This window comes from Geomonas agri, assembly GCF_020179605.1.
GTDB classification, from domain to species: Bacteria; Desulfobacterota; Desulfuromonadia; order Geobacterales; family Geobacteraceae; genus Geomonas; species Geomonas agri.
This window is the reverse complement of record NZ_JAINZO010000002.1, coordinates 1,199,763-1,661,135: the sequence shown is the minus strand read 5'-3', so window position 1 is coordinate 1,661,135 and position 461,373 is coordinate 1,199,763. Positions and strand designations below refer to the sequence as shown.

Below are 461,373 nucleotides of genomic sequence, written 5' to 3'. Positions count from 1 at the left end.
CTGTGCGGCTCAATCAGCGTTCCTGACACGATCTACTCACCTCCTTCAGAAGTAATGGGTATTGAATGGCTGAGATCTTCTTTATAGCCAGTGATGAACGTGCACTCGATCTTATCGAGAGCCTGCGCATCCAGTCTCCGAAAAGCCTCACCTTCGAGACCGACCTCCCCAGTGCCATCGGCAGATTGCCCAAGGAGCAGCCGCACTACGTCTTCATCCAGAGCAGCCTCGATGAAATACCGGCAGAGGAGATCGCCGCCCAGACCAGGGCACTGGTCACCGCCCCCGACCTGCAGTTGATTCTGCTCGCCGACGGCGAGGCGCCGCCTGCTCCAGCAGGCTTTGCCGCTTCCTTCAGCCTATCCCTGCCCACGCCGCGCCTAAGCAGTGAGGTGATGCAGCTGCTGACTGCCGAGGTAGTTGTCGCCGCGCAAGCCAAGCCCCCTGCCGACTTCTCAGACCTCTCCGACTTCGGCAAACTTCCCGACCTTTTCACCTTGGACAACCAGGCGGATTTCGAGATCGCGGATTTCGACGACACGGCTTTTGAACCGCACCTCGCCCCGTTATGGCCTGACCAGGCCGAAAAGGATACTGCAACGGGAAAAGGAGCGGCGGCGCCCTCGGCTCCGGCCAATGACCGCCAAAACGGTTTCATTGAGGAGATCGGCTTTTTCGTCTCCGATCCGCAGCCACCAGCACGACGGTTGCCGGAAGCGGAGCCCGCTCCTTATGTGCCTGCGGCTCCGGCACCTCGTGCAGTCGAGGTCGCCCCGCCACCTCCACCCCTCGATGGGCTCGCGCAGACGATGTCGCCCCCCCCGGGGTCCCAGCAACCGGCACAGGTGGCACCTGCCGCACCGGCACACCATGAGCCGCCGACAAAGTCCGCTCAGCGTACCCCGAAGTCCCTGTACCCGACTCCAGACCAGATCTATCGTAAACCGCCTGAACTGTGCGGCCAGGAACTGGAAGAAGATGGCGCCGCGCCGCTGTCCCAGCCCCACGGTAGCGGAAGCAGCAAGAGTGTAACCAAGGGGATTGCCGTGCTGGGCGTGCTGGTGCTCGCGCTGGTGGTCGTGGTCTGGCAGCGTTCCAAGCCGGAACCTGCGCCCTCCGCGCTGCGTTCCTTGACACCGGCAGCCACGGCGCCGGCACCCGCAGCCCCCACAGCAACTGCGCAGGCGGCTGGCAGTTTCCCCGGCTTTGTCCCCAAGGTGCCTGCCGATGCAGCCTACGCCGCGGCGCATCCGGGGTGGGAGCTTTACCGTGGTGACCACAAAGAATTCAGGATCTACCGCGAACAGGGTAAGGTCAGGGCGATCCAGGTGCTGCCGGAGGGGAAAAACGATCTTAACGAGGGAACGTTAGGGCGCTACTTCAAGGAAGCAACCGGGGCCGATCTCCCGCCTGACGGAGAAACCAGGGCACAAAACGGCATCGCCGTCGAAACCAGGAAAGCCCAAAACGGCGCCGAAATCGCTATTTATCGCACGTCTGACCCGCACATCGTGGGGATCGTGCTGCAGCTCCCCGACAAGGGGCACAAGTAAGGCACCACCACGACGTCATGGTGTTGCAGTCATGACGTCGCACACCGCGTTAACCATCTTTCTGGGGAGTTTGCATGTTGGTTTGTCTCGACAAGAAACAACTGGGCCTGGCCCTGATCCTGCTGGGCACTTTTCCGTTAACCTCGTATGCCATCGACAAGAAGTTCGAGATTGAACCAGCCGTCCTGGCCAAGAAGTACCCTATGCCCGCAGCTCCCGCCCCGAAAGCGAAACCTGCAGGGCCCAAAACGTCGGGGACCGCACCCAAGGCGTCTGGGACGGTCAGCTACAAAGTGAAACGCGGCGACTTCCTGTACCGGGTGCTGGCCAGGGAGTACGGCATCACCGGCGACCGGGCCGACGCGGTTGCCCGCAGGGTCCAAGCCGCCAATCACCTCGCCGACATCCGCAGGCTCCGGGTGGGAACGACTCTCATCATCCCCATAGATCCAACCGAACATGTCGCCAAGTCCAAGACGCGCCGCACCGCCAAGGTCGCCGCCGCCAAAGCGGGGAGGACCGCGCCATCCGAGGCGAAGGGCGCCACCATGATGTTCTTCAGGGCGCCCGCGTCGCAGTCGTCAGGCGTTCAGGCTGCCGCCGGCAACCCCGCGGCGGTACAGGACGCGGCGCAGGTCTGGCCGCAGCTGGTCCCCAACGCACCCTCCAGCAAGGCGCAGCTCGATTACCTGTCCAGCGCCTTCTCGCTCTCGCTCGATCCGCAGCGTTACCCGGTGCTGGCGGCCCAGGACGGAGGCACCATCCTGGTCGACGCGGGGGCCACGCTTCCCCCGCTGGTCAAGTCGCTGCTCCAGGAGAAAAATCCGCAGTTGAGCGTGGTATCCGAGCGCCCCGACAATCCCCGGGCCTTTTACCGCGCCCTCCTGAACGCCGCCCGGTTCTATTCCTTCGAGGAGGACTTCCTGGTCGACTTCGGCTCCGACTGCAAGGTGATCGTACAGGCCGACTTCAAGATCGAGAAAAACCAGGACAGCCTGCTGCGCCAGGACATCACCCTTCTCAAGGTCCCCGGTAAACGCCCGGCCACGCCGCAGGCACTGGTCCGGCTACTCGCCTCGCACGGCTTCAAGCTGGTGGAGACACCCTCGACAGCCCCCATCATCACCGGCAGGCCCGACGACAGCGTCCTCTACCAGATCCCGGAGAAGGATCCCCGGGGGATCGCGGACGCGCTGTTGGAAGCCCTCGGCATCCGGTTCCAGGCCGACCGGAACATCGACCTATACGCCGACGACAACAACGGCGTGCGGCTGGAGATTCCGGTGTACCGCTATTTCGAGAAAAACGGCAAGCGTTACGTGCTGGCGCGTTTCCAGGGAGACCCGATGGGTGATTCGCTCACCAGCCTCTTGGAAGGAAAGGGGTACCAGGTCATCGCGGTCCAGGATCACGACGACTTGCAGAGCCTGTCCGACAAGCTTTTGAACCGGCTGGACATCGCCGGGCGCTACGGTGAGCAGGAACTGTGGTCGCTTTGGGAGAAGGGATACGGGGTGCGCATGCCGGGCGTGATGCTTAACGACGCCAAGGGAGGCAGGATCTTCATCACGGACCGCAAGGTCGATCCGCTGGTGCGGGAGTTGGCAAAATTGAACGGCTACCGTCAGGAGACCCGGTAGCCGCGTGGTGGCATGACGACGGCCGGCTAGTCCCGGCCGAGTTGCTTGTAGGCGTTCTGTAAAAGTTCCATCTGGTCGCGGTTCATGATGGCCAGGAACCACTTTTGGTATGACTCGCTGAACTGCACCACCTTTTCCATGGTGATCCGATCGAGGGTGCGCTCAAGATCGATACCAAGCTGGAGAGCCTCCCGGACCTCGGGGGGCTCTTCTTTTGCCAGCTCCAGCATGGCGCGGACCTTGGCGAGGATCTCCTCCGCTTCCGCCAGCTCCAGGTTGACCCCCTCTATCACATCGTCCAGCGCGAGCTTGCCGACCAGGGTCAACAGCCTGGCCCGGTTTTCCCGCTCCAACGCACTCTTCAGCCAGATGTAAAAGATCTCCCGCTCGTCCTTGAAGAGGTGGGCGAAGTAGTGGTAGAGCTCGGCGCAGGTAAATTCCGCCCGCTCGCACACCCCCAAAACCTGACCAGCACCTGCCGCCACCTGGAACGCTATCGGTTTTTGCATCTCAAAACTCTCCTATTCAAAAAATTACATAAATACATATCATTACACGAGAATCGACCGTGCCGCCCTCCAGTCGCAGTTCTAGCGGCAGGGTCTGTGGTTGAGCATGGTGCTTCAGCAACAGGTCCCCGGCGGTAGATCGCGGTGTCTGGTATGGGCTGGAAGTGGTCGGAAGAGGCGGTTAGTTACTCCCCGGACAAGTGCAGGAAGCAGTCGGCGCGGTACAGGGAGGCATCCGCGGCGAACCTGGAACGGGGGAATTTCCGTAAAAAGTCGTTGAAGCGGGCCAAAGCCTCGCGGTAGTCATGATCGAGGTAGGCGCGCTGCCCCCTCTGGAACAGGTCCTGTTCCCCCGACTTGACGGGCAACCGCTCGATGGAGACGGCTTTTTTCAGGGCTGCGGGACGTTGGACGGCGGGTGGGGGCGTGGCCTTGACTGCCTTCGCCGCCTTTACCTTTGCGGGCTTCCCGGCCTTGACTGCCTTCTCGACCTTTCCCGTCTGTCCCGGAGGAACCGGTACCAGCAACTTATCGCCCGGATGAATCAAGTCCGGGTTCTTTATCTTGTTGAAGACCAGCATCTGCGGGAAGTAGTCGGATACGCCGATGTGCTTCCGGGAGAGTCTGGACAGCGTGTCGCCCCGCTGTACCGTCACCGTACGCACCAGAACACCTTCCTTAGGTGACGCCGGCGCCTCCGCGCCCGTCGCTTCCTTAGGGGTGTAGAGCAGCATCTCTTCGGCATGCCCGGCGCTGCCGCAGCAAAGCAGAAAAAGAATGCCGAAGGTGACGATGCGAAGAGGTGCCATCTTAGTACCTGTTCCCGAGGAGATCCTGGTAGGAGAGCGAATTCTTCATCTGCACGCTGGTGCCGACGGCAATGCCCGGCTTCACGCGATAAGTTACCTTGATGTTCCGCTTTTCGCCAGCGCCCAGCTCGTCGAAGCGCCAAACGTAGACGCCGTTGTCGAACCTGCTGAAGGACGGATCTGCCGCAACCAGTTCGAGCTGCGTCGGGAGGACACTCTGCACGGTGACCTGCTTGGCCAGGTTAGAACCGCGGTTAACGCAGTTGAGCTCCAGAGAGGAGACCTCGCCCGGCTTCAGCTTGCCGCCGCGGGCGGCCAAGCCTAGCTCCAGTACCGGCCGGGAGTAGGCCAGTTGCAGGTGGACGGCGGCGGAGCGATCGGGCGCATTGTCGGAGTCGAAGCGAACCGAAGCGGAAGCCGCGGCGCCGTCGGCCGCGCTGGCCGGCGTCTCGATTTCGAAAATGACGTAAGCCTCTTCTTTCGGGGAGAGCGGTCCTACGTGGTTAATGATCGGCTCACTGCTCTGCCGTTTGCCGTCCCGGTTCACGTCCTCGTAGAAGTTGTAGGTGGCATTGGCCGGGACAGCCGCCTTGATGGAGAAGCCTTCCCTGACGTTGCCGGTGTTGGTGACGATCAACGGAACCGACACGGTCTGTCCCGGGATGACCACCAGTTTGCCCGAAGTGGTCCTGGCGGTAACCCCGCTCACCTTCTGCACGACAGTGGTAGCGGAGACGAAAGATTCCTTCTTGTTGAGCTCACCGTTGACGAGGTCTGCCCTGACGAACAGTTCCTGGTCTGCGAGGGCTTCGTCCTTGAGCCGGAAGGTGACGTTGATATCCCGGCTCTCACCGGATTTCAGCCGCATGCCGTCCATGACCAGGGCACCCGTCTCCTGTTTCACTCCCGAAGGAAGTCCCACCGGCTCGTATTGCGGCGGGTAATTGAGGCGGAAGGTAACGCCGCGAGCCGGCGCGCTACCGATGTTGAGCAGGGAGATACGGTAGGAGACCTTTTCTCCCGGAAGCAGCCTGGTCTTGTCCGTCTTCACCACGCCCCTCAAGAGCGGCGCCGAAGTGACCAGGGCGACCTCCCTGGTCTGCGACGCTTCCTTGGCGAAAGAGGAGGTGACCTTTACCGGGTAGCTGTTTTTCTGACCGTCGATATTGGCGCGCGGAACAGTGCCGACTCCGACCAGCCTGAACTTCTCACCAACGTCCAAAGTTGGGGTTTTCGTGATGGCGGCATCCGGAGTGGCTGCGGTGGCGAAGTAGAAGCCGTACTCAGGCGGGAAGCCTGATTGGAGGCTGAAGCTGTCGCTGCCGTTACCCCTGTTGACGATTACCATGGGGATCGCGAAGGATTTGCCTGCTTCCGAGGTCTCTGCGGCAGGTCCGAGCTCGACATCGACATCGGCGAACTGGGCCACCTCGATCTCGAAAACCTGGGTCACTTCCCCCGCCGCGGCAGACGCGCCCGTACCCTTGATGGCGGGGTACTGGATCCCCATCTGCATCAGTTTCGCCGATGCATTGGAGGCAGCCGGGGAGCCGGGATAACGATTGATGACATCCTTGTAAGCTGCGATGGCCTTCTTACGAAGCGCGGCTGACTTACCCTTTTCTGCAGCCGGCTTTTTGGCCTTGGCTGATTTCTTTACCTCGGCTTTCTGCGCGGCTTTCTCGACAGCGACCTTCTCGGCAATGGCTTTCTCAGTCGTTGCCTTTTCGGCAGTGACTTTCTCAGCGGCACTCTTTTCGGCAGCAGCTTTATCAGCGGCATCATTTTGAGCGGCGGCGGCCTGGTCTGCAGCAGCTTTCTCTACAGCAGCTTTCTCTGCAGCAGCTTTCTCGGCGGCAGCCTTGTCTATAGACGGCTGCGCAACGGTTTTCGGCGCTGCAGCGATCGGCTGCCCCTTCTGGTATTGATCAGCAAGCCGGAGCAGTTCATCCTCAACGGTGGCTTTAAGCGGGCTCTCGGGATAGTCGTGGAGGAACTGGGCCATGTACTTGCCGGCCTCAGCATTGTTGCCGACCTTGTAGTGTGCCCTGGCAAGCCAGAAGATCGCCATATCCTTGAGCGGCGTATCCGGGTACTTCTTGAGCAGGCCGGACATGTTGTCGATCGCGGTTTTGTAGTCTCTTTTCTGATAAGCATTGAACCCAGTGATGAAGATTTGCGAATCGTCAGAATCGAGAGAAAAGGCGGGCGCAGGCAGAAGAAGCGCTATGAGCAGCAGGACGACTGGAATTTTCGAGAATGAGGCACGGAAAATCTTATAAAGATGCACGTGTTGAACCTTTCCGGGCATAAGGTATAAAGCGTTGAACGTGTCGGAAAGTATCATCATAGACAACTATTGTCAACGCAGAATGGCCCCAGTGCGAAAGCCTCTCACACCTGTGTTTGCGCTAGTTTGTGGCGTTTACCACAGGCAGACAAACAGGAGCTTGTGACAGGGGCAAGAGGATGATGCCGGGATACCGCGCGGATCGTTTTCACTTTACCTGTATGGCGATTTCAGATACAGAGATCTAGCCCACCCAGAAGCAGGGACAACTCGTGAATCTCGGGTATTAATGACACGTCTAATTCTCATAGGTATTTGTTCGGCCCTCTTCTTCAGCAGCACCTTCGTCCTCAACCGCGCCATGAGCCTGCAGGGCGGCCACTGGATCTGGACGGCCAGCCTGCGCTACTTCTACATGTTTTTCATGCTGAGCCTGTGGTTGGTGCTCGCCGGCAAGTCCCGCCTGCTTAAAGCCGTGTTCATAGCTTTTCGCAACAACTGGTGCTTCTGGACCATGGCCGGCAGCATCGGATTCGGGGTCTTCTACTCGCTGCTTACCTTCAGCTCCTCCTTCGCCCCCGGCTGGGTCGTGGCCACCACATGGCAGTCCACCATACTTGCGACGCCGCTGGTATTGCTGCTGTTCGGCAAACGGGTGCCGATGCGCGGCATCATGTTCACCGCCCTCATCTTCCTCGGCATCGTGCTGGTCACCTGCGAACAAGCATCGGCGGCATCGCTGCGGGAAACGATCCTGGGCGTCGTGCCCGTGCTGGTGGCGGCGTTCGCCTACCCGCTCGGGAACCAGTTGATCTGGGAGGCACGCCACGGCAGGATCGCCAGGATCCCGGAGAGTAGCTCGGCGGTTCTCGAAGACAGCGTGGCCCGGGTGCTGATCATGGTCCTTGGATCGATCCCGTTCTGGATCGTGCTGACCCTCTGCGTGCAGCCCCCTCCCCCTTCGGGAGGACAGATGATCAACACGGCGGTGGTCGCCGTCTTCTCCGGCGTCATAGCCACCACACTTTTTTATAAGGCGCGCCACTTGGCTACAACGCCTTTCGAGCTTTCCGCCGTTGACGCCACCCAATCAACCGAGGTGATCTTCTCGTTGCTGGGCGAGATCCTTTTCCTGGGCGGAGCATGGCCGGGTGCGGCGGGGATGGTCGGCGTAGCTCTTTCCCTAGTCGGGCTGATCCTCTACGTGAGGTCACAGACGGCAGCAGATTGAGATGATCCGCGGCGGACGCCGCTCCTACTACAGAGAAACCGGAGGTCGAGATGGCAATCAAGGAAGGTTGGCGCGGCAGGTTCTTCGAGGATTTTGAGGTAGGCGACGTCTATCCGCACCCCCTGGGGCGCACCATCACCAAGACGGACAATATCTGGTTCACGCTGCTGACCCAGAACACGGCGCCGATCCACTTCGATCAACACTACTCCGAGCAGACCGAGTTCGGCAAACCGCTTGTGGATTCCACCCTCACCCTGGCCATCGTCACCGGCCAAAGCGTCACGGACATTTCCCAGAACGTCTTCGCGAACCTCGGCTGGGACGAGGTCACCCTACCCAACCCGCTCTTCGAGGGGGACACCCTGTACTCCCAGTCGGAGGTGCTCGCAAAGAGAGAGTCGAAGTCGCGGCCGAACCTTGGCATCGTCACGGTCAAGACCACCGGCTTCACCCAAAACGGCGACATCGTGATCAGCTTCAAGCGGACGCTGATGGTGTACAAGAAGGGGCACGAGCCGAAGATCGCACGCTTGGAGCCCAAGGCTTAGCTAATTGACATCGTTGGCTGTTTTGACTACGATCCCAAGGCTGGACCAATCATCAGGGAGGCACGCTTTTATGAGTAGTAAACCGACCAGGGAAGCGACCTGGAAACTTGTCGAGGAATACCTGCCCAGCGACCAGATGAGAAGACACTCGCTTGCGGTGGAAGCAGTGATGCGCCACATGGCGAAGAAGTACGGCGAAGATGAAGAGATGTGGGGCCTGATCGGCCTGGCACATGACATCGACTACGAGCGCCATCCGGAAGAACACTGCCACAAGGCACCGGAGATCCTGAAGAACGTCGGGTGGCCGGAGGACTACATCCGCGCGGTCGTTTCCCACGGCTGGGGAATCTGCAGTGACGTTGAGCCGCTCACCAACCTGGAGAAGACGCTGTTCACCATCGACGAGCTGACCGGTCTGGTGGCAGCCTCCGCGCTGGTGCGCCCCTCAAAGAGCATCCTCGACCTTCCCGTAAAGAGCGTCACCAAGAAGTGGAAAGATAAAGCATTCGCTGCCGGCGCCGACCGTTCCATCATCGAGAAGGGTGCCGCCATGATGGGCGTCGAGTTGAACGAATTGATCGCCGACACCATCGAGGGGATGAAGACCGAGGCCGAGGCCATCGGGCTCAAAGGGAATCTTTAGGAGGTTGCCCCATGTCTGCATTTCGTCCGCGCGGTCCTAGGAACGTCCCGCCCAAGAGCGCCGAGGAGATAGACGAACTGGTGCGCAAGATGCGTGGTGAGCAGCAGCGTCCCGAGAATTACCGGGAGAAATCTCTCAAGATGCATGGCTGGATCTGCGCCAAGTGCGGGCGGGAGTTCGAGCTTGCCAACCTGCACCTGTTGACCGTGCACCACAAAGACGGCAACCACAACTACAATCCGCCCGACGGCAGTAACTGGGAAAACCTCTGCGTCTACTGTCACGACGACGAACACAGCCGTACCATCCTCGCGGATTACCTCGAGGGGAAGGACAAAAAGTAAACCCAAACCATTGGCCACGGAGAAAATCTGAGAACTTCGGAGAAACCGAAAGACTCTTCTTTTGTCTTTCTGAGATCTCCTCAGATTTTCTCCGTGGCTGACGGTTTTTAGAAGGAAGGAAGACTGATGCTGCACCTGAAGAAACTCTCCAAGGACTTTGCGGGCAAACCGCTTTTCACCGAGATCAACTGGCACCTGAAAAAGGGCGAGCGCGTGGGCCTCGTCGGCGAAAACGGCGCCGGCAAGTCGACGCTCATGCGCATCATTGCCGGCGAGGTCGAGAGCAGCAGCGGCGAGATCCAGATCACCCGCGGCGGCACGGTCGGCTACCTGCCTCAGGATGGCATCGTCGCCAAGGGCCAGCCGCTCTTCGCGGAGGTGATGACGGCACTGTCCGAGCTGCAGGACATCGAGCGGGAGATCGCGGAACTGACGTCCCGGCTGGAGCACGAACCGCACGACGCGCCGGGCCACGACCAGCTCCTGGACCGCTTCGGTCACCTCCAGGAGGAGTTCCGCCTCAAGGGTGGCTACGCCATGGAGAGCGAGGTAGGCAACGTCCTCACCGGTCTCGGCTTCTCCCCCGCCGATTGGGAGAAGGAGTGCGGCGAGTTCTCCGGCGGTTGGCAGATGCGCATCGCCCTCGCCAAACTGCTTCTAAAAAAACCGAACGTGCTCCTTTTGGACGAACCGACCAACCACCTGGACATCGAGGCCCGCAACTGGCTGGAAGGCTACCTCCAGGGGTACCCCTACTCCGTGATGCTCGTTTCCCACGACCGCTTCTTCCTGGACCAGGTCTGCTCCCGCATTGCCGAGGTCTGGAACCACGCCATCACCGACTACCACTGCAACTACAGCAACTACCTGGTGCAACGCGAAGAGCGGGTCTCAGCCCTGCGCGACGCCAAGCGGCGCCAGGACGAGGAAGTGGAGAAGATGGAAGACTTCATCTCCCGCTTCCGCTACAAGGCCGACAAGGCCGCCATGGTACAGTCGCGCATCAAGCAGCTGGAAAAGATCGAGCGCATCGTGCTCCCGCCGGAGCGCAAGAAGATCCACTTCCGCTTCCCCTCCGCGCCCAAGAGCGGAAAGACAGTGATGGAGCTTACCGGCGTGGTCAAGGCCTACGGCAGCAACGTGGTGCTAAACCAGGTCGATCTAACCGTGGAGAGCGGCGAGAGGATCGCCCTGGTCGGACACAACGGCGCGGGCAAATCGACCCTGATGCGCGTCCTGGCCAACGCCGACGTCACCTCCGGTACCGTCAAGGACGGGCACAACGTCATCAAGGACTATTTCGCCCAGGACCAGGCCCAGGAACTGGACGCGTCCCGCTCGGTGTACGACGAACTGCTGGCGGACGCTCCCTACGACATGGTGCCGCAACTCCGCGACATCCTGGGTGCCTTCCTCTTCTCCGGCGACGACATCCACAAAAAGGTCGGCGTCCTCTCCGGCGGCGAGAGAAACCGCCTGGCGCTCGCCAAGCTTTTGCTGCGCCCCACCAACCTGCTGTTGATGGACGAGCCCACCAACCACCTCGACCTTTTCAGCAAGGACGTACTCCTCGAGGCACTCAAGACCTTCGGTGGCACCGTAGTCTTCGTCTCGCACGACCGGCATTTCATCGACGGTCTGGCCACCCGGGTGGTCGAGGTCGGCGGCGGCAAGCTGGAGAGCTTCTACGGCGACTACGAATACTACCTGGAGAAGACCGCAGGAGCTGCCGGAGCACCGGGGCAGGACGGCTTGGGACGGCTCACCCCCGCCAAGGGTGAGGAAAAAGCGGCCGCGCCGGCTGAAGAACAACCGGACCAGCGCCTGTCCCGCCAGCAGCAGCGCGAGTTGGACAAGCAGCGCCAGAAGGAGGAGCGCGCCCGCGAACGGAAACTCTCCGAGATCGAAGAGAAGATCGGCGTCAAGGAGGGGGAACTCGCCAAGCTGGAGGAGGAAATGGCGGCCCCGGAATTCTTCGCCAACCACGAGGCGGCCCGCGTCGCCGGTGAACGTCACGCCCAGTTGAGCACCGAAATCGCCGCACTGTACGAGGCGTGGGAGGCCATCTAAACAGGCAGTTCCGGGTTGACAGGGGGCGCTTCTCCAGTAATCTTTTTAAATTCGCGCCCTCAACCCAAGTATCTGGAAATACTGCCATGACAGAGAACATTACCATCAACATGCCGGAGATCGTCCCGCTGTATCCCCTGCGGGAGATCATTGCCTTCCCCTACATGGTCTTCACCATCTTCCTGAAACAGGAAGATATGCCCCCCTTTGAGGAGGCGGTGCTCTTCAACAACCTGGTGGCCCTGGTTAAGTTGAAACAGGAGCCGACCGGGGAGTTGCACTCGGCACTGCACGAGATCGGGACGCTGTGCAAGGTGGTGCAGATCAACAAACTCGCCGGCGGCGGCGCCAAGGTCGTCCTCGAAGGCGTGATCCGGGTCCGGGTATTGGCCATCGTGCAGCAGACCCCGGTGGCGCTGTCCCGCCTGGAACCGGTGCGCGAATTCGCCGAGAAGTCCATGGTCTCGGAGGCGCTGGTCGGCAGCCTGAATGCCCTCCTGAAAATCGCCCTCTCCTACGGCCGCCCCCTTCCCGACGACGTTATGAAGATGATCGACTTCATCGACAACCCCGCGCGTCTCTCCGACCTGGTGGCGCTCTACCTGAACCTCCCCATCGACGAACTGCAAAAGCTCCTGGAGACCGTCGACCCGCTTGAGCGGCTCAAGAAGGTCTACATGCACCTTACCAACGAGGTGCAGCGGCTGCAGATCAAGGGCGAGGTACAGGCCGAGGTCACCAAGAAGGTCGGCAAGAGCCAGAAGGAATTCCTGCTGCGCGAGCAGATGAAGCAGATCCAGGAGGAGTTGGGCGAGGAGGATTCGCGCCAGGGCGAGACCAACGAGCTCCGGAGCAAGATCGAGAGCGCCAAGATGCCCGACGACGTCCGCAAAATCGCCGAGAAGGAGATGAGGCGGTTGGAGAGGATCAACCCGGCGTCTCCCGAGTACACGGTCTCCCGCACCTACCTCGACTACCTGACCACCATCCCGTGGCAGACTAGCACCCCGGACAACAAGGATATCAACCAGGCCGAGACGGTTCTGAACGAGGACCACTACGACCTGAAGAAGGTGAAGGAGCGCATCCTCGAGTACCTGGCGGTGCGGACCCTGAAAGACAAGATGAAGGGACCGATCCTCTGCTTCGTCGGCCCTCCGGGGGTCGGCAAGACCAGCCTGGGCAAGTCCATCGCCCGCACCCTGGGACGGAAATTCATCCGCATCTCGCTGGGCGGCATGCGCGACGAGGCGGAGATACGCGGGCACCGGCGCACCTACATCGGTGCCCTCCCCGGCCGCATCATCCAGGAGATCAACCGCGCCGGCTCCAACAACCCGGTCTTCATGCTGGACGAGGTGGACAAGATCGGCGCCGACTTCCGCGGCGACCCGGCCAGCGCCCTGTTGGAGGTGCTGGACCCGGAGCAGAACTTCTCCTTTACCGACCATTACCTGGACGTCCCGTTCGACCTGACCAACGTGATGTTCATCACCACAGCCAACCAGCTCGACCCGATCCCGGCTCCGTTGAAGGACCGCATGGAGGTGATCACACTCTCCGGCTACACCGACGAGGAGAAGCTGAACATCGCCAAGAGGTACCTGATCGCCCGCGAGGTCGAGGAAAACGGGCTGGCCAAGATGGTGCCCGAGTTCACCGACGAGGCGATCTACCGGATCACCCACGACTACACCCGGGAGGCGGGGGTCAGGAACCTGCAGCGCAACATCGCCTCCGTCTGCCGCAAGATCGCCAAGGAGGTGGCTCAGGAGAAGCCGCTGCGGACCCTGGTCGATCCGGAAACCGTTGCCGAACTGCTAGGCCCGCCGCGGTTCTTTGACGAGGTGGCCTCCGAGAAGGACCGGGTTGGGGTCGCTACCGGCCTGGCCTGGACCGAGAGCGGCGGCGACATCATCTTCGTGGAAGCCACCAAGATGAAGGGGAAGGAAGACCTGATCCTGACCGGTTCGCTGGGCGAGGTGATGAAGGAATCCGCCCGCGCCGCCCTCTCCTTCGTCAAGGCGAACTGCACCGAACTGGGCATCGAGAAAAAGGCCTTTGACGACACCACGCTGCACATCCACGTCCCCGCCGGGAGCATTCCCAAGGACGGCCCATCCGCCGGGATCACCATGGCCACCACTATCGTGTCACTCTTCTCGGGACGCCCGGCACGCCGCGACGTCGCCATGACCGGCGAGATGAGCCTCACCGGACGGGTGCTCGCTATCGGCGGCCTCAAGGAAAAGGTCCTCGCCGCTCGCCGCGCCGGGGTGAAAAAGGTGCTGGCGCCGGCGAAGAACAAGAAGGACCTCGAAGACATCCCGGAAAACGTGAAAGAGGAGCTGCAGTTCTTCTTCGTGGAGGACATCCGCGAGGTGTTCGCCCAGGCCCTCAAGTAGACTGTCGTCCAATTACCACCTTGCGCCGCACCCCATCCCGCGGGAGCACCTCCCGCGGGATTTCTTGTCTGCAAGCCCCTTGCGCTTCAACAGGACAAATGTTATCTTTTTTCTCGCTTCACATTAAAATCACCGAGCCGAGGTAGTCATGAAGTCAGTAGCAAGATGCGTTGTCGCCCTTGCCATCCTGGTCAACGCCGCCACCTGCTTTGCCCAAGGACTGGCCGAACGGGTGCAAGAGCACACCCTGAAAAACGGGATGAAGCTTTTGATGGTTGAGCGCCACAACTCACCCACCGTAGCGGCCTGGATCCGCTTCAAGGTAGGAAGCGTGGATGAACGCAGCGACGAGCGGGGGCTCGCCCATCTCCTGGAGCACATGCTCTTCAAGGGGACCAAGACCCTGGGCACCAGGGACTACGCCGCCGAGAAACCGATTCTGGACAAGATCGAGGCGACCGCACAAAAGCTCATAGCCGAGAAGATCAAGCGCGAACAGGCTGATCCCAAGGTGATCGAGAAACTGAGCGCGGAACTGGCCGCCCTGGAGAAGGAGGCGGAAAAGTACGTGGTGAAAGAGGAGTTCGCCGACATCTACTCGCGTAACGGCGGCTCCGGCTACAACGCCTTCACCAGCAAGGACGGCACCACCTACCTGATCAACATCCCGGCCAACAAGCTGGAGCTCTGGGCGGCCATCGAGTCGGACCGGATGCAGAACGCGGTGCTCCGCGAGTTTTACACCGAGCGCAACGTGGTCATGGAGGAGCGCCGTCGCTCCTACGACGCGGAGCCGGAAGGGAAACTCTGGGAGACCTTCCTCGCCGACGCCTTCAACGCGCACCCCAACGGCCAGCCCACCATCGGCTGGATGTCCGACATCGAGAACCTGACCAGGACCAAGGCCGAAAACTTCCTGCACAAGTACTATGCCCCTAACAACGCCATCGTGGCCATCGTCGGGGACATCGATCCGCAGAAGACCATCGCCCTGGTGGATAGGTACTTCGGCGATATCAAGCCGGGGACCCCGGTGCCGCCGGTGGCGGTTACCGAGCCCGAGCAGGCCGGCGAGAAGCGGACCGAGGTGATCGGCGACGCCGAGCCCGAGCTGATGATCGGCTACCACAAGCCGACCCTTCCCGCGCCCGACGACTACGTCTTCGACGTCATCGATATGCTGCTCACCAACGGCCGCACCTCGCGGCTGTACAAGAAGCTGGTCCTGGAGCAGAAGCTGGTCACCTCGGTCTCCTCCTTCGGGGCACCGGGGAGCCGCTACCCCAACCTCTTCATCATCAACGCGACCCCGCGCGCGCCGCACACGGTGGCCGAGGTGGAGCAGGCGATCTACCAAGAACTGGAGCGCCTGAAGACCGAGCCGATGACGCACGAGGAGCTGCAGCAGATCCTGAACCAGCTCGAGTTCGAGGAGTCCCGCCAGATGGCCTCCAACGGCGGCCTCGCCCGCAATCTCACCGAATACGAGGCGATCGCGGGCACGTGGCGGTACCTGATCGAACACCGCCAGAAGGTGGCCAAGATCACGCCCGAGGACGTGATGCGCGTGGCCAAGCAGTACTTCACGCGCCAGAACCGCAACGTCGGCTACCTCACCAAGGCTGAAGGGGGACAGTAAGCAATGATTTCAATCAGCAAGCGCTTGTTCAGCACATCTGTCCTGGCCCGTCTGGCCATGTTCGCGTTCCTGCTCGCCGTCGGTATTCCCGAGGCCTACGCCTTCAGGTCCAGTGCCATAGCGGCAGCCAAGCGTGACGCAATATCGGGAGTGCAGCAGGCAGCCGCGCCCGCGAACCCGCGCACCATGACCTTCCCGCAGCTCAAGTTCCAGGCCCCGAAGACCGAGCGCGTGCAACTGAAAAACGGCATGGTCGTGTACCTCCTGCAGGACCGCGAGCTGCCGATCGTGAACCTGACCAGCTACCTGAACGTGGGGAGCCTTTACGAACCGGACGCGAAGGTAGGACTCGCGGCCCTTACCGGCGCCACACTGAGAAGCGGCGGTACCTTGAAGACCCCGCCGGAAAAGCTGGACCGGGAGCTGGAGTTCATGGCCTCCTCCATCGAGTCGGGCATGAACTCCGACAACGCCAGCGTCTCCTTCGCCACGCTGTCGAAGAACCTGGACCGCACTCTCACGCTCTTTGCAGAGGTGGTCCGGGAACCGGCCTTCGCCCCGGCTCGTTTCGAGCTCGCCAAGAGCCACGCCATCGAGGGGATCAGGCGCCAGAACGACGACCCGAAAGCGGTTGCCGGGCGTGAGCTGACCCGTGTCATATACGCCGGCCACCCGCTCGGGCGCATTCCGACCGTCGCAACGGTGAACGCCATCACCCGCGACGACCTGATTGCCTTCCACAAGCGCTACTTCTACCCGGCCAACATGATCCTGGCCGTTTCCGGTGATTTCGACCGGGCGGAACTGCTCAAGAAGCTGGAGGCGCTCTTCGGCGGCTGGCCCAACCAGAGCGCCGCCTTCCCGGTGGTGCCCAAACCGAACGAGGAGATGACCCCGGCGGTGCTGCACGTGCAAAAAGAGGTGAACCAGTCGGTAATCCGCATGGGACACCTCGGCATCGACAAAAACAACCCGGACCTGTACGCCATCAAGGTGATGGATTACATCCTCGGCGGCGGCTTCACCTCCCGGCTCACCCAAGAGATCCGATCCAACCAGGGGCTCGCCTACAACGTGGACGCCTACTTCGACCCGGGGCGGCGCTTCAAGGGGCCATTCATCGCCGAGACCGAGACCAAGGTGGAATCGACCGCGCGCACCATTAGGCTGCTGGAGTCGATCATCACCGGCATGACCCAGGCCGAGGTCTCCGAGGCGGAGCTGCAACTGGCCAAGGAATCCATCATCAACTCCTTCATCTTCGCCTTCGAGAAGAGCAGTTCGGTGGTTGCGCAGCAGGCGCGCCTGGAGTTCTACGGCTATCCCAAGGGGTACCTGGAAAACTACCGGGACAACATCGCCCGCGTCACCCGCGCCGACGTGCTGCGTGTGGCCAAGCAATACCTGCGTCCCGACGCGATGAAACTGGTCGTGGTCGGGGACGAAAAGAAGTTCGACCAGCCGCTTTCTGTGTTCGGAAAGGTGCAGGAAATCAAGCTGAACAACAACAAATAGGAGGGACGTTATGGCAACGTGGAAATGCAAGAGCTGTGGATTCACCAAGGAAGGTCGCTGCAAACCGCAGAAGTGCCCGCAGTGCCAGGAGAAGGGGAACTTCGAGAAGGCTGAGGAATAACAGGGGCAGGCGAATGATTATTCGCCCCTACAGGAACAACAATGAAAAGCCCGACCGGCAACCGGTCGGGCTTTTTTGTCCTTTACCTTCTCCCTCGGGGAGAGGGTGGCGAAGGCCGGGTGAGGGCCTGGCCACGAAGTGACATTTTGCCTGGGGCATCGCCCTCACCCCAGCCCTCTCCCGGAGGGAGAGGGAGTAAATTAACACCGGTCTTGCCTGAAGGCTGCGGGTTAATCCCCCGTGAAGACCGGGGGGCGCTTCTCGAGGAAGGCCTTGATCCCTTCCGCGTAGTCCTTGCTGTCGTAGACGGTGCGCCTGAGCCCCTGCACCCGCTCGAAGGTGAGCGGTGAAAGGGGATGTGCGCTCGCTAGCAGCCGGATCTGCTCCTTGATCACCCCAATGGAGAGCGGGCTGTTCTTGGTGATCTTGTGGGCCATAGTGTAGGTGAACTCTTCCAGCTGGTCCGCCTCGATCAGATGGTTCAAAAGTCCCGCCTTGCTCGCCTGCTCCGCCGAAAGCGGCTCCGCCGTGAAGAACATCTCTTTGGCAAAGTTAACCCCCATGATGTTCATGAAGTGCAGGATCCCCGAGACGTTGTAGGGGACGCCGATCTTCGCCGGGGTCATGCAGAACGAGGCGCTGGGGCTGCCGATCAGGATGTCGCAGGAAAGGGCCAGGTCGCAGGCGCCCCCCCAGACGCTCCCCTCGATCATGGCGATGACCGGAATGGGGAGGCTCTGGATCGAGCGGAGCACGGTCACCAGCGGGTCGTGATAGGAAAGCGGATCGCGTCCCGGCAGCGGCAGCTCGTGCACGTCGTGCCCGGCCGACCAGACCTTGGACCCCTTCGGGGCCCGAATCACCAGCACCCTCATCCTCCCCTTCTGGAGCGCGCCGATCGACTGCAGCATCTCGTCGATCATGGTGCCGCTGAGCATGTTGCGGTGCTCGGGGTCATTGAAGGTGATGGTCCCTACGTTGTCCTGCAGTGCCGTATTGATGACCGCCATTGCTCTCCCCTCTCTTTCATTGATGCGATAGATAAGGGCGCTCCGGAAGATCAAGCGCCAGCTCTGATTCTAACAGGTAACTCGGAAAAATCAGAAGCCGGTCTGCAAAACGTTCATTAGCTGGTCGAGCCGGTAACCGGCTGCAGCAGCGCTCTCCTTCATGAGGTTGGCCACGGCCTTGACCGGCAGTTCCTGCGTCTTGGCGGCCTTTGCTTCGGCGGGAACCTCCGCGAAGGGCTCCACCTGTGCCAGCCAGTCCACCAGGAGCTCGAAGCGCTCCTTGTTGAACCACTGTGCGCCGTCGCTTTCGTGCAGGAACAGGAACTTGGCGGCTACCTTGTCCGAGAAAAGGGCGGCCGAGCAGCGGGTCGGCCCGATGGCGCGGCAATTAACCAGGAACGACTCGTGCCGCAGCAGGAGCCCAAGCAGCTTGCCGAAGGCACGCGGGGGGAGATCGACGACCTGTTCCGGTTCCGCTGGGGGGAGGGTCTGGAAGACCTGCACCAGCGGGTGCACCAGCCCGAACTCCTCGAACAGCTGCACGCTCTCGCTCTTTGTCAGCCCCCCACTCCGGTGCAGTGCCAGGAAAGCGGTCAGCAAAAGCCACTCCGCGGGAAGCAGTTCCCCTTCCCCAACCGTTTGCAGAGCCTGCAGGAATTCAGTGCCGAACACGCCGAGCAGGGCGCGCTGCGCCTTTTCCGGCGCCTCCGGCGCCAACGCCTTGTAGAAGGAGGCAAGCAGCGGCTCCAGCGGGGCGATGCGGGTCTGCGGGGCAACACCGGGCTCCTGCAGCACCACGGCCACCTTGGCCAGGAACAACCTGAACGACTCGTGCAGGGCGCCGTAGCGCACCTTTTTCACCTCTTCGTCGAGGTTCTCGACGCCGGCGCCGTTGAGCCGATGGCAGAGCGTCCCCCAGGTGCCGTAATCGTCGTCATAGAGCTCCTTGAAATCGAGGAAGGCGTGGTACTCGTAGGCGCCCATCTCGACGTAAAGCCCCTGGTCGCAGAGGTCGCGGCCGTTTCTCAGGTAGCACAGGCCGGAGGCGTAGTCCCGGAAGCTGTAGTAATGGCGGCCGTCCCGTTTGAAGCTTAATGCATCCCCGAGGGTGGTCTGCGCCAGCGTGTTGCCGCCGGAGGCGTTTTTCCTCAAAACGGCGCAGGAGGTGCGGATCCAGCCCGCGGTGGTGGCGAAGGCGTTGTGGAACAGGATCAGGCCGCGCTCGCCGTCATTTCTGTTGGAATAGGCGAACACGTTCTCGTTGACGCTCTGCCCCGCGTAGAAGTCGTACAAGGTGAACTGCTCGCTGCCGGAGAAGATGTGGCGCCGGCGCATGAGCGGGAAGATATCGCTTTCGTGGCGTGCCACCAGGTGCTGGTCCACCGGTTCATCCCAGTAGGCACGCCGGTACTCCATGCCGTACTTCTCGTGGAACCCCTCGATCTGGCCGTGGCCGAACATGGGGAGGCCGGGCATGGTAACCAGGAGCACGGTGGCGCCGAAGTACTTCCCTTCCTTGCCGAACTGCTCCACGGCGGTTCGCTCGTCCGGGTTGTTCATGAAGTTCACGAAGCGCTTCAGGATCTCCGGCTCAAACTCGAGCACGTTTTTCACGGTCTGCCGGTACTTGGCGTTTTCCTCCATCTTCAGCATGTTCATGAAAGCGGAGTTGTAGACCCGGTGCATGCCCAGGGTCCTGACGAAGTACCCTTCCATGAGCCAGAAGGCCTCGGCCAGCAGCAAGGTGTCGGGTGCCTCCACAGCCACCCGGTCCACCACCTCGCGCCAGAACTCGGTCGGAAAGACCTCGTCGAAGCTGGGACGGTCCATACCAAACTCGGCGCGCGAGGGGACGCCGGAGCCGTGCCCCGGCAGCGGGTACCACAGGCGCTGGTAATGCTTCTTGGCCAGCGTCATGGCGGCATCGAAACGGATGATGGGGAACTGGCGTGCCACGTGGAGGATGGTGCCAATAACCGCCTCGCGCACCTCGGGGATCAGGTAGTTCAGCTGGGCTGTGTCGTTCCAGGGGGTAGAGGTGCCATCGTTACCGTGGTAGATGTAGCGGACCCGGCCGTTGCCGCGATCGAGGTGCTTGAAGACTACCGCCGCGTCGCGCTTGTCCCAGTAGCCGTCCTCGATGAAGAGTCCGATGCGCCCGTCCGGGGAAAGGTCGGGGCCGTTGAACTGGTAGTCCGGGTAGGGCGGGTAGTCGAGCTGGATGAACCAGTCCGGGTGCTCGACGGTCCACTTGGAGTAAAGGCCGGTGTGGTTAGGGACCATGTCGCTCGCCAGGCGGATGCCGCGAGCGGCGCAGCGCTGACGCAGGTTATCCAGCGCCCACTCGCCTCCGAGGTCATGGGCGATGACGTAGTCGTAGAGCGAGTAGGCCGATGAGATCGCCTCCTGGTTGCCGGCGATACGCTTGATCTGCTGCGAGGAGGGGGAGCGCTCCCAGACACCGATCAGCCAGAGTGCACTAAAACCAAAGCCGGCGAGCCGGTCCAGCTCCGCATCAGGGATCTGATCCAGGGTGCGCACCTCGGTCTGGTAAGTCTTGGCGAGCTGCCCCAGCCAGACGTACACCATCTTGGCGATCATCACCACGTTGGCCATCCAGTCGGCGTCCTGGGAGAAACGCTCGTATTCGGGGTAATCGTCGCCGCCGCGGGCGCCGCGGCCGAAACGGAGCACCTTGGGTTCGCCGGGGCCGCCGAAGAAGGCACGTCCTTCCTGGGATACGATGTCCAGCGCGGTGACCAGCTCGGTGAGCAGTTCCTGGGGAAGGATGGCGCCCCAGTGTTCCCTGATGTAGGCGATCTGCCCGGCCAGCGAATCCGGGGAGGCTTTGATAGGCGCCCGCAGAAGCTCGGGCAGGGAAACGCCTATCGGCTCGACGGGGGGAGCCTGGGCCAGGCGCCGGTCCAGCTCGGAGGTCACCTTGAGGTAGGGGGACGATTCGGCCAACTGCGAGGCGTCGAACAGGCGGCGGAATTGGTCCAGGGCCCGGTTTTCTCCGTTTAACAGCATGAGCAGCAGTTCCGCGGAAAGCGCCTGACGGCGGGTTGACTCTTCGTCGTCGCCAGCCAGGAAGCCGTGCGGGGTGTCGCCGCCCAGCACCATCTGCTGCGAAGGGAACAGCTCCATGAAGCGCTGCAGCGCGGTCCCGGCGTCGCCACCGAAGTCCGGATAACCGGCCTGGGCCATGAGCGCCGCGATAACGCCGGGCTGCTGTTTGGCGCAGTATTGCCCCATCACATAGCGGTAGACCCGGCTCAGGATGGAATAAAGATGCAGCAGCCCCGGCATGATGGCGGGCTCGTGCGGCGCGAGCTGCTTGTTCAGCTTGGTCGCGACACGGCGCGCATAAATGATGCCGGGCACGTCCCCCAGTTCCTCGAGAATGCCACGCAGTTCGATGCGGTCGCCGCAGGCGGCGGAAATCTGGATCTGAAACGGGAAGTAGTCGGAGTTAATAAACCTCTGCTTCATCAAGCACCTCGTCTGCCCAACTGTAGTGGTGGACCGCTTCGGGCCAAGCGGCACGGCTAGATATGATACATTGGAAATGCCCCACTGTCTTTAAAAAAAATATTATTAAATTACACAAACCAGCTTTTCTAGCTCCGCCCGCTCTGGCATTTGGCCTTGACACTGTAGCCGATTTCCCCTAAACCTAGTGCTGAGTTAGCAAAAGCATCGTATTGCATAGGATAGTGCCATCGTAGCTTCCAGCCTCAAAGATATCTTCCGGCGGCAGCGCAAACTCTGCCTCGCACTGCTGCTGATAGTCACCCTGGTACCCATCACCCGTTTTTCCCGGTTCCTGCTGTTTCCTCCCGGCGACGGCAAACGCGTGGAGATCGTCGAACTAGGCAAGGGTCGCCCGCTGAAAGCGTTGGCCAGCGACCTCGAGGCACGCCGCATCCTTTCCAGTGCCCGCCTCTTCACCCTCTACGCACGTCTCAAAGGAGGCGACGCCCGGCTCAAGGCGGGGTACTACCAGCTCGACGACGGCATGCGTCCGAGCCAGATCCTCGCCAAGATGATCAACGGCGACATCTACCAGCGCATGTTCGCGCTGCCGGAGGGATACTCCAGCTACCAGGTGGCGGAGATGCTGGAGAAACGCGGCATCTTCACCAAGGAAAATTTCCTGGCCGCCTGCCGCGACACGGCGCTGCTCAAGGACCTCGGCATCGATGCCGCCAGCGCTGAAGGGTACCTCTTCCCCGGGAGCTACAACATCCTGCCAGGCAAGACGGAGGTGGATGTCGTGCGCGAAATGGTGCAGCGGCAGCAGGCCTTCCTGAAGGAGTCGGTGGACGGCCGGGCCAAGGCCAAAGGGGTCCCGGTGCAGAAGCTGCTCACCCTCGCCTCCATGGTCGAGAAGGAAGCGGTGCTCCCCGCCGAGAAACCGCTCATCGCCGCAGTGTTCCAGAACCGTTTGCGGCTCGGCATGCGACTGCAGAGCGATCCCACCGCGCTGTACGGGGTGCGCGCTTTCGCCGGCAAGGTGAGACGGGACGACATCCTGAAACCAACCCCGTACAATACGTACCTCATACCGGCCCTCCCCCCGGGCCCGATCGGTAATCCGGGCAAGGACGCCATCGAGGCGGTGCTCAACCCGGCCGCCGTGTCCTACCTCTATTTCGTCGGGCGGGGTGACGGCAGTCACCAGTTCTCCAACGACCTCTCGTCCCATAACCAGGCGGTGCAAAAGTATCTCAAGGCGCCTGCTGCGGCCGCGCAGGGAGGAAGCTAGATGACGGGCAGCATTCTGCTGGTGGAGGACAACGAGAAACTCACCGCAATGCTGCGCACCGTACTGGAGGGGCGCGGGCACCAGGTGAAGTGCGCCGGCAGCGGCGATGCCGCGCTCGCGCTCTTGCAGGGGCAGCGCTTCGACCTCCTGGTGCTGGACCTGAAGCTGCCGGGGATGAACGGCGTCGAGCTCTTGCAGCGGGTGCGCCGCAGCGCGGCACTCAAGGAGCTACCGGTGGTGATCATGACCGGGGCCTTTCGCGGCGAAGCCTACGCACGCGCCGCGGCCAAGCTGGGGGTAAAGGCATACCTGGAAAAGCCGTTCGGCAAGGACGATTTAGTGAAGGCCGTGCAGGGGGCCTTGGAAGATGGTCCCGCCCGCAGGGACATCGGCCGGCTGCTCCTGGAACTCTACCGTAGCGGCGCCAACGGCATGCTCGAACTGCGTGGCGGGACCAGGATCTTCGTGGTCGGCGGGGAGCCGGCCAGCTTCTCGTCGCCAAGGTTCGTTCCGTTCCTGGTCTCGGTCAACCACCTGCAGCGCAGCGACCTGGCGGAGTTCCCTCCGGCCCGCCCCGGACGCTTGCCGCTGGTGGAAGCCGGCTTGATCGGCTACGACGATCTGCAGGAGCAGTCCCGCCTGTTCCTGTTCCGCGCCCTCGTGGAGGCGCTGCTGCAGAACCAGTCCCCCCGCTTCACCGCCGACCTCACCGGCATCGAACTCCCCCTGACGCCCCTTTCCGTGCCGCGCCTTCTGCACCAGGCCGCCGGCGCCGCCACCTTCGATCTCGCCCCGTACCTCGCCAGCAACGGCACCCTGTGCCCGGCACGCACAACGGAGTACTTCCGCCTGGTGAACCTGCTCAACATGGGGCCGGAAGAGGTAGACCTGCTGCAGCAGCTGGGCCAGGGGAAAACGGTACAAGCCGTCCTTGCGGACTGCGCCACCCCGGCTCGGGGAGCGGTACTGCTCGACCTCCTGGCGCGCCTCGGCATGCTAGCCATGTCCGCAGCGCCAGTTGCCGACCAACAGCCCGATTTCCCGCAGAAACTTATCTTCAACCGTCCCATCGAGGAAGTCGAGGAGCGGCGCGGGGAGGCGGTCAGCTTCGCGGACTTGGTCGACGAGGTGTCGGAATCGATTGAATTGGTGATCGGCAAGAAAGGCATGGCAGCACCGCTGTCCGCCAGCGAAATCGACTTCGAGCAGGAAGTGCAGCGGGACTACGCCGCGATCCAGAACAAGAACTATTACGAGATCTTCGGCATGACAGCGGGCACTTTCAGCTTCGCCACCTTGAAGGACGCCTACTTCGCCAAGACCCGCGAGTACTCGCCGGAAAAGTTCATGCAGCTCGCCGGCGACACCCTGGGACGCGCCCAGGATGTTCTTTCCCACTACGCCAACGCCTACAACACACTTTCCAGCGTCATCGCCAAGGAGCGCTACGACGAGATGCTAAACGCCGACACCGTTGGCCTTGGCGGCAAGCGCGAAGACGAGTTGCAGGCGCGCATCCAGTTCCAGTCCGGCAAGGTGTTCCTGGAGATGGAGGATTTCGGCAACGCCGAGCGTGCCCTGCAGGACGCCTACACCCTCAACCCCAACGATGCCCAGACTAGCGCCTTCCTCGCCTGGTCCATCTATAAGAACCCGGGTAACCAGCGTTCCCAGGGTGCCTTGGAGAAGTGCCGCATGCTACTTTCCAAGAGCCTGCAGGCCGAACGTAACGCCGACGCCTTCGCCTTCCGCGGCTGGATGCTGCTCGACGAAGGGAGGGACGGGCTGGCGGAGGGCGAATTCCAGAAGGCCCTCAAGCTGAACCCGCACCAGTCGCACGCCCAGGGGGGAATGCACCTGATCAAGGAGCGTCGCGAAGCGGAGAAGAAGGGACTTTTCAAACGCATCTTCGGCTGATAGCTGCTTCCTCACCATCCCGACCCGCCCAGAGGCCTCATCACATGAGGCCTTTTCTTTTTCCCCTCATGTGTTTTCCGCCCAGCGCCGACTACGCCCCCTGCTTGCGATGACTGCACCGGGACAACGACTGATCCCGGCTAAGAGATCGGCTTGCCAACCAATCATTAGCAGATATTATCTTAAAGTTTTTCTAATACGGTGCCGACCGGGGGAACCGCGCGGCTAAGGCGGCAAGGAAGCGAGGGAAATCTCCCCGCCCGCCGTCCCCTTCGCCCCCTGCAGGCCCTACCAGAGAGAAGGAGGATGTCATGAAAAAAATGATGTTCCTGACCGTGGTGTTGATGATGATCGTTCCGACGGCACATGCCGCGGGGCCGGTGGGCGGCGTGGTCAAGATCGGCATGGTGAACGACCAGACCGGAGCCAACAAGGGCTCCGGACGGGGGATGAAGGTGGGGGTAGAAGCGTACTTCAAGGCGGTCAACGCCAAGGGGGGCGTCAACGGCAGGAAGGTGGAACTGGTGACCCTGGACGACCAGATGCTTACCGACAAGACCATCGACTGCCTGCTCAAGCTCGCCGACGAGCAGAAGGTGTTCGCAGTGGTCGGGTCGGTAGGCACCTCCAACTGCGTGGCGAGCCTCCCGGTGGTCAAGGAATACAAGCTCCCCTACATCAACCCGAGGACCGGCGCGACGGAACTGCGCACGCCGGTGGTCCGGGAGGTGTTCCACATCAGGGCGAGCTATCAGCAGGAAGTGGACCGCATCGTCGACCAGCTGGTCAAGCAAGGAGCCAAGCGCTTTGCCGTCTTCTACCAGAACGACGGCCTGGGCACTGACATCCTCTCCTCCACCGAAAATGCCGTCAAGCGTCATGGCCTGAGCCTGGTATCCAAGGGCTCGTTCGAAAGGAACACCGTGGCCGTCACCGCCGGTCTCGCCAGCATCATGGCCGGCAAGCCCGACGCCATCATCGTCGGTGCCGTCTACAAGCCAGGCGCGGAGTTCATCAAAATGGCGCGCAAGGAAGGGGTCAGTGCCTACCTCGCCTCGGGCTCGTTTGCCGGCGGCATGAACCTGGTCAAGGCGGTGGGACCGGGCGCCTCCGAGGGGATCGTCATGAGCCAGGTAGTGCCGGAGCTGGATGACCTGTCGCTTCCCATCACCAAGGAGTGCAAGGAAGCGATCGAAAAGAACCCTGAGGACGTCGGCTTCAACTCGGTGAGCATGGAGGGGTGTATGGCGGCCAAGTCAATGATCATGGCGCTTGAAAAAGCCGGCAACCCGCCTACCCAGGCAGCCTTCATCCAGGCGTACGAGAGCATGAAAGGGGCAGACATGGGGGGTATCAAGCTGACGTTCTCCCAGGACAACCACCAGGGGCAGGACAATGTCTACCTGCAGGTGGTCAAGGGGGACAAGCTCACTTCCCTCAAGTAGCGAAAGGCATGAAGCGCAGGTAACCGGTGCCGTGTTCTGCACGGCACCAGTTTTATTGGTACTGCAACCTTACTGCGGGGGTGGCAATGACCGTCAAAAGCAAGCTTCTGGGCAACATCGCGCTGACCATCGTCGGCATTTCCGTCCTGGCCGGGATCGGGCTCTTTTCCATCGCCAAGGTCAAGTCCAGCATCGAGATCCTGACCGGTAAATCGACTCCGCTGCACCTGAAGATGCTGGAGTTGCAGCAGACGGTGGAAAAAGTTTCCGCGGACTTCATGCGGCTGGAGATGACCACAGAACCGGCCGAGGTGGCCCATCTCTCGGAGTCGATCACCACCCGCATCAAGAGGATGGAGGAGCTGAACGACCAGATCGTCCAGGGTGGTGCGGCCTCCAGCGGCGTAGACACCGCGGTGCTGCGGGACATCGAGAAGACCGTGGTCCAGGTGGCCTCGCAGCGGCTCAAGGACATGACGCTCTTTAAAAGCGAGATCGCCACGGTGAACTCGGAGCTGCAAAAGGCCGAGGCAAGCGTGGTGGCATTGCGCAAGCAGATCAGCGAGATGGGGAGCAGCGCCCTCTCCAACATCAACTCCTCCCAAGCCGCCAACCTCCAAGTCAACAGCTCTATCAAGAAGCTCCTCACCCTGCAAAGCCGGCTCAAGGACATCAACATCATCCTGAGCGACCTGGAGCTGGTCAAGAACAAGTTCAAGGTGGCACCGCTGCGGGAGCGCCTTAAGAACACGGTGGAACTAACCCGGAACATCGAGGTGGACCAGGGGGACAACCCAGCCATCAAGGAGGTCAAGGGGGTGGCCACCGACATCCTGAACCAGATCGGCGCCGAAGAGGGGGGGCTGGTGGCGCTCAAGCTGGAGATGCTCAACACCCCCGAAAAGGCCGACGCGGAACATTACGCCAACAAGGCGCGCGACATCATGAAGCCGCTGGAAGAAAACAGCAGGAAGATCTTCAACACCATCGACACCCTCGAACTGCAGATCGTGAAGGACCGCAACAAGGTGGTCTCTTCGCTTGGCTTCCAGAATGCGGCCAATACGGTCATGGAGGCGGGAAGCAACATCAGCGTCGACGTGAAGGAACTTAACTCTGGCGTGCGCCAGATCATGCTCAGCGCCACCGACGCCGAGGTGGGGAAACTGGTCAGCACCCTGGCCCAAACCCGCAAGCGGATCGACACCAACATCGTCCTGGCGGGGAAGGTGCTGCTTGAATCGGGGCAGAAGGACCTGGCTCAGAAGATCTCCGACGTATCGGAAACAGTGCGCCGCGCCTCGGCCTCGATCCAGAAGATAGAGGCCACCAAGATGGGGGTGATCCGGAGCAACGCCGCCATGCAGAGGGCGCTCGAGTCAGCGCGCGGCATTTCGCGCGAGCAGGCACAGAGAAGCGAGGAGCAGGTCAAGAGCATTGGGGAGAACCAGCAGCAGATCCTGACCGGCGTGCGCAGCGCGGTCGACAACGCCACCCTGCTCTCCTATGTCATGATTGCGGTTTCCATCGCCGTGGTGCTGATCTCACTGGTGATCAGCCTGCGCATCATCGCCTCCATCACCAAGCCCCTCTTCCACGCCAAGCTGGTCACCGCCGAGATCGCCGACGGCAACCTCACCAAGCGCATCAAGGTCGGCTCCAACGACGAGATCGGCGACATCTGCAGCAGCATCAACAACATCGTGGTGCACTTCCACGAGGTGATCTCGCGGGTGTCACACAACACCACCCAGGTCGCCTCCACCTCGACCGAACTCTCCTGCGCAGCAGAGCAGATGGCGACCGGGGCGGCGCGGGTCGCCGAACAGGCGGCCACGGTGGCAACGGCCAGCGAGGAGATGGCAGCCACCTCCAACGACATCGCGGTCAGCTGCACCCAGGCCGCAGCCGGCTCCAAGCAGGCCAATGACGCTGCGGTCGCCGGCGCCGACGTGGTCAAGGGGACGGTTCAGGGGATGAACCAGATTGCGGACCAGGTGCGAGCCTCAGCAGTCACCATCGGCGACCTGGGGCAGAAGTCGGAACAGATCGGCGCCATCGTCAACACCATCAACGACATCGCCGATCAGACCAACCTGCTGGCCTTGAACGCCGCCATCGAGGCAGCGCGTGCGGGAAAACAGGGGCGCGGATTTGCCGTAGTGGCCGACGAGGTGCGCGCGCTGGCGCAGCGGACCGCGAGCGCCACCCGTGAAATCGGGGAAATGATTAAAGCAGTGCAGCAGCAGACCAAGGGGGCTATCGACGTTATGCAGTCGGGAGTGAGCCGGGTCGAGGCGGGAACGGTCGAGGCGGCCAAGTCCGGGGCAGCCCTGGAGGAGATCCTGCAGCAGATAGGATCGGTCACCCTGCAGGTGAACCAGATCGCCACTGCGGCCGAGGAGCAGACAGCCACCACGGTGGAAATCAGCAACAACATCCAGAGCATCAACGAAGTGGTGCAGGATACCGCCAAGAACGCGCAGGAGTCGGCCTCGTCCGCGCTGTTGCTGTCGCGGCTGGCTGAGGAGCAGCAAAAACTGGTGGGGCAGTTCAAGCTGAGCGAATAACTAGGGACGTGAGACATAAAAGGGCGGCGTGAGGTTCATCAGGGGCGGGCGCCGCAAGCGCCCGCCGGCGATAGAGGTGGCAATCATGATCAAGATACTCCTCGAGAACCCGTTGATGCTTCTGCTCATGGTCGCAGCATTGGGTTACCCCCTGGGCAAGATCAAGGTGTACGGCATCACCCTTGGCGTCGGCGCCGTCCTCTTCGTCGGGCTCGGCTTCGGTATGCTCCACCCCGACATGAAGGCGCCGGCCATCGTGTACATCATGGGACAGGCACTCTTCGTCTATACCGTCGGTCTCTCCGCCGGCCCCTCCTTCATCTCGACCTTTCGGCGCAACGGGGTGATGAATAACGGTCTCGCCGGCATCGTGCTCTGCGCTTCTGCGGCGCTCTGCATCGCACTGCAAAAGTACTTCGCCATCAAGCCCGGAATCGCCGCCGGCATCTTCTGCGGCAGCATGACCGCATCGCCGGCGTTGGGCGGCGCGCTGGAATCGATACGCCAGATCGCACCGCCGGAAATGCTGGAAACGCTGCTCGCCGAGCCTGTGGTCGGCTTCTCCGTCGCCTATCCCATCGGCGTTATTGGCCTCATGTTGACCATCAACGTGTGTCAAAAAATCTGGAAGGTGGACTACCAGGCGGAGTTCAAGGTACTGCGCAAGCCCGAAGACCGCAACTCACTGGTGCACTGCACCATCAAGGTACAGAAGGTGGACCCTCCCGACCTCACCGTTCAAAACCTGAACAAATCCAACAACTGCGAGGTAATCTTCAGCCGGATCAAACGGGGGGATGATTTCTTCTTTGCGGGATCCGCAACGGTGCTGCAAGCCGGGGATCTGGCCATGGTCGCCGGGGCGCCGCACGAAATCGAAAAGATCGCCACGGTGCTTGGGGAAAGGAGGAGCAAGGAGCGCCTGGGGCTGGACCGTACCGAGTACGAGTACCGCAGGGTTTTCGTCTCCAGCCCCCAGGCCATCGGGCGCACCATCGGTGAATTGCATCAGGACCAGCGCTTCGGCGAGGTGATCACGCTGGTACGACGCGGGGACAACGAGTTCCTACCAGAGGCCGAGATGGTCCTGGAATTAGGTGACGTAGTGAGGGTCTTGGCGCACAAGACGTGTATGGATGACGTCGCCGCCTTCTTCGGCAATTCCTACCGCCGGGTCAGCGAGGTGGACGTGATGACCTTCAGCCTCGGCCTTGTTATCGGGCTGATCCTGGGCCTGATTCCCTTCCCCTTTCCCGGTGGCGGCAGTATGCAGCTCGGCTTCGCTGGTGGGCCGCTCATCGTCGGCATCCTGCTGGGCACCTTCGGCCGGACCGGCAAGATGGTGTGGAGCCTCCCCTACAGCGCCAGCATGGTGCTGAAACAGGTGGGGCTGGTGCTGTTCCTGGCCGGCATCGGCACCCGCTCCGGCTACAGCTTGCTCACCACCTTGAGCCACGGTGGCGGCGGCAGCATCTTCATCACCGGCGTCTGCGTCACCTCCGTCACCGCCTTTCTCGGCCTGTTCATCGCCCACAAGGTGCTGAAGCTGCCGATGACGCTGGCGGTGGGTATCGTCGCCGGTATGCACACTTCCACGCCGGGCCTCGGCTACATCAAGGAGCAGACTGGCAACGACCTTTCCGACCAGGGCTACGCCTGCGTGTTCCCGTTTGCCACCATCGGCAAGATTATCCTGGTACACATCATCCTGATTTCGACGGGCCAGCTGTGACCCCTCCGGAGTGGGCGGCTCTGATGGCCGCGGGGCGTTTGCTCCCGCGGCCTTCTTCTTTTGATTACACGTTGCCGAAAATCTCCCACGGCCTCGTATATGTTTGCTATACAGCAGCCGCCCCTCCACCGCGCACACCCCCACTGTAAAACAGATTTACTTTCAACACCTTACCTCCAATCGCATCGGTTCGGTGTATAGCATCTTTATACAGCCGCGGACGACGCCTGCCCAGGGGTCGGGATAAAAACTACGTACTTTCAGGAAGTTACGATTAGTGGAAAAATCAGGCACGGCTAATGCTAAAGAGAACTCGTGCCGGTTTATCCGTGGCAGCAGAAAGCGCGGCGGCAGCCTGGCCCGCTCCGATATTTCAGCTCGTAGCAGAGTGATCATAAGAAGCCAATCCCACTACCGTCAAAGGAGGCAACCATGAGATTCAAACCGGCGTTCATTGTCCTGGCCGCGCTAGCCGTAGGATCTTCCGCAGCATACGCCATCGAACTGAAGGACATAACCTACCAGACCGACGGGGGAGGCAAGGTGGTCTTCAGCCACAACAAGCACCTCAAGAAGAAAACGGAGAAGAGCCCCAACGTCAGTTGCAAGGTGTGCCACGAGAATCCGCGCGTGGCCAAAGTGAAATACACCATGGCCGACATGGAGAAGGGGAAATCGTGCGGCAAGTGTCATAACGGCAACAAGGCCTTCAGCGTCGCCAAGTGCACCGCCTGTCACAAGGTCAAGAACATCACCTTCAAGGTGAAAGAGACCGGTCCCGTGCTCTTCAGCCACAACAAGCACCTGCAAACGATGCAGTGCAACGCCTGCCATAACTCCCTTTACAAGACCGGCCCCAACAAGTCGGTCTCCATGGCCGAAATGGAGAAGGGGAAATCCTGCGGTGCCTGCCACAACGGCAAGAAAGCCTTCAGCGTCGCCAAGTGCGACGGCTGCCACCCTTCGCCCAAGCAGGTCGTGTTCAAGGTGAAGGAGACCGGCCCCATCGTCTTCAGCCACAGCAAGCACGTCGAGATCTACAGCTGCAGTTCCTGTCATACAAAGCTGTTCCCCCTCGGTTCCAGCAAACCTGTCACCATGGCGGCGATGGAGAAAGGAAAATCGTGCGGGGCATGCCACAATGCCAAGGATGCCTTCGCAGTATCACAATGCGACAAGTGCCACCCGGTCCAGGAGATCAAGTTCAAGGTCGCCGATGCTGGTGACGTCAAGTTCAGCCACAGCAACCATCTGGGCATGTACAAGTGCAAGGACTGCCACAGCGGTACCTTCCCGACCAAACGCGGCGGCAAGCCCGTGTCCATGGACGAGATGAAAAACGCCAAGTCGTGCGGTGCCTGCCACGACGGCAAGTCAGCCTTCACCGTGAACGGCAACTGCGATTCCTGCCACCAGCACGGCTAGCCAGCCCCCTGCTCTACTCCCGAAGCACAAAAAAACCGGCCACTCGGAATCGAGTGGCCGGTTGTGCATGGAGGGCCGTTCCTGCACAGAAGGATCAATCGCGCAGGCGTTCCAGGCGGGCAGTTTCCTCCTTGATCGCCTTGGCGGTGTAGCAGACCACGAAGCCGTGTTCCAAAAGCAGTAAGACGAGGCCGGCAAGGAACACCATCGGGAAGTAGGTGCCGGTCGTGTCACAGAAGACATAGAGCGGGTAGAAAACAGCGGGAAGGCCGACGTTGTGCCAGCTGTACCCGGGCCTGCCGTCACTCCCCCTGCGCCCCACGATCAACACCAGGGCAGACAGCCACGAAATCCCAAGGACCAGGTTGAGCATGTCGACCGACGGCAGAGGACCGATGATCCCCTCCAGTTCCGCTTGGGCAACCGACGACACGTTCATTTGACTGAGAGCGAGGGCCGCGGCGCTAAGCCCCAGGAAGAGCAACAGCCCCCACAGCCCGCGGCGGGACAGGACATGCAACTGCTCGACGTTCTTGGTAACGTGTTCCCGGCTCCAGGAAAGCTCATTTCCCGTCGCAACCTGGGCCGTTTCCCGCATCGGCTTCGCTTTCAAATGCTCGATAAGATGATGTCCTGACATGGCCGTTCTCCTTTCCCGGAATTAGCAACCCTGTCCATCAACTATGACGCTGCTCCAGAAGTTCCTGCTCGTACTCGGGGTAGTGACGCACCGGCCGGTAGCCAGGAATGGCGACTTCCGTGGGCGCCTCCGCTTCTGCATGCTCTTCCACTTCCTCCCACCCGATCAGCATCGGCTTGATGTAGTCGCCCAAGGTCGCCAGGTAGACGTGCGTGCAGAGGAAGGCGAGCAGCGAACAGGCCAGAAGGAAATGGAGCGCGACGATAAACTTGATGCCGCCCCACATCAGGATCAGCACGCGCAGTGGGGTTACGTTCAGCAGCAGGATTCCCGTGAGCCCCACCAGCGGCATGAGCACGAACATGACCGCCAGGTACGCCGATTTCTGCATCGGGTTGAACTTGTGATCCGGCGTAGCGTGGTATGGGCTCGGACGCCCCAGGAAGTACCAGAAGCAGTAATACAGGAGCTGACGTACCAGGCCGTGCTTGATGTCTTCCTCGTCCGGGATGTACAACTTGTCCAGCGTGTTCTTCACCATCTTGTAGTAGAAGAACCAGAACGAGAAGGAGATGGAAACGATGATCCCGGCGGTGTTGTGCACCTCGATGGCGCTCTTGTAGCTGGTGAAGATGCTCAGAGTCTCAGGAAACCGGATCTGGGCGCCGGACAGGATCAGGATGATGATGCCCGAGGCGTTGATCCAGTGCCAGATGCGTATGGGCCAGGGCTGTAGGTAGATCCTCGTTTTCTCGCTCATGACTGATGCTCCTTTTGTTTCCTATTTTTACGGGTCAGGAACCTTACGAACCCGTGTCCCACCGGCATGATGAGACCGCAGCAGATGATGGCCAGCCCGATCTGATTCAGCTTCCCGTTCTTGGTGGACCCCATCATGTAGAAATCCGGAGCGGCATAGAGGGCATCGAGGACCGCCCCCTTCTCAACCGGCACTCTGAGGAAGCTGCCGTCTGCTTCCGGCACGGCTATAAAACTGGTCTGCATGGGCCCGGAGCCCGAGGTATGGCAGAAACTGCAGTTACGCCTGCTGTCGAGGATCTCGAACTTGTGCGAGACCGTGGAGGGGGTCATCATCCCGTGCAGATGGAGCGACGCCTGGGTGCGGTTGAAGACGCGCAGTTCTTCCAGGGAAACGTAGTTGTCCCGGTTGGTGTCGATAAGGGACACGATGGGGCGGCCACCGGCCATGGCTTTGAGATCTGCGTACTCGGCGACTTCCTGCTTGCCGTACCTACTGTCACCCTTGCTCTTGACTATGTACATGCTGATGTAATAGTCCTTGGCGCCGGTATGGCAGGTGATGCACGGCAGCATGCGCAGGTGCAGTTCCGACTGGGGCAGCCACTCGCCGTGTTTCGCCGTCATCTCCAACGAGTTGTGACAGTTGGAACAGATCATGTTGATCTCCTGGCCGGAAACGTCCTTCGGGTTCTGCACCAGGTGCGGGTTATGGCAACCGTTGCAGGCAGTCTTTGAAGCATGGAGCCCCTTGGCGTACTCCTCGCTGATGCCGGAGTGGCATTCGCGGCAGTCGGCCCTGGGCACCTTGTTGCCGTCCGGATGGTTGGCGGGGACGGTCGCGTGGCAGGCTTCACACCCGAGGTTGGCATGAGCGGTCTGTGTGAAGCGCTGCGGGTCGATGAAGGTCCCCTTGGGCACCTCGCCAGTTTTGCCATGGCAGGACAGGCAGGCCTGGTTGTTGCCACTCTGGTCACCGTACGAGAATCCCCAGGCGTTGGCTTGGGCGATGAGCCCGGCAACCGCCCAGGCGCACAGCGCCAGCTTGGCGAGGAAACTCATCTTTTGTAGGTCGGCTGATTTCACGTATCCCTCCTTTCAAGGAGCGCGTCCTTTAGTGAGATGATTTTTCGTTCGATGAGGCAGCCTGCTCTTTGGCAGTTCGCTGCGCCAAAATGCGCTGCGGCAACTTGATCCGGAAGATCGGGAAGAACTGCGCCACCAGCAACAGGGCGCTGAACCCGACGAAGAGCCACATCCCGAGGTTGCCGCCGCGCTCGATGCTCTGGGCCGCCGAGACGGCCAGGAAGCTCGTGCCGAAGACGAGAACGGCGAGCGCTATCAGCCAGGAGAAGCGCCTGGGCACACTGGCGGATTGTTTTCCCACCGTTTCGCGCCTATGTGCCCGGCGCCGCATCGAGGCCTCCATGCGCTCCTGCTGACGGCTGGCGCGGTAGGTCTTGAAGGCGCACTCGACGGCCTGGCCCAGCTCCTCGGTATCACCAGTCTCCGTCGGCTTCATAGCCTGGTAGAAGATGCCCGCCTTGCGTACTTGCCTCGCCTGGTTCAGCGGCATGTCGTCAGAGACCATGATGACGTTCAGGTGGCGGTTGCATTTCTTCAGCAGGTGAATCAGATCCGACGACGAAACCTTCTGGTCGAAGTCGCTTCCCAACAACAACACCGGTGTCTTCTTCTGCAGGATGCTGCAGAGCACGTGGACTGTTGAATCAGTGGTCTCGACCTCGTACCCCGCCTTGCGGAAGTATTCGGCTACCTGGCTGCGGAACTCGGCGTCGCGGTCCGCTATGATGATTCCCCGTTCGTCCATAAGCCACCTCGCGAATTCGCGACAGCTACTTTTTGTCCTGTTCCAGAGGGACTTTCACCTTCTTGCCAAACAGGCCGTAAATACCCTTGAGCATGGCGCCGAAGAGCATAACGCCAGGGATGACCTGAACGACGATGATGGCGCCGATGAAGAGGAGGAATATCTTCGCCATCAGCCCGCTACCCTCGGAGACATCGGCTATACCGGAGATGAGGAGCGTCCCGGCCACAACCACCCCGATGATCGACCAACTTGTCACTTTCCCGGACAATGATTCTTTCGTTTCCTTTGTCATGGCCCTCTCCTTTTTCCGCATTATTCCCCGAAGGGTTACCCATACTTAGCAACCCTGGTGCCAAACGCACAAAAAATGATAAAGCCCAATAATTACAGCGACTTAGTCACACCATGATACGAGAACAACGTCTAAGGAAGAAAAGGAGGAGCGGGAGGAGAAACGGCCAGGCACACAGACATATCCATGTATTTTCATACACTTACACAACTTCAACATCTAGGAAAACTGTCGACAGCTTTTCCTGCCGCGCAGGAACGTTCCTGCGGGACAGGAAAAAAAGATGGGAAGGGAAGAGGTACGGCGGCTGGCTAGGGCGAGCGGTGCAAGTCGTGGATCTTCAAGAGGGCGTACAGACGGGACTGAGAAAGGCCGGAGAGGTCGCAGGCGGTGGCGATGTCGTTTTGGGCCAGAGCCATCAGGTCGTAGAGGTACTGCTTCTCGGCCTGGGTATAGATGCTGTCACGGAAGTCGTTCAGCTTGGGGAGTTGACTGGGCGGAGCCAGTTGAGCCGGAGCCGGAGCCGGAGCCGGAGCCGCGGCTGCGGTCTCGTGGCGGTTGACGGCGCTTTGAGTCACCTGCACCCGAATCTGCGTCGGCAGGTGCTGGGCGAAAAGAACCGGCTGTTCCCGGGCGGTCAGCACGGTCCGCTCGATGGTGTTGATGAACTCGCGTACGTTACCGGGCCAGCTGTAGGCCTGCAGGGTTTCCATGAATTCGGGGCAGCTCCCCTTGGGTGACAGGCCGTTACTCTCACAGAACTTGTCCATGTAATAACGGGCAAGCTCCTTGATGTCCTCGCTGCGCTCCCGCAGCGGGGGGAGTTCGATGACGAAGGTGCTCAACCTGAAGAGGAGGTCGCTGCGGAAGGTTCCCGCCTCCGCCATCTGGCTCAGGTTGCGGTTGGTGGCCGCCACCAGCCGGAAATCGCTCTCCAGTTCGCGCGCGCCCCCCACCGGGCGATAGCGCCTCTCCTGCAGGACCCTGAGGAACGCCTTTTGCGTGGCGAATGGCAACTCGCCCACCTCATCGAGGAAGAGCGTCCCGCCGTGGGCCTGGCTCACCAGCCCGTCGCGCGCCTTCTCGGCGCCGGTGAATGCCCCCTTCTCATGTCCGAACAGCAGGCTCTCCACCAGCGTCTCCGGTAAGCTGGCGCAGTCCACGACTATGAAGGGCTTGTCGCTGCGCTTGCTGTTCTGGTGCACCGCCCGCGCGAAAAGTTCCTTCCCCGATCCGGTCTCCCCCAGGATGAGAACGCCTGCGTCGCTCACCGCCGCACGCGCCACGGCATCGAGGCAGGCGGTCAGGGCAGGGCTGTTGCCGATGATGTTCTCCCGCTTCAAGGCAACCACCTCCTGCCGTCCGGAGAGGGAGAGCTTCTGCTTTCGGTATTCCAAGGCCCGCACCAGAGATAGGGTGATGTCCTTGACCGAGGATCCTTTCTCGATGTAATCCCACGCGCCGCTGGTAATCGCCAATTCCGCACCGGCCGGGTCGCCGTACCCGGTCATGATGACGATCTCCGGCTTGGACGGGGCCTGCGCCAGGCGCGGCAGCATCTCCAGGCCGTTGCCGTCGGGAAGCCGCACATCGAGGAACACCAGGTCGAAGTCCCCTTCGGACGCGAGCTGGCAGCCGGCGGCGAGCGTCCTGGCGCAGTTCGTCTCATGCCCGGCACGCTTGCCCACGAGGGCCATGGACTGGCAGACGGTCTCCTCGTCGTCAATGATCAGGATCTTCGCCATACCCGTCATGCCTCCCCGGCCGGTGCCATCACCCGGCGTATCATCGCCGTCATTTCCTCGCGGTCCAGCGGCTTGTACGCTACTTCACGCACCCCCGCCTGCTCAGCCTCCTCGCGCTGGGCGGTGCGATCCACCCCCGACCCCAGGCCGGTGCAGAGAATGACCGGAAGATCGGAGCGGACTGCGACGAGTTCACGCGACAACTCTATACCGGTCATACGCGGCATGGTCTGGTCCGTGATGACCAGGTCGACGGCACCCGGGTCGGCCCGGAAGATCTCCAGCGCCTCCATTCCGTCGCAGCCGGTAACGACCTGGTAGCCAAGCCGCTCCAACATCTTCTTGCCGGCGAAGACGACATCCTCCTCGTCGTCGACGAAGAGGATCCTGCCGCTCCCGGCCATCGAAGCGGCCTCCGGCTGCAGCAGGGAATCATTCTGCACCGCGGCGATCCGGGGTAGCAACACCTCGAAGGTCGCCCCGAGTCCCGGCCTGCTACTCACCGTGATCCCCCCACCGTGGTTCCTGACTATGCCGTGCACCACGGAAAGGCCGAGCCCTGTCCCCTCGTTGTGCCCCTTGGTGGTGAAGAAAGGATCGAAGATCTGCTCCATGGTCTTTTGGTCCATGCCGTGGCCCGAATCCTTCACGGTCAACTTCAGGTAAGGGCCGGGAGGGAGATCCGGGGCCGCGAGGGAGTCGGCGTCAAGGGTGACGTTTTCCAGCGCAAGTTCGAGGGTCCCCCCTTTGAGCCGCATGGCATGGCTCGCGTTGGTGACCAGGTTCATGATGATCTGGTGGATCTGAGTCGAGTCGGCCATGATCATGCCGAGGTCTGGTTCCAGGTGCGCGTGGACCGTTATCGAGGACGGTATCGAGGGGCGCATCAGGTTCAGGCATTCGTTCACGATGGCCTCGACCTGGACCGGCTGCCGCTCCTGCTCCCCCTTGCAGCAGAAGGTGAGGATCTGCTTCACCAGTTTGCGCCCCCGGTAGCTCGATTTCAGCACCACGTCCAAAAGCTCGCGCAGGGGGCTCTCCGGCGGCACGTCGTCCCGTGCCATCTCGGTACAGGTGATGATGGAGGCCAGGTTGTTGTTGAAGTCGTGGGCGATACCGCCGGCCAGGGTGGCTATCGCTTCCATCCTCTGCGCCTGACGCAACTGCCGTTCCAGTTGCAGTTCGTGGGTCACGTCCCGGACCAGGGCGGCGTGATTCTTCACTGCACCGCTGGTATCGGAGATGGACCAGAAGGTAATATCGATCTCGTAGCACTCTCCCTCTTTGCCCTTCTGGATGAAGTGCCCCCCCGTCCGCCGCTCCCCCTTGGTCAGGTCGTCCCACACGGAACGATACAGTTCGACGCCGCTGTCGCTGTCACCCAGGACCGCGACGTTGCGCCCGACGATGCATTGGGCGTCATGCCCGGTGATGGTCTCTATGGCTGGGTTTACATACTGTATGGTGCCGTCGCTATCGAAGAGGATGAGTCCTTCCTTGGACTGCTCGATCACCGAGGCGAGCAGCATAATTTCCTGTACAGCCTTCTTACGTTCGACGTTCATGCGTAGCGTCGCGATGCCGAACGAGAGATCGTCCGCCAACTGCTCCAGGAGCTTTACCTCCTGTTTGCCAAAGGCCCGCTTTTCCCCGGCGAAGATAACCAATGCCCCCAGCGGCCGCCCTTCGTTTACCAGCGGCAGCGATATCGACGCAGCGAAGCCATGCTTAAGCGCCTCTTCCCGCCACAGGGTCCAGCTGGCATCGTAGCGGATATTCTGGACAATGCGCGTGGTCCCGGTCCTGATGGCGGTGCCGGTGGGACCGCGGCCTCGGTCGATGTCGGCCCAACTCATGTCCAGCTTGGTCAGGTAGCCACCCCGGTCCCCCCACTGTGCCACGGGGCGCACCGTCTTCCAGTCATCGTGTTCGGCCATCCCTACCCAAGCCAGCTTGTAGCCGCCGGTCGCAACGATAGTGCGGCAGACATCCTTCATAAGCTGCAGTTCGTCCGTCGCCCTTACCAGCGCCTGATTACAGCCGCTGAAGGTCTTGAGCGCCCGGTTTACCCTGAACAGCGACTCCCTGCCGCGTACCACGTCCCCTTCGCTGCGGCTGATCAAGAGGTACAGCAGCGCAGCCGTGGCAAGTATGAAGAAGGCGTGGTTCAGGGTTTCCACAGAGAGGTACATGGAGCTTTTGTGGGCCAGGACAGCCGGGAACAGGCAGGAAGCAGCGCCCCAGAGGACACCGACGACGGCATAGACAATCGAGATATTGAGAGGAGTCAGCTTTCTTTCACTGTTGATCTGTTTCATGCACGCTCTCCCCTGCCGTTTGCGGCCGTTAAGAGAAATCCGCATTGAGTTTAACACATTGGAAAATGCTCGCCATGAGTCGGAGCACAATAAAAGAGAGATCGCTGTGAGGAACGCTGATATGAGCTAGCGGCGCAGAAACAGTGTCGGCCACGGTGGCGGCCGTCGGAGGGGAGAATGGTCGCGCTGCGACAGGAGACCGGCTGGGCTTTGCTAGCGGCCGAAGTAGTCCTTAACGGAGATACCCAGCCGTTTCAACATGGTCTGGAAGTTGGGGCGCAGCATGCCCGTCTCTTCGGCGGCACGCGAGATGTTCCAGTTGTTGCGCTTAAGGGCCTGGATCACAAACGCTTTCTCGACGTTCTCGACCGAGCGGTCCCGAATGTGGCGCTTCATCTCCTTGAGGGCCTCGGCACTGGTCGGAACGAACCCCTCGAAACCAGTGCTGCATACCTCGGCCGCTTCGCCCAGTTCCAGGTTTTCCTTCTGGATCACGTCCCCCTCGCACAGGACCACGGCGCGCTCGATGGTGTTCACCAGTTCGCGCACGTTGCCGGGATAGGAGTAGTTCTCCAGGAAGTGCATCGCCTCCGGGGAGATGCCCCGCAGGTCCTTGCCGACCTCCTCGACGAACTTGTTCATGAAGTGGCGGATCAAAAGCGGGATGTCCCCTTTGCGCTCGCGCAGCGGAGGGAGTTCCAGGGGAATGATGTTGAGGCGGAAAAAGAGGTCTTCCCGGAACTTGCCCTCGGACACCATGGTCTTCAGGTTACGGTTGGTGGCAGCCACGAGGTGAATGTTGAAGGAGACCGGCTGGGTGCCGCCGATCGGGGTGACCTGGCGCTCCTGCAGCACGCGCAAGAGTTTGGCCTGGGTGGAGAGGCTGATGTTGGAGACCTCGTCGAGGAAGAGCGTCCCGCCGTCGGCGACCATCAAAAGCCCCATCTTGGTCTGCATCGCGCCGGTGAAGGAGCCTTTGACGTGCCCGAAAAGTTCGCTCTCGAGGAGATTTTCGGCGAGGGCGGTGCAGTCGACGGCGACGAAGGGCTGGTCGCGCCTGGAGCTGTGCTTGTGGATGGCGCGGGCGGCCACTTCTTTGCCGGTGCCGCTCTCGCCGGTGATCAGGACGGTGCTGTCGGTGGCGGCAACCTGGATGATGCGGCGGTAAACCTTCTGCATCTCGCGGCTTTCCCCGACGAATTCGTCGAAGCCGTGGTGGCAGTCGATCTCCTTCTTCACCACGATATCTTCCACCGTGCTCTTCTTCTGCTCCAGCGCGAGGTGCACCTTCTCCAGGATCTGCTCAGGCGTGAAGGGCTTGACGATGTAGTCGACGGTGCCGTTTTTCATCGCCTCGACGGCGGTCTCCACCGTTGCGAACCCCGTGATCATGATCACCGGCGTGTCTGGCTGCAGTATCTTGACCGCGTTCAGCACCTCAAACCCGCTCATGCCCGGCATCTTGAGGTCGGTGATGATCAGGTCGAACTGTTTCTGCTGCAGAAACTCTATGGCAGCGTGCCCGTTCTTGGCCGCATCTACGGTAAAGGAATCTCCTTCGAGAATTCGTGCCAGGCCATCCCTAATAACAGACTCATCATCGACCACTAGAATATGCATAGAATCACCATGTTATATCCAGCTATGGATGCACCGTGCCTACCGGTTTTTCGAGCCCGCTGAAGCAGGACGGCCCCATGCGTCACCCTCTGCCATTGGGAGACTCCCTCCACGGAGTCCGCCCGCTGTATCAATAGCCTACTACGAAGACTCTGTCAACAGAAAGACATGAAAATACTTTCACTGCGCAGCCTGTGACAGACCTGCTGCTTCGCCTCCCGCTTTCGCATGAGACTGACCGTAACCACGCCAATTCACCTGAATTTATTGGTGTATGCCGGAACAATACACCGCACCGCCCCCACTTAAACCCCGAAATTATTACGTTTTTACTGACCACCCCCAGAATCCCCCTCCGGAGCGATACGCAGCATGTATAGGGTCACTATACATTCGGCCGCCCGAGCCCTCCCGAAGCGACCATGACGCCGCCAAAGAACGCGTTTAAAAACAGCATCTTACAACTTTCGCTCGTGAATGGCACGTTGGATGCTAAGTAAGGTCATCAGGCAGGCAAGCTGAGCCAGGTTCGCAGACACACCAAAGGAAAGGAGACTATCATGAAGGTTCTATCCGTAACGACAGCCTCGCTGGTGATGGACGGAACCCAGGCTATGGCATCTCCCGCCGCAACTGAAACCGGGGGCCTCGGCCTGGCTGCCATCATCTTCATCGCATTTATAGCCATGGTGATCCTGTTTCAACTGGGACCGGGCCTCGCCATGTTCTTCCGCATCTTGAAAGGAATGTTTTCCACCGAAGCCGAGCAGCGCGCGAAAGAGGTTGCCAAGAACAACAGGACCAGCCTATGACCGCTGGCCGACTGGCGGGGCGTACTTCTGCCGGTGCGCCCGCCGGTGTCGGCGACGCAGCCAACGTACAGCGGAACCTATGCTCCCAGTCGTGTGAGGGTAAAGCTATGCAAGGACTTCTCATCGTGGACGAAGACATGGACTGCAGAAAACAGATGGCCGAGATGTTCATCGAGTCCGGCTACAACGTGATCGTCACCAACTCGATAGAAAGTGCTGTTTCCGGGATCCTGAAAAGAACCGCTCAGGTAGTGCTCCTGGGAACCAAATTCGACGAGTTCTCCGCATCGGAGATCATCCCGCTTCTGAAACAGTGCAACCGCAAGCTGTCCATCATCCTGATAGCCGCCGGCACCTCGCTGCCGCTCTCCAGGAAGCTCAGGAGCGAGGGGATCTTCTACCACGCGCTTAAGCCGGTGAACGCCGAGGACCGCGCCGAGATCAGACAGGCAGTACGGTGCGCCTTCGAAAGCCTCAAGTTGCAGATGGCATAACGGTAACAAAGGGGGCCGGTACCGCGTGGCCCCGAAGATAAGTCGACCACGTCTTTCACATCAAAGCGCCAAAAGGAGGAAGTTATGAAAACCAAGATGCGTCTGCCAGCGTTAGTGAACACAGCCATTGTTTTTCTTATGACGACAGCCAACGCTTTCGCCGCCTCGACCAGCAAGGTGTTTGTCAGCAAGCTCGGCATCCTGCTTTTCCTCGGGTTCTGCGCCCTGGTGCTGGTGGTCCAGTTGGTCCCGGCACTGATCACGCTCTACGGCATGCTCAAGGGAATCGGCAAGGAGCAGGAAAAGTCACCCTCCCGCGCCAAGAGCCACTAGGGGGCGATGGATTTCAACCTGATCGCAAAGGAGCCAAGCCATGACACTGGACGCCGTAGGACAAATAAAGGAAGTCTTCACGCTGGTGGATTTCTACCAGTACATCAAAGGGGTGGAGTACCTGATCTGCGTTGCCTTCTTCATCGGGTTCCCCATGTTCTACCGCTACCTGCATAAGAAGGAGCAGGACGGAACCAAGGAAGCAGCGCGCCACTAGCATCGGATCTAGCAGCAAGGGAGTGAGCCTCCCCACTACTACAGAGCCAGGAGAACATGACATGTCCTCTTACAAACATCTTATAGTTGCCGCGCTTTCCATAGGCGCCATTTCGGTGTCCTCCCCTGCTGCGCTGCAGTGCGCGCCGGTACCGGACTCCATCACCTTGAACCAGAACGGCAAGCTGTTCAGCCCGTTTACCTTCAATCACGCCAAGCACATCCAGTCGATCAAGGAGTGCGCCGACTGCCACCACCACACCACCGGCACCTTGGTACTGGATCCCAACTGTGCCCGCTGCCACCAGAACTCGAGCCCGACCGCCGTGGTCTCCTGCAAGGGCTGCCATTCGGCCACCCCGTTCTCCCCGGAGACCCTCGCCGCCAAGCGCGCCGACAAGCAGCGCTACCACCTGGACAAGATGGGGCTCAAAGGGGCCATGCACCAAAACTGCATCGGCTGCCACAACAAGGTGGGCAACGGCCCGACCGGGTGCCAGGACTGCCATCCGCGCACCAAAGAGGGCGCAGCCTTCTACAGCACGAACCGCAAGGGAGCCAAACCCGCCCATGCAGAAGAGGAATGAGATGCACCAACTACAGCAGCTCATCATGAATTGAGGAGGAACGCTGATGAAACGAAGAAACTTCCTGAAGGCGTGCCTGATAGGCGGGACCACCATAGCGCTGGGCAAGACCAACAAAGGTTACGCCAGCGGTTCCTTTGAGGGATACCCCGAAGCGATGGGTGTCCTGGTCGACACCACCCGCTGCATCGGCTGTCGCAGCTGCGAAGCTGCCTGCAACAAAGAACAGAAACTGCCGGAACCGGACACCTCGTTCGACGATCCGGCAGTATTCGAACACGACCGGCGCCCGACGTCCAAGGCCTACACGGTGGTGAACCGCTACCAGAAAGAGCAGCCGTCCGGCCCGGTGTACCGCAAGGTGCAGTGCAACCACTGCAACGAGCCGGCCTGCCTCACCTCCTGCTTCGTTAACGCCTATACGAAGACCCAGGAAGGGGCGGTCATCTACAACTCCAAGGTCTGCGTCGGCTGCCGCAACTGTATGATCGCCTGCCCGTTCAACGCGCCGGGCTACGATTACGACAGCGCAACCAACCCGATCGTCAAGAAGTGCATCCTGTGCTACGACACCAGGCTCAAGTACGGCAAGCCCCCCGCATGCGTCGAGATCTGCCCGCAGGAGGCGCTCACGTTCGGGCACCGCGCCGACCTGATCAAACTGGCGCACGAACGCATCCGCGCCACCCCCGAGCGCTACGTGGACCACGTCTACGGCGAGAAGGAAGTGGGCGGTACCAGCTGGCTCTACCTGGCCCCGGTCGGCTTCGACAAGCTGGGCTTCGACACCACGCTGTCCAACGACCCCATCATTTCCAACGTGAAGGACTTCCTCGGCATGGTGCCGATGGTACTTTCCATCTGGCCGGCGCTGTTCTCCGGCATCCACCTGCTCTGCAAGAACCAGGAGCACGGTGAGCATGGGCACGAAACCGAATCCAACCAGGAGGATACCAAGCCATGAAAAAAATGATCCAGCACGGTTTGGCAATAGTGGACTCACCGTACGACGAGGACGGCAAGAAGCGCACGCTGGTTAACAAGCTCCTTTTGGGGCTCACCCCAAGCCAGTACCTGCTGCAGGCCTTCCGCAACCCCTTCAACTGGATCCTCGCCGCGATCTTCGCCATCGGGATCCCGATCCTGATCGGTCGGTTCTTCTTCGGACTGGCCTGGGCCACCAGCGGCTCCAACGACTACCCCTGGGGCCTGTTCCTCGGGTTCGGCCTCTTCGCCATGGTGCCCCTCTCCTCCTCTGGCTTCCAACTCGGCACCGCCTGCGAGATCTTCGGCAGGCACGACCTGGAACCGATTGAGCGGCTGGCGCTTCTAAACGGCCTCCTCGGCTACTTCTTCGCGGTCATGTACCTTCTGGCCGACCTGGGACAGCCCTGGCGCCTCCCCTACCCGATGGTGGTTTCCTTCGGTCCGGCCGCGGTACTTTTCCTGGTCGCCTGGCACGTCGCGACGTACCTCTCAGTGCAGGTCGCTGAGGTCTCCACTGCCTTCTTCGAGTGGATCGGGTTCCCGGCAGGCAAGCGGGGGGTCCGCAAGATCACCCTGGGGCTCACCGTTTCCGGCATCATCCTGTCGACCCTGCACCAGGGTGCACTGGGTGCGCTGTTCACCTACGCTCCGGGCAAGGTGCACCCGCTTTGGTACTCCTCCTCGTTCCAGTGGCTGCACTTCTTCGTCTCCTCGCTGCCGGGGGGCCTGTGCATGGTGATCACGGTGAGCACCATCGCGGCCAAGACCATGGCATGGCGCGGCGACAGCCGCTTCCGTGAGAAACTGGACAAGGTGACCGTGTCGCTCGCCAAGGGCGCCTGCATGGGGATCGCCACCTACATCACCATCAAGCTGATCGCCATCGCCCATGACAATAAGTGGGCCTACCTGGACACCGGCTGGGGGCAGTGGTTCATGTTGGAGATCATCGTCGGCTTCATGCTGCCGCTTACCCTGATGACCTACGGCGTGCACACCCGGAAAATGGCCATCGTGCGCCTGGGCGCCTTCATGACCGTGTTTGGCGTCGTGCTGAACCGGGTCAACACCGCCATGATCACCTTCAACTGGAAACTGCCGCACCGCGAGATCCCACCCTGGCGCGAGGTGATCATCAGCCTGACCATCTTCGCCACCTACATCGTGGTCTACCGTTTCATCCTGTATCGGCTGCCGATCCTGTACAAATGGCGCCAGCAGGAGCAGGAAGAGACCGTGCCCGAGGCAGTACCGGCACCGGCCCTGGGCAGACGCGAAGCGAGCAGCATCCCGGTGGCGAGCTACAGCAGCATGACCAAGCTGGATTGATACGGAAAGGATGGCACAGGGGCGCCGGCCGCAGGGCCGGCGCCCGAAAGCACGGTTGGTTCAAAGAGGCAAGAGCGGCACTACGGGGCTGACGGCGGTAGTTCACCGGCAACCCAGATTGGAGATGGAGCCATGTTCGACAAGATCGCAGGAAGGGCCTTGGTTCCCGTAGGGATAGTGGTTACCGGATTTCTGGTGGTCTGCTTCGTGCTCCTCTACGCGGCCATCAAGCAGGTGGTGATCCGGGATTCCATCACGCAGGCCAACAACCTGGCCGGCATCGTGCTGAAGTCCACCCGCTACGCCATGATGAAGTCGGACTCGGAGCTCAACAGCGCCATCATCCGCAACATCAGCGCCCAAAACGGTGTTCAGCACGTACGCATCTTCAACAAGAGGGGGGTAGTGGCCTTTTCTTCCAAGCCTGAAGAGGTGAACCGCCAGGTGGACAAGAAGGCGGAAGGGTGCGTGGTCTGCCACGAGAAGGCGGCCCCCATCACTACGCTGGGGACCATGCAGAAGGCGCGCACCTTTAAGAATGCCGCCGGCGACGAGATCCTGGCCATCACGGCCCCGATCTACAACGAGCCGGAATGCGCCAACGCCGCCTGCCACTTCCACCCCGCCGAACAGCGGGTACTGGGAACGCTGGACATCGGGCTGTCACAGGAAGCGACCTTGCACTCTTTGGCGCTGATCAAGATGCAGATGCTGATCTTCTCCATCCTGACCCTGTTCCTCACCATCGCGGGAGTCATCACACTGTTAAAGATGATCGTACTGGTTCCGATGAGGAAGTTGCAGGAGTACACTGAAAGCAATGAGGAAGGAAGTGGGACCACCCGTCCGCCGAGGCTCCCCTATGAGCTTGACAAGATCGCACAATCCTACTACTTTATCAGAGCCAAATTAAGTGAAATTGAGAAACAGCCTCTCAACACCAAGGAACGCGGCCCGGTCTGCCAACACAAGTAGCTTTTCCAGTGGCGTGAAAGTCAGCGAGCGATCAATGGAGCAGGCGGAAAACAACAAGGCGGGGACCGTGGGGGAACTGGCGCGCGACGCGCAGGGGCAGTTGCGCCAGGGACTTCTGGATGAGATAGGGAGGCTGAAAAGGTTCTCCAACCGGGGGCTTTGGGCGCTGTCCCTGTTTCTGCTTTTGAGCACCGTCGCCTGGCGTGAGTTCTGGTTCCTGCCCCGCCCCCAGGAGGTGGTGGCGACACTGGGAGCGGCGCCCAAACCGCTCATGATCAGCCTGGTGCTGGTGCTCTACACCTTTTCGGCGATCATACTGAGCCTGTCGCGCATGATGGCCGGCATACGTCATCCCAGCAGCTTCTGCCACGTCGGCTACCTGGCCGGCTTCTACCTCTTCTACTATTTCGCTGAAGGGCTCCAGGACAACTACTGGGCCGTTTTCGGTGCCGGCTTCACCATCCTGTGCCTGGAAAGCTACCGGATCTGGACTTTCTGCAACGACCAGATTGTCAAGCGCAGTGAGCAACTCGCCTTCCTGGAACGAAACGGCCGCATGCCCCCCGAGGAAGACGAAGATTCCCTCTACGACTGACCTCCCCCCTCAGTTCTCCGCCGCACTCACCTTTTCGTAGCCGCTGCAGGGCTGTCCGGTCTTCATGCGCGGCACGTCGAGCACCGTATAGATGGTGCAGCGCCCCTTTTCGTGCAACTTGCAGTCGTCGAAGCTGCAGACCACGTAGGCACGGTCATTGGGGCCGGTGAGCATCTGTTCCAACTTTTCGGCGATCTTGTCGTTCTTTCCCGCCAGCGCGGCTATCTGCGCAAGTTTGTCGTCCATGGGGATCTCCCCTTGAAAAATAGCTATAGAGTGGTCTGCCGCTGAGGCAGAAGACTAGCATCATCCGCTTGCGGCCGCCATAAAAAAAAGGCCCCGTACCATGGGACGGGGCCTCTTCATCAGTCACGCCGTTGCGGCGTATTACGCTTTTTCGACCTTCACTTCCACCAGGTTGCAGTTCCCCTTGAGGAGCGCGTTGGCGTTCAGGTCGCGGAAGTGCGAGGGAGCGAAGAGCAAACCCGGCTGCAGCTTGTCGCTGATCTTCGCCGCTGCGGTAAGAGCGCCGGTGCCGGAGGAGAGCTTGACGCTCGCCCCTTCGGCGATGCCGAGCGCGGCCGCGTCGGTCGGGTGCAGTTCCACGAAGCCGGCCGGCGCCACGTCAAGATTGGCGTCCGAGCGGGTGGTCGAGGTGCCGTTGTGGAACCCGATGGGGCCGACCAAGAGCTGGAACTTCGGCTGAGCGGGTGCCGCAGGCTTGGCGATCGGCGCCAGCGGGGCGTCCGTTCTTACCGCGCTGCCACCCTTGATGGCGCCGCCGCGGGAGCCGTCGAAGGGCTGGTACCCTTTGGTTGACTCCTTGATCTCGGCCATGACGCTCGCCGGGGTGATGCGCTGGACGTTGCCGGTCAGCCTGTTGTAGAGATCGGCCAGGATGGCCCAGTCTTCCTTGGCCTGCCCCGGTGCGTCCACGGCCTTGAAGATGGCCTGAATTCGGTTATCAAGCGAAGTGAAGGAGCCGCTCTTCTCGGCGGCGGCGCCTGCCGGAAGCACCACGTGGGCGTAGTCGAGGGAGTCACCCTGGAAGACGTCCTGGACCACCAACAGCTCCAGCTTGCCGAGCGCCTTGCGGATACGCTGGTTGTCCGGAAGGCCGGACAGGTCGCAACCCAGTAGGTAGAGCGCCTTGATGCTCCCCTGCTCGATCCCGTCCACGATGCCCCAGATGTCCTTGCCGTCGGCGCCCGGTGCGATCCCCATGTCGAGCATGCCCACGGTGTTGTTCTTGGCGTCGACCGGGAAGATGCCGCCACCCTGCTCGCTGGCCGAACCGGTGAGGACAGCGAGATCGGCGAGAGCGGCGATCTTGGTGGAGGCGTCGGCGCTCCGGACCAGGTCGGCACCGAAGACGATGGCGACGCGGGTCATGCCGGCGAGCTGCCGCACCGCGTTCTCCACGGCAGCGACGGTGAATCCGGCCTGCTGGCAGAGATCGTCCATGGAAAGCTGCGCGAGCCCGTCCTTGATGCTCTCGGCACCGGACGGAAGCGCGATACCCGCCTCGATGAGCCCCTTCATCAGTGCGTAGATCACCTGGAGCTCGGCACCGGGGAGGTGTTTCAAGTGCGCATTAGCAAACTTCCTCAATTTAACGTCGCGCATGTTGACCAGCACCAGGCGGGCGTCCTTCTTGGAGGCCGCCTTGATGACGCGGTACTCGGCACCGGTCGCCTCGGCGTTGAGGTCACAGCCGAACACAAGGATCGCCTGCGCCTCGTCGAGAGCGTCCAGCTGCTTGCTGGCGCCGATAAAGCCGAAGCGGCGCTGCATCTGTGCCTGCGCCTGAGCAAAGCCCAAGCCCGCCTCGGAGTCGAGGTTGGAGCTCCCCAGCCCTTCGCTGAAGATCTTGCGGAACAGGAAGCTCTCCTCATTGGTGAGCCTCGGGGAGCCCAGACCCGCCACGGCCTTGCCGCCGTCACGCGCCACGATCTCCTTGAGCTTCCCGGCCGCGGTGGCCAGGGCGGTGTCCCAGTCGGTCTTGGCGAGCGCGCCGGAGTCGCCGCGCAAAAGCGGATCGGAAAGACGCTCGGTGGAGTGCAGGTAGCGGTAGCCGAAGCGGCCGTTGATGCAGAGGTTGCCGCTGTTGTAGCTGCTGTCCTCGCTGGTGACCCGCTCCACGTGCCCGTCTTTCGCGTGGTACTCGATCTGGCAGCCGGTGCCGCAGAAGGCACAGACGCTGGGGATGCGGTTGAAGGTCCAGGGGCGCCCCTTGAACTTGAAGGGCTTGGTGATCAGTGCGCCGGTCGGGCAGGCCGCGACGCAGTTGCCGCAGAACTCGCAGTTGAGCGGCTTGCCGTCCACGGTGTCAATGATGGCGTCCTCACCCTTGTTGACCACCTCGATGGCGTCACAGCCGACGATCTCGTGGTCCACCTTGACGCACTTTTCGCAGAGGATGCAGCGGTTGGGGTCGCTTTCGATGAGCGGCCAGTCATAGCGGATCGCCTTGCGCTCGAGGATCGCCGAGTAGTCCTGCTTGGTCGCGTTGAGCGCGTAGCAGGAATCCTGCAGGTCGCATTCGCCGCCGGCGTCGCAGACCGGGCAGTCCAGCGGGTGGTTCACCAGCATGAGCTCCATGATCTTGCGGCGGGCTTCCCTGAGAGCCGGGGTGTCGGTGGTTACCTCAATCCCCTCCTTGACCGGCGTGTTGCAGGCGGTCATGGTACGCTCCACTCCCGCGACCTCTACCGCGCAGACGCGGCAGGCGCCGGTGGGGGAGACCTTCTTGAGCCAGCACAGCGTCGGGATCGTGATCCCTACCGTGGCTGCGGCCTCCAGTATGGTGGTACCTTTCTCGACCTGCACGCTTTTGCCATCAATGGTTAAGCTGACCATATAAAAACCTCAGTATTCGGTGTAATTGAATTCACTAGGTCCGGGTGAAGCTGCCCTAGACGGCCACCATGGCGACCCGGTAGCAGCGCAGGCACCTCTCGGCCTCCCGCACCGCCTGGCTGTTGGCGTAGCCCAGTTCCACCTCGCAGTAGTTCTTGAAGCTCGCCCTCTCCTTGCCGTGCACCTCCTTTTGGTGCTCGCGCGAGGCGCTGTCCAGCCACTGCACGTTCTCGTTCTTGTCGTAGACGCCGAAGTAGGTCAGGATGTCCTCCATCCGCTCGTCGTCGGTGAGCTCGACGCCCTTCCCTTCCAGGTAGCGCTGGATCACCTTGGCGGCGCGGTGGCCGTTGCCGACGCAGGCCACAACGGTGAGCGGGCCGATCTCGGCGTCGCCGGAGGCGAAGACGCCGTCGCAGTCGGTGATCAGGTTCCTGGAGAGCATGTTGCCCATGCTGTCCTTCAGGTCCTTGCCGTCGTGCCCCTTGAGCGGCACGTATTTGGTGACGATGGTGCTCCACTTGGTGGTGTCGATCCCCGCGTCGGCCGGGATGAAGGAGAGGTCGGCGTCCTGGCCGATGGCCGGGATAATGGTGTCGCACTCGATGATGAACTCGGACCCCGGCACCGGTTCCGGACGACGGCGCCCGGAGGCGTCCGGCTCGCCGAGAGCCATCCTGATCAGCTCGACCCCGGTGACCTCGTTGTTCTCGTTGGCGATGACCTTGGTCGGGAGCACCTGGAACTCGAAGCGTACCCCTTCCTCGTCCGCCCCGTCGACCTCCCAGACGTCCGCCGGCATCTCGTTACGCGAGCGGCGGTAAACGAGCACCGATTCCTCGGCCCCTTCGCGCAGCGCCACCCTGACGCAGTCGATGGCGGTGTTGCCGCCGCCGACCACGAAGACCTTCTTGCCCATCCCGGTGGGAAGGCCGAGGTAGACGTTTCTCAGGAAGTCGATACCGCCGGTCAGGAAGCCCTTGTACCCCTTGTCCTCACCCTCGACGCCCATCGGCTTGGAGCGGTGCGCGCCCGGCGCGAGAAGCACGGCATCGAACTTCTGCCTCAACTCGGCGAGGGTGATGTCCTTGCCCACCCGGGTGTTGTAGATGATCTCGACGCCCAGTCCCTGGATGATGTCGATGTCGCGCTGCAGCAGGTGGCGCGGCTGGCGGTACGGCGGGATGCCTACGGCGACCATGCCGCCACCGAGCGGGAGCGCCTCGTAGATGGTGACCGGGTACCCTTCCAGTGCCATGTAGTAGGCGGCGGCGAGACCTGCCGGGCCTGCGCCCACTACGGCGACCTTCTTGGACTGCTTTGCCTTGGGAGTCATCGGCGGGAGGTGACCGTGCTGCCACTCATAGTCGGAGGCGCTGCGCTTGAGCACCATGATGTTGATCGACTCGTCCACGTTCTTCCTGCGGCAGGCGGTCTCACACGGGTGCGGACAGACGCGGCCGCAGACCGAGGGGAGCGGCATCGATTCGCGAATGTCCTCCAGCGAATCGCCGAAGCGGTAATCCTTCACCGATTCGATGTAGGCCGGGATATCAATGTGGGCCGGGCACTTGTCCATGCACGGAGCCGTGTACTTTTCGATGTAGCGGAATTCCGAGGAGAGGCTCTTGGCGCCGCGGATGTAGTTCACGAAGGCGTCGCGGAAGTGGGTGACCGCGTCGATGACCGGCACTGCCGAACTCGGGCAGAGGGTGCACTTGCAGTGCGACAGCACGCTGCCGACGTCGAGGATGGTGTCCAGGTCCTCTTCCTTGCCGCTCCCTTCCATGATCCCGGAGAGGGCGTCCATGATGACGCGGGTCCCTTTCTTGCCCGGGGTGCACTTACCGCAGACGTACTTGGTCTGCACCCGCTTCATGTACTCGGCGACCATGGCGGGGATATCGACATCCTTGTTGTACAAAATGATGCCATCCCAGCCGATGAAAGCCGAAAGCGGCCGCTCTCCGTCGTAGGTGGCGGGCAGTTTGAAGGAGATATCCTTCTTCTCGCCCCCCTTGCGGTTGTCAACTATGTTTCTGCCCCAGCTGGAAAAAACTACCTCTGCCACTTAGGCCTCCGAAATAGCTGTAAAATTGGCCGCATTATCGGCTAAATATTTACATTTATTAAGTAAATTGTCCGGTGCACATTGTATACAGTATCCAGTTTTTACCACATCACTCGGCTCTAATCAAGCGAAAAATCATACGGATTATCGCTGTGGTAGGGCGTATACGACAAGCGCCGACCGCGGCGCCGGGCGCCCCTTCGCATAGCTGCAATTAATGGTTGTTTTTGTCCGCGATAGGCCCTAACATCGCCCACCAAGGCGCGGCGCGTCCCCTTAAAGAATCTTCAACTTTTTGCTGGAGACGCCGATACTTAATCTGGAAGCGCCCATGAAGGCCCTGTGGGCGTCACCGGAGGGGGTCATGGAGACCGACATTCTTGACGGCACCGGCCTCAAGCTGCAATTGAGCCCGGACCAGAAGTCCCTGCAGGCGCAATACACCCCGGTCACCGAGCGGCGTGCCCTGGATGCCGCGCAGCTGCGCGAGGCGATCGAGGCGCTCGGGTACGGGGAGCTGTTCATCTCCCAGGACGCTCTGGAGCAGGTGCTGGCGCGCTGCGCCGTCTCCCCGGTAAGCTTCACCCTGCAGATCGGCGAACGGCGCGACGCCACCCTCGCCCTGCAACTTTCCGACGACATGATGACTGCCACCATCACCATCCAGCCCGCCTTTGGTGGGCAGCGCATTACCCGGGAGGAGGTGGAACAGGCGCTTTCCCGGGCCGGTGTCGTCTGCGGCATCCTCTATGACGAGATCGACACGGCCCTTGCCGCCGGTGAGGCCAGCAAGGTGGTGGTCGCCCAGGGCACTCCTCCGGTACCGGGCGAGGACAGCCAGTTCATCAGCCTGATCCCCGAGATGACGACCCAGGTGCCCCAGCTCTCCGATGACGACACTGCCGACTACCGAAACCTGGGCGACATCGTCAGCGTGAGCCTGGGCGATCCACTCTTGCGGCGCACCCACCCCACCACCGGCGTCCCGGGGGTGAACCTGCTCGGGGTTGAGCTTCCCACCACGGATGGGGTCGATCTCCCCTTTGCGGACAATCTGACCGGCATCGCCTGTGACCTGACGGATTGCGACCTCTTGGTCGCCGCCATCTCCGGCTACCCGGTGATTGTGCCGCGCGGCGTCAACGTGGATCCCGTCTTCAAACTGAAACGCGTCGACCTCTCCACCGGCAATCTCCATTTCAAGGGATCCCTTGAGATCGCCGGCGACGTCAGCGAGGGGATGGAGGTCACCGCTACCGAGGACATCACGGTGGGCGGGGTGGTGGAAGCAGCCCGGGTCAAGGCGGGGGGCAATATCGTGATCCAGGGGGGCGTGATCGGCCATGGCCATGCCACCCAGCCGGGCAAGATGGTGAGTCGCCAGGAGATGGCTCAGCTGGAGGCGGGTGGGACCGTGACGGTGCAGTTCGCCGAGAACGCCGCCATCAGCGCCGGCGGCGACGTCGTTATTAAGGAACTCGCCATGCAGAGCGACCTCACCTCCGGCGGGAGCATCGTGGTCGGCGAGAAAGGGGGACGGAAGGGGCACATCATCGGCGGGGTCTGCCGCGCCGTTTCCCTGGTGCACGCCGTGGTGATCGGCTCCCACGCCGGCGTCCCCACCGTGATCGAGGTGGGCGTCGATCCTGCCCTGAACCGCAAACTTGAGTTGGTGCAGGAAAACCTGGCCGACAAGCAGCGCCAGCTGGACGAACTCACCAAGACGCTCGCCTACGTTAAGGAGAACCCCTGCAGCATGGACGCCGGGCTCTTGAACCTGAAACAGCGCATCTATACCAAGTGCCAGGGAGAGCTGGCCGAGTTGACCGGTGAGAAGAAGCGCCTGCAAAAGAGAATGGAGATCAATGCGCAGGCCCGGGTCGAGGTGGAGCGCGACGCTTTCCTCGGCGCGCAGATCAGGATCGGCTCCAGCACCCTTCTCGTCGAAGAGGACCTGACCAACCCGACCTTCACCTTGGGCGAGGAGGGGATCGCATATTGAAGGACAAAGGAGCGGCATGCGCATCATAGGACTCACCGGCGGGATCGCATCGGGCAAGACCAGCGCGGCACACCTCTTCGAAGAGCTGGGAGCGGCGGTGATCGACGCCGACCAGTTGGCGCGGGAGGTGGTGCAGCCGGGCGAGGAGACCCTGGCGCAGATCGTGGCGAATTTCGGGGAGAAGGTACTGAACCCGGACGGCACCCTGAACCGCGCCGCCCTTGGCGAGATCGTGTTCGCCGATCCCGCTGCCCGCCGCACCCTGGAGGGGATCACCCACCCCGCCATCAAGAAGCGGGCGGAAGAGAAACTGGAGCGGCTCAGGGCGGCCGGCACCGGCACCGCCTTTTACGTGGCGCCTCTGCTCTTCGAGGCGGGGATCACCTCGCGGGTGCACGAGGTGTGGGTGGTCTACCTGGACCGAGAGACCCAGCTGCAGCGGCTGATGGCGCGCGACGGCCTCTCCCGGGAGGCGGCGCTGTCGCGCATCGCCTCGCAGATGCCCATGGAGGAAAAGAAGAAGCTGGGCAAGGTGGTCATCGACAACCGCGGCAGCAAAGAGGAACTGGAGGCGCAGGTGCGCAAGCTGTGGCGCGAGGAGATAGCCAACCGGGCGGAGGGGTGAACCGGGGGGTAGGAAGAACTAGAGAAAGAGCTGCAACGAAAAAGGCCCCCGCTTGCGGCGGGGGCCTTCTTTAATTGCTATTTGTGGTAGCCAAGCTTGTGGGAGATCTCCTCGCCGGAGCGGATCACCAGCGGGATCAACTCCTTCTCGAGCCTCTCGTCGGTGAAGCGCATCGAGGGGCCGGAGATGCTCACCGCGCCGATGATGCGGCGGGTGTAGTCCCGGATCGGGGCGCCCACGCATTTCACGCCGACATCCATCTCCTCGTCGTCGATGGCGTAGCCCTGCTCGGCGATCACCTTGAGGTGCTTCTTGAGCTCCTCGCGGTCGGTGACGGTCTTCGGGGTGTAGCGCTTCATCTCCTTGGTAGGGAGGTAGTTCTCCAACTCCTCATCGGTCATGTAGGCGATCTGGACCTTGCCGGCGGCGGTGCAGTAGGCCGGGAGGCGGGCACCCACGCGGGGCACGACCCTGACGGTCAGGTCGGTCTCCACCACGTCCAGGTAGACGATGTGGAATTCCTTGAGGATGGCGACGTAGGTGGTCTCGTTGCACTCCTTGACCAGCGCCTCGAGCACCGGGCGGGACTGGCGCAGCAGGCCCATCTGCTTAATGAAGGTCTGCCCGAGTTCCAGGGTCTTGAGCCCCAGGCGGTAGTTTTCCGTTACCTTGTTCTGCTCTATGTAGTTGCGCGACTCCAGGGTAGCCAGGAGGCGGAAAACGTTGTTCTTGTGAAGCTTCAACCTCTTGCTCAGCTCGGTCACACCCAGTTCGTCCACCTCGTCGTGGAACTGCTCCAGGAGGTCGAGTGCATGGGAGACGGCCTGAATGATGTACTCAGATTTCTCTTTTTTCGCCATTGGCTGCACCTATAAATATCAGGAAAAATTTCAAACAATATTAACTAGGCCATTTGACAAGCCGTGTCAAGAAAATTAATCGCTTGATAATCGCTTTTAATGTGTTTAAACTCGCCCTACCGTTGCCGTTCCAAAACCGTACCGCAGAGGGAGCGGTAAAACAGCTTCCACTGGTAAAGTCGGCAGGATGCGGCTCCGGATAGTGTCATACACGCAAAATATAGAATTATGTTCTAGAAATGTCAAGCAACAAGACGTTCGCAGCAATGCGATCTTGACGGTCTGGCGCCCGGGCATCGGCGCCGGCAAATCGGCGGAGAGCCACCGTGCGCCTCAACCTGATTTCCAAGCTTGCCCTGGCCACCGGGCTGGTGCTTTTGTGCACCATGGCCCTGTTCGCCTACCTGAACCTGAGAAGCCTCAAGGGGCTCTTGCTGCAGGAGGCCATCTCAGAGGCCGACCGCATCACCGAGACCATCATCCGCACCACCCATAACCAGATGCTGCGGGACGACCGCCCCCTGTTCTACAAGACCATCGAGGAGATCGGCAGCCAGCAGGGGGTGGAGCGCATCCGCCTCATCAACAAGACCGGGCGCATCATCTACTCCACCGACGACTCGGAGACCGGCACCGTGCTCGGCAAACACTCCGAGGTCTGCTCCGTCTGCCACGGCGGGCCGCAACTGCTCCTGACCGCCTCCTCAAAGAACCGCAGCCGCCGCTTCTACGGCAAGTCCGGCGCCGAGTTCCTCGGCATCACCAACGCCATCTACAACGAAGAGAGCTGCTACACGGCGAGCTGCCACTTCCACCCGGAGAAATTCAAGGTTCTCGGCGTGCTCGACGTCGTGGTGCCGCTGGACCGGATGCACTCCCTGCTGGACGCCTACAGGGGCCGGGTGCTGCTCCTTACCCTGCTCCTGATCACCCTCACCTCGCTCAGCCTCACCTATTTCACCCAAAAGCTGGTGAACCGCCCGGTACGGGAACTGCTGGAGCATACCCAGATGCTCTCCCGCGGTGAACTGGACGGCCTGGTGAACAGCTTCGCCCACGACGAACTGGGGGAGCTGGCGGATTCTTTCAACGCCATGACCGTGAACCTGAAGAAGGCCCGGGAGGATCTGGAGAGGTGGGGGCGCGACCTGGAGCTGATCGTTCAGCAAAGAACCCAGGAGATCACCCGGATGCAGGCACAGCTGATCCGCTCGGAGAAACTGGCCTCGCTGGGGGAACTGGTGGCCGGCATCGCCCACGAGATCAACAACCCCTTGACCGGCATCCTGGTGTTCGCCTCCCTGATCCAGAGCAACCCCAAGCTCGATCCGGTTCTCAAAAACGACATCGAAACCGTGCTCAGGGAAACCAAGCGCTGCGCCGGAATCGTCAAGGGCCTCTTGGAGTTCGCCCGCTGCGCGCCGCCGCAGAAGTCCCCCTGCTCGCTCAACGACATCTCCGACGCAGCGCTCGAATTGGTCCGGCACCAGATCCTGTTCCAGGACGTCACCATCACCCGCAACTACTCGGGGCGCATCCCGTCATTGTTGCTCGACCCGAACCAGATTGAGCAGGTCCTGGTGAACATGCTGGTCAACGCGGGGCACGCCCTGCGCGGCGAGGGAATGGTCATGGTGGTGACCGGCGTGGACCCGGTGCAGGGGCAGGCCTTCGTCAAGATCAGCGACAACGGCTGCGGCATCCCCGAGGCCAACCTCGACCGGATCTTCGACCCCTTCTTCACCACCAAATCCAACAAGGGAACCGGTCTCGGGCTCTCCGTCTCCTACGGCATCATCCAGGAGCACGGCGGACGCATCGAGGTTCAAAGCCAGGAGGGTACCGGAACCACCTTCACTATCCTGTTCCCGATGCCCGAAGCGGACCTCCCCGCCCCCGCCCCCCCGGAGCCGGCAACGCCCCGACTACCGGCCGGACCGGTAAGCAGCTGAAGCCGTATACAAACCCAGCTTTTGCCCTCCCCCCTCACCCTCCCGGCGCCCCGCACCGAGCTTAACTGCGCGGAAGAAAACGATTGACAGAGGGGGGCCGTATTGTTAGTTTACGGTCGGGTTACGCCCGGCTCGAGCCGCGACTGACCCGGCCAGCCCCAACGTCATGCAATACCGGAGCAGCAGTGAACATCACCACCAACGGCGAAGCCGTATCGATCGATCCCCTCACGGTTCAGCAGTACCTGGTCTCTCTCGGCATCGACCCGCGCCGCGTTGCCGTCGAGCTGAACCTGGACATCCTCCCTAAGGCACAGTACGAGACCACCCTGCTCAAGGAAGGGGATGCCCTGGAGATCGTCCATTTCGTAGGAGGGGGCGCCGGCCGCGGCTAGACGCACCGCGAAAAACCGCCCGCCCATCTCCAGCTCCCCCCAGGTCCCGCCGCAACGGGCCGAGCCGACCACCTGACAAGACGCTACCGATTGGAGAACAGTGATGCCTTTGACAAATGACAAGCTCGTCATCGCAGGACGCGAATTCGACTCCCGCCTCATGGTGGGGACCGGCAAGTACGCCGATTTCCAGCAGATGGTGCGCGCCATCGAGGTTTCCGGCGCCCAGATCATCACCGTCGCGGTGAGAAGGGTCAACATCTCGGACCGGACCAAGGAATCCCTCCTGGACCACATCGACCTGAAGAAATACACCTTGCTACCCAACACCGCCGGCTGCTACACCGCCGACGACGCCATCCGTACGTGCCGGCTCGCCCGCGAGGCGGGGCTCTCCGATTTCGTGAAACTCGAGGTGCTCGGGGACGAGAAGACGCTCTTCCCCAACAACGAGGAACTGCTCAAGGCGGCCAAGGTGCTCATCGCGGAAGGGTTCACCGTGCTCCCCTACACCAGCGACGACCCGATCATCTGCAAGAAGCTGGAGGACATGGGATGCGCCGCGGTGATGCCTCTGGGGGCGCCCATCGGCTCCGGCCTGGGCATCCGTAACCCGTACAACATCCAGATCATCCTGGAGACGGTCAAGGTCCCGGTCATCGTCGATGCCGGCGTGGGCACCGCTTCCGACGCGGCCATCGCCATGGAGCTTGGCTGCGACGGCGTGCTCATGAATACAGCCATCGCTGGTGCCCAGGACCCGGTCGCCATGGCCGAGGCGATGAACCTGGCGGTCCGGGCCGGCAGGCTCGCCTACCGCGCCGGGCGCATCCCGAGGAAGCTCTACGCCACCGCCTCGTCGCCGCTGGCGGGGCTGATCGCGTGAAAGGACTCGACTCCCTCTGGATTGACTTCAACCTCTACCTGATCACCGGGCGTAGCGAGACCCTCGGGCGTAACCTGGAGTTCGTGGTCGAGGAGGCCCTGAGGGGGGGCGTGCGCGCCGTGCAATTGAGGGACAAGGGGGCCAGCACCAAGGAACTCTACGAGACGGCACAGGAACTGCGCCGCCTCACCTCCCGCTACGGCGCCAAGCTGTTCATCAACGACCGCGTGGACGTGGCACTCGCAGTCGACGCCGACGGCGTGCACATCGGCAGCACCAGCCTGCCGCTGTACAAGGTCAGAAGGCTCCTGGGCGAGCGCAAGCTGATCGGAGTCTCCTGCCACAACCAGACCCAGGCCATCACCGCACAGGAGATGGGGGCCGACTTCATCACCTTCGGCCCGGTCTACTACACCCCCAGCAAGGCCGAGTACGGCGAACCGGTGGGGGTCGAGAAGCTGAACAAGGTAGCGCAGATGCTGCAGATCCCGGTGTTTGCCCTGGGGGGGGTGAACATGGACAACTGCGCCGAGGCGGTCGCCGGCGACGTGCGCGGCATCGCCCTCATCTCTGCCATCCTCTCCGCACCGGAGCCGCGCGAGGCCGCGAAAGGGCTTTTGACCATGCTTCCCCCGCTCGAGGAGCACAACGTCTAGATGACCGTCGGCGAACCGATCCATAGCGAACTGCGCATCAACTCCTACGGCTCGTACCTCAGGCGCCGCTTCGGCTGCCGGGTCAGCAAGGTGAACGTCGACGGCGGCTTCACCTGCCCCAACCGCGACGGTAGCCGCGGCACCGGCGGGTGCATCTACTGCGACAACAGTTCCTTTTCCCCCAAGGAGACCCAGGCCCTGATCCCGGTCGAGGAGCAAATGGCCGCGGGGATGACCTACCACCGCGAACGGCTGGGGAGCGAGAAGTTCATCGTCTACTTCCAGAAGTACACCAACACCTACGGCCCGGTGGAGAAGCTCGCCGACCTGTACCGGCGAGCCCTCGCGCACCCCGACGTGCTGGGGATCTCGGTCGGCACCCGCCCCGACTCGCTCTCCCCCGCCGCCATCGACCTGCTCACCGAACTGGCCCGCGAGCACTACGTCTGCGTGGAGCTCGGCCTGCAGTCCATGGACGACGCCATCCTGACCCGGATCAACCGCGGCCACACCCTTGCCGAGTACCTTGACGCGGTTGAGCGGCTCTCCGGACGGGGGCTCGAGATCTGCACCCACCTGATCTACGGTTTCCCCGGCGAGACCAGGAGCGGCTTCCTGAAGACCGCCCGCCTGATCGCCTCGCTCCCGGTCAATTCCGTGAAACTGCACCAGCTGCACGCCGTTGAGAACACGCTGCTCGCCGAGATGTACCGGGACGGGAGCTGGCAGCCGATCGGCATCGACGAGTACGTGGCCACTGCCTGCGATTTCCTGGAGGAGCTCCCGGCACGGGTCACCGTACAGCGACTGTACGGTTCTGCTCCCCTTGCCATCCGGGTCGCCCCCAATTGGAACCTGAAAAACAACCAGATGTGGTACGCCGTGATCAACGAGCTGAGAAGGCGCGGCAGTTGGCAGGGATGCCGGCTTGCCAGCGAGGTCAGGGCGGCCTGAAGAGGAGAACCATGAAGACGGCACAATTGCTCGGCTCTGCGGAGCCGGTAAGGATCGGCAAGATCCTCTGCATCGGGCGCAACTACGCCGACCACATCAAGGAGCTGGGCAACGAGACCCCGGAGCGCCCGGTGATCTTCACCAAGCCCGCCACCAGCGTGATCGGCGCGGGAGAGGAGATCGTGATTCCCTCCTACTCCAGCGATTGCCACCACGAGGCGGAGCTGGCGCTTCTGATCGGCAGGGAGGGACGCGACATTCCCGCCGCCGACGCCCTCTCCTACCTGGCTGGCTACGGCGTCGCCATCGATCTGACCCTGAGAGACGTGCAGGCAGAGCTCAAGAAGAAGGGGCTCCCCTGGGACATCGCCAAGGGGTTCGACACCGCCTGCCCACTCTCCCCGTTCGTCCCGGCAACCCAGGTGGCCGACCCGCACCAGCTGCGCATCACGCTCACGGTGAACGGCGAGAAGCGCCAGGACGGCGGGACGGACCTCATGATCCACCGCATCCCCGAACTGTTAAGCTACCTCTCCTCCATCTTCACGCTGGAGCCTGGTGACCTGGTGCTGACCGGCACGCCCGCCGGGGTCGGGCCGATCACGAGCGGCGACCGGGTGGTCGCCGAGATCGCCGGGGTGGGGAGCATTGCCGTATCGGTCCGCTAGCGAGGTTTTACCCAACAAAGGAGGTTTGCATATGGCCAACGAGAAAAGCTGCCCCGATTGCCAGGGGCTCATGATCCTGATGCCCGGCTGAGGTGGCCTCTTCTGGCGGTGCCAGAAGTGTGGCAAGAAACTGCCCCTGAGCGGAGACAACTCCAAAGGGTGCGGCTGCAGTTAAAAAGAAAGGGGGCTCAAGCGAGCCCCCTTTTTCCGTTTACCCTCCGGCCGTTTCAGACCGGCTGCACCGGCACGGGCGCCCCGTCGCCCGCCGCGTCGCCCGTGTGTGTCTCCCTTACTCCCGCCTCGCCTACCCCGGCAGTATCGGGTACCAGCTGAAGCCGCTCCCGCTCCTCGCGCAGCACCTCGAGCAGCCGCTCCTCGGAGAGCGGGCGGTGATAATAGTACCCCTGCAACTCGTCGCATCCCCGGTGCGCCAGGTACTCCGCCTGGTCTAGGGTCTCCACCCCCTCGGCGATCACGTGCAGTTCCATCGCCTTAGCGATGCCGATGATGGCGTCCACGATGGCGCGCTGGTCGGGGAGGTCGCAGACATTCTTTATGAAGGCGCGGTCGATCTTCAGGTGGTCGATAGGGAAGTTCTTCAGGTACTGCAGTGACGAATAACCGGTGCCGAAATCATCGATGCCGATGGAAACGTTGAGTCCCTTCAGGTGCCAGAGCTTTGCAGCCGTCTCCTCGACGTCCTTGATCAGGCAGGTCTCGGTGAGTTCCAGCTCGAGCAGGGCGAGGTCCACGCCGCTTTGCTCCGCCGCCTCCTCAACCATCCGGCACAGCTCGCTGCGCATGAAGTGACACCCCGAGACGTTGACCGACATCCTGATCGGCAGGCACCCTGCATCGAGCCACTGCCGCAGCTTGGTGCAGGCGGTCTTCAGCACCCACTCTCCCAGCGGTACGATGATGCCGGTGGCCTCCGCGAGCGGGATGAAGGAATCCGGCATCACCCGCCCTCTTTCCGGGCTCATCCAGCGCACCAGCGCCTCCACCGCGGCGACCCTGCCGGTGCGGGCATCCATGATGGGCTGGTATTCCAGGAAGAACTCCTCCCGCTCCAGCGCCCTCCAGAGGTCCGACTCGAGCCGCGTCCGCTCTTGCAGCTTCTGGTTCATCTGGGCGCTGTAGAAGCAGAATTCGACGCCCGGCTTCTTGGCGTTGTACATGGCAATGTCAGCGTTCTTGAGCAGTGTCTCGGGCGTGGTGCCGTCGCCGGGGTAGACCGAGATGCCGATGCTGGCCCCCACGTAGACCTCGCGGCCGCCGACCTCGTAAACCGGGTTGAGCTTCCTGAGCAGGTTTTGAGCGATGCAACTGGCGTTGTCCTCGGTGTCCAGGGTCGCCACCACCACGAATTCGTCCCCACCAAGCCTTGCCAGGGTGTCCTTCTTGCGCACCGAACTCTTCAGGCGCCGGGCCACCTCGATGAGGATCTGGTCTCCCGCTTCATGCCCCATGGTATCGTTGATCGGCTTGAAGCCATTCAGGTCGAAGAAGAGCGTCGCCATCTTGATCCCGTCGCGTTGGGCACTGCCGATGGTATGCTCCATCCGGTCCAGCAGCATGCGCCGGTTCAACAGCCCGGTCAGGCTGTCGTAGTAGGCAAGGTTCTCCAGCTGTTCTGCGCTGCGCTTCTTCTCGGTGACGTCCTCCAGGAGGGTCGCCACCATCCCGTCCCCCATGGGGAATGCGTTCACGATGAAGACCCGCCCTGCAGCTTCCTGGGCCAGTTCCAGGATCACCTCGGCCGGTGTCCCCTGGAGCGCCTCCCGCACCGGCGCGAAAAGCCCCCCTTGCAGGTCCAGGATGCCCTTGCCAATGTCGTCCCGTTCGAAACCGAAGACGGAGACCGCGGCCGGGTTGATGTCCATCAGAACCAGGTCGGTTTCGGTGTCGCTGACGGGGACGCTCCGGAATAGCGCCAGCCCCTCGTTGAGGGACTCGTACACCGAGCGGTACTTCTCCTCACTTTGTTTGAGGCTGCGATAGGCACTCTCGACGGCCCGCAGTGGCACAGTACGCAGCCGAAAAAAGGCAAAGCCCGCGGCGAGAGCCCCCAGGCAGAAGAGCAGCGCGGTCACCATGAGGGTCGGGGCCAGCGACCGTGACACCACCAGGTTGGCCACCCTGTGTCCGGCATCGTGCACGGGGAAAGATCGGGAAAGAAGCGGCGGCAACACCTTGTCCAAACTCTCGGCAATTACCTGCCCCTTCAGGTTGTACAGGACCCGCTTTTCAGCGGTGTCCGTGGAGCGGCGCGACAACAGCTCCTTCAGGCGCAGCTCCTCGAACTCCCACATCTTCGGGTTCGCCACCACCAGCGCCCCCACCACGCGGGCGTTGATCTCCCCCTCCGTTTCGATGACTCCCGTCATGTGCGAGAAAGCCATCACGAAGTAGATCGCGGCTGGCACCACGGTCAGCACCGTGGCGAGAATACCCGCGGTCAGGGTAGTGCTGCGGCGTATGGACTGACTGTGTCTGATCATTTCGCCCCGGTGACGAGCAGACCGTATTTAGCGGAAAGTGCCCGTCCTTTCTTGGACTCCAAAAACTTGATGAACTTGGCAACCGCTGCAGGGGCGTCCTTCCGGGTCACCAACTGCATCTCCTTGACGAAACGGTATTTGCCCGAAGCGAGGGTTGCGACGCTGGGCTGCACGCCGTCCAACTTCAGGACGTTGACTGAGTTGGGCTCGAACAGTGCCAGCGACAGCGACATGACAGCCACAGCCCCTTCCGTCTTTTTGACGAGTTCGAACCCCTCGTTATCCGTGATGCCGACCAGCATGTCCTTCCGGGCCTGCGCGGCGCTGACTCCCCGGTCCATCTCCAGCGACATGGCGCGGGTCAGCTTGGTGTCGACGTCCTCGTTGGGGCGCAGCACCACCCGGACCGTCTCTCCGCCGGGCCACTTGGCGTTGCTACCGGCATACATCGCCGCCAGTTCGTGGAGGTTCACACCGCTTGCCCGAACGTGGCGATTGGCGAGCACTGCAAAAGGAGCCTGTCCCCACTGCTGCTGGACCAGCCCCTCGGCGATTTCTGCAGGCTTCAGCGGCCGGCCGGAGATGGCGAGATCCAGCGCGTTGCGGGATAACGCCTTGATCGCTGCGGAACTCCCGAGGCTCTTCTCCATTTCGATGACGATGCCGCGGTTCTCCTTCTGAAACGCTGCCGCCAGCGGTTTAACAACCACAAGGCCTGCCCCGGTGCCGTTGATCCTGATCGTTTCCGCTGCGGAAGAACTCGGGGGGGAAGCAAGCGTGGCAAGGACGGCCATGACGACAAATGCTGCCTTGACGAAAGATGCCATGGTTGTGCTCCTGTCAAATCAATCGAAAAGGGGAACCTGCGCGGGGAACAAGGAGGTGGCGAAACGGCCACCGTTAACCCTACTACTTTATCGGTTTTTTGGATGTGATCTCAAGCACGTTATCGGTAAAAGCGAAGGGGGCGGGCTACAGGAGGGAGGTTGGTACTACGGGGGAAGCAACCAGGAGGGAGCTAGAGCAGGAAGTCGACCACCAGCCCCTTGATCTTGATGATCTGGGCCACGATGCGGATGTGATCTTTCTGCTCCCGCATCACCAGGTGGTAGAGGAGATCGGCTTCCTTGTCGATGACGGAGATCACCTCGTGGCTGCGCCCGGTTACCCCGCCGCTCAGCATCTCGATGCGGTAGGCCTCGGCGGAGACCTTCCTGGCCATGGTGCCGATCAGCTCGCGGAAGACCTTGAAGTTGGCGATGGTCGGTTCCTGCTCCAGCACGTCCCCCGCCTTGTCGATCTCATCCTTTAAGCGCTGCAGCTCGCCTTCGTACTCGGTGCTCGACTTGGCGATGGCGGCGAGCCGGCCGGCAAAGAGGGGTGCGCTGGTACCGGCGACGCTCTTGGGAGCCGTCCCCTTCTCCTTCTTGGCTATGCTGAGGGAATCCGACTTTTCGTTGATACGCATGCGCTGGCACCGTCGCCCTTTTGGGGCGGAACTAAAAAGGCCCCGAACGGATTCGGGGCCGGATCAAGGCTCGGAACGGAAGTTAGTTCTTGACCACGTTGGCGGCCTGCGGGCCCTTGGCACCCTGGACCACGTCAAAGCTTACCGAGTCTCCCTCGGCCAGGGACTTGAAGCCGTCCCCCTGGATGGCGGAGAAGTGCACGAAGACGTCCGCGCCGTTCTCCTGCTCGATGAAGCCAAACCCCTTAGCGTCGTTGAACCATTTCACCACACCGTTTGCCATTGCTTTTTCTCCTGTACTGCTCGTTGTCTGATCAGGGCGGCCGGTGTCCCGGCCGCCCCTCTTGGCGTCGTTAGACGCGTTATTCGCTATTACACGTTTACATTAAGCGTGTCAAGGCTTCTCCGGCTGCCTTGCGACGCCTCTGCCGTGCCGCCTGCCGGACTAAGCGCTGGCCACGGGCTGCTGCAAGGCGTCACTTTGCTTTCCCGCCGCGGCACCCTTGGCCTGTGCGGCCGCCTGCGCGTTGAGCGTGGCGTGTGCGGCAGCCAGGCGCGCGATGGGCACCCGGAATGGGGAGCAGGAAACGTAGTCGAGCCCGACCGAGTCGCAGAAGATGACCGAGGCCGGGTCGCCGCCGTGCTCGCCGCAGATGCCGAGCTTGATGTTGGGGCGGGTTGCGCGCCCCTTCTCGCACCCCATCCTTACCAGGGCGCCGACGCCGTTTTGGTCCAGGGTGACGAACGGGTCGTCCTCGAGGATGCCGTTCTCCACGTAGAAGGGGAGGAACTTGCCGGCGTCGTCGCGGGACAGGCCGAAGGTGGTCTGGGTCAGGTCGTTGGTGCCGAAGGAGAAGAAATCGGCCTCGGTGGCGATGCTGTCCGCGGTGATGGCGGCGCGCGGCAGCTCGATCATGGTGCCGATCAGGTAGTCGACCTTGACGCCATAGCGCTTCTGGGTTTCCTCGCACACGGCGACCGCGTTGGCGCGCATGATGGCGAGCTCCTTGGTGACCGCGACCAGCGGGATCATGATCTCGGGGACGATCTGGAACCCTTCATCCTTGACCAGCTCGCAGGCGGCCTCCATGATGGCCTGGACCTGCATGTCGTAGATCTCGGGGAAGGTAACGCCGAGACGGCAGCCGCGGTGGCCGAGCATCGGGTTGAACTCGTGCAGGAATTCCACCTTGTGCTTCAGGGTCTGCACCGAGACACCCATGGTGGCGGAGAGGGCCTCGATGTCCTTGTCCTCCTGGGGGAGGAACTCGTGCAGCGGCGGGTCGAGGAGGCGAATGGTGACCGGCAGCCCCTTCATCTCGCGGAAGAGCCCCTTGAAGTCGCCCTTCTGCATGGGGAGGATCTTGGCGAGCGCCTTCTTCCTACCCTCGAGGTCGGCGGAAAGGATCATCTCGCGTACCGCAGCGATGCGGTCCGCCTCGAAGAACATGTGCTCGGTACGGCACAGGCCGATACCCTCGGCGCCGAAGTCGCGGGCGGTCTTGGCGTCGTGCGGGGTGTCGGCGTTGGCGCGCACCTTCATCCTGCGGAACTTGTCCACCCAGCCCATGACGGTGGCGAAGTCGCCGCCCACGCCGGCCGCGACCATGGGGACGGCGCCCTTCATCACTTCGCCGGTGGAGCCGTCCAGGGTGATGACGTCACCCTTCTTGATCACGGTGCCGTCCTTGGCCACGAACTGGCCGCCGTGGTAGTCGACCTTGATGTCGCCGCAGCCGGCCACGCAGCACTTGCCCATGCCACGGGCAACCACCGCCGCGTGCGAGGTCATGCCGCCGCGGGCGGTGAGGATGCCCTGGGCGGCGTGCATGCCGTGGATGTCCTCAGGGGAAGTTTCGACGCGCACCAGGATGACCTTGTGGCCGAGCTTCGCTGCGCTCTCCGCCTCGTCAGCGGTGAAGACCACTTCGCCGGAAGCGGCACCCGGGGAGGCCGGGAGGCCCTTGGCGATCACGGTCTTGGGTGCCTTGGGGTCGAGGGAGGGGTGCAGCAGCTGGTCGAGCTGGTTCGGCGCCACGCGCAGCACGGCGGTCTTCTCGTCGATCAGCTTCTCCGCCACCATGTCCACGGCGATCTTCAGGGCCGCCTTTGCGGTCCTCTTGCCGCTTCTGCACTGCAGCATGTAGAGGATGCCCTTCTCGATGGTGAACTCGATGTCCTGCATATCCTTGTAGTGGCGCTCCAGGATCTCGCGGATCTGCACCAGTTGCTGGTAGCACTCGGGGAGCACCTCCTCCATGGATGGGAGGTCGCCCGGCTTGTACTTGGCGCGGTTGATCGGCTGCGGGGTGCGGATGCCGGCCACGACGTCCTCGCCCTGGGCATTGACCAGGTACTCGCCGTAGAAGTAGTTCTCGCCGGTGGAGGGGTCGCGGGTGAAGGCGACGCCGGTGGCGCAGTCGTCACCCATGTTGCCGAACACCATGGACTGCACGTTGACCGCGGTGCCCCACTCGGCCGGGATGTTGTTGAGTTTTCTGTAGGTGATGGCGCGCTGGTTCATCCAGGAGCCGAACACAGCGCCGATGGCGCCCCAAAGCTGCTCTTTCGGGTCCTCGGGGAAGTCGACGCCCAAGGTGGCCTTGATCTTCGCCTTGAACTCGCCGACGAGCTCCTTCCAGTCGGACGCCTTGAGGTCGGTGTCGAGGTGCACGCCGCGGGCCTCTTTCTTACGCTCCAGGAGGTGCTCCAGCTCGTCCTTGTGCATCCCCATGACCACGTCGGAGTACATCTGCACGAAGCGGCGGTAGGCGTCGTAGGCGAAGCGCTCGTCGCCGGACTGGGCGATGATACCCTCCACCGTGGTGTCGTTCAGGCCCAGGTTGAGGATGGTGTCCATCATGCCCGGCATGGAGGCGCGGGCGCCGGAGCGGACCGAGACCAGGAGGGGGTTTTTGGCGTCGCCGAACTTCTTGCCCATGAGCCCCTCGACGCGGGCCAGGTTCGCCTCAACCTCGGCGGCCAGCGCGGCGGGGTACTGCTGGTTGTTCTTGTAGTACTCCGTGCAGACTTCCGTGGTGATGGTGAAGCCGGCCGGAACCGGAAGACCGATGGCGGTCATTTCGGCGAGGTTGGCCCCCTTACCACCCAGAAGTTCCTTCATCTTGGCGTTGCCGTCAGCCTTGCCCGCGCCAAAAAAGTAGACGTACTGCGTTCCCATGTGCACCCTCCTTAGACGTTGTTAATAAATTTGGAGCTTAAAGTATACACATAAACCGAAAAAGGCAAACAGCCGCCGGGAGTTGCACCCGGTCGGCTGTTTACGTGAGCGTCAGATTTTGCTGGGTTTCGCCGCGGCGGCCTGTTCCAGGGTGCTGCATCCCGGGTTCAGCTGTCGCAGTCGTTTCATGCTGACAACCTCGCGAAGTCGGCGAGGCTTCCGAAGAGGCGCGCGATCGAGGTCAAAAGCGCCAGGCGGTTCTGGCGCACCTTCTCATCTTCCGCCATGACCATGACCTTGTCGAAGAACTGGTCGACGGCAGGCTTGAGCGTCGCGATCTCGGTGAGGGCGGCAAGGTAGTCGGCGCCGGCAAGGGCCGCGTCAACCTTCTGCTTCACCTGCTGTTGCGCCTCGTAGAGTGCCCCTTCGGCCGGCTCCTGGAACAGGCTTGCCGCTACCGGCGTGTCCACCCCTTCCTTGACGATGTTGCCGACGCGCTTGAAAGCGCCGGCAAGTGCTGCGAAGTCGTCACGCTTCCTGAACTCCGCGAGCGCCTGGATCTTGGCGGCCGCCTCGACCAGGTCGTCGAAGGAAACGGAGACCACGGCGTCCACAACGTCGGACGGGTAGCGGTCCGCCATCAGGTTCACGAAACGGCCGCGGAAGAAGTCGAGCACGTCCTGATAGACCTGCTCCACGGGGCGGGTCGCCTTGCCGGCCAAGAGGTCCAGGGACGCCTTGATCAGCCCGGAGAGCGGCTCGTGGTACTTCTTGTCGAGGATGATGTTGATGATGCCCAGGGCCGAGCGGCGCAGGGCGTAGGGGTCGGCGGAGCCGGTGGGGATGAGCCCCACGCTGAAGCAGCCGCAGATGGTGTCGGTCTTGTCCGCCAGCGACACGAAGGCGCCTATGTCGGAAGCAGGGAGTTCGCCACCGGCCTGGGTCGGCATGTAGTGCTCGGCGATGGCGTTGGCGACCGCCGCGTCCTCGCCGTCATGCAGGGCGTACTCGCGCCCCATGATCCCCTGGACCTCGGGGAACTCGCCCACCATGCCGGAGACGAGGTCCGCCTTGCACAGCGTGGCGGCACGGGCGGCCTTGTCGGCGACTGCCGGGTTGTGGCGCTGTGCCAGTCCCTTGGCCAGTTCGCGGAAGCGCTCCATCTTCTCGTAGGAGGTACCGAGCTTCGCCTGGTAGACCACACTCTTCAGGCTCTCGACGCGGGACTCGAGCTTCACCTTGTGGTCCTCGTCGAAGAAGAAGCGGGCGTCGGAGAGGCGGGCACGGAGCACGCGCTCGTTCCCCTTCACCACCACCTGCGGGTCCTCGGTCAGGGTGTTGTTGATGGTGATGAAACCCGGGAGCAGTTTGCCCTGGTCGTCGACCAGCGAGAAGTAGCGCTGGTGCTCACGCATGGAGGTGATGAGCACCTCGCGCGGTACCACCAGGAAGTCCGGGGAGAAGGTGCCGTGCACCGCGGAGGGGTACTCCACCAGGAAGGAGACCTGCTCGAGGAGCGCCTCGTCGGGGAGCACGTTCCCCTTGGCCTGGCGGGCCACCCGGTCGATCTCCTGGCGGATGATGGCCTTTCTCTTCTCGGGATCCGGGATCACGAAGTGGCGCTCGCACTCCTCCAGGTAGTGGGCCAGGTCGCGCACCGGGAAGGTGGTGTTGGCCATGAAGCGGTGGCCGCGCGAGGCGGAGCCGCTTTCGATGTTACCGAAGGCGAAGGGAACCACGGTGCCGCCGTAGAGCGCCACGATCCAGTGGATGGGGCGGGCGAAGCGGACGTCGAAGTCGGCCCAGCGCATGGACTTCTTGAAGGGGATGTTGCCGATCAGGCGCGGCAGCATCTCGGGGAGGAGTTCGGCGGTGTCGCGGCCGACCTCGCTCTTCACCGCGGCGAGGTACTCGCCCTTGGGGGTCATCACGACCTTCAGGTCGGCGACGTCCACGCCCTGGCCGCGGGCGAAGCCCTGGGCGGCCTTGGTCGGGTTGCCGTCGGCATCGTAGGCGGCGCTTTTGGCCGGCCCCATGGCGGTCAGTTCCGCGTCGGGCTGGCGCTCGGCGATACCCTTCACCGCCAGCACCAGGCGGCGCGGGGTACCCAGGGTGGTGATCTCGGCGAACTCGATGCGGGCCGTCTCCAGCTCACGCTTCATGAGGGCTTCCATGTCGGCCATCGCCTTGGGGACGAAGCCGGCCGGAATCTCCTCGCAACCTATCTCAAGGAAAAGATCCTTAGCCATTAGCGACCTCCTTTCAGGAGCGGGAAGCCGAGCCGCTCGCGCATCTGCAGGTATCCTTCCGCGCACAGGCGTGCCACGTTCCTCACCTTGCCGATGTAGGAGGCGCGCTCGGTGACCGAGATGGCGCCGCGGGCGTCCAGGAGGTTGAAGGTATGGGAGCATTTCATGACGTAGTCGTAGGCCGGAAGCACCAGCCCCTTCTCGACCAGGCGGACACACTCCTTCTCGTACATCTTGAAGAGGGAGAGCAGCATGTCGACGTCAGCCTCCTCGAAGTTGTAGGTGGAGAACTCGACCTCGCTCTCGTGGTGGATGTCGCCGTACTTGACCCCCTTGACCCACTCCAGGTCGTAGACGTTGTCCACGCCCTGCAGGTACATGGCGATCCGCTCGCAGCCGTAGGTGATCTCGGAGGAGATCGGTTTCAGGTCGATGCCGCCCGCCTGCTGAAAGTAGGTAAACTGGGTGATCTCCATGCCGTCCAGCCAGACTTCCCAGCCAAGGCCCCAGGCGCCCAGAGTCGGGGATTCCCAGTCGTCCTCGACGAAGCGGATGTCGTGCTTGTTCGGGTCGATGCCGAAAGCGCGCAGGGAGTCGAGGTAGAGGTCCAGGATGTTCATGGGCGAGGGCTTCATGATCACCTGGAACTGGTAGTAGTGCTGCAGGCGGTTCGGGTTCTCGCCGTAGCGCCCGTCGGTGGGACGCCGCGAGGGCTCTACGTAGGCCACTTTCCACGGCTCGGGCCCGAGCACGCGCAGGAAGGTGGCCGGGTTGAAGGTACCCGCCCCTTTTTCCGTATCATAGGGTTGCTGGATTACGCACCCCTGTCCCGCCCAATACCCCTGCAGGGAGAGGATCAGATCCTGAAATGTCAACACGCCGCCTCCGATCAAATCGTTATTTCAAGTGGTGCAGCTTTCTGAATAAAAAAGTTTACTGTATCCAAACAGTTAGGCTCGCCAGATTACAACAGCGCACACGGCGCTGTCAAGGAATATCACCCGCAAAAACGGGAAAAACCGGCGTGCGGCGGGGACTCCCGGGAGAGGCACCGGACCCCGGGTGGGGAAAAAAGCGGTATATTCTTCTGTTTACCGGCCGCCCTTGGAACGGTAAACTTAGCGAAGGGGTGATTCACATGAGTACGACAGGGGAGATCGTCATATTAGGATCGGGTTCCACCGCCTTCGCAGCGGCCTTGCGGGCCAAGGAGCGAGGTGCGCGGTCCATCATGATCGAGCGGAGCGTCCTTGGGGGAACCTGCATCAACTGGGGCTGCATCCCGTCCAAGACCCTGATCCACTGCGCCCTGTTCCGGCACGAGGCCGAACTGGGTGAGCGGCTGGGGCTCGGGGTCAGGCGCGACGGCGTCGACTACACCACTTTGGACGGGCACAAGTTCGCGGTGGTACAGGAACTCAGACAGAAGAAATACCTGGACGTGCTGGCGCAGCTCCCTGAACTTTCACTGATCAAGGGGAAGGCGGTCTTCATCGCGCCGGGCAAGGTGCAGGTGGAAGACCAGGTCATCGAAAGCGACCACATCCTGATCGCCACGGGCGGACACCCGCGCGTCCCGAAGATCCCTGGGCTTGAGCACACTCCGCACCTGACCAGCAAGAGCGCCCTCCTGTTGAAGACCCTGCCGCAGTCGCTCACCGTCATCGGCGGCGGCGTCATTGCGCTGGAGCTGGGGCAGATGTTCCACCGGCTCGGGGTCCCGGTTACTATCCTGGAGAACGGCCCCCGTGTGCTTCCGGCTGTGGAACCGGAACCGGCGCTGGCGCTGCAGCGCGTGCTGGAGGCAGAAGGTATTAGGGTGGTGGTGGGTGCTGCCGTTTGCTCGGTGGCACGCGACGGGGCAGGAGTCCGGGTCGAGGCGCTGATTGACGGCGAGCCGCGTGAGTTCTGCTCCCAGCAGCTGCTGCTGGCTGTGGGAACCGCCCCGGCCACCGAGGGGATCGGCCTTGAGCAGGCCGGGGTGGAGTTGGACCCGCGCGGCTTCATCAAGGTGGACGGCGAGATGCGCACCTCGGCGCCGGGTATCTGGGCGGCCGGCGACGTTACCGGCGGTATGCAGATCGCAACGGTTGGGGCGCGCGAGGGGATCGCCGCGGTGGACAATATGCTGGAGGCGGGATGCCACTGCGAGCTTGATTACCAGAGCCTCCCCATGGCCATCTTCACCGACCCCGAGGTGGCCATGGTGGGATACGGCGAGGAAGCGGCCCGGCAGGCCGGCTTCGACGTGGAGTGCCAGTGCATTCCCGCCTCCGCCATCCCCAAGGCTCACGTCACCGGCGCGCTGGACGGCGCGGTGAAGATCGTCGCCGACCGCGTCACCGACCGCATCCTCGGCGTCCACGTCTGCCTGCATCGCGGCGCCGACATCATCAACGAGGCGGCCCTCGCCATCCGCTGCCGCATGACCGTCACGGAGCTCGCCGACACCCTGCACGTCTACCCGTCCATGGGCGAGGGACTGCGCCTGTGCGCCCAGGCCTTCAACCGCGACCTGACCCAACTCTCCTGCTGCGCCGAGTAACTCCGCATCTGCGATGTACCACGTCGAAGCAATGGCACATCCGCTAACCCGCTTCGCTCACGCCGGTGCCGAGATAACCACGCAGGATGCCATGGCACCGCGTAGCCGACGGCCACTGGCAGTGCCGTTGCCGCGCAGGTACTGCTCAAACGAGTGGTCATGGGTGCTGAGGTGACGGAGCACAAGATCACGCAACTCGCGCAGGGCATCCAGGCTGTGGCGAGAACGGGACCATCGCCAGCAAAGGCTGGCGATGGTCGTGCAAAGCAGATGATGATCCTGTTCGTGCTCCACCCACTCAGGGTATCCGATCTCGCGCATAGCCCTGTTTTCCGACTCGGCTAGGTCAAGGGTGTTGGCAAGAAGATGCTGGAGCCCCTTTCCGACTTTTTGCATCTGGCCATGGTCGGTGTCGGTGAGCAGACGGTCCAGCACGGCCACGACCTTCACGTACCTGCTGTCGTGTCCGCACTCCAGATCCTGGCGCTGCGGCCAATCCTGTTCGTTCACGCTTACCGTCACCATTTGCCCACCGATGCGCGACGCCATCACCAGGTACCCCTCTACAATAGGTCGAAGGTCTTGCTCAGCTTCAACTCGATCCGGAACCCCTCGGAGGGGGTATTCGCCTCGTACCACCGCGCCATCGGGAACATGGCCGCCAAGCCTGCCGCGAACCCAGCCGGCCGGTACTTGAAGGCCATCTTGGGCCCCGCATACCATTCGTTCTTCGAATCGCCCTGGCTCGTGCCGTTCTTCTCGCTCTTGCCGTTCCAGTCAAACTGGGATTCCGCCCCCATGTCGAAGTAATTGTTCACCGCGTAGCCCCAGGCGGTCGTACTCCGCACGTAGGTAGGCTTACGGTAGTCGTGAGCGCCTTCCGTGAAGGTGTAGACATGAACCTCCTGGTCGATGCGGTGCGAGCCTGTCGAATAGGTGAGGCCGACGGCGCCGCCGGTGCCCCACGCACCGTTGCCGACGAAGTCGACGCTCTTGCTGCTGACATCCGTCGTCGGTACCACGAGGCCGACGTCCACCGCCAGGTCAAACGGTGCGCCCTTCGCCTGGTTCAAGAGCACCTTGTGCAGTGCGATCGCCGTATCGCCGATCCACCCGAGATGCTCTCCTGTTCCAGTCACCTTGTTCTTTTTGTAAACATCGTAGATGGGGGTCGCAGTGCGAACGTCGAGCCCCTCAATGATGCCGTAGCGCAATTTCACCACCCCGACATTCTTCGACAGCCTGACATTTTCGTTTACTTCGCTCCCCCCGTTACGGACGCCGTCGGTCGCGCAGTATTGATAGTTCAGAAGGACACCAAGTTTTCCCACCGGGAAACCGGTACCGCCAGGACCGAAGGCGGAGATGGTGGGGCCGAAGGGCTGGGGGGCGGCAGGGGTATCGGCACCCCAGGAAAGGCCCGCGCAGGTGCAAAGTGCCGCGAGGGAAAGCGGGAGGATACGCTTGCTGAATTTCATGGCTTGCTCCTTTGATCTGTGTCGCGTCGGTTGCTTACCGAATCGCGGTGAATGAGACATTGTCCTGCGGATAAGGCACCAGCCTGATGCCTGCCTCTTTCGCCCTGGTCACCCCGCCATCGACATTGGTAACGGAGGTGAAGCCGTGCTGCGCGAGGTACCGACTGACCTTGTCCGAACGATTGCCTGTCCTGCAGATGATGGCGATCCTTTCGTTCGATGTGACGTATCGCTTCAGCTTCGCCAGAAAGGCGTCGGCATCGTACGTCTTGTCCTCGCGGAAAAAGGTGAGGCCGAGGGCGCCCTTCACGACACCGGTTTCCCGCCACTCTTTTTCCGTGCGGATGTCGATGATTTTCACTCCTGACGAAACGAGCTCGGGCGTCAGGGGGGCGTAGCGGACCTGGCTGGCGGCCGGGGCGGCCAGACTGCTGAGGATCAGAAACGAGACGGTAAGGATCAGTATTCTCATGGTGATATGCCTTTTTGCGGATGGATTCAGGCGCCGGCCGGAAGCAACTGGTAGAGCACGGTGCTCATGGTGTTGAAGAGGCCGAAGAAGAGCAGGATCCCCACGACCATGAGCAGCAGACCGGTGAAGAACTCCATCTTCCTGATATGAACCCTGAAACGTTTGAAGAAATCGAGAAAACCGTGGAAGAGAAGGCCCGAGACGATGAACGGAATCCCTAGCCCCGCTGCGTAGCTCCCGAGAAGGAACATGCTTTTGCCGGCCGAACCGGACGTGCCGGCGGCCATGGCGAGGATGGCGCCGAGGATCGGGCCGATGCACGGGGTCCAGCCGGCGGCGAAGGCGATCCCGACGAGGAAGGTGCCGGCAAGGCCGCCCGGTTTGTTGTGCACCTGGATCCTTTTGTCCCCGAGCAGGAGCCCGAAATGGAACAGCCCGGACATGTGGACCCCGAAGAGGAAGATCAGCAGCCCGCCGGCGCGCTGCAGCCAGGTAAGTCCGTCCTTCATGACCGACTGGAAGGTGGAGGAGGCGAGCCCGGCGAGGGCCCCCATGCCGACGAAGACCGCGGAGAAGCCGAGCACGAAGGTGACCGAGTGGATGAGGACGGTCAGGCGCACCTTCCGTGCCGGATGGGCTTCCTGCAACTGCCCGAAGGAGAGTCCCGTTATGTAGGTGATGTAGGAGGGGATCAGCGGCAGCACACAGGGAGAAAAGAAGGAGAGAAAGCCCGCCGAGAATGCGATCCAGAAGGTGATGTCCGAGCCAAAAAAGGTCATTGCTATCCCCCCTCTACAGCGACTTCAGGTAGCTTACGACCTGGGCGGAATCCCACGGGATCCCGCCGGTCACCCGTTGCCGCAGCACTCCCTTGCGGTCGACAATGAAGGTGTCGGGCAGGCGGCTCGCCCCGTAGCGCTGCTGCACGAAACCGTTCGCGTCGCTGAGGAAATCGAAGGCGAAGGGGAGCTTGCGGAACCTTTCCGGCACTTTTTTCTCGACGTTGACCGCGAGGATGACGAGGTCCCCCTTGGGGAAGGCCTTGACCAGCCGGTCCATGGATGGCATCTCGTCGCGGCAGTAGGGGCACCAGGAAGCCCAGAAGTTCACGAGGACGATCTTGCCGCGGTACTGGGCAAGGCTTTTGCCTTCGCCCGCGAGTCCGGGGAGCCTGAAGTCCGGGGCGGGCGCGCCGATCCGGATCGGAGCGACGTCATCCTGGGCTTGGCCCGGTGCTGACACGGTAAGCACCGTCAGGGTCATAAGGCAGGCGCAGATGTAGCGGACCAATCGTTTCATGGTGACGACCTCTCTGATGCGGTTTCCAGTGCGGTGGAATGGTATGGTGCCTCAGGCTGAAGGAGATCTTCAGCCTGAGGCGTTTTTGCAGGATGGTTACTTGTTGGTGAAGGCTTTATCCACGCTGAACGGCATGGCCTGGTAGCCAGTGGTGTCCTTCAGCTGTATCTCGACCGCCGGTTCTTTCTCGCCGTAGTTGAACTCCATGATGTACGGGTTCGGGTCGGTCTTGAACGCGCCGGTGGTGATGTCGAAATCGGCGCCGGCGGTCGCCGAGTAGACGAACACGGAGTCCTTGTCGGCCTGGTATTCGGTGAGCGAGGTTACCGGGCTGTACCAGCCGTTGCCGCGTTCTTTGCCGAACTCCCAGATCTGCTCGACGGTCATCTTCTTCTGGTCGATCTTGTAGATGACGGCGCGGGAGTACTTCATGCTCGGCAGGGCGGGCTGCTCCATGCCGCGGCTGTCGCCGTTGTCGAAGACGCTTACGTAGATGATGTCACCCTTGGACTTGCTGTCGATCTTGAACGCGGTGTGCTGCGTCCAGGTCCAGTCGAAACCGCCCTCGTCGTTTTCGTAACCGGGGCACTTGGAGCCGCCGGCCTCGCATACGATCTTGTTCCCTTTGGCATCAACCGGGGTCAGGAACTTGCCCAGGTATTCTTTCTTCCAACCTTCGGGGCTTCCCAGGATCCACTTCACCTGCTTGTCACGGCCGATCTTGACGACCGCCGACTGGTGGCGGGAGCTGATGATGATGGAATCGTCCTCGGCATCGTGGTCGACGCTGTTCACGTGCGCCCAGTTGCGACCCGGTCCGACGCCGACGATGTCGCCGAACTTGTCGCTCGCGTCCTGCTTGGCGAGTTCCTCGGCGGTCATGGTGTGACCTGCCTTGCTGGCATCGATGTTGAGGCAGACAGCGCCCTGGTCGAGCACCTTCATGTTGACGTCGCGATACGGGTCGAGGATGTCGAAGAGGCGCCACTCGTCCTTGACGAAGCCAGTGGAAGGCTCGACCTCGATGATCACGTCGCGCACGGTGCGGACGTTTCTGCCGTCGGCACGCTTAAGGTTGGAGCTCGCCACGCGGAGGAAGTAGTTGCCGTTGGGGGAGTTGTCCATGGAGTGGGAGAAGTCGTTGTAACCGGCGGGAAGCTCGCGGTTGAAGACTTCCTTGCCCATGATGTCGTACTTCACGTAGCGCTGGCCGAAGCCCCAACTCATGGCGCCGTCGTTGTTCTGCTTGAAGCCCATCATGACGCCTGCGTTGTAGATCGACTTCAGGTCGTAGATGCTGTCGGCTTTCATGTACCAGCGGACTTCGCCCTTGGTGTCGACGATGAAGTTCTGCGGGTAGTAGTTCCACTCAAGGGCGCCGCCGGTCGGGTTGTTCCAGACCGCCCTGGTCCCTTTGCCCGCCTTGTGCAGGAAGTTGTTCACAAAATAAAGTCGGTCGCCGAACTTCTTGTCGACCTTTTTGACGTTAGCCCCGGAGAAGAGGGCGGCCTTCAGCGTCTTGGTGGCGTTCGGCTCGGAATACACCGGAGGGGCGTAGAGGGTGTAGCTTTCCTTGGCCTGCTCCCACTTGCCGTTGAAAAGCTTGGAGTACTCGACTTCGACCGTGTTGACGTAGTCCGCATAAAGACCGAAGACCGGGATGCCGCCGTGGGTCAGCAGATGCTTGTTGGCGACGTGGTATTTGATTTCCTGCCCGTCCGCCTTGGGGACGATGCGCACCGTGACGTCCTTGAGGACGTAGCCGCCGTTTTTGATGATCGCGGTCAGGGGCGCCAGGTCATAGGGGTTCATGATGACCTCGCCCAGTTTCCCCTGGACCTGGTAGTCGACATGCGGGCCGCTCGCGCCACCGATGGCGAAAGCCATGGTCGGGATTGCAGCTCCCAGCATTGCCGAACACAAGACAAGTCGCGCCATTCTTCCGGTTTTCACTGCTGCTGCTTTTCGACAGTTCATACTGTTCTCCTTTTTGTTGTCCGGGGCGGACGCGCCGCCCCTCACGCCGAGATTGTCGTTATGCCAACTTGCCGGTGTAGCTGGACGTTTCTACGTGTGCCGCGGTTTGGCGCTTGCGCACCAAGGTGACGCTCCAGCAGGCTGCCGCCACCAGCAGGGCCAGGAGGATCACGCCGAAGGTGATGACGGTGCACTGCGCCATGTTCATGAAGTGGGTGGGAGGCCAGAGGTACCACCCTTCCGAGTAGAAGTCGGTGATGGCCTTCTGCATGGCGCTCAGCTGCGCCCCGTCGGGAATGATCGGGTTGTCGTAGCCGCAGTCGCCGGTCGGCTTGAACCATTCCGGGGACCACTTGTCCAGCGGCAGGTGGAACGGGAAGGTGGGCTCCGGGGAGCACCCCTGCACGCCGAAGAGGTCATCGCTGTGGGCGGCGTGGTGGATCTTGTTGAGTTTGATGCTGTAGAGGACGCCTTTGAAGCTTCCCCAGATGGCGAACAGGTAGCCGACGATCTTCAGGCCGGGATTCGAGGGCTTGATGGCCGCAAGGATGCCGCCGAAGGCCATGGCGAAGAAGGCGAGCCTTATGTAGACGCACTGCTCGCAGGGTCTCATGTAGAGCCAGATCTGGAACACGGAGTGGGCCAGGATGACCATGAACAGGCTGAGCCCCGCCATGAGGATCCAGAGAAAACGCTTGTCCTGCCACTGGCTGATGGTTCCTACCGGGTCCGACCTGAAGCTGCCGATCATTTCTGAGAGTTTCACGACGTGCCTCCTTATTTGGTCTTCAACTCGTTGATGAGCTTCAGCATGCCGTCTATGGAAGTGATGCTCTTGGTCATGACGAGGTACTTGCCGTTAACGACGAAGCCGGGAACGCCTTGGACCTTGGCGACGTCATAGGACTGGTCCCACTCTTTGAGCAGCGCCTTGACCTTGGGATCCGCTTTCGCCTTGTCGAACTCAGCCTTGCTCATGCCGACTGCGTCGAGACCGGTCTTCAGGTAGGCGTCGGGACCCGCATCCCAGCGTTCCTTCTTATCGTGGTAGGCGGTGTAGTAGGCCATCTTGGCCTTTTTCAAGAGGGATTTCTCGGTGTAGAGATCACGGTCGGAGAGGCCGGCTTTCTGATCCTTGAGCAGCAGCACGGCAAAGAGCTCGCTGCCCTGGACGCCGTACTTGCCCTTGGTTTTCAGATGGAAGGGGCGGAACTTCAGATCGCTCGGCAGCTTGGGAACCAGGTTCGGAGTGATCTTCTTGTCGTACTTGTAGCAGAACGGGCAATCGTAGCTGAACACCTTGATCAGGGTCCCCTGGGCGTTCGGGATCGGTTTCGCCAGCTTGACGTAATCGGTCCCCTCGGTGAAGGCGAAGCTGGTGCCGGCGAGAAGGGCTACCAGTGCGAAACTCTTGATGATGGTTTTTGCGAATTTGAACATGACCTGTCTCCTTTGTAGCGTATGGTTGTTACTGCTGATCCTGGCTCCGTTTCCTCTCGTGTGACATCCGATCCGTCGCGTCCCTCCTTTCTTTTGAGGCCTGCCGGTACAGCGTTGCCCTGTTTTGGTTTGAAAAAATAAACTCTAATCACTCAATCAAGCGCCACATCCACAAATTTCCCAACTTTTGGTTTTTATCAGTAGCATATGTTGCTTTTTAGTTTATTTAACAAAACCAAAAGCAGAGTGTCAAGCAGTTTTTATCAATTTTTTTTCGCACAGGTTGCGCCCACGTATCTCACAGGGGCTTGTCGTGCTGGCAGCGGGGTGGACGCCTCTGTTTCAGTCCAATAAAAACAGGAAATTAAGTCACGTGGCAGGCTACATCATGAGAGTGGGGGAATGTTGCTATGACAGGGTTAGGGTACTGTCGAGGGGGCAAGATAGTGCGAATGGAGGGGCGGTCGGGAAGATTTGTATGCCTTCCCCTACTTTTTGGTTTACATATATTGTTATAACGAAGTAAACTAAACTGGTTTTTAGGCTGGGCCGCTGCGACAGGAAGCCGGGGTGCGCCACGGGGACCGGTTCGCGATCGGGAGTGAAGGGAGGGACGCAACAGTGAAAAGGTTTCTGGAAGCAAGCAAGAACCGTATCGTGATCGTCACCTACGTCCTGCTCTTCTGCATGTTCTGCTTCTTTTCCCTGATGGATCTGCACAAGAGGACGTCCGACTACGCCTACTTCGCCAACAAGATCAACAGTTTCATAAAGAACGCGCACGACAGCGAATCGGAATATCTCTGCTCGCGGCTGGTCAGCTACGTATCCACGATTGCAAAGGAGAAGCGCTTCGCCGAGTTGCTGCAGACAGGTAACGAGGAGTCGCTCCAGAAGGTGGCCGAGCCCGTTTTCCAGGATTTCGGCAAAAGGTACGTTCCGGTTATTTCGGTGCTGATCTATGACGGCAACGGGAAACTTAGATTTCACATGACGCCGCCATCCGTCCTGCATGACCCGGCGCAGTTCAAACCGAGCGTCGGCAAAGAGGTCTTCGCCACCAAGAAATATTCCTACGGATACGAGAGCAATATCGTCCCCCTCTACTTCTGCACGGTCCTTCCGGTGCGGGACGCTCAGGGCAATGTGGTAGGAACCATCGAGATCGGGGTCGACGTTTCATTTTTTCACTACAACCTCAAGTGGTTCTTCAGTGACGTCAGAACAGCCATCTTTTCCAGGGGCAAATTAATCGACAGTAGCAGTGGATTTAGGCCAAATTCAGCCGAGTTTGTCTATGACTACTACCGCAGGCTAAAAGCCAACGACGCCGAGTTCTTCAACCAGTTCAAGGACAGAATAGACTTCCGGCGGAGCAGAAACGACATACAAATCGGCGACAGGTACTACCTGGTCAGTACCTCCCAGGTCCTGCGCAACAACGCGGGTCGCGAAGTCGGCAAGTACCTCGTTGCCTACGACATGACCGAACTGCGGCTCCGGCACTGGGGCTATTTCTACGTCTGGTTGCTGTTCTTCGCCATCACCGCATGCGTCATGCTGTGTATCAACATGGTCGGGTTCAGAAAGTACGAGCGCATCATCACCGAGCAAGGCAACATGCTGGCCCAGCGCTCCAAACAGTGCGCCCTCGGCGAGATGCTGGGGCACATCGGACATCAATGGAGGCAACCGCTCTACAACCTGTCGCTGATCGTTCAGAACATCGGGTTGCAGAACCAGTTCGGCAAACTGGACGACACCCTGCTCAACAACCAGATCACGCAGGCGAACCAGAACATTCAATACATGTCGAACATCATAGATGACTGGCGATCGCTGCTGATGTCGGGCAGCAGCCGGACGATGATCGACCTGCAAGCATCGGTCGAGCGGGCCATCTCGATGGTCGCCCCGGTCATGGAACAAAGCCGGATCACCATCGACAACCGGATCACAGCGCCGGTGCATGCCATGGGCTTCGTCAACGACCTGGTGCAACTGACCATCAATGTGCTGTTGAACGCCCGGGATCAGCTATCCCTGGTGGCGGGCGACCGGTTCATCCTGCTTTCCTGCAGCGAGGAGGCGGGAGGCCTGGTGACCGTGACCTTCCAGGACAATGGGGGGGGGATTCCGGAGCATCTGCTCAAGCGTATCTTCGAGCCGTACGTGACCACCAAGGACAAGGGCGACGGCACGGGGCTCGGACTCTACCTGTGTCACCAGATCGTCAGCAATCTTGACAAGGGCAAGGTGTGGGCGGAGAACAGGTCCTTTGAGCTGCAGGGGAAAGACCTGCACGGGGCCTGCATCTGTGTGCAATTCGCCAGAATAACCGAAGGGGGATAATGTGAACGTAACCGCGTTGCAACAAATGACGATTCTTTTTGTGGATGACGAGGAGACGGCCAGAGAGCAGATGAAGCTGGTACTGAGCAGTTTCAGCAAAAACACGATCTGTGTCGGCAGCGCCGATGAGGCCCTGCATGCGCTGGAAGAGCATCACCCGGACATTGTGCTGACCGACATCCGCATGCCCGGCATGTCCGGTCTCGAACTGCTCAATGCCATAAAGCAGAAGATGCCGGCGGTTGCGGTGGTCATGGTTTCGGCCCATTCGGAGTCGGAGTACCTGCTCGACGCTTTCCGCTACAAGGCTGACGGCTACCTCTTGAAGCCGTTCAATTTCCACGACATGCTGGAGCTCCTTTCCGACCTGGCGATCAGGAAGGTAACCGAGGGGAAAGAGTCGAACAACGGGGTGGAAAAAAAGGAGTTCGTCCTCAAGATCCTGGATACCCTCGGTGGCAGGCGCGCCGAAATTATGGAGTACGTCCTGAACCACCTTGACGCGGACAACACGTTCCATGGCACGTACGACGAGGTGGCGGAGGCCCTGAGCGCCAGCAAACCGACCGTCGTCGCCACCTTCCAGATTATGCTGGAAAAGAACGTGCTGACCCGGATCAAGTACGGGACCTACCGGATGAACATGGATGTTTCGGAGTAACCCTCTTTCCGTGCCAACAGGTCAGTGGCACGCGTCTCAAGCCGGAGCCGTCGGTCGCTACGACACCGCACCTTGAAAAGCCGGATCGGCAACGACTTGATGAACTGCTGCGCCAAGTGAGCCAACTCCTCGTTACTGCGTCTTTCACGTAGAGATTAGGAATTGACAAGAAAACAGCGAAGGAATACGATGCACCCGCGTTCGACCGCGTCTTGGCGGCCCAAACATGGAGTGAACTGCTTTTTATGCAATGAATTGTTGAGCGGGGGATGCACCGATGGCAGCCGAAGTGCTTTTCGTGGATGACAACAAACTGATACTGCAGCACTCCATGGACCTGTTCAGGTCGCACGGCATCGAACTGCTCACCGCCGGGGACGCGGCGGAAGCCCTGGAGCTGTTCCGCCACCACGAGATAGCGGTAGTGGTCTCGGACAACCGGATGCCGGGCATGTCCGGCCTCGACTTTCTCTCCGAACTGCGCCAGCTTTCCCCGGACACCGTCAAGGTGCTCATCTCCTCCTACGTCGACCTCGCCACCGCACTAGCCGCCATCAACAGCTCGGAAGTGTTCCGCTACCTCTTGAAACCGTGGAAGGAACAGGAAATCCTGGACGTGGTACAGGAGGGGCTCAGGCGCTACCGGACCGTGCAGGCCATGAGGCGGGAGGACGAGGCGGTGCTGCGCTCCCTGGCCCAGACCATCGAGCTCAAGGACCCCAGCACTAAGGGGCATTGCGACCGGGTGGCGGTGTACGCCCTCCTGATTGCCGACGCGATGGGACTCTCCAAGGACATCCTGCGCCAGATCAAGTACGGCAGTTGGCTGCACGATTGCGGCAAGATTGGCGTTTCCGAGATGATCTTGAACGGCAGCGGCCGGCTCAACGATGACGAGTTCGAAACCATGAAGCTGCACACCGACTGGGGCGCCGACCTGGCGGAAAAGGCACGGCTCTCGGAACTGGCCAAGAACATCATCCGCCACCACCACGAGAAGTACGACGGGACCGGCTACCCGCTGGGGCTGAACGGGGAGGAGATCCCGCTGGAGGCGCGCATCGTCTCCGTGGCGGACATCTATGACGCGCTCACCATGGACCGCTCCTACCGCAAGCGCTATCCCGAGGCCGAGGCCCGGGAGATGGTGCGCTCGATGAGCGGGGCAGCGCTCGACCCGGGCATAGTGGAGGTGTTCCTGAAGGTGGTCCCGGAGGGAGCCCTCCCCTCTTCCGAGGAAGTGCTCGGGGAGGCCCCGCTGAACCAGATCGCCCCAAAAGAGGCAGACCTCAACCTCCTGCGCGCCTTGGCCTAGGGCGACTCATCTCCCCGCGACGGGGAACCATCTGCGCACCACGAAACTCTTGGCCCCGGCGCTCCCCTTAGGGAAGCTGTCCGCGGGCTTTCTCGTTTTCATGATCTGCCTGACCAGCTCGAGCCTGGGCGTGATCATCACCCCGCTGGGCTTCCCGCCGCACCCCATCCTGCTTTCGATGATGGAATCGTCATCCAGCACCACCATCACGTGTCCGTTCCAGACCAGGAGGTCCAGGGGCTTCAGTTTCGCCGCGATTAGCTCGGCGGTTAGCCCCGCCACCGGCACCGCCTCGCCGTAGCCGATCAGGGTCGACGTGTTGCGCGGGGTAAAGCCGTCGGTCGCCTGGTAGAGGAGCCCGGAGCAGTCCACCCCCGCCAGCGGGTCCCCCTGCGGGTAGTACTTGCGCAAAAGCGGAACACCGTCCTTCACGTTGCCCCCCCAGACGTAGGGCTTACCCAGCGCCGCCAACAGTCGTTTTTGGATCTCGGCCAGTTCCGGGAGGTGCGGGCGACGCTCCTTAGTGTCAGCCCCCGCCGCTTCAACGAAACGCGCGTCGATGAACAACCCCGTTTTGGAGTGATAGGGATAATCGTTGCTGGTCACCCGCAGTATCTTGACGCCGTTTTGCTCCAGTCCCCTCTCCACCGTAAAGAGGGTGCCCGGCAGGGCGACGAACTCAATCGGGCGCACCCCGCGACAGGGGTCGAGCTGCACCTTGCCGCTGAAGCTGCCAGCGAAATCGGGGGTGTTGAGCACCGGGGCGTAAGAGACGGCGACCACCTTTCTTAGAGAGGCACCGGAGGCGGTACGGTTGGAAATGGGAATGGCGACCAGGGCAAGGGCTATGACGGCAAGGAGAAGAGTCTTCATGACCTACCTCGTGTCAGGACCGGCGGGAGCGGCTTGGGGCCGGAACCCGGCCGGCAGAAGTGCGGCTGGGGCCGCGGGTTGTGGCGCGGACGGAACCGCGATCACTCGGCGAAGGCGGCGGCAAGCGGCATGAGATGCACCTCCGTCCCCTTCAAGAGCGGCAGCGCAAGCTTGATCCCCTTGGGCTCGTTACCGTTGCCGTGCACCAGGATGAAGCTGCCGCGGCGCGGTTGCTCCCCCTTGGCCAGCCAGGCGTCGGCGCCGATGGGTACCAGGGCAAGTTCGCCCAGCAGTTTCATCGCGGCGCCGTCGGAAACCAGCCCGGGAAAGCGGAAGAAGGGGGAAGGAACCAGGCCGCGTGCCAGGAGTTCCTGCTCCACCTGCAGCACCTCGGCGCGGAGGTCGGTGCCCGGTGCCAGCAGGAAGTTGTCGGCCAGGGGCGCCTTCGGATCGTAGTGGTGGTGCCAGGAGTGGTTCACCCAAGTGACCGCCAGCCTACCCGCCGCCACCTCCCCCTTCAGATAGGCGACTTCATCCGGGTGGGTCCCCAGCCAGAGCCCGGTCACCATGACGGCCACCGGGACCGCCTTGCCGTGGCCGAGTGCCTCGGCGACCTCGAACAGCTCACGCTCGAAGGGGCGCTTCGAGGGGCAGAGATCGACGGTGAGGAAAAAGCCGTCAACCGCGGAATCGGCGCGGGTGGCGCCCCCGTTTTGCAGCCGGTACGGGGGAGCGGTGTAGCGCGTGACAGCGCGGCCCAGCCGCGTGGCGTGGAAGTCTTCCTCCTTCCGGGGGACCAAGTCCGCTGCCGGGAGGTCATAGCTCTGCAGGGTTGCGGCATCGACCACCAGCCGGTGCGGAACCCCTTCCTCCTTGAAGCTCCTGACGGCCCACAGCGCCCGGCCGTTACGGTCGACAACCGGCTCGCGCAGGGCGCGGTATTCGGTAATCTGCCGGGCATGGGCGGCGTGGGGCGCGGCAATGTACAACGGGAGGAAAAGAAGCAGGAAACGAAGAAGACGCATGGCGGACTCGGGGCTCAGTGCGGGCGGCCGCGGGTGCGGCGCTAGGCCAGCACCGAGCGGAGCGCGGCATCGATCTTGTCGACGTCGACGCGGGTATTGAAGCAGGGGCCGAAGGGGCGATCGTTGAGTACCCCGATCACCGGGAGGGGGTAGCAGTCCTTGATGCCGGAGGTGAGATCACGTTCGCAAGCGACCGCCAGGACCAGCTTGGGGCGCTTCTCGATGATGACCTTGCGCGCCAGCGTACCGCCGGTCGCCACGGAGATGTCGACACTGTACTTGCGGGCCAGGTCGGCTAGCCCCATGATGTCGCAGCGACCGCAGCGCAGGCACTTGTCGATTTCGCCGGTGACCTTGATCTCGCACTCGGCGAGCTGCAGGCAGTGGGGGAGCAGGATCAGGATCCGGTCCGCCTTGATCTTCAGACGTTGGGAAACCACCAGGGAGTTGTTCATGGCCACGAAGGACTGGCGGATGGTGTCCTTGGAGATGCCGCACAGCCTGCCGATCTGCTCGATAAGCGGGAGCAGGAACTTGATCACCACCCCGCGCATGAACTTCGTGCCAAGGATGTCCTTCCCAAGGGCAGTAGTGAGCACCAACAGGACGGTCCCCAGGACGGCGATGCCGGAGAGGACGGCGAAAACCATCCCTACCACGCGCGGCAGGTCCGGGTGGATGTTGGCCAGGCCCATGGTCGGGATGTACCACCCCAAGTAGATGAGCCCCACCACCAACAGGCAGGTCACCCCCATTAAGGCCACGAAGAGCCGCTTCTGGGGCGGCTTCTGATATGCGCCCTTATGCCCCAACTGCGCCATCCTTCCTGCCCAGCAGCGAACCGGCCGGCACTTTGTACCCGGCGAGGAAATCACCGGCGGCCATCCGTTTCTTCCCTTCCAGCTGCAGCTCGCGGATCAGCAAGCTCCCCTCGCCGCAGGCGACCTCGATGCCGTCGCGGCCGGCGGAGACCACCTCGCCCGGCGTACCGGTTCCGGCGGCGGTCTGCACCTTGTACACCTTCAACAGCTTATCGTCGAGGTAGCTGAAGGCGCCGGGCCACGGGGTCATGCCGCGCACCTGGTTCTTGATGTCGCGGGCGCTCCTGGTCCAGTCGATGAGGCCGTCCTCTTTCTTCATCATCGGGGCGTAGCAGGTGAGCGAGTCGTCTTGCTTCTCCGGGGTCAGTTCCCCGGCCACCAGCCGGTCCAGGGTCTGGGCCAGCAGTTCCGCGCCCAGCAGCGACATGCGGTCGTGCAGGCTCTGGGTGTCCTCGTCCGGGTCGATCGGGGTGGCGCTCTTCAGGAGCATGTCGCCGGTGTCGAGGCCGACGTCCATCATCATGGTGGTCACCCCGGTCTCATCCTCGCCGTTGATGATGCACCAGTTGAGCGGCGCGGCGCCACGGTAGCGCGGCAGAAGCGAGGCGTGCACGTTGATGCAGCCGTGTTTGGGGATGTCCAGAAGCGCCTTGGGGAGGATCTGCCCGAACGCGATCACGACGATCAGGTCCGGCTCCAGGGCGCGGATCTGCTCGATGGACTCCGGCAGGCGCACCTTCACCGGCTGCAGCACCGGGATGCCGTGCTGTTCGGCCACCACCTTCACCGGCGGCGGCAGAGTCTGCTGCCCCCTCCCCTTGGGACGGTCGGGCTGGGTGACCACGGCCACCACGTTTTCACCGCGCTCGATCAGGGTGCGCAGGGTCGGGCAGGCGAATTCGGGGGTTCCCATGAAGATAATGCGCAAACCGGTCATCGAAGCTGCTCCTTTGCCTCTTCCTGGGCGCGCTGGTAGCGCTTGCGGAAAATCCCCTTCTTGAGCGGGGAGAGGTGGTCTATGAAGAGGACGCCGTCCAGGTGGTCGATCTCGTGCTGGAAAGCGATGGCCAGGAGGTCGTCGGCGCGGATCACCACCTCTTCACCATCGAGGTTCAGCATCTTCACCACCACGCGGGCATGGCGACGCACGTTGGCCGAAAACTTGGGTACCGACAGGCACCCCTCCTCCTCGTAGGCCTCGCCTTCGGCATGGACGATCTCGGGGTTGATGGCGACAATCAGCTCGGGGCTCTCGTCCTGGCTCGAAACGTCGATCACCACGATGCGTTGGTGCACCCCGATTTGGGGGGCGGCCAAGCCGACACCGGGGGCGTCGTACATGGTCTCGGCCATGTCCCGCACCAGCTCGCGGGTCTTTTCGTTGATCACGGTAACCGGCAGGGAGCGTTTCTTCAGCTCCGGATCCGGATAGGTCAATATTTTTCGCAGCATATGTCCGTCCTTTGCTTTGGGGCTATCCGAGTCACTATACTAAAGGTATTAGGGAAAAATCAACGACATACTCATGAGGGAGGGAGCGTTACGGGACCGCCGAGCAGCACCGCCTCGCGTCAAAATCCCGGCGTTCGGGGGGCAAAGTCAAAATCACGACGGTCAAAAAAACCGTTTCTGCCGGACCTACTCCTGCAATTCCGGAAACTTAACGGCAGGGAACACCTCTTGCTTGTTACAAGGCGCGACAGGCAACCGCAGGGGGAAAACATGAGGCAGCACGCAGTGGCAGCATCGACAATATCCAACGCAGGGAAAACGGCAGTGCCCCCCCTTCTTTCAGCAGCAGCCCTGCCGCATCTCTTGGCCCGTGGGCGCTCCGACGCACCGTCCCGTATGCCGGCCAGGCGCCCGCGCCGCCTCTGGGGGCGCGAGGACGGCTTCACCATGGCGGCTCCCCGCTAGCCCCCCCTGAACACCACTAGACAATTCTGGTAGACACCCCACCATTGCGGCACTAGCGCCGCGTCACCAGTCTTTGCCCGAGAAGGCGCGCCTTGTCCAGCACCCGCTGTCCGGCATCCTGGCGTTCTTCCTTCGCCGCGAGCCCCACGAACACTGTCCCCACGCACGTGGCTCCCAGCAGTTCCGCGCTCTGCTTCAGCGTCTTCACGACCGGCGTGAACAGCCGCGCCAGAAAGCCCGGTGCCGCGCTCGCCGCCACCAGCACCGCCCGCCTCGGTTTCTCCTTGCTGCGCACCTTGGGAGCGGGCACTCCCCAGGGCCAGTAGGCGTAGCAGACCAGCCGCTCCACGAAACGCTTGGTCAGCGCCGTGACCGAGCCGAAGTTGGTTGGCGAGGCAAGTACCAGCGCGTGGCACCCATCCACCAGATCGAGCACCCGCGCCATCTCGTCGGCGATGGGGCAGATGCCGCGCGCGCCTCCCGGCGACTGGGTGCAGAGCCGGCAGTTGGTGCAGAACTCGACGTGGGTATCGAGGAGGTAGACCTTCTCGACCTGCGCGCCGGCATCAGTCGCCCCGGCGAGGACCGCGTCCACCACCTGGTCGACCATGCCTCCCTTGCGGTAGCTTCCTACGATGGCGACCACCTTTACTGCGTCACCCATTACGCCTCCGACAGCCAACCTACCCGCGGCACGGGTACCCGCCGCACTCCTGCTCGGGCAACGCCCTCACCCCTGCCCCTCTCCCGGAGGGCGAGGAAAAACAATCGGCGGCAGGGACTACTTAAGCAGGGACTACTTACTTTACGTCCGCTTCCCGCGCCGCCTGTTCGGCCTGCGCCTTGCGCTCCAGCTTTCTCCTGCGGCGCCCGCCCAGGAAGGATTCCTCGATCACGATGAAAACGAACAGCACGATAAAAAGGGCGAAGATGACGCCCAGGATCTTGAACAGCAGGGTCATGTTGCAGTTGCTCCTTACCTAGTTGCGGTTGCCCGGGGAGCCGGACCGGCTGGCTACTATACCGATCCGGAACAGGGTGTCAAGGCAAACCCGCTAGCCGTTGCCGGTGAGCTTCTTCCAGCCGCTGCCGGCCAGCTCCAGCACCCCGTCCATGGTGCGCCGGTAGAACTTCTTGACCGGGATGCGGTTCACCAGGATCTCCTCGCCGCTCTTCTCCAGGCTCACCGACTCCCCGGATTTCAGCTGCACGATCTCGGCGTAGTGCTCGCCGCCGACGCCGAACAGGAAGGAGTGGCGCTGGCCGTGGGCCAGGCACGAAACGATCAGGATGATCCCTTCCGGGTCACCGGTCTTGAAGTCGAAGCGGGTAGTGGCGGCGACGAAGCGCCCCTGCACCGGCTCGCCGTTCAACAGTTCGTTAACGCTCAGGTTCTTGGGCTTCATGCGCCCCAAAGGCGGCAGCCCCCACGGGGAGATATCGGGGTGGGAGCGCTGGCGGTAATGGCTGGTGCGCTCCAGCAGGGTCACCACGTTGTTGTTGATCGGCCCGCCGATGGAATGGGCGAGCCCCATCTGGAACCTGCCGCCAGTGATCAGGCGGTGGTTCTCGACGATCTGGATCATGCCGGTGGCGCCCAGCGGGTGGCCGCGCCCCTTGAGGCCGCCGGTGATGTTGGTGGGGAAGCTGCCAAACTCGCCGGTCAACTCGTCGTTCAAAAGCGCCTCGAGGATGCGGCGCCTGGGAACGAAGCCGAGGTCCACCATGTTGATGGGACCGAAGCCGTTAAAGGGGTCGTGCATGTTGACGTGGATCTTGCCGGCGAAATCGGTGATCTTTCTGATGCCGGCCATGGCGTAGGCCTCCGCGGCGGCGCGCACCGTGGCGGGGAAGCTGTGAAAGTAGGGGCGGTCGGCGATGGTGGGGATGTCGGTGGCGCTCCCCACCCCGGAGACGATCACCTCGTGCGGGGTCGCGGAGAGGAGCACCGCGGCCACCCCGTCGGACATGGGGCAGAAGTCGTGGTAGCGCAGGGGCCACCAGTAGCGGTAGTTCTTGCCGGTGACGATCTGGCGGTAGTACTCCTCAAGCGGAATCTCGAAATTGAGGTGGGCGTCGGGGTTCCTAGCGGCGAAGCGGTGCGCCCTCTGGGTCAGGAGCGCGGAGAAGGCGGTCCACTCTTCGGTGGAGAGCTTCAACCGCTCGATCAGCGAGCGGGCCACCAGGGCGCCGCAGGCGGGCATGGAGAGACCGAACTCCGCCTCGTCCTTATCGATCACGCCGGCGACGATGCGGGTCGCCTGGCCGGTGGAAACGTCGCTCATCTTCTGGATGCCGATGGCGAGCACGTGGTCGCAGCGCCCGGAGGCAATCTGCAGGTAGGCGTACTCCAACGCCGAGGCGCCGGAAGATGAGGCGGTGTCGATCAGCACCGACTTGGCCCCGGAGATGCCGAGCACGCCGGCGATCTTGGCGGCGGTGTTGTCCACCCCGGAGAAGGCGACCGGGTTCTGGCACCCGACCACGACGGCACCCACCTCGGAGCGGCGGATCCGGCTCCCGGCGAACACTTCCCCCGCCTTTTCGGCCATCTCCAAGAAGCTCAGCGCCTCACGCTCGCGACCGTTGTAGCGCCCCACAGGGGCGGCATACGAGGAGGCGACGTACACCTCCCTGGGTTTGAATTGCTGCGTCACGGATCCCTCCTGCAACGGGCGTCCCGCCGCCGTGCGGCGGCGGAATAGCCTTGCCAGCGCCCGCCCACTCTGCTATGTATTAGAACGCTGTCACAACATATCACTCAAGGTGGTTTTCATGGTAGAGAAAATTAAGAATATTGTTGTATTTGTCAAGGACATCAAAGCCGCGCGCCGTTTTTATCGTGAGCAGCTGGGCCTTGCGGCCGGGCAGGAGACCGAGTACATGATGGAGTTTCTCCCCGCCGAGGGAACCGGCCTGGGTGTGTCGCTCGCCATGCACGAGGCGGCGCAGAAGCTGGTCGGTCGCCACACCGGCATCACCTTCACGGTCAAGGGGCTCGAGGAGCTCTACGCAAAGCTCACCCGCGAGGGGGTCCGCTTCACCGAGCCGCTGGAGAAAAGCCCGTGGGGCAAAATGGCGGTTGTCGCCGATCCGGACGGCAACGAATTCGCCCTGGTGGAAATGTGAAAAAGGTTCTGACCGCCGCCCTGCTCCTTTTGGGCGCCGGCTCGGCGGCCCTGGCCGCCCTCCCCACGCCGCGCCCCTACAGCGGGTGCGGCGTCCTGATCCTCAAAGAGGGGACGGGATGGCCACTGGAGAGCATCGCGCTGTACCAGGAACCCGGCGTGCAGCGGGTCGCCGAGACGAGGCCCCAGGCGCTGCCGCGCCTGTCCGGAGATGACGCGGAGCCGCTTTTGGCGGCGAGCGAGCGGCGCGGCGACTGGGTCAGGGTGGCGCTGGACGAGGCAGGGCGTCAGGGGTGGCTGGCAAAGGCGCGCGGCTGGGAGTACCGCGAGTGGCGAGATTTCCTCCCCGGGCGCACGGTGCGCCTGCTCCCGGGCCTGAAAAAAGAGTGGTACCAGCTGCGGCTGGCACCCGGCGGCGACGCGAGCGCCGCCCCGCCGCTGTCCCGGGACCGGGAGGTCAGGGTGCTCGAAGTGGAAAAGGAGTGGGCCAGGATCGAGACACCGGCCGGGTGGCTGCGCTGGCGCGACCCCGACGGCCGGCTCACCGTCTCACTTAAGTACGACACAAAACAGAAAAACCATTGACATTGATATCCCTGCATGTTATTTGAGGCGTCATGTATACTAACAACGTTACATCACGTGGCTCCGTCCACGCGGCAGCAGCGGCCAGACCCTTTTAGAGCCGCCACTGCTGATTAGAAAATTAGATTTCTACTGAAGGCCGTGGGGGACCCCCACGGCCTTTTTTTATACAAAATTCGCTTTAGTCCGGCAGATACATACACATCAGGGGGAAAAGAATGCGCAACGAAATAGTCACTCCCGGCGCGGGAGAACTGACCTACGAAATCCGAAACATCGTCACCGTAGCCGAAAAAGTGCAGCGCCTCGGGGTGAAGATCAACTGGGAAAACATTGGAGACCCTATCGTCAAGGGTGAGACCATCCCGCTCTGGATGAAGGAGATCGTAGCGGCCGAAGCGATGCACGACGAGAGCTACGCCTACTGCCCCACCCGCGGTGTGCTGGAGACCCGCGAGTTCATCTGCAGCATCACCAACAAGCGGGGCGGCGCGCAGATCACCCCGGATGACATCATCTTCTTCAACGGCCTGGGCGACGCTATCGCCAAGGTCTACGGGAACCTCAGGGCCGAAAGCCGCGTGCTGATGCCGTCGCCGACCTACACCACCCACTCCATCGGCGAAGCCGCCCACGCCAACGCGGTCCCGGTCTGCTACCGACTGAAGCCCGAGGACAACTGGTACCCGGACATGGAAGACCTGGAGTGCCACGTCAAGTACAACCCGCAGATCTCGGGCATCATGCTCATCAACCCGGACAACCCGACCGGCATGGTCTACCCCCCCGAGGTGCTCAAGCAGATCGTGGCTATCGCCAAGAAGTACGACCTGTTCCTGATCGCCGACGAGGTCTACAGCAACATCGTCTATAACGGCGAGCACACCGTTCCCATCTCCGACGTGATCGGCGAGGTGCCGGCCATCGCCATGAAGGGGATCTCCAAGGAACTCCCCTGGCCCGGCTCGCGCTGCGGCTGGATCGAGGTCTACAACGGCGAGCGCGACTCGCGCTTCAAGAAGTTCGTCAACTCCATCCTCTCCTCGAAGATGAACGAGGTCTGCTCCACCACGCTGCCGCAGCGCTGCCTGCCGGCCGTGATGAAGCACCCGGAGTACCATAACTACCTGAACGAGCGCATCGGCCGCTACGAGAAGATGAGCAACATCATGTACGACGCGCTGTCCAAGATCCCGGAACTGTCGGTGAACCGCACCAACGGCGCCTTCTACATGGCGGTCCCTTTCAAGCCCGGCGTCCTGAACAACACGCAGAGCCTGCCGATCCAGAACCCGGACATCCGCGCGCTGGTGGAAGGGATCGTGAACCAGCCGGGTGTTGCGCCGGACAAGCGCTTCGTCTACTACATCCTGGCCCACACCGGGATCTGCGTGGTGCCGCTCTCCTCCTTCAACACCGAACTGCTCGGCTTCCGCGTCACGCTGCTGGAGCGCGACGAGGAGGAGTGCCGCAAGATCTACCGCACCCTGACCGACAACATCGCCGCCTACCTCGCCTCCTAGCGAGGGAGCGGCTTCCCCCCTCTCTGTCCCTCCCCCTCCGGGGGGAGGGAACCTCCTCGACCGTCTCCCCAGCGCCCTCCCTTCGGACCTCCCGCCTTCCCTCGTGTGCTGCCACAGGGGAGACCTCTGCGCTCCTCTCCCCTGCGGCACCCCTTTTTTACCGCAAGTGGACGTCCACATTGACTATTGAGCTGCAGTTATGCTATCCATTCTCCATTTGGGCAACATCCTCATCACCTTAGGGGTTCAGATGGCCTCGGTTGCACCGGAAAGAAAGCGGTCGGCGGCAAACGCCCGCGGCGTGGCACATGCTTAGCGGCATAACTGGCAGCGTCGAACCGGATATCGCCCCTGACACCTTCGAGGTCATCGGGCGCATCCTGAAAGCCCGCTCGGGGTTCACCCTGGACGGCTACAAGGACAAATGCGTCAAGCGGCGCATCCACATCCGCGTCCGCGCCACCCACTCCCCCTCCCCCGAGGCGTACGGCGAACTCCTTACCCAGAGCACGGCGGAACAGGACCACCTGCTCCGGGTGCTTACCATTCACGTTTCCCACTTCTTCAGAAATCCCACCGTCTTCGAAAAGCTGGGCAGCGAGATCCTACCTGAGCTGCTCGAGCGGTGCGATCAGGTGCGAGCCATCAGCGTCGGTTGTGCCGGCGGGGAGGAGCCCTATACACTGGCGCTGCTCATAAAGGAGCGTTTCCCCGAGGCGGCCGACGCGGGACGGGTCACCATACTCGGGGTGGACGTGGACAGCGGCATCCTGGAGCAGGCGCGGGAAGGGGTGTACCATCCGGACCGGCTGGCGGAGGTCTCACCCGAGCTTTTGGAGCGCCACTTCTCCCCCGAGGGGGGACGCTACCGCCTGAGGAGCGAGATTCGCAGCCACGTCCTTTTCGAGCACGCGGACCTGAACCACCGGCAGGGGTGGGACCCCTGCGACCTGATCCTCTGTCGCAACGTGCTGATCTATTTCGAGAGGGAGCGGCAGGAGACCATCCTGAACGGTTTCGCCGACGCCCTTTCCCCCGGAGGCTACCTGGTGCTGGGCAAGGCCGAGACCCTTTTCGGCACCGCCCGCAAGCGCTTCCGGACCATTTGCCCGGTGGAGAGGATTTACCGGGCCCTGTAGCCCCACCGATTTTCGAGCAGGAAAAGGAGCACGCCCACTATGTACATCCAGATCGGCTACAAGTTCATCCTCGGCTTTCTGGCCGTGGTCGCCGCTGTCGTCTTCGTTCCTTCCGCCGTGCAGCACCTGCAGTACTCACCGGAGCTTACCAGCGTCCTCTCCTACACGGTGGCGCTTACCGTGGGTCTCATCCTGGGTTCCTTCTTCTCCCGGAGCTTCACCAAAAACATCTCCCTTCTGACCGGCGCCACCGAGGCCATCAGCCAGGGGGACCTCTCCCGGGACCTGGAGTTTCCGGCCACCCGCTTCCCCGACGAGACCCACTCCATGGCGGTCTCAATCAACACCATGCAGGAGAACCTACGCACCCTGGTGCGCCAGATCAGGCAGACCTCGGAACAGGTCTCCGAGTCCTCGCGCACCCTCTCATCCAGTGCCCTGGAGATCAACGCCTCTACCGAGGAGGTGGCGCAGGCTATCGAGAGCATCTCGGGCGGCGCCGAGAACCAGGCCGAGATGCTGGCCAAAAGCGCCAAGGTGATCCACGAGATGGCGATCTCGGTGGACCTGGTGGCACGGCGAGCCAAGGAGACGGCCAAGGCGGCCCGGGAGACCAGCCTCACCGCGCAAAAGGGGGGCGAGCTGGCCACCGACTCGGTGGAGCGGCTGAAGAGCTTCTTCGACTCCGTGGAACTGATCAGCATGCAGTTCATGGATCTAAACGGTAAGCTGCAGCAGGTGGGCAAGATCGCCGACTTCATCGTGGAGATGTCGCGGCAGACCAACCTGCTCGCCCTGAACGCCTCCATCGAGGCGGCCCGCGCCGGTGAGTACGGCAAGGGGTTCGGCGTGGTGGCCGAGGAGGTGAGAAAGCTCGCCGACGGCAGCGCCAAGAGCGCCACCGAGATCGTGGAACTGATCGACCTGGTCAAGGTAGAAAGCCGCAGGGTGCAGGAAACCATCACTGACAGCTCGCGCGGCATCATCGTGGGAAAGAAGAACCTCGACACCACCGCGGACGCCTTCAAGGAGATCTTGGCCACCGTCGTCGAGACCGAGAGGAAGGCCAACTCCATCGCCGACCTGTCCCAGATGCAGACCACCGGCGCAGCCAAGATGGTGAGCATGGTAGACGAGATTGCCAAAGTGGCCGAGGACAACGCGGCCTCCACCGAGGAGGTTTCCGCCGCCACCGAAGAGCAGCACTCGGCCATGCAGGAGATGGTGTACCAGACCCAGGAGCTCGCGAAGCTCGCCGACGAGCTGCTGCGCTCCGTGGAGCGCTTCCAGGTCGAGCCTGAGACCGCACCGGAGCCCGAGGCGTGACCGCCGAACGCCTGCTCCTGTTCAGCGCGGCGCGGCAGCTGTTCGCCCTGAACCTGCAGGAGGTCTGCGAGGTGATGGAGCCGCAACAGTGCTATCCCTTTGCAGGAGCGCCGCCGCACTACCAGGGTCTGATCAATTTCCACGGCAATCTCACGGCGCTGGTGGACCTGGCCGGCTACCTTCGCCTGCAGGGGCGCCCGGTACCCGGTAAGATCCTGGTGATCGACACCAGGCTCGCCCACCTCGCCCTCAAGGTGGAGGCGGTAGGATCTATCCTTGATGCCAGCAGCATCACCGGCGCGAGCTCCCACGAGGACCCGCTCACCGAGGCGCTGCTCGAGACGCCGCAGGGGAGCGTTCGGCTGCTCCGCCTGGAGGCGCTTTTAAATGGCCTGGAGGAGGAGCTGCAGGAATGCGCCCCCAACAATGCCAAACCAGGAGGTAGCTGATGGCCTTGAAGGTCATGATAGTTGACGACTCCCTGTTCATGAGGAAGATGCTGCGCGACATCCTCGTGGAAGAGGGTTACGAGATAGCCGACGAGGCAAGCGACGGCGTGGAAGCCGTGCAGAAATACAAGGAGTGCCTCCCCGACCTGGTCACCCTGGACATCGTGATGCCCAACAAGACCGGCATCGAAGCGCTGCAGGAGATCATGGCCTACGACGCCGGTGCCCGGGTGGTGATGTGCTCCGCCATCGGCCAGGAGGCGCTCACCACCGCCGCGACCAACGCCGGCGCCAAGGCTTTCATACTGAAGCCGTTCAATCCCGAGCTGGTAACCCGGGTGCTCAGGGAAGTGGCCCAGGGGTAACCGAATGGACATGTCGCAGTACAAGGCCCTCTTCCTCTCGGAATCCCGGGAGTACCTGCGCACCATCGCGGAGCAGGTAGTGGCCCTCGAGCAGTCACCCGGGGAGCGCAGCGCCGTGGACGCCTTGTTTCGCGGTGCCCACTCGCTCAAGGGGATGGCTGCCTCCATGGAGTACGGCGACGTGGTGGTGGTGGCCCACAGCATGGAAGACCTGATGGCGCGCGTGCGCGACGGGGCGGTCCCGTTCATCGCCGACGTAGCCGATCTGCTGCTGGAGGGGGTGGACCTGATCGACGTGCTGCTCCAGGACGTGGAGCAGGAGCGTCCGTCCACCCTCCCCACCGGCGACTATGCACAGCGGCTGGCGATCTACACCCCGGCGCCCCCCAAGGCGCCCCCGGCGGTGCCCAAAGCGGGCTCGGCCGACCACGCGGAGCCGCAGGGACCTGCGGCCACCAACGCAGTACCCGCACCCCACTCCGCTACATCCAGCGCGGCTGCGGACGCTGCCCCCCCTGCCGCCGCCGAGGCGGAAAAAGCCAAGGAACCGGCCGGCGAGGCGGGGGGCACGGTGCGGGTCAAGACCGAGTTGCTCGACCACCTGATCAACCTCACCGGCGAACTGGTAACCAACAAGCAGCGCCTCTTGACCATCGCCGGCGAACTCGCCTCCCCGCCACTGAACGACGCCATCTCGGAAACGGCGAAGCTGTTACGCTCCCTGCACGACGAGGTGATGAAGGTGCGCCTGATGCCGTTCGAGGCGATCAGCGACCGTTTCCAGCGATCGGTGCGCTCGGTGGCCAAGAAAAGCGGCAAAGAGATCCTCTTCGAGCTGACCGGCCGTGAAATCGGCCTCGACCGCGGGATGCTGGAGCAACTCGTCGATCCCCTGAACCACATCCTGAGAAACGCCGTGGACCACGGCATCGAGGAGAGCGGCGAGCGGGAACGGGCCGGCAAGCCGGCGCGGGGGACGGTGTGCCTCGCGGTGACCCGGGACCGGGACCGCATCCAGATCACGGTACGCGATGACGGCAGGGGCATGGAGCCCGCGACCATGATCGCCGCAGCCGTCGCAAAGGGTATCCTGACACCCGAAGAGGGAGAGCTCCTCTCGCCGCGCCAGGCGCTCATGCTCTCCTGCATCCCCGGCTTCTCCACGGCCAAGGAAGTGACCGACCTCTCCGGACGCGGGGTCGGGATGGACGCGGTCAACGCCGCCATCCAAAAGCTTGGCGGTACCCTGGGCATCGAGTCTGAGCCGGGCGTTGGCACCACCATCACGCTCAGGCTCCCGCTCACCATCGCCATCATTCACGCCCTCGTGGTGCAGGTGGGCCAGGTGAAGGCCGCCATCCCCGTGAACGCGGTGCAGCGCACCGTAGAGCTGTCCCGGCGCCAGATCGAGACCATGGGCAAGCGGCAGATTTTCCAGCTCGACGGTGAGGCGATCCCGCTGTTGTCGCTGAACCGGGTGCTGGGGTTGCCGCTGGGGCGCTTCCCGGACGGCATCCTCCCCCTGTTCGTGACCGAGGCGCGCGGGCGCCGGGTCGGCATCGTGGTGGACCGACTCCTGGGCCAGCACGAGCTATTTGTTAAGCAACTGGGGCGACCACTTTCCAAGTTGGCCGGCGTGGCCGGCGGCGCAACCCTGGGCGACGGCGAGATCGTCGCCATACTCGACTTGGCCGGGCTGCTGTAAAGCCTGCCAACCGTTTCCCGTTCCTTACCAGCCGTTCCCACCGGGGCCGGCTCACCTGCGGAGGCTTGTATGGCCAACCATGACCTGCACGATGGCGAACTGAACGCCCTCACCCACGTGTGCAACACCGGCATGCAGCATGCCGCCGTCGCCCTGTCCCAGTTGATGGGCAAAGGAGTGAGTATCCAGGTGCCCCGGCTCCAGGTGCTGGATGGCTCGGGCGTGTCGCACCTGCTCGGGTCGCAGGAGGTAACTGCGCTGCAACTGCAGATTCTGGGCAACGTGCGCGGCAGCATCCTGATCCTGCTCATCCGTGAGAACGCGCAGCGCATCCTGGAGCTGCTGCTGGGTCACGGGCCCGCGGAAGGAGAACCGCTCTCCGAGATGGAGCGGGCCACACTGATGGAAGTTGGCAACATCCTCGCCTCGGCCTGCCTCAACGCCTTGGGCAACTCGCTCAAGATGACCCTGCTACCCTCGGTCCCGGCCTTGAGCACCGGCCTGGGAAGCGATATCCTGTCCCGCGCCCTGGAGCGGGGTGACAGCGACGAGGCGGTGGTGATGATCGACGCCATGTTCTCGGTCTCCGATTCGCTCTGTGGCGGCAGCATCTTCCTCATTCCCGCGCCCGCCTCGCTAGGGGCCCTGTTGGGCGCGCTGGAGCAATGAAAAGGTTGCACGTTACCCGGTTGTATGTCAGAATGCGCGGTCAAACTGTCGCCACTTAGGCACTTTGAGGGTCCCGAGCTTCAGCCCGAGACCTTCACTACTTTCAGAGGTCGAAGATATGAAAATCGCCAGAAGCGTCGTCCTGTGTCTCACCCTGATCGCCCTCAACGCCGGCGTATCCTTTTGCGCCGAGCTCCCCCAGGTAGTGCGCACCATCGAGCAGGGATACGGCTCGCTGAACGACCTGCAGGCCGACTTCAGCCAGAGAAGCAGTATCAAGGTTATGAAGCGCGAGGAGAAGGGTGCCGGCGAACTGCTGCTGAAAAAGGGTGGCGGCAAGGAGTCGATGTTCCGCTTCAACTACACCAAGCCCAAGCAGCAGATCGTCTCCAACGGCAAAACGGTGTGGTACTACATCCCGGACCAGAAGCAGGTCATGGTGATGGACCTGGCGCAGCTTTTGGAGGCGAGTAACGGCATCGCCATGAACTACCTCTCCGGCCTGGGGCAGGTTTCCAAGGACTTCAGCATCGCCTTCGCCGCCGAGCAAAAGGACAAGAACGGCAACTACCAGCTGGAGCTCACCCCGCACAAGAAGAGCCCAGCCATGGCCAAGCTTCTCCTGACCATATCCGGCGACGCGGTGGAGAGCTTTGTCGCCAAGGGGCACCCCGGTACGCCGTTCCCCGTGCTCTCCTCCACGGTGGTCGACCAGACCGGCAACACCACCAGGATGGACTTCAGCAACGTGAAGACCAACCGCGGCATCTCCAGCGGCAAGTTCAGTTTCAAGATCCCCTCGGGGGTGCAGGTCATTAAGAGATAAAGCAGGTCAAGGTTAAGGTTGAGGTTAAAAAAGGCTTCTGCGTTTCCTCAATCTCAACATCAACCTGCATTTTTAGGGGGTTTTATGCCGTCATTCGACATCGTTTCCAAGGTTGACCTGCAGGAGGTCGACAACGCCATCAACCAGACCGTGAAGGAGATCGGGCAGCGCTACGACTTCAAGGGGTCCAAGAGCGAGGTGACCCTGGAGAAGGAAAGCATCAAGGTCCTTTCCGAAGACGACTTCAAGCTCAAAGCGGTCATCGACATCCTGCAGTCCAAGTTCGTCAAGCGCAACATCTCGCCCAAGGCGCTGCAGTACGGCAAGGTGGAGCAGGCCTCCGGCAGCATGGTGCGCCAGATCATCACCCTGCAGATGGGTATCTCCAAGGAGAAGGCCAAGGAGATCGGCGCCGTCATCAAAGAAACCAAACTCAAGGTACAAAGCCAGATCCAGGACGACCAGGTCCGGGTTACCGGCAAGAACATCGACGACCTCCAGGAGGTGATCCGGGTCCTGAAAGGGAAGGACCTCGACATCGACATGCAGTTCGTCAACTTCAGAAGCTGATCAAGAGGGGATTTTTTTTGAACCAGAAGATTAAGGAAAAAGTGAGCCTGGTGAGCCTGGGCTGCCCGAAGAACCTGGTGGACGCCGAGGTAATGCTGGGCTACCTCTCCAAGGACGAGTACGAGGTTACCACCGATGAGATGCAGGCGGACATCATCGTGGTGAACACCTGCTCCTTCATCAAGGAGGCCAAGCAGGAGAGCATCGACACCATCCTCGACCTGGCCGATAGAAAACACGACGCGCGCTGCAAGCTGCTCATCGTGACCGGGTGCCTGCCGCAGCGCTACCAGGAGGAGCTCGCCAAGGAACTCCCCGAGGTGGACATCTTCATCGGCACCGGCGACTATCCGCGCATCGCGGAGATCATCGCCGAGAAGAAAGGGACCGACTCCCAGCTCTGCTACACCGGCGATCCCAACTTCGTCTACAACGACGAGTTGCCGCGCCTGCAGTCCTCGCCGCACTACACGGCCTACCTGAAGATCGCCGAAGGGTGCTCCAACAACTGCTCCTACTGCGTCATCCCGGCCCTGCGCGGCGCGCACCGCTCCCGCCCCTTTGCGACGCTGATGGCCGAGGCCAAGTCGCTGGTCGCGGCGGGGGTGAAAGAGCTGAACCTGATCGCCCAGGACATTACCGCCTACGGCCGCGATCTTCCGGAGCAGCCGAGCCTTGAACTCTTGGTGCAGGAACTGGCCAAGTTAGAGGGGCTCAAGTGGATCAGGCTCCTCTACGCCTACCCGGACGGGGTCAGGGACTCGCTGATCGATCTGATCAAGAACGAGCCCAAGGTGTGCAAGTACCTGGACCTCCCGATCCAGCACATCTCCGACCCGGTGCTGAAGAACATGAAGAGGAGAAGCGGCGAGGCGGACATCCGCACCTTGATCACCAAGCTGCGCCGCGAGATCCCGGACATTGCCATCCGCACATCGCTCATCGTCGGCTTCCCCGGCGAGACCAACGACGACTTCAAGAAGCTGTTGCAGTTCGTCGAGGAGACCCGCTTCGACCGCCTCGGCGTCTTCTGCTACTCCCGTGAGGAGGGAACCCCGGCGGCGGATATGTCGGACCAGGTTTCCGAGCGTATCAAGCGCGAGCGCCACAAGAAGCTGATGCGCACCCAGGCCCGGGTCTCCTTCAAGCACAACCGCACCCTGGTCGACAGCGAGGAGGACGTGCTGGTCGAGGGGTACAGCGAGGAAACCGAGCTCCTGCTCAAGGGTCGTTCTTCGCGCCAGGCACCCGATGTGGACGGGCAAGTGTACATCACCGCGGGCAACGCCAACGTCGGTGACATAGTGAGATTGAAGATTACTGATTCCTCTGATTACGACCTGATTGGGGAGATCATCCAGTAGGCTTTTAGTCTTGACACCGACCGCTATTGCTGTATTATTGCGTCGCTTTGCGGGACAATGACTCAAACGGAGATAGTTTATACATGACCGAAAAACCCGAAGAAATGAAAGCGATGCTCCTCAAAATGAAAGAGGAGACGCTTAAAGAGATTAATAAGACTGTCAAGTCCGGCTCCGATGCACCGATCAACGAGCCGAGCGGCGACATCTATGACCAGGCCTCCAGCGAGCGCGACCGTGAACTCGGCCTGCTGCTGGGCGACCGGGAGCGCGAGAAATTGCGTAATATCGACGAGGCTTTACTGCGTCTGGAAGAAGGCGAGTACGGCATCTGCGAGGAGTGCGAGGAAGAAATCCCCATCGGGAGGCTGAAGATCGTCCCCTTCGCCCGCCACTGCGTCAAGTGCAAGGCGGACCTGGAGAAGCAGCAGGCACAGACCAAGCGTTTCGAAGAGGACCGCGCCTACCGCGAGATCGCGCTGGGCGAAGAAGAGGAAGGGTAACAGGCATAAACAGGCCACAGCGGCGGGGGGACGGGCATTATCCTTTTTCACCCGGCCGGTGCTAGAAATACCAGAGGGGACGGTAGAGATACCGTCCCCTCTTTTGTTTTGTCTGAGCCCCTCCCCCCGGAGGGGGGAGGTTGGGAGGGGGGAAGCTTGCAAGAGCCGCTATTTCCCCCTCCCTATCCCTCCCCCTCCAGGGGAGGGTACTTGCTATGGGTGGTCCACCGGGGGGGCGGCGATGAGCCGCTGGTAGTCAGCTTTCGTCATGGAGCTGTGCCAGTGACCGGTGGCGCGACCGATCAGGGTGCCGCCAACAAAGACCACCACGACCAGGGCGGCATAGACCATTCCGGGGATCACCTTCCCGTTCTTCGCCTTCATCTGCAACGCCTCGGGCTTCGGGCAGGCGCTCACGCAGCGCAGGCAGCCGACGCACTCCTCAGAGCAGACCCTTTCCTGGTGCATAACGTCGATGTAGGACGGGCAGGCTTTAGTGCAGCCGCCACAGTTGATGCAGGCGCTCTGGTTGCGCTGCACCTTGACCGGCGACAGACGCGACACCAGGCCGAGCAGCGCGCCGTACGGGCAGAGGAAACGGCAGAACGGGTTCTTGAACAGGAATGACAGCGCCAGCAGCACGCCAATCACCACCAGCGGCGTACCGGAGAGGTTCACGAAGAAGTCGAGCATCTTCACGTCAGCCATCTTGTTATAGTCGCCGGTGATGAAGGAGGCGACGCTGTCGGGCGCCATGATCACCAGGATGGAGAACAGGAAGAAAGCGAGCAGCAGGTACTTGATGGGACGCAACAGCCAGTCCAGCCAGAGCCAGACCTTGAAGTTCTTGCCGAACAGCTTGGTCCCCACTTTCCAGCATACCTCGGTGATGGTGGACACCGGGCAGACCCAGGAGCAGAAGGAACGCTTCAACAATAGCGACACGGCAATCACAGTGAGCAGTACGACCAGTGCCGCCGGGTGCACGTCGTTGATGCTCCCGAGCGTCATCCACCCCTTGAGGCTCACCAGGCCGGAGATGGGGAGAAACGCCTCGACACCGTCGGGACGCGCCACGAATGGGGTGGCGCCGCCGCTTCTGAAATGGAGCACGAAACGGTAGAAGGTTACCCCCAGGTAGAGGGAGAAGAGAAGGAAGCCCCACTGTACTGCGATCCTGACCTGTTGCACTTTTTTTTCTGCCATGAACCTCACCTTGTTTCACCTTGCGTATATGTTGCGACTTATTTTGTCGCTACCACATGCTACCGTCGTATCATCAAGGAAAGCGGAGGTAGCATATGGAACCGATGGTCATAGGAGCTGTGGGAATCGTCGTCTACTGCGGACACCTGACGGTGAAGGACATCATCGCCGACCTGCGTCAGGAAGGCATCCTGGTCAAACCCTTGTCCAGCAAGTGGCGCGGGTGGACATTGGACAAGGCCTTCAAAAGGCTCTTTTTCACCAAGGGGTTGTCCCGCTCCAAGGTCTCCAACAACTCCTTCATCTTCTTGCGCTGCAAGTCCGCGGTGCCGCAGACCGGGCAACAGCAGCAGACTACCGGGAAGCGGTTGTTGCGGGAGAACGGGATGATCTCCTTTTCCGGGACGTAGACCAGCGGCCTGATCACCGTGGTGACGCCGTTGTCGGCCAGCATGCTCGGGGCCATCGCCTTGAGCGAGCCCACGAAGAATTGGTTTAAAAGCAGCGTCTCGATGAAGTCGTCCATGTGGTGGCCAAGGGCCAGCTTGTTGCACCCCATCTGCTGCGCCAGGGTGTAGAGCGTGCCGCGCTTGAGCCGCGCGCAGATGGAGCAGTAGGACGAGTTGGGGCGGCGCTTCTCCGAGATGATGTCGTAGTGCTCGGTCTTCTCCATGTGGTAGGTGAAGCCGTGCTCCTTCAGGTGCTCCTCGATGATGTCGGCACGATAGCCGCGGTAGCCGGAGTCGATGTTGATCGCGACCAACTCGTAGCGGATCGGGGCTCGCCGGCGCAGCGTGTCCAGCATGTGCAGCATGGCGTAGGAGTCCTTGCCGCCCGACACCGCGACGGCGATGCGGTCTCCCTCGGAGATCAGGTCGAAGTCGTGGATGGCCTTGCCTACCCGGTTCTTGATGCGCGTGAAGAGCGCGTCCTCAATAAGCGCCACGGATACCTCCCGCGCGCAGTCCTGTTTCAGTCATAATTGCCGCTCTCATATCACTTCCCAACCGCGGCGTCCTGGCTGCCGAGCACGGCCGCCCTGAATGCCTCGATCCCCTTTTCCTCGATCAGCCTGCCCAGACGTCCCTGCTGCGGATCGTTCTTGTAGACTTCCACCACCTTGGCGACGATATCCAGCACCTCTTCCTCAGTCTGGATGTTGTCCACCAACAGTTCCGCCAGGCGCGGTCTGGGGCCGGAGTTACCACCGACCAGGATACGCCATCCCTTGTTGTGACCGACGATGCCGATGTCCTTGACGCCGGACTCGGAGCAGGCCAGCAGGCAACCGGAAACTCCCATCTTCATCTTGTTGGGAAGCTCCATGGCGTGGTAGATCTTGTCCAGCTTGAGCCCGAGCGAGGCGGAGTCGAGCACCGCCCTCTTGCACCACTGGGTGCCCGGGCAGATCTTGATGCTCCTGACGCACAGGCCGATGGCGGCCCCCGGCGTCTGGGCGAGGTCGGCCCAGATCGCGTCGATGTCCTCTTCCTTAACGCCGAACATGGCGATGCGCTGAGCCGAGGTCAGCTTCACTTCCAGGTTGTACTTATCGGCCACGTCGCAGATCTTTCTCAGGGTGGCGGTGTCCGTGAAGCCGCCAGGGATGTGCGGGGCGATGGCGTAGGTCTCGCGGTCACGCTGCAGGATGGCGCCTTTTTCCAGGATGTCCTTGGTGTTCATCATCTGCTCCTTTGTCTCCATTGAAATTGATGCAGGTCAAAATAGCTGAAAAGCAACCTCGGAACACAGAGGTCTCAGAGGTTCACAGAGGGCACAGAGAAAACACTACGAGAGCTGCAGGTTTTCCATAGTTACTTCCTCTGTGGACCTTAGTGTCCTCTGTGTTCCGCATTGCTTTTTATAAACTTAACCAACTCCACCGCGATCTCGTACTTGCCGAAGGGCGGCATGATGTAGAAACCACCGGCCCTGGCACTGGCGGCTTCGATGAACTCCTTGGCGATGGCGAGACCTTCGGCCACACCTTCGTCGCCGCTCTTGCCGGCCATGCGCTTGCGGATGTCATCGGGTATCACGATGCCGGGGACCTCGTTGTGCAGGAATTCGGCATTCCTCCCGGAAACGAGCGGCAGCACGCCGGGTAGAACCGGGATGCCCAGGTGCGAGGTCTGCTCCATCATGTCGTGGAAACGGGCGATGTCGTAGATGGGCTGGGTCTGGGCGAAACGGGCGCCGTTGGCCACCTTCTTCGCCAAGCGCCGGACCTGCACCTCCATGCTCTGAGTGTTGGGGTTGAAGGCAGCACCGATGGCGAAACCGGTACCGGACCCGATCGGGTTGCCAAGCGCATTGACGCCACTATTCAGGTCATTCAGGAGTTTGATCAGCGTGAAGGAGTTGAGGTCAAACACGGATGACGCTCCCGCCTCATCGCCTAAACTTGCCGGGTCGCCGGTGACGGCTAGGATGGACGTTACACCCAGCAGGCTCGCCCCCATCAACTCGGACTGCATCCCAATCAGGTTACGGTCGCGGCAGGTGACGTGCGCGATCACCTCGATGCCGACTTCGCGGCGGATCAGCGAGGCGAGCGCAAGGTTGCCCATGCGCACGCGGGCCAGCGGGTTCTCGGCCAGGTTGATGGCGTGCGCTCCCGCCTCCTTAAGAGCCCGGCTCCCCGCCAGCACCTTGGCGCAGTCGAGCCCCTTAGGGGGATCGAGTTCAACCGTAATCACCGGCTCGGTGCCCCAACGATCCAGGAATGTGGCTGAAGGCTCCCCTCGCCCTCCGGGAGAGGGGCCGGGGGTGAGGGCGTCGGCAGTGGCAACGTCCTCACTTCGTGGCACGACCCTCACCCGCCCTTCGGGCACCCTCTCCCGCGGGGCGAGGGTAAGATTCAGGCTACCTTGCAGCCGCACGGCCATGGCGCGGATGTGTTCAGGGGTGGTGCCGCAGCAGCCGCCAACCAAAGAGGCGCCGACGGTAACCAGCTCCTCGGCGCGATCGGCGAAGTATCCGGGGGTGGTCCGGTAGATATAGCGCCCCTCGATGTACTCGGGAAAGCCGCTGTTGGGATAAGCGGCCACCGGCAGCGAGCAGGCGGCGGCGATGCGTTTCACCGTGGCCAGCAGTTCAAGGGGCCCTGCGCCGCAGTTGGCGCCTACGACATCGGCACCGGCCGCGGCAAGTGCACGCGCGGCGCCCTCGGCGGACGTCCCGCCCGGTAGCCGCCCCCCCTCACCAAAGGCCAGATTCGCCACCACGGGAAGACCGGTCTCCTTGGCTGCCGCCAGGGCAACCAACAGTTCGTCCAGCTCAGAGAAGGTCTCAAGGATCACGAGATCCACCCCACCCTCGGCAAGCGCCGCCGATTGAACGCGGAAGCTGTCGGCGATTTGCTCCGGCGACAGTTCGCTCTTGCCGCGCCCCAGTGGACCGATGGAGCCGGCCACGAACACGTCCTGCCCGTTCGCCGCGCTTCTTGCGAGTTGCGCGCCCCTGCGGTTGATCTCGGCGACCTTGCCCCCCAGGCCGATGGCGGAGAGCTTGGCGCAGTTGGCGCCGAAGGTGTTGGTCTCGATGACCTGCGCGCCGGCAGCGAGGTACTCACGGTGCAGTTCCAGCACCAGCTCCGGGCGCACCAGGTTGAGGTGCTCGAAGTTCGCCTCCGGCGCCACCCCCTTGGCGTAGAGCATGGTGCCGATGGCGCCATCGCCGATCAACACCCCTTGCGCGACCCTGTCCAGGAACTTCTTCATCTAGCGACCTCCCAAGACCTTGATCATGTGCGGCACCAGCTGCTTCTTGCGCGACATGACGCCCTTCATCTCGAAGACGTGCGGTTCGGGCTGCGGGTACCCCATGAAACGGGTGAAGGCCTGCCCCCCCTCCATCATGAACATGGTGCTCTCGCTGGAGATGTCGGTAACCATGAGGCCGGCGAGCTCCAGCCCCTCCTTCTCGCGCCGTGCCGCGAGGGCTTGGCGCAGTTCCGCCTTCATTTCGTTGAACTCGGCGAAGCCGAACACCTCGACCTGGCCCACGCCGAAGGTTAGCTCGCCCTGGCTGAAGAGCTTGAAGTCGGAGCCGACCACTCGATCAGGACTGCCATAGCCGGAGAGAGCCCCGGAAGCGGCGAAGATCTCGGCGCCGAAGGCCTCCCAGTCCAGCCCGGCAACGGCTGCGAGGCGCGCTACGGTGGCACGGTCCCTGGCCGTGGTAGTCGGGGACTTCAGAATCACGGTGTCGGAGAGGATACCGGCCAAAAGGAGCGCCGCGATCTGCGCGGGGGGCACCACCTCGTGGTCCTCATACAATGAGGCGACGATAGTGCAGGTGCTCCCTACCGGAGCGGTGATGAACGGGATCGGATTGCTGGTGGGCGGGTTGCCCAGCTTGTGGTGGTCGATCACCTCGAGGATCTCCAGGTCCTCGGCGCCCGGCACCGACTGGGTCAGTTCGTTGTGGTCCACCAGGATCAGGGCGTAGGGGAGCGGCGCGAACAGAGAGGACTTGGTGGCGACGCCGGCCAGGGTACCGTCCTCTTCGAGCGCCAGCACCGCGCTCTCGCCCGAATGCAGCAGCTTATCCCGCAACCGCCCCAGGGGCTCGCCCACCGACACGCTCTCGAAGTTGGGGACGGCCAGCGCCAGCACCGGGGTCGCCAGCCGGGCCCGGGCAACGGTGGCCGCAGTGTCAAGCGGCGTGGAGAGGAGCGCCACCCCGCGTGCCTGCGCCAAACGCACCACGTCCTCGGCCACGGGCAGTCCCCCGGTCACCACCAGCAGGCGCACGCCCCGCTCGATGGAGGCCTTCTGGATCGAGGTGCGGTCGCCGGTCACCACCACCAGGGTCGCGGGATCGAAGCCGGAGATGCGGTCGATAAAGGATTCTTCGGCCATGGCGCCGACGAAGAGGTGCAGGCTCTCGACGGCTGCGTCGGCGCTACCGGCAAGAAACCTCCCGGTGAGGCAGGCGGCCAGCGAGGCGAGCGAAGCGGAGACCAGGCGCAGCGAATCGGCGCCGGTCACCAGCGAGCGCTCGGCGATCCTTCTCAGCGGGATGACCCCTTTAGGGACACCGGCGGCGTCCAGCACCGGAAGGACCCTGATTGCGTTATGGTGGAACTGCTCCAGTGCAGTCAAAAGCGGCGCATCCGCGGCGACTGTGATGGGAGTGCGCTGGATCACGTCACGCACTTTGGGGTGCACGTCAGCGAGGTATAATGGTGCATCCATGCCGAGCCGCCCCAGGAGCCAGGTAGTCTGGGGGTTCAGGTTGCCGGCCATGGCGGCGGTGACCCGCTCGTCCCCCAGCGCCCGCTTCAGGTGGGCGTAGGCGATAGCCGAGGCGATCGAGTCGGTGTCCGGATTTCTGTGGCCGATAACGAAAATCTGCTTGTCCATGTTTCCTTTCGTGTGTGTCGCGCGCGGACCGGCGGGAAGCTCGTCCCCAGCCCCCCCCTGCGCAGGACGGGAAAAATATTAAATTAGTCGTTTTTTCGGCGCGGCCCGTATAGAATGGCGCCGGTAAAGAAAGCGACAAAGGAGAGCAAAGCATGCATGCAGCAGTACAGTGGCTGGTCGAAACCATAGGGGCGATGGGCTACCCCGGGATCTTTCTCCTCATGGCCCTTGAGAGCTCCGTCATCCCGATCCCCAGCGAACTGGTGATGCCGCCGGCCGGATACCTGGCCCAGCAGGGTCAGATGAACATGATGGTGGCCATAGTCTGCGGCACCGTGGGGAGCCTCATCGGCGCCTACGCCAACTACTTCGCGGCACACTACCTCGGCCGCCCGCTCGTTCTGAAGTACGGCAAGTACGTCTTCATCACCGAGGAGAAGTTCGCCAAGGTGGAGCGGTTTTTCCAGGACCACGGCGAGATTTCGACCTTCATTGGCAGACTCCTGCCGGTGGTGCGCCACCTGATCTCGCTCCCGGCCGGGTTGGCCGGCATGAACCACGTCAAGTTCTCGCTCTACACCCTGCTCGGCGCCGGCATCTGGGTCACCGTGCTCACCTTCATCGGCTACGTCATCGGCTCCAACCAGGAGCTGATCATGCGCTACTCGCACCAGGCGGTCATCGGCGTCCTCATTGCCAGTGTCGTGATCATCGCCGTCTACGTCCGCCTCCAGCGCGGCAAAAACGCGGACCCCGCCGAATAATCCCCACCATAAAGCAAGGGCGGGTCCAGGACCCGCCCTCAGTAACGCCGTTGTTACCCGATCTGCGGGAGTAACCTCCCGCGTCGCGATCTACTTGGGAACCTTCTCCCAGTCTTCCAGGAACTTCTTGATGCCGGCATCGGTGAGCGGGTGCTTGGCAAGCTGCAGCATGACCGAGAACGGGATGGTGCAGACGTCGGCGCCGATCAGTGCCGAGTTGAGCACGTGCACCGGGTTCCTGATGCTGGCCACGATGATCTGGGCATCCATGCCGTAGTTGTCAAAGATGGTCCTGATCTCTTCAATGATCCCCATGCCGTCCTGGGAGATATCGTCCAGGCGACCGACGAACGGGGAAACGTAGGTGGCGCCGGCCTTGGCGGCGAGCAGGGCCTGCATCGGGGTGAAGATCAGCGTGACGTTGGTCTTGATCCCCTGCTTGTGCAAGGTCTTGGTTGCCTTGAGCCCTTCCGGGGTCATCGGGAGCTTGATGACGATGTTAGGGTGGATCTTGGCCAGCTCGGTCGCCTCGGCGATCATGCCGTCGTGCTCGAGCGAGATGACTTCCGCGGAGATCGGGCCGTCCACGATCTCGGTGATCTCCTTGATCACTTCCTCAAAACGCCGGCCGCTCTTGGCGATCAGGGAGGGGTTGGTGGTGACGCCGTCCACCAGTCCCAGTTCGTTGGCCTCCCGAATCTCTTTAACGTCCGCTGTGTCGATAAAAAACTTCATCTTTCCTCCGGTTGTGTTGTTATTGCCGCTGCTGCATCTCTTCGAATTTTTTTAAACAGTCCATGGAGCAGAAGTGGTAGCGCTGCCCCTCCAGCCTGCCGACAACCGCGTCGGCCTCGGCTATATACACGCCGCAGACCGGGTCCTGGAAGGTCTCGGCGGCTGCGGGTTCCTGCTTCGTTATTTTCTGGGTCGACTTGCCGACGAACATCCGGTACACGAGGTACGCCAACAAGGCCCATATCAAAAACTTCACTGGTCCCCCTAGATCCTGACCACCTGCTCGGGCGAGGTCAGCTCGGTTAACAGTTCGATGATGCGTTTGCCCAGGATCGGGTGCACCAGGTCCGGTGCGATGTCGGACAGCGGCTGGAGTACGAAACGACGTTCAGCCAGGCGCGGATGCGGGATGGTGAGCTGTTCGCTGCTAAAGACCAACTCGCCAAAGAGGAGGATGTCGAGATCCATGCTGCGGGCGCCCCAGCGCTGCGATGGCACCCGGTGGAAGACCCCGGTTTCCAGCTTCTTCAGCCGCTCCAGGAGGTCCAACGGGGCCAGTTCCGTGTTGAGGCGCACCACCGCATTGTAGAAGTTGTCCTGGGGCACCCCTCCGACCGGTTCGGTCTCGTAGAAGGGGGAAACGGCAGTGACCCTTGTTTGCGGCAGCTTGCCGAGCTCCGCTACCGCCATCAGGAGCTTCAGCTCCCGGTCGCCGATGTTGCTCCCCAGCCCTATGTATGCGCACTGTTCCACAGCCGCAGATTAGAACACAAATCCCTTTTTTTTTCAACCCTGCCCGCCGCGACGGCGCAGTCGGCCTGAGCCAAGGATAACGCGGAGATAGCACCCCTCGGGGCAACTTGCCCGTTTCCCATGTCACAAATTAAATGGTATAGTATCCCATCTTAATGTAGACGCAGCAGACAGGAGAGCCGTGTGAATCCTGAACTTGCCGAAATGGAAACGAGCGAACTGGTGCATATTGGCCAGGAAGAGCTGGAGGCCCGCCGCTTCACCTCCGCGCTGCGCTACCTGCAGGCGGCGCTGGAGCAGCAGCGTACACCGGACCACGTTTCCCTATACGCCCTGGCGCTGGCCCAGGCTACCGGGAACGTGAAGACTGCGGTGGCCCTGTGCCAGGAAGCGATCAAGCGGGAGCCGAGAAACTCCGACCATTTTCTGCGTCTGGGCACCATATACCTTGTGGCAGGCAGAAAGAAGGAGGCCATCAGGACGCTCAACCTCGGGCTCAGGGTGGGCAAGAACCCCGCCATCATGAAGCTGATGCAGACGCTGGGACACCGCGAATCCCCGGTGATCCCGTTCCTTTCGCGCGGCAATCCCCTCAACAAGTACCTAGGTAAGATTCGAAGCAGCCTCTTCAAAAAATAGTGGCATATCCCTTCCCCTGGAGGGGGAGGGCTAGGTAGGGGGAGCTAAAAGGGTAAGGGAACAGGCACCTGCGCAGCCAGTCCCCTATGACGTGGGAGGGTCGGATGATCCAGTACCTGACATTGAAAAGCAGGGAGAGAACGGAGCTGATCGACATCACCGCCAAGGTCGAGGAGTTGATCGCGGCCAGCATGGTGGGGAGCGGCAGCTGCGACGTCTTCGTACTGCACACGACGGCGGGGGTCACGGTTAACGAGGGGGCGGACCCGGCGGTGAAGCGGGATATCGCCAACTGCCTGGACCGGCTGGTGCCGGACGCGCACTACTTCACCCATGCTGAGGGGAACTCGGCAGCCCACGTCAAGTCATCCCTGATAGGGAGCTGCCAGCGACTCCTGATTGACCGGGGCAAGCTCCTACTGGGCACCTGGCAGGCGCTCTACTTCTGCGAGTTCGACGGTCCGAGGGAACGGAAGGTGGCGGTGAGGATAAGCGCGGATTAATCCGCGCCGAAGTGGTCGAAGCCGCGCCGCGGCGGCGTGTACTGTGAGCCGTCCGGCGCGGTAAGTTCAATGCCGGCTACTGCGGTGATCTCGCCGATCACGGCGACCGGCAGGTCGAGCTGAGCGCACAGCGCCGCCACCTCGGCCTCCTTGCCGGCTGGTATGCAGAAGAGCAGTTCGTAGTCCTCGCCGCCGGACAGTGCCAGCGCGAAGGGATCGTGACCGGGAGACGCATTGCCGGTAGCAGCGCCCTCACCCCCGCCCCTCTCCCGGAGGGCGAGGGGGGCATGATTGTTGAGCCCGCAGTAGGCCAGGTAGTGCTCCGAAAGCGGCAGCCGGGCCAGTTCCAGGCGCGCCCCCACACCCGACATCTCGCAGATGTGCCCCAGGTCCTGCAGTACCCCGTCACTCACGTCGATCATGGCGGTAACCACGCCTGCCTCGGCCAAGGCCACCCCCGCCTCGACCCGCGGGGTCGGGTCCAACTGTCGCGACACCAGGAAACCTTCCCGCGCCCCTGCAAACAACAGCTTGAGCCCCGCCGCAGCGTCCCCGACCGTCCCTGTCACGCAGACCAGATCCCCCGGTTTCGCACCGCTTCGCTTCAGCACGAGTTCCGGGCGCTGCTCGCCCAAAGCGGTCACCGAGATGGCCAGCCCCCCCTTCGAGGCGCAGGTATCCCCGCCCACCAGGGTCGCGCCGTAGCGTTCTGCCTGCTCCAGCATCCCGGCCATGAAGCCGTCCATGAATTCGAGGGGGATCTCCTTGGGAAGCGCGACGCCGAGCAGGAAGTGGCGCGGGCGCGCGCCCATGGCGGCGACATCGGAGAGGTTGACGGAAAGGGATTTTCTGCCCAGGGTGCGCGGGTCGCAGAAGGAGAGGTCGAAGTGGACCCCTTCCAGCAGCATGTCGGAGGTGATCAGGGTGACCTGTCCGGGGGTGGGAGACAGCGCCGCCGCGTCATCCCCGATGCCGAGAAGCACCGAGGGGGACGCGGCGACGTTTGCCTTGATCCTGTCTATCAGGCCGAATTCGCCCAGTTCGGCTAGTTTCAAGCCTTGCCCCTCACCGGGGCCGGGACCGGGACGCGGGTCCTGACCTTGCTTTTCGGGGGCTCCGGCTTGGCCTGCTTGGGCGCCGGGGGCGGGTACTTCTCAAGGGCGACCGCCAGCACGTCGTCGATGTTGGCGGCGGTGACGATCTTCAGCTTCTTGAGGATGGTCTTGGGGACGTCCTCGAGATCCTTCTTGTTCTGGATCGGGATGATCACCGTGGTAACGCCCAGGCGCGCTGCGGCGAGGATCTTCTCCTTCAACCCGCCGATGGGGAGCACCTTGCCGCGCAGCGTGATCTCGCCGGTCATGGCGACTTCCTTGCGCACCGGGATTTTCGTCAGTGCCGAGACCAGCGCGGTCGCCATGGTGACGCCGGCCGAGGGGCCGTCTTTGGGGATGGCACCGGCCGGGACATGGACATGGATGTCGGTGGTGGAGTTGAAGTCCTCCGGGATCTGGAATTCGGCGGTACGGGAGCGGATGTAGGAGAGGGCCGCCTGCACCGACTCCTTCATGACGTCGCCCAACTGCCCGGTGAGGGTGAGCCCCCCCTTCCCTTTCATGACCGTCGCCTCGACGAAGAGCACTTCGCCGCCGACCGGGGTCCAGGCGAGACCGGTAACCACGCCCACCTCGTTTTTGTCCATCTCCTCCTCGCGCAGGAACTTGGGAGGCCCGAGGTATTTTGCGACGGTGCCGGCGCTGATGACGAACTTCTCCCCCTTCCCTTCGGCGACCTTCCTGGCCACCTTGCGGCAGATGGAGCCGATCTCGCGCTCGAGGTTCCTCAAGCCCGCCTCGCGGGTGTACTTGGCGATCACGGTTCTGAGGGCCTCCTCGGAGAACTGGACGGTCTCCTCGGTGATGCCGTTTTCCTTCACCTGGCGCGGCACCAGGTAGCGCTTGGCGATGCCGAGTTTCTCCTCCTCGGTGTAGCCGGAGAGGTTGATCACCTCCATCCTGTCGCGCAAGGGCCCCGGGATGGTGTCCATCTGGTTTGCCGTCGCGATGAACATCACGTTGGACAGGTTGAAGGGGAGGTTGATGTAGTGGTCCGAGAAGCTGTTGTTCTGCTCCGGGTCGAGCACCTCCAAAAGCGCGGAGGATGGGTCACCCCGGAAGTCGGAACCGAGCTTGTCCAGCTCGTCCAGCATGAAGACCGGGTTATTGGAGCCGGCCTGCTTGAGCCCCTGGATGATCCTGCCCGGCAGCGCGCCCACGTAGGTGCGCCGGTGACCGCGGATCTCGGCCTCGTCGCGCACGCCGCCAAGCGAAATGCGCACGAACTTCCTTCCCATGGCGCGGGCGATGGACTTGCCCAGGCTGGTCTTGCCGACCCCCGGAGGGCCAACGAAGCAGAGGATGGGGCCCTTCATCTTCTTCTTGAGCTTTCTGACCGCCAGGAACTCGAGGATGCGCTCCTTCACCTTCTCCAGGAAGTAGTGGTCTTCGTTGAGGATCTCGGAGGCGCGGTTGATCTCCAGCGCGTCCTTGGTCGCCTTGCCCCACGGGATGTCCACCATCCAGTCCAGGAAGGTGCGTAGCATCCCCGCCTCGGCGGCATCCGGGTGCATCTGCTCCAGGCGCCCGAGCTGCTTCAGGGCCTCCTTCTCGACGTTCTGGGGCATCTTGGCGTTTTCGATCCCCTTTCTCAGCTCGGCCATTTCCTCGCTTCTGGCGTCGGTCTCACCCAGTTCCTGCTGGATGGCGCGCAACTGCTCGCGCAGGTAGTACTCGCGCTGGCTCTTGCCCATCTCCTCCTTGGCGGCGGACTGGATGCGGGCCTGCATGTTGAGGAGCTCGCTCTCCTTGTTGAGGAGGTCGTTCACCTTCTTCAGGCGCTCCAGCGGATCGACCACCTCGAGCAGCCCCTGCGCCTCCTCCACCTTGAGGCCGATGTTGCTGGCCACCAGGTCGGCGAGCGCCCCCGGCTCCTGCATGTTCTCGACGATGACCATCACCTCGGGGGAGACGGCCTTGCCGAGTGCCACGATCTTGGCCAGTTCTTCCTTAACGGTGCGGATCAGGGCCTCGGACTCCAGCGTGTTCTCCGGGGCCGCCGGCTCGATGATGCGGTCGATGCGCACCGAGTAGAAGGGCTTCTCGGCCAGGTATTCGGTGATGCGCCCCTTGGTGAGCCCCTGCACCAGGATTTTCACCCTGCCGTCGGGAAGCTTCAGCATGCGCATGATCATGGCGACGGTGCCGACCTCGTAGATCGCCTCGGGCGCCGGGTCCTCGTCCCCCACGTCCCTCTGCGTGGCCAAAAAGATCATGCGGTCCTTGGAAAGGGCGTGGTCGACCGCCGCTATGGAGATCTCGCGCCCCACGAAAAGCGGCAGAATCATGTAGGGGTAGACGACCACGTCCCGGACCGGGAGCAGCGGCAGAACATCCGGTATGTTAAGTTCTTCGGTTTCCTGCCTGTTTTCCATGTACCTCTCCTTACTGAATCGGGATCTCGCGAATGTGCGGCGTCTCCCCCTTGCACCAGGGGAACTCGATCGTGAGCAGGCCGCGCCGGTAGCGCGCCTGCACACCCTCCAGGTCGACGCCGGGAGGGACCTCGATGGCCCTGCAGAAGCGGCCGGTCCCGCGCTCAAGGCAAATATAGGTAGCGCCGGGATCCGTTTCGTCCCGGGCCATCCCCTCCACCACCAGGGTGGAGCAGCATAGGCTCAGGGTGATATCGCTACGGTCGCAGCCGGGGAGTTCCACCTCGACCACGAAAGAGCAGTCGGTTTCGTAGATGTCTACCAGCGGGGACTGCTCTTTGTCGGTGAAACCTTCCCGCCCCTCCAGCGTGGAGAGAAAACGGAAGATCTCGTCCATCTGCTGGCGAAACAGGTTCAGCCATTCCAAAGGTTCCTTGGGAATTACCGCCATCACGCCCCTCTGTTGCCGAGCTTTTAATTAAAAACCGGCCCCATGGCCGGTGCAGATGATTTAACCATCTTTATCATGAAAGTCAAGGTAATCCGCCTTAACCTTGGGACGCCCCTCCGCCGGCGCAGGTTTGCGAGCTCAAGAGCTCGGGATCCTTAATGATTATCGTTTTGGAATTGAATTTATTAGTCCCGATGTGTATAATCCGGCAACCTCACCGGGCCCCATGGCCCGGCAGCGTCCGGCAACACCGGGCCGAGTCCCCGGCGTTGCACCGTGCGCCCCCCCACCACACGTTCTCACGAATAAAAGGGCCCTACATGAAAAGATACGCAGCACTGTCGTCGCTTCTTGCGGTGACCCTATTCAGCACCGGCTTCGGTTGGCCCTTCCCGGCGACCAACAGCTGCCTGGAAGCTAAGAAGATCATCCTGGAACTCCCTGCGCAGGCGAGCGAGCAAAAGAGAAAGGACGCCGAAAAGCGCGTCGTGGAACTCTGCCCCACCGGCGCCCCCGGACGTTACCTCAAGGCGCTTACCTTCGAGCGCAGCGGCAACGCAGACGCAGCCATCCAGGAGTACCGCGAGACCCTCGCGCTGGACCCGGATTTCTACCCTGCCAGCGGCAACCTCGGCTTGTTGCACCTGCAGAAAGGGGCCAGCGAAGAGGCAGCGGTCGAACTCTCCCAGGGACTCAAGGCCGGCGACCCGCGCTACCACGGGGGCCTCGCCCGCATCCTGGCCCAGAAGGATCTGCACCAGCTCGCCATCTTCCACTACACCGAGGCGCTCGCCGCCTTCCCCGAAGACGCCTCCCTGCATACCGACTTGGCCGCCTCGTACGACGCCGTGGGACAAAAGCAAAAGGCAGAGGACGAGTTTAGAAAGGCGCTCGCCATCCAGCCCGGCAACGCCCGGGCCCGCCTGGGACTGGGAGCGCTACTCCTGGCTCGCGGAGAAATCGACAAAGCGGTGACCGAGTTGAAACAGGCCGCCATCGCCGAGCCGGGCAACAAGGAAGTGCACCGCCTGCTCGCCGAGGGGTACGTGCGCAAGGGCGACCAGAAGAGCGCCGACTATGAGCGGGTGCTGGCTGGCATCGGCCCCAAGGTGAAGGAGGCGCCCAAGAGCGACCACATGGCGCTCGCCGACCAGTACAGGAACGCCAAGGACTACGAGATGGCGATCAGCGAGTATCGCCTGAGAATTGCCGAAGAGCCGGCCGACGCCGTGGCGCAGCAGCGCCTGGGTGACTGCCTGCTGGCGGTGGGGCGCGAAGACGAGGCGATGTCCTACTACCGCGACGCCATCAGGAGCAAGGGCGAAAACCCGCAGCTGCACCTGAACCTGGCCGGCATCTACGAGCGCAAGGCGCTCCTGGACGAGGCCGTGGTGGAATACCGCCAGGTGCTCGCCAGCACGCCGGACAACCAGCAGGCGCGTCAACGCCTGGCCGAGATCTACACGCTGCGGGGGAGCTTCCCGCAGGCCCTGGAGCAGTACCAGGCGCTGATCAAGGCCAACCCCGGGGACGCCGCGACCCAGCTTAAGCTGGCCCGCGCCTTCGTCAACACCAAGGACCTCGACTCCGCCATCAGCGCCTACCAGGGCGCGATCAAGCTGGCCCCGGAGTCGCTGGAGGCCCACCGCGAGCTCGCCAACCTGCTGCGCAAGCGCAACGAGATGGACCAGGCCGCCAACGAGTACCAGGAAGTGCTGCGCCTGAAGAAGGACGACCAGGAGGCGCGCACCGCCCTCACCGCCATCTACGTCAAGAACAAGAACTACGACTCCCTGGCCAAGCTCTTGAAGGAAGGGGTGGAACTCTCCCCCAACGACGCCAACGCCCATTACAAGCTGGGGCTGGTGTACGAGTTCCAGAAGAACTACCCGGCCGCCACCGACGAATACAAGGAGGCGGTGAAGCTTAAGCCCGACCACGCCAAGGCCCTGAACGCCATGGGGCGCGTGCAGATGAAGGACGGCCACATCGCCGAGGCCAAAGAATCCCTCGAGGCGGCCCGCAAGGCCGACCCGGAACTGGAAGAGGCCCAGGTCCTGTTAAGCAATATCAAGGACGAATTCAACCCGGAGCCGAGGAGCTTCCGCAAGCACAAGGGGTCCTCGAGCAAGTCCAAGAAGGGCAAGAAAGGGAAGAAGTCCAAGGAGAAGCAGGAGAAGTCCTCCAAGAAGTCTTCGAAAAAGAAGAAGGCCTCCTCCAAGAAGAAGCACAAGGAAGACTAGCCGCCCGATGCGGCAGCGAAACCATAAAAAGGGCAGCCCCCACCGGGCTGCCTTTTTCGTTGCCGGCTCTCCTTCACATTACTCCCCGATAGCCCTAGCTCCCAAGCCCAGGAAAGAAAAAAGGCCGGGGGAATGCCCCCGGCCTTTTTCTCTGTTCGCCCAGATTGTATTTTGATGTTGCTAGGATTCGTCGTCGGTCAGCGGGATGATGGCCACCTTGGCCTTGCCTTCCCCGAGGAACCCCAGTTTCCTTGCCGCGGCCCGTGACAGGTCGATGAAGGGGAACCCCTTCTTACGGCAACGGTCGTTGACGACAACCGTGACTTCCTTGTCGTTGGCGAGGTTCCTGACCAGAACCTTGGTGCCCAGCGGAAGACTCTGGTGGGCAGCGGTCATCTTTTCCGGATGGTACCGCTCTCCCGAGGTAGTCGCTCTTCCGTGGAACTTCTTGGCATAGTAGGAGGCTATGCCAACCAGTTTTTTCACCACCGACTTTTCTTGCGATTCTGCCTTTTCTACTACCGGTGCTACTGGTTTTACTACTTGTTCTGCAGCCAGCAGGGGAAGCGTGTGGATCGGGAGGAGCATCAGGGCCAGGGCGACTATGCGCACCAGCCTGCGGCTCCGCTCGGATGATGCCATGCGCACCTCCTTTGTTGGGCGAGGCATTCGTATAACACGTTCTAACCCGCGAGTCAAGTTCCAATGAACCTCGCGCCCGATAACCCTTTAATCTACCGACATTTTACTACCCTGCCGTCTGAGCCTGCGCCGGTGCCTCATCGGCGGGCTGCGTGCCACGCTGGCGCCGGCCGATGGTGGTCGTGTCGTTAATGATCACCACTTCGCGCGCCGAGCCATCGACCTCGGCCGGGAAGGCGTGCCGCTTGGCGACGAACCACTTGCCGGTAGGCTTGTGCAGCAGTTCCACCCCCGGGGACTCCAGGTGCTCCTTAAGGCCGTGCTGCGCCAGGAAGGCGAGGCAATCCCTGCCGACGATGTCCCGGTGCGCCATGCCGGTGAAAGTTTCCACCGCGCGGTTGAAGCGCCGGATCTTGCCGAACTGGTCGGCCAGGATGAACAGATCGGAGATGCAGTCCATGATCTCCTCCCACTCGCGCCGGATCCCCTCCATCTGGTGGAAGACGTTCTTCAACTCCTCGTGTTTCATGTAGAGGCGGGCGTCGCTTTCCAAGAGCTCCCGCTCCATCTGGCGCTGGTCGGTAACGTCGCGGGAAATGGCGATCAGGCACGCCTCCCCCTGGTACTCGATCACGTCGGCGGACCACAAAAGTTCACGGACCTCGCCGGATTTGACCCGGAAACGAACGTCGAGATTGCGCACGTGGCCGTGCTCGTTCAAAAGCTTGAGCATCACCATGCGCGCGTCCGGGTCAGCCCAGAGCGTCAGTTCTGTCGACGTCCTGCCGATCACCTCGTCGCGGCTGTACCCGGTGATCTCCTGGAAGGCCTCGTTGACGTCGATGTAGGTGCCGTCCTCGGCGCGGGTGATGACGATGGAGTCCGGGGAGGCGTGGAATGCCTTGGAGAATTTCTCCTCCGAGTTCCTGAGCGCCTGCTCGGCCTCGAGGCGCCAGGTGATGTCCTGAGCGGTGCCCAGCATGTGCAGCGGCTTGCCCAGGGCGTCGTAGGTCACCTCGGCCCGCGCCGAGAGGGTGCGCGTCGAACCATTGGGGAGCACGATCCGGTAGTCCATCTGGTAGGCCCTGCGGTTGTAGATGGCGTCGTTCACCGAGCGGATCACCTGCTCCCGGTCCTGGGGATGCACCGCCTGCAGCACCAGCTCGTGGGTAGGCACGAAGCAGGCGGGATCGACGTCGTAGATGCGGTACATCTCGTCGGACCAGGTGAGCGTGTCGCTGCCGAGGTCCCAGTCCCAGTTGCCCAGGCGCGCGATGCGCTGCGCCACAGCGAGGGTCGCCCGGCTCTCCCGGAGCGCCTCCTCGACTTCCTTATGGGCGCTGATGTCCACCAGGGAGAGCACCGACCGGTCCGTCCCCTCGATAGCCGCCCAGTTGCCGGCCATGGTCCGGGTTCCGTCTCTGCCGGAAAGCTGGACCTCGAAGCTGCGGCGCGGGGAATCGGACTGTGCGTCGTCCCCCGGGGAAGATATCCCGTCGCTGTCGCAGCTGCCGATGAACTCGGTCCAAAGCCTCTTCCCCTCCAGTTCCTCCCGGGACAGCCCGGTCACCTCCGCGAAGCCGCGGTTCACCATCTGCAGCGTCCCATCGGGCTGGATGATGGCCATGGCGGTCCCGGTGTCTTCGAATATGGCGCGGTACCTTGCCTCGGACTCTTCCAGCCGCTGCTGCGACATGCGGCGCACCGTGATGTCGCGCGCCACGAAGAGCACCCTGCGCACTCCCTGCTCCAGGTCCCCGATGGGGTGCACCGAGATGTCCTCGTAACGGGTGTCGCCGTCCTGCGCCAGGTAGCAGATCTCGCTGTTGAGCGCGGTGCCGCTGCAGGCGCAGTCGGAAATAAGGCTCATGATCTGGTCGGCAAACCCCTGCCGCGCCACCAGCTGGGAGAAGTTGCACCCCGTGGCGTCGTTTTCGGTCAGTTGGTAGTTGGACAAAAAGACGCCGTTGCAGTTGACGACGGTGTAGTCGGTGGTGCTCAGGACGCAGATGGCGTCATGGGAAGACTCCAGGAAGATCTGGGACAGGTCGTCGGAATGGCGCAGCGCCGTCTCCACCCTGCGCCCCCGCTCGGCCAGGACGGACATGGAGGCGAAAAAGGCACCGAGCAGGGAGGCGTAGAAGATCCGCATCCAAAGCTCGTAGGCGTTGGGGGCATGGATCTGCTGCAGAAAGGGCTCCCGCCCCATGATGGTGGCATCCAGCAGGGCGTCCCCGACCCAGAAAGCGGCGATACCCCCGAGGGCCACGCCTATGTGCCGCTTCCAGTTCAACGGCTTGGTCATCTGGAATCCTCCACGATGCTATGACAGCTTCTGCACCTTTCGGCGCAAAAGAAAATAACTTGAGGTTTCCTGTTCAGGAAATGAGCAGCGACTGCTGCCAGGGGGGAATGATCCCCGCCGCGGCCGCCCGCCCCAACAGCAGGCGTACCGCCGCTTCACCATCGTTCCCCAGTCCGCGGGAAAAATCGTTCACGTAGAGCCCGATGTGGGCGTCGCACACCTCGTCGCTCATCTCCTGGGAGTGGGCGCGGATGTAGGGGCGGGCCTCGCCGGGATGTCCGAAGGCGTACTCGACGCTGTCCGCGATCCCCTGCTCGAGCCGCAACAGCGCGCTCCTGCCCAGGGAGCGCTTGGCAGCGATTCCCCCGAGCGGAATAGGGTGGCCGGTTTCCCGCTCCCACCACTCGCCAAGGTCGACCACCTTGTGCAGGCCGTACTCCTGGAAGGTGAACCGGGACTCGTGGATGATCACCCCGGCCGCCACCGAACCGTCGGCCACCGCTGCCATGATCTCGTGGAAGGGGAGGTAGATGAAATCGACCAGGGTCGGGTTGAAGAGCCGCAGCAGCAGCGCCGCGGTGGTGTAGCGCCCGGGGAGCGCGATCCGCTTGCCGGCGAGGGTGGCGGGATCGACCTGGTCGCGTGCCACCACCAGCGGACCGCAACCGCGCCCCAGGGCTCCACCGCTTCTCAAGAGCAGGTAGTCCTTCAGGATGTGCCCCAAGAGGTGGTAGGAAACCTTGGAGACGTCCAGCACCGACTCGAGCGCCATCCGGTTCAGGGTCTCCACGTCCTCCAACTGCTCCCGGAACCGGAAGCCGCAGTCAACGCGCCCGTGGATCAAGGCGTCAAAGATGAAGGTGTCGTTGGGGCAGGGCGAGAAACCCAAGGAAAGTATCGACGCCGATTGCTGATCCTGATTTACTGGCATTGCTGAATTCATCTGTTGCTATGCTCCCTGTTACAGCGGCAGGCGCAGCTGTTACCGACACATTTAAGACTCACCAATATACAATCAGTGCATCTGTTGTGCAAGAAAAGGTTAACGAAACGATCATAGTACAATTAGAAGTTCTAGCGGAAAGATTCCTTAGGCTGTAGCAAGGAAGGGAGCAGCAGCAACTTCGATCAGCGCGGGACAAGGCGGTTATCCGCCACATGCTTCAGGTACAGGGCCAGGAAGCGTTGCACCTGTCCCACCGCGCGCTTCAAGTCCCAGCGGGACAGGTCCCGGTCCTCGACCATGTTGCTGATGCCACGCACCTCGAGGCAGGGAACGCCGTACATCAGCGCCACCTGCGCCACGGCGGCCCCCTCCATGTTCTCGCAGACTCCGGGGAAGCGCCGCAACAGTTCCTCCCCTTGTCTGGCGGTACCGGAACAGGTGGAAACGGTGAGGAAGGGCCCCATGATCGTGGCGAAACCGGCGGCGGTCGCGCAGTCGAGAGCGCGGCGGGCGCATTCCTGGTCCAGAGGGATCCGGTTGAAGAGCCGCTCCCCTCTCCCCTCGTACACGGGGATGCCGATCAGGTCGAGTCCGCGCCACCCGTCGGGGGTACGTACCCCCTCGTCGGCCAGGCACTCGCTGTCGGCCACGGCGAGGTCGCCCACGGCCAGGCCGGCCCCGACAAAGGCGCCGCCGCAGCCGGTATTGACGATGAGATCGGGGGTGTAGCGCTCGCACAGGAGGGTGGCGGCGCTGGCAGCGTTTACCTTGCCGATCCCGGTCAGGGCGAACAGCACCTCGCCCCCCCCCATTGCGGCACGATGCAGCGGCACATGCCCGGTGCCCGCCAGCGCGGTGGCGGAGGTCGCGGCCAGCAGTTCGGAGAGTTCCATCCGGGTCGATGCGGTGACGATAATGCGGCTCATGCGCTGCTCCCTGCACGTTTTTTTGGTGCGCGAGTGTAGCACAGCAGAGAAGACGACTTCAACGACTGTCGCGCCGCCCGGCGTCAAATAACTGTCTACTGTCAAAAAAGTGGTCCCCCCCGGGGTCCTCTTCGTGGTACCGGCACGCAGTGCGGCTGCGCTGCTCGGACATCTTCATTGGAAAAAAAAGACGGCAAATCAAACACCATCTGTTACAATCTCCCCCGCATCGTCGCGCCAGAAGCGGCGGCACAGCTTTTGCTGATAATGATGGCGCTTCGTTAAGGCACGGGTACCGTAGGCTCTCATTATCCTGTCTCCCCTCGTGAGCCGTCGTGACGGTGGTACCTGACAAGGTCATGGCCAGAGTGGGGAAAATGGGAGCCGCCGGAATGCCCAAACGGGGGTGCCGTGACCCCCTTTTTTGTTGCATAAGTCAAAGGCATCTAATATATTCGCTCCGTTCCAAATACTCGCAAAGAAGGGTCTTTCATGCCGCGCTGGATTCTCCCCTTGAACCTTACCCTTGGCCTCGCCATCACGGCAGTCGCGGCGCTCATCGCAGCGGATTTGCTGAGCGTCAAGATCGCCGCCCTGTACCCGAGGAACGCGCAGAAGCAGGTCGCAATGCCGGCCGCGGCGACGCCGGCCGGGAGCCAGGACCTGTTGAGTTTCGCACCCATCCTGGAGCGGGGCCTGTTCGGCAGGGCGACCCAGGGGAAACTTACCCCCCTGCAGCAGCAGGCGGCCGCGGGCCCCGCGGCGGCTGCGCCCCCACCGGCGGCGGTCGGCGACCTGGTCCTTTTGGGGACCGCGGTCGGCTCCTTCCGCGAGACCTTCGCGCTGGTACTGAAGAACTCCAGCCACGAGGAGCGGGTCTTCAAGCTGGGGGACACGGTGTTCTCGGCGGGCCCCTTGGTGTCGGTCAAGAAGGACGTGGCCGAAATCCTGGTAGGTGGCAAGCGGGTCAAGATCCTCACCCCGATGGCAGCCGCGGCCGAAGCGGCGGCTCCCTCTGCAGCGCCCGCCGGTGTCGCCGGCGGCGGACTGGCCGCCCCTGCCGGCGCAGGCAACTACGTCATCGACCAGCGCGCCTTGAACTCGGCGCTGGACAACATCGGTCAGGCCATGACCGACGCGCGCCTTTTGCCCAGCGTGAAAGACGGTAAGGTCGAGGGGTTCCGTGCCTCGGAGGTGAAGCCGCAGGGGATCTTCGGCACCGTCGGCATCAGAAACGGCGACGTCCTGTTGCGGATGAACGACTTTCCGATCGACTCGCCGGAGAAGGCGATCCAGTCCTTTGCCTCGCTCAAAGGGCAGAGCCGGATCAAGCTCGACCTGATCCGCGACGGCCAACCCACGACGTTCACGTATGACATAAGGTGAAGCAGTTCGATCTTAATCTGCCTCTCGGAGGGTTTTCCTTGAAAATCAGAATCGCCCGCATCACAGCCATGCTCATGTTCCTGGTCGCCGCACCGACCTTGGTCTTCGCCAAAGGGGTGGTGCTCAACTTCACCGATGTGGACATCGCCACCATGGTGAAATTCATCAGCGACCTGACCGGCAAGAACTTCATCATGGACGACCGGGTCAAGGGGAAGATTTCGGTGTTCTCCCCAGCCAAGCTCTCCAACGAGGAGGCCTACAACGTCTTCACCTCGGTGCTTGAGCTCAAGGGCTTTACCGTTATCCCCGCGGGGAAGGTGATGAAGATCGTCCCGACCGCGGCCGCCAGGCAGGCCGGGATGAAGGTCTTGAGCGACGGCGAGAAGGGGGCCGTCAACGACAGCTACCAGGCACGGGTGATCCAGCTCGAGCACGTTGCCCCCCAGGACGCGGTCACCTTCCTGCAGCCGCTGATTTCCAAAGACGGGCAGATCTCCGCCTTCGGTGCGGCCAACCTGATCCTCGTAGTGGACTCCGCCTACAACATACAGAAGATTCTGGGCCTCCTCAAACATATCGACACCGACCAGGTGCGCGAGGGGGCCGAGCTGGTCTTTTTGAAAAACGCCGCCGCCGACAGCGTGGCTAGCCTGATCAAGGACTGGCTCTCCGGCAAGCAAAGCGGCAAGGCAGGCACCGCACCCGGTGCCTCCACCGCCGCGGTCCCCGTGGTCGCCGACGCCAGGCTGAACGCCCTGATCATCTTCGGTTCCGAAAAGGACAAGGCCGACATCAAGAAGTTGATCGCGCTGGTCGATGTCGTCCCCCCCACCACCAGCAGCAAGGTCAACGTCTACTACCTGGAGAACGCCGAGGCGACCGAGGTAGCCAAGGTATTGGAAGGACTGGTTAAAGGAACTTCGACCGCGGCTCCCGCGGCACCGGGCACCGCAGCGGCCCCGCAGCAGGCAGTCTTCGAGGGGGGCAAGATCACCATCACCCCGGACAAGGCCACCAACTCGCTGGTCATCATGGCCTCCCCGACTGATTACCAGAACCTGCTGCAGGTGATCCAGAAGCTCGACCGCAGAAGCCGCCAAGTATTCGTACAGGCGATGATCGCTGAGGTATCGGTGAACAAGGCCAAGCAACTGGGCGTGCAGTGGGGATTTTTGGGGGCGGGTTCGAACGGAACGGTGTCCACCGTCGGTCTTTTTGACCCCTTCGGCTCTGTCACCAGCCTGGCCTCGACCTTTAGCACGCTGACCGGCTCGACCACCGGCGCCAGCACTCTATTGGCCAGTTCGGCAAACTTTCCAGTTGTGCTGCAGGCCCTGCAGTCCAACGGCGCCCTAAACGTCCTCTCCACGCCCAACATCATGACCAGCGACAACAAGGAAGCCGAGATCTTCGTGGGCGAAAACGTCCCCTTCGTCTCCGGGACCAACCTTACCTCGACTGGACTCTCGCAGCAGTCGATCGAGAGGAAGGACACCGGTATCATCCTGAAGATCAAGCCCCAGATCAGCGAGGGGGAGTACGTAAAGCTGGACATCTACCAAGAGATCTCCGCGGTGAAGGACTTCGGCACCGCGACCAACCCGAGCCTGGGGAGCACCAAGCGCTCCGCGAAGACTTCCGTGGTGGTGAAGAACACCGACACCGTGCTCATCGGCGGCCTGATCCAGGACACCGACCAGGTGACCGAAAGCAAGATCCCGCTGCTGGGCGACATACCTGGCCTCGGCTGGCTTTTCAAGACCAAGAGTACCAAAAGGGACAAAACCAACCTGCTGATCATGCTCACCCCGCGCATCATCAAGGACGCGCGTGACCTGGCCGAGGTTTCGACAACCCAGAGAAACAACTTCTCCGAGGCCGTCAAGAACGACGCTCCCTTCAACCTGGAGCGAGCTCTCGAGGAAAAGCCCAAGTCGGTCACCGCGGACAAGCCCGAAATTCGCAACCAGTAACGGCGGACATACTCCCATGGCAGAAACGCTTGACATAGAAAGCATAGCGGAACGCCTCGGCCTCCCGTTCCAGGCCGAGATCGACGATTCCAAGGTGGACGGGTCCCTGGTGAACCGGGTGCCGCTCAACTTTGCCCGCAACAACCTGCTGCTGCCGCTGCGCGAAGAAGGTGGCACGGTGATCGCCGCCAGCGCCGACCCGACCAACCTCCTGGCGGTGGACGAGATGGCGGGCCTGTTCCATCTCCCGGTCTCCACCGTGGTGGTGCCCCAGCGGGTGCTGATTGACGCGGTGAACCGCCTCTACTCCCGCCTCTCCGGTTCGGCGCAGGAGGTGGTCGAGGAACTCGAGGGAGAGGAACTATCCACCCTGGCCACCTCGTTCAACGAGCCGCGCGACCTGATGGAGCTGACCGACGAGGCGCCGGTGATCCGGCTTCTGAACTCGATCCTGTTCCAGGCGGTCAAGGAGCGCGCCAGCGATATTCACATCGAGCCGTTCGAGCGCGAACTCGAGGTCCGCTTCAGGATCGACGGCCTGCTCTACAAGATGCTCTCCCCCCCGAAGGTGATCCAGGAGGCGCTCACCTCACGCGTCAAGATCATGTCCGGCCTGAACATCGCAGAGAAGAGGCTGCCGCAGGACGGCCGCATCCGGGTCAAGGTGGCCGGCCGCGACGTGGACATCCGCGTCTCGCTGATCCCGACCTTCTTCGGCGAGCGCGTCGTCTTGAGGCTCCTGGACAAGCAGCGCGGAGTCCTTTCCCTAAAGGAGATCGGACTTTCCGACAAGAACGACCTGCTCATGGAGCGGCTGCTGTCCCGCACCAGCGGCATCATCCTGGTCACCGGCCCCACCGGCTCTGGCAAGACCACCACGCTCTACGCGGCGCTGTCCCAGATCAACTCCCCGGAGAAGAACATCATCACCGTCGAGGACCCGATCGAGTACCAGCTGAAGGGAGTGGGCCAGATCCAGGTCAACCCGAAGATCGACCTGACCTTCGCCAACGGCCTGCGCTCCATCCTCAGGCAGGACCCGGACATCGTCATGATCGGCGAGATCCGCGATGCCGAGACCGCCGAAATCGCCATGCAGGCCTCGCTCACCGGTCACCTGGTGCTCTCCACCCTGCACACCAACGACGCCGCCACCGCCGTCACGCGCCTGATCGACATGGGGATCGAGCCGTTCATGGTCGCCTCGTCGCTCTCCGCGGTACTGGCGCAGCGCCTGGTGCGCGTCATCTGCCCGCACTGCAAGGAGTCCTACACCCCCGACCGCAGCTATCCGGGGGTCGAACTACCGCCGGTGCTCTATCGCGGCCGCGGCTGCGACAAGTGCTTTAACCTCGGCACCATGGGACGGATGGGCATCTACGAGCTGCTCCCCATCGACGCCGAGCTCTGCTCCATGATCATCCGCCAGGCCTCCTCCGGCGCCATCAAGGAATACGCCATCTCCAAGGGGATGCGTACCCTGCGCGAGGACGGCCTGATGAAGGCGGCCCAGGGGCTGACCACCATCGAGGAGGTCCTGAGGGTGACCCAGGACGACTATGCCGACCTTTCGCTATAGCGCATTCAACCAGAAGGGAACCGAGGTCACCGGGACGGTGGACGCCGCCAGTGAGAGTGAGGCGCGACTGCACTTGAAGCAGAAGGGGCTCTTCGCCAAGGAGATCGCCCCTGCAGCGGAAGCCGGCTCGCGCTGGGCGCTCAAGTCCGGCGTCAGCGTCCCCGACCTTTCACTGGCCACCAGGAGGCTGGCCACCCTGTTGGGCAGCGCCGTCCCCGTCTACGAGGCGGTGGCGACCCTGTGGGAGCAGGAGGCGCCGGGCGAGCTGAAGCGGGTGCTCGGACGGGTGCGGGACCGGCTCGCCGAGGGTCAGGGGCTGGCACAGGCGCTGGCCGCCGAACCCCAGGTCTTTTCGGAAAGCTACATCGGCATGGTCGCCGCCGGCGAGGCAAGCGGCGCGCTCGAGGTGGTGCTGGAGCGGCTGGCCGAGTTCCAGGAGGACCAGGCCGAGGTGAGAAGCCGGGTCATCACCGCCCTCATCTACCCCGCCATCATGGTGGTGGTGGGCATCGGGGTCATGATGGTGCTCCTTGGCTTCGTCGTCCCCAAGATCTCCGCCGTTTTCGAGAGCAACAAGGCGACGCTCCCGCTGGTTACGGTGCTCCTGATCAAGGCGAGCACCGCGGTGAGAAAGGGTTGGTGGATCATGGGCGCGCTGGGCCTGGGCGCCGCCGCGGCCTGGAAGCGTGCCAAGGTGAACGAGGCGTTCCTGTCCAAGCGTGACCGATTCATCCTGGGCCTCCCCATGGCCGGCCAGCTCTGGCGACGCCTGGTACTGTCGCGTTTCGCCAAGGTGCTCGGGCTGTTGCTGCAAAGCGGTGTCCCCATCATCAAGGCCATGGAGATCACCGGCGAGGCAGTGGTCAACCGCGAGTACAAATCGTTCCTGGCCGAGGCGCGCGAGTCGCTGATCCAGGGGGGGAGCCTCTCCGCCTCGCTGAAGACAAGCCCGCTCTTCCCGCCGCTGCTGACCCACATGACGGCGGTCGGCGAAAAAAGCGGCGAGCTCGACGCCATGCTCATCAAGGCGGGCGACGCCTTCCAGAAGGAGTTCAACGCGCAGGTGACCCGCTCAATGGCGCTGCTCGAGCCGATGCTGATCCTCGGCATGGGACTTACCATCGGCTTCATGGTCATCGCCGTCCTGCTCCCCATCATGCAACTGAACCAGCTGGTCAAGTAACTGTAATGATCCCATTTCATTTTTTTGCGAGGTCTCCCATGCTGAAGACATTGAAAGACAGCCGCGGCTTCACCCTGATCGAACTGATGGTGGTTATCGTCATCCTGAGCCTTCTGGCCGTCCTGGTCGGGCCGAAGATCATCGGCCGCAGCGACGACGCCAAGGTCGCCGACGCCAAGGTCCAGATCCGCAACATCGAGACCGCACTCAAGCTCTACAAGCTGGATACCGGCGGCTTCCCCACTACCGAGCAGGGGCTGCAGGCACTGGTCACCAAGCCGACCACCGGCAAGATCCCCAACAACTACAAGGCCGAAGGGTACCTGGAGAACAAGAACGTACCCAAGGATCCCTGGGGCAACGACTACGTCTACCTCTCCCCCGGCGAACACGGCGACTACGACCTCTCCTCCTACGGTGCGGACGGTGCGCGCGGCGGCGAAGGGAAGAACGCCGACATCGAAAGCTGGAACATGAAGTAGGGAAGAGGGAGTTGACGGAGTGACCAACTTTGGGCGGTAAGGGGCCAGGCAAAAAACTGAGCGGCACAGCCGGCTTCACCCTGCTGGAACTGATGGTGGTGATCTTCATCATTGCCTTGGCAGCCGGCATCGTGCTGCCCCGGCTCCCCGAGCCCGAGAGCGCCCGACTCAAGAGCTCGGCGCGCAACCTGGCCAGCGGACTCAGGTTCCTCAACGACCAGGCCATCATAACGAAGAAGGTCTACCGCCTGCACCTGCAACTGGGCGAGAACACCACCCGCATCACCGAGGTTTCCCCATCGGGCGAGGAGCTGCAGCCTGGGGACCAGTTCATGGGGAGGCGCCTGATCGAGGACGGGATCGACATCGAGGACGTGAACCTGCCGAATTTCGGCGTAGTGACTGAGGGAGAGGTAGTCATCCCCTTCGGACCGGGCGGTGTGGCGGACGGGGTGACCATCCACCTGAAAGGCAAGGACAATCACTATACGGTGACCGCCAACCCCTCCGGCGGCAAGGTGACGGTGCAGGAAGGCTACCAGGAGGTGACCTCGTGAGAGGCTTTACGCTGCTCGAGGTGATGATAGCCCTCGCCATAACTGCCGGGGTGCTTCTGACCGTGATCTCCTCGGTCAACCACCACCTGGCCACGATCTCCGACGACACCGAGGAGACCAGGGCGGTCCTTTTGGCCAGGGCCAAGCTCGACGACCCGGAATTCGCAAAGAAAACTGACACCAAGGGGGATTTCGCCCCCGATCATCCCGACCACAAGTGGGCGCGCGAGATCACCCAGACCGAGATCCCGGGACTGAACAAGATCCGCCTCACCGTGACCTGGAACAACGACAGCAAGAGGCTCTCGCTTGTGCAATACGCACCGCAAAACTAGTAATAACGAGGGCTTCACACTCATAGAGCTCCTGATCGCCCTGGCGCTTTTGGTGATCCTCGCTGGCGCCCTTTACGGCACCTACTTCTCGGTGGTGGCGGCACGCGAAAAGGGTGGAGTCCGGATGGAGGAGCGCCGCGAGCTCTCCACGACGCTGGGCAAATTGCACAACGAGCTGGCATCGACATTTTACAAGTCCGCCGCACCGAGCACCGGTGCCGCGACGACAACGGCGCAGCGGTTCCATTTCGTGGTCGAGGACCGGGACAGCTTCGGGAAACCCGCTTCCCTCTTGCAGTTCACCGCCCTCACGCCCCCCCGCATCGACCCGGCGCCAGCTTCGGATGTCATGGTGGTGCGCTACGCGGTCAAGGAACTGGAGAAGAACGGCAAGGAGCAGCTCACCCTGGTGCGCGAGGCCCGCGACCTGTACTTCGATACCAGCGTCAAGTCCGTCCCCTACACGGTCATCGACAACGTGGAAGGGTTCCTCGTGGAATGCTGGGACGGCAACAAGTGGGTGAAGAGCTGGGATACCGCGCTCAACGGCAGCGTGCCGAAGCAGGTCCGGGTTACCGTGACCGTGAAAGGTGGCGAGGTATTCAGCACCATCGCCGCAGTGCAGAGGCTGAACCAATGAGGGGGGAAAAGGGATTCGCCCTGGTCATAGCCCTCATCGTGACCACGCTGCTCGTGGCGCTCCTGGCCGAGTTCGTCAACGAGGTCTACGTCGACACCTCGCACAGCCACAACTTCGTCGCCTCGCAGCAGGCGGGGGTGCTGGCCGAGTCCGGCATCGCCGGGGGGATCAAGTTGTTGCAGGTTTCCAGCATGCTAAGGACCGGTGGTGCGGCATACAGCTCTCTCCTGGAGCCATGGGCGCAACCGCACTCCTTCGACGCGGAAAACGGCACGGTCAGCATCACCATCGAGGAGGAAAGCGGCAAGCTGAACCTCAACACCGCCGCCTCGGACAACGGCACAGCCAACGCCAACACGGACCTTGCGCAGCGGCTACTCGCCAAGCTCAAGCTGCCCATCGACCTCACCGACGCGCTCATGGACTGGGTCGACAAGAACGACTCGCCGCTGCCCGGGGGCGCCGAATCGAGCTATTACCACAGCCTGAAGACTCCGTACTCCAGCAAGAACGCCAAGCTGGACACGGTCGAGGAACTGGCGCTCCTGAAGGGTTTCACCCCGGAGGTAATCGGCAAGCTGCGGCCGCACGTCACGGTCTACGGGGCCAGCGACCTTGAGCCGACGTCCCTGATCAACGTCAACACCGCGAGCAAGGAGCTGCTGGCCTCGCTGGACAACAAGCTGACCGACGACCTGGTGCAACGCATCATCGATTTCCGCAAAACCCGTCCCATCAAGGGAATGGCAGATTTCAACTCGATCCCCGGGATCGACAGCGTCTCCGCCGCCTTCGCCGACAAGATCACCTTCATCGGCTCGGTGTACCGTATTCGCGCCGAGGGACGGGTGGGTGAGAGCGTCGCCGTAGCCGAGGCCGTGGTACGCAACATGGGGGGCTCCGCAACCCCGGTACTGCTTTACTGGAGAGAATATTGATGGACATGCTGATCGTACAACTGAAAAGGACCGAGCTGGTCCTGGCCAGTTTCAGGGCCAAGAAAGGTGGAGCGGCCTTCCTCTCCGCCGAGCGGCACCCGCTTTTGGGTGAGGAGGGGGAACTCTCCCGCATCCTGGGAGGGAGCTCGCTCGCCGCGGGAGAACACCGGGTGGTGCTCGCCCTGCCCCCCTCCACGCTGTTCATGAGGGAACTGGAGCTCCCCATCAGTGACCGCGCCAAGGTCCGCGAACTGCTGCCGCTGGAGTTGAAAGGCGAGACCGCCCTCGACACCGACCAGTTGGCCTTCGACGCCGTACCTCTGGCCGGCGGCAAGGTGCTGGCGGTTTGGGGCCGGGTCCAGGAACTCTCCGAGAAGATCGACCTCCTTAAGGAAGCGGGGCTCGAACCGGAAGTGGTGACGGCGTCCCTGTTCCACTGGGACAAGCTGGCACCCGCAGCCGGTACCGTCGCGGTGAGCGACGGCGAGGCGCTGGCGGCCTACAGCGACGGCACCCCCATCTACTTCCGCGCCCTGCCGCCCAACGCAACCGACGCCGACCTGCAGCGCACCGTTGCCGCACTGGAGCTGTCGCGCAGCCTGCGCGTGGAACGGGTCATCTCGCACAACCCGGGCCAGCAGCAGCACGATACCGTCCCTCCCTCCACCAGCGGGCTCTTCGAGGCTTTCGGCGAAGACCCGCGCGCGGCGCACGACCTGGCCGGCGCCTACGCGCTGGCGGCGGCCGTGGCGGACAACAGCGCGGTCAACCTGCGCCGCGGCCCACTCGCCTACACGGCGGCCACGGAAAAGCTGTACCAGCGCCTCAAGGTAAGCATGATGCTGGCCGCCGCCCTGGTGCTACTCATCTTTGCCGAGAGCAGCGTGCGCTACTACCTGGTGAAACGCGACCTCGCCTCGCTGGACCGCACCATCACCGGTATCTACAAGGAAGTGTTCCCGACCCGCAAAAAGGCGGTCGACGAGGTGGCAGAACTCCGCTCCGAGATCAAGCGCCTGGAAGGGGCCAAAACATCGAGCAACGTGCTGAAGCTCCTGAACGACGTGGCCATGGTCAAGGGGGACGACGTCTTCGGCATCTACGAAACCGAAGTAACCGGCTCGGACGTGCGCCTGAAGGGGGACGCGAAGAGCGTCCAGGCCGTTGGGGACCTGAAGAGCCGTGCCGCCACCATCCTGGAGGGGACCGAAGTGGGTGAGACCAAGTCGCGCCCCGACGGCAGCGTGACCTTCACCCTGAGCGGCAAGATGAAGGGGGTGACCCGATGAACCGCGCAGAGATGATCACCCTCCTGCAGGGGCTGGACCAGCGCACCCGGCAGCGTATCGGCATCGCCATCGCCATCGTGCTGGCCATAGTGGTGCTCCTTTCCGCCGTGAACAGCAGGATCTCCGCCCTCGAAAAGAAGCGGACCGCGCGCGAGGCCGACATCGCCGAGATGATGCGCTTGAAGCTCCGTTACCAGGAGGCCAACCAGAGCGCCCAGCGCCTCGCCAACAGGCTCATGGCCACCAAGCCCGACGACTCCCCGGCAAAAATCGTGGAAGAGATCGGCATCAAGGGGCGCTCCAGCCAGATCAAGTCGGTCAAGGGGGACGACATCCCCGGCTACGTCGAGGATGCGGCCGAACTGCGCATGGAGGGGCTTTCCGCCAACGAGGCGGTGAACCTCATCTACCGCCTGGAGAAAGGGGCGCGACCGGTGACAGTGAAGAAGGCCCTGATCAAGCAGAGGTTCGACGACCCCTCCAAGCTCGACGTGACTCTCACCATCGCCCTGATCAAGCCGGCGCCGGCGGGGAAATAGATGAACAGACGCACCCTTTACTTTGCCTGCGGCGTTCCCGCCGCGCTCATGTTGTTCCTGCTGCTGACGCTGCTCTTTACGCCGAACCACGCCATCAAAGGCGTTCTCGTCCGGGCGGCGGAGAACGCAGGCTACACCCTTGATTGCACCGGCTTCGGCAAGAGCTTCCCCCTTGGTATCAAGGCGGAGCAGGTCGAGCTTGGCTCCGACAAGGGCGCGCTTTTGAAACTCAGTCGGGTGAAAGTGCGCCTGGAACTCCTGCCACTTCTCACCGGCAAGGTGCGTGTCGCCTACCGCGCCGGCATCGGTGCCGGGGAGGCGCAGGGAGAAATCGATCTTGGCAAACGCAAAGGGTGGAGCATGCAGTGCCGCGGCGTGCGGCTCGAGGACATCCCCTTCTTCACCACCGTCGCAGAGGCCAAGGTCCGGGGCGAACTGAAGCTGGCCGGCAAGATGGAAGCGAACAAAACCGGTGGCAGCGGCGATCTGCAGCTAGAGGTGAGCGCTGCCGAGGTTGCCGGGGTGAAGATCGGCTCCATGCCGCTTCCCGACGCGGCCTACCGCGAGGTGCGCGGTGCACTGAAGGTCGAGAAGGGCCGCGCCGTTTTAAAAAGCTTTACCTTAAATGGCGACGGCATCTACGTGCGCCTCTCCGGCGACACCGTGCTCGGCAATCCCGTCGGGGCATCTCCCCTCCACCTGACCATGGAGATGATGCCCAAGCCCTCCTTCCTGGAGCGACAGAAGTTCGTGTTTTTACTACTCACCAAGTACCAGACGTCCCCCGGGGCCTTCAAGATTCCCATCTCCGGCACCCTGGCCCACCCGTCGATGTAACTTTCTCAAAACGTGGTTTGAAGAAATCGAAAATTGGGTTGCATTTGTCCCCTTCGTTACTTAAGATGAGAGTAATGAGAGCGCGGTCGCGCAGGTCTTAACCGAGCGGGAGCAAGCCATGATCGAATTCCGAGACGTCCACAAGTGGTTCAAGCAGCTGCACGTGCTGAACAACATCAACCTTCACGTCAAGCCGGGCGAGGTCATGGTAGTCTGCGGTCCTTCCGGCAGCGGCAAGTCCACCCTGATCCGCACCGTCAACCAGCTCGAGCCCATCGACAAAGGCACCCTGATCGTCGACGGCAAGGACTTGAGCGACAAGAAGCTCGACATCAACAAGCTGCGCGCCGAGGTTGGCTTCGTGTTCCAGCAGTTCAACCTCTACCCTCACCTCTCCGTGCTCGCCAACATCACCCTGGCCCCCATCAAGATCCGCAAGACCCCCAAGGCAGAGGCCCAGGATCAGGCCATGGCGCTCTTGGAGCGGGTCGGTCTCGCCGAGAAGCGGGATGCCTACCCGGCCCAGCTTTCCGGCGGTCAGCAGCAGCGCGTCGCCATCGCGCGCGCCCTGGCCATGAAGCCGCGCATCATGCTCTTCGACGAGCCCACCTCCGCCCTCGATCCCGAGATGATCGGCGAGGTGCTCGACGTTATGCAGAAGCTCGCCCTAAGCGGGATGACCATGGTCGTGGTCACTCATGAGATGGGGTTCGCACGCGAGGTTTCCCACCGCGTGGTCTTCATGGACCAGGGGACCATACTGGAGCAGGCCGCTCCTGAGCAGTTTTTCAAGAATCCGCAACATGAACGGGCGCAGCAGTTCCTGAAACAGCTGCTCTCTCCTATGCACTAGTGGCAAGAATGGCCGTTCCACCTTCATGGCTCGAGGTCAAGCTCAACCTGAAGATCCATGTTCTCTGTTAGGCTTACTTGTGTTGCCTGCTTTTTTTGCCTGAAAGGATGCAGATACAAGTCACTCTGGTATAATCCCGTACGCTTTCGCTCCGTCGAACGTTGAACCTTGAACGTTGAACGGGTTTTATTCATTCAAAAGGAGGAACACTGATGAAGAAACTGTGGACGCTGTTTGCTGCTGTCGCCCTGGTAGGCATCATGGCTCACGCCGCCCTTGCGGCCGGGGACACCCTGGCCGAGGTCAAGAAGAAAGGGGTCCTCGTGGCCGGCGTGAAGGATTCGCTGCCGCCGTTTGGCTACGTCGACGAGAAGACCCGCGAGATCGTGGGCTACGACATCGACTTCTGCAAGTACATTGCGAAGAAACTGGGCGTGAAACTGGAACTCAAACCGGTCACCTCGGCCTCCCGCATGCCGCAGCTCATGGAAGGCAACATCGACATCATCGCCGCCACCATGACCAAGAACCCGGAGCGCGCCAAGCAGATCGACTTCAGCCACACCTACTTCCTGACCGGCCAGAAGTTCATCACCAAGAAGGGCGCCGTGAAGAGTCTCAAGGACTTGGAAGGGAAGAAGATCGGCACCGCCAAAGGCTCCACCTCGGAGCAGAACGTGGCCAAGGCGATCCCCACTGCCACCGTCCTCTCCTTCGACGACTACCCGCAGGCGTTCCTCGCGCTGCAGCAGGGTAAGGTGGCGGCTGTCACCACCGACGAGTCCATTCTCGCCGGCATCCTGGGCAAGGCTCCCAACAAGAACAAGTTCGAGATCCCCAACCTGCAGATCTCCGAGGAGCCCTACGGCCTGGGGATGAGGAAGGACGACAAGAACTTCGTCGCCTTCGTGAACAAGACCCTGCTCGAGATGGAGAAAAACGGCGAAGCCAAGAAGATCTTCGAGAAGTGGTTCGGCCCCAAGACCGCAACCCCGCTCAGGCGCACCTTTAAGATCACCGCTGACAAGTAGCCTCCCCCTGCGGCCTCCCCTTCCCGGGGAGGCCGCACGTCTCAGACGCTGCAGCAATATCACCACCCCAGTTCAACAACCAATATAAAAAACTCGCTACACTGCTTCTTTATCCACACCTCTCTCTTTGTCGCCGCTTCCCCCGATAGTACCTGCGCCGTAATCGATCAGGTTGGACTGTAGTTAGTGCAGCGCCGATGCTTGATCAAGAGGGCTGTTTTAGTGCCTAAACCCTTGACAATTCACCTCAAGACGTTATATAAATCCATGCTTAAAATTAACTCTGTTTTAATACCAAGGAGGGGGCAATGAGAGTAGCAAAACTTTTCAACCTTGTATCGGCCCTGGCGCTGTTCGCATTCGTGGGAACCGCTGCCGCTGCCGGTCCTGCACAACCTACGGCGGTGCTGACCAGCGCGGACTGCGTGAAGTGCCATGAGCAGCCGCCCAAGGACATCGCAGCGGCCGGCGGCAAGCACAAGACCGAGGTGACCTGCCAGGACTGTCACGTCGGGCACCCGCCCAAGGTTAAGAAGCCGATCCCGCAGTGCAGCCAGTGCCACGAAGGCAAGCCGCACTACAAGCTCCAGGGCTGCCTCGGCTGCCACTCCAACCCCCATACTCCGAAGGTCATCAAGTTCGGCAACAACGTCACCGATCCGTGCCTGACCTGCCACACCGGCCAGATCGAGCAGCTGCGCGCCTTCAAGAGCAAGCACACCGCCCTCAACTGCTCCTTCTGCCACAACGTCCACGGCCGCATTCCGGACTGCACCCAGTGCCATAAGCCGCACGCCAACGACATGACCGCCAAAGATTGCAAGGTCTGCCACCAGGCCCACAAGCCGGCTGACGTGACCTACAAGTCCGACACCCCGTCGAAGATGTGCGCCGCCTGCCACAGCAAGGCGTTCAAGCTGCTGACCTCCAGCACCGCTAAACACAGCAAGCTTGCCTGCGTCTACTGCCACCAGGCCAAGCACAAGATGGTGCCGCAGTGCACCCAGTGCCACGTCAAGCCGCACCCTGCCGCCATTATGGCGAAGTTCCCGAAATGCGGCGAGTGCCACAGCATCGCCCACGACCTGAACCGTTGGGGTGACGCAGCCGCTCCGGCCCCGGCAGCAGCCCCGGCCAAGCCGGCTGCTCCGGCCAAACCGGCCGCTCCGGCCAAACCGGCCGCCAAGCCGGTAAAGAAGTAACACTCCTGCAGCGAATCGGGGAGGCCCTGTGCGGCCTCCCCGACCTTTTTACCCCTCCCTGTTTTCAACTCTTTGCCAAACCAGTTCGGGTAGCACCAGGAGGATCGCATGCTTTTTCTACAGATAACCTCGGCAGTGACGGCGCTTTCTCTCGTGATACTGGCGCTGTGTCTTATCCCGGTCCTCACTGAACTAAAGAAGGCGGCACTGGCCCTGCAAGGCGCTGCCGACCTGCTGCAAAAGGAAGTGACGCCCCTGGTCAAGGAACTGCGTGACACGGTGTCCGACGTGCAGGTAGTAACCGGCGCCGCGGCCGCCAATGCCGACGGCGTGAACATGCTTTTGAGCGAGCTCGGTCACGCCGGACACAACATTCGCATGATCAACAAGGTATTAGGCATCGCCACTGAGATTGTGGCCAACGCTCCGGTCTGGATTACGGGGGCCAAGGTTGCGGGCAAGTATATTGCTGATAGAATAATCAAATCCAAAATTAGGGGGTGACGCCATGTCAAAAGATAAAGATATCGGGACCGGTACCATGCTGCTTTCCTTCCTGGCCGGTGCTGCCGTCGGGATAGGGGCAGCCCTGCTGCTCGCGCCGAACACCGGTGAAGAGCTGCGCGGCAAGATCAAGGATCTCGCCGACGACGCGGTGGACAAGATCAAGGAATACGCCAGCGAGGCGCAGGACAAGATCAGGTCCAGCTACGAGGATGGCAAGGACCTGGTGCTGGAGAAGAAGAACATCATCTCCTCGGCCATAGAGGCCGGCAAGGAGGCGATGGAGCGGGAACGGGAGAAGAAAACCCAGGTCTAAGCGCCATGTCCCCCACTTCCGAAAAGCCCACCACCAGGTGGGCTTTTTTGTTCATCCTCCCCCACCCGCAACTGGAGGAGGCTCCCAACTGATCTTTTTCCGGCGCAGTCCCGGCAGGGGACGTGCCGCCAGCAGCAGCGGTGCTACAGCATGAACGACAGTAACGGCAGCAAGAAATTCTCCGCCGGCCTCATCTGGCAGTACGACCCGGCGGCCGTCGGCGGTTGGAAGGGGAAGGGGCTCAGTCTTTTGCAGTTCGCCAGCTTCGCCTTCTCCAACTTCATGGCCAACAACGCCCTGTTGCGCGCCACGGCCCTCTCCTTCACCACGCTGTTGTCCCTGGTGCCGCTACTCGCCCTCGCCTTCTCGGTGCTCAAGGGGCTGGGCGCGCAAAACCGGCTGGTGCCCCTGATCCTGAAGCAGGTTACCGCCGGGAACGAGGAGGTTGTGGACCGGGTCATCTCCTACATCGGCAACACCAACATGAGTTCGGTGGGCGCCATCGGCCTTGCGGCGCTCTTGTTCACCGCCATCAGCATGCTCGGCAGCATCGAGGACGCCTTCAACGTGATCTGGGGCGTACCGGAGACACGCACCTTCTACCGCAAGTTCAGCGACTACCTGAGCGTGCTGGTCAGCGCGCCGCTGCTCCTTTTGGCCGCAACTAGTATCACCACCACCCTCTCCAGTAAATGGCTCACCACCTGGATCATGGAGTGGACCTACCTGGGGGACCTGTTCCTGTTCACCCTGGGACTCACCCCCTACCTCGTGGTCTGGATCGCCATCTTCCTGCTCTACGTTTTCATGCCCAACACGCGCGTGCGCTTTGACTCGGCGCTGATCGGCGCGGTCCTCTCCGGCACGCTCTGGCAGTTCGCCCAGTGGGGCTATATCCACTTCCAGGTAGGTGCCGGCAACTACAACGCCATCTACGGCACGCTGGCGGCGCTCCCCATCCTGATGGTCTGGATCTACGTGAGCTGGATCATCGTACTGTTCGGCATGGAGGTAGTCGCGGCACACCAGAGCCGGGGCACCTTCCGGCGCGACATCCGGGGCCGGGACATCAGCCACGAACTGCAGGAACTGGTGGCGCTGGCAGCACTGCGGCACATAGCGGACGCCTTCTATCGCGGCGAGCCCGCGTGGGGCGAAAACCACCTGGCGGCAAAACTCGGCGTCCCCCTGCGCATCGTGCGCAACACGCTGGAACATTTGCGCGACCAAGGCTTCGTCGTCATGGCCGGCGAGGGGCGCGGCAATTACTACCCGGCACGCGACCTGGACCAGGTTTCGATCGCGGACGTGCTGCTCTCGCTGAGAAGGCGCGGCGCCTCAGCCGCCATCTCCGGTGAGGAGCTGGCCGAGGGGCTTTTGGCCCAGTCGGAACAGGCGGTCACGGTCGCCCTGGGAGGGGTCACCCTGAAGGATCTTGCCTTCCCCGAAATGCGCCCCCCCGGCGTTGACAAAGGGGACACAGTTGACATATAGTGGCCCGATTAAACAGACGGCCAGAAGCGGGATATGCAAGATTTAAAAGACATCGACAAAGTAAAAAAACGCAGCAGACGACTCCGCAAGGCAAAGGCCGATGACGGGCGCAACGTATTCCTTCGGCAGATCGAGGAGACCAAGCCCCAGAAGAAGCGGCTCAGGGTCATCCTGCCCGCCATCGCGCTCTTACTTGCCTCCTACCCACTGATCTCCCTCCTGGGGTCTCCCCGCGCCAAAACGGCGCCGGCAACCGAAGTACAGGCCGCCGTCTCCCTCTCCAAACTGGACCAGGGCAGCGCCTTCAAGCTCGCCGCCGACGCCTACTCGAACGCCAAGGTGCAGGGCGGCAAGTTAACCGCCCCCCTGCCGCAGGGCGGCCAGGTGACCTACGGTATCGATGAAGAGGTGCAGAGGAAGATCGAGAAACTCTTCACCGACTACAAGGTCCCCTACGGCCTCTTCGTCGCCCTCGAGCCCAAGACCGGTCGTATCCTCGCCGCCGTCTCGCATTCCGCCTCCCAGCCGGGCTGGGAAAAGGGCGCCAACTACCACCTCTACCCCATGGCGTCGCTGTTCAAGATAGTCACCGCCACGGCGGCACTGGAAGAGAAAAAGGTGGGGCCGGACACCATGTTCGCTTTTAACGGCAAGCTCACCTCGGAGAGCCCGAAGTACTGGCGCGTGCGCCCCGGCCGCGGCAACCAGCAGATGCCGCTGTCGCTTGCCATGGGCAAATCGGTCAACCCGGTGTACGGCCGGCTCGCCGGCGAGGTGGTCGGGCGCGATCCGCTGCTGTTATACGCGGGGAGGTACGGCTTCAACCAGCCCATCGTCCCCGGTTCGCCGATCCTTGCCAGCACGGCCCCCGTCCCGGGTACCGTCGACGAGCTGATGCGCATGGGCGCCGGCTTGAACCGCGAGGTGAAAATCTCTCCCTTCCACGCCGCCGCCATCATGGCCACGGTGGCCAACGGCGGGGTGATGATGGCCCCGTCGCTTGCCAGCGAGATCAGGGACGCCAAGGGGAACGTGGTGTTCTCCCTGAAGCCCCAGGTGCTGCGCACGGTGATGACACCGCAGACCGCCAGCAACCTGGCGCACATGCTCGCCACCACAGTGGAGAGCGGCACCTCGCGGCGCGCCTTCCACGATCGCCGCGGGAGACGGATGCTCGCCTCGGTACGCATCGCGGCCAAGACCGGCTCCATCGATGGCTCCGACCCCGCCGGGCACTACAGCTGGTTCGCGGCCTACGCGCCGATGGAGGATCCGCAGATCGCCCTGGCAGCGCTGGTCATCAACGAGAACAAGTGGCGCATCAAGGCGACCTCGGTGGGCGAACAGGCGTTAGAGGCCTTTTTCAGGTAACCGTTTTTCCGGGCAGGTGAAAATGGATTGTTCAGGATGCGGGACGTGCTGCGTCGCGCCGGACATCAGCGCCTTGGGAAAGAAGGTGGGAGAGCCGTGCCGCCACCTCTCCGGTGAGCAGCGCTGCCTGATCTACGAAGAGCGCCCGGCCGTGTGCCGCGGCTACCGTCCGGACGAGATCTGCGCGCGCATCGCGGCACCGACGTTACCGGAACGGGTGGATAACTACCTCGGGCTGTTCGGGTTGCGCCCCGACTAGTCGAAGCGCTCCAGGGTGATCCCCTGTTCGGTCCACTGGGCGTAGGAGTAGTCGGTGATCCAGTCGCCGAGGGCAATGAAGACCCGCTCCCCTTCCCGTACTTCCATCGGGAGATGGAAGTGTCCGGTGACGATCAGGTCGCACCCGGCCACGAAGCGCTCTCGAGCGAAGCGTGACAGGATGCTCCGGTAATCCCAGCGGCTCTTGCGCGAGACGTGCTGGCGGCTGGAGCGCAGCGACAACCTGACCGCGATCCGGTCGGCCAGCCGGCGCGGGAACACCGGTACCAGCGCCTTGACCAGGGGACTGCGCAGCAGGAAGCGCCAGGCCCGGTAGCGGTGATCGGCGCGGTTGACCTGGTCACCGTGGCACAGGCAGACCTTCTTGCCGTCAATCTCCAGTTCGGCGCCGCCGGCGTAAACCTCGGCCTGCAGCTCGTTTCTGAAGAAGCCCCCCAGGTGGAAGTCGTGGTTCCCCTCGAAGTAGACGATGCGCACCCCGCGCGCCCTCACCCGCTTCAGACAGTCCACGATCTCGCCGTAGTGACCGTACACGGGCCGCGGGTTGCCAATCCAGAACTCGAAGATGTCCCCCAGAAGGTAGAGGGTGTCGGTGTCGGCGGGAAGCGTGTCCAGAAAACGGACCAGGGCCCGGTAGTTCCGGTCCTGCGGGTTCCTCAGGTGGGCGTCGGCGATGAAAATCTTGCGCATTCGCGCAATATATACAAAAATACGGACTTGGTAAAGGAAACAGGCACGGGTGCATCTCCACTCGACCTCAACCTTGACCTTAACCTGTTGCTAAGAGGTATCGATGCACGCACTGCGCAACCTGGAGATCGTCTGGGAGGACCTGATGGAGGCCTTCGAGAACGGCGATCCGGATTTAGTTTACTTTTTGGACCGCGAGACCGGCGAGGTATTCTCCGTCCCCGCCGAGTACGAGGACGAGAATTTTTGGGAGGAGGTGGCCTCCCAGGAGGAGCGCTTCCTCGAGATCCCCCCCTTCGACTACGGGCAGGAGCGCCAACTGGTGCACGCCTTCATCCAGCGGCTCACCAACGAAGGGCTCAAGGATATGCTGACGCGGGCCTTCAGCGGCAAACAGTCCCACGGCAGGCTGCACGAGATCCTCGCCTTCTACCCCGAGGAGCAGGAGCGTTTTCACGCGATCCGCGAAGCCTTCCTCACCGACCGCGCCGCCCACTGGCTGGAGGAGCACGACATCTACCCCCCCGAACGGTTCTAGTATCCCCCGAAGCGGCGCCCATTGACCCGGGCGCCGCTTTTGCGTAACATCTCACTGGTGTTGATCATTACAACCGGAAGTGCCGCCGCAGGCAGCGCCGGCCGCACCTCCCTCGCACCCGGGCTCCCACATGACACACAAAAGCTGGCTCACAACCTTCCTGGAGATGGCGGTCATCGTATTCATCTCGGCGCTGCTCGGCATCGCCTGGAACAGGACTCTCCTTGCCGATGCCTGGCGCGGCGCCCCCGCAGGACAGGCGGCGCCGGTTTCCCAGCAGGTGGCTCAGGGGGCCCAGCAGGCGGAGGCGCTTCCCATGCCGATCGCCTTGGCGCAGGTGAAGGAACTGCACGACTCGGGGCAGGCGGTGTTGGTGGACGCCAGGAGCGCCACGAGCTTCGCCAAGGAGCACATCGCTGGAGCGCGTTCCCTGCCGCTTGAGGAAGCGAGCCGCCAGGCGACGCCACAGTTGAAAGGGGTCGCTAAGGACTCCGTCATCATCGCCTACTGCAACGGTTTTTCCTGCCACGACAGCATGGAGTTGGGCAAGCTCCTGATCAAGGCCGGCTACGGCTCGGTCTATGTCTTCGAGGGAGGGCTCCCCGAGTGGCGCGACGGCGGCTATCCAACCTCGGGAGGAAAGCAATGAAAGGTGTGTCTTCGTCGATGATCTCCCTGGCGCTCCGCATCGCCCTCGGCGCCATCTTCATCTATGCCGCCCTCCCGAAGATCGCCGACCCGGTGGCCTTCGCCGGCAGCGTTGCGGCCTACCGGATTCTCCCCTACTTCTGGAGCTACCTCACCGCCGCTGTACTTCCCTTTCTGGAGCTTACCTGCGGGGTGCTGCTCATCCTGGGAGTGCGGGTCAGAAGCGGCGCCTTGATCATCGGCGCGCTCAATGTCGTCTTCATGGCCGCACTCGCCGCCGCCATGATCCGGGGACTCGACATCGATTGCGGCTGTTTCCGCCAGGATGGCCCCAAGACCGCCCCCTGGGTTGCGCTCGTGCGCGACGCCTTTTTCCTCGCCATGACCGCGGCAGTGCTGCGCTACGAGCGGCTGCGCATCCGGTAGCAGCCCCGGGACCGGTGCGGTCTGCCTCTGCTCTTCCCCGCCCTTCCCCTGCCCTCCCCCCAGCGCCACGCCCCCCGGCAGCTTGCAGTTTTGACAGAATTACTGTAGGATGCCGCGTTGTTTCATTAAGCACTGGGAGAATGTTTTGAACACCGAAATTCTGCTCGTAATCGGGGCGTACCTGCTCGGCTCGGTACCGACCGGCCTGCTCCTGGCCCGGAGTATGGGCATCAATATCAGGGAATGTGGCAGCGGCAACATCGGCGCCACCAACGTCTACCGCACCGCCGGCAAGAAGCTCGGCGTCATGACCCTGATCGGGGACTGCCTCAAGGGGCTGATCCCGGTCCTGATCGCGCAGGCCATGGGGCTGCTCCCCATGTGGGTGGCTGCTATCGGCCTGGCCGCTTTCCTTGGCCACGTCTATACCGTCTTTCTCGGCTTCAAAGGCGGCAAAGGGGTTGCCACCGCGCTAGGCGTGCTGCTGGGTACCGCGCCGCTGGCCGTGCTGTTCGGCATCCTCGTTTTCGCCGCCGTCCTCTACAAGTGGCGCTACGTCTCCCTGGCCTCCATCAGCGCCGCCGCCTGCATCCCCGTACTTGCCTGGGCCACCTGCACCCCTCGCGAAACCATGATCATGGCGGTGGTGATTGCAGCGATCGTGATCCTCAAGCACCACGAGAACATCGCCAGACTCCGGGCCGGCACCGAAAACAAGTTCAAGGCCTGAACACCGGGCAAGCAGGAATAAAAAAAGGGCGGTTCCTCTCAGGGAAGCCGCCCTTTATTATTGCTCTTTGCGTTCTCAGATCTCTCAGATTTTCTTCGCGCCGATGGTTTCTAAGCCGCTTGCTCCAAGACCAGCGGGGTCAGGAAACGCTTCATCTTCTTGAGAGCCCCTTCCTCGATCTGGCGTACCCGCTCACGGGAGATGGAGAAATGGTCGGCGATCTCCTGCAGGGTAAGCGGCTGGTCCGCTGAGACGCGGTGCTCGATGACGAAACGCTCTTTCTCGTTCAGTTGTTCGAGCGCGCTTGCTACCGTCTGCTCCAGGATGGTGGTCTCCTGGCGCTCGGCCAGCATTTCCTCCTGGTTCTGGCGCAGGTCGGGCAGGCTTTCCAGGAAGGTCCCCCCCTCCCCTTCGAACATCTCCACGTCCAGCGACAGCTCGCCCCTCAGGCGCTGTTCCATCTCCTGCGCCTCGGTGTCCTTAACGTCCAGCGAGATGGCCGCCGCGTGCAGGTCGCCTTCGCCGGTCATGTTGATGATGGCCTGTTTGGCCTGGTTCAGCTTGAAGAACAGCTTTCTCTGCGCCTGGGTGGTGCCAATCTTCAACAGGCTCCAAGCCGAGATGATGTGGTTTTGGATGTACGCCCTGATCCACCACACGGCGTAAGAGATGAGACGGACGCCCTTGGCGGGGTCGAACTTCCTGACCGCCATCATCAGTCCCACGTTCCCCTCCTGGATCAGGTCCAGCATCTTCATCCCGTAGGAACGGTACTCCCCGGCAATCTTCACGACAAACCTGAGGTTCGAGGTAATCAGCTTGTGAGCCGCCTCCAGGTCCCCCTCGTCGCGGAACCTGCAAGCCAGATCCATCTCCTCATCCGCCGACAAAAGCGGGAAACGGTTGATCTCCGCGAGGTACAGGGTAAGGCTGTCTATAGGTACCGGCATTGCGTGCGTCATGTCGATCTCTCCCTTGTGAGTGCTGGTTTTGCCTTCTGCTGTTAGCACTCTCCACTCTTGAGCGCTAATAAATATAACAAGCCGCATGCAAAAAATCAAGGGGATGCCCGTGAATTTACGGGGGTTAAATTACTTGCGCCTGCCGCTGCGAATGTGGTAAACGAAAAGATCGAAATAAGCGACGCCTGGCGCCGAAAAACCGGAGGTTCTGCCACATGGAGATCAGGGTAATACCGATTAGCGAGGGGGAGAAGAAGGCCAAGTACACCGACGAGTCGCAGCTCGGTTTCGGAAGGATTTTCACCGATTACATGCTGCTGGTCGAATGGAAAGCCGGCCAGGGTTGGGTCGACGGCCGCATCAAGAAGTACGAGCCGTTCCAGATCGACCCCGCGGCGCTCGTTTTGCACTACGCTCAAGAAATCTTCGAGGGGCTGAAAGCCTACAAATGGGAGGACGGCACTATCGCGCTGTTCCGCCCGGAGATGAATGCCCGTCGCTTCAACCACTCCGCGGAACGCCTCTGCATGCCGGAGGTTCCCGAAGAGCTTTTCGTGAAAGGGATCGAGCAACTGGTCGCCCTTGAAAGCGCGTGGGTTCCGGGGTCGGAAGGGACCTCGCTCTACATCCGTCCCGCCATGATCGCCGTCGAGCCGCACGTCGGCATCAAGCCCTCGGACCACTACTACTTCTACGTGATCCTTTCTCCGGTGGGCGCCTACTACTCCGCCGGCTTCAACCCGGTCAAGATCATGGTCGAGGACAAGTACGTCCGCGCCACCCCCGGCGGCACCGGCGAAGCCAAGACCGGCGGCAACTATGCCAGCTCCCTCAAGGCCGGGCTCGAGGCCAAGAAGAAGGGGTACGACCAGGTGCTGTGGCTGGACGGCGTGCACAAGCGTTACATCGAGGAAGTCGGCTCGATGAACATGTTCTTCGCCTACGGCGACACCATCGTCACCGCTCCGCTCGAGGGGAGCATCCTGCACGGCATCACCCGCGATTCCGTACTGACCCTGGCTAAGTCCATGGGGCTCAAGGTCGAGGAGCGCAAGATCGACGTGAATGACCTGATGCAGGATCTGAAGAGCGGCAAGATCACCGAGGCCTTCGGCAGCGGCACCGCGGCGGTAGTCACCCCGGTCGGTACCCTCTGCTATGCCGGTGAAACGGTCCAGGTCGGTACCGGCGGCGTCGGCAAGCACACCCAGGCCCTGTACGACACCCTGACCGGCATCCAGACCGGCAAGATCGAAGACAAGTTCGGTTGGATCAAGAAGGTTAAGTAATACAATCACCTGACAAGGTAACGAAAAAGGGGACAGGCTACTTTTTAAAGTGCCTGTCCCCTTTTCATTTCGTTCTGGAGATGAAAGTTTAGAACAACTCCATCTGGCCGCTCAGCAGCTCGCCCGGAGCCGGAGCAACCTTGCCCGGCCCTTCTACCCCTTTCCAGGACAGCCCGGCCTTGATCATCTCCTGGAGCCACTTCTTGGGAACCGACCGGTAACGGCACCGTTTGAGGGAGCCAACGGTGATGGTGGCGGAGACCACCCCGCGCCGTATACGCGGCACGATCTCCGTAATCTTGCCGATAAACAGGAAGCAGCGGGTCGCGTCTTTGTGCTCGAGGAGCACCTCGTCGCCGATGACGGCGAGGCAGATGGCGTGGTGGCGCTTGTTATCCACGAAGAAACTGACAGCGCACCCCGGCGTGGCAACGACCGGCTTTGACAACTCCTCGGCGTCCCAGACCAGTTCCTCGCCCTCATCGCCATCTTCATCGAGCGCTTCGTCAGGATCCTCGCCGTAGAAGAGATTTTCATCTGCCGCCAGGTCAAGGTCGTCGTCCAGCTCGTCCTCGACCGCCAGATCCAGGTCGACCTCGGCATCCGGATGCTCTTCGGCTCCGACTCCGTTATCGTTGCATTTCAACTTTGCCAACTCAGCTCCCCTGCAAGCATCACGTGCGTACCAACAGCTAGCGGTTTGCATCCCGACCATCGTGCGCCTCGGCACCGCAACCCGCTGCCGGATAATGCCATATCTCGCCACACACTACAAGCCTTGCCACAGTGAACTGATCCAGATGACCGCCGCACCTTTGAGCTAAAAACAGCCCACCACCTTGACACGCCTCATCCCCCTCCCTATCTTCTTCTATGACTTAGGAGGCAACCCATGATCAGACCAGAGAAAATGACCGTAAAGACGCAGGAAGCCATAGCGACGGCGCATGAAAACGCCCTCGCCATGTCAGCGCCCGCCATCGAAGCCGAACACCTGCTGCTCGCCCTTATCGACCAGGAAGGCGGCTTCGTGCCCGACCTCATCAAGAAGATCGGCGCCCCCCTGCCGCGCCTGCGTGACAGCGTGGACGAGGTGCTCAAACGCCTGCCCAAAGTGACCGGTGGTGCCCAAGTGGGGCTCTCGGCAGCTCTCAACCGCGTCCTGGACCAGGCCCAGAAAGAAGCGGACACGATGCACGACACCTTTGTGTCGACGGAACACCTGCTGCTGGCGCTGGTGGCTTCGAAGGACACCCCGAGCGGTCGACTCTTGAGTCAGAACGGCGTGACCCGCGACGGCATCCTCGCGGCGCTGAAGGAGTTGCGCGGTGGCGAAGCGGTCAACGAGCAGGACCCCGAACAGAAATACCAGGCGCTGGCCAAATACTGCCGCGACCTGACCGACCTTGCCCGCCAGGGAAAACTGGACCCGGTCATCGGGCGCGACGACGAGATCCGCCGCGTGCTCCAGGTGCTGTCCCGGCGTACCAAGAACAACCCGGTGCTGATCGGTGAGCCCGGCGTGGGCAAGACGGCCATCGCCGAGGGCCTCGCCCAGCGCATCGTGTCCGGCGACGTCCCCGAAACGCTCAAGGACAAGGTGATCATGGCGCTCGACATGGGAGCCCTCATCGCCGGCGCCAAGTACCGGGGCGAGTTCGAGGAGCGACTCAAGGCGGTCATCAAGGAAGTGGCGCGCTCGGAAGGGAAGATCATCCTCTTCATCGACGAGATGCACACGCTGGTGGGCGCGGGAGCGGCGGAGGGGGCCATGGACGCCTCCAACATGCTGAAGCCTGCCCTGGCCCGCGGCGAGCTGCACTGCATCGGCGCCACCACGCTCAACGAATACAGAAAGCACATCGAGAAGGACGCGGCGCTCGAGCGGCGCTTCCAGCAGGTGTACGCCGGCGAGCCGAGCGTTGAGGAAACCATATCGATCCTGCGCGGCCTCAAGGAAAAATACGAGAACTACCACAAGATCCAGATCAAGGATTCGGCCATCATCGCAGCGGCGACGCTCTCGGACCGCTACATCACCGACCGTTTCCTCCCCGACAAGGCGATCGACCTCATCGACGAGGCGGCATCCCGGCTCAGGATCGAACTGGATTCCAAGCCGACCGAGATCGACGAGATCGACCGGCGCGTCATCCAGCTCCAGATCGAGCGGGAGGCCATGCTGCGCGAACACGACCCCAAAGCACTTGAGAGACTGAAAAAGCTGGAAGAGGAGCTTTCGACGCTGAAGGCGCAGTCGGACGAACTGAACAGCCACTGGAAAAGGGAGACCAATCTCCTCGCAGAACTGGGCGAACTCAAACAGCACAAGGAGGACAAGGCCGAGGAGGCCAAACGCGCTGAGCGCGATGGTCTTTTGGCCCGCACAGCCGAGATCCGCTACGGCGAAATCCCAGCCATCGAGAAGGAGATCGAGGACAAGCGCCTCACCCTGGAACAGATCCAGAAAGAAGGGAAGATGCTCCCGGAGGAGGTGGATGCCGAGATGGTGGCCGAAGTGGTCGCCAAGTGGACCGGCATCCCGGTGAACCGGATGCTGGAGACCGAGAGCGAGAAGCTAGTGCGCATGGAAGAGCGACTGAAGAGCCGGGTGGTTGGCCAGGACGAGGCGCTCACCCTTGTTGCCAACGCCGTGCGCCGCGCAAGGAGCGGTCTCTCCGACCCGAACCGTCCCATCGGTTCCTTCATCTTCCTGGGCCCCACTGGGGTCGGCAAGACGGAAACCGCCCGCGCCCTTGCCTCGTTCTTGTTCGACGACGACCAAGCCATCGTGCGCATCGACATGAGCGAATACCAGGAGAAACACACAGTGGCGCGCCTAATCGGGGCTCCGCCGGGATACGTCGGTTACGAGGAGGGAGGGCAACTCACCGAGGCGGTGCGGCGCCGCCCCTACTGCATCGTGCTCTTTGACGAGATAGAGAAGGCACATCCTGAGGTATTCAACGTCTTCTTGCAGATCCTCGACGACGGCAGGCTAACCGACGGGCAGGGGAGAACGGTGGACTTCAAAAATTCCGTGATCATCATGACCAGCAACCTTGGCTCACAGTGGATCCAACAGTACGGCGCCACCGACTACGCCAAGATGCAGGGTGAGGTCATGGAGACGCTCAGGGAGGCGTTCAAGCCGGAATTCCTGAACCGCGTTGACGAGATCGTCATCTACCACGCGCTCCCCTTGGAGCGGATCAAGGAGATCGTCTCAATCCAGCTGCAGTCACTCACCAAGCGACTGGAAGAGAAGAGCATTGGGCTGGAGGTCACCGACCAGGCACGGGAGTTCCTGGCGCGGGAAGGCTACGACCCCGCCTATGGAGCCCGGCCTTTGAAACGCGCCCTGCAGCGCAAGATACAGGACCCGCTGGCGCTCATGTTGCTGGAAGGAAAATTCGGCCCAGGAGACACGGTCGAGGTCGACGTGACAGCCGATGGGACTTCCCTGGCCATCGGCAAAAATAGCGAAGTTAACGAATACAAGAACCCAAATTAACAAATTGATATTTCATCTTTAAGCTGCTATTGTACGCGGCGCAAAGCTAGGGTTTTGCGCCGCCCAAGCGGTAATTCGATGTGGGGGAGAGTCTTAGATGAAGCGTTATTCCACCATGATGTCCGTCCTCGTCACGCTGGCGCTGCCGGTAGCCGGAAGCTGTGCCGACATACCCAAAGCCCCCGAGAAGGCAGACACCAAGGTCGAAGCAGTCGCACCGAAAGCTGCCGATGCCAAAGCCGACGCTGCTGCCAAGGCACCTGAAAAAGCCGAGTCCAAAGTCGAGGCCATCAAAAAGAGCATGTCCACAAGCGGCCATTCCATGATGATGGGTGGCACTGCCCCTGCTGCAGCAGGGGACACCAACCCCGTCGGCAAGGTCATCGAGACCATGGCAAGCGGCGGTTACACCTACGCCAACCTGGAAGTGGCCGATGGCACCAAGACCTGGGTAGCATACCCAGTCCTCGAAACCCGCGTCGGAGATACCCTTTCCTTTAAGGGCTGCATGCCGATGGGCAAGTTCCAGAGCAAGACCCTCAACCGCACCTTCGACAGCATACTGTTCTGCAACGCACCGGAAGTTAAAGGCGCTGCGGCAAAGTCTGCCGCCAAGGAGGCCAAGAAGGCCACTCCTGGCGAGAAGATCAAGGTGGAAAAGGCAACCGGCGCCAACGCCTACACCGTTGAGGAGATCTTTGCCAAAAGCGGCTCCCTGAACGGCAAGCAGGTCGTGGTGCGTGGCCAGGTGGTCAAGGTCGCCTCCGGCATCATGAACAAGAACTGGCTGCACCTCCAGGACGGCACCGGCAACGACAAGAAGAAAACCAACGACCTCGTGGTGACCACCACCGACAACGCGGAAGAAGGCGATGTCATCACCGTTTCCGGCACCCTCGCAAAGGACAAGGATTTCGGCGGTGGCTACAAATACACCGCCATCATCGAGAAGGGGAGCGTGAAGAAGTAACACGTCCCGCGGGTAAACAACGCAAAGGCCCTCCGTCCAGACGGAGGGCCTTTTTTAATACCTTTCAGCCGCAAACACTCCCTCTCCCCCCGGGAGAGGGTCGGGGTGAGGGCGTTGCCACGAAGAAAGCATGACACCGCCGGCATCTCCCTCCCTCGTCCTCCGGCCACTCTCTCCCGGAGGACGAGGGATAAAAGTCCGAGCGTCCCGTTTTTGACAGCCGCAGCACAGGGGAACTACCATGTCCACCACCTCACTCTTGATCGTCCTCTACCTCGCGCGCTTCGCTGCAGCCTGCCTGCTGCGCTATCTGAACCTGCGCCACCTCCGGCGCTATGGCAGCACCGTCCCGGAGGGGTTCGCAGATGCCGTCGATGCGCAGGCGCTGGCCAAGTCGGCGAGCTACACGCTGGCGCAGAGTCGGCTGGCCCTGATCGACTCCATTTACGACAGTGCGCTGCTGCTCATCTTCATGTTCACCCCGCTGCTGCCGCTCTACGACCGGTGGATCGCCTCGCTCACTGACTCGTTCGTGCTCCGGGGTGTGCTGTTCATGCTGGTCCTCACCCTGATCCAGGAGGTGCTCGACATCCCCTTCTCGCTCTATAGCACCTTCCGCCTGGAGCGGCGCTATGGCTTCAACACCACGACGCCGAGCCTGTGGCTTTCGGATCTCCTCAAGTCAGCCCTGATCTCGGCGGCCCTCACCGCCATCGTCATCAGCGCGGCGCTGTTGCTAGTCCAACACTCCCCTGGCCTTTGGTGGCTCTGGGTCTGGGCCTTCTTCGCCCTCTTCTCCATCGTCATGATCTACATCTCCCCCTACGTCATCGAACCGCTCTTCTCGAAGTTCGAACCGCTGGGCGACCCGGAACTAGAGGAAGAGATCCGCATGATGCTAGCAAAGGCGGATCTTAGGGTGAAGGATGTCCAGCAGATGGACGCTTCCCGGCGCAGCCTCCACTCCAACGCTTATTTCACCGGCATCGGGCGGGTCAAGCGCATCGTCCTCTACGACACACTGCTGAAGCAGATGCAGCGTCCGGAGTTGCTGGCGATCCTGGCACACGAGACAGGACACTGGAAGAAGGGGCACATCTGGAAACGGTTGGTGCTCATGGAGGCTGCCGCCCTCGCGCTCTTCTTCCTGGTGCACCAGGTTATTGTCTGGGGCGGGCTTCCGCTTCTGTTCGGCCTCCCACAAGCGTCGTTTCTGGCCCAGGTCCTCATGGTCAGCTTCATCTTCTCCATCATTTCCTTCCCGCTGACGCCCATCGGCTCGTGGCTGTCGCGTCGCAACGAATGGGAGGCGGACCGCTTCGCGTCCGACCTGTCCGGTGCTCCGGAAGCCCTCGCCTCCGCCCTGGTGAAGCTATCCACCGAGAACCTCTCCAACCTGCACCCGCACCCGCTCTACGCGGCTTTCTACTACAGCCATCCTCCGGTTGTGGACCGGGTTGCGGCGCTGCGCGCCATGAAGGGGAAGGCACCGTCGGAATAATTAACACAACCTCATTGCGCCTCTACTCTTGTTCTGGTATTTTTGCTGAGGCCTCAAGTCACAAGACCAGCAACAGGAGCCGATCGAAATGCGTCTGAACATCCTGATAACCGCCTCGGAAGCAGTCCCCTTCGCTAAGGAAGGCGGTCTCGCGGACGTCGTCGGCGCCCTCCCCAAATATCTTCAGGCGCGTGGGCACGACGTCCGCGTGGTGATGCCCCGCTACTACAAGGTTGACCGCGAGCGTTACCAGTTGCGCCAACTCCCCGGCGTGCTGGTGGTCCCCATGGGGATCATCGGTAACATGTACTGCGGCGTGTACCAGGGCACCATGCCCGGCTCCAGCGTCTCCATCTATTTCCTAGAACACCAGGATTTCTACGGGCGGGATTCGCTCTACGAGAGGGACAACCAGGGGTATCTCGACAACGACAACCGCTTCATCTTCCTCTCCAAGGCCAGCTTGGAACTGTGCAAGATGCTCCAGTTCACACCGGACGTGGTGCACGCGCACGACTGGCATACCGCCGCTGTTCCGATGCTGATGAACACCTGGTACCGCCACGACTACCACCTCTCCCAGGCCGCATCGCTCCTTACCATCCATAATATGCAGCACCAGGGGAGCTTCTACGAAGGGGCCATGGACGTCCTTGGTATCGGGTGGCACCACTTCACCTTCCTGGAACTTGAGATGGACAACCAAGTGAATCTTCTCAAGGGTGGGATCTACCACGCCACGATGCTTAATACCGTCAGCGAAGGGTATGCACGGGAGATCCAGACCCCGGAGTACGGCTGGGGGCTGGAAGGTGTGGTCCGGGAGCGCTCCGGCGTCCTCTCCGGCATCCTGAACGGCGTCGACTATCATGAGTGGAACCCGGAAGAGGACCGCCTCCTGCCCGCCAATTACAGCGCCAACGATCTCTCGGGAAAGGCAATCTGCAAGAAGGAGTTGCAGCGCGCCCTGGGTCTGCCGCAGCGTGAGGATGTGCCCCTGATCGGCATGGTCTCGCGCCTGGTGAAGCAGAAGGGGATCGATATCCTGGCGCAGGCGCTGCCCCGCCTTCTGGAGCTGGACATCCAGTTGGTGCTTTTGGGCGCCGGCGAACCTTGGGCCCACTTCTATTTCGGCGGTGTCGCGGCGGACCGCCCCGATCGCTTCGCCTGCCGCATCGGTTACGACAACAGCCTGGCCCACCGCATCGAGGCCGGCTGCGATTTTTTCCTGATGCCTTCCGCCTTCGAGCCGTGCGGCCTGAACCAGATGTACAGCATGCGCTACGGGACCCTCCCCATCGTGCGCGCGACAGGCGGGTTGGACGACTCCGTGGAGAACTTCGATGCCACCCGGCGCACCGGCGACGGCTTCAAGTTCTGGAACCTCGACGCCGGAGCCCTGTTCGACACCGTCGGCTGGGCAGTGCACACCTGGTACCACGATCCCGAGGCGATTGCGGCGCTGCGCAAAAACGCCATGGCCAAGCGTTTCACCTGGGAGAATGCCGCCGAGAAGTACGAGCTGCTCTACCTGGAGGGAATGAGAAGGAAACTGGGCGAAGAGAGGTTCAGGCAGGTGATGGAAGAGAGGACTCCCCCCAACAAAAAAAGACCCCGCAAGGAAACCGAGGCATATCAGCCCCAGGCCTAGCGAGGTGACCAAACGGTTTCGACGTACTCCCACCGAATTGCGCAACAGCCACGGGTAACCCACCATGTTGGAAGCCATTCGCAGCAACTGCCCGCACAGCAAGGCATCGCGAGCCCCACGCCGCTTCTCCTGCCGCGGAAAACTTCCCTAAGCCGGCTGGGATTGTACTATTCCATACGAGATTTCACTATCGCCGGCAAAATAGTGCAATTCACAACCCGGTTTGCGCTATTTCAAATGGAATAGTGAAATTCCGAACGAAGATTGCACTATTGTCGACGGAATAATGCAAATTCCAACCAACTTTGCACTATTCCAATTGAAATAGTGAAATTTCCAACCAAGTTTGCACTATTCCAATCGAAATAGTGAAATTCCGAACCAAGATTGCACTATTCCATTTGAAATTTCACTATTCCGACCGAGATTTCACTATTTCATTGGGATCTCACTATTTCCAACAGAAATCGCACTATTTCCGAACAGGGCTTGCCCAGGGGGGGAGGGAATGAGCTGTTTGCTCTCCAGTCACCTCTCTGCTCGTCCGGAAGGGAGACGCGTTTAGCCAGCGGCATAAAAAAAGGCGCCCCGGAATTCCGGGACGCCCTTTTCATTTCAGCTAAAAGCCGGTGCTACATCTTGTTCAGCAGCGGAACGATGAGCAGCGACACGATGTTGATGATCTTGATCATCGGGTTGACCGCCGGGCCGGCGGTGTCCTTGTACGGGTCGCCGACGGTGTCGCCGGTAACGGCAGCCTTGTGAGCTTCGCTGCCTTTGCCGCCGTGGTAGCCATCCTCGATGTACTTCTTCGCGTTATCCCAAGCGCCGCCGCCGGTGGTCATAGAGATAGCCACGAAGATACCGGTGACGATGGAGCCGACGATGACGCCGCCCAGTGCCTTGGGACCGAGGGTGAAGCCGACGACGATCGGGGCGAGGATCGGGATGAGACCCGGGATGACCATCTCCTTGAGAGCGGTCTTGGTCACGATGTCCACGCAGGAAGCGTAGTCCGGCTTGCCGGTGCCTTCCATGATCCCAGCGATGGTGCGGAACTGGCGACGGACTTCGTCGACGACCGCGCCGCCCGCTTTACCGACCGCTTCCATGCACATAGCGGCGAAGTAGTAGGGGAGCATGCCGCCGATGAAGAGACCGACGATGATCTTCGGATCGGAGAGGGAGAAGGTCTTGTCGGCGATGGTCAGCTCCTGGACGTAGGAGGTGAACAGGATGATGGCAGCCAGACCGGCGGAGCCGATGGCGTAGCCTTTGGTGACAGCCTTGGTGGTGTTGCCGACTGCGTCGAGCGGGTCGGTGACGGCGCGGACGGAGTCATCGAGTTCTGCCATCTCGGCGATGCCGCCGGCGTTGTCGGTGATCGGGCCGTAAGCGTCCATGGCGACGACGATACCGGTCAGGGAGAGCATGGAAACCGCGGCGATCGCGATGCCGTAAACGCCTGCGCAGTTAGCCGCGACGATGATGCCTGCCGAGATGACGATGACCGGCAGTGCGGTCGCCTTCATGGAGATGCCGAGACCGGCGATGATGTTGGTGGCGTGGCCGGTCTTGGAGGCCTCGGCGATGTGCTTGACCGGGGCGAACTCGGTCGAGGTATAGTACTCGGTGATCCAGAAGATGGCACCGGTAACGACCAGACCGACGATGGCAGAGATGAAGATGTTGGTTGCGGAGATGACCGTGCCGTTAGCCTCGGCAAGACCCTGCGGGAACATCTGGACGGTGACGAAGTAGAAGGCGATGCAGGCGATCACGCCGGAAGCGATGAGACCCTTGTAGAGAGCGCCCATGATCTTGCCGGAGCCGCCCAGTTTCACGAAGTAGGTGCCGATGATGGAGGCGATGATGGAGATGCCGCCCAGGATCAGCGGGTAGCTGACCGCGCCTGCGTTTGCGAAGCTGATGGCGCCCAGCAGCATGGCGGCGATCAGGGTCACGGCGTAGGTCTCGAAGAGGTCGGCGGCCATACCGGCGCAGTCGCCGACGTTGTCGCCCACGTTGTCCGCGATGACGGCCGGGTTGCGCGGGTCGTCCTCGGGGATGCCTGCCTCGACCTTGCCCACCAGGTCGGCGCCGACGTCAGCGCCCTTGGTGAAGATACCGCCGCCCAGACGGGCGAAGATGGAGATCAGCGAACCACCGAAGCCGAGGCCGACCAGTTGGCCAACCACTTCCTTGACCGGAGCGCCCGGCATGACAGCCTGAAGGAACATGTAGTAGCCAGCAACGCCCAGAAGGCCCAGACCGACGACCAGCATGCCAGTGATGGCGCCGCCTTTGAAGGCAACGTTGAGGGCCTTGTGGATGCCGGACTTGGCAGCCTCGGTGGTCCTTACGTTGGCGCGCACCGAAACGAACATCCCGATGAAGCCGGTGAGACCGGAGAACACGGCGCCGACCAGGAAGCCGACCGCGGTCATCCAACCGAGGGAGGCGAAGAGGGCCACGAACATGGCAACGCCCACCACCGCGATGATGGTGTACTGACGTTTCATGTAGGCGCCCGCGCCTTCCTGGATCGCGGAGGCGATCTGCTTCATCCGCTCGTTACCCTGGGGAAGCCCCAGGATCCACTGGGCCGAGATCAGGCCGTAGGCGACTGCCGCCGCGGCACAGACCAGGGCGAAGACTACTGCATACTGTTCCATTGAAAAAATTCCTCCTATTTGGATATGCCTCAAAAAAAGGCTTGCCTTCCAACATAGTCATAAAAACGGGTGATTGTTATCGAAAACGCCCCATTTTGTCAATCTAATTCGTCCCCGCAACAGCAATTTCTTAAAATATTTTCACTTTTACTCGTATACTTCGTCTCGGCGACACATACGTCTGCTCCCGCAGAACCTGTGTGCCCGCACCTGAGCCAAGGCAGAACACGCTCTGGCACTCCTGGGGGGCGAATAATCATTCTTCCTGCCTTCTCTTTCCCCTGCCGCTCTTTGTGTCATTATCTAAGCCTGTCACTTCCATTCCTTATCCAGCCATTTTGATCTGGTAAACAGTTGCGTATCGGAGGTCGAATATGTATCATAACGCGATGCTTGATCTTAAATGCGGCGATCACAGCTATCCTCTGCAGCTTGCCCCGGAACATCTCCTTTCCGTGCTGAGCCCCCGCCCTTTCCAGCGGCAGGGAACACCGGTCGAGCTGGTCGAGTGCGCACTCGACGGCTGCACCGATTTCCTGGCGATCTTTGCCCCCGGCGACCGCGTCGTCATCGTCACCTCCGACGTGACCCGTCCCACCGGCAGCGAGGTCTACCTTCCCCTGTTGGTCTCACGGCTCAACTCCGTCGGCATCAAGGACCGGGACATCGAGATCGTCGTCGCCCTGGGGATCCATCGTAAGCAGACCCCGGCCGAGCACAAGAAGATCGTTGGGGAGTTGTACGGCAGGATCAAGGTGACCGACCACGACTGCGACGACCCCGGAGAACTGGTTTACCTGGGCGACACACAGCGGGGTGTGCCGGTGGAGGTAAACCGCAGGGTGACCGAGGCGGACCGCCTCATCCTGACCGGCGCCGTCACCTTTCACTATTTCGCGGGATTCGGCGGCGGGCGCAAGAGCATCCTTCCCGGGGTCTCCAGTCGCAAGAGCTGCATGGCGAGCCACTTTTCACTGCTGAACCCGGACGAGGGGAGCGGCAGGCACCCGAAGGCAGTGGCCGGTAACCTGGAGGGGAACCCGGTCCACGAAGCGATGCTGGAAGCCTGCGGCATGGTTGCCCCAGACTTTATCCTGAACACGGTGCTCGGCCCGGACAAGCAGATCATCGCCGCCTTCGCCGGCGATTGGCAGGAGGCGCACTTGGCCGGGTGCCGCTTCTACAACGACACGTTTTCCGCTCCCATCGACGAGCAGGGCGACCTGGTCATCGTTTCCTGCGGGGGCTACCCCAAGGACATCAACCTGATCCAGGCCCACAAGTCGATGGCGTACGCCAGTCGGGCGCTCAAGCCGGGCGGGGTCATGATCCTGCTCGCCGAGTGCCGCGACGGCTACGGCAACGCCACCTTCTTCAACTGGTTCAGCTATGCGACCTGCGCCGAGCTGGAATCGGCCTTGAGGAAGCGCTACGAGATCAACGGCCAGACCGCTTGGTCGGTGAAGGAGAAAGCCGAGCGTTTCAGGATCGTGCTGGTATCCAAGCTCCCGGCGGAAGAGGTGCGCACCATGGGGATGATCCCCGCCGCCACGCTGGACGAGGCGCTGGCGCTGGCAGCTCCGATGCTCCCGGATGACTACAAGGCGTACCTGATCCCTGAAGGGGGGACGGTACTGCCGATGCTACAGACATAAAGACAGCTACCCAAATGTCCCCGCCCCCGGAGGGGGAGGGACAGGGAGGGGGATAACTTTCTTATGCCCCCCACCCGACCTCCCCCCTCCAGGGGGAGGAGCCATGGACGAAAGGAAGACTACTAGATGCTAGACGCACGCACCCTTCAGCAACTTACCGATATCGTCGGGGCCGAGAACATCGCCACCGGTGTACAGGACCTGATCTGCTACGGCTACGACGCCACCCAGATGGAGTTCCTGCCCGACGCCGTAGTGCACCCGGACAGCGCCGAGCAGGTATCCAAAATCCTGCAGCTGGCCAACAAGGAAAACTTCCCCGTTTTCCCGAGAGGCGCCGGCAGCGGCTTCACCGGCGGAGCCCTCCCTAAGGGGGGCGGCGTGGTACTGGTGACCACCAGGATGAACCGCATCCTCAGGATCGACACCGACAACCTGGTGGCCGAGGTCGAGCCGGGTGTGGTGACCGAGGCTTTCCAGATGGAGGTCGAGAAACTGGGACTCTTCTATCCCCCCGATCCCGCCTCACTTAAGTTCTCCACCCTGGGTGGCAACGTCGCCGAGTGCGCCGGCGGTCCGCGCGCGGTCAAATATGGCGTCACCAAGGACTTCGTCATGGGGCTCGAAGTGGTACTGCCGACCGGCGCCATCATCCGCACCGGCGGGGAGACCGTGAAGGGCGTGGTTGGCTACGACCTGACTAAGCTTCTGTGCGGCTCAGAGGGGACGCTCGGGATCATCACCAAGATCATCTTCAAGCTCCTCCCCTACCCCGACTCGAAGAAGACCATGCTCACCGTGTTCGATTCCATCGACGGCGCGGCGCGCGCGGTTTCCACCATCATCAAGAACAAGATCATCCCGACCACGCTGGAGTTCATGGACCACGCCACCCTCACCTGCGTCGAGCGCCGCTTCAACCTGGGCATGCCCGAGAGCGCCCGGGCGGTGTTGCTGATCGAGGTGGACGGCGACCGCGACCTGATCGAGAAGCAGGCCGGCCAGATCCACAAGCTGATCGAGCCGTTGGGGCTGGTGCAGTTCCGGGTGGCCAAGGATGCGGCCGAGAGCGAGGAGCTGTGGCGGGTGCGCCGCCTGGTGTCCCCGTCCTTGCGCGACGTGAACCCGGACAAGTTTAACGAGGATATCGTGGTGCCAAGAAGCAAGGTGCCCGACGTGATCCGGCGCATCGAGTTGATCCAGAAGCGTTACGACATCCCCATCGTCAACTTCGGTCATGCCGGCGACGGCAACATCCACGTCAACATCATGATCGACAAGAGCGTGCCGGGGCAACTGGAGAAGGCGCACGAGGCAATCAAGGAAGTGTTCCAGGCCGCGCTGGACCTGGGTGGCACCATGTCCGGCGAGCACGGCGTGGGCCTTGCCAAGCAGCCCTACATCCCCCTGGAGCTGAACGCCGACCAGATAACGGCCATGAAGTCCATCAAAGCCGCCCTGGACCCGAACAACATCCTCAACCCCGGCAAGATGCTGCCGTAACGGCAATTAACAATTAAGATGGGCAATGGACAACGAGCTAGCGTTCCCATGACTTCCATGTTTCCCATAGCTCCCATAACTCCCATTGTGACGACAAGCGAGATCAAGGCATGACCAAGAAGCACACCGACCCGCTCGAGCGGGTAGCTCAAGAGATGAAGAAATGTGTGAAGTGCGGCGCCTGCCGCGCCAACTGCCCCGCCTTCGGCACCTTCCAGCGCGAGCCGGCTACGGCGCGTGGCAAGGTCGCCCTGGCCCAGCACCTGGTAAAGGGTGACATCACCCTCGACGACGGTACCTACTCGGCCATGTCCAAGTGCCTTTTGTGCGGCAGCTGCGTGGACAAGTGCCCGAACCAGGTCCCCACCGACGAGATCGTTATCGCCGCCCGCGAGGCCCTGGCGCAGCGGCGCGGCCTCACCACCTTCCACAAGGCCGTGGGGCAGGTGATCAAGAACCGCAAGCTGATGAACTTTGGCGCCCTCGCCGCCGCCATCTTTGGCCCCGTCTTCTTCAGAAAGGTCCCCAGCACCTCGGGGCTCAGGCTCCGGTTCCCGATGCCGTTCATCGGCGGTAGCCGTCACATCCCGCAGATCGCCAAGAAGCCGTTTATGAAACGGCATCCCGAAATCATCAAGGGCGAGCCGGGCAAGCCGACCATTGTCTTCTTCGTCGGATGCATGACCAACTTCGTCTATACCGAGATCGGCGAGGCGACGCTGGCGCTGTTCCGTCACCTGGGCTGCACCGTGATCATCCCGCAGGGACAGCAGTGCTGCGGCCTTCCCGGCATGTCCGGCGGCGACCTGGAGACGGTGCGCGAACTGGCGGAACAGAACCTGGCCGCCATAGAGAAGCACCAGGCCGACTACGTCATGACCGCCTGCGCCACCTGCGGCGGTGCGCTGCACAAGCTCTACCCGCTCGTAATAGGAAAGAGGAACCCGGAGCTGAAGGCCCGGCTCCAGGCAGTGGCGGATAAAACAGTGGATGCGGCGGTGCTCCTGCAGAAACTCGGGCTCCATCCCGAGGAAACGGGTACCGGCCAGCGCCTGCGCGTCACCTACCACGACCCCTGCCACCACAGGACCGCCGGCATCGCCAAGCAGCCGCGCACCCTGCTCAAGGAAACCCCGGGGCTGGACCTGGTGGAGATGGAAGGCGCTGACCGCTGCTGCGGCCTGGGTGGCACCTTCAACGTCTACCACTACGAGAGCTCCCTGGACATCAACGCCGGCAAGAGCAAGGCCATCATCGATACCGGCGCCGACGCCGTGGTCACCGGCTGCCCCGGCTGCATCATGCAGTTGTCCGACGGCCTAAAACAGGCAGGAGATAAAACGAGGGTATTGCATACCGTCGAGCTTCTGGCCCGCAAAATCAGGCGCTGACAGGTAACCCCTGTCAGCCGCCTCCCCCCTCCTTTTTAGCCCCGCTTTAGAACCCTACGTATTTCCGGTACTTTGCCTGTATACACTCTTTTTCTTATTGACAAAAGCCAAGCAAAACCTTATGAAGGGTACGCGCCTAAAAAGTAAAACAATAGTTCGTTTTACTAGGTCTCATTAGCCATTGCGGCGCACCCAGGCCAGGTTAAATCAGCCCGAAACGACATTTAGTCAAAATGAAATTTCGGGAACTGTTCGATACACGAAGAACGATCTTTCCGCCCGGCCCAAAGTACCTTTCTTAGCGTCACGCCCCCTTCAGATTCGCTAAATACCTGCAATAGAGCAGCATCTGCCCTCCGGCGCCCCAGGACCCTGCATCCCCTGGCTACCGGCGGCCACCGTCTCCTTGCCCTCCGCATTCAGGGAGACTAAAAAAGTCCTCCACGAGGAACGGCGTTTTTCACCGTCCGGAGGTTGACGTTTTCGCTAACTGACCAACTTTCGCAACACTTTTTTAATATCAACGCCAGGAGGAAGTAGATGAACTGCGCAGCACCCCGCAACGAGATGCAAAATCCCAAAGCCCGGAAGGATGCCAACAATGTCGAATAAAATGATCAAGCCCTCTTTGAAGAATCCGTTTGACGTAGCAGAGAAGGTCGAGTTCAACATCCCCGGCGAGATTTCCCGCGCCACGGGCGGCTATGAGGAGGCGATGAAGGAAGGTTATGACCTGATCCAGCGCCCCATCAAGTCGGTGAGCATCGACCAGATCGAGAAACAGCACTTTAAAAAGCGCATGACCGTATGGGAGAGGATCCGCGTCCTGACCGAGTGCGAGCCCAACATCCTGTTCCAGAACTGGGGCAAGAACCTGGACGGCGCCTCGCTGGTGACCGGCATCCTGAACATCCACGGCCGCGACGTCGCAGTGTACGGCCACGACTTCACCGTACGTGCCGGCTCCATGGACGCAACCAACGGCAACAAGCTGGCCCGTCTCTTCTACATGGCGGGTGAGAAGGGGATCCCGGTCATTGGCATGAACGACTCCGCCGGCGCCTTCGTCCCGGCGGGCGTGGGCGGCCTGGACGGCTACGCCGAGGCCTTTACCGCGCTCAGGAAAATCTCCGGTGTGGTCCCCTCCATCATGTGCATGTTCGGCTTCAACGCCGGCGGCGGCTCCTACCTGCCGCGCCAGGGCAGCTTCGTGATCCAGCCCAAAGACACCTTCTTCGGTCTCACCGGCCCGGGTGTCGTAAAAAGCGTGCTCGGCGAGGATGTCACCCCGGAGGACTTGGGCGGACCCAAGGTGCACGGGCAGTCCGGCGTTGCCGACCTGACCGTCGAGGACGAGGTCGGTGCGCTGAGGACCGCGATCATGCTCCTCAACTACATCCCCGACAACAACTCGGTGATGGCCCCCTACCAGGAGACCAGCGATCCCCTCGACCGTAAGACCTGGGAGATCAATACCCTCCTGAAGAAGGCCTTCAACTCACCGACCGGTTTCAACACGCCGTTCGATGTCTCCATCATCATCCAGCAGATCTGTGACCACGGCGACTACTTCGAGATGCAGCGCGACCGCGCCCGCAACGTCGTCACCGCCTTCGGCCGCTTGGGCGGCAACGTGGTCGGCTTCGTCGCCAACAACTCCGCCGTCGACTCCGGCCAGATCGACTGCGACGCGGCCTACAAGATCGCGCGCTTCAACCGCTTCTGCAACATCTACAACATCCCGATGATCTTCATGGAAGACACCACCGGCTTCCTGCCGGGTCGCGAGCAGGAGGCCCGCGGCATCGTCCAGGCCGGCCGCGCCATGCTCGACTCCATCGTCGACATCCGTACCCCGCGCATCCTGTTGATCCTCAGGAACGCCTACGGCGGCGCCTACGCTTCCTACAACAACTACCCGACCGGCGCCGACCTGGTGCTCGCCCTCCCCACCACTCGTCTCGCGGTCATGGGGCCGGCAGGCAAGGAATTCGTCTACAAGGACGAGCTGAGAAAGATCAGGAACGCCGTCATCGAGCGCGTCAAGCGCGGTACCCAGGAGCGTGTCGACGCCGGGGTCAAGCCGGAACTCGCCAAGGCCGACGCCGAGAAGGAAGCCGCAGACTGGCTCAAGGCCGAGGAGGCACTCCTCAACACCCGCTACGAGAAAGAGCTGATGAATCCGAAAGAGGCGCTCTCTCTGGGCTCCATCTCCTCGCTGGTCATGCCGACCGACCTGAGGAAGGTCCTGGGCGAGAACATGAACTTCTTCCTCCGCCACTACAAAGCGGGCCCGATGCAGGCCGTACAAAGGGAGTTCCACTAATGGCGACTACTGATATGGGAATTGGAATTGCGCAGGGGGGGAGCCTCGCTTCCGAGACGGCAGGGTTCGGGCAGGGTGCTCTGGCAAACCAAGGCGCCCGCCCCTCGTCCGCGCTTTATAACGTAACGGAGATGAAAACGATGGCACACACGTCTGAAATATACACCAAGAACCCGATGATCCACCGGGACCGCAGGCTGTCCCTGTCCCCGTCCGCGTGGGTCCGCTCCTTCGCCTGCGAAGATCTCAAGCCGCTCATCGTCTGCCGCGGCCCGATCCGTAAGGAGGCAATGGACGTCTACCAGGAAATGGGGATTACCCACTACGGCATCCTGCTCTCCGAGAAGGATTCCATCGTCTACCCGAACGCCCTGGCCCCTGAGCTGCGCACCCTGACCGACTCCACCCGCGTGCACCGCGTGCCCGACTACACTGGCGCCAGCAAGGAGGAGCGCGTCGAGCGCATCCACCAGATCATAAGCATCGCCAAGGACAACGGCTATGACTCCATCTTCGCCGGCTACGGCTTCATGGCCGAGGACGACGAGTTCGTCGGCGCCATCGAGAAGGCCGGCCTCAACTTCATCGGCCCCTGCGCCGCCACCCAGACCGGCGCCGGCAAGAAGGACGAGGCGAAAAGGACCGCACTCTCGGTCAACGTCTCCGTCACCCCCGGTATCGACAACGTCACCGCCCGCACCCTGGTGAAAAAGCACGGCAGCCGCGAGAAGCTCCTGGCCCTGGTCGCCTCCGACGGGCTCGAGTGCGACGCCAAGGTGCTCGCCGACGAGAAGCTCTCCTTGGAGGACCTCGCCGACCACATCCTCTACGCCTCCTACAACAAGGGGATCGACCTCTTCTCCATCGAGGAGCTCTGCGCCCAGGTCGAGGCCGAGTGCGCCGCCATGCTGAAGAAGCACCCGCAGTCCCGCGTCCGCCTCAAAGCCATCGGCGGCGGCGGCGGCAAGGGCCAGCGCCTTTTGGGTGCCGATCTGCTCACCAAGAAGAACGCTTCCGACGCAGACATCGCCAAGGCGGCTTCCGAGGCCCCGGGCCTCGTGCGCGAGATCCTGAACGAGGTCAAGGCTAACGGCGTGGGCGACAACAAGAACGTCCTGGTCGAGCTCAATATCGAGCAGACCCGGCACAACGAGATCCAGCTGCTGGGCAACGGCGACTGGTGCATCGCACTGGGCGGCCGCGACTGCTCCCTGCAGATGCACGAGCAGAAGCTCCTCGAGGTGTCCGTGACCCAGGAAGGGTTGATGACCGCCATCGAGGAAGCCAAGATCGCCGGCCGCAAGGCCGAGGTGAAGGCCCTCGAGAGCGACCTCAAGGTCCTGAAGAGGATGGAAGAGGAATCCGAGCGCTTCGGCAAGGCGGTGGGACTTGACTCCGCCTCCACCTTCGAGTGCATCGTGGACCGCGACCGCCACTATTTCATGGAGGTCAACACCAGGATCCAGGTGGAGCACCGCGTTACCGAGCTCTGCTACGCGCTCAAGTTCGTGAACCCGGAGGACGCCAACGACTTCTTCGTGGTAGAGAGCCTGGTGGAAGCCATGGCCATCCTGGCCCGCCACAAGAAGCGGGTGCCCAAGCCGCAGCGCATGGTGCGCATGAACGCCGCCGTCGAGGCGCGCCTGAACGCCACCGACGCCTCCCTTTCCCCGCATGCGGGGGGGATGATCCGCTACTGGTCCAAGCCGATCGAAGGCGAGATCCGCGACGACCAGGGGATCAGCATGGTGAACCCCGACACCGGCATCTTCATGAAGTACAAGGTGGCCGGCGCCTACGACTCCAACATCGCCCTGCTGCTCACCACCGGTGAGGACAGGAAGACCAGCTACGACAAGATGTCCGAGGTACTGCGCGCCACCACCCTGCGCGGCTCCGACCTCGCCACCAACCTCGAGTTCCACTACGGCCTGGTGAACTGGTTCCTGGGCAGAAACGTCATGGCCAAGCCGACCACCCGCTTCGTGGTCCCCTACCTGACCCTGGTCGGGACCCTGAAGGAAGAGGCGAACAAGCTCGACCCGGTCTACGCCTTCCTGCAGATGAAGAAGCACTACGCCAAGCGCGTCTCCGAGGCCTACGCCGAGGCCGACGTCCAGGCCAAGGAAGCCAAGAACATGTCATCGCTTCTGGATCGCAAGGGGACCCTGATCATCCGTCCCATCGAGCGACTCCTGGGTGACCCGCACCTGCTCTCCGGCTGGCTCTCCATCAACACCAAGAACTTCCGCATCGACAACGGCAAGGTGGTGTGGCTCAGGAATCCGGTAGGGGTCCTCAACGAGACCTACGAGTACCTGCACATGAACCACCGCCCGCACAAGCCGGCGGCCGAGATCATCTGGAGCCACGACAACGAACTGCTGCAGCAGGCGCTGCGCTTCTCCAGGACCCTGCGCGAGCATTTCGGTCTGGCCCGCGACGAGTACTTCACCCTGAACGAGATCGTCAACAAGGAGGAGCCGCAGGGTGGCTTCGACGCCGACACCTGGCAGCAGATCCGTTCCGCCCACTTCGGCTACGAGGCCGGCCTGGAGCTTCTGGGCATGCTGTTCCTGGTGGGTCAGAACACCAAGTTCTGGGACCTGCGCGTGGAGGAGGACCTCGAGATCACCATTCCGGAGTACCTCACCGATCCGGATCTGCAGGCGCGCATGAAGAAGATCCTGGTCCCGCCGCCGGCAACCAAGGCCGACGAGATCGTCGCCGTCTGCGGCGGCATGTACTACGGCCAGGAAGCACCGGGCATGCCCCCCTTCGTCTACGAGGGGATGCACTTCGACAAGGGGCAGCCGCTGTACATCATCGAGGTCATGAAGATGTTCAACAAGGTGTATGCTCCCTTTGCCGGCACCATCGACAAGATGCTGGTCACCTCCGGCGACGGCACCATCGTCTCCAAGGGACAGCCGCTGTTCAAGGTCACCCCGGACGAGAAATTCGTCGAAGTGGACGTGAATGCGCTGGAGAAGGAAAAGCGCTCCCTGACCTCCGAGTACCTGAAGGCGGTGCTCTAGGCCAAGACGCACAAAGGGCTCCGGATGGTGACATCCGGAGCCCTCTGATCATTCGCTGACCCCGCCCTGAAAGCCGGGTCAGTTATTTTTTTGTAGTGGCTACGCCGCCGCGAAGCAGATGTTGTCGGAGGAGAGCGCCTCCAGGAAGGAATCGGCCAGCGGGTCCTTCACTATGGCCATCATGCCGTGGTTGACGGACCAGGTGGTGCCGCAGGTGGGGCATTCCTTGAGGTCCTCGTTGAAAGCACCGGAGCGGAGGTCCATGGCGTTTTGTTCGTCGTTCTTACATACCGGGCATTGCATCTGCGTTCTCCTCTTGCCCACTGCGGGGCGCTCATGTTTTTTTTGGTCGCCAAGAAATATATGAGCGTCGCAGTTGTTTTACAAGAGAAAAAACGGCAAAAGCACTGGTAAAACATTATGTTACAAAATTCACCCTGTTTTGTATGACAAATCAGGATTTTAAATTTTGTGTCCAAAATAAAACAGCCATCGATGGCGCACCGCAGCCATCCCCGCGTAAACTGCTGATTTTAGGTGTATGATCTGATTTAGACCGGTATTATAAAAATAAAACAGCACCAAGGCAGGTTGCAGCAACACTACGCGTTGACGGTTAAGAAAAAATAATTCCATTTCCCGGAAATTTAGCGTAAACAAAAGTCGTCTTCCAAAACCTTCATTCTGTTATCACCATTTCGTACCGCCAGGAGAGCAACATGAGCATTTCTGAAAAGAAACAGGCATGGCAGGCAACCGTAGAGAAGAGCATGGCCAAGGCGCCCGAGCGCAGGAACTCCTTCAAGACCAGTTCCGACAACGAACTGGAGCGTTGCTACGCCCCACAGTTCGACTACCCCGGCTACGAGGAGAACCTGGGCTTCCCGGGCCAGTTCCCGTTCACCCGCGGGGTGCAGCCGACCATGTACCGCGGCAGGTTCTGGACCATGCGCCAGTATGCCGGCTTCGGTAACGCCGCGGAGTCCAACGAGCGCTACAAGTACCTGCTTTCCGCCGGCCAGACCGGCCTCTCCATCGCCTTCGACCTCCCCACCCAGATGGGCTACGATTCGGATGCGTCCATGAGCCGCGGCGAGGTGGGCAAGGTCGGGGTCGCCATCGACTCCCTGGCGGACATGGAAGTTCTCTTCGACGGCATCCCGCTGGACAAGGTCTCCACCTCGATGACCATCAACTCCACCGCCTCGATCCTTTTGGCCATGTACATCGCGGTGGCCGAGAAGCAGGGTGTAACCCCTGACAAGATCTCCGGCACCATCCAAAACGACATCCTCAAGGAGTACATGGCGCGCGGCACCTACATCTACCCGCCCAAGGAGTCGATGCGCATCATCACCGACATATTCGCCTACTGCAAGGACAACGTCCCCAAGTGGAACACGATCTCCATCTCCGGCTACCACATCCGCGAGGCCGGCTCTTCCGCGGTGCAGGAAGTCGCCTTCACCCTGGCCGACGGCATCGCCTATGTCGAGGCGGCGGTCAAGGCGGGGCTCGACGTGGACGAGTTCGCTCCGCGCCTGGCCTTCTTCTTCAACGCTCATAACAACCTGCTGGAGGAAGTGGCCAAGTTCCGCGCCGCCCGCCGCATGTGGTCCCGCATCATGCGCGAGCGTTTCGGCGCCAAGGACCCGCGCTCCCAGATGCTGCGCTTCCACACCCAGACCGCTGGGTGCACCCTGACCGCGCAGCAGCCCGACAACAACATCATGCGCGTTACCCTGCAGGCGCTGGCCGCCGTGCTGGGCGGCACCCAGTCGCTGCACACCAACTCCCGCGACGAAGCACTGGCGCTCCCCACCGAGGAGTCGGTGCGCATCGCGCTGAGGACCCAGCAGGTCATCGCCTACGAGTCCGGCGTCGCCGATTCTATCGACCCGCTGGCCGGCTCCTTCCTGGTCGAGTCACTCACCGACCAGATCGAGCAGCAGGCCATGGCCTACATCGAAAAGATCGACACACTGGGGGGCGCGGTCGAGGCGATATCTCGCGGCTTCCAGCAAAAGGAGATCCAGGATTCGGCGTACGCCTACCAGCGTTCCATCGAGAAGGACGAAACCATCATCGTCGGCGTCAACAAGTTCACCGTGGAGGAAGGCGCTCCGCAGGGGCTGTTGAAGGTCACCGACGAGGTGGAAGTCAAGCAGAAGCAGGCCCTCGCCGCCATGAAGGGCAAGCGCGACGCCGCCCGGGTGGAGACCACCCTGAAGGCGCTGGAGCAGGCGGCCAAGGGAAGCGAGAACCTCATGCCGTACATCCTTGACGCGGTGAAAAGCTACGCCACCTTGGGCGAAATCGCCAACGTGATGCGCGGCGTATTTGGCGTGCACAGGGAGACAGTGGTGCTTTAAAAATAAGCGCGGCAAGTTCCTGCCGGAACGGCACTGTTCGTTCCGGCAGGAACCATCACGTTGCAAGGCATCGCTCTTTTCATCGCAATGCAGTTTCTCTCACAACAATAGACTCACCGCGTTACATCCCATTCCACTCACTCATAGCGTTTTTCACGAACTGCCACCCATCTGTAAAGTAACTTTTTCATTACCGTTACTTGCATTTTTAAATTTATTCGATATTATCTGCCACCGTCAGGAACTTTCTGACGCAGTCATCAGGGGAAAAGACATGCTCACGAAGATCAACCACCTTGGCGTAGCCGTTACATCTATTGAAGAAGCGCTTCCTTTTTATCGTGACACGCTCGGAATGAACTTCTCCGGTATCGAAGAGGTACCTAGCCAGCTAGTAAAAGTTGCCTTTCTCTCCATCGGAGAGTCCAAGATAGAACTTCTCGAACCGACCTCTTCGGAAAGCCCGGTGGCCAAGTTCCTCGAGAAGAACGGTCCCGGGGTGCACCACGTAGCCTACGGAGTGCAGGATATTGAAGCCACAATCGCGAGACTCATCGCCGGCGGCACCAGGATGATTGACGCCGCCCCCAGAAACGGCGCGCACGGGGCCCGCATCGCGTTCCTGCACCCCAAGAGCAGTAACGGCGTGCTGACTGAGCTGTGTGAGGTGCCCGAGGACACTCACTAAAATATGCGTGTTCTTATATCTAATGAGCGAAGTTTTTTTCTGTTGACATTTGTTTGAAAAATTATATAGTGGCCTCAGTTTTATATAACAGCGGTTTGCTCATTGGGATAGGCTGTACTGGCTGATCTGCGAGACCCTCTACGCAAAAGATGGGGAGACAATATTGCTGACTCAAAACAGCCCGAGGATCACACAAAAGAGCTCTTGACTCCACCCTGCTCATTAGCAGCGGTTGACTTAAGAGCTCTTTCTTTATAGTGAGACTGCACCTTCGCCATGTGGCGAATTGACAGTACAGCAGGAACTTCAATCGCGTTGTAACAAAACAAACCAGGAGGTAGACGATGAGTTTTCAAAAGAAATTGCTTGCATTCGCAGCCGTCAGCGCTCTGAGCGCAGCAACCGCCGTTCCGGCAATGGCGCTGGAGAACGAGTTCCACGGGTTGTACAGGGTCTTCGCATTCCAGACCAACGCTGAGACCGGTGGGGGTACCTTCAACCTCGACAAGGACGCCAAGTCCACGTTCTACGCCGAGCAAAGGGCTCGCATCATGTACATCGCGAAAGCGAACGACAACCTCAAGCTGGTTACCCACTTCGAGCTCGATGCCCGCTTTGGCGGCCAGAACACCACGACTGCCTCCGGCAAGTATCCCGCCGGCGACGCCGGTGCTCTTGACGCAGACAGGATCAGCCTCGAAACCAAGAACGTCTACCTTGACTTCAACGTTCCCGAGACCCCGGTGAACATGAAGGTAGGTATCCAGCCGATGAGCGACGCCTACCAGGGTGTGTTCGGCGCTTGGGACGGCACCGGTGTTGTTGCTTCCGCCAAAGCTGGCGCTTTCACCCCGACCCTCGCTTGGTTCCGCCTCGGCGACAACAACTTCAAGGCAGCTGGCAGCTCTGCAGGCAGCGAAGTTCTTCCCGGCAAAGAGTCCCTCGACCTGATCATGGTTGACGGCAAGTTTGCAGTAAACAAGGACCTCACCGTCGGCGCCTCCTACTACAACGTCCAGAACGACAAAAGCGCCAATGCCAACATCGCTTACCCCACCGCTACCTACGAACTGCTGCACATGGTCGGCGCGAACGCCAACGCCCAGGTCGGCCCGGCCAACCTGACCGCGTTCGCCGCATACCAGTTCGGTGATTACGCAGCTGGCCGCAACCTGAGCGCATGGGCAGGTTCTGCCATCGCCAAAGTGAACGTCGGCCCGGGTAAAGTCAACGCTGCGGTACTCTACCTCTCCGGCAATGACAAGACCACCGGTGACTTCAAGTCCTTCCGCCAGCTTGCTACCGACGGCTCCGTCTCCTACTACAACCCGTCCAACATGTGGCTGCTGATTCGTAACGGCCAGACCATCAACTCCTCGACCGCGATCGGCGGCACCGACCTGACCAAAGGTGACAGGGGCCTCCTCGGCTTCTTCGGCGGCTACGAGATCGCTTCGGGCAAGGTATTCGCCAACGCCAACGTCGGCTATGCACAGGTTGCCAAGAAAGGCACCGCTAACAGCTCCTCCATCGGCACCGAGGTTAACGCGACTGTCGGCTACAAGGTATACGACAACCTGACCGCGAGCCTCACCGGCGCTTACCTGGTACTGGGTGATGGTGTTAACAAGAAGACCGGTACCCTGCTGCCGTTCGGCAAAGCTGACGCTACCAACCCGTACCTGACCGCCGTACAGCTGAACTACACCTTCTAATCGTCGCCCCACGGCTGACGTACCAACTGTTGTCATGACAAAAACGCCGGAGAGCAATCTCCGGCGTTTTTGCGTCCCCCCCTGCAAGGTCTTCGCTTTCTAGCCACTTCTGCACCACGACAAACCTGTCCCCCCCAGTTTGACAACTCGGCCAATGATGCTTTAATACCCTGGTTCATTATATTTCACTAAAAAAGGAGAACACTATGAACAAGGCGACCTTTATGTTGTCAGCAGCACTTCTCTGGTGTTCAGTTGTGCCGGCCATCGGCCAGACGGCGCAAAGCGACAGGGACGAATGCCTACTTGCCTCCAAAAACTGCATCACCCAGGTTGACGACATTTACAAACGGGTCAACAAGCTGGACGCCGAGATTAAAAAAGGGAACAGGGTCTACACCAAGGACGAGCTGAAGAGGTTGCAGACCAAACTTGCTGAGACGCAGGATCTGTTAAGAAGTATCGAACTTCATGGGGGCAAATAGGCGATTGAACCAGGGGGAGGGAAGACTATGAGAGTTATCCTCATGTTTGCCGCACTAAGTATCGCTACTGTTACCGCTGCCGCACCGTCTTTTGCAGAGACCAAAGACGAGTGCCTCCTGGCATCCAAAAATTGCGTGGACCAGGTTGACGACATTTACAAGCGGATACAGCGACTGAACCAAGAAATCGAGAAAGGGACGCGGGTGTACACCCCTCAAGAGCTTAAGCAGCTGCAGGAGAAACTGACCGAGACTCAACAAATGTTGCATGATATGGAGAAGCCTGGGCGTTAGCGCCGTGACAAGCAGATCCCCCCACCACCTATACGAAAAAACCCCGCTTCCCAACGCGGGGTTTTTTCGTCTCCGCCTCCACTTCAACCACGCCACCGCCCCCTTTAGCACAATAAAAAACGAGGCTTCGCTTAACCAGCACCCACCGTGCCCGTCCATCCAGTTCCGGCTTCCTCTCAACGTGCACTACAAGCACCATCACGGCATGAAACCGTTTGACTAATGAGGAATGCTCTGCGATAATTCCGCGACTTAAACCACCCAAAAAGCGGAGCAATCAATGAAAAGACCAATATTCGCCACCCTGGTTCTTCTGGGCACGCTGCTCATGGCCGTTGCTGCATCAGCCGGCACCATCCGCGCCTATATCGCCGAGTTCACCGTTTCATCCCCCGACAGCGGCAACCTGAAAGCCACACTGCAGCGTCTTTTGGCTACCCGCCTGGCAGGCGACGGAATCGTGACCGTCGACACGGCCGCGGAGGCGGACGTGATAGTCTCCGGAAGTTATGCCACCTTCGGCAAGATGTTCAGTCTCGATGCCATAGCAAAAAGCTCCAGCGGTAAAATGCTTTCCACCGCTTTCGAGCAGGGCGAGAGCATGGATGTGCTGATTCCCGCCGTGGGGAAGGTCTCGGGCAAACTGAAAAGCGACATCGCCAAACAGTACCCGCAGGGTGCTGCTGCAGTCGCTGTCCCCGAGGTGTCCGTGAAGGCTCCCCAGGCAGAGATCATCAAAAAAGCCGCCTCCGACGAGATAGTCAAGGCGCCCTCCACCGAAATCGTGCACAGCGAAACGACTCCGGGGTGGATCAGCCAGCGCATCACCGGCATCCTTAGCGGGGTGGCCACCTGGGGAACCAAGGATGCCGTAGTCGCCGACACTAGCGGAATCCACGTCTACCGCCCTGGGACCAAGCTTCAGCTGGTTGCCGAGGCGGCACTCCCCGGCCATATGAAGATACTCGCCATTGACGCCATGGGCCCTGAAGCCAACGGGCGGGTACTGATCTTTGTCACCATCCTGGACCGCGACAACATCGCCTCCCGCATTTACGCTCTGCAAAACGACACCTTAAAGCTGGTCGCGGAGGAGGTCCCCTACATGTTCCGGGCTGTGGCCGCCTATGGTGGCCCCAAGAAACTCTACGCTCAGCAGATGGGACGCACCGAGGACTTCTACGGCGACGTGTACGAGGCGAGCATCGTAGACAAAGGCGTGAAGCTCAGCAACCCGATCAAGATGCCCCGTTACGCCAACATCTTCAACTTCAACCTGTTCCGCGACCAGGCCGGCAAAAGCTACCTGACCGCGTTCAGCGAAAGCGGATACCTGCTGGTCTACTCGGACACCGGCGAGGAACTCTGGAGAAGCTCCGACAAGCTTGGCGGCTCCGAAACCTACTTTCAGCGTAGGGATTGGGAAAACGAAAGAGCCAACTTGAATCCGTTCCGCACCCGTTTCCTTGAGCAGCGAATCACTGTAACCGACAAGGGCGAAATCCTGGTGCCGCAAAACTCCGGTTTCTTCGTGATGGGTAACCTGCGTTCCTACTCGAAATACTCCATGGTCGACTTCACCTGGAACGGCTCCTCCCTCGAAGAGAAGTGGCGTACCAAGCAGAGCCAGAACTACCTCGCCGACTACTCCTACAACCCCGCCACAAAGGAGTTGGTCCTCCTCGAAGTGGCCCAGAAGGATACCTTCGGCGGCAAGGGAGGCAGTGTGGTGCGGGTGCTGGGTATCGAATAGCCTTTAGGCGGGGGGAATGTCTTGACTTCCCCCCGCCATACTGTTACGATTCCTCGTTTTTTGCCACCTTTTGCCGGACTGCCGGTACTCCCGGACGTTAGGACGACCCGTGACCAACCCCGCATGCATTGAAGCACCCCTCCCCAAAGGGGTAAGCGATTTTCTCCCGGAAACTGCCGACAAGATCACCTTCATCGCCGACAGCATCCACCGAGTCTTCGAACTCTGGGGCTTCCGGCGCATGATCACCCCGCTGCTCGAGTTCGAAGACGTGCTCGCCCTGGGCATGGGTGACGAACTGCGCAGCAAGACCTTCCGCTTCGACGACCGCCAAACCGGCCGACTCCTGGCCATCCCGCCGGACATTACGCCGCAGGTGGCGCGCATCGTCGCCACCAGGATGCACTCGCTCCCCCTGCCCCACCGTATCTATTATTCCGGTCGCGTGCTCAGGCAGGCGCAGATGCAGTCCGGCAGAAGCCGCGAGATCTTCCAGTCCGGCGTGGAACTGATTGGGCTGAACTCGCCCGAGGCGGACGCCGAGATGGTGGCTATGGCTGTCGAGGTGCTTAAGAACCTCGGCTTCACCGGCTTCAAGATCGATCTCGGGCAGGTGGATTTCTACCGCGGCATCATGGACGCTTCCGGGCTGTCCCGCGAGGTGCAACGCCAACTGCAGGAAGCTATCAGCAAGAAAGAAGTCACCGCGGCACGCTCCATCCTCGAGGCGGCCGGCGCTCCCGACCGGGTCAAGGAAGAGATCGCTCTGCTACCGCGACTCTACGGCGGCCGCGAGGTTCTCAAGGAAGCCGCCCGTATCGCCGGCAACGAGCGCTCGCGCAAGGCGCTGGAGAACATCAGCCAGGTGGTTGAGATCCTCGACATCTACGGCGTCGCTGACCACCTCACCATCGACCTGGGTGAGATCCGCGGCCTTGACTACCACACCGGCATCACCTTCGAGGGATTCGTCCCCGGCATCGGCGAGGCGGTCTGCAGCGGCGGGCGCTACGACGACCTGACCGCGAAGTACGGCTATCCGGCGCACGCAACAGGGTTCGCCTTCAACATCCTGGCGCTTTTGGCCAGCATGGCCAAGCGGCCGGAGGTCGAGGCATCCAGCAGCCGCGACTTCCTTGTCTTCAACAAGAAGGACGAGCGCCGCGAGGCGCTGGAAGTGGCGCAGAAACTGAGAAGCCTCGGCTTCACCTGCGCCAGGGACATCATCAAGCGTGACTTCGAGAGCTCGCTTGAGTACGCCAAGAAGATGGACATCCGGATGCTCCTGGTGATCGGTGCCGAAGAATGCGCGGCCGACCAGCTTTACCTGGTCAGGGTCGCCGACCGTCGCGCCGTAACCGTGAGCAAGCAGGAGTTGTTCGATAAAGGTCTCGATTTGAAATTCGATCTGCAAGGGGAGAATCATGGCTAACGTCGTTGTAATTGGTGCCCAGTGGGGCGATGAGGGCAAAGGCAAGGTCGTCGACATCTATACGGAGTACGCCGACGACGTAGTACGTTACCAGGGCGGCAACAACGCCGGCCACACGCTGGTGGTCGGGGACGAGAAGGTCATCCTGCACCTGATCCCGTCCGGCATCCTGCACGAGGGCAAACGCTGCGTGATCGGCAACGGCGTCGTGCTCGACCCGGAAGTCTTCATCATGGAGATCACCCGTCTCAAGAACAACGGGTACCTCAAGGATGACAGCATGCTGCTTCTCTCCGAGGCGCTGCACATCATCATGCCGTACCACAAGCGCATCGACATCGCCCGCGAGCGGAACTCCGGCGCCAAGAAAATCGGCACCACAGGCCGCGGCATCGGGCCCGCCTACGAGGACAAGATCGGCCGCCGCGGCATCCGCCTCATGGACCTTTTGGACGAGAAGGCATTCACCCGCAAGGTGAAAGAGGTGCTGGACGAGAAGAACCTTATCCTCACCCAGTTGCTCGGTGACGAGCCGTTCACCTTCGAAGAAATCTACAACGAGTACATGGGGTACGCTGAAGTACTGAGGAAGTATGCTGCTGATACTTCGCTCTTGCTGCACAAGGAGATCAAGGCGGGCAAGAGCCTGCTCTTCGAAGGCGCACAGGGAACCCTGCTCGACGTCGACCACGGCACCTACCCGTACGTCACCTCCTCCTCCACCTGCTCCGGCGGCGCCTGCACTGGTTCCGGCGTGTCCCCGAGGGAAATCCACGAGGTGATCGGCATCTCCAAGGCCTACGCAACCCGCGTCGGTAGCGGCCCGTTCCCGACCGAACTTCTTGACGAGACCGGCGAGGCGCTGCGCCAGGCCGGCCGCGAGTTCGGCTCCACCACCGGCCGTCCGCGCCGCTGCGGCTGGTTCGATGCGCTGGTGGCCCGCTACGCCGTACGCATCAACGGTCTCTCCGGCATCGCCATCACCAAGCTTGATGTCCTCACCGGCCTTGACACCATCAAGGTCTGCACCGGCTACAAGTACAACAACCAGATCCTGGACGAGATCCCGGCCAGCCTCGAGGTGATGGAGCAGTGCACCCCGGTCTACGAGGAACTCCCCGGCTGGGCCGAGGACATCACCGGCGCGAAGAGCATCGCCGAACTGCCCAAGAACGCCCAGGACTACGTTAAGCGCGTCGAGGCGCTGTCCGGCGCCCCGGTGGTGCTGGTTTCCGTCGGCCCGCGCCGTAGCGAAACAATCGTGCTCAGGAACCCGTTCGAGCGCGCCTGATTTTTTAATAAAAAGTGTTGACTGGCAGAAACCGATTTGCTATAAGGTTGTTCTTGCTTCGCTGCACTGTTTGAGCCGCTAGCTCAGTTGGTAGAGCACCTGACTTTTAATCAGGTGGTCGTTGGTTCGATCCCAACGCGGCTCACCACCCGTCCCCATCGTCTAGCCCGGCCCAGGACACCGCCCTTTCACGGCGGCGACGCCGGTTCAAATCCGGCTGGGGACGCCACTCAAACAAACAGCGCTTGTGCCTCGGCACAAAGCTTAAGCGAGCCGCTAGCTCAGTTGGTAGAGCACCTGACTTTTAATCAGGTGGTCGTTGGTTCGATCCCAACGCGGCTCACCACCCTTTTTCCACTGTCGCATGACTGGGCCTTGCGACAGCCCCCAACCCTGATGGGACGGGATGCAACAATTTGGTCCCATCGTCTAGTGGTTAGGACACCGGCCTTTCACGTCGGTAACAGGGGTTCAAGTCCCCTTGGGATCACCATCAAAGGAAAAGGCCGCTTCCCTCTCGGGATGCGGCCTTTTCTCATTCCTGCCGTCTGCTTCAGTTCTTCCCGGTCTCACTCTTCCTTCTTGCCCGGCCAGACCTTCATACAGTAAGGACACTCCTGCACCTCGTACGGCACCGTGTCGCGCAGCTGTTCCTGCTCATAGACAGCTGTGCACCCCTTGGCTACCGGATGGGTGTGGATGATATTGTGCTTGATGAAGTAAAGCATGACCTTCCTCCTTTGCCTGCACCAGAATTTCCGGTGACCGTGCCACCATTTGAAGAGTAGGTTAAAGAACCCTGTTGTCAACAGCGGGAAAGTCATTTACAAGAGTGGTGCAAAAGGTAGATATTGTCACGCGTCAGGTGCACTGCCAGTAACAAACCGGATCCCCTTGCTATGACATCCACCGTTGAGGCAGCAGACTTCCAACAATCAGTGTTGCGGCACCGACCGTTCCGGCTTTTCTGGCTGGCGCGCGTCTGTTCGTCCATCGCGCTGCAGATGCAGGCGGTCGCCGTGGGGTGGCAGATCTACGCACTCACCGGCTCCGTCTTCTACCTGGGATTGGTTGGCCTGGCCCAGTTTCTCCCCATGTTCCTGCTGACGCTGGCGGTCGGCCACGTTGCCGACCGCTACGACCGAAGGCGCATCGCCGGCGCCTGCCAAGTCCTTGAAGGCCTCGCGCTGGTACTGCTTGCCTTGGGCTCCCATGGCGGCTGGCTGGGCAAGGATGCTATCCTCGCCATCGTGTTCGTCGCCGGGGCGCTGCGCGCCTTCGAGGGTCCAACCATGCTGGCACTTGTGCCGTGGCTGGTGCCGCAGGAGCTCATCCCGCGCGCCTCGGCCTGGTCCGCCTCCGCCAACCAGACCGCCAGCATCGCCGGGCCGGCACTGGGGGGCCTCCTCTATGCCCTCGGGCCGACCACGGTCTATGCCAGTGCCGCCTTCCTTTTCTTCGCCGCGAGCCTCCTCTTGTCCCGCATCCGCCTTGACCGCGCCCCCGTTCCCCGCGAACCGGCCACGGTGCGCTCCGTCTTCGCAGGCATCGCCTTCATCAAGAGCCGGCAGGAGATCCTGGGCGCCATCTCGCTCGACCTCTTCGCGGTGCTCCTCGGGGGCGCAACGGCCCTCCTCCCCGTCTTCGCCCGGGACATCCTGCATACCGGACCGCTCGGCCTTGGTCTTCTGCGCGCTTCCCCGGCCCTGGGGGCGCTGGGGGTCTCGCTGTTTCTCGCCCGCCACCCGCTGCGGCACCGGGTGGGGCGCATCATGTTCCTGAGTGTGTTCCTCTTCGGCGTTGCCACCGTGGTCTTCGGCGTCTCTACCTCGTTCCCGCTCTCCATGGCCGCCCTGATGGCGCTGGGCGCGGCGGACATCGTGAGCGTGGTGATCCGCGCCTCCCTGGTGCAGATCGAGACGCCGGACGAGATGCGCGGCAGGGTAAGCGCTGTCAACTCCATGTTCATCGGCACTTCGAACCAGTTGGGGGAGTTCGAGTCAGGGGTCACCGCGGCGCTCTTCGGCACGGTGCCGGCGGTGCTGATCGGCGGGGTCGGCACCATGGTGGTTGTTCTGTTGTGGATGAAGCTCTTTCCGAGGCTGCTGCAGGTGGACAAACTGGGGGAGTGAGGCTGGGTTCAGGAGATGGCGCGTACCGGGCAGGCGGCAACGCAGGCGAGGCAGCCGTCGCAGTAACGCGGCCTCACCAGCAAGGCGTACTTGCGGTAACCGACGACCTCCAGGGTGAGCAGCCGGCCGGGGCAGGCTGCGACACAACGGCCGCAACCGGTGCAGCGCGTGGCGTCAATGTCAGGTTCTCTCGTTTTTGTCATAGCTGGGTTAATCACAGTTTGTGTGGCACCGCGGCACAGGCATGAAGTGTCGAGATCACGTCAGCCGCCAGTTTGACGTTATGACACAGCCCCTCTATTAACGGGCGTTCAAACCGCTTGCACAGAGCCGACATCCCGCATAGAATATCGCAATCGGACTGCAAACTACAAGACAGGAGGCCTCTGCATGAAGAAGATCGGCGTAATACTTTCCGGCTGCGGCGTGCGTGACGGAAGTGAAATTCACGAGGCGGTGCTGACCCTGCTCGCCATCGACAACAGCGGCGCCAAGGCGGTCTGCTTCGCCCCGGACATCGAGCTGGACGAAGTAAACCACCTGACCATGCAGGACACCGGCGCCAAGCGGAAGGTGCTGGTCGAGGCGGCACGCATCGCGCGCGGCGACATCGCCGACGTGAAGACCGCCAAGGCGGAAGAGCTCGATGCCATCGTCCTCCCCGGCGGTTTCGGGGCGGCCAAGAACCTGTGCAGCTTCGCCTTCGAGGGGCCCAAGGGGAGCGTGCAGCCGGACGTGCTCAAACTGATACGCGACATGGCGGCGGCCAAGAAGCCGATCTGCGCCATCTGCATCGCCCCGGCCGTGGTCGCCCTTGCCTTGGGCAAGGACCTCGCTCCCAAGCTCACCATCGGTAACGATGCCGGCACCGCCCAGGCCATCAACGGCACCGGCAGCAGCCACATCGAGTGCCCGGCCACCGACTGCGTTATCGATCGCGACAACCTGATCGTCTCTACTCCTGCCTACATGCTGGCCGGCGGCATCGCCGAAGCCGGCAAGGGTATCGAGAAGGCCATCAAAGCTACCCTGGAACTGATCAAGTAGTGCTCCGCAGTTAGATTCTAAAACGGCGGCAGGGATCTCCCTGCCGCCGTTTCCTTTTCCCACTTGTCAGCCCTCAAGCGCCTTCCGGTACTCCCGCTGCAACCGCTCGGTATCACCTCCGTCGATGAAATCCCAGGGGAGCATCTCCTCCAGCGCTATCTCCCGGTTCACCAACGCCTCGGCATCGAGCTGCTGCTCCCGCAGCGCTTCCTTCCAGTTCCCCAGCCGGTCCGCGGCCACCAACAACTCCGCCAGCCTGCGGTCGCCACGGGACAAAAGCGCCTGCTGGAACGCCTCGCGCGGGCTTTCCATCTGCAGCTTCAGGTTGGACACGCGACCTAGCTCCTTCTGCAGGAACTTCCACTTCTTTTCCAACGATTTGACCGGTTCCATGGCGCACCACTGGAAGGGGGTGAAGGGCTTGGGGATGAAGGGGTTCACTGAAAGCTGTATCTCCCCCAGGCGCCGGTTCTCCTTGGCGGCAGCGACGACCCGTTCCCGAATCTTCTGTACCAGCGCCACCAGTTCCTCTAAGTCGGCCTGGGTTTCCGTCGGCAGCCCGATGATGAAGTAGAGCTTCAGATTCAGGATGTCGTGGCTCACCAGCATGTCGCAGGCCGCCAGAATCTGGTCCTCGTTGATCCCCTTCTTGACCAGGTCGCGCAACCGCTGCGAGCCCCCCTCGGGCGCCAGCGCCACTGACTTCTGGCCGCTGGCTTTGAGTGCCTCGATCATGCGACCGTCCAAGTGATCGATGCGGAAGGATGAGACCGAAAATTTTCCTCCGGCGGCGACGATGTCGCAGCAGAGGTCTCCGATCCCGGCGTAGTCCGAGACCGCCGCTGCCACCAGCCCGACCTTTCTGCCCTGGGCCACCCCCTTGAGCACCTCGCTGCGCACCAGTTCCGGCGAGCGGGTCCGGTAGGGGAGATAGATGAAGCCGGCGGCGCAGAAACGACAGGCGCGCGGGCAGCCGCGGGAGATCTCCACCAGGTGCATCCCGGAGAACTCGGTGGCCTCGGTGTGAATCTCGGTGACGGTCGGCCGGCTGTTCGGATCCGGGTCCCAGACGCGCCGCACCTTGGCGGGAGCTCCGGGAGCGGGTTGCCAGGCAACCTGTCGCGGTCCGTCATACTGCGGCTGGTACAGCGAGGGGACGTAGATCCCCGGGAGTTGCGCTGCCTCGAACAGCAGCTCCTGGCGCGACGGCGCCCCCCGCTTCATCAGCTCCAGCAGGGGGGGGAGCGTTGGTTCTGCCTCGCCAATGCAGACCAGGTCGAGGAACGGGGCGACCGGCTCGGGGTTCAGGAAAAGGGCCGCTCCGCCAGCCAGGACCAGCGGCTGCAACGGTGACCGCTTGGCCGCGTAGGGTTCAATGCCGGCCAGCCGGAAGATGGCCGGGAGATTGAGGTAGTCGCTTTCGAAGGAGATGGAAAAGGCGACCAAGTCGAACGAGGAAAGGGGGCGCTGCGTCTCCAGCGACAGGAGCGTTCCCCGCGTCCTTTGCAGTTCCTCCAGTTCGTCCCGGTCGGGCAGGTAGGCGCGGTCGCAGCTCACCTCCGGCTGCGCGTTCACCATGGCATGGACGGCCTGGAAGCCGAGGTTGCTCATGGCGGAATGATAGCGGTTGGGGTAGACCAGGCAGCAGGAGAGACGCCCGCCGCTTTTGCCGCGCCCGGGGCCGCTTTCACCGGCGAGCAGGGTCCGCTTTCTTTCGATTATCTTCCACGACATTGCGCAAAGGTACCATCTTTGCCCACCCCAGTGGAACAAAAAAGACCACCCTTGACAGCCAATCGCGCAACTGTACACTAAGGTGCGTGCCAAAGATTACAATTGTGTAATAAAAATACACCAACCATAAACCGCCACACCGGAGTCACCCCGGACCCCGGACGAAGCAGGTGTGCCGCAGCGCCGATAGAGCACGCACCGGCCCACCCGTGAGTGAGGAGGAAGCGATGACCGATTACACCGATACCATCAGATCGTTCATAGAAAACGAGATGGCAGGTCCCGGCCCCAAAGCCACCCTCTCTCCTTCCGACTCCCTCATAGACAAGGGGATCGTCGATTCCCTGGGGGTGCAAAGACTGATTGCCTACCTGGAAAAGGAATTCGGAGTACAGATCTCGGACACCGAGATAGTGCCCGAGCATTTCGAAACCATATCGGCAGTGGCGCAGTTCATAAATGTCAAACTTACGGCCAAGGAGTAGCGGCACTCGAGCGTTGGGGGAACTGATGTTTCAGTACTGCAAGATGCGACTGGTGCAGGCCCACGAGAAGGTTCTCATCTCCGGTTGGCGCAGCCTGCTGGGGGAAATCTTCTACCTGAACCGGGTTGCGGTGCCAGTGGAGATAGCGCTCGACGCACTGCGCCCGGTCACCGACTTCACCCGCCCTGCCGACGAAGCCGTGATGGAACTGAGCGGGGAACTCCTCGGGGAACGGCACCTCAGGTACCGGTTCCAGAGCAGGTACCTGAAGGCGCTCAGCTACCTCGGCAAGGGGTACCGCGGCTTTGGCTTGGTGAAGGGAAACACGGTGGTCGGAGACGTCTGGTGCGCAGACTGTCAACAGGGTCCAGGCCCCGGCAGCCACCCCGACGAACAATGGCTGGGGATACGGTGCCACCCCGGGGAGGCCTACACCTTCGACATGTTCGTGGACCCGGCACACCGTGGCGGGAATATCGCTGCGGCCCTGCAAAACGGCATGCTGCACTTACTGAAAAAGAGGGGAGTGACCAAGGCCTACGGGTTCTTCTGGGCCGATAACGTACCGGCGCTCTGGGTGCATCGGACCCTGCGCTGGCGCGAACTCAGGCGCGTCAGGGCGACGCGCCTGCTGCTGTCGAAAAAGCTGTACGTAACCGTCCACGGCACACGCTAGGGGCGTGACCGCAAAGGAGCCACCATGAACAGCAAAGAGATCCCCATGGTTCCCAATCGAAAAGCATCCCTGCCAAGGGTGTACGGGGACACCCCGTCGTTCCTCGGCGTCCCGGTGCTCGACCCGCGCAACCTCCCGGCCGGCTGCGACGTCATCGTAGCGGGGGTCCCCTGGGAGGGGACCGTGACCTGGGGTTCCTTCAGCAGTTGCGAGCTCGCACCGCGCAGCATCAGGCATGCATCGGCGCGCTACGGCGGTTTCCTGCCCGAGTACGAGATCGACCTGTTCGACCATCTGCAGTTGGGGGACATGGGGGACGTCCCGGTCAACCCCAATGACCCGGTCGAGACCATGGCTAACGTGCATAAGGCGATGCTGGGTGTCTACCGCAGTCACAGCATTCCCTTCGTGCTGGGCGGCGACCACTCCTTCACCCCCGAGATCGTTAGGGCGCTCGGCGAGGCTGGCCAGGGAGAGATCGGCATCATCCACTTCGACGCCCACCTGGACAACGCCAAGTCATTCGGAGCCGACCTCTTCCCGCGTTGCGGCCCGCTGCACCGGATCGCGCAACTCCCCCACGTGCGCAAGGAGAGTATCGTACACATGGGGATCAGGGGCCCGAGGAATTCACCGGCGCAGTATGAGTACGCCCGCAGCATGGGGGCGCACATCTTCACCACCAAGGAGATCCGTGAGCGGGGGATGGTGGAGGTGACCCAGGAGGCAATCGCCATCGCCCATGAAAAGACCCGGCACGTCTTCGTCACCATCTGCAGCGACTGCATCGATGCCGGCTACAACCCGGGCGGCCCCGCCGACTTCAACGGGCTTTTGCCCACGGAACTGCTCCCTGCGCTCCAGACCATCGGGCGCTCAGGCATCGACGGGCTCGACTTCGTCGAGGTCTACCCGGGACAGGACCCGCACGGCTACTCCTCGCACCTGGCTGCCTGGGCCATGATCTATGCGCTGTCAGGAGTGGCCCAGCGCAAGCGTGACCAAGGCTGAGCGGGCAGCGGGGGAGTGACATGCGCCGGGACTTCCAGAACTTCTGGCACTTTTCCAGGCCATACCGCATGTTCCAGCGCGTGGCCAGTCTGAGCCACGACCTGCTGAACCAGGACCACGAGCTGTCGCCACCGGCCCGCGAGGCCCTGGAGCAGCTGAACCGGGACCGGGTTGCCACCCAGCTCGCCATCGCCTCCCTGAACCTCCCCTCCTATGCCCGCTGCGACCGGTGCCAAGGGGGCTGCTGCCGGGAACCCGCCGAAAACTATTTCACCGCCATCGATTACTGGCTGCGCCGGCACACTGGCTGCAGTGTCACTGGGTACGCCAGCCAGCCTGCACCGCCTTTGGCGGAGTACCTGCGCATGCGGCTGGGGGCGGCATGCCGGCGCTTGGAGCCAGGACACCCGAGCGAGCGGACAGCACGTCCTCCCGCAGCACGCTGCGCCCATCTGGGGCCACGGGGGTGCCTCCTCCCCCATGTTGAACGCCCGCTTAAATGCCTGATCTACGCCTGCGAGGGGCTAAAAAGCTCCCTGGACGAGCAGGCCCGCAACCGCTACATCGCAGCTATCAAAGAACTGCAACAAGTTTCCATCGGCACCTTCAACGTGTTGAAGCAGGAGGCGGGGCGACCTCCCCACTACGGCCTCGCCTCTATCTTCTTCACCTTGTAAGGCCGCAGCCGGCCCGCGAGGCGCACATGGACACGACCGGCTTCACCACCGACCAGGAAAATTTCAAACAGATGGCCATCGAGTTCGCCCGGCGCAACCTGAACCAGGGGGCCAAGGAGCGCGAGAAGCGCTGCGAATTCTCCGAAGAGGGATGGCGTAAATGCGCCGAGTTCGGCATCCCCGGCATCACCATGCCCGAGGAGTACGGCGGGCTCGGGCTGGACACCATGACTGCCGTCGCCACCATGGAAGGGCTCGGCTACGCCTGCCTCGACAGCGGCCTCATCTTCTCGCTCAACTCCCATATCTGGACCTGCGAATCCCCTATCCACCGCTTCGGCACCCCCCAACAACGAGAAAGATACCTACCCCGTCTCATCTCCGGGGAAGCCAAGGGGGGGCACGCCATGACCGAGCCGGAAGCTGGGTCCGACGCCTTCAGCATGCGCTGCCGGGCCGAGAAGCGCGGTGATCACTACCTCCTTAACGGCTCCAAGACCTTTATCACCAACGCCCCGATAGCCGACCTCCTGCTGGTCTTTGCCGTCACCGACCCACGCAAGGGTTTCGCCGGCGTCTCTGCTTTCATCGTGGAGAAGGGAACCCCGGGTTTTTCCGTGGGACGCCCCCTGGAGACCATGGGGCTCAGGACCTGCCCCTTGGGTGAGGTCTTCCTGGAGGAGTGCGAGGTCCCCGAGGAAAACCGGTTGGGAGCGGAGGGAAGCGGCGCCGCCATCTTCAACTCCGAGATGGAATGGGAGCGGAGTTGCCTCTTCGCCGCCCACCTCGGGGCCATGGATAAGATCCTTGAGGAGTGCGTCGAGTATGCCCGGCAGCGGCGCCAGTTCGGCCAGGCAATCGGCAAGTGCCAGTCGGTATCGCACAAGATCGCAGACATGAAGCTGCGTGTCGAACTCTCCCGCCTCATGCTGCACCGGGTTGCCGGACTGAAAAGCGCCGGGCGACGGGCGCCCTTGGAATCAGCCATGGCCAAGCTCTTCATCAGCGAGAGCTACGTGCAAAACGCCACCGACGCACTTCAGATCCATGGCGCCTACGGCTATTCCACCGAATTCGACTTCGAGCGCAACCTGCGCGACGCCATCGCCGGGAAGATCTATTCCGGTACATCAGAGATCCAGCGCAACATCATCGCCAGCTTCCTGGGGCTCTAGGGGCAAAGAGAGAACGCCATGTACCTGCTGCAACAGCTTTTGACCCACAGTGCGGCAAGGTTCGCGGAACGGCAGGCCGTGCTGTTCAAGGACCGGGCGCTCTCCTACCGGGAACTGGATGAAACAAGCAACGGGCTGGCTGCCCTTTTGATCGGCCACGGTGTCAGGCGCGGCGACCGGGTGGGCATCCTCCTCAACAAGTCCATCGAATGCATCGTCGCGGTCTTCGCCATCCTCAAGGCCGGTGCGGTCTACGTGCCGCTCGATCCCGCGTCTCCCGCGCCGCGGCTCTGCTCCATCATCAACCATTGCGGAATACGGCTCGCCGTCGCCTCGGCGGAGCACTTGGAACGGATCATCCTGGAGGGGGGCGAAGGGCTGAAACTGGAGCAGGCGGTGGTAACGACACCCTGCTGCGCACTCCCCACGGTAGAGCTAATCGCCTGGGACAGTCTGGAGCCGCAACCACGTCCACCACTATCTCCGCAGGTATGCGGCGTGTCCCCCGCCTACATCCTGCACACCTCCGGCTCTACCGGCTCTCCCAAGGGCGTGGTCATCTCCCACCTGAACGCCCTCACCTTCATTGACATGGCGACGGAGTTCTTCGCCATAGGCGCAGGCGACCGCCTCGCCAACCACGCGCCGCTGCACTTCGACCTCTCCATTTTCGACATCTTCTGCGCCATCAAGGGCGGCGGGACAGTGGTGCTGGTGCCTGAGGCGCTCTCCGCATTCCCGGTGCGGCTCGCCGAGTTCCTTGAGCGCGAAGAGATCACGGTATGGAACTCGGTGGCGTCGGTGCTGACTAAGTTGGCCGACCAGGGGGCCCTGGAGCGGCTCACACTGCCACGGCTGCGCCTGGTTCACTTCTCGGGCGACCTGATGCCGGTCAAGTACCTGAAGGTCCTCAAGCGCTTCATGCCGGCCGCCGCCTTCTACAACATCTACGGCCAGACCGAGGCCAACTCCTCGCTCTTTTTCCGGGTCCCTGAACAGCTTCCGCAGGAAGCCTGGAAGATACCGATCGGAACCCCCTTCCCCAACTTCGAGGTCTTCGCCATCGACGAGGAAGGAGAGGTGGTGACCGAACCCGGGCGCGAGGGGGAATTGTACGTCCTGGGCGCGACGGTTGCCCTTGGTTACTGGAACGATCCCGTCCGCACCGCCGCCCACTTCACTCCGGACCCCCGCAATCCCGCCAGCCACGCCAGGGCCTACCGGACCGGCGATCTGGTACGCTTGGACGACGGCGGCAACTTCGTATTCTCTGGGCGCAAGGACCACATGGTGAAGAGCAAGGGCTTCCGTGTGGAACTTGACGAAATCGAGGTGGTCCTGAACAGCCATCCCGAAATCAGGCAGGCGGCGGTGATCGCCATCCCCGACGAGCTCACCGGCAGCCGCATCGTAGCCTACGTCTCCCACGCCGAGGGCGCAATCCTGGAAACGGCGGACCTCATCGGACTGTGTGGAGCGCACCTACCTAAGTATATGATTCCAGAGCGAATTATCTGCCGGCCGGCCCTACCGGTCACCTCCAACAGCAAGATTGACCGCAAGGCCTTGGAGCGAGAATTTACCCCTTGACCCCCCTTTCACCCGCATCATCCCCGCCCTAAAGCCCGTATACGGGCAACCTCAACTAATGAAAGTTCAATTAGTTGTTTTTACACGACAAATCTGCTATGGTTCGGCGGCTTTAAACAAATGTTCCGAAGGAGCGGAAATGGTACTCAAAGACATGGAGGACATTCGCCAGAAGGCTGACTGTCTGAGGTCGGAGCAGGAAGTCGAGGAGGCGCTGTCACGTATGGCGCGGGAAATCGCGGAGCGCCTGGCGGGGACCGACCCGATAGCGTTCTGCATCATGAACGGCGGGCTGTTCGTGACCGGCAAACTGGTGGACAAGCTCCCCTTTGCCCTCGAGCTGGATTACCTCCACGCGACCCGTTACGGCGCTGAGATGTTCGGTGGCAACCTGCTTTGGAAGGTCAAGCCGGAACGCTCCCTGAAGGGGCGCACGGTGCTCTTGATCGACGACATCCTGGACGAAGGGGTGACGCTTGCCGAGATCACCAAGTTTTGCCAGGAGGAGGGGGCCGCCGCGGTCTACACCGCCGTCCTGGTTGACAAGATCCACGACCGGAAGGCACCCGGTGCCAAGGCCGACTTCGTCGGGCTGGAGGTTGAAGACCGCTTCCTGTTCGGATGCGGCATGGACATAGCAGGATACTGGCGCAATCTGCCCGCACTCTACGCAATGAAGGAGCAAAACTAGCAATGACCTCCCGTATAGCCACCTACTTCCAGTTCCAACGTTTCGGCACCAGTATGAAGCGCGAGATCATCGCCGGTCTCACAACCTTCCTCACCATGGCGTACATCATCATCGTCAACCCGGCCATCCTCGAGAACGCCGGCATCCCGCGCGGGCCCTCTACCACCGCCACCATCATTGCCGCCGTGTTCGGCACCGTGCTTATGGCCTTCTTCGCCAACCGCCCCTTCGCCATCGCCCCGTATATGAGCGAGAATGCGTTCATCGCCTTCGTCGTGGTCAAGGTCATGGGTTACACCTGGCAGACCGCGCTGGCCGCCGTCTTCTTCGCCGGCGTCATCTTCACCCTGCTCACCCTGTTCAAAGTTCGGAGCTGGCTCGCAGAGTCCATCCCGCTGTCGCTTAAATGCGCCTTCGCCACCGGCATCGGCCTGTTCCTGACCTTCATCGGCCTCAACGAAACCGGCATCGTGGTGCTGGGTGTCCCGGGCGCGCCGGTAAAACTGGGGGATCTGTCCCAGCCTTCCGTGCTCCTCGCCGTCTTCGGCCTGCTCTTCACCGTGGTGCTCATCTCCCGCAAGGTGCTCGGCTCCATGATGATCGGCATCGTGGTCACCACCATCGCCTCCATCATCCTCAAGGTGACCCCGCTGCCGCAATCCTTCGTCAGCATGCCGCCGGACATCACCCCGATCCTGTTCAAGCTCGACTTCGCGGGCGCGCTCAATCCGAGCTTCTTCCCGATCATCCTGACCATTTTCATCATGGCCTTCCTCGACACCGTCGGCACCCTGCTAGGCCTCTCCATGCGCGCCGACCTCTTGGATGACAACGGCAACCTCCCCGAGATCGAGAAGCCGATGCTGGCGGACGCTCTCGCTACCGTGGCGGCACCGCTGCTGGGCACCACCACCACCGGCGCCTACATCGAGTCCGCGGCAGGCATCGAGGAAGGTGGTCGCACCGGCTTCACCGCCCTGGTCACCGCCCTGTTCTTCCTGCTGGCGCTCTTCTTCGCTCCGCTGTTCACCATCGTCCCGGCGCATGCTTACGGCATCGCCCTGATCGTGATCGGCTCCTACATGATCAGCCCGCTGGCGAAGATCGACTTCGACGACTTCACCGAACTGGTACCGGCGTTCCTGACCGTGGTGCTGATGATCTTCACCTACAACATCGGCGTCGGCATGACCGCGGGCTTCATCGCCTACCCGCTCATGAAGGGGGCCACCGGCCGCATCAAGGAAATGAAGGGCGGCATGTGGGTTCTGGCGCTGCTCTCCCTCTCCTACTTCCTGTTCGGCGCCAAGTAGTCTTCGCCGAACCGGCCGTCAAACGGCAAGCCGCCGCTCCCGCCACGGGGAGCGGCGGCTTTTTTTATGTCCCGGTCCCGCGCCTGCTCCCCGGCCTGAACCCGTGCTTGCCCCCATACTTGCCCCCTAAGACTTGCCCCCACACCTGCGAGCCAACAGCGCCTAAGCCTGCACGTCCCACCAACCACCAACGATCACTTCCATCCCCATCGCCACCAGCGCTAAATTTTTCCCTAAAGTATTTCGTTCAACACGCCGATAAATGAAAACGAAAATCAACGACAGAAGCAGTACTATCATAAGGCGCCGCCAGTCGCGCCCTGGCGCGGGATAGAAGGCTGGATTAACCCGCGCAACTAAAGGAAGGGGCCCATCATGTTTCAGAATCTAAAAATCCGCACCAAGCTCTTGCTGATGATCGCCGTCCCGGTGCTCGGGATGGTCTTGTTTTCTATTTACAACGCCAAGAAGGACTACGCGGCCCTGCAGGGGCTGGTCCAGACTCAGAAATTGACCGCTCTCGCGGTTCAGGTGGGCGAGCTGTCGCACCAGATCCAGAAAGAGCGCGGTTACACCTCCGGCTACCTCAACGCCAAGGGCAGCAAGTTCCGCGAGGAGCTGGCAGGGCAGCGCGCCAAGGTTGACCACGAGATCGATGCCGTTGCAGCCTTCCTTGAGAAGAACGAGGCGTCGGTGGCAGTGGTGAAGCAAAGCCTTCAGGCCGCAGGCAGTGCCATCGGCAAGCTCAAGGAGACCCGCGCCGGCATCGACACCCTCCAGGTCACCGGCGCCCAGGCCTACACCTTCTACACAGGTCTGATCAACTCGTACATCGATGTCGTGGCCGCTGTGGCCACCACCAGCGGCAAGCGTGAGGTGATGCGCCAGGCCACCGCCTACTACAGCTTCGTAAAAGCCAAGGAAGAAACCGGGAAGGAGCGTGCCACCCTGAACGCGGTGCTGGCAGCGGACGTACTGGACCAAGAGAAGCTGCAGCGCACCATGACTATCCTCGCGGCTCAGCAGGACTACCTGGACCTGTTCCGCAAGTTTGCGTCCCCGCAGGCGGTAGCCGCCTACGAGGAGAAAGTGAAAGCTCCGGTATTCGGCAAAGTCGAGGAGATCAGGGGCACTGTGCTCTCCAAGGGACTCTCCGGCCACTTCGGGGTCCCGGCGGAGAGCTGGTTCCCGGTGATCACTGAAAAGATCGACACCATGAAGCAGGTCGAGGACGTACTAACCACGGAGATTCTGTCAACGGCCAGCGGGCTCGCCCACGACGCGCGGCTGACCCTGATCCTCAGCCTGGTCCTGGCGGGCGCAGCCAGCCTCGGTACCTGCCTGATCGGCGCCTTCATCTCCCTGGGCATCACGCGGCCGCTTAAACGGATGCTCGGCATGCTCAAGGACATTGCCGAGGGCGAGGGAGACCTGACCAGGCGACTCGAAGTCGGCCGCAAGGACGAGTTGGGCGAGGTAAGCACCTGGTTCAACCGCTTCATCGACAACGTGCACGGCATCGTCTCCCAGCTGTCACGAAACACCGGCCAGCTTTCAGTCTCGTGCCAGCAACTGAGCGCCACAGCTGTGCAGATCGCGACCGCTGCCGAAGAAGTGGCGGCACAGTCCGGAACGGTGGCGACTGCCAGCGAAGAGATGAGTGCCACATCCAACGACATCTCGAGCAATTGCTCCCAGGCCGCTGAGTCCTCCAACCGTGCCAGCGACACCGCCCGCGGCGGCGCGCAGGTGGTGCAGCAGACCTTGGTCGGGATGCAGAAGATAGCCGAGCGGGTGAAAGAATCGGCACAGACGGTCCAGAACCTGGGCACCCGCTCGGACGAGATCGGCGCTATCGTGGGGACCATCGAGGACATCGCCGACCAGACTAACCTCCTCGCCCTCAACGCGGCGATAGAGGCGGCCCGGGCCGGCGAGCAGGGCCGGGGCTTCGCGGTGGTAGCAGACGAGGTCCGGGCCCTTGCCGAGCGGACCACGCGGGCGACCAAGGAGATCGGCGCGATGATCAAAGCGATCCAGAGCGACACCAACGGCGCCGTGGGGAGCATGAAACTCGGGGTGCAGGAAGTCGAATCCGGCATGGAAAGCTCGCGTCGCTCCGGTGCAGCGCTGGACGACATCATGAACGCCATCAACGAACTCACCTCACAAATCCACCAGATCGCCACCGCGGCCGAACAGCAGACTGCCGTGACCGGCGAGATCACGGCCAACATCGGCACCATAACCGACGTCGTTTCCGAGACGGCAGGAGGCGCCCACGAGACGGCCAAGGCAGCAACACACATGTCAGGCCTCGCCGCCGAACTGCAACAGATCGTGGGGCGCTTCAAACTCGCATAGCCACCAGCAACGGGAAGGGGGGAACCATCACTACCAGCATCGCGCTTGAGAAAGTAAAATACCCGTTACTTGCAGGTACCGTCCTGCAGTAAAAAACGACATGCGAGCCTTCTCTTTACAGGGGAGGCTCGCATTATTTTGCGCTGTTTTGGGCATTTCCGCGGAAGTGACTCCCGCCTTTATCGCACCGGCTTTTAAAAAGTGGCTTTATCTTTTTCAGACCTCGAGTTGACAGTTGCGCAGAGGTCCATATACTTGGTTAAAATTTTCTAAAAAAGGAGAACACCCATGAAAAAGCTGATGTTGGCATTCGCACTGACTCTTTTGATCACCGGTTCCGCCTTTGCTGCTGGCCAGGCACACACCAACACCGGGTGCGGCCTCGGCACGATGCTGTGGGAGAACAAGGCCGATGGCTCGATCCTGTTCGAGATCCTGCAATCGACCACCAACGGCACCTCGGGCACCCAGACCTTCGGCATCACCTCGGGTACCTCCGAGTGCACCAAGCCCGGTAAAATCGTGCAGAACGAGAAGCTGAACCAGTTCGTCCGTGCCAACATGGACAACCTGGCCAAGGACATCGCCATGGGCAAAGGCGAAACCCTGGACACCTTCGTCGAGATGATGGGGGTTCCCTCCCCCCAGAGCGACGCCTACAAGGCGAAGCTGCAGGCCAACTTCGGCAAGATCTTCACATCCGACAAGATCGTGATGGCCGAAGTCATCGACAACGTCGTGACGGTAACCAACAACTGATCCTGCCGGCACATACGTGACCTGGGGTGCACAGCAACCACTGTGCACCCTTTTTTGGTCTCTTGAGCATGCCTCCACCACCCCTGTGATGAACACTGGAATGAACATGACCCTGCTGCGCCGCGTCCTCCCCCTCCTGCTGCTGCTCATTTCCCCCAGCCTCCCCGTGACGGCTGCCGACCTCACTGTCCCAGTTGCCGCCCTCCCGGCGGCCGACCTCCGCTACCGTGACCAACTGATCGGAGAAGCCCAAGCCAGGCGCCTCTGGGAGCAGCGCCCCTGGCAGATCCTGCTGCACTACAAGACGACCTTCACCGGCGGCACCGTAAGCCGTATCTCCGACGCCAACTTTTTCCTCGCTCCGACCGGCAGGACCGACCCCGCCGCCGAGCTGTCCGCTACGCTGTCCGCGTTTTTCCAGCCAGACGCGCCGGACGGGGAACATCCCATCTGCCGCTTTCCCGCGCGCCTGGCGTGGCTCAGCGAGGAACTCGCCATCGACCCGGCCCGGCTCCCGACACCGATGTGCTCGGAGCAGCAGGAACAGATCAGGACCATCGATGCGCGCTCGGCCGTGCTGGTGTTCCCGGTGGGGCACATCAACAGCCCCGCCTCCATGTTCGGCCACACCCTGATCAGAATCGACGGCTCCAGCAAGAGTAACCTCATCTCCTATGCCGTGAATTACGCGGCCGACGCCAACGACGCCAACGGCTTTCTCTATGCGTTCAAGGGGCTCACCGGGCTGTACAAGGGGTACTACTCCCTGATGCCGTACTACCAGAAGGTTAAGGAGTACAGCGACCTGGAACACCGGGACATGTGGGAGTACCGCCTGAAGCTTTCCCGGGAGGAGGTGAACAAGCTGCTGCAGCACGCCCTGGAACTGCAGCGGATCGCCTCCGACTACTATTTCCTGGACGAGAACTGCTCGTACAACCTGCTGTTTCTGATTGAGGCTGCCCGCCCCACGTTGCACCTCTCCGACCGCACCGGGCTTATTGTTCACCCCACCAACACTATCGAGATCGCCAAAGAGAGCGGCATCCTGGAACCGGCGGTCTATCGCCCGTCTCAGGGTGCACGCATCGTGAAGGTCGCGTCGCTGCTCGACGACCATGGACAGCAGGCCGCCCTGGAACTGTCCCTGGGAAAGCGCGCCCCGGCAAGCCTCGATGTGGTGGCCATGACGGATCAGGCCAAGAGAGAGGTACTGGACCTCGCTGCGGAGCTGGTGCAGTTACGTCTTGCCCGCAAGGAGTTGGAGCAGGATGATTACTCCAGGCTCTACCTGAAGATCCTGGCCCAGCGCAGTGCACTCGGGACGGGGAACGAAACCGCCTACGCCGTCACGCCCCCTGAGCCCCCTGATGCCGGGCATCACACCTCCAAGGTCGGGCTGGGTGGAGGCGTGCGCCGGGGAGACTGGTACGCGGCTATCCATCTGCAGCCTGAATTCCACGGACTGCTCGATCCGGATCAAAGCTACCTCAGGGGGGCACAGATCAAGTTCTTCGATACCCGAGTCGACTACGTGCCGGAAACGGGACGCCCGCGGCTGCATACCCTGCACCTCTTGGACATCCTCTCCACCGCCCCCCGCGACCGCATCTTCAAGCCGTTATCGTGGAAGGTTGCCGCCGGCTGGGACACCGAGGTCATGGAGAACGGCAGGGACTCTCTCATCTTCAGGGTGAACAGCGGCGGGGGCGTCGCCCGCAGGTCCCCCCTGTCAGGGATCGTGTACGGTTTCGCCGAGGTTGACGTCGATGGCGGTAGGCACTTGCGCGGCACCGTGGCAGTGGCGCCCGGGATCAGCCTGGGATGGCTTGAGCAGGTAAGGGAGTGGTGGAAGGTGAGCCTTGAAGCATCCGCCTTTTGGTACGTCGTTGGAGACGAGCGTATATCTCTCAAGGCTACGCTGGCACAGAATTTCCGACTGGCACAGCATCAGAGCCTGACCCTTAGCATGAGCTTCGGTGATGTCTCAGGTCATACTTTTCCTGATCACAACTTGCTATGGAACTACTATTTTTGACAAAAAAACTCTCTTTTAGTGATTCAACTCACCGGGATTGAGTCGTTCGCCGCTGTCAGCAGATTGACTTAGCGAGGGGCAAAGAGCATAATGGACAAAAATTAAATACATCAACAAGATACACGATAATACTCAACCATCCGCGAGGATGGGGCGGAAAGCCTATTGGGTCTCACTGAGACAGCCGGGTTGCCGAAATATCATTCAGATATTCTGCCCCGGCTTTTTTGCGTCCAGTGCAGATGATGGAATGCAACCCGGAGGAAAGATAGGCCATGCATCGCTTGCTCCTTGGTTCCGTCACGGCATCCCCCCCGCTCTCCGGCAGGCGTCACATCACGGGAGCCCTCATGAAACCGGAGCTTGACTGCGGCAGCCTTATCATTCCCTTGCAACCCGGCATGCACCTGCAGTGTAGGGCCCGGGAAGGCCGACCGCTCCAGCAACGCTTTCTTCCCAATTTGGGGGTGATGGCATGTCAGTAGATGGCGATCTGACCACTCAGTTTCTCTACGAAGCACTCAGCCGCGGCAAAAGGGAATGGGAACTCACCTTCGACGCCGTCCCCGACCTCATTTTCATCACCGACACCCAACACACCATCACCCGCGCCAACCGCGCCATGGCCGAGCGCCTCGGCATGCGCCCCGCCGAGATCCCGGGCCGCAAGTGCTATGAACTGTTCCACGAGATCGGCGATGTCCCCGGCACCTGTCCTTTTCTGAAACTGCTTCAGGACGGCGAAGCTCCTCACGTGGAAATGGAAGAACGGCACCTGGGCGGCTTCTTCGAGATCTCTGTCTCTCCCTTATACAACGAACTAGGCGAGATCACTGCCTGCGTGCACGTTGCCCGGGACGTCACCGAACGCAAGAAGGCCGAGGAATACCGGCTCGCCCTGGAACAGCACCTGCAGCAAACCCAGAGGCTGGAAAGCCTCGGTGTCCTCTCCGGCGGCATCGCCCACGACTTCAACAACATCCTGACCATTATCCTCGGGCACTGCGCCATGGCTCGCATGGCCTCTCCCTTCGAGGTGCATAAGCACCTGGAGCAGATCGAACAGGCGGGGAACCGTGCCGCCGACCTGTGCCGCCAGATGCTCAACTACGCGGGCAAAAGCCCCCTAGTGCAAACGGAAATAGACCTCAACGCCCAGGTGCGCGAGGTGGTGAGCATGCTCCAACCCGCCTTCAAGAAGAAGGTGTCTTTCAAGTACCTGATGGAGCCGGACCTCTCGCTGATCAAGGGCGACCAAGGGCAGGTACAGCAGATCATCATGAACCTGGTGGTCAACGCAGTGGAGGCCATCGGGGATCACAAAGGGACCGTCGGCATCTCCCTTGCCGGGCACACCGTTACCGCGGATGATGGAAGCTGCGACGCGTTCGGCAATGCCATCGCCCCGGGCTCCTACGTCTGCCTCGAGGTCAGCGACGACGGTTGTGGCATGAGTGAGGAGACCCGCCAGCGGGTTTTTGACCCTTTCTTCAGCACCAAGTTCACCGGGCGCGGCCTTGGGATGTCCGCCACCATGGGCATTATCAGAAGCCACAATGGAGCCCTGCAACTTGCCAGCGCCCTTGGGGAAGGCTCCACGTTCACAATCTTCTTCCCGACGTGCCCCGCCTCGTCGTCCCATCGGGGCGCTGCCCCAGCCGCCGAACTGCCGATGCAATCGCCGGAACGGCTGGAAGGGACAGTCCTGCTGGTTGACGACGAACCGGAACTGCGCCAGGTCGGCACCGTGCTCCTGAACGGCCTGGGCCTGAGCGTCATCACGGCCTGCAATGGTCGTGAGGCGCTGGAGGTCTATCGCGAGCACTCCCGGGATATTGACGTTGTCCTGATGGACCTGACCATGCCCGAGATGGACGGTGTTGAAGCGTACCAGGAGCTGCGCCGGGAAGCCGCCTCACTTCCCATCCTCTTCTGCAGCGGCTACGGCAAAAAAGAAGTTTCCCCTTTCATCGACAGTGATCCCAATGCGGCATTTCTCCCCAAGCCCTACAACAGGGAACAGATGCGTTTCATGCTCCGCAAGCTGCGTGATGCCGCGGGCAGCGGGTAGTAGCCCCTTCTCGCGTCCATCCTTCCACTACACCGGCCTTCTCTCAAAAACAGCCCTCACCGGTTGTCGCCTGCCTGGCACCCGACACAATTAGCCGTCGCCAATCAAACAACACCCCATACCGGACCAGTTGCAGCGCCTCGGCAGCGGCCCCGCCCCCATCGTCATACTCCCTGAGCCCCCCTACCTGAACAGCAGCAACTCGACCACCAGCGAGGCCGATTACCTCGTCGAACTCTGATCGGTATCCCCCCTTGAGCGCGCCGGTGCATGTCCTGCCGGCCCCATTTCCCTCACGAGCCCGCCGTGCCTGTTTTTTGTGCAGCGCAACAAACCGCCGCACCGGCGCCAAGCATCCTGCTATTTCCAATATCCAGCTAATACAGGGCATTACAGCCGCCGCGCCGCCAAGACAAGATTGGCTTTTTTTAATACCTTATGGTAAGTTGAGATCAGCAGCAACGGTTTGTATACAACCCCAGACGTGGCACCGCAAGGACCATAAAGGCCTTTCTGCAAATGACGCAGGCGGTGCTCCCGGTCGCATCGGACCGGGAACGGAGGTCCAATTATGAGAACAGTGAGAAGGTTGCTATTCACCACAATCGCCGTGATGGGCATGATGGGCATGACCACAGGCACGAGCTATGCTGCCGGTTCAAGGTCCCAGTGCAACAAGATGACGCACAAATCCGGGGCAACACATAAAGCCGGAATGACCCACCATAAAAAAACCTCCCACAGGAGCGGCACGGTCTCCGGTTCCTCCGGCGGTGGCAGCATACAGGGCTACAGCACCACACTCCCCAGCGGAACAGGGGCCAGGACCACGGTACGGCCGGACTTCACCGTCGAGCGGTTGGGACCGGAATCGGGTAGCGGCATGGGCACCGGTGCAGGCGGAACGGTGGGCGGCAGTACCGGCAGCAGCTTAGACCAAAGAGGCACAGGCACCTATAACCAAGGCGGATCCTACCAGGGTGGTTCCTACAACCAGGGCAGTGGCGGCAGCTATTACGGCACCGGCACCGGCAGCGGTATGGGTGGCACCCTGGACAGGGGCTATAACCAGGGTGTCACGGGCACAGGAGCCGGCGGTTACGTGAACGAGGGCACCGGCGGTAGCTACTACAACCAGGGGACCAGCGGCACTGGCGCGGGAGGCACCCTGAACCCGGGTACCGGCACCTACAACCAGGGTGGCAGTGGTTATAACCAGGGTGGCAGTTACAACCAGGGCACCGGCGGCAGCTACTACGGCACCGGCACGGGTGGCTCCCTGAACCAGGGAACCGGCGGCAGCTACTATGACCAAGGAACCAGGGGCAGCGGCGGCACCATGGATCGCGGCACCGGCGGCACCATGAACCAAGGAACCGGCGGCAGCTACTATAACCAGGGGACCGGCGGCACTACCGGCACAGGTTCCATGGGAACAGGTAACATGGGTACCGGCACCACTGGTACAGGCACTACGGGGACTGGCGGCACCGGCTCTATGGGTACCGGCTCTATGGGTACTGGCGGTATGGGCACCGGTACGGGTGGCACCACGGGTACCGGCACTGGCGGCACCGGTACGGGGACCGGCGGTAGTGGCAGGTAAGACAGAAACAGCAGAGAGGTAAGGCAGGAAAGGGGTTACGGGCGGGGCCTGTAGCCCCTTTTTAGTGCGATCCCGCCACCAGCACGGCACCCTGGGTTTCGCCATGCCTGGTATCGTGGTCATACGCGACCTGGATCTCCTTCAACTGCTTGAACTTCTCTTCGGTGCGCCTGGTGATCTCCGCGGCTAGTTCCTCTTCGCTGGAGAAACTGGGGAGCGTGCCGAACATCTCGTTCACCTCCGAGGCGGCCTTCACCGCCAAGTCCTTGTGGCCGAACTCGTGTCCCTGCAGGTGGGTCAGGTAGTTGTTCCAGATACCGACCAGTTCCGGGGCACAGGTGGCAAGATTGAGACGGGGCATGTTGTACACGATGTCCACGCGGGTGGCTGCGGATTTGACAGAGTAACGGCCATTTTGGCAGGCGACGTCATACTTGTAGTGAATATCCCAGTTGGTCATGGCGGAGTACACTTTGCCATCGTTCCACTTGGTTCCATTGAGAGTGATCTCGTGTACCAGATCGTCGAGGGTTTTCCCACTTATGTCATAAAAGCGGTAACCTTCTCTCACCTTCAGTTCGCAGGAAGCCGTATCTGAAGCAAACAGGGGGGCGGAGCAGACCAGAAAGAGCAGGGTGATCCCTGCGCCAGCTATGAGGCGGTGCATCATGCAGATACGGACTCCTGAGTATAGGATGGCAAACGTGGAGTAACCATACCCTAACAGGCACCATTCAGGGGTGACCGAGGTCACAAACTTCGGTGAATCGGGACTTTAGCTGCACAACCTCCATCATTGCCGGCAAGCGTGCCGCTTCAGATAACACCGCGGCAGCCAGTGACTAGCAGTCCGCCCCTCAAGGTTGGCCGAGAAGCTGGCGGCTGCGACAAAGCCGGCCTTGGCGTTGATGGTGTCCTCGCCGCTATATATCTCCACAACGCGTACGCAGTTCAGGCGCCCCTTTTTGAGCTGTTTTGCAAGAGAGGGCTGCGAAGACGGGGGCTACGCCGCAGCTATTGCACCACGGCGCAGAAGCGGGTACAACTATAGGATCTCTTTAGAGGAAAGGAGCCTGACATGCCCTCAACAATGCCTGCACTCTTTCTGGGCCATGGCAACCCGATGAACGCGCTGGCCCACAACGACTACACCGAAGGGTGGCGCCGCTTAGGGCAAACCATACCGCGCCCGAAGGCGATCGTCTGCGTTTCCGCCCACTGGTACCGCCCTGGCACCGCGGTTACCGTCAACGAAAGCCCCCGCACCATCCACGACTTCGGCGGATTCCCGCCGGAACTGTACCGGATGAGCTATCCCGCTCCGGGCGCTCCGGACCTTGCCCGCCGGCTGCAGCGCCTGCTCTCTCCGCTGGAGGTGCAGGGGGATGACAGCTGGGGTCTCGACCACGGCACCTGGGCCGTTTTGTGCCACCTCTATCCCGAGGCAGACATACCGGTGCTGCAGCTGAGCATCGACGAGACGCAACCGGCGCAGTTCCACTACGACCTGGGCAGGAAGCTCGCCTCGCTGCGCGAGGAGGGGATCCTCATCGTCGGCAGCGGCAACCTCGTGCACAACCTGCACAGCTATGCTTGGGGGAAACACCTTGCCGAGCCCTACCAGTGGGCGGTGCGCTTCGAAGCGAGGGCGAGGGAGTTGATGCTGGCCGGGGATCACGCTCCCCTAGTGGCGTACGAGACGCTGGGCGAGGATGCCCGGCTCTCGATCCCCACGCCGGACCATTACCTGCCGCTTCTGTACGTGCTGGCGACCAGACAGGGGGAGGAGCAGATCACCTTCCCGGTGCAGGGAATCGACGGCGGCTCCATCTCCATGCTGGCGGTCCGGGTCGGCTAGCCGCCAAGCCCCCCCCGACTACAACCCAAGCACCAGTTTGAGGCCCAGGACGCCCCCCAGGAGCACGAACAGCCCGCGCACCCAGTCGTGCCCCTTGTGCCGACCGATCCTTGATCCGAGGTAGGCGCCCGCCACCGAACCGACCGTGGAAGGTATCATGAGCCGGGCATCGGCCAGTCCGGCAGCACTGTAGATGGCAACAGCAAAACAGTTCCAAAAGAAGGCGATCTGGTAGTAGCACCCCAGCGAGACCACCAGGGTCTGACCGCGCCCCTTGGCGAGGAGCAGCGAAGTGAAGAGTCCATTGCCGGAGCCGAAGAAGGATTCGTAGACGCCTAGGGGAAAGGCGAGCAAGGCCGTGACGAATCGCGAGAGCACAGGCTCGCTCTCGTCCCGTCCCAGGGAAGGGTTCAGCGCCACCACGACCACCAGGGACAGGATGATGACGCCGATGACGCGTTGCAGCAGGCGGGGGTCGACGCCCCGCACAATCGTGGTCCCCGCGTAGGCACCGGCCAGTCCGCACAGGATCATCGCCCTTATCAGCACCCAGTCGACCCGGCGCCCCTTGAGGTAGTTGCGGGCGGCGAGCAGCGTCCAGGCCGCCCCGTTCAGCTGGTTAGAAGCGATCGCCACCGGCAGCGGGAACCCGAGCGCCAGCCATACCGGCGTGGTGAGCATGGCCGAGCCCGCGCCACTCATGGCGCTGAGCAGCGAAGCGAGAAAAGCAACCGGCAGTACGATCAAGAAATCCATCTCACCCCAACCGCGTCGATGCACCCACAGATGCGGTCCCTCTACGTTCCAGTCAAACCTGTTCCAGCACCTCGCGCAGTTTTACTGCCAGCACCGGGAGTGAGAAAGGCTTCTGGATGAAGTACAACCCGTCGTCGATGACCCCGTGGTGGGCGATGATGTCGGCGGTATATCCGGACATGAACAGGCACTTCAAATGCGGCTGTCCAACGCCCAGCACGCTAGCCAGTTCCCGGCCGTTCATCTCGGGCATGACCACGTCCGTCATCAGTAAGTCAATGCCACCCGGCCGCTGCTCCGCGATCCGGATCGCCTCGTTCGGTGACCCCGCCGTCAGGACCGCGTACCCCAGGTTCTTCAAGAGCATGGTTGTCATCTGTAGTATCGCCGGTTCATCCTCCACCAGCAGGACCGTTTCCTGGCCGCGCGGCGGTTCCGACGCCTGTCCTTGCAGTTCCCCGGCACAGTCGGCACCTACGTACCTCGGGATATGGATGGTGAAGGTCGCCCCCTGTCCCGGCTCGCTGGTGACCTCGATGAAGCCGTGGTTCTGGGTGACGATGCCGTAGATGGTGGCCAGGCCAAGTCCGGTCCCGGCACCGATCCCCTTAGTGGTGAAGAAGGGCTCAAAGATGTGCCCCAGCGTTTCCCCGTCCATCCCCTCGCCGTCGTCGCTGACCGAGATCCAGACGTACTCCCCCGGGACGGCCTGGTGATGGGGCAACCGGTAGGTCTCGTCGATAGTGACGGTGCCGGTCTTTATGGTGATGGTGCCGACGTTGACAATGGCATCGCGGGCATTTACGCAGAGGTTGGCCATGATCTGGTCGATCTGTGAGCGGTCCATCTTTACCGGCCAGATCCTGCTCCCCGGCTGCCAGCAGAGGTGAATCTCCTCCCCGATCAACCGCTGCAACATCTTCAACATGCCGCTGATGGTCTCGTTCAGGTCCAGCACCTGGGGCTTGATGGCCTGCTTGCGGGCAAAGGCCAGCAACTGGCGAGTGAGATCGGCTGAGCGCTCCGCCGCCTTGCTGATCTCCTGCAGATGAACCTGGATCGGGTCCGCGGGGGTGGTGTCCATCAGCGCCAGGCCGGCATGGCCGATAATGACCCCCAGCATGTTGTTGAAGTCATGCGCTACGCCCCCCGCCAGCCGCCCTATCGATTCCATCCGCTGGGCCTGTTGCAGCTGGTTCTCGAGGGTGACCCGCTCCTCCTCGGACCACTTGCGCATCAGCGCCGCGCCGACGTAGGCCGCGATCCCTTCCAGGTGCTGCAGCGACTCCGGGGTGAAGCGTTCCTTGCGATGATCGTTGCACTGGATCAGCCCCACGATCTTATCCTTGTAGCGGATCGGGAGCAGCGCAATGGACGCGTAGTCGCGGTGCATGCAGACGTTGCGCGGGTTGTGGCGCGGATCCTGATCGCGGGGGAGATCCAGCAGCTGAAACGAGTCGTTGGTCCAGAAGCTTCCCCCCGGGGTGACGTTAGGATGCCCCAGAGGCACCCGCCCGGAGATCACCAGGCCGCAGGTGCATTCCAGCCGAACCTTGCCGTCCTGGTCCCTGCAGACACCGCCATCCGCGGAACGCTCCACAAGGGCATTTTCCTGCACAAGCATCGCCTGCGGGAATCCCGACTGGGCCCAGTACGGATAATCCTCCCCCTCCTGCAGACGAATCCCCACCGCGGCAAAATCCAGCTTCACCCTAAGCAACTCGATGATCCCTTGCACTGACTCCTTGAGGTCTCCGGGTTCGTTCAGGACCTGCAGCACCTCCCTGCTCACCTCCCGGCGCGTCTCCGCCTGCTTGCGTTCCGTTATGTCCTGGTCCATGCCACGGTACCCAAGAAAATTGCCTTGGCCGTCGAAGTACGGGACGCCGCTGGTCTCCAGGACCACCAGGCGCCCGTCCCTGTGCCGATTGGTGTTCTCCAGCCGGTGAAAGGGCTCCCGCTTCGCGCTGATCCCGGCGAAGATGGCCCCGATGCGGGCAGCCTCCCCCTCCGGCATCAGGTCGAAAGGGGTCTTCCCGATCACCTCCTCCGGCGCATAGCCGAGCAGCTCCTTTACTTGGGGGCTGACAAAGGTGTAACGGGCGTTGGCATCGACCTCCCAGATCCAGTTGTGCGACGACTCGATCAGGTTCAGGTGCCGGGTCTCTTTTTCCTGCAGCCCCCGCTGCGTTCTCTCGAAATAAATGAGGATCATCCCGATGGCGATGCTGGTGGCCACGATGCTGCCAAAGAGAAAGCCCCAAGGCGCGAACCACTCTATGGGGCGCAGCAGCGGGTAATCGGCCTGGTGAATACCCCAGGTGATGAAGAGCCAGCCCACCACGCGGCTGGCGATCTCCCCCGGTTCAGCCTGCTTCAACACGTCGATGCCGATGCGGATGTAGGTAAAGGCGAGGAAGGCGAAGATGGGAACGATGGCGTAAATTACCGGCAACCCCGACGACAGGACGCCGACTGTCCACAGGGCTATAGCGGCGCCGGTGATGGTGAACCCGTGCGCGACGGGGCGGCCGATGAAATTCCTGGTGCCGGCCAGGAGGATGACGGCACTGGCGATGATACAGAGGTAGTTGATTTGCTTGCAGACCAGGCAGTCAGGCCAAAGGACCGAAAGGATCAGGAAGATGTACCTGCTGATGAGGATGCTCCATGCCACCGCCCACAGTTTCATGAAGGGCTCTTTGTAGCGGGAGTAGAGGTAGACATTAACAAGCGCCAGTATCGTCACCGAACTGGCAGTCGCTATCGCGGCAATGATTATCCAAGGCATATTCTACCTCTAAGCAGAACTTCCAATCAGACAGACCCACACGTTCTTCAACGTTGAGACAGTCAGAATATGATTCTAGCTGAGTAGATATAGATTGCCAGTCCTTTTGTTTTGATCACACCACCTTTTCAAAAATAAGTTTATGAAATATACTGTCATTTATGCCTGCATCGCTTTGAGCGAATCCTCATGGCACGATAACACAGTCCGTTGAGCCCGCGTGCGCTTTGTCACAGGCATGTTAAATTATAGTATATGTAACGACAAGCCAGGTAATCGAGGTCTCCCGTGCCAAAGCTCAGCAGATATATCCTCGTTTCAATCGCAGTACTTGCCGCCCTCATTCTTTTTACTGCCGCGGTACTGCCTATCATCGTAAAAAACAAGGCTATAGCGGCCATCGAGGATGCCACAGGGCGTACCACGCGCATCGGTTCGGTCAGCATCAATCCGCTCACCCTGCACGTCGCCGTCACCGACTTCGCAGTAGCCGAGAAGACGGGTCCGCCGCTTATCGCCTTCCGCACCCTAGAGGCGTCGGTCGCACCGGCATCCATCTTCAAGAGGGCGTTGATCCTCTCCGAGATCACCCTCGACACCCCGACGGTCAACCTGGTCCGGATGGCCCCCAACCGCTTCAACTTCAGCGACATCATCGAGCGGCAACCCAAAGGAAAGGAGAACGAGAAGAAGGCCCCGCTGCGTTTTTCCGTCAACAACATCCGCCTGAAGAACGGGTCCATCGATTTCGACGACCGCATCGTTGGCGGGGGCAGGAAACACAGCATCCGCAGCCTCGACATCGCGCTGCCGTTCATCAGCAACAGCCCCTACCTGGCGGATAACTACATCGACCCGCGTATCTCCGCCGTGGTCAACGGCGCCCCCTTCAGCTTCACAGGGAAGCTGAAGCCGCTTAGCAAGTCGCTGGAAACCTCTGTCCACATCGGACTGAAACAGTTGAGCCTGCCCCAATACGTCGCCTACTACCCGGTCAAGCCGCCCGCCGACCTTACCTCCGGAAAGCTGGACGTCGACCTCGACCTCGCCTATCGCATCTCTGCCGACAAAAAGCCGGAGTTGGCCCTGAAAGGATTGACCAGGCTCGATGCTGTCGCGGTGGATCTCCCCGGCGGCAAACCGCTGCTGCGCCTCCGGTCGCTGGAGGTGAAAGCGGCCCAACTGGAGGCGCTGGCCGGAGACTTCCAGTTCCACTCCATCACTGCCGACGGGCTGGAACTTTTCGTTGAGCGTAACCAGCGCGGGGAGTGGATGTACTCCCGACTGGTTGCCCCGCAAAAGAAACAGGAGGAGCCCAAGAAGTCAGCGGAGCCTGCCCCCAAGACCACCGTTGTACTCCCCTACTTCGCCTGCAAGGGGGGGACGGTGCATTTCCGGGACGACCAACCCAAGGGAGGCTTCCAGACCACCGTTGCCGACATAGAAGCGACGGTACGAAATTTCAGCACCGCACCGGGAACGACTGCGACCTACCAGCTCGCCTTCAAACCGGACCAGGGGGTGACGCTCAAAACGGAAGGGACATTCTCCGCAGCGCCGCTGACCGTCGCCTCCACCATCCAACTCGCAGGGCTGAATATCCAGCGCGCCTGGCCGTACCTGGCCCCGTACCTGACCGCGCCGGTGCAAGGCACCGTGGCGCTGGCCGGTGAGGTCGGTTACAGCGAGCCTGCCGGGGTGACGGTCCAGAAAGGGAACCTCTCCGTCACGGGCCTCGCCGCTCGCTACGGTCACAAGGAAGGCTTCGACCTCGCCTCGCTCCAGGTCAAGGACGCCGGCTTCCGCCAAAGCAACAACCACCTCGAAATCGGTGACGTCCGCCTGTCCCAAGGTTCCCTGTCCCTGTCAAAGGAAGCCGATGGCAAGTTGTCGCTGCTCTCCTTGTTCCCGGACCAATCGAGTACTCCGAGTTCCTCCACAGCTTCACCGCGCAGGGACGTGCATAGGGGGAGCCTGCCCCCCGAAGCAGACTCATCGCGCAGGGGGGTAGCATCTTCATCGCGAAAAGCAGCAGCTTCATCGCGAAGCGGGGACGTGTCCCCCGCAGCAGCTTCATCGCGTAGGGGGATGACCTATCACCTGAAGCAGCTTCAGCTGGAAAAGCTGAACTTCGCCTTCACCGACAAGACCTTCGAAGAACCGCCGCGGTTCACCCTGCGCAACACGAACCTGACCCTTACCAACTTGCAGGGCCCGAAGTTCGCCCCGGCGCCGCTGCGCTTCTCCGCCACCTATGGCAAAGGGGCAGCCCTGAAGCTAAACGGGACCATTACCCCGACCCCTTTCCGCTACCGGGGGAACGTCGCCATATCCCGGCTCCCCATCTCCGACTTCGAACCCTACTTCCCCGAAACCTTCAACTTCTCGGTGATCGGAGGCTCGCTCGACACGACCATGAACCTAGACCTCGCCCTGAAGGACGGCAAGGCCAAGGGAAGTTTTCATGGCAATGCCGGGGTGCGCGACTTCCACAGCATCGACGCCGTTGGCGACCAGGACCTCCTGAAATGGGAAAGCCTGCAGTTCGACGAGTTCCAGGGCAACTTCGACCCGTTCGCTCTGACTATCCGCGAGGTCGCGCTCAACGATGTCTACTCACGCATCATCATCAGGAAGGACGGCACACTCAACCTCCAGGACCTGGTGAAGAAGGAGCCTGCAACGGTCGAAGCCTCCTCGCCAGCAGGGGCGAAACCGGCGCCGGCATCCGCCACCACGGCTGCGGTTGCGACGGTTGCCACAGTTACCGCCGCCCCGTCACCCGCAGCACAGCGTCAGGTCTCGGTTGGCAGCGTCACCATCCAGAACGGGACCTTGGCCTTCACTGACAACCACCTGCCCCAGACCTTCAACAGCACCTTCTACAACCTCGGGGGACGGGTCAGCGGGCTGACCTCCGAGGAATCCAAGTTCGCAGACGTCGACCTGCGCGGCAACCTGGAGAACCACTCGCCGATGCAGATCACCGGCAAGCTCAACCCGCTGCGGGATGACCTCTTCGTCGATCTGAAGATCTCCTTCCGCGACATCGAGTTATCCCCGGTGACACCGTATTCCGGCACCTACCTCGGCTATGCCATCGACAAGGGGAAGCTATTCCTCGATCTCAAGTACCTCATCGAGAAGAAGCAGCTCACCTCCGAAAACAGGGTCTTCATCGACCAGTTCACCTTCGGCAAGAAAGTGGAGAGCAGCCAGGCGACCAGCCTCCCGGTCCGCCTTGCCGTCGCCCTGCTCAAGGACCGCAACGGGGAGATCCATCTCGACCTCCCGGTGACCGGCCGCACCGACGATCCGCAGTTCAGCATCTGGGGACTGATCGGACAGGTGCTGAAGAACCTGCTGGTGAAGGCGGCGACATCTCCCTTCGCCCTGCTCTCCTCGCTGGGCGGCAGCGGTCAGGATTTCAGCGTCATCAATTTCCAACCCGGTTCCAGCGAACTGCCGGCAGACGAGGAAAAGAAACTGACCCAACTGGCCAAGGTGATCGCCGATCGCCCGGGGCTTAAACTGGAGATCAAGGGATTCGTCGACAAGGGGAAAGATCCGGAGGGGTATCGGCAGGAACTTTTGCTGCGCAAGGTGAAGAACGAAAAGTTCCTCTACCTGGTCAAGGAGCAGCAGACGAAGGAAGGCGACAGCAGCGAGAACGTCCAGCTCTCGCCGGAGGAATATTCCAAATTCCTGAAGGCGGTCTACAAGAAGGAGAAGTTCCCCAAGCCGCGCAACGCCCTGGGGATGGTGAAGGACCTGCCTGACAACGAGATGAAGAAACTGATCGTCGCCAACACGGTGGTCGGGGAGAACGAATTGCAGTCGCTGGCGCGGGAGCGCAGCGCCACCGTGATCAAGTACCTGGTTGCCAAGGGTGGGCTGCCGCCGGAAAAGCTGTTCCAGGCCAGCGACAACATCTACAAGGCTCCCGAGAAAGACACCGCGAGCCGCAGCCGCGTCGAATTCAACGCCATCGCGAGATAAAGCACGGGCTGAAACAGCCCAAGCCGGCTACCGCTTCTTTTTCTTCTTCCGGCCAGCCCTCTTCCCTTGGTCGCCATGATCGTGCTGCGGTTCGACGGTCGGCTGCTGATCGCTTTTCATGAACATGAACGGAATGATGACGACGGCGAAAAACGCCAGGATCGCCGCCAGGGCAATTAACGGTGTCGACATAAAGTCCCTCCCTCACAACTAGATGATGATCCATCCGCCGGTGCCTGCTACCCGTTACACGGCGGGTGGACTCGCGTATTTTTGTTTTCTCCCCTTGCGCAAGTTGGCGCGCGCTTCCTCAGCCAGTTTCAGGTAGCTCTCCCTGATCGATTCGAGATCCTTCTCGTCCAGTTCTTCCATGTTGAGGAGTGCGTTGTTCGCCCCGTCGAGCGACCGGATGATCTCGTCCAACTTGAGCTGAATCGCCGCCGAGTCGCGATTCTGAGTGTTCTGGATCACGAAGACCATCAAGAAGGTGATGATGGTGGTGCCGGTATTGATCACCAACTGCCAGGTATCGCTGAACTTGAACAACGGCCCGGTGACAGCCCAGACCACGATGATCGCCAGGGCGAAGATGAAGGAGGACGGGTGTCCCGAAGTATGGGAGGCCCAGGTGGCGAAGCGGCTGAAACGGGACATATGCTGTTCCATGACTCCTCCTGTGCACTTGTCTACTGAGGCCCCAAAGAGCATCCCCTGGTTACTTGCCTTTTGTCTTACTGCCCGGCAGCGGCTTGACCGGGAGTGCGCCGGTCGACTGGCCGGCCTCGCCGCTCCGGAAATTACCGCTGGCCTCCTGGTCGCGGCGGACAATTGCCGCCACCTCTGCGTCACTCAGGTCAGGGTCCTTGCGGGCATCGACGACCACCCAGAGACCGTCGCGCTGCTCGCAGGTGATCAGAAAGGCCCAGTGCCGGGACTGGTCGTCCGAAAGGATGATGTGCTGGGCAGGGAGTCCGTCGCTGACGTTGGGGTCGAGGGAAAGATCCTTTTGGTGCACCCGGAAAAATTGGGAGGAGGCATCCCCCTTGCCGAACAACTGTTCCCGAAGTGCAACTGCCCGCTCCCTGGTGTAACGGATCCGGGTGGTGCGGTACAGGTCGGTCAAAGGGCCGCCGTTGGCGAGCGCCAGGATGTACTGGTTGGCGGCGCTCCCCGGCCCGTACGCGGAGCCGATCCGGCTTTCGGGGAGTTCGGAAACGAAGGAGATCCGGTAGGCGACCGGCGTGGTGCTCTCGGTGCTGATCCGGATCAGCCCGCGCTGCGCCTTGCGGATCCGGGCGAGGTCGGTTACCGAGATCATGGAGGTCTCGATGAGCGCGGCTCCACGCTGCGGCGCGACGCTCTTGCGCGACCAGGGGCCGAAAGCGGCCGGGACCTGGCCCGGGAGTTCGATGGCGTCTTCGATCAGCAGCGGACCGGTCGCCCCGATGCGGATGTAGCCGGGGCCGTCTTCGGCCGCTACAGCGTACCAGCTTTTCATGCCGGTCACGATGACGCCATCCACCGGCGTGCCCCCGACTGTCAAGGCCCGGGCGGTGCTGAGCGAGTTGTTGGCGCTGGTAACGGTGAGTCGCTGGCCGCTGGTGCGTGCAGGAGTAACCGCCTCGTCCGCCTCAACCAGTATCCCCGGCTCCATCCACCACGCTGTCACCGCACCCGCGGGTGGAGACAAGGTGAGCGAGAGCATGACCGCCATCATAACGTTGAGCATCCACCTTTTCATAATCCCCCCTGTTATCAAGCGCTTGTCAGACAACGGGCCGCCCTGCCCACGGCAGGCGCAGCATACCACGTGGCGTTAATTACTATCAATGTAAATGTGTGAATTTCCCCCTACTCGTAATCATCCCCTTGGCACTCCATCGGAATGCCGGGGACGTCACCGGGGGGAGTGAGTCCGTTGCTCACGAAGCGCTGCACGTGCACCAGAGTTCACTCTTTGCAAAGGTCCATCTGTAAATTTCAGGCAGCGTTGAATCCAGGCAGTTGTCTGTACACTTCGCTTGGAGTCCCCCCCCCTTTTATGAAGGGAGGACAGGGTAGATTTGAGCCGAGCCCCCTATCTCGTGGACATCCCCCCCGTGCCGGATATACTTGCCGCGTTCATCTGCTAGCAAATCGGAACTGCCGGGAGGTGCCTATGAGCTGCAACAGGAACTTGCTTCAATCCTCTGCCGCACTCTGTGCCATTGCCGTTTCCCTCAGCCTTGTTACCAGCGCCGGCAACGCCCATGCCGCTCCCCCCGCCGAAACCGGCTTCCCCACCAAGCTCACGCTGACGCCGGTAGTCAAGGGGCTCAAGCAGCCAACGTCGATCGTCAGTGCCAGAGACGGCAGCAAACGGCTTTTCGTGCTCGAGCAGATGGGGAAAGTCAGGATTATCCGCAACGGCGTGCTTGATCCAGTTCCCTTCCTCGACATAACCTCGCGGGTGAAGTCCGGTGGCGAACGGGGACTGCTCGGTCTCGCCTTCCCCCCGAACTTCGCCTCCAGCAAGACCTTCTTCATCGACTACACCAACAGGACCGGCATCGGCAACACGGTCATCGCCAGTTTCAAGGTCGGCGCCCACCCGGACCGTGCCGACCCGGCCAGCCGCAAACAACTGCTCACCATCGTCCAACCCTACGCCAACCACAATGGCGGCCAACTCGCCTTCGGCCCGGACGGATTGCTCTACATCGGCATGGGTGACGGCGGCAGCAGCGGCGACCCCCACGGCAACGGCCAGCGGCTCGACACGCTGCTCGGCAAGATCCTGCGCATCGATGTGACAACGGACCCATCTCGCTACCGGCTGCCGAAGAATCCGTTCGGTAACGAGATCTGGGCCTACGGTCTGCGCAACCCGTGGCGCTTTTCCTTCGACCGCGGCACCGGCGACCTCTACATTGCCGACGTCGGCCAGGACGAGGTGGAAGAGATCGACTTCCAGCCCGCGGGTGCCGGGAACGGTGCCAACTACGGCTGGAACATCATGGAAGGCGACCGCTGCTTCAAGAAGCCCGACTGCAAGAAGTCCGGCCTCACCCTCCCCGTTGCCGTCTACCGTCACGAACAGGGGAACTGTTCGGTCACCGGCGGTTACGTGTACCGCGGGAAGGCGGAGGCATTGCGCGGCACCTACCTGTACGGCGACTTCTGCAGCGGCCGCATCTGGGGACTACGCAGGGTCGGCGGCGAATGGCAGAGCAAACTGCTGGTCGATACGCCCTACGCCATCTCCACCTTCGGCGAGGACGACGACGGCGAACTCTACCTCGCCGACTACGGCAGCGGCACCATTTACCGGATTTCCTTACCGTGATCGTGCACGAATATATTGCATACAAACAATACACCATATAGAATGCGTATGAGTCCGTCCCTGGTCTACGCCAAGAAAGAGGTCTACGGTTCAGGTCTCATCGTGGAGGTGGTGATCTGGCAGCTTCCGCAACCGACGGCGGAGCGCCCTCGTGGCTTGAAGTACCGTCTATACTGCGGCCACAGTGGCAAATGCATCGTCCGTTACGACAACGAGACTGGCAAAGGCGACCATGTGCACTACGGGAAGCGTGAGAAGAATTACCGCTTCTCTTCGGTCCAGCAGCTCATTCGGGACTTCTACAACGATATCGAACAGCTGGCAGGAGATCTTCTATGACCAAGGCAATAATCGGCATAGCGAACTTTAAAGACACACAGAATGAACTGTTGGACATTGCAGCCCGCTTGGATAGTGGAGAACGCCTGCCCGACGCAGATTACCAACTTAATTTTGCGACGGCATCACAGCTATTCACTGAGATAACTCCAAAAAGACTTGAACTTCTGGACACGTTGAAACGGACTGGTCCGCAATCCGTCTACCGCCTTGCCAAGACATTGCGGAGGAACTACAGTAACGTGCACAGTTCCGTCGTTGGGCTACTCGGCCTTGGCTTGATCGCTAAAGACGCCAACGACAAGGTTTACGTTCCATGGGATGACGTTGAAATCCACGTCTCACTCTCAAGATCAATCGCGGCATAGCTCCGGAGTTCCTGATGTCCCTACGCAGTCTGCGCATCTTAACCGCCATAGCCAGCAAGGGAAGTTTCGCCGCTGCGGCGGAACAACTCTGCCTCACCCAATCCGCCATCAGCCTGCAGATGAAGAACCTGGAAGAAGAACTGGGCGTGCCGCTTTTCGAACGCACCGGCCGCGGCACCAAGCTGAACCTCAACGGCAAGCTGGTCGTGGAACGGGCTCGCGAAATCCTGGATCTCTACGACGGCATCAGGGCCGAGCTCTCCCCATCCGGCGTGATCCGCGGGGCACTGACCCTGGGCGCCGTCCCCACAGTGATCACCGGTGCACTCCCCCCCGTCTTGGGACGTCTGCGCAGGGACCACCAGGAGATGCAGGTGCGGCTGGTGTCCAGCCTGTCGGCAGAACTGGTGCGGCAAGTGGAGCAGGGTGACCTCGATGCAGCCCTGACCACCGAGCCCCCCTTCGCCGTCCCGGCGCAGTTCCAGTGGCAGGTCTATGACGAGGAGCCCTGCTTCGTGGTCGCCCGTAAGGGGTGCGCAGCCGCCACCGTCGCCGAACTTTTCACGGCCTATCCTTTCGTGCGTTTTGACAAGACGGCCTGGGCAGGGGCTCTGGTCGATGCACAGTTGCTGGCCCAGGGGATCCGCCCGCGCGAGGTGATGGAGGTCGATTCCCTGGAGGCGGCGATCACGCTGGTGCATGAGGGCCTGGGGATAGCGGTAGTGCCGCTGAACCGGCGTCGGCTCGAGGAGGCGCAAGCTGATTTCACGCTCACCCCGTTCGGGTCCCCCCAGTTGACGCGGCGGGTCGGCATGTACCAGAGGCGCCGTCACCCGCGTCTCGCGTTGACACAACTCGTGCTGGAAGAGCTCCGTTGCGAGTGCGGTTACTTAAAAAATACTTGAGTATCGCCTAAGTATTATGAACTTTTTACTCATGTAATGTCGTGCTACTCTCGTTCCACCAACAGGTAGAAGGAGAGTAGCTTGATCACCATCGTGAACGCCCTCACCCCCGTGCTGTCGCTGATCCTGGCCGGCTTCCTGATCAGACGCAGCGAGTTCCTGTCCCCTTCCTTCTGGCCCAGTGCCGAGCGGCTCACCTACTTCCTGCTCATGCCCGCCGCCCTCATCCACAGTCTCGCCGGCAAGAAGATCGGCTCGCTCCCCTGGTTCGGCATCCTCCTCACCGTCGAGGGGGTGGTCGTAGCCAGTGCGCTCCTGGTCCTGCTGTGGGGAGCGGCCAACCGGCGCATGGGGGGCGGCGTCTTCACCTCCCTGTTCCAAGGTGGCGTCCGTTTCAACACCTTCGTGGCGCTGGCTCTGGCCGAGAGCCTTTTCGGCAAGGACGGCCTTTTCCTCGCCGCCTTGGGGGCAGGCTTCATGATCGTGCTCATCAACGTACTCTGCGTGTCCGCCTTCTCCTTGGCGGTCGGCAGCGGCGGCGGGCTCGACCTCAGGCGCCTTTGCACCGACCTCGCCCGTAACCCGCTCATCATTGGTTGCCTGGTGGGAATAGGCATCAACGCGTCAGGGTGGCAGCTTCCCCTCGCCATCGACGGCACCCTGGCCCTGGCCGGTAAAGCGGCCTTCCCGGTGGGGCTCATGGCGGTGGGGGCGGCCTACCGGGCGGGCAACCTGGCCCTGCACTGGAGACCGACGGTGGTGAGCTGCGCCATACAGTTTCTCTGCAAACCTGTGCTAGCCTGGTCGCTGGCCGCGGCAACCGGCCTGACCGGCGCGGCGGCAGGGGTGGTACTGCTGCTGTTCAGCGTCCCCACTGCGCCGACCGCCTACATCCTCTCCCGGCAGATGGGGGGCGACCACGACAGCATGGCCTCCATCATCACCGCGCAGACCTGCCTCTCCTTCTTTACCCTCCCCGTCACGGTGTGGGTGCTGCTGTGACTGCCGCTTAAAACTCCCCTTCCATCAGACTCTTCTCCTCGTCGGACATGGCCAGCGCGGCGCGCTCCGCTCCGGCGTTAGTGCGCCATGCTTATTCAAGTGAAATGAAAATCGTCCGATACGATGCAGGAACGGGAAAACTTGCTTCATTATCCCGCGCACAACATCCTGACAGGTAGGGAGAGAAGATGTTCGAAGATGTTAAGGTGATCCTGGCAGACGACGATCCCCTCAACCTCGACATGCTCGAGAAGATGCTGCAGCAGTTCGAGTGCACCCTGATCAGGGCCGGCAACGGCCAGGAGGTGCTCGACGCCATCTCGGCCCACCCCCAGGTGGACCTGGTGGTCATGGACCTTAAAATGCCGGTACTGGACGGCTACGAGGTCTTGCGCCGGATCAAGCAGGACGTGCACTGGCACGACATACCGGTGGTCGTAGTGACCGCAGACGGCCAGGAGGTGGCCAGCGTGCTGGAACTGGGGGCGAACGACTTCCTCGGCAAGCCGTTCAACCTGTGTGAGTTACGCCACCGGGTCATGAACCAGATCCGCAACAAGAGGCTGGCGGACTTCGCCAAGGATACCAACGCCGTCCTCGAGGTCGAAGTCGCCAAAAGAACCGCGGCGCTGCAACAGGCGCTGGCCAAGGCCATGCAGACGGAGTACGAGATTTCGCTGCGGTTGGGGCGTGCGGCGGAGTTCCGGGACAAGGAGACGGGATCGCACCTGAAGTGCATCAGCCAGCTTTCCAAGCGGCTGGGGCAGCTGGCCGGCATCCCCGACGACCAGTGCGACATCCTCTACTTTGCGTCACTTTTGCACGACGTGGGCAAGATCGGCATCCCCGACTCGATACTGCTCAAGCCGGGCAAGCTCACGCCGGAGGAGTTCGCCACCATGAAGGGGCATACCGTGATCGGCGGGAAGATCATGTCCGGGTCCAGGGACTATCCGGTAATCGAGGCGGGAAGGGTCATCGCGCTGCAGCACCACGAAAAGTGGGACGGCACCGGCTACCCGTACGGACTAAAGGATGACGAGATACACATTTTCGCACGCGTGGTTTCCATCGTCGACGTCTTCGATGCCTTGCTGACCGAGCGGGTCTACAAGAGGGCGTTCACTATCGAGGAGAGCGTGGCGATCATGGTCGACGAAGCCGGCAAAGCCTTCGACCCGCAGCTCCTCGAACTGTTCTTCCAGCATATCGACGAGTTCCACTCGCTTCAGCAGAGCATCCACGCGGACACCCTCCCCATCACCAGCATCACCGAAATGATCCGTTAGCCCCGTCGCGCCCGCCCCCCTGGCGGGGGTGAGCGGTGCCCTCCCCCGCGCTGGCGGACCGCCGCTTACTGCCGCCGCCGGTTCGTTTGGGCGCGCTGCAGCTTCTGCCCCAGGTCCGCGAGACGGTAGGGCTTCTGTATGAACCCCGCCAGCCCCCTGCCGGTGAACCTCTCGGTGATCTCCTGCTCACTGTAGCCGCTGGAGAGGATCACCTGCACCTCCGGATCCATCGACCGCAGCAGCTGCAGGGCCTGCTCGCCGTCCATGTGCGGCATGGTCAGGTCCAGGATCACGCAGTCCACCTCGTCCCTGCGCTGTGCGTACATTTCCACGGCGGCCGAACCGTCAACGGCGGTCAACACGCTGTAGCCGAGGCTCTCCAGCATCTCCCGCCCGAGACTACGGATCGCCTCCTCATCGTCAACCAGCAGCACCGTGCCGGAACCGCACGCCGCGACGGCGCTCTGCTCCTGTCGCGCGGGCTGCCGAAACTCAGACTGGTAGGCGGGGAGGTACACCCGGAACAAGGAGCCCTGCCCCGGCTCGCTGTGCACCTCAATGGTCCCGCGGTGTCCGCGGACGATCCCCAACACCGCGGCCATGCCCAGTCCGCGCCCGGTGAACTTGGTGGTGAAGAAGGGATCGAAGATCTTGCCCAGGGTATCCTGGTCCATACCGCAGCCGTCGTCGACCACCTCGAAGTAAACGTAGAGCCCCTCCTGGAGCCGGTCGGTGAGCCACAGCCGCGACAGCGCCGCCCCGTCCAGATCCCTGGTCCCAGTACGGATCTGGATGACGCCGTTGCGGTCGCCGATCGCCTCCGAGGCGTTGATGACCAGGTTCATGATCACCTGCCGGATCTGCGTCGCGTCCACCTCGAGCGGGCGAAGATCGCCGCCGAGCTCCAGGCGCATCTCAACCTTCTTGGAAATGGAAACCGCCAGCATGTGGCTCATCTCCCTGATGATGGCATTGACGTCCACCACCTCGATGACGAAACTCCCCTTGCCGGAATAGGCGAGCATCTGCTGGGCCAGGTCCGCCGCACGCTGCGAGGACTTCTCTATGTTCTGCAGGTTCGTCCGGACCGGCGATTCCTGCGGCAGCCTGAGCAGTGCCAGCTCGGCGTTGCCCATGATGGCCATCAGGATGTTGTTGAAGTCGTGGGCGATGCCCCCCGCCAGTACGCCCAGGCTCTCCAGCTTCTGGACGTGCAAGATCTGGGCTTCCATCTCCGTCTTCTCCTGCGCCAGGCGCCGTTCATCGGTGACGTCGCGTCCCACCACCAAGAGGTGCTTCTTGTCCTTCATCAACAGCCGGGACAGGCTGTAGGACATGGCGACCTCTTTGCCGAAGCTGGTATGCAGGTCAACGTCGCGCACCCGGGCCACGCCGTCGTCCAGCACCTGTTCGGCAACCTCCAGCAGTCCGCTTTCCTGCCACGAGCTCAGGGTACGGAAATTCTGTTGCTGCATCGCCTCCACCTGCCCCCCGGCGATCTCGGCCGTCGCCTGGTTCAGCAGGATGCATTGCCCCGACTCACCGTCGAAGATGCGGATCCCCATGGGGGAGTAGCGCATCAACGATTCGAACAGCAGCAGGTTCTCGCGCCGCTCCTCCTCGCTCTTTCTGTGCTCGGTGATGTCCCTGGTGATCCCCAAAAGGGAAACGATTTCGCCTTGATCGTTGCGGAACGGAACGGCATGGGTGTCCAGCCATACCCGCCTCCCCTTGAGCCCGGTCGTCTCGAAGACGAGGTTGCCGGGAATGCCGCGGAACACGTTCTCAGTCAGCTTGACGAAGGCATCCCGGTATTCCGGAGTGACCAGCGAATAGACACACGCTCCCTGCACCTGGGCCAACGAATCCGCCTCGATCATGGCAAGGCCGGCACTGTTCATCATTTGCAGGCGCCCCTCGCGGTCGAGCAGTTTCACGCATTCGGGTTCGGTCTGGATGATGGTGTTCAAAAACGCTTCGCTGCGCGCCAGCGCGTCTTCCCGGGCACGCAACTGCTCCGCCATGGAGTCGAAAGTCCGCGCCAGGCTCCCCAGTTCCCCCCCTACCACCAGTGCAGATACCTTCACGTCGGCATCCCCGCCGGCCAGTTTTTCCGAGGCGCCCTCGAGCATCCTGATGCGATCTCCGATACAGCGCTTCCCGATCAGGATGGCGCAGCCGCAGGCAACGAACAGCACCGAGGAGAGCAGCAAAATGCTCAACACCATCGCCCGGCTGGCTTCTCTGGTGGCGACCTCTATCGGGATGCCGGCGGTGACGTACATGTAGGGGATGGCCTCCCCCGGCAACCGCAGCTTACGGTAGGAGATGATCCTGCTGTCCCCTTGGAGTCCCTCGCGAGTCTCGGTACCGGTTTCCGGTCCCTGTTGCATTTGGCGAAACGCCGCTTCCGGGTAGGGCTTGCCGACGTAGCGCGCGTGGTCGATGCCCCGAGCCAGGATGACCCCCTTGTAGTCCAGGATCACGAAGCTGGCGCCTGGGGGGAGGTTCATCTGCTGCAGCAGTTGCTGGTAGTTGCCGATGTTGATGCTGACCCCGATCACCCCGACGCACCGCCCATCCTGGTCCTTCAGCGGGTAGCCGAGGTTGAAGATGGGCTTGGTGATGATCCGGCTCACGATGTACTCACCCGAGGAGAGTTTGCCGCTGGTCACCGCGCTCTTGAAGAAGCGCCTGGTGCTGATATCGAGGGGCTGATTCATCGGGATGGCGCTCGCCCACATCATCCCCCGGCGGTCCGCGATGGTGATATTGCCGTACATCGGGTTCAGCTTGAGCAGCTCCCTCAGGATCGGTTCCACCTTGGCCTTGTCCCGCGCCCTCACCTCGGGAAGCTGTGCCAGGGAGGTCATCAACTGCTCGGCTGCCACCACAAGGTTGCGCTGCTCGGTCGCGATCCTCTCGCTGAGCTGCAGGGTCTGATGCCGCGCCTCGTCGAGCATGGCGTTACGAAACTGGATGCCGGAATAGAGGATGACCCCGGCGGCCGGCAGGGCGACCACGAAGACGATGAGCAGCAGCAAAAAGCGGATCGACAGCGAGGACGGGCGGAACATCAGACCTCTCTTGGTTAATGTGCGGACGGCATTGACAAAATGCGGGCAAAGGTTTTATGTATCCTAGCAGAAATTAATCCCACGCTAAATGTGACATTGCGAAAACAAGGGTGCCAGATGTCATTACTGCTCCGCGCTGATACAGTCCACGCTGTCGCTTTGCCGTCAACGCCGACATGCTGCACCATGCCTCACCAGGCGAGGTAGCGTCATGAACCTCTACCACGAGCTATGCCTGCCTCATCTAACCAACTGCGTCTGCGGACTGAAGGCGCTGGCGCGGCAACGGGCGCTGGTCGTGCCGCTGGCGCGAGGACGGGTGCTGGAGGTAGGTATGGGGACTGCCCTGAACCTCCCCTTTTACGACCGGAACAAGGTGAGTTGCATCTGGGGTCTGGAACCGTCACCGGGGATGCGCAAGGCGGCGCAGAAAAACGTGCAGGAGAGCGGGCTGCCGGTGCGCTGGCTCGACCTGCCGGCCGCGACCATCCCCCTTGAGGACCAAAGCGTCGACACGGTGCTGTTGACCTTCACCTTGTGCAGCATAACCGACTGGAGGATAGCACTGGCGGAGATGCGGCGCGTGCTCGCGCCGGGAGGGAGGCTGCTTTTCTGCGAGCACGGGGCCGCACCCGACCAGGGCGTGCTGAGATGGCAAGAGCGCATCACGCCGTGGTGGAAACACATGGCCGGGGGGTGCCACCTCGACCGTCCCATCCCGCAGCTGATCGCTGGGGCAGGTTTCCGGGTGGTCGCGCTCGACGCGCAGTACGTGGAGGGAGTGCCAAAACTGGCCGGGTACACCTATCGCGGCTGGGCGGAAAAGGGGTGAGTCACTGCCGCGCCTCGTTCCACATGGCGCGCAGCCGGTCGGCACTGTACTTCAAAAAGGCGGCGTCGGGCGTGAACACCTCAAGGGTGATGGTGCCGTCGTAACCTGCGCGCTGCAAGGTGGTGAGATGTCTGGCGACGTCGATAGTCCCCGCGCCGAGGGGGAGGTGGAGGTCAGCGTCCCCCCCCTTGTTGTCGTGCAGGTGGACGTGCAGCAGACGCGAGCCGAAGCGCTCGATGATCTCGTCGGCGCTGCTTGTTTTCAGCATGAGTTCGGTGTGACCGATGTCCAGGTGCAGCCCCAGTTCCGGCAGGGGATCGAGCAGCTCCGCCAGTTGGGCCGCCGTATTGAAGTTGCGCGGCAGGTTCTCGACCATGATCCGCACGCCGCTCCCTTGGGCAGCCGCCATCACCTCCGCCAGGCTCTTCAGGTTCTGGCCTATCACGAAGTCCCGGTCGTGCATCGGCGCATGGGCGTCCGGGTGTATGTTCATGACCCGCGCCCCGAGCTTGGCGAAGACGCGGGCTGAATGCGTCAGCGCCTCCACCGCCGCACGCCGCACCTCCTCGAAGGGATGGGCGATGGGAAGGTAATAGGCGGTATGCCCGACGATTCCCATCCCGGCATCGGTCAGCGCCCTGGCCACCTCCTCGACGTCGCACTGCCACCACCCCGCGGCCGGCGGCTCCAACGTCAGGTCGATGAAATCGAGTCCCATCTCCGCAAAGCGTCGGATCTCCTGGGCGGGATCCTGACGCGGGTGGTTCATCGCTCCGATTTTCATGGCAGTCCTCCCGGAAAAAGGTGTTCCCCATTGATGAGGGCTACCCGGTCCCGATCAATGCCGGGCGTGTCGAACGAAGGGGGCAGCAACCCCAAGGGTGCCCAGATGCTATCGGGGAAGGTGCTGACGTGACCGGGGCAGAGCCAGCGTAGCAGGCTGACCACGCCCCCCAACAGCAGCCGGTCCTCCCCGAGGTTCGCGAGCAGCCGCGGCCAGTTAAGCTCGGCACCGCGGGCGTAGAGCAGGCTGATAATGTCGGGCCAGTCGGTACGGTCGTTTCTCATGATGTACAGCTTCGACCAGACCAGTTCTTCCACGGGGAGGAGCCTGAAGGCGGTGCCCCTGACCTTGAGCTCCCACCCCTTGGTCACCCAGTTCTCGTCAACCCAGGCCCTTCCGTTCAGCATCTTCCACAAGAAATCAAGGATGTAGCCGTCGCGGCAACTGCGGTAGCTCCAGGTGGGATCATAGGGGACGGTAGTGTACTCGGTGAAGCGAAGCTCCCGGGAGATCTCCATCACTATCCGGCTGTCCTTCTCCATGATGTAGATGTCCATGTCCTTGGTGTTGCGAACACAGTCTGAATAGGCCGACACCGCCAGCCCGCCCCCCACGGCAAAGGGTATGCCGCGCCTGGAGGCCTCGGCAATGAACTCGGCGTAGACGGCCCACTGTGCCGGCGGCACCAGTGCCGTCATGATTTCTGAAGCCTTTTCCGGACCCGCTGGCGCTCGCACCTTCCCCTCCCGACAGACATTGGCATTTTCCAATCTAGCCAAGAATATATACCATCCTTCGTGCCTTATTGCATCCCTTCCTGCTCAGCGCGATCCGGCCGCAGCTTCAGGTACTCTTTCCTGGCGTCCTTGGCCTGCCTCATCACGCCCCCCGAGCGCAGGGTGAAGACGGTGTCCATGGGCACGCCGCCGCTTGCCAGCACCTTGGCCGTCCAGGTATTGCAGGTATGGGTGATGAGATAGTACCCTTGCGCCGTGAAGAACCGATATTCGCCGTGCGCTCCCCCTTTCAGGGGATGGGGGCGATGAGCCGCATCGAGCTTGAAGCTGGTGCGCAAGCTATCCTTCAGGTGCTTCACCCCGGTTGCCGACAACTTGAGCTCGACCATGTCAGCACCCGGAAACTGCTGAGCCGGTTCGGCCGGCATGGAGAAGACATGCATCACGCTCGGATTTTTCCAGAACACGGCCTTTAGGAAGATGGCGGGGGTGATCTTGTCCGCCTGGTAGAACTCCGCCTCGCCCCAGCCGAACTCGTAGTAGCGCCCCGGGCGCAGGTACTCCCTGACGAAGCCCAACTCGTCGCCCAGTTCTTCGGCCGGCAAAGCGATTCCTGCATGCCAGCCGTGGGCGATGACGTAGATGGAGCGTTCCTCCCCCCTCGTCGCCGGCAGGTACTGCCATTTCTTCTCCGCAGCGCAACCGGTGAGCGCAAGTGCCAGGGTGACAAGCAGCAGGACCAACGATCCCAGTGGTAGCCATTGCGGTGTAAAAACCGACGGTATGGTGCGTGGCTTTTCCATGTGAACCTCCACGCAGCAAAGCATGCCAGAATTTTTTTATTTTTATACGCCGGAAGCGGAGCATGCCTTTGCCTTGCCGGTAACCGCGGGTACGTGACCCACTCGACGGGTTGGATGACTCGCTCATCGGGTTCGATGACTCGTCCAACACGTTCGGTGACTCGCACAACGCGGTAGGTGACTCGTGCAACCCATTCGGTGACTCGTGCAACGCGTTCGGTGACTCGTACAACACGTTCGGTGACTCGTGCAACGCGTTCGGTGACTCGCACAACGCGTTCGGTGACTCGTGCAACGCGTTCGACGACTCGTGCAACCCGTTCGGTGACTCGTGCAACCCGTTCGGTGACTCGTGCAATGCGTTCGGTGACTCGTGCAACGCGTTCGGTGACTCGTGCAACGCGTTCGGTGACTCGTGCAACGCGTTCGTTGACTCGTGCAACGCGTTCGGCGACTCGTGCAACGCGTTCGGCGACTCGTGCAACGCGTTCGGCGACTCGTACAACGCGTTCGGTGACTCGTGCAACGCGTTCGGCGACTCGTGCAACGCGTTCGGTGACTGGCTCGTCGCGTTAGGCGACGGTCGATTTACCCTTAGCTTGCGGCTAACAGTATTCACGTGAGGGGGAGACTTGAGGGGAGACCACCACCCGGTTGGGGAATCCGACCAGGCGGTGGTGATGTGGACATGATGTGGTGTGGTGATCAGATGGAAAGGAGCCGGTTGAAGAAGGAACGGTAACGACGTAGCGCTAAACGCAAATCTTCGGTGGAGACGTCACCGCCGCGGTCCCACTGGGCCTCCAGCTTCGCCCGCTCATCGGCGAAGGTCTCGGCCAGACGCTTCATCGCCTCCGCTACCAGGTTGTCCGCCTGCTCCACGGACCGCCGTGGCTCATCCACAAATCCAGCCTGGATACCGTCCCAGCGACTGCGGAGGTCGTTGGCTTCATTGGTGGACAATAGCGGCGCCTGGTCTTCCGCTGGTGCGGCTGCTCTCCCGGCGAGAGCAGTGTTCACTGGGCCGCCCGCGTCCGTGCGCCCGGCGAGGTCGGCAGTGGTAAGTCCTGCTTTTGCCCTTTCATCCTTCACGATAGGTTTGTCGTCCATTTTTAGCCTCCGTTGTCTATACGTCTTTGCGCAACACCACGCTCGGTGTCTCTTGTTCGCCGACCAGATCGGTGAACAGGGTGCGGTAATGAATCATCGCCTGCCGCAAGTCTTCTGTCGTGGCCTGTCCCTTTGCGTGCCGCAGGGCGATCTCGTGACCGGCACGGTAATGCTCGACCACCCGCGGATGCTCAACAGAAATATCCGCCGCGCGCTGTTCGAAATCGCCGACGGGATAGCCGCGCTTCACCATCACATCCCCCAGCAGTTGATCCGCCTCGGTAACAGCCCCTTTGGGGTCGTCGACGAACCTGGTCTGGACCCTGGCCCAAGCGTCCTTGAAGCGCGCGGCATCCTCCGAGTTGAGCTGCCGGATGTTCAGCCGCTCCACGCGCTTTTCGCGCTGTTTCAGATCAGCCTCTGCGCGAGCCCGACTGCCGGTTTCCCTGACGGTACGGTCGTACTCCGAGCCAAACCGACCGCGCAGGCCTGCAGTCTGCCGCTTTTGAAACAGCGCGAACACTGCGATTGCCAGGACTATTACGATTACGCCCAATCCGATAATGATGAGTGTGTTACCTTCCATACTAACCTCCAGAACATTGGGTTATTTTAATCAATCTCGGATTTATACCACCCTTTAACCGTTGTTCAATGGGTAAAACCCATAAGTCGATCCCTAAGCGGATAAAGAGATTCGAGGACTTAGCTGATCACCGCTAAATGACTTTAGGGCATAGAGGAGGCAAAAATATCGGTTTGTGGTACAAGAGGAGCCAATTTTTTGGAAGGTAGACGATGACAGGTTGGGGGAGCAGATTCGCCTAGGCACCATCATAATAATGAAAGGAGTTTTGAAAGGTGTTGTGAGCTAATGAAAGGGCACAACCCGGCAGCTGTTCAGCAGGTTGTGCCCCTTATCAGGTGGACGTCATTGTCAGCAAGGCTAAGATCTTCCATCCGGACGGTATATTTTGTTGCTGACCTGTTCCTCAGCCTCGCCGGGGAGCCTTACGACAACGATATGTATAACGGTGTCCCACGCGTTGTGGATGCCGATCAGCAGAAGGGCGAGGGCACCGGTTGCGGTGGCGAAGAGCGCGGGACAGGGGTAGGACCACAAAGACATGGCGGCGATGGCTATGGTCACATACGCAATACCTGGAAGCAGCGCATACCATATCCAATCAGCCCTCTCCGGCTGGTAGTAAGTTTGGCGGCGCGCGCGATAGATGACCGTGGCCTTGTAAACGAGCCCGCCCAGACCGAACAGGGCAAGCGCGATCGCCACCGAGCATAGAGACGGCCATGGAGCGCTCATTATCGCTGAGAGCAGCAGGGCGCTCCCCAGCTGGACCACCGTCGGCGTAGCGAAGGCGCTGAGGGCTTCGGCGGGGACGGAGCGGCGCAGGTTGGCAATCAGGGTGATCACCACGAACTGAATAGCGATGACTGCTGCTGCAGCAGAACCGACCATGACGTAGAAGCTCTGCCACGCCGGCAGTAACTGAGTACACGTTTGAGTCGTCAAGCTGGCTCCTTTTGGGCTATTTGCGTCGTGCAACCTGCACGGCTTTCTATTTGCCCCTGACGTGTTTTCAAAGATAATGCAGCCCAAGTTCTTTGAGTTTCGATGCTCCCGGCTTGGTCGTTTCCGGGTCCCATCCGCGTTCTTTGTAATACTCAGTCAGGGTCATCTCGAAGACATCCCGGTTCAGCACCGCTCCCTTCTTCGGCCCAAGGGTGAAGGCGTCATCGAAAAAGCGGTCGGGGAGCCGGTCGTCTTCACGGCGAAACCCCTCGCGGTAGTTGAACATCTTCTCCAGATTGAAGATCCTCTCGCCAGTTTTCTCAAACTCTGCCTTATCGAACTGCCGCCCGGTTATTGCGCTCAGCAGAGAGAGCATAGGCTCTTCTAGGGCTGGCTCGAAGGTGGGGAAAAAGCACATGCCGGTCGAATCAAGTATGGCCCGTCTGTTCTGCATGGCGACGTTGTCCCCGCTCATATGGCAAGCTCCCCTAGAAGCGGTTGCGTAGGAAAGCCCCCGGGGCAGGTTGGCCTGAATGTTGTGTGCGGCCAGCTCAAGCCCTTTCACATGGATGGCAAATTTTTCGCTGCCCTGGCCAATCTGCCACGCCAAGGCTCTCACCCCCCCGGCCGCCAAGGCTCCTACGCCATCCTTGGCGGCGATCTTTTCAATTATGGCAAGCGTCGCATCGACACTTCCCCATTTGAGATCGATTCCGTCGAGAAAGCCCCGATTGATCATCCCTCGCTCATAGGCTTCCATGAGAAAGCCGATGACGTTTCCGGTCGAAATCTGGTCAAGGCCGAGATCGTCGATGCTGGTAATTACCTTAAGCAGGCCCGCCATGTCGGATATCAGCAGGTTGGAGCCCAGCATGACTCCAGTCTCGTACTCGGGGCCATCGTGGACAATCCCGCCGTACTTCCCTTTGGTCATCCCGCTCTTTTTGCAAGCGAGCGGGCAACAGTAGCAGGCGATATCTCTCACCCAGACGTCGCGCCTTGCTGTTCCAGCGCCAATCTTCTCGGCTTCGGTAAAGGTCCCTTCCCGGTAATTACGGACGGCCTCGGTTCCGGCGTTGCTGTTGCCGACAATGCCCCGGGCCGTTCCCTGTTCCGCCCACGACTTTGCATACGCCGAACCGTTAAGGACCGACCTGGCCTTGTCCAGTGCCGAAAGAAACCCGGCATGATCGGCAACGCCGGGCTGCCCAGTGCCCCGCACCGCAATCGCCTTCAGGTTCTTGGAACCCATCACGCAACCGGCGCCCCCTCTGCCCGCAGCCCTCCCGGCGGTATGAAGGATGCTGGAGTAGGGAACGAGATTCTCCCCGGCAGGTCCGATATAGACCGTCTTGTACTTACGATCGCCAAGTTCTTCAAGAATAGCCTTGTCAAAGGCATCCGTCCGCATCCCTTTGAACTTGCTAGCGTCACGGATCTCCACCTTTGCGTCGTCGATGACCAGGTAAGACAGCACCGGTGCCTTGCCGGTTATGACCATCCCGTCGTAGCCTGCGAACCGGACTTCCGGTCCGAAAAAACCGCCCATGTTCGAATAGGTAACGGTCGAGGCATGGGAAAAGTCGCTTTTTCGGGGAGCCGTAATTGGCGACTTGGTCACAACACAGGTTCTGGAGGAGGAGGGAACCGGAAGTCCCGAGAAAGGCCCGGGCATGAAGATTAGGGGGTTTTCCGGCGATAGCGGGTCGACTCCCGGCTTCTTGAGTCGGTCATAAAGAATCTTGATACCGAGCCCCTGCCCCCCGACGAAGTTATCAAGATCTTCCGATGGAATGGCTACCTTTTGAGCCTTCCCCGTGGAGAGGTCGATGCTGAGGATAACGCCGTGGTACCCAGCCTTGCTGCTCATTTTAAACCTCCGAAATCGGCCGTTCCGTACCAGTTCCTGGCCAGTTGGGCTGCAATTTTTTCAGGACTTTGCCCATAGAATTTCCTGTCGCGTCGGACTTCAACATACGACAGCGCCGAGAACGGGCATCTTTTCACGCATTGCGGGTTGCCAGCGCATAGCGTGCACATCCTTTCCGGTTTTCCCGTAACATGGTTGGGGCTGATCGTGCCGGTCCTTTGCGAGGTGCAGGCCCAAGCACAGCTGCGACATCCGATGCAGCGAGCGGGATCGTTGCGGATGGTATGGGTACCTTCATCCCTATAAAGGGCGCGTCGCCCAGTTTTGCCGTCAGGCTCAACCCGGCACGCATTGACACAAGGGGTGTCGGCACACATGGCGCAGACATTGGCTACGTCCACATCGGGATTGAAGTTGTGGAGCCTAATGTTTGAATAAGCAGGATTGCCAAGTCCCGGCAACTCATTGCCGCCGACCGGCACCGGATGATTGCTCGCAGAGCAGGCAGTTTCACAGGTGCGGCAACCAGTACACTTGCTGTAATCTACCAGAACCATTTTAAGAACGGGCTCTCCCGAAAGAGCCCAGGCAGCGGAATGAACTCCAAACTGGCCGAGCAAGACAAGCGAACCGGCACCGAGCCCACACCCCTTCAGAAACTGCCGGCGGCTGTGGCTCCCACTATCATCGTTAGCGTTCATCTTGACACCCCTTTGATTATGGCGGTCATCATCGTTCTACCCCCAATCAGTCGGGTAAACGGTTGTATGCCTCGTCAGACACCGGCTCAAACCATTCGGTGGAGCCTCCCACTGCCGGAACTTCCACTGCCACATGGGAAAACCAGCTGTCCTTCGTAGCTCCATGCCAGTGCCTGGTTTCCGGAGGGATATTCACCACGTCGCCGGCGGTGAGTTCCCGGGCCGGCTTTCCCCACTCCTGATACCAGCCGCGTCCGCCGGTGACGAGCAGAATCTGCCCCCCCTTGTGGTGGATGTGCCAGAAGTTCCGGCATCCAGGCTCGAAGGTCACATTGCCGATTAAAACCCGTTCCGTGGACAGCATGTTGAGGTAGCTGGTGCCTGTAAAATACTTGGCGTACGCCTCGTTCTTCTCTCCGCGAGGGAAAACCCCGCCATCGCGCAAATCATCGTGTTGCTGGCTCATGTTTTTCTCCTTTGCTCCGTGCACAGCACTCTTCGGCTGGTTTACAACCGGGGGTACACCAACGGTCACTGGTTTCCTGGAGGCCACAACCTGTTCAACAACGACTCCGGCATTCTCCGCAACCTGCGGGCCGCATTTTGCGTGCAGAATGCTTACAACCTCGCGCAGTTGCTCCGGTGTCAGGCCGTTGTGCAGAGCAATGGCAAGATGCCCCTGCAATTGGGGATTAACACCCTCGATATTGGCCAGAGCAGCCACGGTTGCCAATTCCCGATCTTGCCAGGTCAGCACGTCACGCTGAAAGATGTCACCAAAGAGGTGGGCCTTCAGGAATCGGTCGACGGTCGGGGCGAAATCGAAAAGAGGCCCGGCCACCGGTTGACCAACCAGCTTGGTCTGGTTCTGGGTGCCGAATTCAAGGCTGGTTTGGTTCGACGGCAAAGGGCTTGCTTCCCTCCCTTTCTCGTCCCTGATCCCCTTTTTCTCTCGCTCGCCAATGACCGTCATAAAAGTGCTAATGCCGTTGAGGCTTCGAGGAAAGCCGGCGTACGCATAAAGCTGAACGAGGATTTCCTTTATCTCATTCACGGTAAGCCCGGCATCGAGTCCCTCACTTAGGGCCACTTTCAATTTATCTAGATCACTGTTGGCAGTGAAAGCAGCGACCGGGATGATTGCCCGCTGTTTCGCGTTCAGATGGTTTTGCATGGCGTGCGCCTCCGATATGCCGGCCATGATCAACACGATGCCAGCAGATGCTATGACGAGTAGTCGGTTCATGGCAAATAGGTCCCTCACACAGTAGTTACTCCGCATCGCCGGAGAGCGTTCGCTACGCCAGCTAGCGCCCCACCCGCTGCTGTAGATGGGCGGGATAGCGATCTCCATGCACCTCGATTTTCGCGAGGGTGCTCGCGATGTTCTGGAGATCATCGGGCGTCAGTTCCACGGTTGCTGCACCGAGGTTCTCCTCCAGGCGGTGGAGCTTGGTGGTGCCGGGGATCGGCACTATCCATGGCTTTTGGGCCAGCACCCAGGCCAGGGCGATCTGGGCCGGTGTCGCCTGCTTGTCGGCGGCGATATCCTTGACCAATTTGACTAGCGCCTGGTTGGCATCAAGATTCTCCGGAGAGAAACGGGGAACAACGCTGCGGAAATCTGTGCTGCCGAAGGTTGAATCCTTGTCGAAACGACCAGTCAGGAACCCTTTTCCCAACGGGCTGAAGGGGACGAAGCCGATGCCGAGCTCTTCCAGCATCGGTAGCAGCTCTTCTTCGGGCTGTCGCCACATCATCGAATACTCGCTTTGTATCGCCGTAACTGGCAGAACCGCATGAGCGCGGCGTATGGTCTCAACTCCTGCCTCCGACATGCCGAAGTGTTTCACCTTGCCCTCGTCGATCAGAACCTTGACCGCGCCGGCGACCTCTTCTATCGCGACATTCGGGTCGACCCGGTGCTGGTAGTAAAGGTCGATTGCCTCGACCCGAAGCCGCTTGAGCGAGCCCTCAGTCACCTGCCGGATGTACTCGGGCCTGCTATTGAGAACCTGCTGCTTGTCGGTTCGCTCAAGCTCAAATCCGAATTTGGTGGCGATGACCACCTGCCCGCGCATAGGCTCAAGAGCCTCGCCCACGATCTCTTCGTTCTCTGCACCGTAAATCTGCGCTGTATCGAAGAAGGTCACGCCGCGCTCCGCTGCCGCTCGGATGAGCGCAATAGCCTCCTTCCTGTCGGTTGCCGGACCGTACCCATGACTGAGTCCCATCGCGCCGTAACCGATTGCTGAGACTTCCAGAACCTTCCCTAGAACTCTTTTCTCCATGACTTGTTCTCCTTTAAGGTGCTCGCCAGGAACTCACCGCTCTGGTTTCCCCGGAGAGTAATGCTCCCTGCTGTCTTGCCTTTCCCCCTGTCGCTTAGAGATCGAGCTTTCTTTCGCCCAGCCACTTGACCATGGCCGGGTCGCGATGGTCGAAGAAGCTGCTCTGTTTCCGATCCAGGGTCGCTATGGCCGCCATATCTTCAGCACTCAGTGCAAAATCGAGCACATCGAAATTCTCCCTCATCCGTTCCGGGCGAACCGATTTGGGGATTGCAACAACTTTTCTCTGGGTCAGCCAGCGCAGAACGACCTGGGCGATGGTTTTGTCGTATTTCTTGCCGATGGCCAGCAACACCTGATTGGTGAATATATCGTTCTTCCCTTCAGCAAAGGGCCCCCAGGATTCCATCTGCACATGGTTCTCCTGAAGGAATTTCTGGGTTTCCACCTGCTGGCAGAAAGGATGGGTTTCGATCTGATTGACAGCAGGAACCACTTCGTTGTGGACGATGAGGTCCATCACCCGATCAGGCTGGAAGTTGCTGATCCCGATCGCTCTGATCCTTCCGGCTCGATAGAGCTCTTCCATTGCCCGCCACGACCCGTAGATGTCGCCGAAAGGCTGATGAATCAGGTAGAGGTCCAGGTAATCGAGTTGCAGCTTGTTAAGCGATTTTTCAAAAGCGCTTTTGGTGTTGTCGTAGCCGGCGTCCTGGATCCACAGCTTCGTCGTGATGAAGAGCTCTTCCCGCGCAACACCGCTTTTCCTGAGCGCATTACCGACGGCCTCTTCGTTCATATATGACGCCGCGGTATCGATCAGGCGATAGCCGACCTGGAGGGCATCGGAGACGCTCCGTTCGCACTCTTCCGGATCGAGCACCTGAAAAACACCGAATCCGAGGATGGGCATCTTCACACCATTATTCAAAACAACATTTTCCATGATGGTTTCTCCTTTCGAAAGACGGTCTCTATTTCGCGCTTCTTGAAGGGATCAGCAGTACCATCGACAGTAAACAGCCGATGCCGCTCAGGGCAACCACCAGCCCCAACGGCCACGGAGTTCCGTCGGCCCACAGACCCACCAGTCCGGAGCCGAAGATGCCGCTGCCGTATTGAACGGCCCCGGTCAAGGCTGAGACGGCACCGGCCCGGTTTGGAAAATCAGCCAACGCACCAGTAATCGAGTTGGCGACAATGAGACCTGTGGTTGAAGCAAAAAAGAACAGCGGCACCACCAGCCCCCAAAGCCCACCCAAGCCGCTGTACGCGGCGAAACCGGCCCAAACACCACTGCCGAAGGCCGCAACGGCTCCTGACAGCAGGACTCGGTCATAGCTGAAGTGGCCGACCAGCCACCGGTTCAGGGTATTGGCCAGCATGATGCCGATGATCCCGAGGCCGAACAGCAAGCCGTAAAGCCGAGCCGGGAAATGGTAATAGCTGATATAGACGAACGGGGTCCCCGCAACGTAAGCGAACATGCCGGCGTAGAGAAACCCGCCCGTACTGAGGTACCCCAACAACCGACGATTCTTCAGTAATTCAAAATAACGTAACACAGCCCTTCTGAGCGGTTCCGTGTTTCTGCTTTGCACGGGCAGAGTTTCAGGAATAGTGTAGAGCGCCCCGAGAGTCACCAGACCGACCGCGACGAGGAACCAGAAGATCGCCCGCCAACCGGACATGGCCACAATCTGCCCGCCAAGCAGTGGCCCGACCAAAGGCATGACGGCCATCACCGTGATCAGGGTGGACAGCATCTGCGCGGCCCTGTTTCCCTCATAGAGATCACGCACCATGGCACGCGAAAGGGCGACACTGGCGCAAGCGCCAAGGGCTTGTACGATCCGCCAGCCGATTAACGTCATTGCATCCTTCGAAAGTGCGCAGCCGACAGAGCCGACCACAAACAGAATCAGCCCGCTGCCGACTGCCAGCCGGCGACCATAGCGGTCACTTATCGGCCCCCATAGTAACTGCCCCGAACTGAAGCCGATCAGATAGCCCGAGATCGTCCACTCGATCAACCCGGTATTTGCATGTAATGAACCGCTCATCACGGGCATGGCGGGCAAATACAGATCGGTCGAAATCGATGCAAAGCCCATCAAGAGGCTGAGTACACCGAGCACATACCACCCTGGCCTGGGATCCGCCAATGCTGAAGTTTCGCCATCTACACACAGCTCCAATTGGTTCACGTCCGACATTTACAACTCCTGAGCTAATGGCCAACTTAATGCAGTGCCACGGCAACCTTGGGAAAGGGGCCGGCCGCCGCCAAGGCCCTGCCGAGCCAGGCGATGGTCTGGCCAAGATGCTCCATGTTGTGTAGAGCCTCCTCATCGCCTCTGACCTCCTCCGGAAGACACCCTACGCCCAGGTTCCAGTACAGGGAACCGGGGACGATCATTGAGGAGGTGAGGTACATGTGGTTAATGGTGTCGAAAACGTGTGTCCCACCACCGCGGCGCACCGCCACCACCGCGGCGCCGATCTTCCCGCTAAAGGCGCCGCCGTTTGCCAGGGCAACAAAGCCGGCCCGGTCGATGAGAGCCTTCAGCTCGGAGGTGACATCTGCGAAGTAGGTCGGCGAGCCGAGGATGATCGCGTCGGCGGTGAGCATCTTCTCGATGTACTGGTTCATGGCGTCGTTCTCGATGGCGCACTTGCCGTTTTTCCGTTCGACGCACTGCATGCAGGCTACGCAGCCCCGCAGCGGTTTCCCGCCGATCCGCAGATACTCCGTATCCCAGCCGGCAGCCTTCAGAGGTTCAAGGGTTTTCTTGAGCAGGATTTCCGTATTGCCGCCCGGTCTTGGGCTGCCGTTTATTGCAATTGCTTTCATTTCGCTGTCCTTTGACTTGTTGTTCAGAATGCCATCCGCATGATATTAAGTGCCTCGTCCTTACCAATAGTGCTCAGGATGCCGAGTTTCCCGTTTTCCACAGCCTTCTCTGCCATCGCTTCAAGGTCGTCTTCCTTGACGCCTGCCTCGCGCAGGTTTGCCGGCATCTTGATGGCCGAGTAAAAAGCTTCCAGCTTTTTGACGCCTTCTTCTGCCGCTTTGGCATCGTCGTCCTCACGGACCTCCATGACATTACGGGCGAATTTCGCGAAGACCGGCAGGTGCTCAGGAGTGGTACTCATGGTGTGACGCATCCAGGCAGGCGTCAACAGCGCCAGGGTGACGCCATGGGTCATGTCGTACATGCTGGAAAGCTCGTGCCCCATGCCGTGCAGCGGGAAGGGGAATCCCGGCTTGCCGAGCACAAACTGGAATCCGGCCAAGGCCATGGAACTGGCCCACATGATGTTTGCACGCGCGTCATAGTCGTTGGGATTAGCCAGAATCTTCGGGGCCTCCTCCAGCACCGCCTTCATGACCCCCTCGTTCATACGGTCCTGAACCTTGGCTCCGACCTCCGGGGTAAAGTATTGTTCCATCAGGTGACAGAGGATGTCCGCGACGCCGGCCATGGAATGATACTCCGGGACGGTGTAGGTGTACTCGGGGTCGAGGATGGAGAACTTGGGGTTGAGCAGAGGGTGCAGGACGACCTTTTTCTTGTGATCGTCGCCAACGGTGATGACACCACCCATATCCAGTTCCGAGCCGGTTCCTGCCATCGTCAGAATGGTCGCCAGAGGAGCTACGGCAGCGATCTTGGACGAGATGCCTGATTCGTCGACAAAGAGATCCGTCACCGGACCATCGTATTTCACGCCGGCGGCAATTGCCTTGCAGGCGTCCAGGGTCGATCCGCCTCCCACGGCCAGGATGAAATCGCAACCGTTTGCTCGATAGACTTCGATCCCTTCTTCCACGCTTTCGATCCGCGGGTTCGGCTGAATCCCGCTCAACTCCGCATGGGCGAGACCGGCTTTGCGAAACTGCTCGAGGATTACTTCGTAGATGCCGTTTTGCTTGATGCTCCCGCCGCCATACGCCAACAGCGCCTTTGAGCCCCCATGGGCCTTAATGGTCTCGCCGAGGATCTCGATTTGCCCTTTGCCGAAGTAAGCGGTGGTGGGAATGCTGAAAATGAAATTTTTCACGTTCGTTCTCCTAAAAGGTTACGTAAATTCGGAAATGAAGAGTCGCCTGTTTGTGATGGGCTGCGCACCCTGCGCTCACTTCGGCGCGAGGTCGCCGTACCAGTAAGAGGCTGTGACCCCGCCGTCCATCAGGAAATCGCTGCCGGTGATGAAGGTACCATCCGGACCCATCAGCAGCGCACCGACCGCCCCCACCTCATCCGGGGTTCCGGCACGCCCGGCGGGAGAGAGTTCGATCATCCTGCGGTAGCCCTCGCCACGCGGACCGGTGAGTTCGTCATTAGCAAGAGGAGTGATAATGATGCCCGGGCTTATCGTGTTGACCCGTGCGCCACGCTTGCCCCACCGCACGGCCTCAGCCATGACCCGCAGCGAGTTGCCACGTTTGGAGATCTGGTAGGCGTGGAGCGGGTCAGTCACCTGGTCCGGTTGGAGCATCGGCAGAGCGAGCAGCTCCTCGGTAGGGGTTGTCGCCAACGCCTTGTTCTGCTCAGGCGTCAGAGCCGGGAGGCGGTGTCCAGATTGGGAAGCGATTACCACCCCTGCACCGCCAGGCTCGATCACGTTGCCGAATTCCTCTAGCACCAGCGCCGTGCCGTACAGATCGACCTTGAGGATGGTAGACGGTGCGGCTTGAGAGGGGGAAACACCAGCTGCATGAATGACACCTGAAACCGGCCCGATCGCGGTGGCCGTCTCGACCAGGGTGTGAACCGAGTGACGCGAGGATACGTCGACGATTGCGGTGCTCACGTCGTATCCGGCATCGCCGAGGACCTTCGCAGCAGCCTCGACATTATCCTGGCGCAGATCGGCCAGCAGGACGTGCTTGCCGACGCTGACCCGTCGCGCTATCGCCTGGCCAATCGATCCGGCACCGATTACAACGATTACGTTCTTCATAAGTGGCTCCTTTCTTAACCAAGTCCTTTGGCAGGACGCCTCTGCTATTGCTCCGAAAGAGAGAGCAGTTCTTTGGAGAGACGGTCTCCCTGGACGGCGATGCCAGCAAGCCGCCTTTCGATCTCCTGCAGGTCGGTCGGCGTCAGCTCCAGGTCTGCGGATTTGATGTTGTCCTCGATGTATTCGAGTTTATCCATACCAGGAATGGGTATGATAAACGGCTTTTGGGCCAGCAGCCACGCCAGCGCGATCTGCACCGTAGAGACCCCTTTGCCGCGGGCAATTTCGTTTAGCATCTCCACCAGGGGCATGTTGGCTTTCATCGCTTCCCGTGTGAAACGGGGGAAGGTGGCCCGCAAGTCGGTAGCACTGTCGAACTCGGTGTCGGGGGTGATGGCACCGGTCAGAAAGCCAGTGCCGAGAGGGCCCCAGGGGACGAAGCCAATCCCCAACTCCTCGCATACCGGCAGGACCTCGGCTTCCGGCTCGCGGGTCCAGATGGAATACTGATTCTGCACTGCGGCCACCGGCTGCACAGCGTGAGCGCGGCGAATGGTCTCGGCTCCTGCCTCGGAAAGACCGAAGTGCCTGACTTTCCCTTCGCGGATCAGCTCCTTTACTGCCCCGGCCACATCCTCGATCGGCACGTTCGGGTCGACCCGGTGTTGGTAGAACAGATCTATGTAGTCCGTCTTTAGCCGCTTCAGCGAAGCATCCGCGACCTTTTTGATATGTTCCGGACGGCTGTTGAGGCCGTCTTCCTCGGAAATCATGCCGAATTTCGTGGCAAGGATTACCTCCTTGCGGAACGGCTCAAGCGCATGGCCGACCAGTTCCTCGTTTGTGAAAGGGCCGTACGCCTCTGCGGTGTCAAAGAAGGTAATGCCTTTTTCGTATCCGGCGCGGATCACCTTGACGCCTTCGCTGACGCCTACTGCTTTGCCGGTACCGAAGCTCAGGTTCATGCAACCCATGCCGATGGCGGAAACTTCAAGGCCACTGTTGCCCAGTTTGCGTTTTTTCATGCTGTCCTCCGTTCGGGTTTCGCTGCGATCTCGTTATGGTGAGATCGTAACACCCGTTCAAGCAAAGGAGGTAGTTTGATCCTGTCTGATTTTTGCCTGATCGTCCGGCAGCTTCAAAAAAGAGATTCTACAGGCGGCGCGTGATGCGAAAGCAAGGTTGGCGGGGTGTTGTGCACAGAATAGATAAATGGCAGAGACAACGTAGAGCTCGAATAGACGTCGGATCTCATACGCGAGGTACAGGCTTGCCCATTGGCCCGAGAGGCAGGGGCCGCGGTTGACGGGGTGGCCGGAACATCTCCGCGTCGATGAAAGTTCTTTCCTAAGCAAAAAAAAGGGGCTGGGCACGTGCGGGTGTCCAGCCCCTTCTCGCGATTCTGATGATCTTGTCAAGTTTAGGCGGCGACAGAAGTCTGCCGCAGTCTGTTGATGTCTCTCAAGGGAGGGGCACCGAACAAACGGCCGTACTCCCGGCAAAACTGCGACGCGCTCTCATAACCCACGTTGAACGCTGCCGTTGTTGCATCGACGCGCTCAGCCAGCATTAGGCGCCGCGCCTCGTTCAGGCGCAGCATTTTCTGGTACTGCAGCGGGCTCATGGCGGTCAGGGTTCGAAAATGATGGTGGAATGTCGAGGTGCTCATGTTGACTTTGGTCGCCAAATCTTCGATCCGCAGGGGGTGGCTGAAATTACCCTTCAACCAATCGATCGCACGGGCGATCTGACTGCCCTGGCTGCCTGTAGACGCTATCTGGCGCAGCCGCTCTCCCTGGTCCCCCGTCAGGAGGCGGTAGATGATCTCCCTCTGGATGACGGGCGCCATAATGGGTATATCCATCGGATCGTCAAGCAGCGCAATCATCCGCCTGAAGGCGTCTACCAGTTGCGGCGTGACCTCGCCGGTTGCCATACCCCGGCTGGTATGCTGGGTGCGCGGCTTGGGGAGGTTTGAGTCGAGCATCAGTTGGGAAACCTCGCGCAGGTCGAGCTTCAGCCTGAGCCCCAGGTAAGGTTTCTCGCGGCTCGCCTCGGTTACCTGAACCAGCGTGGGCATATGAATGGCCGTGATTAGGAAGTGCTGGGCGTCATAGACCAGGGATTCATCACCAAATTTCACGACCTTCGCCCCCTGGGTCACCAGGCAGACGCTAGGCTCGTATAACCCGCTTATCGGCTCCGTTGGTTCCTGTCGTCTGAAAAGGGCAAGATCCGGAATCGCAGTAATGTGCAACTCTCCCTGTTCGGTCCATCGAGCAATGGCCTCGTTTAAAGACTCCATCCCCTTTTCCATAACGTCCTCCACTTTCACCAATTTATTTAGGCATTTACTGCTCTTAAGCTGAACACCATGCTACTCTACCCATAATTGGCTTTCAACCTTTTCCCCCTCTCCAGGAGAATCAGGCAAAAATACAGCAGAATCGGGATAACGTCCGGTGGTTTCCCTGAGGTAGTATTTGCCAACACCAAGGGTGTGATCAGAAAGGCGGCTTTCGAGGCAGGCAACGCAGCATCGTCCGCGTTTGCTTGCTCCTAGTCGCACTATCCGAAATCGGAAAGGAAGGTCCAAATGAGCAAGGAAAAAAGTTTGATAGCCTATTACTCGCGTGCCGGCAATAACTATGTCGGGGGTAATATTGTGAACCTACCGGTGGGAAACACCGAGGTTGCTGCTGGCATCATTCAGCAACTTACCGGTGCCGCAATGTTCAAAATCGACACCATCAAGCAGTATCCCGCCGACTATCACGAGACGACGGAGGTTTCCAAGAAGGAACTGCGACAGAATGCCCGGCCAGATCTCTCCGCGCATCTCGAGGACATCTCGGAGTACGGCGTCATCTATCTGGGGTACCCCAACTGGTGGGGGACCATGCCCATGGCGCTCTTCACTTTCCTGGAAGAGTACGACTTCTCGGGGAAGACCATCATCCCGTTCTGCACCCACGAAGGCAGTGGCATGGGGCGCAGCGAGAAAGATATCCAGGAACTATGCCCCGCGGCAACGGTGTTGAGGGGACTTTCCATCGTAGGCGGTAGCGTTCGGACTGCAGAGGGACCGATCCGAAAATGGCTGGGCCTACTGTAAAACTCGGGTCACAGCATGGGAAGCATGAATCTATTCTCCGTCGTATAGTGCGCTCTCCTATGAATCGGGAACAGGTTGATCTAGCGGCCCTTATCTCTGATGAAAGTAAACATTTTGTCCCTATCATTCTAATGGTAGGACTAAAGCACCCGTTCACCTGCGCCCCAATAGTGTCTGATCTAAGAGCATCCAGCGTTGCCATTTCGATCCACTTGTATCCTCAACGATCCACTTATGCCTCTTACCCACATCCAATCTCGGGCTTCACATTCGCCCGCGCTTGACTTACGAAAAACTTACGAGTATTCTCGCTTTCCTGATCAGGCGAGCATCAGCAGAAGCGACGCTACCGATAGTGAGTAAGGGACGAGGGTCTGGAGGTGGGCATGACACCTAAACAGAAGAGGGTGCTTGATTTCATACTGGTGTTCGTGAACGAGCATGGGTACCAGCCTTCGCAGATGGAGATCGCGCAGGGGTGCGGGTTTGAGTCGCTCGGGACGGTTCAGCATTACCTTCGGTCGCTGGAGCGGCATGGGTACCTGGCGAGACAGGCTAATGCAAAGAGGGGGCTGCAGTTGACGGCAAATCCCCCCTGTCCCCCTTTTGCAAAGGGGGGGACGCGTGCCGACCATTCAACCGCTAAAGGAGTGACAGGTCTCGCTTCCGCCTTTGCAGAGGGGGATATGCTTGCGGCCAACAGCCTTGCTGAGGGTGGGACGGGGCTCACCCTCGCAACGAGAGAATCGGTCCCGGCGGGGACGTTTGCACAGGGTGGGAATGTAAGCTTCCTGGAACTGCCGTTGGTGGGGATAGTGGCGGCAGGGAAACCGGTGCACGCCTATGAATTGGCGGACGCCATCGAGGTCCCTTCCGCCATGGCCGGACCGGGTAACGTGGTCTACGAGGTGCGGGGGGATTCCATGGTGGAGATGGGAATCATGGACGGCGACTACGTGGCGGTACACCCCCAGTCGGTAGCGGAGAACGGCCAAACGGTGATCGCGGAGGTGAACGGCTCGATCACCATCAAGAAGTACCTGCGCAAAGGGAACACGATCCAGCTGCTGCCGGCCAACTCGGCGATGAGCCCCATCACGGTTACCGAAGAGGACGAGTTTCACATCAGGGGAGTGCTGGTGGGCTCCATGAGGTTTTATCGCAAGTGGAACGGGAAATCCTCCACATAACGGTGCCGGCTTTTCCCATCGCACTGGCGCGGGTGGTGCACTCACACCTGCGCGGGCGCCCGGTGGCGGTGGCTCCGCTTAACTCGGAACGCGCGCTGTTACAGTCGGTTTCGTCGGAGGCTGCCGCCGAGGGGGTGCACGTGGGGACGCCGATCTATCACGCGCGCAGGTCCTGCCCTTCGCTCGTCGTGATCGCGCCGGATCCGCACCTGATGGCCAAGGGAAGCCAAGCGCTCACGGAGCTCTCGGCGGAGTTCACCCCGATGGTAGAGCCAGCAGCGGGACGGGTCTTTCTGGATGTGACTGCGTCACGCAGGCTGTTCGGCCCGGCGCGCGACGTTGCGGCACGGCTGGAAAAATCGATAGCCGGAGAACTCGGCTTGGAAGCCATGGCCGGTGCGGGGGGGAACAAACTGGTCTCGCGCGTGGCGGCGGACGTGATGCAGGAGCCCGGGGTGTACGACGTATTTCATGGCGCGGAACGGCACTTTCTGGCTCCCTTCCCGGTGTCGGTTCTGCCGGGCGTGGGGGAGTCGCGGCAGACTCTTCTCTTCCAGGATCTCAACCTGAAACTGGTCCAAGAGGTCGCGGCGCTCTCGGTGCCGCAACTGCGGCTGGCCGTGGGTCCCTTCGCGCCACTCTTGCACGACCGGGCCTGCGGCATCGACCGATCACCGGTGCAGCCGCCGCGCATGTCGACGGAGATCGTCGAGGAAGGGCTCTTGGAGCAGGAAGAGAACGATGACGCCATCTTGCTTTCGGAGCTGTTGCGGCTGGTGGAGGGGTGCGGGCTGAGGCTGCGGCGCCTGCGCAAAGGGGCGCGCAAGATCACGCTCTCGGTGATGTATGCCGATGGGGTCACGCAACAGGGAAAGAAGATACTGCCGGTGCCGACGTCGCTGGACCTACCGCTGCTGGCGGCCGTGGAGGAGCTCTTTTTCGCTACCTGCAAGAGGCGTCAGCGGGTCAAGGGCTTGCGGCTCAGCTGTGATCAGGTAGCGGAGGATGCCGGGCAGATGGATCTGTTCGCGGCCGCGCCGGCTGAAGTATCGAGGAAGGAGAACGACCTCCAGGAGACGCTAGATCTGCTCAGGGAAAAACACGGCAAGAACGTGGTGCGCTGGGGCAAGGGGCTGGCGGTGCGCCGGGAAGTAACACTCGCCAGCGAAACGCCGCCGGAGTGGGATCCGGAGCAGAACAAGTTCATGACGGTTACTAAAAACTAAGGCATGAACAGGGATAAAGGGGATAAAAGGGATAACGGCAAAAACCAGGCTTCTGGTTAACATCTAACGGCCGGTTCCAAAACTTCCCCCTCCCTGGCCCTCCCCCTCCGGGGGCGGGAACATGCATTCATCCCTCGTGTCCCCTTTATCCCTGTTAATCGGGTCTCCTGATGTTCGTCCATCTCCACGTACATTCTTCCCTCTCCCCCAACTGGGGGGTGCTGTCGCCAGAGGCGCTGTGCGCGGAGGCGGCGCGGCTGGGATTCGACACGCTCGCCCTAACCGACCGCAACGGGCTCTACGCGGTGCCACGATTCCTCGATGCCGCGCGCGAGGCGGGCATCGCCCCTATCATCGGCACCGAAGCGGTGACTGAGCAGCACCGCGCGGTGCTCCTGGCGGCCGACCAGGACGGCTACGCCAACATCTCGCGGCTCCTCTCGGACCTGCACTGCGACAAGTCGTTCGACCTCTGCCACGCACTCACCCGCTACCGGCACGGGATTGTCGTACTCAGTGACGACCGGCGCCTGCTGTCTGAGTTGAAGCGGGTCTCGGCGGAGGGGCTTTTCGTGGAGTTGTCGCCGGGGCACGATATGCACCGGGCACTCGCGATAGCACGGGAACTGAAGCTGCCGGCAGTGGCGACGTCGCGAGCGCTCCTGCGTACTGCTCTCCCGCATCCAAGGGATGGTGAGAATTCATTCGCTGACGACGCCCTCACCCCGCCCCTATCCCGGGGGGAGAGGGGGAATGGGAACGTGGGACAGTCATCACGGTCCAGGGGGGATGTCAGCGACTTCCACCTGCACCGGGTGCTACGGGCGATCGACCTCAATACGAAACTGTCCCGGCTGACGCGGGAGCAGACGTGTTCGGAGTCGGATGCGCTCTACGACGCATTTCAGATGGCGGAGTTCTTCCCGCACTGCCCGGAGGCGCTCCAAAACTCGCGGCGCATCGCTGACATGTGCCGCAGGGAGTGGGACTTCTCCCGCACCATCTTCCCGGCATTTCGCGGGCTGGGCAACGACGACGCCTTTACGACGCTCAACCGTCGCGCGCGCGAGGGGGCGCTCTGGCGCTACGGCTCCATCGCGCCCAACGTGGAGGCGCGCCTGCAGAAGGAGCTGGCCATCATCCGCGACAAGGGGTTCGCCCACTACTTCCTGGTGGTGGAGGAGATCACCCGGCAGTCACAACGCACCTGCGGCCGGGGCAGCGCGGCGGCTTCTTTGGTCGCCTACTGCCTCGGCATCACCCACGTCGACCCCATCCGCCACAACCTCTTCTTCGAACGCTTCCTGAACGAAGGGCGCAGCGACCCGCCCGACATCGACGTGGACTTCCCCTGGGACGAACGCGACGCCATCCTCGACTTCGCCTTCGCCCGCTACGGCGCGAAACGCGCGGCGATGGTCGCGAACCAGGTGGGCTTCAAGGGGAGATCAGCCGTGCGCGAGGTGGCCAAGGTCTACGGGCTGCCGGATTTCGAGATCAAGGAGATGACGGAGCGCATTTCGGGATTCTGGCGTGCGGAGCAAAGCGCGGCGGCAATGGCAGGGCACCCGCTGTTCCAGGGGGAAGCGCTCTCCCAGGACTGGCAGGAGATCGTCGCCACGGCGCGCCACCTGAACGGCCAGTTGCGCCACCTCTCGCTGCATTGCGGCGGCCTGGTTATCGTGCCGGACGAGATCCGCAGGTACGTGCCGGTGGAGATTTCGCATAAGGGACTGCCGCTGATCCAGTGGGAGAAAGACCAGGCGGAAGACGCCGGGCTGGTGAAGATCGACATATTGGGCAACCGGTCACTGGCGGTGATCCGAGATGCAATGGCGGCGGTTAAGGCACAAAAGGGAATCGAGATCGACTACGCAAGCTGGCGCCCGCTGGAGGACGAGAGGACGCAAAGCCTTATGCGCCGCGGTCTCACCATCGGCTGCTTTTACCTCGAGTCCCCATCGGTACGACTGCTGTTGCGAAAAATCTGGAGTTCGACTGCGCCTCGGGAAACGTTCGATATCGATCTGTTCGAGGTGCTGGTGCAGGCCTCCTCCATCATACGGCCGGCGGCAAACAGCTTCATCCAGGAATACGTGGCCCGCATGCAGGGAAAGAAGTGGGCGCACCTGCACCCGCTCCTGAAGCCCGTCCTGGGCGAGACGCTGGGCATCGCCATCTACCAGGAGCAGATCACCCAGATCGCCATGGAGCTCTCGGGTTTCTCGGCCAGCGAGGGGGACCAGCTCAGGAAGGTGATCACCAAGAAGCACCGGGGCAAGCGGCTGGAGGATTTCCGGGCCAAGTTCATGGCGGGGGGGGAAGAGCGCGGCGTCACCGTGCCGGTGCTGGACGCGATCTGGGACCAGATCCTCTCTTTCGCCGGTTACTCCTTCTGCAAACCGCATTCGGCGAGTTACGCCCTGTTGAGTGCCAAGGCGGCGTACATGAAGGCCAACCACCCGGCACAATTCATTGCGGCGGTCATCTCTAACCAGGGTGGCTATTACTCGCCCTTCGCCTATATCTCGGAGGGGCGCCGGCTGGGGCTCACCATCCTGCCGCCGGACATCAACGAGAGCGACTATCACTACATCGGCTTCGAGAAATCGCTGCGGATCGGGCTGATGCAGATCGACGGGCTGACCCGGGAGGGGGCACAGCGCCTGCTCAAGGAGCGCCGCGAACGGGGAGCGTTCACGTCGTTCCGGGACTTCCTGCACCGGGCCAACGTGCAGCGGGCGGACGCAGAGCGGTTGGTGAAGGCCGGTTGTTTCGACGTTCAGGAGGGTGAACAGAGGCGGCCGGCACTGTTGTGGGAACTGCTCCATTTCCAGCAGGAGGCGACGGCACTCCTTTTCGAACAGAAGACCGAGCTCCCCACGCCGCCCCCCTACGACGCCGACACGGTGTTAAGGCAGGAGGTGGAGGCGCTCGGCTTCCTCGCCTCGCGGCACCCGCTCGCCCTGTACAAGGCCCAGTGGCAGCGGCACCGGCCCATCAAGGCATCGGAACTGATCAAGCATTCGGGGAAGTGGGTGACCATGGTGGGGTGGTGGATCACCACCAAGGCGGTAGAGGACAAGCACGGCCGCCCGATGGAGTTTGTTTCCTTCGAGGATGTGACGGCAATCTTTGACGCAACCTTTTTCCCGGACGTCTACGCACGCTTTTGCCGTAAGCTCTCGCAGCGCCGCCCCTACCTGTTGAAGGGGGTAGTCGAGGAGGAGTTCGGCGTGGCGACGCTCAGGGTGAAGTGGGTCGGCTTTCTGGACGGCTGAATACGATGACCGCCGGGGCCGGCGCGTCGGGATCCTGCAGTTCGGCAACGCCTGCCGCGGCAGTCCCGGTCAGCAGTGGAACATAAACGTTGAGGGTGGTCCCCACGCCGGGGGTACTGTCGATTTCGACATACCCCTCGTGCTGCTTGACAATGCCGTAGACGATGGCGAGGCCAAGGCCGCTCCCCTTGCCTACTTCCTTGGTGGTGAAGAATGGTTCCAGCACGTGCGCCTTGGTCGCCTCGTCGATCCCGGTACCGGTGTCCGTGACCGAAATCACGGCGTAGCGCCCCGGTCTCCCATACCCGCGCTGGTCGACCCACTCCTCGTTCATCTCCATTGAGCTGGTACAGATAGTTAGTGTGCCCCCGTCAGGCATGGCGTCGCGTGCGTTGTTGACCAGGTTGGTGATCACCTGGTCCATTTGGCTGGAGTCCGCCACGACTGCCAGTTTCTCTGGCGAAAGTTCGATGCGCAGCGTGATCTTCGACGTCACCAACCGGCTCACGATCTTGCGCAGGTTGGCGACCACCTGGTTCAGGTTGACCGGCTCGGGATGGTTGACCTGCTTGCGGCTGAAGGCGAGCAGCCCTTGGGTCAGCGAGGCGGCCCGCTCGGCCGCATTCAGCACCTGCTCCAGGTACTCCTGGGCCGGGTCGTCCCTCTTCAACTTCATCTGAGCTAACGCTACGAATCCCATCATGCCGGTGAGCAGGTTGTTGAAGTCGTGGGCGATGCCACCCGCGAGGACCCCGACCGATTCCATCTTCTGGGATTGCCGGATCTGCTCGGACATGCGCCGCTCACGCTCGAGGTGGATGGCGTTGCGCAGACTCATACCGATCACCGGGGCGATGCCGGTCAACAGGCTCAGATCGCTCTGCATCAGAGGGCGCTGCGACTTCTTGTTGTCCACCGCCAGGACTCCCAGCACCTCGCCATCCCAGGCGATGGGACAACAGATGAAGGAGCGCGCCTCCAGTTCCTGCGACAACACGACGCTGCGCCGCGTGTGCAGGTATGCCACCTCCGCAAAGTCGCTCACGAACCGGCTCTGGTTTTCACGGAAGCAGGTGACGAAGACGCCCTGGGTGTCCGGCGCAGTCAGGTCAAAGGATGTTTCGAGGAGCACTTCCCGTTGTGCGTCGGTATAACCGTAGCCGGTGCTGAAGGTCAGGCGCGACTTCCTGGCGTCGGCGAGCATGATGATGCAGCGGTCGTAGTTGAGCCGCTTCTCGATCACCTTGATCACGTTTTCCAGCACGTCCTTGATCCCCGCCTGCGTGCTGAGTGCCTGGCCGACCTCGTTGACCATGCGGGCGTTGTTGTAGTTGACGCCCATCTGCGCGACTATCTGCTCGGTCGATTCCTTCACCTGGTCCAGCGCGGTGACGATTTCCCGCGTTTCCATCAGCTGGGCCACGTAAGAACTACCGAGGGCGAGGAAGGCAAGGGCGGCAAGAAACTGCACCGGATGGCCCACCAGTCCGAAGTGCAGCAACAACGCGTAGACGATCAAGGCGAGAGGGATCAGCCGATTCCTGAAACTGCGCACTTTGGCGTACAACGTTTTTTTCCAGGAGACGATGTAACGGCAGCACTCCCCCCCCTGGAAGATGCACTCGTTGTGCTCGATCTCGGGGGGGTGATAGTTGAACAGCATCACCACCGCCTCGAACATGCCGATGCGGTTCTCGCACTGGAAAGGCTGTTCCTCGACACCCTCGTGGGGCACGAAGGTGATCTCCACTTTGTTGTCGGCCAGTTTCGCTGCGGTGTAGTTCCCGGACCTACTGAAATTGCAGGAACACTTACCGATGGCAAGAAGTGTATTGGCCGGGCCGATCAGCCCCAGGGTGTACTTCATCATCATGCCGTGGGCGGCGGACGACGCGGCGTAGCGCCCCCCCTCCCTGGAGATGTCGGCCCCCACCATCTGGGTCATCCGGGCGTGGAAGCGGTCCACCTGGCGCTGGGTAAGCCAGTGTCCCTCGTCGCTCACTTCGTACGGGGTTATTTCCGCGTAACGCAGCAGTTCCGGCACGTCGACGTGCGGATACTTCTTCTGCAGCAGGCTGACGAAGATACTGATGATCTTGCTGTTGTAGAGTGGTTGGTCGTCGATGGACAAGGGTGGCTCCGACTTTAGGTGCGACAAAGGAGGCCTCAATACTTACATGGCCATTGTGCATCTATCGGATAAATCTGGGGATGCTTTAGGGATTGGTTGGGATTTGGATGGGGCAGCAGGGGGGGGGCTTTATAAAGAAAAAGGCCCGGCTCCCTTGCGGGGCCGGGCCTTCTCGTTTCGTCTCTGTAGTGGTCCTAGTCGACCGACTTCCTGAGGAAGGTCGGGATATCGTACTGGTCCTCGTCGTCCATCAGGAAGCTGCGCTGTTGCCTGGTGGCTTCACGCTCCTGCTTGGCGCGGATGTAGGTCGGGATCTCGCGGTTCACTTCGGGCTGCGGCTTGACCAGGGTGCTCACGTTCTTGATCTCGTGACGACCTTTCTCGAGGTCGAAGCGGTCGCCGAAGCCGGTGGCGATGGCGGTGACCTTGATGGTCTCACCGAGGTTTTCGTCGATGACCAGACCGACGATGATGTTGGCGTCCTCGTGCACCTTCTCGTGGATCACCTTGCTGGCCGCGTCGAACTCGTCCATGGTCATGGAGGAGGACCCGGAGATGTTGACCAGGACGCCCTTGGCTCCCGAGATGTCGATGTCTTCCAGCAGCGGGCTGGAAATGGCTTTCAGAGCGGCGTCAACGGCGCGGTTCTCACCGTTGCCCAGGCCGATACCCATCATGGCCATGCCGCGCTCGCTCATGATCGACTTGACGTCGGCGAAGTCGACGTTGATCAGGCCGGACTGGGTGATCAGGTCGGAGATGCCCTGCACCGCCTGGCGCAGCACGTCGTCGGAAGGCTTGAAGGCGTCCAGGATGGACATGGACTTGCCGGCCAGACCGAGGAGCCTGTCGTTGGGGATGACGATCAGCGAGTCGACGTGCTTCTTGAGTTCCTTGATGCCGTCCTCACCCTTGGCCAGGCGCTGGCGCCCTTCGCGGGTGAACGGCTTGGTGACCACGCCCACGGTGAGCGCGCCCTGCTCGCGGGCGATTTCCGCGATGATCGGGGCGGCGCCGGTGCCGGTGCCACCGCCCATGCCGGCGGCTACGAAGATCATGTCGGCACCGTTCAGTGCCTCGGTGACCTTGTCCTTGTCCTCAAGTGCGGCGTCGCGGCCGACGTTGGGGTTCGCGCCAGCACCGAGACCCTTGGTGAGCTGGGTTCCGATCTGTATCTTGACCGGCGCCTTGGACATCCTGAGCGCCTGTGCATCAGTATTGGCAACGATGAAATCGACCCCTGCGATGCCCACAGTCATCATGGTGTTGACTGCGTTCCCGCCGGAACCACCAACGCCTATTACTTTTATCTTCGCAGTCTGGTCGATACTTTCATCGAAATGAAACATGAACTACCCCCCTTATTATCGCGCCCCCCGGCGGCGGCAAAAATATTAGCCGGTTTTATACTACGTTTGCCCCGATAATGGAAGCCCTAAAACACTATATGTTGTGTTTTTTTAGAAGAACTCGCCAAACCACTCCTTCATCCTGCGGCTCACCCGGCGGAACACCGTCTCGTCACTTTGCTGGGTCGGGAACTCGTGCACACCGACATTCTTGGAGCCGTAGACCACCAGGCCCACGCCGGTGGCGTAAACCGGTGAATTCACGACGTCGGTGAGGCCGCCAATGCGCTGCGGCAGGCCGCGACGCACCGGGAGATTGAAGATCTGCTCGGCCAGTTCCGGCATCCCTTCCAAGATGGTGGAGCCGCCGGTGATGACGACGCCCGAGGCGATCATGTCCTCGAGGCCGCTCTTCACGATCTCGCGGTTCACCAGGGTGAAGATCTCCTCGACGCGCGGCTCGAGGATTTCGCAGAGGAGCTGGCGGGAGAGGATGCGCGGCTTGCGACCGCCCACGCTGGGGACCTCGATGGTCTCGTCCTTGCCGACCAACGAGGAGAGGCAGCAGCCGTACTTCTGCTTGATACGCTCGGCTTCGGCCATGGGGGTCCTGAGGCCGACGGCGATGTCGTTGGTGAGGTGGTTGCCGCCCAGGGAGAGCACGGAGGTGTGCTTGATGGCGCCGTCCACGAAGATGGCGATGTCGGTGGTGCCGCCGCCGATGTCCACCAGCGCGACGCCCAGTTCCTTCTCGTCGGCGGAGAGGACGGCCTCGGAGGAGGAGAGCTGTTCGAGGACGATGTCGGCGACCTCAAGCCCGGCGCGGTTGCAAGACTTGACGATGTTCTGGGCACTGGCGACGGCGCCGGTGACGATGTGCACCTTGGCCTCCAGCCTGACGCCGCTCATCCCCAGCGGCTCGCGGATGCCGTCCTGGTCGTCGATGATGAATTCCTGGGGGAGGATGTGGATCACTTCGCGGTCCATCGGGATGGCGATGGCCTTGGCGGCCTCGATCACGCGCTTCACGTCCTCGGGGGACACCTCGCGGTTCTTGATGGCGATGACACCCTGGGAGTTGAAGCCCTTGATGTGGCCACCCGCGATACCGGCGTAGACCGACTTGATCTCGCAGCCGGCCATCAGCTCGGCCTCCTCGATCGCCTTCTTGATCGCGGAGACGGTGCTCTCGATGTTGATCACGACACCTTTTCTGAGCCCCTTGGACGGGCTGGTGCCGATACCGACGATGTCGATACCGTCCTCGGTGACGTTGCCGACGATGGCGCAGATCTTGGTTGTGCCTATATCAAGGCCGACGATCAGGTTATCCCTTCTGGTTGCGGACATGCTCCCCCCTTTTCCTACACTTTTTTAACTATGATTTTGTCGATGTAATCGAGGTCTATGTAATCCAATGCATGCATCTGCGGTTTGAGATCGCGGTAGATGTTGGATAGGCGCGCGAGCTTCTCGCTGAAGTCGCCATTGCCCAGTTTCACCGGAACGCCCCCCTGCATGGTGAACAGGGTGAAGCCGTACCCCTTGCTGTAATGAATCTCCGAGATATCCGCCAGGCTGAACACACTGCCGGACTTCAGGGTGCCGATCAGTTGCAGCGCGCTCTTCAGTGCATCCTGGCTCCCCTTCGGGTCCTGGGACAGGTCCTCCTCGGTTATGCCGGTGATGAGCGGGTAGTCGAGCCGGTCCCCCTCGGAGAGGGACTTGAACAGCACGCCCTTATCATCCAGGTAGTAGAGGCAGCCGACGTTGGCCACGGCCTGCGGGGTCCTTTCCGAAGCGGTGATGGACAGCGTGTGCGGGAAGTAGCGCCGCACCTGTACCTGCTCCAGCCACGGGTCCTTGGAGAGCCTTGCCATGATGGTCTTCAGGTCGAGCCCGATCATGGAGTCTCCGGGCCGGACCCCGGCCAGCGTGACGATCTCCTCGCGGGACACCTTCTTGAGCGGCGACACCTCGATCGTTTCCAGGCGGAGCAGCGTGGTGCGCGAGACAAGGTGGTACCCCTTCCAGCCACCGAATCCGGCGATGGCGCAGACGGCGGAGACGCCGATCCCCCGGGAGAGCCACTTGAGGATGGGGCCCCAGTTGATGGGCTTACGCTCCTTGGGCGGCTTCTTGACCCTGTTGTGGGGCACTCTCTGTTTTTTGGCGTGTAGATCGCGCATGGCAGTTACCGTCTCGATTGAATTTCAATGCAAAAAATAGCATCCGGCTAAGAACCAGACTAAGACTACAGGGTGAATCGGGACTTCAAAGCATCAGATCTTGAGCGATGCCGCCTGGAGAATGCGCACCACCAATTGATCGAAATCGATATCCGAGCCGCGTGCGATCTCCGGCAGCAGGCTCAGGTCGGTCATGCCCGGCAGGGTGTTCACCTCGAGGAGGTAGCACTCACCGGCTTCGTTGACCAGGAAGTCGACGCGGCTGTAGCAGTCGCACCCGAGAGCGGCGTGGGCCTTCTCGCCTTCCTTCAGGACCGCCTGGTACACGTTCTCCGGCAGGCGGGCCGGGAGGATGTGCTCCGCACCGCCGTCGGTGTACTTGGCCTCGTAGTCGTAGAACTCGTTCTTCGGGACGATCTCGATGGCGCCCATGGCGCAGCCGTCGAGGATGCCGACCTGGACTTCCTTGCCGCTGATGAAAGCTTCGACCAGGATCTCGGAGTCGTAGCGGAACGCTTCCGCCAGTGCCTTGTCCATCTGTCCCGGCTCTTTCACGATGCTGACGCCGACCGAGGAGCCTTCCTTGGAAGGCTTCACCACCACCGGGAGCGGATTGGCGAGTTTCAGGTTCTCGCCACGGCGCAGCACCTGGTAGGGGGCGAGCTTCAACCCGGCGGCGGCAAACATCACCTTGGCGGCAACCTTGTCGATTGCGAGGGCCGAGGCGAGCACGCCGGAACCGGTATAGGGAATCGCCATCAGTTCCAGGAGTCCCTGGACCGAACCGTCTTCGCCGAAGCGGCCGTGCAGGGCGATGAAGGCAAGCTCCACCTTCTCTTCCGCGAGGCGCTGGGCCAGGTCGCGCCCGACATCGATGCCGACGGCGTTGAAGCCCTGGCGCGTGAGCGAGGCGAGTACGGCCTTGCCGGAGTTAAGGGACACCTCGCGTTCGGCGGAAAGGCCCCCCATCAGCACGGCGATCTTCTTGGTTTTCAGTTCCGCTGCGGTCATCGCGTTACATCCTCTTTCTTTTACGGCTATCCCTCGCCGACTATTCTTACTTCTTCTTCCAGCTCGACCCCTGCGCTCTCCTTCACCCGGAGCTTGATCAACTCCGCCAGAGCCAGGAAGTCGGCGGCAGTGGCGCCACCCTTGTTCACCAGGAAGTTGGTGTGCACCTCGGAGACCTGGGCTCCCCCGATCATCCAGCCGCGCAACCCTGCTGCGTCGATCAGCTTCCAGGCGCTCGCGCCGGCGGGGTTCTTGAAGAAGGAACCAGCGTTGGGGAAACCGACTCGCTGGCCGCCGCGCTTGGTGATGTACTCCTGGATGCTCTCCTCGATCAGGCGGCGCTCGACAGGCTCCAGTCTCAGCCGCGCCCCCAGCACGATCTCGCCCGGCTCCAGTTTCAGGAACCGATAGCCGTATTCCAGTTCGTCCCGTTTCCGCACCAGCACCCCAGTCTCCCGCAGCGTGGTCAGCAACTCGACCCGCTGCATGCTCTCACCGCCGTGGGCACCGGCGTTCATGGTAAGCGCGCCGCCAAAGCTTCCGGGGATCGCGCTCAGAAACTCGATCCCTCCCAGGCACTGTTGCGCGGCATAGCGGGTGAGGGCTTGGTTGGTTACCCCGGCGCCAACTTCGAGTCGCGCCCCCGGCTGCGGCTCCATGGTGTTGAACCCTTTCACCGAGACCGCGCACCCCCGGATGCCGCCGTCGCGAACCAGGAGGTTGTAGCCGCCTCCGATGACCAGGAAGGGTATCCCTGCCGACCGGATCTGCCCCAGGGCCCGCTCCAGGTCATCGAGGTCCGCCGGCTCCAGGTAGAGATCCACCGGGCCGCCAACCCTGAGCGAGGTGTGCCGGGACATGGGCTCGTCCCACAGGACGGTCCCCCTCGTCCCTTGCGCTACCTGCTCCAGATCGGCCCGGGACCAGGTCACTTCTCCCCCGCCGCCTTCAGACGCTCCAGCATGCTCTCACCCACCTGCCAGACGTTGCCGGCGCCGAGGGTGAGCAGGATGTCGCCCGGGGCGAGCACCCGCTCCAGGTGTTCGCAGAGCTTGTCGCGCTCCGGGATCCAGGTGACGTCCTTCTGGCCGTGCCTTCTGACCCGCGCCGCGAGCGACTCGGCGGTGATCCCCTCGATGGGGGCCTCGCCGGCCGCGTAGATGTCGGTGAGGATCAGCACGTCGGCATCGTGGAACGCCTTGACGAAATCCTCGAAGAGCTCCTTGGTGCGCGAGTAGCGGTGCGGCTGGAACACGACCACCAGGCGGTTCTCCGCGAAGCCGGCCTTGGCCGCGGCCAGGGTCGCCTTGATCTCGGTCGGGTGGTGACCGTAATCGTCGACCACCATGATGCCGTTCACCTCCCCTTTCAGGGAGAAGCGGCGCCCGACGCCGCCGAAGGCCTTGAAGCCTTCCTGGATGGTCTCGAACGGAATGTCCAGCTCCATGGCCACCGCAATGGAGGCCAGGGCGTTGAGTACGTTGTGCGCCCCGGGCATGGAGAAGGTGATCTCGCCCAGCCGGACCCCCTTGTGGTGGGCCACGAAGCTGGTGGAGAAGCCGGAGAGGCGCACGTCGGTGGCGCGGAAATCCGCCTGGGCCGACAGGCCGTAGCTGGTGAAGCGCTTCTTCACGCGCGGCAGGATGTCGGCGATGTTGCCGTTATCCAGGCAGAGTACGGCCAGGCCGTAGAAAGGCACCTTGTTGATGAACTCGACGAAGGTGTCCTTGATCTCCTCGATGCCGCTGTAGAAGTCGAGGTGGTCGGCGTCGATGTTGGTCACCACGGCGATGGTCGGAGAGAGGAGCAGGAAGGAGCCGTCGGACTCGTCCGCCTCGGCCACCAGGAACTGCCCCTGCCCGAGGCGGGCGTTGGTCCCGAGCGAGTTGAGCCTGCCGCCGATCACCATGGTCGGGTCGATGCCCCCCTTGGCCAGGAGCGTCGCCACCATGGAAGTGGTAGTGGTCTTGCCGTGGGTGCCGGCCACCGCCACGCCATACTTCATGCGCATCAGTTCGGCGAGCATCTCCGCACGCGGGATCACCGGAATCAGCTTCAGGTGTGCCTCGACCACCTCGGGGTTGTCCTCGTGCACGGCGCTGGAGATGACCACTACGTCAGCCTGGGCCACGTTTTCGGCGGCGTGGCCGATGAAGATCTCGCCCCCGAGGGTTTCAAGGCGCTGCGTGGTATCCGAGCTGCGCAGGTCGGAGCCCGAGACCTTGTAGCCAAGGTTCAGCAGCACCTCCGCAATCCCGCTCATACCGATGCCGCCAATGCCGACAAAATGTATCCGCTCTATCTTTCCGTACACTGTTGCTCCCTTCGGGAGCAGGTTAAGGTTGAGGTTAAGAAGAACATCCCCACACTTTGACCCGCCACCGATTTATTCATTTCAGGTTGTTCTCAACCTTGGCCTTAACTTCAATCTGCTTGCTTCATAACCATGGCCGCGACGATGGCCTGGGCGGCATCGAGCTGGGCCAGGGACCTGGCGTTTTTCTCCAGTTCAGCCACCTGCTCCGGGTGATTCATCAGGTTGAGGATCTCGGCGGCCAGGTGCATCCCGGTCAAGTCCTCTTCCAGGATCATCCGCCCCGCATCGCGATTCACCAGCGACTCAGCGTTCTTCCTCTGGTGGTCGTCGGCCGCAAACGGATACGGGATGAAGATGCAACCCTTGCCGCAGGCGGTCACCTCGGCGATGGTGGTCGCTCCGGCCCGGCAGATCACCAGGTCGGCGGCGCCGTAGGCCGCGGACATGTTGTCGATAAAGGAGAGCACCTGCGCCTGGACGCCCTGGGCCTGGTATCCCTCGCGCACCCGCGCCACGTCCTTTTCCCCGGTCTGGTGCGTGATGCGCAGCTTCGGCTTCACCTGCTCCAGGTGCGGGAGCGCCTCGAGCATGGCGCTGTTGATGCGCTGGGCACCGGCACTGCCGCCGAAGACCAAGAGGCTGAAGATGTCGCCCGTGGTCTTGGCGTGCTGCTCCTGGAAGCTCCAGAGGATCTCCTTGCGAATCGGGTTGCCGGTCATCTGGGTGATCCGGCCCGGGAAGAAGCCGGCCGCCTCCTCCATGGAGATGAAGATCCCGTCGACCACCCGGCTCAGCACCTTGTTGGTGAGACCGGGGGCGGCGTTCTGCTCGTGGATGAAGGTTCTGACCCCCATGCCGCGCGCGGCGAGGAGCATCGGGGCCGAGGCGTAGCCGCCGACTCCGAGCACCAGGTCGGGCTTGAAGGTCTTCAGGATCTTCCTCGACTGCGAGTAGCCGTAGAGCAGCCGCCCGGCGCTCAGCAGTTTCTTGACGGTACCCATCCCCTTCATGCCGCTGGCGGAGATCAGTTCCAGCTTGTAGCCAAGCTTGGGGAGCAGGCGCGCCTCTATGCCGCGCTCGGTCCCCACGAAAAGAACCTCGTTCTCCGGGCCGCGGGCCAGGAATTCCTCGGCCACCGCTATGCCCGGGAAGAGATGCCCCCCGGTGCCGCCTCCCGCGATAATCAGCCTCATGGCGTCCCCCTCATCCTGGTGGAGACGTTGAGAAGCACGCCTACCGCGCACAGCGAAATGATCAACGAACTGCCACCGTAGCTAAGAAACGGGAGCGCGATCCCCTTGGTGGGGAGCAGTCCCGTGACGACGGACATGTTAATGAAGGCCTCCAGGCCGAGCAGCGTGGCGATGCCGAAGGCAAGGAAACGTCCGAAGCTGTCCTCGGCGGCGATGGCGACCCGGATGCTTCTCTGCACCAGCAACAGGAACATCGAGGCGATCACGATCACCCCGATGAACCCCATCTCCTCGCCGAGCACGGAAAGGATGAAGTCGGTATGCGCTTCCGGGAGGTAGAACAGTTTCTGCTTTCCTTCGCCGAGCCCCTGCCCGAAGAAGCCCCCGGTGCCAAGGGCCAGCCAGGACTGGATGATCTGGAACCCGGCGTCAGTGGGATCCTGCCAGGGATCAAGGAAAGCGGTGATGCGCCGCATGCGGTAGGCCTTGGTGAAGACCAGGTAGCAGATGCCGGGCAGCGCCACGAGCCCCATCCCCAGGATGTACTGCACCTTGGTGCCGGCCGCGAAGAGCATGACGATGGCCACCACCAGCATGGTGAGCGCCGCCCCCATGTCGTGCTGCGCCAGCAGGATGGCGATGAAGACCCCGAGGATCAGCATGTACGGGAAGAAGCCGGACATGAACTGTTTCAACTTTTCCTGGCGCTTCTCCAGCGAGTAGGCCATGTACATGATCAGCGCCACCTTGGCGAGTTCGGAGGGCTGGAAGTTGAAGCCGGGGAGCCTGATCCAGCGCGAGGCGCCCTTGGCGGTCCCGCCGATGCCCGGTACGAACACCAAAATGAGCAGGAAGAAGGTGCCCAAAAAGAGCGGCACGGCCCACTTCTTCCAGACGTGGTAGTCGATGTGCATGGCGAGCCCCATACCGATGAAGCCGATCAGGGCGTACAGGGACTGCCGTTTCAGGAAGAAGAAACCGTCGTGGAATTTCTTGGCGGCCATCACGGAGGACGCGGAGTAGACCATGACCACACCGAAACAGGTGAGGATCACCGCCATCATCAGCACGATCATGTCGTACCCCTCCAGCCGCTTCACTTCCCTTCCGCCTCCTTGGCCACGCGTACCGCCGCCTTGAAGCGCTCGGCGCGCTCCTCGTAGTTCTTGAACATGTCGAAGCTGGAACAGGCCGGCGAGAAGAGGACCACGCCGCCGGGCTGGGTGAGCTTACGGGCGGTCTCAACCGCCCCTTCCAGGGTGTCCGCGAAATGGGTGTCGGTGAGATTGCCCAGCGCCTGGTGCATGCGCTCGCGCGCCTCGCCGATGAGGACCAGGTGGCTGACCCGCTGCGATACCAGCTGGGCCAGCGGTTCATAAGAGCCGCCCTTGTCCTTGCCGCCGGCGATCAGGGTGATGCCGGAATCGAAGCTCTCCAGGGACTTGACCACGCTGCCGACGTTGGTCCCCTTGCTGTCCTCGTAGTAGGCGACGCCGTTCACTTCCTCGACGAACTCCATGCGATGCGGCAGCCCTTTGAAATTCTTCACGGTCCCGTAGGCGCAGTCGCCGTCGCAACGCATGAGCAGGGTGGACGCCATGCTGGCCATGATGTTGTCCAAGTTGTGCACGCCTTTGAGCCTGAAGCCGTCGGTGCCGAAGCGGAGCACCTTGCCGTCGTGGGCGAAGGTGATGAAGCCGTCGCGGTAGCTGATCCCTTCCTCGAGCTCGTGGAAGCGGCTCATGGGGAAGAGCCGCGCCTTGAGCTTCGAGGCGCAGGCGGCGACCAGCGGGTCGTCGATGTTCAGCACGGCGAAGTCGTCCGGCCCCTGGTTTTCGAAGATGCGCAGCTTGGCGTCGATGTACTCCTGGAAGCTGTGGTAGCGGTCCAGGTGGTCCTCGGTCAGGTTCAAAAGCACCGCGACGTGCGGGCGGAAACTCTCGATCCCCTCGAGTTGGAAGGAGGAAAGCTCGACCACGACGCGCTCGACCCGCTCACCACTCATGGCGAGCTCGATGAGTGGGTTGCCGATGTTGCCGCCGACGAAGGTGTCGAAGCCGCATCCCTTGAAGATCTCGCCGGTGAGGGTGGTCGTGGTGGTCTTACCGTTGGTACCGGTGATGGCGACCATAGGTGCCTCGATGAACCAGGAGGCGAGTTCCACCTCGCTTACCACGCGGCGTTTCTGGGCGCGGGCCATCTCCAGCGGCTTGATGTCCATGGGGACGCCGGGGGAGACCACGATCAGGTCAGCCATCAGGAAGCTGTAGGGGACGTGGCGCCCGAGTTCCAGGCACAGGTCAAGGCCGGAGAGTTCCGCCAGGACGTCCTGCAGGGCCTCGTCGTCGCGCATGTCGGTCACGGTCACCAGGGCCCCGCGCTCCGCCAGGAAGCGGGTCACGGCGACGCCGGTCTTCGCCAGGCCCACTACCAGTATTTTCTTATCCTTTAATTCCATGTGACCTTCTTTATCTCTAGCGCATCTTCAGGGTCGAGATGGCGACCAGCGCCAGGATGATGGTGATGATCCAGAACCGGACGATGATCTTCGGCTCGGCCACCCCCTTCAATTCAAAATGATGATGGATGGGCGCCATGCGGAAGATCCGCTTGCCGCGATACTTGTAGGATCCCACCTGGAAAATTACCGACAGCGCCTCGACGACGAACACGCCGCCGACTATGACCAGCAGGATCTCCTGCTTGGTGAGCACCGCCAGGGTTCCCAGCCCGCCCCCCAGCGACAGCGAGCCGACGTCGCCCATGAAGACCTCGGCCGGGTAACTGTTGTACCAGAGGAAACCAAGACCCGCGCCCACCATTGCGCCGCACAGGACGGCCAGTTCCCCGCCCCCCGGGACGTAGGGGATCTGCAGGTAGCCGGAGAGCCGTGCGTTACCGGCGATGTAGCAGAACAGCATGTACGTGGCCGCGTTGATGGCCACCGGGCCGATGGCCAGGCCGTCCAGGCCGTCGGTCAGGTTGACCGCGTTGCTGGCACCTACGATGACCAGGGTCACGAACGGGATGAAGAGGATGCCCAGTTCCGGGTGCAGCCTCTTGAAGAAAGGGAAGTACAGTTCGGTGGAGAAGCCGGGGAGGTTGTAGAGGAAGATGCCGACGCCGCCGGCCAGGATCACCTGCCAGAACATCTTCTGGCGCGGAGAGAGCCCCTTGGGGTTCTTCTCGACCACCTTCTTGTAGTCGTCCACGAAGCCGAGCACGCCGTAACCGGCGATGATGAGCAGGGTGAGCCAGATGAAGACGTTTTTCAGGTCGGCCCACAACAGGGTAGGCACGATGATACAGACCAGGATCAGCACCCCGCCCATGGTGGGGGTCCCCTGCTTCTTCAGGTGCGACTCGGGACCGTCGGTGCGGATTACCTGGCGCGCCTGCAGCCCCTCCAGCTTCCTGACCACCCAGGGCCCCACGATAAAGGAGAGTACCAGCGCCGTGATCATGGCGTAGATGGTGCGGAAGGTCAGGTATTTGAAGACGTTGAAAAGCTTGTAGTCCGAGGCGAGCGGATATAGCAGATGGTACAGCATCAGTCATGCCCCCCTTGTCTCGTGGGTGCCAGCGCCTCTTTTACCGCCGTTGCCACCTTGTCCATCTTCATGCCGCGCGATCCCTTGAAGAGGACGCAGTCGCCGGGCTCGAGCCAAGCGGTGAGTGCGGCGGAAAGTTCCTCGTGGCTCGCCGCGTGGAGGATCCGCTCGGCGGGGAACCCCGCCTCCAGCGCGCCCGTTGCGACTTCCCTTGCCAGTTCCCCCAAAAGGTAGAGCCGCTCGACGGTCGCCGCCGCCTTGCGGCCGAGCTCCCGGTGCGCCTCCTCGGTGCCGAGACCCAGTTCCAGCATGTCGCCCAGAACCGCAGCGGTTCTCGCACCACCGGCCACATCCTTCAAGGTGGTGAGGGCGGCCGCCATGGATGCGGGGTTGGCGTTGTAGCTGTCGTCGATGAGGGTCACGCCGGCCACGTCCTCAAGCTGGAAGCGCTTGTCGTAGGGGGTGAATTCCTCGAGCCCCTGGCGGATCACCGGGCCGGGCACGCCAAGGGCGTGCGCCGCGGCAGCCGCGGCCAGGGCATTGTAGATGTTGTGCCGGCCGTAGGCCTTCAGGGCCACCTGCTCCTCGCCGTCGGGAAGCCGCAGCGTGAAGCTCTCCCCCTCTTTGCCCAGGCTCTTGATGGATGCGGAGGAGACCTCGGCGCCGCGCAGGCCGAAGGTGAGCCGGGTGACGTTCAGGTGGGTCGGGCAGGCGGATACGAGGGGATCATCCACGTTGTAGACCGCCACCGCACCCTCCTTCAAACGGAGGAAGAGCTCCCCCTTGGCGCGCGCCACGCCCTCGACGCTCCCCAGGGTCTCCAGGTGAGCGGGGAAGGCGTTGGTGATGATGCCCACCTGCGGCTCGGCAATCTCGGCCAGGCGGTCGATCTCACCGAACTCACTCATGCCGATCTCGACCACGGCCCAGCGCTCGCGGCCCGTCAAGCGGAACAGGGTGAGCGGCAGGCCAATCAGGTTGTTCAGGTTCCCCTCGGTCTTCAAGCCGGGGCCGGTCTGGGCCAGGATGCGAGCCAGCATCTCCTTGGTGGTGGTCTTGCCGTTGCTGCCGGTCACCGCGACCACCTTGAGGTCGAAGCGGCGGCGGTGCCAGCCTGCCAGGTCACCCAAAGCGTGCAGGGTGTCTTTAACAAGAACGGCACAGGCGCCAGCGGGGAGGCCGTGCCCGGCGTGCCAGCTTTCGGCCATGAGGAACGCGGTCACCCCGCGCCCCGCCGCTGCGGCGATGAAGTCGTGGCCGTCGAAACGCTCTCCCACGAGCGGAACGAACAGCTCTCCCGGGGCAACCTGGCGCGAGTCGGTGGATACGCCCGACACCACGGTCTGCGCCTCCCCGATCATCCTGCCCCCGGTCGCCTCGGCTATTTCTTTCAGCGTGAACATCGCCATCTAAGTCTCTGTTTCCTTTATGCTGCCGGGCGTATTCCAACGCCCTTATTTTCGCCTTTGTCAGACACGAAGCAAAACAAGTAATGTGCCGCAAAACAAGGGAAAAGGAAACCTTTTTTTACACCCTCAGCTTCAGGGCGGCGGCCGCCTCTTCCCGGTCGTCGAAGTGGAACTTCTCGGTGCCCACGATCTGGTAATCCTCGTGGCCTTTCCCCGCCAGGAGCACAATGTCGCCCGGGCGTGCGGCCAGGATGGCGGTGCGCACCGCGGTGCGCCGCGATTCGATGGTGGCGAAGCCCTTCTCGCGCAAGCCCCCCTCCAACTCCTCCAGGCTGTATTCTTTCATCCCCGCCGGGATGCCGGCCCGGACGTCCGCCAAGATCGCCTGCGGATCCTCGGTACGCGGGTTATCCGAGGTGACGATGGCGAGGTCGCTGTAGCGGGCCGCGATCTCGCCCATCACCGGGCGCTTACCTTTGTCGCGGTCGCCGCCGCACCCGAAGAGGGTGATGATCCGGTCCGTCTTCAATTCGGCTATGGTGGAGAGGACGTTCTCCAGGGCGTCGCCGGTGTGGGCGTAGTCGACCAGCACGATGATCCCCTGGTCGTTGGGCACCCGCTCCAGGCGGCCCGGCACCTTCTTGTGCCCCTCGATGCCGGCCACGATCGCTTCCTTGGAGATGCCCAGGGCAAGTCCTGCCCCCACGGCACCCAGCATGTTGTAGAGGTTGAAGCGGCCCAGCAGGTCGGAGTTGATGTTGATCTCGCCCACCGGCGACTTCAGGCGGCAGCGAATGCCGTGCACCGAGAAGTTCGCCTCCGCGACGCTCAGGTCAGCCGGGCCGTTCACGGCGTAGGTCAAGACCGGTGCCGCGGAGTCGGCCGCTATGCGCGCCCCGTACGGGTCATCCAGGTTCACCACGGCACGCCGCAGCGGCTTGTGCACGTTGGGCGTCAGCAGGTCGGTGAAGAGCCGGAGCTTACTCTGGTAGTAAGACTCCATGTCCACGTGATAGTCGAGGTGGTCGCGGGTCAGGTTGGTGAAGATGGCCACGTCGAAGACGCAGCCGTCGGCCCGGCGCTGCTCCAGCGAGTGGGAGGAGACTTCCATTACCGCGCCCTTCGCCCCCTGGTCTACCAGTTCCCTCAGGATGCGCTGCAGGTCCACCGATTCCGGCGTTGTGTTGGGGGCCGGGATGTTGGTGTCACCGAAGCGGTAGCTGATGGTGCCGAGCACCGCCGCTGGAATACCGGCGCGCTCCATGATCCCCTCGACCAGGTAGGTGGTGGTGGTCTTGCCGTTGGTGCCGGTGATACCCACCAGCGGGATGCCGCCGGTCGGGGTGCCGTAGAAGACGGCGGCCATGAGGCTCATGGCGCGGCGCGCGTCCGGAACCTCGACGCAGGTAACCCCGGCAACGGCGCAGGGGCGGTCCGCAATAATTGCGACCGCCCCCCCCTTTACAGCGGATGCCACGAATTCTGTTCCGTCGCTCTTCACCCCGCGCAGGGCGAAGAAGAGCGCGCCTGGCGTCACCTGCCGCGAGTCGTAGCAGAGCGACTTTATCTCGATGGCGTCGTCCCCGGTCACCTTGGCGCCCGGGACACAAGCCAAAAGCTGTCTCAGTTCCATACTTCCCCCATGGTCAGGCCGACGGCACGAAGCGTACCCAGACCTGGTCCTGCGTGGTGATGCGGGCTCCCGGTGGCGGGTTCTGCTCCACCGCCCGACCGCTGCCCTGCAATTTAACGTTGAGGCCGCGCTGTTCCATGACCCTCAGCACCTGCCTCATGCTCATGCCGCGGAAGTTGGGCATGGCCCCCGCATCCGCCCCTTCGACCGTCACCCCCTCGACCACCGCCTGCTCCGTCTGCGGGGTGACCTTCTCGGGTGCCGGGGACGGCTTCTTTTTGATGCTCTTGTCCGGCGGGACGTTCAGGTAGCACAGGGTCTGCTGTGCGATGGCGCTGAAGGCCGGAGCCGCGACCACACCGCCGTAGACGTTGGCGGTCGGCTCGTCCACCATCACCATGATGGCCAGCCTCGGTTTCTCTACCGGCACGAACCCGATGAAGGAGCCGATGCGCTTGCTGGCCGAGTAGCTGCGCCCCTCGACCTTCTGGGCGGTGCCGGTCTTGCCCGCCACCCGGTAACCGTCAACCGCGGCACCGGTGCCGGTCCCCCCCTCGGCCACGACCCCTTCGAGCATGTGGGCGACGGTCTTGGCGGTTTCGGGCGAGATGACCCTTCTCTTCATTTGCGGTCCGAACTGCTGCAGCACGACCCCTTCGTCATCCACGATCCGGTCCACCAAGTAGGGCTTCATCAGGTTGCCGCCGTTGGCAACCGCACAGACAGCAGCGGTGAGTTGCAGGGCGGTGGCGGTTACTCCCTGGCCGAAGGAGATGGTGGCGAGGTCGATGCCGTACCACTTTTCTTGCGGGCGGAGCATCCCGGACACTTCGCCGGGGAGGTCGATGCTGCTCCTTTCGCCGAACCCGAATCCGGTGAGCGCGGTGAACAGGCGCTGCGAGCCGAGCCTCTGGCCGATCTTGGCGGCGCCGATGTTACTCGAGTACTTGAGGACCTGCGGCACGGTCAGCGCGCCGTACTTGTGGGTGTCGTGGATGGTCCTGCCGTACATGTTGCAGGAACCGTTCTCGCAGTTGAAGCTGTCACCCGGGCGAATCACCCCCGCTTCCAGGGCCGCCGCCACCAGGAAGATCTTGAAGGTGGAGCCGGGTTCGAAGCTGTCGGCTATGGCCCGGTTCCTGATCGCCCCGGGGGTAAGTTCCTTCGCGTTGTTAGGGTTGAAGGAGGGGTAGTTGGCCATGGCCAGCACCCGCCCGGTGTCGGGCTCCATGACGATCGCGATGCCGGCCTTGGCGCCGTTTTTCTCGATGGTCTTGGTGAGCTCTTTCTCGGCTATGTACTGGATGTTCTTGTCCAGGGTGAGGACGACGTTGCTACCCTTGGAACCTGCCTTACCCTCGCTTCCTTTCTTCAGGGCGATGTCGCGCCCCAGGGCGTCACGTTCGGTTACCAAGTAGCCCGTGTTGCCGAGGATGATGTTGTCGTACTTCTTCTCGACCCCTTCCAGTCCACTGGGGTCCAGGCCGGTGAAGCCTATTACATGGGCGGCGACCTGTGAGTTGGGGTAGAAGCGGCGGCTTTCCTTGACGAAGCCGACACCCTCCAGTTCCAGCGCCTTCACCTTGGTGGCCTGCTCGGGGGGCATTCTCCGTGCCAGCCAGACGAAGTTCTTCGCCGCTTTCAGCTTGGCCTCGAGCTCCTCCCGGGAACACCCCAGGGCCGGCGCCAACTGCGTCGCCGCCTCAGGAATGCTCTCCATGTTCCTGGTCTCCGCGTAGCAGGAGTCCATCTCGATGGAGACCGCGAAGGGGGCGTTGTTGCGGTCGTAGATACCGCCACGGCTTGGCGTGAGCAGGATACTCTTCTGGTGCTGCTTCTCGGCGATCTTCACCAGCTTGTCGTTGTCCACGACCTGCAGGTAGAAGGCACGCCCGGTTGCCGCTATGAAGAATCCCACGAAGAGCAGAGCCACGAAGCGCATGCGGACCCTGGCCCATTTCTCCCACTTGTCTATCACTTGACGAGGACCACCTGCTGGTCGGTGGGGAGCGCCATACCAAGCTCACCCTTGGCCAGTGCCTCGATGCGGGCCGGCGCCTTCAGGGACGCCACCTCGACCTTGAGGCGTTTGTTCTCCTGCTGCTGGTCCCGGAACTGCTTGTTGGCCTCGCCGATCTTCAGGTTCAGGTTGATCACCTCGACCCGGGACCAGACGTGGAAGATGGAGACCAGCGTCAGCAGGACCATGACACCGGTCAGATACCTGAAGCTGATCCAGTTTTCCCTTACCACAGCGCCGGTGCGTACCGGTGCGGCGACCTTGCCGTAGGCAACTTTGCTCTGTGCCATAGTGCTACCTCTTGTTAAATCTTCTCAATGCCTCTAAGGCGTGCGCTGCGGGAGCGCGGATTCACATTCAGCTCTTCATCCCCCGCCTTCACCGCCTTCTTGGTCAGTACCTTGTACTGCGGCACACGGTTACAGACGCAGATCGGGAGTTCCTTGGGACAGGTGCAGCCGGCGGCGGCGTCGCGAAAGGCTTCCTTGACGATGCGGTCCTCCAGCGAGTGGAAGGAGATCACCGCGCCGCGCCCACCAGGCTTCAAGAGCTTCAACAGGTCGGCGAGCCCGTCCTCCAGGCTCTTCAACTCCTCGTTGACGGCGATCCTGAGTCCCTGGAAGGTCCGGGTTGCCGGGTGCAGCCGCTCCTCCCACTTGGCCTTGGGAATCGCCCCTTTGATGATGTCCACCAGCTGCATGGTGGTTTCGATGGGGGCCTCTACCCTCGCCTTGACGATGAAGGAGGCGATCCGCTTGGCCCAGCGCTCCTCCCCGTACTCGGCGATGATGCGGAACAGTTCCGCCTCGGAGAGGGTGTTGACCAAGTCCGCGGCGCTCGCGCCGGAGCTGCGATCCATGCGCATGTCCAGCGGTGCGTCGGCCTGGAAGCTGAAGCCCCGTTCGTCCTTGTCCAGCTGGTGGCTAGAAACCCCAAGGTCGAGTACGAAACCGTCGATGGCGTCGACCCCGATCTCGACCAAGGTGGCCGCTATCGAGGAGAAGTTTCTCTGGAAGATCCTGACCCGGTCGCCGAAAGGGGCGAGCCGTTCACGGGCCACTGCGATCGCCTCCGCATCGCGATCGAAGCCGATCAGGATGCCGTCCGGCGCGCTCGCGGTGAGGACCAGGCCGGCGTGGCCGGCGCCCCCCAGGGTGCCGTCCACGTAGATGCCGCCAGCCTTGGGGGCGACGAGTTCGAGGACCTCGTTCGGGAGTACCGATATGTGATGGAAGTCCGCCATCTACAGGCCCAGCGCCGTGAGGCCCGGTGCGTCGAGCGGGAAATTCTGTTCGTCCTGGGCACAAACCTTGGCCCAGACCGCCTGGCTGTAGATATCGATCTTTTTCTGCATGCCCACGAAGTGGAGCTCGCGCTCCAGCTGCGCGGTCTTTCTGAGGTCGGGGGGTACCAGGATGCGGCCCAGCTTGTCCGCGGTGCACTCGACGGCGGGGACCAGCACGATGCGGCGCAGCGCGGCGAGCTGGTCGACGGAGAAGCCGTAGTCGCCCCCGTCCTTGAGCCGCTCCTCGAGGGCGAGGAATTCGCTGTGGGGATAGATGACGAGACCATAGCTCATCTGCTCCCCCCCCAATCGCATCGGAATGCTCTTGGTGAGGAAGAAGCGCTCGTCGCCGAAGCTGTCGACCAGAACCTCGCGGAATTTCGCGGGAATGCTGGTGCGCCCCTTGGCGTCGATGGTCGTGTCGAACTTCCCTCTGAACATGATTCCCTCGGCACTCGTTGCCACTTTATACCACTACATACCACTTTCGTGCACGAACTATACGGGAGGCCACCTTTGATGTCAAGGCAAAATTAGCGGCAAATAGGGAATTTTTGGGAGGTTTTCCAGTGGGTTAAGCGGGGGGACGCGAGCCGGTGGCAAGAAGTGGTAAAAGCCAGGAGTGAACTGGGGTAAATTAAAATGTTCAGCGAAGCGAGGAGGTGAAAACGCGGCGGGCGGGGTCTTGGAGACCCCGCCCGGAACGATGCAACATTATTAATTCTTTTTCCTGTCAAAGAGGGAAACCACGTTCCCCTTCTTCTGGGCCCCCTCGTTATCCACCGGTGCCACCGGCTTCTGGGGCGGCTCCGGCGACACCACCTTCTCGAGCATGACCGGTGTCCCCGACATGGTGAAGGGGGCGCCGTTCACCTGGCTCTCGTCTAGGATCCAGTGGTAAACCTGGAGCGGCACGGTGAGCACCAGGAGTTTCACCTGCCACCAGCCGGGCTTCATGTCCGGGGCGATGTCCTCAATCCTTGCGTAGAAGCTGGGCTTGTTGTCGATGTGCGTCAGCACGATGTCGTTGATGGTTGTCGTCATGGTCACTTCTCCTGTGGGGTCAAAGCAGGGACCCGGCCATGCTCCCCGCCGGAAACAGGGCGCGAATTTCGGTGTAGCGGGCGGAAAGCTCCTGCTCCATTTGGTAAAAGCGGGCGACTTCGTCCCGCGGCAGCTGATCTTCGATGAGGTCGCAGTTGAAGGTGATGCAGTTGAAGGGACGGTAGCCGGCCGGGATCAGGCACTCCGGCTCCCCCAGGAATGGGCAGAGTCCGTTGTCGAAGCGCGGCGCAAAGAGCGGCTTGGCAGTGGCGAGGTAGACCAGGAGATCGACTGCGCTGAAGTGGTACTTACCTTTGGCGCAGCAGGCGCCGCCGCAGGCGGCGCAATGGCTGGCGGCGTCCGCCTGCGAGACTAGCCGCTGCATCGCCTGCTTGTGCGCCACCATTGCGGTGGCCAGCGCCTCCAAGTCCCGCCGGACGGGAACGGGGAGCTGCTGAAACGCAGCCGTCACCCTGCTCACCGCCTCCTGCCATACATGATCCCAACCAGCCACACCAACCTCGTGCAATAAAAAAACGCCGTCCGGAGCGACCGGAAGGCGGGTCTAAAAACCGTTTTGTAACGCAAAGACGCAAAGACGCAGAGACTATGCAAAAACGAGGAACAGCTAGACTTGTAGCCGTCAAAGTTCCCGCTTTCCTTTGCGGCTTGGCGGCGCTGCGTTCAAATACGTTCTCTAACTTTTGTGGTGTTAATTGGCCGAAGCAGACCGTAAGCCGGGTTCTGTCCCCGCAACCGGTTACCCGGAGGCGGGTGATAGTCATTCATCTAGGAGTGCCGTTGCCGACACCCTCAAGCAACCAACCCGGAAGCACGGACGGGCCGTCCTTGGCGCTTCCCTATTTGGTCTTGCTCCTGGTGGGGTTTACCTGGCATCCGACGTCACCGCCGAACCCGGTGAGCTCTTACCTCACCCTTTCACCCTTACCCCCCTTCGCCGAGGCTTCGGGGGGCAAGCCCCTTTAGCTACGGGTCCGAAAGGCGGACTTCTCTCTGTGGCACTATCCCTAGGGTTGCCCCCGCTGGACGTTATCCAGCACCATGCCCTGTGGAGCCCGGACTTTCCTCCCTCCACCTTCGTCAAAGACGAGGTGAACGGCGACCATCTGGTCTGCTCCGGCCAAACCTTAAACACCAGATTAAGGTTGAGAAAAACCTCAACCTTAACCTATCGCTACTCGACTTCCTGCTTCATGATCAGGATACGCTGGCAGTGCGGGCAGGTGAGCACGTCGTCGGCGCGGAACAAGGTGTTGTAGAGCTGCGGCGGCAGGTGCATGTTGCACCCCATGCAGTTCCCTTCCTTGGCCTCTACCACGGCAACCCCCCTGCGCTGGTCGCGCAGCCGGCTGTAACGCTTCATCACGGAGGCCGGGATGATCTTCACCGTCTCCTCACGAGTGGCGGCATCTTTGGCGATCCCCCCTTCCAGCGCCTCCACCTTCTGCTGCACCTCGGCCTGCTGCGCGGCAACGTTGCCTTCCAGCTCGACGAGGTCAGCTTCGCGCTGGGCGATGTCGGCGTTGATCTCCTCGATGGCGTTGATCTTCTGCAGGATCTGCTCCTCCAGTTCGGCGATCAGCTTCTTCGCGCCGGAAATCTCCTTGGAGACGGCTTGGTACTCCTTCTGGGTCTTGATCTCCTTGAGATGCGACTCGGAACGGTTGATGTTGTCGTTCTCGGAAGCGAGATTGGCCTCAAGGGCTCCCTTCTCCTCCTCGAGTGCGCTCACCTCCTCGCGTCGCGCCGCGATCTTCTCACGCGCTTCCGCAAGCTTCGCATCCAGCGCCTGGGACTCGCTCACCAGCTGCGCCTTCTCGCCGTCCAGCCCGTCGATCCTGAGATCGATCTCCTGCAATTCGTATAACGCCTTCAGTTTGTTACGCAAAATCCGCCTCCCCAACTACCTTTTTATGTTCTAAAGAGCAGAGGTCTTACCAGAAGCTGAAAGGCTCCTGCTCCCCTTGGTATTCAACTACTTCCGCCTCGAAGCGGCGTGCCGCGAGGACTTGTTTCAACTGCGCGCCGAGCCCCTCTACCATGAGCCGCTCGGTGGCGAAATGCCCGGCGTCGAGCAGTGCCACCCCGAGGGCCTCGGCCTCGCGCGCCTCGTGGTATTTCACGTCCCCGGTAACCAGGATATCGGCGCCCTTGCGCGCGGCATCGTGCAACAGCGATACGCCGGATCCACCGCAGACCGCCACTTTCTTCACCTGGCGCTCCGGATCGCCCACCAGCCGCACACCTGCCGCACCCAGACGCTCCCGGACCTCCGTTGCGAAGTCTGCCGCCGCCACCGGGGCGGCCAGCGTACCGATGCGTCCCAGCCCGCGCGGCGGGCCCTGGTTCAGTACCGGGTACAGGTCGTAGGCGGGCTCTTCGTAGGGGTGCGCCCCTTTCAAGGCGGTCACGGCGGCGCCGATGCGCTCTTTCAGGACCAGGAACTCGAGCCTGCTCTCCGGCTCCACGTGCCCCGCCCCCACCTCGCCCACGAACGGCTTGGCGCCGGCCAGCGGGGTAAAGCGCCCGGTCCCTTCAATCTGGTAGGAACAGTCGCGGTAGTTGCCGATCAGGGGCATGAAGGGGGAGAGCGCGGAGAGAAGCTTCTCCTCGAATCCGCGCGGCGCGAACAGCACCATCTTGACGTACTCCTCGCCACCGGTGATCTTCAAAGGCTGCGCGCCTTGGAGCCCCAGGCGGCCAGCCAGAAGGTCGTTGACGCCCCCTTGGGCGATATCGAGGTTGGTGTGCAGGGAGATGATAGCGAGGTCGTGCTTGAGGGCGAGGATGGCAAGACGGCCGGTTTCGTCGGCGGCGGTGATCTTTTTGAGCGGGGAGAAGATGAACGGGTGATGCGTGACCAGCAGCTGGCAGCGGGCCTCGATGGCGGCCTCGACGGCGGGGCGGCCGGGATCGAGCGCTACCATGATCCGGGAAACCGGGACGACTGGGTCGCCAAGCTGCAGCCCCACGTTGTCCCAGGATTCAGCGAAGTGAATTGGGGCAATTTTCCCAGTTATTCCAACTAGATCTGAAAGTCTCGGAGTTATCATCACGCTCAAAAGAAAAAGAGTGCAACCGCTTGGTGTGCACTCTCTCTCCCCACAAAAAGTGTATTTTTTCGTCTGACCAGGTGCTTTAAGGGCATCCCCACATCATCCTAATTTGTAAGGTGGTGGGCCCACCAGGACTCGAACCTGGGACCGACCGGTTATGAGCCGGTAGCTCTAACCAACTGAGCTATAGGCCCGAAAAGCGAAATTAAAACATATAGTAAAAGGATTAGCGTGTCAAGCTTCTATTTTAATGACAGAAGCTGCGGTTCCTAATACATCTCGTACTTGAGCAGGCGGCACTCGATGGGGCCGTTGTAGAGCACTATCCTGCGGGTGGCCTTCAGGCCAACCGACTTGGCCAGCTCCAGGTTGCCGGTGAAGAGGTAGGCGGTGTACCCCTTGCAGCGCTGTTTCAGGGTGTCGCCGATCTCCTTGTAGAGCGGGCGCAGCGCCTCCTGCTCGCCGAGCCTCTTGCCGTAGGGAGGGTTGAGGATCAGCACCCCCGGCCCGGGAGGAGGTGTCAGCTCGGCCATGGGGAGCCGGCCCAGCACCAGGTGCTCCAGAACACCGGCGCGCTTCGCGTTTTGAGCCGCCATGCCCACCGCGGAGTGTGACAGATCGGTCCCTTGCACCGGCGCGGGGAGCCGGTCCAGCATGCCCGCACGCGCCTCGGCGGTGATGCGGTCCCAGAGCGCCCGGTCGAACCCCTGCCAGCGCTGGAACCCGAAACCGCGATTCAACCCCGGCGGGATGCGCAGGGCCTTGAGCGCCGCCTCGATGGCAATGGTCCCGGTGCCGCACATGGGGTCGACCAGCGGGGTGCTGCCGTCCCAACCGGAGAATTCCACCAGCGCCGCGGCCAGGTTCTCCTTGAGCGGCGCCTCGTGCCGGTCCAGGCGATAGCCGCGCCGGTCCAGCGGTTCCCCGGAGAGGTCGAGGCTCAGGGTGCAGCGGTTCTTGAACAGGCGCACGTTGACGCGCAGGTCCGGGTCCTTGGTGTCCACGCTGGGGCGGCTGCCGTAGTGGTCGCGCAGCGCATCGACGATGGCGTCCTTGGTCTTCAGCGCCACGAAGCCGGAATGGGTCAGCGCGGAGTCCCTCAGGTTGCAGTCAACCGCGAGGGTGAGCGCCGGGGTCAGGAAGCGCTCCCAGGAGATGCCCCGCACACCGTTGTACAGCTGTTCCGGGCTCTCACAGGGGAACTCGGCCAGTGTCATCAGCACGCGGCTTGCCGTGCGCAGCCAGAGGTTGGCCCGATAGGCAGCCTCCATCCCCCCGCCAAAGCGGGCGCCGCCGCTCTCGGCGCTTACCTCCGGAATGCCCAACCGCACCAACTCGGCCGCCAGCGCCTCTTCCACCCCTTTGGCGGTGGTCGCGAAAAAAAACTGCTTCATCCTCTCTCCTTAAAAAAGCCGACGGCGCACCCTGTCATGAGAGGTGCCGCGCCGCCCCCTTCGCGGGGGCCGTGCCTTTGCCACTCACCTTCATGAGGACTATACACGCTGCGGCTGCGGCACCGCAACGGCAAAGCACAAATTAATATTGATCACCCATTGCACTGATTAGAAGATAATGATAAAAAATTAATTTCTTCAGTTGCCGGAGCCACCTGCCGATACATGTTTTCATGAACGCGACGCTGGCCTGCGTTTGCGGCCGGGCTGCCGCCGCGGCGGCCTTTTCCCGCCCCGGCACGCGGCTTGCCTTCGCGTCGGCGTGGATTACAATGTTCCGGTGTCCGGTGCCACAACCCCCTGTTTTATCGGAGAAAATAGCACATGAAGAGACTGTTAAGAGTCCTGATCGTCGAGGATGCCCCTGACGATGCCCAGCTGATCGTGATCCAGCTTGAGCAGGGGGGATTCGACGTCCATTTCCAGCGGGTGGATAGCGCTCAGGGCCTGACCGAGGCACTTGCTGTGTCCCCGTGGGACGTCATCATCTGCGACTACGTGATGCCCGGCTTCAGCGGACTGAAAGCTCTGCAGATACTCAAGGAACACGGCTGTGACATCCCCTTCCTGATGATATCGGGAAAGGTCGGCGAGGAGGCCGCCGCGGCCGCCATTCGTGCCGGGGCCGACGATTTCGTCCTCAAGGGGAACCTGACCAGGCTTGTGCCGGCGGTGCAGCGTTCCATTGCCGAGGCCGCCCTGCGCCAGCAAAGCCGCCGCCACGAACAGGAGCTCAAGGAGAAGCTGGAATTCATCCAGGTGCTCATCGATACTCTGCCCACCCCGATCTTCTACAACGACCCCAACGGCCTCTACCTGGGTTGCAACAAGGCCTTCGAGGAGCAGATCGGCGTCAAGCCCGGCGACCATGTCAACAAGAGCATCTACGAGATCCTCCCCCCGGACCTGGCCGCCCTCTACAACCGCGGCGAGGAGACGGCGGAGAACGGGGTCGGCCCGCGCAGCTTCGAGGGGACCATCACCTGCGCCGACGGCGAGCGCAGGGACATGATCTTTTACAGCGCCACCTTCAAGAACTCCGGGAGCAGTTCCGGAGGGGTGGTGGGGGCGCTGCTGGACATCTCAGAACGCAAGCAGGCCGAGTTGAAGCTGCGCTACCTGAGTAGCCACGACATCCTGACCGGCATCTACAACCGGGCCTACTTCGACGAGGAGCTCGAGCGGCTCAGCAAGGGGCGCAAGTTCCCGGTCAGCATCGTCATGGTCGACGTGGACCGGCTGAAGGAGGTCAACGACCAGCAAGGGCACGCAGCCGGCGACGACTTGCTCAGGCATGCGGCCGAAGTGCTCAAAAACGCCTTCCGGCGCGAGGACGTGGTTGCGCGCGTGGGCGGTGACGAGTTTGCCGCCCTCCTGCCCAACACCGACGAGTCCACCCTGCACGAGGCGATGGAGCGGCTCCAGGCCCAGCTGGCACAGAGCAATCACGAGCACCCCGCACTCCACTTGAGCCTCTCCATTGGGGCCGCCACCGCCCACGACGGTGAGGAGCTGATGGCCTCTTGGCGCCTGGCGGACCAGCGCATGTACCGCCAAAAGAAAGGGCGCAAAAACAGCAACGCCGGCAGCAGACAGCACCAGTTGGTGGCCTAGAGCCGGCGGACAGCAGTAAAGGCGCGCGTCCCGACATCGGGGCGCGCGCCTTTTTTATTTATCGGCGTCCTTAAAGATGATCATGGGAAGCTCGTCCTTACCCACGGATGGCCTCGATTCCTCCCCCCGCGCACGACGCACCTGCACCGGATATTCTGCATCGAGCCTCTTCTGCACTTCCTCAGCATGGGCGGTATCGCCCGACTTACGATAGGCCTGCTCGAGGTAGAACAGGGTGTCGGCCAGCCTAGGCTGTCCGGGGAAGCGCTGCAGCGCCTCGTTCAGGCGCTTGATCGCCGAGGGGTATTTCTTGGTGCGCAGGTAGAAGTGGCCGACGTAATTCTCATAGGCGAGCTGCTTGTCGCGGCAGTCGGCCAGCTTGGCCTTGGCGTCGGCCGCGTACTCCGAGCCGGGGTACTGGGCCAAGAACATCTCCAGGTAGTGCACCGCGTTCTTCACTGCGGTCTGGTCGGTATCGATGCCGGTGATCTGGTTGTAATTGGCCAGCCCCAGGCGGTACAGCGCGTAGGGCGCCTTTTCGTTGGTGGGGTGGAGCTTGCGGAAATCCTCGTAGGCGGCGGCCGCCTCGATGAAGGCGCCGTTGTCGAAGTGGGCATCAGCTATCTTCAACTCGGCCTGCGCGCTCAACTCCAGGTTGCTGTAGCTTTCTTTCACCTTCTTGAACTGGGCGATGGCATCCTCGTAGTGCTTGGAAGCGTAGGCGGCCTCACCTTCCTTGAAGTATGTCTCGGCGCTCTTCACCGGGGCAGGGGCCGAAGCGCAGGCGCCCAGGAGGGTTAGCAGGGAGCAAAGGCCCAGGAAACGCAGGGTTCGAGAGTGCATGGATGCCTCCTTGAGATGCGGTGAGTTCATAAAAAGCCCCCGCAGCCGACGATGTCACGGCTGCGGGGGCTGATGGTATCAGGCCCGGCCGGCGCGCTTGCGCTTGGTGGGGTCGAGCTCCTTCTTGCGCAGACGGATGGAAACCGGCGTCACCTCGACCAGTTCGTCCTCGTCGATGAACTCGAGCGCCTGCTCCAGGGTAAGAACGCGCGGCGGGGTGAGCTTGATGGCGTCGTCGCTGCCCGAGGCGCGCACGTTGGTGAGCTTCTTCCCCTTGCAGGGGTTGACCTCGAGGTCGTTGTCCTTGGCGTGCTGGCCGATGATCATGCCGCCGTACACCTCGACGCCGGCGCCGAGGAAGAGGATGCCGCGCGGCTGCAGCGCGTCCAGAGAATAGGCGGTGGTCTCACCCTGCTCCATGGCGATCAGGACGCCGTTCTTTCTCCCCGGGATCTCGCCCTTGTACGGAGCGTAGTCGTGGAAGGTGTGGGTGATCACCGCGGTGCCGCGGGTCTCGGTCAGGAACTCGCCCCTGATACCGATCAGGCCACGGGCCGGGACGATGAACTCAAGGCGCACGGTCTCGCCCATCGGATTCATGGCGACCATCTCCCCTTTACGGGGTCCCATGCGCTCGATGATGGCCCCCTGGTACTCGGCGGGGACGTCCACCACCAGGTACTCCATCGGCTCGTGGCGCACGCCCTCGACCATGCGCATGATGACCTCCGGCTTCGAGACGGCCATCTCGAAACCTTCGCGGCGCATGTTCTCGATCAGGATGGAAAGGTGCAGTTCGCCGCGGCCGGAAACCTGGAAGGTGTCGGCGTTGGCGGTGTTGGCGACCCTGAGCGACACGTTGGTGCGCAGTTCGCGGTCCAGGCGCTCGCGGATGTTCCTCGAGGTGACCAGCTTACCCTCGCGCCCGGCGAAGGGGGAGGAGTTGACGATGAAGTTCATGGACAGGGTCGGCTCGTCGATGGCGACGTAAGGCAGCGGCATCGGGTTGTCGGCCGCGGCCAGGGTTTCGCCGATGCCCACCTCGGTGAAGCCCGCGATGGTGACGATGTCGCCGGTGAAGGCTTCCGGGATCTCGACCTGCTTCAGCCCCTCGTAACCAAGGAGCTTGGTGACGCGCCCCTTGGAGATGGTGCCGTCGCGCTTAATGAGGGCCACGGTCTCCCCGGCGCTCACCTTGCCGTTGAAGATCTTGCCGGTGGCGATGCGGCCGATGTAGTCGTTGTAGTCGATGTTGGTGACCAGGAGCTGGAACGGCGCGTCCGGGTTCCCCTCGGGGGGATGCACGTTGTCCTTGATCAGTTCGAACAGGGGCTCCATGTTCTCGCTGGGGTGGTCCATCTCGCGCATCGCGTAGCCCATCTTGGCGCTGGTGTAGCAGATGGCGAAGTCGAGCTGGGCGTCGGAGGCCTGCAGTTCGCAGAACAGGTCGAAGACCATGTCGACGACTTCGGAGGGGCGGGCGCCGGGGCGGTCCACCTTGTTGATGACCACGATGGGCTTCAGGCCCAGGTCGAGCGACTTCTTGAGCACGAAGCGGGTCTGCGGCATGGGGCCGTCGAGTGCGTCGACGAGCAGCAGCACGGAATCGACCATCTTGAGCACGCGCTCAACTTCGCCGCCGAAGTCGGCGTGTCCCGGGGTGTCAACGATGTTGATCTTGTAGTCGCCGTGGTGGATGGAGAGGTTCTTGGCGAGGATGGTGATGCCGCGCTCCTTCTCCAGGTCGTTGGAATCCATCACGCGCTCGGTGATCGCCTCGTTTTCCCTGAAAACACCAGACTGCTTCAACATGGCATCGACCAGGGTGGTTTTACCGTGGTCGACGTGGGCGATAATGGCGATGTTTCTGATCTTCTCCTGCATGCTTTACTGCTCCTTTTCTTGGCTCGGCTCAAATAAAAAGACGAGCAGAGAAGCCCGTCTTAAAAAACAGCCCAATATGGCATTTTTGAGATATCTTTACAAGCTATTTTCTGATAATTCGGCGCTTTCCGCCCATGGCCGCCATCTGCTGCTTCTGGATGGTCGCCATGCTTTCCAGGTGGAACTGCAGCCACATCTCTCCGTACCCCTTCATCTTCATCTTCTTCCCTTCGCGCAAAAGCTCGAGGTTCTGCTTCAGGTTCTCATCCCCGGGGAGCTTCGCTACGCCCTTGGCCACGATCTCGCAGGCCTTGACGTTCTCGCCGATCTCGTTGAGGCAGTAGCCGTAGAGGGCGTATAGGAGCGACTCTTTCGGGCTCGCCATGAGCGCCTTGTCGAAGGTTTCCTTCATCTTGTCGTGCTTGTTCTTCTTCATGTAGGTGACACCGAGCATCCCCATGGTGACCCAGTTCTTGAAGAAGCCCTTCTCCAGGTACGGGAACGCGGTGGCGAACTCGCGCCGCACGAAGTAGACCATGCCGATGGCGGAGTTGATCTGGCTCTCCACGTAGATCTGCCACTTGCCGTAAGGCAGCGCCGCCTTCAGGTCGCGGATCCCCTTCTCGAAGCGCTGGGCCTGGATATCCTTCATGGCCGGTTCCATGATGGCTTCGAGCTTCTTGGTGATGATGCGGGAGATGATCAAAAAGCTCGCCATGAAGACGATCATGGCGCCCAGGAGCGCCGCCCACCAGTACGAGGTACCGGCGGCGAGAATGACGACGAGGAAAACTGCGATTGCTGCGCCTGCGGAAATGAGAAGGTTGTACATCGGTTGATTTATCCTTTCGTGGTGCGGGTCACGTGATTTGTGTCGATACGCTGATGCTGTAAAGAGGCGGAGCGATTGACGGGGCTAGCCTTCGTCCTTGGTGCCTTTCTTCTCCTGGTACTTTGCGACGATGATGCGCTTGCCGGGCTTCAGGGCCACCCGGGTCTTCAGGTTGTTCCATGCGGAGAGAAGCCTCGCCGTTACGTTGAACCTCTTGGCGAGCGAGGCGAGGGTATCGCCCTTTTTGACGGTGTAGTACTTGTGTAACTCCTTGGGCTCCGCCTCGGCCTTGGCCACGTGGGTCGGGGTCTCGACCTTCGCCTCGGCCTTGGCTTCCACCTTCGCTTCAGCTGCCACCGGGTGCGTTTCGGCACGCGCCGAAGCTACCTGTACCGGGATGGTCAGGACACGACCGGCAAGCTTCACCTTCTTCTTGCCCAGGTTGTTCAATTCGGCGATGGTCTGCTGGCTGGTGTTGAAGCGCCGGGCGATGGAGGCCAGGGTGTCGCGCTTCTTGGCCCGGTACTGCACGTTCCTGACCCGTTCGACGTAGCGCTCCGACTCGGGGATCTTGGCGTACTCGGTGAGACAGGTGGCACCGGCGCCCTTGGGGACCTTGAGTTGGTATCCCGGGTAGTCCGGCGGCGTGGTGGCGCGGCGCAGTTCCGGGTTCAGCTCCTTGATGTTCTGCAGGGGAACGCCGCAGGCCTTGGCCATCACGTCCAGGTCGGTGCGGGACGGGATCGGCACCTGGTCGAACTCGATCGGCGGGAGGTAGGCGACGTCGGCGAAGCCGAACTTGGCGGGTTCCTTGGCGATGATGGCGGCGGCAAGCAGCTTGGGGACGTAGTCCTTGGTCTCGCGGGCCAGGTAGCTCCCCTTGGAGATCTCCCAGAAGTCGCGGGTGTTGTACATGTTGATGGCGCGCAGGATCTTGTTCTCACCGGCGTTGTACCCCGCCGCGGCCAGGTACCAGTCGTTGTTGAACAGCGCGTAGAGTTCCTTAAGATAGAGCGCGGCAGCGACGGTGGCTTTGAGCGGATCGCGCCGCTCGTCGATCCAGGGGTTGATCCTGAGTGCGTAGCGCTTGCCGGTCGCCGGCATGAACTGCCAGGGGCCGACGGCGCTCGCCACGGAAACGGCATGGGGGATGAACCCGCTCTCGATCATGGCCAGGTAGACCAAGTCCTCGGGGAGTCCTTCCTTCTTGAGCACCGTCTTCATCATCGGGATGTAGCGCTCGCTCCTGGAGAGCCACTTGGCGAAAAAGCCGCGGCCGGAGCCCTGGAAGTAGCGGGTGAAGTATTCGACCTTGGAGTTGAAGGTAAGGGGGATGTCGGAATCCGGCAGATCCATCTCCGGCAGTTTCAGTTCGAAGTCATCGGGGTCGGCAGCGGCAAGGTCTTCGTTGCCGGGAAAATCGGCGGAGGTAAGGCCGAGGCCCTTGGAAAGGGCGAGGTCAGCCGAGGCGAGTTGCTGGGTCTGATGCTCCTTGCGTCCGAAATCCAGGGTAGGGTCTCCGGGCGCGGCAAGGGCGAAGCAGGGAGTCAGAAGAGCAAGTATGACGAGGGTAACTTTAAGCATTCAATACCTATTTTGGGGTGACGGCACGCGTACGCACAGGTGCGCAGAATAGCGGAATTTAGCACAGTTGTCAATTCAAACGGGTTTTGAAGAAATGTAGACGCAGGGGCGAGAGCTGTTGCGGGGCTGCCCCACGTCCCTACCGGGCGCATCGGGCGATGCGGGGGCGAACTTTAGCTGACCAAGATTTCCGTGGTTAAAACGAAAAAGCCCCCCGTGGTCAACGGGGGGCTTTTTTCATGGAGAGCCCGCCACGGTCAGGCGACGGGCCAACTAGGGCAACCTTCCTTGCAGTGGGTTACCGGACGGATCATAAAGAAGTTAGTCCACATGGTGCGATCTCCTTTTCCCTGGTTGGATTTGCATCCCTCGCTGTGTGGTTCCCGGAGGATGGGTGAAAATATAATTGCCCCCCCTGCCATTGTCAACCGACCCCACAGCTACAAAGAGCGGCCGGTTTTCTTCATCAGCCAAAGCAGCCAGCCGTCCTTGAGAGTCAGCGCCGCGTGCGGACAGAGTTCACGGCAGCAGAAGCAGCGGATGCAGCGCTGGTAGTCGAAGCGGAGCCTCCCCCCCTTAACCCGTATTGCAGCCGGTGGACACGCCTTGACGCAAACGCTGCAGAGCTCGCATTTGTCCAGCGCGACCTCGGGGCGAGAGGTGAACTGGTTTCGGAGCCGGTTCTTCAAGAAGCCCGGGAGCCCGAACTGGACGTCGGAAAGATGGGGGAGCCGCAGCGGGCGCTCCAGCACCTGGTCGGGGTCCGGCCCCAGCACCGCGACCTCCTCGGGGTTGGAGCCGGGGAGCCCCATGCGCCGGGCGGCGTTTTCCAGGTAGAGCAGTTGCCGCGGGATGCCTGCCACCCTTGCGGCGACCTGGTCCACGGCGACCGCGTTGTCTCCGGCCAAGAGCACGCCGACCTGGCAGGGGTCGCCGCTACCGGGACCGTCACCTTCCATGGCCACGACGGCGTCGACGATGTTAAGGTCCGGTTCGCGCAGCCGGTACAGTTCGATGAGCATGTTGGCAAAGAGTTCCTTGTCGGCCCCGGCCTTGAGATGCCAAGCCGCCTTGGCGGTCCCCACCACGGCCCCGAACAGGTTCTTCACACAACAAGTCATGGTCATCATTTCGTGGGTTTTCAACTTGGGGAGATTGATCAGCCGGTCCGCCTCGAGGTACGGGCGCGCCAGCTGGAACTCTTTGAAGGTGCCCGCACCGGCGACAGGAATCGATGCGGTGAAGGGAACGAACTCGGCCCCGGTCTCCTCGACGACAGCCATCATGCCCGAACGCTCGGCGACTCGACGGCCGCTCCCCACCCCCGGCGAGTCCCCTACCAGCGGCACCCCACCGACTCGGCGCACCTCCAGGATCACCGCGCGCAGCAGCTCCGGATGTGTCGTCACCGCCGCCTCGGGTGGCTTCGCCGAAAGGAGATTGGGTTTGATCAGCACCCGTTCGCCCGGCTTGACGTAGCGCTCCATCCCGCCCAACGGTTCCAGGAGCCGGGCCACCCCTTCCCTCATCTGTTCGCGCCCGTAATCCGAAACCCGCTCCAGCGCTACCTGGTACATCACATCCTCCGCTTCAAAAGCTGTTGTAAAGGGGCATCGCCCTGAGGTAGATTCACATACCATGAAACGCGCCATCGAGCAATTCTGCGCTTACCTGGAGACCGAGCGCAACGTCTCCCCCCACACGCTCGCCGCCTACAAAAGCGACCTGGAGCAATTCGCCTCCTTCCTGGAAGGGCGCAGTGAGCCACGCCCTGAGGCCGTCGATCACCTGGCCATCAGGCAGCACCTGGCGCAGTTGCACAAGGGACACGCCAAGAGTTCCATCGGCCGCAAGCTCTCGGCGATCCGGGCACTGTTTCGCTTCCTGCTCCGGGAAGGACGCCTGGAGAAAAACCCCGCCGAGTTGGTCAGCACGCCCAAGAAAGAGAAGCGCCTCCCCTTCCACCTGAACATCGACCAAGTGAGCGCGCTGGTGCAGGCGCCGGCCGGGTCGAGCCTGCCGCTTCGGGACCGGGCGGTACTGGAAACGCTCTATTCCTGCGGCATCAGGGTGAGCGAGTTGACGGGGATGAACGTGGGGGACCTCGATCTCACCGACGGGGTGGCGCGGGTCATGGGCAAGGGGGGCAAGGAGCGCATCGTGCCGGTGGGCTCCTTCGCCCGGCAGGCCCTCGCCGCCTACCTCGCCGAGCGCGGCGAGTCCGCGCCGTCCGAGCCGCTCATCTTGAACAGCCGAGGCAAAAGGATCAACCGGCGCAGCGTCACGCGCATCGTGGACAACCACATGCTGCTCATCGCCGCCATGCGCAAGGTTTCCCCGCACACGTTGCGCCACACCTTTGCCACCCACCTGTTGGAAGGGGGCGCCGACTTGAGGGCAATCCAGGAGCTTCTGGGGCACGCCTCGCTCTCCACTACCCAGAAGTACACCCACGTCAGCATCGACAAGCTGATGGAGGTCTACGACAAAGCCCACCCCAAGGCCCGCGGCTAGCCCGCCGCCCGGCATCCCAGCCACCCTTCCCAGCCACCCTTCCCAGCCACCCTTCCCAGCCACCCTTCCCAGCCACCCTTCCCAGCCACCCTTCCCAGCCATCCCAACTCAGCCAGCAGTTCTCCCACTCAGCCAGCAGTTCTCCCACTCAGCCTGCCGTCTTCCCACTCTTCCGGCCACGCCGGCCCAACAAAAAAAGGCCCCGCCATTGCCGGCGGGGCCTTTTTACTGCTTTGCTGCGCTCGATTAGTCTTCGCAGAGGTCGATCTTCACATCCCAGTTCTTGAGCTTCATGGTGCCGTTCTTCTCAAGGTTGAGGTGCATCTTGAATGCGCGATCCCACAGCTGCGGCTCGTGGCCGACCTTCCTCGCCAGGCAGTCTTTCTCTGCGATGTTGAGGTACTCGGTGAGCTGTGCTTTGTAATCCGGGTGGGCGCACTTCTCGATGATCTTCCTGGCGCGATCCTTCGGAGCCAGACCACGCAGGTCGGCGAGACCCTGCTCGGTGATGACGCAGTCGAGGTCGTGCTCGGTGTGGTCGATGTGCGAGCAGTGCGGCACGACGCAGGAGATACCGGTCGGGTCGGTCTTGCTCGGACGGGAAGACGGGGTGTGCATCATCTTCAGGAAGCCGTTCCTGAGGAAGTCGCCAGAACCGCCGAGGCCGTTGATCATGCGGGTACCGCCGACCAGGGTGGAGTTGGCGTGCGCGAAGATGTCGATCTCGACCGGGGTGTTCATAGCGATGCAACCCAGACGGCGGATCGGCTCCGGTGCGTTGGAGATGGAGAGCGGACGCAGGGTGATCTTGTCGAAGTACTTGTCCATGTTCTCGAAGAAGCGCGGGAAGCCCGGGCTAGCGGAGAGGGACAGGGAGCAGGAGGACGCCGCGTCGAGCTTGCCGGAGTCGAACAGGTCGAGCATGGTGTCCTGGAGTACCTCGGTGTAGACGGTCAGGTTGGTGAAGGGGCCTTTGGCCAGGCCGCCGATAACGGCGTTGGCGATGGAGCCGACGCCCGACTGGATCGGGAGCAGGTTCTTCGGCAGACGGCCGGCTTTCACCTCGGCGGTGAAGAAGTCGATGATGTGGTTCGCAATCGCCTCGGAGGTGTCATCCTGCTCGGCGAAGGCACGACCCTGGTCGCGCAGCTTGGACTCGACCACGGCCACGACCTTGCTCGGATCGCAGGGGATCGAGGTGGAACCGATCCTCTCGCCGGCGTGGGTGATGCCGAAGATCTGGCGGTTCGGCGGGGTGAGCGGGGTCAGCAGGTCATGGATACCTTCGAAGGAAGGCTGTCCGGTGTTCACCTCGAGGATGATCTTGTCGCAGATCATCAGGATTTCCGGGATGACGCCGCAGGAAGAGGTCGGCACCAGGGAGCCGTCTTCTTTGATGGCGGAAACTTCGATGATGGCGAGGTCGAGCTTGCCGCTCTCGGAGTCCTTGGTGTAGAAGCCGTAGCCCAGGTCCTGTGCGAACAGGGAGAGGTGCTTGTCACCCATGCGGATGCGGCCGGCGTTGATGCCCGCTGCGATGTTCTTGCCGGTCTGGTACGGCCAGCGGCGGTCGATCATGTCCAGAGTCGCCCAGCGGTCTTCGGTCTCGGCACCGACGGAAGCGCCGATGAAGAGGTTGAACTTGAGCTTGCCCTGCAGGTTGTTCTTCTCGACGTGGTCAGCCAGGGCGATGGGCACCACTTTCGGATAACCGGCCGGGGTAAAACCGGACCAACCAAGGTTCATCCCGTTCTTAAAGAACTCGATGGTCTGCTCGGGAGCCATGACCTTGTTCAAAAGTTGTTTGCATTGTACCCGGTCTTGAAGTGTGCCGTACTCGGACATATCTGCCTCCTGTTTTGTTTTGATGTTTACGACCAAATCAGCGTAAAGCTGACAAATTACATGAGTTTTACCGCGGCCCCGGACCGGCCAAACGTCTTATCCAATGCGGATTTACCGGGATTTTGGGAAAAATTAGAACCGGATTCTACTTAAGGGCGGCCTTGGAGTCAACTAAAAACCCCCTTTGGCTACCGATGGGCTCTGCCGCCGCGCTTCAGCCCCTATTGTAGGGGGTCGAGCGGGCAGCACGGCAATGTATACAGTATGCAATCTAATCTGAACTTGCCGTTCACGTCAAGAATAAAAAGTTGTTTCGTGTCTTCGCAGCCCCCGGCGGGCGACAACCACAGACGTTTATTCTGTTAAATTGGGTATTTTCATAAAGGGGACGGCGTTGAGCACTGATAGAATTTTTCTTTTCTATTCTGCCCGTCTATGGGACGGCGCCGTGGTGGCGCGGGACAGGCAGGCGGCTGTGGGGGCGGCCGGGGAATTCGATCTACGGCCTTGGCGGGCGCTGACGCAGCGACGGCTGCCGGCAGAGCGTCCTACACCAAAATAAAACAAAAAGGGATGGGGCCGTTGGGCAAGGTAGCGGACCGGTACGAGGCGGGGCCGCTTCAAAGCGGCCCCTTTCAGTGTTTGTTGGGCGAAGCTACTTGGCGAGGTATCCCAGCCGGACGGCGCCCCAGTGCCGGTTGTTGATCATGATTGGGGTGGAAATGTCGTTCATGATTTCACCGGTGTCCCTCATGTAGGTTTGCAGCAGGTACGGCTCCATATTCTGGGCCGCCTTGAGTCCGGTCTTGTCGTTGAAGATCCGCTTGGTCCTGTTGTTCACCTTGTCGGTCTCCGGGTCACCGGTCAGGGGCTTGGAGTAGCGCAGGTTATGGCAGGGGACGTAGCCGTGGTCGTCGACACAGATTGCGAAGAAGATGGTCCCCTTCCGCCCCAGCACCTCCTCCTGCACCGGCGAGACGTACTGGTCGAAGAAGCTGTCGAACGCGGTGTGGTACTTCTGCGGCGAGGTATCGGAAATGGGGCGGTAGTTGCGGTCGAAGAGGTCGGCCATGGTGATCTTGCCCGATGCCACCCCCTGCTCCAGGGTCGCGGTCAACTTGTCCCTCAGCTCGGTGGCAAGGGCCTTCATCTCGTCGTGCCGGTTGCCGACGCTGAATTTGCCTACAGTCGAGAAGATCTGCTCTGCTACCCGGGTCAGGTCGGTGAAAGCCCGGTCGCTTTCCTGCATGTCCTCATGTACCCCTGAGGCGGAACTGGAGACGTTGTGGATCTTTTCGGCGATCTCGTCGGTGGTGGCGCTCTGCTCCTCGGTGGCGGAGGCAATCTGGTTGATGAGCTGCGCCGTCTCGCCCGCCAGGCCCAGGATCCGCTCCAGGCATTCCCGGGCCGCCGCCGACTTCTCGACCCCGTCTTCCACGCGCCCCTGTTCCTCGGTGATGGAGCGGGCGGCCTCCCGGCTCTCGATCTGGATGTTGGTGATGATCTTGGCGATTTCTTTGGTCGAGGTTGCGGTCTTTTCGGAAAGCATCTTCACCTCGTCGGCGACCACGGCGAACCCCCGTCCGTGCTCGCCGGCACGCGCGGCCTCGATTGCGGCGTTGAGGGCGAGGAGCTTGGTCTGGTCCGCGATGTCCTCGATAAGGACGATGATGTCACCGATCTGCGCCGACGACGTCTCCAGCCGTTGCACGGTCCCCAGGGTCTGGGCCACGTTCTCCCTGATCATGGTGATGGAGTTGCAGGCGCTGTCCACGACACTCATGCCGCGGTTAGCAGCCTCGTCGACCTCCGAGGAGAATCCTGCTGCTTGGTGGGTATTACCGGCCACGACGTTCAGGGTCGCCGCCATCTCTTCCGCAGCCACGGCTACCGCCTCGGATCGCTGCTTCTGGTCGGCAGCAGAGGTCACGGTCTTGGCGGCGCGGCTGGAGACATGGCACAGCGAGATGGAGATACTCTCGGCGAGATCGTAGAGCACCGTTATGGTCTCGCGCAGCTTCTGGACCAGGTGGTTGATGTGGCGCGCCAGGTCGCCGATCTCGTCGCCGGAGCGCACCGGAATCTCCTTGGTAAGGTCCCCCTCCCCTTCCGCGATGTCCTTGAGCTTCTCGGAGAAGAAGAGGATCTCCTGCATCACCGACTTCCTGAAGAAGAAGTACATCCCTCCCATCATGCAGATAAAGAAGATGCACCCTGCACCAACCAGTATCGCGATCATCCTGACTGCGCTCTGGTAGCCGTCTTCCAGGGACGAGGTGAGCAGGACGGCGCCCAGGTACTTGTCGCCGGCATCGTGGCACTGCTGGCAGCGCTGCTCGTTCTTCATGGGGACCACGGCGCGCAGGGTATGGACGCCGTCGACCACCTCCCGCTTCTCTATGCGCTTGCCGGTGGCAAAACTTTCCGTCACGTCCTTGTTTACCGCTCCGGTGACCGGATCCTTGGCGTCCTTGCCGTAGATCTGCAGGTCGAAGCCGAACTTTTGTTCTTTCGCGGTCTTGGCGAGATTGAGCACCGACTTGGAATCGTCCTTCATCATGAACGACTTGATCTCGTCTATGATGACCGCCGACATGGTACGGCTGCTCTGCTCCTGCAGCTTCATGGTGGAACTGTACTGGAGCCAGATCGCCAGGCACCCCACGATGGCGATGCCCACCAAAAGGTTCACACCGATGATCGCGAGGATCTTGTGCATCAGCTTGTTCTTGAACATCACGCCTCCCTGATGGACCCCGGAGTCCTCTGTCATTGGTGTCAATATCGGCAACTGTTTACTGCATCTTTAGAAACGGCGTTTAAAATTATCTATATTTAATGGTTGCAGGGTGTCACGCCGGACGCGTAGTGCCTGCTTTTGATTTCAGTCAAAAGCCAGCACTGCCGGAGATGGTATCATTGAAACAAAACTGCACGGGAGGCCGCCATGAACGAGATAAACGAACAGGAACTGTACCGGCAACTGGTACAGAACTGCAACGACGCCATCATCTACTCTGACAGGGACGGGTTGATCAGACTGTGGAACAAGGGGGCGGAAGAGATGCTGGGGTTTAGTGCCGAGGAGGCGCTGGGGCAGTCGCTGGACATCTTCATCCCCGAGAACCAGCGCGCCCGGCACTGGGAGGGGTACTACCGCGTTATGGAGGCCGGCACCACGCGCTACGCCAAGGAACTCCTGGCGGCCCCCGCCCTCAAAAAGGACGGCACGCGCCTCTCGACCGAGTTCTCCATGACTATCATCAGGGACGCCGAGGGGAAGGTTGCCGGGACCGTGGCCGTAATGCGGGACGTGACCGCCCGCTGGCAGAAGGAAAAGACGCTGCGGGCGCGCCTGGCCGAACTGGAAAAGGCACAGGGCGCTTAGCGCCGGGGAAAAAGAGGGCGCCGGGATTATTCCCGGCGCCCTCCCTCCTCGTACCGCTGCAGGGCGACGTCACCCCACCTGGTCGACCAGGTAATTCTGCACACCCATCTGGGAGATCTGGTCCAGCTGGGCCTCGATGTCGTCGATGTGATCCTCCTCCTGCTTGAGGATCGATTCCAGCAGTTCCTTGGTCCCGTTGTCCCCCAGTTCCAAGGCCAGCTTGATGCTCTCGTTGTACCCCTTGATGGCGCTCTCCTCGAGAGCGTGGTCGAACTGGTGCATCTTCGGGATCTCACCGCCGATGTGAATCGGGTCCAGCCTGCTCACGATGGGCCTCCCTTCCAGGAAGAGGATCCGCTCGATCAGTTTCTCCGCGTGCGTCATCTCAGTGATGGCGCGCTCCCTGATCGCGGCGTACAGCCTCTTGTAGCCCCAGTTCTCGCACATCTCCGCATGCACCATGTACTGGTTGGTGGCGGTCAGCTCCTCAGCCAGGCGTACGTTCAACTGCTCGATCACCCTCTCGTTACCCTTCATGGACAACCTCCTTTGTGCGCCCGGCGGCAGCGGGCGCGGTTCGCTTCCGGCAACCGAAAGGGTGCGCCGGCTAAACCGTTTAATTTATTCTAATTTAAAACGAATAGATTATACCCGTGTCGGCGGGGTTGGCAATTCCGGGCTTCTCCTAACCAAAAGCAAATCTTGCTCCATCCATATATCCAAAGGTTGGTTTAAGAATTTAGGGGAGTGGTACCGCCAGCAGATACACGTGGCCCCCTGTCTCCCTTCGTAAAGGAGAGGACGCGAGGTGGCCAGTTCAAGCGATGGGCGCGTGTAAGACGCAAAAACGCCGCCCCACTGGCGCGGGGCGGCGTACGGTTTTGCAGCAGGTGTGGACAGAAGCTACGCCACGGTCTCCTCGGGTTCTTCCTCGACGGCGTCGCCACCCATCGGGGCGGCCTCACCTTTCGGGAGCAGGAGGTTCAAGAGGATGGCAGCGATGCCGCACAGGCTCACGCCGTGCAGGTGCTGGCCGGCCACGTTGATGCTGAGCCCGCCGATGCCGAAGACCAGCACCAGCGACACGATAATCAGGTTGCGCGGACGGTGCATGTCAACCTGGGCGTGGATCAGGGTGTTCAGGCCGACCGAGGCGATGGAACCGAACAGGAGCATCATGATGCCGCCCATGACCGGCACCGGGATGGACTGCAGAATGGCGTTGAACTTGCCAAAGAAGGCCATCACGATGGCGAAGCCGGCTGCCCAGGTCATGATGACCGGGTTGTAGCAGCGGGTGATCATGACAGCGCCGGTAACCTCGGCGTAGGTGGTGACCGGAGGGCCGCCGACCAGCGCAGCGGCGCAGACCGCGAGGCCGTCACCGAGCATGGTGCGGTGCAGGCCCGGCTTCACAGTGTAGTCCTTGCCAGTGACCGCGCCGATGGCGACCACGTCCCCGACATGCTCGATGGCGGGCGCCAGGGCGACCGGGACCATGAACAGCACCGCGGACCAGTTCCACTCCGGCGTCACGAACTTCGGCACTTCGAGCCACGGGGCGGCGGCGATCTTGGAGAAATCGACCAGGCCGAGGAAGATGGAGACTACGTACCCCACCGCGACGCCGGAGAGGACCGGCAGCAGCCTGAAGATGCCACGGGCGCGCACCGCCACGGTAGCGGTGGTGGCGAGCGAAATGCCCGCCACGAGGAGCGCGGTATTGTAGTCCACCAGGACGGCCTTGCCGTCGCCGGTCTTGCCCATGGCCATGTTGACCGCCACGTTGGCGAGGCCAAGGCCGATGATCATGATGATGGGGCCGACCACGACCGGTGGCATGATGCGGTGCACGAACTCGGCGCCGCGCAGGTAGATGGCGAGCGAGAAAGCAAGGTAGAGCCAGCCGGCGGCGAAGAGGCCGGCCATGGTCGAGGGAAGCCCCCAGGTCTGCACGCTGTAGATGATGGGCGCAATGAAGGCGAAGGAAGACCCCAGGAAAATGGGGACCTGGCGCTTGGTGCAGAGCTGGAAGATGATGGTGCCCACCCCCGCGCCGAGAAGAGCCATGCTCGGGTTCAGGCCGGTAAGGATCGGTACCAGCACCAGCGCGCCGAAGGCGACAAAAAGGATCTGCGCGCCGGACAGCGCCTGGCGCCAGACCGGATCTTTTACTTCAGACATGCAATTGACCTCGCTAGGAAGATGATACGGAGGGGACACCCCCGCTTAAGTGCAGCAGGGGTGTTACTTGGTGCCGAAGATCTTGTCGCCGGCGTCGCCCAGACCGGGCAGGATGTAGCCGTGCTCGTTGAGCCGGTCGTCGATGGCGGCCACGTAGACGTCAATGTCGGGATAGGCCGAGGTGATTTTCTGCAGCCCCTCCGGTGCCGCCACCAGGCAGAGCACCCGGATCTGGCGGCAGCCGCTTTTCCTGAGCATCTCGATAGTGGCAGCCATGGAGCCGCCGGTGGCGAGCATGGGATCGATGATCAGCGCCAGGCGCTCGTCCAGTTTCCCCACGAAACGCTCGAAGTAGGTGTGCGCCTCCAGGGTCTCCTCGTTGCGGGCCAGGCCCACCACGCTCACCTTGGCGTTGGGAATCATGTCCAGGACGCCGTCGAGCATGCCGATGCCGGCGCGCAGGATGGGCACCACGGTCACCTTTTTCCCCTTGATCTGCTGGATCTCGATAGTGCTGCCGTCCCAGCCGGTGATGGCACGGGGCTCCAGCGGGAAATCGCGGGTGGCCTCGTAGGCGAGCAGGCAGGCGATCTCTGCGGTGAGTTCCCGGAACTTTTTCGTACTGATACCGGACTCGCGCATCAGGCCAATCTTGTGCTTCACCAGGGGGTGGTTTACTTCGTGGACGCTCATCTGCCTCTCCCGTCGAAAATTTTGGCCATACCATACCGGATTTTACGTCTGCAAACAAGCAGTTACGCATTAGACGGAGCCAATCGGCGGGAGGTGGTTTGGTATGGTCAGACCACCGGCGCGCGAGCTGCTGAAGACGGGGTGGTTATCTGGGACGGGCGAAAAAGTACCGTAGCGGCAAGGGGTTGGCGGGGGGGATCGGGTCAGAAATGGCGATAGGAGAGGACGATCACGCCCCTCCAGACGCCGAAGGCGAGGACGGCAACGGTGAGCAAAAGACAGATGAGAGCTGCCACGCGGTGCAGCGAAGTCTCGGGGCGCCGCTCCCGGTAGCCCAGCAGCTTCGCCACGATGACTCCACCGACGATGCCGCCGCCATGTCCCCAGTTGTTGATGCCGGGCATGATCAGGCCGAAGACAACCAGGCTGATCAGCCACCCGCTCACCTCCCGCGAGACCGCCTGACCGTAGTTGCCGCCACGGCTCTTGCCGAAATAAAACAGGGCGCCGATCAGGCCGCAGACCGCCGCGGAGGCGCCGATGGTGAAGGGAACGCCGGCAACCACGGAGAGAAGGTACCCCGCAACGCCGCTTGCCGTGTAGATGACGAACATGCGGCTCGCGCCGAACTCGGCGCAGACCCATGGCCCGATCTGGCGCAGAGCCATCATGTTGAACAGGATGTGCATGGCGCCGCCGTGCAGGTAATTCGCGGAGATGAGCGTCCAGAGGCCGTAGCGGAAAACGGGGTAGGTCCCGGTGGCTCCCAGCAGCGCAAGGCTGTTGTCATCCGGGGACAAAAAGCCGAAGATCCCACCGCCGAACGTGCTCCTGCTGGAGATCAGCAGCGACAGGATGTAATAGAGCACGTTGGCGACGATGATGCCATTGACAACGAGGTCGCCCCCCCGATCGCTACGCATCACTTCGATAACTCTGCCGCCAGAGCGGGGCAGCGCGGCGCCGCACCAAAGGCAGGAGGAATATCTCGAGTCGGTGGCGCGTCCACATTGGGGACAGGTGATGGAGGGGTGAGCCATTCAGGATACCTCTGAGAAAGATTGCGCGCCCCACTCTACCATTTTCATTGCAGAAAACAACAAAAGAGGTTGCAGGCGCGGCCCTTTTAGCCGCAGTCGAGGAACAACAGGGCGGGGTCTTCCAGGTAACGCAGCACCTTGCCCAGGAAACGGGCGGCATCGGCGCCGTCGGTGGCACGGTGGTCGAAGGTCAGGGACAGGGGCAGGATCTTCCTGATGGCGATCTGGCCGCGGTGCACCCAGGGGCGCTCGACTATACGCCCGAATCCCATGATGGCGACGTCGGGCCAGTTGATGATGGGGGTGGCGAAAGTACCGCCGAAGTGGCCGTAATTGGTGATGGTGAAACTGCTGCCGCGCAATTCTTCCAGCGCGATGCTCCGCTCGCGGGCCTTGCGCCCCAGCTCCTGGATCGCCTGCGCCAGCTCGATGATGCTCTTCTTGTCCACATCGCGGATCACCGGGACCATGAGCCCCTCGGGCGTATCCACCGCGATGCCGAAATGGTAGTGACTCTTGAGCACCAGTTCCTGCGCCTCGTCGTCGATGGAGGCATTCAACAGCGGGTGCTCCTTCAGCGCGTGCTGCACGGCTTTCATGAAGAACGGGAGGAAGGTGAGATGGGTGCCACGGGATTCCACCTCCCCCTGTTCCCGGATGCGCATCTCGAAGATATCAGTGATATCAACCTCTTCCATACTGGTCACGAAGGCGGTGGTTCTCTGGGAGGCGGTCACGTTGCGGGCGATGGCGCGGCGCAGGCCACGCAGCGGCACCCGCTCTTCCGCCCCGGAGCCACCCACCACCCTGCCGGTTGGAGGAAGCTGGCGCTCCAGGTCCTCGGGCCTGATGCAGCCACGCGGGCCGCTCCCCTCGATGTTTCTCAGGTCGATGCCCCGCTCCCGTGCCAGTTTACGAACCATCGGCGTCGCCAGCCCTTCGAAGCCGGCGGAGCCCGCCGCGGACCCAGCCTTCACGGCGGGGACGGCTCCGACACCACCGCCCACTACGGCACCCGCCTCTTCCTCCGCTTCCGGGAGGGACCCCACAATCCCCACCGACGCCGGCCGTGGTGCCTGGCCCTGCACCGAAGACGTGGAGGGAGCCGGGGATGGGGACTCCGACTGCACCTTTGCCTGGGACGGCGCCTGCGACGCCGGTTCGGCCTCACGCTCCGTCAGGGTCAGCAGGACCTCGCCCACCTTGACTGCTTCCCCCTCCTTGTGGCGCAGCCCGGCCACCACCCCCGACCGGGGCGAGGGGACCTCGACCACAGCCTTGTCCGTCTCCACCTCCAGTAGCGGCTGGTGTTCGCGAACCACGTCCCCCTCGGCAACCAGCCAGCGGCGCAGCTCCACCTCGGCGATCCCTTCGCCCAGATCCGGAAGTTTGAAGTCGAAAGGCATGGGTGTGGTTCTCCTTTTTCAGTACTGCAACACCTCGTCGAGGGCGAACCTGATCTGTTGCGCATCAGGCAGGTAGTAGTCGATCAGCTTGGCCAGGGGGACCGGCACGTCCGGCGCGGTGACCCGGAGGATGGGAGCGCGCAGGTGCAGGATTGCCGCCTCGGCGACGGTGGCCGCGATCTCGGCGCCGAAGCCGCAGGTCTTGGCCGCCTCGTGCACGATCACCAGCCGCCCGGTCTTTTGCACCGAGCTGATGATCGCCTCGCTGTCGAACGGGTTCAAGGTCAGGAGATCCAGCACCTCGGCGTCGTACCCTTCCACCGCTTTCAGCACCCGCTCTAGCATGCTGCCCCAGGCCACCACGGTCACCGAGTTCCCCGGTCGCGCCACCCGGGCCTTGCCGAGTTCCACCAGGTACTCCCCTTCCGGCACCTCCTCGCGCAGCAGGCGGTACAGCCGGGTCGGCTCCAGAAACAGCACCGGGTCGGGATCGCGCAGCGCCGCCAAGAGAAGCCCCTTGGCCACGTAGGGCCCGGACGGCACCACCACCTTCAGGCCGGGTACCTGGCAAAAGAGCGCCTCGGTGCTCTCCTCGTGCAGTTCCGGCGCTTTGATGCCACCGCCGTAGGGGGTACGAACCACCATCGGGCAGCTATAGCGGCCGCGGGAGCGGGAACGCAGCCGCGCTGCATGGGCGAAGAGCTGCTCAAAGGCGGAATAGGTGAAGCCCAGAAACTGTATTTCCGGCACCGGCCGCAGACCGTAGGCCGCCATGCCGATGGCCGCCCCCATGATGCCGGATTCGCACAGCGGGGTATCCAGGACGCGCTCCCTGCCGAAGCGTTCCAGGAGCCCCTCGGTCACCCGGAACACGCCGCCGTCGCGCCCCACATCCTCACCAAGCAGGAGCACCCGGTCGTCGCGAGCCATCTCCTGGGACAGAGCCTGGTTGATCGCCTGTACCATGTTGAGCTGGGCCATCAGCGCACCTTCCTTTGGCCGGCCTGGCGCGGCGTGGGCGTGGCGAGGACCTCGTCGAAGATTTCCGCCGCGGCCGGCGGGGCCGAGGCCTCCATCTCCGCGACTCCGGCGTCGACGATGGCGGCGGCCTGCGCCGCGGCCTCTTCACGTTTTTGCGGGCTCCAGAGCCCGCGCCCCTCCAGGAAGCGCTCCAGGCGCAGGATGGGATCGCGCGCCGCCCAGAATGAGACCTCTTCTCCGGAGCGGTAGCGCCCGGCGTCGTCGGCGGTGGTATGGTCGGCCATGCGGTAGGTGAGACATTCGATGAAGGTGGGGCCGGCACCGCTTCGAGCCTTTTCAACTGCTTGGCGGGTGGCCCGGTACACGGCGAAGACGTCGTTGCCATCCACCTGCACACCTTCGAACCCGTAGGCGATCGCCTTCTGAGCAAGGGTTGCGGAAGCGGTCTGCCCCTTGAGCGGGATGGAGATGGCCCACTGGTTGTTCTGGCAGATGAATACCAGGGGGAGGCTGAAAACCCCGGCGAGGTTCATGGCCTCGTGGAAGTCGCCCTTAGAGGTAGCGCCATCGCCGAAGTAGGTGACCACGGCCACCGGGTCGCGCCGGTAGCGCGCAGCAAGGGCCGCCCCCGCCGCGTGCGGAATCTGGCTCCCTACGGCGACGCAGAAGGGGAAGATGTTCAATCCCGACGGCACCTTCTGGGCCCGCTCGTCACCGCCCCAGTACTGCAAAAGTTGCGGGATCGGGTAGCCCAGCGTGAGATGCGCCCCCATCTCCCGGAAGGAAGGGAAAAGCCAGTCCTTTTGGTTCAGCGCGAAGGCGCTGCCGACCTGGGCAGCCTCCTGTCCCCGGATCGGGGGATAGGTGCCGATGCGTCCCTCGCGCTGCAGGGCGACGGCGCGCTCGTCGAAGATGCGCGCCAGCAGCATCAACTCGTACAGGCGCCAGATTTCGGCATCGGAGAGATCCGGCAACAACTCCAGATCCGCCTCCCCCTTCTCGTTCAGGACTTCCAGTCGTTTGGTTTGAAAATTGGCAAGTAACACTTCCGGCATGGCACACTCACTTATTAAAATGGGGGCTCCAGCGATTAGGAGAGTGTAAACGGACACTTGCGGGATGTCAAAAACGTTTCTATTACCGTTTCAGCCTTCCGTAAAGAACCGGTGCCAGCGCGAACAGCCCCAGCAGGGCAAAGGAGCCCAAAACCCGCGCCGAGGCGACGTCGGCAAGTGAGTTGATGGCGGCGAGACTCGCCCCGGCGTTAACGAAGACGAAGCCCCCGGGGATGATGCCAACCAGCGTCCCCAGGACGAAGACGCGCAGCGGCAGCCGGGTGAGACCGGCGGCGAGGTTGATCAGGAAGAAGGGAAAGAGTGGCACCAGCCTCAGGAACAACAGGTAGTTCCACCCTCGCTGCTCCAGTTCGCGGTTGAGCCCCTCCAGGCGGGTGCCGAAACGGCCGGCAACCAGATCCCTGAGCAGGTAGCGGGTGACCAGGAAGGCGAGCGTGGCACCAATGGTGGCGGCGCAGACGGCGTAGACGGTACCCGCCAGCACGCCGAAGACGGCGCCCGCGGCGAGGGAGAGGACAGCGGCACCGGGGAGGGAAAGCGCGGTCTGCAGGATGTAGATCACCATGAACAGGGCGACTGTGGTTCCCTGGTGCGCAGCGTAGTAGTCGGCAAGAAGCTGCCGGTTCGCCTTCAGCGCCTCCAGGGTGAGAAAACGCTGCAGGTCGAAAAGGAAGAACAGCGCCACCGCAGCGGCGACGACGAGGAGTATCAAGATCTTCTTCAGGTTCATGGACGGTCGGCTCCTGCAACTGTGGGGTATGCAGGTTTTAGCATATCGGTGCGCCGGGCGTTACCATTTTCTTTGCAAGGAGAGCCAGGCAGCCAGGAGCCTGCGCACCAGGGGGGTGAGGCGGCGGCGCTGATAGGCATCGGCGAGTTTGCGCCACGACTCGGACTGGGTGGGATAGGGGTGGATGGTGTTGCCTATGGCGATGAGGCCGAGCCCGGAGCCCATCGCCAGGGTGACCTCGCTGATCATCTCCCCCGCGTGACGCGCCACGATGGTCGCGCCCAGGATGGTGTCGCTTCCCCGCTTCAGGTGCACCCGGGCGAATCCTTCCTCCTCGCCGTCCAACACGGCGCGGTCTACCTCGGTGAAGGGAACGGTCAGGGTGTCTACCTCGATGCCGCGCGCCGCGGCCTCCGCCGGGTACATGCCGACGTGGGCCACCTCGGGATCGGTGTAGGTGCACCAGGGGATGGTGAGCGATGAATTCTTGCGTCTTCCCTTGAAGAGCGCGTTGGCGATCAGGATCCTGGCCTGGGCGTCGGCGGTGTGGGTGAAGCGCAGGCGCGAGCAGATGTCGCCGGCCGCGTAGACGCGCGGGTTGGAGGTCTGCAAGGTGTCGCTCACGGTGACGCCGTTGCCGTCGTAAGCGATCCCCGCCTGGTCGAAGCCCAGCCCCTCCACGTTGGGGGCGCGACCGGCGCCGACCAGGATGCCGGCGACCTCCACCTCGAATAACGTCCCTTCCCGCTGCAACCGCAGCACCTTACTGCCGCCGCGCCGCTCGACGGCGACCACCTCGGTGCCCAGGTGTACCGCTATCTCCTCGCGGCGGAACGCCTCCAACAGCACCGTTGCCGCATCGGGGTCGTCGCGCCCCAAAAGCTGCCCCCCCGGTTCGACCAGGGTCACCTGTGCGCCGAATCGGGCGAAGGCCTGGGCAAGTTCGCAGCCGATGGGGCCGCCGCCGATCACGGCCAGCGTCGCGGGGAGCTCGGTGAGCGAGAAGACGGTCTCGTTGGTGAGGTAACCCGCCTCCACCAGCCCGGGGATGGCGGGGACGGCAGCGCGGGCCCCGGTGCAGAGGGCGGCGCGGGCGAACTTCAGTTGCGCCCCCGCCACCTCGACGCTGTCCGCACCGGTAAAGCGCGCCGCGCCTAAGAAGACGTCGACGCCCAGTTCGTCCCGGAAGCGCCGCGCTGCGTCGTGCCGGCTGATACCCGCCCGCAGGCGCCGCAGCCGCTCCATGGCGGTGCCGAAATCTGCGCCCACCCCTTCGCCCCCAACCACGCCGAAGCCACCGCCGGAGCGGGCATCGAACACGGCGCGGGCCGCCCTCAGCAGCGCCTTGGAGGGAACGCAACCAACATTCAGGCAGTCGCCGCCCAAAAAGCCGCGTTCGACGAGGGCAACCCGCGCTCCCAGTCCGGCGGCACCCGCGGCGCAAACCAGGCCGGCCGTGCCGGCCCCCAGGACGACAAGGTTGTAGCGCTCAGCGGGGGCAGGATTCTGCCACCCCTCGGGACGCACGTTGGCCGCCAGCAGTCGGTTTTCCACGCTATCCGGTACAGATTCCAGGTCGTTGGTGGTCATGACGGTTCCGCCTCAGGCTGCCGCACGCGGCAACATGCTGAAATATCGTCCATTGCTGGGGTTAAATGAACCCATCTTTCGATAATTCCCTGGTGCACTTTTGCTCCTTTTCCCTTATCATTTTTATCATAATAACGACAGGGGCGCCGGACCAATTAGGAGGGTACCCCCTCCCCTGCAGGCAACCCCTTGGTATCACAGTATCGAAACTAGCCGCAGACCTCATTTGGCCGACAACACGGAGGAGCCCATGAGCGGAGCAGGTGGAACGAAGAGCATCATCGGGATTCGTTCCGAAAAGAACAGCTCGAAAAAGAGCGCCAAGGCCACGTACCTTTCCCGCAACGAACTCGCTGCGGAATTAAAGTTGTATGCCGACCGATATGAGCATGCACCAGTGGCCCACATCACCTTGGACCGTTCCGGAGTGATCCGCGCCATCAACCTGACCGGAGCGAAAATGCTCGGGGTTGAGCGGGACTCCCTGGTCGGGCGCCCCTTTGCCGAACTCTTCAGCGAAACCTCCCGCCCTCCTTTGGCCGAGTTTTTCGAGCGGCTGCTTGCCTCCAACGAGAGCAGCTCCTGCAACGCCCTCCTCTCCGACGCCGGCAATGCGTTGCAGCAACTGCGCATAGAAGCCATCCCCTGCCGGGACGGTTCCGAGATCCAGCTCGCCCTGATCGGGATCACCGAAAGCGAAAAGGCAGCCAAGGCGCTGCAGATCTCCGAGGCCCGCTACCGCGGCCTGTTCGAAGCCGCCAAGGACGGCATCATGATCGTGGATGCCGGCACCGGCGAGATCTACGACGTGAACCCTTTCCTGATGGAGATGCTCGGCTACCAGCGGGACGAGATGGTAGGGATGCTGCTTTGGGAAGTCCCGCCGCTCACCCCCCTCGCCGCGAGCGAAACCGAATTCGCCGTCCTCCAGCATCGGGACTACCTGCACAACGACGATCTGCGCCTTGTCACGCGCGACGGCCGCAGTGTGACCGTCGAGGTCGTCGTCACCGGGTACCGCATCGACCGCAGCAAGGTGCTTCAGTTCAACATCCGGGACATCACCGTCCGCAAGAACGCCGAAGAAGCGCTTTTGAAAAGCGAAGAGCAGTGCCGCACCATCGTCAGCAACATCAACGAGTACGTGTACAGCGTCCGCTTCGAAGACGGCGACATCAAGTCCATCTACCACAGCCCCAAGTGCCTCGACATCACCGGATACAGTCCCGAGGATTACTACCGTGACCCGCTCCTGTGGTTCACCATGATCCACGAGGAGGACCGCAACCAGGTGGTCCAGTTCCTGAACAGCATCTTCGCCGGCGAGGACCAGGACCCGATCCGGCACCGGATCGTGCACAAGGACGGGTCGATACGCTGGATCCTGAACAACTGTGCCGTGCAGCGCACCCGCAAGGCGAACCGGGTCACCATCTCCCGCTTGGACGGCTTCATCCTGGACATCACCGACATCAAGCGCGCCGAAGAGAACATCTTCTTCCTCGCCCACCACGACCCGCTCACCAAGCTTCCCAACCGCAGCACCCTCTACGCCAGGATTGAGGACGTCCTCAAGGTGGCCCAGAAAACGCACACCAGCGTCGCCCTGCTGTTCCTCGACATCGACGGCTTTAAGCAGATCAACGACTCCATGGGGCATGACGTGGGGGATCGGCTGCTACAGTCGGTGGCCCGCAAACTTGGCGATTGCACCCGATCCTGCGACGCGGTAGCCCGACTGGGTGGAGATGAGTTCGTAGTGGTACTCTGGGACTGCGGCGTCAGCGAAACGACCGTGGTGGCCGAAAAGATCATCCACGCCGGGTTCCCACTGCAGGGGACCAACATCATCGTGACCCCCAGCATCGGCATCAGCATCTATCCCGAGGACGGCAGGGACTACCTCTCACTTTTGAAGCACGCCGACATCGCCATGTACCATGCCAAGAAAGGAGGGGGGAACAACTTCCAGTTCTTCACCCACAAGCTCAACGAGATGGCCAACCAGCGCTTTGCCCTGGAATCCGAGTTGCGGCACGCCCTGGAACGCGACGAGTTTGTGCTGCACTACCAGCCCAAGGTGGACTTGGCCACCGGCCACTTCAGCAGCATGGAGGCACTGATTCGCTGGCAGCATCCGGTACACGGCCTGATGATGCCCGAGCATTTCATCCAGACCGCCGAGGACAGCGGCCTGCTGCACCAGATCAGCAAGTGGATCATCCCCACCGTCTGCCGCCAGATTCGTCAGTGGCATCAGCAGGGGCTGGGGCAGGTATCGGCGGCGGTCAACCTTTCGGCGAGTTTTTTCCAGCACAGAGACTTCGAGGAGACCATCGAGGCGTCCCTGTTGGAAACCGGCATCCCTCCGGAATCGCTGGAACTGGAACTCACCGAAGCGACCATCATGAGCGATCCACAGCGGGTGCTGGGGAGCATGGCAGCCATGAAGGCGCTCGGTCTTCAGCTTTCCATCGACGATTTCGGCACCGGCTATTCCAGTCTCAGCTACCTGAAGAAGCTGCCGGTGGACAAACTGAAAATCGACCAGTCCTTCATTCGCAACATCGCCCGCGACAACGACAACGCCGCCGTGGTGCGGGCGGTGATCAGCATCGGGCGCAGCATGCAGCTCAAGGTGATCGCGGAGGGTGTGGAAAACGCTTCCCAGTTGGCGTGGCTGCAGGCCGAGGGGAGCGAGGAGGCGCAAGGGTATTACTTCAGCCGGCCGGTGCCGGTACAGAAGATGACCGCGCTGCTCAGGGAAAAGGCGAATTTCCTGCATAACCCGCGCGGTCGGGTACAGGCCAGGCAGTTTTAAAAGGTACTGCTGGCGGGAGGGGATGAGGACTATCGAGGGCAGCAAATACAAAAATAAGAGGCCGGCACGCTGGGAATCGCTTCCCGATGCGCCGGCCTCGTCCTGTTTCAAGCTCCTGTCTGTAACCGGTGCGGTACGCGACGCACCGTCACCCGTCAATCCTCGTCGGCATCGTCGTCATTCCACCCGTGGCCCTCGCCGTCAGAGTCGTCGTCATCCATCTCTTGCTGTTCCATTGGCCCGAACCCGCGCATCATTTCGCGGTGGTTACGCTCCATCTCGTCGGTCATCTCGGCCCGCTGGCGCACCATCCTGGCCACGATCTCCGAGACCAGGTCCAGCTTTTTCTCGCGCGGTGCCTGCTCCATCTCGCGCACCAGCGCCGCGAGTTCGGCATCCTGCCCCTTCATCTTTTGCAGCATGCGTTCCATTATCATGACGTGCCCGCCGGGGCCGCCACGCCAGCCCATCCCGCCCCCCTGCCCAGGGCCACCGCGCCAGCCCATTCCGGCACCTTTGCCGGTGGCGCAGCCCGGGGACCCGCAACCGGCGAGCATCGGTTCGGCATGCCGCTTCACCTGATCCGAATCGATGCGGTCCTGCTGAACCAACTGCTCCAGGTCCCTCAGGTGGATCTTCACCTGCACCAGGTGCTCGTCCATCATGCGTTGCCGGTCGGGCGGCACCTCGCCCGCTAAGGACGCGCGGTACTTCTCCATCTCGTCGACGCTGCGCCTCATCTCGGCCACCGCCACCCGCGCCAGCTGCGGTGACACCGTGGCACCGTCCTGCGCCGCGGCGTAAAGGAGGCGACCGAAGTTGGCAACGTTTCTGTGGTAGGCCATCATCAGCTGCTGCTGGGGGGAGCGCATCATCTGTCGCCCCATCGGCCTTTTCATGATGTACCCGGGGGAACCGGGCACGGCGTCGGCCATCTGGGGCATTCCGGCAAGGGTGCTATCGGTCGGACCGGCCGCAAAGGCCGGCAAGGCGAAAAGGACTGCTAACACTGTCCACACTGTTTTCACTGGCGATCCCCCTTGGCTTTAGTCTGAGCTGGGGCTCGCCGCCCCGGCTCTCTCTGTCTGCAGCACCACTCGCTAAAGTGGCCTGCGTCCCTGTATCAGGTTCAGTATAACGATGATGATGGCAATAACCAGCAGCAGGTGGATGAAGCCGCCCAACGTATAGCTGGTCACGAGCCCCAGCAACCACAGTACCAGAAGAATCACTACGATGGTCCAAAGCATCACTGCCTCCTTTGGGAGCCTTCCCATTGCCTGCCGGAGCTCCCCCTCGTCTGTTTCACTTGCCCACTCTGAGCTTGGTCAGGTTGTGCATGAGTCCGAAGACGTTCAAAAGCCAGAGCACAACCACGATGACCACCACGGCGTTGAGTATGGATTTTATCGATCCAGCCATGGGGATGTAGGTGTTCACCAGCCACAGCAATACGCCGACCACGATGAGAACCAGTATCACGTGTACCAAAGGCATGAAGCACCTCCTCTTGGAGCGGCTGTGCTGCAGTTCGAAGTAGCGCCGCGATCACCAGCAGAGCGACCGCAGCCACCACCGGGCATCCGGGAAAGTCCCGCGAAGGCACCCCTTCGCAGCGTTGTCTCCACCCGGTGGCAGGCCAGGTGCGGCGCTATTTCTCCAGTTTTTTCTCCGCCTTACCGACGTTTTTCTCGACCTTGCCGGTAATTTTCTCCCCCCTGCCCTGTTGCTCCATGGAAACGTTACGGGTGGTCTTTCCAGCCGATTCTTTAACCTGTCCTTTCAACTCATGCATTTTCCCTTTAGCTTGGTCTTTCGTGCTCGGTTTCATGATGTACCTCCTGAGCGATGCTCTTGTGCGGCAGGGTGCAGGTTGCATGGTGACTGCGGTCGCTCTGCTGGCGATCGACACGACGGCTGACAGGATACTATCTAAAATATTAGATTTTATTAATTTACAACTGGACAAGTTTATAGTGCGCCGCTTTTGTGTCAAGCGAAGATAGGGGTAAGCGCGGGACGACTGAGGAGGGGTTTACTTCTTGGGCTTAGGTGGACGGACCAGAAACTTGGCGTGGTCGGGGTGCCGGCACAGGTACTGGTGACCGAACGACATGGCGTAGGGGCAGGAACGTTTCCTGGGCAGGCAGATGGAAAACGCGGAAACCAGCGGATGGGTGCGGCAGGTATCGTCGACGGGCTCACCCGCCGCGACGTCGCCGGACGCCGCAACCTTCTCCGCCGTATTTTCGGCGAAATCGCGGAGTTCGCTCGGTTCAGTCTTGGCGGAATCCGGGGTCTGGTCCAGGTCGACTTTCGTGGACATCTCCTGCTCCTGGCGGGTTTAGATGGAAAACCAAGGCCAGTATGCGGTGAAGTGCCCAGCAAATAAATAGGTGAATCGGCAGGCTGCTCTGCGGCATATCACATGCCGCCAGGGCAGACCGGCATCATTTCAAAGAGGTCAACCCCTGGCGCACGGCGTACTTGGTCAGCTCGGCGATGCTGAACAGGTCCAGCTTCTTCATGATGCTGTGGCGCTGGTTTTCTACCGTCTTGACACTCACGCCGAAGGCAAAGGCTATCTCCTTGGCATTGGAGCCGTTGGCAATGAGCTGCAGGATCTCACGTTCCCTCGTGGAGAGGTTTTCGTAGGTGGCCGGGACGTCCTCGGGAATGCGCTGCAGGTATTCCTTGATGAGCAGGGTGGTGACCCGGGAGGGGAGGTAGGTTTCGCCGGCGGCAACGGCACGGATGGCGGTGGCGAGTTCGGAAAAGGCGGCGTCCTTGAGCACGTAGCCGTTGGCTCCCGCCTTCAGGACCTCTACCACGAAACGGCGGTCCGATTCCATGGAGAGGGCCAGCACCTTTACATCGGGGAAGGCGGCCGTGATGCTGCGGGTGGCGTCGATACCGTTGGTGTCGGGCATGGAGATATCCATCACAATGATGTCCGGGCACTCCTCGCGGGTGAGCTTGATGGCCTCCGCACCGGTGCCGGCCTCTGCGCTGACCATCATGTCGTCTTCCTTGTCGATCAGCGCGCGCAGCCCCTGGCGTACGATAGCGTGGTCATCAGCGATCAAAATCTTCATCTTCATCTTTCCCCCTTTATGGCCCTAGGACTGCAGTGGCACCTTGATGGCAGCCACGGTCCCGCCCGCTTCCTTGCTGGTGATGGTAAAGCTCCCGCCCAGATGCTGTATCTTCTGCCTGACATTGGCCAGGCCAAAGCCGCCGCTTCGCGTCTCAGCCGACTCCTGTTCTACCCCGTAACCGACACCGTCGTCTTCAACTGTGACAACCAATGACTCGCCGCACCGCGACAACGCGACGCGGCAGTGCAGCGTGCCGGCATGCTTGACCACGTTCAACATCAGCTCGCGGACGGCCTGGAAGACAGTGGAGCGGATCTCGTAGGGTAACGTCTTCTCCTTGCCGTCGTCGGCGAATTCAGCCTGCAGGCCGAAGTCAGCACTGAGCTCCTCTCCGAGCCAGCGCAGTGCCGCCTCCAGGCCCGCGCTGGCCAGAAGCGGCGGGCGCAACTGGAAGGTGAGCGACCGGATGTCCTGTATGGTCTGCTGGACCAGGGTTCCTACCGCTTCGGCCTCGCTCTCGCAGTCGCCACCGGGGACGTTGCTGGCCAGGGCGTCCAGCTTGATCTTGGCCAGGATGAGCCGCTGCCCCACCTGGTCGTGCAGCTCGCTGGCGATCCGGTCCCGCTCCCGCTCCTCCGCCATGGCAAGATCGAGCGCCATGTCCTGCAGCTTCTGCTGCTGCCCCAGGAGCTCGACCTCCACCTTCTTGCGGATCTCGATCTCCTGGGTCAGGTGCTCGTTGATGAGCTGCAGCTTGGCCGTCCTCTGCAGCACCTCCTCCTCGAGGTGCTGGCGCACGCCGGCGAGCATCTTCTCCGCCAGCTTGCGTTCGGTGATGTCCAGCACCACCCCCATGAGACCGGTAACGTCCCCTCCCTCAGACATGAGGGGCTGGTAATTGGCCAGCCAATAGCGCGCCCCCGGATCCGACGGGTCCGCCCCCCCATGTATTTCGACGTTGAGGACACACTCCCCCCGTTCAAGGACCGGGCGCCAAACTTCCTTCAGTTGTGCCACCAAGCCCGGGGCCAGAACCTCGTCGACGGTGCGTCCGACGTGTTGGCAAATGCTTTTGCCGTTGAGCGCCGCCAAGTGTTCGTTGATACGCAAAAACCGGAGGTCACGGTCCAGCGCGAAGAGCCCCACAGGGGTATGGGTGTAGATGTTGGCCAGTTCCTGCAACTGCATGCGGTAGCGCTTTTCGCTGTCGTGCAGTGCTTGGGTATAGTCCCGGATCTTGTGGGTCACGCTGTTGAAGACCCGCGCCAGTTCCGCCAGTTCGTCGTTCCCTTCAACCTCGATACTGCGGTTCAGGTCGCCGGCAGCAATGAGGTCGGCGTCCCGCTTTATGGTAGCCATGCGCCGGCGCAGCACTCCGGTCAGGAATGCGGAATTGAGGATGGTAACCAGCGCCATCAGGATGACCAGCAGCAGGGTGAGATGGATCATCCGCTCACCGGCGCGCTCGAAACGATCCCGGGCCAGTTTCTGCAGGTTCACCGCCTCGCGCTGCAGGGCCGAGTCACGAAGCATGATCTGGCTGTAGAGCCGGGTGGCAAACTCGTCGTGATGAGCGACCGCTGGGTCGTCTACCGGGACCCGCTGCATCTGTTCCACCAGGCGCTTCGATATTTGCACAGATTCAGCCAGGTAGAGCCGACTCCGTACCAGGATCCGCCGGGCGGAAGGGTCATCAACCTGCGGCAGTCCCTGCATCAGCATATGCGTGGCCGCATCGTTGAGTGCGAACCACTGTTCCCTGGCCCGTTCCAGCCCAAAGAGAAAATACTCGTCGCGCGTGGTGACCCGATGGAACACGGTGGACTGGATCTGGTCCGCCACGACGTGGTTGCGCTCGGCTACGGCCAACTCGCGGGAGGACCAGGCCAAAAGTGCCGTCACGATCACCAGCAAGGTGAAAGAAAGCAACGAGATTATCCTGAGTCTACGGGCGAAGGTCACTTTTCAGCACCTGCTGTTCGACCGCCTCGGGCTTCACCGACAACAGCGGACGAGGGTCGATGTACTCCAAGTAGTTGGGCATGCCCGCCTCGCGCACCAAGTGCAGCTTACCGGCCCAGCGCGTCTCGTCCTCCAGCGCTATCAACAGCGCGTGGTCAAGGGTCACCTTGCGCGCGCTCTCGCCCCAGGACTCCGCCAGTACCTCCAGGGGAAGCTTGGAGGCGGTTGCCACGATGGCCTGGGCCTCCCTGGTGTGGGCGGAGGCAAATTCCTCGGCGTGTACCAGGGCACGTAACAGCCGTCTGGCCGTCTCCTGGTGGTCTGCCACGTACGTAGTCTTGCCGGCAATGACAAAGGTCTCGGTATAGATGTAGGGGTCCTCGAAGACAACCCCTCTACCGGCAAGGCTCCTGGCGATGATCATTTCGTTGGGGCTCCAGGTGGAGACCGCGTCGACCCCGCCGGAGAGGAGGGCGCCCTGCATCAGTTCCGGCGGCAGAGGAACCGGGACCACATCGTCGATGCTCATGCCGTGGGCGATAAGGAAGGACGAAAGAAACATCTGGGTGGTGGTTCCCGGCGTGAACCCGACGCGCCGTCCCTTCAAATCGCCCGGGCGGACGACGCCGCTGTTGCGGTCGGCAATGATGGCATGATTGTTGTTCGAGGTGAAGATACTTGCCAACAGCGAAAGCCGCTGACCTTGCAGGGCGGCGAAGGTGACCGGTGCCTGGGCGACGGTGGCCAAGTCCGCCTTCCCTTCCAGCACCGCCTGCAAGGCTTCTTTGCCATAGCCGCAAGCATGGGCCTCGACGTTCAGCCCCTCGTCCCGCAGAAAACCGCGGGCGACGGCGATGTGAACCAGGGCGCAGTCATGCTGGGTGGAATAGGCTAGACGCAGCGGCAGGGGCGGCCCCGTCTGGTGCTGCACGGGCCTTTGGCAACCTGACAGGCACAGGCACAGTATCAGTATCAGCGCGGCTCTCAGCATCCACTCCTTTAGGTCCGGCACAGCTTCTGCGGGGTCTATCTATGGTACCACATGCTGTCAGCGGTCATTACCAGCGAGACTCCCAAGCTTTGTCCCACAAAGTTGTGAGCAAATATATGACAAGTAGCTAACAAAGTGCAATTAATTTTACCACAGGCTAGGCAATTGTACCCAGATCTCGGAAAGAAGAAAGTGCACAAAAAGAAAGGGCAGGCTGTTTTGAGCCTGCCCTTGCCATGGTGATGACAGTTATCGTCGCCGCGATCGGTGACTATGACTGTTTTCCAGTCACTTGGATGCTTTGCCGCTTTTCGCGGGTTTCACGTACTTGGCGAAACGGGCGGGAAGCTTCGCCGAGCCTGCCGAGGGGTACTTGGCGAGCTGGGCCGAGAGCTTGGCGATGCGCTGGTCCAGCGGCGGATGGGTCGAGAACCAGGAGCCGTCCTTGGCTGAGGTCGCCTCCTGTTTCTTGAGCTTTTGCAGCACGCTTACCATGGCGCCGGGGTCGTAACCGGTGCGGTAGGTGGTCTCCAGCGCGGCCTGGTCGGCCTCGTACTCCATCCCTTGGTCGAGCCCCTTGTCGAACAGGGTGTTCTGCAGGTCGCCGACCATGGATTCGAACTGCTGCCCCTTGCTCCCCTTCATGGTGGCGGCGGTGATGGCGCTGGCTCCTTGCAGGAACTGGGCGCGCCGGATGCTTTTCAGCGCATGTTTCCCAGCGACGTGACCCACCTCGTGGGCCAGCACCGCGGCGAGCTCGGCCTCGTTGTCCAGCACGTTGAGGAGGCCGCGGCTAATGAAGACGATGCCACCGGGAGCAGCGAAGGCGTTCTGCACCGGGCTGTCCAGCACCACGAAGCGGTAGGGAATGGTGGAGCGCTGGCTGTTCCTCGCCACTGCGTTCCCCACCAGGTTCACGTACTTCTGTAACGCCTCATTCTGCACCGGCTTGCCGAAGCGCTGCATGCTGTCCAAGGCGAGGCTTTCGCCCACGGTGCACTCGGTCTGGTAGGTCATCTCCTGCGACGAGGAGAGCACCTGGGTCGCGCCGGAGAGGATTTTCCCTTCCTTGGAATCAGGCTTCATGAGGTTGTTGATGGTATCCTGCCATCCAGCGTGGGCCTGTGCCGCGACCAGGCAGGAGAGCGCGATGAGCGGTAATAGACGTACTACTTTCATATCTCCCTCCTTTACTGGGCGTACTCGCCGATTTTACCTTCCTTGAGGAAGGCCTTGACCTCGTTGTTGGAAACCTTGCGCGCCAGGATCTTGTCCAGCTCCTTCTTCAGGGCCTCCGGGGTGCCGTGCTGCTTGGCGTAGGCGGCGGTCTCCGGGGAGAGGCCGCGCACGCTGCGGGCGCTGTCGGCCTTGGCGGTGTTGATCTGGCTCTTCTGCATGCTGTCCCCGAGCAGGCCGTCCCCGCCACCCACCTCGGCGACCGGCGGGGTGTCTGAAACGCGCCCCGCGTAGACCCACCCCTCCTTGCCATCGCCGGTCTGTACCTTGAGCCAGCGTCCCTCCCCTTCCACGAGAGTCAGTTCCGCGCCCACCGGCAGGTCGGCCACGTTCGCTGCACTCACCGATTGTTCCTTCTTGAGGGTGGTGCCCTCGCTCACCACCCAGCGCTTCTCGGCCCCCAGCACCTGGCCTGCGCACAGGGCCAGAAGCAGCAGCGCGCCGCCTAAAGCTCGCTTGTTCATGGTTTCACCTCCGTGATCGGCCGGAGTGGATCCGGCCGGGTTGTCGACTTTACTTGTAATCACCGGTCAATACGAACGCCCCCCAGTATCCGGGGTGCGGGTAGCGGTTTCTCACGTGCAGCATGGCCAGCCTCAGTGCCTGGGCCTTGTCGCTGCGGCTGTAGTCCCGATAGAACTGCTTCATCAGTATGGCGCTGGAGACGTCAGATACGCGCCAGAGGCTGGAGACCAGGGCATGGGTCCCGGCGAACAGGAAGGCGCGGTTCATGCCGATCACATCGTCGCCGCTTTTCACGTCGCCCAGGCCGGTCTGGCAGGCGGAAAGCACCACCAGGTCCGCCTTGATGTCCAGCCCGAACACCTCCTCGGCCTGCAGCCGGCCGTCGTTCTTACCGTCCTTGGCGAGACGGATCGAGGAGAAGAGCGGGTTGACGGGGTCGAACTCGCCGTGGGAGGCGAAATGAATGATACCGAACTTGGCGATGTTATCACGCACCCAGCTCTCAGTGGCCCGCTCCCGGGTCAGTGTGGTCACGTCGCTGTAGTTCCAGCGCAGCGTGCCGGCCTCCTTCTCGGCGAAGGGAAGATCGAGGGCGGCGTTGCCGAGGTCCGGGTTGCCAATGGCCAGGATGCGCAGGTTCTTGGCGGCTTGGCGCCGGGACAGGGTGTGACGGTACACCGAGGCGGCCGGCAGGTGGAACAGGGTGTGCCGGTCCACCAGGTAATCTCTGCCGTCATAGAGGGTGGCGAAGGAAAGGTAGTGCAGGCTGCCGTGCGGCACGATGCCGACCGTCTGCCCCTCGGGCACACCGGCGAGCGGCTCGGCAAGCAGGATCCGGTACAGCTCGCGTGAGTTCTGTTCCAGCGGCTCCAGGTTCTGCAGCATGCGCCGGTAGGTGGCGATCTTGTCGGCGACCTCGCGCGCGGAGGCCTTGAGCACGAAGAGCCGCGACCCCTGCCGCTCCAGGCGCCAGCACAGGAGCCGGTCCGGGAGCTGGTAGTAGGACAACAGGGTCACCCCCGGTTCCAGCAGCTTCTCTACCTCGGCCACGGTGACCGGGGTGACCTTGACTAGCGAAAGGAGTTCGGGACGGCGCCGCTCGATATCGAGCAGGAGGTCCTGGTATTCGCCGCGCAGCTTGTCCAGCGCGGCCGCGTACATGGTGCGCTCGGCGGGATTGGCCGCCTGCAGTGCCAGTTGTTCCTGCTCCTGGATCTGCTCCCGGAGCCGCCCCTGGCGGTCGTAGAGGTCCTGGTCGGCGCCACCCGCGAGCGAGAGGCGCTGCCGTCCCAGGATATCGATCAGGGTCCTGGCGCGGGAGCGCTCGGCGACGGCGAAGGCTTCGTCGTCTCGGTGAAGCTCCACCAGGAGCCCGACCAGCCCCTGGTAAACATCCATCTTGTCGGCAAGAAAGCCGTCTTTCAACTGGTCCAGCTTGATCTCGGCCCGGAGGCCCTCCACCGTATCCAGCGCCTGGCGGTAGGAGGCGACGGCACCATCGCGGTCCCCACCCTGCTCCTTCAAGCGAGCAAGACCGAGCAGGGCGCGCCAGCGCACCTCCCTGAGCAGCATGGCATCGGCCAATTCCAGTGCCTTGCCGTAGCTTTCCGCCGCCGGGCCGGCCTGGTTACTACGGGCCCGGGCATCGCCCAGCGCCAGGTGGATCTTGGCCTGGTTCACCTTGTCGCCGATGGCGTCGGCCAGTGCCGCCGCCTCGGTGAGCAGTTTCAGTGCGCCGGCGGGATCCCCCATCTTGAGCCGGGTCTGGCCGAGGTTTCTCAGGTCATAGGCGATGGCCCAGCGCGAGCCGAGGGCGCGGTCGATAGCGAGCGCCTGCCCAAGGCTCTCCAGCGCCCCCTGGTAGTCGCCCGACTCGCGCCGCACCAGGCCGATGTTGTTCAGCGTGGTGGCGCTCTCGTCGCGGCGCACCTCCAGTTTGCCGGCCAGGTCCAGGGCCTGCCTCAGTTCCACCAGGGCGCGCTTGTTGTCCCCCAAGGTCCACCAGATCAGGCCGCCGGTGTTCTTGGCCATCACCTGCTCCAGCGCCCAGTTTTCCTTGAGCGCCGCCTTTTCCACCTGCTCGCGCAGGTCGAAGGCTTCCTGGTAACGCCCCTGGAACCAGGCGTTGTTCCCCTGCTCCAGCACGATCCTCATCCTGGTTCGCTGCTCGGAGTTGCCCACCTTGGCGAGCGCCTCGCGGTAGAGGGCATCGGCAGCGGGAAAGTTCCCCAACAGCCGCTGGCAGCGGCCGCGCTCCAGGATGGTCTCGGCCTCGAGAGCGGCATTGCCGTTTTTCGCGTAGAGCTCCTGCGCTTTCCGGTAGTAGCTTTCGGCGACGGCGAACTGGTTCAGGCGCAGGTCGAAGATGCGCCCGAGGTTGCGGTACTGGTCGGCCAGGTTCAGCTCGTCCTTCAACTGGGCGCGCAGCCCGGCCGCCTCCTCGAAGAGCGAGCGCGCGGCGGGATAATCAACCGCGTTTTCCATGACCACTCCGAAATCGGAGAGGGCCGCGGCCTGGTCCTTGGCGAGTCCCAGGTCGGCGAAGATGGAGATGCCCTCCTTGAGCGCGGCGGTCGCCTCCTTGAAGTGCTCCAGGCGCCCCTGCAAAAGCCCCAGCCGCAACAGGGCGTCGGCATGCTCGGCAGAATAGGGTTTCTCCTTGGCCAGCCGCTGTACCAGACTGTCGGCATGGCTCACGGCGCGCTCGGTGAAGCCGGCACCGAAGGCACTTTCCCGGGCGTGGCGGTGCAGTGCGGCGCGGTTCTTGGCCAGCTCCGGCGTCGCCTCGGCGACCACCAGGGCGTTGTCGAAGAGGGCCAGCGCCTGGGCGTAGCGCCCGTCGTTGTGCGCCTGCACCGCCATCTTCACGTAGTCGTTGAAGAGCTTCTTGGCGAGCTTGGCGCTCTCGGCGGCGTCGCCGCCCCAGTCGCCGATCAAGAGCCAGTCCCCCGGGAGTTCGCGCCGCGCCTGGGCGAGCGAGTGGTCGGCGTAGCTCTTGGCGAAGGGGGTGAGGTCGACAGTGCGGTCGGCGACAAGGACGCTTGGCACACCGATCAGCGCGGCCAACTGCCCCAGGTACCATGCCTGCCCCGTCCCCCCCTTGGGAGCCAGGAGAAGCGACACCGAGTCGCCGTCGGCAAGCTGCACCAGGTCGTGGCGCACACCGGCGGCATCCTCCCAGGCAGCGCTATAGGTGCCACCGGCACCGGGACGATTAGGAGCCGCAGGAAGGAGCCCCACGGAGGCAGGGAGCACCAGGGTGTGGGCATCGGGGAGGCGGCCGGGCAGAGCGTCGGCGGGGAGCTTGGCAAACGGCGGCTGTGCGGGCCACACTCCGGCCGGGTCCAGCACCTGGGTCCGCAGCGGGCGGCGCCCCTCCACGCTTTTCAGCAGTTGGCTCGCGCTCACCCCCCAACTTAGGGGTCGCGCCGAGGCGAATTGCTCGGGGCGCTCGTAGATGGCGACCTGCGCGGGATCGTTCAATCGGGCCGCGACTGCCGCACGGGACTGGGTCTGCGCGCTGACGCCGTCCTTGGCGCCGAAGGTGAAGACGAGGAAGCGGTCACCGGGGAGCGCGACCAGGCGCAGCACGTGACGTCCCGGAAGACGCTCCATGACGTCGATCGCCTCGGCGGGCTGCGGGGTCAGGGCCTGGCACAGCTTGGCGCCTTTGCCGGAAGAGCACTCCTTGCGGAAGGAGGTAAGGAGCGCCGCGAAACGCTCCCGTTCATTCGCGTTGCCGGCCGAGAGCGCGGCCGACGAGGCGGCGAGGCGGAGCACGCCGGGGCCGGCGACAGCGTAGTACGGGGGCATCAGTTCCAGCTTTTTGCCCAAGAGGGTATCCAGGACTGTCTCTTCCTGCTGAGCGCGCAGCTTCAGGTAAGCGGCGCCTTCCGGCGCGGCCTTAATCAGCGCGCCGCGCACTCGGTCCAGTTCGGCAAGGTGCGGCGCGGCCTTGCGCAGCAGGTCCACCGTAGCGTCATCGTCGATACCGAGAAGGCTGCGCCCCAGAATCTGCACCCGCTCCAGTTCGGAGAGGCGCTCCACCAGGGCGAAGCCCTGCTCCGGGTCCTTGGCGGCGAGCGCCTCGATGCGTGGGGAGAAGCGCTCGGCAAGCTCGCCGAGGCGCAGGTCGTAGTCGGTGGGGGGGAGCCGGTCCAGCATCTTGAGGGCAGCGTCGTAGTCGCCCAGCGCCACCTGCGCGCGCCAGGCCATGGCATCGTTGCCGGCGGCGCGAGCCTCGGCGAGCGCCGCGGTGTAGCCGGCCTGGGCCGCGTCCGACAGCCCCAGCGCGGCGAGGGTCGCCGCCCGGTTCAGGCGCGCCGCCAGGCGCGCATGCAAGGTGTCGCGGTTCTCTGTCGGACCAGTCGGACCGGTCAGACTAGTCCGACTGGTCTGACCCGCGCCGACTTTCAGCACCTTGTCCCACACCCCAACCGCCCGGTACTGCAGCGCCTGTCGGCTGACGTCATCGGCGCGCCCGGTGGCGAGCCGCGCCAGGATGGCGCCGGCGTCGTTGCCGTAGCGGGCCACGGCATCGGAGGGGAGGGCGTCGCGGTAGGTGCCGGCCTGCGCCGAGCAGGCCGCCTGCGCCTCCAGGAACTCTGCCACCTCGCCCGGCGCGGCATCCGCGGGCAACAGCATGCCCCAGTTGACCAGGTTCAGCATGGCCCCCACGGCGTTGCCGCTTTTCAGCGCCAAGGCCGTCGCCTTTTTGAAACCGGCGGCTGCACCGGCTCGGTCGCCGCGCGCATAGGCGAGCTGCGCGGCCCGGTGGCTCAACAGCCCCACCCCGAAAAGATCCCCCTCGGCAACCTGGTCCACCCGTTCCGGGTAGCGGCCCAGCAACTCATTAAACAGTTTTTCGGCCGTCGCGTTGTCGCCCAGGTCGGTGGCGATGCGCGCGAGATAGCTCTGCGCCAGGCGCCGCTCCTGCTCCGCCGAGAAACCGTAGGCGGCCTCGGTCGCGCCCCCCTTGTTGAGGGCGACGTTGGCGGACACGTTGATCAGCCCGCCGCCACGCTTGGGCGCGCTCTTTTTCTCCGGTGGGTACTGGTCCAGAAGCGCCAGCACTTCGGTGAAACCGTCCCGGGACAGCAACAGGAGCCTCTTCTTCTCCGCGCCGGAAGCAGTCTCGGCCTGGCGGTAGGCAGCGATGCTGGCCGAGCGGCGGTTGGCGGCCAGGTTGCCGTGGCGCCCGAGCGCCCGGTTTAGCCGGTAGGCCTGGTCGAAATGGGCCAGGGCAGGCTGGAAACGCTCGGCATCGAAGTTGGCGAGACCAAGGCGGTCGTGCAGCTCCGCACCGGTCTCCACCAGGCGCGGTACGTTGTCCAACTCGCGCTCCACGGCGCTCGCCATCCCGTTCAACTCGATGAGGAACTTATCCCCCTGTGGTACGCCGGTGCAGGCCGCGGCGACCAGCTTGCGCTGCCGCGCCAACAGGGTCCTGAGGGCGGCGTCGAACTTCTGCCACCCCGGCGCGGGAGGCGCCTCAACCCGGTCTGCCCCGAGCAGTTCCAAATCCGCGTTGATCGCCTGCTGTTCCGCAAGCCGCTGCTCCTGCTGGGGCGATAGCTTCTGGCCCGCAAAGAGGCGCTCGTTGACCCGACGGGTCAGGCGCCCGAACTGCTCAAGGGAGCGGGCCGGATCGAGGCGCGCCTCGGCCAGCTTGAGCGCGCGGCCATAGCCGTCGATGGCAGCCTCTTTCTCGCCCACTTGGAAAGCAACCGCGCCGTAGCGCTGCTCGAAGAGGAGTTCGGTATCGACGTTGTCGAAGGGGACCTTGGCGGCCAGGCGCTGGCTGTAGAAGCTCCAGGCCGTGGCGTTGCGCCCCAACAGGTACGCGATATTGCCGATGTTGAGCGAGAGGTTGGCGCTGTTTTCCGGGTTTTCCTGGGGACGGTTCAAGAGCTTGGCGCGGCGGTAGAGGTTGAGCGCCCGCTCCAGCCCCCCCTGTTCGCCGTGCACCGTTTCCAGCACCTCGGCGATGTAGCCGCGGGTCTGGAAGGGATACTCGGAACCCGGCAGCCGCTCGGCGGCGCGCGCGATCAGGCGATCCGCCTCCTTGAGGGCATCCTTTCCCGGGAGGTAGGTGTAGCAGAGACCGGCACCGTACAGGAGCACCGGGTCGTCAGGGTAGGACTGCAGCATCTTCTGGTACAAGGCCAACAGTTCCGGAGTCTGACCTTGGGCGGCGACCGACTTGATGTAGCCGCGATGCGCCTCGAGGCTCCTCCCCTCGTAGCGGATCAGGTCCAGGAAGGCGGCACGGGCGGCGGAGACCTCGCCCAAGCGGTACAGGCTCTCGCCGGCGGCAAGGCTCTTTCTCAGGTAGGCGGCGCGGGCCAGCTGGTACAGCGGCGCGTCCTCGGGGTGCTCTCCCATCTCCTTTTCGTACAGCGCCGTCGCCTCACCGTAGCGCTCCTCGCGATAGAGGATCTCGGCCAGCGCGAAGCGGGCCGCGGCGGTCGGGGTGGCAATGGCGGGGAACTGCTCCAGTACGGTGCGGTAGGCGTCCTTGGCGCGGACCCAGTCGCCGCCGCGGTAGGCCAGGTCGCCGACCCGGTTCCAAGCACCCATGGCGAGGCGCGGCAGGGTGGTGCGATACTGCTCGGCCAGGGCCGCCAGGCGCTCGCGCGCGTCGGCGTTCTTCGCGGTCAACTGGTCCAGGATCTCGGCGATAGCCGCCTCGGCCCACTGTTCCTGCCGGTCGTACTTCCTGGCCACCTCGACCAGGGCCGCGACCGATCCCTCTCCCCCCTCGATGCGGGCCAGCAGCCGCGCACGGCGGTAGGCCGCCTCGGCCAGGATGTCCGGAGCGGCAGAAGTTTCAGCCAGCGCCTTTTCGAAGCGGGCGATGGCAGCCAGCTGGTCCTCGGCGCCGGAACCGTATTCGGCCTGGAGCCGGGCACCGTCAACGAGCGCCCGCGCCGTCGCATCCGCCCCCTTCCCCTTGGCCGCGCGCAGCATATCTTCCTGCGCATCAGCGATGACACCTTTGCGGCGACCCGCGACCACCACCTCTTCGCAGCGGCTGGCGGCTTCCAGGCGCAGCCGGGCGATCTCGGCCAGGGCAGCTTCCGGGAAAGCGGCATAGCGCAGGGCGGCCTCGGCGTAGCGATCCTCGGCCTGGCTCCGCTCGCCGGCCTGTTCCATGAGCCCGGCCAGGGCCAGCGACGCGAGCGCCCCTTCACGGGTCGGCGCATCCTCCCGCGCCAGTACGCGCAAGCAGGCAAGGCGCGCGGTGGCCGGGTCCGCCGGCTGACGCTCAAGGATCACTCGTGCGACCTGCCACTGGGCGGCGGCATCAGCCTGTTCCGGGATCTCGCCCGACGCCGGCAGTGACAGCACCTGCCCCCCCGCCGCCGCACCCGCAACGAAGAGCACCCGCTCTCCGGCCGGGATCGGGGCCGCGGTGGAAAGAAGTCCTGAAGTAAGCGGAAAGGCGGCCGGGAAACCGTGGCTCCCCTGACGCTTGAGCTGCAGCCGGAACACGGCGCCCCCGTCCGGCCCGTTGGCCGCATCCCCAACCGGGGGCGCGAAACGGGTAAAGAGGAGAGTATCGGCGTCCTGCCAGATCGGGTAGAGGTCGCGCTCGGCGCCGGCAGTCAGCTGGGTCAGGCGCCCTCCCTTTTCCCAGAGCCAGAGGTCGCCGCCGGGATCCTTGTCGCGGGAGACGAAGGCGATCCGGTTGCCGTCGGGAGCAACCGCCGCAAAGGCCGCGTCGATAGCGATGGGGAGTGCCTCTCCCTTGCCGGTGGCGAGTTCCAGGCGCACCAGGTCGCGCCGCTCTGCGCCGGGCAACTGGCGCTGATAGTAGATGGCGCTGCCGTCGGGGGCAAAGCCGGGAGCATCCTCGCCGGCGTCGTTGCCAGTGAGCCGGCGCGGTTCGGCGCCCGGCTTGGCCAGGTCGATGAGCCAGATGTCGCCCTTCAGGTCGTCGCGTTCGTCCGCGTAGGCGAGCCTCGTTCCAGTGGCATCGAAGGCGGGAGCGGAGATGCGCACCGGCCCCTTGGTCAAAAGGCGCGGCAGCTCGGCGACGTTGCCGGCGGGGTGCAGCCAGAGCTCGTAGCCGGCATCCCCTTTCTCCACCGTGGCGATCCACCTGCCGTCCCGGGAGCGGGCCGCGTAGAGTACCGACTGCGGGGTGTAGACCGCCGGCGTCGGCGCCATTTCCGGGCGCGAGCGCGGGGCCGGACGCGGGGCGGCCGGGGCCAGCAGTTCCTCACCTAGCGGCACCGCCTGTGCCGTCCCCGAGAGAAGGGCGGTGAGGGCCAGCAACAGGGTGATTTTCCTCGCGGCGGCGTTCATCGGGTTACCCATTTCCCGTCGTCCTCCTGCACCTTGGTGCCGGGGGCGCTGTTCTGGCGGTTCACCCGCGCGAAGACCTTGCGGATGGCGGGGAGGTCCTTGGCGGTGAAGTTCTCGTTGGTCTGCACCACCCTGAGCATCAGGATTTCACGGGAGCGGTTGACTTCATTGACCACCTGGCGGAACTCACCTTCGCCGAAGCGCCCGGCGAAGGCCTTCAGGTCGGCCGGCGCCTTTTCGGGAACCTCGCGGCTGAAGCTGGTCAGGGTCCCCTCCAGGTTTTCCCCCACCCACCCCAGGCGTTTCAGGGCCTCGACGTCGTCGGCATGGAAAGCGATGTTCTCCAGCGCCTGGGCCGCTTCCTGCTGTTCCGGCGAGTGTTTGGGCGGCGTTTCCACCTTGCCCGTCGGCGACACCCCGCGCACCGACGCAACCAGCAGCACGTCCTCGGAGAGTGCGTTGTAGGTTCCCAGCACCTGGTTTTCCAGCGAGGTCCGCTCGCTCACCACGTTGACGTCGACCTTGGCCAGGGTGCAGCCGGCCGCCGCCAGCAGGAGCACGGCAAAGGACAACCGGGCGACAATTGACAGTTGACAATGGACAATGGACAACGGACGGCGCTGCAAACGTCGCACGACGCGCGTTGAGAGTGATTTAGATTCCCGCATTGCTCCTCCTTTTCAGGGACGGCTTTCCTTTTGCGTCGATCACCAGGGTGTCGGAACGGACCAGGTCCAACAGGGTCCGGGACGAGGCGATGGAGACGAGGAGCCGCTTCAGCTCGTTTTGGATGGGAAGCTCGGAGAGACGCAGACGATCGATCCGCGGGATGGCGATGTCGATCCCCTTCACGGCAAGTTCCCCCTCGCAGTCGAGGGCGCCGTCCACGGCGCTGACCCGCAGCCCCTTTAAGTCAGCGCTCTGCAACGATTTGCGCTGCGCCACAATCTTCTCGTTGCGCTGGTACGGGTCGAGCGCGAACAGGGCGCGGTCCAGGATGCGCGAGCTGAACCGGCGCAGGTTCAGGTTGAGACGCATCCCCTCCAGGAGCGCCCGCTGCTCGGTCGCAAGCGGCGCCGACAGGCTCAGTTCGCCGGTCAGCTCCCCTTCTCCGCCGGGACGCTGCCCCCCCGCCGCGGGGAACAGGAGCACCGGGTCCAGCTTCGAGAAGTTGAAGTAGGTGGTGAGCACCGGGACCTCGCGAGAGAGATCGATCATACCGCGTGCCCGCACCGTCCCGCCCCCCACTTCGGCCTGGAAGAAGCTCAAACCTAAAGCCTCGGGTTCGAGCAGGAGGTCCGCCTCCAGTGCGCTGGCCTCGATGGGAACGGCGCCGGACTTGAAGGAGGCACGCTGGACGCCGATCTTGCGCGGTGCTCCCATCAGCCCGCGCAGGTCCTCGTAGATGCGGGCCGCGAGATCCGAATCGGCCGCCCCCAGTGGGGCCACCGGCGCCGGCCGCACCAGCCCGGTCGAAAGCGGCACCCACTCCTCCCCCTTACCCTGCGCCTGGGCCAGGGCGTAACTGCGGTCCAGCACCAGGTCGGCCCGGACGCCGCTGGCCGCGAGTCCCTTGCCGTCCGCCACGCCGAAGCCACGGCACTTGCCGTAGCCGCGCACCCTCAGCTCGCGCGCCGCGGTGAGATCGATACGCGCGCCGGCGGAGACGTTGCCCGCCAGTTGCCATCCTGCCAGCACCTTCTTGGCCTCGGCCGGGAAGTTCCCGTCCATGTGGGCGAACATGGTGGCGTCCAGGCGCCGCAATAGCGTGGCCGCATCGAACTTGCCACCCTGGTCTTCAAGGAGCGCGTCGATACGCCCGACGGTAAGGTCCGCGATCTGCGAAAGCCCCAGCGAGGCAACCTTCAACTCTTCCGTGAGCCGGAATTCCTTCCACCCCGTCAGCTCCCCCTGCAGGGTCAAGGTCCCTGCCTGCAGCGGCAGAGTTCCAACCGTGCCGGAGAGTCCGGTTACCGAGGCGAAGCGGAAAGCGCCATCCACGGTGAGCGGCTGTCCCGGGTGCGGCAGGGCGAGGCGCAGTTGCGGCGCGGTGGTGAGCCCCTGCACCCGGTAAGTGCCCTGGGCGTTGGGAAGACGCAGGTCCAGGTCGTTCAAGGTGAGCGCCAGGTCGGCGCGATCCAGCAGTGCGAGGCTTCCCTTCGCCTTGCGCAGTGGGTTCTCTTCTTTCGGAAGTTGGGCGACCGGCAGCGGCGCCGCGACATCCCAGGAGGCGGCGGCGAGGCCGGTGGCATCGAACCCGGCGGGAAGGAACGTGCGCGCGACCGGCATCAGGCGGCGCAGGTCCAGGTGCAGATTCCCCTTGCTGGCGGCGAGCTGCCGTCCCTGCCCGGTCAGCGCGGCCTCGGCATCAAGCGCCAGGGCGTCGGATGCGGAGAGCGAGCAGGTGGCACGCTGCACGGTCGGGCTCCCCTGCCCCTTGGGCGGCAGGTGCACTCCCTCGGCGGCGAGGCGGGCGTTGAACGGTTGCAGCGTCACGTCTTTGCCCTGCTGGTGCGCCTGCACGCTCTTTGCGGAAACCTGCAGCGTCGGGAGCGTCAGGTCGAGGGCGCCACCGGAAAAAGCGCGCGCCTTAAATTCCAGCTCTTCCCTCAACTGCTCCAGTGCCAGTTCGCTCCCCACGCCGACACGCTCCAGTTCCAGCTTCTGCCGGGCGTCTACCAGGGCACGCTTCCCCTTCAGGTCGATCTCGGTGAGGGTCAGGCTCACGCCCCCCTTCATGCCGTCGATCCGTACCGGCTTCTTCCCCGCCATATCGAGGCGGCGACCGGACCACGAGAGGTCGGCCGCGATGCGCACCGGTTTCATCTTTTTAAGGGGGATGAGGCCCTTGTCTATGGAGAGGGTCATCCCCTCCCCCTGCAGCGGCCCGCCGGCCAGCGCCAGTTGCAGTAGCGGCAGGTCCACCCCCAGTTTCTCGATCCCCACAGTCCCGTCGTTCCCCGGCCCCTGCAGCCGCGCACTCAGCTTGGTAAGCGATGCCGTTCCCTGGAGATCCTGCACCGGAAGGTTTTTCGGCAGGAAAGGCGCAGCCACCTGCCGGGCCCGACCCAGGTCCAGGCGCAGCGGTCCCAGTTCCGCCGCCACGCTGCGCGATTTATCGGTGGGGCGATCGACCAGCGCGTGCCAGGACGCGGTGATGAGCCCCGGGCTGATCAGGCTCCCCTCGTCGAAGGCGACCTGCTGGCGCTCATGGTTGCTGACCAGCTTCTGGCGCAGGTGCAGGCCCAGCGGCGCGAGCCCCGCCTTTCTCCCGGGAAGCCGGCTCACCGCCAGCCGATCGCCATCCAACGCGAGCGCCATGCGCAGGTCTCCCGCCCGGTCGGTCTGTGCCTTGAGATCGAGCACCAGCTTGCCGCCGACGTCGGGGAGGGGCTTCTTGGCGAAAGGCGCAGCGAGGCGAACCAGTTCCGGGAGGGTGAGGGCGAGGTTGGCCTTGAGCCCCTCCGGCCGGGTCACCCCGCCAGCCGCGTTCAGCGCGACGCCGGGCAGATCCGCCCGTGCCGTCAGGGCAGCGGCCGCGGGCTTGATGCGGTAGGCAGCGGTGACCAGGTCGGCCACCTCTACGCTGAGGCTGATCGGTTGCGCCTTGCCGGCGTCCACCGCGACCTTGCCGGACAGCGACGTGCGGATGGGAAGCTTGCTCAGGGAAGGTACGGCGAGCCCGAAGGAGAAGTCGCTCAACAGCGCTTCGCGCTTGGAGACGGGATCGGCGTAGTAAAACTTCATGGGGGAAGCGTCGACGGACAGACGCAGGTCGAGCGGCAGCGGCCACTCCAGGGATTGGAACTTCTGCACCCCTTCCGCGATGCGGGTCAATGGATCCTTGACCGGCTTCGCCTCGGGGGGCTTCGGGGGGCCGGGAGAGAGCTCGGCCTCCAGCTTCTTCACCTTCAGGTCGAGGCTCACGCACCAACGTCCGGTCGCCTTGTCGCGGGAAACGTCCGGATCGAGTTTCAGGTGTTGCAGGGACGCGTGCACAAGTGGCGGCGGCCCCTCCCCCAGCACCAATCCGGTAAGGGCGATACCGTCAGTCCAGGAGACTTGAAGGTCGGACCAGGAAACCGGCTTTTTCAGGGCCTTGGAGATTCCCAACCGCAGCAGGGACTGCGCGGGGTCGGTGGAGAGGATGGCTGGCAGGGACACCACCAGCAGCACCAGCAGAAGCAGGGCGGAGAACGTCAGGGTGCAGCCGACGAAGATAACGCGTCTGACGCGAAGGGTACTGATGTAAGAACGGAGGCGACGGAGCATCAGTCAATGTCCCAGGGGTGCGGAGGAAAAAATAGAGAGTTTTTTGTTACCATCTCCGCCGCTTAAAGTCAAACCGGATCGCCCCTCAGTAGGTGGACCGCAGGTACCTGTGGCAGATGTAGCACAACTCGTCACCATTCCTGATCAGGTGCGGCGCCGGCCTCGTCAGATCATGGCAGGACAGGCAGGTTATTTTACCATCCTCCAACACGCAACCGGCCTCCAGGTTCTCGGAGATGGGTGTGAACCGTTCAGCTTTCCGGCGAGGAGGATAGCTGCGCAGCACGGGGTGTTTGTTGGTGTAGAGGCAGTGATCTTCGAGACAGATGGAAACGGGTCGGGCGGAGTCTTCGGAGTGGCAGACCATGCACTCTGCCATGGTGAGGATATATTTGGCACTGGTCTGGTGGTAGATGTTGGCTTCGCCCACCTCGAAGAAGAGCATGCCACCCAAGGCAGTAGCAGTAATTGCTTGCAGCCTTAAATGCACCTTCCCGGACTCGTCGATAAGGCACCTATGTACTAGAGGCCATCCAACTCCGTATCATTGCGACTCTGAAAGTATTTGGCGGTCCGGTGACACCCCCTGAAAGCTTAGCACAGCCGGTATGACAGACAATGCAAAGGCAATTATATTCGGCTCATTGACTGACGACATCCACGGTGCTGTGTCGGCGGCAGGGGAGAAAATCAGTCTTTTTGAATTCACTCATTTTTCCAGTTGACTGCGGCGACACGAGCAGGCAAAACAGGGGTGCTGTGCCCTTGGTCTACTAGTCAAAATTTCCCCCCAAGGAGGAACCTGAACGTGCTGCAACTTAGAGACGTAGTGAAGTCATACGAGACAAAGTCGACGGTGACGGCGCTGGCGGGGATAACCCTCTCCATCGCAGCGGGCGAAATGGTGGCGATCATGGGACCGTCAGGGTCCGGCAAATCCACCCTCTTGAACCTGATGGGCGGCCTCGACGTGCCGAGCTCCGGCGCGGTGCTCGTGGCGGGGACCGACCTCGCCAAACAAAGCGAGAAGGAACGCTCACTGTTCCGGCGCACCCACGTCTCCTATATCTTCCAGGCCTACCACCTGATGCCCACCCTGCGGGTCAGGCAGAACGTTGCCCTGCCGCTCAGGCTCGCCGGGGTCTCCGCCAAGGAGGCGGAGGGCAGGGTGGACCGGGTGCTGGCCGAGGTGGGGCTGGAACATCGCGCCGACCACCTCCCCGACGAACTCTCCGGGGGCGAGCGCCAGCGCGTCGCCATCGCCCGCGCCCTGGTCACCGATGCACCGCTGCTTCTGGCCGACGAGCCGACCGGCAACCTGGACAGCGCCCGCAGCAAGGAGATCCTGGCCCTGCTCCGCTCCATCCATGGCCGGCGCGGCACCACCATCGTCATGGTGACCCACGACCGCGAGGCCGCCTCCGCCTGCGACCGCCTCATCCGCCTGCGTGACGGCCTGGTCGAGGACGACAGCGCGGCCCCGGGAGGTGGCAGATGAGGTTCCTGCTGCGTCACCTCTCCCTCTCCTACGCCCGGCGTCACTTGGCCAAGACCATCCTGACCCTGCTGGGGGTAGTGGTCGGCGTCACCACCTTCAGTTCCATCAAGACCGCGCAGGACGCGCTGGTGGTCGGCATCGGGTCCACCGTCGACCGGGTCGCCGGCAAGGCGCAGCTGCAGGTGACCATGGAGGGGGGTGTCCCCGAGGCGCTTCAGGAAAGGCTCCGTAACCTCCCCGGCATCCGGGCTACTTCTCCCGTCATCGAGCAGATCGTGATCCCGGAAAGAGGGGAACTGGGAAGCCTGATGGTGATCGGCGTCGACCTCCTGGGCGACCGCGAGATGCGTGACTACGGCTTTGAGGGGGACGACGCAGACCTGGACGACCCCCTGCTCTTCCTGGCCCAGCCCGATTCCGCCCTCTTCACCCGCGAGTTCGCCAAGCGCGCCGGGCTCACTACCGGCACTTCCCTCGCCGTCAAGGTCCCCAGCGGCGTCCGGAAGGTGACCGCGCGCGGCCTGATGAGCCCCAAGGGGTTCGCCCAGGCCTTCGGCGGCAACCTGATGGTGGTGGACGTCTACGCCGCTCAGGAGCTCTTCGGCCGCGGGCGTCGCTTCGACCGCATCGACGTACGCCTCCAGGACGGGGTCACCGTCGCCCAGGGGACCGAGATGCTGCAAAAGACGCTCGGCCCGGCCTACCGCGTGGAAACGCCGGCGCGGCGCGGCGAGCAGATGGAGCGGCTGGTGGCCAACTTCACTGCCGGCTTCAACGTCTCCAGCGCCTTTGCCCTCTCCATCGGCATCTTCCTCATCTTCAACGCCTTCAACGTCTCCGTGAACCGCCGGCGCCGCGACATCGGCACGCTACGCGCCCTGGGCGCCACGCCGCGCCAGGTGCAGATCCTGTTCCTGGCCGAGGCGCTCATCATCGGCCTCCTCGGGGGCGCGCTCGGCTGCCTGGCCGGCACAGCCTTCTCGCAGGCGCTCCTGGTGAGCATGGGACAGAGCACCGAGATGGTGTACGGCATATCCGGCTCCGGCGTGGTGCACCTCACCCCGGCGATCGTGCTGCAGTCCATGCTGCTCGGCCTGATCGCTTCCCTGCTCGGTGCCTGGGGACCTGCCCTCTCCGCCTCGCGCATCTCCCCCACCGAGGCGTTCGCCAAGGGTTCCTTCCAGGCCAAGGTGCAGCGCCGGATTGGACCGCGTATCGCCGCCGCGGTCGCGTTCGTGGCCGGCGCCGTCGCGCTCGCGCTCAGCAGCGTGGTCAAGGGGAACACCCTGGTGCTCTCGGTGCTCCTTTTGGGAGGCATCGGCCTCGTGCTCCTGATCGGCCCGCTCTCCCGCGCCGTCCTGGTCGCCCTGGGCCCGCTGCTCACCCACCTGTTCCCCTCCGCCGGTCCGCTCTCCTCGGATTCGCTCTTGGGCAACCCGCGCCGCAGCTCCGGCACCATCATGGCCATGGCCCTTTCGCTCACCTTCGTGCTGGGACTCGGGGGCTACATGGGCTCCACGCGGCTCACCATCGTGCGCTGGATGGACGACATCCTTACCTGCGACCTGTTCGTGCGCGCCTCGGCCAACTTCTCGCGTCCCGACTTCCTCTACCCGGGTGCGGTGAAGGGGGAGATCCTGGCGCTCCCGGGCGTGCGCACCGTGGAGAGTTACCGCGCCATCCGGCCCCAGTTCCGTGGTCGGCAGATCCTGGTCGGCTCCGTGGAGATGGACACGCTGATGCAGCGGGTGCGCTACGATTTTGCCCAGGGCGATCGCGATTCGATGCGGGAGGGGCTGCTCAACAAGGAGATGTGTGCCATCACCGAGAACTTCCACGACCGCTTCGGCCTCGGCGTCGGCGACAAGGTGCCGCTCAACACGCCGGGGGGGATGGTCGAGTTTCCTATCGCCGCCGTGATCCGCGACTACTCCTCGGACCAGGGCGCCGTGTTCCTGGACCGCAAGGTATTCCTAAGGCACTGGCAGGACGACCGGGTCGACATCTACGACGTCTCGGTGACGCCGGGGACCGACCCGGGCAAGGTACGCGACGCCATCCGCGCCAAGCTCTCCGGCCGCTATCCCGCGCTCATCTCGACCCAGCGCGAGTTCAAGGACGAGATCGGCAAGGCTATCGACGCCTTCTACGCCGTCATGCGCATCACCGTCTTGCTGGCGCTCGGGGTCGCCTTCCTCGGCATCGTCACGTCGCTGCTCATCTCGGTGGCGGAGCGGACCCGCGAGATCGGAATATTGAAGGCGCTCGGGGCGCTCCCCGGGCAGATCGCGCGCAGCGTGGTGCTGGAGGCGCTGGTGCTTGCCATGGTGGGGCTCATGCTGGCGCTTCCCGCCGGGAACCTGTTCGCCTCCTTCATGGAGGGGCCGGTAGCCAAGGCATTCACCGGGTGGGCCATGCCGCACCATTACCCGTGGGAGGTGCTTGGCGAGCTAATCGTGGCGCTGCCGTTGGTTTCCTTCCTTGCCGCCGGTATCCCCGCGCGCCAGGCGGCAGGGGTCAAGGTGACCGAGGCGATAGAGTACGAGTAGCTTTATCCTCCCTCTCCCCCCGGGAGAGGGTCGGGGTGAATGCGTTGGCAGTGGCAACCTGGTCACCTATAGCAGCTCCCTCACCCGGCCTACGGCCACCCTCTCCCGGAGGGCGAGGGAATGGACTGCCAAGGGTATTGGCCGTCTGCACATTCATCAAATGGAGGTATTTCTAAATGATCCGAAACCTTGCCAAGTTGCTGCTCTCTGTCGCAGCCGCGCTCCTCATGCCCCTTTACTCCACCCCCACCTTCGCCGCCCCCGACGCTCGCGCCCTTCTCAAGGAGTCCGAGAGCCGGCACCGCACCAAGACGCAGCAGTACTCGGGCGACCTCACCGTGGTGAACAAGGAGGGGAAAGTCCGCAAGAAGGGGTGGAACAGCTATCGCCAGGGATACGCAGGGGACTCGAAGAACCTGATCCGCTTCACCGATCCTCCCGAGGTGAAGGGGGTGGGCTTTCTCTCCCTGCCGCGGCCGGGCTCGGACAACCCGGACCAGTGGCTCTACCTCCCCTCCATGAAACGGGAGCGCCGCATCGCGCCGCAGGACCGGGATGCCTCCTTCGTCGGCACCGACTTCAACTACGAGGACATGGAGGAGTTCGACCACGAGAAGTACAAGGTCTCGCTGCAGGGTGAGGAAACTATCGACGGTCAGCCCTGCTGGGTCATCACTGCCATCCCGCTGGAAAAGGGGAGCAAATCGATCTACCAGAAGCTGATCCTCTACCTGAGAAAAGACATCCTCTACCTGGTGCGCGAGGACCTGATCAGGAAGGGGGAGAAAGAGCAGGCGAAGCGCCTGATACTCTCGGATATCAAGAACGTCGAGGGGCACTACGTCGCTGCGCGCATGGAGATGACCGACCTCAAGAAGGGGAGCCACACCACGGTGACGCTGAAGCAGATCTCCTTCAACCGCCCCCAACCGGCCAGCCGCTTCACGCTGCAGAACCTCACCCGCGAGGGGGGCGATTGAGACCTCTCCTCCTGCTCCTAGTGCTGCTTGTGCTCCCCTGCTCCGCGCTGGCCGAAGGGTTCTCCGGCTACGCGGAGCTGAAGGGCTTCGCCTACGGGGAACGCTTCGCCGGCGAGCCGTACGGCGCCGGCTGGGGCACGCTCTACAACAAGTGGGAACAGCGCCTCGGCGAGAGCCAGTTCACAACGTCTTTGCGCGCCGAGTGGATCACCTCACCGCAGTCGAGCCCGCTGGTCTTCGACCCCGCCGACCGCAAGCTCCGGCGCCCGCCGCTCTCGGTTCCGGAACTCTGGCTGCGCGTCCCGCTCGCCGGGTCGCATGACCTCGAGGTAGGCCGCTTCCAGCTCGGCTGGGGCAAGACCGACGGCTACTCTCCCGCCGACGCCTTCCTCCCCCGCGACGTGACCGACCCCTTCGCCGACGAAAAGTTGCCGCTCTGGGCCGTCCGCCTGAGCGGCCAGGAGGAGAACCTGCGCTACCAGGCGGTGCTGGTGCCGGTGACGACACCCTGGCGCCTGCCCCCCTTAGGAAGCCGCAACGCCCCGATCGCCTCGGGCGCCCTCCCGGCCGGGACCACGTTCCATGAACAGGACGACGCACCGCCGCTCCCGGGCTTCGCGGCCCTGCGTCTCCTGGCGACCCACGGCGACTGGGATCTCGGCGTCTGGGCGAGAAGCGGGGTGCGTCCGGCGCCCATCCTGGCCTTCTCTCTCGACCCGGCGCTGCAGACCGGGCCGGTCCCGGTGATCTCGGTGGCACGACGCTACCCGCGCGAGCACGGGGTGGGGGTCGAGGTGTCCCGGGTTGCCGGCCCGTACGTCGTGCGCGGTGAGGCGGCCGCCCTCTTCTCGACGGACCCGGAATTGGGCGACGCCCTGATCGGCACCTTGAGCGTCGAGCGCGGCTTCGGGGACGGGACGCTGCTCGTCACCCTGGCCGGCAACGCCATCGACCCGCCGGTCGATCCCACGCTCCTCTTCGACCGCGGCCTTCTCCCCGCCCTGATCGTGGCCTGGAACCAGACCGAGGAATGGGGCGCCTGGAAGCTGGTCTGGGACTGCGGTCTCAAGCGCGGCGACGGCCTCCTGAAAGCCGAGGTCGGCTACAACGTCACCGACACCTGGAAGGTCACCGTCGGGGGTGATCTCCCCTACGGCTCGGAACGCGGCCCGCTGGGCGCGCTGCACGGTGCGCGACGCCTGGTGGCGGCGTTGCGGCGCAGCTGGTGACCCGGATTCCGTCTTGACAACGCGGTGCAGGGAATTAATCCTTCCCAATTCGGCGCGCCCGTCCCTCATCCGGCACTGATGCCCCGCCCACCGCGCCCGGAGACGTATACGCGGCCGCAACCCTTTGCGCGGTATACGTTTTAGACACCGCCCCGCCTTTTACGCTACCATCGTAAACCTTCGGCAGCCGCCCCGGCCCAACGGCCACCACACCGGGTAACCTCCTGCCGAAGCCGGGAGAACGATGGCTGCAATCAGTTCCGAGACCATTTCGGGCATTCGCCTTTTCAACGGCCTCAACCAGCACGACCTGGAGCGCATCGCGCAGCGCCTGGAGTTGCGCGATTTCGCCGCGGGTGACGTGATCCTCGCCAGGAGCGAACCGGCGCAGGAGCTCTACGTCATCCTCTCCGGGAGGATCCGCGTCGAGCTGTTGGACCGCTCCGGGCAGATCCTCAACCTCACCGAGCTCGGCATCGGCAACGTGATTGGCGAACGGGCCATCCTCACCGACGAGAAGCGTTCCGCTGACGTGCGCGCCATCACCGAGGTCCAAGCCGCCCGGCTCACCCGGCAGCACTTCGAGGAGTTGCTGGAGGGCATGCCGCTGCTCTACGCCAACTTAAGCCGCATCCTGGCTGCACAGTTGGGGAGCTGGGCACACCGCCACCAGCGCGAGGAGAGTGAGCACCGCGAGGTGATCACCAACATCATCGGCTGGCAGCTCCTCCCCGAATTCGGCGAGTTCCCCGGCACCTCGCAGTGGGTGCGCCTTCTGAACCAGCGCCTGCAACACCTGGCTGGATCAAGGAGCCACGTCCTCATCCTAGGCGAGCCGGGGACCTGGAAGGACCTCGCCGCCCGCCTGATCCATTTCCACAGCACCGGTGACCGCCCGGTCCTCTTCCTCGACTGCGCCTCGCCGCCCCCGGTGATGGGCGAGGAATGCTCCGCCAGCGACTCCGCCCAGCAGAACTCGCTCCTTTTGGGGCTCGCCCAGGAGGCCGCCCTGTTCGGGCACGCGCCGGAAGGGGCCATGTACGCGCGCCGGGTCAGGCGCGGCATGATCGAGCTCGCCGCCGGCGGCGACATCATCCTCAGGAACATCGACTGCCTCTCCAGCGCCGTGCAGGAGGAACTGGTCGAATTCATGGAGACCGGCCACTTCACCCGCCGCGGCGAGACCAAGCTCAGAAGCGCCCAGGTGCGCATCATCGCCACCTGCGGCAAACCGCTGCAGCCCTTGGTGGAAAGCGGCAAATTCAACGCAGTGCTCTTCAAGAAGCTCTCCGGCGAGACACTGGAGCTCGTGCCGCTGCGCGAGCGCAAGAAGGACATCCCGGTCATCGCCCGGAGCCTATTGAAATCCCTGAACGCCAAGCACCACAAGCAGGTGCGCCGCCTCTCCCAGGACGCCCTGAACCGCCTGGTGGACCACGACTGGCCCCTGAACGCGAGTGAGCTGTACCAGGTCGTCTCGCGCGCGGTGGTGGTCTGCAACGACGACGAGATCCAGCCCGAGCACATCTCGCTGCAGGGGCACCCCTTCGGCGACGGGCGCTTCAACCTGCTCACCTTGCCGGCCGTGGAGAACCTGGCCCGCGACCCGCGCTTCCCGCGCCTGCTGCGCTGGCTCACCGTGCCGCTCTTTCTCGGCGTCACGCTCTACACCCTGTTCGGACCGCCCCAGCACAACGCCGCCAACCTGGTCGCCTGGACCATCGGCTGGCCCGCCCTGTTGCTCACCGCCTTCCTGTTCGCCCGCGGCTGGTGCAGCTTCTGCCCCATGGAGGCAATCGGCGAGTACCTCGGCGTCTCCAGCCGCGTGGTGCGCGACCCCGCGCCCTGGCTGCGCCGCTGGGGACCGTCGCTCTCCTTCGCCGCGCTGGTGGTGATCCTCCTTTTGGAGCAGGCCACCGGCATGTTCAGCTACGCGGGCGCGACCGGCGTGCTCCTCTCGGGGATCCTCTGCGCCACCGTGAGCGCGGACCTGGTCATCGGCCGCCGGGGGTGGTGCAAGTTCCTCTGTCCCCTGGGGCGGATCGTGAGCCTCGTGTCGCGCATCTCGCCGCTGGAGATGCACAGTAACCACAACGTCTGCTTGAGCCGCTGCCGCGTGGACGACTGCATCAAGGAGAAGGGGTGCCCGATGGGACTGCACCCCTCCGGCGTCGACAGCTCCGACCACTGCGTGCTCTGCCTGAACTGCGTCAGGAGCTGCCCGCACCGCTCCATGCAGCTCGACCTGAGAAACCCCACCTGGGGTGGCTTCAACCGGGCACGGCGCGGCTTCCGCGAGGCGCTCTTCAGCACCACCCTGGTCGGCGTGGTCATCGCCGCCAAGGGGACACCGCTGGTGGCCGGGCGCCCGTTGGAGATCTTCTCGCGCACCATCTGGAGCGTGCAGGACTACCTGCTTGCGCTGGCCATCGTGGCCGGCTTCACCCTGCTCGCCTGCCTCGCCTCCGCCACGGTGCGCGGCACCGGCTGGCGCGCGGTCTTCACCACCAGCGGCCTCGCCTATCTCCCCCTGGCAGTGGCGGGTCTCTTCATGATCTTCTTTAGGGCGCTGGTCGAGGGGGGCGCGCAGATCGTCCCGCTCCTGGTCCAAGCGCTCGGGCTCGACAACGTGCTCAATGCGGCCACGCTCACCCCGGAACTGGGCACGCTGCGCCTGCTCATCTACCCGCTGCTGCTGCTCGCCGCCCTCTTCTCCTGGGTGATCCTCGCCAAGCTGCAGCGCCAGGACGGCCTGCCGTCCCGGGCGCTCTTTGCGCACCGCCTGCTCATCCTCGCCGCCGCGGCGGTCTTCATCGTGATCCTCTAGCCCGCTGCCAAAAGGGGCGGGCCATTCGCCTGTCATGCTCTTAAGCACTACCCTGCAAGGTCATTATGTGAGATAATTGCTCTATCGACCTGAAACCGCCCCGTCACAGCCAGCCAGATTTTCAGCAATGACACAGGCGGCGAGGTCGTTACATCCATTTCCGGAAATCTCACAGACAGGAGGCGCACGATGAAAAGGATTGCTCTGGTTGTGATGGCAGGTTTCCTGGCTCTGGGCAGCGTACCGACCTATGCCGGAGACACGGGCGGCAAGGACGAGTGCCTGCTCATCTCGAAGAACTGCAAAAACGAGGTGGACAGCATCCAGCAGAAAATTGCAAAACTGCAGGGAGAGATCAACAAGGGTAGCAAGGTCTATACCGCTGCCGAGCTGAAAAAACTCCACGAAAAGCTGCAAGAGGCCAACGGCATCCTGGACGATCTGAACAAGCCGGGCCATTAGCATCCCGTCCGGCACCACGTCTTCCGCAGACAAAGGCCACCGCGGCTCACCACGGTGGCCTTCGCCGTTCGGGGTGATGACCACGCCACGCCTTACTTTTTGCTTGCCACCCGCACCCAAACCTGTTACAAATTTTTGGTCAGACCGCTGGAATACCGTCCGCAGACCCGTCCGGCCCTGGCGACATTCGCATAGCAGCACCGAATTCCTCGTTAAGATGAGGCGTTTGCACAAACACAGGCTACTGCCCGGAAACGTCGAAAGACGCCAATGGGTAGACCAGGTATTGCCGGATTAAGGCTTTACTTAAGGTAGCTGGTCCCCGCGACCTACGTTGTGCACTGCCGAAAACCTACGAGAGGGGAATCACAGGCAGACGTTCAGGCCCGGGTTCTCCCGTGGCCTTTTTTCGTACCTTCACGTCACACATAAAAGGTGGTGGTTCTACAAATTGGACAGTCATAGTAGCGAATATCCGTTACCCATCCCGTTCCTGCGGCGCTAGCCTCCTCTCAAAGCCATCCTCCTTCCCTGCCTGCTTTGACCCGCTTTCCGCCCAAGAACGGGACTTAAAGAAGCAGCGGGGAGTTATCGTACACTCCCTCATTAGTGCAATCATCGATCGGTTCACGCATCGGCGGCAGTTCGTCCGCCAAGCCGCGTGCAGGCCGGGGTGCGAACTGCGACGTCTTCCGCTCGCGCGCTCACTCCCGGACCAGGCGCCTCCTCGCGTGACCGGTTTGCCGGCAGCCTGTTAGGCTTGTCGAAGCAAGGCCGTGGTCCGCCGCGCGCAGGCGGCCACCCAGCAGCACGGATGTGATAGGAGAAGGAAGGATGTTCATGTTTTCCAATATACCCACCGGGCGCTCCGCGAAGCAGCAGGCTCCCGCCCAGCGTGCGACGGCGCCGAAGACCGCCATCCAGGGGGCATGCGAACGCCGCCTGGTCGAGCTCTGCTCCATGTCGGTGCGCGACACGCTGAAGGAGCTCGACACCAAGGCCAAGGAAGGGCTCAGCACCGAGGAGGCCGAAAAGCGCCTCGACGAGTACGGCGCCAACGAACTGGCCCACGCCAAGCGCCTCAGCGTCCTGGCCGACCTTTTGGAGCGCTGCAAGAGTCCGCTCGTCATCCAGCTCCTGGTGATCGCCGTTCTTTCCGGCGCCGTCGGCGAGACCAAGTCCGCCGCCATCGTCACCGCCATGATCATCCTGAGCGTCGGACTTTCCTTCATTCTGGACCGCCGCTCCGGTCAGGCGGTCGAGGCGCTGGGCAAGAGGGTGCAGTCGCGCACCCTGGTCTTGAGAGACGGCGAGGAGACCGAGATCCGCATCTCGGACGTGGTCCCTGGCGACATCGTGCTCCTCATGGCGGGCTCCATCATCCCCGCCGACGTGCGGCTCCTCTCCGCCAAGGACTTCTTTGTCAGCCAGTCCGCGCTCACCGGCGAATCGATGCCGGTGGAAAAAAGCGCGCTGGTGGACAAAGAGCACGAGGCAGGGCTCTCTGCCTGGGAGCTTCCCAACGCCTGCTACCTGGGCTCCAGTGTCAACAGCGGCTCGGCTCGCGCCGTCGTGGTCAACACCGGCGTGCGCACCTTGTTCGGCTCCATCTCCGCCTCGCTCGCCGAGAAGCCAGAGGAGACCAGCTTCGACAAGGGGACCCGCTCCTTCACCTGGCTCATGATCCGCTTCATGCTGGTGATGACCGCCGCGGTCTTCATGATCGTCGGCATGACCAAGGGGAACTGGGTAGATGCCCTCCTCTTCGGCCTCTCCATCGCCGTCGGCCTCACCCCGGAAATGCTCCCGATGATCGTGACCGTCAACCTCGCCAAGGGCGCACTCACCATGGCGGCCAAGAAGGTCATCATCAAGCGGCTCCCCTCGATCCAGAACTTCGGCGCCATCGACATCCTGTGCACCGACAAGACCGGCACCCTCACCCAGGACAAGGTCGTCCTTGAGAAGTATGTCGACCTGACCGGACGCACCAGCGAGGACGTCCTCACCTACGCCTACCTGAACAGCCACTACCAGACCGGGCTTAGGAACCTGATCGACCGCGCCATCCTCGATCACACCGACATGAACGTGCAGCTCTGCCGCCTGGTGGACGAGCTTCCCTTCGACTTCCAGCGCCGGCGCATGTCGGTGGTGGTTGACTTCGAGGATGACCACGTGCTCATCTGCAAGGGTGCGGTGGAGGAGATCTACGAGTGCTGCAGCCACTACCAGATCGGCGAGGAGGTCTATCCTCTATTCGACATGATCAGGGACAACCTGTTCGAGGAAGTGGAGCGCCACAATCGCGACGGTTTCCGCGTCCTCGCCATCGCATACCGCGAGTTCCCGCGCGAGAAGACCCAGTTCGAGGTGAAGGACGAGTCGCAGATGATCCTTTTGGGCTTCATCGCCTTCTTCGATCCGCCCAAGGCGCAGGCCAGCGAGGCGCTCGGGCTATTGCAGGAAGCCGGGGTGCGGGTTAAAGTCCTGACCGGCGACAACGGCCTGGTCACCCAGAGGGTCTGCACCAACGTTGGCCTCAAGGCCGACCGTATGCTGACCGGCGCCGAGCTCTCGCGCATCAGCCCTGAGGATTTCGCCGCCGTGGTGCAGGACGTGGACATCTTCGTGAAGCTCTCCCCCGCCCAGAAGGAGCAGATCGTGCGCAGCCTGCGCGCCAGCGGCCACGTGGTCGGCTTCCTGGGAGACGGCATCAACGACGCCCCGGCACTGAAAGCTGCCGACGTCGGCATCTCCGTCGACTCCGGTGTCGACGTCGCCAAGGAGACCGCCGACATCGTGCTCCTGGAGAAGAGCCTCCTGGTGCTCGAAGAGGGGATCATGGAAGGGCGCCGGGTGTTCGCCAACATCGTCAAGTACATCCGGATGGGGGCCTCCTCCAACTTCGGCAACATGTTCTCGGTGATGGGGGCGAGCTACCTGCTCCCCTTCCTCCCCATGCAACCAGTGCAGATCCTGACCAACAACCTCCTGTACGACTTCTCCCAGACCGGGATCCCGACCGACCGCGTCGACCCGGAACTGGTGGCCAAGCCGCTCAAGTGGAATATCGAGAACATCAAGCGCTTCATGTTCTGCGTCGGCCCGATCAGTTCGCTCTTCGACTACGCGACCTTCGCGCTGATGTGGTACGTTTTCGGGTGCGCCGCCTACAACGCACCCGGCGTTACCGCACTGCAGCAGGAGGGGCTCGCCAAGCTGTTCCAGACCGGGTGGTTCGTGGAGTCGCTGTTGACCCAGACCCTGATCGTGCACATCATCAGGACCCGCCGCATCCCGTTCTTCGGCAGCTGCGCCTCGCTCCCCATGACCCTGACCACCCTGGGCATCATGGCTATCGGCGCCTGGCTCCCCTATTCCCCCTTCGCCGCGGCGCTCAACCTGGTGCCGCTGCCGCCGGTCTACTGGGTCTGGATCATCGGGTTCCTGGTGGCCTACTCGGTACTGACCCACTTCGTGAAGACTTGGTTCTTCAACCGCTTTGGAGGTGACTGATGGACAGCTTGCTCGACGCACTACAGGAAGGACGTCTCCTCGAGATACCTGACGACTACGACAAGGAAGATGCGCTGCGCTTCCTGGCCCACATCCTCGAGGCCGTGCCGTCGCTGCCGCCCGACACCGACGTAGCGGGGCTGATCCTCGCTAAGGAGGGGACGTCCAAGACTGCTCTCGGCAAGGGATGGGCCTGCCCCGACGCCCGCGTCCCCTTCGAGGAAGACCTGATCTGCGTCGTCGGCTGGAGCCCGAAGGGGATCGACTACGGCTCACCGGACGGCAAGCCGGTCAAGGTGATCGCCATGTACCTGGTCCCGGAGAACCAGCGCAGCAACTACCTGCGCGAGGTTTCCCTCCTGGCCAAGGCCCTGGAGATCTACCCGGAGATCGAGCGGCTCAACGCGGCCGACAGCCTGAACGACATCCGCGACCACCTGCTCGACCTGATCAGTACCACCAAGGGAACCGTCGGCCCCGACTCCCGCGCCCGGATGATCCGCCTGCAGGGACGGGCAGCCGCGGTGGAACCCGCTCCCTACGACCTGGCCAACCTGATCGTAGAACCGATCACCATCCTGGTGGGCGACGGTCTGAAACCGGTGGTGCTCGGCCACGACCAGGCTCTGGTGGAGCTCCTGGAAGGCTTCCAGGGGCTGGCCGGGGAGTTGACCGGGCACAGCGCCTTCAACACCGGCGGCTGGCGCATCGTCAAACGCAAGGAGGCCTCCTTCACCGGGGAACGCCACCTCATCGACTGTCTCGCCCTCAAGACGTCCGGAGGGAAATGACGCGCAGTTACAGCAAAAGGGGGAGCCGGATTACGGCTCCCCCTTTGACGTAGCATGCCTGCCTTAAGATGACGTATTTGCCATCCTTTTGTCATCCGATGGTAAGCAACGGTCTTTTATAATGCTTTCTTTCCAGCATCCAGCAACGAAGGGGACTGGCACCCGCGGAGCCAGTTCTCCCCGCGGTTCCAAAGGAGAGGAAACTGATGTCAGAACTGAACAACTTGCAAGAACGTCTCGACTACTCCGAAGCGAAGAATGCCCTCAACAACTGGGTCGCCATCGCAGTGGCGCTCATCTCGGTGTTCATGGCGGTGTGCAAGGTGAAGGACGACAACATCGTCCAGGCCATGCTGCAGGCAAAATCGGACCAGGTTGATGCCTGGAACGAGTACCAGGCCAAGAAACTGAAGCAGCACCTGGCCGAGCTGGGACTGAACCAGGTATCGGCCCTCGAGTCCCTGGCGCCGGGGAAGGTTTCGGCACCCCTGGCGGCCCAGCAGAAACAGTACAGCGACAACATCGCCCGCTACAAGGTGGAGGAAGCCAAGCTCGCCGACAAGGCCAACGGCCTGGGCAAGCAGTACGACGACTTAAACTACCGCGACGACCAGTTCGACCTCTCCGACGCCACCCTGGCGGTCTCGCTCGCAATGCTGGCCATCACCTCGCTGACCGGGAAAAGGAAACTCCTCTACCTGGCGCTGGCCTTCGCAGCTTTCGGCATGGTCATGGGGATCGCCGGCCTTTTCGGCTTGGCGCTGCACCCGACCGCCCTGGTCAAGGCCCTTTCCTAACCCTGCCGGCTCCCCCCGCGCCCGGGGGCGCCCGCGACGGTGTCGAAGAGCCCGGAGACCACCTTGGACAGGTGGCACCCCGACAGGAATTGGCAGTAGCCGTGGTCGTCGGTGATGATCCGCTTTTTGAGCGGCCGATGCTCGCTCTCCGACAGCAGTTCCTCCAGGGTCCTCCGGATGGTCTTTCCTTTCGGGACCACCTCGATGTCCCGCCCGCACCCGGAGTCGTCCAGGGCACACACGTACCACAGCCTCAGCGGGGCAAGCCCCGGGTCGGCCTCCAGGTGGCCGCTGGTCTTCACGAAGTTGATCACCTTGAGCGCCAGCTGCAGCTTGGCCATGTTGTAGCAGGACTCGTCCACGATGTTGCCTTGCTCGAAAAATGGGATCACGTGCAGCCACGGCTCCTGGCGCACCTGCTCCCCTGACGGCTTCTGCTCCCTTCCCACCACGAAGAGCGCCCACACGTACCCCGTATAGAAAAGCCTGGAACTGGCCGGGTTACCGATCACGCTGTGCCCCTCGTACTCGAGGATGAAGGCCTCGCGGTCGGGATTTAAAAGTTCCTGCTGTGCGCCGCAGATCTCCCCTTGGAAGAAGCTGCTCGGCGGCCACAGCCGCCCGGTGATGCTGGCGTACAGGGCGGGGTGGGGGGTGCTGCTCCGTGCCGCCACCGCCTTGCGCAGGTCCGCCAGCAGTTCATCCTTCCTCTCGTCCCGTACCCGCACCCGCACCGAGTTGTTCTCGTCACCGAAGCCGTACTGCAGCGTCACCGGCCCGTCCCATTGGTCGCAGCTGCAGATGGGCACGCTCGGTCCCCACAAAAGCCACAGGTTGAAGATGGTCATCTGTTGTGCCGAGAAAGCGTGGTTGGCCAGGCGGTCGTAGCAGGAGATGATCGGGTCCCAGTCGTCGGCGAAACGGGACATGAGCCCCGCCAGGAGGTTCAGCGGCAGCAAAAAACCGTGCTCGATCTTTACGCTGCAGAGAAAGGAGGCCTGCTCATCCTGCGACAGTCTCAATTCCGACACGGCGAGCAGGTACTGCTTGATGCCGTCCTTGGTGCCGGCGTCGTTGAGGCGGAAGACGTCCACCACCTCGATCACCGGCTCCCGCTCCTTGATCTTGAGCGCTCCGAACTTGGCGCGGGTGGAGCGTTTCCACTCGGCCACGTCCTGCCGGTACGCGGTGTCGTCGTACTGCAACTGGTAGCGCTTGGTCCTGGCGTCGAAGAACCACTTGGGCTCCCAGCGCGGCTTGGGGTGCAAAAGTCGCAGTTCCAGCCAAAGCCGCATCTGTCTTCTGAACATGGCAGGATGAAAGGGCCAGGCGGAGTCATAGCAGGCCTTGAGCGTGTTCAAAACGGGGAGGTTTTCCTGGATGGAGAGGCAGCGCCAGACCAGGCGCACAGGTGGGAGCAAGAACCAGAGCAGGCAGAAAAAGGCGGTGGCTACCGCGAGGACGAGAGCGACAATTTCCTTGTAGCTTTCCATGGCGAGCCTCCACTCTTTTATTAAAAATAACCAACAAAGTGTAGCGACCACGTCGGCTTTTTCAACGATCCGCCCCACCGCCTGTACCTTGCAGCGGCGCCTCAATTTTCCTCACAGGTTGCCGATAAGTACCGTAATACCTTTCTCCTCTTAATCGTTACAAGGACGCCTGACCGATGAAACATCGCCTGATCCAGAAACCGGCACTGGCATTCCTGGTGCTCATCTGTACCTGCCTGTGCGGCCTGGTCTTCCTGTTCTCGTATCAACAGGCCAGGGAGTCCGCCATCGCGCGGCTGCACGACGAGCAGATGATCCACGCCAAGCAGGCGGCACAGGGGATCCAGGACTACTTCAGCACCTGGACCGGCATCCTCAGCTCCATGGCACGCATGAAAGAAATCGCCGCGGCGGACGGGGCGGGGCGGCAGCAGATGGAGTTCTTCTACGACGCCCACCGGGAGCAAATCCGCTCCTTCACCCGCGTGGACGAAAATGGCATCGTCCTGGTCAGCATCCCGCAGCGCGAGGCGGCCGGGAGGAACATCTCCTCGCAAAAACACATCCAGGAACTGCTGCGCACCCGCAAACCGGTGGTGAGCGACGTGTTCAGGGCGGTGCAGGGGTACGACGCCATCGCCCTGCACGTACCCGTGTACAACGGGAGCCGCTTCCGGGGCAGCATCGCCGTCGTCATCAACTTCCAGAACCTCGCCAAGCGCTACCTCGACGTGATCAAGATCGGCAAGACCGGCCACGCCTGGGTGATCAGCCGCGACGGGACCGTTCTCTACTCCCCCGTCCCGGAACACAGCGGCCAGAGCATCTTTACCAACGGCAAGGGGTCCCCTTCCCTGCTCGCCATGGCGCGGCAGATGTTGCAGGGACTCTCCGGCACGGCCACCTATACCGCCCCCACGAACGGTGACCCGCACGGCGAACCGGCCCGGCAGCTCGCTGTCTACCACCCCATAGCCGTGGGTAACACCTTCTGGTCCATCGCCGTGGCGTCGTCCGAACGCGAGATTCTGGCCTCGCTTACCGCGTACCGCAACCGACTGCTGCTGGCGGTGCTGATGCTGCTGGCGGCAGGCGTGGCGGTCTCCATTTTTATGGCCAGGGCCATGGTGATCGTCAAGGAAGAAGAGGCGCACCGCGAGGCCGAGACGGAGTTGAAGGCGAGCGAGCAGAGATACCGCGACCTGTTCGAGCACAACCCGGCCCCGATGCTGATCTACGAACGCGGCACCATGGAGATCGTTGCCGTGAACGAGGCGTTCCTCATCGCCTACGGCTATAGCATGGACGAGGTACTGGTGCTGCACCTGGCCGACCTGTACCCGGAAGAGGAGAAACAAAAGATCACCCAGGTGGCGGCGCTGCTTTCCGGGCACACCTACGTCGGGGAATGGCACCATCGCCGCAAGGACGGCACCATCTTCCCTATCGTGGTCACCTCGCACGATGTCGTCTACAAGGGGAGGACCTGCCGCATAGCCGTCGTCACGGACATCACGGAGCGCAAGAAGATGGAGAAGGCGGTCGAGGAGGAGTCCCAGTTCAACCGGCTCCTCCTGGAGCAGTCCCCGGACGGTATCGTCATCATCGATCCGGAGACGGCGCGCTTCATCAACTTCAACAGCGCCGTCTGCCGGCAGCTCGGCTATGAGAGGGAAGAGTTCGCGCAGTTGTCGATCTTCGACGTGGAGGCACAGGAAACCCGCGAGGAGACCCGCGAGCGCATCGCCAAGATCCAGGGCACCGGCCGGGGTAACTTCGAGACGCTGCAGCGCACCCGCACCGGCGAGTTGAGAAACATCGAGGTGCACGCCCAGATCGTCAACATCCAGGACCACCCGGTGTACTACTGCATCTGGCGCGACGTGACCGAGCACAAGAAGCTGGAGGAACAACTGCGGCAGTCGCAGAAGATGGAATCAGTGGGGCGCCTGGCCGGCGGCGTGGCGCATGATTTCAACAACATGCTCGGCGTCATCATCGGCTCTGCGGAGCTGTGCCGGCACCAGCTGCCCGAAGATACGCCGGTCCAGAAATACCTGGAGCACATCCTGAAGGCGGCACAGCGCTCCAGCGAGATCACCCGGCAGCTTTTGGCCTTCTCCAGGAAGGAGATCGTCTCGCCCAAGGCGGTGAACCTGAACAGCCAGGTCATCGACGCCGAGAAGATGCTCTGCCGCCTGATCGGCGAGGATATCCGCCTCACCTTCAAGCCGGCCACCTCGATCTGGACGGTGCTTATCGACCCGTCCCAGGTGGACCAGATCCTCATGAACCTGTCGGCCAATTCACGCGACGCCATGCCCGACGGGGGCATCCTGAACATCGAAACCGCCAACATCCGTCTGGACCCGGATTACTGCCGGCATCACTCCGGCTGCTCCCCCGGCGACTACGTCAAGCTGACCGTGAGCGATACCGGCATCGGTATGGACCGCGAGACCCGGGAGCACATCTTCGAGCCCTTCTTCACCACCAAGGGACTGGGGGTGGGGACCGGGCTCGGGCTCGCCACCGTGTACGGCATTGTTTCCCAGAACAACGGGTTCATCACGGTCTACAGCGAACCGGGTCACGGCACCGTGTTCACCATCTACCTGCCGCGCCTGCCCGACGCCGAGGCCGACGAGCAGGAGGTCGATGTCGCCATCCCCTCCACCGGCAGCGGCACAGTGCTCCTGGTGGAGGACGAGGAGATGCTCTTGTGGACCACGACCCGGATGCTCGAGGAGATGGGCTACACGGTGATCCAGGCACAGAGGCCGGCCCAGGCCATCGAAATCTGCGACAAGGGAGAGCCGATCGATCTGGTGCTGACCGACGTGGTGATGCCGGGGATGAACGGGAGGGAGATGGCCGAGCGGATCAGGGCGGTCCGCCCGGAGGTGAAGGTACTCTTCATGTCGGGCTACACCGCCGACATCGTGGCACAGCGCGGCATCGTCGAGGAAGGGATGCACTACATCCCCAAACCGCTGGACGCGAGGAAACTGAACGAGAAGATCACGCAGATGCTGGCGCCTTGACGGTGCCGGGCAGATGCTGTCACGGCATCAGCACCGTTTCCTGTCGGTTGTCGCGAGCGCCCCGAAGCCGCGCCCGCGCAGGGCGAAGTACTCGGCGGGGGTGTTGACGTTGCAGAAGGAAGCGAAGGTCGGGTCGAAAGCGGCCACCCGGTCCGGTGCCATGGTCAGGACGCGCACAGCCGGAAAGAAGGAGACCATGCGGCGTCGGTTTTCCTGCAACGCGGCCTCTACCTGCGGCAGACATGCCGTGGCATAAACTGCGTGCAGCGGCTCCGGTCCCATGTCCCCTTCCGGGATGACGACGTCGGCCTCGTGGCGCAGCGCCACCAGCGCCCGGATCAGCTCGAGGTCGAGAAAAGGCATGTCGCAGGCGACGGCGAAGATGTACGGGGTCCGGCTCCCGGCCAGGGCCGCATGGAGCCCGGACAGGGCGCCCAGACCGCGGTAGCGGTCCGGGACGACGCGGCACCCGACGAAAGCGTAGGTTTCCTGGTCGTTGGCCGCGATCAGCATCTCCCCGAAAAGCGGCGCCAGCAGCCGGTGGATGTTATCGATGAGCAGCCCGTTGCCGTAGGGGAGGAGTGCCTTGTTGCTCCCCATGCGGCTGGACTGGCCTCCGGCCAGGATGACCCCGGTCACGTCGGGAAAGGCGATGGGGCGGGATCGCTTCATGGGGCAGCCTCCCTCCTGCTGTCGCCCGGGGGCGGCATGCGGTACCCCTGCTGCTGCGCCAGGAAGTCCAGCTCCAGGGTCGCCAGGTCCTCCACCACCAGCAACTCGGGAGGTGTCGGCGTGAAGGAGGTGATCACCTTCAAGTACCCGCGGCAGGCGTCGCAGACCTCGACGCGGCGGTGCTCGCGCCCATCGACGTAGAGGTATCTGAGCGTGGCGCGGTCCTCGTTGCCGCAGTGATGGCACTGCAGGCGCGGGTGGTGCCAGTCGGCGCCGCACTGGGCACAGCGCAGGTGCTTCACCTGGTCGTCGTCCTGCAGTTCCGCCAGCGTCGCACCCGCACCGCACACGTAGCACGTCCCCTGCTCCCAGACCCCGACCTCCTCGAGAGGCGCCTGCCTGCACACCTCGTGAAGAAAGGGCCTGAGCGCGTGGTGCGACAGGGTCCACATCAGTTCCCACCCCGGCGTCACCTGGTGCACCCGTTCGCTGAACCCGTCCCGGTCACCTGCCGCCGCGAGCGCCAGCAGTTCGCCGGCGTCAACCACCCCGGCGTCCACCGCCGCGGCAAGCGTGCCGGCCTGGCCTCGCAGGGCGGCGAAGGCGGCGATGTCCGACTCGCTCCAGCCTGGCGCCGACCGCTCCCAAATGCGCCACGCGCCCCCCGCGCCGCGCGGCAACTCGGCGGCTTGCACTGCGCGCAGCATGGCGAGCAGCAACGCGGCCGCGGCATCGACGTCCACCTCGACATCGGCGACCGCCAGCAGCGGCGCTCCCCCCTGCAACACCTCGCCCAACTCCCCTGCGTCGAGCGCGATGGCAGCCTTCACCTCCGCACGCTGCACGAGCGGCAGCACGGCCTGGTACAGGCGGGCGGTGACCCGCAATTCAGGAGATGCTGCAGCGATCTCATCCAGCCGCCTGATGAGCGGATCGGCCGATCTTTCGTGTGTCATGACCGCTCCTCCGTCACAGCTGCCCGGCCTGCAGCAGGCTGATGCGCAGCAAAAGCCCCCCCGCCAGGATGCACAGGTAGTGAGCGAGATGAGGTACCCCACCGAAATGCTGCCGGCGCGACCGGTACTTGAACCACAGGGGCGCGGCGATGCCCAGTGCCACCGCGCCCAGCCAGAAAATCACCAGGAAGGGGAGCGTCAACAAAAGCTGCGCCGTGTGACCGGCCAGAACAAGGAGCACGGCGATCAGCAGCAGTTCCGAGATCATCAGGGCGCGGTCGAAGGACTCGAGCCTGGCCACCTCCTGGCCCGCGTTGCGCTGGCGCCAGATGAGGTAGAGCGAGATGGCGGCGGCCCCGGTCGAGGCCCCCGAGACGAGGAACAGCGCCCCCATGAGCGGCGAGGTGGCAGCCCAGAAGGGACGGGCGGTGACGTTCAGCAGCACCCCGGTGTACCCCGCGATGAAGAACCCCGCCAGCGACCCCACCAGCGCATAGAGCTTCCTCGGGATCCGGTTGTAGTACCTGGAGAAGAGCGGGAACGAGATGACCCGGTCCGCCACCAGGTTGTCCAGGAAGGAAAGCAGGGTGCAGACGCCGAAAACGAGCAGCACCCACGAGCCGACCGACATGGGGGACTGCAGGTTCAGGTAGGGATAGCCCCCCTGGTTGTAGATGAACAGGTGCCAGAAACGGCCCGGGCGCCCCAGGTCGGCAATGAGCGGAATGGGGACCAAAAGCAGCAGCGGGAAGGCGACATAGCAGGCGGCACGGCTCACCTCGCGTTCCTTGGCGCTGCTGAAGAGCTCCTCCATGGCGCCGATGAAATAGGCCCCGGCCGAGGTGCCGGCAACGAAGAAGTAGACCGCGATGTAGTACCAGGCCCACTCGGGGACCTGCACATTGTCAGGACTCATGATGCTCCTCCTTGCCGTTGAGCCGTTCCCGGAAGTTCACCAGCGCCGCGACGCCGATGCCGAGCGCGGTGAGGATGGTGACCAGCGAGCAGAGCACCAGGCGGCGCTGGGGCACGATCGGGTGTTCCGGTTGCCCGTACACGCCGGGGCGGTCGGTGAAGAGGTAGAAGACCTTGAGGCCGTCGGCCTCCTCGTACCCGTAGATCTGCGCCTTCTCCCCCTTCCCTTTCAGCTGCGCCAGGCGGGCATCGGCGCGCCGGCGCAGGTCGGCGACCTCGCCGAACCGGATCGACCCGGTCGGGCAGGCCTTGGCGCAAGCGGTGCCCAGGCCGTTGTGGATGCGGTCGTTGCACAGGGTGCACTTGTGCACGGTCCCGCTCTCCTCGCTGAAAGAGATCACCCCGTAGGGGCAGGACGGGATGCAGAACTTGCAGCCGATGCAGGTTTCCTGCTGCACCACCACGTTGCCCAGGTCGGTGCGCACGATGGCCTTGGTGGGGCAGGCGTTCAGGCACCCCGCGTCGCTGCAGTGCTTGCAGGAGTCGCTGGAGAAGAGCCAGCGCTTTTCGCGGCGCTGCTCGTCGATCTGCTCGATGAAGCGGACGTGGCGCCAGTCGGTGGCGCTCAGGCTCCCGGTGTTGTCGTAGGAGTCCCCGGTGAAGTTGTCGGCCACCGGGTACGTGACCCCGGAGCGCTTCCCGAAGTGCGCCGGCTCTGCGGCGAGGCCGTTCCATTGCTTGCAGGCCACCTGGCAGGACTTACACCCGGTGCAGATGGTCGTGTCGATGAACATTCCCTTTGCCATCAGCTGCGCCCTCCCTTCCTGCCCGCCCTGATGTCGCAGGTGAACACCTTCCCTTCGTGGATGGAGACGTTGGGATCGCCCACCATGGCGCTCAGGTCGTTGGCGACGTCACCCTTGGCGTTCCCCTGCCACCCCCAGTGCCAGGGGAGGCCGATCTCGTGCACCTTCTTGCCGTCGATGACGAAGGGCTTGATGCGCCGGGTCACCAGCGCCCGCGCCTCGATTTCGCCGCGCGCGGTGACGATGGTCACGTACCCTGCGTTGCTGATCCCCTTCTCGGCGGCGAGTTCAGGGGAGACCTCGCAGAAGAGCTCGGGCATCAGCTCCGCGAGCCAGGGGAGCCAGCGGCTCATGGTGCCGCTCAGGTGGTGTTCGGTGACCCGGTAGGTGGAGACAACGATCGGGTACTTGGGGTCGGCGACGCCGTGGTAGACGTTGCCCTCGGTGCGCCAGACCTTGGCTACCGGGTTGGACTGCTGCCGGTAGACCCGGTTCGCCACCGGGGACTCGTACGGCTCGTAGTGGGTGGGCAGCGGGCCGTCGACGAGCCCCGCCGGGGCGAAGAGCCACGCCTTCCCGTCGGCGCGCATGATGAAGGCGTCGTTGCCGCTCAGCCAGTCGAAACCGAGCGCAGCGTCCTTGCCGACCATGGTCGGCGCCTTGGTGGGCTGGAAGTCGATCCCCTCGCCGGAGGGGGCGACCCACTTGCCGCGCACCGGGTTCCCCGCCGGGTCCTTGGTGCCGCTGTCGGCATCGGGATCCCAGGAGATAAGCTTCTTCGCTTCCGACCACGGTTTCCCCTGGCTGTCCGCCGAGGCGCGGTTGTACATGATGTGCCGGTTGGCAGGCCAGGCGAAGCCCCAGTTGGGGGAAATCCACTGGTCGGGCTTGCGGCGGGCCGCGTTGTTCTTCCCCTCCTCCGGGATGACGCCGGTGTAGATCCAGGCGCCGCAGGCGGTCGAGCCGTCCTCCTTGAGGTTGGCGAAGGTGGCCAGCGGCTTTTGATCGGCAACGGTAACGCCGTTGATCTCCTTCAGCACCTTGTAGGCCGAGGGTTCGTCCTTGATGCGCCAGGGAGCGACCTCCTTCGCATCGGGCTCGTAGTCCCAGGCGAGATTTTTGATGCCCCAGTCGAGGTTGCTCGCCGAGCCGGCGTACATCTTCTGGAGCCTCTTGCCGAGCTGGTAGGTGAACCAGCTGTCGCTGCGTGCGTCTCCCGGAGGGTCGGCGGCCTTGTCGTGCTGCTGCAAAAGGCGCTGCGTGTTGGTAAAGGAGCCCTCCATCTCGGCGACCGCTGCGGCGGGAAGGAAGAAGACCTCGGTCTTGATGTCGGCGGGCTTCAGTTCGCCGGAGAGGACCTCCGGGGAGTTGCGCCAGAAAGCGGCGGTCTCGGTCTCGAAGTAGTCGCGCACCACCATCCAGTCCAGCTTGGCGAGGGCCTTGCGCTGCAGGCGCGCGTTCTGCCCTCCCACGGCGGGGTTCTGCCCCATGACGAAGAACCCTTTGATCTTTCCGGCCGCCATGTCGAGCATCATCGGCATGTGGGAGTGGTCACCGGTGATCTTGGGATGGTAGTCGTAGCCGTAGTCGTTCTCGGCGGTGGCGGCGGCGCCGAACTGCGCCTTCAGGTAGGAAACCGCGAACTTCGGGTAGTTCCCCCAGTAGCTCGTCGCCAGGGGCCCCGCCTCGGTGAGGATGAACTCCTTGAGGGAGTCGTGCTTCTTGCGCCCGTCCGGCATGTTCAGGTAGGCGGGGAGCGAATGGTACAGGGTGGCGATGTCGGTCGACCCCTGGATGGTGGCGTGTCCGCGCAGGGCGAGCACCCCGCCGCCGGGCCGGCCGATGTTCCCCAAAAGCGCCTGCAGCATCGCGGCGGCCCGGATGATCTGCACCCCGACCGTGTGCTGGGTCCACCCCACCGCGTAGGTGATGTTGGCGGTTTTGTCGCGCCCGGAGTTGTCGAGCATGGTCTGGGCCACCTTCAGGAACTGCTCGGCGCTGCAGCCGCAGACCTTTTCCACCAGTTCCGGGGTGTAACGGGCGTAGTGCTTCCTGACGATCTGCAGGACGCAGTTGGGATCCTGCAGGGTGGGATCGGTCTTGGGACGCCCCGGGACCTGCTGCAGCAATAGGTCGCTGAACGGGCCCACGCCCCCCTTCGCCTTGGGAGGAGCCTGGTTCCTCTGGTAGGACCAGGTGGCGTTGGCGTAGGATTTACCGTCCGGGGCGAGCCCCGAGAAGACACCGTCCAGTTCCTCGGTGTCCCGGAAATCGGGGTTCACCAGCGTCGCGGCATTGGTGTAGTTCACCACGTACTCGCGGAAGAAGGGGTCCTCGTTCCAGCGCTTGCTGTTGATGACGAAATTGATGATGGCGCCCAGGAAAGCGATGTCGCTCCCCGCGCGGATGGGCACGTGCAGGTTGCACGCGGCCGAGGTGCGGGTGAAGCGGGGATCGACGTGCATGAGCACGGCGTCGTGGTCGGTTCGCGCTTTCAAGGGCCACCGGAAGGCGACCGGGTGGCACTCGGCCATGTTGGAGCCCATGATGAGCACGGCGTTGGACTTTTCCAGGTCGCGCGGGAAGGTGGTGGAGCCGCCGCGGCCGAACGTGGTCCCCAGACCGGGAACCGTGGAGGAGTGTCATATTCGGGCCTGGTTTTCCAGGTACACCACGCCCAGGGCATGCATGAGCTTTTGGTGCAGGTAGTTCCACTCGTTGTCCATGGTGGCGCCCCCCAGGGAGGCGATGGCGTAGGTGTTCATCACCTTCTTGCGGGCCGTCCCCCCCTTGCCGTCGGGCAGGTCCTGGAACTCGTTGAAGTTCGCATCGCGGGTCTTTTTGGTGAGTTCGGCGATGCGGTTCATGGCCCACTCCAGCGGCCTCTCCTCCCACCGGTCGCTCCCGGGGGCGCGGTACTTCACCGTGCTCCAGCGCTGTTCGTTCTTCACCAGTTGGTAGGTCGCCGCCCCCTTGGGGCAGAGGGTGCCCTGGTTGATCGGGGAGTCGGGGTTGCCCTGGATGTCGACGATCTCGCCGGCATCGCTCACCGTGACAATCTGGCCGCACCCGACCGCGCAGTAAGGACAGATGCTCGCTACCTGTCTGCCGCTTTTAATGGGGGCCTTCCCCGCCTTGGCGGCGGCTGCGGCCGTGTCCACGTTCAGGATGCCGATTTCTGCTGCAACACCGCCCCCAATGGCGCCTGAAGTGATCTTCAAGAACTTACGCCGACTGATTGCCATGTAACGCTCTCCTGTTGTCTTAGAAGTCCGACCTTTCGGATTGAGAAACATGAAAACTGTACATGGCATCGACTTTTTTTCCAGCTATTGACACAAATATTGCCTTTATCCTGATCCAGAGGACGTTCTTTGAGAACCAGGTGGTTCTTCCTGGCTGCCTGTGACTGAAGGTATAAGGGGTAGTAGTGGAGAGCAACGACAAGGTGCAGGATAAATCTGGTTTCAGCGGAGCATGGGGATCGAACAGGTGTGATTGACTTCGCGGTGACCGCTCCAGGCGGGTTTCCAGCCTCAGCCCGTTGCGGGCTTCGTCGTTGCGCTCAACGACTGCAGCAGCGCGGTCAGCGCCTCGACGCCGAACGGCTTGTGCAGGGCCTTCACGAAGCCGTACTCCCTGAAGCTGGCCATGACGGGGTCGTTGGAATAGCCGCTCATTACCACGAGGCGCGCCTGGGGATCCAGCGCCAGGATCTGCTGGGCCGCCTCCCGTCCCCCCATCCCCCCAGGGATGGTAAGATCGGCCAGCACCAGGTTGAAGGGTGTTCCATTCCGCAGCGCCTGCTGGTAAAGCTCCACCGCTTCCGCCCCGTCCGCGCAGGTCTGGACCTGGTGCCCCAGGTGCAGCAGCATTCCCTCTGCCAGCTGGCGTATCACGTCCTCATCATCCATCACCAGTATGGAAAGCGGGCCGAGGGCCTCCCTGCGGGGCAGCGCCGCTTCGGGCTCGCGCGGCTGGAACCTCCTCTCTAGTGACGGCAGGTCGATGGTGAAGGTGCTCCCCTCGCCGGCACGGGAATCGACGCTGAGGCTGCCGCCGTGCCTTGTCACGATGGAGTATGCCGAGGCGAGCCCCAGCCCCCTCCCCTTCGGCTTGGTGCTGAAGTAGGGATCGAAAATCTTTTTGAGAGAAGCCTGCGGGATACCCACGCCGTGGTCCGTGAAGGCGATGCGCACGTAGGGGCCCGGGGGGAGCTTCGCGGCGTTGCCGGGCTTGAGGCCAATGTCGCGCGCGGTGATGGTGAGCACCCCACCGTCAGGCATGGCTTGCACCGCGTTGATGATGATGTTGCGGAAAGCCTGGCACATCTGCCCCACGTCGGCCTCGACCGCGCTCAGGGTCTCCGGGAGGTCGACGACACCTTTGACGTTGGAACCGCTCAGGGTGAGGGAAAGGGCCTCATCGACCAGGAGCGCGACCGAGGTCACCTCCCTGACCGGCGCTCCCCCGCGGGCAAAGGTGAGCAGTTGCTTGGCGAGGTCCCCGGCCCGCAGCGCCGCCTTCTCCGCCGCCTCGAGCAGCGGCTGCGAACCGTGCTCCGACTCTAGCTGCAGTTTGGCAAAGGAAAGGTTGCCAAGGATGCCGGTCAGGATGTTGTTGAAGTCGTGGGCTATGCCGCCGGCCAGCACCCCGAGGGATTCGAGCTTCTCCATCTTGAGCCGCTCATCTTCCAATGCCTTCAACGCCTGCTCCGCCTGCCGGCTCCGATCCCACTGCCTGCTGAAAACTAAGGCGAGCGCGATGGTGATGGTCAGGAAGATGAGCATGAAAAAGACGCCGTGGTAAACCTCCTGGTACCAGTTGGCGAGATAGTCGGCGGTGGCCAGGGCCACGAAGACGTAGAGCGGCTGCGACAGCGAGATTTTCCTGAAGGAGTAGATACGGTCGTGCCCGTCCAGGCTGCTTTTCGCCTGGTACGTCCCCATGCTCTGTCCGGCGGCGAGAAAAGCATTGAACTGAGGCGAGGTGATTTTTACCTCGGGCGCGTTCGTCGGCCGGTTCAGCTTGGGAGATCGCGCCAGCAGGGTCGCGTCCGCCGCGACCAGCGACAACAATCCGTCCTTGCCGACGTTGACCGTGGTGAAGCTCTGCGAGAGGTAATCGAGCGTGATGCCGGCATAGACAAGACCTGCGAACGAGCCGTCCGGGAAGTTCACTCGCCTGGACAGCACGATCATCCATTTACCGGAGATCCCCCCTACCACGGGCTTCGAGATGACCATTCCCAGGTTCGGGTTCTCGCGCTGGGCGCTGAAGTAGTCGCGGTGGGCGAGGCTTTTGGTGGTGGCGGCCGTGACATCGGGGCCGTAAATCGCCATCCCGGAGGAATCCGTGCCCCTGAGAGCCACCAGTTCGGGGAGCCTCTGGTGCTGGCGCACGATGAACCGGTTCAACTCCTTGGGCGCAACCGCCCCGGTTTTAAGCTGGCGCTCATATTCGTCGCAGACGGCGAGCAGGGCGACATCAATCTTGGAAAGGATGCCGGAAATGTTGGCATCGAGGACCCTGGTCAGGTTCTGGGTAGCTATCTCGGTCCGGTCGCGATAAGCCTCCCTGCTCTGTACCAGGGTGAAGGTTATCATCCCGGCCACGACCAGGTTCAGCAAAAGAACACCGGAAAACAGGTGCCGTTTGAGAACATTGACTGACCAGCCCAAGGCTGTATCAGGCTCTGTATTTGAATTCATCATGTCCATGCGCCCAAACCGTTACTGTCAGTAACCGCCCACCCAATGACACTCTAGTCCCTTATTTTCCTTCAACTTTGCTGGCATGGCAATGTGTGCCACGAAAAAAGTGCCTTTCAAACGCAAAAAGAGGAAAGCCTTTCCAGGCTATCCTCTTTCCTTAAAACAACGTGCCCCTGGCACCGCCCCCACGGGGTGACCTCTATTCCGGCGGGCGCAGCAGGCTTGAATACTCGCGCAGCATCCAGCGCCGGGGCTCGGCGGGGAGATCCAGGATGCCGGTCAGCAGCACCCGGTATCCCCAGCAGAGTTCCCCGTCCGCGGCGACCTCGGGTTTACCTCATATCTTCCAGAACTGCTCGAGCTTTTCCGGCGGCAGGCGCCTCTTTATTTCGGCGACCAGCGCCTTCTTGGTGGCTCACGCGCCTTCCCGAGCGGGGCTTCCAGGAACTGCTGCGCGTGATGAACGCGCTGGCCGGCAAGCTCCCCGAACGCGACTGCGCGGGAATGCTGCGTCCCGGCAGCGCCTTTGACTACCGTTGGCGGGAACTGCTCCCGCTGATGACGCGATATAGAAAAAAGTGGGCACTACCGCGTCGAGGTCCTGCGACCCTGGACAGATTTTTAACCGGGATGGACTGAATAAAAAAAAGCGGCCAGCTATTTCTAGCTGGCCGCTTTACTTTCTAGTGGTGCCCAGAGACGGAATCGAACCGCCGACACGAGGATTTTCAATGCGACGTCACGGCTACACATGACTGCAATATCAACATGTTATACTACATAGTCTTGTTGTATATTGTGTATTTGCTGCGTCAATCTGCGTCAAAAATGTAGCAAATACATTCTAGCGAACCTTCTTAATGAAAGTAGTAAAGAGGGTAAGACTAGCTCCAGCACCAAAAGTGGATACTATAAATTTGCCAGTCTCAAGGTGATCGCTGAGAAGCCAAAACCCTGCCATCAGCCCAGCAACTCCACCGACAGCCACACGGGCTAAGCAGTAGTAGATACGTTGATTCCTAGCTATAGGTGCAACATTAGGCTGAGCGGTCGGAAGCGCGGTGAAAGAGTTGTACAATTGCATAAGATACGAAATCATCCCTCCCAAGGCCCCTGCAGCAAAAGCGACTACGATGTCAAACTGTTCAACAGACATTTATGCCTCCAGAAATAAAATGGCGAATACCGCATTAAGCTATTCGCGTCAAGGTCTTCTCTATTTTTGGAACCTGGAGCCTTACAATCACACCTAACCTAATATAAAACCTCCCATAACATATCTTATCTCGGCATTAATTAAATTCGGTCAGATGTGATATAGAATGGTTTAAACCTAGTAGCTGCATGAGTCATGCTGACAAGGCATAAATCATTTCACTGCTGATGTATACAACTTTATGATCGTGATGTAAGTATTATTGTGCACACTACCATTTGTGTCATCCCAAGGGCCCTGAACACTTACATTTACATTCCCTTGAATCAACGAGCCGCCAGTTTTATTAATGTTTTCTATTATTTGATTTTTCAATTCTCTCTTGTAGAACTCGACAACTTTATCCGGGTTGTCATTCGTAGTGTAACAGGCTGCACTTGGCGGAAATATGGACTTTTCTTTAAAAGATTTGCAGAATATTTTGTCTTGCTTACTATTTGGATACACTTTAACCCCATATTTCTCTTCTGCATAGCTGTATGAAAAGAAACCGGCAATAAAAACAACTGTAAAAATGATATTCATACCGCTTAAATTCTTCATAATCACCCCTTCATTAGTTATATAGCTCAACATACCAGGCCCAATACTGTAGCTGCGTGTGGTAACTTATTCGGATTTATGTAAGCATATTTCTCAGCAACCTGTCTGCTGAAGTGACCAAGCCATTCATTTACCACCTAAAGGTCGCCCCCCCTTATTTTCAAGCCTGCTTGCTGTGGTGGGTCCCAGTGCATGTAACACGAATTCAGTATCTTTATCAAGCTTCACCTCCTTACGCACCCATCGCCACGCGTTTCAGCTTTGTGTGGCCGGAGATAAAATAGCTTTAACTCCTGCCTTCATTATGGTCCTGACTCTTTTGGTTTGCTGGTAACCCCTACGTAGTGTACCTACTCAATTTCCAGAACTAATGCTGCATGTGCAAGCTTATTAGGTGCCAAGTGAGCATACCGTTCGGTAACCTGTATTGAGCTATGACCTAGCCAATCACGGACCACATATAGGTCTATCCCCTTGTTCACCAGCCTACTGGCACAGGTATGCCTGAGTGCATGCAGGATGAACTCACCATCCTTGTCAAGCCCCATCTCCTTACGCACCCATCGCCATGCATTCTCCGCTTGGTACGGTTGCAGGTCAAATGGCTTTGACTTCTTTTGGCTCCTTGCCTTCATGATCGCCTTAACTCTTTTGGTCATTGGGATGCTCCTAGGACGATCTCCTTTGTTTATCCAGATTGAGATTAGGTTTGCCTCGAAGTCAATGTCCTCATAGGTGAGGTTCAAAAGTTCGGACAAACGCATTCCGGTATCGACAAGGACCTCCACCAGTGCAGCAACCTCAGGATAATGCTGTCTTCTCTTATTGTGGATGGTATACCGTAGCAGTTCTACAACCCTTGTCTCTTCTTCACGGCTAACCACCCTAATTCTGCCTTTGCTCTCTTTCCTAAGCTTAACGTGGCGAATGCCTTGCTCGTGATGGTTTAGAATGGTCTTTAGCGCAGCGAGATATCGGTTGATCGTCCCATTACGAGCTTTTTCCTTCTCAAGCCCCTGCATCAGTTTTGTGACCATAGCCGTTCCGATGTCCTTAAGAGGGATATTGCCAATGTGGTTGGCAATGCTCCTAGCTCTACTGTAAGACCGTTCAGCATCTTTGGTGTGCTTCCACCGCACCTCATAAACCACATCAATTGCCTCTAGGAGCAACATTCGCCCCGCTCTCTCCTGTGGACTTAGGCTCGCCTCGTCCATTAGCTTCTGCCTTTCATTCGCCTCGACCTGCTTAGCCTCCCTTTTGGTAAACTTACCAGTGCTCTTAAAAATTCGAACCCCACCAACGGTGAAATTCATGTAAAAGACTCCTTTTTCTCCTCGCTTGTAAACTGCCATGGTGATACCTCCTTTGATTTCAGACACAAAAAAAGAGCCTTATGGCCCTTAGTTGTCCTGCTGCTATTAGATGTGGAATTAATGAATGGTGAGAATGGCTACTCGGCTTCCATATTTGAGCTGTAATGGGCCGTTCTTACTTAAGGCAGGCAAGGGTATGGGTTTGCTTAGTTAACACTTAAATCGCGGTTAAAATTAGCTTGATTAAATTAACATATTCAACTATATTGCGGTCCAATCCTGTCCAACGAGGTCTGCCATGTCGAGATGCACCTATATTGGCTCCTGTCCTTTCCCGAACGACAAGCTACCTAAAATGCCTGTCACCACTAACTTTATGGTAGAGAACTACTGCTCATGGGACTTTGCTAGATGCAGGATTTATAAGACCGCCGGACAATATAGAGCTGAAAACATGTCGAACGATGAGACTTTTGAAGACCGGTTCTTATCAGGTAAGATACTGAATTGGTTGGTATGTGGTGGGATCGGTTGGTAGGGAATTACTGAGGTTGCTTGCTTGAGGTTACCAAATGGTAAAGTGCTCTCTGGTCTGTTGCGGGGAGACTAGCGATATGCTGAATCAGCTTGTATCCGTTCTTCATGAGGGAGGTTAGCTCAGTGACCATTTTGAAGATGGTCGGGTATGGCAATGCTCTTGTATCGAGGGAGAAGTAAACGATTTGGTAAACTCGGTTACCACATGGCCCACATATCACCGTTACTGCTGAGTCCGATGCCGCCCTGAATCCGGTAGCGGTTAACCTCCCGTACTTGAGACCGTGTATTGTATCTCCTTCCCTTAGTATCCGTCCGCAATACTCGCACTTCATATATGCCCCCTTTCTGCGAATGAGTAGTAGCTGTCACCGATAACGATGTGGTCCAAGATACGGATTCCGACAAGATCGCCAGCATCCTTTAGCCTACGTGTAACCTCCAAATCTTCCGTACTCGGTGTTGGGTCTCCTGTCGGGTGATTGTGCAGGAGTATCACCGCTGCTGCCGATGACAAGAGAGCAGTCTTAAAGAGTTCCCTGGGGTGAACGATGCTCTGGTTAAGGGAGCCCGTGCTTACCAAATCGCAACACACGATTCGATTCTTCCCATCAAGATGAAGAGCTATGAAGTGTTCCTTGGTTTCATGCCTCAGGAAGCTAAAGGTGTCGAACACTTGGGATGCTGACGTATAGCGGGTATTGGGCTTGAGGTAGTCGGTGATGGTGTCGTTGACGGTAATGGTCTGGTACACGGCCTTGATGGTCCTGAGTTTGATAGCTCGTAGCTTGGGTGCTGGTGCTTCTTCTGGTCCGAAAAGGGTGTCGATGGTCATTGTAAGTCCTCCGTTAGTTTTAATGTTCACCTCTACGACAAGGTACTGCGGCCCTACTAGATCATGTCTTACATCTCGTGATTTTAATGATTTATCCACCTCCTCTCTTTTGTTACAAAGTGATTATAGAAGTTGCATGCAGCTCACCTAACAGACACCTAACCAAATAAGCATTGACATGTAATTACAGTATGTTATGGAATTGTGCAGAAAATGTGCAAGGAGTAAAAGTACTTATTCTTGCGTTACAACCTAAACGGTTATCCACAGGATTTAAGGACTTATCAACAGGCATAGTGGAAAGCTGTTGAATCAGATGAGCATTTAAAGTTACCAATGAGGTATTCAATCAAGGTAGGAGGCCAATTGTTCATAGCTTTTTGAAAAATTTAATGTTATACAGGCAGGGCGGTAATGGAGGTCACTAATGGAAAGCACAGAAAAGGTCGGGAAAATCCTTCTTGCTGAGGATGAGCCACAATTACGGGCAATGCTCCATGATCTTCTAATTAGTCGCGGATATGAAGTGATACAGGCGATTGATGGACATGATGCGCTAGAAAAGTTCAAGCAAGATCCGCAGGGTATCAGTTTAGTTGTAACTGACATCGTCATGCCGAGAATGGATGGCATCTCAAGCTTTAAAGAAATGACCAAGATAGACCCATCTGTTAAAGTCCTCTATATGAGCGGGTACGTCCCAGAGCGACCACTTCCAGAAGGAGTCAATATTCTCATCAAACCATTCTCTCCTCTCGATATTCTTAATGCAGTTAATTCCCTCCTTGCCGACCAGACCAAATCATAATCTTTACATCAGGTAGTCGATGAGCTTCATAGTAATGTCGATGGCCGATAACTGCTCCCACTTGGAACCAAACAGGTCTTGTATTTCCTTTGTCGAGTGCAAGTAGAAGCTGCTGATGGGGAACGGTTCTGGCAACATGTAGGCATTAAGCCCGATCATACCATGCTCCCTATTGACGGTGAGGACATAGAGGGCTATCGGCTGGCTGTAGATGTAGATGGCGTCCTTGATCCCGGCATACAGGTGGTAATTGTTCCCTCGGTGTCTCATGATGAGGCTGTTGATGTGGATGCCTTCCTTGTCCTGGTGGGTGTGAAGCCTCAGTGTTGGGGTAATGATCGGTGTCATGGTCATTGGTCTTCCTCCTTTGAAATAGAAAAGCCAGACTCGTTATGGTCTGGCTTTCGTTAAATTACATGTAGTTATGATGTTTTATAATGAGCTACTAAGGGGTCATGAATGAGGGCTGGCAGGTGCAGTTTGCTTTTTAGCTTGCATTAATATATTGGCTGTATATAATTAGCATAAATAAATCAAGCTGCCACACCCATATAATTATAGGATTGTGACACAGAAAGGATATCTTGTATGGCAGCCAAACAACTAAAGCACTACCCCTGCTACTGGTGTGTTTGCTTAGGTGGACAATTCCGGTGTGCGAACATGTTCAAAATGGAAGGTGAAGAGTGCTCATCAAAAAGGCTTAAACTGAAGAGAAATGCACCTGGGAGGTAAAATTATAGCGTTATAAAAGGTGATATACTGGAGTGTCCTCGAACTCCTTCTCCTACCTCACAACTCCACTCTATTGCTTACATCCTTCGTCGCCTGGAGGCGCATATGGCAAAAGCATTCAGTTATATGAGGTTTAGCACTCCTGACCAGGCCAAGGGTGATAGCAAAAGAAGGCAATACCAACAAGCAGAAGAATATGCAGCTGCGCATGGATTAGAGCTTGACGATAAACTAACTTACAGTGATTTTGGGATATCTGCTTTTAGAGGGGCCAATATAGAAATAGGTAAACTTGGTCAGTTCATGGAAGCGATAAGACGCAAAGAGGTCGAGAGTGGTAGTTACCTCTTAGTGGAATCTCTTGACAGAATCAGTCGAGATGTCATTTTGCCAGCTCAGAACATATTTACTCAGATTATTTTGGAAGGCGTGACAATTGTAACACTGGCGGACAGAAGAGTTTATTCAGCTGAATCTGTAAACAAATCACCGTTCCTGTTAATTGAAGCAATCGTGATTTTGATCCGAGCAAATGAAGAATCAGAAATGAAGTCCAAGCGACTTAAGTCAATGTGGGAAAATAAGCGTAAAAATGCATCAACACAAACATTAACAACGGTAGGTCCCGGTTGGTTAAAATATAACAAAAGAACTCAACAGTTTGAGGTAATAGCAGAGCGAGCTGCCATAGTGAATAGGATATATAACGAGTACCTGAGTGGGAAGGGGTATTTGACTATTGCACGCACGTTACGTAAAGACAAGATACGCACCTGGACCTTCAAGAAAGGAGAAAAATCGATTTGGCGAGAACATTACGTGAGCAGAATACTTAAGAATCCAGCTGTAATTGGCACATTGACTCCACACGTAATGGGCCATGGTAATGGTAAGACTCAACGGGTCCCACTGGAAGGCATCAAGAACTATTACCCGCCTGTTATCTCGGAGGAACTTTACGAAAAGGTGCAAACTAGGCGGGGCCAATACAAAACAAGATACTGCGACTCGGCAGCTTTAAAAAATATTTTTTCAATGATTGGAAGATGTCCTCAATGCAATGGGCGTATGATGTACCTTAAAAAGGGTCCACGTTGGGATTATATCATCTGCACCAATGCACAATATCAACAAGGATGTACCACTAATAATATTCCTTATGGCAGACTAGAAAACGTATTTATTACGGAATTCACAAAAGCGATAACGGACTTCCCTTTTATCAATCCAGTGATCAATAAAACAAGACTAGGGGTCTCACATCTCAAGGAAAAACTTAGACGTGCCACAATCAGACAAAACAGACTGTTTAACAATTTAAAAAAAGGAATAGAGTTAGAAACCTATAAGAGCACTATGAGCTTACACATGGATTTGCAAACACTTGAGACAACAATTGAAGATTGCCATAAAGAATTGATAAGGTTGAACTCACTACATACCGATCATAGTCTTAAACAAATGAAGTCATACATACAGGATTTCACAAAATACTCATCTGTAGACTATTTAAATCGTGAACTTCTTAATACACTGCTCAGGTCAATGTGCGATACTGTACTTATCTCTCACAACCTAATCGACATTAATTTCAAAATGGGGCCTAGGCTACACATTGAATACGACAAATATGTCTCTGAGTACGAATACATATCTGACAAACAGCTAGCCAAATAAAGCTAAACACTACAGCATCTTAGCTCTAAAAACTGCGATTTCATAGATGTTGCTGTGGAAGGCAGAGCGTTGAGGAGTTACTACTACAGGGGATATTAGGCGGGTTATGCTGCTGGGGCGTCAGTTGCTTCCTCTTCTGCTACCTTCCTGTTAAGGATGTAATCTGCTGCTTTCTGTGCCTGGGCTGCTGCATGAACGAGTAACGTTTTATCGTTCTTAAGAGCCTTCAGCCATCCAGCTATATAGGCTGCTGAGTTCTCCAAGGTCCTATTTTCGATACCCGTTACACCACATAGGAATGCAGCTCCCATCTCTGCTACCAACTCTTCCTTACTATACTCATGACTCCCAAAGTGAGAACGTTCCAGTATCCCTTTCCTCCCTACCCTGCTTGCATGACCGGTGCTGTGGATCAACTCATGGAATGCGGTGCTGTAGTATTCTTCTGGGGACTCAAAGGCTTGTTGTTCTGGTAACTTCACGTAATCCAACATGGGTGAGTAACATGCTTTGTTACCACCGTGTCTGATATCTGGTGGTAGTGGCATACCTTCAATGATCTGATCTGCTCTTTCAATGGGGGTAAAGTTATTGCTGGTGGATTCTGGTGATGGGGGTGCTGTGATCCCTTCTACTTGGTCTAGGTTGAAGACGTTGTAGTAACGCAGCAATGGGACTTTGCCCTTGCAGTTGGTTTCCTCATGGTCAACTACATCAGCATTCTTACGATCCACCCACTTCCAGAAGACAACTGGTGTTGATTTCTCGCCTTTGCGGACATGACCGCCTTTGTGCTGGCACTGCTTGAACGTCAGCCAATAAGGGTTGCTGTACTCTTGGCATGCCAGCATGAAGACGTTGACACCCCGATACTCCTTCTTGCTGATTAGGTTCTTGGGGGTGTTGGTCGCTGAGTGCCAAGGCTTCCGCCATGGAACGGTACCTTGTTGCAATAACTCAATGATTCTGCTGTTGATGACATCATAGATGTTGCTCATGTTAATTCTCCTGTCCAGTGGTGTGTTGGCCTTGCCGTGGATAGAATAAAAAAAGGCTACCTCCTTTATGGAAGTAGCCTTGATGGTAGTTCTTATATGTGGTCAGAAATGAAGGGTGGGGTTGTCAATATGCCTGAAAACTTAGTAGCTGATGTTACCCAGGCTATGTTTTACAACAAGCAAAGACAAATAGCGTACTGTGCCTATGCTTTATTGAAGCTGGTAGGTAATATAGAGATAAGACGCATTCAAGGGGCCAGCTGTATAGCCTTCAATATCTCAGACATAGCTTCATGTACTTCGTTAGGTCGCACTTTTATAATTGGATGTGCTTTCCATTGTTCTCTTGTTTTATCAAATTCAAATTGTTGGAAAGTTATGCTCTCATGATTGTCTTTGAACTCTTTTTTTATAAGCACTTTCCCTTTTTTGTAGACTATCTCCTTTATTATATATGTCTTTCTATCACAATCATAAATAACAGGTACGCTATTTGGTATGTCTCTAATTGTGTTTATCATGTCTTTGCCATAGTCACCAACTTTGGCAACAGTGCTTCTAGCTAATTTAATGACCTTTATAAGTGCAATGTATTCGCACTCCTCTAACCTTATTGACAATCCTTTAGATAACTTACTCAATATTGATTTCTGCAAATAGTTTCGCCTCTCCACAAGCGCGTTAATATCTGTGTTGTTTATTTCATTAGTACACATAGCTTTATCAATTATATAACAATTATTTTTATTTAAACTCCTTAGTCCATTATCGCTTATCTCAATAGTAACAATACATTTATCACATACTACAAAGGTAAAATCACTTCTCCGAAAGTACAACGTATTACTATTATGTTTATTTATCCTCTTTAGTTCATCTATTGACAGGTTGCTAACAAGCTGTGCATCTATAAATAAAGTAGAAATATGATCATCAACGTATTTACCATCAATAGTATTGTATGGATTTAGAATATTCCATCTTTCAACGAATCTTTGCCTTGCATGATAAGATATTTCCAGCTCAACTCTATTTTTACTAGAGTCAATATAGTATGGTTTGATTGCACTCATTTAGGTTACCGTTCACTAATCGATATAACACTTCTGCTTATTTCTAAGTATCATGGTCAATATCAAGAGCTATCTGCTTCGGCTTTGGCATATGCTCCATGACCTCAATGACTTCATATTTTTTGTTAGTATATATGCCTGTATCAGTATCTCTAACTTGATGAATTCGCAGCTTAACTTTCAATGAATCACCTGGGGCTATTGTTATCTTATGAGAGAAAAAGTCACTATAAAATTGTTGATCTGTTACTGGTGCTGATATCTTTACACCTCTCCAGACAAACTCCCATCTCCTCTTGGTTCTTTCGAGTATAGCCTTAAGTATCTGAAGATCAGCCACCTCAGTAAGGTGCCTTTCATTCCCTTGTTCTTCCACATCAGCTGTAATGTTAGAGAAATTTTCTCTCATTATTTCAAAAGAAGGTTTACGATAATCAAGTTTTTTAGCAATACCGAATGATTGAATGTCTTTATCCTTTTCAACAGCGGCAACAGCTCTACCTATGTCGTCTTTGAAAGCTTTAGATCGTTCTACTTTCTTAAGAGCTTCATGAACCTCTTTAGGTATTATGACCTTTTGGTTTGCTTGCTCTATGACTACACAATCGCCGTCTATCTTCACATTGATAGGTGTGTTCGGAGCTAACGTTATCTGATATATATAGGATGCTATAATGTTTAATATGATTGCCTTTAATGTATCAGAACTAAATACATTCCCTATGGAGTTGTAAACAGCTTTTATCTTAGTTTTAAAACTGCCTTCACCTAGAGCCTCAACTACTATTTCTACATCATATCCAGGATTAACAATGTTGTTGGCTTTTTTGACTGCATCTGATACCGCAACAAGTGTACTGGCAAGCGTATAAGCGTTTATCCTTTTGAATGAACTACCAAAATGGATAACGAATGAGTCATCAAGCTCTCTAATGTCTACAGTGCTCATGTATGTCACTCCTAGCTGATTTCTCCATTCATACATCTATACATCAGAGAGTTGAATAGGCTGTCAAGATGGGTAATGCTATTAGCTTGTTTCATGACAACGGCTTCAAGATCATTAACTTTCTCAATAAACGAATCTTGTATCTCACGAGGAGGTGCAATGAATTTTTGTGCGAGTATATCCTTTTGACCAACTGTAGTCATCGTTGATGTCTGTGATCTAGCGATTATATATGCTCTGACACCTGGATGGTTTAATTGAATGGCTAACCATTTTGGGTTAACTGCCTGTTTGTCTATTCTTGCCATTATTGTATGACATTCAAATACTGTAGGCTCTGCTATCCCCTCAGCGACAGAGCATTTAGCTATACCTTCTTTTTTCAGAGATGATCTACAGAAGAATAGATCACCATTTCCAACGTAGTATTTTTCAAGCTCCTCTGCAGAAGCAGTAACCCTGTTAAGCCTCTTTAGATCAACCTGATATCCCGAGAAGAGATCAACAACGTTGACTAATGGTGTTCCTTCTCCGAACTCATGCGGTCTCTTAAACAGTCCATTTTTTATTGTTGTTGTGATGTCTTCAAGCTTCTTAATTTCCCACCCTTTAGGATTATTAACAGGATCACCAAACATCTCATCAAACAAAGCTGGTATAAGCTCCTTCATCTTATCATCAGCCTGCTTACGGAGCTTTCTGAGATTATCAGCCTCATCAAGTACGCTTACTATCTTATGTTGAGTTTCTAGTGGAGGGAGCGGAATTTCTATCTTCTCGAGATTCGTCCTGCTGATACGCCCTCTCGTAGTCCCTGTTAGATACATACTAACATTAGCTAGGGTTTTGCTTGTATTTAACACATAATTTAGATAGGCAGAGACTATCTTATGAGGATCAACTCTAACAATTGTGCAGTCCACAGCAGTAATGCATCGCTGTGGCATTGCAGGGACAATACAAGCTCTTCCAACAGGGTCAGGCAACCTTGATATAAGAATATCGCCCGGGATCACTTCAGTGCAATTAAGGCGGTTGAAAGTTTCTTCGGTTATATATTTCTTTGATTCCTTATCTTTGAAGTAACCCAAGCCAACATTACCTGTTTGAATAAGCCTAATACCATCTTCTGATTGGTCCTTAGACTCTATCCAGTCCCCATCAATAAATGTATTACAGACACTTTTAAGCGTTACTCTCTTCCAGCCTACTGGCAGTTGCTTAGTCATGCTAACCACCTATCTTAGCCAGCAGAGTATTCAGTCCGCTAGTTATCTTTGCTTCAAGGTCTAACACCTCAGCTATTATCTCTTTAGGAGAAGCATGGTTAGTTGCCTCATGGACTTGAGGCTTGTATCGCCCAGCAGTAAGATTATCGTCATTCTCCTTGATCTCATCTCTGGTGGCAAACCAACTGTTATCGCTCTCAGGCTTAGAACCCCACTTAGCTATGAGGTCTGGTATATCGTTCTTATCTGGCTGTGGTGTACGCTTATCGTCCAGACTATAACCATCACCAGTGACCTCATAGAACCATACCTTTTCACTCTTGCCTCCACGCTCAAAGACCAGGATAGATGTCTTGACTCCAGCATAGGGTTTGAAGACTCCAGATGGCAGGCTAATCACAGAGTGTACTTTGGTGTTATCCAGTAGCCATCCTCTGAGCTTCTTATGTGCTGTGGTGGAGCCGAACAGTACACCCTCTGGGACAATGATAGCAGCCTTGCCACCTAGGACTAAATGCTTGTAGAAATATTCGCCAAAAAGAAGTTCTGTGCTGGCTGTCTTGAGGTCAAAATCCTCTAGTATGGCTTCTTTGTTGACCTTACCTGCAAAAGGTGGATTGGCTAGGATGACGTCGTATTTCTTCTCGTTAGGATTAGGCAGGGTAATAGGGTCATGGTGTCTTACGTTGGCATTCTCCAGACCATGCAAATAGAGGTTCATGATAGCAACTTTTATCATATCGCTATCATTATCGTAGCCCGTTAGAGCATGGTTCTTCAAGAACTCATGCTGGTCTGGTCTCAGGTTATCTCCTACGTGAAAATGGCCCTGCTGCTTGAGATCATCTGAAGTATGTTGCTCTACTATGTGCTTGTAGGCTTCCACTAAGAACCCTGCTGTGCCGCAGGCTGGGTCTAATATGTATTGTCCAGGCTTAGGATCAAGAAGTTTAACCATCATCTGGATGATGTGCCTCGGCGTCCTAAACTGTCCGTTAGTCCCTGAGACAGCTATCTTGCTCAGCAGATATTCGTAGAGATCACCCTTAACGTCTGTGTCATACTTCTGAGAATTATTATAGTCCATCTCGTCTATGATGGTGACTACTGACCTCAACGTAGGGCGGTTGTATATCTTTAGGTGTGCTTGCCTGAATAGCACCTTGCCTATAGGGGATAAGTTAGGCAGCTCATGAAACTTCTCAAAGGCTTCTGAGAGCGTATTGTATAGAGGATCGCCTGAGAGTCTAGCTACAGTCCTCCAGCTATACTGCGACCACGCCCCAGAGAATAAGGAGGTATGCTTACCACCCATGAGTTTCTGTAGCTGCTCCTGTTCTTCATCCTTCTCAGTCAGACTCTTCAGAAACATCAGGTAACTTATCTGCTCAACAGAGGTCATAGGGTTGTTGACCCCCCCAGCAAACAGCTCGTTCATGAGCCTATCTACCTGCTGCTGAAGATCAGAGTTTATGAAATTCACTGCCATGTTAATGCATCCTCGCTAATTTGAATGATGGGCTTTGCTTGATCTGTGTGAAGATAGGCTTCAGCGTATCACCAAAGGCTCCCAGATAGATACCAGCACCTCTGAATGGTGCATTGTTCAGGAACATATAATCACCCTTATCGAACTGTTCAGCATACCTGGGGCTTTGAACTAGCTGCTGGGTCAACATCTTGAGAAGGGTTACCTGTTGTAGATTCAGGTTGTACTCTATCCTCAGAAAATCTATAAGGTCTTGAAACTGTTGCTGCTCAGTTGGTAGCTTACCTATCCCTAGGGCATCCTTTATGAAGTCCGTTATGTCTGCAAATATCCTGTAGACCTTAGCTAAGTTGGTTTCGTTAAAGTAGTCGTTGGGTCTGTTGAGCACTTCAGAGTTGATAAAGTCCAGCATCTCATCAGTAAAGTTATTGGTCTGGGCTGCTTCCACTATCTCTGGATGCTGTGCGGCAACCTCCTGTATCTTCTCTTTCCACTTGGTCTGGTAGAGCATCCTATCTACCTTCTCACCTTCAGGACCGATTTCTATAAACTGGGTTATCACCATAGCATCAAGATATTTTGCCACAAGTGGACCCGTTTGCTGTGGTGGTTCAGGCGGAATAGGTGGCTCTGGAGGCTGGGGTGGCTCAGGCGGTTCAGTTCCCTTACCTATTGGTATGGGTAAGGGAGCCTCATAGTCATACTTCTCTTCAAAGTATTCGACCACTTCACAGAAGTCATGAATGATGAACTTAGATTTCTCTGTGCCATCTGGGAAGGTGTGCTTACGTGTTCCTCTACCTTTGATCTGGATATAAGTGGTGGGTGATGCGATAGGTCTCGCCAGCACTATGTTCAAGACTTCAGGGCAGTCGTAGCCAGTAGAAAGCATATCTACCGTTAAAGCTACTCTGGGCCAGTAGTTCTCACTCTTCCTGAATATCTTGGCTTTGTCAGAAGCGTTCTTGACCCTAGAGGTTATGATCTCAGCAAACTTACCATTACTCTCAGGCACTAGAGCATTAAGCTCCTTAGCCAGTGCAGCAGCATGATCCTGTGACACAGCGAACACTATAGACTTCCCTATAGAGCCGTCTGGGGTCTTCTCACCATACTTAAGGAACTCCTGGCATATGAGCCTATTACGCTCAGGGACGTTTACCTTCTTCTCCAACTGAGAAATGGTAAAGGTGTAGTCCTCGCCATCAATCTCAACATTCCAGCCTTCGTCAGAAACCGATTCCCTGGTGATAAGCGAATAGAGTTTATATATCTTGGCAGGGACGAGATAAGGGCCTGGATCAGTAGCATTGGTTGCATCCTGTATGGTGAACCTGTAAGTAGGCTCTCCAGCTTCGCAACCAAAGTGCCTGTAGGTATCCCGCATCATGCGGTATTCGAGAGCTTTGGGGTTATTCTCGTTTAGATGCTCAATATCTATATTCTTCAGGAAGTCTCTAGGGGTGGCTGTGAGTCCAATCCTTGTTGCTTGGAAGTATTCAACTACTTGCCTGGGTAGCTCACCATAGATTGACCTGTGGCACTCGTCATTGATAACGAGGTCAAAGTAGCCAGGGGTGAAGTCTTCCTTGAAGTGGATGTTAAGGCTCTGGATCGTAGCCACCACTACGGATGCTCCGCCCCATTCGCCCTTACGTCCTGGCTTGTATCTGGCACTCTTGTACTTATCCATAAAGGCCAGCTGGAAGGATTCTAGGGACTGTTTAGCTAGCTCTATCCTGTCTACTATGAAGAGTATGCGTTCTGCTTGGTGGGATGCCAGAAACCTATCTATGATGGCAGCTGCTAAGCGGGTCTTACCTGTGCCGGTAGCCATCTCTAGGAGAAAGGCACGTTTACCCTTGTCATAGAGGCTGGCTATGATATCGCTAGCTTCTTTCTGATAGGGTCTGTCTGCTATGGCTGCTTGGTGCTCGACTTGAGCTAGTGGCTTCTTTAGTATTTTAAGGTCTGAACGTCTTTGGAGGTCTTCAGGGGATATGAATCTTTCTATCGGTCGTGCATCACCTTCATCCAAGTCCCAGAAGTATATCTGTTCAGAGTTCGCCAGGAAAACACACCTGCATCCCATAGCCAGAGCATAGCCATGAGCTTGATCCTTAGCGAGGTAGACATCCCCGTAATCATCAGCTTTGGCTTCCAGCACAGCTAGGTTCTGCCCCTTGCGTCCTAGCAGAAGATAGTCAGCAACTCCAGACTCGCAAGCTATCTCAGTCTTTACGTTCTTATGGGAGCCAATGAGTACCCAGCCTGAATCCTCTAGCTTCTTATTAATGACAAGTCGTGCGTCTTGTTCGCTCATGACGGGACGTACCTATATGGCTTTGGGATTAGCAGTGGAAGCTGACCCGTTATATCACAAGGTTAGCTTTAGTTAAAGCTTTACCATCTACAGGCTCCAAATTTCGTTTCTGACAAGACATTGTATCTCGATGCAGGAAAGGGGTGGGGTTGACCATTCTGCTAATTAGAAAGGTTCCTTGTGCTGAGAGAGGTGACGCTAAATGTTTAAAATAAAAACAGCATGAGACTTTTCGTTTAGCTTACAACGAGACTTTCCTGCCAGCCCCACACTTACATCATCTTCAAGACAGCACAAGTTTCCAGTCGCTGCATCGACTCTGCTCCGGCTAGACCGACGCGGCCTCCTCACGACTCGACAGCCCGCACTTTTCAGTTAAATTCAACAGCTTAGCTCGAATCGGCCTGAGTTATGGAGGAATCCCCGGTGCCAGTGTTATGTCTATGGGTGCTCACCGATATACCACATGATCTATTACCTAAGTTCCATGGATCATATCGTGAGGCCCCTGCCTCACTTGGATGCTATCTGATCACCAGTACGTTAGTAGAGGATTCCACCCTCTTCTTTAGTTCAAGTTTTATATTGGGCGTGAACTTAAGTTTACCAGTCAATCTAACGTGACAATGACAACTTTCAGAGCATACATTCTCCCTAGACGTTTGTTTAACATCCAATACAGGTTGAATTGTATCGCTAACCTTCCCATTATACGTCCTGTTGATCCCAGTGAACCTTAACATATTCATGAACCATCCAGTTGGCGGAACATATCTTAATTGATATTTGAGTTGCGAAAGTGTATGCCCTGCAAGCGTGAATTTTGGTGTGGGTGAAACCTTAATGTGCAAAAGCTCTTCTGCTGTTTGGTAAAATGCTCTATACATCACATTTACAACTTGTTCCGCATGTTGTACTTGGCATATAACGGAATCGTGGACGGTGAGAACGGGTATCTGCTTGTTGGTAAAATGGGCTATTACTTTTTCGATAACACATGAGTCATAATACTGAAGGTCTCGCCCCTGATCGCTCGCCAGCAAGTGTGATATCTGAGGATGTTTCTTTTTAAGTAAAGCAAGTTTTGCCTTAATTGGTTCGTGATCACGCACCTGAAACTGATAAAGCTTCTCCTCCTTTCTTAGCTCGTCAAACACAGCAGAAGCCGCCTTTTCAGGGGTCTTAGCATTAAATGCTGTGAGCAGGATCAGCTTGTTGAGATCCCTGTCATCATCGAGGTTGCTGAGGGTGTATTGCCCTGGCTCAAGGGTATAAGCATCCTCCCCTTTGGCAGCATAGTTGACTCCCACCTTTGCATACAGAAGGTGTATGTGCATTGCGGAGAAGTCCAGTTCAACCGTTGGGTTACCATTGAGGGCGATGTACTTCCTCACGATACTCGGAGCACTAACCCACCAGCCACCGTAAAACCGACCACCTTGCTTAAGGCTACCGTTGTTGAACACCCTGTAGACGGACTTCCTTGATAACCTGAGTACAATCCGTTTTTTAGAAACGTCCATGTCTGCAAGCTGGGCTACCAGAAGGTCACGGTCATTGTAGGTCATGCACTCGACATCGACATCAACATGTGTCCTTTCTATCAAAATATTGTACTGGCGTATTATCTTTGCCATCCGCTTGGCTTCTTTATTCTTGGGTTCTGGCAACTTCCGTTTGACGCCATCATCATCAGCCTTATCTCTCAATATCAGCACTTCGTCCTCAATGAAGGAGCCAATCATCTCAGGGGTGAGGTGGTACGTGTTAACCAAATCAATGAACGAGTGCAACGGTCTCATCTTAGCGGCGAAGGAACTTACCTTCTTTGGGCCGTTGAAGAATTGTCCACCTGGCTTATTGCGTATAACCCCCTTGCCCCACAGGTGGTCAATGCACCCCACCAAGTAGTCGAACGTAACTCTGGAGTTCTTTATGTACGGATGGTCAGCACCGGTCTTGGTATAACTGTTATCGTTCCTGCTGTATCCAAGGTATTGCTCGGGGTCACAGAGGAGGGACTGGTAGAGATCCAGTATCAGGATCTTCATGTTGATCCGGTACCCGTCCTTTTTACGAGACGGGATGTCTTGCACTAGGTGGTCAACTAGAGAATCTACCTCTTTGGCATTGCTCCAGCGGTTGCAGTTGATCCACCTGAAATTATCGTATTTAGTATATTCACCTTTCATAATGGCTCCTGATATGCAAACAGGGGAGACTTGTGATCTCCCCTGTTGGCTTCTTTAGTTGGTGTTGTTATGCTGCCTACTCCTCGTGGCCGTCGTCATCGTTACCAGCATTATCACCCTTCACAGAAAGCGTCCCCGAGAACTTGAGTTCCTTTACCTTTTTCTGAACATCAGCCAGAGTGACAGTCTGGTTAAAGTCAGGATCGAGTGCCTTGTAGGCTTCTATTTCGTTGTCCGAAACCTGGATCTTTTGGTTCGGATCACCCGTTTTCCTGAGCGCATGAATGATGCTGTAAGCTACCAAGTCATCATCAGGTACAACGACCGCTGGATCAACCCTTCTCCAGACCATCGTCTGCCGCCAGATTACCTTGTTTTTGCCGACAGCCTTGACCATATTGGCTACGGTGTGCCTTCTCAGCTCTGCCTTAATCCTGTTGAACTCAGCAAGGTTAACCCCATCCGCTACACTGCCACCTACCCCGTTCATCTCTTCTTTCTCTGCCATTGTTATTCCTCCATCCTTTTGTAATTGGCCTCGTGGCCTGTGATGGATTGGACTCTAGCAGGAGGGATCTTCAGTTGGTATGTTGAAGGTATTTTTTTTGATTTATACAGAAGGGGGGATGGAGGGATCGGATGGAAGAGTTACGGCAGGGACTAAAGTGGGTTAATAGGGGAAGGTGCCTGCCGCTGCACTGGCAATCAAGCGGTTTGCTTCATCAAGGTAACCGTCAAGCTTGTGGGTTGCGTTAGTCATATCGTCAAGATTAAATCTGTACAGGTTTGGAAGGGAGGCATCCAACTCACGGATGGTTTCAGCTTTGCTCAGACCTTTGACGTGGCAAAGGGTGTGCGCCTCGTAACAGGCATACCAGTAGAGTAGCCTTTTATCCCAAGCCTCTTCATTACCGATAACGTCTTCATGGAAAATGAAAAAGGGGCCTAATCCTTTACACTCGTCTAGCATCGTTGATACAATTCCATATTGCGATCTAACTGCAATTTCTAAAGCATTGCAATACCTTTTGATGCTATCAATGTTTTCATGTAATGGTAAGGCCATATTAAGTTCGTAATGGAAAGTCACTTCTCCACGCTTATCCAACTCCTCACGTAGGGTCTCATACACTTCCGAATGTCTGATAATATAGGACCGATACGTGAGAAGTAAGCTTGTATCATCAACGGTTCCCTGTAAGTAAAATTTTCTCTGGTATTTTAATATCTCTTGAAGGAGCTGGTAGTTGGGCTCAAAGGCCCTAGGTTTATTTACTTCATCTCTAACATACCTGATGACATCAATCAGGGCGTCTGGCGTCAGATCAATTTCATCATAGTCTTCAGGCATAGCTGATGCCAGAACAGCTTTGATCCTTTCAGCCATATTTCTGACAGTGATCTTGCTTTTGCTACTGCTCTCTATTTGCCCTAGCACTACATCAATCATTTCCATAACTTTCCTTCACTCAAGAGGCGCACAGCGGATTTGGTATCCTCTGCTTGAATATAAATCTCACAGGATTACAGGCACTTGCGGCTACACATTGGCACTTGACGCAAGTATTGACGCAACTACTGCTCTTTTTACCACATCAAAGTAGTCGAAACAACAGCCACTTGAGGTTTTTTAGGCTCGGATCGAAAGGGATGTTTGCGTAGCAAATAACTCTTGAGAGCCGACACTGGTTTCCTATAGCAAGCGGACGCATTCCGTTTCTAACCGGAGATCCCTTGTCAACCTATACCTACCTATACGTTTAGCAGAATCGACCCCGGGGTAGGCGATAACGCTAATTCAGACCTCACATCTCAATCACTCTACTCACTGTATATATAAAAAATGAAATCTGCTTCGGAGTTTGCTTTTCTGCTTATCAGCTTATCTGCTGACAAGTCTCACATTACCTGGCACCCCACAATGCAAGTTTGGAGAACACCCTGCGGGAGTTGGCGGGCGTTAGGTGTCAGGATCATAGGTGGTACTCCTCCTAAAGCTTTTGTGCTTGTAGATAACCCGATGTCCCTTTACAAACCCGCCCTACACACGATACCAGCAATTCACTTGTTGCTCCTAGTGGTTAGGGCATTAATGAGGGGTACAGTATCATGAGTATTGGTAGTGTGAATGGGTACTTGCGAGGAGTGGTCTGGTCTAGTTGCCCTGATAGCTTACTCAACCGAGTTTGCGAGTATGTGAGCAAAGGAGGATGTGTCTGGTGTACTTTGTCCTATGGCAATAGGACAAAAGCACCAGTGTCGAAGAGAGCAGAGGCTTTAGATGTAGGCGGTGCATTTAACCTGCGTCAACATCTGCGTCAACAGCAAAAGAAAAGGCACTTACGAATTAACGTAAGTGCCTGATTTCTAGTGGTGCCCAGAGACGGAATCGAACCGCCGACACGAGGATTTTCAATCCTCTGCTCTACCGACTGAGCTATCTGGGCAAGAGACCAACTTTATACTTTGAATCGCCGACGGTGTCAACCCTTTTCTTCTAATTTTTATGACTGACTAAGCGCGGGAGATAAAACGACCGTCGCGGGTGTCGACCTTGATCTTCTCGCCGGTCTCGAGATACGGCGGAACCTGCAGGCGATGACCGGTCTCAAGTACCGCTTCCTTGGTCTGTGCAGTCGCGGTGGCGTTCTTCAGCGCCGGAGCGGTTTCCGTCACCACCAGCTCGACGACCATGGGAAGGTCGACGCTGACCATGCGCTCCTGGAAGATGCCGAGCTGAACCTCGGTGCCGTCTAGCAGGAAAGGGGCCATAGCTTCGAAATTTTCCTCTTCCATCTCGAACTGCTCGTAGTTTTCGAGGTCCATGAAAATGCCGCGGCCGCCGTCGGCGTAAAGGAACTGCCCCTTGTGGCGCTCGAAATCCGCCTCGTCCACCTTGTCGCCGGAGCGGAAGGTCTTCTCGAGGACCTGGGCAGTGAGCAGGTTGCGGTACTTGGTCTTGACCATGGTGTTGGCGCCGCGAGCGGAGGGGGACTGGAAGGCTACGTCCATGATGACACAGGGAGCGCCGTCCAGCTTTATGACGAGCCCCTTTTTGAAATCGTTAGTGGTATACATGCACAATCTCCTTTGCGAAATGCCCCTTTTTAGCAGAAAAGTATGATAAGTTCAACCGCGCCATAACGGTGGCAGTCATAGATATCGGAGGAAATGTGAAGATCGACACGGAGTTTATTAAGCTGGACAGTTTTCTTAAGGCGGTGGATGCCGTCTCCTCGGGTGGGGAAGCCAAGATCATCATCTCTGAGGGGATGGTGTCGGTGAACGGCGAGGTGGAACTGCGCCGCGGCAGGAAACTGCGTCCCGGCGACAAGGTGGGACTGGGGGGGCAGACCTTCTCGGTGGAGTAACCGGAGCTTACCCTCCGGCCCTTTTTGCCTTGTAGCCGCGCTTGGCGAGTTCGGCGAGAAGGGTGTCGGCATGGTCGCCCTGGATCTCGATCACGCCGTCCTTGGCGGTCCCGCCGCAACCGCAGCGCTTCTTCAGTTCGCCGGCCAGCGCGGTGAGCGCCGTGGCATCGAGGGGGAGGCCGGTGATGACGATGACCGTCTTGCCCCCGCGCCCTTTCGTTTCGCGTCTCAGGCGGACCACACCGTCGCCTGCGGGCGCTGCCGACTTCTTGCAGAGGCAGGCGTTGGCCGGCTTGCCGCAACCGGGGCACATGCGACCGAATTCGGAGGAGTAGACTACCGGGGCATCACTGTTGGAGCTGGTCTTTTTCATGGCTGCCTTTGTAGCAGAAAAGCTGTGAGAGATTCAAGACAAGAAAAGGGCCAGCTTTTCAGGTTATATCTCGACTGGCCTCGGCACTTCGCTCTCCATGATGGGGCGGGGGGTGAGGCGATCCGGGATCTTCAGCACGGTGACGCCGGGTGGGGGCTCGATCTCCTGGTACAAGGGATCGCTCCCCCTCTGGTAGGTCTTGGAGAAATGCATCGGCAGCACGTACCTCGGACGCAACCGGTCCAATAACTCGTTGAACTGTGTCGTGCAGAGGTGGCGGGACAACCCGGCCTTGTTGCTCTCCGACGCCAGGAAGGCGCACTCGCACACCAACAGCGTCACCCCCTGCACCAGCCCCCCCAGCTTCTCCACGTTCTCCTCGGAATAGCCGATGTCAGTCACGTAGCCGATGCTGGCCGGCTCTTCGAACTTCCTGATGCGCTGGTACAACTCTGCGGCATCTGGCGCTACTCTCTCTTCCACTATCCCGCCGCGGTCGTGCGGATACTTGACCGGGCTCCCTTCCATGACGCCGTCGTGGAAGAGCTTCTCCATGTCCTTGAGCCACTCCCCCTTCTTAACTCCTTCCGCCGCCATGCGCTCATCATCGAGCACAAACGTCGCGCCCTCGTCTATGCGATAGGCCATCACCGGAATGTGGTGCTCACACTGTGTCCCGCTCACGGTCAGGTGCCGGTTGCCGTAGAGGACGCCGTTACGCTCCCCCTCGCAACTGGCCGCAAAGGCTTCCGGGCCACTGTAGAGCATGCTCGCCACCCTCCCGTTTGGCCTGATTTCGTTGACTCTGAAGTTACCCCAGAACGTATCAGCAAGATTCCAGTCGTAGCAGGCGAACTTGCTCGCCATGCGCTTGGAGAGTCCCGGCGGACCGAAGACGTCGATAGTGCGCGGCGAGGCGTGGCTGTGGCGGATTACGCTGTCCATCCCCATGAAGTGGTCCATATGGGCGTGGCTGATGAAGATGGCGTCGATGGAGGTGTAGACCCTTTTGGCGAGGTGGTGCATCTTGCCGCAGTCGAAAAGGAGAGCGCGGCCGGTTGGACGCACTCGCACCAGGAGCAGCGGGTCGTCGAACAGTCCTGCGAAGAAGGTGGGTTCGAGGTAGCGAAAAGGCTTGGGCATGCGCAGAATTTTACCATTAGATTGACCTGCATCAATTGAATCACTCTCTGAACGCGCTAAAGTTCAGACATCGAGAGCAATCAACCGGCAAAGGAGAATGGATATGGCAGAGAAAAAAGGGGTGGCACTGGGTGAAGCAATTAATCTTGTGAACTTGGCAGGATATGCGGACGGCGCGGTGGTCAGCAGGACCGTTATCGACAAGCCGGTTGGCACCGTCACGGCTTTCTCTTTTGACGCTGGCGAGGGACTGAGCGAGCACACGGCGCCCTATGATGCCTTCGTGCAGGTTTTGGACGGTGAGGCCGAGGTCAACATAAACGGGGTGGCGCACAACGTGGCCGCAGGCGAGATCATCATCATGCCGGCGAACATTCCTCATTCCCTTCGCGCGGTCAAGCGTTTCAAGATGCTACTGGTCATGATCAGGGCTTGAAAGAACTAAAGCAGTTACGCAAAGCATAAAAAACAAAGCACCCGCGAAGTACGCTAAGAATGGTTTTGGTTGAACCAAAATCGCGCTCTTTCCGTACCTTGCGGATTCTTTGCGTCCTTTGCGTAACGGGCTCTGAAGTAACGCTTTTGTTTGACCCTGATTCTCCCTTGGGCTATGCTCGCCTCCAGCAAGAACAGCAACTTGTCGGGGCAGGGTCATGACTATATTCAACATGGACCAGTGGCGACAGCACGTCGCACTCGATGTCGGGACTGCAACCACTCGCATTGCCACCGGGAACTGCGGCATTGTTGAAATTCCTTCGCGGATCGGATCTCGTAAAGCGCTGCACGACGGTGTCATCGTCGACCCGGAGGCGGCGTTGCGGATTCTGCAACCCGTGCTCGAACGGCGCCGCGTCTTCGGCATGGTGAAGCCAAGCATTCTCGGCTGCGCCCCCAGCGATGCCAGTCACAGCGAGCGCCAGTTACTCACCGATGCCATCATGAAGGCGGGGGCCGCCGCGGTGTCCATCATCCCGGAACCGCTGGCCGCTGCCGTCGGCGCCAACCTCGATGTTTCCTCCCCTTACGCACAGATGGTGGTGGATATCGGTGACGGCGTCACCGATTGTGCGGTGCTGCGTTCCGGCAAAGTCGTCGCCAGCTACGCCCTCAGGGGCGGCTGCTGCCGGATGCGCAACGCCGTTGTGACCGCCTTTGAAGCGGTGCAAAGGACTGTGCTGCATGAAGAGGAGGCTGACTTATTGCTGCGTCATTGCGGTACCAATGGACCTGCAGAGCATGCCGCGGGTGCAACGGCCGCTACAGCCCTGGTCCCGATTCTCGACGAGATCGCCGACAGCATCGACTCCTTCATCAGGGATCTGCCCAACGACATAGGGTGTGACATCATCTACAGCGGCATCTGCCTCACCGGCGGCGGCGCGTTGATACCGGGACTGCGGCACCTGCTTGAGGAGCGCACCGGCATCAACGTCTTCACCGTGTCCAACCCACGCAGCGCCGTGGTCGAAGGGGCGCGCGCCATCCTACCGGTGGTCGTGATGCTGAACAGGTGGAAATAACGGATCAAATCCCCCCTGCCCCCCCCTTCACCAGAGGGAGGAACACATCTCCATTCCGTCGCCCCCCGATTGAACTAAAAAAGCCCCTGCCGACGGAGTCGACAGGGGCTTTACATTTTATATCGGTGCTACTGGCTACCTGCAGCCGCAGCCGCAACGGCCGTTCAGCTCGGCCTCGTACCCCTTGCGCAGCAGCTTGGCCACTTCCTTGGAGTGGTAGGTCAGGATCAGGTCGGCGCCGGCGCGCTTGAACGACATCATGGTCTCCATGACGACGCGGTCCTCGTCGATCCACCCCATCTTGGCGGCGGCCTTCACCATGCTGTACTCGCCAGAGACGTTGTACACGGCGGTGGGGAGGTTGAACTCATTCCTCACCTCGCGCACGATGTCGAGATACGGCAGGCCCGGTTTGACCATCAGGATGTCGGCTCCCTCCTCGACGTCCATCCTCGCCTCGCGGATCGCCTCGAGCCTGTTGCCCGGATCCATCTGGTAGGAGCGGCGGTCACCGAACTGCGGGGTGGACTCGGCGGCCTCGCGGAACGGGCCATAGTAGCCGGAAGCGTATTTCACCGCGTAGCTCATCAGCGGGATGTGGTTGAAGCCGTTGTTGTCCAGCGACTCGCGGATCGCTGCGACGCGACCGTCCATCATGTCGGAAGGGGCAACCATGTCGGCACCGGCCCTGGCATGGGAAAGAGCCTCGCGTGCCAGCAGTTCCAGGGTCTCGTCGTTGTCCACATCGCCGTTTTTGATCACGCCGCAGTGGCCGTGGTCAGTGTACTCGCACATGCAGACGTCGGTGATGACCGCCAGCTTGGGCACCTGCTTCTTGATGGCGCGGATGGTCTCCTGGATGATGCCGGTCTCGGAGTAGGCGTCGCTACCCATTGCGTCCTTCTGCTCCGGGATACCGAAAAGGATCACCGCCGGAACGCCCAGCTCGTAAACCTCCTGGGCCTCCTCGACGATGTTCTCGATGGACTGCTGGTAGATGCCCGGCATGGACGAGATCTCTTTTTTGATCCCCTTGCCGAAGGCGGAAAACATCGGGTAGATCAGGTCGTTGGCGGAGACGGAGGTCTCTCTCACCATGTTTCTGAAGACTTCCTTGCCCCGAATTCGTCTCGCTCTGTACACCGGGTAGAACATAGATTTCTCCTTTTGCTTTATGCGTTGGTTCTTGAAAAAGACTTCTCTTTATTATTTCCCGCCGAAAAAGCTGATCATCTCCCGCGACAGGGCCTCCAGGGTGAACTCGGCCGGCTCCATGTGCACGTCGAGACCGAGGTCGCGGCAAGTCTTGGAGGTAATCGGACCGATCGAGGCGACGGTGACCCCTTGCATCAGGTGCAGGAAACGGTTTTCCCCGAGGATGCCGGCCAGGTTCTGCACCGTGGACGATGAGGTGAAGGTAGCGCAATCGATACGCTTCTCCTCGAGCGCCAGCAACGCCTCCTCCGGAATGCTCGACGGGGTATGGTTGGCGTAGGCCACCGGTGCGATTACCTGCGCGCCCAGGCGTCCCAGTTCTTCCGGGATCACTTCACGGGCCCGATCACCTTTGGGGAAGAGAACCCATTTCCCGTTCATGTCCAGTTCGGAGAAAGCGGCCACGACACCCTCCGCCTTATAGTCGGTGGGGATGAGGTCGGGACGGATACCGTAAGGCGCGAGCGCCGCGGCGGTCTTGGGGCCGACCGCGCAGACATGGCAGCGCCCGAGGGCACGGCTGTCGAGACCATGCTCGGCAAGTCTTGCGAAAAAGTATTTGACCGCATTGTACGAGGTGAAAACGATCCAGTGGAAGCTGTCCAGTGCGTCAATCGCCTCGTCCAGGGCAGCGTAGCTCTCCGGCGCGGCGATCTCGATGGTCGGGCAGCAGTAGGCGCGGGCACCGAGTTGCTCCAGCATCGAGGTGAACTCGCCTGCCTGGTCGGCACCGCGGGTCACCAGCACCGAACGCCCAAAGAGCGGGCGGTTGTCGAACCAGCGCAGCGTCTCCCGGAGACTCACCACTTCGCCGACCACGGTGATGGCGGGGGCCTTGAAACCGGCGGCGCGCGCCTTGTCCGCGATATCCGCCAGCGTGCCGACCAGCACCTCCTGCTCGGGGCGGGTGCCCCAGCGTATCAGTGCCACCGGGGTTTCCTGCGCGCGTCCGTGATCCATGAGGCTTTGCGCGATGTGCGGCAGGTTGGTGACGCCCATGTAGAAGACCACGGTGCCGCTGCCCAGTGAAAGCCCCTCCCAGTCGATCTCGGAGGACGCCTTACCTTTTTTCTCGTGTCCGGTCACGAAAGCGACCGACGTGGTCACGCCGCGATGGGTGAGCGGGATCCCGGCGTAACTGGTGGCGCCTACCGCCGCGGTGATGCCCGGAACGATCTCGAAGGGAATCCCCGCCTCGACCAGCGCCTCGCATTCTTCGCCGCCGCGGCCGAAGATGAAGGAGTCTCCCCCCTTGAGCCGTGCCACCACCTTGCCGGAGAGCGCCTTTTGCACCAGCAGTTCGTTGATCTGGCTCTGCTCGCGGTTGTGCTCGCCGCCGACCTTGCCGGCGTAGATCAGTTCCGCGCCCTTGGGAGCCAGCCGCAGCAGTTCGTCGTTGGCCAGGTAGTCGTACATAACCACCTGCGCGTTGGCCAGGCAGTCCCGTCCCTTCACGGTGATCAGGCCCGGATCGCCAGGGCCAGCGCCAATCAGGTAGACGTAGCCTTTCTTTGTCGTTTCAGCAGTCATCTCGCACCAGGAAAAGAGAGTATCGTGCGCAAAAGGCAAAAGGCTAAGGTAGAACCGTTAGCCTTTAAATCCAAAAAACAAGCTTTAACCATCCACCTTCGCACTGACGCGCTTCGGTGGACAAACTCCGCCAATGCGCATGGTTTCAAGCACCTGCTTCGGCGGAGGCCCCGTTGCCGGGGCCTGTCCGCCGAAGCCTTGGCGAAGGTGGATGGTAATGCTTTAGGTTCTATACCGGGATTTCCTTCTCCCGGGAGACTTCACGCTGGTAGACCTCGGCGAGGATGGCATGGCCACCTTCGGAGAGGAGCTGCTCGGCGAGCTTCACGCCCAGCTTCTCGCAGTCGTCGGCCGGACCGCTGACGACACCCTTCACGGAAACTTTGCCGTCCACGGAGGCGATGAAGCCGGTCAGCTTCAGCTCGTCGCCGGTGACTTCGCCGAATGCGGCGATGGGCACCTGGCAGCCGCCCTCGCAGCGCCAGAGCAGGGCGCGCTCCGCGCGTACCGCACGGCTGGTGTCCAGGTGGTTGAAGAAGGAGATCGCGTCTTTCACGTCCTCGTTGGAGAGGTTGCACTCGATGCCCAATGCGCCCTGGCCGATGGCCGGAAGCGACAGGTCGGTCGGGAGCAGTTCGGTGATCTGGTCGGCGAAACCGAGACGGTTAAGGCCTGCGGCTGCCAGGATGACGGCGTCGAGCCCTTCGGTCTCAAGCTTGTCCATGCGGGTCTGCACGTTGCCGCGGATGATAACCATCTCCAGGTCGGGACGGACCTTGAGCAGCTGTGCCTGGCGGCGAAGCGCCGAGGTGCCGATGCGGGCGCCCTGCGGCAGGTCGAGGAACTTGACACCTTTGGAGATCACCGCGTCACGCGGATCTTCGCGCTCGGTGATGCAGTACAGGCCCAAGCCTTCCGGGAACTCGGTCGGCACGTCCTTCATGCTGTGCACCGCGATGTCGATCTCGCCGCGCAGCATCGCTTCCTCGATTTCCTTCACGAACAGACCTTTGCCGCCTACCTGCGCCAGCGGCACGTCGAGGATCTTGTCACCTATGGTCTTGATCTTCTTCAAGGTGACGGTCATGTCAGGGTAGCGTTTTTCCAGCTCGGATTTGACCCAGTTTGCCTGCCACAGTGCGAGCTGGCTCGCGCGGGTTCCTATTCTCAGCTCTTTCAGCGCCATGCACTTCTCCTTTATCTGTTGATCTATCTTTAAAGTAATCAGTCTTCCAGTTCCATCATGCTTTCCTGCTGCTCAGGAGTCTCCAGGTCGAAGAGGTGGCGCAGGGCGTCGACGTAGAGGTCGTTGCGGCTCCCCTGGTCGGTCCTCTTCAGGAGGCTGGTGGGATGATGCAGCAGCTTGTTCATGATGGCGTTGGTCAGTGCGTCCATCTTCTTGTCGGCACCGGGAGGGAGATCCTTCCAGTTGGAGAGGGTCTTGGCCAGTTCCGCCTTCCTGATCTCGTCGAAATGGCTCCTGAGCGCCACGATGGTCGGGGTCACGTCCAGCGAGGAGAGCCACTTGAAGAACTGCCCGATCTCCTGCTCAACGATCGCCTCGGCCTTGGCCGCTTCAACCTTACGCTGCTCCAGGTTGGTGGCCACCACGCCGTTAAGGTCGTCGACGGTGTAGAGATAACAGTTCTCCACGTCGTTGACCTTGGGGTCGATGTCGCGCGGCACGGCGATGTCGATGAAGAACATCGGCTTCAGCTTGCGGCGGCGCAGCACCTCTTCCATGTCCTTCTCGTGGATGATGAAGTGGGGTGCTCCGGTGGAGGAAAGGATGATGTCCGCCTTGGGAAGGTGGTCCATCAGGGCCTCGAAGTGCACCGGCTTGGCGTCGAACTCCTCGGCCAGCTTCTCGGCGCGCTCGTAGGTACGGTTGGTGACCATGACGCCACGCACGCCAACGTTGATGAAGTGCTTGGCAGCCAGTTCGCACATCTCGCCGGCACCGATCAGCAGGACGGTCTTGTCGGAGAGCTCGCCGAAGATCTTCTTGGCCAGTTCCACCGCGGCAAAGGCAACGGAGACAGCCGAAGAGGCGATCTTGGTCTCGGTCCTCACCCTCTTGGCGACGGAGAACGCCTTGTGCAGGAACCGGTTCAGGATGATGCCGGAGCTCTTGAACTCGGCTGCGTAGCCGTAGGAGGTCTTGATCTGCCCGAGGATCTGCGGCTCGCCGACCACCATGGAGTCGAGGCTCGACGCTACACGGAAGACGTGACGGGTGGCCTCCTCGCCGTGGTAGCTGTACAGGTGCTTCTCCAGCGTCTCCAGCGGGAAGTTGTGGTAGTCGGCAAGGAAACGCTTCAGGCGGGCCATGCCGCCGGCGACGTCGCGGGTGGTGGCGTAGATCTCCACGCGGTTGCAGGTGGAAACGATGACGGCCTCGGTGATGTCGGGGAGCGCCACGAGGGCGTTGAGAGGCTTCTCCATCTGGGTGGGGGAGAATGCAACCTTTTCCCGGATTTCAACTGCGGCAGTTTTATGCGAAAGCCCAACCACAATAATGTTCATAACAATCCCTGCCCCTTCTGGGGTAATCCCTCTTACTTATAGCTGTGCAGTCCCGGCAACAACAGGTTAACGCCGAGGAAGGTGAAGAGCATGATGACGAAGCCGAAGATGGAGAGCATTGCGGCCTTCCTGCCGCGCCAGCCGGTGGTGAGCCTGCCGTGCAGCAAGGCGGCATAGATGAACCAGGTGATCAGCGACCAGGTTTCCTTGGGATCCCAGCTCCAGTAGGTCCCCCACGCGGTCTCGGCCCAGATGGCCCCGGAGATGATGGCGAAGGTGAGTAGCGGGAAACCGAAGGTGAGGCAGCGGTAGCTGATGTCGTCCAGGATGTCCAGCGAGGGGAGCTTCTGGAACATGGCGCCCAGCTTGCGCGTCTTCAGGAAGTGCGACTGGATCAGGTACATGATGCTGACGCCGAAGGAAATGGCGAAGGCGGCGTAGCCGAGGAAAGCCATGATGGTGTGCACCGCGAGCCACTTGCTCTTGAGAGCCGGGTTCAGGGGCGGAATCACCGTCGAGAAGGAGGCCGAGATGGCCATGATCAACAGCGCCAGCGGCATCATGAAAGAGCCGAGGATGCTGATCTTGTAGCGCCTTTCCAGCAGCAGGAAGATCCCGACCACGGAGAGGCTGAAGAAGGAAAGCGATTCGTGCAGGTTGGTGATCGGGGTGTGCCCCGCCTCGAGGAAGCGGTTCAGGGTGAAGCCGCAATGAACGAGGAAGCCGGCCAGCGTGAGCCATAGCCCGGTTTTACCCAGGGATTCCTTTGGCTTGAGCAAGTAGATCAGGTAGACGGCGGTGACGACCGCGTAGATGACCAGGGTGCTGTTGAAGAGCAAGGCGTTCATGAAGGGTCCTCTTTTCCTGCCCCTACCGAGCCCGGTGCGGCCCCGGCAGCGGAGAGCTTCTGGAGTATCTGGTCTATGGCATCTCTCTGCCCGTTTTTGATTAGCACGGGGAGGTCCAGCGCGGCAAGCTCGGCAAAAACCGTGTCATTGTATGCGTTCCCAGCCTTTTCAGTCAATAGCTTTTCACGGACGGTACTTAAAAGCGCTACAGCCTCCCCATATTCAGGACCGAACTGGGGCTTGAGCCGATCCACGATCCTTTTTGACAGAGAAGGACTGGCTCCACCGGTCGAGACCGTGATCAGCAGGTCTCCCTGTTCGAGAACGGCCGGCGTCACAAAGTCACCGTCCTCTGGTAGATCAACACAATCCACCAGCACATTGAGTTCTCGGGCCTCCCGGGCCACCTCCCGATTGACGGCGGGGTCGCTGGTGGCTGCAAAGACGAGGGTCGCGCCGGCAAGATCGCCGGGCTGGTAGTCGCGGCACAGGTGCACGATGCACCCCTGCGCTGTGAGAGCGGCAACTGATTCCTCGACCATGGGGGCGACCACGGTAACGCGCGCCCCCGCACCGACCAGTCGCGCCGTTTTGCGGGCCGCCACCTTGCCTCCGCCCACCACAACAGCAAGGCGGTCTTTCAGGTTCAGGTTAATGGGATAGTGGTGCACGAGCCCTCCCTGGCGCCCCCGTTACCAACGGATTGCGTTGCTTATGGCGGGGCGGCTGCCCCAATATGGCCCTATCGTGCCGCCCTGTCAATGCTGAATACGTGAACGATGAAGAGGGGTTCGACGCCTTAAACACCTCTCACCGTGGGGGCAATTACCCCTTGCTTTTTTCATCGGCTCATTTATAGTAGAACTCACTTTTTTTATTAAAGGAGAAGGTTCCATGGCCAGCGAAAACGTACATACCTTTACCGATGACAACTTTGAGAAGGAAGTCCTGCAGTCCGACATCCCGGTGCTGGTAGACTTCTGGGCCACCTGGTGCGCCCCCTGCAAAGCTATCGCCCCCCTCATCGATACCGTGGCGTCCGAGTACGAAGGGCGCGTTAAAGTAGGCAAAGTCAACGTCGACGACAACCCGGGGACTCCCAGCAAGTACGGCGTGCGCGGCATCCCGACCGTTATCCTGATCAAGGACGGCAAAGTGCTTGACCAGGTGGTCGGCGCAATCCCCAAAGCCCAGCTGGAGGCCCTGATCAATAAGGCTCTCTAAAATGAAAAAGCAGATGCAGTTGAAGAAATACCTGGCGAGGATCACTCCCCTGGCACTGGCAGGCCTGCTGCTCTTCACGCAACCCGCCGCCGCCATACTACAAAAAGGTGACCCCGCTCCCCCGATCAAGCTGACCACAACTTCCGGCCAGCCGATCACCCTGAACAATTACAAGGGGTACGTACTGGTGATGGACTTCTTCGCCACTTGGTGCATTCCCTGTAAAGAATCCATACCCCACCTGAACTCGCTGAAAGCCAAGTACGGTAAGCAGGGGCTGCAGGTGCTGGGTGTCAGCGTCGATGAAGGAAGCGACCACGACGTCAAGAACTTCATCAACGAGCGCAGGATCAGCTACCCGGTCGCCATAGCAGGCGAGGACATGCAGACCGAATACGGACTGCGCTCCATCCCCACCGTCTTCGTCATCAACAAGAAGGGCGTGGTCGTGGAAAGGTTCCAGGGCTTCTCGGACCAGACCGCCAAGACCATGGAAGATACTATCAAGAGACTGCTCGCCGAATAGGCGCAGATAGCTACACGTAGAAAAACGAGAGCGGCTGTTCGGCAGCGATACCATCAACGGTTATCGCTGCCGGGCAGTCGCTCTTTTCATTTCCGTACTCTCCCCTCGCCTACTCTAGACAGCTCCCAAGGACTTCCCCCCTCATCTCAGCGCACCCACACATTGACAATATTTAATCCCATGGCAGGATTCGTTGGTGCTTTTTTCGACAACGCAAACACAAGGGGGTGTCCCATGAAACTGAGGGCAACAGGCGTGATCGGACAGGACGACGACGGCCACATCGTACTCGAGTTCAAGAAAGACCATGACGTAGCAGCGATCAAGAGCCACGTCGGGGAGGAGGTCGAACTGGTCATTGTCACCAAGGACCCCGCCGTTACTTCACGCCACTCAACAGTTTCGGAAAAGGACCCCGGCGAGCTCAGCGCGTGCGCGAAGCCGGGGTATTGGAATGTTGAGGACCAGCAGTAATCATTAGGCGTTTTCCAGGTCGGACGGGCCATTACCTGCCGACATGGGCAAACATGGCAATTCGGAGCAGAAGGAGCCTAATTCGGGATGGAATTAGCATAAGTCGGGAGCGAATTAGCCTAACTCGAAGATGAATTAGCTTAACTCAGGGCCGAAGTATGCTAATCCGGATCGGAGTTAGCATACTTCAGGTTCGTTTTGGCCTAATTCGAGTCCGAGTTAGCATACTTCAGGTTCGATTTAACCTAATTCAGACCCGGGTTAGCATACTTCAAATCGGAGTTGGCCTAATCCGGCCTGAGATTAGCATACCTCTCCTCAGCAGTAGCTTAGTTCACGCGGAAACCGAGCTTGGCAGATCACCGGTGGCCATGCGGCGCAAATGGGTGATGTCCCTAAGCGGCGGCGTACCGAAGAGACGGCTGTACTCCCGGCTGAACTGCGAGGCGCTCTCATAGCCGACGTTGAAGGCGGCCGTGGTCGCGTCGAGGCGTTCTGTCAGCATCAGGCGCCGGGCCTCGTTCAGGCGCAGCATCTTCTGGTACTGCAACGGGCTCATCGCTGTCAGACTCCGGAAGTGGTGGTGAAAGGTGGAAGTGCTCATGTTGACCTTGGTCGCCAGCTCGTCGATGCGCAACGGGTTGGCGAAGTTCCCCTTGAGCCAGTCGATCGCCCGGGCGATCTGCTGGCTCTGGCTTCCCGCCGAAGCAATCTGCCGCAGGCGTGCCCCCTGGTCGCCAACCAATAGCCGGTAGATGATCTCGCGCTGGATCATCGGCGCGAGAATCGGGACGTCCTTCTCCTCGTCAAGCAGGTCGAGCAAACGCTGGAAGGCGCTTATGAGCGGTAAGCTCACCTCGCCAACCGCCATGCCGCGGCTGGACTGCTGGGTGCGAGGCTGGGGGAGGTTGCTGTCCAGCATGAGTTGGGAGACCTCGCGCAGGTCAAGCATCAGCCGCAGACCAAGGTACGGCTTCTCCGGGCTGGCCTCGATGATCTGCACCACCGTAGGTAGATGCACCGACGTGATCAGGAAGTGATTGGCGTCGTAAATCAAGGTCTCATCACCGAGCTGAATGCGCTTGGCTCCTTGGGCAACCAGGCAAACACTTGGCTCATAGATGCCGCTCGCCGGTTCGGTCACTTCTTCCCTTCTGAACAGCGACAACCCAGGGACCGGCGTTGTGAACATCTCGCCCTGTTCGGTCCATCGGGCAACGCTCCGCCTCAAACTTCCAATGGCTTTTTCCATTATATCGGCCTCCAACCACCAGCCCAAACAACTGTTTTAACAACTCTTTACCCAGAACCATCCTAGACAAGCTCCACGCGCATTACAACTTTTTTTGCAGCCTCAGGAGGATCAGGCAAAAATCAGGCAGGATCGGTCTACCCGCTTTTCCTCTTTAAGAGCTAGGATCTGATCATCGCAATGGGACACGCAATCTTGCCCGCGCTGGAGCATGGAGCACGATGCGATAGAATTTGCCGGTACGCCTACTGTCATAGCATCGGTCCCTACGGCATCAACACCTACACAATGACTCAAAGGAGACCACAATGCAAAAGCGCAAACTGGGGAAAAGCGGGCTGGAAGTTTCCGCCCTGGGTTTAGGCTGCATGGGAATGAGCTTCTCGTATGGCCCCCCAAAGAATAAGCAGGAGATGATTGCCCTGCTGCGAACGGCGGTGGAGCGCGGCGTCACCTTCTTCGATACCGCCGAAGTCTACGGCCCGTTCATCAACGAGGACCTGGTTGGCGAGGCGCTCGCCCCCCTGCGGAACCAGGTGGTGATTGCGACCAAGTTCGGCTTCGACATCGCTCCCGGTAAGGACCCGAGGGGGATGAAGGGAGCGACACCGGGATTGAACAGCCGGCCGGAGCACATCCGCGAGGTCGCCGAAGCCTCCCTGAAGCGGCTCAAGACCGACGTCATCGACCTTTTCTACCAGCACAGGGTCGACCCCGACGTGCCTATCGAAGAAGTGGCGGGGGCGGTGAAGCAGCTGATACAGGAAGGTAAAGTAAAGCACTTCGGCCTCTCCGAGGCGGGCGTGCAGACCATCCGTCGCGCCCATGCGGTGCAGCCGGTTACGGCCTTGCAGAACGAATACTCGCTGTGGTGGCGCCGTCCCGAGGCGGAGATCCTTCCCACGCTGGAAGAACTGGGCATCGGCCTGGTCGCTTACAGCCCGCTGGGCAAGGGATTCCTGACGGGGAAGATCGACGCCAACACCACCTTCGACAGCACCGACTTCCGCACCACTCTCCCCCGCTTCACCCCCGAGGCGCGCCAGGCGAACCAGGCCCTGGTGGACCTGCTCGGGGAAATCGCCGCCCAGAAGAAGGCAACACCGGCGCAGATCGCCCTCGCCTGGCTGCTGGCGCAAAAGCCGTGGATCGTGCCTATCCCGGGAACAACCAAGCTGGAGCGTCTGGACGAGAACAACGGCGCCGTCGACATCAACCTGAGCGCGGACGACCTGCACCAGATTGACTCCGCCGCAGCAAAGATCCACGTCGAGGGGGATCGCTACCCCGAGATGCTGGAAAAGCTCACCAACAAGTAACAAGGAACAGGAGGATCAACCATGTATAAAGCGAAAGCATATTCCGCCGCCAGCGCGACCGCACCGCTGGCATCGACCACCATCCAGCGCCGCGAGCCGACCGACCGTGACGTCCAGATCGAAATTCTATTCTGCGGCATCTGCCACTCCGATCTGCACACCGTGCGCGATGAGTGGAACAGCGTGATGCCGACTATCTACCCATGCGTGCCCGGACACGAGATCGTGGGACGGGTCACCAAGGTCGGCTCGGCGGTAACCAAGTTCAAGCCGGGCGACTTGGCCGGTGTCGGCTGCCTGGTCGATTCCGACCACAGCTGCCCCAGCTGCGAAGCCAACCTGGAGCAGTTCTGCACCAATGCGACCTTCACCTATAACTCGCCCGACAAGCACCTGGGCGGCGTCACCTACGGCGGCTACTCGGACAGCATCGTGGTCGACGAGCACTTCGTGTTGCGCGTGCCCACCAACCTTGACCTGGCCGGGGTCGCACCGCTGCTTTGCGCCGGGATCACCACCTACTCCCCCATCCACCGCTGGGGCGACATCAAGGGTAAAAAGGTCGGCATCGTCGGCCTGGGTGGCCTCGGACACATGGGGGTCAAGTTCGCCAAGGCGTTTGGCGCCCACGTCGTGGTCTTCACCACCTCGCCCGGCAAGAAAGAAGATGCCCTGCGCCTGGGCGCCGACGAGGTCATCATCTCCAAGGACGCCGAGCAGATGAAGCAACATGCCGGCACTTTCAACTTCATCCTCGACACCATTGCCGCTGATCACGACCTCAACGCGTACATCCACATGCTGGGGCTGGAAGGAAACATCACCCTGGTCGGCGCGCCGGACAAGCCGCTCGCCCTCTCCTCCTTCGCGCTTCTCTTCGGCAGGCGCAGCGTTTCCGGCTCGCTCATCGGTGGCCTCGCCGAAACGCAGGAGATGCTCGACTTCTGCGGCAAACACAACATCACCTCCGACGTGGAAGTGATCCCGATCCAGAGAGTGAACGAGGCGTACGAAAGACTGGTCAAGTCGGACGTGAAGTACCGCTTCTCCATCGACATGGCATCACTGAAGGCTGAATAAGCACAAGCATAACCATTGGCCACGGAGAAAATCTGAGGGACTCTGAAAAAAGACAAAACCAGAGAGAAGCAGAAAGGCTTTACAGCAAGGACACCTCAGATATTTCTCCGTGGCATAAGCTGCCCCAACTGGCAGCTTTTTCTTTTGGAGGCTTTTGTGACGAGGGCCTGCGAGGAAACGCGGCAGCATGAGACGGCAGGAAACACCGCAGAGACAGATCTGGAGATGCTTCGAATTAGGAAGAAATGTTGCGGGTGTACAGCAAAGAGCAAATCCCCCTGTCTCCCCTTTGCAAAGGGGGGAACGTTAGGGCACGCACACCTCTAGCGCCCACTACATATCAGGCCATATCACTATATCGGTCAGCCATATATGAGCTGCGCACGTATGGGGCGCTCTCGACGTGGAGGAGGCCGGCGGCTAGGGCCTGTTGCTTCAACCTGTCAAAGCGCTCCGGCTCGATAAACTGCTGCACCGGATAGTGCTGACGGCTGGGAGCGAGGTATTGGCCCAGACTCAGGTAGCTGCACCCCGCTGCAACCAAATCCTTGAATGCCGCGAGAAGTTCCTCCTCCTCCTCACCCAGCCCGAGCATCAATCCCGATTTCGTCTTTAACTCCGGTGCCAGCCGATGCGCGTCGGCCAGTAGCCGCAAAGACCGTTGGTAATCGGCACCGGACCTAATGGCATAGAGCCTCGGCACCGTCTCCAGGTTGTGCCCCAGGATGTCCGGCTCGCTCGCCAGCACCGTCTTGAGCGCCTCAAGGTCCCCCTGGAAATCCGGGATCAGCAGTTCAATCTTCGTTGCAGGAGAGGCACTGCGAATGGCGGCGACAGTCTCTGCGTACTGCCCTGCGCCGCCGTCGGTTAGGTCATCACGGGTGGGGCTCGTGATCACCACGTGCGAGAGCTTCAAACGGCAGACAGCCTCGGCCACCGCGACCGGTTCGCCCTGCTCAGGGGGCTGCGGCACCTCCTTGGCAACGGAACAGAATGAGCACAGCCGCGTGCAGGCGCGTCCAAGGATCAGGAAGGTCGCCTGCCTTTGCCGAAAACACTCGGTGATGTTGGGGCAACGGGCCTGCTGGCAGACGGTGTTCAGGTTGAGCTCTTTCAACAGCCCTTCCATCTCCGCGTGCGCGGCCGGGTTTACCTTCTTTTGCAGCCATTCCGGCTTGCGTAAAACTTCCATCTCACCCCCAAGCATCCACATCCCCTCTCCCTCCGGGAAAGGGACTAACATAATTTTCGTTTTAGCTCCGTCCCTCAAAGGTCCAACTCGGGCAGAGGTACTTATGCTCCTCAAGCTTCCCCGTCGTCACCATCTCCTGGTCCGTCGGCGATTCGGACACCAACTCGACGCCCATCCGCTCCTGAAACGACTCGACCAGAAGCCGTTTCAGCTCATCCGGCTCCGGCATGTGCCCCAGGTCCGCAAGACTTACCGAGCGCGTCGCACCAGGCGCAGGTTCCTTCAGGTAACGCATTCCCTGCTGCACCCGGTTCTCCAGCGGGATCGACCCGTGCTGCAGGATGGCGCCGGAGAGGCGGCGCTGCGCGTTGCCACCAATCTTGCGGTCGTTGATGATCACATCGAATTCTTCTTTGCCGGCGAAGCAGTACGAGGTCCGCTCGCCGAGACGCTCCTCGCCGGGGTTGCAGTCGACGGCGAAGCGTGCGTCGAGGCCCAGGCGCTGGTAGGTACCGAGAAGGAATCCGCACAGTTTGCGGAAGCCGTCCTTTACCCCGGTGCGATCGCCCAGGTGTTCCGGAGCGCAGACCACGCTGTAGGTCACCTCAGCGGCGTGGTAGATGATGCCGCCGCCAGTCATGCGGCGCACCACCGGCACGCCCTCTTCGCGACAGAGATCGAGCTTCAGTGCGGCCGCCGCATCCTGGTAGCGTCCTACGGAAAGGGTGGGAGGATTCCACCCGTACAGGCGCAGAACCGGCCGGGTGGGATCCTTCTGGAAACAGTTGAGCAGCGCCTCGTCCAGCGCCATGTTGCGGGGACCATCGAGCGGACCGGTGTCTATCAAACGCCACTTACACATCAAAACCTCTAAACCGTTCACAAGGAGGAAATTCGAGAAAATCTGTGAAAACAAAGGCCCTTGCCTTTCTCCGCTTTTGTCTTTCCTCAAATGTCCTCAGATTTCCTCCCTGCTAATTGTTTTCCCTCTTTTTTTTATTCGCAGCACACCTGCTGCATTCTTGCGGCGCGGGTTTCGTCGAGCCGCCCCACGGGGGTGGTGACCGGCGCCTCGTGCAGACGCTCCGGATCGTCCTTGGCCATCCTGGCTGCCTCCAGCATCACCTCGATAAAGGCATCCATGGTCTGCTTGCTCTCGGTCTCGGTCGGCTCGATCATGATCGCCTCCTTGACGTTGAGCGGGAAGTACACGGTCGGCGGATGGAAGCCCCGGTCGATGAGGTACTTCGCGACGTCAATGGCATGCACGCCGTTTTGCACCTGCCGGCTCGCGGAAAACACGCACTCATGCATGCAGGTCTGGTCGAAGGGAAGGTCATACTCTTCCTTCAACCGCGCCATCATGTAGTTCGCGTTCAGCACCGCCTGTTCGCTCACCTCGATCAGCCCCTCGCGCCCCAAGAGCGTGATGTAGGCATACGCCCGCGCCATGATGGCGAAGTTGCCGAAGAAGTCGGAAACCCGCCCGATCCCTTCAGGATGGTCTTCCACGGCATAGCTGCCGTCCTCCCTGCGCACCACGCGCGGGGTGGGGAGGAAGCGGACCAGGTCCCCCCTCACGCCGATGGGGCCGCTGCCGGGACCGCCTCCGCCGTGCGGAGTACCGAAGGTCTTGTGCAGATTGACGTGGATGACGTCGAAGCCGACGTCGCCAGGTCGCACCTTGCCGAGGATCGCGTTCAGGTTGGCGCCGTCGTAGTAGGTGAGCGCGCCCCCTTCGTGGGCGATGGCGCAGATCTCGGCTATGTGTGGGTTGAACAGCCCCAGCGTGTTGGGGCAGGTCAGCATCACCGCCGCCACCTCGTCGTTCATCGCCTGCCGGAACAGGTCGAGGTCCATGTCGCCATAGGGGGCGGTCGGAACGGTGACGATTTCGTAGCCGGCCATGGCGGCACTGGCCGGGTTGGTGCCGTGCGAGGAGTCGGGAACGATGACGTACTTCCGCTTCTGGTCACCGCGCGCTTTGTGATAGGCGGCGATCACCATGATGCCGGTCATCTCGCCGTGGGCGCCGGCCAGCGGCTGGGTGGTCACCTCTTCCATGCCGGTGATTTCGGCCAACTGGCGTTCCAGCTCATAGACGATGGCCAGCGGCCCCTGCACCAGCTTGTCGCCGCCGGGAAGCAGCGCCAGCATCGGGTGGCAGGAAGCGAACAGCCCGCCGGCATTCTCGGTCACCTTGGTGTTGTACTTCATGGTGCAGGAACCAAGCGGATAGAAGTTGGTATCAACCGAAAAGTTCCTGCGGGAAAGGTTGGTGTAGTGCCGCACCAGGTCCAGTTCGCCTACCTCGGGCAGTCGCACCGGTTCACCGCGTCTCACCGCGTCGGGAAGAGATGCGGCCTTGGGAACGTCGCTCAAGGGGACCCTGACGCCGGTGCGTCCGGAGACGGATTTCTCAAAGATCAGCTCCATAACACCTCCTCAAACAGCCCCGCCAGGCGGTCGATCTCGTCCTTGGTCCGCTTTTCGGTCACGGTCACCACCAGCGCCTGCTCCATGTCCGGATAGTACTGACCCAGTGGCACTCCCGCCGCTACTCCCTTGTCGAGCAGCCGTTGTACCACTTCGCCCGCATCCTTGGGAAGGGCCAAGGTGAACTCGTTGAAGGTGGCACCGCGGTTAAGGAGATTCACTCCCCGCACCGCGCCGAGCACCGATTTCGCGTACTGGGCCTTGTCGTAGTTCAACTGGGCGAGGTCCTCGAATCCCTTCCTCCCCAGGGAGGTGCAGAAGATGAGGCCGCGCAGGGCACACAGGCTCTGGTTGCTGCAGATATTGGAGGTAGCCTTGTGTCGCTTGATGTGCTGCTCGCGTGCCTGCAGGGTGAGCACGAAGCCGCGCCGCCCCTGGTGGTCGATGGTCTCGCCGACGATGCGCCCCGGGAGGTTTCTGATGAAGCGCTTGCGGGTGGCGATGAAGCCGAAGTAGGGCCCCCCGAACGATACGTGATTGCCGAGGCTCTGCCCCTCCCCCACCGCGATGTCCGCTCCCATCTCGCCGGGGCTGGCGACCAGCCCCATGGCGATGGGGTAGCAGGAGACGATCAGAAGCGCCTCGTGGTCGTGCGCCTTCTGCGCCAGCTCCCGGAAGTCCTGTACTGAGCCGAAGAAGTTCGGGCTCTGTACGACCACCGCGGCGGTCTCGTCGTCGATGGAGGCCATGAGGCGGGCGAGGTCGGAGGCGCAGCCATCCGGAGCCACGTCCACGGCTTCGGCGGAGAGGCCGTGCAGGTAGCCGGTAACGATCTCCCGGTGCAGCGGGTTGACGGAGCCGTCCAGGATCACCTTGTGCCGGTCGGTGATGCGCAGCGACATGAGCGCCGCCTCGGCCACGGCGGTGCCGCCGTCGTAGAGCGAGGCGTTGGACGCTTCCATTCCGGTCAGCCGGCAGATGGTGGTCTGGTACTCGTAGAGCGCCTGGAGCGTCCCCTGCGCGCACTCGGGCTGGTACGGTGTATAGGCTGTGTAGAACTCGGCGCGGGAGGCGAGGTGATCGATGGCGGCAGGAATGAAGTGGTCATAAATGCCACCGCCGATGAAGGGGGTGATATCGGCGCCGCAGGAGGCAGCCTTCTCCCTCATCAACCGCATGAGCTCAAGCTCGGACATGCCGGGCGGGAGGTCGAAGGATTTGGCGCGCAGCTCCGCGGGAATAGGGGCGAAAAGCTCCTCCACGCTGGCCGCGCCGATTACCGCCAGCATGTCCCGGATGTCATCCGGCGTGTTCGGGCAGTATCCCATGTCACAGTCCTTTCAGGTACTCGTCATAAGCAGCGGCGTCCATGAGCGCGCCCAGTTCGGCCTCGTTGACGCCCTCGAGCTTGCAGATCCATCCCTGCAACTCTGCCCCCTGGTTCACCAGTTCCGGGGCTTCGTCCAGCGCCTGGTTCACCTCCGCCACCTTCCCCGAGACCGGCGCGTAGATGTCGCTTGCCGCTTTCACCGACTCGATAGCCGCCAAGGCCTCGAACTGTTTGACACTCTTGCCGATCTTGGGAAGCTCGACGAAGGTGATGTCCCCCAGTTCGTGGGCCGCGTGCTCGCTGATGCCCACCGTCGCCTGCGCCCCCGCCATCTCGACCCACTCGTGCTCCTTGGTGTAGAACTTTGCCATGGTGCGACCTCCGTTTTAAGGATGAAAAGCAATACGAACAGGGATAAAGGGGATAAAAGGGATAACTGCAGGATCTGTGTTTTCATCCCCTGTATCCCTTTTATCCCTGTCAAAGGGTTGTCAGCTTCTGAGCGACCCGCCGGCGTAGAAGGGAAGCTCGACCACCTGCGCCTCCATCTCCACCTTTTCGTGCCTGATGGTGAGCCGCGTCCCAAGCGCCGCAGCCTCTGGCCTAACCAGCCCCAAGCCGATGCCACAGGAGAGCATGGGGGAGAAAGCACCGCTGGTTACCAGGCCCACCTCCTCCCCATCGTGCAGGATCTGGTAGAAGTGGCGCGGCGCGCGCCGCGAGTCGACCTTGAAGGCAACCTTCATCCGCGGCGAGCCCTGCCCCATCTCCCGCTCCAGGGCAGGTTTGCCGACGAACTCCTTGTTCATGTTGACGAAGGTGGAGAGCCCGGCGGTCAAAGGTGTGATGGTCTCGTCGAGGTCGTTGCCGTAGAGGGAATATCCCATCTCCAGCCGCAGCAGGTCGCGTGCACCCAGCCCGGCCGGCGCCACGCGCGGGTCCTCGAGCAGCAGGCGCCACAACTCGACCACCTTGTCGGCAGAAATGAAGATCTCGTAGCCGAGTTCCCCGGTGTAGCCGGTCCGGCTGACGATGGCGTCAATTCCCAGGATGCTGGTCCTGATGAACTTGAAGAAGGGGATGTCCCGGATCGCCGGTCCGAAATGCTGCACCATGATCTCCCGGGAGAGCGGCCCTTGCACGTCGACCTTGCCGGTGCGTGCAGAGATGTCGGTCAGGGCGGCGGGGTCCTTGAGCCGCGAGCGGATCACGGCGAAGTCGTTGTCGGAGGTGGCGGCGTTGACCACGATCATCGCCTCGTCTTCGCCCAACCGGAACACGATGAGATCGTCGATGACTCCGCCGGCATCGTTCAGGAGAAAGCCGTAGCGCGAACGCCCGACCGGGATGGATTTGACCGAGAAGGTGAAAACATCCTCCAGCCCGTTGGCAACCGGGTCGCCCTTGCAGAGGAATTCCCCCATGTGGCAGATGTCGAAGAGGGCGGCCTGCTCGCGGCACCACTTGTGCTCGGCGATGATGCCGGAGTACTGGATCGGCATGAGCCACCCGCCGAAGGGGGCCATGAGCGCTTTCAGGTTCTCGTGATCGGCACACAACGGTGTTGCCTTGAGCTCTTCCATAACTGACTCCTTTCCCTCAACCGAAATTAGCATCGACTTAACAAAAGATGAGAGGATACATTTCGAAACTGCCTCAACCGCTCTATCTGTTTAACTTCTTGCCAAATTCACCGATATGAATATAATCTAGCCGTTGTTAGGAGAATTCATGGACAAGACTGAGCTTTTACAAAAAACGGCAGAGAAGCTTTCGCCATTCGAAACGGCAAACATTGTGGGTTTCGCCCAGCACCTGACTGTGAAGAGCGCGCTCTCGAACCCTTGGATCGTCTGCGGCTTCCTCATTCTCGCTTTCTACGCCGTCATCGTGCGGTCGAAATTCGTGCTGGCTGCCCTCTTCACCACCATTTCGCTACTGCTCCTGATCCGCTACACCATGCCGGCGGAAGGCGATTCGCTGAACCTTTCCTCGACCCTCCCCTTCGCCTTCGGCGGTCTCGCCATCGGCGCGTTCCTCATCTATTTATTTTTCATCAAGACGGAGTAGACCTTTTGCGTAGAGTAGGCTTTACCACCACCATCCCGCTGGAAGTGCTGGTCGCGGCGGGCGTGGTTCCAATCGATCTCAACAACGTCTTCATCACCCATCCCGAAAAGGCCTCACTGATAGAAGATGCCGAACTCACCGGCTTCCCCCGCAACGTCTGCGCCTGGATCAAGGGGATCTACGGCGCCGTCGTCGCCAGCGGCGTGCAGGAGATGATCGCCGTCACCGAAGGGGACTGCAGCTACACCAAGGCCCTGATGGAGGTCCTGTCGCTGAACGGGGTGCGGGTCTATCCGTTCGCGTACCCGGCGGGCCGTGAAGCCGCTCCGCTCAAGGCCGAGATCGAGAAACTCATGTCGGTGTTCGGCGTCGACTGGCCCCAGGTGGATGAGGCGAAAAGACGCCTGGACCGGATCAGGACCAAGGTGCACGAGATCGACCGCCTCACCTGGCAGGAGAACCGGGTCACCGGTGAGGAGAACCACTACTTCCAGGTCTGCACCTCCGACATGAACGGCGACCTCGATGCCTTCGAGTCCGAGGTGGACGCTTTCCTGGCGCAGGCAGCGCAAAGGCCTGAGCGCAAGGAGCGCATCAGGCTGGCCTACCTGGGCGTCCCCCCTATCGTCTCCGGGCTGTACGATTTCGTGGAGGAGGTGGGCGCCCGCGTCGTCTTCAACGAAACCCAGCGACAGTTCTCCATGCCGTACGGCATCCAGGACCTGGTGGAGCAGTACCGCGCTTACAGCTACCCCTACGACATCTTCCACCGACTCGGCGATATCGGCCGCGAACTGGAAAAACGCAAGGTGGACGGGGTGATCCACTATGTACAATCCTTCTGCTTCAGGCAGATCGAGGATATGGTACTCAGAAAGAGCATCAAGCTCCCGATTCTCACACTCGAAGGTGACAAGCCGGGTGACCTCGATGCCAGAACGAAGATCAGGTTGGAAGGGTTTCTGGAATTGCTCGAAGAGCGTAACTGAAAATCCCTTGGCTGTGCCAAACCCGTGACAAAATATACAATGACCTCTGCGATTGGCAAGCAGGGCAACAAGATAAAACCGCACCGTCAGTACCTTAAAAAGCTTCAGAGCGGCCGGTAATGACAGGAGAAGAAATTCAGGTGTCAGACACGTTGAAAATAGGAATCGACCTGGGGAGCAGGAAAGCCAAGTTCGCACTGATGCGCGGCGACGAGATCGTCAGACTGGCGGACCTGGATACCATAGCCTTCTACAAGAAGTACGGCAGCATCGTGAACGACGAGCTCTCGCTCGACCTCTTGGGAAGCGGCATCTTCAGCGCCGATGAGCTGGCGCAGGCGCAGATAACGGTGACCGGCTACGGCCGCAACAGCATCAACCTGCACGGCGCACGCGTGATTTCCGAGATCAAGGCGCACGTCGCCGGCGCGCGCACCCAGACCGGGCTCGCCAACTTCACCCTCCTGGACATGGGGGGGCAGGACACCAAGGTGGCCCAGGTAGTGGCGAGCCGACTCACCGACTTCGTCATGAACGACAAGTGCGCCGCCTCCAGCGGGCGCTACCTGGAAAACATGGCCGCCGTCCTCGAGGTCAGCCTGGACGAACTCTCCTCGCACTCGGAGGAGCCGGTGGCGCTGGACGCGACCTGCGGCATCTTCGGCGAGAGCGAGCTGATCGGCCAGATCCTGCGCGGCTACCCGGTCTCCAGGCTCTGCGCCGGCGTGAACCTCACCCTGGTGAAGCGGGTGATGCCGATGCTGAAGCGGTTTCCCTCCGACACACTGGTGATCACGGGCGGGGTCGCGCTGAACGGTGCCATGGTTGACCTGTTACGGGCGCAGTGCGGCATGGAGATCGTGATCCCCAAGCATCCGCAGCACAACGGCGCCATCGGCTGCGCCTCGAACCCTTAAAAACTAATTTCAACACAAAGACGCGGAGCCGAAAAGGCGCTGGGAAACGCGAGGGAATTCTCATAACGCTTTTGCCGTTCCCCGTATTGGATCTTTATCTTTGCGCCTCGGCGTCTTTGCGTCTTTGCGTTAAGAGCTTTTCTCACAATTTCGCTTGAATTTTCCCTGCGGCGCGTTTAACCTCGCCGCTTAGATTTGATCCCTGGAGGGTACATGAAAATCGGCAAGAAAGACTGGATCTTCATCGGCATCATCGCTGCCGTTTTTATCGCCTTCTACGTCATTTCCGGCGAGGAAAAGACCAAGCGCGTCCCACTGGACGACACCCACAAGCCTTCCTACGAGCTGTTCAAGAAGACCGGCAGCAAGATGGAGGCGGACAAAGGATGCCCCGTCTGCCACAACACCGCACCCGGCGGCGTCCCCTTCCCCGCAAAACACCCTGTGAAACCCAAGGACGGGCCGATGCGCTGCCTGTTCTGCCACAAACTGAAACTCGCCGGAGTGTAATGACCACGCTGAACCTGACCGGGGAGCTGGAGCGGCTGATCTACGACATCACCCTCCGCTCCCCGGAACTGCACCACATCATCCCTGAAAAGCTGCTGGTCTGCGTCTCCACCGGCAGGGCCAGCCGCGGCGGCAGCCTCGCCAAGATCCACCCGCTGCGCTTCGCCGGCGGCGAGCGGTCGGTCAAGGCCCGGCGCGGCCGGCGTAGTGTCCTGTGCACCATGCCCAGCATCACCCACCGCGGAGAGGAGATGCTCTACGTCATCTATTTCCTGGTCCCCCGCTTCCTGGAACTCTCCTTTCGCGAGAAGCTGATCACCATCTTCCACGAGCTGTACCACATCTCTCCTGCCTGCGACGGCGACATCCGCCGCTTCCCCGGCCGTAACTACGCCCACGGCTCATCCACCAAGGCCTACAACCTGTTGATGGGACAAATGGTGGACCGCTATCTGGAGGCCATCCCGGACCGGTCGACACTGGACTTTCTGGAGGGGAACCTAGCAGCGCTGCGCTCCCGGCACAGCGCCATCGTGGCCCGACGCCTCCAGGCCCCCCGTATCAGCATCACGCCGGCTTAATGATAAGCCTGCCTTGACTTTTCATTGTAAAAACTCTAACTTGGCGATATCCACAGATCCGCAGACCCCAAAGGGGGTAAGACATCATGCTGAAACTGGACTACACCGTCACCCGCAAGTTCGAAGAACTCGCCGAGAAGGCGAAAAAGGTCAGTTCTTCGCAGCTAATCAACGACATCGCGGCCACCGTCGATTCCAAGCTCTTCCAGGACTGGGCCAACTCGGCGCTCAGCCTGCTGCAGCACATCTTCGGGGAGGAAAGCGCCTACTACCGCAACTTCCAATCCATCTACTCCAAGATCATCAACATCACCTACAAGGAAAGCTTCGACAACTGCCGCGCCATCGTACAGTCCGCCCGCGAGGAGTATGAAGCCGGGGGACTCACCGAGATCCGCCTGTTCCTGGACCACGCCGTGCTGGAGTACCTGGGAGGGAGGACCTCCGAGTTTTTGAAACGCGGCGACAACCACACCGCCTGCATCCTGGCATCGGTGTTACTGGAGCAGGTGCTGATGCTGGTCTGCGCCAACAAGGGGGTCCCGGCTGGCAGCACCGACGAGATGAACGAGGCGCTCTACCAGGCCAAGGCCTACCAGGTGGGGACCTACCAGCGGATCAAGGACTGGTGCTACATGAAGGCAGATTTCCTGGCAGGACAAGGAGAGCGATACCGCACGGCCGACGTGGACGAGATGCTGCGCGGCGTGCAGCGCTTCATCGCCAAGGAGATCGGGTAGAAATTAAGACTAACATTAAGAGTGAGATCAGATCGTGCAGCAAAAAGGGGAAGCCATACGGCCTCCCCTTTTTAGTCACGCAATCACCTGACAGCAAATGCGCCTCTTCTTAATCTCAATCTTAATCGTTATCTCATTCTACTTTGTAACCACGCAGTCGATGATGGCATTGATCCTGCGGTTCTTGGCCCGCCCCTCGGCGGTGCTGTTGTACGCGACGCGCCTGGTGTAACCGTATCCCTTGGCGGTCAGACGGCTCTTCTCGATGCCGAAGTTGTCTACGAGGTAGCGCACCGCGCTTTCGGCGCGTTCACGCGAGAGCTTCATGTTGTAGTCGTAGCCACCGACGTTGTCGGTATGACCTTCGATGATCGCGGTGGTGGTCGGGTACTTCTTCATGTAGTCGGCGACCTTCGCCATTTCATCCTTGTACTGCGGCTTGATGTCGAACTTGCCGGTGTCGAATTCCACCACCAGAGCCATGCACAGGCGCTCGGGGGGCTTCACTTCCTTGACGTCGAAGGCACAGTCGATGATCGCCTCGATGCGGCGGTTGGCCTGGCGTCCCTCATCTGTGGCGTTAGACGCTATCGGGCGGGTTAGCCCGAAGCCGCGGGCCTCGAGACGGGAACGGTCGATGCCGCAGTTGGCGACCATGTAGTCAACAACTGCCTGCGCGCGGCGCTTGGAGAGTTCGAGGTTGTACTCGGGGGGGCCGACGCTGTCGGTGTGCCCTTCGATGACGGCGGTGGTGGTGGGATATTGCTTCATAAAGTCGCACACCGGGCCGATCTGCTCCTTGTCCTCCTGGCGGATGGCTGCCTTGTCGATGTCGAACTCGCCGTGCAGGGTGACGCAGTACTTGTAGTGACCCGGCACCGGCTCAGCAGCGGGAACCTGCTCCAGGGGAGGTTCCTCGGCGGGAGCCGGCTGCGCCACCGGGGGCACCGGTTGGGCCACGGCCGCGGGGGCTTCCTTGACGCCGCCAAAGACGAAATCGACGCCGACGCTGTACTCGAGGTTGTGGAAGGACTCGCCGTCTTCCCGCAGGATAAGGTGCCGCAGGTCGCCCCTGAGCGCCACAGTGTCAGTGATGAAGTACTTGATGCCCCCCCCGTAATTGAAGGCGGGACGGCTGGTCTCGTACGGCGCGGCGGCTTCACGCGACTGCCCGCCGTAGCCGGCGGCGAGATAAGGGACCAACTGGCCCTCCGGCATGAAGTGGTAGAGCATGTCCAGATGGTAGTTGTACGCGTTGACGTGACCTATGTTACTGTTCTTCTTGCCTTCGGTGGGAACGTAGTCGAATACCGCCTCGACGCCGAAGTGCCGGGTGAAGTTGTAGCCGGCGCGCAAGCCAAAGTCAGGAGCGGTTTCCAGGTGCTCCTTGCCGATGAAGGTGTAGCCGCCTATGAATGGCGATAGGGAGAAGCTTTCTGCCTTGATCTCGGCGTGGGCCTGCGGGAGCAGCGTGAACAACAATGCGGGAACCAGAACAAGCAACAGCAGGTACTTTTTCATCTGACACCTCCTATGTTGTTAGGGCTTCACGGTAATGAATGCATTGGGGGAGCGCCCGGCAGCGGCGCGGAAATACTGATGCAACTGAAGGCGAGGCAAGACAGAGAGGGCTTTGTTATGAGCAGGTGCTCGCGCCACGCTGGTATTGTGGCAGCCCGGGGAAAACACATCGCAAAGGCTACCACTCATTTACCGGGGTGCAAGAACATGATGCGGTGAAACTGACAGAAGGGAAATGTGAAAAGGCGCTCCTGCCGAACAGGAGCGCCTTTTTCTGTTGCTACTCAGTCTGCTTTTACTCGCAGCTGAAGTTGGACTCGATACGGCGGTTTTGCTGTTTGCCGACAGCGGTCTTGTTGCTGGCCACGGGCTTGGTGGGACCATAACCGACTGCCTTGATACGGTCAGGCGCAATGTCGAAATTCTTGATCAGGTAGTTGCGCACGCTCTCGGCGCGACGCTGGGACAGCTTCATGTTGGCCGCCTTGTTGCCGACGTTGTCGGTGTGTCCTTCGATGGTCCCTTTGGCCTGGGGGAACTCCTTGAGGAATGCGCCCACGGCCTTGAGTTCATCGTGGTACTGCGGCTTGATGTCAGACTTGTTGGTGTCGAACTTGATGTTGATTACCGCAGGCTTGCACAGCTTGGCCGGCTCGGCGACCGGGGCCACGACAGGCGGAGGCGGAACCGGGGCCACGACAGGAGCCGGGGCGGGAGCAGGCGGGGGCGGGGCAACTACGGCGACCTTGGCCAGGCTCTTTGCCGTCCCGCCGGCACCGACGCAGACGAGCGTGTAGTCGGCGCTTTGAGTGGGAGTGACCGTCATGGAACCGGAAGTCGGCACCGTCCCTATGCCCGGCTCGATCGCGCACGAGGTCGCGTTGCTGGAAGTCCAGGTCAAGGTCACCATGTCACCCTTGGTGACCGAGGCAGGTGCGACCGTCAGCTGGTCGGTCGGAAGTGCGGGAGGCGGCGGCACCACTACGGGTGCGGGAGCCGGGGCGGCGGCTGCGACAGGCGCTTCCTTCACGCCGCCGAAGATGAAGTCCATGCCGACGGTGTATTCGAGGTTGTGGAGCCTCTCGTTGTCAGACACCGGCATAAGGTGCCGCACATCTGCCCTCAAGGCGAGAGCATCTTGGAGGAAATATTTGGCGCCGAGGCCGTAGTTGAAGGTCGAGTGATCGACGCCGTCACCTCCCGGATACTTCCTCGATTGCCCACCAAAGCCGGCCGCGAGGTAAGGCACCAGCCGGGATTCCGGCATGAAGTGATAAAGGGCGTCCAGATGGTAGTTATAGACATCCACGCCATGCCCGATGCCGCTGTTCTCCCTCCCTTCCGTGTTGACGTAGTCGAAGACAGCCTCCACCCCTAACTGCTTGGTGAAGTTGTAGCCGGCGCGCAGACCATAGACCGGCATGGTCTCCAGACGGTCCTTACCGAAGAAGGTGTACCCCCCGATGTAGGGGGACAGCGAGAAGGTCTCCGCCTTTACCTCGGCGTGGGCCGCGGTGTGGACGCCCAGCAGCAAGGCCGGAGCGAGAAGAAACAGCACTTTTTTGTTCATTCTGATTACCTCCTGTGTATTTCAGGTTTGTTCCTGCTTAGTGTTAATTTCAGATTATCCCTGCTCGGATGTGCAATTGGGGCAGCGTGTCGCCTTGATGGGGATCATCGTGCAGCAGCGCGGGCATTCCTTGGTGGTGACCGGGGGAGGAGGCGCCGGCATCAGCCTGTTGATCTGGCGCACCACGAGGAACAGGGCGAAGGCTACGATAAGAAAATCGAAGACTGCGTTCAGGAAGAGACCGTAAGCGATAACCGGCACGCCGGCCGCCTTGGCCTCGGCTACGGAGCGGACCGGTGTGGCGGAGAGGTTGATGAACAGGGAGGCGAAATCGATGTTGCCAAGCAGTTTCCCGATGGGCGGGGTAATGATGTCGGCGACGAAAGAAGTGACTATCTTGCCGAAGGCGGCCCCGAGCACGACGGCGACGGCGAGATCGAGCACATTCCCCTTGACGGCGAACTTCTTGAATTCCTCAAGCATTTCGGCGTTCCCTCCTTCCAATTAAAATCATATCCCAGCAGTACACATTAAAAACACTACCACCCGTTAGCGCCCTGCGCAACAAAGCACCTTCCTTTTTGTCAACGGCAACAAAGGCTGGCGCTTTATTCGCGCAGGGCCCCCTGTGGCGACGCTCACGGTATTTCAGCATGCAGCGGGTGATCTGCTGCTGTGGAAGGAGGAGAAGAAGCGGAGTTAGCCACCGGCTAACCAGGAGAGCTTCAACTGCAGGAACAGGGGATGCCTCTCGCCTTGTCGAAGGCCTCCCTCCCCTCCTTGAAGCTGAACCAGCCGATGCCGAGGGCTCCGGCCGAGTCGAGCCACCCGATGCCGGTGAGATAATAGCCGGCACTGGAAACAAGCAAAATGACGGAAAGGTAGAGGCAGACGCGGGTGCAGGCGGCATCGGCGAGGATGGCTTGCGAGTTAAGCGCCGTTCCCACCTTGACCTTTTGCTGGATCAACAACCACATCGACAGTATGGAGACCAGGGAAACCACGATGCCCCAGAAGGTGGTAGTGGGAGCATGGCGGTGAAAGGCGTCGTAGCCTGCGGTGAGCAGGAGGCCGGCCGCGAGCAGGTAAAAGCCGCCGCCAGTTATCCTGAGCGCCCCGCGCTCGAACTGGTCCGGGGCCTGCTCCGGATTCTCCCGCTGGCGCCGCACCATGTGCCAGATGCCGGCCCCCGAGATGACCTCGACGAAGGAGTCCAGACCGAAACCGAACAGGGCCAGGGATTCGTCCTCGAAGCCGAACCAGGCGGAGACCACGCCTTCGAGGATGTTGTACAGGATGGTAATCAGCGCCAGGAGCGCCGCTGTGCGGTAGAACTTGTCGAGTTGCCTGTTCATTTTGCGTCCTTGTGCGCTGCGACTGGATGTATCGGAAGTTTTGAATATATCGCGAGGCCGCTGCGAAAGTCAACGGCCGGGACTGCTCCCGGTTTCTCTTTATCGACGGTGCAGACCGCGCCTCCTGCAAGTAATGGATTCTGCGCCGCTCTGAAAAGTGAGAACTATTGCCCTTGAAAAAATGGCAAACTCGGCGTGAGACCCTGCAGAAATAATATTGACAGCCAAAAACCGCTATGCTATACACGTAATCTCTTCGCGGCACAGGGGCGAAGAAGCCAGTATTCCCGAGTAGATCAGTCGGTAGATCAGCGGACTGTTAATCCGTGTGTCGTAGGTTCGAGTCCTACCTCGGGAGCCAAAATTTCAAGGGTCACAGCACAAGCTGTGACCCTTTTTCGTTTCTCCCGTCTAGGTCCTCCCCCCCGCCCCCAGAATGAAGCTCCTTACTGTATCGCCCGCATCCCACAAAGTGAACACTCGAAATTTCCTGTTATAGTAATCTCCTTGCATTTCACTTCTCCTGAGAGAGTGACTGTCATGAAAATACTGATTGCCATCGACGACACGGATAATTCTGTCAGCAGGGGTACAGGAGAAATTGCCGCGCTGATTGCCGACGCGATTGAGGCCAATGGATGGGGAAAGCCGGGCTTCATCACGCGGCACCAGTTGCTGGTACATCCCGATATACCCTACACGTCGCACAACAGCGCCATGTGCTTACCGGTCGAAATGCCGGAAGAATGCCTGGAGCGGATGATCGCCTTTGCCTGCGACTTTCTGGAGCGCGAATGTGCCGACGGCTCCGATCCGGGCCTGTGCGTCGCCGTCCCCGGCAGCCTCGACTCGGCCGAGGCACTGGTGAATTTCGGTCGACGGGCCAAGCAGGAGGTGATCCAGAAGGGGGAGGCCCTGGAACTGGCCCGAGCGCTCGGCGTACATCTCTCGGAGCATGGCGGCACCGGCCACGGCGTGATCGGCGCCCTCGCCGGCGTGGGCCTCAGACTGTGGGGCAACGATGGACGCATGCGGGGGAGCCTCGCCGCCGTGCGCCCGGGACAGGTGCTGACCGTGCGCGAGCTTTTGGAACAGCCGGACGTGGATGCCGTGCGCTCTCTTGATGGGAGCAGCGTGGACCCGGCCACGTTGGTCCGGATCGGTGAGAAGCCGAAGACGGTCATGCGCGACGGGGGCTCGGTGTTGCTGGTGCATCCCGCGGAAGAGTCAACCTGCGGAGCCGCCTGGGAGTCGCTGCCCCGCAGGATGTTGCGGGATTATTGATGCGCTTATTGCCGCGGTTCACGGGGTAGGCACGTATGTTATTCATTAGCAGTCACGACCACTGGGAGGGTTACTCATGAATTCACGGCACGAAATCGAATCTCACCTCAAGGGGGAGACTCTGGTTCGCAAAGGACTCAAACGCGGCGCCGGTGCAGCCACACTGCGCCTGGTCCCGGAGCTGAACGTGGTGAAGATCGGCGGGCATGGCATCATCGACTACGGACGCGAGGTGGTGCTGCCGCTTCTGGATGAGATCGGCGAGCTGTCCCGGGAAAACCAGGTCATGGTGGTCACCGGCGGCGGCGTGCGGGTGCGTCACATCCTCGACATCGGCATCGACCTCGGCATGCCGACCGGCGTCCTCGCCGAGCTGGCTGGAAAGATCAGCGAACAAAACGCCGAGATCGTGACCCTGCTCTTATCCAAATGGGGAGGCAGCCGGGTGAAGACCGGCGACCTTCTCGACCTCCCCACCATGCTGCACCTGAAGCTGCTGCCGGTGATCCACGGCACCCCGCCTTACGGCCTCTACGAGCACCCGCCCGAGACCGGGCTGATCCCTCCGCACCGCACCGATACCGGCGCCCTGCTCATGGCCGAGGTGCTGGGAGCGAAGAGCTGCATCCTGGTCAAAAACGTCGACGGCCTCTTCACCGAGGACCCCCGCATCAACCCCAATGCGGAGCTCATCGAGGAGATCACGGTAGACGAGTTGATCAAGCTGGACATGGAGGACATGGTACTGGAGCGCAAGATGCTCTATCTGTTGCGCGACATGGCCAACGTGAAGGAGATTCGCATCGTCAACGGCCACAAGCGCGGCACCGTGGGGATGGCGATCCGCAAGGAGAAGGTGGGGACGTTGATCCGCGTTTAAGGGAGATTAGGCCCCCTCACCCTAGCCCTCTCCCGGAGGGAGAGGGGATGTGGACGTATTGGTCACGAAACTAATGTGACGCTTCGACTGGCCGTGCACATGATGAAACTGTATAATGAAAGTGTACCCCCTCCACAGGGAGGAAAAAAAGGAAAGGAGGCACCCTTTCATGGCAGGCAAAATCTTTTATCGGCACAGGACGAAGATGCAGGATGGGGCCCATCAGCCGCGGCACGTGCTGGTGGCGGTGGCCGACCTCGATCTCAAGGTGTACGGGCAGCACATGCGCATGTGCGAGCTGAAGTTCATCGCCGAGTCGCTCGGTGCGGAACTGCTCGAACTGCCGCGCGGACCGAAGCACCAGGATGAAGAGGAAGACTAGAGGACCAGGGTAACGGACGTAGGAAGGGGGCTGTCTGACGACAGCCCCCTTTGCTTTTGGTGACTTCAATTTGGTGAAATGTCATTAGTACCTGCGCTCGCCGTACCCGCCGCGGTCGTCATAATGCCGGTCCTGACGATAGTAACCGCCATCATCATGATCGTGCCACCAGCACGGACAACACCCTGACAGCACCGTGGCAAGGAGCAGCAGCCCGACGGACATCCTGATCTTTTTCATGATTATTTCTCCTTCACTTCGGCACCATCTGCCACCTCCATTGTAGACCAAAGCTCGCATATTTAATAACTTCGCACCGCCCGCACTCTTCTGACGCACTATCCACTTCTCCTCTCCGACTCTTGACACGTCGCACAACACGACCTATAGTCATAAATGACTGACGGTCAACTTAAGGAGAACCGTGATGAGCAATGTCACCGAGCAGAGTCCCTCCGCTGGCACCCGCCCCTCCGGGCGCAGGGCGAAAAGGAGCGAGGAAACCAGGGAGCGGATCTTCCGCGCCGCCCTCAACCTCTTCGCGGAAAAGGGCTTCAACGCCACCACAATAGAAGCGATCACCGCGGCGGCGGACGTGGGCAAGGGCACCTTCTTCAACTACTTCGACAACAAGGAAAGCGTCCTGCTGGAATACCGGGAACTGCAGATGGCGCGGGTCGCTGAGTTCGTCGGGGTCAACCGGGAATCGGAGCGTCCCCTGGTGCCCCTCTTCCTGCACCTGGCGCTGACGCTGACCATGGAGCAGGAAAAGAGTCCGGGCCTGATCCAGAGCCTGATGACCGCCGTGTTTGCCAACGAGACGGTCCAGAAACGGATGGCGGAGGCGATGGAGGGAAACATCCGGCAGCTTGCCACCCTCATGGCGCGGCGCCAGCAATCGGGGGAGATTCGCTGCGACCTCGACTCCTTCACCATCGCCCAATCCTTTCAGAGGATCATCTTCGGCACCATGATCACCTGGTCGCTCAACCCGGTCGATTCCCTGGAGGAGAACCTGAAGAAGAGCATCCAGGTGTTCGTAGACGGGGCCCGCTCCAAATAGCAACAGGCAACAAAGGACACGCCATGATCGTAAAGACCTTGAAAGTGTTGACGGTATCCCTCCTGGTGGCTCTGGCGGCGAGGCAGGCTTCCGCCCAGGACTCCCCTCCCCTGGCGCTGTCGCTGTCGCTGGACCAGGCCATAACCCGCGGGCTGGAGACGAACCTCAACGCGGTACTGGCGAGGACCAGGATCGACGAGGCGGAAGGGACACGGGAGCGCAGGCTGGCCGGCTACCTGCCGCACCTGCGCATCGAGACCCCCTTCGCATGGCAGACCCGCAACCTGCGCGCCCAGGGGATCAGCCTCCCCAACTCCCCTGCCGTGGTCGGCCCCTTCACCAGCTACGACTTCCGCATCTTCGGCGAACAGAGCATCCTCGACCTGCAGAGCTACCACGCCATCAAGGCAGCCGAGCAGGAGAAAAAGGCGCGGCTTGCCGACTACACGGACGCACGGGGCGAGGTGATCCGGCTGGTTACGGTGCGCTACCTGGACGCCGCCTACGCCGAGGCCCGGGTGACGACGGCGCAAAGCCGGGTGCAGACCTCCGAGGTGCTGGAAAAGCTGGCCCGCGACCAGCGCGCAGCCGGGGTGGCGGACGGCCTGGACGTGCTGCGCGCCCAGGTGCAGCTTGCCAACGACCGCCAGAACCTCCTGGTGACCAGGAACAATGCCGAACTCACCCTGCTTGCCCTCGCGCGCAGCGTCGGCGTCGATCTTGGCACCCCCATCACCCTCACCGACAAGCTCTCCTTCAAGCCCCTGGAGCCGCCGCGGATCGAGCAGGGGGTCCAGGCCGCGCTGGAGAGCCGCCCCGACTACCGCTCGCTCTTTGCCCAGCGCACGTCCCTGGAGGAGCAGGTCAAGGCGTCGCGCTCGCGCTACCTGCCCAAGATCGTAGTGAGCGGCAACTACGGCACCAGCGGCCAGGAGATGAACCACCTCGACCCGACCGGGATGCTCCAGGTGAACATGGTGCTGAACCTGTTCGACTACGACCGGAAAGGGGAGCGCCTGGAGCTGGAAAGCCGGCTGGAGCGCAACGCTCGACAGCTCGCCGACCTGAAGCTTGGGGTGGAGCAAGATATTCGCGCCGCGCTGTTGAACCTTACTTCTGCGACCGACCAGGTGGCCACCGCGCGCGAGGGGGCACAGCTGGCCGAAAAGGAACTACAGTACGCGGGCGATCGCTTCAAAAACGGGATCGCCAACAACATCGAGGTGGTCACCGCCCAGGACGCGCTGGCGCGGGCCCGCGACAACGAACTGAACGCGCTGGCGCAGCACGCCGAGGCGAAGATAGCGCTCGCCCGCGCCTTGGGCGATACCGAGAAGGTGTACCGGCTGTTCCTGGGCATCGAATAACTGCGAGGTCATGCACGCCATGAAAAGAAAACTGATCCCGATCGTACTGCTGGTCGCCGCGACCGCCGGCGCCGTATATTTCCTGGGCTTCCGCAACAGGGAGCAGGCCGAAGCCACCTCTATCACCCTCTCGGGCAACATCGAGGCACACGAAAGCGTGGTCGGCTTCAAGGTGCCGGGGAGACTGGCGGAACTCCCCGTCGAGGAAGGGCAGCTGGTCAAGGCGGGAGACGTCCTGGCCAGGCTGGACCAGGCCGACTACCGGCAGCAGGTGCAGATCGACGAGGCTGCCGTCGGCGCACGCCAGGCGGAGTTGGGCCTCGCCACCGCTGGCAGCCGGCCGCAGGAGAAGAATGCTGCGCACCAGTCAGTGCTCGACGCCCAGGCGGATTACGAGCTGAAAAAGCACGACCTGCAGCGCTACCAGACACTCTACGAGAAGGACGAGGTCTCGGCACAGGTGCGTGACACCGCCGCGGCCGCCCTGAAGCGGAGCCAGGCCGTGCTGGAGCGGGCCAGGCAGAACTACGACCAGGTGCTGGAGGGGGTGCGCAAGGAGCAGGTAGATATCAACCGTGCCACGGTCCGCTCGGCGCGCCAGGCGCTGGAACTCTCCAAGATCAAGCTCTCTTACACCACGCTCCCATCCCCCATCACCGGCGTGGTGCTGGTGCGCCAGGCCGAGCTGGGCGAGGTGCTGACTGCCGGGACCCCGGTGGCGACCATCGCCGATCTGGACCATCTCTGGATGCGCGGCTACCTGAGCGAGACCGACCTGGGCCGGGTCAAGCTGGGTCAGGTCGCCACGGTGAAGACCGACACCTACCCGGGCAAGAGCTACCGGGGGCGGGTCTCCTTCATCTCCTCCGAGGCCGAGTTCACCCCGAAGTCGGTGGAGACCCACAAGGAGCGGGTCACCCTGGTGTACCGCATCAAGATCGAGCTGGAGAACCCCGGTCACGAGTTGAAGCCGGGGATGCCGGCGGACGCGACCCTCGCCGTGGCGCCGGCCAAGTGACATGAACGGCTCCGAGAACGCCATAGAGCTAAACGGGCTCACTAAGTCATTTCCCGGCGTGCGCGCAGTGGACGGGCTGACCTTTGCCGTCCAGCGCGGCGAGATCTTCGGGCTGGTCGGCCCGGACGGCGCCGGCAAGACCACGACCATGCGTATGCTAGCCGGCGTGCTCGCCCCGGACCAGGGGAGCGCCACGGTGGCCGGCTTTGACCTCGGCCGCGATGCCGAGCGGGCCAAGCACCACCTCAGCTACATGCCGCAGCGTTTCGGGCTCTACGAGGAGCTCACCGTGGACGAGAACATCCGCTTCTATGCGGACCTTTTCGGGGTACCGCGCCGGGAGCGGGAGGAGCGTTCGGCAGAACTGCTCAAGGCGGCAGGGATGGCGGAGTTTCGCTCGCGCCTCGCCGGCAAGCTCTCCGGCGGCATGAAGCAGAAGCTGGGGCTGGTCTGCGCGCTCATCCACACCCCTGAAGTGATCCTCCTGGACGAGCCAACCAACGGCGTCGACCCGGTCTCCCGGCGCGATTTCTGGCGCATCCTCTACACCCTCCTCAACCAGGGGGTGACCATCCTCACCACCACTGCCTACCTGGACGAGGCCGAACGCTGCCACCGCGTGGCCCTTTTGCACGAGGGGCGCATGCTCTTTTGCGACACCCCCGCGAATCTCAAGGCGTCCCTGCCCGGCGCCGTCCTCTCGATCGTCTGCGCCGATCCGCGCCCGGTCCGGGACCTGCTGGCCGGGATGGAGGGGATTTCAACCGTGATGATCGTCGGCGACGGCCTGCACCTGGTGGTGCGCGACCCGCAGCGCATGATCCCGGAACTGCGCAGCCGGATCGCCGCGGCCGGGCTCCCCTGTGACGCCATCGAGCAGGTGGCCCCGTCCATCGAGGACCTGTTCGTCGAGGCGGTGCAGGGTGGACAGAAAGAGCGGGACAGCCAGGGCGAAGGCAACCACAGCGACCAGGGGGGCGAACGATGAACGGCGCAGCCCCGGCAGTCGTGGTGCGGGACCTGGTGAAGCGCTTCGGCGATTTCGTCGCGGTGGATAACATTTCCCTGGAGGCACGCCCTGGCGAGATCTTCGGGTTCCTGGGCCCCAACGGCGCCGGCAAGTCAACCACCATCAGGATGCTGTGCGGCCTGTTGCTGCCGACCTCGGGCCAGGCGCTGGTGGCCGGCCTGGACGTCGCGCGCGAACCGGAGCGGGTGCGGCAGAACATCGGCTACATGTCGCAAAAATTCTCCCTCTACAACGACCTGAAAGTGATCGAGAACCTGCGCTTTTTCGCCGGGATGTACAGCGTTCGCGCAGCCGACCTCAAGGAGCGTATCGACTGGGCCATCGACATGGCCGGGCTTGCCGGCCGGGAGCAACTGCTCACCGGCACGCTCGCCGCCGGGTGGAAGCAGCGCCTGGCCCTTGGCTGCGCCGTGCTGCACCGCCCCCCCATCGTCTTCCTCGATGAACCCACCTCGGGGGTCGATCCCATCTCCCGGCGGCTGTTCTGGGAGCTGATCCACCGTATGGCCGACGACGGCGTGACGGTCTTCGTGACCACCCACTACATGGACGAGGCGGAATACTGCAACCGCTTGGTGCTCATCGACCGTGGCAACATCGTCGCATCCGGCTCACCGCTGGAGCTCAAGGAAAAGAGCATGGCTGGGGATCTCCTGCTGGTCGAGTGCGACCAGGTGGGCAAGGCGCTGGAGGAACTGCAGGGGGCGCCGGGCGTCACCGACGCCGCCATCTTCGGCAACGCGCTGCACCTGGTGGTCGGCTCCGCCGAGCGCGCGATCCCCGAGGTGAAAGAGTTTCTCGCCGCGCGCGGCATCGGGGCCACCCGCATCGAACGCATCCGTCCCTCGTTGGAGGACGTCTTCGTGTCGCTCACCAGCCTGAACAGGGATGAAGGGGATGAAAGGGATAAAGGCGATAAAACCAAGGCGACCGTAAGGGGCGACCAGGAGAAGGGGCAACCATGAACTGGAACCGGCTCTGCGCCATGGCGCGCAAGGAAATGATCCAGATCCGGCGCGACGCCCGCAGCATAGGCATCGTCATCGCCATGCCCATCGTGATGATGTTCGCCTTCGGCTACGGCGTGAGCTTCGACATGAAGCACATCCCGGTCTACGTCTACGATCAAGAGAAGAGCCAGCAGAGCCAGGACTTCCTGAAGCGCTTCCAGGCCTCGGCCTACTTCGACGTCGTCAGGACGGTGCCGAGCTACCCGGAACTGGTGCGGGCCATCGACGCCGGGAAGTGCCAGATCGGCATCGTGGTCCCCCCCGATTTCTCCAAAAAGCTCCGCTCCGGGCAGAAGGTGAGCGTGCAGGCTATCTTCGACGGCACCGACAGCAACAGCGCCAGCGTAGGCATGAGCTACACCGAGGCGGTGGCGCAGGCGCACTCGCAGCAGCTCCAGCTGGAATGGCTGCGGAGTCGCGGCCAGGGGGAGGCCCGGCTTCCGCTGAGTGTCGACGCCCGGACCTGGTTCAATGAGAACCTGGAAAGCATGGTAACCATCGTCCCCGGCGTCGTGGCCATGGTCATGGCCGTGGTGGGGACTTTCCTAACCTCGCTCACCGTGGCGCGGGAGTGGGAGCGCGGCACCATGGAACAGCTCATCTCGACGCCGGTGACGCCGCTGGAGATCATGCTGGGTAAGCTCGCCCCCTACGTGGTGATCGGACTCGCCGACACGAGCCTCTGCGCTGTGATGGGGGTGTGGTGGTTCGGCGTCCCGTTCCGGGGGCACATCTGGGTCTTTCTGCTGAGCACGCTCCTGTTCCTGATCGTGGTGCTGTCGCTGGGGTACTTCTTTTCGGTAGTGGCCAAGACGCAACTCGCCGCCAGCCAGGTCTCGCTGATCGCCACCTTCCTCCCGGCCTTTCTGCTCTCCGGCTTTATGTACCCGATCGACCAGATGCCGGCCGTGGTGCGGGGCATCACCCATGTGGTGCCCGCCCGCTACTACATGGCCATCCTGCGCAACGTTTTCCTGAAGGGATCGCCGGCCCTGACCATGTGGCAGGATTTCGTGGGACTTGCCATCTTCGCCACCGTGCTCGGGCTGGCGGCGACGCGGGTCTTCCGCAAGAAACTCACCTGAGGGGGGGAATATGCTGGGCCGCCTGCGCCAGATGCTGATCAAGGAGTTCCTGCACGTCATCCGCGACAAGAGGGCGAGGGCCCTGCTGTTCGGACCGCCCATCATCCAGACGCTGGTCTTCGGCTACGCCGCCACGCTGGAGATCAAACACGTGCCGATGGCCATCGTGGACTACGACAACAGCCAGGCCAGCCGCGACCTCGTCGCCCGCTTCCAGGCGAGCCGCTACTTCGAGGTGCGTCGCATCGCCGACCGGCGCGAGATCGCTGATCTGATCGACCGCGCCCAGGTGACCATGGCGCTGCAGGTCAATTCCGGCTTCGCTCGCGACCTCGCCAGGGGGCAGACCGCCCACCTGCAGGTCATCGTCGACGCCAGCAACTCCAACACGGCCCTGGTCGGCCTGGGCTACGTGAACCAGGTGGCACAGGGTTTCGCCCGCGACTTCCGCATAACCGCGCTACAGCGGCAGGCCCCTGCCATGGCGGCCTCGCTCCCCGAGATCGTGGTCGAGCGCCGTCCCTGGTACAACCCCGACCTGACCAGCCAGTGGTTCTTCGTACCGGGCGTGATCGGCAACCTGGTCCTCGTCATCGTGGTGACGCTGACCGCCTTCGCCGTGGTGCGCGAGCGCGAGATCGGCACCCTGGAGCAGATCATGGTGACGCCGATACGGCGCACCGAGTTCATCCTGGGCAAGACCATCCCTTTCTTCCTGATCGGGCTTTTGGACACTGCCCTGATCAGCCTGGCCGGGACGCTCTGGTTCCACGTGCCGCTCACCGGGAGCTTCCTGGTGCTCGCCGCAGGGACGGTCTGCTTTATCCTGTGCATGCTCGGCGTCGGCCTCTTTATCTCCACCGTCTCGGCGACCCAGCAGCAGGCCATGGTGACCAGCTTCTTCTTCATCATGCCCGCCGTCATCTTTTCCGGCTTCGGCTCACCCATCTCCAGCATGCCGGTATTGCTGCAGCGGCTCACCTACCTGAACCCGCTCCGCTACCAGGAGGTGGTGCTGAGAAGCGTCTACCTGAAAGGGGTCGGTCTTGACGTGCTCTGGCCCCAGATGGTGGCCATGGCGCTCATCGCCGCGATCATGCTCACCGTGAGCGTGCTCCGCTTCCGCAAATCCCTGGAGTAATTCCGCCGCCCCGTCGCCTCGAGCACCGCCAGCCCACGAAACGGTGGTCGATAACCCACCGTTTCAGTCTGCGGTAAACATTTCCTACCTTTAATCCGCCACAACTCATCTAATCCATTGACGCAAGATGTAGGCAGTGTATAGAATGCCGCACCGAAATCGCTCCTACACCACGTAGGACGGCCGCGGGCCTCACCTTCGGCGGCGCCCTTCTACAGCAGGAGCACGATGGCAATGATGCAACCGAGATATCACTCGAAAACCCGGACGGAACACCTGATTGCCACCGGGCGCGTCATCCTGTCGACTTTCTTCCTGTTCGCCGTCTGGCTCGACCCGTCCGAGCCCACCCGCTACGCGGCCACCACCTACGGCATCCTCTCCGGCTACCTCGGCTACTCCCTCGTCATCGGCGTCCTCACCTGGCGCCAGGCCTTTGGCTGGACCAAGCTGCACCTGTTCACCCACAGCATCGACCTCCTGGTTTTTGCCTGCCTCATGTTTCTCACCACCGGCCCCAACAGCCCGTTCTTCGTCTATTTCATCTTCATCCTGGTTTGTGCCACCTTCCGCTGGCAGTGGCGCGGCACCCTCTGGACCGCCGTCGCGGCCATGTGCATCACGTTGCTGCTGGCCTGGTATCCTTCCAACCTGCTCCTGAACCAGAATTTCGAGCTGAACCGCTTCATCATCCGCATCGCCTACCTCGCGGTAGTTGCCGGGCTGCTGGGCTACTTTGGCGCCTACGAGGAGTCGATGCGCGAGATCCTCGCCATGCTGTCCCAGTGGCCCCGGGAAACACTTCCCCAGGAGCCTGGGGCGGACGGCCAGGGGATGCTGGGGCATGCGGCGGCGATACTGAGAGCGCCGCGGGTGGTGCTTTTGTGGGAGGAGGAAGAGGAGCCTTGGCTGCACCTGCTCTGCTGGACCGCGGAAGGGTGCCATTACGAGTGGAAGGAGCCCGACGTGTTCGGCGAGATCGTGGCGGACGGGCTGGAACAGGCCAGTTTCTTCACCCGGGATGCCGGCTCCAGCCACATACCCGTAGTCTGCAACACCGTCGCAGGGCTGCAACAGCGTTACGGTGCCCCGCTCAACGCGGAGTTGGTGCGGCGTTTTGACATCTGCTCCGCCTGCGTCTCTCCTCTGGACGGCGAGAAGATCTCCGGCTACCTGCTTGCCCTGGACCGCGGCCAGTTGACCCCCGACGACCTGGTGTTGGGAGGCATCGTGGCGCACGAGATCGCGGCCCGGCTTGACCACGCCCTGCTCTTGAAGCAGTTGCAGCAGGGGGCGGCGGCGGATGAGCGCCTGCGGCTTGCCCACGACCTGCACGACGGCCTACTCCAGTCGCTGGCGGGGGCGGGGCTGCAACTGGTGGCGGCGAGCCGCCTCATCGAGAGCGACCCTGCCGGCTCCCGCGACAGCATCATGCAGGTGCAGCAACTGCTTGCCGCGGAGCAGCGGGACCTGCGGATGCAGATCAACGATATGAAGCCGCTGTTCTCACGACGCAAAACCGAGGAGTTCGGCCTTGCCAAGCGGCTGGAGGAACTGGCCGGACGGATCAAGCGGCAGTGGGAGGTCGCCTGCTCCGTCACCTGTCACTCGCCTACGCCCCGGCTCCAGCGCAGCATGGCGCGCGAGATCTACTTCGTGGTGCACGAGGCGCTCATCAACGCGGTGCGCCACGCGGAGGCGACTACCCTGCGCGCTGAGATATGCTTCGACGCGCAGTGGGCGCGCATCACCGTGATCGACGACGGACGTGGCTTCGGCTTCCAGGGGTGCTACGACCAGGACCAGCTCAGCGACCTGAAGCGTGGCCCGGTAACGCTCAGGGAGCGCATCGACGCGCTGAACGGGAGACTGGTGATCGACTCCAGCGAGCGCGGCGCCCGCCTCGACATCACCCTGCCCCTCATCGAACAAGGAGGTTGAAATGATACGATTGGTCATCGCCGACGACCATCCGCTGATCCTCAACGGACTGACTGGCCTGTTCAACTTCGAGGAGGATTTCGAGGTGCTCGCCAGTTGCAGCAACGGCTCCGATGCGCTGGCAGAGATCCGCCGGCAGCGCCCCGACGTCGCGGTACTCGATATCCGCATGCCCGGACTGAACGGCATCGAGGTGGCGCGCCGGGCTACCGAGGAACAGCTCGGCGCACGGCTGGTCCTGCTCACCGCGGCCCTGGAGGACGAGGACATGCTGGACGCTGTCATGCTCGGTATCCAGGGGGTGGTCTTGAAGGAGATGGCACCGCAGTTCCTGGTGCAGTGCATCCGCAAAGTGCACGCCGGCGAGCAGTGGCTGGAGCGCCGCTCCGCCAAGCAGGCCCTGGAAAAGCTCCTGAAACGCGAGGCAGGGGGGCGCGAAGTGGCCAACCTCCTTACCCAGCGCGAGGTCGAACTGGTACGGATGGTGGCCGACGGGCTGCGTAACAAGGAGATTGCCGACAAGCTCTGCATCAGCGAGGGGACGGTGAAGGTGCACTTGCACAACATCTACCAGAAGATCAACGTCGACGGCAGGGTGGCGCTGTTGCGCTACGCCCAGGAGAAAGGGCTCGTATAGCGGCATTGCCGGTTTTCATGCTCCTCCCCCCGGAGGGGGAGGTCGGGAGGGGGGAGCAGGCGCAAAGGAAATCCCCCTCCCTGTCCCTCCCCCCCCCGGGGGCGGGAACACTCTATCCAGAGCATCTCGGATCATCGCCCACACCACCCGTACAATTCTCGTTTTACTGTCAACATCCGCAAATTTGTGAATTTTTTTCCCACCTGATACGCATTTCCCTCTTGCAATAAAACATCTTTCTACTAAAATAACAATTCAGTCAGTTCAGGTTCGCGCTCCAAAGAGTCCTATCGTTTCGCTGTGAGCAAAGGGGAGGCCGGGATGAGCAAGACGAGAACGGAAGCACGGGATGACACGGAACTTTCCATCAGCCAGATACTGAAGGAGCGCGGCGTCTCCCGACGCGACTTCCTCAAGTTCTGCTCAACGGTCACGGCGGCCCTGGCGCTGCCACCTTCCTTCGCCCCGTCCGTGGCCCAGGCGCTCGACGAGGTGAAACGTCCCCCTCTGGTCTGGCTCGAATTCCAAGGCTGTACCGGCGACAGCGAGGCGCTGCTGCGCTCGGCCAACCCCACCGTCGCGGAGATCATCCTCGACATCCTCTCGGTCGACTACCACGAGACCATCATGGCGGCCGCCGGGCACCAGGCCGAGGCCGCGCTCGACAAAACCATCACCGACTACAAGGGGAAGTACTTCGCGGTCATCGAGGGGTCCATCCCGATGAAGGACGGCGGGGTCTTCGGCTGCGTCGGGGGCAAGTCGAACCTGGAGCGCGCACGACAGGTCTGCGGCGGTGCGGCGGCCACCATCGCCATCGGCAACTGTGCCTCCTACGGTGGCATCCCCGCGGCCGCCCCCAACCCGACCGGCGCGGTGGGGGTCAAGGAGGCGGTCCCCGGCGCAACGGTGATCAACCTCCCCGGCTGCCCTTGCAACGCCGACAACCTGACCGCCACCATTGTGCACTACCTGGTCTTCAACAAGATCCCGGCTCTCGACGGCCACGGCCGGCCGCTCTTTGCCTACGGCAAGCGCATCCATGACAACTGCGAGCGGCGCCCGCACTTCGACGCCGGCCAGTACGTGGAACACTGGGGCGACGACGGCCACCGCAAGGGGTACTGCCTCTACAAGATGGGGTGCAAGGGCCCCGCCACCTTCCACAACTGCCCCACCCAGCGCTACAACGAGAAGACCGCCTGGCCCATCGGCTCGGGTCACCCCTGCGTCGGCTGCGCCGAACCCCAGTTCTGGGACGTCATGTCCCCCATGTACAAGCGGCTCCCCAACGTGCCGGGCTTCGGCATCGAGCATACCGCCGACGCCATCGGCCTCGGGCTGGCCGCGGGCGCCGCTGGCGCCTTCGTGGTGCACGGCGCGCTTTCCGCCATGAGAAAGGACAAGGAACCGGGCGAGGACACCAAGGAGGACTAAGATGAGCAAGATCGTTGTCGACCCGATCACCAGGATCGAAGGGCACCTACGCGTCGAGGCGGAAGTCTCCGGCGGCAAGATCAGCAACGCCTGGGTTTCCGGCACCATGTTCCGCGGCATAGAGACCATCCTCAAGGGGCGCGACCCGCGCGACGCCTGGTACTGGACCCAGCGCTTCTGCGGTGTCTGTACCACGGTGCACTCGATCGCCTCCATCCGCGCCGTCGAGGACGCACTGAAGATCCCGGTGCCGCCCAACGCGCAGCTGATCCGCAACATCATCATCGCCATCCAGAACACCCAGGACCACGTGATCCACTTCTACCACCTGCACGCTCTGGACTGGGTGGACATCACCTCGGGCCTCAAGGCCGACCCGGTCAAGACCGCGCAGCTGGCCGCCTCCATCTCGGACTGGCCCAACAACTCGCCCACCTACTTCAAGGCGGTGCAGGACAAGGTGAAGGCCTTTGTCGGTTCCGGGCGACTGGGCCCCTTCGCCAACGCCTACTGGGGGCACCCCGCCTATAAGCTCCCGCCCGAGGCGAACCTGATGGCCACCGCCCATTACCTGGAGGCGCTGGAGTGGCAAAAGGACATCATCAAGATCCACGCGATATTGGGGAGCAAGAACCCGCACCCGCAGACCTTCCTGGTGGGAGGGATGTCGATCCCCATTGATCCCGACTCGCAGAACGCGTTGAACGCCGACAAGCTGATCGAGATTAAGCGCCTGTTGCACAAGGCCCAGGAATTCGTGGAGAAGGTCTACATCCCGGACCTCTTGGCGGTGGCCTCCTTCTACAAGGATTGGGCGGGCATCGGCGCCGGGGTCGGCAACTACATGTGCTACCCCGAGTTCCCCGACGCTAACGGGAAACCGTGGCTCCCGGGCGGTGCCATACTGAACCGCGACATCTCCAAGGTGGTGCCGCTCGACCAGAAGAAGATCACCGAGCACGTGGAGCATTCCTGGTACCAGGATGCCGGCAGCGAGGGAAAGGGGCTGCACCCGTGGGAAGGCTCCAGCGAGCCCAACTACACCGGGCCCAAGCCCCCCTACCAGTACCTCGACACCGACAAGAAGTACTCCTGGGTCAAGGCGCCGCGCTACGAGGAGAAACCGATGGAGGTGGGGCCGCTCTCCCGCGTCCTGGTCGCCTACGTCTCCGGGCACAAGGAGACCAAGGCGGCGGTGGACCTGGTGCTCAAGAAGCTCGGGGTCGGGCCGGAGGCACTCTTTTCCACCCTGGGGAGGACCGGCGCCCGCGGCATCGACTGCCTGGTGATAGCGCAGCAGGCCCCCAAGTGGCTGGACGAGCTGATCGGCAACATCGCCAAGGGTGACCTGAGGATTCACTCCAACGAGCTCTGGGATCCCGCCACCTGGCCAGCCGAAGCCCACGGCTACGGCTGGCACGAGGCGCCCCGCGGGGGACTGGGGCACTGGATCAAGATCAAGGACCAGAAGATCCTCAACTACCAGGCGGTGGTCCCTTCGACCTGGAACGCCTCACCGCGCGACGCCAAGGGGCAGGCCGGCCCCTACGAGGCGGCCCTTCTCGGAACGCCGGTCGCGGACCCTGAAAAGCCGCTGGAGATCCTGCGCACCATCCACTCCTTCGACCCCTGCCTGGCGTGCGCCGTGCACGTCCTCGACGCCACCGGCAGGGAAATGGTCAGGGTGAAGGCATCCTAGAGGAGGTGGGCCATGTCGGGTGTTTGCAAGGTCAAGCAATACGTCTGGGAACTGCCGCTGCGCTGGTTCCACTGGATCAACGTGCTCGCCATCGTCATCCTGTCGGGCACCGGTTTCCTGATTGGGCATCCGGTCTCCCTCGGAGCCAGTGCCAGCGACTACGCCATGGGGTGGATCCGCCTGGTCCATTTCGTGGCGGCCTACGCCTTCACCGTGAGCGTCGCCTCGCGCGTGGTCTGGGCCTTCATCGGCAACGAGCACGCCAGCTGGCGCGCCTTCTTCCCCATGTACACCGCCGCGGGGAGGGAAAAGCTGCGGCACATGATACGCTACTACACGCTGCAGACGCACGAGGTACCGGAGATCGTCGGGCACAACCCGCTGGCCACCACCGCATACTTCGTGCTGTTCCTGATCTACCTGGGCATGATCCTCACCGGCTTCGCCATGTACGCCACCCACGCGCCGGGCGGCATCATGTTCAAGTCGCTTGGCTTTATGTACTCTCACTTCAGCCTGCAGGGGATGAGGCTGGCCCACCACCTGGGCATTTGGCTCATCGCCGGTTTCGTCATCAACCACATCTACAGCGCCTGGCTCATGGACATCAAGGAGCACGGCGGGGAGATTTCGAGCATGTTCAGCGGATACAAGTTCACGGTGAAAAAAGGGGAATAACCCCCGCCACCTCACCCTGGCCCTCTCCCGAAAGGAGAGGGAACGTTGGATACCAGGGGCGAAAGATCACACTTAACCAACAAGGAGAATGAACACGTGGCGGCTCATTCCGTGAAGAACGCACCGAAGGTCCTGGTGCTTGGCGTAGGAAACGTAGTGATGGGGGACGACGGTGTCGGCATCCGCGTAGTGCAGCAGCTGCAGCGGGAGTACCGGTTCCCCAAGGATGTCGAGATCGTGGACGGGGGGACGCTGGGGCTCGACCTCCTCCCGGTGCTCGAGGGGCGCAGCCACCTGATCATGGTCGATGCCGTGGAAACAGGGAAGGAGCCAGGGACCTGCGTGCGGCTTGCCGGCGAGGAACTCCCCATCGCCCTGGAGACCAAGGTGTCTCCCCACCAAATGGGGCTCAAGGACCTCCTCTCGGTAGCCAGGCTCATGGGACAGGCCCCGGGCAAGATGGTGCTGATCGGCGTACAGCCGGGAAGCATCGAAATGGGGACCGAGCTTACCCACGAGGTGTCGCTGCAGGTGGAGACCATGAAGGGGGCGGTGCTCAAGGAACTCACCGCGTTCGGCGTCCAGTGCCGCCCCGTCTCCCGCGCCGTCAACGAGTGCCGGGACTAGCCGCCATGCCCTCGCGTCACGCCGCTCCTAAAACTCATCCCCAAACTCCTCCCCCCGGAAGGGGGAGGCCGGGAGGGGAGCTGGCGGGATTTGGGATGAGTGTCTGCGTCGCCCTCGCCATGCTCTTAAGCGGATGCGCCAAGTCCCCGGAGCCTCCACCCACGGCCAGCACGCGGGGCGCCCAACTCTTCAAGGAGCGCTGCGCCCCCTGCCACCCCGACGGCGGCAACGTCATCAACCCGAAGAAAACCTTGCACGGCGGCGTGCTAGCCGATAACGGCATCACCACGCCCGCCGGGATCGTGGCCAGGATGCGCAAGCCGGGCCCGGGCATGACCAGTTTCGACCCGGCCACCATCCCCGACACCGACGCCCACCTCATAGCCGAGTACATTCTCGCCACCTACCGCTGAGTTCCAGCGGCGCTACCGACTCCGCCCATAACCACAAGGGTGACCTTCCTTCATCCACGCCCCCTCTCCCTCCCAACGATTAGAGGCTCCTCGTTTTTGCTTGTTTACTTTATGCGGACTGTGGCATATATTCCGACCGCCATTACTACAGCGGGGAGTACCATGGCCCTTTTCGAAAAGATCGCGTTCGACCAGATGGATAACCAGCCGGACCAACCGGAGCGCTCCCTGCGCAATTGGCAGGAGGGAGAGACGCTCACCATCCGGTACCGGCTCTGGCCCAAGTTGAGCACGCTGATCACCCCCATCATCCTGCTCCCCTTCTTCCGGCTTTTCCTGGAGGACGGCTTCTTCGTGTTTCAGATCCTCTGCGTGGTGGCCCTGGTGGCCTGCTGCCAGATCGGCGCCGACTGCCTCTTCACCCAGGAGATCATGCTCACGCCGGACCGGATCTTCAAAAACGGCCTGCTCGGCATCCAGGAACTCCCGGTTTATGACCTGAAGCTGCAGGTCAACAAGCAGGAAAACCTGAAGTTCTACCACGGCTCCGACAAGAACCTGCGCGAATCCATCACCGTGTACCGCTACCTGATCAACGACGACGATTTCGCTGATACTTTGGGGTACCTGCAGGACGTCTACCACGTCAGCTTCACCGACAAGACCACCGGCGCCACCGAATCCCACTGCAGTAAGATCGCCCTGGACCAGTTCCTGAAGTCGGCGGGAAGCTACCGCCTCATGGCCGGCTTTTTCCTGCTGTTCGCCCTCATCGCCATATTCACCGTCGGGCTCTCCGATGTCTTCATGGGCATGGCGCTTTCACTCCCCGCCTATCCCGTCCGGGTCTCCGGCATCGCACTCGCCATCGCCGGCTTCTTCCTGATCCGGCACTGGAGCTCCACCTCGCGCCGCAGCAGCGAGGGGGGCTCCGCCCCGGTCATGGACCGGCTGGAGCGCGCCGACCTGAACGCCTTCTACTGCGCCACGGTCGCCGTACTCGTCGCCGGAGTGGGCCTGGTGCTCTTCATCCTGTTCGGCAACGCCCTCGACCTGTACCTCTTCATGATCGTCGCCTGGTTTTATTTCCGGGACGGCTATCCACGCCTTTCCACCTGGGAGCGCCTTTCCGCGAGCAAGCCGGCACCGGAGTCGTCCCTCGCCCCCACCCAACTGCTGCCGCGGCGCTCCCTGCAGATTTCGCTGGTACTCATGGGAACCCTGGCGGTGATGAGCTACGGCGAGGAAAACCACTACCTCTACGCCAACAAGAAGGACTGCCAGGACGACTGGGGTGACTCCTCCTGCCGGGAGGTCCCCGGCGAGGGAGGATCCGGTGGCAGCTATGGCGGCAGCGCTCACTACTACGGCCCCCGTTATGGCATCGGCTCCGGCAGGGCCACCCGCGCCGTGGGCGTGACCAGCGTGAGCCGCGGGGGCTTCGGCTCGCTAGGCGGCTTCCACGCCGGCTTCGGAGGATAGCCGTGCAGCGCATCGCGGTAACGCCGCGCGACAACTGGCGCGAGCGGGTCGAGTCGGTGGGGATGCTCTACCACACTATCGACGGCGTCCCATACTGGGACGAATCCGCCTGCTACCGCTTCACGCGCAGCGAGATCGACATGCTCGACACTGCTACCGCCGAACTACACTCGCTCTGCCTGCAGGCCGTCGAGGAGGTGATCCGGCGCGACCTGTTCACCCGGCTCCGCATTCCCAAAGAGTTCGCAGCGCTGGTGATCGATTCCTGGGAGAACGACGAGCCCACCCTGTACGGGCGCTTCGACCTGGTCTGGGACGGCAACGGACATCCCAAGATGTACGAGTACAATGCCGACACCCCCACCTCCCTGCTGGAAGCGAGCGTGGTGCAGTGGTTCTGGCTTCGGGAGACCCGCCCCGACTACGACCAGTTCAACTCCATCCATGAGAAGCTGATCCGCTTCTGGCAGCGCTGGCCCAACCTGCACACGACTCCGATCCACTTCGCCTGCGCCGGCGATGCCATGGAAGACCTGGGCAACCTGGAATACCTGCGCGACACCGCCCTGCAGGGAGGCGCGCGCACGCGCCGGCTCTTCATCGAGGAGATCGGCTGGGACAGCGCCAGGTTGGATTTCGTCGACCTCGACGACGCGCCCATCCGGGTGCTGTTCAAGCTCTACCCGTGGGAGTGGATGATCCGGGAGGAGTTCGGTCGCCACCTGACCCGGGCCAGGATCCGCCTTTTGGAGCCCCCTTGGAAGATGGTGCTCAGCAACAAGGGGATCCTCCCCATCCTGTGGGACCTGTTCGAGGGGCACCCGAACCTCCTGCCGGCCAGCTTCGAGGATCAGCCCCTGCTGGGGGAGTTCGTCCGCAAGCCCCTCTTCTCCCGGGAGGGGAGCAACATCGAGATCCACCGGGCGGGGAGCGTGACCAGGACCCCCGGCAGCTACGGCGGCGACGGCTACATCATGCAGCGCTACCAGCCGCTGCCCGATTTCGGCGGCAACTACCCGGTGATCGGCTCCTGGGTGATCGACGGCGACCCCGCCGGGATCGGCATCCGGGAGGATGCGACGGAGATCACGACCAACGGCAGCAGGTTCCTGCCGCACTTTTTCGTGGAGGGATGAGATGAATTCGGTAACGGTGGTGGAGTCCCTGGGAGGAGTGAACGGTTACTTCCTGCATTTTCTGGCCGCGGCGCTACTGGTGGCCCTGTTCTGCGTCGTCTACGTGCGCATCACACCCTACCCGGAGTTCAAGCTGATCGCCCAAGGCAAGGTGGCCCCCGCAGTGAGCTTCGCCGGGGCCCTGCTCGGCTTTGCCATCTCCCTGGCCAGCGCTATCGCCCATAGCGTATCGTTGCTGGACATGCTGGTCTGGGCGGCGGTCGCCCTGCTGGTCCAGTTGCTGGTGTTCCTGGTGCTGCGTATAATCTTCGCCGACCTGAGCCGCGCCATAGCGGGCGACGTACTGGCCCCGGCCATCCTGCTGGGTGCCCTCTCACTTGCCGCCGGCATCGTGAACGCCGCCTGCATGACCTACTAGTGCCGCATCCTGTGGCAGCTGCCCCTTTTCCCGGCACTCGCCCGGCCTTCCCTTCTCTTGTTCCCCTTGTATATCCCCCCGATCCTGGTTGATCGAAGCGCGCGGGACATTGGCCAACGTTGCGCTCCCTCCCCTTGCGGGAGGTGGGAGGTGCCCCCACCAACTTCTCCCTTCTAAGAACCATCGCATCGATGGATCTAACACTCCCAGCAAACATGGCACGCGTTATGTAACTGAGGGAACTGCGGCAGGCACCGCGCAGGTGCCGAACCGTCCATTTCGCGGTACACAAAGGAGCCCGCCATGAAGAAAGTACTGACCCAGGCAGCATCGTCCTTCTTGGTCCTGCTGCTGCTCGCCACACCGGTTCTCGCCGGGGAAATCACCATCTCCGCCGCCGCCAGCCTCAAGGAAGCGATCAACGAACTCGCCGACAGTTTTACCCGCAAACACCCCGACACCAGGATCGTCAGGAACTACGGCGCTTCCGGTACCCTCGCCAAGCAGATCGAAAGTGGCGCCCCCGCCGACATCTTCATCTCGGCCAACGAACAATGGATGAGCTACCTCCAAGAGCGGAGGCTGGTTTCCTCCGTCGAGATTCTGGCCTGCAACACCCTGGTCTTTGCCGGCAGCACGACCAAGAGGGTCAGCGGCATGCACGACCTCGTCGCCCTGGACAGGATCGCGTTAGGTAGCCCCAAGAGCGTCCCTGCCGGCGAGTACGCCGCCGAGGCCATCAGCAAGGCGGGCCTGACACGGCAACTGGGGGGGAAACTGGTCTTCGCCAAAGACGTCCGGGAGAGCATGATGTACGCCGAGCGCGGCGAGGTGGAGGGGGCCTTCGTCTACCGCAGCGACGCACTGCTGGGGAAGCGGGCGCGCATCCTGTTCACCGTGCCGCAAAAGCTCTACCCGCGCGTGACCTACCCGATGGCGCTCACCTCGTCAGCGGCCGGCAAGGGCGAGGCTGCTGCCTTCTTTCATTATCTGAAACAGCCCGAGACAGTCTCGGTATTAAAGAAATACGGCTTCTCATTCTAGCCGACTGGCTGAAGAACTGACGTTGAGGCAAACACTACCAGTATTATCTTGGGCACTATAAACCCCTAATTTTCTGCAACTATGGCAATAAATAGCTTCAGAAAAAAATATATTTGAGAGAATCAAATTATCTGATAATAATGTTCCCGAGCTTAAACAGTTCATCAGATTCGAGCGCAACAAGAAGAGGGCCAGAATGGCAACGAACGACAGTACCCCTCCCAGCACGCCCCCACCCTCGGGCAAAGGCTCGACCGGGCGCCCCCCCCTTGAGCAGATGCTGGCCGACCACTACCTGAAAATCCTGGCTCAAGCACCGGTACTCATCTGGCGCGCCAACACCAAGGCGGAGTGCGACTGGTTTAACGACACCTGGCTCTCGTTCACCGGCCGGACTATGGAACAGGAATACGGCAGTGGCTGGGCCGAAGGGGTACACCCGGAGGACCTGCAGCGTTGCGTAGATATCTGGCTGGGGGCTTTCGAGAAGCGGGAAAGTTTCGAGATGGAGTACCGCCTGCGCCGTCACGACGGTGAGTTCCGCTGGATCCTGGACATCGGCCGCCCGATGCAAGCGGTAGACGACAGCTTCGCAGGCTACATCGGCTACTGCTTCGACATCACCGATCGGAAAAGGGCGGAAATGGAGCTGGTGCTGGCACGGGAGAGCGCTGAGGCGGCCAACAAGGCCAAGAGCGACTTCCTCGCCAACATGAGCCACGAGATCCGCACCCCGATGAACAGCATCATGGGGATGTCGCAGCTGCTTGCCTTCACCGAGCTCACTGCCGAGCAGAAGGAGTACGTGGACGGTATCCTGGCCTCGTCCGAGGGGCTTTTGGCCATCATCAACGACATCCTCGACCTGTCCAAGGTGGAGGCCGGCAAGATCGACTTGGAGCTGCACAGCTTCAGCATCAGGCGCAGCATCAACGAGGTCCTCAAGACTCAGATGAGCGCGGTGGTGGCAAAAGCGCTCTTCTTGCGCGCCAACGTCGCCGAGGATGTGCCCGACACCCTAGTGGGTGACCAGCTGAGGCTGAAGCAGGTGCTGCTCAACATCGTCGGCAACGCCATCAAGTTCACCAAAGAAGGGGGCGTCACTGTCTCGGTCACGATCAAGGAGCAGCGCGCCGACGTCATCGATCTCCAGATCAGCGTCATCGACAGCGGCGTCGGCATAACCGCCGAAGCGATCGACCGCATCTTCTCCCCGTTCGGCCAGGAGGACAGCTCCACCACGCGCAAGTACGGCGGCACCGGGCTTGGGCTCTCCATAAGCAGCAAGCTAGTCGAGCTCATGGGGGGAACTCTCTGGGCCGAAAGCCGCAAAAACGCAGGGAGCAGCTTCCGCATGGTAATCCCGTTCCGGCGCTCCAGCGAATTGCTGGGGTCCCAAACCCCCTCCAGGAGCGAGGCACGGCCACTGTGGGAAGGCAAGAAGCTGCACATCCTGCTGGCCGACGACCAGGAAACCAACCGGAGCGTCATGTCACGGCTTTTGGAACGCTTCGGGCACACGCTACATACCGCCGCCCACGGGGAAGAGGTGTTGCGCAAATGGCACGAGCAACGCTTCGACGTCATCCTGATGGACGTGGAAATGCCTACCATGGACGGCACCGAAGCCATGCGCCGCATCAGAGACCTCGAACAGGCTTCGGGCAACCGTACCGCTATCATCGCCATCACCGCCCACGCGCTCAAGAACCAGCAGGAGATGTTCCTGCAGTTGGGCTACGACGGTTACGTCGCAAAACCGGTCGAAATCGCCTCGTTGCTGCAGGAACTGAAGCGCTGCCTTCAGGTGTCCGAAGTCAGGCAGGACCTTCCCTCGCAGGCAGTTCCCCCCTCAGCGGCAGATTCTGTTGACATCGCCAAACTTGCCGACATACTTAGCTCCGTGGTCCCACTGTTACAGCAAAGAAACATGATGGTGCTGGACAAGGTTAGCGACCTTGCCAATGCCGCTCCCGAACTCCCCGCGCTGTCTCAGTTGAACCAGCAAATCAGGCAGTTTGATTGCACCGCAGCCCTACAGACAGTGCAAAGGCTGTGCGAAGAGCTGAACATCCGGATTGACCAGCGTCTGTAATCAGATTGCCTGGTCGCACTGAGGGACAGGTGGCAAAAAAAACCCTTCTTGTCGTAGACGATACCGTCGACAATCTCATCATCCTCTATAAGCTGCTGCGCACAGAGTACGCAGTCATCGGCGCCAACAGCGGCATCGAGGCACTGCGGCTGGTGCACTCCGCAGCGCCGGACCTGATCCTTCTGGACATCATGATGCCGGAAATGGACGGCTACGAGGTGTGCCGGCAACTGAAACTGGACCCGCACTTGCGCGACATCCCGGTCATCTTCATCTCCGCGCTCAACGAGGAGGTGGACGAGGCCCGCGGCTTCGAGATGGGCGCTGTGGACTTCATCACCAAACCGGTGAAGCCGGCCATCTTGGCGCGGCGCGTGGCAGTGCACTTGGAGTTGCAGTCCCAGAAGGTGGCGCTGCAACACCGAAACCACGAACTGCAGGCGGCCCTGTCCCGGGTGAAGGAGCTTTCCGGGCTCCTCCCTATCTGCATGACCTGCAAGAAGATCAGGGATGACCAAGGGTACTGGAACCAGTTAGAGTCCTACATCTCAGAACACTCCGAGGCGCTGTTCAGCCACAGTTATTGCCCCGAATGCGCCGCTATCGCCATGGACGACTTTCTCAACTAGAACTCGATGCCGGTAGCGGCTTGAACCTGCCGGTTTTTTTTGTTGACTTTAGTTGGTCGTCAAACTAAATTCCCATCCCATGGACACTCGCAACATCGCCGCCATCATCAGCGAAACCCGCGCCGGCATCAACCGGTACCTGCTCCAGGAGCTCAAACGCCTGGGGATGGAGGGACTCGCCCCTTCGCACGGCGCCATCCTGTATCACCTCTTCACTAACGATGAGGTCACCATGAAGGACCTGGCCAAGGCGGTGCGCCGGGACAAGTCAACGGTCACCGCACTGGTGGGGAAGCTGGTCGCCAACGGCTACGTGGACAAGGTGAGCAGCACGCTGGACCAAAGGACGGTGTACGTCAGGCTGTCACAGCGGGGACAGGCGTTGCAGCCGGTTTTCCAAGAGGTCTCCCGCAACCTGATCGACCAGATGTGGCGCGGCGTCGACGAAGCGGAGCAACGCGAACTGGTGCGCCTGTTGAAAAAGATCCGAGCTAACCTGCCCTAACCCTTTCCCTTATCACCCCTTCATCCTTGGTAGGTACGGATCGATAGGTGCCGCACAGCAACGGCGCTTCACCCCACCGTCCCCAGCACGAAATCGGCGATGATGTGGGCGATCCGGTCCGAAGTGCAGCGATCGTTGTTGAAGAGCATGTCGTAGAGGGCGGGGTCGTGGCCGTCTTGGTTCAGGAAGTCGCTGGTGAAGCGATCACGCACCTTTTGCTGCCGGTGCATGAGCTTCTCGGCCTCCTCCTCTTCCATATTGAGACGACGGGCCAGGGTGGTGATCTTGAAAGCTTCCGAACCGAAGATCCGGAAGTGATAGGAATGTTCCAGGTGCCGCGCCACGATGGCGCCCCCAAGGTCGAGGATGAGGACGTTGCCCTGCTCCGCGAGCGCCACCACGTGCTGGGACAGCGGCAGGAAGTAGTCGTAGTTGCTCTTCCAGCGCGAGGAGAAGGTGGCCAGGATCTCGGACAGGAGCCGGTTGTTCTCTCCCAGGGTGCGCAGGATCTCCTGGGACAGGTTGTGCCGCTTGGCGACCTCGTCGATTATGGCCCGGTCGATCATGACCCATTCCTCGCCGGTTCTCTGCATCAGGATGTCGCGCAAAAGCTCGGCTGTCGGGTAGCCGGTGCAGCCATACTCCCGAGAGATGGTGATGCAGGGGCGGGGCTTGGGCTTGGCCTGCCTCGACGCCGCCTTCTCTTTCTGTCTGCGGTTGTACTCCTCGAGGCTCCCTATCCGCAAATCCACCGACGGTATGAACAGGTTGTCAGGCATCTCTCTCTCCTTGTCCCCGGCTTGGCCCTAGCCGCTCATCTCCTTCAATTCCCGGATCAGGTCCACCTGGCGCTGGAAGATGAAACGGGACAGCACCCCTTCTGCCTGTGCATCGGAGCTTATGGAAAAGCGGCAGAGGTCGCCGTCGTTGCCACAGGCGACGTCAACCACGGTCGCCGGCACCTCCAGCGGGGTCACCGTGTTGTGCAGCAGGTTGGGCATCATCACCTTGAGCAGCACCTCGTCCCTTTTGGCCAGTTGGCTCGCCTGCGCGCTCAGCATCGAGAATCCCCCCAGGGAGACATCGAGCGCCTGTGCCGCCACGGTGTGTCCCGACGCAATTATCTCTGCCTCGCAGGGAGGATCCAGTTCGAGCCGCAGTGACGCGCGCTGTTCAGCCATGAGGTCCACGTAGCAGAAGTTGTGCAGCGAGGCCATCATGCGCCGCACGTCCGCGTCCTTGACGTCGGCCAACAGGGTCTGGCTGAAGGTGCCGCACTTGATGCAGGTCCGACCGGACAGCCCCAGGGCGACCGCCTGCTGCGGGTGCACGTCCAGTTCCAGGACCTGCCCGCTGATTTCCACGAGGGTCGCCGGATAGCTGATCGGCAATCCCTTGTAGTAGTTCAGCAGCTTCACCCTGGTCCCCGCCCCGCTTTTGATGAGTGCCCGGAAACTGGAGAGTATCTCCGCCGAGTCCTGTTCCGGGGAGGTCTGCACCGTCGGCCGGTAAAAGTTAGGTTCCATGTTCGGCCCTTTCCTGCGTCACAGCAGGCCGTGGCGCTGCAGGATGGCCATCAGGTCGGCCCGCGCCACCGGCTTCACCAGGTAGTCGGAGCAGTCGCCGTCCCACATTGCCTCTTCCATGTTGGCAGGGGAGTTCAGGGCAGTGGTCATGATGATGACACTCTTGCGCCCGTCGCTGCCGTGTTGCCGTTCCGCTTGGCGCATCAGCTTCAGGGCCTGCTGGCCGTCCATCTCCGGCATGACGATGTCAAGCAGCACTAGGTCGAACGGGTGCCCCTGCTGCAGCGCGGTGGAGAAGCGATCCACCCCCTCCCGGCCATTGCCCGCGGTCTCGATCTCCGCTACCCCCTGCAGAAACATCATGAGACCCTCGCGCAGGAATTCGTTGTCCTCAATGATCAAGCACTTCATCTCTCTCCCCTACCGCCTGGTACGATGGCGAAACGACAGATGTTGAAACAGTTTCTACGACGGCTGGCTGCCGTCCCTGCTCAGCTTATCGGCAGTTGTTAATTAAGCTTGAAAAGGGAGTTGGCGGTTTTTTTCATGTGGGAATCGCCTGGGCCTGCCCAGCCTCCTCCTCCAGCGCCCGACGCACCGCATCCTCGAAGCCGGTAAGGGGGATAGGCAGAATCTTCCTGATCTCCTGGTCGTGGCAGATAACCTCGTTGCCAAGCCCTTCGATGAGCGGCATCGAAATGGACGGCTTCACCGGCGTGATCAGCCAGACCCAGTAAGAGGAGAGTTTCGGGGTCAGGAACGGGACCGGGATGATCTTGATGAACTTCTTTTCCACCTCGGCGAAGCGCTCCATCATGTCGCGGTAGGACAGCAGTTCCGGCCCACCGATGTCGTAGGTCTGCCCGGCGGTGCGCGGGTCCTTCAGGCACCCCACCAGGTAGGCGATCACGTCCTGGACCGCGATGAACTGGCATCGGGTGGAGACCCAGCGCGGTGTGATCATGACCGGAAGCCGCTCTACGAGGTAACGGATCATCTCGAAAGAGGCGCCCCCCGCACCGATGATGACGGCGGCCCTCAGATAGGTGGTCTGGAAAGCACCGCGCTGCAGGATCCTCGCCACCTCCAGACGGCTCGCTAGGTGCTCCGAGAGTTGGTCACCTTCCTCGCCCAGTCCCCCCAGGTAGATGACCCGCTTCACCCCCTGCATCTCCGCCGCCGTTACAAAATTCTCCGCCGCCTGGCGGTCGCGCTGCTCGAATCCCGCGCGGTCGCCGGCCATGGCGTGCACCAGGTAGTACGCGGTCTCGATCCCCCGCAATGGCGCGAGCAGCGAGTTGCGCTGCAGCAGATCCCCCTGTGCCACCTCCACCTGCGGGGGAAAGACGGCATCCGACCTGCGCACCAGGCATCGGATCGGGATACCTTCCGCCGCCAGCGCGTTGACCAGCCTGCTGCCGATGAAACCGGTGCCCCCGGTGATCAGTACCTTCGCTTTTGCGTTCTCTGTCTGAGTCAAGATATTCTCCGCTGTAACAGTTCTTTAACGCATGGGAATTGAATCAGTTTAGGGCCTGGGCAGTTAAAGTCAACACGGGCGAGGCTATGGCGGGTCCGGTGCTGGCAATAAAGTTTGCGGCTTTAAAACTTGCTCATCATCTATTATCATTGCTACTCGGCCCGGAGGTCTCCGCAGGCCGCAACTAACAGTATAGAAGGAGCATACGTCATGAGAGTCATGGTTGATCTGTGCATCGTCCCGCTGGGTGTCGGCGTCTCCCTTTCCAGCTATATCGCGGCCTGCGAAAAGGTGCTGAACGAGGCCGGGCTGAAGATCGCGCTGCATTCCTACGGGACCAACATCGAGGGGGAGTGGGACGAGGTGTTCGCGGCGATCAAGCGTTGCCACGAGACCGTCCACGCCTTGGGCGCCCCTCGCATCACCACCACAATTAAACTCGGCACCCGTACCGACCGGGAGCAGACTATGGAGGACAAGATCAGGAGCGTGCAGGAGAAGATGTAGGAACTACATCAACGCGGTTTTGCGAGGAGGTTCGCCATGTCAAAGAAACTGGTGGTGTGCTTTGATGGGACCTGGAACAAACCCGACGAACAAAGCGACGGCAGGGATACCAACACCAACGTGGAGCGGCTTTTCGCTTCCGTGGCCGGCGCCGATGCCAGGCATTACTCCGATGGCGACCTTCCGGCCGGCACGCTGAAATGGTACGAATCGGGTGTCGGCACCAAGTGGTACGAACACATCCGCGGCGGCGCCTTCGGCTACGGACTGTCCCTGAATATCCGCGAGGGGTACAAGTTCCTGATCGACAACTATGAACAGGGTGACGAGATCTACGTCTACGGCTTCAGTCGCGGCGCCTACACGGCCAGGAGCATGGTGGGGCTGATCAGGAATTCAGGGCTGCTGGACCGCGACAAGATCCTCCAAGTCAGGGCGGGTGCGAATGAGAAGTACCCCGGCTGGCCCCGCCCGACGGTGGAAGAGTTCAAGAGGATTCATCCCGACGACATCCCGCACATCATGGACGCCTACCAGCTGTACCGCAACCGCGACGGCAGCGCCGACACCGATTTCGCGGTCAGCTTCAGGGACCAGTTCGCACACCAGGGGGTGAAGATCAGACTGCTCGGCGTCTGGGACACAGTCGGGGCGCTCGGGATCCCCTTCAAGGTGTTCGAGTCCTTCAACGCGGAACACTACAAGTTCCACGACCAGGAGCTGAGCGCCATCGTGGAGAATGCCTTTCATGCCATCGCCATCGACGAGCACCGCGAGAATTATGACGTCACCATATGGAATCCGAAGCAGAAGGTGAACCAGGTCATGGAGCAGGTCTGGTTTGCCGGTGCCCACGCCGACGTCGGTGGGGGGTATGACGTGCCGGTGCATCCCCTTGCCGATGCCGCGCTGGCGTGGATGCAGAAGAAGAGCCTTCTTAACGGGTCGGGACTGAGCTTCACCGAGATGCAGCAGGTTGATGAGGACAAGATCAAGGAGGCACAGCCGACCGACTCGTTCCGGCAGTTCCTGGGCGGGGTGTACCGGATGTTGAAGGATCGCTACTACCGGAAGATGGGGGCAATCGAGTTCGGCAACGAGTTCTGCAGCGAGATCTGCGGCCAGATCTCGGGCTACTCACCAAGGAACCAGGGGTACATCACGGTCAAGATAGAGGTGCCGGCGCCTCAGCAGTGACGGCGGCAGCAACCCGCTCCGGGTCAGCGCCCACCCAAACGGGTGGGCGCAGTCCGGAACTCCAGTTGCTTGTTACTGGTTTCGGAGTGGTGTGAGGCAGGAAGGCATCTCGCGACAAGTCGTCACGCCGCCTCTACTGACAGCATTTCGATTTCGAAGAAGACATCCTGGTCGGAAGGGAGGGGTTCGCGGTAGTCACGCCTGCCCAGGGAGAGGGAGACGTCTCCGCCCGCGCCGGGGCCGAAATCGTAGGCGACACCGGGGGCCCGGTCGGTCGAGAAGGCAAAGTGGGAACCAAGGGGAAAGGGGAAGAGGTTGGCCTCGTTGGCCGGCACGCGGATGACGCGGTGATCGCCGCGGGCCATGCCCATGAGCCCCTCTTCCAGAACAGGGGGAACGCGTCCCGTTCCCACCACGAACTCGAGGGTGTTGTGTTCGCCGACCAGGTAGACCCTGCCGTCGTCGAGCCTGCACTTGTACCTGATGTTGATCCTTTTGCCAGTTTTGGTTTCCATAGGGCACCGCCTTTGTTGGGGTTGGGGCCAGAAACCAGACTATAGTAGCAAACACATTAGTTATTTCAAATTTTCTATTGAGAAGGCTAGATGCCGATCCAGGCCGCCCCGAAGACACCGGCGGAATCTCCGAGCTGGTTTTTCAGGATCGGCGTGCGCAGGTCGTTGTGAAAGGCGTAGTGCCGTACCCGTTCCACGCCAGCGTAGTACAGCTCCTCGATATTGGAAAGCCCTCCCCCCAAGACCACAGCATCGGGATCGAGGATCGAGATGAGGCCGCCCATGCTGCGGCCGAAATCATCCAAAAAGGTGTTGAAGGCCAACAGGGCCCGCGCCTCGCCGCGACGGGCTCCGGCCACGATCTCCTCCATGGTCAGGCTCACACCGTTGCGGGCCAGGTAGGCCGCTTCCACACCGGAGCCGCTGATCTTGGTCTCGATGCAGCCGCGGTTGCCGCAGTAGCAAGGCGCTCCGGCGGGATCGACGGAAACATGCCCCCACTCGCCGCCGATGCGATGCGGTCCCTCGCGCACCACGCCGTCTATGCAAATCCCGCCGCCGCAGCCGGTCCCCATGATCACCCCGAAGACGACCTGGTATCCGGCGCCCGCTCCCTTGCGGCACTCAGCCAAAGTGAAGCAGTCAGCGTCGTTGCGCACCCCCACCCTTCTCTCCAAAAGCCGCTCCAGGTCGGCTTGGAAAGGACGGCCGATCAGGCAGACCGAGTTGGCGTTACGCACCAGCCCCGTGACGGCATCCACCGACCCCGGAATACCCACGCCGATGGTATAAGGAGCGTCCTGAGGCAGTCGCGCGGCGAGGTCGCGCACCAGTTGCACCACTGATCCCAGAATGGCCTGGTACCCCTCGGCCAGTGGCGTGGAGCGCCGCTCCCGCACCAGGACCAGGCCCGCGGAATCGAGCAGTACCCCTTCCGTCTTGGTGCCGCCGAGATCGATGCCGATGCGAAAGATATCTCCTGCCATTGCCGCTCCCCGAAACAGACAAGCCCCCGCATGCGGAGGCCGTTCAGATCGATCATCCTGCAGGTGTGAACCGCCGGCCACAGCCGGCACCGCGCCTCACAGGTCCTGGCCAGTCCCTACCTCTAGTTCTTAGCCTCTTCCTCCACCGACTCCGCCTTTTTCTCCTTGAAGAACACCACGAAAGCGCCGGTGCCGCCCATGTCGCTGGGTGCCTGGACGAATTCCGCGACCATCCCCTTGCCATGCTCGCGGAGCCAGTTGGCGACGGCGCCCCTCAGCACCGGCTCTCCGGCGGAGTTGTTCCCCTTGCCCGTGATCACCAGCACCCCTTTCTGGCCGCGGTTATACGCCGCCTTCACGAAACGCTCCAGGTTTTCCAGCGCCTCGTCGCGGGTCAGCCCGTGCAGGTCGAGCTGCAAGTCAATCCGGATCCCGCCGCGGCGCACCTGGCGCAGCCGGTTCACCGTCGCCGGACGCGGAGCTGCCTCCTCTTCATAGGTCTGGTCGGAAAAACGGACGTCCAGCCGCAGCGCTTCCAGGGCCTTCAGGAAGACTTCCTGGTCCTCCTCGTCGCGCCGTGCCTTCGCCGTCTGTTGTACCTTCACCTGCGCCGGCGGCGCGGTCTCCGAGATACGCTTGACCCCGGCCACGGCCTCGAAGAACAACATCTCGTCCGACAGTTCCTGTGCCGTCTTGGCGGGCTTCTCCTCCTTCTTTTTCGGCGGAGTCGGGGCCGACGGTGCACCCTGCAGGTTGAGGGTGGCACCCTTGAGTGCCTTGAAGGGGGAGGCGCTGAACTCTTTCTGTTTGGGCTGTTGTTTCTCTTTGTCCTTCTTTTTCATGGGCGAGCCCTTTCCTTTGCTTCAGCTCTGCCTGCGGCCCATTGCTGCAGAGTGACAGATGTGCGCCAGCATAAGCTACTGTTTTTGCGTGTATTGAAGGAGAGAAGGTTTGCAACTTCAGGAGAGGAGATAAATTAGCCTGCTCCAATTGGAGTGGTATACTACCAAGGTTTTGGGGTGCATGTCAACGATCAGTGTCAGCCAGCGGCAGGTACTGCGATCCTGGCGCACGCGGGGGGAAGGTGCATGGAAAGTTACGGCAACTACCCGAACCAGACGGCCCGTAAGGACGGGATGGACGACTCCGGGCTGGAGATAGCATCGCTGCTGGTGAAGTCGGGCTACCTGGCGGAGACGCAACTGGCCTACGCCCAGCGGGTGAAGACCAAGCTGGCGACCCCGAGAACCCTGATCGCGGTGCTCCTGGAACTGGGTTTCTTCAGCCGGGAGCAACTGCGCGAGACCCTGCGCAATAACATGGTCTCGGTGAAGCTGGGCGCCTTGCTGGTGGAGCTCGGCTACCTGAAACCCGCCGAATTGCAGGCAGCCTTGGGCATCCAGCGTGACGGCGAAAACAGCAAGATGCTCGGGGAGATCCTTGTGGAGCAGCGCTTCATCGAGGAGTACACGCTGGCCGAGGTGCTCGCCTTCCAGCTGGGCTACCCCTTCATCGACCTGCAGGCCGCCGACATCGACCGGTCGCTCTTGGCCAAGGTCCCGCAGCACTGGCTCGCGCAGCACAACTTCGTCCCGGTCCGCGAGGAGAACGGACAGGTCCTGGTAGCGATAGCGGACCCGTTGAACCTGGAGGGAAGAAGGACCGCGGAGAAGCTCTTCGGGCAGGGCAACACGATCTTCGCCATCTGCACCATGAAGGCCATCCGCGACGCCTTCACACTGCTCAAAAGGGGGATGATCCAGGGCGACGGCACCGCGACTGACGAGCACACCGTCACCGGCATCGTCAACTCCATCTTCGAGGAAGCGCTCAAGGAGGGGGCCAGCGACATCCACATCGAGCCAATGCGCAGCGTGCTCCGGGTTCGCTTCCGCCGGGACGGGATGCTGGTGCTCTACAAGGACCTGGCCAAGGAGCTGGCACTGCCGGTCAGCAGCAGGATCAAGGTCATGGCCGAGGCCGACATCGCCGAGAGAAGAAGGCACCAGGACGGCAGGATCTGCTACGAAAGCCCCAAGACCGGCGCGACGCTCGACATGAGGGTCTCCTTCTACATCACCATCTACGGCGAGAAGATCGTGCTGCGTCTTTTGAGCATGAAGGGGGAGCTGCTGGACCTGAAGGAGATCGGCATGCCCGGCCGCATGCTGGAGCGTTTCATCGACGACGCGCTCGACACCCCCAGCGGCGTTCTCATCGTCACCGGTCCCACCGGCAGCGGCAAAACCTCCACCCTGTACAGCTGCGTGCAGCACCTGAATGACCTCTCGACCAGCATCGTAACCGCCGAAGAACCGGTCGAGTACGTCATCGAGGGGATCGCCCAGTGTTCCATCAACCAGAAGATCGGGGTGACCTTCGACGAGACCCTGCGCCACATCGTGCGCCAAGACCCGGACATCATCGTGCTCGGCGAGATCAGGGACAGTTTCTCGGCTGAGACCGCGATTCAGGCCGCGCTCACAGGGCACAAGGTGCTCACAACCTTCCACACTGAGGACAGCGTCGGAGGGCTCTTGCGCCTGATGAACATGGACATCGAGGCGTTTTTGATTGCCTCCACCGTGGTCTGCGTCCTGGCCCAGCGCCTGCTGCGCCGGGTTTGCCCGGAGTGCGCCGAGCCCTACCTCCCCAACCCGACCGAGCTGCGCCGGATCGGCTATAGCAACGTCGACTTGAGGGGGGCCGAGTTCAAGACCGGGCGAGGCTGCGGCAAGTGCCGCTACAGCGGCTACCGGGGCCGGGTCGGGGTCTTCGAGATGCTGATCCTGAACGAGTTGGTGAAAGACGCCATCCTGGGCAAGAAGACATCCTATGAGATCCGGAAGATCTCGACCGAGAGCACCGGCATGGTGACCCTGCTGGAATCAGGACTGTGCAAGGCGGCCCGGGGCGAGGTATCGCTGCACGACACGGTGCGGCTCCTGCCCAGGATCGGCAAGCCGCGCCCGATCGCCGAGATCAGGCGCCTTCTGGGGGAATAAAATGCAAAGCAAACCCTTCGTCGAGATCGTCAAGGAACACCTGGAATCGGAAACGCTCAACCTCCCGGTGTTCCACCCGGTCGCCGTCAAGCTGCAGGCGATCCTGTCGTGCAAGGATTTCACCATCGACCAGGTGGTGGCGTTGATCATCAAGGACCAGGCGCTGACCAGCCAGATCCTTAGGCTCGCCAACTCCGCCTTTTTCAGCGGGCTCGCCAAGGTGACCACCATAACCGACGCGGTGGTGCGGCTGGGGGCACGCGAGATCGCCAGCGTGGCCATGCTCGCCTCCCAGCAAAACAGCTACAACAGCTTCACCCACCCGGAGCTGAAGAGCCAGTCACAGATTCTTTGGAAGCACGCCATCGGCTGTGCCATCGGCACCCGCTGGCTGTGCGAGAAAAGCGGCTATAAGCAGCTCGCGCAGGAAGGGTTCATAGCCGGCCTGCTGCACGACATCGGTAGCCTGCTGATACTCAAGGTGCTGGAGGGGATCGTCAACGCCGACACGGAGCGCAAAGGTGTTTCGCGCGAACTCACCGCGGAGATCATCGCGGCGATGCACACGGAATCGGGTTACCAGATGATGCAGAAATGGAACCTGCCGGACGTCTACTGCACCATCGTGCGCGACCACCACAAGGAACTTACCGACACCGGGGACGTGCTGCTGAGCCTGGTGCGGCTGGTGGATCATGCCTGCAGGAAACTGGGGCTTGGGGGGGCGCCGGAGCCGAACCTGATGCTGGCGGCTACCTTCGAGGCACAAAGCATGGGGATCAAGGAGATCATGCTCGCCGAGTTGGAGATCATGATCGAGGACGCCATGGAGATGGTTACCGCTGCCGCTTGAGAAACTCTACGAATCCCTCGTCGAAGATTCGTTGTACCTCCCACTTTTCACCATGGTCCTTGGCCTGGCGGATGGCCCGCACCTGGCAGCCGATGAAGGCGACCAGGAGGATGAAGGCCAAAGCGATCTGCACGCGCCAGGCGAAGGTCGACATCCCCGGTTCCGGCGACGGCAGCACTCGCGGGGTCTGCTGGGAAAGTTGCAGCAATTGCTGTGCGGATATGTAGCCGATCAGGCGGTCGCGGTCGGCCTCGTCGATCATGCGGTACCGTACCGCGGTGCTGAAGCGGACCTGGTCCGGGAGTTCCCGCACCTCGACCACCTCTCCAACAATTTCAACTATGTGCTGAACGTTGGGGATGTAGATGCTCAGTTCGATCAACTGCCCCACGATCAGCTTCTGGCTGATGTTGATGCGCAGCCCGCCGCCGGAGATATTCGCCGCCACCGGCGGGGTGTCCTTGCGCTTTTCCAGCCGCGCCCGGATCTCCTCCCTGCTGTCCTCGAGTTCCTCCGGTTCTCCCGGCTCCGGGGTCTGGGCCGCGAACTCCATCTCCCGGCGCCGTTGCAACCAGCGCAGCCTCGCGTCCGCCTCGATCTGGGACAGGGGCAACCGGTAGTCCAGGGGAAGGTAGACGTCCTGGCGGTAGTACTCCCTTGGCTCGAAAGGGTAGACCTCCTCGACCAGCCTAAGCGCCAGGCGGTGCTCGATGCTGTCCACCTGCACCAGTACCGCGCGGCAGGTGAGCGCCTCCTCCTGCTCGGGAAGCCCCACGTTCAGGGTCTGGCCGGTCTCGAGCTTGGTCTCCTCGGGAAGTTGGTCGCGGGAGAGGTCGACCAGCAGCAGGTCCTCCTCCAGCGTGGCCACCGTTCCCCATTCGGGAAACCAGCCGCCACCCTCAAGCGGAATCCCCACGCGGATCCGGGTCCCTTCCTGGAAGTATCGCGCGTATTGTTCCAACTCCTGTGCCATAACCCCTCCCTGCCCATCCTCTTCGGCCGCTGACGCGGAAAACTTAGTGCGCCTCGGCCCAGTTTCGGCCGAAATTGAGGTCGACTTTGAGCGGTACCGACAGCTGCAGCGCCCCCTCCATCTCGGTGCGCACCAGCTCCTCCATCAGCTCCCGCTCGTTTTCCGGCACCTCGAACACCAGTTCGTCGTGCACCTGCATGATCAGGCGGCTAGCCACCCGCTCCTCGCACATGCGGCGCGAGACCTTGATCATGGCCGCCTTGATGATGTCGGCAGCCGAGCCCTGGATCGGGTAGTTGGTGGCGTTGCGCTGGGCGAAGGCGCGGATGTTACCGTTTTTGCTGGCGATCTCGGGGATCTGCAATCTTCTCCCGAGGATGGTGGTGACGAAACCGCAGGTCTCGGCTTCGGAGATGCAGCTGTCCAGGAAGCTCCTGGCCCCGGCGTGGCGCTCGAAGTAGCTGTCGATGAAGGCTTTGGCCTGTTTGGCCGGGACGCCCAACTCCTTGGCCAACGAGAATGCCCCCTGGCCGTAGATGACGCCGAAGTTGATCACTTTAGCCTGGCGCCTCATCTCGGGAGTCACCAGTTCCGGGAACATGCCGAACACCTCGGAGGCGGTGCGGCGATGCACGTCCTCACCGGAGGCAAAGGCCTCGCTGAGCACCCGGTCTCCGGAGAGGTGGGCCAGCACCCGCAGTTCGATCTGCGAGTAGTCCGCGGAAAGGATCAGGCTTCCCGGCTCGGCCACGAAGGCGCGCCTGATGTCGCGCCCCTCCGCCCCGCGCACCGGGATGTTCTGCAGGTTCGGGTCGGAGGATGAGAGCCGGCCGGTATTGGTGACCGCCTGGTTGTAGGAGGTGTGCACCCGCCCCGTTCTCGGGTCGACCAGCTTAGGGAGCGCATCGGTGTAGGTCGATTTCAGCTTCGAGATGCTGCGGTACTGCAGCAGCAGCCGCGCCACCTCGTGCTGTTCGGCCAGTCGCTCCAGTTCCTCTACATTCGTGGACCAGCCGGTCTTCCCCTTGGTCTTCTTGCCGACGGCGAGTCCCATGCGCTCGAAGAGCATCTCGCCCAACTGCTTGGGAGAGTTGATGTTGAAAGGGCCGCCACAGTGGTCATGGATCTTCGCCTCCAGCTCGATGAGCTGCTTGCCGAAGCCGGCGGAAAGCTCCTTCATGAGCTCCAGGTCCAGCTTGACGCCGCACAGCTCCATGTCCGCCAGGATCTCCATGAGCGGCATCTCGATGTCGAAGAGAAGCTTTTCCATCCCCTGCTCGCGCACCTTGGGGAGCAGAATCTCGTGCAGCAGGAAGGTGGCGTCTGCGTCCTCGCAGGAGTAGGGGCCGGCGCGGTCCAGGTCCACCTCGGAGAAGTTAAGCTCGCACTTGCCTGTGCCGGCTACCTCGGCATAGGAGATCATGCGGTGGTCCAGGTACTCCAGCGCCAGCGCGTCCAGCCCCTGGCTGTTGCGCGACGGGTTGACCAGGTAGGCGGCCAGCATGGTGTCGCACCAGATGCCGGCGAACTCGATACCCGCTAAGCGCAGCACCTGGTAGTCGTACTTCAGGTTCTGGCCGATCTTCTTACGGGAGGGATCGGCAAGGAGCGGTCCCAAGAGTTCCAGCACCAGTTTCTCGGGAAGCTGTTCCGGGGCGCCCAGGTAGCGGTGCCCGACCGGGATGTAGTAGGCCTCGTGCGAATGGCAGCTCACCGCGTAGCCGACCACAGACGCCTCGTACGGATTCAGGCTGGTGGTCTCCAGGTCAATGGCGAAGGCGGGGGCCTTCTCCAGCTTCGCCACCAGCTCGCGCAGTTCGGCCTCAGTCAGCACCAGGGCGTAGTGGTCGCAGGAAAGGGTGGGCGAACTGGTGAGATCTTTGAGCAGCGTGGCGAAACCGTACTCGCGGAACAGCGCCGCCAGCCGGCGGTTGTCGGGCGGGGTGACCGCGAAGTCATCGATGTTGTACTCGATGGGGACAGCGCAGTCGATGGTGGCCAGGGTGCGGCACAGGCGTGCCTGGTCGGCGAATTCCACCAGCCGCTCGCCGGTCTTCCCCTTCACCTCGCTGGCCCGCGCCAGCAGTTCGTCCAGGGTGCCGAATTCCTGCAACAGCTTCTTGGCGGTCACCTCGCCGACGCCCGGGACGCCAGGGATGTTATCGGAAGTGTCCCCCCAAAGCGCCAGCACGTCGACCACCCGCGCCGGCTCCACACCGAACTTCTCGATCACGTCCGGTATGCCGAAGCTCTTGTCCTTCATGGTGTCCAAAAGGGTCACGTGGTCGGTGACGATCTGCATCAGGTCCTTATCGCCGGTAACGACGACGCAGTCGAGTCCCGCAGCTTCCGCCTTCTTGGCGATGGTCCCGATGATGTCGTCGGCCTCCCAGCCGGAAAGCTCCAGCGCCGGGATGTTGAAGGCGCGCACCATCTGCTTGATCGGCTCGATCTGCTGGGCCAGGTCCTCAGGCATGGCGCTCCGGGTCGCCTTGTAGGCAGGAAAAAGCTCGTTTCTAAAGGTGATCTTGCCGGCGTCGAATACCACGGCCACGTGCGCCGGGGCCCGATCCTTCATGACCTTCAGCAGCATCTGGGTGAAACCGTAGAGCGCGTTAGTGGGGAAACCGTTGGGGGAGCTCAGGTGGCGTATGGCAAAATAGGCGCGGTAGATATAGGAAGAGCCGTCCAGCAAGTACAGTGTTTCTCTCTCGGCCGTCACCTAGTTCTCCTCTTTGGTGAAGACCACGAAGGCCATAGCCGGGCGCTTGCTGGCGTCACGCATGGCGAACTGCATGGCGTCGAATTTCCATCCCTTCCGGGTCCATTCGTTGAGCGCCTCTTCGATGGCATCTTCGGAAACGTGGCTTAGCTCGACGACCTTGTACTGCAGCATAAATACTCCTCACGACTGGGATTTTCCCGGCCATATTATCCGATAAACCCTTATGCTTCAAGGCGAAATGTTCTGTTGCAAAAAAGATCCAAACTGCTATGATTCTCGAAAATAAAAAAAGGGGGTGCAGCAAGTTCAGGCAGTTAGGCATCGGCGTTAACAACCAGGTAAAAGGGGAGCCAGCATGGCACGAGACGAAGAAAAAACCATCGACGAATTGGCACAGCGGATGGAAATCAACCTGGCAATGGACTACGAGAAAAAGGACTTGAAGGCACAAAGGGAGTTGGTCAAACAACACCTCTACGACGGCTCCAAAAAATTGAAGCACACCGTACCCAAAGGGAAGCGGATTTAAATCAGGAGAGGGAAACAACGGGGAGGGGGCTTGAGGAAACGGCTCCCTCCCCTTTAAATTTTGCCTACCATACGCGCCCGGTGGCGCACCAGCGGAGGGAGAAGATGGCGATCGTCAGGTACAACCCGCTCAGCGAACTCAGAAGCATGCAGGACAAGATGAACCGACTGCTGGACCTGGCCTGGACCCGTGAGATCGGTGACGAGATCAGGGAAGGAGTCTGGCATCCGCCGGCAGATGTCTACGAGAGCAACGCGGCGGTGACCATCAAGGTGGAACTTCCCGACCTGGACCTCACCGACATCGAGATCAGGGCGGAGGAGCACACCCTGACCATCAAGGGGGAAAGGAAACACAGCGAGGAGATCAGGAAGGAGAATTTTCACCGCATCGAGCGCTACTTCGGCCCGTTCCAGCGGAGTTTCGCCATCCCCCCCGACTTCGATGCGGCGGGTTTCAACGCCAGCTGCGATTGCGGCGTCCTCACCATCGTCATCCCCAAGACCATCACCGTCGAGATCAGCTGAGGGTCACCCCTCGTTCATGCTACCGGTGCGGTACCCCTGCAGGTCGAGCGACACGTACGTGAAGCCGGCCTGCCGGAAGAAGTCCAGCGTCCGCTGCCGCAAGGCGGGCTCCAGCATCCGCCCCAGCTCCGCCTCCGAGAGCTCGATGCGCGCGCTCTCCTGGTGGAAGCGTACCCGGTACACCCGGAACCCCTCCCCTTTCAGAAATTCTTCGCAACGCTCCACCTGGTGCAGCCTCTGCTCGGTAATCTCGGTGCCGTAAGGAAACCTGCTGGCCAGACAGGCGTAGGACTGCTTGTCCCAGGTAGGGAGACCGAACCGGCGCGACAGTTCCCGGATGTCCGCCTTGGCCAGTTCCGCTTCCAGCAGCGGCGAGCGCACCTTCAATTCGCAGGCGGCCACCCGCCCGGGACGGTAGTCACCCAGGTCGTCGGTGTTGCTGCCGTCGGCGACAAAGGCAAAGCCGAGTTCACGCGCCTTGTCGCTGCAGATCCGGAACAGTTCGCTCTTGCAGTGGTAGCAGCGGTCCTTGGGGTTGTGGCTAAAACCAGGGATCTCCAGTTCGTTAGACTCGACCAGGAGTTGGGTGGCGCCGAGGGAAGCGGCCAAGCGCTTCGCCTCGTTCAGCTCGCTTTCGGGGTAGGTGGGTGAGGTGGCGGTGACGGCCAGGACATTGCCCGTTCCCAGGGTGTCGATGGCCGCCTTGAGCAGAAAGGTCGAATCGACCCCGCCCGAGAAGGCAACCAGGACGGTACCCATCTCGCGCAGGATCTCTTGCAGTTTGGTGTATTTTTGCTGGGGTGATGCCATGGGGCCTCGCGGGACCGCGCCCCGGCCCCCCCCCGCACGTAACAGCCGTTGGTGCCGCCGCGGCTGCAGTCAATCTTTTAATGGGAGCTGCCTGCCGACTAGATGAAGTACATGAAGCGGTGATCCTGCTCCCGCTTGATCCCCATAGCCTCCCCCCGTTCGCACAAGGTCTTCAGGGTGACCGACTCGAAGAACTCGTTGAGCCTGGAGTTGGATTCCTCCCATACGGTCTGGGTCACGCAGCTTCCGTCGAAACCGCACTCACCCTTTCTCCTGCCGGCGCAGTCCACGATGAGGGTATCCCCTTCCGTTGCCTCGATCACGGCGCGCACGGTAATGTCCTCGGGGCTCTTGGCGAGGCAGTACCCCCCTTGGGGACCACGCTTGCTCTTCAGGATGCCGTGCTTTTTCAGCCCCTGGAAGATCTGTTCGAGGTACCGGGGCGAGATGTCCTGGCGCCGCGAGATGTCCTGGATCTGCGCCGGCTGGGACCCGGCGTTGTAGGCGATGTCGAAAAGAGCCCTCAAGCCGTAACGGCTCTTGGTGGAAAGTCTCATGTCTGTATCTCCCGCTGTATGATGGTTAAGCGAGGATACAGTACCACATTTTTCATGTCAAGAATATAAAGAATTGCATGTCCGCATTTACCACTGCGGGCCTGCGCCATATCACCAGTAGCGCTGCGGCGGCTCAACCCGCTCGACCAGGGTGATGGAACCGTCGACCACCTGGAACACGTCGCCGTACATGTTGGTCCACTTGTCACCCTCTTCCAGCGGCATCGGGACCTCGCGGCTACCGAGAAAAACCTCGGCGTCATCGATATAGGCGTACCACTCCAAGTTGCCGTTCATCCAGAGCTTGTTCTTGATTTCCATTAAACCTCCCTGCCTCGTTTTCTCATGATACTACTGAAAAGTATACGCTCCGGTCAAGCACCTCCGGTTTTAGCTTGTTGCCGCAGGCGGTTTTTGTTATTTAGAGAAGATACTTTCCTTGGGGGTCTTTCTCTATGAAATTCACAAAGATGCAGGGTGCCGGCAACGACTACGTCTACGTCAACTGTTTCGAAGTAACTGTTCAGGACCCCGCCGCCGTAGCCGTCAAGGTATCCGACCGCAACTTCGGCATCGGTTCCGACGGTCTGATCCTGATCATGCCCAGTGAGGTGGCCGACGTCAGGATGCGCATGTTCAACTCCGACGGTTCCGAGAGCGAGATGTGCGGCAACGGCATCCGCTGCGTAGCCAAGTACGCCTACGACCACGGCATCGTGGCCAAGAAAGAGATCACCGCGGAGACCGGTGCCGGAATCCTGACCCTGCAGCTTTTCACCGGCACGAACGGCAAGGTGGAAAAGGTGCGCGTCAACATGGGACCGCCCCGGCTAACCCGCAAGGAGATCCCGATGGTCGGCAACCCCGACGAGAAGGTGATCGCCGAGCCGCTCAATATCCTGCACTCCACCTTCAACATCACCTGCGCGTCAATGGGGAATCCCCACTGCGTGATCTTCGTCGATGACGTCGACAACTTCGAGGTGGCGAAGTATGGGCCGCTGATCGAGAACCACGAGCTGTTTCCGCGCCGCACCAACGTCGAGTTCGTGCAGGTGATCTCGCGCACCGAAATCCGCCAGCGCACCTGGGAGCGCGGCGCCGGCGAGACCCTGGCCTGCGGCACCGGTTCCAGCGCGGTCACCGCGGCCTGCGTGCTGAACGGCCTGACCGAGAAGAAGATCCTGAACCACCTGACCGGCGGCGACCTGGAAATGGAGTGGAGCGAGGACGGCAACATCTACATGACCGGCCCCGCGGTAGAAGTCTTCAGCGGCGAGATCGAAATCTAAAAAGGGAATTCCTATGAATTCATGCCCCATCTGCACCAAGTGGCAAGACGATGTGGACCAGCGGGTCATCGAACTGGAACACACCCTGGTTTCGCTGAACCGGGACCAGTTCTTCGCCGGCTACTGCTTCGTCTATACCAAGGACCACGTTACGGAACTGTTCCACCTCTCCGAAACGGTGCGAAACGGCGTCATGGCGGAGGTCTGCGCCGTGGCAGAAGCGCTCTACAACGCCTTCAGCCCAGACAAGATCAACTATGAACTGCTCGGCAACATGGCGCCGCACATGCACTGGCACGTGGTGCCGCGCCGCTCTTCCGATCCGCTTTGGCCGCGCCCGCACTGGAGCGAGCCGCACCAGGAACTGATCCTGAAAAGCAAGGAGTACCGGGCCCGAGTCGAGCTGATCCGAACCCACCTCGGCAAACTGGGCGTCAAGGGGAGGTCGTAATGGATCTATTGGGAGCTCACGTCTCCATCTCGGGCGGCATCCACAACGCCGTCGACCGTGGTGTCGCCTCCGGTTGCGGCGTGATCCAGGTCTTCACCCAGAACTCCAACCAGTGGCGCGGCAAGGCGATTTCCGACGCCGACGCCCAGCTGTTCCGGGACAAGTTCGCGGCCAGCGGCATGAAGAGCGTCATGAGCCACGACATCTACCTGATCAACCTGGCAGCCGCCCCCGGCGACGTGAAGGACAAGAGCCTGATCGCCTTCCGGGAGGAACTGGAGCGCTGCGCCAAGCTCGGCATCGACAAGGTGGTCATGCACCCCGGCTCGCACAACGGCGACGGCGAGGAGGTCGGCATCCGGCGCGTCTGCGAGGCGTTCGACCAGCTCCTGGCCGAGGTGCCGCAGTTCACCGGCAAGGTGCTCCTGGAGAACACCGCGGGCCAGGGGAGTAACCTCGGCTACAAGTTCGAACACCTGAAGGCGATAATGACCGGCTGCGCCGACCCGACCCGCTTCGGCGTCTGCTTCGACACCTGCCACGCTTTCGCCTCCGGCTACCCCATCGCCGACCGGGACGGCTACCGCAAGACCTTCGACGAGTTCGACGCCCTGCTCGGTATCGACAAACTGCTCGCATTCCACCTCAACGACTCCAAGAAAGGGCTCGGCTGCAAGGTGGACCGCCACGAACACATCGGCGCCGGGACGCTCGGGCTGGAGCCGTTCCGCTTCATCCTGAACGACCCGCACTTTGCCCTGGTCCCCAAAGTGATCGAGACCCCGAAAGGGGACGAGGACGAGATGGACGCGGTGAACCTGAAACTTTTGCGGAGCCTGATCGAAAGCTGATCCGGCAACGGCAGGAGGTGCGGCATGGGCGACAAGGTCGACATCGTACAGGGAGATATCATCAAGGTGGCGGTGGACGCCATCGTCAACGCGGCCAACAGCTCGCTTCTAGGCGGGGGCGGGGTGGACGGCGCCATTCATCGGGCGGCCGGCCCAGAACTCCTCGCAGAGTGCCGTACCCTGGGCGGATGCCCCACTGGGGAAGCGAAAATCACCAAGGGATACCGGCTCCCGGCCCGGCACGTAATCCACACGGTGGGGCCGGTCTGGCACGGCGGCAGCCGCGGGGAGGCGGAACAGCTCCGCTCCTGCTACCGCAACTGTTTCAAGTTGGCGCATGACAATGGGCTCGCCAGCATAGCCTTCCCCGCCATCAGCACCGGGGTCTACGGCTATCCCAAGCGCCCGGCCTGCCGCATCGCGCTGGAAGAGGCCAAGGCAGCATTGGCGCAGTATCCGGAACTGGAAAAGATAATTTTCACTGCATTCTCCGCCGAGGACGCAGATATCTATCGGGAAACGATGCAGGAGGTTGGGGCGTGAAGGCGGTAATTCAGCGGGTCAAACGGGCCAGCGTGACGGTGGAAGGAAAGGTGGTCGGCGAGATCGGTCCCGGCGTCCTGGTACTGCTCGGGGTGGAGATAGGCGACACCTGCAAGCAGGCGGACTGGATGGCGGAAAAGATCGTCAACCTGAGAATCTTCTGTGACGACCAAGGGAAAATGAATCTGGCCCTGCCCGACATCAAGGGGGAGATGTTGGCCGTCTCCCAGTTCACCCTGGCAGGCAACTGCTCCAAGGGGAGACGCCCCTCTTTCGATACGGCCGCAGCACCGGAGGAGGCCAACAAGCTGTACAGCTACTTCATGGGACAAGTTTGGGAGCTCGGCGTACCGGTGCAAAGCGGGATCTTCCAGGCCGATATGGAGGTGTCGCTGGTGAACGACGGCCCGGTGACCTTCGTCCTGGAGACCCCGCCCAACCGCTGATTCACATGAGAGGCCGGACCTCGTCGACCTTGAAATAAACCACGCGGGAAACCGCGGCGCTTGCCTGCGGGCTCGCCACCAGTGCGGTTCGCTCCTTGATCTCACCCAGAAGCTCCCCCTCCCCCTTTTCCTCGATCATGGTCAGGCTCAGCCTCCAACCGGAGTACCCCCGCGAGGGCGCCAGGTACAGGTAACTGGCGTGCGGGTTTTGCCTCAAGTTGGCGATGCTGCGCCCTTCGCCGAAGCCCCAGGCGAGGGTCTGGTCATTGACCACGTGCGGTACAGCGAAGACGGCGAGATTCACCACGCCGTTTGCGTCGGCGGTGCCCAAAATGCCGCGGCCGCCTTCCGGAAACAGTTCTGCAAGCTTCATGTGTTCCGCCCCCTTTTCCCTTTAAGCTGATGAAGCAACTATGATAATCTAGCAGGCTCGAACCGATTGTCTACCGCACCGACACCGACGCGGCCGCAGCGAAGGAAAAGCACGTGGAGCTGAAAACCATACTCGAAGCGCTGTACCAGAACCGCTCCCAGGCCCACCTGGCCAACGACCCGCTCTCGTTTTGCCACCGCTACCAAGATCCCCTGGACCAGGAGGTCGCCGGGCTAGTGGCGTCGTCGTTCGCCTACGGCAACGTAAAGATCATCAAGAAGAACCTGGCCGTCATCTTCGAGGCCATGGGCCCCTCCCCGCGCCGCTTCGTGGAACGCTTCGCCCCGAAGCAGGGCAGCCGCGTCTTCGCCGGCTTCAAGCACCGGTTCAACGACACCCGCGACCTCTGTGCTCTGCTCTTGGCCTGCCGGATCATGATCGAGGAGGCCGGCTCAGTCCAGAAGTGGCTGCTGCGCTTTTACAACCCGGCGGACCAGGACCTGACCGGGACCCTTTCCGGGTTTTCCGAGGCGGTCAAGAATCTCGACCTCTCCCCCGTGTTCGGCCCCGGCGGCGTCCCCGCCGATTCCTATTTCCCGTTCTTCTTCCCCTCCCCGGCCTCGGGGAGCGCCTGCAAGCGGCTCTGCATGTATCTCAGGTGGATGGTGCGCCCGGCCGACGGCATCGACCTCGGCATCTGGCACGGCATCTCGCCGGCGCAACTGGTCATCCCGGTCGACGCTCACATCCAGCGCATCTGCCGCTTCCTCGGCTTCACCACCCGCAAGCAGGCGGATTGGCGCATGGCCTGCGAGATTACCCGCGTCCTGCGCGAACTCGACCCGGCCGACCCGGTGAAGTACGACTTCGCCATCTGCCACCTGGGGATCTCGGAAGGATGCGACGGCAAGGACCGTCTTAAGTGTGCCGCCTGCCCTATCGGCGACATCTGCTCGGCGGGACCGACTTGACGCACCCCTTCCCGGCATACCTGCACGGCTTCGCCTTCACCGGCCAGGTCGGCGAGATCGTCGCCCTCACCCCGGAGGAGGTACAGCCCGCGTTCGAGGAGTTGCAGCGCCATCTTGCCGCCGGGCTGCATGCGGCTGGCTTGATCTGCTACGAGGCCGCCAGCGCCCTCAACGACGCACTCACCACCCCGCCGGCGCACCCGATGCCGCTCTTGTGGTTCGGCCTCTTCACCGAGCGCAGGGCCGAGACGTTTCCGCGTCACGACGCCCCTTTCCACTGTTCAGGATGGGAGACGGCGCCGGGATGGGAGGGATACCGCGAGTCCGTGAAGGCGATCAGGGAACTGATCGCCGCCGGTGACAGCTACCAGGTCAACTACACCGTGAGGCAGCGCTTCTTCTTAGCCGGCTGCCCCCGTTCCTTCTTCAGCTACCTCTGTCGCAGCCAGCCCACTCCTTACAACTGCTACCTCGAGTGCGGCAGATGGCGCGTCCTGTCCGCCTCGCCGGAGTTGTTCTTCTCCCTCTCCGGCGGCAGGCTGGTCACCCGTCCCATGAAGGGGACCGCCCCGCGCGGCCGCTGGTACGCGGAGGACCTGGCCCGCAAGGAGCAGCTACGGCGGAGCCCGAAGGAATTGGCGGAGAACCTGATGATCGTCGACCTGCTGCGCAATGACATGGGGATGGTGTCCGAGACCGGCTCGGTCCGGGTGGAGTCGCTTTTCGACGTGGAGAGCCATCCGACCGTGCACCAGATGACGTCGACCATCGAGTCGCGAGTCCGCGCGGGAGTTACGCCACTGGAGCTCTTCCAGGCGCTGTTTCCCTGCGGGTCGGTGACCGGTGCACCCAAGAGACGGAGCATGGAGATCATCGCCGAACTGGAGCGGGAAGCCCGCGGCCTGTACACCGGCTGCCTCGGCTATTTCTCCCCCGGTGGCGAGGCGCTCTTCAGCGTGGCAATCCGCACCGCGGTCATTGACGGCGAGACCGGGCGCGGCGAGCTAGGCATCGGCAGCGGCATCACCTACGACTCCCAGCCCGAGGCCGAACACCGGGAGTGCCTGGACAAGAGCGCCTTCATCCGAAAACGGCCGCCGGAATTCCACCTGATCGAGTCGCTGCTGCACGATGAGCGGGGCTACTTCCTGCTGGAGCGGCACCTGGAGCGTCTGGAACGCTCGGCCCGCTATTTCGCCTTCCCCATCGCCGACGGCGCCGCGCTGCGGGCCCTGGAGGAAATTGCCGCGGGGCTTTCCCCTTCGGTGCGCCACAAGGTGCGCCTGTTGCTCTTTGAGGATGGCCGCCTCAGCTGCGAAGCGGCACCGCTCCCCGAGGCGGCGCCTGAAGCGAAGGCCGCCTTCGCTCGACAGCGTGTCGATTCCGGAGACATCTTCCTCTACCACAAGACCAGCCGCCGGGACCTGTTTCACCAGGAGCTTGCTGCCCGACCCGACCTGGACGAGGTGATCTTCGAGAACGAGCGGGGCGAAGTGACCGAGGGAGCCTACAGCAACGTGATCGCCGTCGTCGACGGCAGGCACTACACACCCCCGCTTGCCTGCGGGCTCCTCCCGGGCACCCTGCGCGAAGAACTGCTGGCCCAGGGGGCGATCGAGGAACGGGTCCTGAAAAGGAATGACCTGGCACGGGCCGAGGCGGTTTTTCTGGTAAACTCGGTGCGCGGGTGGCGGCGAGTGAGGCTTCAATGAGAGGACAAGCTGCGCCCCCCTCCCAGCCTCCCCCCTCCAGGGGGAGGGGAATGGACTGCCGATACTAATCTGGCTACATCACATGTAGAAGGAGGATGAAACATGGAAACGTACGGCTTTTTAGGCTTGGGCATCATGGGAAGCGCCATGGCCAAGAATCTCATCAAGGCGGGCTTCAAGGTCAAGGTCTGGAACCGCTCACCGGCTAAATGCGAGGAGTTCGCGGCACTCGGGGCAGCCGTCGCGGCGACGCCGGCGGAGGTCACCTCATCCTGCGCCATCACCATCGCCATGCTGGCCGACCCGGCCGCAGCCCACGATGTCTGCTTCGGCCCGCAGGGGGCCCTGGAAGGGATCGGCGCGGGACGGGGCTATGTGGACATGTCCACCGTTGACGCCGCCACGGCCCAGGAGATTGCCGCGGCGGTCACCGCCAAGGGGGGGAGATTCCTGGAGGCACCCGTCTCCGGGAGCAAGAAACCTGCGGAGGAAGGCACCCTCATCATCCTCGCCGCCGGCGACCACGGCCTCTTCGACAAGACCATGCCGCTCTTCGAGAAGATGGGGAAGAAGAGCCTGTTCCTGGGCGAAGTGGGACGCGGAGCCGAGATGAAGCTCATCGTCAACATGGTCATGGGCGGCATGATGACCATCTTCTGCGAAGGACTCGCCCTCGCTGAGAAAGCTGGTCTCGCCAGCGCGGACCTTCTGGACGTGCTCGACTCCGGCGCGTTGGCCAACCCGATGTTCAAGTTGAAGGGGGCCCAGATGACGCAGGGGATGTTCGATCCCGCCTTCCCGCTCAAACACATGCAAAAGGACATGCGCCTGGCCGTGGCCTTGGGCGATACTCTGAACCAGCCGTTGGCGTCCGCCGCGGCAGCCAATGAGAGCTTCAAGAGGGCCAAGGGGATGGGTCTCGCCGACCGAGACTTCTGCGCGGTCCTGAAGGCGATCGCCTCATGAAGAAGCTTCTCTCCTTTGCCGGCGTCACGCTTGTCACCAGCGCGTTGCTGGACCCGTTGATCCAGTCCGGCCTGGACAAACCGGTTCCCTGGCTGCGCGATATCGGCATGCTCGTGGCAGGGGTGGCTTGCCTGTACATCCTGATCAAATACCACCGGCAGTTGTAGCGGTAGTTGTGAACCTGGGGCTCAGTTTGCCGTTGACAAATAAGAGTGGCTCCCTTATTCTGCACCGAAAATTGAATAGAAAGACCTGCTTATCTAGAGTGGTGGAGGGAAAGGCCCTGCGAAGCCACAGCAACCGGTCCATTGGGCGACAGGTGCTAAATCCTGCCGAAAGGCGAAGATGAGAAAGGCGCTTTTAGTTATTTGTCACACCCGAAAAGCCCCTTCTCACACAGAGATGGGGCTTTTTTCGTGCCGCCCAACGGCACCCGAAAGTACGAGAGAGATATGTCCTACGGCATTGTGACAGAACAGATCGCCACCTTCGACACCGAACTGCGCCTCGAGAGTGGCCGTATCCTCGGGCCGATCGATATCGCCTACGAGACCTACGGCACCCTCAATGAGGATCGCTCCAACGCCATCCTGGTGACCCACGCCTGGACCGGCAGCGCGCACCTGGCGGGCCGCTACAGCGAAGACGAGAAGCGCGCCGGCTGGTGGGACGATATCGTTGGCCCGGGCTGCCTGCTCGACACCGATCGCTACTTCGTCATCTGTTCCAACGTTATCGGTTCCTGCTTCGGCTCCACCGGCCCGACCTCCATCAACCCCAAGACCGGCAAGCGCTACAACCTCGCCTTCCCGGTGATCACGGTGCGGGACATGGTCAAGGCCCAGGCGTTGCTCATGGACCGGCTCGGTATCGAGAAACTTTTCTGCGTCTTGGGTGGCAGCATGGGAGGGATGCAGGCCCTTGAGTGGACCACCCAATACCCGGACCGCGTAGCCTCGGCGGTAGTGCTGGCCACCACGCCGCGCCCGTCGGCACAGGCGATATCGCTGAACGCGGTGGCGCGCTGGGCCATATTCAACGATCCCACGTGGAAGAAGGGGGAGTACCGCAAGAACCCAAAGGACGGACTGGCGCTCGCCCGCGGCATCGGCCACATTACCTTCCTTTCCGATGAATCAATGACCGCCAAGTTCGGTCGCCGCTTCTCGGCCCGCGACGGTCAGTTCGACTTCTTCGGGCAGTTCGAGGTCGAGCGCTACCTCAACTACAACGGCTACAACTTTGTCGATCGCTTCGACGCCAACTCCTTCCTCTACTTGGCCAAGGCACTCGACCTCTACGACGTCGCCGCCGGTTGCGAGTCCCTGGAGGAGGCCTTCGAGCCGATCAAGGCGCCGATCCAGTTCTTCGCCTTCACCTCCGATTGGCTCTACCCCCCGGCGCAGACCGAGGAGATGGCGGTCTCGCTCCAGAAGCTGGGCAAGCCGGTTGAGTACCACCTGATCACCTCCGCCTACGGCCATGACGCGTTCCTGCTCGAACACCAGACCTTCACGCCGATGGTGCAAACCTTCCTGGACGGCATCAAGCTGTAGGCCCTTGTCCACTCGCCCTCTCCCCTTGGGAGAGGGGACACACCCAATAAAAAGGGCGGATGATTAAGAATCATCCGCCCTTCGTTGTTTCATTTCCGCAGTTACCCGCTATTGCCACCCCATGATGGCAGCAACGTCCTCGTTCAGCACCATGTCCTCGCCGCTTGGAACCACGAAGACCTTCACCCTGGAGCCGTCCGCACTGATCAGCATCTCCTTGCCCCCCTTGAGGGCCTCCTCGTCCCGTTTCAGGTCCACCTCGATACCGAACGGGCTCATCTCCTGGAGTGCCATGCCGCGCACCGGCCAATCCTCCCATCCCTCGCCGTAGGTGAAGACAATGGCGTCCGGCTTCCCGGTCACGGCGATGTAGGCGCCGAGGTATTTTCTCAGCCGGTAGGATTCCATGTCGAGCGCGAGCTGGCAGCGGGCGTCACCCACCACCGCCTCGTCAACGACCGTCCGCCGGCTGACCCTGCGCCCCACAATACCGGCCAGGCCGCTCTTCTGGTTCAGGAACAGGTCGAGCTCCGTCACAGAGACACCCGCCTCGTTGGCCATGAACGGGATGATGCCGGGATCGATGTCCCCGCAGCGCGTTCCCATCATGACGCCCTCCAGCGGGGTGAGCCCCATGCTGGTATCTACGGATTCCCCGTTTTTAACCGCGCACAGCGATACACCGTTACCGGTGTGGATGGTGACGATGTTGGCCTTCTCCAGCGGCACTCCTACCAACTCGGCGCCTCTTCTGGCGGCATGCAGGTGGGACTGGCCGTGGAAGCCGTAGCGCCTGACGCCGTGCTTTTGGTACCACTCGTAGGGGAGCGGGTACATGTAGGCGGGCTCGGGCATGGTCTGGTGGAAGGCGGTATCGAAGATGGCAACCTGGGGCAGCTCCGGGAGAAGCTCCTGTGCCGCGCGGATCCCGGCGAGGTTGGGGATGTTGTGCAGCGGGGCGAGGGTCGCCACCTCTTTGATCGCCTCGACCACGTTTTCGTCGATCAGCACCGATTTGGTGAAACGCTCTCCCCCGTGCACCACGCGATGCCCGATGGCCTTGATATCGGCGGCACCGGAGATCAAACCTTCCCCGACCAGGGTGTCCAGGATCAGCCGCAGTGCATCCTTATGGTCCGCGCATTCCCCTTCCAGGTGCTTCGCATCCGCGCCGGGAACCCGGTGGGTGAGGAAGGAATCCCCGACTACGATCCTTTCCACCATGCCGGTGGCCATGACGGTCTGGTCGCCCCAGTTGTAGAGTTGGTACTGCGCCGAGAACCTACGGCAGTTGAGGGTGAGAATCAGCATGCTGCTAAACTCCGATCCGGGCAGGAGAAAGCTCAGCCGTGCCCGCTGCTATTTGCGTATCACCGGAAGTGGTGCCGGGATGTCAGCTACGATTCGTGTGGAGAGTATGATCGGTGGGATGCCGCGGTCTTCACGGTCTCGCATTGACGGAAGGTCCATAACTAGCACTATCTGTTGAAAAGTGCAAATAGTAACGGGTATGACAAAAGGAAACTAACGGGAATCACTGAGGATGAAGTCCGCTATGACGGGGCGGTGATCCGAAGCCCTGCTGGTACCGACCCAGCAGTTCTGGGCCTTGATTCCCGGCGTGGTCATGATGTGATCGATGCGCATCCAGGACGCTCTCAGCCAGGGTACCTTGTTCCTGAGCAGGAAATGCCCGTAGGTGTACCCGTATCCCCGCCCCGCCTGTGCGAACGCGTCGGTCAGGCCGGCTTTCCTCAGGGCCTCACATACCAGCGAATGGTCCGGCGAGTTGAAGTCGCCGGCCACCACGACCTCCCCCTTTTCCTGCGCCAAGTACCCGGACACCGCCTGGGCCTGCCTGAGGCGCGTGTTCACGTTAGCCTCGAAACGGTCGATGGCCTTGGGGATGTACCATGCGCCCCGGCGCGCCTTGCGGAAGGCGTTGAGGCCTCTTCTGGGGGTCTTGAAGTGGACGTTGTAGAGGGAGATGTCGCGAGAACCGACCTGCACCCGGCAACGCAGGAACGATTCGCCCTTTCTCTCGTGGTAGGGGAGATCATGCACCTCGACATTGGAGATGGGAAGCCTGCTGGCTACGACGTACTGCCCTTCGTTGTAGATCTGCCAGCCGGCGAGGTAGTCCGCCAGCGGCCCGTCCCCGGCATCCACGGCGTCCTGGAACAGGACGATGTCCGGGCGGCTCCTGGACAGTTCCTCGATGAGCGGCATCAGGTCGCGTTTGCCATACTTTACGTTCCAGGTCATCACCCGCAGCGTCTGCGGCGAATTCGCCCATGCCTTGCGCGGAGCCCAGTGCCAGTCCATGATGGGCCCCACAACCCACAACACTCCGAGAAGTGGCACCCACACCAGGATTTTCGCGTTGCGAAAGGCTGCCATGGTCAGTAAGAGCCCCGGCACGACCCATATGATTTGGGGTAGGTAAAAGTTCAAGGCGCCCACCCAGAAACGATCCGGGCCGGCCCAGTTGAGAATTGTGATGGCGGCCAGCAACAGCACGTAGGCCGCGTTCAGTCCGAGGAGCCAGTTGAACATATCCATCCGCCTGCCTTTCAAGGCGCCGGGGCTGTTACGTCCTGTCCCCGGCGCGCCCCTGCCAACCTCAAGGCTTGCACATGCTCTTGTTCCAAAAGCAGGCCACCTCTTGAGGCAGTTGGTGCCAATACTGCCCTTCGTACTCCGTCCTGATATGGTCCAGCAGTTCCCGGTACATTTCGTGAGGATACTCGTCATACCCGACGGTGCCATCGAAACTCATGTAGTCGGGGTGGGTGATCAGCAGGGCCATGCCGCCGTGCTCAGCGATCCAGCGCAGTTTCTCCTTCCAGATGTTGATGTCTTTCTCCCGAAACAGGATGAACACCGTAAAGTCCTGGGGGAGGGTGTAGGGGAGCACCACGTATTCCCTTCCCGGGACCTTGGTCTGGCGCACCGGGAAGATCGTTTTCAGTCCATCCGACTGGGGCTCGAAAGGGTCTGTATCGAAAGCCGACGCCTCGTAGATGATATCCAGCTGGTGCAGCCATTCGAAGTTGTGGTAGACGCACGGAGAACGAAAGCCGACGGCTCCCCACTCCTTCAGGTAGCTGTTGATCTTCACGGCATGCTGCTCGAAGGTCTCAGCCGACTCGTAAAGCTTCCTGTTGTGCTCCAGGCCGTGCACCCCTACCTCGAAACCTTGATTGACCAGCTTTTTCCGCAAGGCAGGAGGGAGATGGTAGTCATACGCGACGAAATTGAACGAGGAGCGAAAGCCGAGTTCCTGCTCGATGGCCATGAGCTGTTCGCACCGTGCCACTCCGCGGGCCGTGTCCACATCGTGGGTCAGCACCACGGCAAAGCGTCTTCCCTGCGGCCACCCCGGGAACCCTGGAGGCGTCACGCCAGCTTCCCGATCTATAGGCCAGACATTCTGAAAGATATACCGTTTGTACTTTGCCACCACGCTGCGCAGCATGATCTGAAACCGACGTGACATCCAAGGCTTCAATCGGTAATAAGCGCGTGCGAGGGCCTCTTCGATGAAGGGCTTCATGACTTCTCCTTTGCATGTCGCACAGGCCTCGATTATTGGGCCGGTGGGTTGTCGGTGAAGAAGGGAAACCATACAAAAGTGTAAATTAATTAGTAAACACAAAGACAAAATATATCCAAAGCGGTGCGCAATGCAAGCAATTGCCAACGACGCCCCCCCTCCGCCGGCGTCTTTTCACCGAGACAGCTGCGGGAGGATATGATATGTTTTGCCATCCGCGGGGCCGGCCTCTCCTCCCCCCGGAAATCCCCGCACGCCCCCGCACCACGAGGACCGATGCCGCTGTACATCCACACCAGCAACCTGATGGAACACCTGGTGGACGGCCTGGAGAAGGTGGTCCGCGCGCCGCGTCGCGCGCCCTGCCACCCGTTCGACAAGGAACTGATCGTGGTGCAGAGCAAGGGGATGCAGCGCTGGCTTTCCATGGAACTGGCGGCGAGGATCGGCGTCTGGGCCAACGGCGAGTTCCTCTTTCCCAACCGTTTCGTGGAGCGGGTCTTCGCCAAGGTATTGCCCGACGCACCCGAGGAAGCGCCCCTGTTCTCCCCAGAGGTGATGACCTGGCGCATCCTGGGGCTTTTGCGGGAGGCAACGGGACAACCCGGATTTGAGGAGATCGCAGCATACCTCTCCGATGACGCCGATGGCCTCAAAAGGATGCAGCTCGCCCAGCGCGTGGCGGACACCTTCGACCGCTACACCGTCTACCGTCCGGAAAAGCTCCTGGAGTGGGAACAAGGGAAGGAAGACCACTGGCAGGCGCAGCTCTGGCGCGCTCTAACGGCTGACGTCACGCAGAAACATCGCGCTCGCCTGTTGCAGGAGTTCCGCAAGGCGCTGGACGGCGGCCGGCTCCCGGATCGGCGGCGCATCTCCGTCATCGGCATCCCGTCACTGCCCCCCTTCCACCTCGAGGTCCTGGCCCGCCTTGCCCAGCACGCCGAGGTGAACCTGTTCCTGTTGAACCCCTGCCGCCAGTACTGGGGCGAGATCGTCTCCGAACGCGAGCTGGCACGCCTGGAGAAGCAGGGAGACGGAGCGGAGCAGTGGTACGAAACGGGCAATCCCCTGCTTGCCTCCTGGGGGAAGCTGGGCCGCGACTTCTTCGACGCCATCATCGACGGTTGCGGCGAGCACGAGAGGCTGGACAGCTTTTCCGAACTGCCGCAAGGCTCGCTACTGCACGAGGTCCAAGCCGACATCGTGGAATTGCGCGGCGCCGACGCGGGGGCGCGCCAACTCGCGGCCGGCGATCTCTCGCTCCAGGTGCACTCCTGCCACTCCCCCATGCGCGAAGTAGAGGTACTCTACGACACGCTGCTTTCGATCTTCGATGCCGCCCCGTCCCTGTCGCCGCGCGACGTGCTGGTGATGACCCCGGACATCGAAAGCTACGCCCCCTATATTTCCGCCGTCTTCGGCAACCCGGAATCCGGAGCCGAGCGCATCCCCTACTCCATCGCGGACAGAAGCCTCAAGAACGAGGGCGAGGCGGCCCAGGTCCTTCTGTCCATCCTTGGCCTGTGCGGAGGGCGCTACGGCGTGGCCACCGTGCTGGACATCCTGGAATCGGCGCCGGTCGCTCGGCGTTTCGGTCTGAACGAGGACGAACTGGAGACGGTGCGTGACTGGCTCAGGGGGGCCAACATCAGGTGGGGCATCGACGCCGGCCAGCGTGCCGAGCACGGTGTCCCTCCCTTCCACGAGAACTCCTGGTCGGCGGGGCTGGACCGGCTGCTCCTGGGCTACGCCATGAACGGCGACGGGCGCTCCTTCTACAAAGACATCCTTCCTTTCGACGACATGGAGGGGGGCGTGGCACTGGTGCTGGGACGCTTTCTCTCCTTCTGCGAAAAACTGTTCGCCGAGACCCAGGCCCTTTCCCGTCCCCGGCCGGCTGCGGAATGGGTACCGGTCTTGCGCCGCATCCTGGATGATTTCATACTCCCGGACCAGGAGGGAGAGCGCGAACTCCTCTCCCTGATCGAGATCGTGAAGAACCTGGGTGAATGCGGCAGCCAGGCCGGCTTCGAGGATGAGATCGGCCTCGAGGTGGTGCGCTACTGGGTGGAGCAGCAGCTCGGCAGTTCGGAGCGAGGCCTTGGCTTCCTGACCGGCGGGGTCACCTTCTGCGCCATGCTCCCGATGCGCAGCATCCCGTTCCCGGTGGTAGCGCTGATCGGCATGGACGAGGGGCAGTTCCCGCGCAAGAACCCGGCGCAAGGTTTCGACCTGATGTCCAGGGAGCGCCGCCCCGGCGACCGCTCCCCGCGCGACGAGGACCGCTACCTGTTCCTGGAGGCGCTCCTCTCCGCCCGCAAGCGGCTGCACATAAGCTACGTGGGGCAAAGCATCAAGGACAACGCCGAACTGCCGCCATGCGTGCTGGTGAGCGAGCTGCAGGATTACCTGGCCAGATGCTTTGTGACGCCGGAAGGAGTGCCGGCAGGGACCGCACAGCGCCACCCGCTGCAGCCGTTCAGTCCCCGGTACTTTACCGGCACTAACGACCTCTTCAGCTACTCGCAGCAAAACTGCGCCGGTGCCCAGGCAAAACTGCTCCCTCCCGCCCCTGCCGCACCGTTTTTGGCCACCCCCCTGCCGCCGTGGGAGGAGGCGTCAACCGTCACCCTGAAGGCGCTGATCGACTTCCTGTGCAACCCGTCCAAGGAGCTGTTGCGGCGCCGGCTCGGCGTCCGGATCGTGGAGGGGGACGACCCGCTGGAAGAGGTGGAACCGTTCGCGCTCGATTCGCTGGAGAAGTATCAACTGGAGCAGGAGATCGTGGCAGCGGTGCTGCGCGGTGAGGAACTTGAGGCCCCCTTCGCCGTCGCCTGCGCCCGCGGCGATCTCCCCCCCGGGGTCTGCGGCGCGGCGTTGTACCAGAAGCTGGGCGACCCGGCGGCGGAATTCGCCGGCAAGGTGACCGAAGTCTGCACCGGCACCCCGCTCCCCGCTTTGGACATCGACCTGAAGTTTCCCGCCGGGCGCATCATCGGCCGACTGGAGAACCTGCGCGCCGACAGGATGGTGCGCTATCGCTACACCGACCTGAAGCCGAAGGACCAGTTGCGGCTCTGGGTGGAGCACCTGGTGCTCAACTGTGCGCAGGTCGAGGGTTACCCGGTGCAAAGCACCTTCGTCGCGGCCAAGAGCACCGTCCACCTCCCCGCCATCGAAGAAAGCGAACAGCACCTGAACCGGCTCCTGGAGCTCTACCAGAAGGGGATGAGCCAGCCCCTCAAGTTCTTCCCCGACACCTCGTTCGAGTACGTCAAAAACGCCCGTGAGCCCAAGAATGCCGCCAAGGCTCTCGGCGCCGCCAAAGCGGCGTGGCGCGGCAGCGAGTACAAGAAGGGAGACGTCCAGGACGAGTACTGCCGCCGCTGCTTCGGCGAGGATCCCCCTGTGGACGAGGAGTTCCAGGCCCTGGCCCGCAAAGTCTGGGATCCGCTCCTGGACAACCTGGTCAAGAGCGGCAAGAAGAAGTAGGTCGCCCCCCTATCCCCTCTCCCCATCGGAGAGGGTGGCCGGAGGCCGGGTGAGGGCTACGCCACGAAGGGAAAATAGTGCCTGATGCAACGCCCTCACCCCGACCCTCTCCCGGAGGGAGAGGGAGGATACTCTAAATGAAGAGATTTGACCTGCTACATACCCCGCTGGGCGGGCGCAACCTGATCGAGGCGAGTGCCGGCACCGGCAAGACCTTCACCATCGCCGGCGTCTACCTGCGCCTGGTGCTCGAGGAAGAGCTCGACGTGTCGCGCATCCTGGTGGTGACCTTCACCGAGGCCGCCACCAAGGAGCTCAAGGAGCGCATCCGGCAGAAACTCAAGGATGCGGAGACGGCCTTCGAGGTCGGCAAGAGTGACGACTTCCTGGTTGCGGGTCTCCTGGAGCGGAGCACCGACCGCGACAAGGCGCGGCGTCTGCTCGCCAACGCCGTGCGCAGTTTCGACGAAGCCGCCATCTTCACCATCCACGGCTTCTGCCAGAGGATGTTGCAGGACAACCCCTTCGAGAGCGGGTCGCTGTGCGACACCGAACTTCTGACCGACCAGGAAAAGATCCTCAAGGAGATAGCCCAGGACTACTGGCGCATCAACTGCTACGGCGAGCCGGTCGAGCGCATTGCCGCGGCCGACCATGCCAAGATCACGCCGGACTCCCTGCTCAAGCTGGCCAAGAGGGTCTGCAGCGATCCCTACGCCGCCGTCATCCCCGATGCTCCCGTCGCAACCGATGATGAGGCGGACTGGCTGCTGGCGCTCAAGCGGAACTACTTCGACTACCTGCGCTCCGAGCTCCCCAAGAGGAAGCGGCTCAAGAACGTGCGCTGCTTCGACGACCTCCTGGGCGACCTGCACGCCGCCCTGACCCGCGGAGGTTCGCCGCTGCCCCGGCTGATCCGGGAGCGTTTCCAGGCCGCGCTGATCGACGAGTTCCAGGACACCGACCCGGTCCAGTTCGCCATCTTCGACGCCGTCTTCCCGGTCGGGCACGAGGCACCCTTCTTCCTGATCGGTGATCCGAAGCAGGCCATCTACAGCTTCCGCGGCGCCGACATCTACGCCTACCTGGGTGCGGCCGACGCGACCAAGCAGCGCCACACCCTGCTGCAGAACTTCCGCTCCGAGCCGGGACTGATCCAGGCGGTGAACAAGCTCTTCACCTCGCGGGAGCTCCCCTTCCTGCACGAGAAGATCGGCTTCAACGAGGTCGAAGCGGCGCCGAAGGAGCGCAGCATCCTCACCGAGCAGGGGGAACGGAAGGCGCCGCTTAAGTTCTGGTTCGCGCCGCGCAAGGAAGCGGGCAAGCCGATCAACAAGGGCGAAGCCTGGGACGTCCTCCCGGAAACGGTGGCATCCGAGGTCGCCCGCATCCTGCGTGACGGGGCGGCTGGCAAACTCACCATCGAAGAGCTCCGGCTGGATGGCGAGGACGAGCGCTGGGTGCCGCGGCCGGTACGGCCACGCGACGTGGCGGTCCTGGTTCGGGCCAACCGGCAGGCGCGGCTGATGCAGCAGGCGTTGAGCCGCAGGGGGATCCCGAGCGTCCTCTGCAGCGCGGGGAACCTTTTCGAGACCGACGAAGCGGCGGAACTGCTGCGGCTCCTCTCGGCGGTAGCGCAGCCCGGGCACGAGGCACTCCTGCGCGGTGCGCTTGCCACCGACCTGGTCGGCGTCACCGGTTCCGAGCTGGCACAGCTGGTCCACGACGAGGACAAGTGGGAGGAAATCCTGGAGGAATTCCGGGGCTACCATGACACCTGGAACAATGCGAGTTGCGTGGCGATGGCCCTGCAGTTCCTGGAGCGGCGCAAGGTGCGGCAGCGGCTGCTGGCCGGGCCAATGGGGGAGCGGCGCCTCACCAACGTGCTGCACGCCATCGAGGTCATCCACCAGGCCCAGGTCAAGGAACGTCTGGGGATGGAAGGGGTGGTGACCTGGCTCTCCTGCCGCATCACCGAGGAGCCCAAGAAAGAAGAGTACGAGGTCCGTCTGGAGACCGACGAGGCCGCGGTCCAGCTGGTGACCATCCACAAGAGCAAGGGACTCGAGTACCCCATCGTCTTCCTCCCCTTCTGCTGGGCCGAGGTGGGGGGCAAGGACGAGGGGGCGCTGTTCCACGACGAGACCGGCAAGGTCGTGCTCGACATCGGCTCGGAAGAGATGGAGCAGAGCAAGGCCAAAGCCGCTCGGGAGGCACTGGCCGAAAGCCTGAGGCTCCTCTACGTCGCGCTCACCCGCGGCAAGCACCGCACCTATGTCGTCTGGGGTGCCTTCAAGGACGCCGCCGACAGCTCGCTGCACTACCTGCTGCACCCGGACCAGGACGAGGTGACGGGGCAGGTAAAGCTATCTGACGAAAAGATCAAGGAGCGCCTGGCCGAACTGTCAGCCGCGTCCGCGGGGAGCATCGAAGACATCGACATGCCTGCCGCCGACTTGCTAGGCTTCCGCGCGAGCACAGAGGATGTGCCGGCACTGGCTCCGCTTCACTTCACCGGGACCATCACCCGCGACTGGCGCGTGGCCAGCTTCACCTCCCTTTCCAGCCGCCAGCATCACACCGCCGAACTTCCGGACCGCGACGAAGTGACTCCGGCCGAGGAAAGCCCGGTACGCGAGGTCGAGCCGACCGGCATTTTCGCCTTCCCCAAAGGGGCCAAGGCCGGCATCTTCCTGCACAAGATCTTCGAAGACCTCGACTTCACCCAGGCCGAGCACCAGCTGGCGCCGCTGGTCCAGGACCAGTTGGACAAGCACGGCTTTGCCGCCGAGTGGAGCAGGGCCGTGCGCGACATGGTGCAAAACGTCCTGCGGGCACCGCTGGGAGAACAGGGGATCCCCCTGGCCCATGTGGCACTAGAGCAGCGCCTGACTGAGCTGGAGTTTTTCTTCCCGCTGGCCCAGGTGACCTCCGAGCGGCTCAAGGAAGCGGTCACCCGCTTCATGAATAAAGATGGTGCGGCGGCCTGGTTCCCGGTGGACATGGCAGAACTTTTCAGCCGACTCTCCTTCTCTCCGGTGCGGGGGATGCTGCTCGGTTTCATCGACCTTGTGTTCGAGCTCAACGGGCGCTACTACATCGTGGACTGGAAGTCCAACCACCTCGGCAACAGCCCCGGAGATTACGGCCAAGCCGCGCTGAAAAGGGAAATGGAGGCGAGCTTCTACCCGTTGCAGTACCTCCTCTACACCGTGGCGCTCGACAACTACCTGAGACTGCGCATCGAGGATTACGACTACGACCGGCATTTCGGCGGGATCTTCTACCTGTTCCTGCGCGGCATCGACGGCACCGGCAACGGCGTCTTCGCCGACCGGCCGCCCAAGGAGTTCATCGCCGAGTTGGCCGCTGTGCTGCTGCCGGAATCAGTACTGGCAGCTGAACCGCCTCCCTCACCCCAGCCCTCTCCAGGAGGTGGGCAAGGGAGAGCCGGCAAGAAGTCGAAAAAGAGCGGTGCCGACGATCAACTCAGCTTCGACTTGGCATAAAAGCTAAAAGCAAAAGGCGGAACACAGGGGGCACAGAGGATAAGCCGCGGCAGCACAGAGGACAAAGAAGTCTTTTTGGTTTGCCCCTGACTGGTGTTCCTTGGTGACCTCTGTGGACCTCCGTGTCCCCTGTGTTCCCGCTTCTCGTCTTAAAAGGTGAATCTATGACTCCCGAAGGGATTCAGCTCAACGACATAGACCGGCAGTTCGCCGCCTTCATCTGCCGCCTGGCGGGGAGCCGCGATCAGCACGTCGAGGCGGCCGCTGCGCTGTTGAGCCGTGGGGTAACCGCGGGCGACGTCTGCCTCGATCTCGGCTCCGCCCTGGAGGAAGGGCGTGCCGCCGGGTTCCGTCTCGAATCAGCGGCGACTTGGTGCGATCGGCTGAAAGCCTCCCCCGCCGTCGGAGCCCCCGGCGAGTTCAAGCCTCTCATCCTGGACACCACGGGCCGCCTGTACTTGCAGCGCTACTGGCGCTACGAAAGCGAACTGGCCGAGGCGATTCTGAACCGGGGCGAACCGGCGCCGTTTGACTGGGAACGACTGCGGCAGGGCTTAAGCCGCCTCTTCCCGCCCACGCCGGGCGAAACCGACTGGCAGCGCATCGCCGCCCTCGCCGCCGTCACCAGGCGTTTCTGCGTCATCTCCGGTGGGCCAGGGACCGGCAAGACTACCACCGTGGTTAAGGTGCTCTCGCTGCTGCTGGAACAGGCCGGCACCGGAGCCGGCAGCGCCCTCCGCATCGCCCTGGCCGCCCCCACCGGGAAAGCCGCGGCACGGCTGAAGGAGTCCATCTCCGGCGGACTCGACAAGGCCGACCCCGGGGTCCGGGAGCTGATCCCGGAAGAAGTCTTCACCCTGCATCGACTGCTCGGCTACCTGAAAGGTTCCAGCGGCTTCCGGCACAACAGCGACAACCCACTCCCCTACGACGTGATCATCGTCGACGAAGCGTCAATGGTCTCCCTGCCGCTCATGGCGAAGCTGGTCTGCGCGCTGCGCCAGGATACCCGACTGATCCTCCTGGGCGACCGGGACCAGCTCGCCTCCGTGGAAGCCGGGGCTGTGTTGGGCGACATGTGCGACACCGGCGGGGCGCATGGATTCTCCGCCGATTTCGTAGAACTAGCGGCCGACGTGGCCGGCGATACCGTCGAGATCCAGCCTGGCATCGGGCCGCTCGGTGATGCCGTCGTCCTGCTGCGGAAAAGTTATCGCTTCTCGTCTTCGGGAGGCATAGGCAAGGTTGCCACCCTGGTCAATGCCGGTGACGCCTCGGGAGCCTTGGCTGCCTGTCTCGATCCTGCCCTTACCGACGTGGCGCTGGCCTCGCTACCGCCCGCCGCCGGGCTGGCCGAAGCCCTCGCCAAGCGCATCACCGACGGCTATGGCGCTTATTTGCGCACCGAAACGCCCGAAGCTGCGTTCGCAGAGTTCAGCCGGTTCCGTATCCTATGCGCCATGCGCAGCGGCCCGTACGGCGTCGAAGCCCTCAACCTGCTGGTACGGCAGCGACTGGCGCAGGCCGGGTTGATCCATCCGCACGGCCGTTGCTACGCCGGCGAGCCGGTGATGATCACCAGGAACGACTACAACCTGGGGCTGTTCAACGGCGACGTCGGCCTGATCCTCCCCGACGCCGAAAACGGCGGAGAGCTGCGCGCCTTCTTCCCCTCCGGTTCCGGCGGCATGAGAAAAGTGTTGCCGCTGCGTCTCCCCGAGTACGAATGCGCCTTTGCCATGACCGTCCATAAGAGCCAGGGATCCGAGTTCGAGAAAGTCCTCCTGGTTCTCCCCGACCGCGACAACCCGGTGCTGACGCGGGAGCTTGTTTATACGGCGATAACAAGAGCGAAAAAATCGGTCGAGCTGCTTACCGACCAATCCCTCTTTGTCACCGCAGTGGAACGCCGAGTGACCAGAAGGTCCGGCCTGCGCGAACGGCTGTGGGGTCCCACGAACTAACGTCCCCGAACCCACCCAAACTCTCCCTCGCCCTCCGGGAGAGGGTCAGGGTGAGGGAGCTTTTACATCGATTACAGCTACAAAGGGGCATCACTTAGGCACCACCCTCACCCCCAGCCCCTCTCCCGGAGGGAGAGGGGAGACTTCACCGCAACCTCTTAGGAGCAACCATGAATCTCAATGTTAATGATATAAATATCGCCTACGACGGCATGGGATCCGGTCCCGCTATCATCCTCATCCATGGCTTTCCGCTGAACCGCCAGATGTGGCAGCCGCAGTTGCAGCCCCTGGCCGATGCCGGCTACCGCGTCATTGCGCCCGACCTGCGCGGCTTCGGCGCCAGCGACGCCCCTGCAGGTGGCTACAGCATGGACGTCTTTGCCGATGACATCATCGCCTTGATGGATTCGCTAAAGATCGACAAGGCGGTGGTGAGCGGCATGTCTATGGGTGGCTACGTCCTGTTGAACCTCATGGAGCGCTACCCTGACCGGGTCCGTGCCGCCTGTTTCATCGCCACACGCGCCAACGCCGACGACGAGGCGGGACGCGCGCGCAGGAGCGCGATGGCCGCCGAGGCCGAGCGGCTCGGCGCGAACCCCGTCATCAAGATCTTCGCGGAACTTCTTTTTGCGACCGAAACGGCTGAGCGCAATCCCGCATTGATCGCGCTGGTCACCTCCTGGATGCGCAGCGCCTCCCCACAGGGGCTGGCGGGGGGACTTTTAGCCATGAGGGACAGGAAGGATTACGTGGAAGACCTCAAATCGTTCCCGTTCCCCTCGCTGGTTTTGGCCGGAGCCGAAGACCGCGCCGCGCCACTGGAGGTAGCCAACGTGCTCATAGAGGGCCTAGTCGGCTGCAAAAGCAGGATCATCGACAAGGCTGGGCACATGTTGAACATGGAGCAGCCCGCGATATTCAATAAGACCCTGATCGACTTCCTGAAATCGCTGCCGGAGTAACTCATGAGCGCCGACGTCACGCAATTGATCACCCTGCTGCTCCTTGCCGCCACGCTGGTGGTGACCCTTTTGTGCTACCTGAGCCTGAAGCGACACTCATCCTCGGAGGCGCGCTTCGATCAGCTTGAAAAGGGGCTGGAGCGGCTGGAGCGGACCCTACAGGACGAGTTGCGCCGCAACCGCGAGGAGTTGGGCGGAAACCTGCGCAACTTCGGGGAAGCAGTACAGAAGAGGATGGTAGATATCGCGTCGCTGCAGAAAGGCCAGATGGAGGGATTCACGCAGCAGCTCGCCAATCTCACCGCCAGCAATGAACAGCGCCTGGACAAGTTACGCGAGACAGTGGAAGTACGGCTCAAGTGGCTGCAGGAGGATAACTCCAAGAAGCTTGAGCAGATGCGGGCCACGGTGGACGAGAAGCTGCATGAAACCCTGGAAAAGCGTCTGGGCGAGTCATTCAAGCAGGTTAGCGGGCAGTTGGAGCAGGTGCACAAGGGGCTGGGCGAGATGCAGTCGCTAGCCTCCG

Annotated in this window: 400 protein-coding genes, 7 tRNA genes, 1 other RNA gene, 1 pseudogene and 3 riboswitches (1 of these 412 cut by a window edge); of the genes and pseudogenes, 206 read left to right on the top strand and 203 right to left on the bottom strand. The window is 61.3% G+C overall.

Going from position 1 to position 461,373, the window contains the following annotated elements:
• Positions 1-65: 65 nt before the first annotated feature.
• Positions 66-1,553: a hypothetical protein gene (locus K7R21_RS18630; RefSeq protein ID WP_224984782.1), complete on the top strand. Its 1,488-nt coding sequence runs from the start codon at positions 66-68 to the stop codon at positions 1,551-1,553.
• A gap of 74 nt (positions 1,554-1,627) precedes the next feature.
• The gene (locus K7R21_RS18625; protein ID WP_224984781.1) at positions 1,628-3,193 is read left to right on the top strand and encodes a LysM peptidoglycan-binding domain-containing protein; all 1,566 of its coding nucleotides are present in this window, start codon (positions 1,628-1,630) and stop codon (positions 3,191-3,193) included.
• A 26-nt stretch (positions 3,194-3,219) separates the two neighbouring features.
• Here the strand turns inward: K7R21_RS18625 and K7R21_RS18620 are convergent, their stop codons facing one another.
• The 3 genes from K7R21_RS18620 to K7R21_RS18610 form a co-directional block, all read right to left on the bottom strand.
• On the bottom strand, positions 3,220-3,702 hold the full coding sequence (locus tag K7R21_RS18620) for a rubrerythrin (protein ID WP_224984780.1): 483 nt from the start codon (positions 3,700-3,702) through the stop codon (positions 3,220-3,222).
• Positions 3,703-3,887: 185 nt separating this feature from the next.
• Positions 3,888-4,511 carry a LysM peptidoglycan-binding domain-containing protein gene (locus K7R21_RS18615; protein WP_224984779.1) on the bottom strand — a complete coding sequence of 208 codons (624 nt, stop codon included), beginning with the start codon at positions 4,509-4,511 and terminating at the stop codon, positions 3,888-3,890.
• A gap of 1 nt (position 4,512) precedes the next feature.
• Positions 4,513-6,858, bottom strand: a complete 2,346-nt coding sequence (locus tag K7R21_RS18610; protein ID WP_224984924.1) for a tetratricopeptide repeat protein — start codon at positions 6,856-6,858, stop codon at positions 4,513-4,515.
• Between the two features lie 232 nt (positions 6,859-7,090).
• On the opposite strand from K7R21_RS18610, the gene K7R21_RS18605 reads away from it, so the two are divergent.
• The 9 genes from K7R21_RS18605 to K7R21_RS18565 all read left to right on the top strand — a co-directional run bounded on the left by K7R21_RS18605 (position 7,091) and on the right by K7R21_RS18565 (position 17,323).
• A complete protein-coding gene (locus K7R21_RS18605) occupies positions 7,091-8,032 on the top strand; it encodes a DMT family transporter (protein ID WP_224984778.1) in 942 nt (313 codons plus the stop codon).
• A gap of 50 nt (positions 8,033-8,082) precedes the next feature.
• A complete protein-coding gene (locus K7R21_RS18600; protein WP_224984777.1) occupies positions 8,083-8,583 on the top strand; it encodes a MaoC family dehydratase in 501 nt (166 codons plus the stop codon).
• A gap of 70 nt (positions 8,584-8,653) precedes the next feature.
• A complete protein-coding gene (locus tag K7R21_RS18595) occupies positions 8,654-9,229 on the top strand; it encodes an HDIG domain-containing metalloprotein (protein ID WP_199389377.1) in 576 nt (191 codons plus the stop codon).
• A gap of 11 nt (positions 9,230-9,240) precedes the next feature.
• Positions 9,241-9,573 (top strand): YajD family HNH nuclease, encoded by a 333-nt coding sequence (locus K7R21_RS18590; protein WP_216800847.1) that lies wholly within the window; start codon positions 9,241-9,243, stop codon positions 9,571-9,573.
• A 126-nt stretch (positions 9,574-9,699) separates the two neighbouring features.
• Entirely contained in the window at positions 9,700-11,643 is a 1,944-nt protein-coding gene (locus K7R21_RS18585; protein WP_224984776.1) for an ABC-F family ATP-binding cassette domain-containing protein, read from the top strand.
• Positions 11,644-11,729: 86 nt separating this feature from the next.
• Positions 11,730-14,048, top strand: coding sequence for an endopeptidase La (lon, locus tag K7R21_RS18580; protein ID WP_224984775.1), 2,319 nt, complete (start codon positions 11,730-11,732; stop codon positions 14,046-14,048).
• Positions 14,049-14,196: 148 nt separating this feature from the next.
• On the top strand, positions 14,197-15,687 hold the full coding sequence (locus K7R21_RS18575) for a M16 family metallopeptidase (protein WP_224984774.1): 1,491 nt from the start codon (positions 14,197-14,199) through the stop codon (positions 15,685-15,687).
• A 3-nt stretch (positions 15,688-15,690) separates the two neighbouring features.
• Positions 15,691-17,202 carry a M16 family metallopeptidase gene (locus K7R21_RS18570; protein WP_224984773.1) on the top strand — a complete coding sequence of 504 codons (1,512 nt, stop codon included), beginning with the start codon at positions 15,691-15,693 and terminating at the stop codon, positions 17,200-17,202.
• 10 nt (positions 17,203-17,212) lie between these two features.
• Positions 17,213-17,323 (top strand): RCKP-type rubredoxin-like domain-containing protein, encoded by a 111-nt coding sequence (locus K7R21_RS18565; protein WP_129127189.1) that lies wholly within the window; start codon positions 17,213-17,215, stop codon positions 17,321-17,323.
• A 230-nt stretch (positions 17,324-17,553) separates the two neighbouring features.
• Here the strand turns inward: K7R21_RS18565 and scpB are convergent, their stop codons facing one another.
• Together scpB and K7R21_RS18555 are read right to left on the bottom strand one after the other, a co-directional pair.
• A complete protein-coding gene (scpB, locus tag K7R21_RS18560) occupies positions 17,554-18,333 on the bottom strand; it encodes a methylmalonyl-CoA decarboxylase (protein WP_224984772.1) in 780 nt (259 codons plus the stop codon).
• Between the two features lie 90 nt (positions 18,334-18,423).
• Positions 18,424-21,825 (bottom strand): alpha-amylase family glycosyl hydrolase, encoded by a 3,402-nt coding sequence (locus K7R21_RS18555; protein WP_224984771.1) that lies wholly within the window; start codon positions 21,823-21,825, stop codon positions 18,424-18,426.
• A gap of 229 nt (positions 21,826-22,054) precedes the next feature.
• Between K7R21_RS18555 and mltG the strand changes: the two genes are divergently transcribed.
• From mltG to K7R21_RS18525, 6 genes are all read left to right on the top strand, one after another.
• On the top strand, positions 22,055-23,101 hold the full coding sequence (gene mltG / locus K7R21_RS18550) for an endolytic transglycosylase MltG (protein ID WP_224984922.1): 1,047 nt from the start codon (positions 22,055-22,057) through the stop codon (positions 23,099-23,101).
• Positions 23,102-25,018, top strand: a complete 1,917-nt coding sequence (locus K7R21_RS18545) for a response regulator (RefSeq protein WP_224984770.1) — start codon at positions 23,102-23,104, stop codon at positions 25,016-25,018. It begins immediately after the preceding gene.
• A gap of 311 nt (positions 25,019-25,329) precedes the next feature.
• Positions 25,330-26,463: an ABC transporter substrate-binding protein gene (locus K7R21_RS18540; protein ID WP_224984769.1), complete on the top strand. Its 1,134-nt coding sequence runs from the start codon at positions 25,330-25,332 to the stop codon at positions 26,461-26,463.
• 86 nt (positions 26,464-26,549) lie between these two features.
• Complete coding sequence (locus tag K7R21_RS18535; RefSeq protein ID WP_224984768.1) at positions 26,550-29,033, top strand: methyl-accepting chemotaxis protein; 2,484 nt, start codon at positions 26,550-26,552, stop codon at positions 29,031-29,033.
• An 85-nt stretch (positions 29,034-29,118) separates the two neighbouring features.
• On the top strand, positions 29,119-30,765 hold the full coding sequence (locus K7R21_RS18530; protein WP_224984767.1) for an aspartate:alanine exchanger family transporter: 1,647 nt from the start codon (positions 29,119-29,121) through the stop codon (positions 30,763-30,765).
• A gap of 432 nt (positions 30,766-31,197) precedes the next feature.
• On the top strand, positions 31,198-32,190 hold the full coding sequence (locus tag K7R21_RS18525; protein ID WP_224984766.1) for a cytochrome c3 family protein: 993 nt from the start codon (positions 31,198-31,200) through the stop codon (positions 32,188-32,190).
• A 94-nt stretch (positions 32,191-32,284) separates the two neighbouring features.
• Here the strand turns inward: K7R21_RS18525 and K7R21_RS18520 are convergent, their stop codons facing one another.
• The 8 genes from K7R21_RS18520 to K7R21_RS18485 all read right to left on the bottom strand — a co-directional run bounded on the left by K7R21_RS18520 (position 32,285) and on the right by K7R21_RS18485 (position 41,398).
• Entirely contained in the window at positions 32,285-32,830 is a 546-nt protein-coding gene (locus K7R21_RS18520) for a hypothetical protein (RefSeq protein ID WP_224984765.1), read from the bottom strand.
• Positions 32,831-32,867: 37 nt separating this feature from the next.
• Entirely contained in the window at positions 32,868-33,590 is a 723-nt protein-coding gene (locus K7R21_RS18515; RefSeq protein ID WP_224984764.1) for a cytochrome b/b6 domain-containing protein, read from the bottom strand.
• Positions 33,587-34,675 carry a cytochrome c3 family protein gene (locus K7R21_RS18510; protein ID WP_224984763.1) on the bottom strand — a complete coding sequence of 363 codons (1,089 nt, stop codon included), beginning with the start codon at positions 34,673-34,675 and terminating at the stop codon, positions 33,587-33,589. Before K7R21_RS18510 ends, K7R21_RS18515 begins: the two co-directional genes overlap by 4 nt.
• Before the next feature lie 28 nt (positions 34,676-34,703).
• On the bottom strand, positions 34,704-35,420 hold the full coding sequence (locus tag K7R21_RS18505) for a DNA-binding transcriptional response regulator (protein WP_224984762.1): 717 nt from the start codon (positions 35,418-35,420) through the stop codon (positions 34,704-34,706).
• Between the two features lie 25 nt (positions 35,421-35,445).
• A complete protein-coding gene (locus tag K7R21_RS18500; protein ID WP_224984761.1) occupies positions 35,446-35,715 on the bottom strand; it encodes a hypothetical protein in 270 nt (89 codons plus the stop codon).
• Between the two features lie 311 nt (positions 35,716-36,026).
• Positions 36,027-37,460 carry a sigma-54-dependent transcriptional regulator gene (locus K7R21_RS18495; protein ID WP_224984760.1) on the bottom strand — a complete coding sequence of 478 codons (1,434 nt, stop codon included), beginning with the start codon at positions 37,458-37,460 and terminating at the stop codon, positions 36,027-36,029.
• Between the two features lie 5 nt (positions 37,461-37,465).
• Complete coding sequence (locus tag K7R21_RS18490; protein WP_224984759.1) at positions 37,466-39,778, bottom strand: hybrid sensor histidine kinase/response regulator; 2,313 nt, start codon at positions 39,776-39,778, stop codon at positions 37,466-37,468.
• Between the two features lie 213 nt (positions 39,779-39,991).
• On the bottom strand, positions 39,992-41,398 hold the full coding sequence (locus tag K7R21_RS18485; protein WP_224984758.1) for a sigma-54-dependent transcriptional regulator: 1,407 nt from the start codon (positions 41,396-41,398) through the stop codon (positions 39,992-39,994).
• Between the two features lie 560 nt (positions 41,399-41,958).
• On the opposite strand from K7R21_RS18485, the gene K7R21_RS18480 reads away from it, so the two are divergent.
• From K7R21_RS18480 to K7R21_RS18440, 9 genes are all read left to right on the top strand, one after another.
• Positions 41,959-42,210, top strand: coding sequence for a hypothetical protein (locus K7R21_RS18480; protein WP_224984757.1), 252 nt, complete (start codon positions 41,959-41,961; stop codon positions 42,208-42,210).
• Between the two features lie 107 nt (positions 42,211-42,317).
• Positions 42,318-42,704, top strand: a complete 387-nt coding sequence (locus tag K7R21_RS18475) for a response regulator (protein ID WP_224984756.1) — start codon at positions 42,318-42,320, stop codon at positions 42,702-42,704.
• Positions 42,705-42,788: 84 nt separating this feature from the next.
• On the top strand, positions 42,789-43,037 hold the full coding sequence (locus K7R21_RS18470; protein WP_224984755.1) for a hypothetical protein: 249 nt from the start codon (positions 42,789-42,791) through the stop codon (positions 43,035-43,037).
• A 40-nt stretch (positions 43,038-43,077) separates the two neighbouring features.
• A complete protein-coding gene (locus K7R21_RS18465; protein ID WP_224984754.1) occupies positions 43,078-43,254 on the top strand; it encodes a hypothetical protein in 177 nt (58 codons plus the stop codon).
• Between the two features lie 61 nt (positions 43,255-43,315).
• Entirely contained in the window at positions 43,316-43,840 is a 525-nt protein-coding gene (locus K7R21_RS18460) for a cytochrome c3 family protein (RefSeq protein WP_224984753.1), read from the top strand.
• A gap of 46 nt (positions 43,841-43,886) precedes the next feature.
• Positions 43,887-44,804 (top strand): 4Fe-4S dicluster domain-containing protein, encoded by a 918-nt coding sequence (locus tag K7R21_RS18455; RefSeq protein ID WP_224984752.1) that lies wholly within the window; start codon positions 43,887-43,889, stop codon positions 44,802-44,804.
• Positions 44,801-46,156, top strand: coding sequence for a polysulfide reductase NrfD family protein (locus tag K7R21_RS18450; protein WP_224984751.1), 1,356 nt, complete (start codon positions 44,801-44,803; stop codon positions 46,154-46,156). The genes K7R21_RS18455 and K7R21_RS18450 overlap by 4 nt, the downstream gene beginning before the upstream one ends.
• Positions 46,157-46,288: 132 nt before the next feature.
• Positions 46,289-47,131 carry a cytochrome C gene (locus tag K7R21_RS18445; RefSeq protein ID WP_224984750.1) on the top strand — a complete coding sequence of 281 codons (843 nt, stop codon included), beginning with the start codon at positions 46,289-46,291 and terminating at the stop codon, positions 47,129-47,131.
• Between the two features lie 34 nt (positions 47,132-47,165).
• Entirely contained in the window at positions 47,166-47,726 is a 561-nt protein-coding gene (locus tag K7R21_RS18440; protein ID WP_224984749.1) for a menaquinol oxidoreductase, read from the top strand.
• Between the two features lie 9 nt (positions 47,727-47,735).
• On the opposite strand, the gene K7R21_RS18435 is transcribed toward K7R21_RS18440, so the two are convergent.
• The 3 genes from K7R21_RS18435 to K7R21_RS18425 form a co-directional block, all read right to left on the bottom strand.
• Positions 47,736-47,972, bottom strand: a complete 237-nt coding sequence (locus K7R21_RS18435) for a hypothetical protein (RefSeq protein WP_224984748.1) — start codon at positions 47,970-47,972, stop codon at positions 47,736-47,738.
• 141 nt (positions 47,973-48,113) lie between these two features.
• Entirely contained in the window at positions 48,114-50,585 is a 2,472-nt protein-coding gene (locus K7R21_RS18430; RefSeq protein WP_224984747.1) for a molybdopterin-dependent oxidoreductase, read from the bottom strand.
• A 55-nt stretch (positions 50,586-50,640) separates the two neighbouring features.
• Positions 50,641-52,653: an FAD-dependent oxidoreductase gene (locus K7R21_RS18425; protein ID WP_224984746.1), complete on the bottom strand. Its 2,013-nt coding sequence runs from the start codon at positions 52,651-52,653 to the stop codon at positions 50,641-50,643.
• Positions 52,654-52,984: 331 nt separating this feature from the next.
• Between K7R21_RS18425 and K7R21_RS18420 the strand changes: the two genes are divergently transcribed.
• On the top strand, positions 52,985-54,655 hold the full coding sequence (locus K7R21_RS18420) for a DUF342 domain-containing protein (RefSeq protein WP_224984745.1): 1,671 nt from the start codon (positions 52,985-52,987) through the stop codon (positions 54,653-54,655).
• Positions 54,656-54,671: 16 nt separating this feature from the next.
• Positions 54,672-55,280: a dephospho-CoA kinase gene (coaE, locus tag K7R21_RS18415; RefSeq protein WP_224984744.1), complete on the top strand. Its 609-nt coding sequence runs from the start codon at positions 54,672-54,674 to the stop codon at positions 55,278-55,280.
• Between the two features lie 77 nt (positions 55,281-55,357).
• Here the strand turns inward: coaE and K7R21_RS18410 are convergent, their stop codons facing one another.
• Complete coding sequence (locus K7R21_RS18410; RefSeq protein WP_183345626.1) at positions 55,358-56,140, bottom strand: IclR family transcriptional regulator; 783 nt, start codon at positions 56,138-56,140, stop codon at positions 55,358-55,360.
• Positions 56,141-56,466: 326 nt separating this feature from the next.
• On the opposite strand from K7R21_RS18410, the gene K7R21_RS18405 reads away from it, so the two are divergent.
• The 6 genes from K7R21_RS18405 (at position 56,467) to K7R21_RS18380 (ending at position 61,651) form a co-directional block, all read left to right on the top strand.
• A complete protein-coding gene (locus tag K7R21_RS18405; protein ID WP_224984743.1) occupies positions 56,467-58,092 on the top strand; it encodes a sensor histidine kinase in 1,626 nt (541 codons plus the stop codon).
• A 185-nt stretch (positions 58,093-58,277) separates the two neighbouring features.
• Positions 58,278-58,487 (top strand): sulfur carrier protein ThiS, encoded by a 210-nt coding sequence (thiS, locus tag K7R21_RS18400; protein ID WP_216497315.1) that lies wholly within the window; start codon positions 58,278-58,280, stop codon positions 58,485-58,487.
• Positions 58,488-58,590: 103 nt separating this feature from the next.
• Positions 58,591-59,373: a thiazole synthase gene (locus K7R21_RS18395; RefSeq protein ID WP_224984742.1), complete on the top strand. Its 783-nt coding sequence runs from the start codon at positions 58,591-58,593 to the stop codon at positions 59,371-59,373.
• Positions 59,370-60,029, top strand: coding sequence for a thiamine phosphate synthase (gene thiE, locus K7R21_RS18390; protein ID WP_224984741.1), 660 nt, complete (start codon positions 59,370-59,372; stop codon positions 60,027-60,029). The genes K7R21_RS18395 and thiE overlap by 4 nt, the downstream gene beginning before the upstream one ends.
• Positions 60,030-60,983, top strand: a complete 954-nt coding sequence (locus K7R21_RS18385) for a TIGR01212 family radical SAM protein (RefSeq protein WP_224984740.1) — start codon at positions 60,030-60,032, stop codon at positions 60,981-60,983. It abuts the gene before it with no gap.
• Between the two features lie 11 nt (positions 60,984-60,994).
• Complete coding sequence (locus tag K7R21_RS18380; protein WP_224984739.1) at positions 60,995-61,651, top strand: fumarylacetoacetate hydrolase family protein; 657 nt, start codon at positions 60,995-60,997, stop codon at positions 61,649-61,651.
• 227 nt (positions 61,652-61,878) lie between these two features.
• Here the strand turns inward: K7R21_RS18380 and K7R21_RS18375 are convergent, their stop codons facing one another.
• From K7R21_RS18375 to glyQ, 7 genes are all read right to left on the bottom strand, one after another.
• The gene (locus K7R21_RS18375) at positions 61,879-64,152 is read right to left on the bottom strand and encodes a putative bifunctional diguanylate cyclase/phosphodiesterase (protein WP_224984738.1); all 2,274 of its coding nucleotides are present in this window, start codon (positions 64,150-64,152) and stop codon (positions 61,879-61,881) included.
• Positions 64,149-64,979 carry a substrate-binding domain-containing protein gene (locus K7R21_RS18370; protein WP_224984737.1) on the bottom strand — a complete coding sequence of 277 codons (831 nt, stop codon included), beginning with the start codon at positions 64,977-64,979 and terminating at the stop codon, positions 64,149-64,151. The genes K7R21_RS18375 and K7R21_RS18370 overlap by 4 nt, the downstream gene beginning before the upstream one ends.
• Before the next feature lie 191 nt (positions 64,980-65,170).
• On the bottom strand, positions 65,171-65,620 hold the full coding sequence (locus tag K7R21_RS18365) for a YaaR family protein (protein WP_224984736.1): 450 nt from the start codon (positions 65,618-65,620) through the stop codon (positions 65,171-65,173).
• Between the two features lie 82 nt (positions 65,621-65,702).
• Entirely contained in the window at positions 65,703-65,903 is a 201-nt protein-coding gene (locus K7R21_RS18360) for a cold-shock protein (RefSeq protein ID WP_183345604.1), read from the bottom strand.
• Positions 65,904-66,065: 162 nt separating this feature from the next.
• On the bottom strand, positions 66,066-68,801 hold the full coding sequence (ppdK, locus tag K7R21_RS18355; protein WP_224984735.1) for a pyruvate, phosphate dikinase: 2,736 nt from the start codon (positions 68,799-68,801) through the stop codon (positions 66,066-66,068).
• A 185-nt stretch (positions 68,802-68,986) separates the two neighbouring features.
• Positions 68,987-71,050 carry a glycine--tRNA ligase subunit beta gene (gene glyS, locus K7R21_RS18350; protein ID WP_224984734.1) on the bottom strand — a complete coding sequence of 688 codons (2,064 nt, stop codon included), beginning with the start codon at positions 71,048-71,050 and terminating at the stop codon, positions 68,987-68,989.
• Positions 71,050-71,925 (bottom strand): glycine--tRNA ligase subunit alpha, encoded by an 876-nt coding sequence (glyQ, locus tag K7R21_RS18345; RefSeq protein ID WP_215906716.1) that lies wholly within the window; start codon positions 71,923-71,925, stop codon positions 71,050-71,052. The genes glyS and glyQ overlap by 1 nt, the downstream gene beginning before the upstream one ends.
• 263 nt (positions 71,926-72,188) lie before the next feature.
• Between glyQ and merA the strand changes: the two genes are divergently transcribed.
• Positions 72,189-73,595 (top strand): mercury(II) reductase, encoded by a 1,407-nt coding sequence (gene merA, locus K7R21_RS18340; RefSeq protein ID WP_224984733.1) that lies wholly within the window; start codon positions 72,189-72,191, stop codon positions 73,593-73,595.
• A 57-nt stretch (positions 73,596-73,652) separates the two neighbouring features.
• Here merA and K7R21_RS18335 read toward each other — a convergent pair whose 3' ends face one another.
• From K7R21_RS18335 to K7R21_RS18300, 8 genes are all read right to left on the bottom strand, one after another.
• A complete protein-coding gene (locus tag K7R21_RS18335) occupies positions 73,653-74,144 on the bottom strand; it encodes a hemerythrin domain-containing protein (RefSeq protein WP_224984732.1) in 492 nt (163 codons plus the stop codon).
• A gap of 14 nt (positions 74,145-74,158) precedes the next feature.
• Positions 74,159-75,073 (bottom strand): transporter, encoded by a 915-nt coding sequence (locus tag K7R21_RS18330; RefSeq protein WP_224984731.1) that lies wholly within the window; start codon positions 75,071-75,073, stop codon positions 74,159-74,161.
• Between the two features lie 34 nt (positions 75,074-75,107).
• Positions 75,108-75,545, bottom strand: coding sequence for a rhodanese-like domain-containing protein (locus tag K7R21_RS18325; protein ID WP_224984730.1), 438 nt, complete (start codon positions 75,543-75,545; stop codon positions 75,108-75,110).
• A 26-nt stretch (positions 75,546-75,571) separates the two neighbouring features.
• On the bottom strand, positions 75,572-76,324 hold the full coding sequence (locus K7R21_RS18320) for a cytochrome c biogenesis CcdA family protein (protein ID WP_224984729.1): 753 nt from the start codon (positions 76,322-76,324) through the stop codon (positions 75,572-75,574).
• Positions 76,325-76,337: 13 nt separating this feature from the next.
• A complete protein-coding gene (locus K7R21_RS18315) occupies positions 76,338-76,844 on the bottom strand; it encodes a TlpA family protein disulfide reductase (protein WP_224984728.1) in 507 nt (168 codons plus the stop codon).
• A gap of 96 nt (positions 76,845-76,940) precedes the next feature.
• The gene (locus tag K7R21_RS18310) at positions 76,941-78,821 is read right to left on the bottom strand and encodes an aryl-sulfate sulfotransferase (protein ID WP_224984727.1); all 1,881 of its coding nucleotides are present in this window, start codon (positions 78,819-78,821) and stop codon (positions 76,941-76,943) included.
• 58 nt (positions 78,822-78,879) lie between these two features.
• A complete protein-coding gene (gene dsbI, locus K7R21_RS18305; RefSeq protein WP_224984726.1) occupies positions 78,880-79,587 on the bottom strand; it encodes a protein-disulfide oxidoreductase DsbI in 708 nt (235 codons plus the stop codon).
• An 11-nt stretch (positions 79,588-79,598) separates the two neighbouring features.
• Entirely contained in the window at positions 79,599-80,261 is a 663-nt protein-coding gene (locus K7R21_RS18300) for a thiol:disulfide interchange protein DsbA/DsbL (protein ID WP_224984725.1), read from the bottom strand.
• Positions 80,262-80,882: 621 nt separating this feature from the next.
• On the opposite strand from K7R21_RS18300, the gene K7R21_RS18295 reads away from it, so the two are divergent.
• The 3 genes from K7R21_RS18295 to K7R21_RS18285 all read left to right on the top strand — a co-directional run bounded on the left by K7R21_RS18295 (position 80,883) and on the right by K7R21_RS18285 (position 84,589).
• Positions 80,883-82,613, top strand: coding sequence for an ATP-binding protein (locus K7R21_RS18295; RefSeq protein WP_224984724.1), 1,731 nt, complete (start codon positions 80,883-80,885; stop codon positions 82,611-82,613).
• 25 nt (positions 82,614-82,638) lie between these two features.
• Entirely contained in the window at positions 82,639-83,274 is a 636-nt protein-coding gene (locus K7R21_RS18290) for a response regulator (protein WP_224984723.1), read from the top strand.
• Between the two features lie 277 nt (positions 83,275-83,551).
• Positions 83,552-84,589: an HD-GYP domain-containing protein gene (locus K7R21_RS18285; RefSeq protein WP_224984722.1), complete on the top strand. Its 1,038-nt coding sequence runs from the start codon at positions 83,552-83,554 to the stop codon at positions 84,587-84,589.
• A 6-nt stretch (positions 84,590-84,595) separates the two neighbouring features.
• Here K7R21_RS18285 and K7R21_RS18280 read toward each other — a convergent pair whose 3' ends face one another.
• The 5 genes from K7R21_RS18280 to def all read right to left on the bottom strand — a co-directional run bounded on the left by K7R21_RS18280 (position 84,596) and on the right by def (position 88,760).
• On the bottom strand, positions 84,596-85,462 hold the full coding sequence (locus K7R21_RS18280) for an NlpC/P60 family protein (protein ID WP_224984721.1): 867 nt from the start codon (positions 85,460-85,462) through the stop codon (positions 84,596-84,598).
• A gap of 101 nt (positions 85,463-85,563) precedes the next feature.
• The gene (locus K7R21_RS18275; RefSeq protein WP_224984720.1) at positions 85,564-86,487 is read right to left on the bottom strand and encodes a polysaccharide deacetylase family protein; all 924 of its coding nucleotides are present in this window, start codon (positions 86,485-86,487) and stop codon (positions 85,564-85,566) included.
• 41 nt (positions 86,488-86,528) lie between these two features.
• Complete coding sequence (locus K7R21_RS18270) at positions 86,529-87,299, bottom strand: DUF116 domain-containing protein (RefSeq protein ID WP_318248351.1); 771 nt, start codon at positions 87,297-87,299, stop codon at positions 86,529-86,531.
• Entirely contained in the window at positions 87,289-88,245 is a 957-nt protein-coding gene (gene fmt, locus K7R21_RS18265) for a methionyl-tRNA formyltransferase (RefSeq protein ID WP_224984718.1), read from the bottom strand. The genes K7R21_RS18270 and fmt overlap by 11 nt, the downstream gene beginning before the upstream one ends.
• Positions 88,242-88,760 (bottom strand): peptide deformylase, encoded by a 519-nt coding sequence (gene def / locus K7R21_RS18260; protein ID WP_224984717.1) that lies wholly within the window; start codon positions 88,758-88,760, stop codon positions 88,242-88,244. The genes fmt and def overlap by 4 nt, the downstream gene beginning before the upstream one ends.
• A gap of 270 nt (positions 88,761-89,030) precedes the next feature.
• On the opposite strand from def, the gene K7R21_RS18255 reads away from it, so the two are divergent.
• Positions 89,031-89,225 carry a hypothetical protein gene (locus tag K7R21_RS18255; protein WP_224984716.1) on the top strand — a complete coding sequence of 65 codons (195 nt, stop codon included), beginning with the start codon at positions 89,031-89,033 and terminating at the stop codon, positions 89,223-89,225.
• 52 nt (positions 89,226-89,277) lie between these two features.
• Here the strand turns inward: K7R21_RS18255 and K7R21_RS18250 are convergent, their stop codons facing one another.
• The 3 genes from K7R21_RS18250 to K7R21_RS18240 all read right to left on the bottom strand — a co-directional run bounded on the left by K7R21_RS18250 (position 89,278) and on the right by K7R21_RS18240 (position 91,882).
• Positions 89,278-89,889 (bottom strand): flavodoxin family protein, encoded by a 612-nt coding sequence (locus K7R21_RS18250; protein WP_224984715.1) that lies wholly within the window; start codon positions 89,887-89,889, stop codon positions 89,278-89,280.
• 136 nt (positions 89,890-90,025) lie between these two features.
• A complete protein-coding gene (locus tag K7R21_RS18245) occupies positions 90,026-90,187 on the bottom strand; it encodes a hypothetical protein (protein ID WP_224984714.1) in 162 nt (53 codons plus the stop codon).
• Positions 90,188-90,280: 93 nt separating this feature from the next.
• On the bottom strand, positions 90,281-91,882 hold the full coding sequence (locus K7R21_RS18240) for a thiolase family protein (RefSeq protein WP_224984713.1): 1,602 nt from the start codon (positions 91,880-91,882) through the stop codon (positions 90,281-90,283).
• A gap of 118 nt (positions 91,883-92,000) precedes the next feature.
• Here K7R21_RS18240 and K7R21_RS18235 point away from each other — a divergent pair, with 118 nt between their 5' ends.
• The 13 genes from K7R21_RS18235 to K7R21_RS18175 all read left to right on the top strand — a co-directional run bounded on the left by K7R21_RS18235 (position 92,001) and on the right by K7R21_RS18175 (position 103,377).
• Positions 92,001-92,354 (top strand): VOC family protein, encoded by a 354-nt coding sequence (locus K7R21_RS18235; protein ID WP_224984712.1) that lies wholly within the window; start codon positions 92,001-92,003, stop codon positions 92,352-92,354.
• Positions 92,351-92,938 (top strand): SH3 domain-containing protein, encoded by a 588-nt coding sequence (locus tag K7R21_RS18230; protein WP_224984711.1) that lies wholly within the window; start codon positions 92,351-92,353, stop codon positions 92,936-92,938. The genes K7R21_RS18235 and K7R21_RS18230 overlap by 4 nt, the downstream gene beginning before the upstream one ends.
• Before the next feature lie 218 nt (positions 92,939-93,156).
• Positions 93,157-94,461 (top strand): pyridoxal phosphate-dependent aminotransferase, encoded by a 1,305-nt coding sequence (locus K7R21_RS18225; protein WP_224984710.1) that lies wholly within the window; start codon positions 93,157-93,159, stop codon positions 94,459-94,461.
• A gap of 308 nt (positions 94,462-94,769) precedes the next feature.
• Positions 94,770-95,600 (top strand): CheR family methyltransferase, encoded by an 831-nt coding sequence (locus tag K7R21_RS18220; protein WP_224984709.1) that lies wholly within the window; start codon positions 94,770-94,772, stop codon positions 95,598-95,600.
• Between the two features lie 39 nt (positions 95,601-95,639).
• Positions 95,640-96,926 carry a methyl-accepting chemotaxis protein gene (locus K7R21_RS18215; protein WP_224984708.1) on the top strand — a complete coding sequence of 429 codons (1,287 nt, stop codon included), beginning with the start codon at positions 95,640-95,642 and terminating at the stop codon, positions 96,924-96,926.
• Entirely contained in the window at positions 96,923-97,375 is a 453-nt protein-coding gene (locus tag K7R21_RS18210; protein WP_224984707.1) for a chemotaxis protein CheW, read from the top strand. The genes K7R21_RS18215 and K7R21_RS18210 overlap by 4 nt, the downstream gene beginning before the upstream one ends.
• Positions 97,375-97,740 (top strand): response regulator, encoded by a 366-nt coding sequence (locus tag K7R21_RS18205; RefSeq protein ID WP_224984706.1) that lies wholly within the window; start codon positions 97,375-97,377, stop codon positions 97,738-97,740. The genes K7R21_RS18210 and K7R21_RS18205 overlap by 1 nt, the downstream gene beginning before the upstream one ends.
• A 4-nt stretch (positions 97,741-97,744) precedes the next feature.
• Positions 97,745-99,445: a chemotaxis protein CheA gene (locus K7R21_RS18200; RefSeq protein ID WP_224984705.1), complete on the top strand. Its 1,701-nt coding sequence runs from the start codon at positions 97,745-97,747 to the stop codon at positions 99,443-99,445.
• Between the two features lie 69 nt (positions 99,446-99,514).
• Positions 99,515-100,114 carry a chemotaxis protein CheC gene (locus tag K7R21_RS18195; RefSeq protein ID WP_224984704.1) on the top strand — a complete coding sequence of 200 codons (600 nt, stop codon included), beginning with the start codon at positions 99,515-99,517 and terminating at the stop codon, positions 100,112-100,114.
• A gap of 118 nt (positions 100,115-100,232) precedes the next feature.
• Positions 100,233-100,940 carry a LolA family protein gene (locus K7R21_RS18190; protein ID WP_224984703.1) on the top strand — a complete coding sequence of 236 codons (708 nt, stop codon included), beginning with the start codon at positions 100,233-100,235 and terminating at the stop codon, positions 100,938-100,940.
• A gap of 84 nt (positions 100,941-101,024) precedes the next feature.
• Positions 101,025-101,510, top strand: a complete 486-nt coding sequence (locus K7R21_RS18185) for a YajQ family cyclic di-GMP-binding protein (protein WP_224984702.1) — start codon at positions 101,025-101,027, stop codon at positions 101,508-101,510.
• 17 nt (positions 101,511-101,527) lie between these two features.
• A complete protein-coding gene (gene rimO / locus K7R21_RS18180; RefSeq protein ID WP_224984701.1) occupies positions 101,528-102,874 on the top strand; it encodes a 30S ribosomal protein S12 methylthiotransferase RimO in 1,347 nt (448 codons plus the stop codon).
• 83 nt (positions 102,875-102,957) lie between these two features.
• On the top strand, positions 102,958-103,377 hold the full coding sequence (locus K7R21_RS18175) for a TraR/DksA family transcriptional regulator (RefSeq protein WP_183345553.1): 420 nt from the start codon (positions 102,958-102,960) through the stop codon (positions 103,375-103,377).
• A gap of 213 nt (positions 103,378-103,590) precedes the next feature.
• Here K7R21_RS18175 and K7R21_RS18170 read toward each other — a convergent pair whose 3' ends face one another.
• From K7R21_RS18170 to K7R21_RS18150, 5 genes are all read right to left on the bottom strand, one after another.
• Positions 103,591-104,583, bottom strand: coding sequence for a 4Fe-4S binding protein (locus K7R21_RS18170; RefSeq protein WP_224984700.1), 993 nt, complete (start codon positions 104,581-104,583; stop codon positions 103,591-103,593).
• A gap of 178 nt (positions 104,584-104,761) precedes the next feature.
• Positions 104,762-105,529 carry a tRNA 2-thiocytidine(32) synthetase TtcA gene (gene ttcA / locus K7R21_RS18165; RefSeq protein WP_224984699.1) on the bottom strand — a complete coding sequence of 256 codons (768 nt, stop codon included), beginning with the start codon at positions 105,527-105,529 and terminating at the stop codon, positions 104,762-104,764.
• Between the two features lie 50 nt (positions 105,530-105,579).
• A complete protein-coding gene (locus tag K7R21_RS18160) occupies positions 105,580-106,266 on the bottom strand; it encodes a nitrite/sulfite reductase domain-containing protein (protein ID WP_224984698.1) in 687 nt (228 codons plus the stop codon).
• Between the two features lie 149 nt (positions 106,267-106,415).
• Complete coding sequence (locus K7R21_RS18155) at positions 106,416-108,305, bottom strand: bifunctional homocysteine S-methyltransferase/methylenetetrahydrofolate reductase (protein ID WP_224984697.1); 1,890 nt, start codon at positions 108,303-108,305, stop codon at positions 106,416-106,418.
• Positions 108,306-109,952 carry a putative manganese-dependent inorganic diphosphatase gene (locus K7R21_RS18150; RefSeq protein ID WP_224984696.1) on the bottom strand — a complete coding sequence of 549 codons (1,647 nt, stop codon included), beginning with the start codon at positions 109,950-109,952 and terminating at the stop codon, positions 108,306-108,308.
• A gap of 152 nt (positions 109,953-110,104) precedes the next feature.
• Between K7R21_RS18150 and K7R21_RS18145 the strand changes: the two genes are divergently transcribed.
• Complete coding sequence (locus tag K7R21_RS18145) at positions 110,105-110,716, top strand: DedA family protein (RefSeq protein WP_224984695.1); 612 nt, start codon at positions 110,105-110,107, stop codon at positions 110,714-110,716.
• A 90-nt stretch (positions 110,717-110,806) separates the two neighbouring features.
• On the opposite strand, the gene fsa is transcribed toward K7R21_RS18145, so the two are convergent.
• The 3 genes from fsa to folK are packed head-to-tail and all read right to left on the bottom strand — an operon-like array spanning position 110,807 to position 112,204.
• Positions 110,807-111,451: a fructose-6-phosphate aldolase gene (gene fsa / locus K7R21_RS18140; RefSeq protein ID WP_224984694.1), complete on the bottom strand. Its 645-nt coding sequence runs from the start codon at positions 111,449-111,451 to the stop codon at positions 110,807-110,809.
• A gap of 19 nt (positions 111,452-111,470) precedes the next feature.
• Positions 111,471-111,707 carry a YHS domain-containing protein gene (locus K7R21_RS18135; RefSeq protein WP_224984693.1) on the bottom strand — a complete coding sequence of 79 codons (237 nt, stop codon included), beginning with the start codon at positions 111,705-111,707 and terminating at the stop codon, positions 111,471-111,473.
• A gap of 8 nt (positions 111,708-111,715) precedes the next feature.
• The gene (folK, locus tag K7R21_RS18130) at positions 111,716-112,204 is read right to left on the bottom strand and encodes a 2-amino-4-hydroxy-6-hydroxymethyldihydropteridine diphosphokinase (RefSeq protein ID WP_224984692.1); all 489 of its coding nucleotides are present in this window, start codon (positions 112,202-112,204) and stop codon (positions 111,716-111,718) included.
• A gap of 183 nt (positions 112,205-112,387) precedes the next feature.
• Between folK and K7R21_RS18125 the strand changes: the two genes are divergently transcribed.
• Positions 112,388-112,843, top strand: a complete 456-nt coding sequence (locus tag K7R21_RS18125) for a tetratricopeptide repeat protein (RefSeq protein ID WP_224984691.1) — start codon at positions 112,388-112,390, stop codon at positions 112,841-112,843.
• Positions 112,844-112,947: 104 nt separating this feature from the next.
• Complete coding sequence (locus tag K7R21_RS18120; RefSeq protein ID WP_224984690.1) at positions 112,948-113,346, top strand: secondary thiamine-phosphate synthase enzyme YjbQ; 399 nt, start codon at positions 112,948-112,950, stop codon at positions 113,344-113,346.
• Here the strand turns inward: K7R21_RS18120 and thiL are convergent.
• Genes thiL through K7R21_RS18105 form a run of 3 tightly spaced genes read right to left on the bottom strand, consistent with a single transcriptional unit; the run spans position 113,343 to position 117,287 of the window.
• The gene (thiL, locus tag K7R21_RS18115; RefSeq protein WP_224984689.1) at positions 113,343-114,401 is read right to left on the bottom strand and encodes a thiamine-phosphate kinase; all 1,059 of its coding nucleotides are present in this window, start codon (positions 114,399-114,401) and stop codon (positions 113,343-113,345) included. The two genes, K7R21_RS18120 and thiL, sit on opposite strands and share 4 nt — an antisense overlap.
• Entirely contained in the window at positions 114,398-116,836 is a 2,439-nt protein-coding gene (lon, locus tag K7R21_RS18110) for an endopeptidase La (protein WP_224984688.1), read from the bottom strand. The genes thiL and lon (K7R21_RS18110) overlap by 4 nt, the downstream gene beginning before the upstream one ends.
• Before the next feature lie 10 nt (positions 116,837-116,846).
• The gene (locus tag K7R21_RS18105) at positions 116,847-117,287 is read right to left on the bottom strand and encodes an Hsp20/alpha crystallin family protein (protein ID WP_224984687.1); all 441 of its coding nucleotides are present in this window, start codon (positions 117,285-117,287) and stop codon (positions 116,847-116,849) included.
• Positions 117,288-117,607: 320 nt separating this feature from the next.
• On the opposite strand from K7R21_RS18105, the gene K7R21_RS18100 reads away from it, so the two are divergent.
• A complete protein-coding gene (locus K7R21_RS18100) occupies positions 117,608-119,530 on the top strand; it encodes a tetratricopeptide repeat protein (RefSeq protein ID WP_224984686.1) in 1,923 nt (640 codons plus the stop codon).
• Between the two features lie 180 nt (positions 119,531-119,710).
• On the opposite strand, the gene K7R21_RS18095 is transcribed toward K7R21_RS18100, so the two are convergent.
• From K7R21_RS18095 to mqnB, 4 genes are all read right to left on the bottom strand, one after another.
• The gene (locus K7R21_RS18095) at positions 119,711-120,172 is read right to left on the bottom strand and encodes a septal ring lytic transglycosylase RlpA family protein (RefSeq protein WP_224984685.1); all 462 of its coding nucleotides are present in this window, start codon (positions 120,170-120,172) and stop codon (positions 119,711-119,713) included.
• Between the two features lie 106 nt (positions 120,173-120,278).
• A complete protein-coding gene (locus K7R21_RS18090; RefSeq protein ID WP_224984684.1) occupies positions 120,279-122,477 on the bottom strand; it encodes a PAS domain S-box protein in 2,199 nt (732 codons plus the stop codon).
• A gap of 73 nt (positions 122,478-122,550) precedes the next feature.
• Positions 122,551-123,420: a 1,4-dihydroxy-6-naphthoate synthase gene (locus K7R21_RS18085; protein WP_404813667.1), complete on the bottom strand. Its 870-nt coding sequence runs from the start codon at positions 123,418-123,420 to the stop codon at positions 122,551-122,553.
• Between the two features lie 185 nt (positions 123,421-123,605).
• Positions 123,606-124,349 carry a futalosine hydrolase gene (mqnB, locus tag K7R21_RS18080; RefSeq protein ID WP_224984682.1) on the bottom strand — a complete coding sequence of 248 codons (744 nt, stop codon included), beginning with the start codon at positions 124,347-124,349 and terminating at the stop codon, positions 123,606-123,608.
• Positions 124,350-124,841: 492 nt separating this feature from the next.
• Between mqnB and K7R21_RS18075 the strand changes: the two genes are divergently transcribed.
• The 20 genes from K7R21_RS18075 to K7R21_RS17980 all read left to right on the top strand — a co-directional run bounded on the left by K7R21_RS18075 (position 124,842) and on the right by K7R21_RS17980 (position 143,120).
• Positions 124,842-125,735, top strand: a complete 894-nt coding sequence (locus K7R21_RS18075) for a type II secretion system protein N (RefSeq protein ID WP_224984681.1) — start codon at positions 124,842-124,844, stop codon at positions 125,733-125,735.
• A 68-nt stretch (positions 125,736-125,803) separates the two neighbouring features.
• Complete coding sequence (gene gspD, locus K7R21_RS18070) at positions 125,804-127,711, top strand: type II secretion system secretin GspD (RefSeq protein WP_224984921.1); 1,908 nt, start codon at positions 125,804-125,806, stop codon at positions 127,709-127,711.
• A 16-nt stretch (positions 127,712-127,727) separates the two neighbouring features.
• Positions 127,728-129,290 carry a type II secretion system ATPase GspE gene (gspE, locus tag K7R21_RS18065; RefSeq protein ID WP_224984680.1) on the top strand — a complete coding sequence of 521 codons (1,563 nt, stop codon included), beginning with the start codon at positions 127,728-127,730 and terminating at the stop codon, positions 129,288-129,290.
• Entirely contained in the window at positions 129,271-130,473 is a 1,203-nt protein-coding gene (gene gspF, locus K7R21_RS18060; protein ID WP_224984679.1) for a type II secretion system inner membrane protein GspF, read from the top strand. The genes gspE and gspF overlap by 20 nt, the downstream gene beginning before the upstream one ends.
• A 38-nt stretch (positions 130,474-130,511) precedes the next feature.
• The gene (gspG, locus tag K7R21_RS18055) at positions 130,512-130,955 is read left to right on the top strand and encodes a type II secretion system major pseudopilin GspG (RefSeq protein ID WP_224984678.1); all 444 of its coding nucleotides are present in this window, start codon (positions 130,512-130,514) and stop codon (positions 130,953-130,955) included.
• Positions 130,956-130,984: 29 nt separating this feature from the next.
• Entirely contained in the window at positions 130,985-131,512 is a 528-nt protein-coding gene (locus K7R21_RS18050) for a prepilin-type N-terminal cleavage/methylation domain-containing protein (RefSeq protein ID WP_224984677.1), read from the top strand.
• Entirely contained in the window at positions 131,509-131,847 is a 339-nt protein-coding gene (locus K7R21_RS18045; protein WP_224984676.1) for a type IV pilus modification PilV family protein, read from the top strand. The genes K7R21_RS18050 and K7R21_RS18045 overlap by 4 nt, the downstream gene beginning before the upstream one ends.
• The gene (locus K7R21_RS18040; RefSeq protein ID WP_224984675.1) at positions 131,822-132,487 is read left to right on the top strand and encodes a type II secretion system protein GspJ; all 666 of its coding nucleotides are present in this window, start codon (positions 131,822-131,824) and stop codon (positions 132,485-132,487) included. The genes K7R21_RS18045 and K7R21_RS18040 overlap by 26 nt, the downstream gene beginning before the upstream one ends.
• Positions 132,484-133,425 (top strand): type II secretion system minor pseudopilin GspK, encoded by a 942-nt coding sequence (gspK, locus tag K7R21_RS18035; RefSeq protein ID WP_224984674.1) that lies wholly within the window; start codon positions 132,484-132,486, stop codon positions 133,423-133,425. The genes K7R21_RS18040 and gspK overlap by 4 nt, the downstream gene beginning before the upstream one ends.
• Positions 133,425-134,714 (top strand): type II secretion system protein GspL, encoded by a 1,290-nt coding sequence (gene gspL / locus K7R21_RS18030; protein WP_224984673.1) that lies wholly within the window; start codon positions 133,425-133,427, stop codon positions 134,712-134,714. The genes gspK and gspL overlap by 1 nt, the downstream gene beginning before the upstream one ends.
• Positions 134,711-135,253 (top strand): dehydroquinate synthase/iron-containing alcohol dehydrogenase family protein, encoded by a 543-nt coding sequence (locus K7R21_RS18025; protein WP_224984672.1) that lies wholly within the window; start codon positions 134,711-134,713, stop codon positions 135,251-135,253. The genes gspL and K7R21_RS18025 overlap by 4 nt, the downstream gene beginning before the upstream one ends.
• Complete coding sequence (gene gspN, locus K7R21_RS18020) at positions 135,254-136,090, top strand: type II secretion system protein GspN (protein WP_224984671.1); 837 nt, start codon at positions 135,254-135,256, stop codon at positions 136,088-136,090. It begins immediately after the preceding gene.
• Positions 136,091-136,208: 118 nt separating this feature from the next.
• Positions 136,209-136,943: an amino acid ABC transporter ATP-binding protein gene (locus tag K7R21_RS18015; RefSeq protein WP_224984670.1), complete on the top strand. Its 735-nt coding sequence runs from the start codon at positions 136,209-136,211 to the stop codon at positions 136,941-136,943.
• Positions 136,944-137,155: 212 nt separating this feature from the next.
• Positions 137,156-137,974, top strand: coding sequence for an ABC transporter substrate-binding protein (locus tag K7R21_RS18010; protein WP_224984669.1), 819 nt, complete (start codon positions 137,156-137,158; stop codon positions 137,972-137,974).
• Between the two features lie 308 nt (positions 137,975-138,282).
• Positions 138,283-139,176: a cytochrome C gene (locus K7R21_RS18005; protein ID WP_224984668.1), complete on the top strand. Its 894-nt coding sequence runs from the start codon at positions 138,283-138,285 to the stop codon at positions 139,174-139,176.
• A gap of 108 nt (positions 139,177-139,284) precedes the next feature.
• On the top strand, positions 139,285-139,680 hold the full coding sequence (locus tag K7R21_RS18000) for a DUF948 domain-containing protein (RefSeq protein ID WP_224984667.1): 396 nt from the start codon (positions 139,285-139,287) through the stop codon (positions 139,678-139,680).
• A gap of 4 nt (positions 139,681-139,684) precedes the next feature.
• Positions 139,685-139,996, top strand: a complete 312-nt coding sequence (locus K7R21_RS17995; protein WP_183345484.1) for a YtxH domain-containing protein — start codon at positions 139,685-139,687, stop codon at positions 139,994-139,996.
• A gap of 150 nt (positions 139,997-140,146) precedes the next feature.
• A complete protein-coding gene (locus tag K7R21_RS17990) occupies positions 140,147-141,490 on the top strand; it encodes a YhjD/YihY/BrkB family envelope integrity protein (RefSeq protein ID WP_224984666.1) in 1,344 nt (447 codons plus the stop codon).
• A gap of 33 nt (positions 141,491-141,523) precedes the next feature.
• Entirely contained in the window at positions 141,524-142,861 is a 1,338-nt protein-coding gene (locus K7R21_RS17985) for a penicillin-binding transpeptidase domain-containing protein (RefSeq protein ID WP_224984665.1), read from the top strand.
• Between the two features lie 22 nt (positions 142,862-142,883).
• Positions 142,884-143,120 carry a CxxCxxCC domain-containing protein gene (locus tag K7R21_RS17980; protein ID WP_224984664.1) on the top strand — a complete coding sequence of 79 codons (237 nt, stop codon included), beginning with the start codon at positions 142,884-142,886 and terminating at the stop codon, positions 143,118-143,120.
• Here K7R21_RS17980 and K7R21_RS17975 read toward each other — a convergent pair.
• A complete protein-coding gene (locus K7R21_RS17975) occupies positions 143,117-143,830 on the bottom strand; it encodes a UDP-2,3-diacylglucosamine diphosphatase (protein ID WP_224984663.1) in 714 nt (237 codons plus the stop codon). The two genes, K7R21_RS17980 and K7R21_RS17975, sit on opposite strands and share 4 nt — an antisense overlap.
• Positions 143,831-143,933: 103 nt before the next feature.
• Between K7R21_RS17975 and K7R21_RS17970 the strand changes: the two genes are divergently transcribed.
• From K7R21_RS17970 to plsY, 4 genes are all read left to right on the top strand, one after another.
• Positions 143,934-144,368 carry a UPF0158 family protein gene (locus K7R21_RS17970; protein WP_224984662.1) on the top strand — a complete coding sequence of 145 codons (435 nt, stop codon included), beginning with the start codon at positions 143,934-143,936 and terminating at the stop codon, positions 144,366-144,368.
• 130 nt (positions 144,369-144,498) lie between these two features.
• The gene (locus K7R21_RS17965) at positions 144,499-145,017 is read left to right on the top strand and encodes a rhodanese-like domain-containing protein (RefSeq protein ID WP_224984661.1); all 519 of its coding nucleotides are present in this window, start codon (positions 144,499-144,501) and stop codon (positions 145,015-145,017) included.
• Positions 145,014-145,442 carry a MauE/DoxX family redox-associated membrane protein gene (locus tag K7R21_RS17960; protein WP_224984660.1) on the top strand — a complete coding sequence of 143 codons (429 nt, stop codon included), beginning with the start codon at positions 145,014-145,016 and terminating at the stop codon, positions 145,440-145,442. Before K7R21_RS17965 ends, K7R21_RS17960 begins: the two co-directional genes overlap by 4 nt.
• 145 nt (positions 145,443-145,587) lie before the next feature.
• Positions 145,588-146,172, top strand: a complete 585-nt coding sequence (gene plsY / locus K7R21_RS17955) for a glycerol-3-phosphate 1-O-acyltransferase PlsY (protein WP_224984659.1) — start codon at positions 145,588-145,590, stop codon at positions 146,170-146,172.
• Positions 146,173-146,282: 110 nt separating this feature from the next.
• On the opposite strand, the gene rpoH is transcribed toward plsY, so the two are convergent.
• Positions 146,283-147,134, bottom strand: coding sequence for an RNA polymerase sigma factor RpoH (rpoH, locus tag K7R21_RS17950; protein ID WP_224984658.1), 852 nt, complete (start codon positions 147,132-147,134; stop codon positions 146,283-146,285).
• A gap of 215 nt (positions 147,135-147,349) precedes the next feature.
• On the opposite strand from rpoH, the gene K7R21_RS17945 reads away from it, so the two are divergent.
• Positions 147,350-148,423: a branched-chain amino acid aminotransferase gene (locus K7R21_RS17945; protein ID WP_224984657.1), complete on the top strand. Its 1,074-nt coding sequence runs from the start codon at positions 147,350-147,352 to the stop codon at positions 148,421-148,423.
• An 88-nt stretch (positions 148,424-148,511) separates the two neighbouring features.
• Here K7R21_RS17945 and K7R21_RS17940 read toward each other — a convergent pair whose 3' ends face one another.
• Positions 148,512-149,078: a hypothetical protein gene (locus K7R21_RS17940; protein WP_224984656.1), complete on the bottom strand. Its 567-nt coding sequence runs from the start codon at positions 149,076-149,078 to the stop codon at positions 148,512-148,514.
• Between the two features lie 237 nt (positions 149,079-149,315).
• Between K7R21_RS17940 and clpB the strand changes: the two genes are divergently transcribed.
• From clpB to glgA, 4 genes are all read left to right on the top strand, one after another.
• Positions 149,316-151,937, top strand: a complete 2,622-nt coding sequence (gene clpB / locus K7R21_RS17935) for an ATP-dependent chaperone ClpB (protein WP_224984655.1) — start codon at positions 149,316-149,318, stop codon at positions 151,935-151,937.
• A gap of 97 nt (positions 151,938-152,034) precedes the next feature.
• On the top strand, positions 152,035-152,907 hold the full coding sequence (locus K7R21_RS17930) for a DNA-binding protein (protein ID WP_224984654.1): 873 nt from the start codon (positions 152,035-152,037) through the stop codon (positions 152,905-152,907).
• A 241-nt stretch (positions 152,908-153,148) separates the two neighbouring features.
• Positions 153,149-154,408: a M48 family metallopeptidase gene (locus tag K7R21_RS17925; protein WP_224984653.1), complete on the top strand. Its 1,260-nt coding sequence runs from the start codon at positions 153,149-153,151 to the stop codon at positions 154,406-154,408.
• 88 nt (positions 154,409-154,496) lie between these two features.
• Positions 154,497-156,059: a glycogen synthase GlgA gene (gene glgA, locus K7R21_RS17920; RefSeq protein ID WP_224984652.1), complete on the top strand. Its 1,563-nt coding sequence runs from the start codon at positions 154,497-154,499 to the stop codon at positions 156,057-156,059.
• A 632-nt stretch (positions 156,060-156,691) separates the two neighbouring features.
• Here glgA and K7R21_RS17915 read toward each other — a convergent pair.
• Positions 156,692-158,734 (bottom strand): sodium-translocating pyrophosphatase, encoded by a 2,043-nt coding sequence (locus tag K7R21_RS17915; RefSeq protein ID WP_224984651.1) that lies wholly within the window; start codon positions 158,732-158,734, stop codon positions 156,692-156,694.
• 374 nt (positions 158,735-159,108) lie between these two features.
• On the opposite strand from K7R21_RS17915, the gene larA reads away from it, so the two are divergent.
• The 5 genes from larA (at position 159,109) to K7R21_RS17890 (ending at position 168,647) form a co-directional block, all read left to right on the top strand.
• A complete protein-coding gene (larA, locus tag K7R21_RS17910; RefSeq protein WP_224984650.1) occupies positions 159,109-160,389 on the top strand; it encodes a nickel-dependent lactate racemase in 1,281 nt (426 codons plus the stop codon).
• A 126-nt stretch (positions 160,390-160,515) separates the two neighbouring features.
• Positions 160,516-161,892, top strand: a complete 1,377-nt coding sequence (locus K7R21_RS17905; protein WP_224984649.1) for an FAD-binding oxidoreductase — start codon at positions 160,516-160,518, stop codon at positions 161,890-161,892.
• 110 nt (positions 161,893-162,002) lie between these two features.
• Entirely contained in the window at positions 162,003-163,283 is a 1,281-nt protein-coding gene (locus K7R21_RS17900; protein WP_224984647.1) for a (Fe-S)-binding protein, read from the top strand.
• A gap of 601 nt (positions 163,284-163,884) precedes the next feature.
• Positions 163,885-165,609, top strand: coding sequence for an acyl-CoA carboxylase subunit beta (locus K7R21_RS17895; protein WP_224984646.1), 1,725 nt, complete (start codon positions 163,885-163,887; stop codon positions 165,607-165,609).
• Between the two features lie 140 nt (positions 165,610-165,749).
• Positions 165,750-168,647: an ATP-binding protein gene (locus K7R21_RS17890; RefSeq protein ID WP_224984645.1), complete on the top strand. Its 2,898-nt coding sequence runs from the start codon at positions 165,750-165,752 to the stop codon at positions 168,645-168,647.
• 99 nt (positions 168,648-168,746) lie between these two features.
• On the opposite strand, the gene K7R21_RS17885 is transcribed toward K7R21_RS17890, so the two are convergent.
• Positions 168,747-168,950, bottom strand: a complete 204-nt coding sequence (locus K7R21_RS17885) for a hypothetical protein (protein WP_216497405.1) — start codon at positions 168,948-168,950, stop codon at positions 168,747-168,749.
• 416 nt (positions 168,951-169,366) lie between these two features.
• Between K7R21_RS17885 and K7R21_RS17880 the strand changes: the two genes are divergently transcribed.
• The 12 genes from K7R21_RS17880 (at position 169,367) to K7R21_RS17825 (ending at position 179,170) form a co-directional block, all read left to right on the top strand.
• Positions 169,367-171,019: an acyl-CoA mutase large subunit family protein gene (locus K7R21_RS17880; protein WP_224984643.1), complete on the top strand. Its 1,653-nt coding sequence runs from the start codon at positions 169,367-169,369 to the stop codon at positions 171,017-171,019.
• Between the two features lie 274 nt (positions 171,020-171,293).
• The gene (gene mce, locus K7R21_RS17875) at positions 171,294-171,707 is read left to right on the top strand and encodes a methylmalonyl-CoA epimerase (protein WP_224984642.1); all 414 of its coding nucleotides are present in this window, start codon (positions 171,294-171,296) and stop codon (positions 171,705-171,707) included.
• Between the two features lie 344 nt (positions 171,708-172,051).
• Complete coding sequence (locus tag K7R21_RS17870) at positions 172,052-173,422, top strand: porin (protein WP_224984641.1); 1,371 nt, start codon at positions 172,052-172,054, stop codon at positions 173,420-173,422.
• Positions 173,423-173,628: 206 nt separating this feature from the next.
• Entirely contained in the window at positions 173,629-173,907 is a 279-nt protein-coding gene (locus K7R21_RS17865) for a hypothetical protein (RefSeq protein ID WP_224984639.1), read from the top strand.
• A 27-nt stretch (positions 173,908-173,934) separates the two neighbouring features.
• The gene (locus K7R21_RS17860) at positions 173,935-174,201 is read left to right on the top strand and encodes a hypothetical protein (RefSeq protein WP_224984638.1); all 267 of its coding nucleotides are present in this window, start codon (positions 173,935-173,937) and stop codon (positions 174,199-174,201) included.
• 280 nt (positions 174,202-174,481) lie between these two features.
• The gene (locus tag K7R21_RS17855; protein WP_224984637.1) at positions 174,482-175,954 is read left to right on the top strand and encodes a hypothetical protein; all 1,473 of its coding nucleotides are present in this window, start codon (positions 174,482-174,484) and stop codon (positions 175,952-175,954) included.
• A 109-nt stretch (positions 175,955-176,063) separates the two neighbouring features.
• Positions 176,064-177,386 (top strand): ATP phosphoribosyltransferase regulatory subunit, encoded by a 1,323-nt coding sequence (locus K7R21_RS17850; protein ID WP_224984636.1) that lies wholly within the window; start codon positions 176,064-176,066, stop codon positions 177,384-177,386.
• On the top strand, positions 177,379-178,677 hold the full coding sequence (locus K7R21_RS17845) for an adenylosuccinate synthase (protein ID WP_224984634.1): 1,299 nt from the start codon (positions 177,379-177,381) through the stop codon (positions 178,675-178,677). Before K7R21_RS17850 ends, K7R21_RS17845 begins: the two co-directional genes overlap by 8 nt.
• A 72-nt stretch (positions 178,678-178,749) precedes the next feature.
• A tRNA-Lys gene (locus K7R21_RS17840) sits at positions 178,750-178,825 on the top strand.
• A gap of 3 nt (positions 178,826-178,828) precedes the next feature.
• A tRNA-Glu gene (locus tag K7R21_RS17835) sits at positions 178,829-178,906 on the top strand.
• Positions 178,907-178,947: 41 nt separating this feature from the next.
• Positions 178,948-179,023: transfer RNA gene (locus K7R21_RS17830), tRNA-Lys, on the top strand.
• 72 nt (positions 179,024-179,095) lie between these two features.
• A tRNA-Glu gene (locus tag K7R21_RS17825) sits at positions 179,096-179,170 on the top strand.
• A gap of 76 nt (positions 179,171-179,246) precedes the next feature.
• On the opposite strand, the gene K7R21_RS17820 is transcribed toward K7R21_RS17825, so the two are convergent.
• On the bottom strand, positions 179,247-179,405 hold the full coding sequence (locus tag K7R21_RS17820; protein ID WP_224984633.1) for a hypothetical protein: 159 nt from the start codon (positions 179,403-179,405) through the stop codon (positions 179,247-179,249).
• A 171-nt stretch (positions 179,406-179,576) separates the two neighbouring features.
• Here K7R21_RS17820 and K7R21_RS17815 point away from each other — a divergent pair, with 171 nt between their 5' ends.
• Positions 179,577-180,809, top strand: coding sequence for an MFS transporter (locus tag K7R21_RS17815; protein WP_224984632.1), 1,233 nt, complete (start codon positions 179,577-179,579; stop codon positions 180,807-180,809).
• Between the two features lie 8 nt (positions 180,810-180,817).
• Here the strand turns inward: K7R21_RS17815 and K7R21_RS17810 are convergent, their stop codons facing one another.
• The gene (locus tag K7R21_RS17810; RefSeq protein WP_224984630.1) at positions 180,818-181,012 is read right to left on the bottom strand and encodes a 4Fe-4S dicluster domain-containing protein; all 195 of its coding nucleotides are present in this window, start codon (positions 181,010-181,012) and stop codon (positions 180,818-180,820) included.
• Between the two features lie 187 nt (positions 181,013-181,199).
• Between K7R21_RS17810 and elbB the strand changes: the two genes are divergently transcribed.
• Entirely contained in the window at positions 181,200-181,856 is a 657-nt protein-coding gene (gene elbB / locus K7R21_RS17805; protein WP_224984628.1) for an isoprenoid biosynthesis glyoxalase ElbB, read from the top strand.
• A 66-nt stretch (positions 181,857-181,922) separates the two neighbouring features.
• On the opposite strand, the gene K7R21_RS17800 is transcribed toward elbB, so the two are convergent.
• Positions 181,923-183,590, bottom strand: a complete 1,668-nt coding sequence (locus K7R21_RS17800) for a radical SAM protein (protein WP_224984626.1) — start codon at positions 183,588-183,590, stop codon at positions 181,923-181,925.
• Between the two features lie 227 nt (positions 183,591-183,817).
• Between K7R21_RS17800 and K7R21_RS17795 the strand changes: the two genes are divergently transcribed.
• The 8 genes from K7R21_RS17795 to K7R21_RS17760 all read left to right on the top strand — a co-directional run bounded on the left by K7R21_RS17795 (position 183,818) and on the right by K7R21_RS17760 (position 191,208).
• Positions 183,818-184,075: an acyl carrier protein gene (locus tag K7R21_RS17795; RefSeq protein WP_224984625.1), complete on the top strand. Its 258-nt coding sequence runs from the start codon at positions 183,818-183,820 to the stop codon at positions 184,073-184,075.
• Positions 184,076-184,100: 25 nt separating this feature from the next.
• Positions 184,101-184,751, top strand: coding sequence for a GNAT family N-acetyltransferase (locus K7R21_RS17790; protein ID WP_224984624.1), 651 nt, complete (start codon positions 184,101-184,103; stop codon positions 184,749-184,751).
• 24 nt (positions 184,752-184,775) lie between these two features.
• The gene (locus K7R21_RS17785; protein WP_224984622.1) at positions 184,776-185,762 is read left to right on the top strand and encodes an agmatinase family protein; all 987 of its coding nucleotides are present in this window, start codon (positions 184,776-184,778) and stop codon (positions 185,760-185,762) included.
• A gap of 20 nt (positions 185,763-185,782) precedes the next feature.
• Positions 185,783-186,439 carry a hypothetical protein gene (locus tag K7R21_RS17780; protein ID WP_224984621.1) on the top strand — a complete coding sequence of 219 codons (657 nt, stop codon included), beginning with the start codon at positions 185,783-185,785 and terminating at the stop codon, positions 186,437-186,439.
• Between the two features lie 26 nt (positions 186,440-186,465).
• The gene (locus tag K7R21_RS17775; protein ID WP_224984620.1) at positions 186,466-187,614 is read left to right on the top strand and encodes an acyl-CoA dehydrogenase family protein; all 1,149 of its coding nucleotides are present in this window, start codon (positions 186,466-186,468) and stop codon (positions 187,612-187,614) included.
• Between the two features lie 18 nt (positions 187,615-187,632).
• The gene (locus tag K7R21_RS17770) at positions 187,633-189,204 is read left to right on the top strand and encodes an amino acid adenylation domain-containing protein (RefSeq protein ID WP_224984619.1); all 1,572 of its coding nucleotides are present in this window, start codon (positions 187,633-187,635) and stop codon (positions 189,202-189,204) included.
• Positions 189,205-189,343: 139 nt separating this feature from the next.
• Complete coding sequence (locus K7R21_RS17765; protein ID WP_224984617.1) at positions 189,344-189,895, top strand: hypoxanthine-guanine phosphoribosyltransferase; 552 nt, start codon at positions 189,344-189,346, stop codon at positions 189,893-189,895.
• A 2-nt stretch (positions 189,896-189,897) separates the two neighbouring features.
• Positions 189,898-191,208: an NCS2 family permease gene (locus K7R21_RS17760; RefSeq protein WP_224984616.1), complete on the top strand. Its 1,311-nt coding sequence runs from the start codon at positions 189,898-189,900 to the stop codon at positions 191,206-191,208.
• Positions 191,209-191,370: 162 nt separating this feature from the next.
• On the opposite strand, the gene K7R21_RS17755 is transcribed toward K7R21_RS17760, so the two are convergent.
• Positions 191,371-191,508: a hypothetical protein gene (locus K7R21_RS17755; RefSeq protein WP_224984615.1), complete on the bottom strand. Its 138-nt coding sequence runs from the start codon at positions 191,506-191,508 to the stop codon at positions 191,371-191,373.
• Between the two features lie 75 nt (positions 191,509-191,583).
• On the opposite strand from K7R21_RS17755, the gene K7R21_RS17750 reads away from it, so the two are divergent.
• The 5 genes from K7R21_RS17750 (at position 191,584) to K7R21_RS17730 (ending at position 200,046) form a co-directional block, all read left to right on the top strand.
• The gene (locus K7R21_RS17750) at positions 191,584-193,572 is read left to right on the top strand and encodes a methyl-accepting chemotaxis protein (RefSeq protein WP_224984614.1); all 1,989 of its coding nucleotides are present in this window, start codon (positions 191,584-191,586) and stop codon (positions 193,570-193,572) included.
• Between the two features lie 288 nt (positions 193,573-193,860).
• The gene (locus K7R21_RS17745; RefSeq protein ID WP_224984613.1) at positions 193,861-194,331 is read left to right on the top strand and encodes a DUF3015 family protein; all 471 of its coding nucleotides are present in this window, start codon (positions 193,861-193,863) and stop codon (positions 194,329-194,331) included.
• A 100-nt stretch (positions 194,332-194,431) separates the two neighbouring features.
• On the top strand, positions 194,432-196,369 hold the full coding sequence (locus K7R21_RS17740; RefSeq protein WP_224984612.1) for an Lnb N-terminal periplasmic domain-containing protein: 1,938 nt from the start codon (positions 194,432-194,434) through the stop codon (positions 196,367-196,369).
• 120 nt (positions 196,370-196,489) lie between these two features.
• A riboswitch (cyclic di-GMP riboswitch) is annotated at positions 196,490-196,566 on the top strand.
• A gap of 278 nt (positions 196,567-196,844) precedes the next feature.
• Positions 196,845-198,440, top strand: coding sequence for a hybrid sensor histidine kinase/response regulator (locus K7R21_RS17735; protein ID WP_224984610.1), 1,596 nt, complete (start codon positions 196,845-196,847; stop codon positions 198,438-198,440).
• A 571-nt stretch (positions 198,441-199,011) separates the two neighbouring features.
• Positions 199,012-200,046, top strand: coding sequence for a hypothetical protein (locus K7R21_RS17730; protein WP_224984608.1), 1,035 nt, complete (start codon positions 199,012-199,014; stop codon positions 200,044-200,046).
• Positions 200,047-200,107: 61 nt separating this feature from the next.
• Here the strand turns inward: K7R21_RS17730 and K7R21_RS17725 are convergent, their stop codons facing one another.
• Complete coding sequence (locus tag K7R21_RS17725) at positions 200,108-200,716, bottom strand: DUF922 domain-containing protein (RefSeq protein WP_224984607.1); 609 nt, start codon at positions 200,714-200,716, stop codon at positions 200,108-200,110.
• A 408-nt stretch (positions 200,717-201,124) separates the two neighbouring features.
• Here K7R21_RS17725 and ygiD point away from each other — a divergent pair, with 408 nt between their 5' ends.
• On the top strand, positions 201,125-201,904 hold the full coding sequence (ygiD, locus tag K7R21_RS17720; RefSeq protein WP_224984606.1) for a 4,5-DOPA-extradiol-dioxygenase: 780 nt from the start codon (positions 201,125-201,127) through the stop codon (positions 201,902-201,904).
• An 18-nt stretch (positions 201,905-201,922) separates the two neighbouring features.
• Here ygiD and K7R21_RS17715 read toward each other — a convergent pair whose 3' ends face one another.
• Complete coding sequence (locus K7R21_RS17715; protein ID WP_224984605.1) at positions 201,923-202,660, bottom strand: sulfite exporter TauE/SafE family protein; 738 nt, start codon at positions 202,658-202,660, stop codon at positions 201,923-201,925.
• 52 nt (positions 202,661-202,712) lie between these two features.
• Positions 202,713-205,451 (bottom strand): PAS domain S-box protein, encoded by a 2,739-nt coding sequence (locus K7R21_RS17710; RefSeq protein ID WP_224984603.1) that lies wholly within the window; start codon positions 205,449-205,451, stop codon positions 202,713-202,715.
• A gap of 288 nt (positions 205,452-205,739) precedes the next feature.
• Here K7R21_RS17710 and K7R21_RS17705 point away from each other — a divergent pair, with 288 nt between their 5' ends.
• Positions 205,740-209,450 carry a DUF748 domain-containing protein gene (locus tag K7R21_RS17705; protein ID WP_224984602.1) on the top strand — a complete coding sequence of 1,237 codons (3,711 nt, stop codon included), beginning with the start codon at positions 205,740-205,742 and terminating at the stop codon, positions 209,448-209,450.
• Positions 209,451-209,477: 27 nt separating this feature from the next.
• Here K7R21_RS17705 and K7R21_RS17700 read toward each other — a convergent pair whose 3' ends face one another.
• From K7R21_RS17700 to K7R21_RS17690, 3 genes are read right to left on the bottom strand one after another with little or no spacing between them, the layout of a single operon-like run.
• Positions 209,478-209,642, bottom strand: a complete 165-nt coding sequence (locus K7R21_RS17700) for a hypothetical protein (protein WP_224984601.1) — start codon at positions 209,640-209,642, stop codon at positions 209,478-209,480.
• A 54-nt stretch (positions 209,643-209,696) separates the two neighbouring features.
• Positions 209,697-210,116, bottom strand: coding sequence for a low affinity iron permease family protein (locus tag K7R21_RS17695; RefSeq protein ID WP_224984600.1), 420 nt, complete (start codon positions 210,114-210,116; stop codon positions 209,697-209,699).
• Positions 210,117-210,165: 49 nt separating this feature from the next.
• Positions 210,166-211,191 carry a hypothetical protein gene (locus K7R21_RS17690; RefSeq protein WP_224984599.1) on the bottom strand — a complete coding sequence of 342 codons (1,026 nt, stop codon included), beginning with the start codon at positions 211,189-211,191 and terminating at the stop codon, positions 210,166-210,168.
• Between the two features lie 417 nt (positions 211,192-211,608).
• Between K7R21_RS17690 and K7R21_RS17685 the strand changes: the two genes are divergently transcribed.
• From K7R21_RS17685 to K7R21_RS17660, 6 genes are all read left to right on the top strand, one after another.
• Entirely contained in the window at positions 211,609-212,775 is a 1,167-nt protein-coding gene (locus K7R21_RS17685) for a PQQ-dependent sugar dehydrogenase (RefSeq protein WP_224984598.1), read from the top strand.
• A 48-nt stretch (positions 212,776-212,823) separates the two neighbouring features.
• The gene (locus K7R21_RS17680) at positions 212,824-213,114 is read left to right on the top strand and encodes a toxin-antitoxin system TumE family protein (RefSeq protein WP_224984596.1); all 291 of its coding nucleotides are present in this window, start codon (positions 212,824-212,826) and stop codon (positions 213,112-213,114) included.
• Entirely contained in the window at positions 213,111-213,482 is a 372-nt protein-coding gene (locus tag K7R21_RS17675) for an HVO_A0114 family putative DNA-binding protein (RefSeq protein ID WP_224984594.1), read from the top strand. Before K7R21_RS17680 ends, K7R21_RS17675 begins: the two co-directional genes overlap by 4 nt.
• 14 nt (positions 213,483-213,496) lie before the next feature.
• Positions 213,497-214,387: a LysR family transcriptional regulator gene (locus K7R21_RS17670; RefSeq protein WP_224984592.1), complete on the top strand. Its 891-nt coding sequence runs from the start codon at positions 213,497-213,499 to the stop codon at positions 214,385-214,387.
• An 81-nt stretch (positions 214,388-214,468) separates the two neighbouring features.
• A complete protein-coding gene (locus K7R21_RS17665; protein ID WP_224984591.1) occupies positions 214,469-215,389 on the top strand; it encodes an AEC family transporter in 921 nt (306 codons plus the stop codon).
• A gap of 188 nt (positions 215,390-215,577) precedes the next feature.
• Positions 215,578-216,678 carry an HD domain-containing phosphohydrolase gene (locus tag K7R21_RS17660; protein ID WP_224984590.1) on the top strand — a complete coding sequence of 367 codons (1,101 nt, stop codon included), beginning with the start codon at positions 215,578-215,580 and terminating at the stop codon, positions 216,676-216,678.
• A 65-nt stretch (positions 216,679-216,743) separates the two neighbouring features.
• On the opposite strand, the gene K7R21_RS17655 is transcribed toward K7R21_RS17660, so the two are convergent.
• Positions 216,744-219,755 carry a response regulator gene (locus tag K7R21_RS17655; protein WP_224984589.1) on the bottom strand — a complete coding sequence of 1,004 codons (3,012 nt, stop codon included), beginning with the start codon at positions 219,753-219,755 and terminating at the stop codon, positions 216,744-216,746.
• A gap of 211 nt (positions 219,756-219,966) precedes the next feature.
• On the opposite strand from K7R21_RS17655, the gene K7R21_RS17650 reads away from it, so the two are divergent.
• The gene (locus K7R21_RS17650) at positions 219,967-220,587 is read left to right on the top strand and encodes a class I SAM-dependent methyltransferase (RefSeq protein WP_224984588.1); all 621 of its coding nucleotides are present in this window, start codon (positions 219,967-219,969) and stop codon (positions 220,585-220,587) included.
• Between the two features lies 1 nt (position 220,588).
• On the opposite strand, the gene K7R21_RS17645 is transcribed toward K7R21_RS17650, so the two are convergent.
• The 17 genes from K7R21_RS17645 to K7R21_RS17565 form a co-directional block, all read right to left on the bottom strand.
• Positions 220,589-221,371 carry a sugar phosphate isomerase/epimerase family protein gene (locus K7R21_RS17645; protein WP_224984587.1) on the bottom strand — a complete coding sequence of 261 codons (783 nt, stop codon included), beginning with the start codon at positions 221,369-221,371 and terminating at the stop codon, positions 220,589-220,591.
• Positions 221,368-222,108 (bottom strand): nucleotidyltransferase, encoded by a 741-nt coding sequence (locus K7R21_RS17640; protein WP_224984585.1) that lies wholly within the window; start codon positions 222,106-222,108, stop codon positions 221,368-221,370. Before K7R21_RS17640 ends, K7R21_RS17645 begins: the two co-directional genes overlap by 4 nt.
• A gap of 65 nt (positions 222,109-222,173) precedes the next feature.
• Complete coding sequence (locus K7R21_RS17635; RefSeq protein WP_224984584.1) at positions 222,174-222,911, bottom strand: DUF2459 domain-containing protein; 738 nt, start codon at positions 222,909-222,911, stop codon at positions 222,174-222,176.
• A gap of 705 nt (positions 222,912-223,616) precedes the next feature.
• Positions 223,617-223,874 (bottom strand): hypothetical protein, encoded by a 258-nt coding sequence (locus K7R21_RS17630; RefSeq protein ID WP_224984583.1) that lies wholly within the window; start codon positions 223,872-223,874, stop codon positions 223,617-223,619.
• A gap of 163 nt (positions 223,875-224,037) precedes the next feature.
• Entirely contained in the window at positions 224,038-224,607 is a 570-nt protein-coding gene (locus K7R21_RS17625; RefSeq protein ID WP_224984582.1) for a hypothetical protein, read from the bottom strand.
• 360 nt (positions 224,608-224,967) lie between these two features.
• A complete protein-coding gene (locus K7R21_RS17620) occupies positions 224,968-225,552 on the bottom strand; it encodes a hypothetical protein (RefSeq protein ID WP_224984581.1) in 585 nt (194 codons plus the stop codon).
• A gap of 67 nt (positions 225,553-225,619) precedes the next feature.
• Positions 225,620-227,422: an aldehyde ferredoxin oxidoreductase family protein gene (locus K7R21_RS17615; protein WP_224984580.1), complete on the bottom strand. Its 1,803-nt coding sequence runs from the start codon at positions 227,420-227,422 to the stop codon at positions 225,620-225,622.
• Entirely contained in the window at positions 227,419-228,123 is a 705-nt protein-coding gene (locus K7R21_RS17610) for a 4Fe-4S dicluster domain-containing protein (protein ID WP_224984578.1), read from the bottom strand. Before K7R21_RS17610 ends, K7R21_RS17615 begins: the two co-directional genes overlap by 4 nt.
• Positions 228,124-228,169: 46 nt before the next feature.
• Positions 228,170-229,297, bottom strand: a complete 1,128-nt coding sequence (locus tag K7R21_RS17605; protein WP_224984576.1) for a carboxymuconolactone decarboxylase family protein — start codon at positions 229,295-229,297, stop codon at positions 228,170-228,172.
• 133 nt (positions 229,298-229,430) lie between these two features.
• Positions 229,431-230,414: an aldo/keto reductase gene (locus K7R21_RS17600; protein WP_135869839.1), complete on the bottom strand. Its 984-nt coding sequence runs from the start codon at positions 230,412-230,414 to the stop codon at positions 229,431-229,433.
• 94 nt (positions 230,415-230,508) lie between these two features.
• Positions 230,509-231,360 (bottom strand): aldo/keto reductase, encoded by an 852-nt coding sequence (locus K7R21_RS17595; RefSeq protein WP_224984575.1) that lies wholly within the window; start codon positions 231,358-231,360, stop codon positions 230,509-230,511.
• A 28-nt stretch (positions 231,361-231,388) separates the two neighbouring features.
• Positions 231,389-232,630, bottom strand: coding sequence for a multidrug effflux MFS transporter (locus K7R21_RS17590; protein WP_224984573.1), 1,242 nt, complete (start codon positions 232,628-232,630; stop codon positions 231,389-231,391).
• A 26-nt stretch (positions 232,631-232,656) separates the two neighbouring features.
• Entirely contained in the window at positions 232,657-233,268 is a 612-nt protein-coding gene (locus K7R21_RS17585; protein WP_224984572.1) for a flavodoxin family protein, read from the bottom strand.
• Positions 233,269-233,291: 23 nt separating this feature from the next.
• Positions 233,292-234,479, bottom strand: a complete 1,188-nt coding sequence (locus K7R21_RS17580; RefSeq protein WP_224984570.1) for an iron-containing alcohol dehydrogenase — start codon at positions 234,477-234,479, stop codon at positions 233,292-233,294.
• A 75-nt stretch (positions 234,480-234,554) separates the two neighbouring features.
• The gene (locus K7R21_RS17575; protein ID WP_224984569.1) at positions 234,555-235,382 is read right to left on the bottom strand and encodes an SDR family oxidoreductase; all 828 of its coding nucleotides are present in this window, start codon (positions 235,380-235,382) and stop codon (positions 234,555-234,557) included.
• A 44-nt stretch (positions 235,383-235,426) separates the two neighbouring features.
• Positions 235,427-236,407 carry an aldo/keto reductase gene (locus K7R21_RS17570; protein ID WP_224984567.1) on the bottom strand — a complete coding sequence of 327 codons (981 nt, stop codon included), beginning with the start codon at positions 236,405-236,407 and terminating at the stop codon, positions 235,427-235,429.
• Between the two features lie 395 nt (positions 236,408-236,802).
• The gene (locus K7R21_RS17565; RefSeq protein WP_224984566.1) at positions 236,803-237,699 is read right to left on the bottom strand and encodes an AraC family transcriptional regulator; all 897 of its coding nucleotides are present in this window, start codon (positions 237,697-237,699) and stop codon (positions 236,803-236,805) included.
• Between the two features lie 279 nt (positions 237,700-237,978).
• Between K7R21_RS17565 and K7R21_RS17560 the strand changes: the two genes are divergently transcribed.
• From K7R21_RS17560 to K7R21_RS17545, 4 genes are all read left to right on the top strand, one after another.
• Positions 237,979-238,497, top strand: a complete 519-nt coding sequence (locus K7R21_RS17560) for a flavodoxin (protein WP_224984565.1) — start codon at positions 237,979-237,981, stop codon at positions 238,495-238,497.
• Between the two features lie 386 nt (positions 238,498-238,883).
• Positions 238,884-239,687 carry a LexA family protein gene (locus tag K7R21_RS17555; protein ID WP_224984564.1) on the top strand — a complete coding sequence of 268 codons (804 nt, stop codon included), beginning with the start codon at positions 238,884-238,886 and terminating at the stop codon, positions 239,685-239,687.
• Positions 239,663-240,913 (top strand): DNA polymerase Y family protein, encoded by a 1,251-nt coding sequence (locus tag K7R21_RS20865; protein WP_224984563.1) that lies wholly within the window; start codon positions 239,663-239,665, stop codon positions 240,911-240,913. Before K7R21_RS17555 ends, K7R21_RS20865 begins: the two co-directional genes overlap by 25 nt.
• A 170-nt stretch (positions 240,914-241,083) precedes the next feature.
• Positions 241,084-244,194, top strand: a complete 3,111-nt coding sequence (locus K7R21_RS17545; RefSeq protein WP_224984562.1) for a DNA polymerase III subunit alpha — start codon at positions 241,084-241,086, stop codon at positions 244,192-244,194.
• Here K7R21_RS17545 and K7R21_RS17540 read toward each other — a convergent pair.
• From K7R21_RS17540 to K7R21_RS17425, 24 genes are all read right to left on the bottom strand, one after another.
• Entirely contained in the window at positions 244,160-246,325 is a 2,166-nt protein-coding gene (locus K7R21_RS17540; protein ID WP_224984561.1) for a GAF domain-containing sensor histidine kinase, read from the bottom strand. The two genes, K7R21_RS17545 and K7R21_RS17540, sit on opposite strands and share 35 nt — an antisense overlap.
• 194 nt (positions 246,326-246,519) lie before the next feature.
• Positions 246,520-247,674: a cell division protein FtsZ gene (gene ftsZ, locus K7R21_RS17535; RefSeq protein WP_224984560.1), complete on the bottom strand. Its 1,155-nt coding sequence runs from the start codon at positions 247,672-247,674 to the stop codon at positions 246,520-246,522.
• Positions 247,675-247,785: 111 nt separating this feature from the next.
• Positions 247,786-249,024 (bottom strand): cell division protein FtsA, encoded by a 1,239-nt coding sequence (gene ftsA / locus K7R21_RS17530; RefSeq protein WP_199396566.1) that lies wholly within the window; start codon positions 249,022-249,024, stop codon positions 247,786-247,788.
• Between the two features lie 14 nt (positions 249,025-249,038).
• Positions 249,039-249,863 carry a cell division protein FtsQ/DivIB gene (locus tag K7R21_RS17525; protein ID WP_224984559.1) on the bottom strand — a complete coding sequence of 275 codons (825 nt, stop codon included), beginning with the start codon at positions 249,861-249,863 and terminating at the stop codon, positions 249,039-249,041.
• Between the two features lie 93 nt (positions 249,864-249,956).
• The gene (locus tag K7R21_RS17520; RefSeq protein WP_224984558.1) at positions 249,957-250,874 is read right to left on the bottom strand and encodes a D-alanine--D-alanine ligase; all 918 of its coding nucleotides are present in this window, start codon (positions 250,872-250,874) and stop codon (positions 249,957-249,959) included.
• A gap of 26 nt (positions 250,875-250,900) precedes the next feature.
• Positions 250,901-251,806, bottom strand: a complete 906-nt coding sequence (murB, locus tag K7R21_RS17515) for a UDP-N-acetylmuramate dehydrogenase (RefSeq protein WP_224984557.1) — start codon at positions 251,804-251,806, stop codon at positions 250,901-250,903.
• Positions 251,803-253,188 (bottom strand): UDP-N-acetylmuramate--L-alanine ligase, encoded by a 1,386-nt coding sequence (gene murC, locus K7R21_RS17510; RefSeq protein WP_224984556.1) that lies wholly within the window; start codon positions 253,186-253,188, stop codon positions 251,803-251,805. Before murC ends, murB begins: the two co-directional genes overlap by 4 nt.
• 110 nt (positions 253,189-253,298) lie before the next feature.
• Positions 253,299-254,384: an undecaprenyldiphospho-muramoylpentapeptide beta-N-acetylglucosaminyltransferase gene (gene murG, locus K7R21_RS17505; protein WP_224984555.1), complete on the bottom strand. Its 1,086-nt coding sequence runs from the start codon at positions 254,382-254,384 to the stop codon at positions 253,299-253,301.
• On the bottom strand, positions 254,381-255,460 hold the full coding sequence (gene ftsW, locus K7R21_RS17500) for a putative lipid II flippase FtsW (RefSeq protein WP_224984920.1): 1,080 nt from the start codon (positions 255,458-255,460) through the stop codon (positions 254,381-254,383). The genes murG and ftsW overlap by 4 nt, the downstream gene beginning before the upstream one ends.
• 20 nt (positions 255,461-255,480) lie before the next feature.
• Complete coding sequence (gene murD, locus K7R21_RS17495) at positions 255,481-256,842, bottom strand: UDP-N-acetylmuramoyl-L-alanine--D-glutamate ligase (RefSeq protein WP_224984554.1); 1,362 nt, start codon at positions 256,840-256,842, stop codon at positions 255,481-255,483.
• Between the two features lie 16 nt (positions 256,843-256,858).
• Positions 256,859-257,935, bottom strand: a complete 1,077-nt coding sequence (gene mraY, locus K7R21_RS17490; RefSeq protein WP_217286196.1) for a phospho-N-acetylmuramoyl-pentapeptide-transferase — start codon at positions 257,933-257,935, stop codon at positions 256,859-256,861.
• Positions 257,935-259,344: a UDP-N-acetylmuramoyl-tripeptide--D-alanyl-D-alanine ligase gene (locus K7R21_RS17485; protein ID WP_224984553.1), complete on the bottom strand. Its 1,410-nt coding sequence runs from the start codon at positions 259,342-259,344 to the stop codon at positions 257,935-257,937. Before K7R21_RS17485 ends, mraY begins: the two co-directional genes overlap by 1 nt.
• Positions 259,345-259,462: 118 nt before the next feature.
• A complete protein-coding gene (locus tag K7R21_RS17480) occupies positions 259,463-260,977 on the bottom strand; it encodes a UDP-N-acetylmuramoyl-L-alanyl-D-glutamate--2,6-diaminopimelate ligase (protein WP_224984552.1) in 1,515 nt (504 codons plus the stop codon).
• A 13-nt stretch (positions 260,978-260,990) separates the two neighbouring features.
• Positions 260,991-262,955 carry a penicillin-binding protein gene (locus tag K7R21_RS17475; protein WP_224984551.1) on the bottom strand — a complete coding sequence of 655 codons (1,965 nt, stop codon included), beginning with the start codon at positions 262,953-262,955 and terminating at the stop codon, positions 260,991-260,993.
• Positions 262,952-263,287 (bottom strand): cell division protein FtsL, encoded by a 336-nt coding sequence (gene ftsL, locus K7R21_RS17470; RefSeq protein ID WP_224984550.1) that lies wholly within the window; start codon positions 263,285-263,287, stop codon positions 262,952-262,954. Before ftsL ends, K7R21_RS17475 begins: the two co-directional genes overlap by 4 nt.
• Positions 263,288-263,301: 14 nt before the next feature.
• Positions 263,302-264,240, bottom strand: a complete 939-nt coding sequence (gene rsmH, locus K7R21_RS17465; RefSeq protein WP_224984549.1) for a 16S rRNA (cytosine(1402)-N(4))-methyltransferase RsmH — start codon at positions 264,238-264,240, stop codon at positions 263,302-263,304.
• Positions 264,241-264,723: a division/cell wall cluster transcriptional repressor MraZ gene (gene mraZ, locus K7R21_RS17460; RefSeq protein WP_224984548.1), complete on the bottom strand. Its 483-nt coding sequence runs from the start codon at positions 264,721-264,723 to the stop codon at positions 264,241-264,243.
• Positions 264,724-264,999: 276 nt separating this feature from the next.
• Positions 265,000-265,326 (bottom strand): hypothetical protein, encoded by a 327-nt coding sequence (locus K7R21_RS17455; protein ID WP_224984547.1) that lies wholly within the window; start codon positions 265,324-265,326, stop codon positions 265,000-265,002.
• Between the two features lie 19 nt (positions 265,327-265,345).
• Positions 265,346-265,840: a hypothetical protein gene (locus K7R21_RS17450; RefSeq protein ID WP_224984546.1), complete on the bottom strand. Its 495-nt coding sequence runs from the start codon at positions 265,838-265,840 to the stop codon at positions 265,346-265,348.
• Positions 265,841-266,044: 204 nt separating this feature from the next.
• Positions 266,045-266,465, bottom strand: an RNA gene (rnpB, locus tag K7R21_RS17445) — RNase P RNA component class A.
• Between the two features lie 56 nt (positions 266,466-266,521).
• Positions 266,522-267,235 (bottom strand): zinc ribbon domain-containing protein, encoded by a 714-nt coding sequence (locus K7R21_RS17440; protein ID WP_224984545.1) that lies wholly within the window; start codon positions 267,233-267,235, stop codon positions 266,522-266,524.
• 46 nt (positions 267,236-267,281) lie between these two features.
• Positions 267,282-268,400, bottom strand: a complete 1,119-nt coding sequence (locus K7R21_RS17435) for a Nif3-like dinuclear metal center hexameric protein (protein WP_224984544.1) — start codon at positions 268,398-268,400, stop codon at positions 267,282-267,284.
• A 120-nt stretch (positions 268,401-268,520) separates the two neighbouring features.
• Positions 268,521-268,597: transfer RNA gene (locus tag K7R21_RS17430), tRNA-Ile, on the bottom strand.
• Between the two features lie 75 nt (positions 268,598-268,672).
• Positions 268,673-269,797, bottom strand: coding sequence for a THUMP domain-containing class I SAM-dependent RNA methyltransferase (locus K7R21_RS17425; RefSeq protein WP_224984543.1), 1,125 nt, complete (start codon positions 269,795-269,797; stop codon positions 268,673-268,675).
• Between the two features lie 384 nt (positions 269,798-270,181).
• Between K7R21_RS17425 and K7R21_RS17420 the strand changes: the two genes are divergently transcribed.
• Positions 270,182-271,471, top strand: coding sequence for a sensor domain-containing diguanylate cyclase (locus K7R21_RS17420; RefSeq protein WP_224984542.1), 1,290 nt, complete (start codon positions 270,182-270,184; stop codon positions 271,469-271,471).
• Positions 271,472-271,525: 54 nt separating this feature from the next.
• Here K7R21_RS17420 and K7R21_RS17415 read toward each other — a convergent pair whose 3' ends face one another.
• The 5 genes from K7R21_RS17415 to K7R21_RS17395 all read right to left on the bottom strand — a co-directional run bounded on the left by K7R21_RS17415 (position 271,526) and on the right by K7R21_RS17395 (position 278,191).
• Positions 271,526-272,314, bottom strand: coding sequence for an outer membrane protein assembly factor BamD (locus K7R21_RS17415; protein WP_224984541.1), 789 nt, complete (start codon positions 272,312-272,314; stop codon positions 271,526-271,528).
• Between the two features lie 78 nt (positions 272,315-272,392).
• On the bottom strand, positions 272,393-274,198 hold the full coding sequence (typA, locus tag K7R21_RS17410) for a translational GTPase TypA (protein WP_224984540.1): 1,806 nt from the start codon (positions 274,196-274,198) through the stop codon (positions 272,393-272,395).
• 103 nt (positions 274,199-274,301) lie between these two features.
• Positions 274,302-275,030, bottom strand: coding sequence for a tetratricopeptide repeat protein (locus tag K7R21_RS17405; protein WP_224984539.1), 729 nt, complete (start codon positions 275,028-275,030; stop codon positions 274,302-274,304).
• A gap of 84 nt (positions 275,031-275,114) precedes the next feature.
• Positions 275,115-276,614 (bottom strand): lytic transglycosylase domain-containing protein, encoded by a 1,500-nt coding sequence (locus K7R21_RS17400; protein WP_224984538.1) that lies wholly within the window; start codon positions 276,612-276,614, stop codon positions 275,115-275,117.
• 440 nt (positions 276,615-277,054) lie between these two features.
• A complete protein-coding gene (locus K7R21_RS17395; protein ID WP_224984537.1) occupies positions 277,055-278,191 on the bottom strand; it encodes a DUF362 domain-containing protein in 1,137 nt (378 codons plus the stop codon).
• A gap of 61 nt (positions 278,192-278,252) precedes the next feature.
• Here K7R21_RS17395 and xerC point away from each other — a divergent pair, with 61 nt between their 5' ends.
• Positions 278,253-279,128 carry a tyrosine recombinase XerC gene (gene xerC / locus K7R21_RS17390; protein WP_224984536.1) on the top strand — a complete coding sequence of 292 codons (876 nt, stop codon included), beginning with the start codon at positions 278,253-278,255 and terminating at the stop codon, positions 279,126-279,128.
• Here xerC and K7R21_RS20770 read toward each other — a convergent pair.
• The 3 genes from K7R21_RS20770 to K7R21_RS17380 form a co-directional block, all read right to left on the bottom strand.
• Positions 279,125-279,256, bottom strand: a complete 132-nt coding sequence (locus tag K7R21_RS20770) for a hypothetical protein (RefSeq protein WP_263630725.1) — start codon at positions 279,254-279,256, stop codon at positions 279,125-279,127. The two genes, xerC and K7R21_RS20770, sit on opposite strands and share 4 nt — an antisense overlap.
• A 118-nt stretch (positions 279,257-279,374) precedes the next feature.
• A complete protein-coding gene (locus tag K7R21_RS17385) occupies positions 279,375-280,973 on the bottom strand; it encodes an acetyl-CoA hydrolase/transferase C-terminal domain-containing protein (protein WP_224984535.1) in 1,599 nt (532 codons plus the stop codon).
• A gap of 655 nt (positions 280,974-281,628) precedes the next feature.
• Complete coding sequence (locus K7R21_RS17380; protein ID WP_224984534.1) at positions 281,629-283,710, bottom strand: methyl-accepting chemotaxis protein; 2,082 nt, start codon at positions 283,708-283,710, stop codon at positions 281,629-281,631.
• Positions 283,711-283,920: 210 nt separating this feature from the next.
• Between K7R21_RS17380 and K7R21_RS17375 the strand changes: the two genes are divergently transcribed.
• Positions 283,921-284,361 (top strand): PAS domain-containing protein, encoded by a 441-nt coding sequence (locus tag K7R21_RS17375; RefSeq protein WP_224984533.1) that lies wholly within the window; start codon positions 283,921-283,923, stop codon positions 284,359-284,361.
• A gap of 69 nt (positions 284,362-284,430) precedes the next feature.
• Here the strand turns inward: K7R21_RS17375 and bfr are convergent, their stop codons facing one another.
• The 9 genes from bfr to K7R21_RS17330 all read right to left on the bottom strand — a co-directional run bounded on the left by bfr (position 284,431) and on the right by K7R21_RS17330 (position 294,061).
• Complete coding sequence (gene bfr / locus K7R21_RS17370) at positions 284,431-284,898, bottom strand: bacterioferritin (protein WP_224984532.1); 468 nt, start codon at positions 284,896-284,898, stop codon at positions 284,431-284,433.
• A gap of 366 nt (positions 284,899-285,264) precedes the next feature.
• Positions 285,265-286,545: a uracil-xanthine permease family protein gene (locus K7R21_RS17365; protein WP_224984531.1), complete on the bottom strand. Its 1,281-nt coding sequence runs from the start codon at positions 286,543-286,545 to the stop codon at positions 285,265-285,267.
• 63 nt (positions 286,546-286,608) lie between these two features.
• Entirely contained in the window at positions 286,609-287,238 is a 630-nt protein-coding gene (gene upp, locus K7R21_RS17360) for a uracil phosphoribosyltransferase (protein ID WP_224984530.1), read from the bottom strand.
• A 203-nt stretch (positions 287,239-287,441) separates the two neighbouring features.
• Positions 287,442-288,161 carry a rhomboid family intramembrane serine protease gene (locus tag K7R21_RS17355; RefSeq protein ID WP_224984919.1) on the bottom strand — a complete coding sequence of 240 codons (720 nt, stop codon included), beginning with the start codon at positions 288,159-288,161 and terminating at the stop codon, positions 287,442-287,444.
• Between the two features lie 203 nt (positions 288,162-288,364).
• Complete coding sequence (locus tag K7R21_RS17350; protein ID WP_224984529.1) at positions 288,365-289,684, bottom strand: dihydrolipoamide acetyltransferase family protein; 1,320 nt, start codon at positions 289,682-289,684, stop codon at positions 288,365-288,367.
• A gap of 18 nt (positions 289,685-289,702) precedes the next feature.
• A complete protein-coding gene (locus K7R21_RS17345) occupies positions 289,703-290,665 on the bottom strand; it encodes an alpha-ketoacid dehydrogenase subunit beta (protein ID WP_224984528.1) in 963 nt (320 codons plus the stop codon).
• Positions 290,665-291,720: a pyruvate dehydrogenase (acetyl-transferring) E1 component subunit alpha gene (gene pdhA, locus K7R21_RS17340; protein ID WP_224984527.1), complete on the bottom strand. Its 1,056-nt coding sequence runs from the start codon at positions 291,718-291,720 to the stop codon at positions 290,665-290,667. Before pdhA ends, K7R21_RS17345 begins: the two co-directional genes overlap by 1 nt.
• 82 nt (positions 291,721-291,802) lie before the next feature.
• Positions 291,803-292,471, bottom strand: a complete 669-nt coding sequence (locus K7R21_RS17335; RefSeq protein ID WP_224984526.1) for a TVP38/TMEM64 family protein — start codon at positions 292,469-292,471, stop codon at positions 291,803-291,805.
• 60 nt (positions 292,472-292,531) lie between these two features.
• A complete protein-coding gene (locus K7R21_RS17330; protein ID WP_224984525.1) occupies positions 292,532-294,061 on the bottom strand; it encodes a mercuric reductase in 1,530 nt (509 codons plus the stop codon).
• A gap of 250 nt (positions 294,062-294,311) precedes the next feature.
• Between K7R21_RS17330 and K7R21_RS17325 the strand changes: the two genes are divergently transcribed.
• Positions 294,312-296,882, top strand: a complete 2,571-nt coding sequence (locus K7R21_RS17325) for a sensor domain-containing protein (RefSeq protein WP_224984524.1) — start codon at positions 294,312-294,314, stop codon at positions 296,880-296,882.
• A gap of 155 nt (positions 296,883-297,037) precedes the next feature.
• Here K7R21_RS17325 and K7R21_RS17320 read toward each other — a convergent pair whose 3' ends face one another.
• The 14 genes from K7R21_RS17320 to K7R21_RS17255 all read right to left on the bottom strand — a co-directional run bounded on the left by K7R21_RS17320 (position 297,038) and on the right by K7R21_RS17255 (position 317,706).
• Positions 297,038-297,910, bottom strand: a complete 873-nt coding sequence (locus tag K7R21_RS17320; protein WP_224984523.1) for a hypothetical protein — start codon at positions 297,908-297,910, stop codon at positions 297,038-297,040.
• A gap of 72 nt (positions 297,911-297,982) precedes the next feature.
• Positions 297,983-298,132, bottom strand: coding sequence for a lmo0937 family membrane protein (locus K7R21_RS17315; protein WP_183345221.1), 150 nt, complete (start codon positions 298,130-298,132; stop codon positions 297,983-297,985).
• A 55-nt stretch (positions 298,133-298,187) separates the two neighbouring features.
• Positions 298,188-298,379 (bottom strand): Thivi_2564 family membrane protein, encoded by a 192-nt coding sequence (locus K7R21_RS17310; protein WP_224984522.1) that lies wholly within the window; start codon positions 298,377-298,379, stop codon positions 298,188-298,190.
• 154 nt (positions 298,380-298,533) lie between these two features.
• A complete protein-coding gene (locus K7R21_RS17305; RefSeq protein WP_199387708.1) occupies positions 298,534-298,713 on the bottom strand; it encodes a CsbD family protein in 180 nt (59 codons plus the stop codon).
• Positions 298,714-298,917: 204 nt separating this feature from the next.
• Positions 298,918-299,208, bottom strand: coding sequence for a hypothetical protein (locus K7R21_RS17300; protein ID WP_224984521.1), 291 nt, complete (start codon positions 299,206-299,208; stop codon positions 298,918-298,920).
• Between the two features lie 124 nt (positions 299,209-299,332).
• Positions 299,333-299,983 (bottom strand): response regulator transcription factor, encoded by a 651-nt coding sequence (locus K7R21_RS17295; protein ID WP_224984520.1) that lies wholly within the window; start codon positions 299,981-299,983, stop codon positions 299,333-299,335.
• An 18-nt stretch (positions 299,984-300,001) separates the two neighbouring features.
• Positions 300,002-301,909: a sensor histidine kinase gene (locus tag K7R21_RS17290; protein WP_224984519.1), complete on the bottom strand. Its 1,908-nt coding sequence runs from the start codon at positions 301,907-301,909 to the stop codon at positions 300,002-300,004.
• 16 nt (positions 301,910-301,925) lie between these two features.
• Positions 301,926-302,873 carry an ABC transporter substrate-binding protein gene (locus K7R21_RS17285; RefSeq protein ID WP_224984518.1) on the bottom strand — a complete coding sequence of 316 codons (948 nt, stop codon included), beginning with the start codon at positions 302,871-302,873 and terminating at the stop codon, positions 301,926-301,928.
• A 348-nt stretch (positions 302,874-303,221) separates the two neighbouring features.
• Positions 303,222-304,112 (bottom strand): M48 family metalloprotease, encoded by an 891-nt coding sequence (locus K7R21_RS17280; protein ID WP_224984517.1) that lies wholly within the window; start codon positions 304,110-304,112, stop codon positions 303,222-303,224.
• Between the two features lie 11 nt (positions 304,113-304,123).
• Positions 304,124-304,633, bottom strand: a complete 510-nt coding sequence (locus K7R21_RS17275; protein WP_224984516.1) for an SH3 domain-containing protein — start codon at positions 304,631-304,633, stop codon at positions 304,124-304,126.
• 49 nt (positions 304,634-304,682) lie between these two features.
• Positions 304,683-312,956: a CHAT domain-containing protein gene (locus K7R21_RS17270; protein WP_224984515.1), complete on the bottom strand. Its 8,274-nt coding sequence runs from the start codon at positions 312,954-312,956 to the stop codon at positions 304,683-304,685.
• Positions 312,941-313,612 carry a DUF1318 domain-containing protein gene (locus tag K7R21_RS17265; protein WP_224984514.1) on the bottom strand — a complete coding sequence of 224 codons (672 nt, stop codon included), beginning with the start codon at positions 313,610-313,612 and terminating at the stop codon, positions 312,941-312,943. The genes K7R21_RS17270 and K7R21_RS17265 overlap by 16 nt, the downstream gene beginning before the upstream one ends.
• Complete coding sequence (locus K7R21_RS17260; protein ID WP_224984513.1) at positions 313,599-317,216, bottom strand: AsmA family protein; 3,618 nt, start codon at positions 317,214-317,216, stop codon at positions 313,599-313,601. Before K7R21_RS17260 ends, K7R21_RS17265 begins: the two co-directional genes overlap by 14 nt.
• A gap of 85 nt (positions 317,217-317,301) precedes the next feature.
• Positions 317,302-317,706 carry a cytochrome c3 family protein gene (locus tag K7R21_RS17255; protein WP_224984512.1) on the bottom strand — a complete coding sequence of 135 codons (405 nt, stop codon included), beginning with the start codon at positions 317,704-317,706 and terminating at the stop codon, positions 317,302-317,304.
• A 318-nt stretch (positions 317,707-318,024) separates the two neighbouring features.
• Between K7R21_RS17255 and K7R21_RS17250 the strand changes: the two genes are divergently transcribed.
• The 9 genes from K7R21_RS17250 (at position 318,025) to K7R21_RS17210 (ending at position 331,868) form a co-directional block, all read left to right on the top strand.
• Positions 318,025-318,714 carry an ABC transporter ATP-binding protein gene (locus tag K7R21_RS17250; protein ID WP_224984511.1) on the top strand — a complete coding sequence of 230 codons (690 nt, stop codon included), beginning with the start codon at positions 318,025-318,027 and terminating at the stop codon, positions 318,712-318,714.
• Entirely contained in the window at positions 318,711-321,263 is a 2,553-nt protein-coding gene (locus K7R21_RS17245; protein WP_224984510.1) for an ABC transporter permease, read from the top strand. The genes K7R21_RS17250 and K7R21_RS17245 overlap by 4 nt, the downstream gene beginning before the upstream one ends.
• Before the next feature lie 176 nt (positions 321,264-321,439).
• Entirely contained in the window at positions 321,440-322,243 is an 804-nt protein-coding gene (locus K7R21_RS17240; RefSeq protein WP_224984509.1) for an outer membrane lipoprotein-sorting protein, read from the top strand.
• Positions 322,240-323,472 (top strand): hypothetical protein, encoded by a 1,233-nt coding sequence (locus K7R21_RS17235; protein ID WP_224984508.1) that lies wholly within the window; start codon positions 322,240-322,242, stop codon positions 323,470-323,472. Before K7R21_RS17240 ends, K7R21_RS17235 begins: the two co-directional genes overlap by 4 nt.
• A gap of 244 nt (positions 323,473-323,716) precedes the next feature.
• Positions 323,717-326,299: a sigma 54-interacting transcriptional regulator gene (locus K7R21_RS17230; RefSeq protein ID WP_224984507.1), complete on the top strand. Its 2,583-nt coding sequence runs from the start codon at positions 323,717-323,719 to the stop codon at positions 326,297-326,299.
• 189 nt (positions 326,300-326,488) lie between these two features.
• A complete protein-coding gene (locus K7R21_RS17225; protein ID WP_224984506.1) occupies positions 326,489-326,761 on the top strand; it encodes a hypothetical protein in 273 nt (90 codons plus the stop codon).
• A 201-nt stretch (positions 326,762-326,962) separates the two neighbouring features.
• A riboswitch (M-box (ykoK) riboswitch) is annotated at positions 326,963-327,131 on the top strand.
• A gap of 470 nt (positions 327,132-327,601) precedes the next feature.
• Positions 327,602-330,280: a magnesium-translocating P-type ATPase gene (gene mgtA / locus K7R21_RS17220; RefSeq protein ID WP_224984505.1), complete on the top strand. Its 2,679-nt coding sequence runs from the start codon at positions 327,602-327,604 to the stop codon at positions 330,278-330,280.
• Positions 330,280-331,071 carry a PTS sugar transporter subunit IIA gene (locus K7R21_RS17215; protein ID WP_224984504.1) on the top strand — a complete coding sequence of 264 codons (792 nt, stop codon included), beginning with the start codon at positions 330,280-330,282 and terminating at the stop codon, positions 331,069-331,071. Before mgtA ends, K7R21_RS17215 begins: the two co-directional genes overlap by 1 nt.
• A 206-nt stretch (positions 331,072-331,277) precedes the next feature.
• Positions 331,278-331,868 carry a DUF4337 domain-containing protein gene (locus K7R21_RS17210; protein WP_224984503.1) on the top strand — a complete coding sequence of 197 codons (591 nt, stop codon included), beginning with the start codon at positions 331,278-331,280 and terminating at the stop codon, positions 331,866-331,868.
• Here the strand turns inward: K7R21_RS17210 and K7R21_RS17205 are convergent.
• Positions 331,865-333,361, bottom strand: coding sequence for a hypothetical protein (locus tag K7R21_RS17205; RefSeq protein WP_224984502.1), 1,497 nt, complete (start codon positions 333,359-333,361; stop codon positions 331,865-331,867). The genes K7R21_RS17210 and K7R21_RS17205 overlap by 4 nt on opposite strands.
• Positions 333,362-333,537: 176 nt before the next feature.
• On the opposite strand from K7R21_RS17205, the gene K7R21_RS17200 reads away from it, so the two are divergent.
• On the top strand, positions 333,538-336,405 hold the full coding sequence (locus tag K7R21_RS17200; RefSeq protein ID WP_224984501.1) for a hybrid sensor histidine kinase/response regulator: 2,868 nt from the start codon (positions 333,538-333,540) through the stop codon (positions 336,403-336,405).
• 27 nt (positions 336,406-336,432) lie between these two features.
• Here K7R21_RS17200 and mobA read toward each other — a convergent pair whose 3' ends face one another.
• The 10 genes and pseudogenes from mobA to K7R21_RS17145 form a co-directional block, all read right to left on the bottom strand.
• On the bottom strand, positions 336,433-337,077 hold the full coding sequence (gene mobA / locus K7R21_RS17195; protein WP_224984500.1) for a molybdenum cofactor guanylyltransferase: 645 nt from the start codon (positions 337,075-337,077) through the stop codon (positions 336,433-336,435).
• The gene (locus K7R21_RS17190; RefSeq protein WP_224984499.1) at positions 337,074-338,033 is read right to left on the bottom strand and encodes a formate dehydrogenase accessory protein FdhE; all 960 of its coding nucleotides are present in this window, start codon (positions 338,031-338,033) and stop codon (positions 337,074-337,076) included. The genes mobA and K7R21_RS17190 overlap by 4 nt, the downstream gene beginning before the upstream one ends.
• 13 nt (positions 338,034-338,046) lie before the next feature.
• Positions 338,047-338,949: an NrfD/PsrC family molybdoenzyme membrane anchor subunit gene (gene nrfD / locus K7R21_RS17185; protein ID WP_224984498.1), complete on the bottom strand. Its 903-nt coding sequence runs from the start codon at positions 338,947-338,949 to the stop codon at positions 338,047-338,049.
• On the bottom strand, positions 338,939-339,754 hold the full coding sequence (locus K7R21_RS17180) for a 4Fe-4S dicluster domain-containing protein (RefSeq protein ID WP_224984497.1): 816 nt from the start codon (positions 339,752-339,754) through the stop codon (positions 338,939-338,941). The genes nrfD and K7R21_RS17180 overlap by 11 nt, the downstream gene beginning before the upstream one ends.
• Positions 339,754-342,999, bottom strand: coding sequence for a formate dehydrogenase-N subunit alpha (gene fdnG, locus K7R21_RS17175; protein WP_404813664.1), 3,246 nt, complete (start codon positions 342,997-342,999; stop codon positions 339,754-339,756). The genes K7R21_RS17180 and fdnG overlap by 1 nt, the downstream gene beginning before the upstream one ends.
• 291 nt (positions 343,000-343,290) lie before the next feature.
• Entirely contained in the window at positions 343,291-345,384 is a 2,094-nt protein-coding gene (locus K7R21_RS17165) for a hybrid sensor histidine kinase/response regulator (protein WP_224984495.1), read from the bottom strand.
• 928 nt (positions 345,385-346,312) lie between these two features.
• Entirely contained in the window at positions 346,313-346,624 is a 312-nt protein-coding gene (locus K7R21_RS17160; protein WP_224984494.1) for a hypothetical protein, read from the bottom strand.
• 213 nt (positions 346,625-346,837) lie between these two features.
• The gene (locus tag K7R21_RS17155; RefSeq protein WP_224984493.1) at positions 346,838-347,227 is read right to left on the bottom strand and encodes a hypothetical protein; all 390 of its coding nucleotides are present in this window, start codon (positions 347,225-347,227) and stop codon (positions 346,838-346,840) included.
• A 350-nt stretch (positions 347,228-347,577) separates the two neighbouring features.
• Positions 347,578-348,582, bottom strand: a complete 1,005-nt coding sequence (locus K7R21_RS17150) for a tyrosine-type recombinase/integrase (RefSeq protein WP_224984492.1) — start codon at positions 348,580-348,582, stop codon at positions 347,578-347,580.
• Between the two features lie 829 nt (positions 348,583-349,411).
• Positions 349,412-349,777, bottom strand: a pseudogene (locus K7R21_RS17145) (JAB domain-containing protein); the annotation flags it as partial.
• Between the two features lie 565 nt (positions 349,778-350,342).
• Between K7R21_RS17145 and K7R21_RS17140 the strand changes: the two are divergent.
• On the top strand, positions 350,343-350,723 hold the full coding sequence (locus tag K7R21_RS17140; protein ID WP_224984490.1) for a response regulator: 381 nt from the start codon (positions 350,343-350,345) through the stop codon (positions 350,721-350,723).
• Positions 350,724-350,726: 3 nt separating this feature from the next.
• Here the strand turns inward: K7R21_RS17140 and K7R21_RS17135 are convergent, their stop codons facing one another.
• The gene (locus K7R21_RS17135; RefSeq protein ID WP_224984489.1) at positions 350,727-351,077 is read right to left on the bottom strand and encodes a hypothetical protein; all 351 of its coding nucleotides are present in this window, start codon (positions 351,075-351,077) and stop codon (positions 350,727-350,729) included.
• 486 nt (positions 351,078-351,563) lie between these two features.
• Here K7R21_RS17135 and K7R21_RS17130 point away from each other — a divergent pair, with 486 nt between their 5' ends.
• Positions 351,564-353,135: a recombinase family protein gene (locus tag K7R21_RS17130; protein ID WP_224984488.1), complete on the top strand. Its 1,572-nt coding sequence runs from the start codon at positions 351,564-351,566 to the stop codon at positions 353,133-353,135.
• 104 nt (positions 353,136-353,239) lie between these two features.
• Here K7R21_RS17130 and K7R21_RS17125 read toward each other — a convergent pair whose 3' ends face one another.
• The 11 genes from K7R21_RS17125 to K7R21_RS17075 all read right to left on the bottom strand — a co-directional run bounded on the left by K7R21_RS17125 (position 353,240) and on the right by K7R21_RS17075 (position 366,466).
• The gene (locus K7R21_RS17125) at positions 353,240-354,133 is read right to left on the bottom strand and encodes an ArdC family protein (RefSeq protein WP_224984487.1); all 894 of its coding nucleotides are present in this window, start codon (positions 354,131-354,133) and stop codon (positions 353,240-353,242) included.
• A gap of 248 nt (positions 354,134-354,381) precedes the next feature.
• Positions 354,382-355,206, bottom strand: a complete 825-nt coding sequence (locus tag K7R21_RS17120) for a hypothetical protein (protein ID WP_224984486.1) — start codon at positions 355,204-355,206, stop codon at positions 354,382-354,384.
• Positions 355,207-355,249: 43 nt separating this feature from the next.
• Complete coding sequence (locus K7R21_RS17115; protein WP_224984485.1) at positions 355,250-356,155, bottom strand: hypothetical protein; 906 nt, start codon at positions 356,153-356,155, stop codon at positions 355,250-355,252.
• An 11-nt stretch (positions 356,156-356,166) separates the two neighbouring features.
• A complete protein-coding gene (locus K7R21_RS17110; RefSeq protein WP_224984484.1) occupies positions 356,167-357,384 on the bottom strand; it encodes a restriction endonuclease subunit S in 1,218 nt (405 codons plus the stop codon).
• Between the two features lies 1 nt (position 357,385).
• On the bottom strand, positions 357,386-358,873 hold the full coding sequence (locus K7R21_RS17105) for a class I SAM-dependent DNA methyltransferase (RefSeq protein ID WP_224984483.1): 1,488 nt from the start codon (positions 358,871-358,873) through the stop codon (positions 357,386-357,388).
• Position 358,874: 1 nt separating this feature from the next.
• A complete protein-coding gene (locus tag K7R21_RS17100; RefSeq protein ID WP_224984482.1) occupies positions 358,875-361,196 on the bottom strand; it encodes a DEAD/DEAH box helicase family protein in 2,322 nt (773 codons plus the stop codon).
• A gap of 524 nt (positions 361,197-361,720) precedes the next feature.
• The gene (locus tag K7R21_RS17095; protein ID WP_224984481.1) at positions 361,721-363,388 is read right to left on the bottom strand and encodes a hypothetical protein; all 1,668 of its coding nucleotides are present in this window, start codon (positions 363,386-363,388) and stop codon (positions 361,721-361,723) included.
• A gap of 76 nt (positions 363,389-363,464) precedes the next feature.
• Positions 363,465-363,896, bottom strand: coding sequence for a hypothetical protein (locus K7R21_RS17090; RefSeq protein ID WP_224984480.1), 432 nt, complete (start codon positions 363,894-363,896; stop codon positions 363,465-363,467).
• A gap of 162 nt (positions 363,897-364,058) precedes the next feature.
• Positions 364,059-364,844: a hypothetical protein gene (locus K7R21_RS17085; protein ID WP_224984479.1), complete on the bottom strand. Its 786-nt coding sequence runs from the start codon at positions 364,842-364,844 to the stop codon at positions 364,059-364,061.
• A gap of 915 nt (positions 364,845-365,759) precedes the next feature.
• Positions 365,760-365,835, bottom strand: a tRNA-Phe gene (locus K7R21_RS17080).
• A 67-nt stretch (positions 365,836-365,902) separates the two neighbouring features.
• On the bottom strand, positions 365,903-366,466 hold the full coding sequence (locus K7R21_RS17075; RefSeq protein WP_224984478.1) for an elongation factor P: 564 nt from the start codon (positions 366,464-366,466) through the stop codon (positions 365,903-365,905).
• Between the two features lie 95 nt (positions 366,467-366,561).
• On the opposite strand from K7R21_RS17075, the gene K7R21_RS17070 reads away from it, so the two are divergent.
• Complete coding sequence (locus tag K7R21_RS17070; RefSeq protein ID WP_183345151.1) at positions 366,562-366,759, top strand: RNA-binding S4 domain-containing protein; 198 nt, start codon at positions 366,562-366,564, stop codon at positions 366,757-366,759.
• 7 nt (positions 366,760-366,766) lie between these two features.
• Here the strand turns inward: K7R21_RS17070 and K7R21_RS17065 are convergent, their stop codons facing one another.
• Positions 366,767-367,132, bottom strand: coding sequence for a translation initiation factor Sui1 (locus tag K7R21_RS17065; RefSeq protein WP_224984477.1), 366 nt, complete (start codon positions 367,130-367,132; stop codon positions 366,767-366,769).
• A gap of 63 nt (positions 367,133-367,195) precedes the next feature.
• Positions 367,196-368,275, bottom strand: a complete 1,080-nt coding sequence (locus tag K7R21_RS17060) for a ribonuclease Z (protein WP_224984476.1) — start codon at positions 368,273-368,275, stop codon at positions 367,196-367,198.
• Positions 368,276-368,378: 103 nt separating this feature from the next.
• Between K7R21_RS17060 and K7R21_RS17055 the strand changes: the two genes are divergently transcribed.
• Both K7R21_RS17055 and K7R21_RS17050 read left to right on the top strand, forming a co-directional pair.
• The gene (locus K7R21_RS17055; protein WP_224984475.1) at positions 368,379-368,711 is read left to right on the top strand and encodes a cupin domain-containing protein; all 333 of its coding nucleotides are present in this window, start codon (positions 368,379-368,381) and stop codon (positions 368,709-368,711) included.
• Between the two features lie 217 nt (positions 368,712-368,928).
• Positions 368,929-369,798: a rod shape-determining protein gene (locus K7R21_RS17050; protein ID WP_224984474.1), complete on the top strand. Its 870-nt coding sequence runs from the start codon at positions 368,929-368,931 to the stop codon at positions 369,796-369,798.
• A 135-nt stretch (positions 369,799-369,933) separates the two neighbouring features.
• On the opposite strand, the gene hemB is transcribed toward K7R21_RS17050, so the two are convergent.
• From hemB to K7R21_RS17020, 6 genes are all read right to left on the bottom strand, one after another.
• The gene (gene hemB / locus K7R21_RS17045; RefSeq protein ID WP_224984473.1) at positions 369,934-370,953 is read right to left on the bottom strand and encodes a porphobilinogen synthase; all 1,020 of its coding nucleotides are present in this window, start codon (positions 370,951-370,953) and stop codon (positions 369,934-369,936) included.
• A gap of 51 nt (positions 370,954-371,004) precedes the next feature.
• Entirely contained in the window at positions 371,005-372,543 is a 1,539-nt protein-coding gene (gene cobA, locus K7R21_RS17040; protein WP_224984472.1) for a uroporphyrinogen-III C-methyltransferase, read from the bottom strand.
• 229 nt (positions 372,544-372,772) lie between these two features.
• Complete coding sequence (gene hemC / locus K7R21_RS17035) at positions 372,773-373,729, bottom strand: hydroxymethylbilane synthase (RefSeq protein WP_224984471.1); 957 nt, start codon at positions 373,727-373,729, stop codon at positions 372,773-372,775.
• Positions 373,730-373,767: 38 nt separating this feature from the next.
• On the bottom strand, positions 373,768-375,069 hold the full coding sequence (gene hemA / locus K7R21_RS17030) for a glutamyl-tRNA reductase (protein WP_224984470.1): 1,302 nt from the start codon (positions 375,067-375,069) through the stop codon (positions 373,768-373,770).
• A 32-nt stretch (positions 375,070-375,101) separates the two neighbouring features.
• Complete coding sequence (gene ccsB / locus K7R21_RS17025) at positions 375,102-375,917, bottom strand: c-type cytochrome biogenesis protein CcsB (protein ID WP_224984469.1); 816 nt, start codon at positions 375,915-375,917, stop codon at positions 375,102-375,104.
• A complete protein-coding gene (locus tag K7R21_RS17020; protein ID WP_224984468.1) occupies positions 375,914-376,588 on the bottom strand; it encodes a precorrin-2 dehydrogenase/sirohydrochlorin ferrochelatase family protein in 675 nt (224 codons plus the stop codon). Before K7R21_RS17020 ends, ccsB begins: the two co-directional genes overlap by 4 nt.
• Positions 376,589-376,811: 223 nt before the next feature.
• Between K7R21_RS17020 and trxA the strand changes: the two genes are divergently transcribed.
• The 3 genes from trxA (at position 376,812) to K7R21_RS17005 (ending at position 378,141) form a co-directional block, all read left to right on the top strand.
• The gene (gene trxA / locus K7R21_RS17015) at positions 376,812-377,141 is read left to right on the top strand and encodes a thioredoxin (RefSeq protein ID WP_224984467.1); all 330 of its coding nucleotides are present in this window, start codon (positions 376,812-376,814) and stop codon (positions 377,139-377,141) included.
• Between the two features lies 1 nt (position 377,142).
• Complete coding sequence (locus K7R21_RS17010; protein WP_224984466.1) at positions 377,143-377,667, top strand: TlpA family protein disulfide reductase; 525 nt, start codon at positions 377,143-377,145, stop codon at positions 377,665-377,667.
• A gap of 234 nt (positions 377,668-377,901) precedes the next feature.
• On the top strand, positions 377,902-378,141 hold the full coding sequence (locus tag K7R21_RS17005) for a hypothetical protein (RefSeq protein WP_224984465.1): 240 nt from the start codon (positions 377,902-377,904) through the stop codon (positions 378,139-378,141).
• A gap of 334 nt (positions 378,142-378,475) precedes the next feature.
• Here K7R21_RS17005 and K7R21_RS17000 read toward each other — a convergent pair whose 3' ends face one another.
• Positions 378,476-379,393, bottom strand: a complete 918-nt coding sequence (locus K7R21_RS17000) for an AraC family transcriptional regulator (RefSeq protein WP_224984464.1) — start codon at positions 379,391-379,393, stop codon at positions 378,476-378,478.
• A 308-nt stretch (positions 379,394-379,701) separates the two neighbouring features.
• Here K7R21_RS17000 and K7R21_RS16995 point away from each other — a divergent pair, with 308 nt between their 5' ends.
• Positions 379,702-380,712 (top strand): aldo/keto reductase, encoded by a 1,011-nt coding sequence (locus K7R21_RS16995; protein ID WP_224984463.1) that lies wholly within the window; start codon positions 379,702-379,704, stop codon positions 380,710-380,712.
• Between the two features lie 21 nt (positions 380,713-380,733).
• The gene (locus K7R21_RS16990; RefSeq protein ID WP_224984462.1) at positions 380,734-381,792 is read left to right on the top strand and encodes an NAD(P)-dependent alcohol dehydrogenase; all 1,059 of its coding nucleotides are present in this window, start codon (positions 380,734-380,736) and stop codon (positions 381,790-381,792) included.
• 340 nt (positions 381,793-382,132) lie between these two features.
• Here the strand turns inward: K7R21_RS16990 and lipA are convergent, their stop codons facing one another.
• The 6 genes from lipA to gcvT form a co-directional block, all read right to left on the bottom strand.
• Positions 382,133-382,984: a lipoyl synthase gene (gene lipA / locus K7R21_RS16985; RefSeq protein ID WP_224984461.1), complete on the bottom strand. Its 852-nt coding sequence runs from the start codon at positions 382,982-382,984 to the stop codon at positions 382,133-382,135.
• A 61-nt stretch (positions 382,985-383,045) separates the two neighbouring features.
• Positions 383,046-383,846, bottom strand: a complete 801-nt coding sequence (locus K7R21_RS16980) for a lipoate--protein ligase family protein (protein ID WP_224984460.1) — start codon at positions 383,844-383,846, stop codon at positions 383,046-383,048.
• A gap of 134 nt (positions 383,847-383,980) precedes the next feature.
• Positions 383,981-385,420, bottom strand: coding sequence for an aminomethyl-transferring glycine dehydrogenase subunit GcvPB (gcvPB, locus tag K7R21_RS16975; RefSeq protein ID WP_224984459.1), 1,440 nt, complete (start codon positions 385,418-385,420; stop codon positions 383,981-383,983).
• Complete coding sequence (gene gcvPA / locus K7R21_RS16970) at positions 385,411-386,748, bottom strand: aminomethyl-transferring glycine dehydrogenase subunit GcvPA (protein WP_224984458.1); 1,338 nt, start codon at positions 386,746-386,748, stop codon at positions 385,411-385,413. Before gcvPA ends, gcvPB begins: the two co-directional genes overlap by 10 nt.
• A gap of 1 nt (position 386,749) precedes the next feature.
• Positions 386,750-387,121, bottom strand: coding sequence for a glycine cleavage system protein GcvH (gcvH, locus tag K7R21_RS16965; RefSeq protein WP_224984457.1), 372 nt, complete (start codon positions 387,119-387,121; stop codon positions 386,750-386,752).
• Positions 387,122-387,241: 120 nt separating this feature from the next.
• Positions 387,242-388,333: a glycine cleavage system aminomethyltransferase GcvT gene (gcvT, locus tag K7R21_RS16960; RefSeq protein ID WP_224984456.1), complete on the bottom strand. Its 1,092-nt coding sequence runs from the start codon at positions 388,331-388,333 to the stop codon at positions 387,242-387,244.
• 148 nt (positions 388,334-388,481) lie between these two features.
• Here gcvT and K7R21_RS16955 point away from each other — a divergent pair, with 148 nt between their 5' ends.
• From K7R21_RS16955 to K7R21_RS16930, 6 genes are all read left to right on the top strand, one after another.
• Positions 388,482-388,820 carry a hypothetical protein gene (locus K7R21_RS16955; protein WP_224984455.1) on the top strand — a complete coding sequence of 113 codons (339 nt, stop codon included), beginning with the start codon at positions 388,482-388,484 and terminating at the stop codon, positions 388,818-388,820.
• A 5-nt stretch (positions 388,821-388,825) separates the two neighbouring features.
• Positions 388,826-389,809 (top strand): 2-hydroxyacyl-CoA dehydratase family protein, encoded by a 984-nt coding sequence (locus K7R21_RS16950; RefSeq protein ID WP_224984454.1) that lies wholly within the window; start codon positions 388,826-388,828, stop codon positions 389,807-389,809.
• A gap of 140 nt (positions 389,810-389,949) precedes the next feature.
• A complete protein-coding gene (locus tag K7R21_RS16945; protein ID WP_224984453.1) occupies positions 389,950-390,726 on the top strand; it encodes an acyl-CoA dehydratase activase in 777 nt (258 codons plus the stop codon).
• A 213-nt stretch (positions 390,727-390,939) separates the two neighbouring features.
• A complete protein-coding gene (locus tag K7R21_RS16940) occupies positions 390,940-391,236 on the top strand; it encodes a cytochrome C (protein WP_224984452.1) in 297 nt (98 codons plus the stop codon).
• A complete protein-coding gene (locus tag K7R21_RS16935; protein ID WP_224984451.1) occupies positions 391,236-391,817 on the top strand; it encodes a putative metallopeptidase in 582 nt (193 codons plus the stop codon). The genes K7R21_RS16940 and K7R21_RS16935 overlap by 1 nt, the downstream gene beginning before the upstream one ends.
• Positions 391,818-391,903: 86 nt before the next feature.
• Positions 391,904-392,557, top strand: coding sequence for a hypothetical protein (locus tag K7R21_RS16930; protein WP_224984450.1), 654 nt, complete (start codon positions 391,904-391,906; stop codon positions 392,555-392,557).
• Positions 392,558-392,695: 138 nt separating this feature from the next.
• On the opposite strand, the gene K7R21_RS16925 is transcribed toward K7R21_RS16930, so the two are convergent.
• The 4 genes from K7R21_RS16925 to K7R21_RS16910 all read right to left on the bottom strand — a co-directional run bounded on the left by K7R21_RS16925 (position 392,696) and on the right by K7R21_RS16910 (position 397,003).
• Positions 392,696-394,078, bottom strand: a complete 1,383-nt coding sequence (locus K7R21_RS16925) for an OmpA family protein (protein WP_224984449.1) — start codon at positions 394,076-394,078, stop codon at positions 392,696-392,698.
• A 295-nt stretch (positions 394,079-394,373) separates the two neighbouring features.
• Complete coding sequence (locus K7R21_RS16920) at positions 394,374-395,648, bottom strand: OmpA family protein (protein ID WP_224984448.1); 1,275 nt, start codon at positions 395,646-395,648, stop codon at positions 394,374-394,376.
• Positions 395,649-395,702: 54 nt separating this feature from the next.
• A complete protein-coding gene (gene mscL, locus K7R21_RS16915; protein WP_224984447.1) occupies positions 395,703-396,131 on the bottom strand; it encodes a large conductance mechanosensitive channel protein MscL in 429 nt (142 codons plus the stop codon).
• Positions 396,132-396,373: 242 nt separating this feature from the next.
• The gene (locus tag K7R21_RS16910; RefSeq protein WP_224984446.1) at positions 396,374-397,003 is read right to left on the bottom strand and encodes a cation transporter; all 630 of its coding nucleotides are present in this window, start codon (positions 397,001-397,003) and stop codon (positions 396,374-396,376) included.
• A gap of 285 nt (positions 397,004-397,288) precedes the next feature.
• Here K7R21_RS16910 and K7R21_RS16905 point away from each other — a divergent pair.
• The 4 genes from K7R21_RS16905 (at position 397,289) to K7R21_RS16890 (ending at position 399,549) form a co-directional block, all read left to right on the top strand.
• A tRNA-Asn gene (locus K7R21_RS16905) sits at positions 397,289-397,364 on the top strand.
• A gap of 179 nt (positions 397,365-397,543) precedes the next feature.
• A complete protein-coding gene (locus tag K7R21_RS16900; protein ID WP_224984445.1) occupies positions 397,544-398,287 on the top strand; it encodes a hypothetical protein in 744 nt (247 codons plus the stop codon).
• A gap of 76 nt (positions 398,288-398,363) precedes the next feature.
• A complete protein-coding gene (locus tag K7R21_RS16895; RefSeq protein WP_224984444.1) occupies positions 398,364-399,167 on the top strand; it encodes an amino acid kinase family protein in 804 nt (267 codons plus the stop codon).
• Between the two features lie 169 nt (positions 399,168-399,336).
• Positions 399,337-399,549: a hypothetical protein gene (locus K7R21_RS16890; protein ID WP_224984443.1), complete on the top strand. Its 213-nt coding sequence runs from the start codon at positions 399,337-399,339 to the stop codon at positions 399,547-399,549.
• A gap of 84 nt (positions 399,550-399,633) precedes the next feature.
• On the opposite strand, the gene K7R21_RS16885 is transcribed toward K7R21_RS16890, so the two are convergent.
• Entirely contained in the window at positions 399,634-399,789 is a 156-nt protein-coding gene (locus K7R21_RS16885) for a lipoprotein (protein WP_224984442.1), read from the bottom strand.
• Positions 399,790-399,976: 187 nt separating this feature from the next.
• Between K7R21_RS16885 and K7R21_RS16880 the strand changes: the two genes are divergently transcribed.
• The 21 genes from K7R21_RS16880 to K7R21_RS16780 all read left to right on the top strand — a co-directional run bounded on the left by K7R21_RS16880 (position 399,977) and on the right by K7R21_RS16780 (position 422,004).
• Positions 399,977-400,612, top strand: coding sequence for a TetR/AcrR family transcriptional regulator (locus K7R21_RS16880; RefSeq protein WP_224984441.1), 636 nt, complete (start codon positions 399,977-399,979; stop codon positions 400,610-400,612).
• A gap of 23 nt (positions 400,613-400,635) precedes the next feature.
• Positions 400,636-401,979, top strand: a complete 1,344-nt coding sequence (locus tag K7R21_RS16875; RefSeq protein WP_224984440.1) for a TolC family protein — start codon at positions 400,636-400,638, stop codon at positions 401,977-401,979.
• A 19-nt stretch (positions 401,980-401,998) separates the two neighbouring features.
• Positions 401,999-402,997 carry an HlyD family secretion protein gene (locus K7R21_RS16870; RefSeq protein WP_224984439.1) on the top strand — a complete coding sequence of 333 codons (999 nt, stop codon included), beginning with the start codon at positions 401,999-402,001 and terminating at the stop codon, positions 402,995-402,997.
• 1 nt (position 402,998) lies between these two features.
• Complete coding sequence (locus K7R21_RS16865; protein ID WP_224984438.1) at positions 402,999-403,985, top strand: ABC transporter ATP-binding protein; 987 nt, start codon at positions 402,999-403,001, stop codon at positions 403,983-403,985.
• The gene (locus K7R21_RS16860) at positions 403,982-404,992 is read left to right on the top strand and encodes an ABC transporter ATP-binding protein (protein ID WP_224984437.1); all 1,011 of its coding nucleotides are present in this window, start codon (positions 403,982-403,984) and stop codon (positions 404,990-404,992) included. Before K7R21_RS16865 ends, K7R21_RS16860 begins: the two co-directional genes overlap by 4 nt.
• On the top strand, positions 404,989-406,122 hold the full coding sequence (locus tag K7R21_RS16855; protein ID WP_224984436.1) for an ABC transporter permease: 1,134 nt from the start codon (positions 404,989-404,991) through the stop codon (positions 406,120-406,122). Before K7R21_RS16860 ends, K7R21_RS16855 begins: the two co-directional genes overlap by 4 nt.
• Positions 406,123-406,132: 10 nt before the next feature.
• On the top strand, positions 406,133-407,263 hold the full coding sequence (locus K7R21_RS16850) for an ABC transporter permease (protein WP_224984435.1): 1,131 nt from the start codon (positions 406,133-406,135) through the stop codon (positions 407,261-407,263).
• Between the two features lie 234 nt (positions 407,264-407,497).
• Positions 407,498-409,204: a sensor histidine kinase gene (locus K7R21_RS16845; protein WP_224984434.1), complete on the top strand. Its 1,707-nt coding sequence runs from the start codon at positions 407,498-407,500 to the stop codon at positions 409,202-409,204.
• Between the two features lies 1 nt (position 409,205).
• A complete protein-coding gene (locus K7R21_RS16840) occupies positions 409,206-409,841 on the top strand; it encodes a response regulator (RefSeq protein WP_224984433.1) in 636 nt (211 codons plus the stop codon).
• Positions 409,842-410,162: 321 nt separating this feature from the next.
• On the top strand, positions 410,163-411,278 hold the full coding sequence (locus K7R21_RS16835) for a hydrogenase small subunit (protein ID WP_224984432.1): 1,116 nt from the start codon (positions 410,163-410,165) through the stop codon (positions 411,276-411,278).
• 1 nt (position 411,279) lies between these two features.
• A complete protein-coding gene (locus tag K7R21_RS16830; protein ID WP_224984431.1) occupies positions 411,280-412,977 on the top strand; it encodes a nickel-dependent hydrogenase large subunit in 1,698 nt (565 codons plus the stop codon).
• A 12-nt stretch (positions 412,978-412,989) separates the two neighbouring features.
• Complete coding sequence (cybH, locus tag K7R21_RS16825; RefSeq protein ID WP_224984430.1) at positions 412,990-413,655, top strand: Ni/Fe-hydrogenase, b-type cytochrome subunit; 666 nt, start codon at positions 412,990-412,992, stop codon at positions 413,653-413,655.
• Between the two features lie 96 nt (positions 413,656-413,751).
• The gene (locus K7R21_RS16820; protein WP_224984429.1) at positions 413,752-414,282 is read left to right on the top strand and encodes a HyaD/HybD family hydrogenase maturation endopeptidase; all 531 of its coding nucleotides are present in this window, start codon (positions 413,752-413,754) and stop codon (positions 414,280-414,282) included.
• A gap of 95 nt (positions 414,283-414,377) precedes the next feature.
• Positions 414,378-414,695, top strand: a complete 318-nt coding sequence (locus K7R21_RS16815; RefSeq protein ID WP_224984428.1) for a c-type cytochrome — start codon at positions 414,378-414,380, stop codon at positions 414,693-414,695.
• A gap of 162 nt (positions 414,696-414,857) precedes the next feature.
• A complete protein-coding gene (locus K7R21_RS16810; RefSeq protein ID WP_224984427.1) occupies positions 414,858-416,177 on the top strand; it encodes a hypothetical protein in 1,320 nt (439 codons plus the stop codon).
• Positions 416,178-416,179: 2 nt separating this feature from the next.
• A complete protein-coding gene (locus tag K7R21_RS16805) occupies positions 416,180-417,313 on the top strand; it encodes a glutathionylspermidine synthase family protein (protein ID WP_224984426.1) in 1,134 nt (377 codons plus the stop codon).
• A gap of 1 nt (position 417,314) precedes the next feature.
• Positions 417,315-417,731 carry a DUF350 domain-containing protein gene (locus K7R21_RS16800; RefSeq protein ID WP_224984425.1) on the top strand — a complete coding sequence of 139 codons (417 nt, stop codon included), beginning with the start codon at positions 417,315-417,317 and terminating at the stop codon, positions 417,729-417,731.
• Positions 417,732-418,034: 303 nt separating this feature from the next.
• Entirely contained in the window at positions 418,035-418,775 is a 741-nt protein-coding gene (modA, locus tag K7R21_RS16795; protein ID WP_224984424.1) for a molybdate ABC transporter substrate-binding protein, read from the top strand.
• A 196-nt stretch (positions 418,776-418,971) separates the two neighbouring features.
• Positions 418,972-420,870, top strand: a complete 1,899-nt coding sequence (locus K7R21_RS16790; RefSeq protein WP_224984423.1) for a PAS domain-containing hybrid sensor histidine kinase/response regulator — start codon at positions 418,972-418,974, stop codon at positions 420,868-420,870.
• A gap of 29 nt (positions 420,871-420,899) precedes the next feature.
• On the top strand, positions 420,900-421,499 hold the full coding sequence (locus tag K7R21_RS16785; RefSeq protein WP_224984422.1) for a response regulator: 600 nt from the start codon (positions 420,900-420,902) through the stop codon (positions 421,497-421,499).
• A 79-nt stretch (positions 421,500-421,578) separates the two neighbouring features.
• Positions 421,579-422,004, top strand: a complete 426-nt coding sequence (locus K7R21_RS16780; protein WP_224984421.1) for a MarR family winged helix-turn-helix transcriptional regulator — start codon at positions 421,579-421,581, stop codon at positions 422,002-422,004.
• A 68-nt stretch (positions 422,005-422,072) separates the two neighbouring features.
• Here K7R21_RS16780 and K7R21_RS16775 read toward each other — a convergent pair whose 3' ends face one another.
• The 4 genes from K7R21_RS16775 to K7R21_RS16760 all read right to left on the bottom strand — a co-directional run bounded on the left by K7R21_RS16775 (position 422,073) and on the right by K7R21_RS16760 (position 425,010).
• Positions 422,073-422,783, bottom strand: a complete 711-nt coding sequence (locus tag K7R21_RS16775) for a cytidylate kinase-like family protein (protein WP_224984420.1) — start codon at positions 422,781-422,783, stop codon at positions 422,073-422,075.
• Positions 422,784-422,810: 27 nt separating this feature from the next.
• Positions 422,811-423,530, bottom strand: coding sequence for a PilZ domain-containing protein (locus tag K7R21_RS16770; protein ID WP_224984419.1), 720 nt, complete (start codon positions 423,528-423,530; stop codon positions 422,811-422,813).
• An 18-nt stretch (positions 423,531-423,548) separates the two neighbouring features.
• Positions 423,549-423,941, bottom strand: coding sequence for a response regulator (locus K7R21_RS16765; protein ID WP_224984418.1), 393 nt, complete (start codon positions 423,939-423,941; stop codon positions 423,549-423,551).
• Between the two features lie 133 nt (positions 423,942-424,074).
• A complete protein-coding gene (locus tag K7R21_RS16760; RefSeq protein ID WP_224984417.1) occupies positions 424,075-425,010 on the bottom strand; it encodes an NAD(P)H-binding protein in 936 nt (311 codons plus the stop codon).
• Positions 425,011-425,220: 210 nt separating this feature from the next.
• Here K7R21_RS16760 and K7R21_RS16755 point away from each other — a divergent pair, with 210 nt between their 5' ends.
• Together K7R21_RS16755 and K7R21_RS16750 are read left to right on the top strand one after the other, a co-directional pair.
• The gene (locus K7R21_RS16755) at positions 425,221-425,517 is read left to right on the top strand and encodes an MTH1187 family thiamine-binding protein (RefSeq protein WP_224984416.1); all 297 of its coding nucleotides are present in this window, start codon (positions 425,221-425,223) and stop codon (positions 425,515-425,517) included.
• A 36-nt stretch (positions 425,518-425,553) separates the two neighbouring features.
• A complete protein-coding gene (locus K7R21_RS16750) occupies positions 425,554-426,714 on the top strand; it encodes a DUF2235 domain-containing protein (RefSeq protein WP_224984415.1) in 1,161 nt (386 codons plus the stop codon).
• Positions 426,715-426,836: 122 nt separating this feature from the next.
• On the opposite strand, the gene K7R21_RS16745 is transcribed toward K7R21_RS16750, so the two are convergent.
• The 3 genes from K7R21_RS16745 to K7R21_RS16735 form a co-directional block, all read right to left on the bottom strand.
• Complete coding sequence (locus K7R21_RS16745; protein ID WP_224984414.1) at positions 426,837-427,229, bottom strand: FKBP-type peptidyl-prolyl cis-trans isomerase; 393 nt, start codon at positions 427,227-427,229, stop codon at positions 426,837-426,839.
• An 86-nt stretch (positions 427,230-427,315) separates the two neighbouring features.
• Complete coding sequence (locus tag K7R21_RS16740) at positions 427,316-428,215, bottom strand: ROK family protein (protein ID WP_224984413.1); 900 nt, start codon at positions 428,213-428,215, stop codon at positions 427,316-427,318.
• A gap of 122 nt (positions 428,216-428,337) precedes the next feature.
• Positions 428,338-429,057: a Smr/MutS family protein gene (locus tag K7R21_RS16735; protein WP_224984412.1), complete on the bottom strand. Its 720-nt coding sequence runs from the start codon at positions 429,055-429,057 to the stop codon at positions 428,338-428,340.
• Between the two features lie 246 nt (positions 429,058-429,303).
• Here K7R21_RS16735 and K7R21_RS16730 point away from each other — a divergent pair, with 246 nt between their 5' ends.
• Both K7R21_RS16730 and K7R21_RS16725 read left to right on the top strand, forming a co-directional pair.
• Entirely contained in the window at positions 429,304-431,220 is a 1,917-nt protein-coding gene (locus K7R21_RS16730; protein ID WP_224984411.1) for a GspE/PulE family protein, read from the top strand.
• A 1-nt stretch (position 431,221) separates the two neighbouring features.
• Entirely contained in the window at positions 431,222-432,073 is an 852-nt protein-coding gene (locus K7R21_RS16725; protein WP_224984410.1) for an HDOD domain-containing protein, read from the top strand.
• Here the strand turns inward: K7R21_RS16725 and K7R21_RS16720 are convergent.
• Genes K7R21_RS16720 through K7R21_RS16710 form a run of 3 tightly spaced genes read right to left on the bottom strand, consistent with a single transcriptional unit; the run spans position 432,057 to position 435,942 of the window.
• Positions 432,057-433,046, bottom strand: a complete 990-nt coding sequence (locus K7R21_RS16720; protein ID WP_224984409.1) for a PilZ-like domain-containing protein — start codon at positions 433,044-433,046, stop codon at positions 432,057-432,059. The genes K7R21_RS16725 and K7R21_RS16720 overlap by 17 nt on opposite strands.
• Before the next feature lie 43 nt (positions 433,047-433,089).
• Complete coding sequence (polA, locus tag K7R21_RS16715; protein ID WP_224984408.1) at positions 433,090-435,768, bottom strand: DNA polymerase I; 2,679 nt, start codon at positions 435,766-435,768, stop codon at positions 433,090-433,092.
• A complete protein-coding gene (locus K7R21_RS16710; RefSeq protein WP_216496832.1) occupies positions 435,769-435,942 on the bottom strand; it encodes a DUF4177 domain-containing protein in 174 nt (57 codons plus the stop codon).
• Positions 435,943-436,126: 184 nt separating this feature from the next.
• Between K7R21_RS16710 and K7R21_RS16705 the strand changes: the two genes are divergently transcribed.
• Positions 436,127-436,300 (top strand): hypothetical protein, encoded by a 174-nt coding sequence (locus tag K7R21_RS16705; protein ID WP_183345018.1) that lies wholly within the window; start codon positions 436,127-436,129, stop codon positions 436,298-436,300.
• A 104-nt stretch (positions 436,301-436,404) separates the two neighbouring features.
• Positions 436,405-436,827 (top strand): Hsp20/alpha crystallin family protein, encoded by a 423-nt coding sequence (locus K7R21_RS16700; protein ID WP_224984407.1) that lies wholly within the window; start codon positions 436,405-436,407, stop codon positions 436,825-436,827.
• Positions 436,828-436,830: 3 nt separating this feature from the next.
• Here the strand turns inward: K7R21_RS16700 and larE are convergent, their stop codons facing one another.
• The 3 genes from larE to K7R21_RS16685 all read right to left on the bottom strand — a co-directional run bounded on the left by larE (position 436,831) and on the right by K7R21_RS16685 (position 438,515).
• Positions 436,831-437,637, bottom strand: a complete 807-nt coding sequence (gene larE / locus K7R21_RS16695; RefSeq protein ID WP_224984406.1) for an ATP-dependent sacrificial sulfur transferase LarE — start codon at positions 437,635-437,637, stop codon at positions 436,831-436,833.
• A gap of 98 nt (positions 437,638-437,735) precedes the next feature.
• Positions 437,736-438,194 (bottom strand): RrF2 family transcriptional regulator, encoded by a 459-nt coding sequence (locus K7R21_RS16690; RefSeq protein ID WP_224984405.1) that lies wholly within the window; start codon positions 438,192-438,194, stop codon positions 437,736-437,738.
• A 111-nt stretch (positions 438,195-438,305) separates the two neighbouring features.
• Positions 438,306-438,515, bottom strand: coding sequence for a hypothetical protein (locus K7R21_RS16685; protein ID WP_216509295.1), 210 nt, complete (start codon positions 438,513-438,515; stop codon positions 438,306-438,308).
• Between the two features lie 134 nt (positions 438,516-438,649).
• Here K7R21_RS16685 and dapF point away from each other — a divergent pair, with 134 nt between their 5' ends.
• From dapF to dtd, 5 genes are read left to right on the top strand one after another with little or no spacing between them, the layout of a single operon-like run.
• Positions 438,650-439,486, top strand: coding sequence for a diaminopimelate epimerase (gene dapF / locus K7R21_RS16680; RefSeq protein WP_224984404.1), 837 nt, complete (start codon positions 438,650-438,652; stop codon positions 439,484-439,486).
• Positions 439,487-439,499: 13 nt separating this feature from the next.
• A complete protein-coding gene (locus tag K7R21_RS16675; RefSeq protein WP_263630722.1) occupies positions 439,500-439,937 on the top strand; it encodes an HIT family protein in 438 nt (145 codons plus the stop codon).
• Entirely contained in the window at positions 439,937-440,788 is an 852-nt protein-coding gene (locus K7R21_RS16670) for a deoxyribonuclease IV (RefSeq protein WP_224984403.1), read from the top strand. Before K7R21_RS16675 ends, K7R21_RS16670 begins: the two co-directional genes overlap by 1 nt.
• 24 nt (positions 440,789-440,812) lie before the next feature.
• Entirely contained in the window at positions 440,813-441,331 is a 519-nt protein-coding gene (locus K7R21_RS16665) for an O-acetyl-ADP-ribose deacetylase (RefSeq protein ID WP_224984402.1), read from the top strand.
• Entirely contained in the window at positions 441,328-441,777 is a 450-nt protein-coding gene (gene dtd / locus K7R21_RS16660) for a D-aminoacyl-tRNA deacylase (protein WP_224984401.1), read from the top strand. The genes K7R21_RS16665 and dtd overlap by 4 nt, the downstream gene beginning before the upstream one ends.
• A gap of 1 nt (position 441,778) precedes the next feature.
• Here dtd and K7R21_RS16655 read toward each other — a convergent pair whose 3' ends face one another.
• Positions 441,779-442,150 (bottom strand): pyridoxamine 5'-phosphate oxidase family protein, encoded by a 372-nt coding sequence (locus tag K7R21_RS16655; protein ID WP_224984400.1) that lies wholly within the window; start codon positions 442,148-442,150, stop codon positions 441,779-441,781.
• Between the two features lie 113 nt (positions 442,151-442,263).
• Here K7R21_RS16655 and K7R21_RS16650 point away from each other — a divergent pair, with 113 nt between their 5' ends.
• The 5 genes from K7R21_RS16650 (at position 442,264) to metX (ending at position 447,355) form a co-directional block, all read left to right on the top strand.
• Positions 442,264-443,121, top strand: coding sequence for a TIGR02757 family protein (locus K7R21_RS16650; protein WP_224984399.1), 858 nt, complete (start codon positions 442,264-442,266; stop codon positions 443,119-443,121).
• Positions 443,118-444,833 (top strand): aminodeoxychorismate synthase component I, encoded by a 1,716-nt coding sequence (gene pabB / locus K7R21_RS16645; RefSeq protein WP_224984398.1) that lies wholly within the window; start codon positions 443,118-443,120, stop codon positions 444,831-444,833. Before K7R21_RS16650 ends, pabB begins: the two co-directional genes overlap by 4 nt.
• A 102-nt stretch (positions 444,834-444,935) precedes the next feature.
• A complete protein-coding gene (locus K7R21_RS16640; protein ID WP_224984397.1) occupies positions 444,936-445,799 on the top strand; it encodes an NAD(P)-dependent oxidoreductase in 864 nt (287 codons plus the stop codon).
• Complete coding sequence (locus K7R21_RS16635) at positions 445,796-445,966, top strand: hypothetical protein (RefSeq protein WP_224984396.1); 171 nt, start codon at positions 445,796-445,798, stop codon at positions 445,964-445,966. The genes K7R21_RS16640 and K7R21_RS16635 overlap by 4 nt, the downstream gene beginning before the upstream one ends.
• An 86-nt stretch (positions 445,967-446,052) precedes the next feature.
• A riboswitch (SAM riboswitch) is annotated at positions 446,053-446,151 on the top strand.
• Positions 446,152-446,251: 100 nt separating this feature from the next.
• On the top strand, positions 446,252-447,355 hold the full coding sequence (gene metX, locus K7R21_RS16630; protein WP_224984395.1) for a homoserine O-acetyltransferase MetX: 1,104 nt from the start codon (positions 446,252-446,254) through the stop codon (positions 447,353-447,355).
• A gap of 108 nt (positions 447,356-447,463) precedes the next feature.
• Here metX and K7R21_RS16625 read toward each other — a convergent pair whose 3' ends face one another.
• From K7R21_RS16625 to K7R21_RS16615, 3 genes are all read right to left on the bottom strand, one after another.
• On the bottom strand, positions 447,464-448,666 hold the full coding sequence (locus K7R21_RS16625; RefSeq protein ID WP_224984394.1) for an acetate kinase: 1,203 nt from the start codon (positions 448,664-448,666) through the stop codon (positions 447,464-447,466).
• 213 nt (positions 448,667-448,879) lie between these two features.
• A complete protein-coding gene (locus K7R21_RS16620) occupies positions 448,880-449,911 on the bottom strand; it encodes an endonuclease/exonuclease/phosphatase family protein (protein ID WP_224984393.1) in 1,032 nt (343 codons plus the stop codon).
• 67 nt (positions 449,912-449,978) lie between these two features.
• Positions 449,979-450,911 (bottom strand): polysaccharide deacetylase family protein, encoded by a 933-nt coding sequence (locus K7R21_RS16615; protein WP_224984392.1) that lies wholly within the window; start codon positions 450,909-450,911, stop codon positions 449,979-449,981.
• 276 nt (positions 450,912-451,187) lie between these two features.
• On the opposite strand from K7R21_RS16615, the gene recC reads away from it, so the two are divergent.
• From recC to rmuC, 5 genes are all read left to right on the top strand, one after another.
• Complete coding sequence (gene recC / locus K7R21_RS16610; RefSeq protein WP_224984391.1) at positions 451,188-454,406, top strand: exodeoxyribonuclease V subunit gamma; 3,219 nt, start codon at positions 451,188-451,190, stop codon at positions 454,404-454,406.
• A 137-nt stretch (positions 454,407-454,543) separates the two neighbouring features.
• Complete coding sequence (gene recB / locus K7R21_RS16605; protein ID WP_224984390.1) at positions 454,544-457,915, top strand: exodeoxyribonuclease V subunit beta; 3,372 nt, start codon at positions 454,544-454,546, stop codon at positions 457,913-457,915.
• A 164-nt stretch (positions 457,916-458,079) separates the two neighbouring features.
• Positions 458,080-459,879: an exodeoxyribonuclease V subunit alpha gene (gene recD / locus K7R21_RS16600; RefSeq protein ID WP_224984389.1), complete on the top strand. Its 1,800-nt coding sequence runs from the start codon at positions 458,080-458,082 to the stop codon at positions 459,877-459,879.
• Between the two features lie 170 nt (positions 459,880-460,049).
• Positions 460,050-460,847: an alpha/beta fold hydrolase gene (locus K7R21_RS16595; protein ID WP_224984388.1), complete on the top strand. Its 798-nt coding sequence runs from the start codon at positions 460,050-460,052 to the stop codon at positions 460,845-460,847.
• A gap of 3 nt (positions 460,848-460,850) precedes the next feature.
• Positions 460,851-461,373, top strand: partial view of a DNA recombination protein RmuC gene (gene rmuC / locus K7R21_RS16590; protein ID WP_224984387.1) — the start only. 800 nt of this gene lie beyond the right edge of the window; the window shows 523 of its 1,323 coding nt (coding positions 1-523); the start codon lies at positions 460,851-460,853; its stop codon lies beyond the right edge, outside the window.

Coding starts and splice junctions, on each gene's coding strand:
- K7R21_RS17975 (WP_224984663.1), bottom strand. CDS start 143,830: ATGCGCAAGATTTTCATCGCCGACGCCCACCTGAGGAACCCGCAGGAC.
- K7R21_RS16655 (WP_224984400.1), bottom strand. CDS start 442,150: ATGAAGCTTGCAGAACTGTTTCCGGAAGGCGGCCGCGGCATTTTGGGC.
- K7R21_RS18075 (WP_224984681.1), top strand. CDS start 124,842: ATGCCGCGCTGGATTCTCCCCTTGAACCTTACCCTTGGCCTCGCCATC.
- K7R21_RS18590 (WP_216800847.1), top strand. CDS start 9,241: ATGTCTGCATTTCGTCCGCGCGGTCCTAGGAACGTCCCGCCCAAGAGC.
- K7R21_RS18585 (WP_224984776.1), top strand. CDS start 9,700: ATGCTGCACCTGAAGAAACTCTCCAAGGACTTTGCGGGCAAACCGCTT.
- K7R21_RS17110 (WP_224984484.1), bottom strand. CDS start 357,384: ATGACTAAGCAACTGCCAGTAGGCTGGAAGAGAGTAACGCTTAAAAGT.
- K7R21_RS17625 (WP_224984582.1), bottom strand. CDS start 224,607: ATGGAAGGTAACACACTCATCATTATCGGATTGGGCGTAATCGTAATA.
- K7R21_RS18440 (WP_224984749.1), top strand. CDS start 47,166: ATGGAGCAGGCGGAAAACAACAAGGCGGGGACCGTGGGGGAACTGGCG.
- mraY (WP_217286196.1), bottom strand. CDS start 257,935: ATGCTGTACCATCTGCTATATCCGCTCGCCTCGGACTACAAGCTTTTC.
- K7R21_RS16895 (WP_224984444.1), top strand. CDS start 398,364: ATGAATTCACGGCACGAAATCGAATCTCACCTCAAGGGGGAGACTCTG.
- K7R21_RS18205 (WP_224984706.1), top strand. CDS start 97,375: ATGGCCTTGAAGGTCATGATAGTTGACGACTCCCTGTTCATGAGGAAG.
- K7R21_RS17130 (WP_224984488.1), top strand. CDS start 351,564: ATGGCAAAAGCATTCAGTTATATGAGGTTTAGCACTCCTGACCAGGCC.
- K7R21_RS17595 (WP_224984575.1), bottom strand. CDS start 231,360: ATGGAAAATGTTGTTTTGAATAATGGTGTGAAGATGCCCATCCTCGGA.
- K7R21_RS17155 (WP_224984493.1), bottom strand. CDS start 347,227: ATGAAGAATTTAAGCGGTATGAATATCATTTTTACAGTTGTTTTTATT.
- K7R21_RS18215 (WP_224984708.1), top strand. CDS start 95,640: ATGTACATCCAGATCGGCTACAAGTTCATCCTCGGCTTTCTGGCCGTG.
- K7R21_RS17585 (WP_224984572.1), bottom strand. CDS start 233,268: ATGAAAGCAATTGCAATAAACGGCAGCCCAAGACCGGGCGGCAATACG.
- K7R21_RS17755 (WP_224984615.1), bottom strand. CDS start 191,508: ATGATAGTACTGCTTCTGTCGTTGATTTTCGTTTTCATTTATCGGCGT.
- K7R21_RS18475 (WP_224984756.1), top strand. CDS start 42,318: ATGCAAGGACTTCTCATCGTGGACGAAGACATGGACTGCAGAAAACAG.
- K7R21_RS17160 (WP_224984494.1), bottom strand. CDS start 346,624: ATGTCTGTTGAACAGTTTGACATCGTAGTCGCTTTTGCTGCAGGGGCC.
- K7R21_RS16800 (WP_224984425.1), top strand. CDS start 417,315: ATGAATTCGGTAACGGTGGTGGAGTCCCTGGGAGGAGTGAACGGTTAC.
- K7R21_RS18320 (WP_224984729.1), bottom strand. CDS start 76,324: ATGACCTTTTTTGGCTCGGACATCACCTTCTGGATCGCATTCTCGGCG.
- K7R21_RS17650 (WP_224984588.1), top strand. CDS start 219,967: ATGAACCTCTACCACGAGCTATGCCTGCCTCATCTAACCAACTGCGTC.
- K7R21_RS16730 (WP_224984411.1), top strand. CDS start 429,304: ATGGAAAGTTACGGCAACTACCCGAACCAGACGGCCCGTAAGGACGGG.
- K7R21_RS18185 (WP_224984702.1), top strand. CDS start 101,025: ATGCCGTCATTCGACATCGTTTCCAAGGTTGACCTGCAGGAGGTCGAC.
- K7R21_RS17740 (WP_224984612.1), top strand. CDS start 194,432: ATGAACATGACCCTGCTGCGCCGCGTCCTCCCCCTCCTGCTGCTGCTC.
- K7R21_RS16775 (WP_224984420.1), bottom strand. CDS start 422,783: ATGCCTGACAACCTGTTCATACCGTCGGTGGATTTGCGGATAGGGAGC.
- K7R21_RS17590 (WP_224984573.1), bottom strand. CDS start 232,630: ATGTCGGACGTGAACCAATTGGAGCTGTGTGTAGATGGCGAAACTTCA.
- gspE (WP_224984680.1), top strand. CDS start 127,728: ATGGCAGAAACGCTTGACATAGAAAGCATAGCGGAACGCCTCGGCCTC.
- K7R21_RS17675 (WP_224984594.1), top strand. CDS start 213,111: ATGACCAAGGCAATAATCGGCATAGCGAACTTTAAAGACACACAGAAT.
- gcvH (WP_224984457.1), bottom strand. CDS start 387,121: ATGGCAAAGTTCTACACCAAGGAGCACGAGTGGGTCGAGATGGCGGGG.
- K7R21_RS16955 (WP_224984455.1), top strand. CDS start 388,482: ATGGACAAGACTGAGCTTTTACAAAAAACGGCAGAGAAGCTTTCGCCA.
- K7R21_RS17325 (WP_224984524.1), top strand. CDS start 294,312: ATGAGCGGAGCAGGTGGAACGAAGAGCATCATCGGGATTCGTTCCGAA.
- K7R21_RS17690 (WP_224984599.1), bottom strand. CDS start 211,191: ATGAAAAGGTGGATGCTCAACGTTATGATGGCGGTCATGCTCTCGCTC.
- K7R21_RS16935 (WP_224984451.1), top strand. CDS start 391,236: ATGACCACGCTGAACCTGACCGGGGAGCTGGAGCGGCTGATCTACGAC.
- K7R21_RS17860 (WP_224984638.1), top strand. CDS start 173,935: ATGAGAGTTATCCTCATGTTTGCCGCACTAAGTATCGCTACTGTTACC.
- gspK (WP_224984674.1), top strand. CDS start 132,484: ATGAGGGGGGAAAAGGGATTCGCCCTGGTCATAGCCCTCATCGTGACC.
- K7R21_RS17140 (WP_224984490.1), top strand. CDS start 350,343: ATGGAAAGCACAGAAAAGGTCGGGAAAATCCTTCTTGCTGAGGATGAG.
- K7R21_RS18515 (WP_224984764.1), bottom strand. CDS start 33,590: ATGAGCGAGAAAACGAGGATCTACCTACAGCCCTGGCCCATACGCATC.
- K7R21_RS17365 (WP_224984531.1), bottom strand. CDS start 286,545: ATGTCTGAAGTAAAAGATCCGGTCTGGCGCCAGGCGCTGTCCGGCGCG.
- K7R21_RS17305 (WP_199387708.1), bottom strand. CDS start 298,713: ATGAAACCGAGCACGAAAGACCAAGCTAAAGGGAAAATGCATGAGTTG.
- K7R21_RS18100 (WP_224984686.1), top strand. CDS start 117,608: ATGAAAAGATACGCAGCACTGTCGTCGCTTCTTGCGGTGACCCTATTC.
- K7R21_RS16990 (WP_224984462.1), top strand. CDS start 380,734: ATGTATAAAGCGAAAGCATATTCCGCCGCCAGCGCGACCGCACCGCTG.
- K7R21_RS18535 (WP_224984768.1), top strand. CDS start 26,550: ATGACCGTCAAAAGCAAGCTTCTGGGCAACATCGCGCTGACCATCGTC.
- K7R21_RS17415 (WP_224984541.1), bottom strand. CDS start 272,314: ATGCACTCTCGAACCCTGCGTTTCCTGGGCCTTTGCTCCCTGCTAACC.
- K7R21_RS17125 (WP_224984487.1), bottom strand. CDS start 354,133: ATGAGCAACATCTATGATGTCATCAACAGCAGAATCATTGAGTTATTG.
- K7R21_RS18095 (WP_224984685.1), bottom strand. CDS start 120,172: ATGGCATCATCCGAGCGGAGCCGCAGGCTGGTGCGCATAGTCGCCCTG.
- K7R21_RS17150 (WP_224984492.1), bottom strand. CDS start 348,582: ATGGCAGTTTACAAGCGAGGAGAAAAAGGAGTCTTTTACATGAATTTC.
- K7R21_RS17085 (WP_224984479.1), bottom strand. CDS start 364,844: ATGGAAATGATTGATGTAGTGCTAGGGCAAATAGAGAGCAGTAGCAAA.
- K7R21_RS17005 (WP_224984465.1), top strand. CDS start 377,902: ATGAAACTGAGGGCAACAGGCGTGATCGGACAGGACGACGACGGCCAC.
- murG (WP_224984555.1), bottom strand. CDS start 254,384: ATGAGGCTGATTATCGCGGGAGGCGGCACCGGGGGGCATCTCTTCCCG.
- K7R21_RS17295 (WP_224984520.1), bottom strand. CDS start 299,983: ATGAAGATGAAGATTTTGATCGCTGATGACCACGCTATCGTACGCCAG.
- K7R21_RS17300 (WP_224984521.1), bottom strand. CDS start 299,208: ATGTCCACGAAAGTCGACCTGGACCAGACCCCGGATTCCGCCAAGACT.
- K7R21_RS17810 (WP_224984630.1), bottom strand. CDS start 181,012: ATGACAAAAACGAGAGAACCTGACATTGACGCCACGCGCTGCACCGGT.
- K7R21_RS17815 (WP_224984632.1), top strand. CDS start 179,577: ATGACATCCACCGTTGAGGCAGCAGACTTCCAACAATCAGTGTTGCGG.
- ftsW (WP_224984920.1), bottom strand. CDS start 255,460: ATGATCGTGCTGATGATGGCGGTGATCCTCACCTGTTTCGGTGTGGTC.
- K7R21_RS18360 (WP_183345604.1), bottom strand. CDS start 65,903: ATGGCAAACGGTGTGGTGAAATGGTTCAACGACGCTAAGGGGTTTGGC.
- K7R21_RS18235 (WP_224984712.1), top strand. CDS start 92,001: ATGGTAGAGAAAATTAAGAATATTGTTGTATTTGTCAAGGACATCAAA.
- K7R21_RS17915 (WP_224984651.1), bottom strand. CDS start 158,734: ATGGAACAGTATGCAGTAGTCTTCGCCCTGGTCTGTGCCGCGGCGGCA.
- K7R21_RS17215 (WP_224984504.1), top strand. CDS start 330,280: ATGGACAGCTTGCTCGACGCACTACAGGAAGGACGTCTCCTCGAGATA.
- K7R21_RS18335 (WP_224984732.1), bottom strand. CDS start 74,144: ATGGCGTCGCGCATCGGTGGGCAAATGGTGACGGTAAGCGTGAACGAA.
- K7R21_RS18495 (WP_224984760.1), bottom strand. CDS start 37,460: ATGGCGAAGATCCTGATCATTGACGACGAGGAGACCGTCTGCCAGTCC.
- K7R21_RS17425 (WP_224984543.1), bottom strand. CDS start 269,797: ATGAAGCAGTTTTTTTTCGCGACCACCGCCAAAGGGGTGGAAGAGGCG.
- K7R21_RS16855 (WP_224984436.1), top strand. CDS start 404,989: ATGAACTGGAACCGGCTCTGCGCCATGGCGCGCAAGGAAATGATCCAG.
- K7R21_RS16740 (WP_224984413.1), bottom strand. CDS start 428,215: ATGGCAGGAGATATCTTTCGCATCGGCATCGATCTCGGCGGCACCAAG.
- K7R21_RS18380 (WP_224984739.1), top strand. CDS start 60,995: ATGAAGACGGCACAATTGCTCGGCTCTGCGGAGCCGGTAAGGATCGGC.
- K7R21_RS18170 (WP_224984700.1), bottom strand. CDS start 104,583: ATGGCAGAAAAAAAAGTGCAACAGGTCAGGATCGCAGTACAGTGGGGC.
- typA (WP_224984540.1), bottom strand. CDS start 274,198: ATGCAGGAGAAGATCAGAAACATCGCCATTATCGCCCACGTCGACCAC.
- K7R21_RS16615 (WP_224984392.1), bottom strand. CDS start 450,911: ATGAAGCCCTTCATCGAAGAGGCCCTCGCACGCGCTTATTACCGATTG.
- K7R21_RS16880 (WP_224984441.1), top strand. CDS start 399,977: ATGAGCAATGTCACCGAGCAGAGTCCCTCCGCTGGCACCCGCCCCTCC.
- K7R21_RS17435 (WP_224984544.1), bottom strand. CDS start 268,400: ATGATAACTCCGAGACTTTCAGATCTAGTTGGAATAACTGGGAAAATT.
- K7R21_RS18420 (WP_224984745.1), top strand. CDS start 52,985: ATGAAGGCCCTGTGGGCGTCACCGGAGGGGGTCATGGAGACCGACATT.
- ppdK (WP_224984735.1), bottom strand. CDS start 68,801: ATGGGAACGCAGTACGTCTACTTTTTTGGCGCGGGCAAGGCTGACGGC.
- hemB (WP_224984473.1), bottom strand. CDS start 370,953: ATGTTCTACCCGGTGTACAGAGCGAGACGAATTCGGGGCAAGGAAGTC.
- K7R21_RS17770 (WP_224984619.1), top strand. CDS start 187,633: ATGTACCTGCTGCAACAGCTTTTGACCCACAGTGCGGCAAGGTTCGCG.
- K7R21_RS18105 (WP_224984687.1), bottom strand. CDS start 117,287: ATGGCGGTAATTCCCAAGGAACCTTTGGAATGGCTGAACCTGTTTCGC.
- K7R21_RS17275 (WP_224984516.1), bottom strand. CDS start 304,633: ATGAACAAGCGAGCTTTAGGCGGCGCGCTGCTGCTTCTGGCCCTGTGC.
- K7R21_RS17010 (WP_224984466.1), top strand. CDS start 377,143: ATGAAAAAGCAGATGCAGTTGAAGAAATACCTGGCGAGGATCACTCCC.
- K7R21_RS17965 (WP_224984661.1), top strand. CDS start 144,499: ATGACACACAAAAGCTGGCTCACAACCTTCCTGGAGATGGCGGTCATC.
- K7R21_RS18385 (WP_224984740.1), top strand. CDS start 60,030: ATGACCGTCGGCGAACCGATCCATAGCGAACTGCGCATCAACTCCTAC.
- K7R21_RS18015 (WP_224984670.1), top strand. CDS start 136,209: ATGATCGAATTCCGAGACGTCCACAAGTGGTTCAAGCAGCTGCACGTG.
- lipA (WP_224984461.1), bottom strand. CDS start 382,984: ATGGAAGTTTTACGCAAGCCGGAATGGCTGCAAAAGAAGGTAAACCCG.
- K7R21_RS17890 (WP_224984645.1), top strand. CDS start 165,750: ATGGCACACACGTCTGAAATATACACCAAGAACCCGATGATCCACCGG.
- K7R21_RS16710 (WP_216496832.1), bottom strand. CDS start 435,942: ATGCTGCAGTACAAGGTCGTCGAGCTAAGCCACGTTTCCGAAGATGCC.
- gcvT (WP_224984456.1), bottom strand. CDS start 388,333: ATGGAAGAGCTCAAGGCAACACCGTTGTGTGCCGATCACGAGAACCTG.
- K7R21_RS16925 (WP_224984449.1), bottom strand. CDS start 394,078: ATGAAAAAGTACCTGCTGTTGCTTGTTCTGGTTCCCGCATTGTTGTTC.
- K7R21_RS17700 (WP_224984601.1), bottom strand. CDS start 209,642: ATGTCGACACCGTTAATTGCCCTGGCGGCGATCCTGGCGTTTTTCGCC.
- mscL (WP_224984447.1), bottom strand. CDS start 396,131: ATGCTTGAGGAATTCAAGAAGTTCGCCGTCAAGGGGAATGTGCTCGAT.
- K7R21_RS18200 (WP_224984705.1), top strand. CDS start 97,745: ATGGACATGTCGCAGTACAAGGCCCTCTTCCTCTCGGAATCCCGGGAG.
- K7R21_RS17870 (WP_224984641.1), top strand. CDS start 172,052: ATGAGTTTTCAAAAGAAATTGCTTGCATTCGCAGCCGTCAGCGCTCTG.
- K7R21_RS16635 (WP_224984396.1), top strand. CDS start 445,796: ATGAAGAAGCTTCTCTCCTTTGCCGGCGTCACGCTTGTCACCAGCGCG.
- K7R21_RS16720 (WP_224984409.1), bottom strand. CDS start 433,046: ATGGCACAGGAGTTGGAACAATACGCGCGATACTTCCAGGAAGGGACC.
- K7R21_RS17375 (WP_224984533.1), top strand. CDS start 283,921: ATGAACGAGATAAACGAACAGGAACTGTACCGGCAACTGGTACAGAAC.
- K7R21_RS17925 (WP_224984653.1), top strand. CDS start 153,149: ATGTCCACCACCTCACTCTTGATCGTCCTCTACCTCGCGCGCTTCGCT.
- K7R21_RS18250 (WP_224984715.1), bottom strand. CDS start 89,889: ATGGGTGACGCAGTAAAGGTGGTCGCCATCGTAGGAAGCTACCGCAAG.
- K7R21_RS16860 (WP_224984437.1), top strand. CDS start 403,982: ATGAACGGCGCAGCCCCGGCAGTCGTGGTGCGGGACCTGGTGAAGCGC.
- K7R21_RS18290 (WP_224984723.1), top strand. CDS start 82,639: ATGACGATTCTTTTTGTGGATGACGAGGAGACGGCCAGAGAGCAGATG.
- larE (WP_224984406.1), bottom strand. CDS start 437,637: ATGGCATCACCCCAGCAAAAATACACCAAACTGCAAGAGATCCTGCGC.
- K7R21_RS16995 (WP_224984463.1), top strand. CDS start 379,702: ATGCAAAAGCGCAAACTGGGGAAAAGCGGGCTGGAAGTTTCCGCCCTG.
- K7R21_RS18160 (WP_224984698.1), bottom strand. CDS start 106,266: ATGAACACCAAGGACATCCTGGAAAAAGGCGCCATCCTGCAGCGTGAC.
- K7R21_RS16705 (WP_183345018.1), top strand. CDS start 436,127: ATGGCACGAGACGAAGAAAAAACCATCGACGAATTGGCACAGCGGATG.
- K7R21_RS17765 (WP_224984617.1), top strand. CDS start 189,344: ATGGTACTCAAAGACATGGAGGACATTCGCCAGAAGGCTGACTGTCTG.
- K7R21_RS18470 (WP_224984755.1), top strand. CDS start 42,789: ATGAAAACCAAGATGCGTCTGCCAGCGTTAGTGAACACAGCCATTGTT.
- K7R21_RS17270 (WP_224984515.1), bottom strand. CDS start 312,956: ATGGGTAACCCGATGAACGCCGCCGCGAGGAAAATCACCCTGTTGCTG.
- K7R21_RS17865 (WP_224984639.1), top strand. CDS start 173,629: ATGAACAAGGCGACCTTTATGTTGTCAGCAGCACTTCTCTGGTGTTCA.
- metX (WP_224984395.1), top strand. CDS start 446,252: ATGTCCTACGGCATTGTGACAGAACAGATCGCCACCTTCGACACCGAA.
- recD (WP_224984389.1), top strand. CDS start 458,080: ATGACTCCCGAAGGGATTCAGCTCAACGACATAGACCGGCAGTTCGCC.
- K7R21_RS17555 (WP_224984564.1), top strand. CDS start 238,884: ATGACACCTAAACAGAAGAGGGTGCTTGATTTCATACTGGTGTTCGTG.
- K7R21_RS16620 (WP_224984393.1), bottom strand. CDS start 449,911: ATGTTCAACTGGCTCCTCGGACTGAACGCGGCCTACGTGCTGTTGCTG.
- K7R21_RS16910 (WP_224984446.1), bottom strand. CDS start 397,003: ATGAACAGGCAACTCGACAAGTTCTACCGCACAGCGGCGCTCCTGGCG.
- K7R21_RS17230 (WP_224984507.1), top strand. CDS start 323,717: ATGGCTGCAATCAGTTCCGAGACCATTTCGGGCATTCGCCTTTTCAAC.
- K7R21_RS17820 (WP_224984633.1), bottom strand. CDS start 179,405: ATGCTTTACTTCATCAAGCACAATATCATCCACACCCATCCGGTAGCC.
- K7R21_RS17600 (WP_135869839.1), bottom strand. CDS start 230,414: ATGGAGAAAAGAGTTCTAGGGAAGGTTCTGGAAGTCTCAGCAATCGGT.
- K7R21_RS16670 (WP_224984403.1), top strand. CDS start 439,937: ATGGATCTATTGGGAGCTCACGTCTCCATCTCGGGCGGCATCCACAAC.
- recB (WP_224984390.1), top strand. CDS start 454,544: ATGAAGAGATTTGACCTGCTACATACCCCGCTGGGCGGGCGCAACCTG.
- K7R21_RS16850 (WP_224984435.1), top strand. CDS start 406,133: ATGCTGGGCCGCCTGCGCCAGATGCTGATCAAGGAGTTCCTGCACGTC.
- K7R21_RS17970 (WP_224984662.1), top strand. CDS start 143,934: ATGCACGCACTGCGCAACCTGGAGATCGTCTGGGAGGACCTGATGGAG.
- K7R21_RS17065 (WP_224984477.1), bottom strand. CDS start 367,132: ATGAAAAAGACCAGCTCCAACAGTGATGCCCCGGTAGTCTACTCCTCC.
- K7R21_RS17760 (WP_224984616.1), top strand. CDS start 189,898: ATGACCTCCCGTATAGCCACCTACTTCCAGTTCCAACGTTTCGGCACC.
- K7R21_RS17855 (WP_224984637.1), top strand. CDS start 174,482: ATGAAAAGACCAATATTCGCCACCCTGGTTCTTCTGGGCACGCTGCTC.
- K7R21_RS18315 (WP_224984728.1), bottom strand. CDS start 76,844: ATGAAACGATTGGTCCGCTACATCTGCGCCTGCCTTATGACCCTGACG.
- K7R21_RS16770 (WP_224984419.1), bottom strand. CDS start 423,530: ATGGAACCTAACTTTTACCGGCCGACGGTGCAGACCTCCCCGGAACAG.
- K7R21_RS16765 (WP_224984418.1), bottom strand. CDS start 423,941: ATGAAGTGCTTGATCATTGAGGACAACGAATTCCTGCGCGAGGGTCTC.
- gspG (WP_224984678.1), top strand. CDS start 130,512: ATGCTGAAGACATTGAAAGACAGCCGCGGCTTCACCCTGATCGAACTG.
- K7R21_RS17095 (WP_224984481.1), bottom strand. CDS start 363,388: ATGAAAGGTGAATATACTAAATACGATAATTTCAGGTGGATCAACTGC.
- clpB (WP_224984655.1), top strand. CDS start 149,316: ATGATCAGACCAGAGAAAATGACCGTAAAGACGCAGGAAGCCATAGCG.
- K7R21_RS16745 (WP_224984414.1), bottom strand. CDS start 427,229: ATGGAAACCAAAACTGGCAAAAGGATCAACATCAGGTACAAGTGCAGG.
- K7R21_RS16835 (WP_224984432.1), top strand. CDS start 410,163: ATGAGCAAGACGAGAACGGAAGCACGGGATGACACGGAACTTTCCATC.
- K7R21_RS17880 (WP_224984643.1), top strand. CDS start 169,367: ATGAGCATTTCTGAAAAGAAACAGGCATGGCAGGCAACCGTAGAGAAG.
- K7R21_RS17660 (WP_224984590.1), top strand. CDS start 215,578: ATGTTCGAAGATGTTAAGGTGATCCTGGCAGACGACGATCCCCTCAAC.
- K7R21_RS18285 (WP_224984722.1), top strand. CDS start 83,552: ATGGCAGCCGAAGTGCTTTTCGTGGATGACAACAAACTGATACTGCAG.
- gspF (WP_224984679.1), top strand. CDS start 129,271: ATGCCGACCTTTCGCTATAGCGCATTCAACCAGAAGGGAACCGAGGTC.
- K7R21_RS17545 (WP_224984562.1), top strand. CDS start 241,084: ATGTTCGTCCATCTCCACGTACATTCTTCCCTCTCCCCCAACTGGGGG.
- K7R21_RS16845 (WP_224984434.1), top strand. CDS start 407,498: ATGATGCAACCGAGATATCACTCGAAAACCCGGACGGAACACCTGATT.
- K7R21_RS17420 (WP_224984542.1), top strand. CDS start 270,182: ATGAAGAGACTGTTAAGAGTCCTGATCGTCGAGGATGCCCCTGACGAT.
- K7R21_RS16930 (WP_224984450.1), top strand. CDS start 391,904: ATGCTGAAACTGGACTACACCGTCACCCGCAAGTTCGAAGAACTCGCC.
- K7R21_RS18120 (WP_224984690.1), top strand. CDS start 112,948: ATGATCCAGTACCTGACATTGAAAAGCAGGGAGAGAACGGAGCTGATC.
- K7R21_RS18450 (WP_224984751.1), top strand. CDS start 44,801: ATGAAAAAAATGATCCAGCACGGTTTGGCAATAGTGGACTCACCGTAC.
- K7R21_RS17380 (WP_224984534.1), bottom strand. CDS start 283,710: ATGTTCAAGAACAAGCTGATGCACAAGATCCTCGCGATCATCGGTGTG.
- K7R21_RS17985 (WP_224984665.1), top strand. CDS start 141,524: ATGCAAGATTTAAAAGACATCGACAAAGTAAAAAAACGCAGCAGACGA.
- fsa (WP_224984694.1), bottom strand. CDS start 111,451: ATGAAGTTTTTTATCGACACAGCGGACGTTAAAGAGATTCGGGAGGCC.
- K7R21_RS17335 (WP_224984526.1), bottom strand. CDS start 292,471: ATGAACCTGAAGAAGATCTTGATACTCCTCGTCGTCGCCGCTGCGGTG.
- K7R21_RS17200 (WP_224984501.1), top strand. CDS start 333,538: ATGAAACATCGCCTGATCCAGAAACCGGCACTGGCATTCCTGGTGCTC.
- K7R21_RS18375 (WP_224984738.1), bottom strand. CDS start 64,152: ATGATCAGACACAGTCAGTCCATACGCCGCAGCACTACCCTGACCGCG.
- K7R21_RS17930 (WP_224984654.1), top strand. CDS start 152,035: ATGAAGCGTTATTCCACCATGATGTCCGTCCTCGTCACGCTGGCGCTG.
- K7R21_RS17225 (WP_224984506.1), top strand. CDS start 326,489: ATGAAAAGGATTGCTCTGGTTGTGATGGCAGGTTTCCTGGCTCTGGGC.
- K7R21_RS18155 (WP_224984697.1), bottom strand. CDS start 108,305: ATGAAGAAGTTCCTGGACAGGGTCGCGCAAGGGGTGTTGATCGGCGAT.
- K7R21_RS18500 (WP_224984761.1), bottom strand. CDS start 35,715: ATGACAAAGGAAACGAAAGAATCATTGTCCGGGAAAGTGACAAGTTGG.
- trxA (WP_224984467.1), top strand. CDS start 376,812: ATGGCCAGCGAAAACGTACATACCTTTACCGATGACAACTTTGAGAAG.
- mraZ (WP_224984548.1), bottom strand. CDS start 264,723: ATGTTCAGAGGGAAGTTCGACACGACCATCGACGCCAAGGGGCGCACC.
- K7R21_RS18610 (WP_224984924.1), bottom strand. CDS start 6,858: ATGATACTTTCCGACACGTTCAACGCTTTATACCTTATGCCCGGAAAG.
- K7R21_RS18455 (WP_224984752.1), top strand. CDS start 43,887: ATGAAACGAAGAAACTTCCTGAAGGCGTGCCTGATAGGCGGGACCACC.
- K7R21_RS17905 (WP_224984649.1), top strand. CDS start 160,516: ATGCTAGACGCACGCACCCTTCAGCAACTTACCGATATCGTCGGGGCC.
- K7R21_RS17715 (WP_224984605.1), bottom strand. CDS start 202,660: ATGGATTTCTTGATCGTACTGCCGGTTGCTTTTCTCGCTTCGCTGCTC.
- K7R21_RS17190 (WP_224984499.1), bottom strand. CDS start 338,033: ATGACACACGAAAGATCGGCCGATCCGCTCATCAGGCGGCTGGATGAG.
- K7R21_RS17000 (WP_224984464.1), bottom strand. CDS start 379,393: ATGGAAAAAGCCATTGGAAGTTTGAGGCGGAGCGTTGCCCGATGGACC.
- K7R21_RS17885 (WP_216497405.1), bottom strand. CDS start 168,950: ATGCAATGCCCGGTATGTAAGAACGACGAACAAAACGCCATGGACCTC.
- K7R21_RS17520 (WP_224984558.1), bottom strand. CDS start 250,874: ATGACCGCAGCGGAACTGAAAACCAAGAAGATCGCCGTGCTGATGGGG.
- K7R21_RS17060 (WP_224984476.1), bottom strand. CDS start 368,275: ATGCCCAAGCCTTTTCGCTACCTCGAACCCACCTTCTTCGCAGGACTG.
- K7R21_RS18085 (WP_404813667.1), bottom strand. CDS start 123,420: ATGAATTCAGCAATGCCAGTAAATCAGGATCAGCAATCGGCGTCGATA.
- K7R21_RS17455 (WP_224984547.1), bottom strand. CDS start 265,326: ATGACGACAACCATCAACGACATCGTGCTGACGCACATCGACAACAAG.
- glyS (WP_224984734.1), bottom strand. CDS start 71,050: ATGGCTAAGGATCTTTTCCTTGAGATAGGTTGCGAGGAGATTCCGGCC.
- K7R21_RS17795 (WP_224984625.1), top strand. CDS start 183,818: ATGACCGATTACACCGATACCATCAGATCGTTCATAGAAAACGAGATG.
- K7R21_RS17050 (WP_224984474.1), top strand. CDS start 368,929: ATGACTATATTCAACATGGACCAGTGGCGACAGCACGTCGCACTCGAT.
- K7R21_RS18600 (WP_224984777.1), top strand. CDS start 8,083: ATGGCAATCAAGGAAGGTTGGCGCGGCAGGTTCTTCGAGGATTTTGAG.
- K7R21_RS17680 (WP_224984596.1), top strand. CDS start 212,824: ATGAGTCCGTCCCTGGTCTACGCCAAGAAAGAGGTCTACGGTTCAGGT.
- K7R21_RS18025 (WP_224984672.1), top strand. CDS start 134,711: ATGAACCGCGCAGAGATGATCACCCTCCTGCAGGGGCTGGACCAGCGC.
- K7R21_RS17090 (WP_224984480.1), bottom strand. CDS start 363,896: ATGGCAGAGAAAGAAGAGATGAACGGGGTAGGTGGCAGTGTAGCGGAT.
- K7R21_RS17775 (WP_224984620.1), top strand. CDS start 186,466: ATGGACACGACCGGCTTCACCACCGACCAGGAAAATTTCAAACAGATG.
- K7R21_RS17115 (WP_224984485.1), bottom strand. CDS start 356,155: ATGAGCACTGTAGACATTAGAGAGCTTGATGACTCATTCGTTATCCAT.
- K7R21_RS16810 (WP_224984427.1), top strand. CDS start 414,858: ATGGCCCTTTTCGAAAAGATCGCGTTCGACCAGATGGATAACCAGCCG.
- K7R21_RS17405 (WP_224984539.1), bottom strand. CDS start 275,030: ATGTACAACCTTCTCATTTCCGCAGGCGCAGCAATCGCAGTTTTCCTC.
- glgA (WP_224984652.1), top strand. CDS start 154,497: ATGCGTCTGAACATCCTGATAACCGCCTCGGAAGCAGTCCCCTTCGCT.
- K7R21_RS18325 (WP_224984730.1), bottom strand. CDS start 75,545: ATGAGAATACTGATCCTTACCGTCTCGTTTCTGATCCTCAGCAGTCTG.
- K7R21_RS18490 (WP_224984759.1), bottom strand. CDS start 39,778: ATGAAACAGATCAACAGTGAAAGAAAGCTGACTCCTCTCAATATCTCG.
- merA (WP_224984733.1), top strand. CDS start 72,189: ATGAGTACGACAGGGGAGATCGTCATATTAGGATCGGGTTCCACCGCC.
- nrfD (WP_224984498.1), bottom strand. CDS start 338,949: ATGAGTCCTGACAATGTGCAGGTCCCCGAGTGGGCCTGGTACTACATC.
- K7R21_RS17610 (WP_224984578.1), bottom strand. CDS start 228,123: ATGAACGCTAACGATGATAGTGGGAGCCACAGCCGCCGGCAGTTTCTG.
- K7R21_RS18630 (WP_224984782.1), top strand. CDS start 66: ATGGCTGAGATCTTCTTTATAGCCAGTGATGAACGTGCACTCGATCTT.
- K7R21_RS18540 (WP_224984769.1), top strand. CDS start 25,330: ATGAAAAAAATGATGTTCCTGACCGTGGTGTTGATGATGATCGTTCCG.
- K7R21_RS18245 (WP_224984714.1), bottom strand. CDS start 90,187: ATGACCCTGCTGTTCAAGATCCTGGGCGTCATCTTCGCCCTTTTTATC.
- K7R21_RS17730 (WP_224984608.1), top strand. CDS start 199,012: ATGAGAACAGTGAGAAGGTTGCTATTCACCACAATCGCCGTGATGGGC.
- fmt (WP_224984718.1), bottom strand. CDS start 88,245: ATGACCGGTTTGCGCATTATCTTCATGGGAACCCCCGAATTCGCCTGC.
- K7R21_RS17355 (WP_224984919.1), bottom strand. CDS start 288,161: ATGCGTAGCGATCGGGGGGGCGACCTCGTTGTCAATGGCATCATCGTC.
- K7R21_RS17135 (WP_224984489.1), bottom strand. CDS start 351,077: ATGACCATGACACCGATCATTACCCCAACACTGAGGCTTCACACCCAC.
- mqnB (WP_224984682.1), bottom strand. CDS start 124,349: ATGAGCCGCATTATCGTCACCGCATCGACCCGGATGGAACTCTCCGAA.
- K7R21_RS16865 (WP_224984438.1), top strand. CDS start 402,999: ATGAACGGCTCCGAGAACGCCATAGAGCTAAACGGGCTCACTAAGTCA.
- K7R21_RS18565 (WP_129127189.1), top strand. CDS start 17,213: ATGGCAACGTGGAAATGCAAGAGCTGTGGATTCACCAAGGAAGGTCGC.
- ftsL (WP_224984550.1), bottom strand. CDS start 263,287: ATGGCACAGAGCAAAGTTGCCTACGGCAAGGTCGCCGCACCGGTACGC.
- K7R21_RS17750 (WP_224984614.1), top strand. CDS start 191,584: ATGTTTCAGAATCTAAAAATCCGCACCAAGCTCTTGCTGATGATCGCC.
- gspD (WP_224984921.1), top strand. CDS start 125,804: ATGCTCATGTTCCTGGTCGCCGCACCGACCTTGGTCTTCGCCAAAGGG.
- xerC (WP_224984536.1), top strand. CDS start 278,253: ATGAAACGCGCCATCGAGCAATTCTGCGCTTACCTGGAGACCGAGCGC.
- K7R21_RS17570 (WP_224984567.1), bottom strand. CDS start 236,407: ATGAAAAAACGCAAACTGGGCAACAGTGGCCTTGAAGTTTCCGCCATC.
- K7R21_RS17395 (WP_224984537.1), bottom strand. CDS start 278,191: ATGTACCAGGTAGCGCTGGAGCGGGTTTCGGATTACGGGCGCGAACAG.
- K7R21_RS17785 (WP_224984622.1), top strand. CDS start 184,776: ATGAACAGCAAAGAGATCCCCATGGTTCCCAATCGAAAAGCATCCCTG.
- K7R21_RS18605 (WP_224984778.1), top strand. CDS start 7,091: ATGACACGTCTAATTCTCATAGGTATTTGTTCGGCCCTCTTCTTCAGC.
- K7R21_RS17695 (WP_224984600.1), bottom strand. CDS start 210,116: ATGGAACAGCATATGTCCCGTTTCAGCCGCTTCGCCACCTGGGCCTCC.
- K7R21_RS17900 (WP_224984647.1), top strand. CDS start 162,003: ATGACCAAGAAGCACACCGACCCGCTCGAGCGGGTAGCTCAAGAGATG.
- K7R21_RS17635 (WP_224984584.1), bottom strand. CDS start 222,911: ATGGAAAAGCCACGCACCATACCGTCGGTTTTTACACCGCAATGGCTA.
- K7R21_RS16920 (WP_224984448.1), bottom strand. CDS start 395,648: ATGAACAAAAAAGTGCTGTTTCTTCTCGCTCCGGCCTTGCTGCTGGGC.
- larA (WP_224984650.1), top strand. CDS start 159,109: ATGTATCATAACGCGATGCTTGATCTTAAATGCGGCGATCACAGCTAT.
- K7R21_RS17400 (WP_224984538.1), bottom strand. CDS start 276,614: ATGCTTAAAGTTACCCTCGTCATACTTGCTCTTCTGACTCCCTGCTTC.
- K7R21_RS18575 (WP_224984774.1), top strand. CDS start 14,197: ATGAAGTCAGTAGCAAGATGCGTTGTCGCCCTTGCCATCCTGGTCAAC.
- K7R21_RS17180 (WP_224984497.1), bottom strand. CDS start 339,754: ATGGCAAAGGGAATGTTCATCGACACGACCATCTGCACCGGGTGTAAG.
- K7R21_RS18530 (WP_224984767.1), top strand. CDS start 29,119: ATGATCAAGATACTCCTCGAGAACCCGTTGATGCTTCTGCTCATGGTC.
- K7R21_RS17315 (WP_183345221.1), bottom strand. CDS start 298,132: ATGCTTTGGACCATCGTAGTGATTCTTCTGGTACTGTGGTTGCTGGGG.
- upp (WP_224984530.1), bottom strand. CDS start 287,238: ATGAGCGTCCACGAAGTAAACCACCCCCTGGTGAAGCACAAGATTGGC.
- K7R21_RS18525 (WP_224984766.1), top strand. CDS start 31,198: ATGAGATTCAAACCGGCGTTCATTGTCCTGGCCGCGCTAGCCGTAGGA.
- K7R21_RS18145 (WP_224984695.1), top strand. CDS start 110,105: ATGCATGCAGCAGTACAGTGGCTGGTCGAAACCATAGGGGCGATGGGC.
- K7R21_RS17120 (WP_224984486.1), bottom strand. CDS start 355,206: ATGAGTGCAATCAAACCATACTATATTGACTCTAGTAAAAATAGAGTT.
- pdhA (WP_224984527.1), bottom strand. CDS start 291,720: ATGCCGGAAGTGTTACTTGCCAATTTTCAAACCAAACGACTGGAAGTC.
- modA (WP_224984424.1), top strand. CDS start 418,035: ATGAAGAAAGTACTGACCCAGGCAGCATCGTCCTTCTTGGTCCTGCTG.
- K7R21_RS16940 (WP_224984452.1), top strand. CDS start 390,940: ATGAAAATCGGCAAGAAAGACTGGATCTTCATCGGCATCATCGCTGCC.
- cobA (WP_224984472.1), bottom strand. CDS start 372,543: ATGACTGCTGAAACGACAAAGAAAGGCTACGTCTACCTGATTGGCGCT.
- K7R21_RS18280 (WP_224984721.1), bottom strand. CDS start 85,462: ATGAAGACTCTTCTCCTTGCCGTCATAGCCCTTGCCCTGGTCGCCATT.
- K7R21_RS16735 (WP_224984412.1), bottom strand. CDS start 429,057: ATGAAAAAGAAGGACAAAGAGAAACAACAGCCCAAACAGAAAGAGTTC.
- K7R21_RS18505 (WP_224984762.1), bottom strand. CDS start 35,420: ATGGACGAACGGGGAATCATCATAGCGGACCGCGACGCCGAGTTCCGC.
- K7R21_RS18520 (WP_224984765.1), bottom strand. CDS start 32,830: ATGTCAGGACATCATCTTATCGAGCATTTGAAAGCGAAGCCGATGCGG.
- K7R21_RS18175 (WP_183345553.1), top strand. CDS start 102,958: ATGACCGAAAAACCCGAAGAAATGAAAGCGATGCTCCTCAAAATGAAA.
- K7R21_RS16885 (WP_224984442.1), bottom strand. CDS start 399,789: ATGAAAAAGATCAGGATGTCCGTCGGGCTGCTGCTCCTTGCCACGGTG.
- K7R21_RS17260 (WP_224984513.1), bottom strand. CDS start 317,216: ATGCTCCGTCGCCTCCGTTCTTACATCAGTACCCTTCGCGTCAGACGC.
- K7R21_RS17485 (WP_224984553.1), bottom strand. CDS start 259,344: ATGGCGATGTTCACGCTGAAAGAAATAGCCGAGGCGACCGGGGGCAGG.
- K7R21_RS16625 (WP_224984394.1), bottom strand. CDS start 448,666: ATGCTGATTCTCACCCTCAACTGCCGTAGGTTCTCGGCGCAGTACCAA.
- K7R21_RS16725 (WP_224984410.1), top strand. CDS start 431,222: ATGCAAAGCAAACCCTTCGTCGAGATCGTCAAGGAACACCTGGAATCG.
- K7R21_RS17780 (WP_224984621.1), top strand. CDS start 185,783: ATGCGCCGGGACTTCCAGAACTTCTGGCACTTTTCCAGGCCATACCGC.
- K7R21_RS16875 (WP_224984440.1), top strand. CDS start 400,636: ATGATCGTAAAGACCTTGAAAGTGTTGACGGTATCCCTCCTGGTGGCT.
- K7R21_RS16665 (WP_224984402.1), top strand. CDS start 440,813: ATGGGCGACAAGGTCGACATCGTACAGGGAGATATCATCAAGGTGGCG.
- K7R21_RS18255 (WP_224984716.1), top strand. CDS start 89,031: ATGAGGCAGCACGCAGTGGCAGCATCGACAATATCCAACGCAGGGAAA.
- K7R21_RS17670 (WP_224984592.1), top strand. CDS start 213,497: ATGTCCCTACGCAGTCTGCGCATCTTAACCGCCATAGCCAGCAAGGGA.
- K7R21_RS18615 (WP_224984779.1), bottom strand. CDS start 4,511: ATGGCACCTCTTCGCATCGTCACCTTCGGCATTCTTTTTCTGCTTTGC.
- K7R21_RS17605 (WP_224984576.1), bottom strand. CDS start 229,297: ATGCAAAACCATCTGAACGCGAAACAGCGGGCAATCATCCCGGTCGCT.
- K7R21_RS16830 (WP_224984431.1), top strand. CDS start 411,280: ATGAGCAAGATCGTTGTCGACCCGATCACCAGGATCGAAGGGCACCTA.
- K7R21_RS17845 (WP_224984634.1), top strand. CDS start 177,379: ATGGCTAACGTCGTTGTAATTGGTGCCCAGTGGGGCGATGAGGGCAAA.
- mce (WP_224984642.1), top strand. CDS start 171,294: ATGCTCACGAAGATCAACCACCTTGGCGTAGCCGTTACATCTATTGAA.
- K7R21_RS18395 (WP_224984742.1), top strand. CDS start 58,591: ATGCCTTTGACAAATGACAAGCTCGTCATCGCAGGACGCGAATTCGAC.
- K7R21_RS16595 (WP_224984388.1), top strand. CDS start 460,050: ATGAATCTCAATGTTAATGATATAAATATCGCCTACGACGGCATGGGA.
- K7R21_RS18330 (WP_224984731.1), bottom strand. CDS start 75,073: ATGAAATTCAGCAAGCGTATCCTCCCGCTTTCCCTCGCGGCACTTTGC.
- K7R21_RS17960 (WP_224984660.1), top strand. CDS start 145,014: ATGAAAGGTGTGTCTTCGTCGATGATCTCCCTGGCGCTCCGCATCGCC.
- rpoH (WP_224984658.1), bottom strand. CDS start 147,134: ATGACGCACGCAATGCCGGTACCTATAGACAGCCTTACCCTGTACCTC.
- K7R21_RS17280 (WP_224984517.1), bottom strand. CDS start 304,112: ATGAAAGTAGTACGTCTATTACCGCTCATCGCGCTCTCCTGCCTGGTC.
- K7R21_RS18435 (WP_224984748.1), bottom strand. CDS start 47,972: ATGGACGACAAACTTGCGCAGATAGCCGCGCTGGCGGGAAAGAACGAC.
- mgtA (WP_224984505.1), top strand. CDS start 327,602: ATGTTTTCCAATATACCCACCGGGCGCTCCGCGAAGCAGCAGGCTCCC.
- K7R21_RS17710 (WP_224984603.1), bottom strand. CDS start 205,451: ATGCCTTGGATAATCATTGCCGCGATAGCGACTGCCAGTTCGGTGACG.
- K7R21_RS18300 (WP_224984725.1), bottom strand. CDS start 80,261: ATGTTCAAATTCGCAAAAACCATCATCAAGAGTTTCGCACTGGTAGCC.
- K7R21_RS17615 (WP_224984580.1), bottom strand. CDS start 227,422: ATGAGCAGCAAGGCTGGGTACCACGGCGTTATCCTCAGCATCGACCTC.
- K7R21_RS18480 (WP_224984757.1), top strand. CDS start 41,959: ATGAAGGTTCTATCCGTAACGACAGCCTCGCTGGTGATGGACGGAACC.
- K7R21_RS17735 (WP_224984610.1), top strand. CDS start 196,845: ATGTCAGTAGATGGCGATCTGACCACTCAGTTTCTCTACGAAGCACTC.
- K7R21_RS17945 (WP_224984657.1), top strand. CDS start 147,350: ATGGAGATCAGGGTAATACCGATTAGCGAGGGGGAGAAGAAGGCCAAG.
- ccsB (WP_224984469.1), bottom strand. CDS start 375,917: ATGAACGCCTTGCTCTTCAACAGCACCCTGGTCATCTACGCGGTCGTC.
- K7R21_RS18190 (WP_224984703.1), top strand. CDS start 100,233: ATGAAAATCGCCAGAAGCGTCGTCCTGTGTCTCACCCTGATCGCCCTC.
- gspL (WP_224984673.1), top strand. CDS start 133,425: ATGGACATGCTGATCGTACAACTGAAAAGGACCGAGCTGGTCCTGGCC.
- scpB (WP_224984772.1), bottom strand. CDS start 18,333: ATGGCGGTCATCAATACGGCACTGCAGGACAACGTAGGGACCATCACC.
- K7R21_RS17990 (WP_224984666.1), top strand. CDS start 140,147: ATGAACGACAGTAACGGCAGCAAGAAATTCTCCGCCGGCCTCATCTGG.
- K7R21_RS18220 (WP_224984709.1), top strand. CDS start 94,770: ATGCTTAGCGGCATAACTGGCAGCGTCGAACCGGATATCGCCCCTGAC.
- K7R21_RS16790 (WP_224984423.1), top strand. CDS start 418,972: ATGGCAACGAACGACAGTACCCCTCCCAGCACGCCCCCACCCTCGGGC.
- cybH (WP_224984430.1), top strand. CDS start 412,990: ATGTCGGGTGTTTGCAAGGTCAAGCAATACGTCTGGGAACTGCCGCTG.
- ftsZ (WP_224984560.1), bottom strand. CDS start 247,674: ATGTTTCATTTCGATGAAAGTATCGACCAGACTGCGAAGATAAAAGTA.
- def (WP_224984717.1), bottom strand. CDS start 88,760: ATGCTGCGAAAAATATTGACCTATCCGGATCCGGAGCTGAAGAAACGC.
- K7R21_RS17385 (WP_224984535.1), bottom strand. CDS start 280,973: ATGTCCGAGTACGGCACACTTCAAGACCGGGTACAATGCAAACAACTT.
- elbB (WP_224984628.1), top strand. CDS start 181,200: ATGAAGAAGATCGGCGTAATACTTTCCGGCTGCGGCGTGCGTGACGGA.
- ftsA (WP_199396566.1), bottom strand. CDS start 249,024: ATGTCCGCAACCAGAAGGGATAACCTGATCGTCGGCCTTGATATAGGC.
- K7R21_RS18460 (WP_224984753.1), top strand. CDS start 43,316: ATGTCCTCTTACAAACATCTTATAGTTGCCGCGCTTTCCATAGGCGCC.
- ygiD (WP_224984606.1), top strand. CDS start 201,125: ATGCCCTCAACAATGCCTGCACTCTTTCTGGGCCATGGCAACCCGATG.
- dapF (WP_224984404.1), top strand. CDS start 438,650: ATGAAATTCACAAAGATGCAGGGTGCCGGCAACGACTACGTCTACGTC.
- K7R21_RS16685 (WP_216509295.1), bottom strand. CDS start 438,515: ATGGAAATCAAGAACAAGCTCTGGATGAACGGCAACTTGGAGTGGTAC.
- K7R21_RS16870 (WP_224984439.1), top strand. CDS start 401,999: ATGAAAAGAAAACTGATCCCGATCGTACTGCTGGTCGCCGCGACCGCC.
- K7R21_RS18410 (WP_183345626.1), bottom strand. CDS start 56,140: ATGGCGAAAAAAGAGAAATCTGAGTACATCATTCAGGCCGTCTCCCAT.
- K7R21_RS17980 (WP_224984664.1), top strand. CDS start 142,884: ATGGATTGTTCAGGATGCGGGACGTGCTGCGTCGCGCCGGACATCAGC.
- K7R21_RS17565 (WP_224984566.1), bottom strand. CDS start 237,699: ATGGAAAAGGGGATGGAGTCTTTAAACGAGGCCATTGCTCGATGGACC.
- recC (WP_224984391.1), top strand. CDS start 451,188: ATGCCGCTGTACATCCACACCAGCAACCTGATGGAACACCTGGTGGAC.
- K7R21_RS18195 (WP_224984704.1), top strand. CDS start 99,515: ATGGCCAACCATGACCTGCACGATGGCGAACTGAACGCCCTCACCCAC.
- K7R21_RS17100 (WP_224984482.1), bottom strand. CDS start 361,196: ATGAGCGAACAAGACGCACGACTTGTCATTAATAAGAAGCTAGAGGAT.
- K7R21_RS16675 (WP_263630722.1), top strand. CDS start 439,500: ATGAATTCATGCCCCATCTGCACCAAGTGGCAAGACGATGTGGACCAG.
- K7R21_RS18545 (WP_224984770.1), top strand. CDS start 23,102: ATGACGGGCAGCATTCTGCTGGTGGAGGACAACGAGAAACTCACCGCA.
- K7R21_RS16690 (WP_224984405.1), bottom strand. CDS start 438,194: ATGAGACTTTCCACCAAGAGCCGTTACGGCTTGAGGGCTCTTTTCGAC.
- K7R21_RS17790 (WP_224984624.1), top strand. CDS start 184,101: ATGTTTCAGTACTGCAAGATGCGACTGGTGCAGGCCCACGAGAAGGTT.
- K7R21_RS18000 (WP_224984667.1), top strand. CDS start 139,285: ATGCTTTTTCTACAGATAACCTCGGCAGTGACGGCGCTTTCTCTCGTG.
- K7R21_RS16700 (WP_224984407.1), top strand. CDS start 436,405: ATGGCGATCGTCAGGTACAACCCGCTCAGCGAACTCAGAAGCATGCAG.
- K7R21_RS17645 (WP_224984587.1), bottom strand. CDS start 221,371: ATGAAAATCGGAGCGATGAACCACCCGCGTCAGGATCCCGCCCAGGAG.
- K7R21_RS17265 (WP_224984514.1), bottom strand. CDS start 313,612: ATGCGGGAATCTAAATCACTCTCAACGCGCGTCGTGCGACGTTTGCAG.
- gcvPB (WP_224984459.1), bottom strand. CDS start 385,420: ATGGAGCTGATCTTTGAGAAATCCGTCTCCGGACGCACCGGCGTCAGG.
- K7R21_RS18010 (WP_224984669.1), top strand. CDS start 137,156: ATGAAGAAACTGTGGACGCTGTTTGCTGCTGTCGCCCTGGTAGGCATC.
- K7R21_RS18275 (WP_224984720.1), bottom strand. CDS start 86,487: ATGCGTCTTCTTCGTTTCCTGCTTCTTTTCCTCCCGTTGTACATTGCC.
- K7R21_RS18555 (WP_224984771.1), bottom strand. CDS start 21,825: ATGAAGCAGAGGTTTATTAACTCCGACTACTTCCCGTTTCAGATCCAG.
- K7R21_RS17075 (WP_224984478.1), bottom strand. CDS start 366,466: ATGTATACCACTAACGATTTCAAAAAGGGGCTCGTCATAAAGCTGGAC.
- K7R21_RS17745 (WP_224984613.1), top strand. CDS start 193,861: ATGAAAAAGCTGATGTTGGCATTCGCACTGACTCTTTTGATCACCGGT.
- hemC (WP_224984471.1), bottom strand. CDS start 373,729: ATGGCGCTGAAAGAGCTGAGAATAGGAACCCGCGCGAGCCAGCTCGCA.
- K7R21_RS17725 (WP_224984607.1), bottom strand. CDS start 200,716: ATGATGCACCGCCTCATAGCTGGCGCAGGGATCACCCTGCTCTTTCTG.
- K7R21_RS17345 (WP_224984528.1), bottom strand. CDS start 290,665: ATGGCCCAGCTCAACATGGTACAGGCGATCAACCAGGCTCTGTCCCAG.
- K7R21_RS17655 (WP_224984589.1), bottom strand. CDS start 219,755: ATGTTCCGCCCGTCCTCGCTGTCGATCCGCTTTTTGCTGCTGCTCATC.
- K7R21_RS18595 (WP_199389377.1), top strand. CDS start 8,654: ATGAGTAGTAAACCGACCAGGGAAGCGACCTGGAAACTTGTCGAGGAA.
- K7R21_RS16815 (WP_224984428.1), top strand. CDS start 414,378: ATGAGTGTCTGCGTCGCCCTCGCCATGCTCTTAAGCGGATGCGCCAAG.
- K7R21_RS18625 (WP_224984781.1), top strand. CDS start 1,628: ATGTTGGTTTGTCTCGACAAGAAACAACTGGGCCTGGCCCTGATCCTG.
- mobA (WP_224984500.1), bottom strand. CDS start 337,077: ATGAAGCGATCCCGCCCCATCGCCTTTCCCGACGTGACCGGGGTCATC.
- K7R21_RS16755 (WP_224984416.1), top strand. CDS start 425,221: ATGAGAGTCATGGTTGATCTGTGCATCGTCCCGCTGGGTGTCGGCGTC.
- bfr (WP_224984532.1), bottom strand. CDS start 284,898: ATGAAGGGTAACGAGAGGGTGATCGAGCAGTTGAACGTACGCCTGGCT.
- K7R21_RS18310 (WP_224984727.1), bottom strand. CDS start 78,821: ATGAACTGTCGAAAAGCAGCAGCAGTGAAAACCGGAAGAATGGCGCGA.
- K7R21_RS18150 (WP_224984696.1), bottom strand. CDS start 109,952: ATGGACAAGCAGATTTTCGTTATCGGCCACAGAAATCCGGACACCGAC.
- K7R21_RS17995 (WP_183345484.1), top strand. CDS start 139,685: ATGTCAAAAGATAAAGATATCGGGACCGGTACCATGCTGCTTTCCTTC.
- rsmH (WP_224984549.1), bottom strand. CDS start 264,240: ATGGCGGACTTCCATCACATATCGGTACTCCCGAACGAGGTCCTCGAA.
- K7R21_RS17685 (WP_224984598.1), top strand. CDS start 211,609: ATGAGCTGCAACAGGAACTTGCTTCAATCCTCTGCCGCACTCTGTGCC.
- K7R21_RS16640 (WP_224984397.1), top strand. CDS start 444,936: ATGGAAACGTACGGCTTTTTAGGCTTGGGCATCATGGGAAGCGCCATG.
- K7R21_RS17055 (WP_224984475.1), top strand. CDS start 368,379: ATGGCAGAGAAAAAAGGGGTGGCACTGGGTGAAGCAATTAATCTTGTG.
- lon (WP_224984775.1), top strand. CDS start 11,730: ATGACAGAGAACATTACCATCAACATGCCGGAGATCGTCCCGCTGTAT.
- K7R21_RS18225 (WP_224984710.1), top strand. CDS start 93,157: ATGCGCAACGAAATAGTCACTCCCGGCGCGGGAGAACTGACCTACGAA.
- K7R21_RS18445 (WP_224984750.1), top strand. CDS start 46,289: ATGTTCGACAAGATCGCAGGAAGGGCCTTGGTTCCCGTAGGGATAGTG.
- K7R21_RS16780 (WP_224984421.1), top strand. CDS start 421,579: ATGGACACTCGCAACATCGCCGCCATCATCAGCGAAACCCGCGCCGGC.
- K7R21_RS17575 (WP_224984569.1), bottom strand. CDS start 235,382: ATGAAGAACGTAATCGTTGTAATCGGTGCCGGATCGATTGGCCAGGCG.
- gcvPA (WP_224984458.1), bottom strand. CDS start 386,748: ATGGGATACTGCCCGAACACGCCGGATGACATCCGGGACATGCTGGCG.
- murD (WP_224984554.1), bottom strand. CDS start 256,842: ATGGAATTAAAGGATAAGAAAATACTGGTAGTGGGCCTGGCGAAGACC.
- K7R21_RS16980 (WP_224984460.1), bottom strand. CDS start 383,846: ATGTGTAAGTGGCGTTTGATAGACACCGGTCCGCTCGATGGTCCCCGC.
- K7R21_RS18485 (WP_224984758.1), bottom strand. CDS start 41,398: ATGCATATTCTAGTGGTCGATGATGAGTCTGTTATTAGGGATGGCCTG.
- K7R21_RS16750 (WP_224984415.1), top strand. CDS start 425,554: ATGTCAAAGAAACTGGTGGTGTGCTTTGATGGGACCTGGAACAAACCC.
- coaE (WP_224984744.1), top strand. CDS start 54,672: ATGCGCATCATAGGACTCACCGGCGGGATCGCATCGGGCAAGACCAGC.
- K7R21_RS17245 (WP_224984510.1), top strand. CDS start 318,711: ATGAGGTTCCTGCTGCGTCACCTCTCCCTCTCCTACGCCCGGCGTCAC.
- K7R21_RS17525 (WP_224984559.1), bottom strand. CDS start 249,863: ATGCGCGATCTACACGCCAAAAAACAGAGAGTGCCCCACAACAGGGTC.
- K7R21_RS18005 (WP_224984668.1), top strand. CDS start 138,283: ATGAGAGTAGCAAAACTTTTCAACCTTGTATCGGCCCTGGCGCTGTTC.
- K7R21_RS17310 (WP_224984522.1), bottom strand. CDS start 298,379: ATGCCTTTGGTACACGTGATACTGGTTCTCATCGTGGTCGGCGTATTG.
- K7R21_RS18370 (WP_224984737.1), bottom strand. CDS start 64,979: ATGGCATCTTTCGTCAAGGCAGCATTTGTCGTCATGGCCGTCCTTGCC.
- K7R21_RS18570 (WP_224984773.1), top strand. CDS start 15,691: ATGATTTCAATCAGCAAGCGCTTGTTCAGCACATCTGTCCTGGCCCGT.
- K7R21_RS17205 (WP_224984502.1), bottom strand. CDS start 333,361: ATGGAAAGCTACAAGGAAATTGTCGCTCTCGTCCTCGCGGTAGCCACC.
- K7R21_RS17350 (WP_224984529.1), bottom strand. CDS start 289,684: ATGCCTTTCGACTTCAAACTTCCGGATCTGGGCGAAGGGATCGCCGAG.
- hemA (WP_224984470.1), bottom strand. CDS start 375,069: ATGAACATTATTGTGGTTGGGCTTTCGCATAAAACTGCCGCAGTTGAA.
- K7R21_RS18365 (WP_224984736.1), bottom strand. CDS start 65,620: ATGCGTATCAACGAAAAGTCGGATTCCCTCAGCATAGCCAAGAAGGAG.
- K7R21_RS17800 (WP_224984626.1), bottom strand. CDS start 183,590: ATGTCGTGGAAGATAATCGAAAGAAAGCGGACCCTGCTCGCCGGTGAA.
- K7R21_RS18465 (WP_224984754.1), top strand. CDS start 43,078: ATGACACTGGACGCCGTAGGACAAATAAAGGAAGTCTTCACGCTGGTG.
- K7R21_RS16840 (WP_224984433.1), top strand. CDS start 409,206: ATGATACGATTGGTCATCGCCGACGACCATCCGCTGATCCTCAACGGA.
- K7R21_RS17105 (WP_224984483.1), bottom strand. CDS start 358,873: ATGGCAGTGAATTTCATAAACTCTGATCTTCAGCAGCAGGTAGATAGG.
- K7R21_RS18620 (WP_224984780.1), bottom strand. CDS start 3,702: ATGCAAAAACCGATAGCGTTCCAGGTGGCGGCAGGTGCTGGTCAGGTT.
- K7R21_RS16900 (WP_224984445.1), top strand. CDS start 397,544: ATGAAAATACTGATTGCCATCGACGACACGGATAATTCTGTCAGCAGG.
- K7R21_RS17560 (WP_224984565.1), top strand. CDS start 237,979: ATGAGCAAGGAAAAAAGTTTGATAGCCTATTACTCGCGTGCCGGCAAT.
- gspN (WP_224984671.1), top strand. CDS start 135,254: ATGAACAGACGCACCCTTTACTTTGCCTGCGGCGTTCCCGCCGCGCTC.
- K7R21_RS17210 (WP_224984503.1), top strand. CDS start 331,278: ATGTCAGAACTGAACAACTTGCAAGAACGTCTCGACTACTCCGAAGCG.
- K7R21_RS17240 (WP_224984509.1), top strand. CDS start 321,440: ATGATCCGAAACCTTGCCAAGTTGCTGCTCTCTGTCGCAGCCGCGCTC.
- K7R21_RS18090 (WP_224984684.1), bottom strand. CDS start 122,477: ATGACCAAGCCGTTGAACTGGAAGCGGCACATAGGCGTGGCCCTCGGG.
- K7R21_RS18430 (WP_224984747.1), bottom strand. CDS start 50,585: ATGGTCAGCTTAACCATTGATGGCAAAAGCGTGCAGGTCGAGAAAGGT.
- K7R21_RS17480 (WP_224984552.1), bottom strand. CDS start 260,977: ATGGAACTGAGACAGCTTTTGGCTTGTGTCCCGGGCGCCAAGGTGACC.
- K7R21_RS16890 (WP_224984443.1), top strand. CDS start 399,337: ATGGCAGGCAAAATCTTTTATCGGCACAGGACGAAGATGCAGGATGGG.
- lon (WP_224984688.1), bottom strand. CDS start 116,836: ATGGAAAACAGGCAGGAAACCGAAGAACTTAACATACCGGATGTTCTG.
- K7R21_RS17330 (WP_224984525.1), bottom strand. CDS start 294,061: ATGACCACCAACGACCTGGAATCTGTACCGGATAGCGTGGAAAACCGA.
- K7R21_RS17895 (WP_224984646.1), top strand. CDS start 163,885: ATGTCGAATAAAATGATCAAGCCCTCTTTGAAGAATCCGTTTGACGTA.